The following is a 450,434-nucleotide window of genomic DNA, read 5'->3' on the forward strand; positions in this document are numbered from 1 at the left end:
CGCGTGCGCTCCTGCGGGTTCGCGGCCATGGGAGCACCTTACTTGACGTGGATTCAACAGCGGGCCCAGACTGGAACACCTTATTGAATCCGCGTACAACAGGCTCAACGGGTCTGCGGCTCAAGGGAGATGGCACACATGGCTCAGGTGTCGCAGACATCGCAGGTGGCGGAGGGTCCCGAAACTCCCCCCAAGGGCTTTCGCAGCGCCGAGCTCGGGTGGCCCCGCCTCGATCTCATCCCGCACCCGCCGCGCCGCCTGCCGCTGGTGGGCGACATCCTGGGCGCCAACGTCCGCACGCCGGTGCAGGATTCGATGCGCATCGGCAGCGGGCTCGGTCCCATCTTCCGCCGCAAGGCGTTCGGCAAGGAGATCGTCTTCGTCTGGGGCGCCGGACTCGCGGCCGAGCTTGCCGACGAGTCGCGGTTCGCCAAGCATGTGGGCCTGGGCGTCGCCAACCTGCGGCCGGTGGCCGGTGACGGCCTGTTCACGGCGTACAACCACGAACCCAACTGGCAGCTCGCGCACGACATACTCGCCCCCGGCTTCAGCCGGGACGCGATGGCCGGTTACCACCCGCTGATGCTGGACGTGGCCCGGCAGTTGACCGCCCGCTGGGACCAGAGGGAGGAAGCGGGGCAGCCCGTCGACGTGCCCGGCGACATGACGAAGCTGACCCTGGAGACGATCGCCCGCACCGGTTTCGGGCACGACTTCGGCTCCTTCGAGCGGACCAAACCGCACCCCTTCGTGTCGGCCATGGTCGGCACGCTCTCCTACGCCCAGCGCCGCAACGTCGTGCCGCCCGCGCTCGCCCCGCTGCTGCTGCGCGGCGCGACCCGGCGCAACGCCGCCGACATGGCCTACCTCAACCGCACCGTCGACGACGTGGTCGCGGCCCGCCGCGCCGCTCCGGGCCCCGGCGACGGTGATCTGCTCGACCGGATGCTGGAGGTCGCCCACCCCGACACCGGCGAGCGGCTCTCCGCCGAGAACATCCGCCGCCAGGTCATCACGTTCCTGGTCGCGGGGCACGAGACGACCTCGGGCGCCCTGTCGTTCGCGCTGCACTATCTCGCGCGCTCCCCCGAAGTCCTGGCCCGCGCCCAGGCGGAGGTCGACGAGGTCTGGGGGGACGCGCGGGAGCCCGCGTACGAGCAGGTCGCCAAGCTCCGCTATCTGCGGCGCGTCCTGGACGAGTCGCTGCGGCTGTGGCCGACCGCGCCCGGCTTCTCGCGCCAGGCCCTGCACGACACGACGCTCGGCGGTGCGCACCCGATGCGCGAGGGGGCCTGGGCGCTCGTCCTCGCCACGCTGCTGCACCGCGATCCCGCGGCGTGGGGCGAGCGTCCCGAGGAGTTCGACCCCGACCGGTTCGCCCCTTCGGCGGTACGCGCGCGACCCGCCCACGTCTTCAAGCCGTTCGGCACGGGCGCGCGGGCCTGTATCGGCCGTCAGTTCGCGCTGCACGAGGCGACCTTGGTGCTCGGGCTGCTCCTGCGCCGTTACGACCTGCACGCCGACCCCGGCTACCGTCTGCGGGTCGTCGAGCGTCTCACCCTCATGCCGGAAGGCCTCACGCTGCGGCTCACCCGCCGCGCCAGGGCGGCGTAGAGCTCGATTGTCAGACCCGTGCGCAAGAGTGGAGGGTCCACCGGTGCGAGCCGCCGGTCCTTTCGGTCCCGCGCAGAGGAGCTCTCGACATGACCAGCACGCCGACCCCGGAACTGGCCGCAGCCCAGGCCTGCTTGCGGCTGCTGCACACCGCACGTGCCGCCCTGTCCGGTCCCTCACCGGCCGCGGCGGCCTCGCTCCTCGCCGGACCCATGGCGGAGGCCGACGAGGCGCTGCGCCGCGCGGGCCTGACGGGCAACGAGGCCGAGCTCCTGAACAGGATCTACGACCTGGAGCCCGACCGCCCCGATCCCCGGACGTGCCCCGCTTCGGCCGGTCAGGCCAGTACGGCTGATTCGGCGAGTTCGGCCGGTTCAGCTAGTTCGGTTCCGCAGGCTTCGCGGACTCCACAGGCTCCGCGGGGCCCCTCGACTCCTTGGGCTTCCAGGTGAACTTGTCGCCGCCCACCCAGCGCACCAGATCCGGGTCGTCCACGTCGTGTACGACGACACCCGCCTGAGCGGCCACCTCCAGGACGTCGACGAGTTCCCTGGCCTCGCCGACCACCTCGCCGTCGAGCTCCACGATGCGGAAGGGCGGTCGGCCGGGGTTGACGCCAAGGACCGTGATCCGAGGCTTCGCCATATAGAGGTACGCGCTTTCGGTCATGTCTGGAGGCTTCCACGCTCCGGCTCCATCATGACCATCACGACCTGCCCGTTCGGCCGCTCGGGCTACGTACCGGTCGCCTCGGGGCGCCCGACGAGCCGCTCGGCCGCCGAGCGCGCGGAGGCGAGGGCGCCCTTGCGGTCCGCTCCGCGCTGCCCGAGGACGACCCGCGTGCTCAGACCGTCGAGGAGTGCGAGGAGTTCCCCCGCGCGGCCCGCGGCGTCGTCCACCGCGAAGGCTCCCTGAGCCGCGCCCTGGGCGAGCAGGGCCTCCAGATCCGCCTGCCAGCCGCGGTCCAGATCGTCCTGGGCCGTGCGGAGCGGCGCGTTCGCACCGGCGCGCGCCCACAGCTCGATCCACAGCATCCAGCGGGGATCGCGCGGCCCCTTGGGCAGGTACATCCGCAGGAACCGGTCGAGCTTGCGGGCGGGCGCCGCCCGGCCCGCGAGCAGGGCGCGCCGCTCCTCGGTGAGCGCGGCCTCGCTCCAGCTCAGGGCCTCCAGGAGTAGACGGTCCTTGCTGCCGAAGTAGTACAGGATGTGGCCGCCGCTGGTGCCGAGGCGCTCGGCCAGCGCGGACATGGTGAGCGCGGCGAGGCCGTTCTCGGCGATCGCCGTCATCGCCTCCTCCAGCATCCGGTCCCGCGCGACCTGCCCGTCCCGCCGTCGTGCCACGCCTGCTCCCGTTCCGGTCCCCGCGCCCTGCTCCACCCGACGACCCTATCCCCGCCGTCCCCGGCTGATTTCCCGCAGGGTCTTGACGGCTCCCAGGACCGTGGCGCATTTTGAATGCCGTTCTAGGTAGTAGAACGGCATTCAAAGTCTGGGTGCCGGAGAGTGAGGTGCCCGCATGACGGAAGAGGCCCCGATTTCCGCCGGAACGAAGACCGCCGGAGCGAAGTCCACCGGAACAGGGACCGCAGGAGCGACTACAGGAGCGACGCCCTCCACAACCGCGACCCCCGGGATCGGCACGGGCGTCACCAGCGACGAGGTGTTCCGGGTCGAGACCCACGGCATCGACCCGATCCCGGACGAGGACCGGCACGGCAGCGCCAAGGACCTGTTCTGGCTCTGGTTCGGCTCCAACCTGACCTTCACCTACGTCATCAACGGCGCCCTCGCCGTCAGCTTCGGCCTCAGTTTCTGGCAGGCCACCGCCGTGGTCGTGACCGGCGGGCTCGCCTTCTTCGTCATCAGCGCGGCAGGCCTCAGCGGCATCCGTACCGGCACCGCGACCCTCGTCATCTCCCGCGCCGCCTTCGGCGTCATCGGGAACCTCCCCGCCGGGCTGCTCAACTGGGTGGTCTCCATCGGCTACACCATCGTCAACACCGTGGTCGGCACGCTCGCCCTCGAAGCCCTCTTCGCCGACCTCGGCTGGGCGGGCGGTGACGCGGCACGTGCGCTCGCCCTCGCGGTGACCCTGGCGATGACCTTCGCCGTGGCCATGTGGGGCCACGCCACCGTGCAGCTCGCCGAGCGCTGGATGGCGTACGTGCTCGCGGCCGGCTTCGGGGTGCTGCTCGTGTTCGTGCTGCCCGACGCCGACTTCGGAGCGGCAGCGGGCGGTGGCGCGGGCTTCTCCGACTGGACGCTCGCGTTCGTGGTGATGCTCGCGGGGCCGTTCTCGTATCTGCCGATGCCCGCCGACTACACGCGCTATCTGCCCCGGGACACCTCGCTGCGGTCGATCACCGTCACCGGCGCGCTCGGCGGCTTCGTCTCCTCCGTGGCGCTCGGCGTCGCGGGCGTCGCGGCCGCCACGCAGGCCGACATGACGGACGCCGTCGCGGGGGTGGAGAAGCTGCTCCCGGGCTGGTTCCAGCCGGTGTTCCTGCTGCTCGTGCTCGGCGGCTCGGTCACCAACTCGATCCTCACGCTCTACTCGTCGAGCCTCAACCTCCAGGTGCTCGGCATCCCCTGGAGCCGCGCGAAGGCCATCGTCATCAGCGTCGTCGTGACGGCGCTCGGCTCGCTCGGCGCGCTGTTCCTGACCGACTTCACCGAGTCGCTGCTCAGCTTCCTCTCGCTCCTGATCATCGTCTTCGCGCCGTGGGGCGGAGTGTTCCTCGCCGACATGCTGCTGCGTCGCTGCCGGTACGACACCGGGGCCCTGCACGCCACCGGCCGCGAGGGGGCCTACTGGTACCGGGCCGGATTCCACCCCGCCGGGATGGCCGCCCTGGTCACCGGCATGGCCTTCGCCGCGCTGACCTGCGACTCGGAGCTCTGGACAGGGCCGCTGGTCGCGCCCCTCGGCGGCGGTGACCTCACCCTGCTCGGTTCGGTCGTCGCCGGGATCACGTACTGGGCGCTGGCCGGCCGCAGCGTTCCCCGTCCCTCGCGGGTGGCTGCCTGAAGCAGCACTCCCACACCTCCCGTACGACCCCACACCTCTCGTACGACCCCACACCCCTCGTACGACCCGAACCACCCGCACCACCCAGGAGTTACCTCTCATGACCAGCACCACCCCCAGGCCCGCGGATCTCGTCCTGCGCAACGCCCGCATCCACACCGTCGACCCCGAACTGCCGTCGGCCGAGGCGCTCGCCGTCCTGGACGGGCGTATCGCATGGCTCGGAGCCGACACGGAAGCTGACTCCTGGACCGGCGAGGGCACGCGGGTCATCGACGGCGGCGGGCGCCTGGTCCTGCCCGGCTTCATCGACGCCCACAACCACGTGCGCCTGGGCTCCGACGACGCCTGCGTACAGCTCGCCGGCGCCCGCACCCTCAACGAGATCCACGACCGCATCCGCGCCTGGCGCGCCGAGAACCCGGGCGCCGGCTGGATCGAGGCCGAGGCGTTCGACTACTCCGCCGTCCCCGGCGGCCGTATGCCGAACGCCGCCGACCTCGACCCCGTCACCGGCGACACCCCCGCCTTCGTCCTGAGCTACGACGTCCACACCGCCTGGCTCAACACGGCCGCCCTGCGCCGACTCGGCGTTGACCGCGACCGTACGTCGCTGCCGTTCGGCCGCGCCGAGACCGATCCGGAGACCGGCGAACCCACCGGCTTCATCAAGGACTTCGCGATCAAGGGGCTCTCCCGCGACGGCCATCGGGCACTGCGCGAGCTCGGTCTGCCCTGGGCGTCGCCCGACCGGCAGTACGGACGCCTGGCCAAGAGCCTGGACGATGCGATCGGCTTCGGCATCACCACGGTCGTCGAGCCGCAGAACTCCCTGGACGACCTGGAGTTGTTCAGCCGCGCCCGCGCGGAGGGCCGGCTGCGCTCGCGCATCGTGGCGGCGCTCTTCCATCCGCGCGGCACGTCCGACGCGGACCTGGACGACTTCGCGGACGCCGCGCGGCGCTTCGCGGACGACCGGCTGCGGGTCGGGCCGCTGAAGCTGTACATCGACGACGTCGTGGAGCCCCGCACCGCCGCGCTCCTCGAGCCCTACTCGGGATGCGGGCGGCACCGGGGCGACACGTTCTACCCCGCGCACGAGTTCGCGGAACTGCTCGCGAAGCTGGACGCCCGCGGCTTCCAGTGCTTCGTGCACGCCACCGGCGACCGGGGCATCCGCACGGTCCTTGATGCCGTCGAGCACGCCCGCGCCCTCAACGGTCCGCGCGACGCCCGCCACCAGGTCGTCCACGTCGAGTGCCTGGACCCCGCCGACACCCCGCGCTTCGCCGAACTCGGCGTCGTCGCCTGTATGCAGCCGCGCCACTGCGCCCCCGAGATCGCGGGCCCCGGCCAGGACTGGGCCGAGAACATCGGCGCCGACCGGTGGCACAAGGCCTGGCCGATGCGGAGCCTGCACGAGGCGGGAGCGGTGCTGGCACTCTCCAGCGACTGGAACGTCGCCGAGATGGACCCCATGGCGGGCATTTACACGGCCCTCACCCGCCGCCCCCTCGGCGGCGGCGAAGCCTGGCAGCCGGAGGAGACGCTCGACGCGGAGACGGCCGTCCACGGCTACACGATGGGCTCCGCGTACGCCAACTTCCTTGAGGACGAGCGGGGTTCACTGACGGTGGGCAAGCTGGCCGACTTCGTCGTGCTGTCCCGGGACATCCTGCGGGTGCGGCCGCAGGACATCCCGGGGACGAAGGCCGAGGTCGTGGTGGTCGGCGGCGAGGTGATGCAGGGCTAGCCGAGCGCCTCGACAGCCTTGAGGACCTGCCCGGCGCCGTCCTCCGCCCCCATCCGGCGGGCAACGGCACCGGCGGCTTCCTTGTACGCGGGCTCACGCACCGCACACCGGATCTGCTCGGCGAGGCGCTCGGCCGTGAGCTCCTTGAACGGGATGGGCGCGGTGCCCGCGCCGAGACCGGAGATTCGCGCCGCCCAGAAGGGCTGGTCCGCCATGACGGGCACGGGGATCGCGGGCACCCCGGACCGCAACCCTGCCGCTGTGGTGCCGGCTCCCGCGTGATGGACCACGGCAGCCATCCGCGGGAACAGGGCCGCGTGGGGCACCTCGCCGACGGTCAAGATGTCGTCGCCGTGCGCCACCAGCCCCGCCCGCCCCCCTTGGAGAACTCCCCTCAGCCCGGCCAGGCGCAACGCGGAGACGGCCAGCTCGCCCAGCCGCGCGCCGTCACCCGCGGCTATGCTGCCGAATCGGCCGTGCCCTGGGGTGCGCACTGTTCGTCCTGGGCTGTCCAGCCGTGCAAGGGGTGGAGCGCCGAGAGCAAGGTCCCCTCGGGGCCCGTCGCCCAGCCCGTGTGGGTGACACCGGCGCCGACGACGCGGTGCACGCGCAGCTCGGGGCGGCCCCTGGCCACCGTGACGCTCTCCACACGCAACCCCGGCACCATCGGCGGACCGCTCACGAAGGCGGGCGTGTGCCGGGACGCGGCCCAGCCCCAGCCGTCGCCCTGACCGGCGCCCATCGGGTGGATGCGGGTGCGGGCGCTGCGTACGCCCGCCACCTCGCGCACCATGGCCGTCTCCGCGTCGCCACGGCCCACGGACTCCAGGAACCCGGCCACGGTGTAGGGGAAGAGGTACCAGTTGTTGGGCGCGGGGACGTGCCGTATCGCGCCGCGCAGCCACTCCTCCGCCCGGTCCTGTACCGCGCTGTCGAGCCGGTCCCACAGCGAGGGGCGGGTCAGCCGCAGGGCGAGGGACGCGGACTCGACCATCGGCTGGCCCTGGATGTTGTGGTCCAGGATCAGCGGCCAGGACTCGGCATCGTCGCGGCCGGGTGTGCGCGTGCCCGCCGCGAGGCCTTGTGCGTACCGGTCGAGCCAGCCGTGCGGGTCCTTGCCCTCGACGCCCGCCACGCGGAACGCGGCGGCGAGGAGGGTGCGGGCGTAACCCTCGAGGCCGTCCGAGCGCACGCCGGACGCGGAGGGCCGGCCCGGCAGGTCGAGCAGGGCGCCATGCGGGGTGGCCCACTTCCAGGCGGAAGGCCGTCGGCGGCTGCCTCCCAGTGCTCGCGCGTGTAACCGGTCTGGGTGCTCAACTCCCGGGCTTCTTCGGGCAGTCCGGGGATGCTCATGCGAGGTAGGCCAGCCTTTCGCGTCGTACGGCATGGGCGAAACCGTCGCCCGCGGCCCAGCGGTCGAGCTCGCTGACGGCGAGATCGGCGAGGCGGCCCCACTCGTTCCCCTGTGAGCCGGCGAGGTGTGGGGTGATCATGACGTTGTCGCACTCCCACAACGGGTGCTCCGGGGGCAGGACTTCGGGGTCGGTGACGTCGAGGATCGCGCGGACGCGGCCGGCGCGGGCGGCTTCGGTGAGGGCGTCCTGGTCGAGGACGGCGCCGCGGGCCGTGTTGATGAGCACCGCGTGGTGGCGCATCGCGGCGATCAGCTCACGGCCGACCATGCCGCGGGTGGCGGCAAGGAGGGGCGTGTGGACGCTGACGACATCGCTGCTCGCGAACAACTCACCGATGCCGACCGGCCGTACGCCGAGGGTGTGGGCGTCCTCGGCGGTGACGTACGGGTCGTGCAGCAGCACCCGGAGGTCGTAGGGGCGGAGGAGTTCGATGACGCGGCGGCCGATCATCGAGGCGGAGAGGACGCCGACCGTTCGGCCGTAGTTGCCGACGCCGTGCGACAGGCCGAGCCATTCGTCGCGGCGCCGGACGGCCTTGAACTCCCGTGCCCGCTCGATGACTTGTTTGCCGCTGAGCAGGATCATGGCGACGGTGTACTCGGCGACGGGCAGGGCGTTGGCCGCGGCGGCCGACGACACCTCGATGCCGCGGCCCCAGCACTCCGGAGTGATGTGGCCGCGAACCGACCCGGCAGTGTGCACGACGGCCCTCAGCCGGGGCGCGGCCGCGAGCGCGGCGGCGTCGAGTGGCGGACAGCCCCAGCCGGTGACCAGGACCTCCACGTCACGGAGCACAGCGCGCGCCCGCTCCGTGGTGAAGTCGTCCAGGACCGTGTCCGGCACCAGATCGCAGACCCGGCCGAGCGCGGCAAGGGCGTCGGGTCCGAGCACGGCCTTCGCCGCGTCCCGGGCCATGGCGAGCGCGGCACGCGGCCGGCGGCTGCCGTTCATCAGCACATTCCCTTTCACATGGTTCACGTGGTTCACATGGTTTACGTGGTCCGCAGGGATCACGTGGCCCGCATGGCTCACTTGACCGAGCCCGCGGTGAGTCCCGACTTCCAGAAGCGCTGCAGCAGTATGAAGGCGAGGATCAGGGGGCGAGACGGTCGCCGAGTTGTTCCAGGTGTAGAGGCCGAGGCTGACCGGGTACAGCTTCTCGTCCGAAAGCATCACCATGGGCAGGAAGAAGTTGTTCCAGATGGCGGTGAGCTGGAAGAGGAACACGGTGCCGAGGCCGGGGCCCAGCATCCGCAGGGAGACGGCGAAGGTGGAGCCGCCGTGGGTGCCGACGACCCGGTTCCGGGGGCCCACTGCGGGACGCGCCGCTCGCGCGCCTTGCCGGCCCGCCTGTGTCCAGGTCGGCGATGTTCGTCGCGAACAGCACCGGGGCGCCAGCCCTCCGGCGCGAACGTCTGCTCCTCGCCGAAGCCGGTGGCCGTACCTTCGACACGGCAGCTGATTCGAAATGGGAACCATTTTCATATAGCCTCGTCGACGCACTGCCGAGAAAGGATCCAGAGACCATGGCCGTACCCAAGCGGAAAATGTCCCGCAGCAACACACGCCACCGCCGCGCCCAGTGGAAGGCGGCCACCCCGCAGCTCGCGCCGGTCACGGTCGACGGCTCGGCCCACCTCGTCCCCCAGCGACTGGCCAAGGCGTACGAGCGTGGGCTACTGCGCCCCTAGGCCGGCCTGTTCAGGTTTCCCTCGCGGGCCTCGGGTGCGTCCAGGGCGGCGGGCATGCTGTCCAGGACGGTGAAGCTGCGGTCGAGCCGGGTGATCCGCAGGACCCGCCAGACGCGCGGGCTGCTGCGGATCAGCCGCAGGGTGCGGCGCTTCGCGATGGTCCGGCCTTTGATGCGCACGAGAAGCCGCAGGCCACCGGCGTCCAGGAAGGTCACCTGCCGCAGGTCCACCACCACGTCCGCGCCCGGCCGATCCAGTAACTCGGCTATGCGCGGCGAGAGTTCCAGATCCGCCCAGGCGTCCAGTTCACCGCGGAATGTCAGAATGATCGATTCGTCCACCACACGGTGGTGCAGTCCGAAGCCCGGGTCGGGCGTGCCCATGGTCCACCCCCCAATTCCTACACCCCGCATACGAAGAGTTACGACAACGCGAGCGGCGAGGCCCTCAGGCCGGCGCCCGACGCCGCCGGGGTCTGGGGCGGCACCGCGAATGGCATCTACATCTTGCCCGCTCAGGGCTAGTTCATACCTCCGGGTGACATCCTCGGCCACCGTGCGGCGCATATTCACGGCCCATCTACCGTAGTTACTCTCCGTATTTGACGCGCTGTCCGCGACACCAACCGTGCGGCGCGCCGTCGGACGGACGGCCGCGGCCCCGCCGGTGGTCACGCCGATCGAGCCACGGACACGGAGGTCGACGGCCCGCAGAGCGAGCGCGGAGCCGCAAGCCGTCGGGCCGTGGCTGGAGGTCGCGCCGAAGGTCAGGGGTCTGCGGCGGGCCGCGCAAACCGGGCACTCGCCCTGCCGTTCGATCCGAGGCAGATGTCCGGATCGCGTCGTTGTGGCGGCAGTGCACGTGTGGGACGTTGGCTGGTCTACGGGGTGTGCGACCGAGATCGACGAGCAGGCCCGCACTGCGAGGGGAAGACCGGATGAGGCGTTGCAGGGGGGCCGCGGCCTTGGTAGCTCTGGTGCTGACCGGCGCCGTGGGCTGTGGTGGGTCGGGCGGCGCCAAGGACGGAGACCAGCTGACCATCGCGGTCCGCGACGACCTCCCCGGCATCGGTCTGCGAGGGCCCGACGGCACGTACCGAGGGCTTGACATCGACGTCGCCACCTACGTCGCCGGGCAGTTGGGCGTTTCGAAGGACCGGATCACCTGGAAGGCGACGGTCCCGGCCGAGCGCGAGAACCTGTTGGTGCGCGGGGACGTCGACCTGGTGGTCGCGAGCTACTCGATCACCGACGAGCGCAAGCGGAAAGTCTCCTTCGCCGGACCGTACTTCCTCGCCCACCAGGACCTGCTGGTCCGCGCCGACGACACCTCCATCAAGGGCGCCGATGACCTGAACTCCAGAAAGCTCTGCTCGGTCACCGGGTCCACGTCCGCGCAGAACGTGAAGGACGAGCTTGCCCCCAAGGCCGACCTCCAGGAGTTCAGTTCACCCACGGAATGCCTGACCGGCCTGGAGAACAAGGTCGTCGACGCGCTCACCAACGACGACGCGATCCTTGCCGGGTTCGCCGCGCAACGCGCGCACCGCGGCAAGTTCAAGCTCGTCGGCCTCAGGCTCAGCGACGAGCGGTACGGCATCGGCGTGGCCAAGTCCGACACCGCGCTGCGGAACAAGGTCAACAAGGCGCTGCGGAAGATGGTCACCGACGGGTCCTGGGACCGGGCGGTACGCAAGCACTTCGGCCCCGCCCGCTTCGACCACGAACAGGCTCCGAAGATCACCGAGACCGGCTGAGCAGCCGTGGTCGGCCGCCCACCGTCCGGCACGTCCGCCCCCGAGACCGCCGCGCTGCTGCCCGACTTCCTCGGCCTCCAGTTCCTCGACCTCCAGCGCTACGACCTGTTCGGCGCCTTCTGGGTGACCATCCAACTGGCGCTGTACGCGGCGGCCGGGGCCCTGACCTGGGGCACGCTCCTCGCCGGTCTGCGGGTCAGCCCGGTTCCTCTGCTGCGCGGATTCGCCGCCTTGTACGTCCACGTCGTACGCAACACGCCCCTGACCGTCATCATCGTCGCCACCTCGCTCGCCCTGCACCAGACGATGGGCGCGACGCTCGGCGGCGGCACGGCGAAGGAGACCGGGTTCCGTCTCGCGGTGCTGGGGTTGTCCGCCTACACCGCCACCTTCGTCTGCGAATCGCTGCGCTCCGGCATCAACAGCGTGCCGGTCGGCGAGGCCGAGGCGGCCCGCTCACTGGGCCTGACCTTCCCCCAGGTGCTGCGCCACGTCGTCCTGCCCCAGGCGTTCCGCGCCGTGGTGAACCCGCTGGGCACCGTACTGATGTCGCTGACCAAGAACACCACGACGGCCGCCGCCATCGGGGTCAGCGAGGCCGCCCTGCTGATGAAGGAGATGATGGAGAACGAAAGCCACGCCATCTTCGCCGTCTTCGCGGTCTTCGCCTTCGGTTTCGTCTGCATCACCCTGCCCACCGGAATCCTCCTCGGGTGGGTCAGCACCAGAGTGGCGGTCCGGCGATGAAGGCTCTCTCCGTCCTGTACGACGCCCCCGGTCCGCGCGCGAGACGCCGCAACCTGCTGTGCTCCCTGCTCTTCCTCCTGGCAGTCGCCGCCGCTGCCCTGTGGGTCCTGAAGCTGCTGGGCGACAAGAACCAACTGGCCGCCGAGAAGTGGAACCCCTTCGTCGAGGACTCCCGGGTGTGGACCGAGTTCCTGCTGCCCGGCCTGCTGCACACCGTCCAGGCCGCCGCCCTCGCCCTTGTCCTCGCCCTGCCGCTGGGCGCACTTCTCGGCATCGCGCGGCTCTCCGAGCACGCGGTGCTCCGCCGGTCCGTCGGCACACTGATCGACTGCTGCCGGGCCGTCCCTGTGCTGATGCTGATGCTCCTGGCGAACGAGGTGTACGCGCGCTTCAGCGATGTCACCCCGCAGATGCGCCCCCTGTACTCGGTCGTGACGGGCCTCGTCGTCTTCAACGCCGCCGTGCTCGCCGAGATCGTGCGCGCCGGGATCATCGCCCTGCCGCGGGGGCAGAGTGACGCCGCTCGCGCGATCGGGATGCGCAAGGGCCAGATCATGGCATCCGTGCTGCTGCCCCAGGCGGTCACCGCGATGCTGCCCGCCCTCACCACCCAACTGGTGGTCATCGTCAAGGACACCGCGCTCGGCGGCGAGATGCTGGCGTTCGACGAACTGCTCCACCAGGTCCGTCTGATCTCCGCGAACTACGGCGCCAACACCATTGCCTCCTTCACCGTCGTCGCCCTGCTCTTCATCGCGCTGAACCTGCTGCTCACCACCCTCGCCGCCCGAACCGAGTCCTGGGTCGGGCGCAGCAGGAGAAGCACGGGAGCAACGGTCACCACCAGCCCTACGGGGCCCGCCCCACCCGCCTGAAACACGCGACTCGGCGTTGCACGGTACGCAACTCTGGTGGTGCCTCTTGTCCTTGGGGGTTCTCGGAGACCACTGTGTCTGCCACATGCGTCACCACCGACGCGTGACGTGCGGACATGGAGGCTGGCATGACCGGTGAGCACTACGGGCAGCGCACGGCGGATGGCTGGGGGCGGCGGGGTTTCATCGGAGCGCTCGCCGCCACTGCCGTCGCCGCGTCCGTACCGGCCGCGTCCGCCGCACCGCCGGGAAGATCCCCGTTCCGCACGCGCCCGCTCTTCCTCGGCACCTACACGACCAAGCCCGGCGGCGGCGCCGGCATCGGACTCGCCACGTACGACGAAGCGACGGGGCACATCACCGGCACCGGAACCCTGACCGGCGTACCCGACCCCTCCTACCTCTGCGTCCATCCCTCGGGCCGGACGCTCTACGCGGTCAACGAGCAGGAGCAGGGCGCCGTGACCGCGATCGCGCTCTCCCCCTCGGGGCCCGAGGTGCTGGGTGCGCGTGGCACCGGCGGTGCCGGGCCCTGTCAGCTTTCCGTGCACCCGAGCGGACGCTGGCTGCTCAGCGCGAACTATCTCTCCGGGAGCGTGGCCGTCCATCCGGTCCAACCCTCGGGCGCGCTGGGGGTGTTGAGTGATGTGGTCACCCATTCCAGCCCGCCGCCCGGCCCGGGACAGGACGGGCCGCACGCCCACCAGATCGTGACGAGCCCGGACGGCGGGCACGTCCTCGCCGTCGACCTGGGCAACGACACGGTCTACAGCTACCGCCTCGACGCGAAGAAGGGAAAGCTCACCCAGGTCTCCTACGCCGCCCTGCGGCCGGGCGCCGGGCCGCGCCACCTCACCTTCCACCCCTCGGGGCGCTACGCCTATCTGGCCAACGAGGTCGACAACACCGTCGTCGTCTGCGCCTACGACCCCGCGAGCGGGCGGCTGACCCCCGGTGCGCCGCAGCCCACCGGGACGGGTGAAGGCACCAGCTATCCGGCGCAGTTGCTCGTCACACGCGAGGGCACCTTCGCCTTCCTCGCCAACCGCGGGCACAACAGCCTCACGCGGTACGCGATCGAAGCGGGCGGCGCCCGGCTGCGGCTGCTCGACACGGTGCCGGCGGGCGGGGACTTCCCCCGGCACATCGCCTTCTCACCGTCCCAGCGGTTGCTGTTCGCGGCCCATCAGAAGTCCAGTTCGGTGAGCGTGTTCCACGTCGGTGAGAGCGGCCAACTACGCCTGGCCGGAACGCCGTTCGCCGCTCCGGTCGCGGTGTGCGCGCTGCCGTTGTAGAGAGGTTCCATGACTTCGTTCCGCCCCGCCCCCGCCTGGCTCTCCGAGGCCGTCTTCTACCAGATCTATCCGCAGTCCTTCGCCGACTCCGACGGCGACGGCATCGGTGACTTCAACGGCATCACCGACCACCTGGACCACCTGGCCTGGCTGGGTGTCAACGCCGTCTGGATCAACCCCTGTTTCGCCTCGCCGTTCCGCGACGCCGGGTACGACGTCTCGGACTACCTTTCCGTCGCGCCCCGTTACGGCACCAACGACGACCTGGCCGCGCTGGTGGAGGAGGCGGGGCGGCGCGGCATCCGCGTCCTGCTCGATCTGGTGGCCGGGCACACCTCCGACCGGCATCCGTGGTTCACCGCAGCGGCCGGTGACCCCGACGACCATCGGTACATCTGGGCTTCCGAGGGCTGCCCCGACGGCTTCGTGCGGTCCCCGGGGAGCCGCCCCGGCGCGTATCTGCCGAACTTCTTCGACTCGCAGCCCGCCCTCAACTTCGGTTACGCACGCGGGAATCCGGCCGAGCCGTGGCGGCAGACCGTCGACGCCGAGGGTCCGCGCGCCAACCGGGCCGCGCTGCGCGACATCATGGGCCACTGGTTGCGGCTCGGCCTCGCGGGTTTCCGCGTGGACATGGCGCACTCCCTCGTCAAGGACGACCCGGACCGCAGCGCGACGGCCCGGGTGTGGACCGAGCTGCGCGGCTGGCTGGACGCGACCCACCCGGAAGCGGTGCTGCTCTCGGAGTGGGGTGATCCGGCGGTGTCCGTGCCCGCGGGGTTCCACGCCGACTTCTTCCTCCAGTTCGGCGGCCCCACCAACGGCGGGCCGCTGCGTTCCCTGTGGAACAACGGCGAGGGCACCGACGACGAGGCGTGGGACCCCGTCGACTGCTTCTTCGACCCCAGCGGCAAGGGCTCGCCCCGTACGTTCGTCGAGGCCTGGCAGGCGGCCCGTGAGGCCGTCGGGGACGCTGGGCACGTCGCGCTGCCGACCTCCAACCACGACTTCTCCCGCCTCAACTGCGGCCCGCGTACCGCCGAGCAGCTCCCGGCGGCGTTCGCCTTCCAGCTCACCTGGCCCACGCTCCCCGCGGTCTACTACGGCGACGAGATCGGCATGCGTTACATCCCGGGCCTGCCCGATACCGAGGGCAGCGTGCTCGGTCCGCGCTACAACCGAGCGGGCTCACGCACCCCCATGCAGTGGGACGACAGCGTGAACGCCGGTTTCTCCACGGCCACGGCCGACCGCCTGTACCTGCCCGTCGACCCCGACCCGCGGCGCCCCGACGTGGCCGCCCAGATGGCCGACGAGACCTCTCTGCTGCACCTCGTGCGCCGCCTGATCGCCCTGCGCAAGGCCACGCCGGAGCTGGGTCCCGGCGGTTCGGTGGAGGTGCTGCACAGCGGCTATCCGTTCGTGTACGTCAGGGGCGGCCGCCATCTCGTGGTGATCAACCCCCGCAGCGAACCGGCGACGTTCGCCACGGACGCCGCGGGCGAGGACCCGCGGGCGCTGGAGTCGGATGGCGTGGAGGTCGGGGGCGGCGTCGTCACGGCGCGGGGATTCGGGTACGGCGTCTTCGATCTGCGTCCCCCGTCCACTACGGCTTCGTGAACTCGACGTCCCGGGCCCTCGCGACGATCTCGACCTCGTCGCCGAGGGCCCACTCCGCCACCCGGGACACCATCGCCGCCGGGACCAGGTCGCTGATGCCTTCGGCGGCCGGGATGTCGTACGTCGCGTGCGCGTCGTGCGGCAGGATGACGCGGAAGTCCAGCTCCAGGGCCGTACGGGCGGTCGCCATCACGCACATCTCGGACTGCACCCCGCAGAAGGCGAGATCGCGCACGCCGGCTTGGGCGAGCAGGTCTGCGAGCCCGGTCTCCTCGAAGCCGTCGTCGACGGTCTTGCGCAGGACCTTCTCGCCCCGGTCGGCGTCCGCGGGGAGGTGGATCTCCCAGCCGGGCGTGCCGGGTTCGTCGACGGCACCCGGCTCGCCGTCGTTCTGGAGCTGGATCACCAGGGCGCCCGCGGCGCGGGCCCGGGTGATCAGGTCGGTCGTACGGTCGAGGACGAGGGCCGCTTCCGGCACGGCGCCGTCACCGGTGACGAAGGCGGACTGCATGTCGACGACGATCAGCGCCTGAACGGGCTCAGCGGGAACGGGGTTGGCCGGGTCGGGGTTCGCCGGGTCGGGGTTGGCCGGGTCGGGCCGCGCGGAATGTACGGGCGTCTCACTCATGGTCCACCATCTTGCCGTTCGCCATGATCAGCCGTACGTCGCCCAGGGCGGCCACATCCCTGAGCGGATCACCGTGCACCGCGATCAGGTCGGCCCGGTAGCCCGCGGCCAGGCGTCCGACCTGGTCGGCGATGCCCAGGGCGTCGGCTGCCTCCGTGGTCGCCATGTCGATGACGCGGTCGGGTTCGATGCCCAGGTGCTGGTAGAAGCCGAGACTCTGGGCCAGGCCGTCACAGCCCGCACGCTGGACGCCCGCGTCCGTCCCGGCGATGAGCCGCGCGCCGCGCTCCGCCATCGTGCGCACCTGGTCGAACATCGCCTCGGCCCGTTCGGCGCCGAAGAACATGGGCAGCATCCGCCAGTTGGGGCTGACGGTGGGGCAGATCCGGATGCCCTTGGCGATGATGGCGTCCAGGACGTCCTCGCGCAGGCCGAGGCCCTTGCGCGTCATCCAGGTGCAGTGCTCGATGGTGTCGACACCCGCCATCACGGCCGCCACGATCCCCGCGGTGCCGTGTCCGTGGGCGGCGACCGGCAGCCCCGCCCGGTGCGCCTCACGCACGATCAGGCGGAGCTCGGGGGCGTCGAACTGGGCCTGCCAGGTGGCCGGGCCGCCCCGGGTGAGGCCGCCTCCGGTGGCCATGACCTTGATGACGTCCGCGCCGAGCTCGGCATTGCGCCGGACCAGGGCGCGGATCTCGCTCTCGCCCTCGACCTCACCGCCCAGGAACCAGCAGTGGCCGCCTTTCGTGGTCAGCGGCGTCGTGGCGGCGACGATCCGCGGGCCGGGCACCCGGGACGCGGCGATCTCCTCGCGCAGCCGCAGCGTGAGACGGCCCCGGTCACCCAGATCGCGCACCGTGGTGACGCCGCTGCGCAGGAACTGCAGCGCCCTCTCCTCCATGGCCGCCATGAGGGTGGTGTCGCTGTGCGCGTCCAGGACCGCGACGGGGTCCTTGCTCGCGTCGAAGACCAGGTGGACATGTGCGTCGATGAGGCCGGGCAACACCGTGGCGTCGGGCAGTGCGTACTGCCGCGACACGCCGTGCGCCAAGGGCTCGACCTCGGCCCGGGCACCCGCGGCGACGATGCCGGCGCCCTCCGTCAGTACGGCTCCGTCTGTGACGCACTGGCCACGCGGCCCGGTCAGAACCCGCCCTGCCAAGATCAGCGTCTGGCTCATCTCTGCCTTCCCGCAGTGGAGTTGGAGGTGCCGGAGGTGGTGCCGGCCTCCATCGTCCGTCATGAGAGGGCAGAAAGTCCGTCGCGGGAGAGCGGGACGTCTGTCGTACGAGGGCGGGGCGGGATGTTCGCGCGGCGTCCCGCGGGTACCCATAGCCTGGGCCGAGTGCCCGCGCAGGACGTCGCAGTATGGCGCGGTATGTCTCAGTACGTCGCAACGTCGCAGTACGTCGCAGGACGGAGGTCAGGGTCTGATGAGCACGGAAGTCACGGTCCTCCTTGTGGCCGGCGCGGTCGTGGTGGCCGCGACGCTCGCGGTCGCGGTCGCGGTGCTCGTACGCCTGGTGCGCACGCGCCGCACGTTGCGTGCGGCGGGACTGCCGGTCGAGCGCCAGTGGGTGTTCTGGGGCGCTGTCGCCTATCTCGTCCTGCCGGCGGATCTGCTGCCGGACCCGGTCTTTCTCGATGACATCGGTGTACTCGTGCTCGCGCTGCGGTCCATGAAGTCGGCGAATTCAGGCGTCGGGGGGCGTGGGGCGCAGTAGGGGGCGGCGCAGGTGCCGGGCCTTCGTGAGCAGGATGTGCATGCGTTCGGTCACCTGGGCGACGTCCTCGACGGGCTCGTCGAAGTCGAGCCGGACGTCCGCCTGGCTGCGAGCCTTCTCCAGGCGCAGCGTGAGCGCGTAACGGTCGATGGCGACCGGGCGCACCCGGACCACGCCGTGCAGGCTGTCCGCGCACACGAGCCGGGTCAGCTGCTCGACGGCGTCCTCGTGCGCGTCGGCGAGATGGGTGAGCAGGCGCGCCTCGGCCTCGGCCAGCGGATCGGGCGCGGCCAGGGCGAGTTCGTCGAGGTCGATGCCGACGCGGCCCCCGGCGGAGTCGTGCAGCACGGCACATGTCGGCGCGAAGATGAACCCCTCCCCGTCGGGTACCAACGACCCGGAGAGCCAGAGCCGGGCCCGGATCCGGTCCCTGACGGGTACGGGGGCGACGTCGGCGAACTCCACGAGGGTGGACGGTTCGCCGCGGGGCGCGCAGATCATCGCGGTGGCCAGCGCGCTGTCGGGGGGCGGGGTCAGCAGGAGGATGCCCTCCGGCGTGACGCTGTGCGCGCCGACGAGTTCATCTTTGCCGATCTCCGTGGTCACCGCGCAGGACCACGCGGTGGTGAGCAGTGAGCGAGCGCGTGCCGCTGCAGTGGGCACGGTCGTGCTGGCGTGACGGACACCCATCCTTCAACCTCCATTAGGTAAGCCTTGCCTAACTTATCGGAGATCGCGGAACAGGGCCAGTACGCGAAAGGCCCCGCGCGGTGAACCACGCGGGGCCGGTCGGGAGCGCCGGGCAGAGCCCCGGTCGCGTACGTCATTTGGTGCGGTCAGTGGCCGCGGGCGATCCACTCCTCCAGGTGCGGCGCCTCCTCGGCCACGCTCGTGCTGTCGCCGTGCCCGGTCCGCACCGCCGTCCCCGACGGCAGGGTCAGGAGACGGTCCCTGATCGATTCGATGATGGTCGGGAAGTCGCTGAACGACCGGCCCGTCGCTCCAGGACCGCCCGCGAAGAGCGTGTCGCCGGTGAAGACGGTGCCCAGGGCGGGCACATGGAGACTGACGGCGCCCAGGCAGTGGCCCGGGGTGTGCAGGACCTTCAACGTCACGCCCGCCACCACGATCTCCTGCCCGTCCGCCAGCTCGCCGTCGGGGGCGCGGTCGGGGTGGGTCTGCTTCCACAGCTCCGCGTCGGCGGGGTGGAGCAGGATCGGCGCGCCGGTGCGGGCCGCGAGCGCCGGGGCGGCGTCGATGTGGTCGTCGTGGGCGTGCGTGCACACGATCGCGACGACGCGGCGCTCGCCGACGGCCGCCGCGATGGCGTCCGCGTCGTGGGCCGCGTCGATGACGACGACCTCACTGTCGTCCCCCACGATCCACACGTTGTTGTCGACGTCCCAGGTGCCTCCGTCGAGGGAGAACGTGCCCGATGTGACCAAGTGGTCGATGCGCGCCGCCATCAGAGGACCACCACCGAACGCAGGACGTCCCCATGGTGCATGCGCTCGAAGGCCTTTTCCACGTCTTCCAGGGCGATGGTCTCCGTGACGAACGCGTCCAGGTCGAGTCGCCCCTGCTGGTAGAGGTCGATGAGCATCGGGAAGTCGCGTGAGGGCAGACAGTCCCCGTACCAGCTCGACTTCAGCGCGCCGCCGCGCCCGAAGACGTCGAGCAGCGGCAGATCGATGCGCATCTCCGGTGTCGGCACGCCGACCAGGACGACCGTGCCCGCCAAGTCGCGGGCGTAGAAGGCCTGTTCATAGGTCTCCGGGCGGCCGACCGCCTCGATGACGACGTCGGCGCCGTTCCCGTCGGTCAGCTCACGGATTGCCTCGACCGGGTCCGCCGAACGGGAGTTGACGGTGTGCGTGGCGCCGAGGCTCTTCGCCGTCTCGAGCTTCTTGTCGTCGATGTCGACGGCGATGATCTTCGCGGCTCCGGCGAGCCGCGCGCCCACGACAGCCGCGTTGCCGACGCCGCCGCAGCCGATGACGGCGACCGAGTCGCCGCGCCCGACGTTGCCGGTGTTGATGGCGGCGCCGATACCGGCCATGACCCCGCAGCCGAGGAGTCCGGCCGCGGCGGGCGACGCGGCGGGGTCGACCTTGGTGCACTGCCCTGCGGCGACGAGGGTCTTCTCCGCGAAAGCGCCGATGCCGAGCGCGGGCGAGAGCTCCGTGCCGTCCGTGAGGGTCATCTTCTGCTTCGCGTTGTGCGTGGCGAAGCAGTACTGGGGGCGGCCGCGCAGGCAGGCGCGGCACTGGCCGCACACCGCACGCCAGTTGAGGATCACGAAGTCGCCGGGCGCGACCTCCGTGACACCGTCGCCGACCGACTCCACGACGCCCGCCGCCTCGTGGCCGAGGAGGAAGGGGAAGTCGTCGTTGATGCCGCCCTCGCGGTAGTGCAGGTCGGTATGACAGACCCCGCAGGCCTGCACCTTCACCACGGCTTCCCCGGGCCCCGGGTCCGGCACGACGATCGTCTCGATCCGTACCGGCTCGCCCTTCGCGCGCGCGATCACGCCCTGTACCTGCTGCGCCATGAGGTCAGCCCTTCTTTCTTCCGGCGTTGCGTACTCGTCCGGCATCGCGTCTTTCCTCCCGCATCCTCACATCCGGAGCCCGCTCGCGACGACCCCGGACGCACGAGTTCCGATCACCGGTTTCGAGCTCCTTCCCTGATCCGCGGGGATGCGCCCGCGCGCCGCCGCCTAGGGTGGGCGCGTGCCCGATCTCGCCGCTCAGGCCCTGCTTCCGGTCAACGCGACGCTCGGTGTGGTGCTTTTCGTCCTGGTGCTCGCTGCGGCGGCGACGGCCGCCGTGTTCCGCCTCTCCCCCGACGGTTCGCGCGGCAGGGCGCGGGAGATCCTCGTGGCCGGGGCGCGGGCGGCCGTGCAGCTGGGCGTGGTGTCCCTGGTGATCGGCTGGGTCATCCACCACGTCGCGGCGCTCTTCGCCTTCCTGCTCCTGATGTTCGCGGTCGCCGCGCGTACGGCGGGGCGCCGCGTCACCGCCAACGGCACCTGGTGGTGGGCGGCGCTGCCGATCGCGGGCCCCGTCGTCCCGGTGGTGGCGGGCCTGACCCTGACCGGTCTGCTGCCGGTGAACGGCATCGCCATGATCCCCGTGACGGGCATCCTCATCGGCGGCGCGCTCACCGCGACGGTACTCGGCGGGCGCAGGGCTCTCGACGAACTCCGGTCCCGCAGAGGCGAGTTCGAGGCGGGCCTGGCCCTTGGACTGCAGGCCAGGGACGCCCGCCTGGAGGTGATCCGCCCCGCCGCGTCGGACGCCCTGCTGCCCGGCCTCGACCAGACCCGCACGGTGGGCCTTGTCACGCTGCCCGGCGCCTTCGTCGGCATGCTCCTGGGCGGCGCGTCACCGGTCCTCGCGGGCGCGGTGCAGCTGTTCGTGCTGATCGCCCTGATGGCGGTCCAGGCGATCGCGGTGGCCACGACGGTGGAGCTGGTCGCCCGCGGACACCTGAACCGGACGGGACCGTAGTGATCGGCGCGGCCCCGTGAGCGTAGGCTCCGGAGCATGTCTGTCTACGAAGATGCAGAGCTCGGCGCCCTCCAGGGCGGCCCGGCGAACCTGGGCCAGTACCTCGGCAAGGCCGTCCTGATCGTCAACGTCGCCTCCAAGTGCGGACTCACCCCGCAGTACGCGGGCCTCGAGCGCCTCCACGAGAAGTACGCGCCCCGCGGGTTCACCGTCCTCGGCGTGCCCTGCAACCAGTTCATGGGCCAGGAGCCCGGTACGTCGGACGAGATCGCCGAGTTCTGTTCGGCGACGTACGGCGTGACCTTCCCGATGACGGAGAAGGTCGACGTGAACGGCGACGACCGGCACGCGCTGTACCGAAAGCTCGTGGACACGGCGGACGCCGAGGGGCACACCGGCGACATCCGCTGGAACTTCGAGAAGTTCCTCGTCGGTGCGGACGGCGACGTGGTGGCACGTTTCGCCCCGCAGACCGAGCCGGACGCTCCCGAGGTCGTCACCGCGATCGAGGCGAACCTTCCGAAGTAACCCGGGCGCACGGCGCACCTAGGGGGGCAAGGGGCCTCAGGCCGGCTCCCCGACTCCCCTGGTGCGCGGCCTCATCCGTACGTCTTCTTCCAGCGCACCCGATGCCGTACGTCGCCCTGGCCCGCGTCACTGACGCCGAGCAGCGCTCCGAGCGTGGCCCCGCTGTTCCACAGACCCATGTGGTCGCGGTGCAGGGTGGCGATGCCGTGCTCCGCCGCGAAGGCGTGCGCCGGGCGGCTGAAGCGCGCGGTCGTCACACAGATCGCCACGTCGGCCCCGAAGTGCACGCGGGAGCCCAGGAGATCGCGCAGGTCGCGTGCGGCGACGGCGCGGCTCGGCGCGTACCGCTTGCATTGGATGATCACGGTGCGGTTGTCGGGGAGCCGCCCGGCCACGTCCACGCCGTTGTCCCCCGCCCCGCCCACCCTGCGTACGTCGGTGCACCCGTCCCTGCGGCACAGCCCGGCGACCATCTCCTCGAACTCGGTGCCGGTCATCGCGTCCGCCCGTGTCAGGGACCGGTGGCCCGCCCGGACCGCGTCCTCCTTCCGCCAGGCGCGATCACGGTCGCGGGCCACCCGGTCCGTGCGCCACAGCCACCACAGCACGGACCCGAGCAGGCCGAGGATCAAGACACCTGCCACGTAAGGCCGCAGCGGCGACCAGATCAGCATCAACTGCAGGAGCAGCACGGCGCCGCACACCGCCCACGGCTTCCACGTCGTCCCGCGCCGCTTGCGCGCCGCCGTGCGCCGTCCCCGTCGAGCGGTCATCAGGGCCCCCTCCACCGTCCTTGCCAGCAGTGTGGGCGCGGACGGCCGGGTTCGGAAGGTCCCGCGCACACCCGGCCGCCGACCACCCCGTACATCCAGCCGGACCAAGCTGACCTGCGGTCTTCGGGTGGCGCTCGTACGGTGACTGAATGGTCATCAGGTACCTCCCGCGCTCCTCATCCGTCCGCACCGCGGCCCTCGCGGCAGCCGCTCTGGTCCTCCTGCCCACACCCGTCGCCGTGGCCGTCGAGGAGCCCACGCCGCCCAAGCCGGGGCCTGCCTACTCCTCGAACCTCCTCGACCGTCCTGGCGTCCAGGTCCGGCCGAATTCCGGCGCCCCTGCCGTGCCGCGCGACGTCTCGGCGCTGTCCTGGCTGGTGGCCGACGCCCGTTCGGGCGAAGTGCTCGCCGCCCACAACGCGCACCGCCAACTGCCGCCCGCCTCCACCCTGAAGTCGCTCTTCGCTCTCACGGCTCTGCCCCGTCTGGACGCCGTCGCCCGCCACCGGGTCACGCAGAGTGAGCTCTCCGAGGTCGGGGACGGCAGCAGCCTCGTGGGGGTCGAGGCGGGGCGCAGCTACACCGTCGCCGACCTGTGGCGTGGTGTCTTCCTCAGCTCCGGGAACGACGCCGTGCACGTGCTGGCGAAGCTCAACGGCGGCTGGCAGGAGACCGTCAGTCAGATGCGCTCCAAGGCCCGCGCGTTGGGCGCCCACGACACCCATGTGGTCTCTCCCGACGGATATGACGCGGCGGGTCAGGTGTCGTCGGCGTACGACCTGGCGGTGTTCGGCCGGGCGGGGCTCGCGGACCCGCAGTTCGCCCGCTACTGCTCGACATCGCTCGCCAAGTTCCCGCACGGCAACTGGTCCTACCCCATCCAGAACACCAATCGGCTCCTCACCGGAGCCGACGGCGTCGCCCCCTACCCCGGGCTGCTCGGCATCAAGAACGGCTACACGAGCCACGCGGGCAACACCCTGATCAGCGCGGCGCAGCGGGGCGGACGCACCCTCGTCGTGTCGGTGATGAACCCTCAGGCCGAGGGCGGCTACCGCGTGTACGAGGAGACCAGGGCGCTGCTCGACTGGGGCTTCAAGGCGGCGGGGCACGTCAGGCCGGTGGGTTCGCTCATTCCCGAGAGCGAGAGGCGGGGTACGGCGCAGGGTCCCACGCCCGGCGCCGAGTCCGCCGCCCACTCGACGGCCGCGGACGGCTCGTTCTGGACGGTGGTCCTTTCCCTGGCCGCGGGGGCCGCCGCCCTGGTGGCGGGTGGGGTGGTGGTGACGCGGCGGCGGCGTTCGGCCCAGGCCCAGGCCCACGGTGTCCCGGGGCAGGAGGGGTGACCGCAGATGCCCCCGGACCCGGTCAGACCCCGCCGAGCAGGCGGGCGAGGTCCAGGTCGAGGCCCGCGGCCTCGCCTCCCGCCGCCACGAGGGCGTACGTACGGAGCAGGAACCGTCGCAGCACGGCTCTGTCGAACTGCACCAGGGCCAGTCCCCGCGGCGCGTGGAACTCGAGAACCGTGCGCGCCCGCCCGCACGGCCAGATGTGGACGTCGCCGCCGCCCGCGGGGGCGCGCAGCCCCTCCGCGAGGAGCTGACGGGCGAAGATCCAGGTGACTTCCGCGCCGTCGAGGGAGGCCTCCGGAGGGAAGGCGATCTGGACGGCCAGGGGGTCGGCGGCCGCGTAGCGCAGGGTCACGGGAACCGGGCGCTCGCGCCCTTCGGGGGTGATCAGGCGGGCGCGGGCGGGCTGCTCAAGGGTGACGGCCATGATCGGACTCCTGTTCCGGCGCAGCTGCCGCTGCTCGCACTGCTTTCTTCCGTGCCTGTTCGAGTCCGAAGCGCGGTGGTTTATTACGCGTTGCGCGGGATGAATAATGTGATCTGCGCCACTCCTACCTGGCCGGGACGCCGGACGGGGTCAGACGGCGGGCCACGCGCGCCTGAGGGAGACGGGCCACGCGCGCCTGAGGGAGGCGGGTGCCTGCCCGGTTTGGGGACGGGCCGGGACCGGGGAAAGGAAACCGCATGCTCCTAGCCCGCCTGGCCCACGTATCCGCCGCCGTGGCCACCACCCCCGCCCGGTCGCAGAAGATCACCCTCCTCGCCGATCTGTTCCGCGCGGCCGCCCCGGCCGACGCCCCCATCGTCATTCCCTACCTCGCCGGCCGCCTCCCGCAGGGGAGGCTGGGTATCGGGTGGAGCCTCCTGAAGGAGTCGCCACCGCCCGCCACCGAGCCCACCCTCACCGTCCAGGACACGGACCGCGCCCTGACAGCCATCGGTGCCGTCTCCGGGCAGGGGTCACAGGGCGAGCGCAGGCGGCTGGTGCGGGAGCTGATGGGCGCGGCCACCGGGGAAGAGCAGCGGTTCCTCGTCGGGCTGCTGACCGGGGAGGTGCGCCAGGGCGCGCTCGACGCCATCGCCGTGGAGGGCCTCGCCCGCGCCACGGAGGCCCCGCCGGCCGCGGTGCGCCGCGCGGTGATGCTGGCGGGGGCGGTGACTCCGGTCGCCGAGGCCCTGCTCGCGAGGGGGCCGGGCGCGGTGGACGAGTTCCGGCTCAGCGTGGGGCGGCCCGTGCTTCCCATGCTCGCGCACGGCGCCGGCTCCGTCACCGAAGGCGTCGGCAAGCTGGGCGGGCCGTGTGCCGTCGAGGAGAAGCTCGACGGCATCCGCGTCCAGGTGCACCGCGACGGGGACGACGTCCGCGTCTACACCCGCACCCTCGACGACATCACCGACCGCCTGCCCGAACTCACCGAGGCTGCACGGGAACTGGCGGGCGAGACCTTCATCCTCGACGGTGAGGTCATCGCACTCGACGGCGACGGCAGACCCCGCCCCTTCCAGGAGATCGCCGGACGCGTCGGCTCCCGTGTCGACGTCACCACCGCGGCCGCCGCACTCCCCGTCTCCCCCGTCTTCTTCGACGTCCTGTACGCCGGAGGGCAGGATCTGCTCGACCTGCCGTTCGCCGAGCGGCACACCCACCTGGCGCGACTCGTCCCAGAGCCGATGCGGGTGCGGCGCACCGTCGTCACGGACCCCGCCGACGCGACGGAACTCGGCGCCGCGGAGGAGTTCTTCGCCGACACGCTGCGCCGCGGTCACGAAGGCGTGGTGCTCAAGGCCCTGGACGCGCCGTACATCGCCGGGCGTCGCGGCGCGAGCTGGCTGAAGGTCAAGCCGGTGCACACCCTGGACCTCGTGGTCCTGGCCGCCGAGTGGGGGCACGGGCGGCGGACCGGCAAGCTCTCCAACCTCCACCTGGGTGCCCGGCGCGAGGACGGGACGTTCGCCATGCTGGGCAAGACCTTCAAGGGCATGACCGACGTGATGCTCGCCTGGCAGACCGAACGGCTGCGTGAGCTCGCCGTCAGCGACGACGGCTTCGTCGTGACCGTACGGCCGGAGCTCGTCGTCGAGATCGCGTACGACGGGCTGCAGAAGTCCACGCGCTATCCGGCCGGCGTCACGCTGCGCTTCGCCCGGGTCCTGCGCTATCGCGAGGACAAGTCGCCCGCGGAAGCCGATTCCGTCGAGACGGTACTGGCGGAGCGTCAGCCCTAGAGCGGGAACGTCTGCGCTGGACCCGGAGCAGGGACCTATACCACCAAGTTCTGGCAAAGAACGGGCCGATAGGGTGACCTTAACGCCGTATTGACGCCCAGCAGCAACTAGGGGATGAGCTGTGTCCGCTTCCCGTCTCAGCCAGACGCCACTTCCAGGCATCGGAATCCGGTACGACCTGACCACCCGAGAACACCGCAGGGTCTCGGTCGTCGCGCACCGGGACGGCGCGCGCACCCTCAGCGCCTACCGGGCCGACGACCCCGACGAGTGCGCGCTCTCGCTGCGGCTGAGCTCGGGTGAGGCGGACGCGCTGATCGACGCGCTGATGCCCTCGCACCACAGCCCGAACCTCCTGCACACCACGGACCTCGGTCTGGTCGCCGAGCGCATCGAGGTGGCCGGCACCTCGCACTGGAACGGGCGGTTGCTCGGCGAGACCCAGATGCGCACCGAGACCGGCGCGTCCATCGTGGCCGTGCTGCGCAGGGCCGAGGCCATTCCGTCCCCCGCGCCGGACTTCCGCATCGCCGGCGGGGACACACTCATCGTGATCGGCACCCGCGAGGGTGTGGAGAGCGCCGCCGCGATACTCGGGCGGGAGTGATCCGGTGCACTCCGCTGTCTTCCTGATCGAATTCGGCGCGATCATCCTCGCGCTCGGGCTGCTCGGCAGATTCGCCGGACGGTTCCGCTTCTCCCCCATCCCCCTCTATCTCCTTGCCGGGCTCGCGTTCGGCGAGGGCGGGCTGCTTCCGCTGGGCGCCAGCGAGGAGTTCGTGGCGATCGGCGCCGAGATCGGCGTCATCCTGCTGTTGCTGATGCTGGGGCTCGAGTACACCGCGAGCGATCTGGTCAGCAATCTCAAGACCCAGTACCCGGCCGGGCTCGTCGACATGGGGCTCAACGCCGTGCCGGGCGCGATCGCCGCGCTCCTGATGGGCTGGGGTCCGGTGGCCGCCGTCGTGCTCGCGGGCGTCACGTGGATCTCCTCGTCCGGCGTCATCGCCAAGGTCCTGAACGACCTGGGCCGCCTCGGCAACCGCGAGACGCCCGTCATCCTCAGCATCCTGGTCCTCGAAGACCTGGCGATGGCCGTCTATCTGCCCATCATCACGGCCCTGTTGGCCGGTGTCGGCTGGGCCGCGGGCAGTCTCACCCTGGGCATCGCGCTCGGGGCCGCCGGTCTGGTGCTGTTCCTCGCCGTGCGCTACGGCCGCGTCATCTCGCGCTTCGTGTCGAGCGACGACCCCGAGAAGCTGCTCCTGGTCGTCCTCGGTCTGACGATCCTGGTCGCCGGGATCGCGCAGCAGCTCCAGGTCTCCGCCGCCGTGGGCGCGTTCCTGGTCGGCATCGCGCTGTCCGGTGAGGTCGCCGAGGGCGCGCACAGCCTCCTCGCGCCGCTGCGGGACCTGTTCGCCGCCGTCTTCTTCGTCTTCTTCGGTCTGCACACCGATCCGGCGAGCATCCCGCCGGTGCTGCTTCCCGCGCTCGTGCTCGCCGTCGTGACGGCGTGCACGAAGATCGCCACGGGGTACTGGGCGGCCCGGCGCGCCAAGATCTCCGTGAAGGGACGGTGGCGGGCGGGCGGCGCGCTTGTGGCCCGCGGCGAGTTCTCGATCGTCATCGCGGGGCTCGCCGTCACCGCGGGCATCGAGCCGTCGCTCGGCCCGCTGGCCACGGCGTACGTCCTGATCCTGGTGATCGTCGGCCCGCTGACCGCACGCTTCGCGCAGCCGGTGGCCGCGCTGGTCAGCGGCGCCGTGTCGCGCCGCAGGGAAGCCACGGCCGCGGTGGCCGTGCCTTCCCCGCGGGATCCGGAGCGGTCCTCGGAGGAGTCGCTCGACGGACAGGGCACGAGCGGTCGGCCCTGACGCCTCGTCTTCGGCCGGGTACGCGATGTCGCGTACCCGGCCGAAGACGAGGCTCATCGGATCCGCGTCTGCCAGTTCGCGCCGTTGCCGACCGCGGCTTCTGGTCCGTCCTCGCGCAGTTCCCCGCGCCCCTTCGGGGCGCTCTCCGGAGGCTTCTACCGCCCCACGGCGTAACCCTGCATCCCCCGCGGGTTGGCCGCAGCCGACAGCACCCCGGTCCGCGGGTCCCGCGCCACCGCGCACAGGCGGCCCTCCGACCAGGGCTCGCCGACCGTCACGTCGTGTCCCCTGCGCCGCAGCTCCTCGATGACCGCCTCGTCCATGCGGGACTCGACCGTGACGCTCCCCGGGCGCATGCCGCGCGGGTAGAAGGAGCCGGGGAAGCTGTCGTTGTGCCAGTTGGGGGCGTCGATGGCGCCCTGGAGGTCGAGTCCACCGCGTACGGAATCGCGCAGCGCCACCGCCAGGAAGAAGTGGACCTGCCACTGGTCCTGCTGGTCTCCGCCGGGCGTACCGAACGCCATCACCGGTACGCCGTCCTTGAGTGCGAGGGACGGGGTCAGGGTGGTGCGCGGGCGGCGGCCCGGCGTGAGGGAGTTGGGCAGGCCCTCCTCCAGCCAGGCCATCTGGAGGCGGGTGCCGAGCGGGAAGCCCAGTTCGGGGACGACCGGGTTGGACTGCAGCCAGCCGCCGCTCGGCGTGGCCGCGACCATGTTGCCCCAGCGGTCGACGATGTCCAGGTGACAGGTGTCGCCGCGGGTCGCGCCGTCCGCCGAGACCGCCGGTTCGCCAGGCACGGGTGAGGTACTGCTCTTGGCCACGGTCGGCTCGCCGGCGCCCGCACCCGGCAGGCCGAGCGCGTCGAAGCCGGGCTCGCCCGCGGCCACGGCGCTCGCGTGGGCGGAGATCTTCGCGGTGCGTCCGCCGGGGCTTCCGGGCCGCAGGTCGTGCGACGCCTTCTCCCCGATGAGTGTCCGCCGCTCCTCGTTGTAGGCCGCGGACAGCAGCTCGGCGACCGGTACCGTCCCGTCGCCCTCCGCGTCGCCGTACCAGGCCTCGCGGTCCGCCATGGCGAGCTTGCAGCCCTCGATCAGCAGGTGGACGTAGTCGGCGGAGCCGTACGCGGGCAGTTCCGCGAGGGTGGCGGGGAGCATGGCCAACTGCTGCAGGAACGCCGGGCCCTGGCTCCAGCCGCCCGCCTTGCACAGCGTCCAGCCGTTCCAGTCGTAGGTCGCGGGGGCTTCGTAGCTCGCCTGCCACCCGGCGAGGTCCGCGGCCGTCAGTGTTCCGGTGTGCCGGCTTCCGCTGGTGTCCATGGTGGGGCGGCCCGCCTGACGTATCAGCGCATCGGCGATGAACCCCTCGCTCCAGATCTTCCGCGCGGCATCGATCTGCTCGACGCGCGATCCCGTACCCGCCTCCTGGATCACGCGGCGCCAGGTCGCGGCGAGCGTGGGGTTGCGCAGGAGTTCGCCGGGGCGCGGGGCATGGCCGTCCGGCAGGTAGATCTCGGCCGACGACGGCCATTCGGTCTCGAAGAGTTCGCGCACCGTCTCGACGGTCTCCCCGACGCGCTCCACGGGAGCGTGCCCGTCCTCGGCGTACCCGATGGCGTACTTGAGGACATCGGCGAGGGACTTGGTGCCGTGATCGCGCAGGAGCAGCATCCACGCGTCGAAGGCGCCCGGTACGGCGGCGGCGAGCGGCCCGGTGCCCGGCACCAGTTCGAGGCCGAGCGAGCGGTAGTGGTCCACGGTCGCTCCGGCCGGCGCGCCGCCCTGCCCGCACAGGACCCGCACCTCCCCGCCGGCGGGGGCCAGGATGATCGGCACCTCGCCCGCCGGGCCGTTGAGGTGGGGCTCGACGACGTGCAGGACGAAGCCGGCGGCCACCGCCGCGTCGTACGCGTTGCCGCCGTCCTCCAGGACGGCCATCGCGGACTGCGAGGCGAGCCAGTGGGTGGAGGACACCATGCCGAAGGTGCCTTGGAGGGTCGGCCTAGTCGTGAACAAGAGTGCTGCTCCTAGCGTGCGGTGCGGGTACTGGGGATCGTACGGAGGCTCGGTGCGGCGGCAGCGTCCGGAGCCGTGCCGTCGTCCGCGACCAGATGGCATGAGACCTGGCGAGGGCCGTCTCCCGGAAGCGTGCACAGCTCCGGCACCTCGATGCGGCAGCGGTCGACGGCCGTTGGGCAGCGCATGTGGAAGGGCGGCGGGGCCAGCGGGCTCGGCAGATCACTGGCAACTTGGGGATGCCCACCCATAGCGCCCTGGTGTGGCGCAGGCACACCGTGGGGTCGGTGTTGTAGATCACGCGTGCCCCCTAGGCTCTTGCCGGGAGACCAAATGCCCCTGACTGAGATCCACGCCGAGTACGTGGCCGAGTTCCTCACCGTCCGGAACAGCATCGAGTCATATCTGTCGGAGACCGATCGGGGCGCCCTGCGCGGCTTCGACGTCGTCGATGGCGACCAAGAGGTGCGGCTGGAGGTCGCCATCGACCTGTACGGCGACACCGCCCGGAGGATGAAATCGGGAACGTACAAGACGTCTGTGGTGATTGTGCGTCCTGAGGGCGGACATGAACTCGGCGCGAAGTTCGCGAAGGGCCTGTTCTACACCTCTGTGGTGGAAGACCTGGAAACCGCCGGGCAACCCGGTCATCCCCCGGGATAGGTCGCGCACAGTCCGCGGAACAGACCCACCACGCCGCTTCATCCGGGGAGTGCTTCTTGCCTCGCCACCGGCAAGGCTTTGGACGAGTTCCGCCGTTTGCCGGCCAGGAGCACTCCTCACGGCGTCTTCGCGGCGTGCGCCGCCCCGCGCCTCCCCGCGCCGCTCGCCGGGCCGTTGTCAGTGCCTCGCGCTAGTCTCCGCGCAACTGACCGTTCCACCCCGTTCCGGGAGGTTTTCATGGTCTCGCGTCTCAACCCGTACCTCAGCTTCGACGGCGACGCCCGACAGGCCCTGCAGTTCTACAAGGAGATCTTCGGCGGCGATCTCGCGCTCAACACCTTCGGCGAGGCCGGCCACCAGGGCACTCCGGAAGCCGACCAGATCATGCACGGCATGCTCCAGGCACCGAACGGCTTCACCCTGATGGGCGCCGACACCCCGCCGGGCATGGACCACAACCCGGGCAACAACTTCTCGGTGAGCCTCAGTGGGGACGACGAGGCCGAGCTTCGCGGCTACTGGGAGAAGCTGTCCGCCGGCGGCTCGGTGGCCGTGCCGATGGAGAAGCAGATGTGGGGCGACATCTTCGGCATGTGCACGGACCGCTTCGGCGTCCCCTGGATGGTCAACATCAGCGAGCCGCAGAGCTGAACGGCCTCGCGACCGGGCCGCCCCGCCGCACTCGGGGCGGCCCGGTCGCGGCCTCAGAGCAGCGCGCCTACGGTGTGACGGGGGTGTCTCGCGTGACGGGGGCGTCTGGAGGCCACCGATGGACCGCTCACCCGCGCGGGAACCCTTCGACGGCGGCAGTCCGCAAAATCCACGGTCTCAGCTCACCCATACCCGAACGGCGGACGGCACGAGCACCGCCGCTGCTCGTCGCCGGTCTCGGCCTCGGTCTGCACCCCCCTCGCCCCCGCGATGAGCATGGCCACCGCGGGCGTCGCCGCGCATGACGCGGGTGTGGTCAGACAGTCTTCGCCGGCCGTCAAGGCCCAGTCGGTGATGGAGAGTTGCTCGGCGGACGCGGACGGCGGCGCGGTGCACAGGTAAGGCGGACGGAGGGCCGATGGCAACGGAATCCGAGGCTTCAGCGGCGGAGGGCGCCGGCGGGGATGTCGCCCTGGCCTCGGCGCGGGGCCGCTGGGTCCTGGTCTGCGCCGTGCTCGCGTCGGGCATGGCGATGCTGGACGGCACAGTGGTGAACGTCGCCCTGCCCACCCTCGGCCGTGACCTGGACACGTCGCTCGCATCCCTGCAGTGGGTCGTCAACGCCTACATGCTCACGCTCTCGGCGCTGCTGCTGCTCGGCGGAGCGCTCGGCGACCGCATCGGACGGCGGCGCACCCTGATCATCGGCGTGGTGTGGTTCGCCCTGGCCTCCGCGCTCTGCGGGCTCGCGCAGAACGCGGGGATGCTCATCGCGGCGCGGGCGTTGCAGGGCATCGGCGGCGCGCTCCTGACGCCGGGGTCGCTCGCCCTGGTGCGTACGTCGTTCCGGCCGCGGGACCAGGCACGCGCGGTGGGCGCCTGGTCGGGGCTCGGCGGGGTGGCGGGGGCGGTCGGGCCGTTTTTGGGCGGCTGGCTGATCGACGGTCCCGGCTGGCGGTGGATCTTCCTGATCAATGTGCCGCTGGCGGCGCTCGTCCTCTTCGCGGTGCGTCACGTGCCGGAGAGCAGGGCCGAAGGCGCCGCGGACAAGCCGTTCGACGTGACGGGGGCGTGCCTTGCGGCACTGTTTCTCGCGGGCATCAGCTTCTCGCTGATCGGCGCCGCGGGCGACTCCTCGAAGGCGGCGGCGTTCCTGCCGGGGCTCGGCGGAATCGCGGCGGGTGTCGCCTTCGTCGTGGTGGAGCACCGGCGCCGCGACCCGATGCTGCCGCTCTCCCTCTTCCGCTCCCGCCTGTTCAGCGCGGCCAACGTCATGACGCTGTGCCTGTACGCGGCCATCGGCGGGCTGCTGTTCATGCTGCCGGTGCAGCTGCAGACGACGCTGGGCTACGACGCGCTGCAGGCGGGCACGGCGACGCTGCCGATCACGGTCCTGATGCTGCTGCTCTCGGCCGCGGCCGGGGATCTGTCGCGGCGGGTCGGCCCCACGTTGCCGTTGGTCGCGGGCCCGCTGATCGCGGCCGCCGGTGCGCTCCTGATGCTGCGGATCGAGCCCGGCGCCGCGTACGTCACGGAGGTCCTGCCCGCGGTCGTGGTCCTTGGCCTCGGGATGAGCGTGTTCGTGGCTCCGCTGACGGCGACCGTCCTCGCCTCGGTCGACGCGGGGCGCGCGGGTCTGGCGAGCGGCGTCAACAACAGCGCGGCGCGGGTGGCGCAGATGCTCGTCGTCGCCGCACTGCCGCTGGCGGTGGGCCTGTCCGGCACGGCGTACGCGAACGCGGACGCGCTGAACTCGGCATTCGGCAAGTCGGCCGTGGGCTGCGCGGGCCTGTTCGCCCTCGCGGCGGCAGCGGCGGCGGTCTTCATCCGCCCGCGGCCCGCCTCCTGGCACGAGGACACGGGGAACACGCCACGCTGCAAGTCCCACCTGGGCGTCGAAGCACCGCCGTTGGAGCCGGGCAAGGACTGTGCGGGATAGCAGACCCCGGAGAATCAGACCGCCGCGTCAGGTGCCTCGCGCACGAAGTCAGGTGCCTCGCGCACGAAGAGGGTGACCGACACGCTCTCCTCGAAGCCGTTGCGCCGCATCAGCGCGGCGGAGGCGGTGTTGCGCGACTCGACGTCGGTCACCACGGCGGTGGCGCCCGCGGCGGTCAGCGTGGCGCAGCAGGCCTGCACCAGATGGCTGGCCACGCCCTGGCCCTGGTAGGCGGGGGCGCTGGCGATCCACTCCAGGTTTCCCCAGTCCGTACGCTGGTCGAATCCCATCGAGCCGCAGACGAACCCGGCCAGGGCGGCACCGTCGAGCGCGACCCAGCAGGATGAGGCGTCGGCGTCCAGGTGCCGGGCGATCGCCGAGAGCGACCAGGAGGTGTACGGCTTCACCGAGGTGTCGTACAGCTCGCGCCCCAGGGCGAGGACGTCGGCCAGATGGGTGGGAGCCATCCGTTCGAGAACGATCGGGGACCGCTGATGAGCGGCGGCGGCTGACATGGGACCTCCCGGGTGGCTGACGCCGGGACCTGCGCGGGGGCGGGACGGTGACCGGCTGCTTCTCACGCTATGAGGGCTCGGGGCGTCGCGCACGCCAGGACCGACCGCCGCCGGGCCCCTGCCGTATCGAGCAGCCCTTTAACAGACCGCTGTTGTGAGCGCCTATCGTGGTGCGCATGTCCGCTCCTGAGCTGATCCGCATCGTCTCCCGTTCCTCTCCCATGGCGCTGGCCCAGGTGGAGCGCGTACGCGCCGAACTCGCCGCCCTGCACCCCGGGATCCGTACGGAGGTCGTACCGGTCACGACCTCCGGGGACCGCTGGATGGGGGACCTCGCGAAGCTCGGCGGCAAGGGTGCTTTCACCAAGGAGGTCGACGCGGCGCTGCTGGCGGGTGAGGCCGACCTCGCGGTGCACTGCGTCAAGGACGTACCGGCGGACCGGCCGCTTCCGGCGGGCACGACCTTCGCGGCGTTCCTCAAGCGGGACGACATCCGTGACGCGCTCATCCACCCGGGCGGTCTCACTCTGGACGAGCTGCCCGCGGGAACCCGCATCGGCACGTCGTCCGTGCGCCGCATCGCCCAACTCGCGGCCTCACACCCGGAGTTGGAGTGCGTGCCGATGCGCGGGAACGCCGGGCGCCGGATGGAGAAGCTGGCCGCCGGTGATGCGGACGCCCTGCTGCTCGCGGTGTCGGGCCTGGAGCGCATCGACCGTATGGACGTGATCAGCGAGGTCCTGTCGGTGGAGACGATGTGCCCGCCTATCGGCGCGGGAATCCTTGCCCTGCAGTGCCGCGAGGACGACACGGAGACCATCGACGCCGTGTCGGGCCTCGGTGACCCCGACGCCTGGCGGGAGGCCACCGCCGAGCGCATGTTCCTGCATGTCCTTCAGGGTCACTGCAACTCCCCCATCGCCGGGTACGCGCGCTGCGAGCGGGGCGGCGACCTTTCGCTGCGCGCCCGGGTCTTCACCCCGGACGGCAAGACGGTCCTGAACGCCCACGAGTGGGCCGGTCCCCTTGACCCGGCGACGCTGGGCACGTCCGTGGCGGTCACGCTGCTGCGCCAGGGCGCGCGCGAACTGATCGACTCCATCGCGCACTGAGCTCTGCCGTTCCTTTCGAGGTCGCCCCGAACGAAAGCCGTCGATGCACCACCCGAACCACCCGAACCACCTGAACCACCCGTTCCACTCGCGCCCGGTCCGGTTGGCCGCCTGCGCCGCCGCCCTCCTCCTGGCCGCCGCCTGCGCGACCGACGACGGCAAGGATGCCGAGGCACCGGACCGGGCGAGCTCCGGACGTGCGCCGAAGCCCGACGCCGTCTTCGACTACCAGCTCGGCGGGCCCTACCAGCCCGGAGACGCCGTGCAGGCGGTCTCGCGCGACCGCTCCGCCGAGCCGGCCAAGGGCCTGTACAACGTGTGTTACGTCAACGCCTTCCAGGCCCAGCCGGGCGACGCCGTCACCTGGTGGAAGAAGAAGCACCCTGACCTGCTCCTGAAGGACGACGACGGCTCCCTGGTGGTCGACGACGACTGGGACGAGCCGCTCCTGGACATCTCCACGCCCGGCAAGCGCGGCCGGCTGATGGACGTGGTCGGGCCGTGGATCGACGGTTGCGCGGAGTCGGGGTACGACGCGGTCGAGCCCGACAACCTGGACTCCTACGAGCGTTCCGACGATCACCTCACGCCCGAACACGCCGCCGCCTTCGCCGAGTTGCTCGCCGACCGGGCCCACGACCGCGGCCTCGCCATCGCCCAGAAGAACACCACGGGCCTCCTTCCTGAGCGCGGCCGCATCGGGTTCGACTTCGCCGTCGTCGAGGAGTGCGCGGCGTACAAGGAGTGCGGCGACTTCGCCGATGCCTACGACGACAAGGTCTTCGCGGTGGAGTACACACGCAAGGACTACCGCAGCGCCTGCGCCGCCTGGGGACCCCGCCTGTCCATCACCCTGCGCGACCGCGACGTGAGCCCCAAGGGCGCCAAGGGGTATGTCTTCGCGCAGTGTTGAGGCGATGTCGGATAGCGTCTCCACGCGTGAACCAGGCGTTCCGCTGCCGAGGAGCCATCGATGAGCACCCCATCCGCCGCGAACGGCCCTGGCCTGCAACGGCGACTCGGGGTGAGCGACGCGGTGTTCGTCGGCCTGGGGTCGATGATCGGCGCGGGGATCTTCGCCGCGTTCGGCCCCGCCGCCGGCGCGGCGGGCTCCGGGCTCCTCGTCGGTCTCGCGGTCGCGGCCGTGGTCGCCTACTGCAACGCCACCTCGTCGGCCCGGCTCGCCGCCCGCTACCCCGCGTCCGGCGGCACCTACGTCTACGGCCGTGAACGCCTCGGTGACTTCTGGGGCTATCTCGCGGGGTGGGGCTTCGTCGTCGGCAAGACCGCGTCCTGCGCGGCCATGGCGCTCACCGCGGGCGCGTACGCCTGGCCAGGTCACGAACGCCCGGCGGCGATCGCCGCCGTCATCGCCCTGACCGCCGTCAACTGCCTCGGCGTCCAGAAGGCGGCGTGGCTGACCCGCGCCCTCGTCGCCGTCGTCCTTGCGGTCCTTGCCGCCGTCGTGGCCGCCGCTCTCATCAGCGGTCGAACCGATGCCGCGCGCCTGGAGTCGAGCAGCGACGCGAGCGTGGGCGGCGTCCTGCAGGCCGCCGGGCTGCTGTTCTTCGCGTTCGCCGGGTACGCCCGCATCGCCACGCTCGGCGAGGAGGTCCGCGACCCGCGGCGCACCATCCCGCGCGCGATCCCCCTCGCCCTCGGCATCACCCTGGCGGTGTACGCGGCGGTCGCCACCGCCGCGCTCTCCGTACTCGGCCCCGGCGGCCTGGCCGACGCGACCGCGCCCCTCGCGGACACGGTGCGCGCGGCGGGGGCACCCGCCCTGGTCCCCGTGGTGCGCATCGGCGGCGCCATCGCCGCGCTCGGCTCGCTGCTCGCCCTGATCCTCGGCATCTCGCGTACGACACTGGCGATGGCCCGCGACCGCCACCTGCCGCACACGCTGGCCGCGGTCCACCCTCGCTTCAACGTCCCCCACCGGGCCCAACTCGCCGTGGGCGCAGTCGTGTTGGCACTGGTCGCCTTCGCCGATCTGCGCGGCGCGATCGGCTTCTCCTCCTTCGGAGTGCTCGCCTATTACGCCGTGGCCAACGCCTCCGCCTGGACCCTGACACCCACCGAAGGCCGCCCGCCGCGCGCCGTCCCTGTCCTCGGCCTGACCGGCTGCCTGCTCCTGGCCTTCAGCCTGCCGCTCTCCTCCGTCGTCGCCGGCGCCGCGGTGCTGGCCGCCGGCGCGGTCGCGTACTACGTACGCCGAAGCGTCACGTAGGCCTTTGCGGCGAGGCACTCCTCGCCCACGACCTCACCTCGTCCCGAGGTGGTGGCACACCCGTCAGCGCGTCCCACAAACCCCCAGGTCATCGCATCACCGCAGGTCACGTAGGGTGGCGTAACTTCGCGGCAACATGGCTCGCCTAGCGTCGGTGTCCGGCGGGCCCTCTTGCCCGCGACAGCCACCCACGCAGCCACCTTGAGGGAGCCATGCGCGATCCGAAGCCCGGCGGTGACGGGTCCGGCGTGCCGCTGACGCGGGCCGACCGGGCCCGGACCGTGGCCAGTGTGCTGCGCAGGCAGGTCATGCGCGGCGCCTTTCCCGGTGGAGTACTGCCCGATGAGCGGGCCCTGATCGCCGAGTTCGGCACCTCACGGAACACGGTCCGCGAGGCCTTGGGCCTCCTGCGCGACGAAGGCCTCGTCGAACGCCGCCGGGGCGTGGGGACGGTCGTCGTCGGCCGCGCCTACGAACATCCACTGGGCGAACTGTCGGGACTCGCCGAGGTGCTCCAGCGGCACGGCACCGTCGTCAACGAGGTGCGCGAAGCACGCGTCCTGCGGCCACCCCTCACGGTCGCCCGCCGACTGGACCTGCCCGAAGGGAGCCCCGCCGTCTACCTGGAGCGGCTGCGCCGCGTGGACGGCATCCCGCTGTCCCTGGACTGCACCTACCTCATCCCCGAGGTGGGCGAGGCTCTCCTGGCTCTCGCCGGGAAGACACCGCGCACGCTGGAGAACCACGACGTCTTCGACCTGATCGAGACCGCGACGGGCATGCCGCTCGGCTCGGCCGAGGTGTCCGTCCACGCCACGGTCGCCGATCCGGCGACCTGCGCGGTCCTGGAGATGCCGGCGGGGGGCGCGATCCTCGCCGTCGAACGCCTCACCCGCCTCGCCGACGGCCGCCCCGCCGACCTCGAGTTCCTGCACCTGCGCGGGGATCGCCTGACGCTGCACGCCACGCTCGACCGAGCGACCAGATACGCGGGCCACGCCACGAGTTCCCCGCTGTAGCGGCTCGCGCGCGCCACCAGCCTGGCAGACACGCTGACGTGACGTGGCGTCAGTCGCACTGTCAGCACGCCCATGAAGGCGCGACGCACCCAACTCCCGCCCACGGAGGCCCTGTTGGATCACGCCCTGCCAGCCGATTCCCCGCATGCCGCCTCCCGGCACCCGCCGCCGGGCCCGGCCCCACTCCCCCACCGTCCGCCCGCCCTGACCACGCTGGCCATGTGCCTGTGCGTGACCCTGGTGATCGGCATGGTCTCCGCCGTCAATCTGGCCATCCCCGACTTGTCGGGAGACGCTCTGCGACCCTCGGCCCAAGCCGTGGTGTGGGTCGTGGACGGCTATGTCGTCATCTTCGCTTGCCTGTTGGTGCCCGCCGGCGCGCTCGCCGACCGCAGAGGCCGCAAGGGAACCCTCATGTGCGGCATGGGGGTCTTCACCCTCGGCGCGGTGATCTGCGCCGCGGCCCCGCATGTCGCCGTACTGATCGCCGGACGCATGATCAGCGGCGTCGGCGCGGCCGCCGTGCTGCCCACCACGCTCGCCCTGCTGGTCGAGGGCCTGCCCGACCGGGCCCGGCGCAAGGCCGTCGCCGTGTGGGCGTCCATGACGGGGCTCGCGGCCGTACTGGGCAACGTGGGCGGCGGCGCCGCCATCGAGTACGGCAGTTGGCGCACCCTCTTCCTCTGCCTGGTCCCGCTCGCACTGTGCGCCCTGCTCCTGGTGGCCGCGGTGGCCCCCGTCACCGCCCGCCGTCCGAGCCCCGCCGCGCCGCTCGCTGCGGCCCTGCTCACCACCGGCTTCCTGGCACTGCTCTACGCGATCGTCGCCGGTCCGCAATCAGGCTGGAGCGACCCGCCGGTGCCGGCCGCCTGCGCTGCGGCGATTGTCCTCCTCACCGCCTGGGCCCGGCACGAACTGCGCGCCCGCGAACCGCTCCTGGACCCGCGGCTCTTCGCGCGACCCGCCGTGCGGGCGGGGGCGACAGGAATGGCCGCGCTCTTCGCCGGGATGTTCGGCCTCTTCTACCTCAACGGCCAGTACCTCCAGTACGCCAAGGGGTACGGGCCGCTCGAAGCCGGGCTGCGGTTGTTGCCCATGGCCGCGGCGCTGCTGGCAGGTCCGCGCCTGGGCCTGTTGATCGAGCGGGTGTGCGGCCGACGCGTCACCGTCCTCCTCGGGATGCTGGTCCTTGCCGCCGGGCTGTGCGTGGTGTCAGCCGCCGACGCCCGCACTCCGTACGCGCTCTACGCCCTGGGCGCCGGACTCACCGCCCTCGGCTGCGGTACCGCGAGCCCGTTGCTCTCGCACGCCATGATGAGCGCGCTGCCCGCGGAGAGGGCCGGGACGGGCTCCGCCTTGCAGAGCCTCGCACGGGAGCTGGGCAGCGCCGTCGGGATCGCCGTCACCGGCACGATCACCACCGCCGTCTTCACCGCTCGCCTCCCCGCACAGCTGTCCGGTGCCGATCGGCCGACGACGGTCGCGGAGGCCGTGGCCCGCACCTCCGACCCCCGCCTGCACAGGGCGGTCGTCGACGCGTTCACCGCGGGCCTGCACATCGCCACGTCGGCCTTGTCGGCCGCGATCACGCTGGTCGCGTTCGCCGTCGCCAAGTGGCTTCCGCCGGAGCGGTGAGCCGGGAGGGGGTGGCCCGGACGAGGACCCGGACCCCAGGCCCGGGCGAAGGCCCGGGGCCTGAGCGCCGGCGACGCCTACCGCGGCTCCACACGCTGCAGCCCCGCGCGGCGCACCACCTCGGGGCCGACCTTCGCCGCCCGTGCCACCAGCTCGCGGCCGTCCCAGTCCGGCGGCCAGCCCTCCCACAGGCGCAGCTTGCCGTCGACCACGACGGCGGTGATCTGGTCACGGTTGGCCAGGCGGACGAGTTCCCACTCCAGGTCCCAGGAAGGCGTGAGCTCCGGGACGTTGATGTCCACGACGAGGAAGTCGGCGGCCTTTCCCACCGCGATCTCCCCGGTCACCTTGCCGAGACCGAGCGCGTCGGCGCTGAGCCATGTCGCGTGCTCCAGCCACAACCGCCCGGCGCCGCACGAGGAATCCCCCGAGGCTATGCCGTACGCGAGCCGCTGAGCCGTCTCCGCGGCGTCGACGAGACGGAATCCGTCGCCGCGCGTCCCGTCCGTGCCCGTACCGAAGCGCACTCCCATCGCGGCCAGCATGGTGGCGTGCGCGACGGCGTTGCCCTTCCAGGCGCTGGCCACGGGGTTGTAGCTGATGGCCGCGCCGGAGTCGGCAAGCATCCGCATCTCGCCGGGCGTGAGCAGGGTGGCATGCGAGCCCAGCGTCTGCGGGCCGAGCGCCCCGACATGCCGCAGATACTCGACCGGCCGCCGGCCGACGCTCTTCAACGACCGTTCCACGGAGGCCAGATGTTCGTTGACGTGGATCTGGAAGACCTCGTGGGCCTCGCGGCACAGGTCCGCCGTCCGCTTTATGATCTTCGCGGACGCGTCCTCGGGCACGGGGATGGCAAGCGAGGGATGGACCAGCGGATGCCCGTCCCACCGGCCGAGATGTTCCGGCCCGCCCTTCCCGTCGGAAACCACCTTGGACAGGACGCACCGGATGCCGGCTTCCTCGGTTCCCTTCGCTACCGCGGCCACGTCGACCGGCGCCCGCGTGCCGGCATCGGCGACCGTCGTGAAGCCGCCGCGCAGCGCCTCGAGGGAGGCCAGCTTCGCCGACACGTAGGCGCTCTCCTCGTCGAGGGCGTGTTCCAGCGGTTCCCATATCGTCTTGAAGATCTCCGAAGGCTGCCCGAACGACTGGGCCTTGCCGAAACTCTGCGTCAAGTGATGATGCGCGTCGACGAAGCCCGGCATGATCAACTGTCCGTCCAGCCGCACCGGCCGCAGGTCAGGGTTTGCAGCGATGAGCTTCTTCGCGGGCCCGACCGCCCGGAACTTCCTGCCGTCGACGAGCACGGCCTGCCCCCGTTTCGGGCCCTGGGGCAACATCAACAGCTCCGGTACGAGAAGCTTCCTGGCCCCCTTGAACTGGTCGGCCCGCATCGCACCGGGCGCGTCGGCGTCATCATCCGCGCCCTGCCTCTTCGCGCCCGGCCGTCCGGCGGCGCGACCGCCGGTTGCCGCGGCGGCGGACCCGGTGGCGGGAGCGCTGATGAGCCCTGCGGCACCCGCGAGCCCGGCCCCGACCAGAAACCTGCGTCTGCCGGGCCGCTCCCCACGCCCCGCCGTCTCCGTCCCCTGCCCTTCGCCCTGCCCCTGCCCCTGCTCTTCGCCCTGCCCGTGCCCTTCGCCCTGGTCCTGCTCCGCCGACCGTTCGTTCCGCTGCTCGCTCGCCAACTCACTCGCCCGCTTTCGTACTTCTTCGTACTTCGCATGCCTGCGCGGTTGTTCACTCGCGCACGCCGAACTCCACGTGCGGACGCCACAGGGGTGCCGTGCGTACGGCAAAGCCCGATGTCAGCCGTACGCCAGGTCGGTCGTGCGGGGTGGCCCGACCCTAGGACTACCGCCGTTCGTGGAACAAGACTTCCGGCATGCGGCATTCACATGCTGAGAAGGCGGGTGGCGCAACCGGCGCCCGCTGGCACTGAAGCCCTGGTCAAGCCGTACACGCGGACCCGCCGAAGTGGCGTAACCTCACGGAAACATGGCGTGGGACGCACGGAAACGTAGCGTGTGACGCACGGGACGAGACGTTTCTGCGGTGAATCTCCTGACCCACCTGGCCGGGTCGCCTGCCGTGCACCACCTGCGGAGATCCGCCGGCCGCTACACCTGTGGGCATGATCAAGAACTTCGCGCGCGGCCTGGCCGTGCTCTCCCTGTCCTTCGCCCCGCTGGCCGCCCCCGCGCCCGTCCTCGCACAGAACACCGAGGTCACGACGCTGGGCGATGCGGTGCACCGGCTTCCGGTCGCGGGTGAGCAGCACGAGGGCTACTCCCGCAACCACTTCAAGCACTGGAACGCCGGACTCGACAAGAAGGACGATTGCGACACCCGCTCGGAAGTGCTCATCGCCGAGGCCGTGGAGGCCCCCGAGGTCGGCGACGACTGTGCGCTGAGCGAGGGCGAGTGGGTGTCGTACTTCGACAACCAGGAGGTGGAGGACCCGGACAAGCTCGCCGTGCATCACATGGTGCCGCTCGCGGAGGCCTGGGCCTCGGGTGCCGCGGAGTGGAGCCCGGAGCGCCGCGAGGGCTTCGCCAACGACCAGAGCGCGCCCGCGAGCCTGGTGACCGTCACCGAACGCACCGACCGCTCGAAGGCGGGCCAGGACCCCGCGGGCTGGATGCCGCCGCTGCCCAGCGCGCACTGCCGCTACCTCTCCGACTGGGTGTCCACGAAACTGCGCTGGGACCTGGCCGCGAACCCGGCCGAGCTGGACGCCATCGCGGTGTTCGCCGACGGCGAGTGCAAGAACACTTCCGTGATCTACAGGGCTGTCAAGTAGTCGCTTTTCTGCCGGACCAGGCCGGGACGGACAGGCCGGCAGGTCACCCTCCCCCCTGCGGGACCGCGTCCGGTACGGCAGCAGGGCCCGGACCGCGCGTCGCGGTCCGGGCCCTGCCCCATACGGTGCCGCATTGCGGCGGCGGTGCGTCAGCTCTGTGCGGAGTCCTCGCTCGCCTGGTCGGCGCTCTCTGCGCCCTCCGTGTCCTCGGCTGCGCCTATCTTCTCGCGCATCTTGCGCACCAGCTCGGCCTTCTGGTCGGCCGCGCCCTGGCGGTCGAGGTTGCGGTGCGGACCGTTGTTCTGCCGTTCGGTGCGGGACAGCTTCTTGCGCTTGCCGCCGCCCATGCCCACGGGGTTGTTGATGTTCTTGCTCACGGGTTCTCCCGGAATGATGTGAAGTGATCTACGGATTCATCGGTGGGGGATGGGCGCGGCGACGTCGAATGACGTCAGCAGGGGCCCATCACGCTCTCACTCGTAAATCAGCGTCTGGAAGAACATGACCTAGACGTTACCCGGTTCCGTCGGCGCCGCACACCAGGTTTTCCGTCCGCGGCATGGACCCACCACCGCGGTCGCCGCCCCGAGCTCCGATTCCAGCGGGTCGGGCACGCCGGAGCGCCCCGGGACGCCGGAGCATATCGTTCCGAAGGACACCGTCATATGCCAGAAGCACCCCCGCGTCGTGTGTTGCCAAATCCCTTACGAGCCCCTCCCGGCTGTGCGAAAGTCATTAGCGGTCCTTCCCGCCCGTCTGGTCGCACCGCATCCTCAACGGAGCACCTCATGCCGTCCCATGTCTTCGCGGACCGCCCTTCCGCCCAGCCGCCCGAGCGCGGCTCGGTCGAAGCGCTGATCACGCAGACGCGCCGGCTCCGCGGCGAGGTCGACGCCGTGCGGCGTGATGCCAGGCCCGATCAGAGCGACCCGCAGGGGCGCTGGCAGCGGGCCCTGTGCGACCTGGCCGTCCACCAGCTCAACGACCTGGACGACCACCTCGCCCAGTTGCGGGACGGTCCCGCGGAACCGGCCGTGCGGCCCGCCGCTCCCGCCGTTCCGCCACCGCTCGAACCGCAGCGCGGCTCGCTGCTCAGCCGGGTCGGCAGCGCGGAGTGGAACCTCCTGAACGACGAGGCGAGTTGGTCGGGCGAGCTGTACCAGATCCTCGGGCGGGACTCGGAGGCTCCCCCGCTCTCCCTCGACGAACTGCCCTCCCTGGTGCACGTGGACGACCAGCCGATGCTGACGGCCATGGTCACGGACTGCCTGATCGACGGAAAACCGATCGACGGCGAGTTCCGTATCGTGCGCCCCGACGGCGGCGTTCGACAGGTGCACATGATGGGCGAGCCCGTGCTCGCCGCTGATGGCAGCACCGCCTCGATGTGGGCGGTCCTGCGGGACGTCAGCGAACTGCGCCGCAGCCAGCGAGTGGTGCGCGAGACCCGTGACTCACTGCAGCGCCAGCGGCACATCGCACAGACGGAGCACCGGCTCGCGGTGGAACTGCAGGAGGCCGTGCTGCCGCCGTGGCGCGGCTCCCTGCGGTTCCCGCACGGCGGACCCGCGGCGCTCGACCTCGCCGCGCACTACCTCCCCTCCTCGACGAGTTCACTGATCGGCGGCGACTGGTACGACGCGATGGAGCTGCCCGACGGCCAGTTCCTGCTCAGCGTCGGCGACCTCACGGGACACGGCGTCACCGTCACCTCGGGCATGGCGATGCTGCTCGGCGCCGTGCGCGGCATGGCGGTCTCCGGCGTGCGCCCCGGCCAACTCATGGCCTGGCTCAACCAGTTACTGGACACCACCGCACAACCGGCCCTCGGCAGCGCCGTCTGCTGCCAGTACACCCCCGCTACCCGCACCCTCAGCTGGGCGCAGGCGGGACACCCCGCCCCGCTGCTGTTTCGCGACGGGACGGGGCGCGCGCTGACGCCACCGGGCGGTGTGATCCTCGGGGCCACCTCCGGAGCCACGTACGAGCAGGCCGAAGAGCAACTCGAGCCCGGCGACCTGTTGTTGCTGCACACCGATGGACTGGTCCCCCGGCGCACCAGGGACGCGGCCACGAGCCGGATACTCGCGCTCGCGCCGCGCTTCAGGGAGACGCGGGGTGCGCAGGACTGCGTACGGACGGTCGTCGAGGAGTTCGGCGTGGCCCCGCGTGAGGACGACGCCTGCCTGTTGATCGCGCGGGTCAATTCCTGACCCGCGCCCGAGCCCTGCCGGGCCCTACGCGCGGACCCGGCTGCCACCTCCGGTCTTGGCCGCCGCCTTGGGGAGCGCCATCTTGATCTCCTCGCGCAGATCCTCGATCTTCGCGTAGCCCGAGTACTGAGCCGTCAGGCGGTACATCTCGCGCAGTCGGTCCCAGGTGCGGTGCGAGGAGTTCGAGCCCATCGACACCAGCGCCAACCGTGCGTACCGATCGGCCTGTTCGGGGTCGTCGGCGATGAAGCACGCCGAGGCCAGCGAGATGTAGTCGAAGATCTGCGAGCGGTCGCGGCCCTTGGACCGCAGGTCGATGGCCTCTCTGGCATGGCGCTGGGCCGTGTTGGCAGCGGACGCGTCGTGGTCGGCGAGGGTGCGGTAGGCCAGGGCCTGCATGCCGTGCATGTCCGCCTCATCGAACATCTGCATCCAACTCGGCGGTGGCACATCGCCCTTGTCGGAGACGAACAGGTCCTCCGCGATGCCGAGTGTGCGGCGCATCGCCTGCCCCTTGCCCATCGAGGCCTGTGCCCAGGCCTCGATGGTGTAGAGCATGGCCTGCGTGCGCGGCAGCATCTCCTCGCCCGATCCAGACTGGGCGAGCTTCATCAGGTCCAGTGCGTCGTCGGGACGCCCGATGTGCACCATCTGGCGCGCGGCCCTGGAAAGGGCCTCACCGGCGCGCGGCCGGTCGCCTCCCTCGCGGGCCGCGTGCGCGGCGATCACGAAGTACTTCTGTGCCGTGGGCTCCAGGCCGACGTCGTGCGACATCCAGCCCGCCAGGACGGCGAGGTTGGCAGCGACGCCCCACAGGCGGCGCTGGAGGTGGTCGGGGTGTCGGTAGGCGAGAATGCCGCCCACTTCGTTGAGCTGTCCCACCACGGCCTTGCGCTGCAGCCCGCCGCCGCGGGCCGCGTCCCAGGCCCGGAACACCTCGACGGAGGTCTCCAGTTCCTCGATCTCCTGCGATCCGATGGGGGCGGCCTCATAGCGGTCGTACCCAGCGGGGTCGGCGTGCAGGGGGTGGTCGGTTCGGGGAGCGTCGGCAACGAGGGCCGGGTCGGTGTGCAGCCAGTCGTACATGGCGCTGGTGAGTGCGGAGCCGGCGGCGAGCGCGGCACCCGCGCCCACCAAGCCGCGTCGGTTGAGCATGAGGTCCATTCCCGTGAATTCGGTGAGGACCGCGGCTGTCCGTTCGGGCGCCCACGGCACGCCGTCGGGGTGCTCCACACCACCGTCGCCACGCCGTTTCCCCACGCGCCCGTGCCGGACCAGACCAAGATCCTCAATGGTCACGACACGGCCGAGACGCTCGGTGAACAGAGCCGCCAGCACGCGCGGCACGGGATCGCGCGGGATTTCTCCCGTGTCGATCCAACGCCGCACCCGCGAGGTGTCGGTGGCCAGTTGGGGGTGGCCCATGGCCGCCGCCTGCCGGTTCACCAGTCTCGCGAGTTCCCCCTTGGACCAGCCTGCCAGGCCGAACAGGTCCGAAAGTCGGGTGTTGGGTTGTCCGTTCACGTCAAGCCCCCAGGTTCTCGGCTGAGTTGACAGTAACCCTCTGTCAGTTGCTGAGCGACTATTCGCCAGGGTTCGCCAGGGTGCGCCACATGGTGTGCCAGGGCACGCCGGGTGTCAGGTAGGAATGCGCCACCCCGACCCGGACCACCGCGGGACATTCCCCAGGGTGTACCTGGGCGGCCGGGGCGGGAGGCGCCGCAATTCGCAGGCACACGAAGGGATCTGTATCGCCCATGTACACAGCATCGTCCTCCGTGTCCGCCCCGCCCCGGCCGCTGCACAGCCGACAGGCCGGCAGCGGCCCGTATCTGGAGCCCGCACGCCCCGCGGCCGGGTCGTTCGGCGCCGGCCGAGCACGACGCGTTCCGGGGCCGGGCACGCAACCGCTCAGCGGGAGACTCGACTTGTCCGGCCCCCAGGGGGCGCAACTGCGCACCGCGATCGCCTCGGTGCACCGCATCTGTCCGGAGTTCAATCCGGTACAGGTGCTCCGCCGCAGCGGACGCACCGTACTGCTCGTGGGAACCACAGGGCGCAGCACCGCGATCGCCAAATGCTTACTGGACCACTCCCCCGTGTGGACCGAGCGGATCCGGCACGAAATAGCTGCCTATCGCTCGTTCGTCCGGCACCGTCCTCCGGTCCGGGCCCCGCGGCTCATCGCCGCGGACCCCGAGGACTGCACGCTGGTGATCGAGCGCATGCAGGGACGCGTCGCCGCGCTGTCCCGCCACCCCGTGGAGTCGCCGCCCCGCGCGGACGTGCGGTTGGCGCTCAACGCGATCCGTCACCTCAACCGGTGGCGTCCGCCGCAGGAGTTGTTCGGCAGGCCCATGGACTACGGCAAGCGGATCTCCCGCTTCCATGACCTCGGCCTGCTCACCGACCGGGACATGGGTGACCTGCAGAAGCTTCTGCACGGCATCGCGCACTCGGCCGGGCAGCACGGCACGTGGCAGTTCTGCCACGGCGACGCGCTGCTCTCGAACATCCTGCTGTCCCCCGCGGGCCCGGTCTTCGTGGACTGGGAGCACGCGGGCTGGTATCTCCCGGGCTATGACCTGGCGACCCTGTGGTCGGTGCTCGGTGACGCACCGGTCGCCCGCCGGGAGATCAGTCAGCTGGCGCAGGAGCAGGGCCCGGCGGCGCGTGACGCGTTCCTGGTGAACCTGATGCTGGTGCTGACCCGGGAGATCCGTACGTACGAGATGGCCGTGCAGCGATCGATGCACGACGCGGCCCCGACGGCACCAGGACCCGCCCACCCGGGTGCCGTGCCATCCGGTGAGGAACAGCGGCTGCTCCTGAGGCGGCTGCACGACGACTGCCAGCTGGCCCGCAGGGCTGTGCGCGCGGCGGTCGGTACTCGCTGACGTCGGTTCTCGCTGACGGGGAGACAGGTCCGCAGTGCGCCTTGGACAGTGGCGCACTGCGGACTTGTCTATGCCCCCGGCTACTTCCGAGTGACTATGACGTCGTGAACTGCACGGCGTCTACGTCAAAGGAATTGTTCTGCGGCGACTTGAAGACCACATACAGCTTGTGGGTCCCGGCCAGGGCTTCGACCGGTACATCGGGTGTGGCCTGGTAGGTGTCCCAGCCCCCGGTGTTGGGGACGGGTGTCGTGGCGAGCAGCTTGCCGTCCGGGGCGTCCGCGCGCAGCTCGATCGAGCCGACGCCGTACGGCGATGACAGCTTGTAACTGACCTTGCTGACGCCTTCCACGCTCATCGGGCTGTACGCGATCCAGTCGCCGTCGCTGACGTCTCCGATGCGCTTGCCGTTCTCGGCGCCCTCCTGCGAGACGATGCGGGTCCCCGACTGGTCGTCGTGGTACTCCGCCTGCTTGTGCTTGGGATGCATGACGGAGCGGCCGTAGCCGGTCAGCCCGCCGACGCCGTCGCCGCCCTTGTCGGTGTACTTGGCGTTGAGGACGTACGTGAGGTCGGCGCCCTCGGGGTGGCCGCCCAGATCACCGGTGTCCACGGTGCCCTCGCAGCCGGGGATGTCGGTGGTGGGATGCTCGTGGTCGTCGTGGCCGAGGGCCGGGTTGACGGTGACCTTGGAGCAGTCGATCGTGCCGTCCTCGGGGTCGGTGACCGTGACCTTGTAGGGGATCTTGTCGCCGAACTCGATGAGCTTGCCGTCGACCGGAGTCTCGACCTTCACCTTCGGCGCCGTGTTGCCCGCGGTGACGGGCACGTTGGCGAAGCCGGACTTGCCGGAGGCGTCGGTGACCTTCAGCTGGGCGTTGAAGTCTCCCTTGGTGTCGTACGTGTGGGAGGGGTTGGCGTCGGTGGAGTCATAGGTGCCGTCTCCGTCGAAGTCCCAGGCGAAGGTGAGCGGATCGCCGTCCGGGTCCTTGCTGCCCTCGCTGGAGAAGTCGACCTTCAGCGGTACCGGACCGTTGGTGGCGGACGCCTTGGCCTGGGCGAGGGGGGTGCGCTGGCCCTGGGCGTAGTCGATGCGGTAGAGCCCGGAGTCGTTGTTGCCGCCGCCGAACTCGCTGCCCCACTCCAGGACGTACAGCGAGCCGTCGGGCCCGAAGGTCATGTCCATCGGCTTGGCGAACTTGGCCGACTTCAGGAAGTCGTTGATCTTCAGGAGCTTCCCGTCCTTGTCGAAGCGGATCTCCTTGACCGAGTCGCGGGCCCACTCGTAGAAGAAGCTCGCGCCCTCGAAGTAGGCGGGGAACTTGGTCTTGGAGGGGTTCTTGGGGTCGTAGTGGTAGACGGGGCCGCTCATCGGCGCCGAGCCGCCCTCGCCCATCTCCGGGAACTCCTTGGACGCGCCGTAGCCGTACCAGATCTCCGGCTGCTGGATCGTCGGGAGATCCTTCAGACCGGTGTTGTTCGGCGAGGGGTTGGTGGGCTTGGCGCAGTCGAACTTGGCGCCGACTTCCTGGGTGTCGGGGTTGTAGGGGGCGTACGCCTGGTTGTTGCCGTGGCAGAAGGGCCAGCCGAAGTTGCCGGCCTTCTTGATGACGTTGTACTCGACGAGGCCTTCGGGTCCGCGGTTGGTCTCGGGGGCGCCGCGGTCGGGGCCGTAGTCGGATGCGTGGACGTAGCCCGTCTTGGGGTCGACGGTGAAGCGGAAGGGGTTACGGAAGCCCATGGCGTAGATCTCGGGGCGGGTCTTCGCGGTGCCCTTGGCGAAGAGGTTGCCCTTGGGGATCGAGTAGCCGCCCTTGTCCGTGGGCTTGATGCGCAGGATCTTGCCGCGCAGGTCGTTGGTGTTGCCCGCGGTGCGCGCGGCGTCCAGCATCTGCTTGCCCTCGCGCCAGTCGAGCGGGGCGTAACCCTGCCAGTTGGGGTCGAGGTTGGGCGGGACGTCGTCACCGACACCGAGGTAGAGCGTGCGGTTCGGGCCGAACTCGACGGCGCCGCCGGTGTGTCCGGGCTCGGGGAAGGTGCGGTCGCGGTAGGCGGGGACGTCCAGGAGCTTCTTCTCGCTGGCGAGGTCAAGCGTGTTGTCCGGCTTGACCGTGAAGCGGGAGAGGCGGTTGACGTCGTCCGTCGCCTTGGCCGGCGCGTAATAGAGGTAGATCCAGCGGTTGGTGGCGAACTTCGGGTCGAGTTCCATGCCGACGAGACCGTCCTCGCCGCCGGTGTAGACGTCGAGCTTGCCCGCGGTGGACGTGGAGTGGCTCTTCGGGTCGAAGATCTTCACCTCGCCGCTGCGCTGGACGTAGAAGACCTTGCCGTCCTTGGCGACGTCCAGCTCCATCGGGTCGGCGGTGTTGTCGTCCAGCGCGGTCTTCTCGTAGCCCGACCAGACGGTGCCGCCGCAGTCGCCGGGCTTGTTGCCCGCGGCCCACTCGATGCCGCCGAGCACGTGCTCACGGAAGGCGGGCTCGGTGTACGACGCCTTGTCGTGGCCCATGGCGGTGGCCCAGACCCTGCCGCCCTCGGCGTTGCGGCACCAGGAGATGGGGTGGTCGGCGCCCATCTTGGAGGCGCCCGGGTCGTACGTGGTCTCGTCGGCGGTGACCAGGACGTGCACGTCACCCCTGGGGTTCTTGTCGAAGTTGTACCACTCCTCGGGGCGCTCCCAGCGCTCGGGAAGGCCCTTGGTGGAGGGGTGCACGCGGTCGGCGACCTTGGCGGTGCCCTTGAGGACGCCCGGTGAGTGGGCGGGCATGTGGGCACCGGCGTTGATGAGGTCGTCCCACCAGGGGAAGGAGTCCTCGACGCCCATGTCGAGCGTGTTGTGCAGGGCGACGACGCCCTTGCCGCTCTTCACGTATGTCTTCATGGCGTCGCGCTGGGCGTCGGTGTCCCAGACCATGCCGGAGTTCTGCAGCATGATGATGACGTCGAAGTCCTTGAGCTTCGCGTCGTCGAAGATCGTCGCGTCGTCGGTGGTGACGAGCTCGAAGTTGTTCGCCGCCGCCTGCTCCTCGACCATCTTGACGCCCGCCGGGATGGAGTCGTGGACGTATCCGACGGCCTTGGTGAAGAGCAGCGCGCGGAAGGCGGGCGCCTTGTCCGCGGCGCTGGAGGTGGCGGGCAGGAAGCCGACCGCGAGCAGCAGCGCCGCCACGACGGCGAGCACCGCTCTTCGTACGCTTCTCGGATCGCGCAGTCGTCTCGTGTCGCGCACATGACAGTCCACGGGGGTGGTCCTCTCTGCTGGGAATCTGCTGGGAAGGACGGACGGACGTGCGGGATTGCCGGATGTCTCAGGGGTTGCCGTTGCTCATAGGGCAGCCGCGGCCCGGCGCAGAAAGCCGAGGCCGTCGGTGGCGAGCGCGTCCTGGGTGGGCGCGAGGGGCCGCCAGACGGACGCGGCTACGGCGATGGCGTCGTTGTGGGCCGTGAACGACTCGATGCAGAGCGGCCCTCGGTAGCCGGACTCGCCCAGGGCGCGCAGGAAGCCGGGCCAGTCGAGGTGGTCGGCGCCGGGAGCGCCGCGGTCGTTGGCGCACACCTGGACGTGGGCGATGCGGCCCGCCGCCGCGCGGACCGCTTCCGGGAGGGAGTGCTCCTCGATGTTCTGGTGGTAGGTGTCCAGGGCGATCCCGATCGACTCCTCGGGCAGCCCCGCGAGGCCCTCCAGGGTCTGCGCGACGGTGTTGAACAGGCTCGTCTCGTAGCGGTTGAGAGGCTCGACGGCGATGCGGACACCGGCGCGAGCCGCATACTCGACGACCGGGGCGATGTGCTCGCGCCACTCCTCGTACGCCGCCTCGCGCGCGGCCCGGTCCATCCGCCACGTACGTCCGACCGCCGCGTACACCGGGCCCGCGACCGCGGGAGCGCCGATCGCGTGAGCCGCGTCGACGCAGCGGCGGAGGTAGTCCTGCGTGGCGCGCAGGGTGCCCTGGTCCGCGCGGACCAGGTTCCGCTCGTCGGGCATGACGGCGACGACGGCCGCGGGTGTCAGGCGCGTGGCGTCGAGGAGCTTGACCACCGCCGCGGGCTCCCAGTCGTCGGGCTGCTCCAGGGGCAGTTCCACGCAGTCGAAGCCCCAGGCCGCGAGGCGGGGCAGGGTTTCGCCGAGTGCCTCGATGGTGACCGGCGAGTGCCAGATCCAGGGGTTCGCGCCCAACTGCCAGGCGGTGTACGTCACTTCTTGCCTCCCCAGTCCTCGGGGAAGCCCGGCAGTTCCTGGCAGCCGCACATCGCGTAGTGCAGGGGCGGCATACCCTCCTGGAGGTACTCGTCGAGGTTGCCCTGCGTGACCGTGGGCTGCGGCAGCTTCCACTCCTTGGGCACCTGCTTGCCGTCCAGGATGCGCAGGGCCGCGATGACCGGCGTACGCCACTGGAAGGTCGGATAGGTGGGGGCGATCGCAGTGAGATCCTTGTCCTTCCACGCCTGGAGGAAGTCCTGCTGGTCCTCGCCGGAGATCGGCGGGACGTCGACGCCCGCGTCCTCGAAGGCCTCGACGGCGGCGACGGCCGTGGCGCCGGAGTCCATCCAGACGCCGTCGATGGAGCCGTGCCGGGAGATCGCGTCGGAGACGATCGACTTGGTCTTGGCGGGGTCGCCGTCGGTGAACTTGGCGTCGACGACGTCGAGTTCACTCTTGTCGAAGGCCAGCTTCGCCGCCGACCAGCGCGTCTCCAGGACGTCCACTCCGGGTGAGATGCGCAGGGCGAGGATCTTGCCCTTGGGCTTGACCTTGTCGACGAGGAAGTCGGCGGCGACCGCGCCGTATCCGTAGCCCCCGATGGGGTTGACGAAGGTGACGGCGCAGTCGGTCTCCACGCCGCGGTCGAAGACGATCACGGGCAGCTTGCCGCAGGCCTCCTTCACCGCGGGGGTGAGGGTGGCGGTCGTGTTCGGCGAGACGATGAGCGCGTCGCAGTCCTTGTTGCCCGCGAGCTCCTGGATGTCGGAGATCTGCTTGTCGTCCTTGCCCTGGGCGTCAAGGACCGTGAAGTCGCCGATCTCCTTGTGGAGCTTCACCTCGGCCTTCATGGTCTTCAGGCCGACCTGGCGCCAGGGGTTGAAGACGCCGGCGTTGGAGAAGCAGAGGTGGGCGGCGCCCACGCCCTTCTTCTTGTACTGGGCGGTGTCGGTCATCTCCGGTTCGAGCATCTGCTCCCAGGGCTTGGCGTCCGGGCCCTGGGGGGTCTCCTTGCCGAGTTTCAACTGCCGTTCGTACTCGGCCTGTTCGAAGAACTTGGAGGGTTTGTCGCCGTCCTTGTCGGAGCCGGCGGTCTGCGACGCACCCGCGGGCGCGTCGGGCGGCGTGTCACTGGAGCAGGCGGTGAGCAGGGCGCCCGCGAGAAGAGCGGCGGCAGCGGGCGTGAGCGCGCGCCTGCGGTTCACACGGATGTTCATCACGAGGGTCTGCCTTCCGAGGAGTGGGTACGACGGCGGCGCAGCCGGGACCAGTCGGCGGCTCCTAGCCCGACCGCGGCGATGACGATGACGCCCTGGACGGTGGACTCCAGGGCGCCCGATACGCCCTGCAGGTTGAGCAGCGTGAACAGGGCCTGCAGCGAGAAGGCGCCCGCCATCGCGGCGACCACGCTGCCCCGGCCGCCGCCGAGCACGACGCCGCCGAGGACCACGGCGGTGATCGCCTCGAACTCGTAGCCGCGGCCTGCCTGCGCGGAGACCCCGGAGAAGCCGCCGACGAGGACCGCGGCGAGCGCCGCCGCCACGCCGGACAGGACGAAGGCGATGACGCGGGCGCGGTGCACGCGCACTCCCGCGAGGGCGGCGGCGCGTTCGCTGTCCCCGGTCGCGATCAACGTACGGCCGAAGTCGGAGCGCATGAGCAGGGCGGCTACCAGGCCGGCGACGAGGCAGGCGAGGACCGCCCAGGGCAGCCAGCCCATAGCCGTGCCGCGGCCCATCTGCCGGAAACCTTCGGAGAGTTGACCGTGCGGGGACCCGCCCGTCCAGAAGAAGACGGCGCCCTCCAGGATCAGCATCATGCCGAGCGTGGTGATGAACGAAGGCACTCTCAGGCGGGTGGTGATCAGCCCGCTGACGAGGCCCGTGACCGCCCCGGCGAGCAGCAGCCCTGCCGTGATGAGCGGCCAGGGAGCTTCCGGGAACGAGCCGTACACCTCGGCCGCCGCGACGACACCCGCAGTGACGATCGCCCCGACGGACAGGTCGAACTCGCCGCAGACGATGACCAGATACTGCCCGGCGGCGAGGATCACCAGGGGCGCGGCACGCTTCACGAAGGCGAGGAAGCGGTCGGGTTCGTAGAAGCCGGGGTCGGTGGCGGCGAGCGCCACGAGCAGCACGACGAGGAGTGCGTAGACGGGCGCTCCGGTGCCGAGCGAGCGAACAACACGCTTGTACGGGGCTGGTGTTGGGGCCTTTGTCGCCGTGGGGGCCGTCTGGCTGCTCATGCGGACCTCCTGCTGCCGCGCCGGGCGTAGATCGCGACGGCGGCGATGATGACGACGCCGCGGACCACGTTCTTGAAGAAGGGGTCGACGCTGAGCTGGTTGAAGACGGAGTCGAGCACGGCCAGCACGAGGACACCGCCGAGCGTGCCCGCCACTCCCCCGCGCCCGCCCGCGAGTACGGTGCCGCCGAGCACGACGGCGGCGATCGACTCCAGGTCGTAGCGGGCTTCCGTGCCCGCCCAGGGGGCGCCCGCACCGAGGCGTGAGGCGAGGAAGAGGGCGGCCGCGCCCACGCAGAGCGAACACAGGACGTGGGCGGCGATGATCGTGCGGCGGGTACGGACGCCGGAGAGCCGGGCCGCGTGCTCGTCGCCGCCCGTGGCGTACAGGTGGTGCCCGAAGCGGGTGCGGCGGGTGATCAGCCACATCGCGGCGGCGACGGCGGCGAGCAGGAAGAGCGAGACGGGGATCGGCCCCATCCGGTCGTAGCCCAGATGCTGGAAGGAGGCGGGGACCTTGCCTGCCGGGCCCGTGTAATTGTCCTCGATCCAGCCGCGCAGGATGAACGCGGTGCCGAGCGTCGCGATGAATGCGTTGACCTTGAGTCCGGTGACGATGAGGCCGTTGGCGAGGCCGACGGCCGCCGAGAGGGCGAGGACGGCGAGCACCGCGGTGACGACGCTGCCGTCCTCCATGGTGGTGGCGGCGACGAGCGTGCCGAGGCTGATCAGGTACGCCACCGAGAGGTCGAGGGAGCCGGTGAGGATGACGGCGGTCTGACCGACGGCGACCAGGCCGAGGGCGACGCAGTTCTGCAGGATGCCGACGACGTTCGAGAGCGTGAGGAAGTCACCGCCGCGCGCGGCGACCACGATCCAGCCGAGCGCGGTAACGGCCCCGGCGGCAAGCCAGACGCCGACGGCGGGGTCGGTGAGCCTGCTGCGGCTGGGGGCGCGGGGCTTCAGGGAGGCGGACGGTGGGGCAAGGGGGGTGCCGGTGGCACCGGTGGCTTCTGTGGCTCCGGTGGTACCGCTCACGCGAGGGAATCCCTTCCGGTCTGGGCGCTTGGGTCCTTGGGCGGGGCGGTCGGGACCCCGGGCGGGGCGGTCGCGCCTCCCGGCGGACCGGTCACGTGACCGGGCGGCCCGGTCACGCCTCCCGGCGGCGCGGTCATGCCCCCGGGCGGCCCATTCACGCCCCCCGCCGGCCCCGTCGTGGCAAGGTGCATTACGTCCTCCTCGGCTGCCCCCTGCGGCAGTTCACCGGCGATGTGGCCCTCGGACATGACGAGGATGCGGTCGCTCATGCCGATGAGTTCGGGCAGTTCCGAGGAGACGATCAGGACCGCGATTCCCTCGCGGGCCAGTTCGCGGACGAGGGTGTGGATGGCGGCCTTCGCGCCCACGTCGACGCCTCGGGTGGGTTCGTCGAAGAGCAGGACGCGGGGGCGGGCGGCGAGCCACTTGGCGATGACGACCTTCTGCTGGTTGCCGCCGGAGAGGAAGCGGGCCTCCTGGTCCTCGCCCCGCGCCTGGAGCCGCACGCGCTCCAGGAGCCCGGTGAGTTCGCGGGCGGCGGGCGGCTCCCCGCGGGCCGGTACCGCGCGCGTCACGAGCAGGGCGTTATCGCGTACGGACTGGCGCAGGGCGAGCCCCTCGGCCTTGCGGTCCTCGGTCACCAGGGCGATTCCGGCGCGGATGGCCTGCCGCGGGGTGGTGGGCCGCAGGTTCTCGCCGCCTACCGTCATGGTCCCGGCAGTGAACGGGGCGGCTCCGAACAGGGCCCGCGCGAGGGACGTGCGGCCCGATCCCTCCAGGCCCGCGATACCGGTGACCTCGCCGGCGCGCAGCGTCAGGTCGATGCCGCTCAGCCGTTCGTTGCCGCCGCCGGCGACGGTGAGGCGGACCTCGCCGATGTCGTCGGGGGCGGCGCGCGGCGGGTAGTAGGCGCTCAGCTCCCGGCCCACCATGGCGCGTACGACCTGGTCGGTGTCCGTGTCCCGGGTCCGCACCGTCGTGACGTGGCGGCCGTCCTTCAACACGGTGATCCGCTGGGACAGTTCGAAGACCTCTCGCAAACGGTGCGAGATGTACAGGATGCCGAGGCCCCGGCCCGCGAGGCGGCGCACGAGGTCGTGCAGGAGGCCCGCCTCGTGATCGGCCAGTGGCGCGGTCGGCTCGTCCATGACCAGGACGCGGACGTCGGATGCGAGCGCCTTGACGATCTCGACGGTCTGCTGGCGCGCGACGGACAGATCGCGGAGGTACGTGCGCGGGGTGATGCCCGATACGCCGACCTCGGCGAGGAGTTCGGCCGTGCGGGCTTCCATCGTGCGGCGGTCGACGAGGCCGTAGCGGGTCGGCTCGCGGCCAAGGAAGACGTTCTCGGCGACCGTGCGGTGCGCGAGGAGCGCGAACTCCTGGTGGATGATGCCGATCCCGGCGGCCTGGGCCTGCGCGGGGTGGCTGAAGGAATGTTCCGTTCCGTCGAGCGTGATGCTGCCCTCGTCCGGGACGTGTTCGCCCGCGAGGACCTTCATCAGGGTGGACTTGCCGGCGCCGTTCTCGCCGACCAGCGCGTGCACCTCGCCGGCGGCGAGGTCGAGAGACACGCCGTGCAGCACACGCACTCCGAGAAAGCTCTTGGACACCCCGCGCATCGCCAACATCTCTTGCGTCGCCTGCATCGCCTGCACCCTCGGCTCCTTCGGCAGCGGTCTGCAGAGCAATGTGATGAGGGAGCTTTGACCTGTCAAGAGCCCAAGCAGCTTTCAATACAAGCGAGTTGACGGGCACTTAGGTCGATCGCCGAACAGCATCGGCCTTGTGAGCAGCGAAACTCGTCCCTATGGTGACTGCCATGTCTGGAGCGCCGGATCACCTCGATTCCGTACCGTCCACACCGTCCACACCCGGCGAAGTCCTCGCCCTGCTCCGTACGGGGGCGGTGGAGACCCGCGCCGACATCGCCCGCCTGACGGGGCTCGCACGGTCGACGGTTTCGCAGCGGGTGGACGCGCTGATCGCGCACGGCTTCGTCACGGAAGAGGCGGACGGCGGGTCGACGGGCGGCAGGCCACCGCGCCGGCTGCGCCTGCGCACGCGCGAACACGCGGTGGCGGGAGTCGACTTGGGTGCATCGCACTGCCGGGTCGCCCTGCTGGACATCGGCGGCGAGATGCTCGCGCTGCGCGAGGACCCGCTGTCCATCGCGGACGGCCCGCAGGAGGTGCTCGGGCATGTCGAACGGACACTGCACACCCTGCTCAAGGAGGCAGCGCGCGATCCCGCGTCGCTGCAGGCCATCGGGGTCGGGGTGCCGGGCCCCGTGGAGTTCTCGACAGGCCGCCCGGTGGATCCGCCGATCATGCCGGGCTGGCACCAGTACCCCATTCCGGAGTTCTTCGCCGAGCGGTTCGGACCGCGGGCCCTCGTCGACAACGACGTGAACGTGATGGCGCTCGCCGAGCAGCGCCGCGCGTTCCCCGACACGCGCTATCTGCTCTACATCAAGGTGGGCACCGGCATCGGCTGCGGCATCGTCGCCGACGGCCGGCTGCACCGGGGTGCGCAGGGCAGCGCGGGCGACATCGGGCACATCCGGGTCGGTGACACCGAGGATCCCTGCCGGTGCGGCAACTCGGGCTGTCTGGAGGCGGTGGCGGGTGGCGCGGCCATCGCCCGCAAGCTGTCCGAGCTCGGACTGCGGGCGACTTCGGGCAGCGATGTCGTACGCCTGGTGAAGTCCGGCAACCGCGACGCCGTACGCATGGTGCGCGAGGCGGGCCGCGCGGTGGGCGAAGTGCTCGCGGGCCTGGTGAACTTCTTCAACCCGGACACGGTGGTGGTCGGCGGCGCGATGGCCGCCGTCCATGACCAACTCCTCGCGGGCGTCCGGGAGGCGGTGTACCGCCGCTCGCACCCCTTGGCCACGCATGTGCTCCGCATCGAGCCGAGCCGCACCGGCGAGAACGCCGCGGCGATCGGCGCGGGCATCCTCGCCGTCGAACACGCGCTGTCCCCACGCCAGGTGGACCGGGCCTTGTCGGGCGCCGCCCGCTGAAAACCACCGGTCGCCGGCCACACATCCCCGCCCGCAAGCACGGGACGAGCGACGTACCCCTCAGCTCCTGTCCTCCGAGGTGAGCTCCTCGCACAGCGTCCAGACCGCTTCGCGCGTACGGGGGTCCTCGGCGAAGTCGGGCCACGGGACCCGGCGGCACTTGGCGTTGAAGTAGGCGCCGGTGACGCGCGCGACCTCCGGACTCGTCGCCAGGTGGATGCTGGACCTTGCGGGCTTGGCGAGATCCGCGAGCAGGATCGGGCCGAGCAGCCGGACGAGGGGCGCGGCGGGGCGGTAGGCCCAGGGGAACGCGCTCATCGGGGTGGCCTTGTTGCCCGGGGTGTAGGCGTGGCCGGGATAGGCCACGTTGATCGTGACCGTGCCGCCCTCGGTCCGTCGGGCGTGTTCGTAACTCATCGCCATGAGCGCGGCCTTGGTGTGGTTGTACTGGCCGAAGGTCCAGCCGACGAAGGTCTTCTGCGCCTGCAGGTTGCCGGGGTCGACCGGGCCGCGCGGGATGCCGCCCGTGAGGTTGATGACCCGGGCGGCGGGCGCCTTCTCCAGCTCGGGCATGAGGCGCCGGGTGAGGACGAAAGGCGCGAGGACGTTGGCGGCGAAGGCCGTCTCCACTCCGTCGGCGGTCAGTCGACGAGCGGGCGGGTTCATGCCGAAGTAGTTGACGAGGACGTCGAGTTGGTCGCGCCGGGCGGTCACCTCGGCGACCACGCGGTGCAGCCCCTCGCGCAGCGTGAGGTCCGCCGCCACCGTCTCCACGGAACCACTCCCGGCCTCGCGCGCGATCTCGCGCGCCGCCTGAACGGCCCGTTCGGGGTCTCGGCCGACCAGGATCACGTCGGCTCCGCGCCGGGCGAGTCCCCGGGCGGTTTCCTTGCCGATCCCTCCCGTGCCGCCGGTGACCAGTGCCGTCTTGCCGCGTAAGGACGTCATACCGCCTCCTGGATGAGGTGCGCTCTCAGAACACGTCACTCGGTGACACGTTAGGCACCGGGTGAAGCAAAGTAAACTCCGGTGCATGGGAAGCGGAGAGAGCGCGGAGCATGCGGAGACCGGCGGGCTGCGCGCCCGCGCCCGGCGGGCGATGCGAGCCGAACTCGCCACACTGGCACTGGAGTTGTTCGCCGAGCGGGGCTTCGACGAGACGACCGTGGAGGACATCGCGCACGCGGCGGGCCTGTCGAAGCGCAGCTTCTTCCGGTACTTCCCGTCCAAGGAGGACGTCGTCTTCGGCGCCGTGGAGTCGATGGCGGACGAGGTCGCCGACGAGGTACGCCGGCGGCCCGACGACGAGGAACCCTGGGACTGCCTCCATCACGTGCTTCGCGCCTGGCAGGAGCGGATCCACGCATCCGGACGGCAGTTGGCCGAGCTCGCCCTCATCGACGCGACGCCGTCGCTGCGCGCACGGCTGCACCAGAAGCGGGACGCCATGCGGGCCCAGGTGGCCGAAGCCCTCACGGAACGGCGGGATGCGAAGCTGGACATGTTCGGCGCCGACCTCCTGACCGCGGCGGCCACCGCGGCGCTCGACGCGGCGGACCGGGAGTGGCTGCGCTCGGGCGGCACGGCGGACCGCGGCGCCCTTGTCGACCGGGCGTTCGCGACGCTGCGGCCCTGAAGCCGACCGCGGACACTGTGGGGCGCCCCCTACGCCGCGGGCATCGGCCTCCCTACGCCCTGGGCCTCCCCCGAACAGGTGGACCGGACCTCTGACGTCACGGCCGGTCCGCCTGGCGGTCCGGGCGGTGTCCGTGCTGCTCATTGGTCCAATCCACTGACGCGCCGCAGGCCGTGCGGCCTCCCAGGGGGAAACCTTCCGGGACCGGCGCTGACATGGGGAATTCCGTGCCCTGGGCATGATTGACGGATCGTCGGAGAGCCGGTACCACTGACGCACGCCCGGCCCCGCACGCCCCATCACGCTTCACCGTCCCAGGAGGCTGCATTGCGAGGATCCGCCACCGCCCGCACCCCTGCCGCGCGCAGACGCGCCGTCAGGACCGCGGGCGCTCTTGTCTCCGCCGGTCTGCTGCTTCCGCTGCTCGGTGCCGCCCCGTCCGCCTCTTCACCCGGTGCTCCCGGTGCTCCCGATGCGGGCGATGCGCTGCAGGGCGCCTTCGCGGCCGCGGCCGCCGAGTATCGCGTACCGCAGAGCGTGCTCCTGGGAGTGTCCTATCTGCAGTCCCGCTGGGACGCGCACGGCGGCGCGCCGAGCGTGACCGGCGGCTATGGCCCGATGCACCTCACCGACGCGCGCACCGCCGTCGCCGGCGCCCCGCACCACAGCGAAGGCGCCGAGGATCCGCGCGGCGACGCGTCGCGCGGCGTCCTCAAGCCCAAGGAGTTCACGGCCAAGGTCCCGGAGAACTCCGAACTGCCCGCGCGGCTCAGGACCTTGCCCCGCGCCGCCGAACTCAGTGGGCAGTCCGCAGAGAACCTGCGCACCGATCCGGCCGCCAACGTACGCGGCGGCGCGGCCCTGCTCGCCGCCGCGCAGAAGAAGCTCGGCAAGCCCCTGAGCGACGACCCCGCCGACTGGTACGGCGCGATCGCCCGATTCTCCGGGGCGGACGACCAGGCCACCGCGGCGACGTACGCCAACGACGTCTTCGCCGTCATCCACGACGGCCAGCAGCGCACCACGGACTCCGGGCAGCGCGTGGCGCTCCCGGCGGTCGGCGGCCTGAAGCCGGATGCCGCGCAGGTGCGGGGCATGGGACTGCGGAAGGCCCCCAAGGGTGAGACCGAGTGTCCGTCCACCGTCTCGTGCGAGTGGATCCCGGCTCCGTACGAGGAGTTCAAGGACCCGAACGGCAACGACGACTACGGCAACCACGATCTGGCCGACCGGCCCAAGAGCCAGAGCATCGACACCATCGTCATCCATGACACCGAGGGGCGCTGGGAAGGCGTCCTGAACATGGTGCAGGACCCCACGTACGTGTCCTGGCAGTACACCCTGCGCTCCACCGACGGTCACATCGCCCAGCATGTGAAGGCCAAGGACGTCGCCTGGCACGCGGGCAACTGGTACGTGAACTCCAAGTCCATCGGCCTGGAGCACGAGGGCTTCCTGACGGCGCCCGACACCTGGTACACGGAGGCGATGTACCGCTCGTCGGCGCGCCTGGTGAAGTATCTCGCCAAGAAGTACGACATTCCGCTGGACCGCCAGCACATCATCGGCCACGACAACGTCCCCGGCACGCTGCCCTCGACCATCGCCGGCATGCACACCGATCCCGGCCCCTACTGGGACTGGCAGCACTACTTCACGCTGCTGGGCAAGCCGTTCAAGCGGACGGCGGGCCCGCACGGCGGTCTGGTGACAGTGGCTCCGGACTACGCCAAGAACCGGCCGGAGTACACGGGTTGCGTCAAGCCCGGCGAGAAGTGCGAGCCGCACGGTTCCGCCGCCGTGCGCGTCCACACCGAGCCGCGTGACGACGCGCCGCTCATCAAGGACCTCGGTCTGCGGCCCGGCGGCGGCGAATCGACGACCGGCGTGAACGACACCGGCGCCCGTCTGTCCACCGGCCAGCAGTACGCGGTCGCCGAACGCAAGGGCGACTGGACCGCCGTCTGGTACCTGGGCCAGAAGGCCTGGTTCAAGAACCCGAAGAAGCAGCCGACGGCCGTCGACGCGAAGGGCCTCGTGGTGACGCCGAAGGACGGCGCCACCGAGGTGCCGGTGTACGGGCGCGCCTACCCGGAGAAGGAGGCGTACCCGGCGGGCGTCCCGGTGCAGGCCGTCACGCCACTGCCGTACAAGCTCCTCGCGGGTCAGAAGTACGCGGTCGGCGACAAGGTGCCCGGCGAGTACTTCTACGCGCCGACGTTCGACACCGCACCGCACAAGGTGGTGCGCGGTAAGGACATGTACTACGAGGTTCAGTTCGGGCACCGCGTGGCGTATGTCAGGGCGGCCGATGTGCGAGTGGCGCCCTCGGGGTCGTAGGCGCCGAGGACGGTCAGGGCCGGGTTCGCGTGGGGGCGGGCCCGGCCCTGACGTTGGCGGTGGGAGGCGCTCAGTCGAAGACGTACCGCTGTCCGGCCCGCGCCTTGAAGGTCTTCTCGCCGCCCTTCAACAGGTCGCTGCGCACGGTGAGTTCACGGGTGCGCGTCGCGGTGAGCACCATGCGCGTGGCCCGTCCCCCCGACCACTCGATGTCCAGGCCGGCCCCACCGCGTGCCCGCAGGCCGCGCACCGAGCCCTCGGGCCAGCTCGCGGGCAGCGCCGGCAGCACCTCGATCACATCGAACTGGCTCTGCAGGAGCATCTCCACGACGCCGGACGTCGCCCCGAAGTTGCCGTCGATCTGGAACGGCGGGTGGGTGTCCCAGAGGTTGGGCAGCGTGGAGGACTTGAGCTGCTCGCCGAGCATCTTGTGCGCGTGGTCGCCGTCGCGAAGGCGTGCCCAGAAGTTGACCTTCCACGCCTTGGACCAGCCGGTGCCGCCGTCGCCGCGCGCGGTGAGGGAGATCTCCGCGGCGTCGGCCCACTTGCTGCCCGGCTCGATCTGGCGTCCGGGGTGCAGGGCGTAGAGGTGGGAGACGTGCCGGTGGTCGTCGGTCCTGGAGTCGAGGTCGGCCTTCCACTCCTGGAGCTGACCCCAGGATCCGACGCGCAGTCCGGGATCGAGCTTGCCGAGGGTGTTCTCCAGCTCGGTGCGGAAGGCGGCCGAGTCACCGAGGACGCGGGCGGCCTCCAGGGTGTTGGTGAGCAGGTCGTGCACGATCTGCTGGGCCATGGAGTCGCCCGCGGTGAAGTCGCCGTGCTCGGGCGAGTAGCTGGGGGTGACGACGAGGGTGCCGTCGCGGGGGTCGGTGCGGAGGTTGTCGAGCCAGAACTCGGCGGCTTCCCTCATCGCCGGATAGGCGGTGGAGCGGAGGTACTGCGTGGAGCCGCCGAAGCGGTAGTGCTCGTAGAGCTGCGCGGTGAGCCAGGCGGCCGCTTCGGGGAACCAGAAGGAGGTCGCCCAGTCGTGGACGCCGGTGAAGCCGTAGGGGTTGGTCTCGTTGTGCACCACCCAGCCCCGCGAGCCGAACATCTCCTTCGCCGTACGCCGGCCCGGCGCGCGCAGTGCCTCGACGAAGCGGTCGTAGGGGGCGGTGGTCTCGGCGAGGTTGGCGGCCTCGGCGAGCCAGTAGTTCATCTGGAGGTTGATGTTGGTGTGGTAGTCGGCCGACCAGGGCGGGGTGGTGCTGTTGTTCCACACGCCCTGGAGGTTCGCGGGCAGCGAGCCAGCGCGGGAGGAGGCGATGAGGAGGTAGCGCCCGTACTGGAAGAAGAGGGCTTCGAGGGCGCGGTCGGCCGCGCTCGCGCCTGCTCCGTATCCCTTGAGCAGCTGGTCGGTCGGGACGTCCGTGGGGGCACTCTGGCCGATGTCGAGGGCGACCCGGCCGAACAGGTCGCCGTGGTCGCGCAGATGACGGGCGCGGAGCTCGCCGTGGCCGTGCGCGACGGCATCGTCGACGGTGCGGGTGACGCGCGCGTGCGGGTCGTCGCCGCGGTAGTCGGGGTAGGTGTCGGCGTAGGCGGTCCCCGCGGCGAGCGCGAACCAGACGTGGTCGGCGCCGCTGACGGTGATGCTGCCGTCGGCGTTCGCGGTGCGCGTGCCGCCTTGGTGCACGACACGCAACTGAGCCTCGAACTTCAGCCCGTTGTCGGCGAGTTCACCGCGTACGGCGATCCGGTCGCCGTCGGCCTTCGCGGTGAAGTCGGTGCGGGGCGAGGTGTAGCGCAGGGTGCAGGTGACGCTCTCGGGGCGGTCGGCGGTGAGGCGCCCGACCAGCACACTGTCGGGATATGAGGCGAAGAACTCCCGCTCGTGGCGCACCTGTTGGTGGGTGTACGTGACAGTCGCGAGGCCTGTGCGGAGATCGAGGGCCCTGCGGTAGGTGGCGTCGGGCGCGTCCGGGGCGTCCGGCATGTCGAGGCGCAGGTCGCCGAAGGTCTGGTGGGCGCCGTAGCCGCGGCGGGGCTGGCCGAGGTCGGCGGCGACGGCCTCGGGGGCGAGCCCGCCCTTCTCGTCCAGTTCCTCGCGCACCGCGTCGAGGGCGCCGGGTCTGGCCTCGCGCCAGTTGCCGTGGTCGTAGCCCTCACGGGAGCCGGGGCCGCCGGTCCACAGGGTCTTCTCGTTGAACTGGAGGCGCTCGGAAGCGAGGGTGCCGAAGACCATGGCGCCGAGTGCGCCGTTGCCGATGGGGAGGGCCTCGCGCTCCCAGTCGGCGGCGGGCTTCCCATACCAGAGCAGCGATTCATCGGTGGTATCACGCTCACTGGACCGCCGATCGGCCGCGGTCGCGGCGTCGGCGAAGACGCCTCCACTCGATGCCAGTACGGCCGCTCCGCCGACGGCGGACTTCATCGTGCTTCTTCGCGAGATCCCGGGAGTCATGACCGGTCACGTTAAAAGTCCGATGACTTGCCTGGCAAGGCACATGACAAAACCCACCCCTCCGGCAGAAGGGGTGGGCACGGGGACCGCGGTGGGGCAGGCGGCGTCAGCCCTGCTGGAAGAGTTCCGCGGGCAGCGGCTTCAGGAGGGCGTACAGATCGTCGGTGATCGGCCGGTCCCAGGCAGCGATGGTGACCAGGACGCCGTCGCTGCGGTCGAACTGCACGCAGGAGATGCGGCTTTCGGAGAGCTTGAGACGGCGCACGATGAGGAGGTTGTCGCCCTGCATCACCGGCATGTCCTCGGTGGTGACGACGGTGACTTCCTCGTCGTTCTCCAGCGCGAGCAGCAGCTGGGCCACCTCGAAGGGCACCTCGTCGTCGGCGATCTCGCGCGCCGGGGAGCCTTCGGGCAGATTGCCGATGATCATCGCGGGGCCGCGCCCGCCGAAGAGGTCGTAGCGCAGGAAGACGCCCTGGCAGCTGCCGTCGGGGGCGGGCAGCAGGCCCGCGCCGAGATTGCCGGGCCAGTCACCCGGGTCCATGGCGAGGACATCGAAGTCCGGGCCAGCGGGAGTGGCGGAGCTGCGGCGGCGGAGGAAGGACATGCGCCAATGGTACGTGGCCCGCGGCGCTTGTCGGCGCGGGGGCGGCGCCGGTCCGCGCGGGGTGGCGCACGGGTGGTCCGGCGTTCTGCGCGAGGTCAGCGGGGGTGAGGGGACACCGAGTGCGGCGGCAGGGCCGGAGTGATCCGTTCCCACTTTCCGGTAGCCCGGCGCGGACAGCATCCGCACGACGGGCCACCTCGTCGGCGTGCGGCTCCTCGGCGATGCGGGCGGCGGACTCGCCGCGGACGGCGAACGCCGCGGTGGACCGCTCCCGCGCGGAATGCGCGGGGGCGGGCCGACGATGGCGTACCAACTGCCCAGAACGTCCCGCTGCTCCTGGTCACCGCCGCGGGCCGGGGGCTCGTAGCTTTCCCGCGTCGGACCGCCCCGCTCGCTCAACGCCTCGTAGGCAGAAGCGAGTTCGCCCCCTGCTCGAAAAGCACCGCTCGGCCACAGCGGTGCCGTTGGCTACGGTCATCCACTCCGACGAAGGGACCCACACGTGATGGTCGGCACCGAGAACGTACTCAACTACTGGCACGGCGGCCTGAGCGTCGTGCCCGACGAGGTGTGGCAGCACCCGTCCCTGGAGGCCCTGCTCCTCCCCGACAACGCGCTCACGCGGCTCCCGGCCCGGATCGGCACCTTGACCTCGCTGCACACACTGGACCTGGGCCACAACCACCTCGCCGAGCTGCCGCCGGAGCTCGGCGACCTGACGGGCCTGAGCCGCTTCCTGTACGTCCACGACAACCGCCTCACGTCGCTGCCGGACTCCCTGGGCAACCTGAAGCGGCTGGCCTACCTCAACGTGGGCGAGAACCAGCTGGCCGCGCTGCCGGACACACTGGGCTCACTCGCCGCCTTGGTGGAGCTGCGCGCCCAGCACAACCGTCTGACCTCGGTGCCTTCGTCTCTCGGTGCCCTGACGTCCCTGCGTGAACTGTGGCTGCGCGGCAACCGCCTCGCGTCGCTGCCCGCCTCGGTGGGCCACCTGGGCGAACTGCGCGAACTGGAGCTGCGCGAGAACGAGTTCGCGATGGTGCCCGAGGCCCTGCGGGGGCTGCCCCTGCTGCGGAGGCTCGATCTGCGGGCGAACCGCCTGCGGGAGCTCCCGTCGTGGCTCGGCGAGCTGCCCGCCCTGGAGAAGCTCGACCTGCGCTGGAACGACGTCGCCGTGCCGCGGGACCTGCTGCGGCGACTGGAGGGGCGGGGGTGCGTGGTGCTGCGGTGAGGCCCGGACAGCGGCCTGGACCCTACGGGCTGTTCCTACCGGTGCTCCGGAGGCACCACGGCCACCGCGCCCTTCGCATGCAGCAGTACCGCGTTGGTCACCGACCCCATCAGCCTGCCCAGCGGCATCCGGCTCTGGTGGCGTCCCACCACCACGAGTTCCGCCTCCCGTGACGCGTCCACGAGGAGACCCGCCGCGTCCCCCGGCAGGATCTCCTTCTCGACGCTCACCTGCGGATTGCGCTCCTGGAAGGGCGCGAGCTGCTCGCCCGCGAGCTCCGTGTACTGCGCGGCGGTCGCCGCGTCCGCCTCCGCCGAGGTCACGAAGTCGCCGGTGGCCGTGTAGACGAGGACGGGCCCGGGGTAAGCGCAGACGACCCGGAGCACCGCGCCCCGCAGGGCCGCTTCCACGAAGGCGAAGCCGATCGTGTCGTCGTGCGGGGAGAGCGGGTCGAGCCCGAGCACCACGCACGGCTCGGCCCCCGCCGTGAGCTCCTCGTCCGGCCGCACCACGACGACGGGGCACGCGGCCTCCCGTGCGCACGCGAGGCCGTTCGAGCCGAGGAGCAGACTGGCGAAGCCGCCGCGACCGCGTGACCCGAGTACCAGCAGCTGCGCCTCGTCGCCCAGCGGTGCGATGTCCCGCCCCGGGGCGCCCTCCACGATCTCAACCGTCAGCGGAGGCAGATCCGCGCGCCGCTCCAGGGCGCCGCGCACCCGCTCGACGACCGGGTCGGCGTCCGGGCGGTGGTCGATGGTGGGCATGTACGGGCCGTCGGCAAGCGGCATCGCGTACTGCCGCACGTGCACGATCCGCAGCCGCGCGTTCCGCAGCCGCGCGGCGGTCAGGGCCCACTCCAGGGCGTGATCGCTGCCGGCCGAGCCGTCGACGGCCACCACGACAGGTGCGTCACGGTCCGGGGCGGGCGTGGCCTGGGCGGGGTCAACGGGCGCGTCGTCACTCATGGCTTCCTCGTCTCCGGCGCAAGGCCAAGGTGGGCCGGCCCCGCTTCCGGTCCCGGCCCCCGTGCGGGAGGCCGGCCGGAGGCGGGGTCCGACGTCACCAGGTCAGCACGGCACGAGCCGCGAGCGGCCGCGACAGCCGGAGACGAGGGTCCACAACGCCCCACACGGCCTACGTCAGATCGAACTCCCCCGCACGCGCGCCGTGCACGAACGCTCCCCACTCCGCCGGTGTGAAGATGAGGGACGGGCTCTCGGGGCGGCCGGCGTTGCGCATCGCGATGAAGCCCTCGACGAAGGCGATCTCCACATCACCCCGCCCCTCGCTGCTCGATTGCCAGTCCGCTGTGCTGAGGTCGAGCTCCGGCTTGTCCCAGCCCGCGAGCGGGCGCTGCTGACCTGCGAGCGGATGCTGCTGAATGGTGCCTTCGGCCACGTCCGTGCTCCTCCCGATGCGTCGTCCGCCCGCCAGCCTAGCTTTCGGTTCCGGTGCCGGACAGGCCGCGGAAGGAGGAGGGCCGCCCGTCCGGCACGACACATCCGTCACGTCGTGGGGGGCTCCGCCCCGACCAGCCACATGGAGAAGAACTGCGAACCGCCTCCGTAGGCGTGCCCGAGCGCCCTGCGCGCCCCGTCGATCTGGTGCTCGCCGGCCTGGCCGCGCACCTGAAGTGCCGCCTCGGCGAACCGGATCATGCCCGAGGCTCCGATGGGATTGGTGGACAGGACGCCGCCCGACATGTTGACGGGGAGATCGCCGTCCAGCTCCGTCACGCCCGACTCGGTCAGCTTCCAGCCCTCGCCCTCCTCGGCGAAGCCCAGGTTCTCCAGCCACATCGGCTCGTACCAGGAGAACGGCACGTACATCTCGACGGCGTCTATCTCGCGCCGCGGGTCGGTGACCCCTGCCTGCCGGTAGACATCGGCGGCGCAGTCCTTGCCCGCCTGCGGCGACACGAAGTCCTTGCCCGCGTGCAGGGTCGGCTCGCTGCGCATCGCGCCGCCGTGCATCCAGGCGGGTGGCCGGGGCGAACGGGCCGCGCCCGTACGGTCGGTGAGGATCATCGCGCAGGCACCGTCGGAGGACGGGCAGGTCTCGGAGTAGCGGATGGGGTCCCAGAGCATCGGCGATGCCTGGACCTTCTCCAGGGTGATGTCGTGCTCGTGCAGATGGGCGAAGGGGTTCTTCAGGGCATTGCGCCGGTCCTTGTAGGCGACGAGCGAGCCGACCGTGTCGGGGGCGCCGGTGCGCCGCATGTAGGCGCGCACATGCGGGGCGAAGAAGCCGCCCGCGCCCGCGAGGAGCGGCTGCTGGAAGGGGATGGGGAGGGAGAGCCCCCACATCGCGTTGGATTCCGACTGCTTTTCGAAGGCGAGGGTCAGTACGGTGCCGTGGACGCGGCCCGCGACCAGGTTCGACGCGACCAGCGCGGTGGAACCGCCGACGGAGCCCGCGGTGTGGACGCGCAGCATCGGCTTGCCCACGGCGCCGAGCGCGTCGGCGAGGTACAGCTCGGGCATCATGACGCCCTCGAAGAAGTCCGGCGCCTTGCCGATGACCACGGCGTCGACGTCGGCCCAGGTCAACTCCGCGTCCTTCAGCGCGGCTTGGGCGGCCTCGCGGACGAGACCCGCGATCGAGACGTCCCGCCGGGCGGCGACGTGCTTGGTCTGGCCGATTCCGACGACGGCCACGGGCTCCTTGCCCACCCCGCTGCTCACCCCACTCATGACGGCTCTCCTTCGAGGACGGCGACCAGGTTCTGCTGCAGACAGGGGCCGGATGTGGCGTGCGCGATGGCACGGTCCGACTCGCCCCGGTGGATGCGGGCGGCGGCCTCGCCGAGCCGGATCAGACCGGCGGCCATCATGGGGTTCGCGGCGAGCGCGCCTCCGGACGGGTTCACCGCCACGTCGTCGCCCAGCTTCAGCGCCTTGCGCAGGACGACCTCCTGGGAGGTGAACGGCGCGTGCAACTCGGCGGTGTCCACGGGCCGTTCGAAGGCGCCGGCCCGCTCGGCGGCCAGCCGGCTCGACGGCGAGTCGGTGAGGTCGCGTACGCCGAGGCTGTGCGCTTCGATGCGGTGGTCGATGCCACGGATCCACGCGGGCCGCTCGCAGAGCTCCCGCGCCCGGTCCCCGGCCGCGAGGATCACGGCGGCGGCCCCGTCCCCGATGGGCGGACAGTCGCCGGTGCGCAGAGGACGTACAAGGTAGTCGCCCTGCGGCACCGAACCGCTCAGTTGCGCATGGGAGTTGGCGGCCGCGCTCTCCCGGCTGCGTGCGGCGACCCCGGCGAGGGCGGGCTCGTCGGTGTCCCCCGCGTCGATCAGGGCCTGCGCCTGGAGGGCGGCGAGTGCGACCGAGTCCGGCCACAGGGGCGCCACGTAGTAGGGGTCGAGCTGCCGGGTCAGCACGTCACGCACCGATCCGGGAGACGACTTGCCGTACGAGTAGACGAGTGCGGTGTCGGCCTCGCCGGTGAGCAGCTTGGTCCATGCCTCGTACAGCGCCCAGGCCCCGTCCATCTCGACGTGCGACTCGGAGATCGGCGGCCAGGCACCGACCCCGTCGAGCGCCATCGTGAAGGAGAAGGCGCGCCCGGCGAGATAGTCCGACGATCCCGAGCAGGTGAAGCCGATGTCGCTCGTCTTCAGGCCGGTGGCGGCGAGGACCTCGTGCAGCACCGGCATGAGCATCTCCACCTCGGAGAGCTCGTCGGTGGAGCGCAGATGGTCGGTCTGCCCGAAGGCCACGATGGCGATGTCCCGGACGGGCCGCATCACCGACGACTTCGCGGACGGCTTGGCGGACGGCATCTACACCAGCTCCTTGTACGTGTCGTAGTCGGCGTCCGGCTCGCCCGTGGGCCGGTAGTGATCGGGGAAGCGGGCACCCTCGGTCCACACCGGTTCGACGCGGAGCCCCATCCGCACCTGGTCGTAAGGGATGCCCGCGATGCGGGCGTGCAGGGCGAGGTCGGCGCCGTCGAGGGCGATGTGGGCGTAGACGTAGGGCACTTCGATGTCGAGGTTCTTCGCCTTGATGTTGACGATGCAGTACGTGGTGACGGTGCCGCGAGGCCCGACCTCGACCCGCTCGGTGGTGGCGACGCCGCAGGTGGGGCAGGCACCGCGGGGCGGCACGTAGACCTTGTGGCAGGAGGGGCAGCGCTCTCCGACGGTCTTCCGCTCGGAGAGCGCCTTGATGTAGGCGGTCTGCGCGCGTCCGGGCGCGTAGGTGTAGTCGAGGCGCGCGGCGGCGATGATGCCGGTGACGGGGTCACTGAACTCGCCGGTGTGCGGGCCGGATTCACCACTGCCCGCGCCCTCGTCGGCCTCGAAGCAGGCGATGTCGGTGATGGCGCCGACGCGCTCGGCGGCCCAGCGGATCCGGACGCGCATGCCGGTGCTCACGGCGTCGGGGCCCGGCACGTCCAGAGCGTGCAGCAGTGCGGTGTCGGCGCCGTCGAGCTGCACCAGGACCCAGGCGAAGGGCCTGTCAAGGGGCTGCCCCCTGCGGGGTTCGTGGTTCCAGGCCCAGGTGGTGACGGTGCCGGTGGTGCCGATCTCGACCAGGTCGCGTATCTCGTCGGCGGTGACGGGGTCGTACTCGACGGGCGGGACGAGCGTGCGCCCGTCGGTGGCCTTCACGCCGAGCACGGTGCGCTCACGCAGCCCGGTGAGAAAGGCACTCTGCACGGGCCCGAGGGACCGGGTGAAGGGAAACTCGACGACGAGAGGCGCACGCAGCACTTCGGGGGAGGGAGCGGATGCCATCAGCAGAACTCCGTTTCTCGGGGGCGCCCGAAGGGGCGCGGGGAACTGCGCGACCAGCCACAGCGGGCCCGCAGGCGAAACGAGACCTACGCGCGCCGAAACACCGGGGGCCGCTTCTCCGCAAAGGCTCTGGAGCCCTCCTTCGCATCGGCGGTGTCGAAGATCGGCCACCCCCGCTTCAACTCCGCCGCCAGGCCGTCCGCCTCGGACATCTCGGCGGCCTCGTACACGGACGCCTTGACCGCCTCGACGGCGAGCGGCCCGCACGCGTTGATCTGCTCGGCGATGGCGAGGGCCTTGTCCAGGGCGGTGCCGTCCGGGACGACGTGGCCGACGAGGCCGATCGACGCGGCCTCGGCGGCCGAATAGGGCCGCCCGGTCAGCAGCATCTCCAGGGCGTGCGTATGGGGAATCTGGCGTGGGAGGCGGACGGTCGAGCCGCCGATGGGGAACAGGCCTCGCTTGACCTCGAAGAGCCCGAACGTCGCGGACTCGCCCGCGACGCGGATGTCGGTGCCCTGGAGGATCTCCGTGCCGCCCGCGACGCAGTGCCCCTCGACCGCGGCGATGACCGGTTTGCGGGGGCGGTGGTGGCGCAGCATCGCCTTCCAGTGCAGATCGGGGTCGGCCTTCATGCGGTCCCGGTACTGGTCACCGTCCATCCCCTTGCCCGCGAGGGCCTTGAGGTCCATGCCCGCGCAGAAGGCGCCGCCCGCTCCGGTGAGGACGACGGAGCGGATGGCGTCGTCCTCGTCGGCGGCGACCCAGCCGTCGTAGAGGCCCACCAGCATCGGCAGCGAGAGCGCGTTCTTCGCCTCGGGCCGGTCGAGCGTGAGTATCAGTGTGGCGCCTTCGCGCCGCACAGCCAGATGTTCGGTCCCACCCATAGCCGTGCTCCCTCTGCTGTCGGCTTCGGACCTGGAACAGGTTGCAGTAGGCGGGGAGCCAGTTCAATAGTTTTCTGACAGGCAGTCAGATTTCTTGAACGGGGACCCTTCACACTTGTGGGCGCCTCTGCTCTGATGACCGCCAGAGGACAAGAAGAGATGACGCCGGGGTCAGGAGGAGCGGTGGAGTACAACCTTGCCGACCTGTTCGAGTCGGTCGTCGACGTGGTCCCCGACCGCGAGGCGCTCGTGTACATCGATCACCCCGGCAGCGGGGCGGAACGCAGGCTGACGTACGCCGAGCTCGACCGGGCCGCCAACCGCATCGCGCACCACCTGATCGACAGCGGCCTGCGGCCCGGCGAACATCTGGGGCTCCACCTCTACAACGGCGTCGAGTATCTCCAGACCGTCCTCGCCTGCCTCAAGGCGCGTCTGGTTCCCGTCAACGTCAACTACCGTTACGTAGAGGAGGAGTTGGTCTACCTCTACCGCGACGCCGACCTCGCCGCGCTCGTCTTCGACGCGGAGTTCACCGAGCGGGTCGCGGCCGCGCTGCCGCGCACGGAGAAGCTGCGGCATCTGGTGCGCGTGGGGACGCCGCCCGCCGACGCCCCCGTGCTCGACGTGGTGGGTTTCGTCGAGGCGGAGGCGGCGGGTTCGCCGGAGCGCGGCTTCGGTCCGCGCTCGGCGGACGACCTGTTCATCATCTACACCGGCGGCACCACCGGTATGCCCAAGGGCGTCATGTGGCGCCAGGAGGACCTGTTCTTCGCCGGGCTCTTCGGTGGCGAGCCCGCGGGGGAGCCGGTGAAGCGGCCCGATGAGCTGGCGGAGCGCGTCGCCGCCGGCGGTCCCGGCATCACGTTCTTCCCCGCTCCCCCGCTGATGCACGGCACCTCGACCCTGACGTCGTTCATCGCCTTCAACTACGGACAGCGGGTGGCCATTCACCGCAAGTACGTGCCCGAAGAGGTGCTGCGCACGATAGAGCGGGAGAAGGTCTCCAGTGTGTCGCTGGTGGGCGACGCGATGCTCCGGCCGCTCATCGACGCCTTGCACGGTCCGCTCAAGGGAACGGACCTGTCGTCCCTCTTCAGCGTCTCGTCATCCGGGGCGATCATGTCGGAGACGGTCCGCGCCCAGTTCCAGGAACTGGCCCCGAACGTCCTGCTCCTGAACAACTTCGGCTCATCGGAGTCCGGTTCCAACGGCAAGGCGACGGACGACTCGGGCCCGGAGAAGGGCTTCCGCCTGGAGGTCAACGAACGTACGCAGGTGGTGGACCTGGTCACCCACGACCCGGTACCGGTGGGCGTCGTGGGCCGCCTGGCCCAGCGCGGCCATGTGCCGCTCGGCTACTACAACGACCCGGCCAAGACCGCCGAGACGTTCTTCCAGAAGGGCGAGGAGCGCTGGGTGCTGCTCGGCGACATGGCCACGGTCGACGAGGAGGGCATCGTCACCGTCCTCGGCCGCGGCTCGCAGTGCATCAACACCGGTGGCGAGAAGGTGTATCCGGAGGAGGTCGAGCAGGCCCTCAAGTCCCATCCGGACGTGTACGACGCCCTGGTCGCCGGAGTCCCCGACGAACGCTGGGGCAACCGCGTGGCCGCGGTGGTCCAACTCCGCCCCGGCGCACCCGCGTTGGACCTGGCGTCGATCCAGACCCACTGCCGCACCCACCTGGCCGGTTACAAGATCCCGCGAGCCGTGGTCTTCACCCCCGAAATCCAACGCTCCCCGAGCGGCAAGGCGGACTACAGGTGGGCGAAGACGGTGGCTGCGGGGGGCTGAGGCGGGCGGTGGTGGGCGGCCGGGTGACAGCAACCAGCCGCCTGACAGCGGCCAGGGCACGCGCGCTCCGCTGCCCACTCACCCCTTGTCACCGCGGGGCAATCGGGTGGGTGGGCGGGAAAATCCGGCGCGAAGCGGCGGGCCACAAGGGCATCAGCCCGAGCAGACGGAGGGAAGCGCTCGCCCCAGAGCCACGACGTGCAGCGCGTCGAGCTGCCGCTCGCCCCGTACCCGTACGCCCGCCACCGCCACAAACCCCCGGCAGGACGGCGCCGTTCGGGCAGAGTAAGACGAGGCGATCCCCCGCACCAACTCCCCGTTCACCCGGTTGATCTCCTTGCGCACCTCCGCGAGATCAGGCCGCTCCTCCGGCGTCGGCGCCTGCGAAGGATCCGCGTCCCACCGCCGATGGAACTCCCGCTGCACCACCTTGTTGGCCTCGATCTGATCCCGGAAGACCCGTACGGTCGCCTCGGGATCGGCGCCAAGGTCCCGCGCCTGCCGCGCGACGTCGTCGAGCACCTGCTTCTCGCGCGCCGGGTCGTCGATGGGGCTGCCCGTGCCGTACTTCGCGGCGGCCACGAGATCGGCGGTGGCCAGGCGCTGGGCGGCGAGATCGACAAGCGAGTGGAGCCGGGCGTACGAAGACACGACAGACGACTGCGTCGGGGAAGCGGCGACCGCCACCCCACCCCCGCCACCGGCGAGCAGAGCCGTCGTAACAACCCCGGCAGCAAGCAGACGCCTCACGGACGAGGCAGGACGCACGGCGATTCCCCTGAAGGTCGGCATGGGGGCGATCATCACATCCCACGCCGCACCCGGACAATGCCGCGAGGCCATCGCGCCCCAGCTCAAGGCCGCCCTGCGCGATCTCTTGACGGCCGCCTCCGGGGCTGGATTACTGACCTTGACGGAAGATCGACGACCGAATGATCGGTCGCCCGTTTGGGACGGAGAAACGCCATATGACGGCCATGCTGGACGCGACGGAGCGCCTCGGGCGCGAGGAGCTCGAGGCGCTGCAGCTGGAACGCCTCCAGGACACCTTGCTGCACGCCTACGAGAACGTCCCCTTCTACCGGGCGGCGTTCGACAAGGCGGGCCTGCGCCCCGACGACTGCCGCGCGCTCTCCGACCTGGCCCGCTTCCCGTTCACCACCAAGACCGATCTGCGGGACAACTATCCCTTCGGGATGTTCGCGGTCGAGCAGTCCGAGGTCCGGCGCCTGCACGCGTCCAGTGGCACGACGGGCCTGCCGACGGTCGTCGGCTACACCGAGCAGGACCTGTCGATGTGGGCGGACGTCGTCGCCCGCTCGATCCGCGCGGCGGGCGGCCGTCCCGGGGACAAGGTCCATGTGGCTTACGGGTACGGCCTGTTCACCGGCGGCCTGGGCGCGCACTACGGAGCCGAGCGGCTCGGCTGCACGGTGATTCCCGCGTCCGGCGGCATGACGGCGCGCCAGGTTCGGCTGATCCAGGATTTCCGCCCCGAGATCATCATGGTCACGCCGTCCTACATGCTCACCCTTCTCGAGGAGTTCGAGCGTCAGGGCGTCGACCCGCGTACGACGTCACTCAAGGTCGGCATCTTCGGCGCCGAGCCGTGGACGGAGGAGATGCGCCGCGAGATCGAGGAGCGGTTCGCGATCGACGCGGTCGACATATACGGGCTCTCGGAGGTCATCGGCCCCGGCGTCGCCCAGGAGTGCGTGGAGACCAAGGACGGCCTGCACATCTGGGAGGACCACTTCTATCCGGAGGTGGTCGATCCGATCACCGGTGAGGTGCTTGCGGACGGCGAGCGCGGCGAGCTCGTCTTCACCTCCCTCACCAAGGAGGCCATGCCCGTCATCCGTTACCGCACCCGTGACCTGACCCGCCTCCTGCCGGGCACCGCGCGTGCCTTCCGCCGGATGGAGAAGATCACGGGCCGGTCGGACGACATGGTGATCCTGCGCGGCGTGAACCTCTTCCCCACGCAGGTGGAGGAGATCGTCCTGCGGACGCCGGGCGTCGCCCCGTACTTCCAGCTGCGGCTGACCCGCGAGGGCCGCATGGACGCGCTGACGGTCCGGGCCGAGTCCCGTGCGGACACCACTCCCGAGCGGCGCGAGGCGGCGGCCCGGGAGATCGCGGCCGCGGTGAAGGACGGCATCGGCGTCTCGGTGGCGGTCGAGATCGTCGATCCGGAGACGATCGAGCGGTCGGTGGGCAAGTTCAAGCGGATCGTGGACCTGCGCAGCCTGTAGGTCCTACGACGCGCTGAAGCGGTCCCGCAGCTCCCGCTTGAGGATCTTCCCGCTCGCGTTGCGCGGCAGCTCGTCCACGAAGAGGACCCTCTTGGGTGCCTTGAAGTGGGCGAGCTTCTCGCGCGCGTGGTCGATGAGTTCGGCCTCGGTGACCTCTCCGTTGCGTACGACGACGGCGGTGACCGCCTCGATCCAGCGCTCGTCCGGCAGTCCGATCACCGCCGTCTCCGCGACCCGCTCGTGGGTGTAGAGCGCGTCCTCGACCTGGCGCGAGGCGACAAGGACACCGCCGGAGTTGATGACGTCCTTCACGCGGTCGACGACGGTGAAGTAGCCGTCGGCGTCCCGCACGGCGAGGTCCCCGGAGTGGAACCACCCGTCACGGAACGCCTCTTTGCTCTCCTCGGGCTTGTCCCAGTAGCCCTCGCACAACTGCGGTGAGCGGTAGACGACTTCGCCCCGGGTGCCGTCGGGCACCTCCACCCCGCGCTCGTCCACGACCCGCGCCTCGACGAAGAGGACGGGCCGCCCGCAGGAGTCCATCCGCCCCTCGTGCTCGTCGGGCCCCAGAACCGTGGCGAGCGGGCCGATCTCGCTCTGCCCGAAGCAGTTGTAGAAGCCGAGCGACGGCAACCGTGCACGCAGCCGCTCCAGGACGGGGACGGGCATGATCGACGCCCCGTAGTACGCCTTGCGCAGGGCGCCGAGGTCGCGGGTGGCGAAGCCGGGGTGGTTCGAGAGGCCGATCCACACGGTGGGCGGCGCGAAGAGGCTGTCGGCGCAGCCGGCCTCGACGAGCTCGAAGATCCGCTCGGCGTCGGGCGCGTCGATGATGGTGTTCTCGGCACCCACCGCGAGGTACGGCAGAAGGAAGACGTGCATCTGCGCCGAGTGGTAGAGCGGCAGCGAGTGGACGGGTTTGTCCGTCTCCTTGAGGTCGAGGGCGGTGATGGCACTGACGTACTCGTGCACGAGGGCGCGGTGCGTCATCATCGCGCCCTTGGGGAGGGCGGTGGTGCCGGAGGTGTAGAGCAGCTGGGCGAGGTCCTCCGCGCCGGGCTCTTCCCCCTCGTACGCCGGTGCGGCCGTGAGCCGCGCGAGCAGTGAGTCGTCCGCGTCACGCAGGGCGAGCACGCGGACGTCGCCGGGCAGGCGCGGGGCGAGATCCGGGTCGGCGAGGACCAGGGAGCAGCCCGACTGGCCCACGATGTACGCCAGGTCGTCACCGACGAGGTTCTGGTTGACCGGCACATGGACCAGGCCCGCCCGGGAGCAGGCCAAGAACCCGGTGAGGTAGGCGTCGGAGTTGTGGGCGTAGGCACCGACGCGGTCACCGTGGCCAAGGCCCGCCGCACGCAGCACCTGAGCGGCACGCGACACGGCCGTGTCCAGCTCCGCGTACGTCCAGACCCGCTCCCCGTAGCGCAGAGCCACTCGCCCCGGCACGCGCCGCGCACTCCGTCGAAGGACCCCGTCGACCGTGTTGCTGCGTACACCCGTCATGGCGTGATCCTGTGCCGCGCGCGTCGCGGCGGTCAAGGCTCCGGACGGGGCGCGAAACCTGGCCGGTCCGGTACTCGATCAACTGACATACCAGTTGGTACGCTCAACCACCCTTGCTCTGAGATCAATTGCACCAGTTGCATCAGTTGGGAGGCAGTATGCGTTCCCGCTCCAGGCGGCTGACGGCCCTCGGCATCAGCCTGTTGACCGCCTCGGCACTTCTGCCCTCGTCCGCCGCCACCGCCGGCGCAGCGGACGCGCGTGACGGCCGTCCGTCGGACGGCGGTCTGTCCGCGACCGTCCGCTACACCCAGTACGGGATTCCGCACATCCTCGCCAAGGACTACGAGAACCTCGGCTTCGGCACCGGCTGGGCGCAGGCCGCCGACCAGGTGTGCACCCTCGCCGAGGGATATGTGACCGTACGCGGCGAGCGGTCACGTCACTTCGGCCCCAAGGGCAAGCCCGACGGCTCGCTGTCCTCGGCGACCACCAACCTCTCCAGTGACCTCTACTTCGGCGGCGTCCGTGACACGCGGACGGTGGAGAAGCTCCTCAAGCAGTCCGCCCCCGCCGGGCCGAGCGCCACGTCGAAGAAACTGATGCGTGGTTTCGCGGCGGGCTACAACGCGTGGCTGAAGCAGAACCGCGTGACGGACCCCGCGTGCAAGGGCGCCAAGTGGCTGCGCCCGATCACCTCGCTGGACGTGGCCCGGCAGGGCTTCGCCGTCCAGGTCCTCGGCGGTCAGGGACGCGGCACAGACGGCATCACCGCCGCGCAGCCGCCGCGCGCGAAAGACACGGACCGCGCGCCCGAACCCGAGCGCACCGCGAAGAAGGCCCGCGCGCTCTTCTCCGCCGACGAGGCCGTCATGGGGTCCAACGCCGTCGCGTTCAGCGGGAAGGCCACCGCGAACGGCAAGGGCCTGCTGCTCGGCAATCCGCACTACCCCTGGCAGGGCGGCCGGCGCTTCTGGCAGTCCCAGCAGACCATCCCCGGCGAGCTGAACGTCTCGGGCGGTTCGCTGCTCGGCACGAGCGTCGTCAACATCGGCTTCAACCGCGATGTGGCGTGGAGCCACACGGTGGCGACCGGCGTGACCCTCAATCTGCATCAACTCACCCTGGCTCCGGGCGATCCGACCACCTATCTGGTGGACGGCAAGCGCGAGAAGATGACGAAGCGGACGGTCGAGGTGCCGGTCAAGGGCGGCCCCCCGGTGACCCGCACCCAGTGGTGGACCCGGTACGGCCCGGTCACTACCAGCCTCGGCGACCAGCTTCCGCTGCCCTGGTCGGCGAAGACGGCGTACGCCCTGAACGACCCCAACGCCACGAACATGCGCGGCAGCGACACCGACCTGGGCTTCGGCAAGGCCCGCTCCACCGAGGGGGTGTTGAAGGCCCTGCGCGACACGCAGGGGCTCCCCTGGGTCAACACCGTGGCCGCCGACCGCGAGGGCAACTCGCTGCTCAGCCAGTCGCAGGTGCTGCCCCGCATCACCGACGACCTCGCGCGGCGGTGCTCCACGGACCTGGGCAAGACGACGTACCCGGAGTCGGGCGTGGCCGTGCTCGACGGTTCGCGTGGTGACTGCGCCATCGGCTCGGACGAGGACGCCGTCCAGCCCGGCATCTTCGGCCCGTCGAAGATGCCCACGCTCAAGAACGCCCCGTACGCGGAGAACTCCAACGACAGCGCCTGGCTGACCAACGCCGACCGGCCGATCACGGGGTACGAGCGGATCTTCGGGACGATCGGCACGCAGCGCACCATGCGGACGCGCGGCGCCATCGAGGATGTCGCGGCGATGGCGAAGGAGGGTGACCTGACGGTCAAGGATCTCCAGAAGCAGCAGTTCGCCAACCGCGCCCCGGCGGGCGACCTGGCCGCCGACGACGCGGCGCGTGCTTGTGTCGCGCTGCCGGGCGGCACCGCGACAGGCAGCGACGGAAAGGCGGTTGACGTACGCAAGGCCTGTACCGCCCTCAAGGCCTGGGACCACAGCATGGACACGGACAGCAAGGGCGCCCTGCTCTTCGACCGGTTCTGGCGCAAGCTGGTCGCCGCCGTGCCTGACGCCGAGCTGTGGAAGGTGCCGTTCTCGGCCACCGACCCGGTGCGCACCCCGAACACCCTCAACACAGCGGCGCCGGGCTTCGCGACCGCGCTCGCCGACACGGTGGCCGAGCTGAAGAGCGCGGACGTCGCGCTCGACGCGCCGCTCGGCGAGAACCAGTTCGTCGTACGCGGCTCGGAGCGGCTGCCGATCCATGGCGGCACGGAGTCGATCGGAGTGTGGAACAAGGTCGAGCCCGAGTGGGACGCTAAGGGCGGCGGTTACACCGAGGTCGCGCATGGTTCGAGCCACGTCCAGGCGGTCGGCTGGGACAAGGGCCGCTGCCCGAAGGCGCGTACGCTCCTCACCTACTCGCAGTCATCGAACCCCAACTCGCCGCACTACAGCGATCAGACGCGGCTGTACTCCGACGAGCGCTGGGTGACGTCACGCTTCTGCGAGAAGGACATCCTGGGCGACCCGAAGCTGAAGGTGGTGAAGGTCCGCCAGCGCTGAGTGGCACAGGGCCACCCCGCGTCGGGCTCGACGCGGGGTGGCCCTGCTTGGTTACAGCGCGCGCTCCCGTCCCTCCCAGTACGGCTCTCGCAGCCGTCGCTTGTAGAGCTTGCCGTTCGGGTCGCGGGGCATGGCCTCGATGAAGTCGACGCTCTTCGGGCGTTTGTAGCCCGCCAGTTGGCGTTCGCAGTGGTCGAGGATCTCCGTGGCCAGGGCGTCGCCCGCCGTGTGCCCCTCCGCCACCTCGACGACCGCCTTGACCTGCTCGCCCCACTCGTCGTGCGGGATGCCGAACGCCGCCGCGTCCGCGACGGCGGGGTGGGTGAGCAGGGCGGACTCGATCTCGGCGGGGTAGATGTTGACTCCACCCGAGATGATCATGTCGATCTTGCGGTCGCGGAGGTAGAGATACCCGTCCTCGTCCAGGAGGCCGAGGTCGCCGACCGTGAAGAAGTCGCCGATGCGGTTCTTCTTCGTCTTGGACTCGTCCTTGTGGTACGAGAAGCCGCCCGTGCTCATCTTCATGTAGACGGTGCCGAGTTCGCCGGGCGGCAGCTGGTTGCCGTCGTCGTCGAAGACCGCCAGTTCACTGATGGGCCAGGCCTTGCCGACGGTGCCCGGCCGCTTCAGCCAGTCCTGTGCGGTGGCGAAGGCGCCGCCGCCCTCGCTGGCCGCGTAGTACTCCTCGACGCACTCGCCCCACCACTCGATCATCGCCCGCTTGACGTGGTCCGGGCAGGGCGCGGCGCCATGGATGGCGTGGCGCATCGACGACACGTCGTACGCCGCCTTCGTCTCGTCCGGCAGCGCGAGCAGGCGGTGGAACTGGGTCGGCACCATGTGGGTGTGCGTGCACTTGTAGGTGTCGATGAGGCGCAGCATCTCCTCGGGCGTCCACTTGTCCATCAGGACCAGCGGGTGGCCGATGTGCAGGGCGGCGCCCGCGAACTGGAGTACCGCCGTGTGGTAGAGCGGCGAGCAGACGAGGTGCACGTTGCCGTCGAAGGGCTTGACACCGAAGATGCCGAGGAAACCGCCGAGGTACGACTCCTCGGGGAGCTTGCCGGAGAGGGGGCGCCGGATGCCGCGCGGGCGTCCCGTCGTGCCCGAGGTGTAGTTCATGACCCAGCCGAGGGTGCGGTCGGCCGGGGCCGACTCCTGCTGCCCGGTGAGGAGTTCGGCGTACGGGCGGAAGCCGGGGACATCGCTCACGGAGTACCGGTGCGTGGCCGGGAGCTTCGCCTCGTCGGCGGCGTCGGTGGCCGCCTGCGCGAACCGCTCGTGCGCGATCAGTACCTTCGCGCCGGAGTCGGCGACGATCCAGGCGATCTCGGGTCCGATCAGGTGGTGGTTGACCGGGACCAGGTAGAAGCCGGCCTGCGATGCCGCGAGATAGGCGGTGAGGAACTCGACGCCGTTGGGCAGCACGACGGCGAAGGCGTCGCCGCGCTCCAGGCCTGCGGCGCGCAGCCCGTGGACGAGTTGGTTGGTCGCCGCGTGCAGGCGCCGCGCGGTCCACTGCTCGCCGTCGGGCGCGGTCAGGACCGTGCGGTCCGGGTCGGCTTCGGCCTGTGCCCAGAAGCCGTTGGGGGGCGTGCTGCCCGGCATGCTGCTCATAAGGACCTCTCCTGAGTCGTCTCGTCAGTCGCGTCCGGCGATGCGGTTCACCCGGTCGATGGCGCGCTCGAAGCCGCTGGTCAGGTCGTCGAAGACCGCCTGGACGCCGCGTTCGCTGTTCATACGGCCGACGATCTGCCCGACGGGTGTGCCGAGCAGCGCCTGGACCTCGTACTTCTGGATGCGCGACACCGCCTCGGCGACCAGGAGCCCTTGCAGCGGCATGGGCAGCGTGCCGGGCCCGGCCGGGTCGTCCCAGGCGTCGGTCCATTCCGTGCGCAACTGGCGTGCGGGTTTCCCGGTCAGGGCGCGTGAGCGGACCGTGTCACCGGAGCCCGCAGCCAGGAGCTTCTCGGTGAGCGCCCGTGAGTGCATGTCGGCCTCCGTCGTGGTGAGCCAGAGGGAGCCGAGCCACACGCCCTGCGCGCCGAGCGCGAACGCGGCCGCGATCTGTTCCCCGCTGCCGATGCCGCCTGCCGCGAGGACCGGCAACGGCGCGACGGCCTCGACGGCCTCGGGCGTCAGGACCATGGAGGCGATCTCGCCGGTGTGGCCACCCGCCTCGTAGCCCTGCGCGACGACGATGTCGATGCCCGCCTCCGCGTGTTTGCGCGCGTGCCGGGCGCTGCCGGCAAGCGCGGCGACGAGTACGTCGTTCTCGTGGGCGCGCTGGATGACGTCCGCCGGCGGTGAGCCGAGCGCGTTGGCGAGCAGTTTGATCGGGTAGTCGAAGGCCACGTCGAGCTGATTGCGGGCGACCTGTTCCATCCAGCCGGTGATGCGCCAGCCGGATGCCTCACCTTCGGCGAGTTCGGGTACGCCGTGCTTGCCGAGGGTGTCCTTGACGAACTGGCGGTGGCCTTCGGGGATCATCGCCTCGACGTCGGCCTCGCTCACCCCCTCGACCTTCTTCGCCGGCATCACCACATCGAGTCCGTAGGGCCGGTCGCCGACATGCTCCTGCATCCAGTCGAGATCCCGGGCCAGCTCGTCGGGGGCGGTGTAGCGGACCGCCCCGAGCACACCGAATCCGCCCGCCCTGCTGATGGCGGCCGCCACCGCCGGGAAGGGTGTGAAGCCGAAGATGGCGTGCTCGATCCCCAGTTTCCTGCTCAGGTCTGTCTGCATGGGCGCAGGATGCCGCAGCCGTCCGGACGACGGAAGAGATTTTCTGATGCGGTGTCAGATCTTTGCCGCGCGCCCGTGGTTGACAGGGCGGGGCACTGACATGAAAGTTTCAGCAGTCTCTTGTGATCCCGAAAGATAATTTCAGCCCAGGAGCGTTTCAGGAGGGGGCACGGTCATGGCCGAGGACAGCGGGGCGGCGTCGGACAGAGCGGGTGGCGGGCTGAGCCGCCGGCAACTGGGGGCGCGGGCAGTCGCCTTGGGTGGCGCGCTCGCGCTGGTGCCCTTCCCCGCGGGCCCGGCCGCGGCGGCGGGCGCCGCGACCGGAACCAAGCATCCGACACTGCGGCCCGGCAGTCCCGAGCGGGCGGGGCTGCTCGCCGGGCACCTGCGCCAGCTGGTCGCCGACGCGGAGCAGTTCCTCGACCCCTCCCCCAAGCACCCCTGGTACGCGGGCGCCGTCCTGCTCGCGGGCCGCGGCGGCACGGTCGCCCTGCACCAGCCCATCGGCAAGGCGGTGCGCTACGCGGCGTACGACGAGAAGACCGACACCGGCGTCGAGCTGCCTGCCGACCGGCAGATCCCGATGGCCAAGGACACGGTCTTCGACCTCGCCTCCGTATCGAAGCTGTTCACCTCGCTGCTCGCGGTGCAGCAGATCGAGCGGGGCAAGCTGGAGCTGGAGGCCACGGTCGCCTCGTATCTCCCCGATTTCGGGGGTGGCGGCAAGCAGGACGTCACCATCCGACAGCTCCTCACGCACACCTCCGGGTTCCGTGCCTGGATTCCCCTCTTCAAGGAACCCACGCGCGAGGGTCAGCTGCGCCTCATCTGGAACGAGGCACCGCTCAACCCGCCCGGCACCAAGTACCTCTACTCGGACCTGAACCTGATCTCGCTGCAACTCGTGCTCGAAGAGATCACGGGTCGTCAGTTGGACACACTGCTCCGCGACGAGATCACTGCTCCACTCGGGATGCACCGCACACGCTTCAACCCGCCCGCGTCCTGGCAGCCGAAGATCGCCGCGACCGAGGACGCCCGCCTGCCCTGGTCGGGCCTCGACCGCGGCATGGTGTGGGGCGAGGTGCACGACGAGAACGCCTTCGGCTTCGGCGGGGTCGCGGGCCACGCGGGGGTCTTCTCGTGCGCCTGGGACCTCGCGGTCCTCGGCCGCACGCTCCTCAACGGCGGAATCTACGGCCGCTCCCGCATCCTCACCGCCGAGTCCGTGAAGCTGCTGTTCACGGACTTCAACACCGCCTTCCCCGGTGACGAGCACGGCCTGGGCTTCGAGCTCTACCAGCACTGGTACATGGGCGCCATGGCGACACCGCGCACCGCGGGCCACACGGGGTTCACCGGCACGTCCCTCGTCCTGGACCCGACGACCGACTCGTTCCTGGTCGTACTCGGCAACTCGGTGCACCCGGTGCGCAGTTGGCGCTCCGGGTCGGCCCCGCGGGTGGCGGCGGCGAACCGCATGGCACGCGCCGTGCCGGTGCGTCCCGCGCGCGGACGCACCGCCTGGTTCTCCGGCATGACGAACGCCACCGCGGCTACCCTGACCCTGCCGCCGCTCTCCCTCACCACGGACCGGGCGAGGCTGCGCTGCGAACTGTGGTGGGACACCGAGCCGGGCTCGGACCAGCTGCGCCTGGAATCCTCGCGGGACGACGGCACGACGTGGCAGCCGGTGCCGTTCACGACGCAGCACAGGGGATCGGATCCCCGCAGGCACCCCGACGGCACCGCGTCCGGCTGGTCGGGGCGCGTCTGGCACCGCCTCACCGCGGACCTCTCGGGCCTGCGGGGCGAGCAGGTGCGGCTGCGGTGGCGGTACACGACGGATCAGCTCTACGTGGGGCGCGGGGCGTACGCCGACGGGCTGCGGGTCGAGGACGGCGGGCGTACCGCCTTCGACGAGGCACGGCCCGCCGACGCGGCCCGCATCGAGGCGGTGGGGTGGGCCCCGTCGGCCGACTGAGGACGGGCCGCCGGGGCAGAGGCCGCCGGGGCAGCCGCCCTACTCCCCCAGCGCGGCCATGGCCGCGTTGTGCCCGGGGATGCCGCTGACCCCGCCGCCGCGCACGGCGCCCGCGCCGCACAGCAGGACGTTCGCGTGGCGCGTCTCCACGCCCCAGCGGCCGGTGCCGTCCTGGGCGTAGGGGAAGGCGAGGTCGCGGTGGAAGATGTTGCCGCCGGGCAGGCGCAGGTCGCGTTCCAGGTCCAGCGGCGTCTTGGCCTCGATGCAGGGGCGGCCTTCGGCGTCGGTGGCGAGGCAGTCGGCGAGCGGCTCGGCCAGGTGCGCGTCCAGCTGCGCCAGGGTCGACTTCAGGAGTTCGGCGCGTACGGCGTCGTTGTCCTGGGCGAAGAGACGGGCGGGGGTGTGGAGCCCGAAGAGGGTGAGGGTCTGACAGCCGCGCTCCACGAGTTCGGGGGCGAGGATGCTGGGATCGGTCAGGGAGTGACAGTAGATCTCGGAGGGCGGCGCGGCGGGCAGCTCACCGGCCGCGGCCTGGGCGTACGCGGCTCCCAACTCCCCGTAGCCCTCCCCGATGTGGAAGGTCCCGGCGAACGCCTCGTGCGGGTCGACGGATGTGTCGCGCAGCCTCGGGAGCCGTTCGAGCAGCATGTTGACCTTGAGCTGGGCGCCTTCGGCCGGGGCGGGCGGGGCGTCGCCGACGAGCGCGGCTAGCTCCTGCGGTGAGGCGTTGACCAGGACGTGCCGGGCGGCGACGGTGGCCTCGCGCTCGGGGGTGCGGTAGGTGACCTCGGCGCTCTGTCCGTCGGACTCGATGCGGGTGACCTCGTGGCCGGTGGCGAGCTCGGCGCCCGCGGCGCGGGCCGATGCCGCGAGGGCGCCGGTGAGGGCGCCCATGCCGCCGACGGGCACGTTCCAGTCGCCGGTGCCGCCGCCGATGACGTGGTAGAGGAAGCAGCGGTTCTGCCGCAGGGACGGGTCGTGGGCGTCGGCGAACGTTCCGATGAGGGCGTCGGTGAGCACCACGCCGCGCACCAGGTCGTCCGCGAAGCGCTCCTCGATGGCGGCGCCGATGGGCTCCTCGAACAGCGCGCGCCAGGCGGTCTCGTCGCCGATCCGTTCGCGCAGGGCCTCGCGCGTCGGCAGGGGTTCGGTGAGCGTGGGGAACACCTGCTCGGCGACGTGCCCCGTCATGGCGTAGAACTCCCGCCAGGCCTCGTACTCGCGCGGGCCGCCGGTCAGCCGCTCGAAGGCTTGCCTGGTGCGCGCGTCGCCCCCGCCGACGAGCAGTCCGGTCGGACGCCCGTCGCGCTCGGTCGGGGTGTAGGAGGAGACGGTGCGGGTGCGTACCCGGAAGTCCAGGTCGAGGTCCCGGACGATCTTCCGCGGCAGCAGGCTGACGAGGTACGAGTAGCGCGAGAGCCGGGCGTCGACGCCGGCGAAGGGCCGACTGGACACGGCGGCACCGCCGGTCCCGGAGAGCCGCTCCAGGACCAGGACGGAGCGTCCGGCGCGGGCGAGATAGGCGGCGGCCACGAGTCCGTTGTGACCACCGCCGACGATGACGGCGTCGTATCGATCGCGAGGAGGCATAGCCCTTGGTAACACGCGGAGCGCCCCAAAGGGCCGCGAGGAACGGCGCGCCCAACCACGACGCACCGCCATCCGACCACCCACCCGGGCCAGGACCGCGCCCCAAAGGGGCGCGGGGAACGGCGCGACCAGCCACGATGCACCGGCAGCCGACCACCCACCCCACAGGCCCCGCACGCAAGTCCCGCCGGTCAGGACCGCGCCCCAAAGGGGCGCGAGGAACTGCGCGACCAGCCACGACGCAGCGGCAGTCGAACATCCACCGAAGCCGCGCAGCGAAAGGCGCCCCGCGGGTCAATGCCCTCCCGTCGCCCGCCGCTGGCGCAGCGCCGCCACCCGGCGGTACAGCTCGACCGCCTCCGTGCCGCGGCCCAGCTGTTCCAGGCAGTGCGCCTCGTCGTTGCGGCTGGCCAGGGCGTCGGGGTGGTCGGCGCCGAGCACCTGTTCGCGGGCGGCGGCGACGCGGCGGTACTCGGTGAGGGCGTCGGCCCAGCGGCCGAGCCAGCCGAGCCCCACGGCCACCTCGCGGCGGCTGACCAGGGTGTCCGGGTGGTCACCGCCGAGGACGCGCTCGCGTATCGCGCAGACGTCACGGGCCTCGGCAAGGGCTTCCTCCCAGCGACCCTGGCGGCCGAGGTTGACGCCGAGGCCGTGCCTGGCGCGCAGGGTCTCGGGGTCGGCGGGGCCGTTCACGCGGGTGCGGTCGTCGATCAGGTCGCGGTAGAACTGCAGGGCCTCGCCGCTGCGGCCCAGCCTGCCGAGGCTGATGCCCACCTCGTAGCGGGCGGCGAGGGTGTCGGGGTGGTCGGCGCCGAGCGCCCGCACCCGCGCGTCGGCGACCTCGCGGTACGTCTGGAGCGCCTCGGGCCAGCGTCCCAACTGACCCAGCGCGTAAGCGACTTCGTAGCGGGTCACGAGAGTGTCGGGGTGCGTGGCGCCGAGGACACGCGCCCGCGCAAGCGCCACTTCGCGTGCCAACTGGTAGGAATCCTCCAGGCGGCCGAGCCTGCTGAGGTTGTACGCGAGGTTGTGCCGGCAGCGCAGGGTGTCGGGATGGTCGGCGCCCGCGGTCCGCTCCCGGACGGCGAGCACGGAGGTGTACATCTGGTGGGCCTCGAAGTGCCGCCCCAACTGACCCATGACGTACGCCATTTCCTGCCGCGCGGCCAGCGTGTCCGGGTGCTCGGGGCCCAGGGTGCGCTCCCGCCCCTGGGCGACGCGCCCGTACTCCCGCAGGGCGTCGGCCGCGCGCCCGGTGCGGCTGAGCGTGAAGCCCACCTCGTACCGGCTGGCGAGCGTGTCCGGATGGTCGGGGCCGAGCGCGTGCTCCCGCTCGGCGGCCACCGCGCGGTGGACCTCGCCCGCCTCCGCCCAGCGGCCGAGGCGGCCCAGGCTCAGGCCCGCGTTGTGCCGGCTGACGAGGGTGGCGACCACCTCGGGTGACGGCGTGGGCCGTTCGGGCCTGCGCGGGGTCGCGGCCCGGCGCGCGTCGGTGCGCGGGATCCACTCGCCGGTCAGGCCCGCCGCCGCGTCGGGCGGCGTCGTCCGCAGCACGGAGGCGCCGTTCGCCTTGTGCCCGGTCGTCATGCCGCGGGTCCACGAGGGCAGCCGCGGCTCACGCGACGGCGGCTGCTCGGGGCGCCGGACGGGCGGGGTGACGACGGTCGGGACGTACGTGGGCACCGTGCGGCCGGTGACTATACGGCGCCCCAGCTCGCGAGCGTCGCTCGGCCGCTCGTCCGGTTCCTTGGCGAGCAGGTCGAGGACGATCTTCTCGAAGTACTCGGGCAGCTCGTCGCGGTGCGTGCGCGGCGGCTCGGGAGCCGTGTCACGGTGGCCGACGAGCACCGCCCAGGCGTCCTCCAGGTCGAACGGCGGCGCGCCGGTGGCGATCTCGTACAGCACGCATCCGAACGAGTAGAGGTCGCTGCGCTGGTCGACCTGGGCGCCGCTGATCTGCTCGGGCGACATGTAGTGCGGGGTGCCCATCGCGATGCCCGTGCCGGTAAGCCGTGAGGTGAAGCCGATGTCGTGGCCGAGTCTGGCGATCCCGAAGTCGCAGATCTTCACCGTGCCGTCCGTGAGCCGCATGATGTTCGCGGGCTTCAGGTCCCGGTGCACGATGCCCTGTTCGTGGGTGTACGCGAGCGCGGCGGAGACCTGGTCGGCGATCTCCACGACGTCCGCGACGGGCAGCGGATGCTGTTTGTTCTCCTCCAGGAGCTGGCTGAGGTTGCGTCCTTCGAGCAGCTCCATGACCAGATACAGGACGCCGTCGTGCTCCCCGAAGTCATGGACGACGGTCACGCCGCGGTGCTGCAGCGCGGCGGCGACGCGAGCCTCGCGGCGGAACCGCTCACGCAGCACTCGGGTGAAGGACTGGTCGTGCTGGGGCCCCATCGGCTTGAGGCATTTCACCGCGACCCTGCGCCCGAGCGACTCGTCGCGGGCACGCCACACCTCGCCCATGCCGCCGCGTCCGATCAGGTCCAGTAGCCGGTACCGGCCCTGGATCAGCCTGGTGTCCGCCATCTCCCGCCGTCGCCCCCGTTGCCTCGCTTCGCCCTCCCCGGCCCGTCCAGTATGGCTGCCCGCCTGCCGAGTTTGTACGGGGCAGGCCGGGCGCCGGGCCCGAGCCTGGCCATGGCGCGCAGAATGTGCTTCGGGGGAAGTTGCCAGCGTAGACGTGCGGGAACGGTGCGCAGGATGGTGCCGGTGGTGACGAGCCGCCGGGTCACGGTGGCGGGCGGCGGGGCCGTCCTGCCGTACAACTCGTGGGCGTAAGGCGGCAGCGAGGCGTACGCCAGATTCGCCACGCGCCGCCACAGCAGGGTGCGCGCCGGGATCAACAGCGGGTGGGTCGGCGGGCGTTGGAGGAAGTCGTCGACGTCGCGCGCCTCGGGCCCGGCGGCGAGGTCGGGCCGCACCCGCTCGAAGTACGCGGCGAGTTCGGCGGTCGACGCAGGGACGCCTTCGGGGTCGAGGCCGACGAGCCGGGCGCTCTCCCGCTGTTCGGCGACATACCGGTCGGCGAGTTCGCCGGTGAGCCGGAACCCCGACCGGCGCGCGACGTGCAGATAGGAGTCGATCTCGGCGCAGTGCACCCACAGCAGCAGCTCGGGCTCGTCGACGCCGTACCGCTCCCCCGTCTCGGGATCGGTGGCTTTTATCATCGTGTGGATCTTCCGCACGCGCGCCCCCGCGTGCTCGGCGACCTCGGTGGTGCCGTACGAGATGGTGCCCACGAAGTTGGCGGTCCGCATGAGGCGGCCCCAGGCGTCCTTGCGGAAGTCGCTGTTCTGCATGACGCCGCGGACCGCGCGGGGGTGCAGGGCCTGTAGATACAGGGCGCGGATCCCGGCGACCCACATCATCGGGTCGCCGTGCATCTGCCAGGTCACGGACGAGGGACCGAAGAGCCCCGGGTCGGCCATACAACCACCTCCTGGACGCAGGCTACGCCGGGTCAACTCCGGCCCGTGCGAGGGAGATCCGAGGTCAGATAGGAGATGACCATGTCCCCCAGCATCGTCCGGTAATGCGCACGGCGCGAGGCCTCGGTGAGGTCGCGGCCGAAGAGGGTGCGGAAGGTGTGCCGGTTGGAGACGCGGAAGAAGCAGAACGAGCTGATCATCGCGTGCAGGTCGACCGCGTCCACCTCGGCGGTGAACACGCCCTCCTCGCGCCCGGTTTCGAGAATGGAGGCGATGACGTCGATCGCCGGAGAGCTGAGGGAGGCGAGACTCGGTGAGGCGCCGATGTGCTTCGCCTCGTGGATGTTCTCGATGCTGACGAGACGGATGAAGTCCGGGTGCGCCTCGTGGTGGTCGAAGGTGAGCTCGGCGAGCCGCCTGATCGCGGACACCGGGTCCAGATGCCCGACGTCGAGCTGCTGCTCCTCGTGCCGGATGACCTTGTACGCCCGCTCCAGGACCGCGGTGAACAGCTGGTCCTTGCTGCCGAAGTAGTAGTAGATCATCCGCTTCGTGGTCCGCATGCGGGCGGCGATCTCGTCCACCCTGGCTCCCGCGTATCCCATGCGGGCGAACTCCTCGGTGGCCACGTCGAGGATCTCCCCCCGCGTACGGGCCGCGTCCCGGGTTCGCTTGACGGGCGGGGACGGCGGGGGGACAGCGGCGGCCATGCGGCTCCTCAGGGCGGATACATCGGCGCCGGTCAGTCTAATGCTGGTGAAGATGCTGAGCCGCGAGCCGGACCGCCGCGTTCTGGGCTCCGTATCCCCGGTAGCCGCCTGTGCGTTGCACCAACTCGAAGAAGACCCGCCCGACCGTGGCCGTGTAGCAGTGGAGGAACTCCCCCCTCTCGTCGCGGTCGTAGAGGATGCCGAGCTCCGCGAGGGTGGCCAGGTGCTGGGCATCCAGCTCGTGGCGGGCGTCGAGGTCGTCGTAGTAGTTGGCGGGGATCGGAAGCAGGCCCGTGCCGTGCTCTCGTACGCGCCGGGCCGCGCCGACGATGTCGTCCGTCGCGAGCGCGATGTGCTGAAGGCGGCTGCCCTCGGCGTCCGGCGCCGGCGCGATGTTGAGGACCATGCGCACGCCGCCGTCGTGGGACGCGACGGCCCGGCTGCGCACGAGGCCGTATGGGTCGGCAAGATCGTGGCTGTCATCGGCTTCCAGGCCCAGCACGCCCCGGTGGAACAGCGATGCCTCGTCGAACTGGTGCCAGGGCTGGGTGAGGGCGATGTGGTCGATGCGGCGGACTGCGTTGGCCGGTTCGCCTGCCCCCTCCCCCAGCAGCGCCCGCGGCCCGACGCCGGTGAAGTCACCGGTCCAACTCGGGTGGTCGGTCTGCTCCGTGCGGCAGAAGAAGAACTCCGTGCCGTCGGGCGCGGCCACCGCGTCCAGGGGCGCGTCCCGCGGCCCCCTGCGCCTGGGCACCACGGGGGCGAGCAGCGCCTCGGCACGCCGTGCGGACCGGTCCGGGTCGGGGGTCTCCACGCCGACAGCGGTCAGCGCGGGGCCTTGACGACGGTCGCCGGCACTGCCGCCGACGCCCACACCGGTGTTCAGCAGAATCCGGGCGTCCCCCTGCTCCCACAGCTCGACCGGCTTCCAGGTGTGCCGTGCGGTGTGGGCGAAGCCGAGGGACTCGAGGACTCCCCGCAGCGGTTCGGTGTCCGCCGCGGTCAGCTCGGCGAAGGCGAACCCGGAGGGCGCGGCGGCGACGGGCAGCGCGGACAGACCGGCCGATTCCTCCAGGAGGAGCAGGGAGCGGAGCGCGTCGACGGCGGTCGAGGCGGCGCCCGCCTGCCGGAAGACGTCGTTGAACACTTCGAGGGACAGCGGCCCTTGATATCCGGCCCGCACGGTGGCGGCCACCAGAGGGGCGAGGTCGAAGCCGCCCTGGCCGGGGAAGCAGCGGTAGTGCCTGCTCCACTGGAGGACGTCCATCGCCATCAGGGGGGCGTCCGCGAGCTGGAGGAAGAAGATCTTCTCGCCGGGGATGTCCGCGATGCCCTTGGGGTCGGACCCACGGGAGAGGATGTGGAAGCTGTCCAGGCAGGTGCCGAGTGCCGGATGGTCCGCCTGTTCGACGATCCGCCAGGCATGGTCGTACGTGCTGACGTGCCGGCCCCAGGCCAACGCCTCGTAGGCGATACGGATGCCGTGGGCCGCCGCCCGGTCGGCGAGCAGCCGCAGCTGCTCGGCGGCGAGCGCGTCGTCGTCGACCGACTCGGGGGCGACGCTGGAGCAGACGAGCAGCAGGTCCGCGCCGAGGCGCTCCATCACGGCGAACTTGCGTTCCGCGCGCCGAAGGTTGCGGGCGAGGACGTCGGCGGGGACGGCCTCGAAGTCGCGGAACGGCTGGTAGAGGTCGATGCCCAGGCCGAGGTCGGCACAGCGCAGCCGTACGTCCTCGGGGCTGAGCGGGGCGCCGAGCAGGTCGTTCTCGAAGATCTCCACGCCGTCGAATCCGGCGGTGGCGATGGCGGTGAGCTTCTCGGAGAGCGGGCCGCTGAGCGAGACGGTGGCGATCGATTTACGCATGGGTGTCCTCCTGTCGTGCCGGGACGTCAGGCCGCCGGGGAGGCGGCCAGATCCCCGAGGTCGGCGAGCATCGGTCCGGTGTGCGGTTCGAGCCCGGTGAAGAGCCGGAAGGCGTCGGCCGCCTGGAAGACGGCCATGCCTCCACCGTCGAGGGTGCGGCACCCGATGGCGCGCGCCGCGCGCAACAGGTCGGTCTCCAGCGGCCGGTAGACGACTTCGGCCACCCACAGTCCGGGCCTGAGCAGCGTGACCGGCAACGGCAGGCCCGGGTGCGCGAGCATGCCGGTCGGCGTGGCGTGCACGAGACCGTCCGCGGCGGCGAGGCGCTCGGCCGTCACCGTGGTGGGCGCGGACGCCGCACGGCCGGGGCCGAAGCGTGCGGTCAGCGCGGTGGCGAGGGCGCCGGAGCGGGCCGGGTCGGTGTCGATGAGGGTGACCCGGTCGACGCCGAGGTTCAGCAGGGCGTGCGCCACCGCGGCGCCTGCGCCACCCGCGCCGAGCTGGACGACGTCACCGGTCGGCGCGTCGGCGAGGCCGCGGGCGAAGGACTGGGCGAAGCCGGTGGCATCGGTGTTGTGCCCGATCGCCCGACCGTTTCTGAAGACAACGGTGTTGACGGCGCCGAGCTCGGCGGCGTCGGGGGCGAGCTCGTCCAGGTGCTCGATGACCAGCTGTTTGCAGGGGTGGGTGATGTTCAGGCCGTCGAAGCCGAGACGCCGGGCGGCGTGCACCAACTCCCCGACGTCATCGGGCGCGACGCCGAGGACGTCGATGTCGAGGGTGCGGTAGACGAGGCGCACCCCGTGCCGGTCCGCCTCGCGTTCGTGCAGGGCGGGGCTCAGGGAGGGGCCGATGCCGGAGCCGATCAGGCCGGTGAGGTACGAGGTCATCGAGAGTTCCTGTGGGTCGGCTTGGCGGGGTGGTTCACGAGGTCGCGGCGGGGGTGGTTGTCTCAGAGAGCGGCGGCCTCGGGCCGCGTCGTCGGCGCCTTGGCCGCACCGTCGCGCACACCGAGATCGGCCGTGGGCACCGTGTGCGTCTCGCGCCCCGTGGCCACGGCGATCGCACAGATCGCGCAGAAGGCGGCGGTGAAGGTCGCGACGCCGACCCAGCCGTCGCCGTCGGGGCCGTCGATCTGGGCCGCGAAGGTCACCGCGAAACCGGCGATGGCGAAGCCGATCTGGGTGCCGATGGCCATGCCGGAGAGCCGAACCCTGGCGGGGAACATCTCACCGTAGAACGAGGGCCAGATGCCGTTGGCCGCGCTGTAGACGACGCCGAAGAGCAGCACGCCGGTCACGAAGACCAGGGGGTAGCTGCCGGTGGAGATCGCCCACAGGTAGACGAAGATCATCACTGCGCTGCCGATCGCCCCGACGAGGAAGACGGGCTTGCGGCCGATCCGGTCGGAGAGCCTGGCCCAGAGCGGGATGGCGAGCAGGGCGACCGCGTTGGCGCTGCCGGCGACCCAGAGCATGCCGGTCTTGTCGAGGCCGACCGCGTCACTCGTGGCGAACGACAGCGCCCAGACGGAGAAGATGGTGCTGACGGTCGCGATCAGCGCGGCGGCGACCACCCGCAGTACGTCGGCCCAATGGTCCCTGAGCAGCTCCGCGAGCGGCATCTTGGCCACCTCCCGGTCGGCGGAGACCTGTTGGAAGACGGGGGTCTCGTCGAGGGTGCGGCGGATGACGTATCCGGCGACCGCGACGAGGGCGCTCAGCAGGAACGGAACACGCCAGCCCCAGCTGTAGAGCTGTTCGTCCGGCAGGGCGGCGACCGGCAGGAACACCAGGGTCGCGAGGAGCTGACCGGCCTGGGTCCCGTTGAGCGTGAAGCTCGTGTAGTAGCCGCGCCGGTGTTCCGGCGCGTGCTCCAGCGTCATCGCGTTGGCGCTGGCCTGCTCGCCGGCCGCGGACAGTCCCTGGAACACCCGCATCAGGACGAGGAGCACCGGGGCGACGGTGCCGACCTGGGCGTACGTCGGCAGACAGCCGATGAGGAAGGTGGAGAGCCCCATCAGGATCAGCGTCCAGACCATGATCTTCCGTCGGCCGAGCCGGTCGCCGAAGTGGCCGAGGACGAGAGCGCCGAGGGGGCGGGCGGCGTAGGCGACACCGAAGGTCGCGAGGGAGATGAGGGTGGCGGTGGCCGGGTCGTCCGGGTCGAAGAAGACCTTGGGGAAGACGAGGGCGGCGGCGCTGCCGTAGATGAAGAAGTCGTAGTACTCGAGCGCGCTGCCGATCCAGGCGGCGAAGGCGGCCTTGCGTGGCCGGCCCTGGGGCGGGGTGGCCGGAGGCTGGTCTGCCTGCGGGTGAGCGGACACGTGAACTCCTCGGGGAGAGCAGCCCGGCCCCGCCGGGGGGGGAGGCTGCGAGGGGACGTAGTTAACGCACTAGATAGTTAATTAACTTGGGTGAGATGCTGGCCCGCCCCTCGGGCCGTGTCAATACTTCTGGGTGTAACAGCTGCGGGGGTGGCCGCGAGACCTCGACGAGGTCCCGGGCCACCCCCGGCAAACAGGCGAACGAGGGTCAGCGGCGCACCCGCGGCATCCCCAGCCCGATCCAGGAGATGATCTCTCGCTGGATCTCGTTGTTGCCGCCGCCGAAGGTGAAGATGACGGCGCTGCGGTAGCCGCGCTCCAGCTCTCCGTGGAGGACCGCGCCCGCGGAGCCCTCCTTGAGCGAACCCGCAGAGCCGACCACTTCCATGAGCCAGGCGTACGCGTCCCTGCGCGCCTCGGAGCCGTACACCTTCACGGCGGAGGCGTCCTGGGGGGTGAGGGTGCCCTCCTGGACGGCGTTCACCATCTGCCAGTTGAGGAGCTTCATCGCGTCCAGCTTGGTGTGCGTCCTGGCCAGGCGCTGGCGGACCCACGCGAGGTCGATGACGCGGCGGCCGTCGGCGAGCTTGGTGTCGGCGGCCCAGCGCTGGACGTTGTGGAAGGCGCGGATCGCCATGGTGCCGTGCGCGGCGAGCGTGACGCGTTCGTGGTTGAGCTGGTTGGTGATGAGCCGCCAGCCCTTGTTCTCCTCGCCCACGCGGCGTGACACCGGGACGCGGATGTTCTCGTAGTAGCTCGCCGTGGTGTCGTGCGAGGCAAGGGTGTTGATGATGGTGCAGGAGTAGCCGGGGTCGCTCGTCGGCACCAGGAGCATGGTGATGCCCTTGTGCGACGGGGCGTCCGGATCGGTGCGTACGGCCAGCCAGACCCAGTCGGCGGTGTCGCCGTTCGTGGTCCAGATCTTCTGCCCGTTGACGACATACTCGTCGCCTTCGCGTACCGCCTTGGTCTTGAGCGCCGCGAGGTCCGTGCCGGCGTCCGGCTCGCTGTAGCCGATCGCGAAGTCGAGCTCACCGGAGAGGATCTTCGGCAGGAAGTACGCCTTCTGCTCCTCCGTGCCGAACTGCATCAGGGTCGGCCCGACGGTGTTCAGGGCCATCAGGGGCAGCGGGACGTTGGCCTGTGCGGCCTCGTCGAAGAAGATGAACTGCTCCATCGGGGAGAGCCCGCGGCCACCGAACTCCTTGGGCCAGCCGACGCCCAGCCATCCGTCGGAGCCGAGGCGGCGGATGGTCTCCCGGTAGAACTGCTTCTGGGCGGCGGGGTCGGCGTATCGGGCGTACGCGTTGTCGGGCACCAACTCGGCGAAGTACGAACGCAGCTCGGTACGCAACTGCCGCTGCTCAGGCGTGTATTCGAGGTGCACGGCCCCTCCTGCTTTCGCTGGCTCGCCCTCCGGGCTTGGGCTTGACGGCGCACACAGTAGAACGCGTTGCAGAAATAGGGAATGGCGGTGACGTAAGCGCTGCGCGCGCGTGGGCGGCAGGTGGTTCGGCGCCTACCCGGCCGCCGCAAGTCCGCCGCGTTCGGCTAGGCCCGCGGGTCACCCGCGGAGTACAGAACCTGCGCCGCACCCCATTCGACGAACGTCTCCGCCTGCTCCATGCCGATCGACTCGAGCAGGCGACGCGACCGAGCATTGGCTTCCTGCGTGACCGCGACCACCTCCGAGCCCTCGGCGGTCACCTCGCGCACCCAGGCGACCGCGGCGGTCACCGCCTCACGGCCGTATCCCAACCCCCAGTGTTCGGGCAGCAGTTGGTACGACACCTCGGTCCGCCCGGCATGCCGTGAGTCAGGTTTCAGCTGTACGCTGCCGATCACCGCTCCGGCCGTTCGCAGCGTCACGCCGAAGGCGCCGCGCACACCGACGCAGTGCTCCTCGCGCACGCGAAGTGTCTCCTTGTCGACCGGCCCGCCGAGGTGGCGGCGGACGTCCTCGTCCGTCCAGAGACGCGTCATGGCGGGGACGTCGCCCTCCTCGATCGGGCGCAGGACGAGGCGGTCCGTGGTGAGGGTGGCGGGCCAGGGGAACGTGCTCGGTGATCGCGACATGATGGCGATCCTCCCGGACCGGGCCCCGGGACACGCGAACAGCTCCGCCCCGGCAGCGAGTTCGCTGCCGGGGCGGAGCTGGTTCAGGCGGAGGCGCGTCAGCCGAGAAGGCCCAGCGCCTTGTTCAGCGTGGCCGACGGGCGCATGACCGATGCGGCCTTGGCCTCGTCGGGCTGGTAGTAGCCGCCGATGTCGGCGGGCGAGCCCTGGACGCCGTTCAGCTCGTCGACGATCGTCTGCTCCTGCTCGACCAGCGTCTTGGCCAGCGGGGCGAACGACTCCGCGAGCTGCGCGTCAGCGGTCTGCTTGGCCAGCTCCTGGGCCCAGTACATGGCCAGGTAGAAGTGGCTGCCGCGGTTGTCGATGCCGCCGACGCGACGGGTCGGCGACTTGTCCTTCTCCAGGAAGGTCGCCGTGGCGCGGTCGAGGGTGTCCGCCAGGACCTGCGCGCTCGCGTTGTTCGTGGTCTGCGCGAGGTGCTCGAAGCTGGAGGCCAGGGCAAGGAACTCACCCAGGCTGTCCCAGCGCAGGTAGTTCTCGCGGACCAGCTGCTGGACGTGCTTGGGGGCGGAGCCGCCCGCGCCCGTCTCGAAGAGGCCGCCGCCGTTCATGAGCGGAACGATGGAGAGCATCTTGGCGCTGGTGCCGAGCTCCAGGATCGGGAACAGGTCCGTGAGGTAGTCACGGAGCACGTTGCCGGTCACCGAGATGGTGTCCTCGCCGCGGCGGATGCGCTCCAGGGAGAACGCGGTCGCGTCCACCGGCGACATGATCTCGATCTGCAGACCGTCGGTGTCGTGCTCGGGCAGGTACGCCTTGACCTTCTCGATGAGCTGCGCGTCGTGCGCGCGGGTCTCGTCGAGCCAGAACACGGCCGGCGAGCCGGTCGCGCGGGCGCGGTTGACGGCCAGCTTGACCCAGTCGCGGATCGGGGCGTCCTTGGCCTGGCACATCCGGAAGATGTCACCGGTGGAGACGGCCTGCTCCAGTACGACGTCGCCGGCCTCGTTCAGGACGCGCACCGTGCCGGGCGCGGCGAGCTCGAAGGTCTTGTCGTGGCTGCCGTACTCCTCGGCCTTCTGCGCCATGAGGCCGACGTTGGGCACCGAGCCCATCGTGGACGGGTCGAAGGCGCCGTTGGCGCGGCAGTCGTCGATGACGACCTGGTACACGCCGGCGTAGCTGGAGTCGGGCAGCACCGCGAGGGTGTCGTGCTCGCCGTCGTCCGGGCCCCACATGTGGCCGGAGGTGCGGATCATCGCGGGCATCGAGGCGTCGACGATGACGTCGGACGGCACGTGCAGGTTCGTGATGCCCTTGGTGGAGTCGACCATCGCGAGCTCCGGGCCCTCGGCGAGCTCGGCCTCGAAGGACGCCTTGATCTGCTCGCCCTCGGGAAGCGCGTCGAGGCCGTTGAGGATGCCGCCGAGACCGTCGTTCGGGCTCAGGCCCGCGCCGGCCAGCGCCTCACCGTACGCGGCGAACGTCTTCGGGAAGAAGGCGCGCACGACGTGGCCGAAGATGATCGGGTCGGAGACCTTCATCATCGTGGCCTTGAGGTGCACGGAGAACAGCACGCCGTCGGCCTTGGCCTTGGCGATCTGCGCGGTGAGGAACTCACGCAGCGGACCCACACGCATGACGGAGGTGTCGACGACCTCGCCCGCGAGGACCGGTACGGACTCGCGCAGCACGGTGGTGCTGCCGTCCTCACCCGTGAACTCGATGCGCAGCGTGCCGGCGTCGGCGATGGTCGTGGACTTCTCGGTGGAGCGGAAGTCGTCGACGCCCATGGTCGCGACGTTCGTCTTCGAGTCGGCCGTCCAGGCGCCCATGCGGTGCGGGTGCGCCTTGGCGTAGTTCTTCACCGAGGCGGGGGCACGGCGGTCGGAGTTGCCCTCGCGCAGGACCGGGTTGACGGCGCTGCCCTTGACCTTGTCGTACCGGGCGCGGATGTCCTTCTCCGCGTCGGTCTTCGGGTCCTCCGGGTAGTTCGGCAGCGCGTAACCCTGCGACTGCAGCTCGGCGACGGCCGCCTTCAGCTGCGGGGTCGACGCCGAGATGTTCGGCAGCTTGATGATGTTCGCGCCGGGCGTCTTGGCCAGCTCGCCCAGCTCGGCGAGGGCGTCGTCGATGCGCTGGCTCTCCTCGAGGAACTCGGGGAAGAGAGCGATGATGCGCCCCGCCAGGGAGATGTCACGGCTCTCCACGGCGACCCCTGCCGTCGAGGCATAGGCCCTGACCACCGGCAAGAACGAATACGTCGCGAGGGCCGGGGCCTCGTCGGTCTGGGTGTAGATGATGGTCGAGTCAGTCACCGGGTGCTCCGCTCCACGTCTGCAACATTGCTCGACATCAAGATATCTCGTGACCGTCCCCTTCCACGAAGCGGCCCCGCATTGCGGGCGTCACAGCCCGTAGCCCCCGTCACGCTCCGTGGTGCGCGCCGCCACGGATGGTTGCTGTCCGGTTCCCACAAGATCCGGTCCGTCGTTCCTGGCGGTGACAGGGCCCTTGCGGCCGGGCCCGCGCGGCGAGGATGAGCGGATGATCGCTCCCCCGGACGTCGCTTTCCTAGACGTCGCTCCCCCGGACATCGGTCCCCCGGACATCGCTCCACTGGACCCGGCTGATCCCGTCTTCGCGCGCGACCCGTACCCCTATTACGCGCGCCTCCGCGACCAGGGGCCCGCCGTGCGAGTGCCGCTCGCCAACGGGACGTACGCCTGGCTCGTCACCGGGTACGAGCCGACGCGGGCCGTGCTCGCCGACCCCCGCTTCTCGAACGCGCCCCCGCAGGGTGCCGGGCAGCCGAAGGGTGACTCGCCCGCGCAGCGCGCCCGCGCCTGCCTCGGCCGGCACATGCTCAACGCCGACGCCCCCGATCACACCCGACTGCGGCGGCTGACCACCGCCGCGTTCGCCCCGCGCCGCGTCGACGCGCTGCGGCAGCGGATCGAGGAGCTGACCGCCGGGCTTCTGCGGGAGATGGTGCTACGGCTGCGGCGCGAGGGGAGCGTGGATCTGGTGGACGCCTTCGCCTTCCCCCTCCCGGTCCTGGTGATCGGTGAGGTGCTCGGTGTGCCGGAGGCCGACCGGGCGGATCTGCGGGAGTGGACGTACCGGGTCGGCTCCCCCGCCGACGCGCTGGAGCCGGGTGCGGTGGACGAGGCGTGGAGCGGTCTGTACGGCTACTTCACCGAGCTGATCGCCCGCAAGCGGCGCGCGCCCGGCCCCGACCTGTTCAGCGCGCTCACGCAGGACGCGACAGACGGCGGCCTCGACGACGGGGAACTGCTCGCCATGGCGTTCCTCCTCCTGTTCGCGGGCTACGAGACCACGATGAACCTCCTCGCCTCGGCGTCACTGCTGCTGCTCACCCACCCCGAGGAGCTGGCAGCAGCCCGTCGTGATCCCGGGCGCTGGCCCGCCGTCGTGGAGGAGACGCTGCGGCACGCCAGCCCGCTGGAGGGCACGACCTGGCGGCACACGACGCAGGACGTGGACCTCGGCGAGGGCGTGGTCATCCCCCCGGGCGCCTCCGTCCTCGCGGTACTCGCCGCTGCCAACCGCGACCCCCGCCACTTCACGGAACCGGACTCCTTCCGTCCAGCCCGCTATCTGGCAGGCCACGAGGGATCGCGCACGGCGCCGCACGCCGCGTTCGGTCACGGAGCGCACTTCTGCCTCGGCTCACGTCTGGCCCGCCTGGAGGCGAGGATCGCGCTTCCCCAGCTGTTCGCGGCGTTCCCGCGCCTCCACCTGACGGCCGACCCGGCCCAACTCCCCTACCGGCCGGGCCTTTTGGTACGAGGCCCGCTGAGTGTCCCCGTCACCACCGCGCCACTGCCCGCCGGGACCACGGTCACCGCGTGAGCAGCAGCGCGTCTCCCACCGCGCGTTCCGTACCGTCCGACGGGGAGTTGATCACCTTGCCGTTCACCGTCATCGTGACCGAACCGCCGCCGTCCAGCGCCATGGCCCGTACCGCGCCGAGCGACTTCATCAGCTCCGCGCCTTCGCCCAGGCCGAGCCCGTCGCTGTGGCCGGGCTGCCTGCCGTCCGTGGCCGCCAGGAGCATGCGGCCCTGCCGGTCGACGCCCAGGAGCATGCGCGGGTTGCGCTTGATGCCCCAGGTGTACGCGAAGGAACGGTCTCCGGCGCGCTCGATGCCGTCGGCGGCGTAGTTCACGGCCACCTCGCCGCCGCGCACCAGCTCGGGGCCGCCGTTGACGATGTCGTCCTGCGGGCCGAGCTTCAGCTCCCGGCCCCGCTCGTCCAGGACGCGCTCCCGTAGTTTCAAGACGCTGCCCTGCTTCGCGTGTGTACGCAGCCAGGTGGCGCCGGATCCGATGCCCGCGAGGACGCTGCTGCCTTCCGGCACCGCGCCGCCGCGCGCACGCACCTCTCGTACGCGCCCGTTCGCGTCGAGAACCGCCTCCACCCCCTCGCCCGCCGGGGTGTTCGCGCCGAGCTCGTCGGTGAACTTCACGATCTCGTCGGGGTCGGTGCAGGTCACGTCGTGCTGCGGACGCTCCGTCGGGGAATCGCCGCCGACACCGCCGCAGTTGCGGACCAGGCCCGGGACTCGGTTCACACCGTCCACGACCGCGGACGCCGATCCCGCGGCGACCCGGAGCTCCGTGCTCAGCTTCTTGAACTCCGGACGCAGACCGTCACCACGCAGCACCGCCGCGATCCGCCCGTTGGTGGCCGCGCTCTGCAACTCCCCGTCATACGCGGCGATTCCGGCTGCCGCGCCCGGCACCCCGTCCTTGCCCTCCATGACGAAGAAGCCCGCGTTGACGCCGAGCAGGGCGTCTTCGCCCGCGGCCATGCTGCTCACCGTCTCGCGGCCGGCCACATCCGTGCCGTACGTGCCCTTCATCGAACCGCCGTAGTGCTTCGGGTCGACGACCGCCACCTTCACCCGGGCGACTCCGGCGCGGGGCGCACCGTCGGCGCCGGTCCACTCGCTCACCGCGTCGAACCCGGCGGCGGCGAGCTCCTTTTGCCGGGCGTCGGCCTCGGCACGCGCGTCGTACTCCCCCACCCGAACGCGCACCCCGATCACGCCGGTCCTGTCGGAGCCCCGCGGCCACGAGACCGCCTCGGCCCGCGCGCCGAACCCCGCCGCGCGCACCCGCTCGGCCAGCGCCTCCGCTTCCGGCTCGGCGGCGAGGTGAGCGCCGTCCGCCCGCACGGTGACGGTCCAGTGGTCGGCCCCGGGCCGCCCCGAGATGGTCCCCTGGTAGAGATCGACCCCAGCGGCGAGGCGGTCGTGCTGCCAGTCGGCGATCGGCTCCGGGACAGCGGCAGTTGACGGGGCGGCGGCAGCGGCGTCACCGTACCGGTCGACGACGACACCGGGGGCGAGGAGCCCCGCGGCGGCGACGGCCACCACCGACGCCTTCGCTGCGGCTCCGGACGGACGGCGGGCAAGGACCACGGGAACTCCTGGGTCGCGTAGGGACACCCGCAGCGAACGTGAGCGCGCGGACGGCGATCGATCCCAGGAGTGAATACCAGAAGTCCGGCCGGAGAACAGACCCCGTTCCCCGCGATTCGGCCCGCGTTCAGCCGTCCCGGCCCGTGGAGCGCGCCCGGTGTCTGCGGACCGCGTCACGGTTGGCGCACCGCTGGGAGCAGTAGCGCTGCCGCCCGGTGCGTGAAGTGTCGGCGAAGATCGTGGCGCACTCGGTCACGGCACACCGCCGGAGCCGATGCATGCCACGCCCGGCCAGGTGCAGCGCCGTACCGACGGAGATCAGCTGGAACAGCAGGGCGCCGAGGGGCTGCCGGTCGTCGCGGTAGTGCAGATGCCAGCCCGAACCGTCGTGGTCGGTCAGCCGGGGGTGGGCGGCGGACGCCGCGAGCATCCGGTGGTCGCCCACGTGACCGAATCGGCTCCGCCGCACCGGACGGGATTCGCCCTCGGACTCGCCATGGCCGTCAACCAGATCGCCATCGTGGTGATGCCACCGGTGCTCGGCCTGCTCAAGGACCTCACCGGCAGCTTCGTGCCGGTCTGGGGGCTCCTGTCGGCGGTGACCGCGGCCGCCCTGACCATCTCGGTCCGGGCACGGCCGGGCAACCGGCCCCTTCGTGTGGCCGACACGGCGTCTGCGGTCCACCGTGAAGCAGTACGAGGTGTCGCCGCCACCACGGTGGGTAGCCGCGCCTCCGCAGCGGAAGCCGCCGTGAGACCACGCGGAACGACGTGACGAGGACTGGAGGGATCACCGTGAGCGAGGAGCTGCCCGAGACCCGGGGCGAGGACGAGACGCCCGTGCCGAGGGATCTGCCCGATCAGCAGGCATCGGACGAGGAGGACCACTGGGAGCCGGACGACGAGTCGGCCACCACGGGCAACGCCCCGGACGCCGACGACGACGTACCGGACACGGACGAGGCGGGCACCGGCCGGCGCGGCGCGCCGCACTCGGGCGGCGTGCGTCCGGACCAGCCGGTGCCTGACGAGCCCGCCGACTGAGCGGGGGTCACTGAGGTACCCGGGGCGGCCCCCGCCTGCGTACGCTCAGCGGGGCGGCCTCGGCTCGGCGGACACGGCGAGGGTGAACGAGTGGCCCGCCGGGTCGCTGTAGGTCCGGGTATCCCTGGGGCCGGAGTTGTCCTTGGTGTCCACGGGCCGGGCGCCCAGGCCGATGGCCTCACGCTCCGCCTCGTCGATGTCGCCGCGGTCCACCAGGATCCTGAGGTGCGCCTGCTGCGCGTCCTCGGGACGCGGCCAGCTCGGGGGCGCGTAGCCGTAGTCCCGGTGGATCGCGAGGCAGATGCCCTGGCCGTCGTAGACCTCGACGTAATCGGGGTCGTTGCCCATGCTGGCCGTGGCGCCGAGCAACCCCGCGTAGAACTCCGCGAGCTCCTCCGGCTTCGCACAGTCCAGGACGAGGACAGCGGTCTTCTTCACACCCATGGGGGTTCCTCTTCTGTCGGCTGGATCGACGTGGATCGGCATGCGTCGTCGTAGATCGGCACAGAGGCGGTGGCCGTCCCGCCCGACCACGCCGCGACTGTCCGAGTGCCCCGCTCGGCCCGCCTCAATCGGCATACACCGGCGGGCGCACGGGTGACCCCGCGCGGGCGACACTGGGGGCATGCGCCTCGTCGACCAGAGCCCGTCCCCGTCCCTCTACGGCCGTCTCCGCGTCGAGCGGCGCGACCTGTCGCCCGCCCGCTGGCTGGAGCAACGCCCGCCCCACGACGACGGATTCGGCACGGTCGCCGGTGTCTGCGCGCCCGGCTTCGACGCGTACGCGCGCGTCCTGCACCCGGCCTGGCTCGGCGCTCGGCCGGTGCGGTGGGACCAAGTGGCGGCCGCGTACGGCCGTTCGGTGTCGGCGGCCACGCGATGGCACGAGCTGATCGGCTTCGGGGGCCGCCTCCTCTACCGGAACGACGACACACCGACCCTCCCCGGCGTCTGGGACGAACACCCCGACGAGGGCCCGACCCCCGCCCACCTCGCCCGCACCCTGATCTCCGTCCTTTCCCGGCACACCCGTACCCCTGACCGCTGCTGGTACGGACTCTGGGAGGGATACGGCCAGTACAACTGGGACGGCTGCCCCGTGTTCCGCACGCCGGGCCGCGACGAAATCCTGCTCTCCGGGCCGCTGGACGACGCCGACTCGCCCGCGTCACCGGGCGGTGATCCCGATGAGGGGGTGCCCGAGCTCCCCGACCTGTGGTGGCCCGACGACCGCGCCTGGTGCGTGGCCGGTGACGTCGATCTGGTGAGTACGTACGTCGGCGGTTCGGCGGCCTGCGTAGCGGATCTCCTCGCGACTCCCGGCCTTGAGGCGTACGAGATCGCCGAGACCTCGGCGGTCGACTGATCTGCCGTCACCGGAGGTGATCTACCGTCACCGTCGGGGTCGAACTCCTCTATCACGGCGCCATGTTCGAGGGGCGAGATCACGACGAAAGCCTCGTCTCGGCGGCCTCTTGCGCCTCCCTGTCCTGCGCGCGCCGCGGGGTGACTAGCATGGCGCGATGTGTGGTCCGGAAGATCGCCGTCCCCTTTGGCGTTCCCGCCGGACCCGCGACCGATGCGTACATCGGTCGGCTCGCTGCTTACCTGCACTCAAGGACCGAGGGACCGCTGAATGCCCGTGCCTGCTCCTCCCAGCCCGCACCGAATAGAGAAGGCGCCCCGGCCCGCGTCGGCCCTGCCCGTGGTCGTGCTGGTGGTGACCGCCGCGGCCGGTGCCGTCGCGGGCCTCATGGCGCCGGACAACGCCCGGGTCTGGACGGTGGCTTCGGTCCTGACCGGCTGGCTGTGTCTGGCGATCACGCTCGTGACGAGTTCGCTGCTCGTCAAGCGGGTCCGCGGGGCCGCCGCCGCCGACCGCTCCGAGGCCGCGTCCCTCAAGGCGCAGCTGGCGCGCCAGGGCGCCGAGTCCGCACATCTGGTGAACGTCACGCTGCCGACCGTGGTGAAACGGCTGCGCGAGGGGACGAGTGCCACCGAGACCTTGGCGCAGACCGCCCCACCGTCGGACCCGCAACTGCGCCAGGTCATCCACGTGTTCGCGTCCGTGGTGGAGGAGACCGTCCGGCACGCGGCCGACGTCGAGTCCCGACGCGACCAGGCGCAGGGGCAACTCGCCAACGCGGCCGAGGAGTTGGACCAGCTGACCGGGGTGACGCTGCCGGCCGCGATCGAGCGGCTGCGTGAGGGCGCGTCCGCGGACACGGTGCTGGCCGCTCTGGAGTGGCCCCGCAATCCCCTGCTGCGGGTGCCCGCCGAATCGTTCGTACGGGAACTCGCCTACAGCGAGCGGCGCGCCGCGGCCGCGCAGGCGGCGTCCGCCAAGGCGCTGAGCCGCGTGCAGGCCAAGTCCGTGAGCATGCTCGCCGACCTGCGGGACATGCAGGAGCGGCACGGCGTCGAGGTCTTCGGCGATCTGCTGCGTCTGGACCACAGCACGTCGCAGCTGGGTCTCATGACCGACCGCCTCGCCCTGCTGATGGGTGGTCGCTCCAGCCGCGCCTGGAACAAGCCGATCGTCATGGAGAGCATCCTGCGGGGCGCGGTGGGCCGGATCTCCGCGTACCAGCGGGTGCGGCTGCACTGCTCGACGACGGTGGCGATCGCCGGTTTCGCCGCGGAGGGCGTCATGCACGTCCTGGCCGAACTGATGGACAACGCGGCGAACTTCTCGCCGCCCATCGACGAGGTGCACGTCTATGTGGAGGAGCGCAGCGCCGGGATCGTCGTGACGATCGAGGACAGCGGCCTGAAGATGGCCGACGCGGCGATGCGCCGTGCGGAGGAGGCGGTCTCCGGGCACGTGAATGACCTGGCATCGCTGCAGGGCACCCGGCTCGGTCTCGCGGTGGTCGGGCGCCTCGCCGCCAAGTACGGCATGAGCGTCAACTTCCGGCCGTCCTCACGCGGCGGCACCGGCGTCGTGGTGCTCCTGCCCCCGCAGCTCCTGGCCCAGCAGCGCGACCCCGCTCCCCAGCAGCTCGCTCCCCGCGGCGTGGAACCGACGCCCGCGCAGGCACCGGCGACTGCCGCGCCGGCAGTTCCCGCGCAGGGGACCCCGGAGTCCCCCGCAGCCACCCCGGAGCAAGCCGCCTCCGCTCAGCCCGCCACCGGTACGGAGACCCGGCCCCAGCCCCAGCCGGAGCACTCCCGCCCCGCGGCCGCCACCACCAACGGTCTGCCCGTGCGCGCCCCCGGCCGCACGATGGCCGAGGCGGAGCGTGAGCGCGAGCAGCGCAGGGCGGCGTCCGACGCGGCCGCCGGAGCCGGGACGCTCTCCGGGGACGCGGGTCTTCCGCCGCGGGACGCCGGTTCGCGTTTCGGTGCCTTCCACCGTGCGCGGCGGGCCGCGGGCGACGTGCCCGGCTCCCCCGCGGCTCCCGAGTCCACCGCGGCTCCTGAGTCCCCCGCCGATCACGGGCCGCCGCCCGCCGAGTAGACCGAAGCCACCCGCACGGCGCCCGGGCTCTGGCGCCCCCCTTCCCCGCTCGAAATCGTGAGATTGGAGGGACGGGCAGGTGACCGGAAGAACCGCGCATCTCGCCCCGCCTACCATGCAGACCACTGACAACAGCCTGACCTGGCTCCTGCAGAGCCTCCTGAAGCGCACCCCCGGTACGCGGCACGCCCTGGTGCTCTCCCGGGACGGCCTGAAGCTGTGCTGGAGCGAGCATCTGACGCTCGACCAGGCTGACCAGCTGGCGGCGATCTGCTCCGGCATCCAGGCGCTCGCCCAGGGCGCCTCGATGGAGTTCGGCGACGGGACCGGCGGTGTCCGGCACTCGATGACCGAGTTCCACGGCGGGCTGCTCTTCATCGTCGAAGCCGGTCTTGGCGCGCATCTGGCCGTGGTGGCGGAGGAGAACGCCGACCCGGGAGTCGTGGGGCATCAGATGACCGAACTGGTCGAGCAGATCGGTGAACATCTGCGTGCCGAGCCGCGCGGTCAGGGCGAAGGCAGCGGCTCCTCGTGACGCCGCGCAGGCCCGTGGACATCGGTGATCCGGACCGGCTCTACACGGTCACCGGCGGTCGCAGCCGCGCCGACGACGATTCGTTCGACCTGGTCACGCTGGTGGTGAGCGAGTGCGAGCCCACTGCCGGGATGCAGTCGGAGCACGTACGGATCCTCGAACTGTGCCGGCATCCGACGGCCGTGGTGGAGATCGCCGCGGAGATGAAGCTGCCGATCACGGTGGTGCGGATCCTCCTGGGTGACCTGCTCGCGATGGGCCGGATCACCGCCCGCCATCCCCGCGCGGCCGGCTCGGCCGCCTCGATCCCCGATTCCGCCCTTCTCAAGGAGGTGCTCCATGGGCTCCGCAACATCTGAGCTGCCCTCCCGTACGCCCCTTTCCGACACTGCCGAGACCGGCCTGAAGATCGTCGTCGTGGGCGGCTTCGGGGTCGGCAAGACCACGCTGGTCCGGTCGGTCAGCGAGATCCGTCCGCTGAACACCGAAGAGGTGATGACACAGGCCGGCATCGGCGTCGACGAGACGGCCGACGTCGCCGCCAAGACCACTACGACGGTGGCCTTCGACTTCGGCCGCATCAGCCTCAACGAGCGTGTGGTGCTCTATCTGTTCGGCGCTCCCGGCCAGGAGCGCTTCTGGTTCCTGTGGGACCGGCTCTTCGCCGGCACGCTCGGCGCGGTCGTCCTGGTCGACACGCGGCGCATGGACGAGTCCTGGTACGCCATCGACCGTCTCGAACATCACAAGACGCCGTTCGTGGTGGCCGTCAACCGCTTCGACGACGACACCTCCACGCACTCCCTGGAGGAGATCCGCCAGGCCCTCGCGCTGCCCGACCATGTGCCGCTGATCGACTGCGACGCACGGGTGAGATCGTCGGGCAAGGACGTCCTGATCACCCTCGTGGACCACCTCTACGCACTGGCCATGGCCCAGGAGATGACACCGTGACCGAGCCGACCGGATCCCCTTACGAGCAGAGCCCGCCGCCCGGGTGCCCGGCCCACGCGGGTACCGGCGCGGTGCGCCTGGGCGGTCTGGAGTACCAGCAGACGCCGTCGCAGCTCTACCGCAGCCTGCGCAGGGAACACGGCGCCGTCGCGCCGGTGCTGCTCGACGGTGACGTGCCCGCGTGGCTGGTGCTCGGCTACTCCGAGGTCAGCTATGTGACCGGCCACGACGAGCTGTTCGCCCGTGACTCGCGGCGCTGGAACCAGTGGGAGCACATACCCGCGGACTGGCCGCTGCTCCCGTTCGTCGGCTACCAGCCGTCGGTCCTGTTCACCGAGGGCGCGGAGCACCGGCGGCGGGCGGGGGTCATCACGGAGGCCCTCGAAGGGGTCGACCAGTTCGAACTGGCCCGGGACAGCGCCCGGATCGCCGACCGGCTCATCGCCGAGTTCGCCGGCAGCGGCCAGGCGGAGCTGATGGACGCGTACGCGCACGCGCTGCCCATGATCGCCGCGGTGCAGATGTGCGGCATGCCGGAGGCGAGCACGGACACCCAGCAGCTGGTGGACGATCTGCGGATCTCGCTCGACGCGCACGAGGGTGACGACCCGGTGGCGGCGTACACCCGCGTCGCGGAGCGCATCCAGCTCCTGGTCAAGGAGAAGCGGGAGAAGCCGGGCGCCGACGTCACGTCGCGGATGCTGACGCATTCGGCGGGCCTCACCGACGAGGAGATCGTCCAGGACTTGATCTCCATCATCGCGGCGGCGCAGCAGCCGACGGCCAACTGGATCTGCAACACGCTGCGGTTGATGCTGACCGACGAGCGGTTCGCCCTGAACGTGTCCGGCGGGCGCCTCAGCGTGGGCGAGGCGCTCAACGAGGTGTTGTGGCTCGACACCCCGACCCAGAACTTCATCGGCCGCTGGGCGGTGCGCGACACCCAGCTCGGCGGGCGGCAGATCCGGGCGGGCGACTGTCTGGTGCTCGGCCTCGCCGCGGCCAACACCGACCCGCAGATCTGGCCCGAGTCGCATGTCGGCCCGGAGAACTCCGCGCACCTGTCCTTCAGCCACGGCGAGCACCGCTGCCCCTACCCGGCGCCGCTGCTCGCGGACGTCATCGCGAGGACCGCGGTCGAGACGCTCCTGGAGCGGCTGCCCGACCTCGTCCTCGCGGTGGAGCCGCACGAGCTGACCTGGCGCCCGTCCATCTGGATGCGCGGTCTGACGTCGCTGCCGGTGCAGTTCACGCCTGTGGCGCACTGAGACGGGGCCGGGGCGCCGCCTTCGGGCGGCGCCCCGGTGCGTCAGTCGGTGACGGGGGTGAACTCCACCGGCAGCGACTGCGGCCCCCGGGTGAAGACACCCTGCTCCACGGGGTCGAAGCCCTTCGCGAGCCGTACGTCCGGCATGGCGTCCAGGAGTTGGCCGACGCCGATCTCCACCTCGGCCTTGGCGAGCAGCGCGCCCACGCAGAAGTGCCGGCCGAGGGCGAAGGAGAGGTGGTCGGCGGCGGCGGAGAACGCGGTCGTCGTGGTCAGGTCCTCGCGGAAGATGTCGAAGCGGTCGGGGTCGCCGTAGCGCCGTTCGTCGCGGTTGGCCGAGCCGATGAGGCAGGTGACGGTGGCCCCGGCGGGGATGGTGCCGCCGGTGACCTCGACGTCGGTCGCCGACTGCCGCATGATCATGTGGACGGGCGGCGTGTGGCGCAGGGTCTCGGCGAAGGCGCGGGCGATCAGGGTGCGGTCCTGCCGGACGGCTTCGAGCTGCTCGGGGTGCATCAGGAGGTTGGCGAAGATGCTGGCGATGGCCTTGTCGGTGGTCTCGCCGCCCGCCGCGAGCAGCAGGCTGCAGAAGGCCTTGATGTCCTCGTCGCTCATGCGCACGCCGTCGACCTCGGCGGCGCACAGCGTGGAGAGCAGGTCGTCGCCGAGGTTGTCGCGGCGCTCCCGGATGATCGGGATCATGTAGTCGGCGAACTCGACCCGGGTGCGTTCGCCGGCCGCCGCGACCTCGGGGTCGCCCGCCAGGTTGCCGAGGAAGGCGATGACGGTGGTGTACCAGCCGTGGAAGCGCGCGTGGTCGGCCTTGTCGAGGCCGAGCATGTCGGCGATGACGTTGACGGGGAAGCGGGTGGCGTAGTCCGCGACCAGGTCGACGCTGCCGGTGTGCCGGAAGGTGTCGATGAGTTCGCGGGAGTTGCGCTCGATGACGGGCAGGAACTTCTCCTGGAGGTCGCTGCCGCGGAAGGCCGGTGCGACGAGCGCGCGCCGTACGGAGTGCTCACGGCCGCTGAGCTGGAGGATCGTCTTGCCGTGTACGGGCTCGATCTGCCAGTCGTAGTTGTCGGTGGTGAACTGCGAGGCCTTGTCCTTGAACACCCGCTCGACGTCCTCGTACCGCGAGATGATCCAGCTCTGCGTCGCCTCGTGCCAGAACAGTGGCGCGCTCTCCCGCATCGCTCGATAGGCGGGGTACGGGTCCTTGGCGAACTCGGGCGAGAGGATGTCGGGGACCTGCTGCGCGGTGGACATGTGGCTCCTAGGTCGAAAACAGGCAACGCGCACCAGGCTATTGATCACTTACTGAGGCAACCAGCCCCTCCCGGCCGACGGTTGAGCGCTGCACTAATGTTGGCCGAAAATCACCCTCGCCCCACCGGTCGGAGCCGGCGGGGCGAGGGGAGCTCTCACGTGGCAGCCCAGGCCGCCGTCAGCAGCTGAGCTTGTCGCCCGGGGTGACGCCGAGGATGCCGGTGAACTTGGTGTAGTTGTTGATCCGGCTCTGCACCTGCCCGGGGTTGGCTCCGTTGCATTCGAGGGTTCCGTTGATGCTGCGGATCGTCTCGCCGAACCCCGCGCCGTTGACCATGGCGTTGTGCGGCGTCATGGTCCCCGGGCCGTTCTGCGTGTTCCAGTACCAGAGGCCGGTCTTCCACGCCACGGCCGAATCGTTCTGCACGAGGTCGGGGTTGTTCAGGAGGTCGATGTTCAGGGCGTCGCCCGCCGCCTTGTAGTTGAAGTTCCAGCTGAGCTGGATCGGACCGCGCCCGTAGTACTTGTCGTTGCCCGCCGGGCAGCCGTAGGGCTGGGAACTGTCGCAGTAGTGCGGGTAGTTGGCGGTGTTCTGCTCGACGACGTGGACCAGGCCGCCCGTCTCGTGGCTGACGTTGGCCAGGAAGGCCGCGGCCTCCTGCTTGCGTACGGTGTCGCTGCCGGTCTGGGTGAACTCGGGGTAGGCGCTGAGGGCCTGCGTGAGTCCGCTGTAGGTGTAGAAGGAGTTCCTGTTCGGGAACATCTGGTTGAACTGGGCCTCGCTGACGAGGAATTCCGCCGCCGCCCGCTTGCCGGACTCCGCCTTCTCCGCGGAGGCGTTGGGCGCGAGGGTCAGCAGGGTGAGCGCGGCGGCCGACGCGGTCGCGGTCAGCGCGGCAAGGACACGAAGACGCATGGGGGATCACTCCTTGGCGGGCCGGCGCATGCGGGTGCACGGCCGCCCGTCACGTGGTGGGGGGAGGATGTGGGGTCCGCCTCTTGGACGCGTACGAGGGGTGAGGGGCGCGAAGAGACGCGGCAGGAGTCCACCAGTGATCACCGGCTCACCGGGAGCTGCAGCTGCCCGGAATGGCTCCTACCGTTGGACTAGACCATACCGAGTGACGGGTCCGCGTCAATACCCCTTCGCATGCTCACAGTTGACGGGGAGCCGAGGCGGAGATCGCCGGGCGTATTCCGGTACGTCCGTGGCCGGCCCCCGCGGCCGTACACTGAAGCGGTGTCGGGCAGGTCCCTGCTCCGCCCGGCCACCCGTGATCAGCCCTCCGCGACCCGGATCCGGTCCTCTGCGACCAGTCGCGCGGCGCGCGGGTAGCGCCCTCGGCCGTCCTGGCCCTCGGGCCGCACGCAGATATCCCCCTGCGGGGCAAGCTCGCCCAACGCGTATCACCGCGGATTCCGGTTCGCCGTCGCCCCGCCCCGCCCCTTTGGCCGGGCGTGCGCGGTGTGCCCCGGACCGCCTTCGAGGGGACTGTTGTGAAGCTCAGCGCACTGCTCGACGGGCACGACCACCACGTTCTGCACGGCGACCCGGGAGTCCCGGTCGCCGCGGGAATCACCTTCGACGCCGGACAAGTGGCGTCAGGATCGCTGTACGTCGCCGTTCCCGGCCACGAGGAGGGCGGGCCCGGGGGCATCGGCCTGGCACTGGAACGAGGGGCGGTGGCGGTCCTCTGCGAGGACGGTGCGCTGCCGGCCGTGGAGCCCGCCGGGCAGGAGGTGTGCGTGGTGCGGGTGACCGACGCACGGGCGGCCGCCTCGCTCGCCGCCTCCCGGTACTACGGCGACCCCGGCCGCGCGATGGACGTCGTGGCGATCACCGGGACGAACGGCAAGACCTCCGTCTCGTACATGGTCGAGTCGGCGCTCAGGCTGGCCGAGGGCGCGAAGGTGGGGGTGATCGGCACCTCGGGAAGCCGCATCGGCACGGAGCGGATCCCGATGCCGCGGTCCGTCCTGAGCACCCCCGAGTCGCCGGATCTGCACTACCTCCTCGGCCACATGCGCGACCGGGACACCAGCAGTGTGGTGCTCGAAGCCACGTCCATGGGTCTGCTGCAGCGGCGCCTCGACCATGTGCCCGTGGACATCGGTGTCTTCACCAATCTCACCCAGGACCATCTGGACGACCACGGGACGATGGAGCACTACAAGAACGCCAAGCTGCGCCTCTTCAGCGAGCTGTGCGACCGCGCGGTGGTCAACGCCGACGACCCCGTCAGCGCCGAGATCATGGCCCTGATGCCCGGCGCGGTGACCACCTACGGCCTGGACACACCGGCCGACTACCGGGCGAGCGACCTGGCCGTGGACGCGGCGGGCACCCGTTTCACGCTCCACCACGACGGCCGCAAGTACCCCGCCGCGATCCCGATACCGGGCCGCTTCTCGGTGTCCAACGCCCTGGCCACCCTCGCCGCGTGCCATCTGCTCGGCCATGAACTGCCCGCCCTCGTCGCGGCCCTTGACCGGATGCCGCCGACTCCGGGCCGGCTGGAACGCTTCACCACGGCCCAGGGGGTCTGCGTGATCGTCGACTACGCGCACTCCCCCGACTCGCTGGAGAAGGTCCTCGCCACGATCCGCGGCTTCGCGACCGGGTCGGTGATCACCGTCTTCGGCTGTGGCGGCGACCGCGACATCACCAAGCGGGCCCAGATGGGCGAGATCGCGGGCCGTCGATCCGATCTGTGCGTCCTCACGTCGGACAACCCTCGCGGCGAGGATCCCGAGGCGATCCTCGACCAGATCGTTCCCGGCCTGGCATCGACCGGGACCCCGTTCCACCGGGTGGCCGACCGCCGCGCCGCGATCTCGCGCGCGCTCACCGCCGCACGGCGTGGCGACATAGTGCTCGTCGCGGGCAAGGGCAGCGAGCCGCACCAGATCGTCGGCGAGCAGCTCATCCCCTTCGACGACATGACCGTCGTCCGCGAACTCGACGCGCTGTAGGGGCGGTTCACGCGGGCGGGTGTGCGATTCATCCACCGCGTCGCCTCGCGCAGTGCGAATCGGGCACTGGTGCGGCGGGGACCACGGCGTTTACGGTCCCTGCACTTTCCGCCACAGCACCTGGCACGTTCATGGTGCTGTCACCCAGGGAGCCGCCTGTGCCCAAGGAGCCATCTCCGTCCGTCACCGAGGTCGAGACGCACGGAGTCGAACGCATCCCGGACGCGGACCGCTCCGCGGGGCCGCTCGATCTGTTCCGTCTCGCGTTCGGCGGCGCCAACACCTTCGCCACCTGTGTGCTCGGGGCGTTCCCGATCCTGTTCGGACTCTCCTTCTGGCAGGGTCTCGCGGCGATGCTCCTCGGACTGTGCGTCGGTGCGCTGCTGCTCGCCCCGATGGCGGTGTTCGGGCCGCGCAACGGCACGAACAACGCCGTCTCCTCATCGGCGCATCTGGGCGTGCACGGCAGGATCGTCGGTTCCTTCCTCTCGCTGCTCACCGCCGTGGCGTTCTTCTCCCTGTCGGTGTGGAGTTCGGGCGACGCGCTCATCGGCGGCGCGCACCGGCTGCTCGGGGTGCCGGAGAGTGACGTGGCCTACGGCTGCGCGTACGCGGTCTTCGCCGCTCTCGTCCTCGCCGTGTGCGTCTACGGTTTCCGCTTCATGCTGCTCGTCAACAAGGTCGCGGTGGTGGCGGCGACCCTGCTGTTCGTCCTCGGCCTCGTCGCCTTCGCGGGGGACTTCGATCCTTCGTACGCCGGGATCTTCACCGCGGAGGCCGACCGGGCGACCCAGGACCTGTTCTGGCCGTCCTTCATCGGCGCCGCGCTGATCGTGCTGTCCAACCCGGTCTCCTTCGGCGCCTTCCTGGGCGACTGGGCGCGCTACATCCCTGCCGACACCCCTCGCCGCAAGGTGATGGGCGCGGCCTTCCTCTCGCAGGCCGCCACGGTGCTGCCGTTCGGCTTCGGTCTTGCGACGGCGGCGATCATCGCCGAGCAGGCACCGAAGTACATGGACCCGGCCGCCCCCAACTTCGTCGGCGGTCTGCTCGCGATCGCGCCCGCCTGGTACTTCCTGCCGGTCTGTCTGATCGCGCTGATCGGCGGCATGTCGACCGGCACCACCGCCCTGTACGGCACCGGCCTCGACTTCTCCTCGGTGTTCCCGCGGCTGAGCCGCGTCCGGGCCACGGTCCTGATCGGCGTCCTGTCCATCACGTTCATCTTCGTGGGCCGATTCGGGTTCAACCTCGTCCAGGCCATCTCCACCTTCGCCACGATGATCATCACCTGCACCGTGCCGTGGATGATCGTCATGATGCTCGGTTACGTCACCCGGCGCGGCTGGTACGACCCCGAGGCGTTGCAGGTCTTCACGCGTAGGCAGCACGGCGGGCGCTACTGGTTCGCCCGTGGCTGGAACTGGCGCGGCATGGCAGCCTGGTGGGCCGGTGCGGTGACCGGCGTGCTCTTCACCAACATTCCGGGCCAGTTCGTCGGGCCGCTCGGCGACCTCGCGAACGGCGCCGACATCAGCCTCCCGCTGGGGGCGGCCGTCGCGGCGGTCCTCCACCTCGCCCTGCTCGGGGCGTTCCCGGAGCCGCGCGGGGTGTTCGGGCCCGAAGGGCCGCGCTGGGTACGCGCGGCCGACACACCGATCGCTCCGATCACCGGGCCGGAGGGCGGCGCCCCCGAGGAACACTCCGCGACGGTGCGAGCGTAGTTCAACCCGCCTGCTCCAGCTCCCGCTTGAGGTTCTTCAGGGTCCTGTCGATGTTGCCGACCTGGAAGACCGCGAAGGTGCGCCCGCCCGTGGCGATACGGTCGAAGGCGTTGGCCACGAAGGTGGGCCAGGACCGCCTGTCGTCCGTCCAGGTCTCGGTCACCTTGGTGCCGCCCTCGCTGTCCTGGAAGCGGTACTCCCAGGTGGCGATGGGCGCACGCAGCCGGGGGCGCTTGAGTCCGATCGCGTGCACGCGGAAGGCGAAACGCCGCCCCGGCTCGGCCTTGGTCACCGTGCAGCGCGTGGTCCAGCGGAAGGGGCCGCGTTTGTTGTGTCCGTCGAAGACCAGGCCGACGGTGGCGGGCGCCTCACCTCCGGGCACGGTCGCCCCGAGGTTCTCGGGGCTCCAGCGCCCCATCAGAGCGGGCTGACTGACCTGCTCGTACACCGTCCGAGGCGGCGCCTCGACCAGGATGCTGCGGGACACTGTGAACGTGCGGGTCATGGCAACTCCGTTCCTCGACCCGCGACCTTACTCACCAGTAGCACGAATGTCAGCCCCTCTCCCGCCGCGGAGGGCCTCAGACCAGGCCGGTGACCGTGACGGTGATGCCGGACACGGCAGGCTCACCGGTCACGCGCTCGACGGCCTTCGCCGTGGCCGAACGCACCTCCCGCGTCACGTCCAGGCTCCGCCGCCCCCGGTGCAGGACGACGTACACCTCCACGCTCAAGGACCCGGTGTCCTTCTCCCGCCGCACCTGTACTCCCGCGGAGCCCGGCGGAGTGCTGGGCAGACCGCGCCGCAGCACCGCCGACGACCGCAGCAGGTCCGCGAGGCCCGGCCGCAGGAAGGCGACACCCGGGGTGTCGAGCACCGCCTCTATGACGGCCTCCGCCACCACGCGCGCAACGTCTCGCTCGCTCATCGCCGCCGCCCTTCTGTGCTGTCGCCACCGGCGCCGTCGATGACATCGGCGATCGTCACGTCGACGAACGCGATCCGCATGCCCAGCTCGTCGTCCACCGCGTCGCGCACCCTGTCGCGTACGCGGTCCGCGACCTCCTGAAGATGCCACGTGAGCGGGACCTGCACCTCGATCCGGATCCTGACCGGCCCCCGCGCGAGGCGGCCCGCGGGCGCCGGGGGCGCGGGCTCGTCGAGCGGCCCGATGCGGCAGCTGCCCGCACGCACGCCCGGCAGTGACTCGGCCGCGGCCCGGACCGTCCTGGCCGCGGCGGCCTCGACGATCCACGTGTCCTCGTCCTCGTCGCCCAGGGGCAGCGTCCTTCCCGGCCGCAGTTCCAGTCGCACCACGTCCATGACACGCCCCGCGAGCGCGGAGGTGTCCTGCTCCCGCGGCGCCGTGTCGCGCGCCTGGGTGACGATCCCCTCGAGGCGCAGCAGGGTGTTCAGGGCCTCGGTGCAGTGCGGGCAGCCGTCGGCGTGGGGATCGGGCACGCCCGCCTCGTGCTGTTCCCATACGTACGACAACTCGCGCCCGCAGGGCAGAAGTTCGTCCTCGGGCAGCACTCCGAAGCCCGCCTCCCGCTCGTCGTCCCGTCCGGATTCCCCGTTCATCGCCATGCGGCCATCGCCTCCGTCAGATAGCGCCGCGCCCTGAAGACACGGCCGCGGACAGCCTCCGGACTGATGCCGACCGTCTCGGCGATGACCTCGTACGACGCGCCGTCCAGCTCGCGCAGCACCCAGCACACCCGCTGCTCCGGCGAGAGGCCCGCCATCGCCCGGCCCAGGTCCGCCACGGCGGCGTACCCTTCGGCCGCCCGCGCCGGCGAGACCTCGTGCTCAGGCGCGGCCGGCTCGGGCAGCCCGTCGAGGGCCACGACCGGCCGCCGCGCACGCAGCAGGTTCAGGCAGCGGTTGGTGACGATGCGGTAGATCCACGTGCCGAACCGCGCGTCCCCGCGGAACTCCGGCAGCTTGCGCCAGGCGCTGACGAAGGAGTCCTGCACGGCGTCCTCCGCCTCGGGGCGGCTCCCGAGCAGGCGCGTCGCGAGGCGCAGCGCCATGGGCGCGTGCCGGTGCACGAGAGCCTCGAAGGCCTCCTCGTCGCCCTCCGCTGCCCGCACGGCGAGCAGTCCGTCGTCATGGGTGGACGACGCGTCCGCTTCCCCGGCTGCGGCGTCCGCTCCCCCGGCTGTCGCGTCCGCTTCCCCGGCTGTTCCGCCCCGGTCGCCCGGCACACGCGGCTCCTCTCACCTCGGTCGTGCTGCTACGACACACGAAGGGCCCGCCGCGTTACGCGGCCCAGGAACGCTACATGCCGGGGCGGGAAATTCCCGCGAGGCGCGTAACGGAGGCGGGGTACTCGGGTCGGAGCAGGTGAAGAGGCGGACAGACCCGACGACGAGGAGACGCCACCATGACGACGCAGGACCTCACCTCGAACACAGCAGCACCCGGCAGCACGGAGAAGGACCTCGGCAGCGAGCTTCACCGCACCACTGGGGGAGCCACCACCGTCAGCGGAGCCACCGGCGCGGCCCAGCCCGCGGCGACGCGGGGCAAGACGTCCATTGCCGATGTCGTGGTCGTGAAGATCGCCGGCATGGCGGCCCGCGAGATCCCCGGCGTCTTCGACATGGGAGGCGGCCTGTCCCGCACCATCGGCGCCGTGCGCGACCGCGTTCCCGGCGGGCGCCCCAACGTCGGCCGCGGGGTGAAGGTCGAGGTCGGTGAGCGGCAGACGGCGATCGACCTGGACATCGTCGTCGAGTACGGCGTGCCCATCACCGACGTCGCCCACGACGTGCGCGAGAACGTCATCTCGGCGGTGGAGCGCATCACGGGGCTCGAAGTGGTCGAGGTGAACGTCGCCGTGAACGACGTGCACCTGCCCGAGGACGACAACGCGGACTCCGGCGCCGAGACCCGCGTCGAGTAGGGCGGGGCCCTGCCCCGCGCGGGCCACGGCGCGACGTTCCCCTTGTCGTGACGCTTCTCGTGACGCTTCTCGTGACGTTCCCCTTCTGTGGTGTGAGGTGAGTGGTGAGCACAGCTCTGGTCGGCCTCATGGCGGGCATGGCCCTGGGATTCGCCGGGTGGTTCGGCGGCTTCGGCGCGTTCCTCCTGGTCGCCGCGCTCGGTGCCGTCGGCTTCGTCCTTGGGTGCTTTGTCGACAACGGCACGGACATACGCGCCTTCCTCGGCGGGCGTGACCGGGAGCGGCGGTGACCACGCCGGCGGCGGAGCGCGGGACGACGACCGTCGCGGACCGCGCGGTGCGCCGCATCGCACAGCGCGCCGCGACGGAGGCGCTCGCGCCCGGCGCGGTCGAGGTCGAGGGAGGTGCGGCGGCCGTGCGCGGCAGGCGGGCCCAGGTGGGCGTCACGGTGACGCTGCCGTATCCCGCCGTGCTCGACGAGGCGGGCGAGAGCGTACGGGCGCACGTCACCGAGCGCACGGAGCGGCTCACCGGCCTCACCGTGTCCTCGGCACGGATTCGCGTGCGGGGGCTGTCCCGGGGCCTGGCCCGCCGCGAACTGCCCGCCGGGCAGCTCGCACCGCCGGTCGAGGCTGCTGGGCGTGCCCACCGCCCCTGGTCTCAACGCCGCCTGCCCGTCGGGGTGTTGACCCTGCTCGCCGCCGCGGTCTGCGGGGTGCTGCTGTACGACGTGGTGTCCGTGCACGCGGCCGGGCAGGCTCCCGCACGGTGGCGGGTCCGGGCGATGGAGTGGCTCGGCACCCACGGGCCCTACGGCGGCACGACCTCGGGCGTCCTCGCGGCGATCGCCGTCTTCGCGCTCGGTGTCTGGCTGCTGGTCCTCGCCCTCGCCCCGGGCCGTCGCGGCGTTCTCCCGATGAGGCCGCCGCTGCCGGGGGTGCGCGCGGCAGTGGACCGGCGGGCGGTCGCGGTCCTGCTGCGGGATGCCGTGACCGGCGTACCGGGCGTCGGCAGGGTCCGGGTGAGGGTCGGCCGCCGTACGGCACGGGTGCGCGCCGGGCTCGAGTTCGGCGAGCTGGAGGGCGCGCGCCGGGCGGTGGCCGAGACCGCCGAGGCGACGACGACGGACCTCGCCCTCGCCGGCCCGCTGCGGCTGCGCGTGCGCCTGCGTACGGCACCCGGCTGGCGCGCTCCTGCGGGGGCCGGGGCAGGGAGCGGGCCCGAGTCAGGGGCTGGGTCCGGGAGCCGGGCTGGGGCTGGGCCCGGGAGAGGGACCGGGTCCGTGCCCGACGCGGGGTCCGACCCGGGGGCTGAGTCGAGGCCCTGGAGCGGGGCAGGGTCCAGGAACGGGCCGGGGTCCGGAGCGGGGAGCGAGGCACGGCCCGGGCCCGGGGCAGGGAGCGAGCCCGAGGCAGAACCCGGGTGCGGGCCCGTGCCCGAGGCAGGGTCCGGGCCCGGGGCTGAGACAGGGCCCGGGCGCGGGGCAGGGCCCTGGAGCGGCGCCGAGGCCGGGAGCGGGCCCGGTGTGAGGGAGAGGAGTGGCCCTGATGAGCCGAATCCGTAGCGGTGTGAACCGGGTGACTCTGCTCTGTGCGGCGGTAGTTCTCCTGGTTTCGGGAGCGGCTCTGGCCTCCGCGGTCGCTCCCGTCCGTGAGCGGCTGCCGGCGGCCCTGCCCCGCCTCGGCGCCGACCGGGTGTGGCTGGGCCGGGAGATGCTCGGCCGGTGGCGTGACCACGGCTGGTGGCCGCCCGTCGTGATCGCCGCGCTGGCCCTGCTCGCCGTCCTGTTCCTCTGCTGGGCCGCCGCCCAGATCCGCACCGGCCGGCTGCGCGAACTACCGCTCGGGCAGCCCGGGATCACGCTCTCCGCCACGGCCCTGGCCTCCGCGATGGCCGAACGCGCCCGAGCCGTCGACGGCGTGGCCCGCGCGCACGTACGACTCCTCGGACGCCCCCGGCGGCTGCGCGCCCGCATCACGCTGGTCCTTGAGCCCGACGGCTCCCCCGAAGCGGTGTTGCGCGAGCTCGCCCGGGACACCATCGCGGAGGCGCGGGCTGCGACCGCACCCCGCGTCCTGGAGGCGGACGTTCGCTTCACGACCCGGCGGCACCGGGTGCGGCGCACTCACTGAAGCTGAAGCGCCGGGAGGTCAGAGGGCTTCCAGCGTGTCAGAGGGCTTCCAGTGTGGTGCGCAGGTCGGTGGCGCGAGGGCGGTTGTGGGGAAGCCTCGCGAGCACGGCGGCCATGCCACAGCTGTCGGTGACGGCGGAGAAGACGAGGCCGGCGCCGACACCCGCGGCCAGCCAGCGCGCGGGCCGCAAGCGGGTTCCGGCGGCGAGGCCGAGGACGACAAGGGCCCCGGCGGCGAGCCGCACCTGGCGCTCCATCGGCCAGGCCGTAGGCGCGCCCTCCGAGGGGTGGAGCGGGTGGCCCTGTTCGGCCCAGGCCGTGGTGCCGCCCGCGAGGGTGGCGGCGGGGATGTCGGCGGCGGCCAGCTCGTCGCACGCGGAAGCGGAGCGCTTCCCGGAGGCGCAGACCATCAGGAGCTCGCCACGGGCAGCGGCGGCCTTGAGCTCGGGCAGCGCCATGTGCAGGTGATCGACGGGGATGTTGTGGGCCCCGGGCAGGTGGCCGGCGGCGTACTCGCCGGGGCTGCGGACGTCGATGACGGTGTAGCGGTCGAGGCGTGCGGCCGCCTCGGCGGGGGCCAGATCGGTGGGGGAAGTCATGTGGTGCTGTCCTTTCGTCGAGCCAAGGCTCTCACTCCGACGCGGGGGCGATCAGCCGCCCGGCGGGGGCGTCGGACGTATGTCGGCGATGACCTTGATCTGTAGGCGGTGTGTCGGTGGGGGCTGCGACCTTGGGCGGGTCGATCGTTGCTCCCCCTGAGCACGCTGCCCCGAACACCAGGAGCCCACCGTGTCTTCCGTATCCCAGAGCCGAGCGTGGGACGTTCACCGGCTGCCGACCGCCGAGGGCAGGAACTTCCTGATCACCGGGGGCAACGCCGGGATCGGCTACTTCGCCGCGGAGCAGCTCGCCGCCACCGGTGCCCTCGTCGTGCTCGGCAGCCGGAACGCCGCGAAGGCCGACGCCGCCATGGCATCGATCCGCTCGCGCGTCCCCGATGCGCGGCTGCGGCACCTGCGACTCGACGTCGCCGACCTGTCGTCCCTGAGGAGCGCCGTGGACGGACTGGGCCTCGCGCGTCTCGACGCGGTGGTCCACAATGCGGGGGTCGCGCTCGACGACCCGCCGCGGCGCGAGACCGAGGAAGGGCATGAGCTGATGTTCGCCACCAACCACCTCGGCCACTTCGCGCTCACCCGGTGGCTGGCTCCCCTGCTGTCCTCGGCTCCGGCGGGCCGCGTCGTGACGGTGGGCAGCTTCGCGGCGCGGTCCGAGCGGCTGGACCTGGGCGATCTGCAGTCGTCCCGGGACTACCGGCCCAAGCACGCCTACGGCCGGTCGAAGCTCGCGCAGATGTGCTTCGGCTTCGAACTCGACCGCCGCCTGCGTGCGGTCGGCAGCACGGTGCTGAGTGTGGTGGCCCACCCGGGCGGCGCCCTGGACTCCCTCACCCCTTCCCGCCCACCGGTACACGTGACGTCCCCCGGCGAGCGGCTGCGGTCCTTGCCCGCCGGGCTCCTGGTGCAGGGCAAGGACGCCGGCGCGTGGCCCGTCGTGCGTGCCGTTCTCGACCCGGAAGTACGGGGAGGTCAGCTGTGGGGACCTAGAGCCTTCGGCCTCCGCGGCCGGCCACGCCTCGAACCCGTCCCCTCACACATGTCCGACCCGTCCGTCGCCGCTCACCTGTGGACCGCGAGCTGCGAACTGACGGGCACGGACCCCGAGCTCGGCTTCGGATAGGAACATCCGGCCGCTCGCGGCGCCGCAGGACGTCAAGGGTTCACGACTCCCGGGTGGCCTCGGCAGCCGTTGTGGCGGTGGTTTTCGCCGTGCGCTGTTCGGCCGTGCGGGTGATGTTGCGGGCCATGCCGCCGAAGACGAGTGCGTGGAACGGCGAGACGCTCCACCAGTACGCGTGTCCCAGCAGGCCGTGCGGGTGGAAGAGCGCCCGCTGCCGGTAGCGGGCGCGGCCCTTGCCGTCCTCCTCCGCGTACATCTCCAGCCAGGCGAGGCCCGGCAGTCGCATCTCGGCGCGCAGCCGCAGCAGCCGGCCCGGTTCGATCTCCTCCACCCGCCAGAAGTCCAGCGAGTCCCCCACCCGCAGCCGCTGCGCGTCCCGGCGTCCCCGTCTCAGGCCGACCCCGCCGACGAGCCGGTCGAGCCAGCCGCGCACCGCCCAGGCGAGCGGGAACGAGTACCAGCCGTTGTCACCTCCCACGCCTTCCACGACACGCCACAGGGCCTGCGGCGACGCGTCCACGGTCCGTTCCCGCCGGTCCGAGTAGAGGCTGCCGCCCGCCCAGTCGGGGTCGGTGGGCAGCGGGTCGCTGGGGGCGCCCAGCACCGATGCGGACGACCAACGGGTGCTGACCTGGGCATCCTTGACGCGCTCCAGGGCCAGCGAGAGCGCCCTGTCGAAGCCGATCGGGACGCCCGGCTCGTCGGGGACGTAGCGGGCGATGTCGTGTTCGCGGCAGACGACCTCGTACCGCAGGGACTCCGCGAGCGGCCGGGCGATCGACGCCGGTACGGGGGTGACGAGGCCGACCCAGTGGCTGGAGAGGCGCGGGGACAGCATGGGCACCGGCAGGATGAGGCGGTGCGGCAGCTTCGCCACCGCCGCGTACCGGCGCATCATGTCGGCGTACGTGACGACGTCGGGGCCGCCGATGTCGAAGGGGCGGCTGACGTCGTCGGGCAGGGTGGCGCTGCCCACGAGGTAGCGCAGGACGTCGCGCACGCCGATCGGCTGGATCCGGGTGCGCACCCAGCTCGGCGTGACCATCACCGGCAGGCGTTCGGTGAGGTAGCGCAGCATCTCGAAGGACGCGGAGCCGGAGCCGATGATCACTGCGGCGCGGAGCACGGTGGCCGGCACGCCCGACTCCAGGAAGATCCGGCCCACTTCGGCCCGGGAGCGCAGATGCGGCGACAGCTCCTCCTCCGGGACGCCGTCGGGGATGAGCCCGCCGAGGTACACGATGCGCCGCACGCCCGCCGCGCGTGCCTGCTCGGCGAAGATGCGGGCCGCCGTGCGGTCCGTCTTCTCGAAGCCGCGGCCGGTGCCGAGCGAGTGGATGAGGTAGTACGCGACGTCGATGTCCCGCATGGCCGCGCCGACCGACTCGGCGTCGGACGCGTCGCCCCGCACCACGTCGGCCCGCCCGGCCCAGGGGTGGTCGCGCAGCTTCGCGGGCGAGCGGGCGAGGCACCTCACCCGGTGCCCGGCGTCGAGCAGTTCGGGCACCAGCCGCCCGCCGATGTATCCGGTCGCTCCGGTCACCAGGCAGCGCAGCCCCTGCGCACCTTCGCCGCTGTCCATGGGAACCTCCGGCCCTCGGGTAACTCCTCGGCTCCACCATCTCCCGGGGGCGTCCTGCCGCGCACGGTCAGCGCGGTGGAGGTCCGCGGAGCCCGGCCGCCGGACGGGGCGGATGGCCCGGCCCCCAGACCCGTCTCCAGACCCACCCCCACCAGGCGTCATCACGCTCCGAAATCGCTTGACATGCAGGGAGTTACGACGCGTGCCACGATGAGAAAACCAATCCGCCCTCACGAGGAGTGAACTCATGGGCAAGCAAAAGCGGTCCGCCGATCCGTCCCGTCAGACCCCCGGGCGCCAGGAGCCCCCGCAGCGGGGTCAGCGTCCGCAGGACCCGGCACAGCCGGGCCAGCGCCGCCAGCAGGAGCGTGAAGCGGGCGACGCTCGCGCGCAGCACCGCCAGGGCCTGGAAGACGACCTGGTCTGACGCGCGGACCGCGTGATCCCCCGAGGGGCGCACCCAGTTACTGGGTGCGCCCCTCGGCAGTACGTCCGAACGGATACCCGACTACTGAGACTCCTCGCCGGGGGTACCCGTCCCCGTCAGCGCAGTGATGACCACGTGCCACCGGTCCCCCAGGAGAAGACATGACCACCCCACGCCGCACAGTTGACGAGTCGTACTGGATGGCGACCACGCCCGGCACCGGGTATCCGGCCCCCGACGCGGATCTGACGGCGGACGTCGTGGTCGTCGGCGGCGGTATCGCCGGTCTCTGCACCGCCTGGGACCTGGTCCGTGCCGGTCTGGACGTCGTCGTCCTGGAGGCGGACCGGATCGCCGCGGGCGTGAGCGGCTACACCACGGCCAAACTCTCCGCCGCGCACGGCCTCATCTATGCCGGTATCGAGGCGAAGCACGGCGCGGACGACGCCCGGCTCTACGCCCTCTCGCAGCAGGAGGCGGTCGAGCGAACCGCCGCCCTCTGCGCCGAGCTCGGCATCGACGCGGAGCTGGAACGCGCCCCCGCCTTCACCTACTTGCAGGACCCCGCACGCGTCGACGAGCTGCGGCAGGAGGCGAATGCCGCCCGGCGGGCCGGTCTCGACGCGTCCTTCGTGACCGAGACGGAGCTGCCCTTCGAGGTCGCGGGCGCGGTACGTGTCGAGGGCCAACTGCAGTTCCATCCACGTAAATTCCTGCTTGCCCTGGCCGAGCACATCACTCGCGAAGGCGGACGCATCTTCGAGCGTGCCCGGGTCACGGACCTGCACGACGGCGCCCGGTGCCGGGTCACCACGGAATCCGGTGTCACGGTCGAGGCACGCGACACGGTCGTCGCGACGCACTACCCCGTCTTCGACCGCACCCTGCTCTTCACCCGCATCAAGCCCCACCGGGAGCTGGTGATCGCGGCGCCCGTGCCCTCGGAGGCGGCGCCCACGGGCATGTACATCACGCCGGAGGGCGGGACCCGTTCGCTGCGCAGTGCCCCCTACGAGGAGGGGCGGCGGCTGCTCATCGTCACCGGGGAGTCGTTCGAGCCGGGTGCGGGCGGTGTGCGCGGACGGTTCGACCGCCTGGAGGCCTGGGCGCGCGAGCATCTGCCGCACTTCGCCGAGCAGGGCGACGCCTACCGGTGGGCGGCGCAGGACAACGACTCCGCCGACCAGCTGCCGTACGTCGGCCATGCCCACCCCGGCACCCAGCACGTCTTCGTCGCCACCGGCTTCGGCGGCTGGGGCATGAGCAACGGCGTGATGGCGGGGCGCCTGCTCACCGCCCATATCGCGGGCGGACCGCGGCCGGCCTGGACCGATCTGTACGACCCGCGCCGCCTGCCGCCCGTCCGCGACGCGGGCCAGATCGCCTCCTACCAGGCGTCCGCAGCGAAGCACTTCATCGGCGACCGGCTGCACACCAGCCACGTCGACTCGCTGACCGACATCCCGCCGGGCAGCGGAGCCGTCGTACGCCTGCAGGGCAAGCGCTGCGCGGTGTATCGCGACGAGGACGGGAACGCCACCGCGCTCTCCGCGCGCTGCACCCACCTGGGCTGTCTGGTGCAGTTCAACGACGCGGAGCGGGTCTGGGAGTGCCCCTGCCACGGCTCACGCTTCGGGACGGACGGCTCGGTCCTGCACGGCCCCGCCACCCATCCCCTGGAACCGCGCGAGACCCCGGATTCCCCGGCCTAGGGAAGGTGGACGTTTTGGTGGCTGTGGACGGGTTCACCGACCTCCTCGACTACCCGATGTACGTGGTGACGGCCGCTGCTGCCGACGGCGGTGCGCCGGCCGGCTGCCTGGTCGGTTTCGCCTCGCAGTGCGCGTTGAAGCCGCCTCGCTTCGTGGTGTGGCTGTCCCGGGCGAACCACACGTATCGGGTGGCCCGGGACGCCGCTTTCCTCGGCGTGCATCTCATCGGACGCGACCAGCATCAACTCGCGCAACTGTTCGGCGGCGAGTGCGGCGAGCGAGTCGACAAGTTCGCCGACGTCCGCTGGGAGGCGCGCACGGGCGGGACGCCCGTGCTCCTGGACTCCTGCGCCTGGTGGGTCGGCAGGATCGAGCGGCACGCCGACTGGGGAGATCACGTGGGCTTTCATCTCACGCCGGTGGAAGCCGGCGCGGACCCGCCGCCGCACGGGGAGCTGCTGCGTCTGAGCGACGTCACCGACCTCTCCCCCGGCCATCCGGCATGATCCCGGCAGGGCGGCCCGACAGGACTATCCTTGAACTTGACAAGGACCCACGGCAGCCTGCGCCCTCAGCTGCTGGAGGTAGCCATGAAAGGCGAACGCCCCGGCCGCCGCGGGCACCCGCAGACGGATCCGGACCCGCAGGCGGAGTCACGCCCGCGGACGGAGCACGGCCTGACGAGCGCCGGTCCGCACACGCACCGCGCCCACCGTCTGCGCCACCTGCTCACCTACCTCTACACACCGCTCTTCCTGGCCCTCGCCGTGCTCTTCGGGGTGTGGGCGACGCGTTCAGTGAGCGGCAAACCTCCCAGCCCATGGGCGTTGGCAGGCCTCGCGATCCTCTTCGCTCTCCTCGCCCTTCTCGCCCTGGCCGTCCTCTCGGCCCTGCACCACCGTCACCAGGACCACAAACGCCCGCGGCACTGAACAAGGAAGGTGGACATGGCCGGTCAGAAGGCTGTGATGAGGGAACTGCTCAGGACGTCGGGCCAGACGTACGCGGCGGAGGCGGGCATCCGACTGACCGACACTCCCCAGCCGCTCTACCGCACGCTCGTCCTGTCCTGCCTGCTCAGCGCCCGGATCCGGGCATCCGTCGCGGTGGCGAGCACCCGCGCGCTGTACGAGGCCGGGATGCGGGGTCCGCGGCAGATGGCCGACGCCAGCTGGCAGCAGCGGGTCGACGCCCTGGGGCAGGGCGGCTACCGGCGCTACGACGAGCGGACCGCGACCCAGCTCGGCGACGGCGCACGGATCGTGCTCGACGAGTGGGGCGGGGACCTGCGCAGGCTGCGCGAGAAGGCCGACGGCGACGCGGCGGCCCTGAAACGGCTGCTGCGTGAAGTGCCGGGCCTCGGGCCCACCGGCGCGGACATCTTCCTGCGCGAGGTGCAGGACGTGTGGACCGAGTACGCGCCCCGCTTCGACGCCAAGGTGCTGCAAGGAGCCGAGCGCCTCGGTCTGCCCAGGGACACGTCCGCGCTGCTGCGGCTCGCGGGCAAGGAGAAGGCCGGCGTGACCGCAGCGGCACTCGTCCGGGCCGCCCTGGACCGGAAGCTGGCGGAGGCCGCCCGCGACTCCTCGTGACGTGTCCCGCGGCCCTCGGCCTCGGGATGCGGCACGCCCCCTCCCGGTGTGCCATGAGAGGAGACCGAAAGGGGTGACGCAGCCATGGCACGTCCGGTGTGGAGCGGGACCGTCACGTTCGGCCTTGTCTCCCTGCCCGTCCAGATGTTCACCGCCACGGACAGCCACACCGTCCGCTTCCACCAGCTGCAGCGGGGCACGTCCGACCGGGTGCGCAACAAACGGGTGAATGAACGCACCGGCGACGAAGTAGGCCTCGACGACATCGTCAAGGCCTATGACGCCGGGGACGAGTACGTACTGATCGAGCCGGACGAGCTGGACGACATCGCGCCGGGACGCTCCAAGACGCTGGAGATCACGGGCTTCGTCGATCTGGAGGAGATCGAGCCGATCTTCTTCGACAAGACCTACTACCTGGGCCCGAAGGGCAAGGAGTACACCAAGGTCTACGCCCTGCTGGAGAAAGCCCTCGCCGAGGCGGACAGAGCCGGGATCGCCACGTTCGTGATGCGCAATCACCAGTATCTGGTCGCGGTGAAGGCCGAGGGCGGTCTCCTGACGCTGCACACCCTCCACTGGGCCGACGAGATCCGTGACCCGCGCGAGGAGATCGACGACCTGCCCGGGAAGACGAAGGTCACCGACCGCGAGCTGAAGATGGCACGCCAGCTGGTCGACACGCTCCGCATCGACTGGAACCCCGACGACTTCCACGACACCTACCAGGAGCAGGTGGCCGCCCTCATCGACGCCAAGCGCAAGGGCGAGAAGGTCGAGAAGGCGGAGCCGCCCGCGGAGTCCACCAACGTCGTCGACCTCATGGACGCCCTGAAGGCGAGCGTGGACCGGGCGAAGAAGCCGGGAGGCTCGAAGAAGTCCGCGGCCTCGAAGAAGGCCGCAGGCTCGAAGAAGTCCGGGAGTTCCCGGTCCAAGAAGGCCGCAGGCACGAAGAAGGCGGACCTCGATGGACTGACGAAGGCCGAGCTCCACCGCCGGGCCGCCGACGCCGACATCCCCGGCCGCTCGTCCATGAACCGGGACGAGCTGATCGAGGCTCTACGCGGCGTACGGCAGCCCAAGGCCTCCTAGGTCCTAGGCCGAAGTAAGAAGTCGGAAGTCACCCCTGGCAGAGGCAGAAGGGGTGTCCCGCCGGGTCGGCGTAGACACGCCACCCCCGCTTTCCGCCGTTGTCGTCGAGGTCGAGCGGTGCCGCCCCCACGGCGAGCACCTCGTCGTGCGCCTTCTCCATGTCGGTGACGGTGAAGTCGAGGTGCAGCTGCTGCGAATCCGACTCCGCCTGCGGCCACTTGGGCGGCCGGTGGTCCGGTGCGCGCTGGAAGGAGATGCGTGCGCCGCCCGGCACATACAGGTCGTACCAGTCCTCGTCGTACGGCCGGATCTCACCGCCGAGCACGGCCTGGTAGAACCGGGCAAGTGGCTCGGGCTCCGGGCAGTCCAGCGCAACCAGGGTGTAGGTCGCGATCGCCATGGGCGGTTCGCCTCCCGCGTCTCGACGTGCAGAGGGGAATCGGGTTCCCCGCCTTTTCACCGTAAACCCGCCGCTTCTCCCGTGCCTGTCCCGTCGCCGCTCAGGCCCGCCGCGTCCCGCTGTCGCGAGACCGCACGCCGTACCGCATCGTCGACAGCGGGAAGCGCCGCCTCCAGGTCGCTGAAGACTACGTACTCGACCGTCGCCACCGCGTGCAGCCCGCGGACGAGGAACGCGTACTCCTTGCCCTCCTCGAGCAACAGCACGATCGGTTTCCCGAAGGCGCTGGCCCAGCCCATCTCTATATGCGTGCCGGGAGAGGCGGGGAGCCCGGGGAAGGCCACGAACACGTCGGCCTTGCGGATCTCCTCCTGGTCGAGCGGGGTGCATTGGGCGGGGGCCATCAGTTCGGCGCCCCATGCCTCACGGCGGTGTGCGTTGTGGACGCTGAACCCGTGCCCCTCGAAGTGCTCGATCAGGGAGGCGAAGGGTGCCCGCGTCCCCGACGGCATCTCGCCGGTGGCGGGATCGAGCAGCTGGAGGAAGGGTCCCGCGAGGAACAGGGTGTTGACGCCGAGTTCACCGGCGAGCTCGCGGGCGGGAGTCGTGGTCATGCGGAGACCTCCTGGTCGGCAGCGGTACGGGGCCAGCGGCACAGCATCATCCGGCGGTACAGGGGCGGGAGTTCGTCGAGCAGCTCACGGTCCGTCAGTGGCTCGAAGGTCAGTTGACGGTGCAGCTCGAAGAGTCCGATCACGTCCTGCCAGTAGCGGGGCAGGTCGAGGGCGCGCAACGCGGTGGGGCCGAGCCGGAGCCGATCGGTGCGCAGTCGCGCCTCGATCCGCAGCACGTCGCGCACATGCGGCCAGTTGTCCCCCGCGGGCATCGCTGGGAACGGCTCCGGGTCGGTGTCGTCCGCGCCCTCGCGCAGGACCCGTTCCACAAGCGGGGCATCGCTGTCGTACACATGCAGGGAGCCCACCTGATGGACGTAACTCCCCACCTCGACACCCAACTGCCTGGCGAGCATCTCCAGGAGGAAGGTGAAGGAGAAGACGTCGCTCACCATGCCGCGGTAGGCGTCGTTGGCGCGCATGAAGCCGACCGCGTGCAGTCTCCCCTCACGGAGCATGAACTGCAGGGCGAGGGTGCACGCGACGTCGATGTTGCCCGGTTCGCGCAGCTCGCCCGGGTGGAAGATCTGCACCACCGCGCGTTTGCTGTCCGGGTCGTCCGTCAGTACGTCGATGACGCTGCGCCACTGGTCGAGGCCTGTCCCCCGGTAGTCGAATATCCGTGGCCCATAGGCGGTGCCGGTCAGCGTGGCGCCGTCGGACGAGTACTTGCGCATGCTCGGCGCGTAGTGGGCGACGAGCTCCAGGTCGGCCGAGCCCGACAAATACCAGAGGGCTTCGGCGAAGTTGAAGACCAGGTTGGACCTGCGCCCCGGCAACGCGACATGGCGCTGCACGGGGTTCCGGACCAGGAAGCCGGCGCCCAGTCGCTCACGGCTGGGGAAGCCGCGCGGGGCGTTGCGGAACGCCGCGCCGAGATAGGTGCTGCGCAGCTCCGTCAGGTAGGCGTCCTCGACGGTTTCGTAGGTGCTGTGCACGTGGCCCCCGTCAGTCCTTGTAGAAGCACTGGATGTACGCGTCACCCGAGGTGCCGTACGTGTACTCGGTGGTGTCGTACGCGGTGTACGGGTGGCGCTCCACGCGGATGGTGCGGAAGTGCTCGACGTACTGCCACCGCAGTTCGGGCTTGGTGCTGAAGAAGGGGATGAAGACCCCGCCGGGGCGCAGCGCGCGGACGACCTCCGGCATGGTCTTGCGCCAGAGTTCCGCGTCCTTCCACACCTCCATGTCGAGCGCGGGGTCGAAGAACATGCCGTCGATGCTCTCCGTCTCGAGATCGAAGACACGCTGGAAGAAGTCGCCGCGTTCGATGGAGAGGGTTTCGGGGAGTTTCGGGTGCTGTTCGCGGAACAGGTCTTCGACCTCTCCGAAGAGTTCGAGGACCCGGTGGCTGCGGGTGACGGGGTGCTCGGCGATGCGCAGGGCCGAGAGACCGAGGCCGAGGCCCACCTCGTAGAAGTCCTTGCCGTGGCCGCAGAGCATGTCGGCGCTGGCCCACATCAGGTCGCGTTCCCAGGCCTGCATGGCCTGTTCGCCGCCGATGCTGAGGGTCAACTCGCCGTCGTGGTCGATGATTTCGATGTCGGGTGTGGGGGTCTTCTTCTCGGAGGACTTCTTCTCGGGGGTCTTCTTCTCGGGGGTCTTCTCCATGACAACCGTCCTTCGTCGGGTGAGTGCCGGGGTGGTGGTCGTGGCGCCCTCTTCAGCCATGGCCCGGGACGACGCCGAAGTGCCGCCGGGCGGTGGAGACAGCGAGGTCCTGCACGGCGAAAACCGTGAAGTAGTAGGCCTGCGGGGCGGTGTCGGGTGCGAACCGCACCTTGAACACGACGTCCCGCGCGTGCTCGTCCGAGGCGCGGACCTTGACCTTCGCCGGTTCCACGGTGGTGTCGTCACGCAGATAGCTCGGCAGGAACAGACCGAGGCGTACGGGGCCGGGACGGGCCGCGGTGAGGGAGGCGCGCACTTCGAGCACGCCGCCCTGCGCCACCTCGTCGGCCGCGTGGGCGAGGAGCTGCGGCGCGTCGGGAACGCGGAAGGTGACATCGCCGCAGCGCATGCACACCACGCAGAGGGTGTCGAGGATGTGCGGCAGGAGCCCGCGCCTTGCGAACTCCTGGGCGGGACGCCCGCAGTGGCAGACGACCTCGTGGACAGCGGGGTCCAGTGAGCTGCGGTCACCGAAGTGCGCGGGGTAGTTCATGATCTCGTCCTCGGGGTTCTCCGAGACCTGCCCGGCGATCACATGGTCGAGGCTCTGGAGGTCCGCCGAGAGGGAGGAGCGGATCTCGTCGGGTGTCTGGTCGGCGAGGTGCGTGGGCCTGGAGACCAGGAGGTCCACCTTGCGGGCGAGCTTGCCGAGGCGGGGCCGCAGGGAGTGGTTGTGCGGCAGCAGCTCCGAGCCGAGCAGGGCGGAGAGCCGGCGGCCGACGGTGAGGACCAGCGGGTCGGGCGCGTGGTCGGAGGGGGGCGGTGGCGCAGGCGTTTCGTCCGGGCTGCCCGGGAGCCCGAAGCGCATGAACGCGGGGTACGGATGCGAGCCCGCGAGGCTGGCGTTGAGGGTGTCGACGGAGTCGGCGCCGGTGGCGGCTGCGAGCATCCAGGCGACGTTCTCGGGCCGGTCGGAGTCGTGCACGGAGACGGCGGAGACGACGGTGCGGGCGGGGCTGTCGAGGGCGTTGAGTAGGAGTTGGTACTTGGGGTCGTAAAGCGCGAGGTCGGCGAGCGGGCCGCTGTTGCAGGCGCTGAGGACCAGCTCCGTCGTCTCGACCTTGTTGAGCGGGACGAGTTTGTCCTCGGGTTTGTAGCAGGGAAGACCGTAGGCGCAGCGAGGGGCCAGGACGCCCGGCCGGGCGGTCGCGGTCTCGTTCAGGCCGCAGATGGTGAACTCTCCGAGGTTGATGCTGTCGTCCTTGCCGTGGCCCTGGAAGACGACGCGGCGCCACTGGGTGCCGAGAATCTCGGCCTGGATGTCGTCCCGTTCGAAGTCGCGGTCGTCGAAGACCCTGACCCCGGGGAGCCGCGGCGGCCGGTCGGTGTCCGTGAACAGGCCGAGCGCGTCGAGGTCTTCGGACGCGTGGGCGTACTGCTTGGCGATGTTCCAGGCCACGGACGCGCCGTCGCGGCCGCTCAGCAGGGAGAGTCCGCGCCGTGCGTCCCGGTAGGTGGCCAGGAGCAGCGGGCGCACGGGGTCGAGGTTGAGCCGGGCGTAGGTGCCCACCAACAGGAGCGTGCCCGGGGGCCGTTCGTGGAACCCGGCGAGGTCGTCCTCGGTGAGCCACTCACGAGCGAGCGGCCGGGCGAGCTCCACGACACCGTCGGCCAGCTCCGCCCGTCCGAGCACGACGCCGAAGTCCAGGGGGGCGGGCCGTCGCACACCGGAGTAGAGGCGCGAGGCGAGCCCCACGCTGTGGACCAGATCGTCCCGTTCGTCGACCGGGACGGGGATCGGCTTCCGGTCCGGAGCGGCAAGGAACTCCCGTACGGCCACAGGGAGATCGGCGTATTTCACCGGAACGAACAGCGCGGTGCCCGATGCGGTGCGCGACGGCTCGTGGTGCTGTCGGGAGACGGCAGACTTCATGAAGCGTTACCTCGTGTTCTTACGCTGACCCTGCGAGGAGTGACGTGCGTGAGGGGCGGACGGCTGTTCGGGAACGGGGGCACCGGGGGCGGGCGTGCCGCTCCCCGCCCGGTCACCGCTCCCCCGCCTCGGTGGGCACACGGGCCGCTGCCGGGCGTCCCATGAGGCTTCGGCAGGCGAAGGCCACGCAGGCGGCGAGGAGTGACGTGGCGAAGGCGACGGCGAAGACGCCCCGTGGGCCCGCCGGTTCCATGAGCAGGCCGCCCGCCTGCTGGCCGAGCGCGTCCCCCACCACCGTCGCCAGGGACGCCCACGTGAAGGCCTCCGTCAGTGAACGGCCGTCCGCCAGCAGGCTGACCAGCGTCATCTCGCTCGCGGAGACGAGCGCGATGGGTACGCTGCCGACCGCGAGGGCGAGGGCGAGCGTCAGCTGGGACGTCGCGAGCAGCGGAAGGCCGGTGCCGACGGCGAACGCGAGCACCAGGCGCGGGAAGCGCAGATGCACCGCGACCTCGGACTGGGAGCGGCCGAGCCACAGGGCGCCGAGCGCACTGCCGATACCCCAGCAGGCGTACACCAGGCCGGTGCTGCCCTGCGAGCCGTGGTCGTCGACGAAGGCGGGGATGGCCAGCGTCATCAGCCCGATGGGCACGGAACTGAGCGCCATCACTGCGGTCAGTGCGAGCATCGGCCGTGACCGCAGCGGGCCGAGCAGTCCGCCGCGGCCGGCCTCGTCCACCGGGGTATCCGCCGCCTTCGTCGCGCCGTCGGTGCCTTCCGGTACGCGGGTGAGGGCGAGACCGATCGCTCCGACGCCGCCGATCACCGCGACCGTGGTCAGCGCCGCCCCGGCGGAGCCCGTCAGCATCAGCACCGCGAGCATCAACGGCGCCCCGATCACGAGGACTTCGGTGAGCAGTGCCTCCCACAGGTAGGCGGTCTCCCGCTCGTCGTCCCGCAGCGGGAGCCGCGCCCACAGCGACCGCATGCAGGCGTTCGCCGGGGGCAGCGTGATCCCGGCGAGCACCGCGAGCACCGGCTGCGTCCAGTCGCCCGGCTCCGTCGTCCACACCAGTGCGGCGAGCGCCGCCGGGTAGAGCGCTCCGGTCGCCATTAGGACGGCCCTGCGGCCCCGCCGGTCGACCCGGCGGGCGATGAGCGGACTGCCGAGCGCCATGCCGATCGTGTAGAGGGCGGAGACGAGCCCGGCCTGGGCGTAGCTGCCGCCCTGTTCGCGCACGACGAGCACCATGGCGAGGGACATGAGATAGACCGGCAGCCTGGAGACCACGCTCCACCAGGCGGGTCCCGCGACCTGGCGGCGCGTGAGCAGGGCGACGAGACGGCGGGCAAGACCGTTCGGCTTCACTTCCATGGTTCCTGTTCCGTGGTGATGGTGGTGAGTGCGAACGAGGTCGACCCGGTGTGTACCGGGAGGCGGCTCAGCGCTGGAGCGTTCTGGCCGCCGGCACCTGGGTGATCACCTCGATCGTGAAGGCGTCGAGTACGCCGCGCATGCGCTGTTCCACCTCGGCGATCGACGCTCCGGTCACGTGGACGTACCCGGACGCGTTGTGGGAGGCACGCCGTGCTTCCACGAGGTCCCCTTCTCGGTATCGAAGGACGCTCCTGACCACTCCGGGCAGGCCGAGCAGTTCCTCCTCGGGGGTGATCCGGTGCACAAGGCCCGAGCCCGGCAGCGGCAGCAGCAGGTCGCCCGCGCAGCAGCGATCGGAGTACTCCAGGGCGGGACGGCGGCCGAGGTGGACGTCCAGCGTGGCGCCGAACACGTCGAAGCCGTAGGCGTACCCGTGGTTGGCGGTGATCTCGCAGCCGGCGAGGCGCACCCCGATCTCGCCCGCGTACACCTCGGCACCGACGACGAAGAACTCCATGTGCGCGTACCCGTGGTCGATCCCCATGCCGGTGACGATCTGCTGGAGCATGCCGCGCAGGTCGAACGGCGGGCCCTCGTCGGTGGCGACACTGATGTTGGCGTTCATCGCGCCGTCGACGATGTCCAGCGGACGGCACGGCATCGCACTCGGCCACGCGTCCAGGACCTCGCCCGCGTGGATGAGCGCGCACACTTCCCACTCCGTGCCGTCCAGATGCTCCTCGACCAGCCAGGAACGGCCGTTGACGGCCAGGTCGGGAAGTTGCTCGGGGCCGGTGAGCCGGAAGGTGTCGAGGCACGCGAAGGAGTCCAGGGGTTTCAGTACGACGGGCCAGCCGCACCGCGCGGCGAACTCCGCGACCTCGTCCGTCGTGGAGACGCGCGCGTACCGTGCGGTGAGAAGGCCGAGCTCGCGGAACTTGTCCTTCATCGCCTCCTTGTCGCGCACCCAGCTCACTTGCCGTTCCGTCAGGTGGGGCAGACCCGCGAGCGAGGCGAACCGATGGGCGATGTCCTGGCGCGGCTCGGAGGGGTTGCAGAACCGTGTGGGTGCCGCGGGGAGTTGCGCGGCCCAGGCGCGGTAGCGGGCCGCTTCCTCCTCCAGGGGCAGCCGCTCGTTCACCCAGAACGCGGGGATGTGCGCGGTCTGGCGTACGTAGGCGTCCGTGAGGTCGTTGCGCGCGGAGGCGAACCGCAGCAGAGCCAGCCGGCCCGGAAGGGCATCCACCGCGTACCGGGTGAAGGTGGAGGCGCGGTCGTCCGCCATCAGGAGCACCGGCGGCGCGTTCACGCGGCCTCCAGTGCCTGCCGGACCGACTTGACCGCGAGGGCCTGTTCGGCTTCGGAGAGCTCCGGGGACAGCGGCACGCACAGGGTGCGGTCGAGCAGGTCCCGGGTTCTGGCGAACCCGTCGCGGCTGAGGGCGAGCGTCGTGTCGGGGGCGAGGTTCCAGGGGAAGCCGTCGGCGTAGAGCGATCGCCGGCCCGCGACCACGGGGTGGTCGGGCAACAGGTACTTGTTGAGCGTCCAGTTGGCGATGGAGCGCTCGGTGAGTGCGGACACGGCGGCGTCGCGTAACTCCCGGCTCTCGCAACGGAACCGGAGACTGATCTTCACGTCACCCGCCGCCCGGGGCAGGATGTCGAGACCGGAGCGCTCGGGCAGTGCGTCCATGGCGATGGCGTGGTGGCGCTCAAGGCCGGAGAGCACCTCGTCGAGGTGGCGGAACTGCTGGTACTGGATCGCCGCGACCTCCTCGCTGGTGACCAGGTTCTCGCCGTAGTAGGCGTCCTCGTTCCAGGTGGGGTAGCGGCCGGGGACCCGTGCGGAGCCGTGGTCGTGGTAGCAGCGCATCGTCTCCCAGGCGGCCGGGTCGTTCGTGACGAGCAGGCCGCCCTCCCCCGACGTCAGCACCTTGTTGTGGTGGAAGCTGAACGTTCCCGCGTAGCCACGGGTCCCGGTGTGCCGCCCGTCGGGGAACGTGGCGCCGAGCGCCTGCGCGCTGTCCTCGATGACGTACGGGACGCCGTCCGGCAGGGGCGCGACGGTGCCCTCCATGTGCGCGACGATGGCCCGTTGAGCGCCTTCCGGGATCAGCGAGGTGTCCATGGAGAGCGAATCGTCGACGTCCACCAGGACCGGGATGAGGCCGCTGGAGAGGACGGCACCCGCCACGGAGACGAAGGTGACCGCCGGTATGTGGACGACATCGCCGACGCGTGGGCGGGTGGAGACCAGGGCGAGCCGCAGCGCCTCGGTGCAGTTGTGCACCGCGAGCACATGGCCCGCGCCGAGCCGTTCCCCCACCCGCCGTTCGAGGCGCGAGGCGACGCTCTCGGTCTCCGTCTGGTAGCGGAAGAGGACCCCGTGCTCGATCGCCGCACGCAGCTCGTGCATGTCGGGCCAGTCGAGGTAGTTGGCGCCGTAGGGGAGGAATCGCAGCCCGAGGCGTTTGTCGAGGGTCATGTCGCGTCAGCCTCCGTGACGGGGTGCACCGAGGCGTCGACGACCATCTCCTGGCCTCGGTAGTTGCGGAGCAGCAGGCCTTCGGGCACGCGGGAGAAGTACGGCTGGGCGATGGGGATCTTGCCGATCTTCGTCGTCAGGACGTACTGCGGGACGCCGAAGCCGGTGATGTGTCCCTGCAGGCCCTCCATGATTTCCCAGCCCTTCTCGATGGAGGTCATGAAGTGGGACACGCCGGTGACGTTGTCGCAGTGGTAGAGGTAGTACGGCCGGACCCGGATGCGCAGGAGCTCGGTCATCAGCGTGCGCATCGTCGTGACGTCGTCGTTCACGCCGCGAAGGAGCACGGTCTGGTTCCCCACAGGGATGCCGTGGCGCAGCAGCCGGTCGACCGCGGCCGCCGACTCGGGGGTGATCTCCTTCGGGTGGTTGAAGTGCGTGTTGAGCCAGACCGGGTGGTAGCGCGCGAGCATCTCGCACAGCTCGTCCGTGACGCGCTGGGGCAGCAGGACGGGGAAGCGGCTGCCGATCCGGATGATCTCGACGCTGGGGATCGCCCGGAGGCCGGAGATGATCTCCTCCAGTTTGCCGTCCCGGTACGACAGCGGGTCGCCGCCGGTGAGCAGGACGTCCCGGATCTCGGGGTGTTCGGCGATGTAGCGCAGGTCCTCCTCGAAGGACTCGCCCTCGTTGTCCCGGAAGTAGCTGCCGTCGACGTCGGTGGTGTGGAACTTGCGCGTGCAGTGCCGGCAGTAGACCGGGCAGGCCTCGGTGATCAGCATGATCACGCGGTCCGGGTACTTGTGCACCACCCGGTTCGTCTTGCGGTAGAACATGTCGCCCACGGGGTCGACCTCGGCGCCGCTGAACTCCGCGAGCTCGCCGAGCGCGGGTACGGCCTGCTGCCGGATCGGGCAGGTGGGGTCGTCCGGGTCCATCAGGGACGCGTAGTAGGGGGTGACGCTCCAGCGGTACTTGCCCGCCGATTTCTCGATGGCTCGTTCCTCGTCGGCGGTGAGGTTGATCCATTGCCGTGCCTTGTCGACGCTGGTGACACGCTTGCGCATGTGCCAGCGCCAGTCGTTCCACTCCGCCTCGGTGATCCCGGGAATTCCCGGCCGGTCCGGTAGGGGGTGGCGGTCCGCGTCTGTGGCTCCGGGAGTGCGGTACATGGTGTCTCCAGGTTCGGCGGGTGGGTGACCTGTCACAGGGGGGCGAGGGAGAGCTGGCGCAGGGTGCGGGCGACACGCTGTGCGCCCCGCAGGTCGTCCGCGGCGCCGTCGAGCGCGGACCACGGGTCCGGCCTCTCGGGGCCCCAGAGGGTGGGGGCTCGCGGATCGGCGGCCACGGGGACGGGGGCCGCACGGGCGACGCGGTCGGCGAGGTCGCGCTGCGCGTCGCCGAGCGGCGGGAGAAAGGCGAGCGGCGCGCGCCGGGCCTGGGCGAGCGCCACCGCGCCCAACGTGGGGCTTGCCAGGAGCAGTTCGGTGCCGGCGTGCAGGGCGTCGACGTCGGTGTCCGCGGCGCGCAGGACCCGTACGCCGTCCATGCCTTCGAGGGCGGCACGCACCCGCTCGACGCCGGTGTCGCAGACCACCTGGCACCGCTGCGTGCGGCGCACGGCCTCCGCGGCGATCTGCCGCAGCGCGTCGGAGGTGAACGCCTCCGTGTCCCCGGCCGGGGCGCCCCACAGTGAGAGCAGAAGCAGGGTGCCGCTCCGCCGGCGCCCGCGAGTCATGCGGGCGGGCGCGAGCACGCCGGTGGTGCGTGCGCCGCCGGGAGTCGCGGGCCAGGGGCCGGGAAGCCATCCCGGACGGTGTACGCGGAGCAGTGCCCCTTCGGCCTCCGCCGCCAGAGGGGCGCCGGTGGCCCGGTGTCCCGAGCACAGCCGCACGACCGGTACGCCCAGGTCGAGGAGACGGCGGGTGGCGGCGTCGTCGTCGCAGACCAGGGCCACGTCGGGCGGCGGCCCGCCTTCACCGGTCCCGCCTCCGTCTTCCGCCCTCTCAAGTTCGCCCAGGTGCGCGGCGATACGCCGCCCGGCGAGCAGCGAGTCGAGTTCGTCGTCCCGCGACACCAGCAGCACCCGGCGCGGGGCGGGACCGGACGGGGGCGTGGCTGCCCCGCCGGGGCTCAGTACTGCCACGGCGCCGCCACCCCGAGCCGGGCGACGTCGTCGCTGTAGCCGGCGGCCGTCGTGGAGCAGCCGCCGCACATGTCGGGTCCCCGCTCGCGGAAGAAGTCCGCGTGGGTACGGAAGACCGGTGTGTCCAGGTGGATGGCGCCGCCTTCGCGCAGCGGGGCACCGCCCAGGTCCTCCCCTTCCCGGTGCGGGAGGCAGCTGCAGGCGTACATGCGGCCGTACTTGCCGTCGATGTAGATCACGTCGTCCACGACGTGGCAGAGCGGCTCCGAGGCCCGCGGGGTCAGTGACTCGGCGAAATAGCGCTCCTGCTCCTCCGGGGTGTCTCCGTAGAAGCGCTTGCCGAGCGGCACGAGGAGGGAGCCGGGATCCGCGTCGTAGATCGGGTCGCAGACCGCGCGCACGTGATCGGGATCGGGGTAGGTGATGGAGCGCTCCAACTTCAGCGCGGAGAGCTCCCATTGCTTGACGCCGGCCTCGGTGAGCACCTTCTGCAGGTCCGGCATCTCCGTGTAGTTGTGCGGCCCGACCACGGTGTTGACCCGGGGCAGGACGCCAAGTGCTGCGGCGTCGCGCAGCCCTCGCAGGCCGTTGTCGAACATGCCGGGGGAACGCCGGTAGACGTCGTGGGTCGCCGCGGAGCCGCCGTCGAGACTGACGATCACCTGGGCGAGCCCCGCATCGGCGAGCCGCGGAGCCTTCTTCGGCAGCATCATGCCGTTGGTGATCATGGACATCTTCATGCCCGCGTCCGTGCCCGCCCGTACCAGCTCGACGACGTCCTGATGCATGAGGGGTTCGCCGCCGGTGAACCGTACATAGCCCACGCCGGCCGCGCGGGCCTTCGGCAGCAGTTCGGCGAAGTCCTCGAGCGAGAAGCGGAAGGTGTCACGGGAGAGCGCGAACTCGCACATGAAGCAGTCCGCGTTGCAGGCTTCCAGGAGCCTGACGAAGAGATAGCGCTGACGCTCAGTCATGTACGTCGATGCCTTCCTGGACGGTACGCGGAGCCGTGGGCCCGGCGGGGCCGGGGCGCGGCTCCCTGTCGAGTACGTCGAGTACGTCGAGCAGGGCGTCGGCCACCTGGGCGGCGCCACGGGTGCCGACCTGGGCGGCGAGGCCGCCCCATGCGGCGCCGGTCGACGCACGCCCCAGGGCCTCAAGTACGCGCTCGCGTACGGCGGTTACGAACCGCGGGGCGTTGCCCGGCTCGGCGGCGGCGGCGATTCCCCCGTAGATGACCCGCAGGCCCGCGTCCTCGCCCTGTGACCGGCGGACCAGGGCCTCGTCCTCGGCGAAGACCTCCGGCGGCCAGACGGTTCTGACGTCGCAATGGACGGCGCTGCTGTGGAAGCGGCCGTTGAAGATCTGGCTGAGGTTCTGCGGCGGCAGGCAGACGGTGGGCACCCCGAGGCTGCCGGCCTCCAGCAAGGTGGTGAGCCCCGGCGAGGTCAGCAGGACATCGCAGTCGGCGAGCCGGTCGAGGAACTCGGCGTGGGAGAGCGGGCCCGCCGTCACGCCGAGGCCCGCGTGGCCCGTCGCACGGAGCCGCTCGGCCAGTTCGGCGGGCAGGTTGCCCGCCACATGCGCCTCACGGACGCCGTACGTTGCGAGGGCTTCGAGCACCGCGGGCAGGACGATCTCCGGATAGCGCGTCCAGTCGGCCAGGCCGGGGGCGCGCAGACCGCCCAGGTTCACCAGGGCACGCCGGAACGGTTCCGGGCGACTGTGCCGGGGCCGCTGCACCTCGGGGGGAGCGCCGATCACCGCTTCGACCCAGCGCAGGTCGCGTACGGATCCGAGGACGCCGATGCACTCCTGGGGCAGTTCGACGCACTGCTGCGCGCAGTAGACGGAGACCTCGAGCGGGAGTTCGGGCAGGTCGCCCTCGGTCCACAGGAACGGCAGGCTGTCCACGAACACGGTCGGTACGCCCGCAGTCTCCAGGGCCACGGCCGCGGGACCGTCGAGCACGACGACGGCCGCCTCGATCCGCTCCGCCTCCACGACCTTGGCCACGGCATCGGCCCTTTCGCCCGCGGGCACCTCGGCCGGCAGGTCGTACCAGTGCTCGACCCCGTGCCGCGTCAGGAGCGGGCGGCCGAGGCCCGATGCGAGGCCGATGAACCTCAGCGGTCGGGCGGACCGTTCGCGCAGCGCGGTCAGGACGGCGCTCAGCTTGCCCGAGCTGCCCCAGCCGAACTCGGCGCCGGCGACCGCGACGGTGACCGGATCATCCCGGACGTCTCGCCGGTCCGGAGGGCGTTCACCATGCATCGTCTTGACCAACTCCCTTGCCAGGGCCGGGGTGTGGCCCCTGTCGGGTGAGTACGGGGAGGGAATGTCACGTGGGGATGAGGTGCATTCGAACCGTGCCGCGGCGATCGACCCGCAACAGGCTCCTGCCGCAGAGGGGGTCCCTCCGCTTCCCCCACGATCACCCCTGCGCCTGGCGCCGAAAAGGCCCCCCGGTCGCCTTCTGGCCATCGAAAAGTAGTTGCGAACAGCTCGCAATAAGCCGCTCGCACGCGCTGGCCGGACTCACCCGAACGCCCCGCCCCGAGCGCCGCCACCACCTGTGGCATACCGACTGTGCACGTGCCCGCCGAGAGCCCGACACCCCCTCCAACAAGCCGTTTCGACGGCCGAGGACCACCAGAGGGACACCCCGCAACAACGGCCGAAAGAGGCCACTGGCACATGCCGCGGCAGGAGCGGCAATCAGTCGAGGGTGCGGGAATCGATCATGCGACCACCGACGCGTGCCGCTGTCTCGCGCAGCCAGATGTGGCCCGCGTCGTGGGTGTGCACGGGATGCCACCACAGGGCCTCCCGCAGCGGAACCGCGTCGTAGGGCGGCTCCAGGACGCGCACGGCGGTGACCGGCGCGAACAGCCGGGCCAGGCGGGCCTGTACGAGAGCGATGCGCCGGGTGCCCGCGACCATGAGCGGCAGCAGCTGGAAGTTGTCGACCGACACCTCCGCCCGGGGTTCGACGCCGAGCATGCCGAGTTGGCGCACGGCCGGCGCGTCGTAGGTGCGCTGGTAGGTGACCCAGGGCAGCCGGGCCAGGTCCTCGCGGGTGAGGTGGTCGCCGACGTCGGGGTGGTCGTCCGCGACGAGGAAGACCCACCGGTCCGCGTAGAGGTCGGTGGCGGGAAAGTCGCTGATGACGCCGTGCGGCATGAGCAGGCCGTCGGTGGCGCTCAGGAGGGCGGCGGTGTCGTCGACCACGGTGGCCGGGGTCTGGGTGAAGCGCAGCCGGATGCCGGGGGCCTCCTCGTGCACGACGCGGGCGAGTTCGGCGCCGAAGACGGCGACGGCGTAGTCGGAGGCCACGAGCTTGAACTCGCGGCGCTCCCTTGCCGGGTCGAAGTGGGCCTGGCTGGCGAAGAGGCGCTCCAGCAGGTCGTACGCGGTGGAGGTGCGGTCGAGGAGGACCTGGCCGAGGGCGGTGAGTTCGTAGTGGCCGCCGACGCGCGCGAGCAGGTCGTCGTCGAAGTGCCGGCGCAGCCGGGCCAGGGCCGCGCTCATCGCGGGCTGGCTGATGCCGACGCGCTCCCCCGCGCGGGTGACGTTGCGCTCTTCGAGGAGCGCACGGAGGGCGACGACGAGGTTGAGGTCGAGGCGGGCCAGATTCACGGACTTCCTTCTGCTGCAGGGCGTTGACCAGGGTGGATAACTGCGGTTGACCAGCGGAGATAACTGCGGTGGATGTCTGTCATCCACAGAATCGATTTCCCTGATTGCGCGTAACGGGTCCAGATTAGTCACACCGCACCCAGGAGGACATGTCCGTGAAATCTGAAGCCGCGTCCGCACCCTTCGCAGGACCCTTCGCCCTCGCCACGCTCTCGGCCCCGGACGGGCCCCCTTTCCCCGCTCTCGTCACGCCGGACGCCCAGGTGGCCGACCTTCAAGACGCATTCGGGGACGCTCACTTGTCCGTCCGGGGCCTCCTCGACGACTGGTCCACGGCTGAAGCGCGTCTGGCCGCGCTGGCCGGTGAAAGCGGCGGGGCGCACGCGCGGTGGAAGCCTCTGGCGGACTTCCGCGTGCACGCCCCCGTCGAGCCGCGTCAGGTGTTCCAGTCCGGGGCCAACTACCGGCAGCACGTCATCGACCTGCATGTCGCCCACCGCGACCCGTCCGACGAACGGCCCGATGAGGAGCGGCGCGCCGAGGCCGCCGAGATCATGGACCGCCGGGCGGCCGAGGATCTGCCGTACGTCTTCATCGGACTGCCGAGCGCCATCACCGGTCCGTACGACGACGTCGTGCTGCCCGCGTGGTCCGAAAAGCCCGACTGGGAGCTGGAGTTGGCGGCCGTGATCGGCAGGCCGGCCCATCGGGTATCCGTGGCGGAGGCCCTGCAGCACGTCGCCGGTTACACGATCGCCAACGACCTCACCGACCGGGCCACGGTCTTCCGCCGGGACATGCCGCAGATCGGCACGGACTGGCTGCGCAGCAAGAACGCGCCCGGCTTCACGCCGCTCGGCCCCTGGATCGTGCCCGCCGCGTCGATCGCGGACCCCGGCGACCTGCGGCTGCTGCTCAGGCTGAACGGAGAGACCATGCAGGACGAGTCCACCAAGGACATGATCTTCGACGTCGCCCGCATGGTGTCCTACGCCTCCCAGGCCGCGCGCCTGCTCCCCGGCGACCTGGTGCTGACCGGGTCCCCGGCCGGCAACGGCATGCACTGGGGCCGGCTGCTGCGCGACGGCGACGTCATGGAGGGCTCCATCACCGGGCTCGGCGGCCAGCGCACCCGTTGCGTGGCGGAGACGACGCGGTGAATCCGGACCGCCACGACCCCGAGGGCTCCATCGCGCGAACCGCCAAGGCGGTCTCCAACTGGGGCCGTTGGGGCGAGGACGACGTCCTCGGCACACTGAACTTTCTCGACGAGGCCAAGCGCCGCGAAGGCGCCGCACTGGTCCGGCGAGGTGTGAGCTTCTCCCTCTCCCAGGCCTTCGACATCAACGGCCCGCAGAAGGGCTGGCGGCGGCGCACCAACCCCGTCCACACCATGCTGGACACCGGCACCGACGCGGCCCTCGGCAACCAGGGGCTCCCGCACGGCATCGGCGGCGCGGACGACGTGATCGCCATGCCGCTCCAGTGCTCCACCCAGTGGGACGGCCTCGGCCACATCTTCGACCACGGCAAGGCGTGGAACGGACGCGCCGCCGAGAAGGTCGTCACCTCCGACGGCGATCGGGTCACCGGCGTCGAGCACATGGCTCCGCACGTCGCCGGCCGGGGCGTGCTCCTGGACGTCGGCCGGGTTCTCGGCGCGGACGGCGAGCTGCCCGACGGCTTCGCCATCACCGGGGAGCAGCTGACGGCGACCGCCGAGGCCCAGGGCGTGCGGGTGGGCCGCGGCGACATCGCGCTGGTGCGCACCGGGCAGCTCGCCCGGGTGCGCCGCGACGGCTGGGGCGACTACGCGGGCGGCCCGGCCCCCGGTCTCTCCTTCACCGCCGCAGGCTGGCTGCACGGCTGCGAGATCGCCGCGATCGCGACCGACACGTGGGGGTTCGAGGTGCGGCCCAGCGAGTTCGAGCACGCCTTCCAGCCGCTGCACCAGGTCGCCATCCCCCACATCGGTCTGCTCATCGGCGAGATGTGGGACCTGGACGCGCTCGCCGATGACTGCGCCACCGACGGCGTGTACGAGTTCTGGCTCACCGCAGCGCCCCTGCCCATCACCGGCGCGGTCGGCTCGCCCGTCAACCCGCTCGCCGTCAAGTAACTCCGCGCCGTCACATAGTCCCGCGCCGTCAAGTAGCCCCAGAAGCAAGGAACTTCCCATGACTCAACCCCGCAGTGTCCTGGTCGTCGGCGGCGGCGCCGCCGGTAACGCCGTCACGATCCTGCTGCGTCGCGCCGGTATCGCGGTGGACCTGGTCGAGGCCAAGGACGACTGGAACGCCACCGCAGGCTCCGGCATCACCCTCCAGGGCAACGCCCTGCGCGTGCTGCGCGAACTCGGCGTGTGGGACCAGGTCGAGGCGTCCGGCTTCGGCTTCGGCTCCGTCGGCATCGTCTCGCCGGACGGTGCCGTGCTGCACGCCGCCGACGACCTGCGCACCGGCGGCGACGACCTGCCCGCCACCGTCGGCATCCAGCGCCCTCACCTTCAGCAGATCCTGATCGGGGCCGTGCGCTCCGGCGGCGCATCCGTCCGCCTGGGCACCACTGCCAGGTCCCTGGACCAGGACGCGGACGGCGTCCTGGTCCGCCTCAGCGACGGCTCCGAACAGCGCTACGACCTGGTGATCGCCGCCGACGGCCTGGGTTCCGCCACCCGCGCGGCGATCGGCATCGCGGCCGTTCCCGAGCCCACCGGCATGGCCATCTGGCGGGTCGCCGCCCCGCGCCCCGCCGGCGTCACGCGCGCCGACCTGGCCTACGGCGGCCCGGCCTACATCGCCGGTTACTGCCCCACCAGCGACACCACCCTGTACGCCTTCGTCGTCGAGGCCAACCGCGACCGCGCCGCGATACCTGCCGAGTCCTACGCCGACGAGATGCGCCGCCTGACTTCCGCCTACGGCGGCTTCTGGCCGGAGATCACCCAGCACATCACCGACCCCGCGCGGGTCAACTACACGTGGTTCGACCGGATGCTCGTCGAGGGTTCCTGGCATCGCGGACGGGTCGTGCTCATCGGCGACGCGGCCCACTGCTGCCCGCCCACCCTCGCGCAGGGCGCCGCCCTCTCGCTGGAGGACGCCTGGGTACTCGCCCAGCTGCTCACCGGGTCCGACGTCTGGGACCACGCGCTCTTCCAGGCGTACTTCGAGCGGCGCGTCGCGCGGGTGCGTCCGGTGGTCGAGGCGTCCGTACAGATCGGGCAGTGGCAGCTCGACGGCGTACGCGACGCCGACGTGCCCGGCGTGATGGGCCGGACCATGGCGATGCTCAGGCAGCTGCCGTGAGCACGCCCACCGTCGACGTGCACGCCCACGTCCTGCTGCCCGAGGTCGAGGCACTCGTCGCGGGCCTGCCCGGCCACGAAGCGTCCCGGGCCCTGGACGCTCGCCGCAACGGCCCCGAGGCTCTCGCGGTGAGCGGCCCCATGGTGCGCGAACGCCTCCCCGCGCTGACCGACCCCGCCGTACGTCTGGCCGCGATGGACGAGCAGGGCGTTGATCTCCAGCTCGTCAGCCCCTCCCCCTCGCACTACCACTACTGGGCCGGTGAGGAGACGGCCGAAAGGGTGTACCGGCTGGCCAACGAAGCGACGGCGTCGCACTGTTCGGCCGCTCCCGGCCGGTTGCACGGTCTGGGGCTCGTGCCGCTCCAGCACCCCGCTCTCATGGTGCGTGCCCTGGAACACGCCCTGGAACAGGGCCTGTCCGGCGTGGAGATCTCCAGTCACGCACCCGGGCGCGAGCTGTCCGACCCGGCCTACGCGCCGTTCTGGTCCCGCGCCGATGAGACGGGCTCGCTCATCTTCCTGCACCCTTTCGGCTGCACGCTCGACGACCGTCTGGACCGGTGGTACCTGTCCAACACCGTCGGCCAGCCCACCGAGAACGCCGTCGCCCTCTCCCATCTCATCTTCTCCGGAGTCCTCGACCGGCACCCCGGCCTGAAGGTGATCGCGGCGCACGGCGGCGGCTATCTGCCCACCCACATCGGCCGCTCCGACCACGCCTGGTCGGCCCGCCCCGACGCGGGCGCCGGCTGCGCGCACCTGCCGAGCAGCTACCTCGCCCGGCTGTACTTCGACTCCCTCGTCCATGACCCGCACGTCCTGCGGGAACTGGTCCGCGTCGCGGGAGCAGACCGTGTCCTGCTCGGGTCCGACTTCCCCTTCGACATGGGAAGCGACGACCCGGTCAGGGCCCTGCGGTCGGCCGGCCTGTCCAAGGACGACTTCGACGCCGTACGCGGCGCGAACGCCGCCGCCCTGCTCGACATCATCCCCGCCTGAGGAGAAAACCATGAGCGCACGTCTGCTCACCCATCTGCGGCACGTCGATCTCGCCGTACCCGACTACGAAAAGCAACTCGACTTCTACTCCGGCGTCTGGGGCCTGTCCAAGGTCGCCGAGGACTCCGGTGTCTCCTTCCTGGCCGCGGAGGGCTCGCCCGAGCAGTACGTCGTCCGGCTGCGCAAGGCCGAGGAGAAGCGCCTCGACCTCGTCTCCTACGGCGCGGCGAGCGCGGCTGATGTCGACGCCCTGGCCGAGCAACTCCTGGCTGCTGACGTCCAGTTGGTCTCACGGCCCGGCAAGGTCGACACCCCCGGAGGCGGCTACGGCTTCCGCTTCTTCGACGTCGACGGGCGCACCATCGAGGTCTCCGCCGACGTCGAGGTCCGAAAGCACCGCAAGATCGAGGAGAAGGAGGCCATCCCCGTCAAGCTCTCGCACGTGGTGCTCAACTCCCCCGATCTGAACCGGACTCGGGAGTGGTACGAGCGTCACCTCGGATTCCGCCTCTCGGACAGCCTGAGCTCACCGCACATGGGCGAGGTCATGCACTTCATGCGGATCAGCAACCAGCATCACTCCATGGCCATCGCCCGGGGCCCGCACACCGCCCTGCACCACATCTCCTTCGAGATGAGGGGCATCGACGAGTACATGCGCGGCTCCGGCAGGGTCATGCGTGCCGGGTTCAGGAAGATCTGGGGGCCGGGCAGGCACCTGGCCGGCGACAACACCTTCACCTACTTCCTCGACCCCCACGGCAACACCGTCGAGTACACCACCGAGCTGGAGGACCTGGACGAGGACACCTGGCATCCCCACGTCTACGACTTCTCCGAGCCAGAGGTCACCGACCAGTGGGGCACCGCCAACGCCATGAACGAGCTGGTCGCCAAGGAGTCGTTCAACGACGTCGACCGCGGTGTGTTCGTCGCGCCGCCGGTCTGATCCGCCCTCCACTCCGCCGGGAGCCGCACCATGCGTTTCGCCGCCTACGAGCATCAACAGCGCCACCGCGTGGCCGTCGTGGAGGACGACGGCACCCTCTTCCCCCTGCCCAGGGTCACCTCGCTCACCGCCCTCCTCGCGGAAACCGGCGGCCTTCCCGGACTGCTCGCCGCGGGCGCTGCCGCCCTCGACGCGCCGCCCGGCCCGCATGTCTCGCAGGTTCGCCCGCTCCCTCCCCTCCAGCCCACGTCAGTACGGGACTTCGTCACCTTCGAGGAACATGTCGAGGGCGTACGCCGCTCCGTGGACGGAACCGGCGGCGTACCCGAGCAGTGGTACGCGGCGCCGACCTTCTACTTCACCAACCCTCACGCGATCTACGGCCCCCACCAGGATGTGCCCGTGCCGCCCGGGGCAGCCGTGCTGGACTTCGAACTCGAAGTGGGCGCCGTCATCGGGCGGGAGGGCCGCGACCTCACCCCCCGGCAGGCGCGCGACCACATCGTCGGCTACACGGTGTTCAACGACTGGTCGGCCCGCGACCTGCAGTCGGCGGAGATGAAGGCCGGCCTCGGCCCGTGCAAGGGCAAGGACACCGCCACGACCCTGGGCCCTTACCTGGTCACCGCCGACACACTGGAGCCCTTCCGGGATGCCGACGGCTTCCTGCGGCTGGCGCTGACCGCCGAGGTCAACGGCCAGGTGGTCGGCAAGGACCTGCTGTCCAACATGAGCTGGACCTTCGAGGAGATGACGGCCTACGCCTCGCGCGGCACCCGGGTCGTGCCCGGTGACGTGCTCGGCTCCGGGACCTGCGGAAACGGCGGATGCCTCGCCGAACTGTGGGGGTTGCGCGGTGAGCGGACCCCGCGGCCGCTGCGGGCAGGCGACACCGTCGGCCTCACCGTCGAGGGCATCGGCACCCTGACCAACACCGTGATCCCGGGAGTCGAGCCCGTGCCGCTGCCGGCCGGCCGGCGCCGCACCCGGGAGCGGCCGTGAGCGATCCGTACCGTGATCTGTGCCCCGCGTCTCCGATGCCCTGGGCGAGCCGCGCTCGTAGACTCCATCGCAGACCGGCACAGCTCACAGGAGGTACCCATGAAGATGCTCATCAACGTGGCGGAGACGGTCGTGGCGGACGCGCTGCGGGGCATGGCGGCCGCGCATCCCGATCTGACGATCGACGTGGACAACCGCGTGATCGTGCGCAGGGACGCCCCCGTCGAGGGGAAGGTCGCCCTCGTCTCCGGCGGGGGCTCCGGGCATGAGCCGCTGCACGGTGGGTTCGTCGGGCCGGGGATGTTGTCCGCGGCCTGTCCCGGTGAGGTGTTCACCTCGCCCGTGCCGGATCAGATGGTGCGGGCCGCTGCCGCCGTGGACAGCGGGGCGGGGGTGCTGTTCGTCGTGAAGAACTACACGGGGGACGTCCTCAACTTCGACATGGCGGCGGAGCTCGCCGAGGACGAGGGCATCCAGGTCGCGAAGGTCCTCGTGAACGACGACGTGGCCGTCACCGACAGCCTCTACACGGCGGGCCGCCGCGGCACCGGTGCGACGCTCTACGTGGAGAAGATCGCGGGGGCGGCGGCCGACGAGGGCCAGCCGTTGGAGCGGGTGGAGGCGATCGCGCGGCGGGTGAACGAGAACGCGCGGAGTTTCGGCGTCGCGCTCAGCGCCTGCTCCACGCCGGCCAAGGGCAGTCCCACGTTCGATCTGCCGTCCGGCGAGCTGGAGTTGGGCGTCGGCATCCACGGCGAGCCCGGCCGTGAGCGGCGCCCGATGATGACGTCGAGCGAGATCGCGGACTACGCCGTGGACGTGGTGCTCGGGGACCTTCAGCCGCGCAACCCCGTACTCGTGCTCGTGAACGGCATGGGGGCCACTCCCCTCCTCGAGTTGTACGGCTTCAATGCCGAGGTCCAGCGCGTCCTCGCCGAGCGCGGTGTCGTCGTGGCACACACGCTGGTCGGCAACTACGTGACATCGCTTGACATGGCCGGGGCCTCCGTCACCCTGTGCCAGGTCGACGAGGAGCTGCTGCGGCTCTGGAACGCCCCGGTGCGTACGGCGGGGCTTCGCTGGGGTATCTGATCCCCCAGCCGTCACCACGTACGACACATGGCAGTTCCGTACCCGCCCGTGCCCGACCGTTCTACCGCGCAAGGAGTTTCCGTGCTCGATGCCGCATTCTTCCGTCACTGGCTGACCTCGGCCGCCGCACTCGTCGACCGGGAGGCGCAGCGGCTCACCGAGCTGGACTCGCCGATCGGCGACGCCGACCACGGCAGCAATCTGCAGCGTGGGTTCGCCGCCGTGGTGGCCACTCTGGAGAAGGACGCACCGGCCACGCCCGGGGCCGTGCTCACCTTGGCGGGACGGCAGTTGATCTCGACCGTGGGGGGTGCGTCGGGGCCGCTGTACGGGACGCTGCTCCGGCGTACGGGCAAGGCCTTGGGTGACGCGCCCGAGGTCAGCGAGCAGGAGTTCGCCGACGCGCTGCGGGCGGGGGTCGACGCCGTCAGCGCGCTCGGGGGCGCGGCGCACGGCGACAAGACCATGCTGGACGCCCTCGTGCCCGCGGTCGACGCGCTCTCGGAGTCGTTCGACGCGGCGCGTGCCGCCGCCGACGAAGGTGCGCTGGCCACTACGCCGCTGCAGGCGCGCAAGGGCCGGGCCAGCTATCTGGGCGAGCGCAGCATCGGGCACCAGGACCCCGGGGCGACCTCGTCGGCGCTCCTCTTCGACGCGCTCGCGCAGACCGCGGAGGCCGGCCGTGGGTGACGACAAGCTGGTCGGCATCGTCCTCGTCTCGCACAGCGGGCCCGTCGCCGAATCCGTCGCCGCCCTTGCCACGGGGCTCGCGGGCGGCGGGACGACCGCACCCGTGGCCGCCGCGGGCGGCACCGAGGACGGCGGCCTCGGCACCAGCTCGGAGCTCATCGCCGCGGCCGCCGCGAAGGTGGACGGCGGCGCGGGCATCGCGATCCTCACCGATCTGGGCAGTGCGGTCCTGACCGTGAAGGCGCTGATCGCCGAGGGCGACGAGCTCCCGGAAGGTGCCCGCCTGGTGGACGCCCCGTTCGTGGAGGGCGCGGTCGCGGCGGTGGTGGCCGCCTCCGCGGGCGCCGACATCGCGGCGGTGGAGGCCGCGGCGGTCGAGGCGTACTCCTACCGGAAGGTGTGAGGCCGGGCGGTCAGTTCTGGCCGAGGAACTGCCGGGCCAGCGCGTCGCCCCGGGCGACCGCGGCCCGGTGGCTCTCGATGGGGGACGCCTTGGGGCCGGTGAAGACGATGTAGGTGACGCCCGCGTCGGTGCCGCCGGACCGGGGGTCGGGGTTGATGCCGAGGGACTTGGCCGCCGCGTACGACGCCTCGCCGATGAGGTCGGTGGGTCCGGTGTCGCCCACGACGGCGTACAGGACCTTTCCGCCGTGGATGACGGCGGCCACCGAGCCGCCTGTGATGCCGTGCCGCGTGTGGCTCCAGATGCGGCTCGCGCCCGGCACGACGACGTACGGAAGTCCTTCGGCGCTCAGCTGGCGGCCGCCCGATTCCTGGAACGCGGTGGTGTTCTGGAACAGCGGGTCCGTGCGCCGGTTGCAGGCCCTGCTCGGCCGCCCGTCGCAGTCGATGTCCATGTCGGCCTTCCAGAACACCGCGCCCCGCTTTCCGCAGACGGGTACGTTCGCGGGAGCTCCGCCGTCCGTACGGTACTTGCCGAGCGAGACCTGCTGACAGGTCGCGGTCCTGGCCAGGAGGGCGGCTGCGGACACGGGCCCCTCCTGGCTGACCGGATCCGGTGAACCACCCCTGATCGCGAGCGACTTGCGCTCCTGCGGATACGCCGCGGCGGGCAGTGAAGCGGGGACGAGCAGGACGACTCCGACAGCGGCGCCGAGTGCCGCGTTTCCGATACGCATGTGAAAGGGCCTTCCCTGGGAGGTAACTGACGGCCGGTCGGGCAAGCGAAGACCGACTGCCGGTAGCACCTGACCAGACATCCCAATCTGTCCCGGGTCCTACACCTCGGCCACCGCTCGGAGCCCCGACGGTGCGTGCGGCACCCTTGATGTGCACCCGACACCCGTGGGGAAATAGGTCCGGACCAATGCCGCCCGAGTGGAAGGCACGACCGTGCGACGGACCCCCCACCTGTCCACCCCCTTCACCCGCCTCTCCGCCCTTTCCGCCCTCCTCGCCGTCGGCGCCTGCTCCCTCACCGCCTGTGCCTGGGGCGGCGACAAGGATGCGAAGGACGTGCGACCCCCGGCAGCCCCGCGAGGCGTCACGGTCGAGGCGGGCAGTGCCACCACCGCCCACGTCATGTGGAACCGCGCGACGGACGACACCGAAGTCACCGGCTACGACGTGTACCGGGGTTCCACCAGGGTCGAGCGCGTGTCCGGCGGCAAGCACATGGTGGACGTCGGCGGCCTGAAGCCGTCCACCGCCTACACCTTCACCGTCCGCGCCCGGGACGCCGAAGGGAACGTCGGCGAGCCCAGCAAGAAACTGACGGTCACCACGCCGGCCGCCACCGCCGCGGACCGGAAGCCGCCCTCACGCCCCGGCTCGCCGCGGGGCACGGTGGAGGGGAGCCGGGCGGTGACGCTGTCCTGGGGCGCGTCCAAGGACGACCAGGGCGTCGCCTCGTACGAGATCCATCAGGGCACGTCCAAGATCCACAGTGTGGGCGGGAGCGAGCTGCGCACCCTCGTCACCGGGCTGCGTCCCGGCACCACCTACCGCTTCACCGTCAAGGCGCTCGACGCGGCCGACAACGCGTCCCCGGCCAGCCGTACCGTCCGTCTCACCACCGCGGCGGGCCGGGACGACGGGCGCGGCACCGCGCCGACGGACTTCCGCGCGAAGACCCGGCACACCGACGGGGCGTACTACATCGAGCTGGCCTGGACGCCGCCGGTCACCGGCGGCGCGGTGGCCGAGTACCAGATCCACCTCGACGGGAAGAACGCCACCTCACTGGTGTTCGGCGGTACGGCGCCGCAGAAGAAGGCCACGCACAGCTTCTACATCGGCAAGGAGCCCGGCGACACCCACCGGGTGAAGCTCCGGGCCAAGCTCCCCGACGGGACGTGGGGCGGCTTCACCCCCGAGCAGAAGGTCACCACGGGCCGGCGCCCTTGACACCGGTCAGCCGCGGGCCCGCCCATCAGCTGTCGGCCGTCCGAAGGATTCCGTCACCTGCCCGGTCGCTGTCCACATGCGGCCGGGGAGATTGGCACGTTGGCTCATCGGCAGGTAGCACGGGCGCTCCCCGACCCCCGGCGGCGCATGGGATGTACCGCCTCCCGTGCCACCGGAGGGCAGACACTCATGCGCACACTTCAGATATCCGTCCGCTCCGGCCTGACCATCGCCGCCGCGGCTGCGCTTCCAATGGCACTGACCGCTCCGTCGGCATCCGCCGCCCCCGGAGGAATCACGGTCACCGCCAGGGGAACGACGGTCACGGTGATCACGGCGGCCTGCCCCGACGGGGGCGACGCCTCGCTGATGAGCAACGGCCAGGCAAGCTTCGCCGCGGGCAGGCAGATGCCCCTCACGAGCGGCAGCGCGTCCTGGCAGAACGTCAGCACCGGTCTCCACACGGTGGCCGTGATCTGCGAGGACGGTACGACAGCCGGTTCACAGACGGTCACCGTCGGGGCATCGGCATCGCCGACGACCCGCTCCACGACGGCGCCCCCGCGCGGCGTCCGGGGCGGTCTCGGCGGCGGCAGCGAGGACTACGGCACCTTCACCCTCGCCGCGGGCGGGGCCCTGGTGGTCCTGGCCGTGGGCGGTGGTGGCGCCTGGTACCTGCGTCGCCGCGGCGCGCAGCACCGGCTCTGATCCAGGGCCACCGAAAGGCGGCTGCCGTCGGCCCCCAGTCACGCTGGGCCGGCGGCAGCCGTCATCCTGAGGACACCCGAGGAACCCGAGGACCACGCGAGGACCACCCGAGGACCACCCGAGGACCACCTGAGGGAAGCTTCACGCCTCCGGCGCCCCGAGCTCCTCCAGGGTCTGCTCGAGCCACCGCGTCCAGAACGTCTCCAGATCGATCCCGGCCCGCAGCACCACATGCCGCAGCCGGTCCTCCACCGCGTCCTTCCCCGGCGGGAAGTCCCGCTTCTCGATCTCCTCATACTCGGCCAACTGCCGCCGGTGCAGGGTGAGATGGCGGTTCAGGTCAGCCTCGATGCCGTCCGTTCCGACGACCGCCGCCGCCCGCAGGCGCAGCAGCAGCGTGTCCCGCAACGGCTTGGGATCCTGGCTCGCTGCCGTCCAGCGGGCCAGCTCGGCGCGGCCCGCGGGCAGGACCTCGTACTCCTTCTTCTGCCCGCGGGTCGCCTGTTGCTGCTCAAGGGCGCGGATGGCCCCGTCCCGCTCCAGTTTTCCCAGCTCGCGGTAGATCTGCTGGTGCGTGGCCGACCAGAAGTAGCCGATCGACTTGTCGAACCTGCGGGTCAGCTCCAACCCCGACGAAGGCTTCTCGAGCAGGGCGGTGAGGATCGCGTGCGGGAGTGACATGGCGGCCATCCTAGGTACGGCGCCCGGAGCAGGCGCCCGGGGTCACGGGGCGCCCGCTGTCATAGGACGCCCGGGGTCACAGCGCCGCGGCCAGCTCCGTGCCCTGCTTGATGGCCCGCTTGGCGTCCAGCTCGGCGGCGACGTCCGCGCCTCCGATGAGGTGCGCGCTGTGCCCGCCGGCGAGCAGCTCCTCGTACAGGTCGCGGCGCGGGTCCTGGCCCGAGCAGAGGACGACCGTGTCGACGGGGATGACCGTGGACTGTCCGTCGACAGTGATGTGCAGGCCCGCGTCGTCGATGAGGTCGTAGCTCGCGCCGGCGACCATCGTGACGCCGCGGTGGCGCAGCTCGGTGCGGTGGATCCAGCCCGTGGTCTTGCCGAGGCCCTGTCCGACCTTGGACGTCTTGCGCTGCAGGAGGTGCACGGAGCGCGGCGGGGTGGGGCGGTCGGGCGCGGTCAGGCCGCCGCGGTCCTTGTAGTCCATGTCGACGCCCCACTGACGGAAGTACGTCACCGGGTCCAGGCTCGCCTTGTCGCCGCTGTCGGTGAGGTACTCGGCCACGTCGAAGCCGATGCCGCCCGCGCCGATGATCGCGACGCGCTCCCCCACCGGCGCGCTGTCGCGCAGCACGTCGAGGTAGCCGACCACGCTGGGGTGGTCGATGCCGGGGATCTCGGGGGTGCGGGGGGTGACTCCGGTGGCGACGACCACTTCGTCGTACGCCGCCTTCGCGAGGCTCTCCGCGGTGGCGCGGGTGTTCAACCACACTTCTACGCCGTGCAGTTCGAGCTGGGTGCGGAAATAGCGCAGGGTCTCGTCGAACTCTTCCTTGCCGGGGACCTTGCGCGCGACGTTCAACTGGCCGCCGATCTCGGACGCGGCGTCGATGAGCGTGACGTCGTGGCCGCGCTCGGCCGCCGACACCGCGAAGGCGAGTCCCGCCGGGCCCGCGCCGACGACGGCGACGCGCTTCTTGGTGCGGGTCGGCGCGAGGACGAGCTCGGTCTCGTGGCAGGCGCGCGGGTTCACCAGGCAGGAGGTGATCTGGAGGTTGAAGGTGTGGTCCAGGCAGGCCTGGTTGCAGCCGATGCAGGTGTTGATGGCATCGGACTGCTCGGCCTTCGCCTTGGCCACGAAATCCGGGTCGGCGAGCAGCGGGCGGGCCAGGGACACCATGTCGGCGGCGCCGTCGGCGAGCAACTGCTCCGCGATCTCGGGGGTGTTGATGCGGTTGGTGGTCACGAGCGGTACGGAGACCTGGCCCATGACCTTCTTCGTGACGAAGGTGTACGCACCGCGCGGCACCGACGTGGCGATGGTGGGGATGCGCGCCTCGTGCCAGCCGATGCCGGTGTTGATGATCGTGGCGCCCGCCGCCTCGATCTCCTTGGCGAGGTGGACGACCTCTTCGAGGGTCGAGCCGCCGGGGACGAGGTCCAGCATCGAGAGGCGGTAGATGATGATGAAGTCCGCGCCGACGCGCTCGCGTATGCGGCGGACGATCTCGACGGGGAAGCGGATGCGGTTCTCGTAGGCACCACCCCAGCGGTCGTCGCGCTGGTTGGTGGGGGCCGCGATGAACTCGTTGATCAAGTAGCCCTCGGAACCCATGACCTCGACGCCGTCGTAGCCCGCGAGCTTGGCGAGTTCGGCGGCGCGCACGAAGTCCTCGATGGTCTGCTCGACCTCGGCGTCCTCCAGGGTGCGCGGCACGAAGGGGCTGATCGGCGCCTTGATCGCGCTCGGCGCGACGAGGCCCTCGTGGTAGGCGTACCGCCCGAAGTGCAGGATCTGCATGGCGATCTTGCCGCCCTCGGCGTGCACGGCGGCCGTGATGCCCGCGTGCTCCCGCGCCTCCGCCTCGGTGGTCAGCTTGGCGCCTCCGTCCCAGGGGCGGCCGAGCTCGTTCGGGGCGATACCGCCCGTGACGATGAGGCCGACACCGCCTCGCGCACGGGTCGCGTAGAACTCCGCCATCCGCCGGAAGCCGTCCGGCGCCTCTTCGAGGCCCACGTGCATGGACCCCATCAGGACCCGGTTGGGCAGGGTGGTGAAGCCCAGGTCCAGGGGGTTCAGCAGGTTCGGGTAGCGGCTCATGCGGGGCCTCCGTGCGCGATGGTCGTCACGACTGTTCTAGACGACGCATCACCTGTTGTGCAACTAGTTGCATAAAAGCGGGGCGCCGAGACTGCGACGAACCTGCGCCCAGCCTGCGCCCGGATTGCCGCATTCGCCGGAAGATTCGCGGTGCGCAACAGGCCATTGACCGTTCGACGAAGCCCTCCTACGCTCCTCGCACCCCCGCAGGTATATCGATTAACCCCTGGTTGTCATCGTCCTGGTTGGAGACATCCCGCTGTGCGCTCAACGATGAGTCGGCGCGGCTTCCTCGCCGCAGGTTCAGGCCTGACCGCCGCCACCACCCTGCCCGCCGTCGCCGGCTGCTCCACGCTGGCGTCGGCGGATTCCGATCCCGACACGCTCGTGGTGCACAGCCAGCTCGGCACCACCGCGCCGGGCTCGCCCACGTACCTGTCCGCCCTGAACACCTTCCGGGAGGAGAACCCGGGCCTGAAGGTGAAGAACCTCGTCAACGGCGACGACCTCGCGCAGGTCTACGAGACCTCACGGCTCGCCCGCAAGGAGCCGGACGTCGTCATGGTGAACCTCTACGACAAGACGCTGGCCTGGACCGATGTCGGGGCCACCGTCGACGTCAAGGGATACATGGACGACTGGGGGCTGCGAAAGCGCGTCCTGCCCGTCGCCCTCGGCGCCTGGACCGACGGCAAGGGACGGCTTCGGGCCTTCCCGTACTTCGCCACCAACTGGCCGGTCGCCTACAACACCGCGCTGCTCGACAAGGCCGGGGTCGACGCCATCCCCACCACCGGCGACCAGCTGATCGCCGCGGCCCGCAAGCTCCGCGCCAAGGGCATCGCGCCGGTGACCGTCGGCGGCAACGACTGGACGGGCCAGAAGCTCCTGGCGCAGATCATCCAGACCTTCCTGACCCCCGACGAGGCGCGGAAGGTGTTCACGAGCGGTGACTTCAGCGGCAGCCGGGGCGCCCGCGACGGCATCGAGTACTTCGCCGCCCTGCGCGACGCGGGAGTCTTCGCCGACAAGGCACAGGGCCTGACCTCCGACACGATGACGACGCAGTTCAACACCGAGGCGGCGGCCATCCAGTCCGCGATGTCGTCGGCACTGGCGAAGGTCCCGGAGAAGGTCGCCCGGCACACCGAGGTCGGAGGCTGGCCCCTCGCGCCGGACGCCGCGCACGACAAGCCGACGATCCTGCGGACATACACCCTGATCGGGTTCTGGATCAGCCCGAACGGCACGAAGAAGCTGGACGCGGTCGAGAAGTTCCTGCGCTTCATGTACCGGCCCGACACCGTCTCGCGGTTCATCAAGGAGAGCGGGCGCGACATGGCGCTGCGCTCCGACACGCTCAGCACGGACTTCCCGCTGGTCGCCGATGCGCAGAAGCTCGGCGACGACGTCAGCGAGGCCCTGCTGCCCGACGTCTACGTCCCGCCGGCCGCGACGCAGCCGCTGATCACCGCGACCAGTACGGCGTTCACGCGTGGCACGAGCCCCGCCAAGGTGCGTTCCGTGCTCGAAGCCGCGTACCGCACCGCATGAGCCGCCGTCCGTCCGAGCTGCCCGAGCCGCCCGAGCCTTCTGGGAGTCACCCGAGATGACGACAACGATGTCGACGCCGGGCGGGACCGACGTCCGCCCCGCTGCCTCCGCCGAGCCCCCGATCCGCGCACGCCGCCAGGAAGGCGGCACGATCCTCGCCGTCCCCGCCCTGATCTGGTACCTGGTCTTCATGGTCGGGCCGATGATCGCGATCTTCGTGATCGCGGCCCTGCGCTGGCCGGGCATGCTCCAGCCCGTCTCGTTCGCCGGGTTCGACAACGTCCGCACGGTCTTCGACGACCCGGTGCTCTGGGACGCCGTGCGCAATACGGCGGTCCAGCTGGCCGTTGCGCTGCCGGTCATGATCGTGTGCGCGTACATGCTGGGCTACTACGTGGCGCAGAAGCCGCCGGGGCACCGTGTCCTGCGCTACCTCCTCTTCATACCCGGCCTGATCTCCACCCCGGCCAAGGCGATGGTTTTCTACGCCGCCCTGTCCCCCGACGGCCTGGTCAACGGCGCGCTGAAGTCGGTGGGGCTCGGCTCGGTGACCGACGCCTGGCTGGCCTCCCCCTCGACGGCGCTCGCCTGTCTGATCGTGCTCGACATCTGGGGCGGGATCGGCTTCACCGCCGTCCTGTTCGCCGCGCGGCTCGGCAGCGTGCCCGAGGAGCTCGGCGAGGCGGCGCAGCTGGACGGCGCCGGGCACTGGCGGACGATGTGGGGCGTGCACTTCCCGGTCATCCGCGAGTACGTGGGCGTGGTGACGATGCTGCAGTTCCTCTGGACGTTCTTCGGGTCGGCCCAGCACGTCCTGCTCCTTACGCAGGGCGGCCCCGGCAGCTCGTCGACCACGCTGTCCTTCCTCGTCTACCAGAAGGCGTTCATCGCGGCCGACCTCGGCTACAGCCAGACCGTCGGCGTGCTCCTCTTCCTGGTCGGTCTCGTCGGCCTGCTCACCATCCGCCGCGCGTTCCGCCAGAACTACTGACGCCGCCAGACCCCTGATCGGAGCCGGTCACCTTGAAGCACGGAAAGTCCTGGCTGCCCGCGCACATCCTGGCGTGGGCGTACGCGGCGCTGCTCGTCGTCCCCCTCTACTACCTGCTCGCCTCGGCCTTCAAGACGAACGAGCAGATCTTCGCGAGCCCCTTCTCCCTGCCCACCTCACTGTCCTTCGGCAACTTCGACACCGCCTTCGAGAGCGCCGATCTGGGGCTCGCGGTCGTCAACTCGGCTCTGGTGACGTCCTTTTCGCTGGTCCTGACGCTGGGCCTGGCGATTCCGGCCGCCTTCGCGATCGCCCGCGCGACGGGCCCGCTCGGCGCGTTCGTGGAGAAGGTCTTCTCGCTGGGCTTCCTCATCCCGACGTTCGCCGCGCTCTTCCCGACGTTCCTGCTCGCGGCGGCCACCGGTCTGTTCCACACGCGCATGTTCATGGTGCTCTTCCTGCCCGCCACCGCGATGCCGCTGTCCGTCGTCATCCTGGTGCAGTTCATGCGGACCATCCCCAAGGAGATGGAGGAGGCGGCGCGGATGGACGGCGCCTCCACCTTCGCGGTCCTGCGCCACGTCTATACGCCGATGTGCCTGCCCGGCATCGCGACGGTGCTGCTCCTGAACTTCCTGACGTTCTGGAACGAGTATCTGTACTCGCTCGTGATCATCGGCCCCGACCCGTCCCAGCGCACCGTGCAGGTCGCCCTGCCCACCCTCAAGTCCCTGACGGGGACGGATTACGGGGTGCTGACCGCCGGTACGGTACTGACTCTCGTACCGGTATGGGCCGTCTACACGGTGCTGCAGAAGCGGATGCAGCAGGCTCTCGTCAGTGGGGCGGTGAAGATGTGAACGGGTCGGAAGCATCCAGGAGGGACAGCGGCGGGCGCCCCACGATCAAGGCCGTCGCCGCGGCGGCCGGGGTCTCCACGGCAGCCGTCTCGCAGGCCTTCAACGCCAAGGGCCGCATCTCCGAGGCCACCCGGCGCCGCATCCTGGACGCCGCCGCCGAGCTCGGCTGGTCGCCCAGCGCGACGGCCACGGCGCTGCGCAGCGCGCGGACCCGCACGCTGGCCCTGGTCGTGCGCCGCCCCACCGACGTGCTCGGCGCGGACCCGCACTTCGGCGAGCTGATCACCGGCCTGGAGGGCGAACTCGCCCCGCGCGGCTATGGCTTGCTGCTCCACCTGGTCACGGATGTGGCGGAGGAGAGCGCGCTGTACGAGCGCCTGGCCGCCGAGGGCCGCGTCGACGGCGCCGTCCTGACCGACGCCCGCGCCGACGACCCCCGCCCGCCGCTGCTGCGCGGTCTCGGTCTGCCCGCGGTGCTGCTCGGCGCGCCCCACCCGGACACGCCCGTGCCCACCGTGGGTCTGGGCGACCAGGGCGCCGGCATACACGAAGCCGTGGACCACCTCATGGGGCTCGGCCACCGGCGCATCGCCTATGTGTCGGGGCCCGGCGAACTGCTGCACACGGGACAGCGCCGCGCGGTCTTCGAAGAGACGTTGCGGAGCAAGGGAGTTGAACCGGTCGCCGTCCTGAGCACCGACTTCTCCGAGGCGGCGGCCGTCACCGCGACCGAGGAGCTGCTCGGCATGGCGGAGCGCCCCACCGCCGTCATGTACGCGAACGACTCCATGGCGGTGTGCGGTATCGGCGCCGCTCAGCGCTCCGGCCTTCGCGTCCCGGAGGACCTGTCCGTCGTCGGCTACGACAACCTCCCGATCGGCCGCTGGCTGCATCCGCGTCTGACGACCGTCGACCAGCAGGTCCAGCGGGTCGGCGCGGCTGCCGCGCGGGCGCTGCTCGCCCAGTGCGGTGAGGACGTGCCGCACGTCCCTCTCGACGACCGGCCGCGTCTTGTCGTCCGCGAGTCGACGGGGCCCGCCCACTGACCGCCGCTTCTGATCACCTCTCCACCCCCGTACGGAAAGACCTGAGTACCCCCATGCGACGCCACAGCGCCCACCTCACCCATGACTCCGCCGTCCTGCCCTGGATCGGCGCCAACTTCTGGTCCCGCACCGGCGGTCCGCTGATGTGGCGGAACTACGACCCGAAGACGGTCCGCGAGGAACTGGCCGTGCTGCGCGAGCACGGCCTGACCATGACCCGCTCGTTCTTCTACTGGCCGGACTTCCACCCCGAGCCGCACCGCATCGACGAGGAGCTGTGCGAGCGCTTCCGTGACTTCCTCGACGCCCACACCGAGTTGGGGATGGGCACGGTCCCCACCTTCATCGTCGGGCACATGTCCGGCGAGAACTGGGACCCGGCGTGGCGCGGGGGCCGCGACCTCTACGAGGACGTGTGGCTGGTCGGCCGCCAGGCGTGGTTCGTGTCGCAGATGACGCGCCGCTTCAAGGACCACGCGGGGGTCACCGGCTGGCTCATCACCAACGAGATGCCGGGCTACGGCCGCGTCTACCAGGTGGATCCGCCGTCGAGCGACGTCGTCACCGCCTGGGCGCAGTTCATGTGCGACGCGGTGCGCGCCGCGGGCGGCACACAGCCGGTCTCGCTCGGCGACGGCGCGTGGGGCATCGAGGTGACGGGCCGCGACAACGGCTTCTCGCTGCGGGACACCGCCGAGTACGTCGATTTCGTGGGCCCCCATGTGTACCGCTCGGACACGGACCGCGTACGTCAGCACTACCGCGCCGCGTTCGAGTGCGAGCTGGCCGCCGTCACCGAACAGCCGGTGATCCTGGAGGAGTTCGGCCTCTCGACGGACACCGTGTCGGCCGAGAACGCGGGGATCTACTACCGCCAGACGCTCCACAACTCCCTCCTCGGCGGCGCGACCGGCTGGATGGCCTGGAACAACACCGACTACGACGACCTGTGGGACCAGTCGCCGTACGACCACCACCCCTTCGAGATGCACTTCGGCATCACGGACAGCACCGGCGCCCCGAAGGCCCCGCTCGTCGAACTCCACTCGTTCTCACGGGTGTTGGAGCAGGTCGACTTCGCCCACTGCCGGCGCTCGGACGCGGACGCGGCGCTCGTCGTGCCCGCGTTCCTGGAGCGCGGCTACCCCTACAGCCGCCCCGCCGACCGACCCCTGATCTTCACGTCCCTCCATCAGGGGTACGTCGCCGCGCGCGGGGCCGATCTGCCGGTGGCGCTCACGCGGGAGGCGGACGGGCTCCCCGGAGAGGCCACGCTGTATCTCCTGCCGTCCACGCGGCAGTTGACGACCCGTACGCGGCGCGAGCTGGAGCGGCGGGCCCGCGAGGGCGCCACCGTGTACCTGTCGTTCTGCTCCGGCGAGCACCCCGGGACGCGCGGCCCGTGGTTCGACGGCCTGGACGGCCTCTTCGGGGTCGAGCTCCAGCTCTCGTACGGGGTGGCCGAACCCATCGAGGACGACGTTCTCGAGCTGACGTTCACCGAGGAGTTCGGCGCCATCGCGGCGGGCGAGACACTGCGCTTCCCGGTGGCGGGCAACGAGGACAGCCGTGCCTACCTGCCGGTGGTCCCGACGAGCGCGCGCGTGGTGGCGAAGGACGCGCACGGCCGCCCGGCGCTGCTGGTGCACGAGACGGGCCGCGGCCGTACGGTCCTTGCCACTTACCCCCTGGAGCACATGGCCGCGCGCACGGCCCGCGTCAACCCGGAGCAGACGCACCGGCTCTACGCGGCGCTGGCTCAACTGGCGGGCGTTGAGCGCCCGGTCACGGTCGACAGCCCGTATGTCTCGGCGGACGTCCTGGTGCACGAGGACGGGCGGCGGTTCGTGTGGCTGGTCGGCCAGTCGGAGGAGGAGCTGACGGTGCGCCCGGCGGTGGACGGTTCGCTGCACGACCTGGAGACGGGAGAGGCGGTGGAGGAGGTGCGGCTCGCCCCGTTCGGCGTGCGCGTCCTCGAACAGCGGTGAGCGCGCCCCTGTACCGGGACGCCGCAGCCCCGGTCGCCGACCGGGTGCGGGACCTGCTCTCCCGGATGACGCTCACCGAGAAGGTGGGCCAGGTCAACCAGCGGATGTACGGCTGGGACGCCTACGAGCGGACGGCGGGCGCCCAGGAAGGTCACCGCCTGACGGACGCCTTCCGTGCCGAGGTCGCCGCGTTCGACGGGATGGGCGCGCTGTACGGACTGCAGCGCGCCGACCCGTGGTCGGGAGTGACGTTCGCCGACGGCATCACGGCGGCGGACGCGGCGCGGGTCGCCGACTCGGTGCAGCGGCACGTCGTCTCCCACACCCGGCTCGGCATCCCGGTACTCCTGGTCGAGGAGGTCCCGCACGGCCACCAGGCCCTGGACGGCACCGTCCTGCCGGTGAACCTCGCGGTGGGAGCGACCTGGGACCCGGATCTGTACGAGGCAGCGGCGGCGGGCGCGGCGGCCGAGCTGCGCGCCAGGGGCGCCCACGTCGCGCTCGTCCCGGCGCTGGACCTGGTGCGCGACCCGCGCTGGGGCCGCGCGGAGGAGTGCTTCGGCGAGGACCCCTACCTGGCGGCGCGGTTCACCCAGGCTCTGGTGCGGGGCATGCAGGGGCACGGCACCTCGTACGCCCCGGACCGGGCCGCGGTCGTGCTCAAGCACTTCGCCGGGCAGGGCGCGACGGTCGGCGGGCGCAACAGCGCGGCCACGGAGCTGGGCCCGCGCGAGCTCCACGAGATCCACCTGGTCGCGGCGCGGGCGGGCGTACGCGCCGGGGCCGCGGGCGTCATGGCCGCGTACAACGAGTTCGACGGTCTGCCGTGCGCGGCCAACCGCGAGCTGCTCACCGGTCTGCTGCGCGAGCGCTGGGGGTTCACCGGCCTGGTCATGGCCGACGGGTGCGCCCTCGACCGTCTCGTGCGCCTCACCGGAGACCCTGTGTCGGCGGGCGCGCTCGCCCTGAACGCGGGCACGGATCTGAGCCTGTGGGACGGCTGCTTCCCGCGGCTCGCGGAGGCGGTGGAGCGCGGCCTGGCCTCCGAGCACGCACTGGACGCCGCGGTCGCCCGCGTCCTGACGCTGAAGTTCCAACTGGGCCTCTTTGAGCGCCCCTACGTCGTCGAAGCGCCGCAACCACAGGCCCGCCAGGCCGAGTTGAGCGAACGCCTGGCCCGCGAGTCGATCGTCCTGCTGAGCCATGACGGCGCCACTCTCCCCCTGGCCGCTCCACCCCGCATCGCTGTCATCGGCCCCAACGCCGACTCGCTCCCGCAGCAGCTCGGCGACTACACCGCGCCGCAGCGCCCCGGCACCGGGCTCACCGTCCTCGACGGCATCAGGGCGGTCGCGCCGCCGGGCGTCGAGGTGACGTACGCGCGAGGGTGCGATCTCGTCGGCGGCGACCAGGGCGGGATCGCGGACGCGGTGGCGCTGGCCGCCGGCGCCGACACGGCCGTGCTCGTGCTCGGCGGGTCCAGCGCGCGGGAGGCCGACACGCGCTTCGACAGCAACGGGGCGGCGATCGTCGCCTCCGGAGCTCCGGCGGGGATGACGTGCGGAGAGGGAGTCGACCTCGCGGAACTGAGCCTCCCGTCAGGTCAGTTGGCGCTGCTCGACGCAGTGGCCGCCACCGGCACCCCCGTCGTCGTGGTCCTCGTCCAGGGGCGGCCGCATGCCGTTCCGGAGCTTGCGGGGCGGGCCCGTGCCGTGCTCTCGGCCTGGTACCCGGGGCCGTGGGGCGGGCGGGCGCTCGCCGACGTGCTCTTCGGGCGCGCGGAGCCCGTCGGGCGCCTGCCCGTCTCCGTGCCGCGTTCGGCGGCCCAGCTCCCGGTGTTCTACAACGCCAAGGATCACGGCTACCGGGGCTACGTGGACCAGCCCGCCACCGCGCTGCACGCCTTCGGCCACGGGCTCTCGTACACGACCGTCGAGTACGGGGAGCCACGGCTCTCTCGCACGAAGGCCTCGGTCGGCGATCCGGCCCTCACCTGCACGGTCACCGTGCGGAACACGGGTGCGCGTGCCGTGCGGGAGACCGTGCAGCTCTATGTGCGCCGCCTGGCGGGGTCCGGTTCCTGGCCGCGCGTCCGTGAGCTGCGGGGTTTCGCGCGGGTCGACCTGGACCCCGGCGAAAGCGCCGATGTCGCCTTCGTAGTGGAGGCGGATACGCTTGCCTCGCTGGACCGCGCCACGGAGTACGTCGTGGAGCCGGGCGAGATCCTCCTGGAGACAGGTCCTTCCTCCGACCGTACGCAGGGCGCCCGGCTGACCCTGACGCCGGCCGTGGCGCACCCGTGAGCGCCACGTCCGAATCCCGCCAGCCGCACGCCCCGGCACCCCGCAGAATTGGGGTGTCACCGGGGATGGGCCCCCGGGCAGAGGGAGTATCTGATGAGCAAGGTCACGGCAGCCAAGGCCGTCTACACGACCGTCGACAGCCCGCTGGGCGAGCTGCTGCTGGTCGGCGAGAAGTCGGCCACCGCGAACGGCGGCACCGCGCTGGCCTCGCTGTCCCTGCCCGGACAGAAGGGCGGCGAGGTCGTCCAGGACGGGTGGGGACGGGACGACGAGGCCTTCGACGTGATCGCCGGGCAGCTGCGCGCGTACTTCGCCGGGACGCTTCAGCACTTCGACATCGAGTACGTGAGCGGCGTCGGCACCGACTTCCAGGAGCGGGTCTGGCATGCCCTCGAAAGCCTCCCGTACGGCACGACCACCACGTACGGGAAACTCGCCGCGCAGCTCGGCGTCTCGCGCCCCGCGGTCCGCGCCCTGGGCACGGCCATCGGGCGCAATCCGCTGCTCGTCGTCCGCCCCTGCCACCGGGTCATCGGCGCCGACGGCTCGCTGAGCGGGTACGCGGGCGGCCTGGAGGCCAAGCGGCGGCTCCTGGACCTGGAGTCGGGGAGCTAGGGCCGTTCTGCCCGGCCGGTCAGCGTCCGCCCCGGTGGCCCAGGCGCTCCGAGAGGTCGTCCGCACCCTTGGCCGCGAGTTCGGCCAGCTCGTGTTCGCGCTGCTCGCTCCAGCGGATCATCGGCACGGAGATGGAGAGGGCCGCGACGACGTGGCCCGCGCTGTCGCGGACCGGGGCGGCCACACAGCTCACGTCCGGGTTGGACTCACGGTGTTCGGCCGCGACGCCTCGCTCCCGGATGTCGGCGAGCGCGGAAAGCAGCGCGTCCGGCTCCGTGATGCTGTTCTGCGTCATCGCCACCAACTCCCGCCCCGCGAGACGGGATTCGAGCTCCGTCTGCGGCAGTGAGGCGAGCAGCATCTTGCCGACCGACGTGCAGTGGGCGGGCAGCTTGCGGCCCGCGGCGGAGACCATGCGCACGGCGTGCGTGGAGTCCACCTTGGCGATGTAGATGACGTCCGTGTCCTCCAGGACCGCCACGTGGACCGTCTCGTCACAGGTCTCGGCGACCTCGCGGGCCACCTGCTGACCCTCGGCGGCGAGGTCGAGCTGCTCGGCGTACCGGCTGCCGAGCTGGTAGGCGCGAACGCCGAGGCGGTAGCGGCCCGCCTGCTCCGGGCTCTGGACGAGGTACGAACGGGCGGCGAGGGTGGTGAGCAGTTCGTGCACGGTGGTGCGCGGCAGCTGCAGTCTGCGGGTGACCTCGGGGGCGGACAGTGTTCCGTCGCCCTCCAGGAACAGCTCCAGTATGTCCAGCGCCCTGGTCACCGCGGGAACGAGTCGTCCCATGGTCGGCCTCCCACCCGGTGCGTCCGAAGTCGCGTCCGCGAATTCACTGCGTCCACTCCGCGAGTGCACCGTGGATGCGTCCGAAACTTCGGTCAACGATCGATATGACGAACACAGGCTAGCCACAGCGACGTTCGATGCGCAATGGCCCGAGGGACTCCTGCGAACCCAAGACCGTTTCGCGCGACCCATTGACACCCTGCCGCCTGCGTGAATACGGTCACGCCAACATTTCGAACGTGTGACGAAATACCGAACAACCAAGGGGCAACTGCCTTGCGTATTACGGGAATCAGCACGCACGTGGTGGGAACGCCGTGGCGCAATCTCACCTACGTCCAGGTCCACACCGACGAAGGACTCACCGGGGTCGGCGAGACCCGCATGCTCGGCCGCACCGACGCACTCATCGGCTACCTCCGCGAAGCGGCGGCCAACCACATTGTGGGGTCCGATCCGTTCGCGGTCGAGGACCTCGTGCGGAAGATGAAGTACGGCGACTACGGCCGGGCCGGCGAGATCGTCATGTCGGGCATCGCCTGTGTGGAGATGGCCTGTTGGGACATCAAGGGCAAGGCCCTCGGTGTGCCGGTCTGGCAGCTGCTCGGCGGGAAGGTGACCGACAGGGTCAAGGCGTACGCGAACGGCTGGTACACCACCGAGCGCACTCCGGAGGCGTACCACAAGGCGGCGCTGGCCGTGGTCGAGAAGGGCTACCGCGCCCTGAAGATCGACCCGTTCGGGACCGGCCACTTCGAGCTCGACCAGGCCGGCACCTCCTACGCGGTCTCGCTGATCGAGGCCGTGCGGGACGCGATCGGCCCCGACGCCGAGCTGATGCTGGAGATGCACGGGCGGTTCAGCCCCTCGACCGCTGTGCGCCTGGCCCGGGAGATGGCGCCGTTCAGGCCCGCCTGGCTGGAGGAGCCGGTGCCGCCGGAGAACCTCAAGGCACTGGAGAAGGTCGCCGCCAAGGTGGACATGCCGATCGCCACCGGCGAACGCATCCACGACCGGATCGAGTTCCGCGAGCTCTTCGAGTCCCAGGCCGCCGACATCATCCAGCCTGACCTCGGTCACATCGGCGGCATCCTGGAGACCCGCAAGCTGGCCGCGACCGCAGAGACGCACTACACCCTGGTCGCCCCGCACAACGTGGGCGGTTCGGTGCTCACGGCCGCCTCGCTGCAACTGGCCGCCTGCACACCCAACTTCAAGATCCTGGAGCACTTCAACGACTTCGCGGACGCGGAGATCAAGAAGGTGGTCAAGGGGGCGCCGCAGGTGGTCGACGGCTACTTCGAGGTGTCGCACGAGCCGGGCCTCGGTGTCGAGCTCGACACGGACGCGGCGGCCGAGTTCCCGCAACAGCAGGCGCGGTTCGACCTCTGGGCCGAGGGCTGGGAGAAGCGCGCCCCCAAGGCGGCCGGGAAGTGAGCACCGACTCACACGCGCTCACCGGCTCGCGTGCGATCGTCGTCGACCGGCCGGGCTCGCACCGGCTCACGGCCGGGGCGCGGCCCGAGCCGGGCCCCGGTGAGGTCGTGGTCCGGGTGGCCGCCGCCGGGATCTGCATGAGCGACCGCGAGGTGTACGACGGTCATCGCGACGCCGCCTACGTCCGCTACCCCGTGGTCCCCGGGCACGAGTGGTCCGGCACCGTCGAGGCCACCGGCGCGGGCGTCGACCCGGCTCTCGTCGGGCAGAAGACGGTCGCGGAGGGGTTCCGTGCCTGCGGCACCTGTGAGCGGTGCCGCGAGGGCGAGACGAGCCTGTGCGGCGGCGGATACGCGGAGACCGGCTTCACCGAGCCCGGCGCCTTCGCCGACCATGTGGCCGTGCCCGCCCGCCTGTTGCACCTGCTGCACCCGGAGGCGGACCTGGCAGCGGCGGCCCTGCTCGAACCCGCCGCGGTCATCGCGGGCGCGGTGCGGGCGGGGCGTCCGAGGCCGGGCGAGCGGATCGCGGTGGTCGGCGCCGGCACCCTCGGAATGCTCACGGTGCAGCTGCTCGCCGCATCATCGCCCGGCGAGCTCGTCGTGGTCGACCCGCGGGCCGAGCGCGGCCGCCAGGCGTTGGACTTCGGGGCGAGCGAGAGTCTGACGCCCGCCGAGGCCGAGGCGTACCACGGCCGTTTCGACCTGGTCGTGGAGACCGCGGGCGCACCGAGCACGGCCGCGTCCTCCTGCCTCCTCGCGCGCCGGGGCGGCCGGGTGGTGCTGACCGGCATGTTCACACCGGGCGCCGTCGGCATCGATCCGGTGCACCTCTCGCTGAGCCAGCTTCAGGTGCGCAGTGTCTTCGGCGCGCCGTCCTGCGCCTGGTCGGACGCGGTCCGCGTGTTCGGACTCGGCTTGCTCGACCCGGCACCGCTCATCACGCACGAGTTCCCGCTGGAGCGGTTCGGCGAGGCGGTGGCGCTGGTCGGCGGCGGCGACCCGAAGACCGGGAAGGTGCTGCTCCGCCCCTGAGACGCCCCCGCGGACGACGTGACACGCAGTCCTCTTGAACCGACCACCGTACGAAATATCGAACACAGCGGAATTCACAGCGTATGGGAGCCCCGTGACCAGCCCGTCAGCACCCCGCCGCCCCGGCGTCGACACCCTCGCCCGCATCGGGCACCCCGTACCCGCCATCGACCCGGCCGACGCGTCGCCGCACGCGTTCCCCGACGGCGGCACCTGGCGCACCGAGATCCCCTCCGTGGAGGGGCCCGAGGCGCTCGCCGTCGTCCTCAAGGAGAGTTCGCGGCTCGACGTTCCGGTTCACCGGATCAGCCAGGGCAGCGGCGTCTGGATGCTCTCGGACGACGAGATCACCGAGATGGTGGAGGCCTGCGCCGAGCGGGACATCGAGCTCTGCCTGTTCACCGGGCCTCGCGGGACCTGGGACATCGGCGCCGGGACCCGCACCGACTCCGGCGGCGCCGGTCTTCGCTCGCGCGGCCATGACGCACTCGCCGGGTGCGTCGAAGACGCCGTACGGGCAACGGAGTTGGGGGTGCGCTGTCTGCTCGTCGCCGACGAGGGCGTGCTGTGGACGCTGCACCGGCTGCGGGTCGCGGGCGTGCTTCCCGCCGACACGACCTTCAAGGTGTCGGCCCTGATCGGCCCGGTCAACCCGGCCTCGTACGCGGTCTACGAGCGGCTCGGCGCGGACTCCCTCAACATCCCCTCCGACCTGACCCTTGACCACATCACGGAGATCCGCGGGGCCAGCCGCGCCCCGATGGACCTGTACGTCGAGGCGCCCGACGACCTCGGCGGCTACGTCCGGATGTACGAGGCGGCGGAGCTGATCAGGCGCGGCGCCCCGCTCTACCTCAAGTTCGGCCTGAGCAAGTCCCCCGGCATCTACCCCTACGGTGCCCACCTGCGCGAGCACACCCTGGCCACCGCCCGTGAGCGGGTCCGCCGCGGCCGTCTCGCCCTCGACCTGCTGGCCCGGCACGGCGCGGACGGCGGGATGTCCCCGCTCGGCGCACGACTGCCCGGCGAGCTCCAGCGCTTCCCCGTCCCGGAAGGGGACTGATCCATGAGCGACCACACCTCCAGAAAAGTGCGTCTCACCGCAGCCGCGGCCACCGTAGTGCTGCTCGGCTCGCTGACCGCCTGCGGCCAGGAGGCCCTGGGCGGCAGCCGCTACAAGCCGGACGAGGGCAAGGGCAGCACCATCGGACTCGCCATGCCCACCAAGTCCTCCGAGCGGTGGATAGCCGACGGCAACAACATGGCGAAGCAGTTCGAGAAGGCCGGGTACAAGACCGATCTGCAGTACGGCGACGACAAGGTCGAGAACCAGATCGCCCAGCTGGAGAACATGATCACCAAGGGGCGCAGTCTCCTGGTGGTCGCCGCCATCGACGGCTCCGCGCTCTCCGAGGTGCTTCAGCGCGCGGCCGACGCGGACATTCCCGTGATCTCGTACGACCGCCTCATCCTCGGCACGGAGAACGTCGACTACTACGCGTCGTTCGACAACGAGCGCGTCGGCCGCCTGGAGGCCCAGTACATCGTCGACAAACTGAAGCTGGGCAAGCCCGAGAAGGGCGGCGACGCGCACAACATCGAGCTGTTCGCGGGCTCGCCGGACGACAACAACACCAAGTACTTCTGGAACGGCGCCATGAAGGTGCTCCAGCCGTACTTCGACAGCGGCCAGCTCGTCGTCCGCAGCAAGCAGACGAAGATGAACCAGGCCACCACGCTGCGCTGGGACGGCGGCACCGCGCAGAAGCGCATGGACGACCTGATCAGCAAGAACTACGGCTCCGCGAAGGTCGACGCGGTCCTCTCGCCGTACGACGGGATCTCGATCGGGATCATCTCCGCGCTGAAGAGCGCGGGGTACGGCTCCAAGAGCCAGCCGCTGCCGATCATCACGGGACAGGACGCGGAGCTCGCTTCGGTGAAGTCCATCATCCGCGGTGAGCAGACGCAGACGGTGTTCAAGGACACCCGCAAGCTGGCCGCTCAGACGGTGTCCATGGGCGACGCGGTCCTGAACGACAAGAAGCCGAAGGTCAACAACACCAAGGACTACAACAACGGCAAGAAAACCGTGCCGTCCTTCCTCCTCGACCCGGTCAGCATCGACAAGTCGAACACCCAACTCCTGGTGGACGAGGGCTACTTCAAGGCCGGGCAGCTCTCGTGAGCGGGCCCGTACTGGAGATGCGCGGCATCACCAAGACGTTCCCCGGCGTCAAGGCGCTCTCCGATGTGAACCTGACCGTGGGCGCCGGGGAGATCCACGCGATCTGCGGCGAGAACGGCGCGGGCAAGTCGACGCTGATGAAGGTCCTCAGCGGCGTTCACGAGCACGGCAGTTACGACGGTGAGATCCACTTCGAGGGCCGGCCGGTGGCCTTCAAGGACATCCGTGCCAGCGAGAAGCACGGCATCGTGATCATCCATCAGGAGCTGGCGCTCGTCCCGTACCTGTCCATCGCCGAGAACATCTTCCTGGGCAACGAACAGAGCACCCGCGGCTTCATCGACTGGAACGACACGCTGCGCAGGGCGAGCACCCTGCTCAAGCGGGTCGGCCTGAGCGAGAAGCCGCAGACTCCGGTCGCCGACATCGGCGTGGGCAAGCAGCAGCTCGTGGAGATCGCCAAAGCCCTGTCGAAGGAGGTGAAGCTGCTCATCCTCGACGAGCCGACGGCCGCCCTGAACGACGAGGACAGCGCGAAGCTCCTCGACCTCATCCTGGAGCTGCGCGACCAGGGCATCGCCTGCATCATCATCTCGCACAAGCTGAACGAGATCAGGGCGATCACCGACTCGGTGACGATCCTGCGCGACGGGCGGACCATCGAGACCCTGACGGTCCGTGAGACCCCCGCGTCCGACCCGCAGGTGGCCGAGGACCGCATCATTCGCGGCATGGTCGGCCGCGACCTCGACCACCGCTTCCCCGACCGCACGCCCTACGAGGGGGAGGACGCCGGGTCGCTCGCCCTGTCCATCGAGGGCTGGACGGTGCGGCACCCGGTCGACCACCACCGCAAGGTCGTCGACGACGTGTCGCTCACCGTGCGGCGCGGCGAGATCGTCGGCATCGCGGGCCTGATGGGCGCGGGCCGCACGGAGCTCGCGATGTCCGTATTCGGGCGCTCCTACGGGCAGTACGTCGCGGGCACGGTGGCGGTCGGCGGGCGCGAGGTCGTGACGAAGAACGTGCCCGCGGCGGTCGACGCCGGGATCGCGTACGTCACCGAGGACCGCAAGCAGTACGGCCTCAACCTCATCGACAACATCAACCGCAACATCTCCCTGGCCTCACTGCCGGGCATGCGGCGCAAGGACGGCTTCGTCGACGAGCACCGCGAACGCTCCGTCTCCGAGCGTTACCGCAAGTCGATGAACATCAAGGCCCCCACCGTGTTCGAGCAGGTGGGGCGGCTTTCGGGCGGCAATCAGCAGAAGGTCGTCCTGAGCAAGTGGATCCACGCCGACCCCGAGGTCCTGATCCTCGACGAGCCGACGCGCGGCATCGACATCGGCGCGAAGTACGAGATCTACACCGTCATCGACAAGCTGGCGGCCTCGGGCAAGGCGGTGCTGTTCATCTCCTCCGAACTGCCCGAGCTGCTCGGGATGTGCGACCGGATCTACACGATGGCCGAGGGCAGGCTGACCGGTGAGGTCGACCGCGCGGACGCCACCCAGGAACTCCTGATGCGCCACATGACCAAGAACAGAAGCTGAGGCATCCGCCATGACCACCACGACCACGCCACCGAGCGACACGTCGTCGAAGCCGTCCGCCATGGAGTCCGCCGGGGCTCTGCTGCTGCGGAGCGTGCGCTCCAACATGCGCCAGTACGGCATGCTCGTCGCCCTGGCCTTCATCGTCATCCTGTTCCAGATCTGGACCGACGGCACGCTGCTCCTGCCGAACAACGTGTCCAACCTGATCCAGCAGAACGGCTACATCCTCATCCTGGCCATCGGCATGATGATCGTCATCATCGCCGGCCACATCGACCTGTCCGTCGGCTCGCTGGTCGCCTTCGTCGGCGCCATGTCCGCGGTGATGATGGTCAAACACGACATGCCGTGGGTGCTCGCCCTGGTCCTTTCGCTGCTGATCGGCGCGGTCGCCGGCGCGTGGCAGGGCTTCTTCATCGCCTACGTCGGCATCCCGTCGTTCATCGTGACGCTGGCCGGGATGCTGCTCTTCCGCGGTCTCACGCAGATCGTCCTGGAGGGCCAGTCGCTCTCGCCGTTCCCCGAGGGCTTCCAGAACATCGCCAAGGGGTTCATCCCCGAGATGGGCCCGTACACGCAGTACCACAACCCGACGCTGGTGCTCGGCCTGGTGACGGTCGCCTTCCTGCTGTTCCGTGAATGGCGCAGCCGCAAGCAGCAGTTGGCCTACGACCTCGACGTGACGCCGACGGGCCTGTGGGTGGCCAAGCTGGTGGCGATCACCGCCGCCGTCGTCGCCTTCACGCTGACCCTCGCCAGCTTCCACGGCGTTCCCGTCGTGCTGCTCATCATGTGCGGGCTGCTGATCGCCCTCGGCTACGTGATGCGCAACGCGGTCGTCGGCCGCCATGTCTACGCGCTCGGCGGCAACAAGGCGGCGGCGAAGCTGTCCGGAGTCAAGGACAAGCGCGTCACCTTCCTGATCTTCGTCAACATGGGCGTCCTTGCCGCCCTCGCGGGCTGTGTGTACGCGGCGCGGCTGAACGCGGGCACCCCGCAGGCGGGCCTGAACTTCGAGCTGGAGGCGATCGCGGCCTCGTTCATCGGCGGCGCGTCGATGAGCGGCGGTGTCGGCACGGTGATGGGCGCCGTGATCGGCGGCCTGGTGCTCGGCGTCCTGAACAACGGCATGTCCCTGGTCAACATAGGCACCGACTACCAGCAGGTCATCAAGGGCCTGGTGCTGCTGGCCGCGGTCGGCTTCGACGTCTGGAACAAGCGGAAGGTGGGGCGCTGAGCCCCAGGTGACCGACCACGCCTCCCCCTGGATCCATCGCACCGCAGATCGCCCTTCGGGCTCGTCCTCAAACGCCGGACGGGCTGAGAATCAGGAGCCGCACATGGATACGAGCAGACGTACCGTCCTGGCCTCGGCCGCTGCCGTGGGCCTCACCGCCGCCGGCGCGGGCGCCTCGTACGCGTCACCGGGTTCCGGCCGTACGCCCACCAAGGAACTCTTCGGCAAGCTGGCCGACGGCACCAAGGTGTACCGCTGGTCCCTCGCCAACGGCGGCACCCGGATGAAGGTGCTTTCGTACGGCGGCATCGTGCAGTCCCTCGAACTCCCGGACCGGCACGGCCGGTACACCAACGTCTCCCTCGGCTACGACACCATCGAGGCGTACGTCGCCGGTACCACCTTCTTCGGCGCGCTGATCGGCCGCTACGGCAACCGCATCGCCAAGGGCCGCTTCTCGCTGGACGGCAGGACCCACCAGCTCTCCGTGAACGACGGGGAGAACAGCCTGCACGGCGGGGCCAAGGGCTTCGACACGCGGGTGTGGGACGTCGAGCCGTTCGCGGACTCCACGGGCGTGGGTGTCGTCCTGCGGTACGTGAGCGTCGACGGCGAGATGGGTTACCCGGGGACCCTGCGCATGAAGGTGACGTACACCCTCACCGCCCGCGGCGACTGGCGCATCGACTACGCGGCGACCACGGACAAGGCCACCGTGGTGAACCTGACGAACCACACGTACTACAACCTCGCGGGCGAGGGCAGCGGGGACATTCTGGACCACGAACTAACCCTGGCGGCAGCCCGGTTCACGCCGACCGACGCCGGTCTCATCCCGACGGGCGATCTTGCGAAGGTGGCGGGCACGCCGTTCGACTTCCGGCGCGCGAAGACGGTGGGCGAGGACATCCGGGTCTCGCACCCGCAGCTGGTGACCGCCAAGGGCTTCGACCACAACTGGGTCCTGGACAAGGGCATCACCAAGCGCCCCGAACACTTCGCGACGCTGCGGGACCCGGGGTCGGGTCGCACCCTTGAGGTCGCCACGACCGAGCCGGGCGTGCAGTTCTACTCCGGGAACTTCCTGGACGGCACGCTCACCGGGCCTTCGGGGCGCACCTACCGGCAGGGTGACGGCCTGTGCCTGGAGACCCAGCACTTCCCGGACTCCCCGAACCAGCCGAAGTTCCCCTCGACGGTGCTGCGCCCCGGCCAGACCTACCGGTCCAGCACGGTGCACACCTTCTCGGCGCGCTGAGCAGCGATGCGGTACGGCCATGGTGGCCGTACCGCATCGCTGTGTTCCGGCCCGCAACGAGTATTCCTGCGCGAGACGTTGACGTGAGCCGGTCGGCACTCTAGCTTCATCGCGTCGTACTTCGTACGTCATATATGAGACGCGATACGCGATGACTGCACGACGGCTGCACGACGACTGAGAGCAACGATGACCTTTGCGCCCCACCCCATCCCCTCGCGCACGCAGTACGTGCTCGATGCGGTCAAGCACCGCATCCTCACCGGGCAGTTGGCCCCAGGCCAGCCCCTCGTCGAGACCGAGCTCGCCGCCCAGTTCGCCGTCTCCAAGACACCCGTGCGGGAAGCGCTGAAGACACTCGCCGGGACCGGTCTCGTCGTGATGAGCCAGTTCAAGGGCGCCACCGTGCGCATGGTGGACGCGGCCATGGCCCAGGAGGTCTACGACGTACGCCTGCTGCTCGAACCGGAAGCGCTGCGGCGCACCGTCCGCAGCGGCGCCCTCCTGGACGAGGCGCGCGACGCACTGGAGCGTGCGGACAGCGCGGCGGACGCCGCCGAACGCTCCCTGGCCAACCGGGAGTTCCACCGCGCGCTGTACGTCCCCTGCGGCAATCCGCTGCTGTCCCGGATGCTCGACGACGTGCGCGACCAGGCGGCCCTGGTCTCCGCCGTCGCCTGGGCGACGCTGCCGTCCTGGGAGCGGGAGGCGGCCGAGCACCGGGAGATCCTGCGGCTCGCGCTCGCCGGGGATGCCGACGCGGCGGCGAGCGGACTCCACGACCACATCGCCTCGTTCGTGCGGCGTGCGTTCCCGGAGGGGGAGCTCTCATGACCGGGCCCAGCCACCCCACCTCCCGTTTCGACGCACTGCGTTCGGCCATCGCCGATGTCGTCGCGATCCCGGTGACGCCGTTCGCCGAGGACGGCTCCGTGGCCCGGGACACCTACCGTGCACTGCTCCGGCGTCTGACCGACGGCGGAGTACGCACTCTCACGCCGAACGGGAACACCGGCGAGTTCTACGCCCTGAGCCCCGACGAGCGGCGCCTGGTCGCCGAGTTGGCCATGGAGGAGGCGGGCCGCAGCGGTGCCTTCGTCCTCGTCGGTGTCGGTCATGACCTGTCGACGGCCATCGCCGCCGCGGAGCACGCACGTGACGTCGGCGCACACATGGTGATGGTCCACCAGCCCGTGCATCCCTACGTGTCCCAGGACGGCTGGGTCGACTACCACCGTGCCGTCGCCGACGCCGTACCCGAGCTCGGCGTCGTCCCGTACATCCGCGACCCCCGTCTCACCGGTCAACGCCTCGCGGAGCTGGGTGAGTTGTGCCCGAACGTGATCGGCGCGAAGTACGCGACGCCGGACGCCGCCGCGTTCGCCGCGTTCGCCCGGGACGCCGGGATCGGACGCTTCGTGTGGGTGGCGGGGCTCGCCGAGCTGTACGCGCCCGCGTACTGGGCCGTCGGCGCCACCGGCTTCACGTCGGGTCTGGTCAACGTCGCGCCCGAGGTGTCCCTGAGCATGCTCCGGGCCCTGCGGGCGGGCGACTATCCGGCGGCCATGGACGTCTGGGAGCGGATCCGGCGCTTCGAGGAGCTGCGCGCCGCCGACCAGTCGGCGGACAACGTCACCGTCGTCAAGGAGGCCCTCGCCGCGCTCGGTCTGTGCCGTCGCGACGTGCGCCCGCCGAGCCGGGTCCTGCCCGCCGGGCGGCGCGAGGAGATAGCGGCGCTGGTGAAGGCGTGGTCGGCATGAGGCCCGAGGAGCTGCGCAGCCACCAGTGGTACGGCACGGACGGTCTGCGGTCCTTCAGCCACCGGGCGCGCACCCGGCAGCTCGGGTATCTGCCCGAGGAGCATCTGGGCAAGCCCGTGATCGCGGTCCTGAACACCTGGTCCGACATCAACCCCTGCCATGTCCATCTGCGCGACCGCGCGCAGGCGGTCAAGCGCGGGGTGTGGCAGGCGGGCGGCTTCCCCCTCGAGTTCCCCGTCTCCACGCTCTCCGAGACGTTCCAGAAGCCGACCCCGATGCTCTACCGCAATCTGCTCGCAATGGAGACCGAGGAGCTGCTGCGCTCCTATCCCGTGGACGGCGGGGTGCTGCTCGGCGGCTGCGACAAGACGACCCCCGCCCTGCTCATGGGCGCCGCGAGCGTCGATCTGCCGGCTGTCTTCGTGCCCGCGGGGCCGATGCTCCCGGGGCACTGGCGCAACGAGGTGCTCGGTTCGGGCACCGACATGTGGAAGTACTGGGACGACAAGCGCGCGGGACTCATTGGTGACTGCGAACTGGCCGAGCTGGAGAGCGGGTTGGCCCGCTCCCCCGGCCACTGCATGACCATGGGCACCGCCTCCACGCTGACCGCCGCTGCCGAGGCCCTTGGCGTGACGGTGCCCGGCGCCTCCTCCATCCCGGCGGTGGACTCCGGGCACGACCGGATGGCGGCCGCGTCCGGGATGCGGATCGTCGAACTCGTCCGCCAGGACCTGAGGTTGTCGCGGTTCCTCACCTCTGACGCCTACGAGGACGCGGTCGCCACCGTCCTCGCGCTCGGCGGCTCCACCAACGCCGTCATCCACCTGATCGCCATGGCGGGCCGCAGCGGTGTACGGCTCACGCTCGACGACTTCGACCGGATCGCGCGAACCGTGCCGGTGCTCGCCAACCTGCGCCCCGGCGGGCAGTACCTCATGGAGGACTTCCACTTCGCGGGCGGACTCCCGGCGTTCCTGGCCCAGTTGACCGACGTACTGCACCTGGAACGGCCCACAGTCGCCCATGACAGCCTGCGCGAACAGCTCGCGGGCGCCACCGTGCACAACCCCGAGGTCATCCGGCCCCGCACGAAGCCCCTGGCCGACGAGGGCGGAGTGGCCGTCCTGCGGGGCAACCTCTGCCCGGACGGCGCCGTCATCAAGCACATCGCCGCCGAGCCGCACCTGCTGCGGCACACCGGCCCCGCGGTCGTCTTCGACGACTATCGGCAGATGCAGCGCACCATCAACGACCCGGCGCTCGGCATCACCGCCGACCACGTGCTCGTGCTGCGCGGCTCCGGCCCCAAGGGCGGGCCCGGCATGCCCGAGTACGGCATGCTGCCGATCCCCGATCATCTGCTCAAGCAGGGGGTGCGCGACATGGTGCGCCTCTCCGACGCGCGGATGAGCGGCACGTCGTACGGCGCGTGCGTGCTGCACATCGCACCCGAGTCGCATGTGGGCGGCCCGCTCGCCCTCGTCCGTACTGGAGACCTGATCACCCTGGACGTCGAGGCCCGCTCACTCCATCTCGATGTGTCCGACGAGGAGTTGGCGCGCCGCAGGGAGGCGTGGGCGCCGCCTCCCGTGCGCTACGGACGCGGTTACGGCGCGCTCTACGACGAGCAGATCACCCAGGCCGACACCGGCTGCGACTTCGCGTTCCTGGCCCGCGAGGGCGAGGTCCCCGACCCGTACGTGGGCTGATCCCCGCCCCGCCTCCCGTAACTGCTGATCGCCCCGGCCGGCCTCATGGCGCTGGACTCGCCGCTCGTCACCCGCAGCCGTGTGACGAGCGGCGCTCCGGACGCGTACCGAGAGCGGGCCCATCCTTGCGTCCGGCCCCGCTGAGCCACAGCCACATCGCCGCTCCGGCGAACTGGAACGCCGCGATGCTCAGCATCAGCCCCTCCGCGCCGAGCCGTCCCGCGAACACCCCGGTCAGGGCGGCGCCGCCCGCCGACGCGCCGATCTTCAGGCTGCCGCCGGTGGTGTTGACCTGGCCGAGCCGGTCCGGGGGCGATTCGCGCTGGCGGAGCATCAGCGTCGCGGTGAAGAGCGGGCCTTCGGCCAGGCCCGCCGCCACGCAGACGCCCCACGCCCAGGGCAGCGACGGCACCGCCGCCAGCGCTGCGACGGCCGTGCCGAACCCCAGAAGCCCTGCGCTCACGGCCCGTTCGGAGTGGCCCGGCGTCAGCCACCGGGACGAGGCGAGGGCACCCACGAGGGAGCCGAGTGCGAAACAGGCAAGGAGTTGCCCGCCCGCCGCGGGGCCCGCGCCGATGTCCTGGCCGAGCAGGACCGCCGCCACCGCGAACCCGCCGTATCCGAACCAGGCGAACATCGTCGACACGGTCAGGGCCCGCAGCACCCGGTTGGCCCCGAGGACCAAGAGCCCACCCGCCACGACCTGCCCGAGCCCCGACCGTGTGCGGCCCGGCCGGACCTCCGGAGGCGGAATCCGCAGCAGGGGAAGGACGAGCAGGCCGAGCGCGGCGGTGGCCACCGTCACGATCCCGGTGTGCGCTCCGCCCGCCACGGCGGCGACCAGCGCGGCGAGGCCCGGTCCTGCGATGGCCGCGATGTTGTAGCTCGACGCCTCAAGGCCGTACGCCCGTGAGAGGCGTTCGGGAGGGACGAACCTCGGCAGCAGACTGGTGAGCGCCACCACGACCGGCTCGACGCAACCGACCACGGCGGCCACCATCAGCACGAGCACCAGCGGCGAGCGCCCCGCCGACAGCATGAGCCCGGCGATCGCGACGGTGTAGCCGCACGCCAGCGCGACCACCAGACGGCGCGGCCGGCCGGTCCGGTCAAGGGCGTGGCCGATGACCGGCCCGCTCACCACATAGGGAAGCAGCATCGCGGTCTGCACGAATCCGGCGCTCGCCGCGTCGCCGGTACGCGTCTGGACGGTGAGCACCAGCGCGGTCGCGGCCCCCTCGGCGGAAACCCTGAGCAGCGTGGCGGCCGTCAGGTGCGGGCGGAGCAACCGGGTCCCCCTGGGCGTAGACGTCAGTGCATGGACCACCCAACTCAATCACCGGCCACGGGTGTCAGGGCGACGTTCCAGAAATCGGCGTATCGCCCACCGTGGCGCAGCAGTTCGTCGTGGCTGCCTTCCTCCACGAAGGGCCACGTTGGCGGCGACGCCACGGGCGTACGCGGCGGGGTGGTGCACAGCTCGCACCCGGTCCGAACTCGCCCGCAGAATGGGCTACCTGATGGCCAGTCATTACTCGGCGGGAGGCCGGCCGAGACTCTTCGTCACAGTTCCGTCACTCAAATCGCACAAGTCCCGCCAAATACTGGGTTTTCCCGATACGGTCGTCCCCCACGAAACACCTGGGGGGCACATGTCGAACAACCAGCCACCGCCGAACCAACCGCCCTCCCCCGGGGCGATGCAACCCGGGCCCTCCGCCCCTCCCGCCCGGCCCAAGTGGGCACGAAAGCGCGTCGCGATCCCCGCCGCCCTTGTGATCCTGTTCGTGGGCATGGGGATCGGCTCCGCCGGAGGCGACGGCGACGGTGGCGCCGAGAAGGCGACGACCACCGACGCGAAGGCGCAGCCGACCGTCACCCTGACGAAGACAGCCCCGGCAAAGGACACCAAGGCGAAGGACGCCAAGGCGAAGGCGAAACCCGCACCGACCAAGACCGTCACCAAGACCCCCAAGCCCAAGGCCGAGAAGCCGGCCGAGGACGAGGCCCCCGCGGGGAAGGTCGTGTTCAAGGTGTGGGGTTCCGCGCCCTCCGGTGTCGACGTCAACTACGGCAGTGACAGTGACAGCCGTCAGGGCTCGGGCCTGCCGATGACGAAGACGCTGAAGCTGGACTCGGAGGCGCTGTACTACCACGTGTCGGCGCAGCTGACCGGCGGCGGCGACATCAACTGCTCGGTGACCGTGAACGGCCAGACGAAGAAGGGGCACGCGTCGGGCGGCTACAACATCTGCTCCGCGCAGCTCAACGGAGGAATCACCGGCGGCTGGGACTAGAGCGCGGGCGGAGCGGGGGCTCCGAATTCCTCGCGGTATAACGGGAGCCCGTGACCGCGAGGAATGGCGCCTGTGATGCTGATCGCCCTGTACTTTCCCGGAGCCGGTGCTCTCCCCCGATGGGCGCAGATCACCGTCGGCGTCGTGGTCCTGGGCCTGATCGCGGCCCGCCTCTGGCTGCACTTCCGCAGACGGCGGTAGAGCCCGGCGCAGGGCACCACCGGCCCCGGCCCTGTCGGAGTTCTCAGCCCAGCCGGATCATGTTCCACGACAGCGGCTCCAGGACGGCGTGCAGCGTGTCCTCCTGGAGTGCTGTCCCGCTGACGCCGTGCGGGGTCACGCGCTCCGGCTCCGCGAGTGTGTTGCGCGCGTCGGGGTCCGCGTCAGCGAGGGCACTGTGCTCGATGACGTCCACCAACTCGAGTCCATGCAGCGCGACTTCGAGCGGCAGCGGCTCGCTCTGGCTGCGGTTGACCGCGAAGACGGCGACGGTGCCGTCATCTGCGCGTACGGCCGTCGCGTGCACCAGGGGAACCTCGCCATACTTCCGCGTTTCGTGCGCGGGTGAGTCCACGCGTACGTCGAGCACCCTGCCGCGGCCGTGCCGCGACGCCTGCGCGAAGGGGAAGAAGGTGGTCTGCCGCCAGGCGGGCCCGCCCGGCTCGGTCAGGATCGGCGCGATGACGTTGACCAGCTGGGCCAGGCACGCGACGGCGATGCGGTCGGCGTGCCGCAGGAGGGCGATCAGGAGCGAGCCGACGACGACAGCGTCGGTGACGGTGTAGTTGTCCTCCAGGAGACGCGGCGCCTCGGGCCAGTCGCGCAGGCTCTCCTCGACCTCGGGGTGCGGCCGGGACTGGTACCAGACGTTCCACTCGTCGAAGGACAGGTTGATTTTCTTTTTGGACTTCAGGCGGGCGCCCACGTGGTCGCAGGTGGCGACGACGTTCTCGATGAAGGACTCCATGTCGACGGCGGATGCGAGGAACGAGTCCCGGTCGCCGTCGGTCTCCTCGTAGTAGGCGTGCAGGGAGATGTGGTCGACGAGATCGTAGGTCTCGGCGAGGACCGTGGCCTCCCACGCGGCGAAGGTCTCCATCGACTGGCCGGAGCTGCCGCAGGCGACCAGTTCGACGTCCGGGTCCACCTGGCGCATCGCCCGGGCGGTCTCGGCGGCCAGGCGCCCGTACTCCTCGGCGGTCTTGTGGCCGGTCTGCCACGGCCCGTCCATCTCGTTGCCCAGGCACCACAGGCGGATACCAAAGGGGTTCTTGTCGCCGTGCGCGGCGCGCAGGTCGGACAGCGCGGTCCCGGCGGGGTGGTTGGCGTACTCCTGGAGTTCCAGGGCCTGTTCGACGCCTCGCGTGCCGAGGTTCACCGCCATCATCGGTTCGGCCCGCGGGCCGATCTTGCGCAGGAAGGCGATGTACTCGGAGAGCCCGAAGCGGTTGGTCTCCGTGGAGTGCCAGGCCAGGTCGAGACGGCGCGGGCGTTCGTCGGCGGGGCCGACGGAGTCCTCCCACTTGTATCCCGAGACGAAGTTCCCGCCGGGGTAGCGCACGGCGGTCACCCCGAGTTCCCGGATCAGTCCGAGCACGTCGGTGCGCAGCCCCGTCTCGTCGGCCGCCGGGTGGCCGGGCTCGTAGATGCCGGTGTAGACGCAACGGCCGAGGTGCTCGACGAAGGAGCCGAAGAGGCGGGGGTCGACGTCGCCCACCACGAAGGCGGGGTCGAGGGTGAAGCGGGCGGTGCGGGGGGCCATGGAGAACCTTTCGGCAGTGCGTTGGGCGATGGTCGCGGCGTTCACTGTCCGGCCAGGCCCGTGTGGGCCACGCCGCTGACGATCTGGCGCTGGAAGAAGACGAAGACGACGATCAGGGGCAGGCCCGCCATGAGACCGCCCGCCATGAGCTGCGCCCACTGGATTCCGTAGGAGTTCATGACGGTCGCGATGCCGTTCGGCATCGTCATCAGGTCAGGGTTGTTGGTCACCATGTACGGCCACAGGAAGTTGTTCCAGGACGCGATGAACGTGAAGATCCCGACGGCCGAGAGCGAGGGCCTGGACAGCGGAAGGACGATGGTGAAGAAGACCCGCCAGCGTCCGGCGCCGTCGATGTACGCGGCCTCCTCCAGCTCGTGCGGGATCGACTGGAAGAACTTGTAGAGGATGTAGACCATCGCGGCGGGCGCGCACTGCGGCAGGATCATGCCCCAGTAGGTGTCGACCATCCCCATGGACTGGACGGTCGTGAAGAGCGGGACGCCGAGCACGGCGGGCGACACCATCAGGCCCGCCATCACCAGGCCGAGCAGCACGTTCTTGCCCCGGAACTCGGTGCGTGCGAAGCCGTACCCGGCGAGCGCGCTGACGAACACCACGATGAAGGTGACGCAGACCGAGACGACGAGCGAGTTCACGAACCAGTTGGTGATGTTGCCGCTCTCGAAGAGCGCCTCCCAGGCCTGGCCCGTCCACTCCCTCGGCACCCAGTGGGTGGGCACCTCGACGGCCTCGGTCTCCGACTTCAGTGACGTGAACAGGGCCCACAGCAGGGGTGTCATCCACAGTGCGGAGACGGCGACGCCCACCGCGGTGAGCACGATCTGGCTCGGGGTCCACTTCTTCTTGCGTACGGCCGCCTTGCTCAGGGTGGTGGTGCTCATCGCACGCCCTCCTCACGCTTGCGCAGGAGCCACATCCGGCCGAGGGCGACGGCCGCGATGAGCACGAAGAAGATGATGGAGATCGCCGAGGCGTAGCCCACGCGGTAGGAGGTGAAGCCCTCTTCGAGGGTGTACTGGACGAACGTCCGGGTGCTTTCCTCGGGACCCGGCCCGAAGTCCTGCATCACCACGGCCTGGTCGAAGACCTGGAGCGAGGCGAGGATCTGCAGCGTGATCACGAGACCGGTGATGTTGCGCAGCATGGGCAGGGTGATGTGCACCATCCGCTGCCAGGCGCCCGCGCCGTCGAGCTCGGCGGCCTCGTACAGGTGCCGCGGGATGCTCTGCAGGGCGGCGAGGAAGAGCAGGAAGCTGAAGCCGACCGTCCACCACAGGGTGGTGATCACGACGGCGAGCAGGGCGGTGGACTTCTGGGTCAGCCAGGGCGTGTCGAGGCCGAAGACGTGGTTGATCATCCCGGTAGCCGGGTTGAACAGCCACTGCCACAGGTTTCCCGCGACCGTCGACGGCAGCAGGAAAGGGGCGAAGAAGCAGAGCCGCCAGAGCCACTTGGCGCGCTCGATGTGGTGAGCGAGCATCGCGAGGAGGAAGGCGAGGACGACGATGCAGGGCACCACGAGCAGGGTGAAGTACGCGCTGTGGCCGAGGGAGTCCCACAGGAGGGGGCTGGCGAGGGCCTCGCGGTAGTTGTCGAGGCCCACGAAGCGTGCGCCCGTGCCGGAGATGTTGGCGTCGGTGAAGCTCAGCCACAGGCCACGGCCGATCGGGAGCAGCACGAACAGCGCGAACAGCGCGAGGAAGGGGGCGACGAACCAGCCGCCGTGCTGGACGCGACGCGTCAGCCGGGCCCGCAGCGAATCGGCGTCCGCCGCCAGGGTGGACCGTACGGCGGCCGGGGCGACCGCCGTGTCGACGGCGCTCATGCGGCGCTCCCTCCCTCGGTGGCGGATCTGCCTTCCATCGGGTTCTTCATCGCGACCAGCTGTTCGAGTACGTCCTTCATGCGCCGCGCGGTGGCATCGGGCTTGGCGGAGCCGACGTTGGCGGAGGCGATGACGGGGCCGATGCGCTGGGCGAGCAGGCCGGTGGAGCCCGCGAACCAGGCCGAGGGTTCGACCGCCATGTGGTCCATCGCGGAGACGTACTCGGACTGCGGCTTGAGGGCCAGGTACTTCTTGTCGTCGAGCGTCGGCAGATGGGCGGGGATGTGGCCGCCGCGTGCCCATGCGGTGGCGTTCTTGACGACGTACGCGGCCAGTTGGTGCGCGCCCTCGTTGGTGGCGCCGCCGCGCCGCGACTGGTGGGGCAGGACGAAGCAGTGCGACTCGGTGTGGGTGGCGGGCCTGCCGAAGACGGGCGGCAGGGGGGTCGCGCCGTACTTCAGCTTCGCGCCACTGAAGACGGGCACCGACCAGTTGCCCTCCCAGGTGAAGGCGGAACCGTTCACGAAGGCCTCGGCGTCCGCGATGCCGATCGCGGTGGAGAAGCCGTCGGTCAGATGCCGGCGCAGGAACTCCAGGACCTGGGTGGCCTTGTCGGTTTCGAAGGTGACGTCCCGGCCGTCGGCGCTGAGGCAGGTGCCGCCGAGCTGGGTGTAGAAGGACAGGAAGAACCACCAGGAGAAGTTCGGCTCGTCGGCCTTGATGCCGATGGTGTGGACGTCGCCCTTGACGGCTTTCTTCGCGGCCTTGAGCGCCTTGAACCACTCCTCGGGCGAGGTCACATCGGCCAGATCGCCGTCGGCGTCGAGCAGTCCCGCCTTCTGGCAGATGTCCTTGCGGTAGAAGCAGAGCTGGGCGTGGATGTCGAGGGGAAGCCCGTAGAGCTTGCCGTCGATCAGGGCGCGCTTCCACAGCACCGGGTCGAAGTCCGCTTCGCGCACACCGTACTTGGCGAGCAGCCGCACGTCCCAGGGGTCGAGAAGCTGTCCGGGAGCGAAGCCGGGAATCCGGCCCAGGTGCATCACCGCGAGGTCCGGGGCGCGATTCCCCGAGGCGGCCATCGCGAGCTTGGTGTAGTACGGGTTGCCCCACTGGAGGGTCGAGTCCTTGACGTCGGCCCGGGGGTTCGCGGCGCGGAACGCGTCAAGCATCGCGATCATGTTGGCGCCGTCGCCGCCGGAGAACAGGTTCCAGTAGCGGACCCGTACGTCCGCGTCCGACGCGATCGCGGACGCGCTGCGATTCGCGGCGGCGAGTCCGAAGCTGCCCGCGACGGCGAGCGCTCCGATGGAGCCGAGCACACCTCGTCGGCTGGGGAGGGGTGGTGACATTGCGGCTCACTTCTGTTCGATATTTCGAATGCTGCTCGCAACTTCGAACGGGACCGTAAGGTCGAACGCGGGGCCAGTCAACGGTTCGGACAGGGTCGGCGGCGAAGTCCCGTGAATTACGCGCGAGTTGTTCGAGATCGCGAACCCCGGCAGTTCACCTCGGCCACTCCTGCGCGATGCGTTGACGCGCCGCTCCCCGCTATCTAAGTTGCCGTTCGACCCACGGATCAGCGTTCGAAATATCGCACATCTGTCGCGCAAGACTGTCGCACAAGACTGGGGTACGCATGGCACGCAGACGATGGAGGCTCGGGCTCACCCTGGGGGCCCTGCTCGCCGGAACGCTCGCCGCGGGACCCACCGCCGCGGCCGAGCCCACCGACTACACCATCGACGTCGACACGGCCCGCACCGGCGCGAAGATCGACGACTCGATGTACGGCGTCTTCTACGAGGACATCAACCGCGCGGCGGACGGCGGCCTCTACGCCGAACTCGTCCAGAACCGCTCCTTCGAGTACTCCACCGCGGACAACGCGGCCTACACGCCGCTGACTTCGTGGGACGCGTCGGGTGCCGTGAAGGTGGTGGACGACGACGGCCGCCTCAACGCCCGTAACCGCAACTACCTCTCCCTGGAGGGCGGTTCGGCCGTCAGCAACTCCGGCTACAACACCGGCATCGCGGTCACCAAGGGCAAGCGCTACGACTTCTCGGTGTGGGCCCGCACCGGCGGCGACCGGAAGGCACCGCTGACCCTCGGCCTGCGCGACGCTTCCGGCGACCTTGCCCCGGTCCGCCGCGTCACCGCGCGCGGCGGCTGGGCGAAGTACCAGGCCTCCTTCACCGCGGACCGCACCTCGGCAACCGGCCGGCTCACCGTGGCCTCGGGCGCCCCCGTCGCGCTCGACGAGATCTCCCTCTTCCCGCGCGACACCTACAAGGGGCGCGCGAACGGTCTGCGCAAGGACCTCGCCGAGAAGATCGCCGACCTGGACCCCGGCTTCCTGCGCTTCCCCGGCGGCTGCCTGGTCAACACCGGCTCCCACGAGGCGTACGACGAGACGTCCGGCTGGCAGCGCAAGCGCTCCTACCAGTGGAAGGACACCATCGGGCCGGTCGAGCAGCGCGCCACGAACGCAAACTTCTGGGACTACAACCAGAGTTACGGACTCGGGTACTACGAGTACTTCCAGTTCGCCGAGGACACCGGCGCCATGCCGCTGCCCGTCGTGCCCGCCCTGGTGACCGGCTGCGGCGAGAACAAGGCGACCGACGACCCGGCCCTCCTCAAGCGGCACATCCAGGACACCCTGGACCTGATCGAGTTCGCCAACGGCCCGGCGACGAGCGAGTGGGGCAAGAAGCGGGCGGCGATGGGCCACCCGAAGCCCTTCCGCCTCACCCACCTGGAGGTCGGCAACGAAGAGAACCTCCCCGAGGAGTTCTTCGCCCGCTTCAAGGAGTTCCGCGCGGCCATCGAGGCGAAGTACCCTGACATCACCGTCATCTCCAACTCCGGCCCCGACGACAGCGGTTCGGTCTTCGACAAGGCCTGGCAGCTGAACCGCGACGCGGGCGTGGCCATGGTCGACGAGCACTACTACAACAGCCCGCAGTGGTTCCTGGAGAACAACGACCGCTACGACTCCTACGACCGGCAGGGCCCGAAGGTCTTCCTCGGCGAGTACGCGTCGCAGGGCAACAAGTTCTCCAACGCCCTGTCCGAAGCGGCCTTCATGACCGGCCTTGAACGCAACGCCGACGTCGTCAAGCTCGCCTCGTACGCCCCGCTGCTCGCCAACGAGGACTACGTCCAGTGGAAGCCGAACATGATCTGGTACGACAACGACCAGTCATGGGGCTCGGCCAACTACGAGACGCAGAAGCTCTTCATGCGCAACGTCGGCGACGAGGTCGTGCCGTCCACGGCCTCCGGTACCCCGGCCACGTCCGGTCCCATCACCGGCGCCGTCGGCCTGTCCACGTGGGCGACCAGCGCCGCGTACGACGACGTGAAGGTCACCGGCGAGGACGGCTCGACGCTCCTGAGCGACGACTTCTCCGGTGGCGACGGCCAGTGGAGCAAGGCGGCGGACAAGGGCACGTGGGCCGTCCAGGACGGTGCGTACGTCCAGTCCGACGAAACCGCGGAGAACACCCTGGTCACGGCGGGCGACAAGAGCTGGCAGAACTACGACCTGAACGTGAAGGCCACCAAGAAGTCCGGCAAGGAGGGCTTCATGGTCGCCTTCGGGGTCAAGGACACCGGCAACCACTACTGGTGGAACCTGGGCGGCTGGAACAACACGCAGTCGGCCGTCGAGAAGAGCGTCGACGGCGCGAAGCAGACCATGGTCCAGGACACGACGACCATCGAGACGGACCGCAGCTACGACCTGCGCGTGGAGGTGCGCGGGCGTCAGGTGACCCTCTTCCTCGACGGCAAGAAGTGGGGATCCTTCACGGACGACAAGCCGACCGAGCCGTTCCGCCAGGTCGTCACCCGCGACAAGGCCACCGGTGACCTCATCGTCAAGGTCGTCAACGCGCAGGGCTCGGATGCCCGCACCAAGATCGCCCTCGGCGCGGCCACGAAGGTGGGCCCGAGCGCCAGGGTGACCACGCTCGCCGCCGACCCGGCCGCGGAGAACACGAAGGACGCAACGCCGGTGAAGCCGGTGACCTCGACGTTCAGGGGCGTGTCCGAGACGTTCTCGTACACCTTCCCGGCGAACTCGATCACCTTCATGAGGGTCAGAACCGACTGAAGAAGATCGTCCGGCGCGGCGCGTGCCCTGGGCACAAACGCCGTCATGCCTGGTCAAACGGGCTGAGGCGGACTCTTCGGGGGGTTCGGTTGGCGGGTGGGGACAGGGCAATGACAGGATGAGGACCATGACAATCAAGGCTTATTTCGACATCACCATCGACGGCAAGCCCGAAGGCCGCATCACGTTCAACCTCTTCGACGACGTCGTGCCGAAGACCGCGGAGAACTTCCGCGCGCTCGCCACCGGCGAGCAGGGCTTCGGCTACGCGGGCTCGAAGTTCCACCGCGTCATCCCGGACTTCATGCTCCAGGGTGGCGACTTCACCGCCGGCAACGGCACCGGCGGCAAGAGCATCTACGGCGCGAAGTTCCCCGACGAGAACTTCCAGCTCAAGCACACCAAGCCGGGCCTGCTCTCGATGGCCAACGCCGGCCCGAACTCGAACGGCTCGCAGTTCTTCATCACCACGGTCGTCACGAGCTGGCTCGACGGCAAGCACGTGGTCTTCGGTGAGGTCGCGGACGAGGACAGCATGGCCCTCGTCAAGAAGATCGAGAGCTTCGGCTCGCAGTCGGGCGCCACCAAGGCCGAGATCGCCATCTCCGCCTCGGGCACCCTCTAGCACCCTCTAGCACCCCTGGTACCCCTGGCACCTGGTGCATGAGCCCCCGCCCCACCGGGCGGGGGCTCACCCATGCCCGCCATGCCCGCCATGCCCCCACGCCCGCCATGCCCCCACGGATACGGTCGACCTCTCCCGCGCGCCGGGCGCCCCACGGTAGCGTCAGCGGCACCAGCTGATGTCCGAACGATGTTCTGGATATCGAACGCGCCCTGGCACCGAGGAATGGCACGCATGCCCGATCTCACGCCCCCGGACATACCCCCGAGTCCCCCTGACCCCCTAGGGCCGCCCGGCGCCCCCGGCCCGGACACCTCTCAGGGGCCGATCCGGCTTCGCGCCAACGCCCCCACCGTCCTGCGCCCAGCGGCCACCGCACGGATCATCGGCGGCTTCTGGGCCGGCCGGCGACGCACCAACGCCTCGGTGAGCATTCCGCAGGGGCCCGAGCACCTCCGGTCGAGACGGACTACCCGTGGAAGGGCCGCGTCACGGTCACCGTCGACGCGGCGCCGGCTGACCGCGACTGGACGTTCTCGTTGCGCATCCCCTCCTGGTGCACCGAGTTCACGGTGTCCGCGCCGGACGGGCAGGACCGCGCCGAGGCCGACGGGGGCTGGCTTCCCGACAAGCGGGTCGTCCTGGATCTCGCCCTCGACGTGCGGCTCACGGAGCCGGCCCCACGGGTGGACGCCGTGCGCGGCTGCCTGGCCATCGAACGCGGGCCCCTCGTGTACTGCCTGGAGAGCGTCGACCAGCGGCCCGGCCTGCGCCTGGACGAGGTGACGCTGACGCCCGCCGTCCGCACCGTCGCCGAACACCGCCCGGACCTCCTGGGTGGCGTCACGGTCGTCACGACCACCGGCCACCGACGCTCGGACGGGGCGCCGATTCCGCTGACGGCGGTGCCCTACCACGCATGGGCGAACCGGGAGGACGGCGCCATGCGGGTCTGGATCCCACGGAGCTGACGGATGAGCGCACCCTCACCCGCGCACGTATGTACGGAAGACACCACCCTCCCCCAGGAGCCCTTCCATGACAGACGCGGGCACCGTCACCGCTCTCTTCCGCGCGTCCACCGCGCACAGCCCCTCGTACTCCGCGCTCAACAGGGCGGCGGACGGCGGGCGTCCGCTCGTCGACTTCTGCGTCCCGTGCAATCCGTACTTCCCCACGCCCGAGATGTACGAGGAGCTCGGCGGGCGGCTGCGGGACATCCTCACGTACTACCCGAGCGACGCGGACACCATCACCGCCGAGCTCAGTGCGGTGCTCGGGCTCAATCCGCAGACCGTCGTGATGGGCAACGGCTCGACCGAACTCATCACCTGGATCGACCACTTGCTGGTGCGCGACGCGCTCGCGGTTCCCGTACCGACGTTCGGGCGGTGGACCGACCAGTCGATGGAGACCGGCAAGCGGGTCGACATGTACCTCCTTCCGGAGGCCGACGGCTTCGCGCTCGACCCGGCGGCCTTCGTCGACTTCGTGCGGGCCCGCGGCTCCCGCACGGCAGTCATCTGCAACCCCAACAACCCCGACGGAGGCATGCTGCCGCGCCGCTCCGTGCTCGCCCTGCTCGACGCGCTGCAAAACCTCGACCTGGTCGTCGTGGACGAGTCGTTCCTGGAGTTCGCCGACGCGGGACCGGAGTCGAGCGTCGCCGACCAGGCGGTCCTGCGGCCCAACGTCATCGTGCTGCGCAGCCTCGGCAAGAACTTCGGACTGCACGGCGTGCGCTTCGGCTATCTCGTCGCCAATCCGGGCCTCGCGGGCCGGGTGCGCGCCGCACTGCCGAAATGGAACCTCAACTCCTTCGCGGAGACCGTGGTGTTCATGCTGAGACAGCACCGCCACGCCTACGACCTGAGCCTGCGTCAGGTGCGCCGCGACCGCCAGGAGATGATCTGGCACCTCGGCCGGTTCCCCGGACTCACCAGCTATCCCTCGCAGGGGAACTTCGTGTACGTGCGGCTGCCCGAGGGCGTCGACGGAGCGGTCCTGCGGGACCGGCTGCTGGCGGAGCACGGCATCCTCGTCCGCGAGTGCGGCAACAAGATCGGCAGCTCCAGCCGCTTCCTGCGCCTGGTGGTCCGCCCGCCGGTCGACGTACAGCCCCTGATCAGTAGCCTGGAACAAACGCTGTACGCGACCGGCGGAACCAACCCTGGCCTCCTGCCGGTCCCCTACGCCTCGGGGAACCCCGCGGTGGACCGGCTGGTGATGCGGGCCTGAGCCCCCGACTCAACGGTGCGTGAACGCGCCCATCGCCTCGGTGGGCACTCCGTCGTAGTCGAAGAGTGCCTGGTTCTCCCAGGCGTTGCCCGTCGAGGGGTCCGTCGGATCCCAGCCGTTGCCCTTGACGGCGGTCCAGGTGGCGTCCCACCAGAAGACACCCAGGCCCCGGCCGGACGGAACCGCCTCCACGACGCTCTGGATGTCGCGGAACCATGCCGCCTGGCCCGCCTCGGTGGCGGGGTAGCCGCCGACGAGTTCGTCGGACCTGTCGATGACGTCCTCCCAGCCGTCGTCGCTGCCCAGGCGGAAGGGGTAGGCCGTCTCGGCGACGAAGAGCGGCCTGGCATAGCGCGCCGCGAGATCATCGAGGTTGGCCTGCAGGTCGGACAGGGCGCCGTGCCAGTAGCCGTAGAAGGAAAGGCCGATGACGTCGAACGGCACGTTGCGGGAGACCGCGTTGTCGAACCATCTGCGGTACAGGCTGTTGTCGCCGCCGTTGGCGAGGTGGAGAGCGACCCGCGTACTCGACGAGACGTCCTTGGCGGCCGTCGCGCCCGCCGTCAGCAGACCCGCCAGCTGCGCCCAGTCGGATGTCGAACCGGCCGGCCACAGCATGCCGCCGTTCAGCTCGTTGCCGATCTGCACCATGTCCGCGGTGGTGCCCTGCGCCTTGAGTGCGTTCAGGACGTCGTACGTGTGGTCGTACACGTCGGTCTTCAACTGGGCGTACGAGTGCCCCGACCAGGCCGAGGGGATCGTCTGGGCGCCCGGGTCGGTCCAGGTGTCGGAGTAGTGGAAGTCGACGAGGAGCTTCATGCCGTGTGCCTTGACGCGCTTGGCCACGGTGAGGACGCGACCCTTGTCGCAGTATCCGTCGGCGGGGTCGACCCACACCCGCAGGCGGGCGTAGTTCATCCCGGCGGACTTCAGTACGGCGAGGGCGTCAGCGGTGGCGCCCGAGCCGGTGCGGTACACGCCGCCGAAGTCCTCGTTCTTCTTGAGTGAGGAGACGTCAGCACCCTTGACAGAAAGGCCGGTTGTCCCAGGCGTGAGGGTGATGTCGTCGAAGTTGGCCCAGTTCCCCGCGTGCGCGTCGGAGTACAGGCGCACGGTGCACGCGCCGCCCGTCACCGTGACGGAGGTGACGATGCGCAGCCACTTTCCGTTCGGGGTGGGCGGCAGGTCGGTGCGCTGTTCCGTGGAGCCGCTCTTGAGAGCCAGGTACGCGGATCTCTGTCCGCCGCTGGAGCGGACCCAGGCAGTGAGCGTGTACGTGCCGTTGGTGAGACCGGTGAGGTACTGGTACGTCTCGACCTTGTACGCCGAGGCCGACCAGTGGGTCAGGCGCCGGCTCCCGGTGCGGCCGCCCGCCTCCGCGAAGGAGGCGGAGGAGGTGCCGTAGGTGCTCCAGCCGGTGGTGCCGCTCTCGAAGCCACCGTTGGTGAGGGTGGAAGCGGCGCTCGCCGGCCGTGCGGGCAGGGCCATGGCGGCGGCGCCTCCCAGTGCCGCGGCCAGGGCTGCTCTGCGGGTGGTGCCTGAGCTGAATGTTCCGTTTCCGTGCATCGTCGATGTCCCTTCGACTTCGCGGTACATGGGGTCGGGTGAAGTGATCAGATGGGCTTCGGGTCAGCCGTCGAGGCGGACGACCCGAACGGCGCCCGCGGGCACGCCCAGCCGTCCGGCGGCGCGCTCGCCGGTGAGGAGTTCGGTGCCGTGGGCGTCGAGCGGCACTTTGGCGTCGGTCTCGGTGTGGTTGATGGCGAAGACGTAGCTGCCGGTGTCGCCCCGCCGCGTCACCACCTCGACGTCACGCGGGAGTTCGGGCCCTTCGGTGACGCCCGCGTCGGCGCAGACGGTACCGAGCAGGGCGTGGAGATCGTGGGCGCTCAGGCGCGTGGAGAGGTACCAGGCCGTGCCTTCGCCGAGTTGGTTGCGGGTGACGGCGGGGTGCCCCGCGGCCAGGCCGTCCGCGTAGGTCCACACGGTGCCGGCGCCCCGCGGCACGACGAACTCCGTCCACACGTCCGCGGTCATTTCGGCACCGTCGGGCCCTGTGATGCGTGCCGTCTCTCCGTCGAGCAGCGGCGAGAACTCCTCGACGGTCAGACCGAGCACATCCCGCAGGGCACCAGGGCAGGGCCCGGGGTGCACGGCGTCGTGCTCGTCGACGATGCCGGAGAAGTAGGAGACGAGGAGGGTGCCGCCCCCGGCCACGTATTCCTTGAGGTTGAGCGCCGCGGCCTCCGTCGCCAGGTACAGCGCGGGGACGACGACCAGGGGGTACGCCGACAGGTCGGCCTCGGGGTGGGCGAAGTCGACGGTGAGGTGGCGGTCGTACAGGGCCTCGTAGAACGTGTCGGCTCGCTCCCGGGCGTCGTGGTCCTCGCTGGGGTGCCACTGCAGGGACTGCGCCCACCAGGAGTGCCAGTCCCACAGCATCACCACGTCCGAGACCGTTCGGGTGCCTTTCACGGGCGCCAACTCGGCGATCGACGCGCCCAGTTCGACGACCTCGCGCCAGACCCGGGAGTCCGTTCCGGCATGCGGCAGCATCGCCGAGTGGAACTTCTCCGCGCCGCGCCGCGACTGCCGCCACTGGAAGAACAGCGCGCCCTCGGAGCCGCGCGCGACGTGGGCCAGGGAGTTGCGGGCCATCTGCCCCGGGGCCTTCGCGGGGTTGCGGGGCTGCCAGTTGACGCCGGACGTGGAGTGCTCCAGGAGCAGCCAGGGGGCGCCGCCCGCCACGGAGCGGGTGAGGTCGGCGGCCATGGCGAGGTTGACGTGGGTGCGGCGGCCGTCGGTGATCAGGTAATGGTCGTTGGTGACGAGGTCGACCTCACGGCCCCAGGCCCAGTAGTCCAGGGAGTCGCACTGGCTGAGGGCGGTCATGAAGTTGGTGGTGACGGGCGCGCCGGGGGCCAGGCGGTGCAGGATGTCGCGTTCGCGGACGAAGTTCTCGCGCAGGGTCGCGTCGGCGAACCGGCGGTAGTCCAGGGCCTGCGCGGGATTGCCGACCGTGGGCGTGGCACGCGGCGGCTCGATCTCCTCGAAGGAGCCGTAGCGCTGCCCCCAGAAGGCCGTGCCCCAGGCCTCGTTGACCGCCTCCACGGTCCCGTACGTCGTCCGCAGCCAACTCCGGAAGTGGGCGGCGCAGGAGGCGCAGTAGCAGGCGGAGACCGGGACCCCGTACTCGTTGTGGACGTGCCACATCGCGAGCGCGGGGTGCTCGGCGTACCGGCGTGCGAGTTGCTCGGTGATGGCGGAGGACGCCTCGCGGTATGCGGAGTTGCTGTGGCAGATGGCGCCGCGTGAGCCGAACTCGTGGCGCATGCCCTCGGCGGTGACGGGCAGGGCGTCGGGGTGTGCGCGGTAGAACCAGGCGGGGGGCGCGACCGTCGGGGTGCCGAGGTCGGCGCGGATGCCGTTCTCGTGCAGGAGGTCGAGGACCCGGTCGAGCCAGCCGAACTCGTAGGCGCCGGGGGACGGTTCGAGCAGGGCCCAGGAGAAGATCCCGACGCTCACCATCGCGACGCCGGCCTCGCGCATCAGCGCCATGTCCTCGGGCCAGACGCATTCCGGCCACTGCTCGGGGTTGTAATCCCCACCGAAGGCGAGCCCGGTCAGGCCCGTGGGGGTGTTCTCCGGCATGGATCTCTCCCGAGTCGTCGATCGGTTGGAAGCATCAGTTGGCCACAACAATTGGGAACGTGCACACACACTTTGGCGGCTGTGAGTTCAACATAACCGCACAGCAACAACCATTGACAAGGGTCCTGGATGTTTCTCTACTGTGAACGCTCACAGATGCGTGGCAGGCCGCTCGACGCAGTCGGCACAGCCACCCGGTAAGGGGAGACCATCCATGCCGTTCATGAAGCACCGCCGCTTCCACGCCACTTCGCTCGCCCTCGCCCTCGGCGCCGCCACCCTCACCGCGTGCGGTTCGTCGGACGACGGGGGCCAGGAGGAGTCCGGCCCCGCCTCCCTGACGTACTGGGCCTGGACGCCCGGCATGGACAAGGTCGTCGACCTGTGGAACGCGGGCCCCGGCAAGAAGGAACAGATCAAGGTAACGGTCAAGAAGCAGGCGTCCGGCGACACCCTCGTCACCAAGATCCTCACCGCCCACAAGGCCAAGAAGGCCCCGGACCTGGTCCAGGCCGAGTTCCAGGCCCTGCCGACCCTGGTCAGCAACGGCGCCCTCGCCGACATATCCGGTGAAGTGGACGACGTGAAGGGCGAGTTCCCCGACGGCCTCTGGCAACAGACGACGCTCGGTTCGGACGCGGTGTACGCGGTGCCGCAGGACTCGGGGCCGATGATGTTCTACTACCGCGCCGACCTCTTCAAGAAGTACGACCTCAAGGTGCCCACCACCTGGGACGAGTTCGCCGAGACCGCCCGCGCGCTGAAGAAGAAGGCCCCGGACAAGGATCTCACCACGTTCTCCGCGAACGACTCAGGGCTCTTCGCGGGCCTCGCCCAGCAGGCGGGCGCCAAGTGGTGGACCACCAAGGGCGAGAAGTGGGAGGTCGGCATCGACGACGGTGCCACGCGCAAGGTCGCCGACTTCTGGGGCGGCCTCGTCAAGGAGGGCGCCATCGACAACCAGCCGATGTACACCCCCGCCTGGAACAAGGCCCTCAACACCGGCAAGCAGATCGCCTGGGTCAGCGCGGTCTGGGCGCCCGGCACCCTCACCACCGCCGCCCCCGACACCAAGGGCAAGTGGGCCATGGCCCCCCTTCCCCAGTGGACCAAGGGCGAGAAGGCCACGGGCAGTTGGGGCGGCTCCTCGACCGCCGTCACCACCGACAGCGACCACAAGACGGCCGCCGCCAAGTTCGCCGCCTGGCTCAACACCGACCCGAAGGCACTGGACGCGCTCGCGAAGGAAGGCGGCATCTACCCCGCCGCCACCGCGGCCCAGACCAGCGGCGCCTTCGCCGAGCCTCCGGCCTTCTTCGCCGACCAGAAGGACTTCTATCCGCAGGCCGCCGAGATCGCGAAGACCGCGGCCCCCGGCGCCTGGGGCCCGAACGTGAACGTCGCCTACACCACCTTCAAGGACGCCTTCGGCTCGGCCGCCAAGAACAAGTCCGACTTCGGCGACGCCCTGGGCACCATGCAGGACGCCACCGTCGCCGACCTGAAGAAGCAGGGCTTCGGAGTCGCGCCGTGACCACCCCCGCACCACCCGCAAGCCCCCGCCGCCGGTTCGCGTACGGGCTCAAGAGCGCCCCGTACGCCTTCCTGCTCCCCGCCACCCTGCTCTTCGCGCTCTTCTTCGCGCTGCCCATCGGCTACGCGCTCTGGCTCAGCCTCCACAAGGTCGAGGTGAAAGGCCTCGGCCTGGGCAAGGACGCCCGGCGCGAGGTCTGGGCCGGAATCGGCAACTACACCGACGCGCTCACCGACCCCGAACTCCTGCACGGCACGCTGCGCGTCCTCGGCTACGGCGCCATCGTCATCCCGGTGATGCTCGGCCTCGCCCTGCTCTTCGCGCTGCTCCTGGACACCGAGCGGGTGCGCCTCACGCCTTTCACGCGCCTCGCGATCTTCCTGCCGTACGCCGTGCCGGGGGTCATCGCCGCGCTCCTGTGGGGGTTCCTCTACCTCCAGGACGTCAGCCCCTTCTTCCACGTCCTCGACAAGCTCGGCATGCCACAGCCCGACCTGCTCGACGGCGGCCCCCTCTACCTCGCGCTCTCCAACATCGCGGTCTGGGGCGGCACCGGCTTCAACATGATCGTCATCTACACCTCACTGCGGTCCATCCCGGCCGAGGTGCACGAGGCGGCGAAGCTGGACGGTTGCTCCCAGCTGCAGATCGCGCTGCGGATCAAGATCCCGATGGTGGCGCCCTCACTGGTGCTCACCTTCTTCTTCTCGATCATCGCGACGCTCCAGGTGTTCAGCGAGCCGACCACCCTCAAACCCCTCACCAACTCCGTCTCCACCACCTGGAGTCCGCTGATGAAGGTGTACCAGGACGCCTTCGGCAAGGGCGACATCAACTCCGCGGCGGCCACCGCCGTGATCATCGCGGTCGCCACGCTCGTCCTGTCCTTCGGGTTCCTGCGCGCCGCGAACTCCCGCACGAAGAAGGAGGCGGCCCGATGAGCGTGCTCACCGTCCGCAAGGCCGCGCCCGCCGCGGGCACCACCCCCGGCACCGCCCAGGGCCCGCCCGCGCCCCGGAGGATCGCCGTCCTCCCGACCGCCGTACTGCTGCTCGGCGCCCTGTACTGCCTGCTGCCCGTGCTCTGGGTGGTGATCGCCTCCACCAAGTCCGGCCGCGAGCTGTTCTCCACGTTCACGTTCTGGCCCGGCAGCGGGTTCGCCGACAACATCAGCGACCTGTCCGGCTACCGCGACGGCGTCTACTGGCGCTGGATGGGCAACTCCGCGCTCTACGCGGGCCTGGGCGCGCTCCTGTCCACGGCCGTCTCAGCGATCAGCGGCTACGCCCTCGCGATCTACCGGTTCCGAGGACGCGAGACCGTCTTCAACGTCCTCATGGCGGGCGTCCTGATGCCCCCGGTCATCCTGGCCGTCCCGCAGTACCTCCTGCTCGCGAAGGCCGACCTCACCGATTCGTACGCCTCGGTCCTGCTGCCGCTGATCCTCTCCCCCTACGGCGTGTACCTCGCCCGGATCTACGCCGCTTCGGCCGTCCCCGGCGACGTCGTGGAAGCGGGACGGATGGACGGTGCGAGCGAGTGGCGGATCTTCACCCGGATCGCGCTGCCGATGATGGTGCCCGGCCTGGTGACCGTGTTCCTCTTCCAGTTCGTGGCCGTGTGGAACAACTTCCTGCTCCCCTACATCATGCTCAGCGACGACGAGAAGTTCCCCATCACGCTGGGCCTGTTCACGCTCCTGGAGCAGGGCTCCAACACCCCCGCGCTCTACACCCTCGTGATCACCGGCGCACTGCTCGCCGTCGTACCGCTCATCGCCCTGTTCCTGGTCATCCAGCGCTTCTGGAGCCTGGACCTGCTGTCCGGAGCCGTAAAGTCGTGACCATGAACGCAACGGGGGGCAGGCGCAGGCCGCCGACGATCCATGACGTGGCCCGCGAGGCCGGTGTCTCGCGTGGCACGGTGTCCCGCGTCCTCAACGGCGGGCACTACGTGAGCCCTTCCTCCCAGGAGGCCGTGAACGCGGCCATCCGCAAGACCGGTTACGTCGTCAACCGGCATGCCCGCTCGCTGATAACCGGCCGCTCCGACTCGGTGGGCTTCCTCCTGACCGAACCGCAGGAGCGCTTCTTCGAGGACCCCAACTTCAATGTCCTGCTGAGGGGTTGCACGCAGGCGCTCGCCGCGCACGACATCCCGCTGCTCCTGATGCTGGCCGGCACCCCGGACGAGCGGCGCCGCATCATGCGCTACATCACCGCGGGCCACGTCGACGGGGTCCTCCTGGTCTCCAGCCACTCCGGTGACTCCGTCACGGACGAGCTGCGGGAGGCCGGGGTTCCGCTGGTGGCGTGCGGGAAGCCGATCGGCCAGGCATCGAAGGTGAGCTATGTCGCCGCGGACGACCGGGACGGCGCCCGTGACATGGTGCGCCACCTCCTCTCCCTCGGCCGGCGCCGTGTCGGTACGGTGACCGGGCCGCTGGACACCCCTGGCGGTGTGGACCGCCTCGCGGGATACCGGGAGATCCTCGCCGAGGAGGGCATCGAGGCCGACGAGCGGCTCATCGCGTCCGGTGACTACAGCCGGGCGGGCGGAGAGGCCGCGGCGGCCCAGCTCCTGGATCGGGCCCCGGACCTGGATGCCGTGTTCGTCGCATCGGACCTCATGGCGCAGGGCGTACTCACCACCCTCCACCGCGCGGGCCGCCGCGTCCCGGAGGACGTCGCGGTCGGCGGGTTCGACGACTCGCCCGCAGCCCTGACCGCCCGCCCCGCGCTGACGACGGTCCGCCAGCCGTGGGACCGCATCAGCGCCGAGATGGTGCGGGTGCTGCTCGCCCGGATCAGCGGCGAGGATCCGGCCGCGGTCATCCTGCCGACGGAGCTCGTGATCCGCGGCTCGGCCTGACGCATCCCAGGCACGCTGACGTACAAGCACGAGGCCGCGGACTGCTTCCTCTCCGCGGCCGTGAGGGAGGGACCCGAACATGACCGACGGCTTGGCGACCGGGCGGGACCGCGCCGTGACCAACTGGGCCGGGAACATCACCTTCTCGGCGCGCGAACTGCACCGGCCCGCGTCGCCGTCCGCCCTGCGGGCGCTCGTCGCGGGCAGTCGGCAGGTGCGGGTGCTCGGCAGCGGCCACTCGTTCAACCGGATCGCCGACGTGGACGGTGACGCCGCGGGTGCGGCCCTTCTCTCCCTCTCCGCTCTTGAGCCGTCCATCGAGGTGGACACCTCGGCGTGCTCCGTGCGCGTGTCCGGCGGTGTGCGGTACGCCGAACTCGCCCGGTACGTGGCCTCGTTCGGTCTCGCGCTGCCGAACATGGCCTCACTGCCGCACATCTCCGTGGCCGGTTCGGTCGCAACGGGGACGCACGGCTCCGGTAACGGCAATCAGTCGCTGGCGGAGATCGTGCGGGCGGTGGAGCTGGTCACCGCCGATGGGGAGACCGTCGTACTGAACCGCGGCAACGAAGGGTTCGACGGCTCCGTCGTCTCTCTCGGCGCGCTCGGCGTGGTCCTCTCGCTCACTCTCGACCTGGAGCCGGATTTCCGGGTGAGCCAGCATGTGTTCGGCGAACTCCCCCTGGAGCGGCTCGACTTCGATGCGGTGACGTCGGCGGCGTACAGCGTGAGTCTCTTCACCGACTGGCACGGACCGCGCTTCGACCAGGTGTGGCTCAAGCAGCGCGGTGAGGCGCCCGTGGACTTTCCCTGGGCGGCGCCCGCGACCGCCCCGCGGCATCCGGTGCCGGGTATGCCCGCCGTCAACTGCACACAGCAGCTGGGCCTTCCGGGGCCGTGGCATGAGCGGCTGCCCCACTTCCGGGCCGAGTTCACGCCGAGCAGTGGTGCCGAGCTCCAGTCGGAGTATCTGCTGCCGCGCGAGCACGCCCTGGCGGCTCTGCACGCCCTGGATTCCCTCAGGGGTGAGGTGGCGCCCGTCCTTCAGGTGTGCGAGGTCCGCACGGTCGCCGCCGACACCCAGTGGCTCAGCCCCGCGTACGGCCGCGACACCGTGGCATTCCACTTCACCTGGGTGCCTGACGCGTCGGCCGTGCTCCCGGTGGTCGCACGCGTCGAGGAGAGTCTGGCCCCGTTCTCGCCCCGGCCGCACTGGGGCAAGGTGTTCGCCGTTCGCCGCCGACCCCGCCGAGCTGGGCGCCCGCTATCCGCACGCGGCCGATTTCGCCGCGCTCGCCGCACGCCTCGACCCGGCGGGGAAGTTCCGCAACGCCTTCGTGCGGCGTTTCCTCGGGCCGCTGCTCTAGGACGCGGCGTCGGCGACCGGGATGCCGAAGTCCGGTGTGCCGTCCGGCTTCCAGCCGATCTTCTGGACGCGGGTGTGTCGGTTGGGGTCGTGCAGGGGGTCGCCGACGATGTCCTTGTACTGGCGGGCGTGGTAGACGAGGACGTCGGTGCGGCCGTCCTCGGCCACGGTGAAGCAGTTGTGGCCGGGACCGTACTGCTTGGTCGTGTCGTTGCTGGTGAAGACGGGGGTGGGTGACTTGGTCCAGGACGCGGGGTCCATGAGGTCGCTGCGGGCGCCGGCGGTGAGCAGGCCCACGCAGTAGTTGGCGTCGGTCGCGGACGCCGAGTACGTGAGGAAGACGCGGCCGTTGCGCTGGATGACGCTGGGCCCTTCGTTCACCTTGAAGCCGACGCACTCCCAGGCGTACTCGGGTGTGGTCAGGCGTATCTGAGGGTTCGTCAGGGTCCATGGGCCGGCCATGCGGGAGAGGAAGACGCCGGTGTTGTTGTCCATGCCGGGCTCGTACTGCGCCCAGGCGAGATAGCGGCTGCCGCGGTGCGTGAAGGTGGTGGCGTCGAGGGAGAAGGTGTCCCACGCCGTGGTGAGCCGGCCCCTCTCCGTCCAGGTCCCTTTGAAGGGGTTGGCGTTGGCGTTCTCCAGGACCCAGATGCGGATCTTCCACACGTCGTCGGCGGGGGCCGCGGCGAAGTAGATGTACCACTTGCCGTTGATGTGGTGCAGTTCCGGCGCCCAGATGTGGGAGGCCATGTCGCCGCTGGTGTGCCGCCGCCAGATGACGGACTCGCCCGCCCGCGTCAGGCCCCGCAGGGTGCGGGAGCGGCGCAGGATGATGCGGTCGTACTCGGGGGACGTGGCCGTGAAGTAGTAGTGACCGTCGGCGTGGCGCTGGATGTGCGGGTCGGCGCGCTGCTCGACGAGCGGGTTGCGGTAGGCCGGTGCCCGCGAGGCCGGGGCCCCGGTTGCCGCGTGAGCGGGCGCCTGGGTGAGGGTGGGTGCGGCGGCGAGAGCCCCTGCGGCCAGCGTCCCCCTCAACACGGTTCTGCGACTGGGTACTTCACTGTGGCTCATGCGGCTCCCCTAGCGCCGACGTTCGTAATTTCGAACGCTATCTGATACTCCGAACGCCGAAACGGTAAAGGGGTGTTGGGGCTAGGTCAACGGTTGTGGCGAGATGCGACGAGATGGGTCCGCGGGCGTCTGCGCGGGTGTCTGGGCGGGTGTCCGCGGGCGTCTGCGCGGCCTGCTCGCGGGCCCCTACTCCACCCTCCCCAGCGCCTCCCCGCACGCCTTGATGTACGCGCTCACCAGCGGGCGGCTGTCCTCGCCCGCCCGCCAGGCCAGGGCGAACCGGCTGGGCGTGATGCCGCGGACCGGGCGTGTGACGACACCGCCGAGCGTGATCAGCGGGGCGCCCGCGGCGACCAGGCAGATACCTCTGTCGTCCGCCAGCGCCTCGTACGTCTCGTCGGTGCTCGCTATCTCCGCGCCGATGCGGGGCGGGCGGCCCGCGCGGGCGTCCAGGGCGAGCCAGTAGTCCCGCAGCGCACCCGCGCTCTCGGGCAGCGCGAGGAAGGGTTCGTCGACGAGGTCGGTGAAGTCGACCTCGTCCTGGTCCGCGAGGCGGTGGGTCACGGGAAGGGCGACATGGCGCGGCTCCTCGGCGACCACCACCCAGTCGTAGCGCTCCAGGTCGGGAAGCGGCAGCCAGATGAAGGCCACGTCCGCCGATCCGTCAGCGAGGCCCGCGCTCGCGTCCTCCCAACTCACCTGGCGCAGCCTGATCTTCGCCTCCGGGAGAGAGTCGCCGAAGCGGGAGCGTATCGCCGGGAGGAGACCACCGCGCGCCGGACGCGTGCTCATGCCCACGGAGAGCGTCGCCCGCTCCCCGGCCTTCGCGCGCTCCACCGCCGCGCTCGCCGACTGCCAGTGTTCGAGCACCCGTTGGGCCTGCGGCAGGAGCGCGGCGCCCACGGAGGTGAGGCGCACGCCGCGGTTGCCGCGCACGAACAGCTCGGCGCCCAGCTGCCGTTCCAGCGCCCGTATCTGCTTGCTCAGCGCGGGCTGCGAGACGAAGAGCCGCTCGGCGGCGCGCGTGAAGTGCAGATCCTGTGCCACCGCGACGAAGTAGCGGAGATCCCTGCTGTGCACGTCCCTGCCGTGAAGGTCCATAACCATCAGCTATCACGTCAAGTCTTGGACGGGCCAGCCGATTCGGTCGCAGGATGATCCACAGAGCCGGGGACGAACGAACCGGCCGACACCGATAGGGAGTTCGACATGACGAAGGTATGGCTCGTGACGGGCGCGACCAGTGGCTTCGGCCGGGCGATCACCGAGGCGGCCGTCGCCGCGGGCGGCGTGGTCGTGGCCACCGCCCGTAACGCGTCGTCCCTGGACGACCTTGTCGCCGCCCACCCCGACCAGGTTGAAGCCCTCGCCCTCGACGTGACGGACACGGCCGGCATCGAGACCGCCGTACGTGACATCGCCGACCGGCACGGCCGCATCGACGTGCTGGTGAACAACGCGGGACGCAGCCACGTCGGCGCCCTCGAGGAGGACTCGGACGCCGAGCTGCGCGCCCTGTTCGACGTGCACGTCTTCGGCCCGGCCGCACTGGCCCGCGCCGTGCTCCCACACATGCGGGCGCGGCGCTCGGGAGCGATCGTGCAGATGAGCAGCATGGGCGGCCAGATGTCCTTCGCGGGGTTCTCGGCGTACAGCGGCACGAAGTTCGCCCTGGAAGGGATGTCGGAGGCGCTGGCCGCGGAGGTGGGACCGCTCGGCATCAAGGTCCTGGTCGTGGAGCCCGGCGCGTTCCGGACAAGGCTGTTCGGCAACACCAGCGCGAGCCCTGTCGAGATCCCGGACTACGTGGAGACGGCGGGCGCCACCCGCGCGATGGTCGCGGGCGGCGACGGCGAGCAGCCCGGCGACCCGGCGAAGGCCGCCGCGGCGATCATCACGGCGCTCGACGCCGACGAGACGCCGCTGCGCCTGCCGCTGGGCGAGGACGCCGTGGACGCGGTCGTCGGGCACCTCGACTCGGTCCGCGCGGAGATCGCCGCCTGGGAGAAGGTGACCCGGGCGACCGCCTTCGACGCCTGAGCCGCTGCGAGCCCTGAAGGCCACTCGCGACCCCTGACACGCTGTCAGCGGTCGCGCTTGACCGCCCGCAGGACCACGAACTTCGGGTTGCCCGCGACGACTTGAGAGTTGCCGAAGAGCTTCCGCAGCTTCACGTGGTATTCGAGATGGCGGTTGCCGACGACCCACAGCTCACCGCCGGGTCGCAGCGCCGCGCGCGCCCCGGCGAACATCCGCCAGGCGGTCGCGCCGCTGGTCGCCTGGTGGCTGTGGAACGGCGGGTTGTTCAGGACGAGGTCCACAGAGCCCGCCGGCAGCGTCGACAGGGCGTCGCCCGCGACGAACTCGGCCCGCGTGGAGCCGGCGGCGTTCGCACGGAAGGTGGCCTCCGCCGAGGCGACGGCGGGGTAGGACTCGTCGACGAAGGTGACCGTGGCCTCGGGGTCGGCGACGGCGGCTGCCGTGCCGAGCACGCCGTTGCCGCAGCCCAGGTCCACGATGTGCGGGGCGCCGCCCCCCTCGGGGCTGTTGCCGGCCGGCAGGTGGCGCAGGAAGAAGCGGGTGCCGATGTCGAGGCGGTCGGCGCAGAACACGCCCGCGTGGTTGACGACGGTCAGCCCTGATCCTGCGCCGGAGTCGGCGTCGAGCACATAGCTGCGCGGCCACGGGCTGGGTGCGGTGCCCCGCTCGGGATCCGGCGTGCTGAAGATGAGCCGCGCCTTCTGCCGGGCCAGCGACGTCCTCGTAGGGCCGATGATCCGTTCGAAGAGGTCGAGCGTGGAGGTGTGGATCTCGGTGACCATGCCGGTGCCGACGACGACCGTGCCCGCGTGCAGGGCGGGCGCGAGCCGGTGCAGCTGGTCCTCCAGGAGAGCGAGGCTCTTCGGCACCCGGACCAGCAGGACGTCGATCCGGCTCGGCGGGGCGTCACCCGTCGTCGAGAGCCGCACCGCGTCCGGCGCGAACCCGGCGCGTGCCACGTTTGCCCGCGTCGCCTCCCGCGCGAGGAACGAGTCGGTGATCAGCGTCGGCCCGTGCTCGGCGAGCGCCGTGGTCAGCGCGCCCCACCGGTCGCCGACGACGGCCACGGTGCCGGAGAGGTCGACGGGCTTCGCCGCCTCCTCGGACCCGGCGGGCCCGCCGTCCTCGCCCGCGAGATGGCGCAGGAGGTAGGCGTCGGCGGCGGACCAGGCGCGCAGGGGGTCGCGAGGGTCCTCGGGAAATCGTGTGAGGTCGTACGCGCCCCATGACGTGATCAGCCGGTTCATCGTGCCTTCAGGCTATCGAAAGGAGCCCGCACCCGATCTACTGGGACGCCTGGTCCCGCGGGGGCCGGAGGGGACGGAAGGAAGCGGCTGCGCCGAATAGCGGCTCTTGTAGTGCGTTCGCGGCCGGTTCTCCTTACCGTCCATTCGTGGAGCACCCGCGCATCCCACCCCCGAGGAGCCGTCATGCCGGAGTTGTTCATCGGCGGAACATGGACCACTGCCGTGGACGGGCAGACACGGGAGATCCGCTGCCCCGCGGACAACACCCTGGTCGCGACCGTCGACGAGGCCGGGCCCAAGGACGCGGCGGCGGCGATCGCCGCCGCGCGTGAGGCCTTCGACCACGGGCCGTGGCCGAGCACCCCGGCGGCGGACCGCGGCAGCCTGCTGCTGCGCGTGGCCGACCTCCTCGAACGCGACAAGGACGCGCTCGCCCGCGCCGAATCCCTGGACACCGGGAAGCGGCTCGTGGAGAGCGAGTACGACATGGACGACATCGCGAACTGCTTCCGCTACTTCGGCAATCTGACGGCGGCGGGCGGCACGGACCGGGTCGTCGACGCCGGAAGCCCGGAGGTGGACAGCCGGGTGGTGCACGAGCCGGTCGGGGTGTGCGCCCTGATCACGCCCTGGAACTATCCGCTGCTGCAGACCGCGTGGAAGGTCGCCCCGGCACTGGGCGCGGGCAACACCTTCGTCCTCAAGCCGAGCGAGCTGACCCCGCACACCTCCATCATCCTGATGCGCCTGCTCACCGAGGCCGGGCTGCCGGGCGGCGCCGCCAACCTGATCCTCGGCGCGGGCCCCACCGCGGGCGCCCCGCTCAGCGAGGACCCGCGGGTCGACATGGTGTCGTTCACCGGCGGGCTCGTCACCGGGCGCCGCATCATGGCCGCGGCGGCGCCCACGGTGAAGAAGGTCGCCCTGGAACTGGGCGGCAAGAACCCGAACATCATCTTCGCCGACGCCGACTTCGAGACGGCGGTCGACTACGCCCTGATGGCGATCTTCCTGCACTCGGGCCAGGTCTGTTCGGCCGGGGCACGGCTCCTCGTCCAGGACGAGCTGCACGACTCGTTCGTCGACGCCGTGGTCGAGCGCGCGCAGCAGATCCGGCTCGGCGGTCCCTTCGACCTGAACGCCCGCACGGGGCCGCTGATCTCCGCAGCGCACCGCGACAAGGTCGAGGCGTACGTGGCGGCCGGCGTCGCCGAGGGCGCGGTGCTGCGCTGCGGCGGCGCACGCCCCGACGACCCGGCGCTGCGGGACGGCTACTACTACCCGCCGACCGTGCTCGACGAGTGCACGCCCGGCATGTCCGTGATCACCGACGAGTCGTTCGGCCCGGTGCTCACCGTCGAGCGGTTCCGGGACGAGGAAGAGGCCGTCGCGCTCGCCAACGACACCGTCTACGGACTCGCGGGCGCCATCTGGTCGCAGGACGGGGGCAAGGCGCACCGGGTGGCGTCCCGGATGCGCGCGGGAACGGTGTGGATCAACGACTTCCACCCCTATGTGCCGCAGGCGGAATGGGGCGGCATGAAGCAGTCCGGCTTCGGGCGCGAGCTGGGGCCGGCCGGTCTCGCCGAGTACCAGGAGGCCAAGCACATCTGGCGCAACCTCGCACCGACACCGCAAAGGTGGTTCGAATGAGCACGGACAACGGCCAGGGACCGGTCCCGGCCACCCCGGAGAGGACGCAGGGCCAGCACGACGACGACGCGCTCGGTGAGCTCGGCTACCGCCCTGAACTCAAGCGGACACTGGGCAACTTCCACACCTTCGCGGCCGGGATCAGCTACATCTCGATCCTCACCGGCACCTTCCAGATGTTTGTGCTCGGCGTCAGCTTCGGCGGTCCCGCCTATTGGTGGTCCTGGCCGATGGTCTTCGTCGGTCAGCTGATGGTGGCCCTGTGCTTCTGCGAGCTGGCCGCCAGGTATCCGGTCGCGGGATCGGTCTACAACTGGGCCAAGACGATGGGCGGCCCGCACGTGGGGTGGCTCGGCGGCTGGATGATGATGACCGCCACCATGGTGTCTCTCTCCGCCGTGGCGCTGGCCTACCAGATCACGCTGCCGCAGATCTCCGAATGGTTCCAGTTCGTGGGTGACGGCAGCGGCAAGAACGACGCTGCGGCCAACGCCGTGCTCCTGGGCACCGTGCTCATCGCCTTCTCCACGGCGATCAACGCTTTCGGCGTCCAGCTCATGGCCCGGATCAACTCCGCCGGCGTCTTCATCGAACTGATCGCCGCCGTCGGCCTGGTCATCTTCCTCGCGGCGCACATCACCCGCGGCCCCAGCAGCGTCCTGACCGAGACGAACGGCGCGGGCACCGGCGAGAGCCTCGGATACTTCGGCGCGTTTCTCACCGCCTCGCTGGCATCGGCGTACGTGATGTACGGATTCGACACCGCCGCGTCGCTCGGCGAGGAGTCGCACAACCCCGGCCGGAACGCGCCCCGCGCCATCCTGCGCGCGCTCATCGCCTCCTTCATCCTCGGCGGTCTGATCCTGCTCTTCGCGCTCCTGGCGGTGCCGGACCTGCAGTCCGAGGAGCTGGCGTCGGGCGGTCTGCAGTACGTGGTCCTGGAGACGCTCGGTTCGACCATCGGAGAGATCTTCCTGTGGTGCGTGGTGGTCGCCATCACCGTGTGCGTCCTGGCCGTGCAGGCCGCCGGTATCCGGCTCATGTTCGCCATGGCGCGGGACAACAACCTGCCGGCGGGCACGCACCTCGCCAAGGTCAGCCCTCGCTTCCAGACCCCAGTGGTACCGGCTGTCCTGATCGGTGTGGTGGGTGTCGTCATCCTGGTGATCAACATCAACCAACCGCAGATCTTCTCGGTGGTCACGAGCATCGCGATCATCATGATCTACGTGGCCTATCTGCTGGTCACCGTACCCATGCTGATCAAGCGGTTCCGCGGCCAGTGGCAGCCCAAGGAGGGGAAGTTCTCGCTGGGCAGGTTCGGCCTGCCCATCAACGTCCTCGCCGTGCTCTGGGGCCTGGCCATGTCCATCAACCTCGCCTGGCCCCGCGCGGAGGTCTACAACGCGACAGGGCCGCAGCACTGGTACCTGCGCTGGGGTGCGTTCCTCTTCATCGGCATCGTGGCCCTCGGCGGCTTCGCCTACTACTGGTTCGTGCAGCGGCACAAGACGGGCGTGCTCGCCGAGCACCGCTTCGAGCAGGCCGCCGACCCCACCTCTCCGCCGTCACCGCCGGCCGCCCCCTGAACCCCTCTGATCTGGAGCCGTCATGCCCGCTGAGAGTCCCCAGGCCGAGTTCGACTACGTGGTGGTCGGCGGCGGCACGGCAGGCGCCGTGGTCGCCGCGCGGCTGACCGAGGACCCGGACGTCAGCGTCTGCGTACTGGAGGCGGGGCCTTCCGACGTCGGCGACGACAACGTCCTGCAACTGGACCGGTGGATGGCCCTGTTGGAGTCCGGCTACGACTGGGACTACCCGGTGGAGCCGCAGGAGAACGGCAACAGCTTCATGCGGCACGCCCGCGCCAAGGTGCTCGGCGGCTGCTCGTCGCACAACTCCTGCATCGCCTTCTGGGCCCCTGCCGAGGACCTCGACGAGTGGGGCTCGCTCGGCTGTACGGGCTGGAGCGCGGCGGACTGCTTCCCCCTCTACCAGCGCCTGGAGACCAACGAGGCGCCCGGCGACCACCACGGCCGCTCCGGCCCGGTGAACATCATGAACGTCCCGCCGAACGACCCGTGCGGTTCCGCCCTGTTGGAGGCGTGCGCGGCGGCGGGAATCCCCACCACGCCGTTCAACACCGGTAGGACGGTGGTGCGCGGCGCCCACTGGTTCCAGATCAACTCCCGCCCGGACGGCACCCGTTCGTCCGCTTCGGTGTCGTATCTGCACCCGATCCTGGGCAAGCGGCCGAACCTCGAGGTACGCACGGGCCTCCAGGCAAGGCAGTTGCTGTTCGACGACAACCGCCGATGCACGGGCGTCGAGTACCTGCAGCCCGACACCATCCACAGCGGCAGCGTCGCGGCGCGCCGCGAGGTGATCGTGTCCTGCGGTGCCATCGACTCGCCGAAGCTCCTGATGCTGTCGGGGATCGGCCCCGCCGGGCATCTGCGGGAGTGCGGCGTGGACGTGCGGGTGGACTCCCCCGGGGTCGGCGCGCACCTCCAGGACCACCCCGAGGGCGTGATCATGTGGGAGGCGAAGCAGCCGATGGTCACCTCCTCCACCCAGTGGTGGGAGATCGGCATCTTCGCGGACACCGAACCGGGCCTCGACCGCCCGGACCTGATGTTCCACTACGGCTCGGTGCCCTTCGACATGAACACCTACCGGCGCGGCTACCCGACCACCGACAACGCCTTCTGCCTCACCCCGAACGTCACCCGGGCCCGCTCCATGGGCACGGTCCGGCTGCGCACCCGTGACTTCCGCGACAAGCCGATGGTCGACCCGCGCTACTTCACGCACGAGCACGACATCCGCGTGATGACGTACGGCCTCAGGCTCGCCCGGGAGATCGCGGCGCAGGCCCCGATGGCGAACTGGGCGGGCACCGAACTCGCCCCGGGACCGCAGGCCACGACCGACGACGAACTCTTCGCCTACATCCGCCAGACCCACAACACCGTCTACCACCCGGCTGGCACCGTGCGGATGGGGGCGACGGACGACACGGACTCGCCGCTCGACCCCGAACTGCGGGTCAAGGGAGTCAGCGGGCTCCGCGTCGCCGACGCGTCGGTCATGCCGTTCCTGCCCGCGGTCAACCCGTGCATCACCACCATGATGATCGGCGAGAAGTGCGCCGACATGATCAAGGCGTCCTGAGCCGGGCGGCTAGGCGGAATCACGCCGGGTGAGCACCGGGACCATGGCCCTGCGGGTGGAGCGGGGCAGTGCCTCGTCCGCCAGGAGATGTGCGATCCCCTCGCCGACGGCCGCGCTGACCTTGCGCGCGTCGAAGTGGGCGGTGGTCAGGCGGGGATGGAGTTGCGCGCCCAGAGGGTGGTTACCGGCCCCGACCACGGCGATGTCGCCGGGGACGCGGAATCCGGCCTCCTGGAGGGCCTGTACGAGCAGCAGGGCGAAGTCGTCGTTGTACGCGAAGACGCCGGTGGGCCGGCGGTCCGAAGCGGACCTACGCCAGTCGGAGGCCACCGCGCGCAGGCTGTCGAGGTCGAACGCACAGGGCACGGGTTCCACGGTGGCCCCCACGGCCGCGGCCACTTCCTGTGCGCGCGCGAGGCGCCGGCCGGCCAGCTGTGCGAAGGGGCCGTCGGGGACGAGACAGGCGATCCTGCGGTGTCCGGCGTCGACGAGGTACTGGGCGGCGACCGTGGCGACCGCGCCGTCGTGGAATCCCAGGACGGTCACGTCGCGGCGCCGGCTGTTGTCGAGCAGCAGGATCGTGTCCACGCCCGCGCCCCGCAGGATGCGCACGGCCTCCGGTGGACAGGTCGCGGGCCCGCCGATGACGGCGGCGGGCCGGTACTCGGCCCAGGCGCGGGCCGCCTCGGCCGGCGGAAGCGACCGCTCGGCGTCGATCAGCAGACGCAGCCCCCGCTCGGCCAGGTCCCGGGAGAGATGCTCGACGAGCTGGTCGACGGCATGGCCGAGCGGGACTCTCATCAGGGGCATCAGGACGAGTTGGGACCGCCCCGCCCGCAGGGAACTGGCGAAGGCGTGCGGTGTGTAGCCGAGGGTCCGCACCGCGTCGAGTACGCGGCGACGTGTCTCGACCTTCACGGTCTTTCCGGCGGTGCCGTTGACGACACGGGAGACGGTGGCGCGTGAGACACCGGCCACGCGCGCGACATCCGCGCTGGTCGGCCGCGCCGCATCCGTCATGTCCGCCAACTCCTCTGCTGGGTGCGCCCGTCGCACCGACAGGCGCACGGGCGTCGATCAGCGCAGGATAGCTGCCTGATCGCGCCCGGCCCCAGCCGCGGTTCGGCCCGTCAGTGCCCTCCGCGGCACCCCCTTCCGAGACCCTTTGCGGTGAGCCGGTCGAGGGAGCAGTAGGCGGCTGTCGGGTAATAGGCCCCCATGACCTTGCGCGCGGCGGCGGGCGTGCTGTCGACGGGCACGTTCTGTACGGCGTGCCGGAAGTGGGCGCCGGGGATGAGGTGGCGCATCACCAGGAGGTGGGTGGTGTCGTGGTGGGCCGTGGAGACCGGCAGGAAGGTGGCTCCGGGTATCTCCTCGATCCGGCTCCGCTGTGTCTCCGCGCCGATGACGAAGGTGTACGTGGAGTCCGGTGCGACCTTGACCTGCTTGTCGTTGCGGCAGCCGGTCGAGACGGTGCCGTCCGGCAGCGGGTTGACGACGACGGGGCCTGGCGGCATGACGACGTTGTCGCACAGCGACCAGTAGCGCACGTCGGTGCGGTGCGCGGTCGGCCAGGGGCGCGGGTGGTCGGCGCGCACGGTCGTGGGCGCCTTGCCGCGCACGAGCAGTACCCGGCCGGGGCCGGGTGGGGTGAACTCGGCGGACACATAGGCGGCGTCGGCGTTGGGGTAGAGATTCGCTCCGGACTTGCGGCGGAAGGCGACGGCGGGCTCGGAGGTGTCCGCACCAGCGGCTGCGGCGGTGCCGGTCGTCCCGGCCGCGGCGCGGGTGGGTGTCGCGGGCGCGTTGGCGTCTTCGCACAGCGGCAGCACGACGCTCTCGCCGTTCTTCTCGAAGGTCACCTCGGGCAGGTCCACCGGGGAAGAGTCGCGGTAGGTGCGGAACAGGACCGACCCCTCCGACAGCTCGGGAGTTCCGGTGGGGGCCATGGGCACGGTGTTGGGGGTGTCTCGGCGGGCCGAGTCCGTGACGCGCACGGTGAACTTGCCGCCGTGCGCCGCGCGTTCACGCCACGGGTTGCGGCTTCCAGGGTCGGGGGCGATGCGGTGGTCGGTGATCCCCGAGCTGACGCCGTTCGCGGTGAAGCTGGACGCGGTGGAGTCGTAGACGTTGACAGAGCTGTAACGGGCGTCGGGGTAGCGGCCGTTGATACGGATGGTGAGTCCGTCCTGTTTCTTGAACCGCAGTACCCAGTAACGGGCGGCGGTCTCGGGATAGGCGGAGTTGCCGTAGCGATAGCCGCGCTCGCTCCAGCTGCACGACGGGGCGAGGGGGCCGTCACGGTCGGCGGCGAAAGCCGCCGGGAGGGACGTCGGGAACATCAGGGCAGCGGCAGCGCCGCCGGCAACGAGGCTTCTGCGGAGAGGCATTGGCGCAGTGAATCACCCGAGGTACACGTGTACAACACTTTCGACAGGACCCCCGACGGCCCGTGCCGACTGGAATCAGGAGCGGTCGAACCAGGTGGGCTGTTCCTCCGCCATGGCCTGCTTGATCCTGAAGACCCCGAACTCGTGCAGGTCGGGCAGCTGGTCGACGGCGAACCAGCCCACTTCGAGTGACTCGTCGTCGTTGACGCGGGCCTCACCGCCGGTGGCGCGGCAGCGCACGGTGATGTCCATGAACTGGCAGGTGTCGCCGTTCGGGTACGTCACCGGCTCCAGGGCCTCGACGAGCACGACGCGCTCGGGCACGCAGGTCACCGCGGTCTCCTCGAAGACCTCGCGCACGGCGCACGCGGCGGGCTGCTCCCCCGGGTCCGGGATGCCGCCGATGACCGACCACTTGCCGTTGTCGGAGCGCCGCCCGAGGAGCACTCTGCCCTCGTCGTCGAAGACGATGGCGGTGACCCCGGGGAGCCACAACAGCTGCTGGCCGGCGTCGGCCCGGATCGTGCGGATGAAGTCAGGAGTTGCCATGCCGTCGACCCTAACGGGCCTGACGGGTGCGCCCGGCCCGTACGGCGCCCGTCACCGCCCAGCCGAGACCGCCCGCGGCGATCAGCACGAGGATGCCCTCGGGCAGGACGCCGAGCCGGGTGGCCGGGGTCTGCGACGAGCGCAGCGGCACCTCCTCGACGAGTGAGTCGGCGGTGAACCACTTCGTCTTCTGCGAGACGTGGCCGTCCGGCATGATGATCGCGCTGACGCCGCTGGTCACCGGGACGGTGACCGTGCGGCTGTGCTCGACGGCGCGGATCCGCGACATGGCCAGCTGCTGGTGGGTCATCTCGCTGCGGTCGAACGTCGCGTTGTTGCTGGGTACGGAGATCAGCTGCGCGCCATGGGTGACGGTGTCGCGCACGGCCCAGTCGAAGGCCGCCTCGTAACAGGTGGCGAGGCCCACCTTCGTGCCCGCCATGGTGAAGACACCGGGCTGTGCACCGCGGCTGAAGTCCTGGCGCACCATGCCGACGTCGCTGCTGAAGAAGCCGACGATGCCGCGCAGCGGGATGTACTCGCCGAAGGGCTGGATCTGCCGCTTGTCGTAGGTGTCCGTGGGGCCCTTCTCCGGGTCCCAGAGGATCTGCTCGTTGAAGAGCTTGCCCTCCTTGGTCTCGACGACTCCGCCCACCGAGATGGGGGCGCCGATCGCCTTGACCGCGCGCTCGATGGCGTCGCGGGCGTCGGGGTTGGTGAACGGGTCGATGTCGGAGGAGTTCTCCGGCCACAGGACGAAGTCGGGCTGCTTCGCCTTGCCCGCCTTCACCCGGTCCGCGAGCCGTTCGGTCTCGCGCACGTGGTGGTCGAGGACGGCGCGACGCTGGGCGTTGAACTCCAGGCCGGCCTGCGGGACGTTGCCCTGGATGGCGGCGACGGTCGCGGTGCCGTCCTCGGCGTCGTCGCTGACGAGCGGGCGCGCCGCGAAGGCGCCGGTGACCGGGACGAGCACGCTGAGCAGGGCCGCGGCCGCGGCGCCGCGGCGTACGACGCGGGTGCCGCGGGCGGCGTACGCCAGCCGGACGATCTCGTACAGGCCGAAGCCGCACAGGACCACCGCGAACCCGAGCACCGGGGTGCCACCGAGCGCGGCGAGCGGCAGGAAGACACCGTCCGCCTGCCCGAAGGCGATCTTCCCCCAGGGGAATCCACTGAAGGGCACGCGCGCGCGTGCCGCCTCCCCCGCGATCCAGAGGGCGGCGGCCCAGAGCGGATATCCGGGCAGCCGGGAGACGGACGTGATGCCGGCTCCGACGAGGGCGACGAACATCGCTTCGATGGCGGCGAGCGCAAGCCAGGGCCCTGGCCCCACCTCCACTCCGGTCCACACCAGGAGCGGCAGCAGGAAGCCGAGGCCGAAGAGATAGCCGAGTCCGAGGCCCGCCTTCCAGCTACGGCCGTGCAGACACCACGCGAACACCGCGAAAGCCGGCAGGGCGAGCCACCACAGGGTGCGTGGCGGAAAGCTGACGTAGAGCAGCACTCCGGAGAGTGCCGCCGCGGCGGCCGGGACGAGCGCTCGCAGGAAGCGGGCCCCGCGCGACGGGGGCGCGGGCTGCGGTCCGAGCTGCTCCGACTCGTCTACGGAGGTGGTGGTGGCGGTCACTCGGGGAGTCTACGGCGCGCCACGTGGACGGAGACAGGACGGTCGTACCCGGCCGCCGGTGCTTCGCCCGCCACCGCGGGCGCCGGTCGCCGGTCGCCAGCCGCCGGTCGCCGTAGGCTTCGGCCAAACGATCGACGGATCGTTCCTGCGCAAGATGTCCACATCTCACGGTCCCAGCGACTACGGTGTGCCCGAGTCCCTGACCTGCGGCCGGATCGAGCCACAGCGTTCGGGGCCCGTCAAACGTCGGGGGGCGACGGGGTGGGGACAGCGGGGACGGCCGCGACGGCGGGGCCATCAGGAACGTACGAGCGGCGCAGCGCGTCCGACGCGACCGGCTGCGCGCTGCTCGGCGTGTGCGCGGCCTGGACCTTGATCACAGCGGGAGTGCACGGCGGCCGTCCCGAGGGGGTGCTCCTCGCGGTGCTGGCCGTGGCCGCGGGGTACGCGGGCGGGCGGATCTGCGGTGCGCTGCTGCCGGTCGCCGCGCCCTGCGCCGGTGCGCTGGTCGGGGTGGGCCTCGCGGCGGCGGCCCCGCAGCTCTCGCCGGATCCCGTCAGCGCGGCGCCGCTCGGCCACACCGGCGCCACGGCCGCGCTTCTGATCCTGGCTTCGGGGGCGGCCTGCTCCGCGGCATGGGCGGCCCGCGGTCCCTCGGCGCGGCTCGCGATGCGGCTCCTGGCCGTGGGGGTGATGGTGGCCGCCGCGGTGCTCGGTTCGGTGGCCGGTCTGGTGGCGTGTGCCGGGATCCTGCTGTGTTCGCTGGCGACCGCGCTGATGCGGCGCAGGGTGTTCGGTCTCGCGGGCCTCGCTCTGGCGACGGCTGTGGTGACCGCACTGACGTGGGCGATCGCCGACGACGTACTTCCGGAGGGGCTGAGCGCGTCTCTGGAGGGGCAGCTCGACGGGCACCGGGTCCAGCTGTGGCAGGACGCGCTCGCGCTCTCGGGCCAGGAACCGGCGCTCGGGGTGGGCCCCGGCCGGTTCGCCGACGCGAGCCCCACGGTGGCCGAGCATCTCCTTGCCGACGGCAAGCCCCATTCCGCGCTGTTGCAGCAGGCTGCCGAGCAGGGTCTGGTGGGCGTGGGACTCCTCGCGGCGGTCTTCTGCTGGCTTCTGTATGCCCTGTACCGCTCACCGCGCTCCACCCAGGTCGTTCTCTCGGCGGGCGCGGCCCTGACGGCGCTGGCCTCCGTGGCCTCGGTCGGCAACGCGCTGAGCCTCACGGCGGTGACGACGGGCGCGGGCTATCTCGCGGGTATCGCCACCGCGCGTCCGCTGGGCGACGAACAGGCGCAGGTCAGGCCGCCGGGCTCCGCACCGTGGACAGACGGCGGCGGATGAACCGGACGGCCGCTTCGGCGTCGTCGACGGTGACCGTGAACTTGCGGCCGTCGCCCAGGCTGAGGACGAGGCCCTCACCGCGCCTGACCACGACGGCCGTGCCGATGTCGGGCCGCGAGCGGTAGCCCCAGCCGCCCCACTGTCTGGGGCAGACGACCTGCGCGAACTCGGCCCTCACCACGTGGGAGAGGAGGATGCGGCGGCGCGGCACGCCCATGTGCCCGCAGCGGACTTCCAGGCAGTCCTTGTCGACCTTCACGGCGACATGGACGAAGGCGAGGGTGCCGAAGAGGATCAGCAGTCCGGCGGCGATGCACCCCACGACCGACATGGCGAGGGCCGCGATCCCGGTCGTCCACATGTTGTCGACGGCCAGCTCGATCCCCAGCGCCAGGCACAGGGCGCCGGCGAGCGCCAGCAGCCACTGCACGCGGTTGGTCGCGCTTCCGGTCCAGACTTCCGGCAGGGCCTCTGTGCTGCCCCGCTCACCGTGAGTGTGGTCCCTCATGCGAAAGAGAGTACCGACGTTCCGGAGGGAAGGCACGGCATCGCGGAGCGTCACCACTCCGGTTGTACGGGCGGGGCCGCTCTGTACGCGGGGCGGGGCGGGGCCTCAGCGGGCGGGAGCCGCCGCCGCGAGCAGCCTGCCTTCGGCGTACGTGTGGGCGGCGAGGGGCAGCTCGGCAGCGCGGCCGCTCAGGATCACCGTCAGGCCGCCTTCCGCGCCGGCGCTTTCCGTGCCGGTGCCGGGAAGCTGCCCGGCCCTGCGCAGTGCCTGGGCGGCCACCGCTCCGGCCGAGCCGTGCAGGACGAGAGGCGGGAGTCCGGGCTGCTGGAGGGCGGCGCGGATGCGCTCCCCCACCAGCTCGTAATGGGTGCAGCCCAGGACCACGGCCCTTACATCACGCGGAGTGAGGGCAGCCGCAGCGGCGACCGCCCGGTCGATGGCCGCCTCGTCGGCGGACTGCACGGCGTCCGCGAGGCCGGGGCAGGGCACCTCGGTGACGCCGACGCCACCGGCGAACTCCTCGATCAGACCGCGCTGGTAGGGGCTTCCGGTGGTGGCGGGGGTGGCCCAGATGGCGATGGGGCCGCCGCCCGCAGCGGCCGGCTTGATCGCCGGTACGGTCCCGATGATCGGCAGCTCCGGCTCGAACCGGGCGCGCAGGGCGGGCAGGGCGGAGACCGAAGAGGTGTTGCAGGCCACGATCAGTGCGTCGGGCCGGTGCGCGGCGGCCGCCTCGGCGATGGCGAGCGAGCGCTCCGTGACGTCCTCGGCGGTGCGCGGCCCCCAGGGCAGTCCGTCGGGGTCCGACGAGAGGACAAGATCGGCGTCCGGCCGCAGCCGACGTACCGCCACCGCGGCGGGCAGCAGGCCGATACCGGAGTCAATGAGCGCGATCTTCACCCGGTCACCATAGTCGATGGGCCTGCGGCGCCCGGTGGTGTGGGGCAGACTGCGGCGGATGAGCGCCGTTGTGTGGACCGCCGCCGCATCGCTTGCCGCCTGGCTGTGGCTGCTGTTGGGGCAGGGCTTCTTCTGGCGCACGGATCTGCGTCTGCCGCCGCGCCGCGACCCGGATGTCTGGCCGTCGGTCTGCGTCGTCGTCCCCGCTCGTGACGAGGCCGCCGTGCTGCCGGACAGCCTGCCCTCGCTCCTCGCGCAGGACTATCCGGGGCAGGCCGAGATCTTCCTTGTCGACGACGGGAGTTCGGACGGCACCGGGACACTGGCCCGGTCCCTTGCCGACCGGCACGGCGGCCTGCCGCTGACCGTCGGTTCGCCGGGTGAGCCGCCGCCGGGCTGGACCGGCAAGCTGTGGGCCGTGCGCCACGGAATCGCCCTGGCACGCGCGCGTGAGCCGCGGTATCTGCTGCTCACGGACGCGGACATCGCCCATGAGCCGGACAGTCTGCGGGAGTTGGTCGCGGCGGCGGAGACGGCCGGCTTTGAACTTGTCTCGCAGATGGCGCGGCTGCGTGTCGCGACCGTGTGGGAGAGGCTGGTCGTCCCGGCGTTCGTGTACTTCTTCGCGCAGCTGTATCCGTTCCGCTGGATCGCCGAACGGGGTTCGCGCACGGCCGCGGCGGCCGGTGGCTGCGTCCTGGTGAGCACGGCCGCCGCCGAGCGCGCGGGAATCCCGGACTCCATCCGGCACGCGGTGATCGACGACGTGACGCTCGCCAGGGCGGTGAAGCGCTCGGGCGGCCGCATCTGGCTGGGCCTCGCGGAGCGCGTGGACAGCGTGCGCCCCTACCCCGGGCTCGGCGACCTCTGGCGGATGGTCTCGCGCAGCGCCTACGCCCAACTGCGCCACAGTCCCCTGATCCTGCTCGGTACGGTCCTGGGGCTCGCCCTGATCTATCTGGCGCCCCCGGCCGTGCTGCTCGGCGGTCTGCTCACCGGCCGCGCGGTGCCCGCCGCGCTCGGCGGGGCCGCGTGGTGCGTGATGACGGCGACGTACATCCCGATGCTGCGCTACTACCGGCAGACTCTCTGGCTCGCTCCCCTGCTGCCGTTCACCGCTTTCCTCTATCTCCTCATGACGGTCGATTCGGCGGTGCAGCACTACAGGGGGCGCGGAGCGGCGTGGAAGGGGCGGACGTACACCCGCCCCGACCCGGCTCCCGAACAGCGCTGAGCGCCCCCTCGAAGGCGGCTACTTCCTGCCGGGCGTCCAGTTCATGCCCCAGTTGTACGCGTAGTCGATCGTGCGCTGCGGGCTCACGCCCCGCTCGGGCACGAGGTAGCGGGCCTCGCGCTGGACGAAGAGGTCGCCGTTGTTGTTGGTGATCAGCGCGAGCGCGCACACCGTGGACGGCACCGTGCACTCGTCCAGCGAGAAGTCGATGGAGGCGCCGTGCTGCGGCTGCAGGGTGACCGTGGCGTTCAGGTCGGCGAAGCTGCGCGCTCCTTCGTAGATCGTCACGAAGATGACGATGCGCTTGAAGTCCTTGATGTGGTCGAGATTGACCGTGAGGTTCTCGCCGCTGGACACGGCTCCGGTGCGGTCGTCGCCGTCGAGCAGCAGGTACGGGGGCTGGTCGAGGGATCCGAAGGCGTTGCCGAGCGCCTGGACGACGCCCTTGCGGCCGTCGGCGAGTTCGTACAGGGCGCACAGGTCGAGGTCGAGGTCCGCGTGCATCGCCACGGCACGGCCGAGCTTGCTGGCCCAGCCCTTGAACTGCTTGCGCACCTCCCAGTTGAGGTTCACGCGCATCGCTCCGGATGTGCCGCCCTGCTTGGTGAGCGAGACGGACGGCGCGTCCTTGGTGAGCGTGACCTTGGTGAGGCGCACGGGCTGGCCCGCGGGAGCGGCGGCGGGCGCCTGGGGTGGCGGCGGCGGGGCCTGAACCGGGGTCGCGGGAGCCGGGGGAGGCTGTACCGCGGCGGGGGCGGGCGCCGGCGCCTGCTGCGGTTCGTCCACCGAGATGCCGTAGTCGGTGGCCAGCCCCTGCAGTCCGCTGCCGTACCCCTGCCCGACGGCGCGGAACTTCCACGCGCCCTGGCGGCGGTAGAGCTCGCCGAGGACGAACGCCGTCTCCACGGTCGCGTCCTCGCTGTCGTAACGCGCGATCTCCGCGCCGCTCGCCGCGTCGACCACCCGGATGGAGAGGCCGGGGACCTGCCCGAAGGTGCCGCCGTCCGTCGAGGCGGCGAGCACCACGGTCTCGACGGCGGGCTCCACGCGCGCGAGGTCCACCACGAGCGCGTCGGTCACCCGGCCGCCCTCGGCCTTCTTGCCCTCGTGGCGCACCGCTCCGGAGGAGTGGACCGCCTGGTTGTAGAAGACGAAGTCGTCGTCCGAGCGGACCTTCCCGGACGTGGCGAGCAGCAGGGCCGACGCGTCGGCGTCCGGCACCCCGGCTCCTGAAGCCCACCCCAATTCGACCCGCACGGCAGGTGCCGGCACGGGAACATTCGATCCTTTAGGCATTGTCATGTCCGCCCCCATCACAAGTTCGCATCACAAGTTCGCATCGCAAGCCGCCACTTCCGGCCGGACCGCCGTCCCGTTCCTGACCAACCTATTACCCGGACCCCTGAGAGGCCCATGTCCATCGACGACACCCCGTCGCACGGCCTTCCCGTCAACCGTGCGTCGACTGCCGGTAACCCGTACGGAGCTTGGCTTTTACAGGATTCCTACGCCGCCGCGCGACCGATTTTTCCTAAGTTCGCTCGCATTGGGGACTCCAGGTCACTACCGGCACGTAAAACAACCCTCTTATCGGTCTCCCCAACCAGCACATCAAGGGCTTAACTTATGTGTCATGACCTCCCCCCGCTCCACCTATGGCGGCGGTTACTACTCCGCGCCGTCCTTCCCGGACACTCCGATCTACGACTCCCTTGTCGCCGAGCGGGGTACTCCTCAGATCGCCCCGATCCGGGTCCCCTCCGCGTACGACACGGGCAGTCACCTGCCCGCGCTGCAGTCGGCGCTGCCCGCGCTGCCCGCGGCCCCGTCCCACCACAACCCCTCGTACGGCTACGCGCAGCAGCCCGCACCGCTGCAGCAGGCGCCCGCGCCGTACATCCCGCAGCAGCCATCGGCTCCGCGCGGCTACCCGGGCCCCCAGCAGCAGCAACAACAGCGCCCCCCGGCCGGTACGGGCTACGAGGCCATGCGCCCCGCGGCGCCCCGCCCCGCCCCGGCGACGTACGAGGACCCGTACAACCGCCCCTACCGCGGCTACTGATTCGCCCGCATGCGTTCCTGTCAGTGGCTGCTGGCAGGATGGCGGCATGCCGAATCCAGCGCTGCACTCGATCCACTACTACCCGCTCAAGGCGGTCGGGGGACACGCTCCGCGTGAGGCCGTCGTCGAGCCCTGGGGGCTCGCGGGTGACCGACGGTGGATGCTGGTCGACAGCGCGGGGCGACTCATCACGCAACGGCCGCATCCGAGGCTGGCGTTGGCCGCCGCCGAGCTCCTGCCCGGCGGCGGCATACGCTTGTCCGCGCCCGGCCTTGAGCCGCTGACGGTCGCCGTGCCGCCCTCCGGCGAGACCCTCACGGTGGAGATCTGGAAGGACAAGGTCGAGGCGGTGCCCGCCGACGCGGCGGCGCACGCGTGGTTCAGCGCCTATCTGGACACCGACGTCCGGCTCGTCCACCTCGACGACCCCGCCACCCGGCGCCCCATCGATCCCGCGTACTCCCTCGAAGGCGAGACCGTCTCCTTCGCCGACGGTTATCCCCTGCTCCTGACCACGCTTTCCTCCCTCGACGCTTTGAACTCGCTCATCGCGCAGGGCGATCACTCCGACGAGGGGCCGCTCCCCATGAACCGTTTCCGGCCGAATGTGGTCGTGGACGGGACGGCGCCCTGGGCCGAGGACGACTGGTCGCGCGTCGCGATCGGCGATGTCACCTTCCGCGTGGTCAAGAAGTGCGGGCGCTGCGTGGTGACCACCACCGACCAGCGCAGCGCGGAGCGGGGCAAGGAGCCGCTGCGCACGCTCGCCAAGCACCGCCGCTTCGGGGACCAGCTGGTCTTCGGCCAGAATCTGGTGCCGGAAACGACCGGATCGGTCCGGATCGGCGACCCGTTCACCGTCCTCGATTGAAGGTCCGCAGCCCGGGAACTCGAAGCCACGGCACGGACGTTGAGCGAGGATGAGAAGGGTGATGTGCCTCTCTCTTCTCCCCGTCGACGCGTGATCCGTGCCGTACGCGGTTATGACGGACGCGGAAGGCGGAAGGGGGTGCAGGACCGTGCGAGCACTCGTGGGACTCTGGCGTTGGCGGCACAATCCGCTGCGCCGCAGGACCGACCTCGTCGAAGCCTGGGTGGCCTGTGCGGCCGTGCTGCTCATCGCCGCCGCCGCGCCGCTGGCCGGCCTCGCGATCGGCGGTGCCTCACGGGACACGCTGCAGCAGTCGGTGCGCGAACAGCACGAGGTGCGGCACGAAGTCATCGGCACGGTGGTCAAGAAGGTGTCGGGACCCCCGATCGACCCCGACCCCGAGACGTCGTCGGCGCGCGACAGGCACAGCCGTGTGCTCGCCGAATGGACCGCTCCGGACGGCACCGCGCACTCCGGCACGGTGTTCGCCTCCCTCCGCTCCCCCGACCCGGGCGACCGCTTCCGGCTCTGGACGGACGAGCGCGGCCAGGTGGTGGGCCGCCCGCTGGACGACGCGACCGCTAGCACGCATGCGGCACTGGCCGGAATAGGCGCCGCCGTGGCGGTCGCCGGACTCGTCGAAGGGGCCAGGCGACTGGTCGTCTGGCGGATCGTCCTGCGGCGCTACGACCGCTGGGACCAGGCCTGGGACAAGGCGGGGCCGGACTGGGGACGCACCGGCACCGGCTCATGAAGCACCGGTCGAGGCGCCGAAGCCTGCTCCCGAGGCCGGTGAGAGACCGGCGATGACCAGGTGAGAGCCTGGCGATCGGGTCAACTCGCCCTCGCCGCGCGCGCTACGGTGGACCGGCCGAACTCTTCGGCGCCTTGCGCGAGGTCGTGAGGTCCCGCGTACGACAAGGTGGGGGCAGAGCAACTCCATGGCACAGGGCACGGTCCAGGTGACGCACACCGGCACCTCGCGGTGGCGGCGCCGCACGGGTGAGTACGTATCGCTCGCTGCCGCCTTGGAGGCCGCGAGCGACGGTGACGTCCTCACCATCGCCCCCGGCACGTACCGCGAGAACCTCGTCGTCCAACGGGCGGTGACGCTGCGCGGCCCCGAGGGCTCCCCCGGCTCCGTCCGCATCGCGCCGTCGGACGGCGTGCCGCTCACCGTCCGGTCGTCCGCCGTGGTGCAGGACCTGCACGTGGAGGGACAGGACTCGGCCGCGCCCGCGCTGCTCGTCGAGGACGGGGCGCCCGAACTCGTCGACGTACGCGTGGTGACGCGGTCCGCGGCCGGCATCGAAGTGCGCGGCGGGGCCCGCCCGACCGTGCGGCGCTGCACGGTCGACAATCCCGGCGGCATCGGCATCGCCGTGCTCGACGGAGGGGGCGGTGTCTTCGAGGAGTGCGAGGTCGTCTCGGCCGGGCAGTCGGGCGTCGCGGTGCGCGGCGGCGCGCATCCCCGTCTCGAACGCTGCCGGGTGCATCACGCGTCCGGCGCGGGGCTCTCGGTGACCGGTGAGCACTCGGGGCTCGAGGCGATCGGCTGCGAGGTGTACGAGGTCAAGGGCTCGGGCGTGCAGATCACCGGCCGGGCCGCGGCGCACCTGACGGACTGCGACGTGCACCGCACGACGTCCGACGGCGTCACGCTCGACACGGACGCCGTCCTCACGCTCGCCGACTGCCGCATCCACGACATCCCGGAGAACGCGATCGATCTGCGTTCCCGTTCGGTCCTGACCCTGACGCGTTCCACCGTGCGGCAGTTCGGGCGCAACGGCCTGTCGGTCTGGGACCCGGGCACGCGTGTGGACGCCAACCAGTGCGAGATCCACGACAGCACGGGCGACTATCCCGCGGTGTGGGTCAGTGACGGCGCGACGGTCGTCCTGGAGTCCTGCCGGGTGCACGACGTGCCGGACGCGCTGTTCGTCCTCGACCGCGGCTCGCGCGCCGACGTCGTCGACAGCGATCTCTCGCAGGTGCGCAACACGGCGGTGTCCGTGAGTGACGGCGCGACGGCGCAGCTGGACGACTGCCGCATCCGCGATGCCGCCACCGGCGCGTGGTTCCGCGACCACGGCAGCGGCGGCAACCTGGCCAACTGCACGGTCGACGGCGTCCAGACGGGCGTCATCGTCACCAAGGGCGCCGACCCCACCATCGAGCGCTGCACGGTCACTTCACCCGCGGAGGCGGGTTTCTACGTCTCCGCGGGCGGCCGTGGCAGCCTGCACGGCTGCCGCGTGAACGACAGCGGTGGCTACGGCTTCCACGTCATCGACGGCTGCCGTACGACGCTGAAGAAGTGCCGTACGGAGCGGTGCGCGCGCGGCGGCTTCGAGTTCGCCGAGGACGGCCCACTGGTCGAGGACTGCACCAGCGACGAGAGCGGCGGAGCACGGACGGCGGCCACCACGGCGCGGGAGGCGGCCCCGCAGACGGCCACGCAGACCGTGGGGTTGCTCGGCGCGATCCCCGGCCAGGGCGCGGACCAGGCGCCCGCGAAGACCGCGGCCCCCGAGCCGCCGTCCCGTTCCTCGAAGGACGTGCTCGGTGAACTCGACACCCTGGTCGGTCTGGAGAGCGTCAAGCGCGAGGTGCGCGCCCTCACGGACATGATCGAGGTGGGGCGGCGCAGGCAGCTCGCGGGGCTCAAGGCCGCGTCCGTGCGCCGCCATCTGGTGTTCACGGGCTCTCCCGGTACCGGCAAGACGACCGTGGCACGCCTCTACGGCGAGATCCTCGCGTCGCTCGGTGTCCTGGAGAGCGGGCATCTGGTCGAGGTGTCGCGGGTCGACCTGGTGGGCGAGCACATCGGGTCGACGGCGATCCGCACGCAGGAGGCGTTCGACCGGGCCCGCGGCGGCGTGCTGTTCATCGACGAGGCGTACGCCCTCTCGCCCGAGGACTCCGGGCGTGACTTCGGCCGCGAGGCCATCGACACGCTGGTGAAGCTGATGGAGGACCACCGCGAGGCAGTGGTGGTGATCGTCGCGGGCTACACGGCGGAGATGAAGCGCTTCCTGTCGGTCAACCCCGGTGTGGCGTCCCGCTTCTCACGGACCATCACCTTCGGTGACTACTCCCCCGAGGAGCTGCTGCGGATCGTCGAGCAGCAGGCCGACGAGCACGAGTACCGCCTGGACAGGGGGACGGGCGAGGCCCTCCTTAAGTACTTCACGGTGCTTCCGAAGGGCCCGGGGTTCGGCAACGGCCGCACCGCGCGCCAGACGTTCGAGGCGATGGTGGAGCGGCACGCGGGTCGGGTCGCGCAGTTCGAGGAGCCGAGCACGGACGATCTCACTCTGCTGTATCCGGAGGATCTGCCGGAGCTGCCGTGACCGTCGCGGCGGGCCCTGAAGCTCCGTCGGCGGTCTGCGGGCGCGGCGCGGGCACGGCGGGCTTGAGCCGGGCGAGCAGCCTGGCGCGTTCCTCGGCGAAGGCGGGATCTGCCTGGTAGTCGCCGTGGCCCAGGATCGGTGCGGGCAGCGGATGTTCCTCCGTGCGGCCGTAGACCAGGGGGTCCTTGAGGGCGTCGCGGTCGACCTGCGGTCCTTCGCCGTCGGGCAGGACGCGGACGGGCCCGCCGATGGGGTCGGTGGTGCGGTGGAGGTTGCGCCAGCAGTCGACCTCGCGGTGCAGGGAGCTGAGGGCGGCCGGGCCGAAGTGGGCCGGGAACCACCGTCCGTAGAGCCGCTCCAGAGGTGAGCCGTACGTGAGGAGGGCGACGCGCTTGCGGACGGACGGCCACAGCTGCCAGGCGGCAGCGGCGGCCAGGACGCTGCCCTGCGAGTGCCCGGAGATGACGAGCCTGCCGCCCGTGGCACGCGTCGCGCGGGTCCAGGTGTGCATGCGCCAGGTGAGGTCGGGGACGGCACGCTCGGCGTAGCAGGGCGGGGCGAAGGGGTGGGCGGCGCGCGGCCAGAAGGTGCCGACGTCCCACAGGATGCCGATGGTGCGCCGTGCGGAGGCGTCGCGGTAGGCGCGGCGGCCCCACGTCACGAACAGTATGAAGCCGAAGCCGATCAGCCAGGAGCCGAGCGCCTGCGAGGTCTCGGCGGCCCCTTCGAAGAAGAGGGGCAGCCCCTGGGCGGCCTCGCTGGGGACTTCCCCGCTGATCCAGGCGCCGGCGAGCGCCCCCGCGCCGAGCAGCAGCGTCACCGCCGAAGTGATGCCGACCAGGAGCGGGGCGCGGTCGGTGAGGGCGGCACGTGCGCGTGTGCCCGCGATGCGGCGGCTGCGGGCCGTGTCCTTCGGCTCGCCCGGGTATTCGAGCGGGATGGTCGCGCGGTCGCGGCGTGCCCGCTGCCAGGTGCGGACGCCGAGCCAGCCGCAGAGCGCGGCAAGGACCACGAGGAGCGGCGGGATGACGGACGCCTGCCAGGTCAGGAGCACGGGCGGGCCGTCGATGGTGCCGCCGGAGCCGGGCTCGCCCCCGCCGTCGAGCCAGTCGGCGACGCGCTGGGCGCCGCCTCCGGACATCACTCCGCCGAGCGCGCAGGCCAGCATCGCGACGGCGGGGCCCGCGAAGCCGCGCAGGGCGGTGCGTGGGTCGGGTGCCGTGCGGTAGAGGAGGCGGGCGACCACCGCCAGGGCGATGACGAGCAGGCCTTGGCCAAGGGCGATGGCCCCGAAGGTCGCGTTGCCCGGCAGCCTGCCCTCGGAGGTCCAGTCGGGGCGTGACCATCCGGCGTACAGGAGAGTCAGGACGAGCAGCGTGAGCGCGACCAGGGGGAGCCTGTGGATCAGCTTCTCGTCGAGGTGCCGGTCGATCTTGTTCTCGCTGCGCCCCCTGCGCCAGACCACCAGGACGACGACGCCCGCTCCCAGGACGAGCGTCACGTCCAGGATCCAGCCGAGGACGTCGAGCAACACGGGCCCTCCCGCACGCCGGTCGTGCCGCGCGGCCGATGTGCCGACCGCGGCGGCCACCGTGAGAAAACCGGCGGCCGTGTGCGCGGCGCGCAGACGGGCCACGAGGCGGCGCCCGTACCAGAAGCCGGGCTTGCCGAGCGCGGTGCGCCCGGCCTCCTCCTCCGGATCGGCCTGGTGGGGCAGCGGGGTCTGCGACTCGTACGCGCTCCAGGTGCGGTGGGAGAGGTACCAGAGCAGCCCGGTGAGGGCGGCGGGCAGCAGGGCGGCGAACGCGAGGCGGCGTCCCGGCTGGCTCCACCAGCCGCCGTCTCCGGAGGCGTCGGTCGCGAGGAAGCCGAGCCAGGAACGGTCGGCGGAGCACGCGGGAGTGCCGGCGCACTGCCATGCCGTGAGGTCGATGGCGACCTCGCAGGCGGCGGCGACGAGCAGGACGGTCAGGGTGAGTCCGGTCAGCCGCACCAGGAGGCCGTACACCCGGACCGTCTTGCGCAGGCGCCGGGAGGTGGGGCGCATCCAGTGCGCGAGGTTGACCACCATGAACGGAAGGAGCAGGAGCCACAGGGCCCGCGAGCCGTTCCCCGAGGTGAGGTTGCACCAGACGTACGCCTCCGGGACCGGCTTGCCGCGGTAGTCGTCCGGTCGCTTCTCCGCGTCGGCGTCCTCGGTGCGGCGGAACACGGCCGCCGTCTCGTCACCGGAGATCCGCACGGTCCGCGGATCGCCCAGCATCTCCTCCGGCGTGGTGCCCCCCACTCCATGGACGAGGAGTTCGAGAGCCGTCTCTTCTCTGTGCTCTGCTGCCACTGTTCGCTACCCCCGATGTGCGCGTGTTCCCCCGAACGTGCGCGTGGTCAGGCAACAAGGATCTCCGCTCCCGGCCCTGTCCACACCTCCCGTCACGTAATCTCCCCGTTCCGGGTGAGCACACGGAATCGGGCGGTGGCCCGCCTGTCGGTGGCCCGTGCGAGGATGAGGCAGCGCCATGGACAGGGGTGGCGGATGTGACGAGGCAGAAGGGCCGGGACGGACGTGAGTGAGAATCAGAACCTCCTCGCGGAGCAGCGCCGCGCCTTGATCCTCGACGAGGTCCGCCGCAGGGGCGGGGTCCGGGTCAACGAACTGACCCGCAAGCTGAGCGTGTCGGACATGACGATCCGTCGCGATCTCGACGCTCTCGCCCGTCAGGGCGTCCTGGAGAAGGTGCACGGCGGCGCCGTGCCGGTGGTCGAGGCGAGCACGCACGAGCCGGGCTTCGAGGCCAAGTCGGGCCTGGAGCTGAACGCCAAGGAGGACATCGCGCGCACCGCGGCCTCCCTGGTGGCGCCGGGTACGGCGATCGCGCTCTCGGGCGGCACGACGACGTACGCGCTCGCCCACCACCTTCTGGACGTGCCGGACCTGACGGTGGTGACGAACTCGGTGCGGGTCGCGGATGTCTTCCACTCCGCGCAGCGCACGGCGGGACAGCGTCAGGGCGCGGCCACCGTCGTCCTCACGGGCGGGGTGCGCACGCCGTCGGACTCGCTGGTCGGCCCGGTCGCCGACCAGGCGATCGGAGCGTTGCACTTCGACGTGCTCTTCCTCGGTGTGCACGGCATATCGGCGGAAGCCGGTCTGTCCACACCGAATCTCGCGGAGGCGGAGACCAACCGGCGTCTGGTGCAGTCGGCGCGGCGGGTCATCGTGGTCGCCGACCACACCAAGTGGGGCACGGTGGGCCTGAGTTCGTTCGCCACCCTGGAGCAGGTCGACACGCTGGTGACGGATGCGGGGCTGCCCACTCAGGCGCGGGTGGAGATCTCCGAGCATCTGAGGCGCCTGGTGGTCACGGGCGAGCGCGAGGAGCCGGGGGCCGCTGGGCGGGGCGAGAGCGCCGGGCAGGCGGGGAACGCCGGGAGCACCGCAGACATCTGACGACCCGCCAGCTATGGTGTCGGTGCCCGGTCAACGACCCGATTCCGCTTGGGGGCTGAGTTCGATGGCACGCCGACTGAGGCCCGTGGGGCTCGAGTTCGTCGAAACCGCTCCGCTGCGGCTGGTCTTCGCACGCGAGGTGAGCGCCTCCCCGGAGACGGTGTACCGCGCGCTCGCCGATGACATGACCGCCTGGCCGCAGTGGTTCACGGCTGTCACGCTGTGCCAACCCATCGACTGCGCGGACGGCGGCAAGGGCCGCGCGGTACGGCTCAAAGGCGGCACGCGCTTCTGGGAGACGATCGTCGCGGCCGAGGCCTCCCAGCGGTACGCCTACCGCGTCGACGAGACGAACGCCCCGGGTCTGCGGGCTCTGGTGGAGGAGTGGCGGCTCACCCCGGCCGGGACCGGCACCCGCGTGCAGTGGACGTTCGCCGCGGACGGCGTCGCGCCGTTCCGCCTCGCCCTCAAGCTCGGCAGGCCGGGCATGGGCCGCGCCTTCCGCGACGCCGTCACCGCCTTGGACCGGCGCCTCACCGCTGCCAACGCCTGAGTCCCACAGCGGAGTTGGGGCCGTCTAGGTCCACGTACCGGTAGCGAGCAGCGACTTGATCGCGGCCGCGTACGGCGCGATGTCCAGCCCCTGCTCGGCGAGCCACGCGTCCGAGTAGTACTTGTCCAGATAGCGGTCGCCCGGGTCGCAGATGAGCGTGACGACGCTGCCCGTGCGGCCCTCGGCCACCATCTCGGCGACGATCTTCAAGGAGCTCCACAGACCGGTGCCGGTCGAGCCGCCCGCCTTGCGGCCGATCGCCTGCTCCAGGGCGCGCACGGCGGCGACGCTCGCCGCGTCCGGCACCTTCATCATGCGGTCGATCGCGCCGGGCACGAAGCTCGGCTCCATGCGCGGCCTGCCGATGCCCTCGATTCGGGAGCCGCAGTCGCTGGTGGCGTCCGGGTCGTGGTTGGTCCAGCCGTCGAAGAAGCACGAGTTCTCGGGGTCGGCGACACAGAGCCGGGTGTCGTGCTGCATGTAGTGGACGTAGCGGGCGATGGTCGCCGACGTGCCGCCCGTTCCTGCCGTGGCGACGATCCACGCGGGCTCCGGGTAGCGCTCCAGCCTCATCTGCTGGTAGATCGACTCGGCGATGTTGTTGTTGCCCCGCCAGTCCGTCGCCCGTTCCGCGTAGGTGAACTGGTCCATGTAGTGCCCGCCGGTCTCGACGGCGAGGGCGGCCGACTCCGCGTACATCATGCGTGAGTCGTCCACGAAGTGGCATTGTCCACCGTGGAATTCGATGAGGCGGCACTTCTCGGCGCTCGTCGTGCGCGGCATCACCGCGATGAACGGCACCCCGATCAGCTTCGCGAAGTACGCCTCGGAGACGGCCGTCGAGCCACTGGAGGCCTCGATGACCGGCCGCCCTGGCCGGATCCAGCCGTTGCAGAGGCCATAGAGAAAGAGCGAGCGGGCGAGGCGGTGCTTGAGGCTGCCGGTCGGGTGGGTCGACTCGTCCTTGAGATACAGGTCGATGCCCCAATGTTCCGGCAGCGGGAAGCGCAACAGGTGCGTGTCGGCGGAACGGTTGGCATCGGCCTGCACTTTGCGTACGGCTTCTTTGAGCCAGGAGCGGTACTCCGCGTCACTGCGGTCCACGTCGAGCGTGGTCATCGGCTCGTCGGCTCGATCCTGCTGTGGGGTGCTCACCGGGCAGCTCCTTGGCGTCAACCTGGCCGCGCTCGGAGCGGGCAGGACACCTCGATCATAAGCACCTTCCACACGCTTCTCACCTGCATAAACACACCTTTGAGCACCTCAAAGGCACAGCTGGTGCACCCGTTGGGCACGGCGGCGCGGCACACTGGGGAGGGAACGTGCACCACCGGTGACCACGTCTTCATACGTACTGGTGCTCGCCTTGCCATGCGTGCAGACTGCGCCGTACGGGAAGGCGTTCCCGTACGGCACGACACAGCGAAACCCAAGGGGGCGGAACGTCATGGCGGAGCCGGAGTTCACGGCCACAGGCGTGCGGATCGGGCGACGGCTGCGCTCCCTCACCCGGGCGGGCCAAATCCGTATCACCGACGGCAGGTTCGAGCTGCTGACCAGTTACGGCAGGGAGATCGACAGCGCGCCGGTGCAGGCGGTGCGGGCCGGCAAGCCGTGGTTCGCCGCCGACGACCGCGCCCTTGCCGAACTGAACGGCACGCGCTATCAGCTCACCCTCGCCGACCACGATCCGGCACCCGGCAAATCGGGGCCTCCCACGGTGCGCAGGTTCATCGACGCGGTACGCAGGGCCGGCGGTCGCCGGGCACGCGCCTGAGAAGCCGTCGCGCACCCGGCCCGGGGCGGTGCGAGTTGCACGCCCGCACCCCCTGGGTCACTCTGGTCACACATCACTCTGGGTTCACCGGCGATGACGCTGCGAACCAGCCCGCCGGCCGCGAACAGCAGCCGGCAGACCCCGCGGCCGCTGCTGGATCCGATCGTCGTCTTCTTCCGGACCGCAATTCGGGGAGTCGCAGCCGTGATCAGCCAGCCAAGCAGGTATTGCACGGTAGAGCTTCAGGCCCTGCCGTCGCGGATCGGCCAGGTACGCAGAATCGTATCGGCGCAGTTGCGCTACTGGCATCTCGATCCGTTGATAGACCAGGCCGCGCTCGGTGTGACCGAGCTCCTGACCAACGTGCACCGGCACGCACAGCCGGACAAGGCGTGCACCGTGGAGATCGAGCTGCTGCTCGACCGCCTCACGGTCTCCGTGCACGACCACGATCCCCGCCTGCCCGAGGTCAACGACGCCGAGGCGTTCGCGACCTGCGGCCGCGGCCTCGCCATGGTCGCCGCCGTCAGCGAGAGCTGGGGGGTGCGCCCCGACGGTGACACGGGCAAGGTCGTCTGGTTCACCCTCCCGGCCCCCACGACCGCCGCGGCGGTGCCGTCCGGATTCCCGGCGTACGGCGCGGCCACCCCGGGCCCCTTCGCGGACCTGGGCGTCGGACCGCGGTCTCTCGCCGACGGGCACGCGCCCGGACATGCTCCCGCCCGGTCGGCCGTTGTCGGCTGACCGGGCGGTGACAGGCTCCGCGCGGCGGGCGTCCTACGTCACTCGGTGGCGATGGCACGCAGCACGTCCAGGCGTGCGGCCCGCCGCGCCGGACGCAGACCCGCGAGGGCTCCCGCCGTCAGGCCCACCAGGACGACCACCGCCAGCTGCACGGGCGGCACCGCGAACGCGAAGGCACTGCTCGTCGCGCCGTCCGAGGCCTTGACGAGCACCCAGCCGAGGAAGCCGCCGAGCACCAGGCCGCCGGCCGTGCCGAAGGCGGCGACGAGCACCGACTCCCAGCGGACCATGGCCCGCAGCTGCGCCCTGGTCTGCCCGACGGCACGCAGCAGGCCGAGTTCACGGGTCCGTTCGTGGATCGCCAGGGTCAGCGTGTTGGCGATGCCCAGCAGGGCGATCAGGACCGCGAGCGCGAGCAGGGCGTAGACCAGCGTGAGCATCATGTCGATGCCGCCCGCCGCGGACTGTGCGTACTCACCTCGGGTCTGCACACCCGGATTGCCGTACTCCTGAGCCACCTCGGAGACCGCTGCCTTGCCGTCGGCCGCGCTCACGCCGTCCTTGAAGCTGACGGAGACGAGGCTGTCGGCGTCCTGCATGCGGTGCGGCGCCCAGGCCTCGCGGGTGATGACGTAGTCCCCCGCGAGCTCGGACCGGCCGTACAGCGCCCGGACGGTGAAGGTGGTCTTCTTGCCGTCGGCGAAGGCGAGCTCGGTCGTGGAGCCGACCTTCAGGTCCTGCTTCTCGGCCTCCGCACGGGTGATCGCGATGCCGTTGGTGCCAAGGCCCTCCAGGGACCCGTCGACCTTGCCGAGGTCGAAGGACCTGGCGAAGGGACCCGGGTCGGTGACCGTCAGGGCGCGCCCTTCCCCGTCGACCTCCGCGGCGCCCTTCCCGAGGCCGACCGCGGTGGCGACCTCCGGCCGCTCGGCGAGCGCGGGGGCCAGTTTGGGGCTGAGTCCGCTGCCGCCGGCGCCGAAGCCGGGGGTGCTGATGGCGAGGTCGCCCGCGAAGGAGCGGTTCACCGTCTGGTCCATGGTCGCCTTCAGGGAGGCGCCGAAGACCGTGAAGAGCGAGACGACGGCGACGCCGATCATCAGGGCGCTGGCGGTGGCGGCGGTCCGCTTGGGGCTGCGCAGGGCGTTGCGCCGGGCGAGTCCGCCCGTGACGCCGCGCAGCCGGTCCAGGGGCCCGCCGAGAACACGTACCGCTCGCGAGGCGGCCACAGGGCCGAGCACCACGAACGCGACGAGCGCGAGGACCGCCCCGGTCCCTGCCAGCCACACGGACGGGCCGACGAGGACACCGGTCAGCGAGAGCCCGACGGCGGCGAGCGCGATGAGCGCACCCGCGACGGCGCGCGTCCGCGAGGCCCCGGAGTGGTCGACCGCGGTCTCGCGCAGCGCGGCAAGGGGCGCGGTGCGCCCGGCTCGTACGGCGGGCAGCAGGGCGGAGCCCAGACAGACCACGATGCCGACGGCGAGCGGCAGCAGCATCGACAGGCCGCTGATCACCAAGTCGCCCTCGGGAAAGGGGAATCCGATGGCGGGGAAGAGCGCCTGGAGCCCGGCCGCGATCCCGATGCCGCCCGCCAGACCCGCGACGGACGCGACCACGGCGACCACGCTCGCCTCGACCAGGGTGGCCGCGGTGACCTGGCGGCGTGAGGCACCGAGCGCGCGCAGGAGTGCGTTCTCACGGGTGCGCTGGGCGACGACGATCGCGAAGGTGTTGTGGATGCTGAAGGTGGCGACGAGCAGGGCGATCCCGGAGAAGACCAGCAGGAAGGTGGTGAAGAGCGTCAGGAACTGGCCGGAGATGTTCTCGGTGTTCTCCGCCGCCGACGCCTCGCCGGTGATGGCCTCAACTCCCTTGGGCAGTACGGGATCCAGCGCGTCGACGAGTTCCTGCTGCGTCACGCCGGGCCCGGCCCGCACCTGGATGGAAGCGGCCTCACCGGCCTTCGGCGTCAGGTGCTTCTCGGCGTCGGCCTGCGTCATGCCGGTGAAGGTGGTCTGCGCCATGCCGTCCTCGCCGCCGAAGGTCGCGAGGCCCACGATCGTCACCTGGACGGGGTCCGGTGTGCGCAGCGTGGTCGTGTCGCCGATCTTCAGGTCGCCGGATTCGGCGGCGCCACGGTTGACGACGACCTCGCCGGGCTTGGCGGGGGCGCGGCCGTCGGCCAGTTGATAGGCGTTCAGCTCTCTGTCGTCGATCCAGTTGCCGGCGAGGGTGGGCGGGCCTTCGCCGCCGATGGGCTTGCGGTCCTTGCCGAGGAGTTGGCCCGCGCCCTGGATGCTGGGCGCGGCGGCGGCGACGCCGTCGGTCTGCTCGATCCTCTCGACGAGCGAGGTCCTGACGGGCTGCCGGGTGCCCTGGGTGTCGTCGGGTGTGGTGAGGGTGTCGGCACTGCGGACGACGGCGTCGGTGCCGCTCGTCGCGTTGCCGAACATCGTGTCGAAGCTGCCGCGCAGGGTGTCTCCCATGACGAGCGTGCCCGCCAGGAAGGCGACACCGAGCATGACCGCGAGGAACGTACCGGCGAAACGCCGCTTGTGGCCGCGCAGCGAGGAGAAGCTGATGCGTGCGGACGAGCGGAGGGAACTCATGGCAGAGGTGGAAGTCATGGCAGAGGTGGAAGTCATGGCAGAGGTGGAACTCATGACGGTGGTGCCCCCTTGGCATCGAAGGCCTTGAGTCGGTCGAGGACCTTGTCGGCGGTCGGATCCGCCATCCGGTCCACGAGGCGGCCGTCGGCCAGGAAGACGACCTCGTCGGCGTGGGCGGCGGCCACCGGGTCGTGCGTGACCATGACGACGGTGCGGCCCATCTGCCGTACGGCGCGGCCGAGCAGGCGCAGGACCTCGTCCCCGGAGCGCGAGTCGAGGTTGCCGGTCGGCTCGTCGGCGAAGACGACATCGGGTCGGCCCGCGAACGCCCGCGCCACTGCGACGCGTTGCTGCTGTCCGCCGGAGAGTTCGGCGGGCCGGTGGTGGAGCCGGTCGCGCAGCCCCACCACGTCGATGAGCGCATCCATCCAGTCGGTTGACGCTGCGTCACCACGCTTGCCCGCGAGGTCCATCGGGAGCGAGATGTTCTCGGCGACGGTCAGCGTCGGCACCAGGTTGAAGGCCTGGAAGACGAAGCCGATCCGGTCGCGGCGCAGCAGCGTGAGGCGGCGGTCGTCGAGCGCGCCGAGTTCGGTGTCGCCGATGTGGGCGCTCCCCGAGGTGAGGGTGTCGAGGCCCGCGGCACAGTGCATCAGGGTGGACTTGCCCGAGCCCGACGGGCCCATGATCGCGGTGAAGCGTCCGGCGGGAAAGCCGACGCTCACCCCGTCCAGGGCCCGTACGGCGGTGTCGCCGCTGCCGTAGATCTTTACGGCAGCGGTGACGCGGGCGGCATCGACGGTGGCAGTGCCGCTGCGGTGCCCGGTCGCGGTGGTCATGCCGCACCGCCCTTGGAGGTGCGTCCGAACTCCTCGTTCAGGACGGAAAGGCGCCGCCAGTACTCGTCCTCGTCGATCTCGCCGGAGGCGAAGCGGCGACCGAGCACGGCGATGGGCGAGTTCTCGTCGACGCGTACGTTCCGCTCTGCGCCGTCCCGTTGCCACGGTGCGCGGCGGCCCCTCCAGACGGTGCGGCGCAGGAGGGTGATGCCGCCGATGACGACGGCCGCCCAGATGAGCGGGAAGAACAGGATCCACGGGCCGGGCCCGCCGTCGAAGTGAGCCAGGGTGTTCATGGTGTCCATCTCCTCGGGAGCGTGTCTCTGGTGCCGGGTCGCGGGGTCTCGTGCGATATCTCGAGACTCGCGCGCCGAGGGGGTCCGAGTCGTCGTACGGCCAGCGGCTCTGCGCGTACCACGGTGGGAGTACGTGGGGGCGGGGCTTTGTACCTCTGGGGGGGCTCTGCACCTCTGGGGGGGCGGGACTCTGCGCCTCTGGCGTTCTGTACCTACTAGTATGTACAGTGAGTTCCATGAGCACCCCGGAGCGTCTGATCGAGTCCACTCGCGAGTTGTTGTGGGAGCGCGGTTACGTCGGCACGAGCCCCAAGGCGATCCAGCAGCACGCGGGCGCCGGGCAGGGCAGCATGTACCACCACTTCGCCGGCAAGCCCGACCTGGCGCTCGCCGCGATCAGGCGCACGGCGGACGAGATGCGCGCCGCGGCCGAGGGCGCGCTCGGCGGCACAGGATCGGCGTACGAGCGCGTCGAGGCATATCTGCTGCGCGAGCGCGACGTGCTGCGCGGCTGTCCGGTCGGACGGCTGACGATGGACCCGGACGTCATCGCGAGCGACGAACTGCGCGCGCCCGTCACCGAGACACTCGACTGGCTGCGCGACCGCGTCGCCGGGATTCTCGAAGAGGGCAAGGAGCGGGGCGAGTTCGCGGCCACGCTCGACGCGCCGGCGATCGCGGCGACGGTCGTCGCGACGGTTCAGGGCGGCTATGTGCTGGCCCGCGCCTCGGGGTCGGCCGCGGCCTTCGACACCGGCGTGCGCGGCCTCCTCGCCCTCCTGTTCGCTGCCACCACCCCTTCTCCGTAGAGGATTTGAAGAGCAGTGCACATCACTCGCAACCGCCCGGACAGTCAGGCGGGGCCCGCCGAGAACTTCACCGGCACCGTATGGCTGGACGAGATCGCGGCGCCGCCGTCCCCCTCACGGCTACGGATGTTCAACGTCCACTTCGCCCCCGGAGCGCACACTGCCTGGCACCGCCATCCGCACGGCCAGGTTCTGCACGTCCTGGAGGGTGAGGGTCTGGTGCAGCGCAAGGGAGGCGAGGCGGAGACGATCCGCGCCGGTGACACCGTCTGGATCGAGCCGGGCGAATGGCACTGGCACGGCGCCGCGCCCCGAACCTTCATGACACACCTGGCAGTTGTCGAAGCGGCGACAGACGGCACGACCACGCACTGGGACGCCCATGTGGGCGCGGACGAGTACCCGGCGGCCTGAGCCCGAGGAGCGGACCACCATGCACGCGATGCAGTACGAGATCACACTTCCCGCCGACTATGACATGGCCGTCATCCGCGACAGGGTCGCCACCAAGGGCCATTTGCTGGACAACTACCCGGGCCTCGGCGCCAAGGCGTACCTGATCCGCGAACGCGGCGTCGACGGCTCCCCCGTCAACCAGTACGCACCGTTCTACCTCTGGAACACCCCCGAGGGCATGAACTCCTTCCTCTGGGGCCCCGGGTTCCAGGGCATCGTGGACGACTTCGGGCGACCGGAGGTTCAGCACTGGACGGGCTTGGCGTTCACGGAGGGGCCCGGCTCTGATGCCGTCCCGACAGCGAAGGCGGCGATACGGCGTCGTGTGCGTGTTCCCGCGGACGCCCGTGTCGGGGAGCTGGCCACCGAACTCGTGGAGGAGATAGAGATGTTCGGGCGCGAGGGCGGGTTGATCTTCGCAGCCGCGGCCATCGACCCGCGAACGTGGGAGGCAGTGCAATTCTCCGTCTGGGACCACGCGTCGCCCAAAGGCCAGGGGGATGTTTTCCAGGTGCTGCACCTGTCCGCGCCGGAGCGGCACGCACTTCCCAGGGGTCAGCAGTGGTGAGCCCGGTTCGGAGGGGTCACGCGGCGCACTCAGCCCTGACAGTCCGGACAGTACTCGGGGACGTCGACCCGGCAGACCTCGGCACCTGCGACGCCCACGACCATCTCTTCCTTACGAGCCCTCAACTCCCGGGCCAGGAGCTGGACTCGCCCGCTTCGGCGGCCCAGGAGCTCGCGGCCTTCCGAGAGGTGGAGGGCGAGAGCCTGATCCAGTGGACGCCGCACGGGATGGGGCGCCGCGCCGGCGACCTGCCCGGGCTGTCCCGGGCGTCGGGCGTAGGAATCGTCGCGGCGACGGGGCTCCACCAAGCGGCCCACTACGCAACGGAGTTGCTCGAACGCCTGCGCACCGACGGACTCGCGGACCTCTTCGTCCGGGAGATCACCGAGGGCATCGCAGACACCGGCGTGCGGGCCGGGTTGATCAAGGTCGCGGGCGGGTTCCACGGTCTGGACGCGCACGCCCGCTGGACGATGGAAGCGGCGGCCGAGGCCCACCACGCGACGGGGGCGCCCATCACCGTGCACCTGGAGCTCGGCACAGGCGCACTGGACGTAATCGACTTGCTGTGCGGCGAGTTGAACGTCCCGCCGGATCGCCTGGTCCTCGGGCACCTCAACCGCTCCCCCGACCTCGCGATCCATCACCAGGCGGCCGAAGCCGGCGCATACCTCGCCTTCGACGGCCCCTCCCGTGCCAACCACGCCACCGACTGGCGCATGCCGGATGCCGTACAGGCTCTGACCGAGGCAGGTTTCGCGGACCAGTTGCTCCTCGGCGGCGACACGACCACGGCCAAGGCCCGCGCGGTGAACGGCGGCCCCGGCCTGCCCTATCTGCTGCGCAGGGTGCGCCCACGGCTCGAACTCGCCGTGGGAGAGGAGGTCGTGGGGCGGATGCTGCGGGAGAACCCGGCACGGGCGTTCGCGGTGGAGTGGGCGTGAGGCGTGACAGTGTTCGCGGTGGAGTGCGCGTGAGGGCGTGACGTCGTTCTCGGCGGAGTGGGCGTAGAGGCGTCCGCGTGAGTGGGCGTAACGGCGTCTGCGGTGGAGTGCTCAGAGGCTCGCGGCGTGGAAGCCCGCCGCCAAGTGGGAAAGCAGCCGGGCCGGTGCGTCCTCCTGGATGGTGTGGCCCGCGCCTTCCACCCAGGTCAGGGTGGCGTGCGGGATCCGCGACCGCAGGTACTCGGCGAACTCCGCCGGCAGCAGGCGGTCTTCGCGGCCCCAGATGACGCGGGTCGGCACGGCAACCCCACCGAGGAGGGGCTCGAGCTCGTCCGTCTGGGACTGTTCGAACTGGCGGTACTGACGATAGAAGGCCGCCTGGCCTTGCGGGCCGCGCCACGGGTCGACGTACGAGCTCAGCACGCCCGGCCTGTAGCCGGTGTGCGTGGCGTGACGGAGGTGGCTTGCCACCAGCGCTTCGTGGGCGTAGTCGGGGAGTTGCTCGAAGACGCGCGCGTTCTCACGGATGAGCTTGAAGTAACCCGTCCCCCACTGACCGCCGCCGACCGCGTCCACCAGCGTGAGGTCCCCGTACTCCGAGCCCTCGAGAAGCAGCGCCCGCAAAGCCACCGCCCCGCCCACATCGTGCGCGACGACACTGGGGCGGGACAGCCCCCAGTGCGCGAGCAGGCGGGCGAAGATCCTTCCCTGCGCCGCCAGACCGACGTCCTGCCCCTCCCGCTGCTCCGACTGCCCGAAGCCGAGCAGGTCCCAGACATAGACCTGGCGCGTACGGGCCAGCGCGGGTGCGATCTCGCGCCAGATGTACGACGAGAACGGCGAACCATGCAGGAGGACCACCGGGTCGCCCTGCCCGAACGATGCCCATTTCACGTAACCGTCCGGCGTCTCGAACTTCTCCGCCAAGTGCCATGCCACTGTGACCTCCCGCTGTTGGGAATCCGCTCCGGCTTCTCGCCCTGCTGATCGAAGTTACCAGTAGAGCGCCTTAAGGGGTAACCCTCGTCGAGCAACCCTCGCTCGGCGTACGGGTATCGGTATTGCACTGAACGTTCCAAAACCGGTACGGTTCCCCCATGGCCCGACCGAGAACCTTCGACGAGGAGCGGGCCCTGGACGCGGCGATGCACGCCTTCTGGGCGAAGGGCTACGAGGCCACCTCGACCCAGGATCTGTGCGAAGCCACCGGCCTGGGCCGCAGCAGCATCTACAACACCTTCAGCAGCAAGCACGAACTGTTCCAGCGGACCCTGGCCCGCTACATGAACTCCATGACGGCGATCCAGGTCGAGATCCTGGAAGACACGGCGCGCCTCCCGACGGAGCGCATCCGCGCCTTGTTCACGCGCGTCATCGACTCCGAGTTCGAGTGCCGCGAGGACGGGCACAGCATCGGTTGCCTGACCGTCAATACGACGGTGGAGCTGGCCGGGCGTGACCCCGAGGCCGCCGAGATGCTCGCACGCGACCTCGCGGTGCGGCTGGCCGCCCTCAGCGGCGTCATCCGTACAGGGCAGAGCGGCGGCGACATCACCTCCCGGCAGGACCCCGACGATCTGGCCCGCTTCCTGAACGCCATCATCGGCGGCATGCGGATCGCCGCGCAGGGCGGTGCCGATCGCGCGGCCCTGACGGCCATCGCCGAAACCGCCTTGGACGCACTGACGCGCTGACGCGCTGACGCACTGACGCACTGCCTCGTCGAGTCACCGACCGTTCCGGTCTCACCCGTCATCGCCCGCCCCATCTCTCGCATGACCGAGTTTTGCACTGATCAGTACATAACCCACCCGTACACAACCCATCGACTGGAGCCCCCATGCCCCGCGCCGTCTATCTGCTGGCCCTCGGCATCTTCGCCATGGTGACCAGTGAGTTCGTGGTCGCCGGTCTGATGCCGCAGATGGCCGACGGACTCGACGCCACGATTCCGGAGATCGGTTACCTGATCACCGCGTTCGCCGCAGCGATGGCCTTCGGCGGGCCCATCCTCACGATCGCGTTGTTGAAGATGCGTCAGAAGTCTGCCCTGCTGGTCCTGTTCGGGATATTCCTTGCGGGCAACGTACTCGCCGCCCTGGCCCCGGATTACCGCACCATGCTGGTGGCCCGCATCATCACCGGCGTCGCGTCGCAGGCCTTCTTCGGCGTATCCATCTCCATGTGCGCGCAGCTCACCAGCCCCGAAGTCCGGGGCAGGGCCATCGCGGTGGCCCTCAACGGGCTGATGCTGGGCACTCTCCTCGGCCTTCCGCTCTCCACCGTCATCGGTGAACACCTGGGCTGGCGCGCCGCGTTCTGGGCCATCACCGGCCTGACCGTGGTCGCCGCGCTCGCCACCCTCGCCGGGGTGCCCCGCACGGAACGCGCCGACGACGGCGGGGGTGATCTGCGCCAGGAGCTGGGCGCCTTCCGGAACCCCAGGCTCTGGCTCACTCTCACCACCAGCACCTTCGTCATCGGCGCCACGTTCTCCGCCTTCAGCTACCTCAACCCGATACTCACCGAGGTCACCGGTTTCTCCACGGGCACCGTCCCGCTGCTGCTCATCGCGTACGGGGCGGCCACCGTCATCGGCAACACCCTCGTCGGCCGGCTCGCCGACAAGCGCACCGTGCCCGTCCTGCTCACGGGGCTGCTGCTCAACCTGGCGTTCCTCGCCGGGTTCGCCCTCTTCGCCCAACTGAGCGTGGCCGCCGTGGTGTTGATGATGGGCATCGGCCTGGTCGGGGTCACCATGAACCCGGCCCTGGTCACCCGCGTCCAGCGCACGGGCAACGCACGGCCCCTGGTGAACACCGTCCACTCCTCGTTCATCACCCTCGGCATCATCATCGCGACGTCCGTGGGCGGCCCCGCCATCGATACGTTCGGCCTGCGGGCGCCGCTCTGGATCGGCGCCGCCCTCGCCGCACTCGGCCTGGTCACACTGCTGCCCGACCTGAAGCGGTTGCGCGCTACCCGAACCACGCCGGCAGTGACGGGAGTTGATCCCGAGGCCTCCTCCGCGAAGGAGACCCCCTCGTCGAAGGAGGCCGCCCGCGTCTAACCCAACGCCCCGAGGGGGTCGTCGAGGACTGGCTGCCAGGCCAACTCGGCGGCTCCCACCAGGCTGTTGTGGTCCAGAGTGCAGGCCAGGATCGGTACGCCGCCGCTGCGTCCCCACAGGCTCCGGTCCGCGACGACGGCACGCAGCCGCTCGGGGTCGGCCTCGAGGAGCGCGCGGTGCAGGCCGCCCAGGATGATGCGGTCCGGGTTGAGGATGTTCACCAGGCCGGCGAGCCCCAGGCCGAGGCGGTCGATGAGTTCCTCGGCCGCCGCACGGACCGCCGGGTCGGCGCCCCCGTCCCGGAGCAGTTCGCGGGCCTGCAGCAACAGCCCTTCGGGGCCCGGCTCGCGGCCCGCCGCGGTGAGGAAGGCCAGCGGGTCCGTCTCGACGTCCAGGCAGCCTCGGCTGCCGCAGTGGCAGGGCCGGCCCTCGGGATTGACGGTGAGGTGACCGACCTCCAGCGCGAGGCCCGAACTGCCCGTGTGCAGACGCCCGTCGAGGACGAGCGCGCCGCCGACCCCCCGGTGCCCGGTCGCCACGCACAGCAGATCGCGGGCGCCGCGCCCGGCGCCGTGCCGGTGCTCGGCGAGCGCGGCGAGGTTGACATCATTGGCGGCGAACGCGGGTCCGGCGATGCCCGCGTCCCGTACGCAGTCGGCGAAGATCTGGCGGACCTGTGAGCCCGCGGGCCACGCCAGGTGCAGCGGGTTGAGCGCGGTGCCCTCCGGTTCCGCGACGGCCGACGGCACCGCGAGGCCCGCGCCGACGCACCGTCTGCCGGTCTTCCGCAGCAGTTGCGCTCCCGCGTCGATGACCGAGCCGAGGACCTGCGCCGGGTCGGCGTCGATCGTCTCGCAGCCGGGCGCGGTGGCGACGATCCGGCCGCCGAGTCCGACGAGTGCGGCCCGGAAACCATCGGAGTGCACCTGTGCGGCCAGCGCCACCGGGCCGTCGTCCGCGATGGAGAGGCCGTGCGAGGGGCGCCCCTGGGAACCCGCGGGCGCGCTCGGCCTCGCGTCGATCCTGATCAGGCCGAGCGCCTCCAGCTCGGCGGCGACGGCGCCCGCCGTGGCCCGGGTGACGCCGAGTTCGGCGGTGAGCACGGCACGGGTCGGGGCGCGCCCGGTGTGGACGAGCTCAAGAGCGGGACCGAGCGCGCCGCGCCCTCGCTCCAGGCGCGTACGCGTGGACAGATCCCCCTCGGTGCGGGGGGCAGCCTTGCCGTTCATGAGGGCGAGTCTCCCATGATCCGTACGCCGCCTCGCCGTTCAGTCGTCATCTGCGCGTGCACCTCCGGCCCACCGCCCTTCGCCCACCGCCGCCGCCTCACGAGAACTCCCACTCACGCCTGCCCGCCGCCACACCACACACCTCATCGAGTCATCCGAGCACCTCCGTCCGCCGGTGACCGCCCGTGACCGCCGGTGACCGCCGCCTCACGAGAACTGCCTTGTACGCCACGGGGGCGCACCTCTACCCTGACTTTGTGCCGCTACTAAACAAAACCACGTCCGCAGCGTCGCGGGCCACTCCCCCGGGCCTTGCCCGGCTCCGTGTCGCACTCACCGTCTTCTTCGCGCTCGACGGCTTCATCTTCGCCGGATGGGTCGTCCGCATCCCCGCCATCAAGGAACAGACCGGCGCGTCGGCGAGCGACCTCGGGCTCGCTCTGCTCGGGGTCTCCGCGGGCGCCGTCATCACGATGACCCTCACCGGGCGGCTGTGCCGTCGCTTCGGCAGCCATCCGGTGACCGTGGCCTGCGGGGTCCTGATGCCGCTGAGCATCGCGCTGCCGCCGCTGACGCACTCGGCACTGTCGCTGGGGCTCGTGCTTCTGGTGTTCGGCGCCGCTTACGGCGGCATCAACGTGGCGATGAACAGCGCGGCCGTCGACCTCGTGGCCGCCCTGCGGCGCCCGATCATGCCCAGCTTCCACGCCGCGTTCAGCCTGGGCGGCATGGTGGGTGCCGGGCTCGGCGGGCTCATCGCGGGTTCCCTCTCCCCCACCCGCCACCTGCTCGGCCTCACCGTGATCGGCCTGATCGTCACCGCCCTGGCGGGACGCACCATGCTGCGTCTCGAAGCTCCGGCAGCGCCGAGCGAGACCCGCAGCGAGGACAGCACCCCGCGCCGCCTGGACAGCCGTACCCGCGGCCTGGTGATCGTCTTCGGCCTCATCGCACTCTGCACGGCCTTCGGCGAAGGAGCGCTCGCCGACTGGGGCGCCCTCCACCTCGAACAGGACCTGGCCGCCCACCCCGGCATCGCCGCCGCCGGCTACTCCTGCTTCGCCCTCGCCATGACCATCGGCAGGCTCAGCGGAACCACCCTCCTCGAACGCCTCGGCCAGACCCCCATCCTGGTCGCGGGCGGCGCCACAGCGGCCGCGGGGATGCTCCTTGGCGCACTCGCACCCACCGTCTGGCTGGCCCTCATCGGCTTCGCCATCACCGGCCTCGGCCTCGCCAACATCTTCCCCGTAGCCGTCGAACGCGCGGGCGCCCACGCGGGCCCCAGTGGCGTCGCCACCGCCTCCACCCTCGGCTATGGCGGCATGCTCCTCGGCCCACCCGCCATCGGCTTCATGGCCGACTGGTTCACCCTGCCGATAGCCCTGACCAGCGTCGCCGTACTCGCAGCACTCGCCGCCCTCATCGGCTACACGACCCGCCACTGACGGGACCGCAAGCAAAGCCGTACTCTCGCAGCGAACCAAGCCACGGCCCCTTCGTGACCCGGGGCTCGGGTCTCGGGTCTCGGGTCTCGGTGATCGGTGATCGGGGCTCGGGTCTCGGGTCTCGGGGCCGACAATCGCTCAGGACCCCTGCGGTTCTCGGCCGCAGGGGTCCTTCACACGCTGCGCGTCATCGACAAGCAAGCCCCTCTGTAGCGGATTCACGCTACGGCGCCCGCCGCGGCTGTAGCGGTGACATCAGTCCTGGGGCAGCAACTCGGCCAGCAGCCCACGAACCCGGCTCTCGATCTCGTCGCGGATCGGGCGGACGGCCGCGACGCCCTGCCCGGCCGGGTCCGTCAGTTCCCAGTCCAGATACCGCTTGCCGGGGAAGACGGGGCAAGCGTCTCCACAGCCCATGGTGATCACCACCTCCGAGGCCTGCACCGCTTCCACGGTGAGGACCTTCGGGGTCTCGGCGGACAGGTCGATGCCCGCCTCCTTCATCACTTCGACGACCGCGGGATTCACCGCGTCGGCCGGGGCCGACCCGGCCGAGCGGACCTCGACCCGCCCTTGGGAGAGGTGGGTGAGGAAGGCGGCGGCCATCTGGGAGCGGCCCGCGTTATGGACGCACACGAACAGCACCGACGGCTTCACGGGCAGGGCTTCAGGCATGGGAGGGCTCTTCCTCGGTGACGGCCACAGGGGCCGGCTGGGACTCGTTGCTGGGAAAGTAGCGGCGCGCTGCCAGGGCGACGTAGACCAGGCCGATCAGGACGGGCACCTCGATGAGCGGGCCGACGACCCCGGCCAGGGCCTGCCCTGACGAGGCGCCGAACGTGGCGATGGCGACCGCGATGGCGAGCTCGAAGTTGTTGCCCGCGGCGGTGAACGCCAGCGTGGTGGCCTTGGGATATCCCAGCCCGACCGCCTTGCCGACGGCCAGTGATCCGGCCCACATGACGGCGAAGTAGACCAACAGCGGCAGTGCGATCCGCAGCACGTCCACCGGCTGCGAGGTGACCGCCTCGCCCTGCAGAGCGAACAGCACGACGATCGTGAACAGCAGCCCATAGAGGGCGAACGGCCCGATGCGGGGGATCAGTTCCGCCTCGTACCAAGTGCGGCCTCTGGCCTTCTCGCCCAGCTTTCGGGTCAGGAACCCGGCCAGCAGGGGGATGCCGAGGAAGATCAGCACGCTGCGGGCGATCTCCCAGACGGACACGTTCAGCCCGGTCGTCCCCAGGCCCAGCCAGCCGGGCAGGACGGACAGATAGAACCAGCCGAGCAGGCTGAACGCGAGGACCTGGAACACGGAGTTGAGGGCGACCAGGACGGCCGCGGCCTCGCGGTCGCCGCAAGCGAGGTCGTTCCAGATGATGACCATCGCGATGCACCGGGCGAGGCCCACGATGATCAGGCCCGTCCGGTATTCGGGGAGGTCCGGCAGGAAGAGCCAGGCCAGGGCGAACATCAGAGCCGGGCCCAGAACCCAGTTCAGGATCAGAGAGGGGATCAGCAGACGGCGGTCGCGGGTGACGGAGTCGAGTCGGTCATAGCGGACCTTCGCCAGCACCGGATACATCATCACCAGCAGGCCCAGCGCGATCGGCAGCGAGACCCCGGTGACCGTCACCTTCGCCAGAGCGTCCCCGAGCCCGGGAACAAGACGGCCAAGGCCCAGGCCGGTGCCCATCGCGATCAGAATCCACACGGCGAGGAACCGGTCCAGGAACGAAAGCCGGGCCGCGACCGGCCCCGCCGGTGCCGCTGTCGTCTCGCTCACGAAGCATCCCCAACCGGAGTCTCCAGGGGCCCGAGGGGCTGAATCCGAGGGTTGGCGAGGACAGCCGAGAGGTGGTCGGTCATCGCGGGCAGCAGCCGGTAATACACCCATGTCCCCCGGCGCTCGGAGTCGATCAGCCCGGCCTGCTTCAGCAGCTTCAGGTGATGGGAGATCGTCGGCTGCGACAAGTCGAAGGCGGGGGTGAGGTCACAGACGCAGATCTCCCCGCCCTCCCGCGAGGCGATGATCGACAACAACCGCAGCCGCACCGGATCCCCCAGTGCCTTGAACACCCTCGCCAGCTCGACGGCCTTCTCCTCGCCCATGGGCGCACTCAGCAGGGTCGGACAGCAACCCTCGGCACCGTCCTGGCCGAGCACGACCAACTCTTGTTTCGACATACCTCTATGTTGACGTTTTTCGAATCAGAGCGCAAGGTTGCATTGAGAATCGTCAATGCAGCCCGCTCCGGGGGCTGCATCAGCCCGCCAGCGAGGAGTGAAGGTCATGACCGAGCAGCCCACCGACCTGCGCGAAACCGTCCGCCGGCGCTATGCCGCCGCCGCTGTCCAGGTCACCGAAGGCGGAAGCGCCTGTTGCGGCCCGGACGCGATCGAGGTCGACGAGAACTTCGGCGGAGCTCTCTACGGGACCGGCGAGCGCGACGAGCTGCCCGCTGAGGCCGTCGCCGCCTCCCTCGGCTGCGGCAACCCAACCGCCGTCGCCGACCTCAACAGGGGCGAACGCGTCCTGGACCTCGGCTCCGGCGGCGGCATCGACGTCCTCCTCTCCGCCCGCCGGGTCGGCTCCACCGGCAAGGCCTATGGGCTCGACATGACCGAGGAGATGCTCGCCCTCGCCCTCGCGAACCAGAAGAAGGCAGGCGCCACCAACGTCGAGTTCCTCAAGGGCACGATCGAAGCCATCCCGCTGCCCGCGGACACGATCGACGTCGTCATCTCCAACTGCGTGGTGAACCTCTCCACCGACAAGCCCGCCGTCTTCGCCGAGACCTTCCGCGTCCTGGTCCCGGGCGGCCGGATCGGCATCTCCGACGTCGTTTCCGACGACGCCCTCACTCCGGAACAGCGGGCAGAACGCGGCGACTACGTCGGCTGCATCGCGGGGGCTCTCTCCTTCGCCGAATACCGCCACGGCCTGGAAGCGGCCGGGTTCACCGATATCGAGATCGCCCCCACCCACAGCGTTGCCGACGGCATGCACTCCGCCATCGTCCGAGCAACCAAGCCCGCCACCGACACCACTCCGACTACGCAACCCCAGGCCGCCACTGAAGCCGGCAGCTGCTGCTAGAAGCTCAGTTGGGCCAACCCACGGCCCGGTCCAGGCGGGCAAGGTGGGCGAGGTGGGCGGCGGCCAGTTCGCGTCAGAGGCCAGACGACGGGACACCCACGCCCCCTCCCCCGCACTCCATCCGGCACAATCCCGCACATGGAGATCTCCGAGCACCTTGAAGTTCTGGACGCCGAAGGCAAGTTGCTGGCCCGCGCCGCCGAAGCGGCCGGGCCGGAGGCCAAGGTGGCCACCTGTCCGGACTGGGCGGTGCGGGACCTGCTGAAGCACACGGGAGCGGTGCACCGCTGGGCCGCGTCGTACGTCGCCGAGGGCCACGAGGACCCGCTGCCCCTGGGCGATACTCCCGATCTGGACGGTGCCGAGCTGGTCGACTGGTACCGGCAGGCGCACGGCGGTCTGGTCGCCACGCTGCGTGCCGCCGCGCCCGACGTGCGGTGCTGGGCGTTTCTGCCCGCCCCCTCCCCGCTCGAATTCTGGGCACGGCGGCAGGCGCACGAGACGACGATCCACCGCGTGGACGCCGAGTCCGCACGCGGGGGCGCACCGTCGCCGATCGGTACGGAGTTCGCCGCGGACGGGATCGACGAGCTGCTCCGCGGCTTTCACGCGCGCTCGCGCAGCAGGGTGCGTACGCAGGAGCCGCGGATCTTGCGCGTCCGGGCCACCGACGCGGGCGCGGACGCCCTGTGGACCGTGCACCTGTCGCAGGAACCGCCCGTCACGGTGCGGGGCGAGGGCGACGGCGGCCCGGCCGAGTGCGAGCTGTCGGGACCCGCTGAGCACCTCTACCTCGCGCTGTGGAACCGCGGAGCGATCCCGCACGTCACCGGTGACACCACGCTGAGCGCCTTGTGGAGCGAGACCTCGGGGGTGTGAGCGAGAGCCCCGGCTACTTGGAGGTGGGTTCCGCCAGCATCCGCTCGAGGACCGCGCGCTGCAGCGGCCGCACCTGCCCGTGTAGTGCGCGCCCCTTGTCGGTGAGCACGACCCGCACCCCACGCCGGTCCTCGCTGCACATGGCGCGCTCCACGAGGCCGTCCTTCTCCAGGCGGCCGATGAGCCGGGACAGAGCGCTCTGGCTCAGATGCACCCGGCCCGCGATGTCCTGCACGCGGTAGGCGCAGTCGCCGTCCGCCGCGGCCCCCTCGGACAGCACGTCGAGTACCTCGAAGTCGCTCGCCCCGAGGCCGAACTCACGCAGCGCGCAGTCGAGTTCGCACAGGGTGCGCGCATGCACCGCGAGGATGTCGCGCCATTGATCCACGAGCTCTTGCTCTGCCGCCCCGAGCCCCTGCCCGGCCTCCGCGAGCCCTTGCTCGGCCTTCTTCACCGCCATGACATCGCACGGTAGCAGAGAAAGCGCCCTTTATTGCACCGGCATTAAATGCACTTGCACTCAATGCACGTGCATGTACTGTGCTCCGCATGACTTCTCCGCTCACAGCTGCCTCCGCGTCCCCGGAGCGCTGGTCCCCACGTCTGTAGGGCACTCTTCTCGTGCTCTGCGCCGCGATGTTCCTCGACGCGCTCGACGTATCGATGGTCGGCGTCGCCCTGCCGTCGCGTCCATGGTGCTGCCGTCCATGATCCTGCTCGGCTTCGCGTGCGCCCTTGTCTTCCCCTCGCTCAACATCCAGGCCACCAACGGCGTGGACGACGACGAGCAGGGCATGGTGTCGGGCCTTTTGAACACCTCGATCCAGGTGGGCGGCGCGATCTTCCTCGCCGTCGTCACGGCCGTGATCACCGCGGCCTCCCACGGCGCCGACGCCTCGCCGCAGGCCGTGCTCGACAGCTACCGGCCCGGCCTGGTCGTGGTCACGGCGATCGCGGTCGCGGGGCTGCTGATCACCCTCACCGGAGTGCGGACCAGGACCAGGCGTACGCGGCAGACGGTCGTCGTCACGAAGTCGGCCCCCGCAGCCGTGGAGAAGGAGCCGGTGGCCGTCAACGACTGACCGCGCCTGTAGTCAACGGGCTGCTCCCGGCGTGCAGTTACTTGCCCGCCGGGAGCTCGCACCGCACACTCGGAGGATGGGGCGAAGGACGCAGGCCGAGCGCGATGCCAACACCGTCGAGATCGGCTTCGCGCTCTTCGCCGCGACCTCCTTCGCGGGCTTCACGAGCCTGGCCGTGGCATCACCGGCGTTCTTCTTCGGCGTGACCTCACCCAGCGAGGGCGCCCTGGTCCGGGCCGGCCTGATCGCGGGGGCCGTGGTCTTCGTCGCGGTCCTGGTGACGATCCTCGTACGCCACCGGCGCGAGACGCGTCAGCCGAGCCAGCCGGGTCGGACCAGACCCGACTCGTAGGCCAGGACGACCAGTTGGGCGCGGTCACGGGCGCCGAGTTTCACCATGGTCCTGCTGACGTGCGTCTTCGCGGTGAGCGGGCTGACGACCAGACGGCGGGCGATCTCCTCGTTCGACAGACCGATGCCGACCAGCGCCATCACCTCCCGCTCCCGCTCGGTGAGTTCACCGAGCGGCTCGGCGCCCGCGGGCTCTTTGGAGCGGGCCGCGAACTCGGCGATGAGGCGGCGCGTCACACCGGGCGAGAGCAACGCGTCGCCGTCGACCACCGCGCGGACGGCACGCAGCAGTTCCTCGGGCTCGGTGTCCTTGACGAGGAAGCCCGAGGCTCCGGAGCGGATCGCCTCGAAGACGTACTCGTCCAGCTCGAACGTGGTCAGCATGACCACCTTGACCTCGTGCAGGTCCGGCTCGGCGGTGATCCTCCGGGTCGCGGCGAGCCCGTCGAGCAGCGGCATGCGGATGTCCATCAGGACGACATCGGGGCGCAGTTCACGCACCATGCGCACCGCTTCCTCGCCGTCCGCGGCCTCCCCGGCCACCTCGATGTCACGCTGGGCGTCGAGCAGCGCCTTGAAACCGGCCCTGACCAGCGACTGGTCGTCGGCGAGCAGTACGCGGATCACTGGTCCTCCTGAGGTGCCGTGCGGGTGGGCAGTACGGCGGTGACACGGAAGCCCCCGTCCGGGCGCGCGCCCGCCTCGATCGTGCCATTCAGGGCGGCAGCGCGCTCCCGCATCCCCGCGAGTCCGTTGCCGCTGCCGCCCGCGTCCGCGCCGGTGGCGGGACCGTCGTCGTCCACCCTGAGGGTGAGCGCCGCGGCCTCGTACCGCACGAGCACGCGCGCGTGCCGCGATCCCGAGTGGCGTACGACGTTCGTGAGGGCCTCCTGGATGATGCGGAAGGCGGCGAGGTCGACGCCGGGTGCCGGCTTCCTCGCGGTCCCTTCCGTGTCGACGTCGACCGTGAGCCCCGTAGCGGCGGCCTGTTCCACGAGCTCGGGCAGCCGGTCGAGCCCGGGAGCCGGGGCGCGCGGCGCGTCACCGGGGGTGCGAAGGGTGTCCAGGACCTGCCGGACCTCCCCCAGCGCCTCCTTGCTCGCGGTCTTGATGGTGGTCAGGGCGGTGCGCGCCTGCTCGGGGTCGGAGTCGAGCAACGCCAGGCCGACGCCCGCCTGGACGTTGATCACGGAGATGCTGTGCGCGAGGACGTCGTGCAGCTCGCGGGCCATGCGCAGCCGCTCCTCGTCGGCCCGCCGCTCGGCGGCCCGCGCGCGCTCGGCACGCTCCTTCATCCACTGCTCACGCCGTACGCGGGCCAGTTCGGACACGGCGATGATGGCGACGACCCAGACGGCGACGACGGTTTCCTCGCCCCAGGTCCTCGCGTTGTCACCGTCCGGCGGCAGCCACCGGTAGAGCCAGTGCGCGACCAGCAGATGCCCCGCCCACAGCATCCCGACGGCGCCCCACGCGGCTCGCCGGTGCCCCGAGACGACCGCGGCGAAGCAGCCGACGGCGACGGTGATCAGGACCGGGCCGTACGCGTACCCGGCGCCGAGGTAGACGAGCGCCGTCCCCGCCGTGAAGTACGCGACCGGGACCGGGTGGCGGTGGCGCAGCAGGAGCGAAGCCGTGCCCGCGAGCAGGAGCAGCCGGGCGTAGACGTCGAGCGACTGCCGGTCGAGCTGGCCCTCCGCGGCGTACTTCGAGCCGATCTGCACGAACACGGTGATCGCCAGTGTCGTCAGCCACGGGAGCCTGCCGAGACCCCCGGTCTCCCCTGTCTCGCCGCGCCGGTTCCACCAGGGCGGCCCCTGCCGCCACATCGCCGGTCCGCCCCAGGGCAGGGACGGACGGCCGCGCCCGTGTTCGCGCTGCTCATCCATGTCGGCCACGCTAGACCGCACGGCGGGCGGCGGGCGTCAGCCGGACGTGGCGATCACGCGTACTCCCGCGGGAGTACGTCGGGGGCCTTGCCGCTCTCCGTGTCCCTCTCCGCGTCCCTCTCCGCGCCTTCGTGCAGGCCGAGGCGCCGGTGCAGCCTGCGCAGCGGGCCCGGCGCCCACCAGTTGGCATGGCCCGCGAGGCGCATGGCGACGGGCAGCAGGATGACGCGGATGAGCGTGGCGTCCACGAGGATCGTCAGGGCGGTGCCGACGCCGAGTTCCTTGAGGAAAACGACGCCCCCGGTCGCGTACGTGAGGAACGACAGCGCGAGGATCCCGGCCGCCGCGGTGATCAGCGGGGCGCTCTGCCCGATGCCGGTGGCCACCGCCTTTTCCGTGTCGCCGACCCGCTCGTACTCCTCCTTGATCCGGGCCAGCATGAACACCTCGTAGTCCATCGACAGGCCGTAGGCGACGCAGAACATCAGCACCGGGATGCTTGGCTCGATCGACCCGGTGGGTGTGAAACCGAGCGGCCCCGACAGGTTGCCCTCCTGGAAGACCCACACCAGGCATCCGAACATCACCGACAGGCTCAGCAGATTGAGCACGGTCGCCTTGGCGGGCAGGAGGAGGCTGCCGGTCATCAGGAAGAGGATGGCGAAGGTGGTGACGAGGATCAGGCCGACGGCGTACGGGAGGCGGTCCAGGAGGGTGGCGCGGAAGTCGGTGGTCTCGGCCGGGTAGCCGCCGACCAGGGCGGTCGCGGGGGCCGGGGTGGCCCGGACGGCGTCGACGAAGGCGGGTACGTCGCCATACACCGCCGCCTGCGTCGGGATGACGGCGATACGGGTGCCGTCTCGGCCGGTGGTGATCGTGGAAGGCCCGGTGCGGCGGCCGTCCTCGTAGCTGCCGGTGGGGGCGTCCACCTGGAACACGCCCTGAATACGGGAGAGTTCGGCGGCGTACCGCCCTGTGTCCTCGGCGCTCGGCGTCTGACGGAGCACGACCTGGACGGTGTCGGTCGGCTCGGCGGGGAACTCCTTGTGGATGGTCTCGGAGGTGGTACGGGACGAGGTGCCGGCGGGCAACGTGCGCTCGTCCGGCAGCCCGAACCGCAGGCCGAGCAGCGGTGACGCGGCGAGCAGCAGGACCCCGATCACGGCAGCGCCCGCGGCGATCGGGCGGCGCATCGCGGCGCGTGCGACCCGCTGCCAGAACCCGCTCGCCGCCGCGCGGCGCGGGCGCTCCACGCGGTGGCCCCAGCGGGCGAGCGCGGCGGGCAGCAGCAGAAGCGCTCCGGCCACCGCGGTGACGACGACGAGGACTCCCGCGTACGCGAAAGAGCTCAGGAAGAAGAACGGGAACACCAGAAGCGCGCAGAGCGAGACCGCCACCGTGACCCCGCTGAAGATCACGGTACGTCCGGCGGCGGCGGTCGCGCGGACCACGGCTTCCGGCTGTGCGTGCCCCGCGTGCCGTTCCTCGCGGTAGCGGTTGATGACGAAGAGACCGTAGTCGACGCCGAGCCCGAGGCCGAGGACGAGGGCGAGATTCGCGGCGAACGTCGACACCTCGGTGACCTGCGCGATCGCCCGGAGCCCGGCGAGCGTGCCGACGACGGAGAGCAGCCCGACGCCGACGGTGAGCAGGGCGGCCACCGTGCGCCGGTAGACGAGGATCAGCAGCAGCACGACGGCGGGCAGGGCGAACATCTCGGCGCGCAGGAAGTCGGTGCGGGCCTGCTCGCCGACCTGCCGTGAGATCTCCTCCTGACCGCCGACGGAGACCGTCACCTCGGGTGTGGTGCGGGCGAGTTGGGGCGAGAGGGTGGCGAGCTGCTCGCGGGTGTCGGTGGCATTGCCCTCCAGGCGGGCGAGGATCAGGGCGCGTTCGCCGTCGGAGGCGCGCAGCGCCCGGCTTCCGCCGTCCCAGTACGCGCTGACATCCGTGACGCCGGGGATGTCCCTTACCTCGGCGGCCAGTTGGCGGGCCGCGGCCGCCGTACGCGGTGAGTCGACGTCCCCGTCGCCGGCCGTGACGAGGAGCGCGAGGTTCGGGTTACCCGTGCCGTACTCCTGCCGGAGGATGTCCGCCGCGCGCACGGACTCGGTGCCCGGCGCGTCCCAGCGCGCGAGGTCGAGGTCGGCCTGGGCGCCGGCTCCGTAGGCGCCGAGGCCGAGGAAGGCCAGTACCACGCCGATCAGTACGGCGCGGCTGCGCCGCACCACGATACGACCGAGCCGGGTCAGCATCGCTGTCTGCCTCTCTCCCGCGATCCCCGTACGGGATCGATCCGGTGCCGTCACAGTCGCGGTCACCGCTGGAAGAGCCGCTGGAAGATCCACTGGAAGGTGACCGCCGGGTTACCCTCGGCGTATGGCCGGTGACGGGATGCGCTTCGAACTTCTGGGCCCGCTGCGGGCGGTGCGCGGCGGCGAAGAGGTGCCACTGGGGCCGCCGAAGCAGCGGGCGGTGCTCGCCGTGCTGCTGTTGCAGGACGGGCGCCCGATCTCGTACGAGGGCCTGGTCGACGCGGTGTGGGGTGACGAACCGCCCGCCCATGTGCGCAACTTGGTGCAGAAGTACGTCTCGGGTCTGCGGAGGGCCTTCGCGGGTGGGGCCGGGGCTGCGAACGCGGCGGGCCCCGTCCTTGCGTGGACCGGCAGCGGCTACCGCCTCTCCGGCGCGACGGCCGACGACCTGCGGGAGCGACGGCGGTTGATCGACGAGGCGCTCGCCGCGCGGGGCGCCGGGCGGTTGCGGTACGCGGGCGAACGCGTCGACCGGGCCGAGGCGTTGTGGCGCGGCGAGTTCGCGGAGGGACTCAACGCCCCGTACCTCGCGGCGGAACGGCTCCGGTGGCGCGAGAAACGGCTCACCGTCGTGGAGGCCAGGATCGCGGCGGAGATCGAACTCGGCCGCTCCTTCGAGTACGTCCACGAACTCATCCGACTTGTGGCCGCGCACCCGCTGCGCGAACGCACGGTGGAGCTCCTGATGAACGCCCTGTACCGCACCGGCCGTTCATCGGATGCCCTGCTCGCCTTCGAGGAGGCACGGCGCCGGATCGCGGACGCCATGGGCGCGGATCCGGGCCCCGCGCTGCGGTCCCTGCACGAGCGGATGCTGCGCCAGGATCCGGAACTCCTCGCCTCGCGAACGTCGCCTCCCGTGTCGGCGGCCTGAGGGCGCGCGTCTGTCGGGCGGAGCTCTAGCTCTGCTTCTGGTCCAACAGCCCCACACCGTGCGCGAGTTGAGCGGACGCGTACGAGAAGAATCCCGGGCGGTCCTCGACGACGCGGTTGAACTGTCCGAACACCTCGAAGCCGACGAGTCCGAACAGCTGGGCCCACGCCGCGATCAGCGCCGTGATCACCGCCGGCGGCAGATCGGGCGCGAGATCGGCCGCCATCCGCTCGGCTTCGGTACGCAGCCCGCCCGGCAGCGGCCGCACGGCGACACCGCGGCTCTGATGGGCGTCGCGCACGATGCCGATGAGCAGCCGCCCGACGCGCGCGGCGGCTTCGACCGTGGAGGCGGGCGCGCTGTAACCGGGGACGGGCGAGCCGTAGATCAGGGCGTACTCATGCGGATGCGCGAGCGCCCAGGACCGCACGGCCTCGCACACGGCCGTCCAGCGCCGCACGGGTTCGGCCGACGTGACCTCGGCGTGCGCGGCCTCGGCGGCGGCGCCGAGGGAGTCGTAGGCGTCGATGATGAGCGCGGTCAGGAGTTCGTCGCGGCTGGGGAAGTAGCGGTAGAGGGCGGAGGAGACCATGCCGAGCTCCCGGGCCACGGCGCGCAGGGAGAGCTTGGCGGCACCGTCGGCGGCCAGCTGCCTGCGCGCCTCGTCCTTGATGGCGGCGGTGACTTCTACTCGGGCGCGGGCCCTGGCCCCGCTGGTGGCGCTGCTCATGCAGGCAGTGTGCCATGAAGCGGGAGCGATGCACCAAAACGAGAGCAGCGCTCGCGGACGCGAGCACTGCGCATTTTAGAGAGCACTGCTCTTGAAATGGAGCACCCATCTCGTGCACACTGCTCTTAAGCGAGAGCAGTGCTCTCGGAAGTCCTCAAGACTCAGGCGGTCGTCACCATGTCCACGTCCCCCTCCCGCGGCACCGGCTCCCCCACCCCCACCACCCCCTACTACCTCAAGGGCAGCCCGCTCGCCGTGCGGCTCAACAGCGTGATCGGCTGGCTTGCGCGGCACGGCATCAGCCTGGCCGGCTCGGCCGAGCTCTCCGTGCGCGGGCGCAAGAGCGGACAGATGCAGCGCATCCCGGTCAACCCGTTCACGTACGAAGGCGCCCAGTACCTGGTCTCGGCCCGTGGGCACTCGCAGTGGGTGCGCAACATGCGCGTGGCGGGCGGCGGCGAGCTGCGCGTGGGGCGCAAGGTGCGCGCGTTCACGGTCGAGGAGGTCCCCGCCGCCGAGAAGCTGCCGCTGCTGCGCGGCTATCTGGAGAAGTGGGGCTGGGAGGTCAACCAGTACTTCAAGGGCGTCACCGCGAAGTCCACGGATGCGGAGATCGTGGCGGCCGCGGACGACCACCCCGTCTTCCGCGTCACCATGACGAAGTGAGGCCCCTGCACGCCGAAGTGGGGCCCCGGCATGGCGAGGTGAGCCCCCCGGCCTATCGGTCCATCGCGCTCAGCGCCCGGCCCGCGAGCGGGTGGTTGCGCACGAGCTCGCCGAGCGTCGTCGAGCCACGGGTGATCCTCGCGAACGCGTTCCACGCGGGCCTGAACCCGGTGATCGCCGCGTGCAGCGTGCCCGGACGGCGCTCGAAGACGGTGAGCATGCGCCGCCCGACGCTCATCTCGACGCCGAGTCCCGCCTTGATGGCGAAGGCGTAGTTCAAGGCCTGGCGGCGAGCGTCGACCGCGTCGTGCGCCTCACCGATGCGCACCGCCCACTCCCCCGCGAGCCGCCCCGAGCGCAGCGCGAAGGAAATGCCCTCGCGGGTCCACGGCTCAAGGAGCCCCGCCGCGTCGCCGCACACCACGACCCGGCCGCGCGACAGCGGCGAGTCGTCGCTCCGGCAGCGCGTCAGATGCCCGGAGGAGATGCTCGGCTCGAAGCCCGCGAGCCCGAGGCGGGCGATGAAGTCCTCCAAGTACCGCTTGGTGGCCGAGCCTTCGCCGCGTGCGGAGATGACACCGACGGTGAGGGTGTCGCCCTTGGGGAACACCCAGCCGTAACTGCCCGGCATCGGGCCCCAGTCGATGAGGACCCGGCCCGCCCAGTCCTCGGCGACGCTCTGCGGCACCGGGATCTCGGCCTCGAGGCCCAGGTCCACCTGGTCGAGCTTCACCCCGACATGTGCCCCTATGCGGCTCGCGCTGCCGTCGGCCCCGACGACCGCACGGGCGAGCACCGTCTCCCCGCCCTGCAGGACCACCGCGACCGTCCGGCGGTCGGGCACCGCCGAGCCGTGCTGCTCCACGCGCGCGACGGTGACGCCGGTGCGCAGCTCGGCTCCCGCCTTCTGCGCGTGCTCGACCAGTTGCTGGTCGAACTCGGGGCGGTTGATCAGCCCGAAGAGCATCTGCTTCGAGCGGCGGGTGCGGGTGAACTTGCCGTCCAGGGAGAACGTCACCGCGTGCACCCGGTCCCTGAAGGGCAGTTCGAACCCGGGCGGGAGCGCGTCACGGGAGGGGCCGATGATGCCGCCGCCACATGTCTTGTACCGGGGCAGTTCGGCCTTCTCCAGGATGAGGACGCTGCGTCCCGCGACGGCTGCCGCATAGGCCGCCGACGCCCCCGCGGGCCCTGCTCCCACCACGACGACGTCCCACACGTACTGCGCGTCGTCCGCTGAGTTCTCGCTGCTCACGTTGGTCTACCGCTCCCGATCCAGCTGTTGGCCGCGCTTTCCAAGGCATCCTACGGCGGGCACCTCGGGCACCCTCCTGTGGGAGGATCACACACCCACATACGTAACAACGTCGCACCTACGAGGAGCGTGCCCATGTCGCCGAATCCGATCGCCGAGACCGTCGCCGCGCTCATGCCGAAGGCGAAGGCGGAGCTCACCGAACTGGTGGCCTTCAAGTCGGTGGCGGACTTCGACCAGTTCCCCAGGAGCGAGAGCGAGGCCGCCGCGAACTGGGTGGCGGACGCGCTGCGCGCCGAGGGGTTCCAGGACGTGGCCCTGCTCGACACCCCGGACGGCACGCAGTCGGTGTACGGCGTGCTGCCGGGCCCCGAGGGTGCTCCCACCGTGCTGCTCTACGCGCACTACGACGTGCAGCCGCCGCTCGACGAGGCGGCGTGGACCACTCCGCCGTTCGAGCTGACGGAGCGCGATGGCCGCTGGTACGGGCGCGGCAGCGCCGACTGCAAGGGCGGCATCCTGATGCACCTGCTCGCGCTGCGCGCCCTGAAGGCGAACGGCGGCGTCCCGGTGACCGTCAAGGTGATCGCCGAGGGTTCCGAGGAGCAGGGCACGGGCGGCCTTGAGCGATACGCCGAGCAGCACCCCGACCTCCTGGCGGCCGACACGATCGTCATCGGTGACGCGGGCAACTTCCGGGTCGGCCTGCCGACGGTCACCACGACGCTCCGCGGCATGACCCTCGTACGCGTTCGCATCGACACTCTTCAGGGCAATCTGCACTCGGGGCAGTTCGGCGGCGCGGCTCCGGACGCGCTCGCGGCGCTGGTGCGGGTCCTCGACTCGCTGCGCGCGGAGGACGGCTCGACGACGGTCGACGGCCTCACGGGCGACGAGGTGTGGGACGGGCTTCAGTACGAAGAGGACGTCTTCCGCAAGGACGCCAAGGTCCTCGACGGCGTCCGCCTGGTCGGCAAGGGCACGGTCGCCGACCGCATCTGGTCCCGCCCCGCCGCCACCGTGATCGGCATCGACTGCCCGCCGGTGGTCGGCGCGACCCCGTCCGTACAGGCGGCCGCGCGGGCGCTGATCAGCCTGCGGGTACCGCCGGGCGTGGACGCGGCCGAGGCCACCAAGCTCCTCCAGGCGCACCTGGAGTCGCACACCCCCTGGGGCGCGCAGGTGACCACCGAGCAGATCGGGCAGGGCCAGCCGTTCCGCGCGGACACCACGAGCCCGGCGTACACGGCGATGGCGGAGGCGATGGGCGAGGCGTACCCGGGCGAGGAGATGCAGTACGCGGGCCAGGGCGGCTCGATCCCGCTGTGCAACACCCTCGGGGCGCTCTACCCCCGGGCGGAGATCCTGCTGATCGGCCTGAGCGAGCCCGAGGCGCAGATCCACGCGGTCGACGAGAGCGTGTCGCCCCAGGAGCTGGAGCGGCTCTCGGTGGCCGAGGCGCTGTTCCTCCGGAAGTACGCCGCGCGCTGACCCTCACCGGCTGCCGACCGGCACGCCTGCCTCCAGGTACAGGGGAATCCCGCGCTCTCTGGCGCGCAGGGCCCAGCGGAGCCGTTCGTAGCGCACGGACGGCAGCAGACGGGCCGCCTCCTCCTCGGTGACGAAGCGGCAGTCGCGCAGTTCGGGGCCGGGCAGCAGCATCTGCCGCGCCTGTGTGCCGTCGAGGCTGCCGCCGTCGAAGAGGAACCGCATCCCTCCGTATCCGGGCGGTCTGGGCGGCTCCCAGTCGGCGACCAGTAGCCGGGGGGCGTCGGTGAGTTGGATGCCGGTCTCCTCGGCCACCTCGCGCATGCCCGCGCGCGCGGGCGCCTCGCCCGGCTCGACGACACCGCCGGGGAACTCCCAGCCCGCCTTGTACGTCGGGTCGACGAGCAGCACCCGGCCCCGCTCGTCGAAGAGCAGCACGCCGGCCGCGAGTGTCTCCGCGGTGGGCTCGGGGGTCTGCACGATGTCGCAGACGGCCGCGGCCCCGCTGCGCACGGCTTCGGCGATGTGCTCGGCGGTCTCGACGGGGGTGAGCGCGCCGGTGTCGATGCGGTGGGCGTCAGCGCCGAGCCAGCCCGCGAGCGCGGCGCGATACGGCTCGATGTGGTCGAACGACCACTGCCGTACGCGCGTCTCGCCGTCCGGCAGGTCCGGGACGGGACGGCCCGATATTCGTTCGCGCAGGATCGTTTCCCCCGGGGCGAGGACGACGTGTCGTACGGCGATCCTGCGCGAGGCGAGCCCGCCGAAGATCTCGTCGCGATAGTCCTGCCGCAGCAGGGTCATCGGCACCACGAGGACGCCACCGACCTCGGCGAACAGAGCCGCCGCCGTGTCCACGACGAGCCGCCGCCACAGCGGCAGGTCCTGGAAGTCGCTCACCTCGGCGAGGCGCTTGGGCGGCAGCAGGTCGCGCAGTCCGCCGCCGATGACCTCGGGGTCGAAGAGTGTGCTGTTCGGGATCAGCTCGATCAGTTCCCGTGCGGCGCTGGTCTTGCCCGCACCGAACGCGCCGTTGATCCAGACGATCACGGTTCCCCCTCTTCTGTTGGCCCCCTGTGGCTTGCCCGCAACACCCTGCCACGGAAACCAGGACCTGATGAGGCGGCCACTCCTTGGATGGAAAGGCGCCACAACGTGTCAAGGGATTCGCTTCCACTTCATCCCATCGAGTGGCAGTCGCCCTGCATGAATCGTTCCCTCACTGCGGGGCGCGCCCTCCCCCGCTAGCGTGATCCGCCAGGCGCCCCAGCCCCTGGTGACCTCCTGAACCCGGCTCTTCCGATGTGTCCCGCTCACGCGAGGATCCGGCCGATGTCCGACACTGGGGGAAACGTGCAACTCGATGCACTGAACGAATTCGCCTTCGAGGACTCCGAGCAGCAACCGCGGGTGTACGGCCACGACGGCGCGGTCGTCTTCGAACTGCACGGCGAGGTCGACCTGTTGGCCTACCAGCGGATCGCCCCGCTCCTCGACCCCGTCACCGCCGGCACAGCGACCACGGTGGTCGTCGACCTGACCCCCATCACGTTCTTCGACTGCTCCGGCCTGAGCCTGCTGGTCCGCGCACACCGTCGCACGAAGACGCGAGGCGCCCGCCTCGCCGTGGTCTGCACCCATCCCCTGACGCTCCGCGTCCTGCGCCTCACGGGCCTGACCCCGGTGCTGGCGCCGGTCGCCACGCTGGAGGAAGCGCTCCGGCAGCGGTGAGCCCGCGCCAGGTGGGCGACGGGCTCTCCACTGCCGCCGGGGGGCGGCTCGGGGGGGGCGCTGCGGGGTCCGGGCAGCATGGACAGCCTGCCGCGCAGGAGCCGTTGACGGGAGTGGGCTCGCGCGGTGCATATATGCATTCCTTTCACACCCCGTGTGAAAGGCGCGTTCACCGTGGCTTCGCCGCGGGCCGGGCAGCGCGGGCGCGGTTGGGCCACCTGGTTCGGGTGTAGGCGTGAAAGTGGTCGCCGGCATGGCCCTGACCGAGGGTGCAGTGCAGGACGTCACCGGGCCTCTCGTCCCAGCACAGGCCAGGAATGTCACGCGCGTACTTCGGGGCTTTCATGCGGAGCGCTCCGTCTGCCGAGGGTTGTCGGTGGCAATACCGCGACCCTCTCAACCCGGCTGGTCGGCGCGGGAAACGCCGGCCCATGACACGGACCGGATCATGCGGACGGCCGCCCTCACCCCTTTCTCGATCCCAGCGTCGCCCTCCGAAGCAAACGAACACAACCGAACGCGAGGCTTGCGATCCCCGCTCCCAGGAGCCCCCACAGTCCAGGGTTCAGGCGTCCGGGTGCTCGAACCGCTACGGCTCCTCTTCCAACAGAGTCCAACACGGCCTACCGTAAGCGCGCACCTTTGACACGTACATGCAGCCCCCAACTTCTGCGAGTACGGAGGAATGTAACGATGCGTCACCTCTCACCCCGCATCTCATCCCGGACCACACGTCGAAGAGTCGTCGGATCGCTGGCCGCCGCACTGCTGTGTGCCGCAGGCCTCGCGGCCCCGGCCGCCGCACGCGACACAGGCAGCGCGAACGGCGCGAGCGGCGCGGGCGGCGCTAGTGACACGGGCGAACGGAGCGCGGCCGCACGGCCCTCCACCGCCGGGGCGAAGCTCCCCGACGGTCTCGCCCTCACCCCGCCCATGGGATTCAACAACTGGAACTCCACCCATTGCCGGGCCGATTTCGACGAGGCGATGGTCAAGGGAATCGCGGACATTTTCGTCGAGAAGGGCCTCAAGGAGGCCGGCTACCAGTACGTCAACCTCGACGACTGCTGGGCGCTGCCCGAACGGGACGCGAACGGCAAGCTGGTGCCCGACCCCAAGCGATTCCCCAACGGGATCAAGGCAGTTGCCGACTACGTGCACGACAAGGGACTCAAGCTCGGCATCTACACCAGCGCCGGAACCAAGACCTGCAGCGACATCGGGTTCCCCGGGGCACTCGGCCATGAGGTCAGCGACGCGCGGCAGTTCGCCGACTGGGGCGTCGACTACCTCAAGTACGACAACTGCAACAACCAAGGCGTCGACGCCAAGAAGCGGTACATCGCGATGCGTGACGCGTTGAAGGCCACCGGCCGTCCCATCGTCTACAGCATCTGCGAGTGGGGCGAGAACAAGCCCTGGGAGTGGGCCGCCGACGTGGGGCACCTGTGGCGCACCACCGGCGACATCAGCGACAACTGGTCCTCGATGCTCTCGATCATGAAGCAGAACCTGCCGCTCGCCGAGTCGGCGGGCCCTGGCCGCTGGAACGACCCCGACATGCTGGAGGTCGGCAACGGCGGCATGACGGACACCGAGTACCGCACGCACTTCTCGATGTGGTCGATCATGGCCGCGCCGCTGCTCATCGGCTCCGACCTGCGCAAGGCCACACCGGAGACGTTCGAGATCATCGGCAACAAGGAAGTCATCGCCGTCGACCAGGACCCGCTGGGCAAGCAGGGCAAGGTCCTGTCGTCGGAGGGCGGCCGCTGGGTCGTCGCCAAGGAGATGAAGGACGGCAGCCGGGCGGTGGCGCTGTTCAACGAGACAGGCACCGCCCAGTCGATCGCCACGTCGGCGAAGGCTGTCGGACTCCCGGACGCCGACGGATACACGCTGCGGGACCTGTGGAAGCACAAGAGCTACAACACGGCGGGCAAGATCTCCGCGACCGTCCCCGCGCACGGCACCGTCCTGCTGCGCGTCTCGGCCGACGGCGCGTGGGCGAAGAATCCGCCCGCCGTCGAACTCGGCCTGGGCGGCGCCCCGTTGGTGGAGGCGGGTGAGCCCGCGAAGCTGACGTCGAAGGTCACCAACCTCGGCCGTACGTCCGCGCGGAAGGTTTCCACCACCTTCGCGGGACCCTCCGACTGGCAGATCAGGGCGACGTCGCCCTCGACCGCGAACTCCCTGACCACGGGCAAGTCGCTGAGTACGTCGTGGTCGGTGACAGCACCGCAGGGCACGGCCCCGGGAGCGTACGACCTCACGCTCAGGTCCACCTACCGCTCCCCCGCGGGCAGCCGCGCCGAGAGCGTCCTGCCGCTGACGGCGCGTGTCGTCGTGGCGCCGCCCGCGGGCGACTCGGCGGTCAGTGATCTGCCGTGGATGTCGACGGTCAACGGCTGGGGGCCCGTCGAGAAGGACACCAGCAACGGCGAGAGCGGGGCGGGCGACGGCCATCCGATCACCATCGGCGGGGCCGTCCACGCCAAGGGGCTCGGGGTGCACGCCGACAGCGCCGTCGAGTACTACACCGGCGCGTCCTGCGAGAAGTTCACCGCGCAGGTGGGCGTCGACGACGAGAAGGACTCGAAGGGGACGGTCGCCTTCGAGATCTGGACGGACGGCAAGAAGGCCGCGTCCTCCGGAGTCGTCACCAACGCCGATGCCGCACAAGGGCTTTCGGCCGACGTGAGCGGTGCCCAGGTCGTACGCCTCGTCGTCACGGACGGCGGCGACGGCACGGACTCCGACCACGCGGACTGGGCTGACCCGGTCCTCAGCTGCTGAGTCACCGATCTGACGAGGCCATCAACCGCGGGCCGGGCCGAAGCACTTCGGCCCGGCCCGCGGCTTGGAGAACGAACTCCGCCGGGTTCGCAAAATCCCGCCCTGCGCCCGGCCCGCGGACCCCGTGGCGCCCGGTGCGTGCGATCGCACGACGCCGGAGCGTCCCGGCAGCGGCGCTACTCGGAATTCCGGCAACGCGGCGAGCGTGCATGCCAGGCATCACCGGCGGGCGTCGCCGGCAGGCGGACCTTGCGGCCACGCCCGCGGGCCCGGAGACAGTCAGCTCCCCACAGCAGGACGCAAGTCCGCAGCCCTGTCCTCCTGGCTGAGCGCGGCCGCCGCGGCGCCCACGAGGCCGGCGTCCGTCCCCATCAAGGCTGGGCCCACGGTCAGATGACGTACGAACGAGAGCGTGGCGTAGTCCCTGAGGGACCGGCGCAGCGGGTCGAAGAGCACGTCCCCCGCCTTGGCCACCCCGCCGCCGATCACGGCGATGTCGATCTCGACGAGCGTCGCCGTGGCGGCGATGCCCGCGGCCAGCGCCTGCGCCGCCCGCTCGAAGGAGGCGACAGCGACCGGGTCCCCGGCCCGTGCGGCGAGTGCCACCGCGGCGGCGGACGTGTCACCGTCGGGCCCCGGACGCCATCCGCCCTCCAGCGCACGCCGGGCGATGTTCGGCCCACTGGCTATGCGCTCCACGCACCCGCGCGCCCCGCACGGGCAGGGGTCGCCGTCCAGATCGACGCTGATGTGCCCGATGTGGCCCGCGTTCCCGCTGGGGCCCGGGTGCAGCTTGCCGCCGAGGATCAGTCCGCCCCCGACGCCGGTGGACACCACCATGCACAGCGCGTTGTCGTGCCCTCGGGCGGCGCCCTGCCAGTGCTCGGCCGCCGTCATCGCGACGCCGTCCCCCACCAGCTCGACCGGGAGGCCGCCGGTGGCCGCACGCACCCGCTCGACCAGGGGGTAGCCACGCCAGCCGGGGACGTTCACCGGGCTGACCGTCCCCGCCGACGCGTCCACGGGGCCCGCGCTGCCGATGCCGACCGCGCGCGCCCTGCCCCACAGCGGGGAGCGTGTGAGCTCGCCGAGAACCTCTTCGACCGCCCGCATCACGGTGTCGCCGTCCTCGCGCGCGGGCGTGGGCCGCTGGGCGCGCAGCAGGATCCGGCCGCGCCCGTCCACCAGGGCGCCGGCGATCTTGGTGCCGCCGATGTCGAGTGCGGCGACGAGGTCCGTGTGCATCAGTGTCAGATCTCCTGGTGGATGGACAGGCCGCTCTCCTGGTGAAAGGGCAGGCCGGAGAATGTGATGGACAGTCTCTCTTGCATCTGACAACGTTGTCCAGGTTCTATGCTCGACGCCACATCACTTACGCACCACTTTCAGCTCACCTTCGTCGACGACAGGACAGCGCACCGTGGCCGAGACCGCCAGCCGACCCGAGCGACCCGAGCCCCGCTACGGCAACCGTCCGACCATGAAGGACGTCGCCGCCCGCGCCGGAGTCGGCCTCAAGACGGTCTCCCGGGTCGTGAACGGCGAGCCGGGCGTCACCCCGGACACCGAGCGCCGCGTGCAGGAGGCCATCGACGCCCTCGGCTTCCGGCGCAACGACAGCGCGCGCGTCCTGCGCAAGGGCCGCACGGCCAGCATCGGACTCGTGCTCGAAGACCTCGCCGACCCCTTCTACGGCCCCCTCAGCCGCGCCGTGGAGGAAGTGGCCCGCGCGCACGGCGCGCTGCTCATCAACGGGTCGAGCGCCGAGGACCCGGACCGCGAGCAGGAGTTGGTGCTCGCGCTGTGCGCGCGCCGGGTCGACGGTCTCGTCGTCATTCCCGCCGGTGACGACCACCGCTATCTGGAGCCGGAGATCGCCGCCGGTGTCGCGACCGTCTTCGTCGACCGGCCCGCCGGGAAGATCGACGCCGATGTCGTGCTCTCCGACAGCTTCGGCGGCGCGCGCGACGGCGTCGCCCATCTCATCGCCCACGGTCACCGCCGCATCGGGTTCATCGGTGACCAGCCGCGCATCCACACCGCGATAGAGCGCCTGCGCGGCTACCGCGCCGCCATGGAGGACGCGGGCATCCCCGTCGAGGACGAGTGGATGTCCCTGGGCCCCACCGCCCCGGACCGCGTCGAGCAGGCCACCAGGACGATGCTGGGCGGCTCCGCACCCGTCACAGCGATCTTCGCGGGCAACAACCGTGTGACGGTGACGGTCGTCCGGGTGCTCGCCGGGCTGACCCGCCCCGTGGCTCTCGTCGGCTTCGACGACATCGAGCTGGCGGATCTGCTGCAGCCGGGCGTGACCGTCGTCGCGCAGGACGCCGCGCAGCTCGGCAGGACGGCCGCCGAGCGCCTGTTCCGGCAGCTGGACGGCGCGTCCGACGCCCCGGAGCGCATCGAACTCCCCACGCGTCTCATCAAGCGCGGGTCGGGCGAACTGCCGCCCGCGGGCTGACGATTGGCGGGCGGGGTGCGGGCGCGGTCAGCCGGCGGGGTCCGGGCAGCCACCGCTGCCCCGCTGTCGGTGACACCACTGTGCGTGGCTCACCTACAACGGGGCAGAGGTGACAGCGCGTGCCGGGAGTTACTTTCCGTGCGGCGTGAGGTCGCCGCGGCGCGGGCCCGAGAAGCTCTGCAGGCGGGCCAGCGTCAGGCCGGTGAGCCGGGTGACCTCGCCGACGTCGAGGGCGCCGCAGTCCAGGCCGCGCAGGAGGTATCCGGCGAGCGCCTTGGCCGAGGCCGGCTCGTCCGCCACGTCGCCTCCCTCGCGGTGGGCGGCGTACGCGGAAAGACGCGCGGCGGCCTGCTCGAAGCCCTCGCGGTAGAACGCGAACACGGCGGCGTAGCGCGTGGGGATGTGGCCGGGGTGCATGTCCCAGCCCTGGTAGTAGGCGCGGGCCAGGGCGCGGCGCGTGAGGCCGTAGTGCAGCCGCCAGGCGTCGTGGACCTTCTCCGTGGTGCCGATGGGCAGGACGTTGGTGGAACCGTCCGAGACGCGTACACCGGTGCCCGCGGCGGCGACCTGCATGATCGCCTTGGCGTGGTCGGCGGCCGGGTGGTCGCTGGTCTGGTACGCGGCGCTGACGCCGAGGCAGGCGCTGTAGTCGAAGGTGCCGTAGTGCAGGCCGGTGGCGCGGCCCTCGGCGGCGCCGATCATGCGGGCCACGGTGGCGGTGCCGTCGGTGGCGAGGATGGACTGGCTGGTCTCGATCTGGATCTCGAAGCCGATCCGGCCGGGCTCCAGACCGCGTACCTTCTCGAACTCCTCCAGGAGGCGCACCATCGCGGTGACCTGCTCGGGGTAGGTGACCTTGGGCAGCGTCAGGACGAGGCCGTCGGGAAGGCCGCCGGCCTCCATGAGGCCGGACAGGAAGATGTCGAGGGTGCGGATGGCGCGGTCGCGCACGTTCTCCTCGAAGCACTTCATGCGGATGCCCATGTACGGCGCCGCGGTGCCGTTCTTGTACGCCTCGGAGATCAGGCGGGCCGCGCGGGCGGCGTCCTGGTCCTCGTCCGCGCCCTTGTAGCCGTCCTCGAAGTCGATGCGCAGGTCCTCGATCGGCTCGCGCTCCAGCTTGGCGCGTACGCGGTCGTAGACCGGAGCGGCCAGGCCGTCGGCGAGACCGAGGACGGACGCGAAGGTGGCGGCGTCCGGAGCGTGCTCGTCGAGCGCCTTCAGGGCCTGGTCACCCCACGTACGGATGGTGTCGGCGCCGAAGAGCTCACCGGGGACGTACACGGTGTGGACCGGCTGGCGGGTGCCCGGGTCGCCGGGGTAGCGGCGCTCGAGCTCCGCGTCCACCGGGGCGAGGGAAGCGCTGATGCCCTCGCTGACCGCGCCCGCGAGGCTCGTTGCCACCGTCTCTTGCTGACCCATTCCTGCACCCTCCACACGCTCGGACCACTCACTCGGGACCACACATCAGGATCACTCGATTTCCGCTTAACGGAATCAACAATCCGCATGGCGAAGTTATCCGGCGACCTTCCCGCTGGTCAACACCCTCTCGTCTGCCGGACCTCGTCCGTTCATCCCTGTCTCAGATCCTGCTTCCGCACTCGCGTGCCCGCACCTCATCCTGACCGCCACCCACTGAAGGAGACCGCGTGCCGAATGACACCCGAGTAACGCGCCGCTTCGGCCTGCAGACCGCGCTCGCCGCGGTGGCCGTGCCCTTGTTCACCACCGCGCTGGCCGCCTCGCCCGTCCACGCGGTGGAGCGCGCGGGGCGCCGCCTGGAGGTCATGTCGTTCAACCTCCGTTACGCGAGCACCACGCCGCCCAACACCTGGGCCGACCGCCGACCGGTGGCCCGGGAACTGCTGCGCCGCGGGCGCCCTCATGTCATCGGCACCCAGGAAGGCCTCTACCAGCAGGTACGGGACATCGCCGAGGATCTGGGGCAGCACTACGACTGGATCGGCACCGGCCGGGCGGGCGGCAGCCGGGACGAGTTCATGAGCGTCTTCTACGACACCCGCAGACTCGCGCCGGTCGAGTACGACCACTACTGGCTCTCGGACACCCCGGACGTCATCGGATCGAACACCTGGGGCGGCGGCTCCATCCGCATGGTCACCTGGGTCCGCTTCCACGACCTGCGCACGGACACCGAGCTGTACGTCCTCAACACCCACCTCGACAACGCGAGTCAGTACGCACGCGCGCGTGCCGCGAGCCTGATCGCCGAACGGATCCCGGCCCTCGACCCGTCCCTGCCGCTCCTGGTCACGGGTGACTTCAACGTCGCGGCGCACAAGAACCCGGTCTACGACACGCTGCTGGGCGCCGGTCTCGTCGACACGTGGGACGCGGCGGACGAGCGCGGCAAGGCGTACGCCACCTTCCACGGATACAAGCCGCTGGTGCCGGACGGTGACCGGATCGACTGGATCCTGGCGACGCCCGGGGTGCGGGTCCACTCGGCGGCCATCAACACCTTCTCGCAGGGCGGACAGTTCCCGAGCGACCATCTGCCGGTGCAGGCTTCGCTGAGCCTGTGACGCGGCGAGGCCCTCGCCCCGCTGTGCGCGGGGCGAGGGCCTCGTTCGATCGATGAGCTCAGCCCTTGCGGGTGTTGACCTCTTCGGTGAGGGCGGGGACGACGTCGAAGAGGTCGCCGACCACGCCGTAGTCGACCAGGTCGAAGATCGGGGCCTCGGCGTCCTTGTTGATCGCCACGATCGTCTTGGAGGTCTGCATGCCCGCCCGGTGCTGGATCGCACCCGAGATACCCGAGGCGATGTACAGCTGCGGGGAGACGGACTTACCGGTCTGGCCGACCTGGTTGGAGTGCGGGTACCAGCCCGCGTCCACCGCCGCGCGCGAGGCGCCGACCGCGGCACCGAGCGAGTCGGCGAGGGACTCGATGAGGTGGAAGTTGTCCGCCCCGTTCACCCCGCGCCCGCCGGAGACCACGATCGCGGCCTCGGTCAGCTCCGGACGCCCGGTCGACTCACGCGGCGTACGCGAGACGACCTTGGTGCCGGTGGCCTGCTCCGAGAAGGACACGGAAAGGGCCTCGACGGCGCCCGCTGCCGGGGCGGCCTCCACGGGGGCCGAGTTCGGCTTGACCGTGACGACCGGGGTGCCGGTGGAGACCCGGGACTTGGTGGTGTAGGAGGCGGCGAACGCGGACTGCGTGGCCACCACACCCTCACCGTCGGCCTCCAGGTCGACGGCGTCGGTGATGATGCCGCCCTTGACCCGCAGCGCCAGACGCGCCGCGATCTCCTTGCCCTCGGCGGAGGAGGGCACCAGCACGGCGGCCGGGGACACCGCGTCGTAGGCGGCCTGCAGCGCGTCGACCTTCGGCACGACCAGGTAGTCGGCGAGCTCGGCGGCGTCGTTGGTGAGGACCTTGACCGCGCCGTGCTCGGCCAGCGCGGCGGCGGTGTCGCCGGCGCCGTTGCCCAGCGCGACGGCGACCGGGTCACCGATCCGGCGGGCCAGCGTCAACAGCTCCAGGGTGGGCTTGCGGACGGCACCGTCCACGTGGTCGACATAGACGAGAACTTCAGCCATGGGACTTCAATCTCCTGCGGTTACGAAGAAGTGGGGCGGATTTTCGGGGGTGGCTGAAGCTCAGATGAACTTCTGGCCCGCGAGGAACTCAGCGAGCTGCTTGCCGCCCTCGCCCTCGTCCTTGACGATCGTGCCCGCGCTGCGCGCGGGACGCTCGGTGGCCGACTCGACCTTCGTCCAGGCACCCTCCAGGCCCACCTGCTCGGCCTCCAGATCCAGATCCGAGAGGTCCCAGGCCTGCACCGGCTTCTTCTTCGCCGCCATGATCCCCTTGAACGAGGGGTAACGCGCCTCGCCCGACTGGTCGGTCACCGACACCACCGCCGGCAGCGAGGCCTCCAGCTGCTCGGAGGCGGCATCGCCGTCCCGGCGGCCCTTGACCACACCATCCGCGACCGACACCTCGGACAGCAGCGTCACCTGCGGCACACCAAGACGCTCGGCCAGCAGCGCCGGCACCACACCCATCGTCCCGTCCGTGGACGCCATGCCCGAGATCACCAGGTCATAGCCGGCCTTCTCGATCGCCTTCGCCAGGACGAGCGACGTACCCAGCGCGTCCGTGCCGTGCAGGTCGTCGTCCTCGACGTGGATCGCCTTGTCCGCGCCCATCGACAGCGCCTTGCGCAACGCGTCCTTGGCATCCTCGGGGCCGACGGTCAGCACGGTGATCTCCGCGTCGTCCGCCTCGTCGGCGATCTGCAGCGCCTGCTCGACCGCGTACTCGTCGAGCTCCGACAGCAGGCCGTCCACGTCATCACGATCGACGGTCAGGTCATCGGCGAAGTGCCGGTCGCCGGTGGCGTCAGGCACGTACTTCACGGTGACAACGATCCTCAAGCTCACGCCGGCTCTCCTACTGCATCGTCTTTACTCGGCTGCTGCCTTGCTCTGGCCACTGCCTTCCTGCAGGCAGCATAGGCGCCTGAAGGGGCGGATCCCGGTCGGGGCGGCCCGCGCTCCGACCAGAATATTACTCGCCAGTACACCTACTGCATTCCCACTAAGCAAGCGCTTTGAACTGTGACCTTCCCAACGCTCTGTAATCAAGCGCCAGGTGGGTCGTCCGGGAACTCCAGCCGGCCCTCAGTCGCGCAGCGCGTTGAAGCGCCCCTGGTGGTACAGGAGCGGGCGGCCGGCGCCCGCGGGGTCGCCCACCACCGCCTCCGCGACGACGATCCGGTGGTCTCCGGCGGGCACCCGCGCCGCGACCCTGCAGACCAGCCAGGCCAGCGTGCCGTCGAGCACGGGGACGCCCTCGGGCCCCTCGTACCAGCGCGTGCCCGCGCCGAAGCGGTCGGCGCCGCTGCGCGCGAAGGTCGTGGCGAGGTCCAGCTGATGCTCACCGAGTATGTGGACGCCGACGTGTTCGGCCTCGGAGACCGCGGGCCAGCTGGAAGCCTTCGTACCGATGCCGAACGAGAGCATCGGCGGCTCGGCGGAGACCGAGACGAGCGAGGTGGCGGTGAAGCCGACGGGGCCCCCCGGGCCTTGCGCGGTGATCACCGCGACCCCCGCCGCATGCCGCCGGAAGACGGAGCGCAGGAGGTCGGGGGAGGCGAGCTGGGGCGTGCGGAGGTCGGGCGTGGCCGTCATGGACGTGTCCTTCTGCAGGAGGTACGAGCGATTCCGTGGCTGCTCAGCAGCCCGGACAGCGCGCACTTGCATGACGGGCGAGGTCCACGTGGACGCGCTCGTGGAGAAGGAGCTCCGGAGGCATGGGAGCAGGCTGGCGATGGATGTGGGGTGCAGTCAAGTCCGTTCCGCGATGTGAAAGGCGTATGGGTCACGCCCCTCCTCCCCCGTGGCCCGGTTCTCACACGGCCTTGCCGAGGGCGGCGATCACATCGGCCTTGCGCGGCTGCCCGGTCGCGCGCGTCACGACCTGGCCGTCCGCGTCGAGCACCAGCACGGTCGGCGTCTTGAGGATGCGCAGTTCCCGTACGAGATCGAGTTCCGCCTCGGCGTCGAGCTCCACGTGGGACACGCCGGGGACCATGGCGGCCACCTCGGACAGGACGCGACGGGTCGCACGACAGGGCTGGCAGAAGGCGCTGGAGAATTGCACGAGCGTGGCCCGCTCCCCCAGCTCCGCCTCGCGTATCCGCACGTCAGCCTCCCGCCCCCACGTCATGATCCAACCGTCCTCGGCTTCAGCGTCCCGGCGCCCGCGAACATTCCCAACGTGACGAGAATCTCGCGCCCGCCGGGCACGATGGGTGGCCAGCGGTCCGTTCTTGGGGCACGATCTGCGCAACGCCGAAAAACCTACGGCTGCGTAACTTCCCGCCGGGAACCCCCTCCCCAGGCAGAAACGAAGGGTCATCCCCACCCATGGCAGAGCTTGTCTACCGTCCGGTCATCGGTGCCGCGAAAACCCTGTTCAAGGCATGGGACCTGAAGATCGACTGCAAGGGGTCGGAGAACATCCCTCGCACCGGTGGCGCGGTGCTGGTCAGCAACCACATCAGCTATCTCGACTTCATCTTCGACGGCCTCGCGGCTCTGCCGCAGAAGCGGCTCGTGCGCTTCATGGCCAAGGAGTCGGTGTTCCGGCACAGGATCTCCGGCCCTCTGATGCGCGGGATGAAGCACATCCCCGTCGACCGCAAGCAGGGTGAGACGGCTTACCAGCACGCGCTCGACTCGCTGCGCGCCGGGGAGATCATCGGCGTCTTCCCCGAGGCGACGATCTCTCCGTCGTTCACGCTGAAGACCTTCAAGTCCGGCGCCGCGCGCCTGGCACAGGAAGCCGGCGTCCCGCTGATCCCGATGGCGCTGTGGGGCACCCAGCGGCTGTGGACCAAGGGCCAGCCGCGCAACTTCAAGCGCAGCCACATCCCGATCACGATCCGGGTCGGTGAGCCGGTCGAGGCGCCGAAGGACCAGTTCGCGGGGGCGATCACCCGGCGCCTGCGCGAGCGCTGCCAGGAGCTTCTCGAAGCCGCGCAGCGCGCCTATCCCGTACGCCCCAAGGGCCCGGACGACACGTGGTGGATGCCGGCGCACCTCGGCGGCACCGCGCCGACTCCGGCCGAGGTGAAGGCCGCCGAGGCGAGCTGAATCGATTACTCGAGGTGCTCGACCCCTGATTCTCGGGGTGCTCGACCCCTTATGCGGGTCGGTCGGACGCCCGCTCCGGCGCGCGGACGGTGAGCCGCGCGCCGGGGCTGAACTTCGCCAGCAGCTCGGCCAGTTCGGCGCCCGCCTCCTCGACGCCCGAGTCCGGCCCCATCCCCTCCAGCAGGAAGATGGCGTTGACCGACTCCTCCGTGAGGCGGGTGCGCGGCCCCTGGCGCCAGTTCCAGCGGCGGCAGGTGACGCCCTCGTCGTCGCACCAGACGACCTCCCCCGCGTCCGGGTGCTCGACGGCCCGCTCCCCCGCGGCCATGGTGGCGAAGTCCTCGGTGCCGTCGGCCCGCACCAGACGCATGCCGCCCTTGATGTGGTCGAGGTCCTCACCGCCGACCGGGATCAGGTGGGCGACGCTGATCGCGTTGTAGACGTCGACGAGGGCGTTGATCCGGGGCAGACCACCGTCGGCGAGGGCGCGCTTGGCCAGCGCCTCGGCGGAGTTGCGCGTACGGGACGGCTTCGCGCCGAAGGCGGTGTACGCCGCGCGCCAGGCCACCATGTGCGGGTCCTCGTGCGGGGCGCGGCCGTCGAGCCGCTCGGCGAGGCGGCGTGCGGCCTCGTCGAGGAGGGCCGAAGTCTCGTCGCCGCTGGGGCCGTTGACGAGCTCGTGGGCCTCGATGGCGACGTGGGTGAAGCCGGGCGCGAGGGCGCGGACCTCGTCGGAGACGGTCAGGTCGATGGTCATGGTCCGTCGTGCCTCACAGTTCGGGCGTCGGAGTTCTGATGCGAGCGTCACAGTTCTGAGGGGTGGATCTGCCAGAGGTGCAGTCGGTCGCGGGCCTGCCTGAGCACGCTGAGCGCCACCGGGCTCGGTTTAGCGTACAGGACCGGATAGTCCACTTCATTGGACTGTGGGTCCACGGGCCAGGCCAGCCGTTCCTCGCCGAGCCGGAACTGTGCGTCGACCCCGGCCGGTATGTTCCCGCGTGGATCCTGCCGGTGCCACGCGCCGTCTAGGCGTACGGCGACGAGGCCGTGCAGGGAGTAACCGCCGGTGTTGTCGTCCCGCAGCCGCTGATAGCAGAACGCCGTCGGGATATCCTCGGCGCGCAGCAGGGCGGCCAGGGCGTGGGACTTGGCCGTGCAGATGCCGGTGCGCTCCCGCAGGACGTCGGACGCACGCCAGGTGACCTCCATGCGGCCCGAGTCCTGCGAGTGCGGGATGGCGTCGCGCACGAACTCGAAGGCCGCGTGGGCGTATGCGTAGGTATCGGCGGATGATTGTGCGAGGCTGGCCGCCGTCTCGCGGACCCGTGGATGGTGGTGGTCGACCACCTCGTCGGCGGCCAAGTACGCCGACAGGTCAGGGTTTTCCTGGATGAGCCGCATGGCACGGGAGCATAGGAATACGACCGACCGCGAGTCAATGCAATTGTGATCAGCCGTATACCTATGCAGTCAGTGAGTGGCGCTGATCAGCGCGCCATCTCCTCCTTGAGGGCCGCCACGAACCCGTCCACGTCCTCCTCGCGCGTGTCGAACGCGCACATCCAGCGGACATCGCCCGCCGCCTCGTCCCAGAAGTAGAAGCGGTACTGCTGCTGCAGCCGCTCGCTCACGTCGTGCGGAAGGCGCGCGAAGACCGCGTTGGCCTGTACCGGGTAGAGGATCTCCACGCCGTGGACGGCGCGCACCCCTTCGGCCAGGCGCTGCGCCATCTCGTTGGCGTGCCGGGCGTTGCGCAGCCAGAGGTCCTTGGCGAGCAGGGCCTCCAACTGCACGGAAACGAAACGCATCTTGGAGGCGAGCTGCATGGACAGCTTGCGCAGGTGCTTCATGTGCTTGACGGCGTCCTGGTTGAGGACGACGACGGCCTCCCCGAAGAGCGCGCCGTTCTTCGTGCCGCCCAAGGACAGGATGTCCACGCCGACCGCGTTCGTGAACGTCCGCATGGGGACGTCGAGGGACGCGGCGGCGTTCGATATGCGCGAGCCGTCGAGGTGCACCTTCATGCCGAGCTTGTGCGCGTGATCGCAGATGGCGCGGATCTCGTCGGGCGTGTAGAGCGTGCCCAGTTCGGTGTTCTGCGCGATGGAGACGACCTGCGGCATCGCCCGGTGCTCGTCGTCCCAGCCGAACGCCTGCTTGTCGATCAGCTCGGGCGTGAGCTTGCCGTCGGGCGTGGGCACCGTGAGCAGCTTGAGGCCGCCCATGCGCTCGGGGGCGCCGCCCTCGTCCACGTGGATGTGCGCGGACTCGGCGCAGATCACCGCGCCCCAGCGGTCGGTGATCGCCTGCAGCGCGACGACGTTGGCACCGGTGCCGTTGAAGACCGGGAACGCCTCGGCCGTGGGACCGAAATGGCCTCGGATGACCTGCTGGAGGTTGGCCGTGTAGTCGTCCTCGCCGTACGCGATCTGGTGGCCGCCGTTGGCCAGCGCGATGGCGGCGAGCACCTCCGGGTGGGCGCCCGCGTAGTTGTCGCTCGCGAACCCCCGTACACCCGGGTCGTGGTGACGGCGTGCGTCGGTCTTCGGAGGGTTCACGGCTTCTCGGTCACGGGTGTCGCGAGCGGTCACGGCTTCTCGGTCAGCCACAGGCGGGTTCCGTTCACTTCTCCGGCGGGCCGCTCCCAGACTCCGGCGATGGCCTCGGCCAGCTCCTTGACGTCCGTGAAGCCCGCGAACTTCGCGTTGGGCCGCTCCGCGCGCATCGCGTCGTGCACCAGCGCCTTGACCACCAGGATGGCAGCCGCCGACGTCAGGCCTTGCTCGGCCCCCGCCTTGCGGAAGGCGTCGCCGAGGGCGAGCGTCCAGGCCTCGGCGGCGGCCTTCGACGCGGAGTACGCCGCGTTGCCCGCCGTGGGCTTGGAGGCGCCGGCCGCGCTGATCAGGAGATAGCGGCCGCGGTCGCTGCGCTGCAGGCCGTCCTGGAAGGCGAGCGAGGTGTGCTGCACCGTACGGATCAGGAGCTTTTCGAGCAGGTCCCAGTCGGCGAGGTCGGTCTCGGCGAAGGTGGCGCTGCCGCGCCAGCCGCCGACGAGGTGGACCAGGCCGTCGATCCGCCCGAACTCCTTCTCGGTACGGGTGGCCCACTCCCGGGCCGCGCCCAGGTCGAGGAGATCGACCGTGTCGCCTATGACGGTGGCCCCGCCGTGCGCGTATCGCGCGGCGTCCACGGCCTCCGCGAGACGGGCCGGGTCGGCGTCGGACGCCACGACCGTGGCACCTGCCTCGGCGAGCCTCAGCAGTGTGGCCCGGCCCGCAGGCCCGGCTGCCCCCGCGACCGCGACCACGGCTCCATCGAGTGCGGACATCGTCCTCGCCTCCTTGGTGCGGTCGCTCATGCGGCGACCTGCTCGGCGCGCGCCGCGGTGATCCCCTTGGTGGAGGCGATCACGTGCTTGAGCTTCTTGGAGAGCGCCTCATAGAACATGCTGAGCGGAAATTCATCAGGAAGCACGTCGTCGACGAGTTTCCTGGGCGGAAGCTGCACATCCAGGGCGTCGGGACCCTTGGCCCAGCGCGATCCGGGGTGCGGGGCGAGGTACTGGGACACCAGGTCGTACGCGGCGAACCAGTGCACCAGCTTGGGGCGGTCGATGCCCGCGCGGTACAGCTCCTCGATCTCGGCGCACAGCTGGTTGGTGACCTGCGGCGCGCGCTGCCAGTCGATCTTGAGCTTGTTGTCGGTCCAGCGGACCACGTCGTGCTTGTGGAGGTACGCGAAGAGCAGCTGGCCGCCGAGACCGTCGTAGTTCTTGACGCGGTCGCCGGTGACCGGGAAGCGGAACATCCGGTCGAAGAGGACGGCGTACTGCACGTCACGCGCCTGCGGTACGCCCTCGGCCTCCAGTTTCACGGCCTCCTTGAAGGCGGTGAGGTCACAGCGCAGCTCCTCGAGGCCGTACATCCAGAACGGCTGCCGCTGCTTGATCATGAACGGGTCGAAGGGCAGGTCGCCGTGGCTGTGGGTGCGGTCGTGGACCATGTCCCACAGGACGAACGCCTGCTGGCAGCGGTCCTGGTCGCCGATCATCTCGCGGATGTCGTCGGGCAGTTCGAGCCCCAGGATCTCCACGGAGGCCTCGGTGACGCGGCGGAAGCGGGCCGCCTCGCGGTCACAGAAGATGCCGCCCCAGCTGAAGCGCTCGGGCGCCTCGCGCACGGCGATGGTCTCCGGGAAGAGCACGGCCGAGTTCGTGTCGTACCCGGCGGTGAAGTCCTCGAAGGTGATGCCGCAGAACAGCGGGTTGTCGTAACGCGTGCGCTCCAGCTCGGCCAGCCAGTCCGGCCAGACCATGCGCAGCACGACCGCTTCGAGATTGCGGTCGGGGTTGCCGTTCTGCGTGTACATGGGGAAGACCACGAGGTGCTGCAGGCCGTCCTCGCGGTGCGCCGCGGGCTGGAAGGCGAGCAGCGAGTCGAGGAAGTCCGGCACCTGGAAGCCGCCGTCAGCCCAGCGCCGCAGGTCCGTGCCGAGCGCCTGGTGGTACGCGGCGTCGTGCGGCAGGAGTGGGGCGAGCTGCTCGATCGCGGATATCACGCGGTCCACGGCCAGTTCGGCCACGGACTTCGGCGGGGCGTCCTCCGTGTCGAAGTCGATCGAACCGTCCGCGGACTGCCACGGGCGGATCTCCTCCACGGCGTCCTTGAGCATCGGCCAGGCCGGGTGCTCCACGACCCTTCCGATGGGGGCACCCCCATTCGCGGGAGAAACCGCCTCTTCCGCAACCCTCTGCACAAGAATTTCCGTCACTTGTCAACCTCCACGGGAGAACCTCGCGTCAAAACACCGTATGCGGGCGAGGTTCTCCACCACAAGAGGCAGCTCGGGAGATTATCCTGTGACACCCCCAACATCACCGCTGATTTTCCTGCCGGACACCGTTGAGGCGACTGCTTCTGCCACTCCCGCCACCGCGGCCCGCGCATCGTCCAGGAGCCGGGGGAAGCCCAGGAAGCCGTGGAACATCCCCGGGTGGTGCCGTCGCGTCACCGGGACCCCCGCCAGACGCAGCCTGTCCGCGTACGCGGCGCCCTCGTCGCACAGCGGGTCGCAGCCCGCGGTGACGATGTGCGCGGGCGGCAGCGCGGTGACGTCCGCGGTCAGCGGGGAGGCGTAGGGGTGGGCGCCGTCGCCGTCCGAGCCGAGGTACTGCTCCCAGAACCAGCGCAGGTGCGCGGCGGTGAGGAAGCAGCCGGTCGCGTTCGACCGGTACGAGCCGCTGCCCTGCCCCGCGTCGAGCATGGGGTAGATCAGCACCTGGAGCGCGACGCCTGGCCCTCGCCGGTCCCGCGCCATCAGGGCCGCCACGGTGGCGAGGCCTCCCCCGCTGCTGTCCCCGGCCGTCACCACGGCGTCCGGGTCGCCGCCGAGGCCGCCCGCCCGCGCCTCGGCCGCGGCCCAGCACAGGGCCGCGTAGGCGTCCTCGGCGGCTGCGGGGAAGCGGTGCTCGGGGGCGAGGCGGTAGGCGACGGAGACCACGACGGCCCCGGACTCCACGCAGAGGGTGCGGGCGGTGGCGTCGTGGGTGTCGAGGCCGCAGAGGGTGTAGCCGCCGCCGTGGAAGAAGACGACGGTGGGGCGGGGGCGTGTCCGCCCTGGTGGGCGGTAGACGCGTACGGGCAGGTCAGGAGCTCCTGCGGGGCCGGGGATGCGCAGGTCTCCGACGGCGCCCACCGTCGGCACGGCCTTCCCGGCGGAAGGCGTCGCGGCGAGGATACGGCGAGCCTCGGCCGCGTCCGTGACAGCGCCCCCGAGGTCGGGGAAGGCGGCACTGAGGGCGTCGACCAGTGGCCGCACCTCCGGGACGAGGCGGCCGCCGCGCGCGCTCGCTCCGGCCGCACTCGCTCCGGCCGTATTCGCGGCGCCCGTGCTCGCGGCGTCCGTGCTCCCGGGGTCCCTGCTCGCGGCGTGCGTGCTCGCGGGGTCCGTGCCCGCGGCGCCCGTGCCCGCGGCGCCCGTGCCCGCGGCGCCCGTGCCCGCGGGGTCCGTGCCCGCGGGGTCCGTGCCCGCGGGGTCCGTGCCCGCGGGGTCCGTGCTCGCGGCGTGCGCACTCGTGGCGCCCGTGCCCGCTGCGCCCGTGCCCGCGGGACCCGTGCCCGCGGCGTGCGAACTCGCGGCGCCAGTGCCCACGGCGTCCGTGCCCGCGGCGTCCGTGCCCCCGGCGCCCGTGCCCCCGGCGCCCGTGCCCGCGGCGCCCGTGCCCGCGGCGTGCGAACTCGCGGCGCCCGTGCCCCCGGCGCCCGTGCCCGCGGTGTGCGTCCCCGCCCCGGCCGTGCTCGCGGCGTGCAGGTGTGAGGCCGGTTCCCGGGCGTCGTCACCGCTCGCCGTCGTCATTCCGCCTCCTGGGCGCGGAAGTACGGGATGACCTTCTCGCCCCACTGCCGCAGGGTCTCCATGCAGGCCTCCTGCGGAACGGTGCCCATCTGGATGAGGCACATGATCTCGTCAGCCCCCGCGTCCCGGAGCCGTTCCACGTACGCGATGGCGTCGTCGGCGGTTCCATAGGCGTGCTCCGCGTTGAACGTGGCCGTGGAGGTGGGCCGGACCGGGATGTCGTGTTCGTGCAGCCGTGCGACGACCTGCTCGGCGGCCTCACGCATCGCCGCCGCCTCGTCGGCCCCCTCGTCCACGGCCTCGTCGGGGATGCCGGCGCCGCCGTACCAGTGCCCGATGGACTGCGCGAAGAACCGCTGGCCGCGGATGCCCACCCGCCGGGCCCTCTCGCGGTCGTCGAGCACGATGGTCGGACAGAGCACGGAGAAGTGGTCGTTCACGACGCTGGACACGAAGCGCTCGTCGCCGCGGGTCGCGATCGCCGTGTCGTACGCCGTACGCATCTCGGCGATCGACTCGGGCCCCGCGAAGCCCATCACCAGCGCGCCGATGCCGAGTTCGGCGGCCTGGGTCAGGGTCTCGGTCCTGCTGCAGGCGAGGAAGAGCGGGGGGTGCGGGGTCTGCCGCGGCCGGGGCAGGATCGGGTGCGGGTCGATGTCGAGCAGAGCGCCGTGATGCTCCAGCTCCTCTTCCTGCCAGGCCTTGCCGATGATGTGCAGGGCTTCCTCGACCTCCTGGGTCGTTCGCTCCTTGTCGACGCCGCAGAGTGAGGTCTCCTGGAGCGTCCCCCCGCGACCCGCCCCCAGGTCGAGCCGTCCGCCGGACAGCAGGTCGAGCATGGCGGCGCGCTCGGCGACACGCGCCGGGTGGTTGAACTTGAACGGCATACAGACCACGCCGTGCCCGATGCGGATGGTGCTGGTGCGCGCCGCGACCCAGGTCAGGAAGATCTCCGGGGCGCTCATGTGGGCGTACCACTTGAGGGAGTGGTGCTCGACGGCCCAGACCCGGTCGAACCCCATCTCCTCGGCCAGGACGGCCTGTTCGACGCTGTCATGGATGAGTTGATGCTCGCGCTCGACGGTGGGGTCGGCGAGCTGCGCTTCGAATATGACGGAGAACTTCACGTGCCCTCCTGCGAGTTGAGCCGCTACGGAACGGCCTCCCTTGTTTCGATTAGCCATATGACTAGTCGTCAGGTGCAGAAGTAGCAAGGGCTTCGGGCACTCCTCCCCGGGCGCGCCGCACGCCGCACAAAACGGAGGGAGCATCCGGTCAGGGTGGCCGCCGCCGGGACCGAGCGCGGCGGGGCCGGGCTGCGTAGCCTTTGTCACAGCGAGAGGGAGAGGAGTTCCGCATGACTCCGAAGCAGCCGAAGACCGAGCTCGACGCCCGTTACAGCTCCGCGCTCAACCCGCGCCCGGGAGCGGAGGACGTCACCGCCACCGACTGGGCCGAGGCCCAGCGCAGGATGCGTGCCGCCGAGATCTTCTGGATCACCACGGTCCGGCCGGACGGCAGGCTGCACGTCACGCCGCTGATCGCCGCCTGGCATGACGGGGCGCTGCACTTCAGTTCCGGGCAGGGCGAGCAGAAGGTGAAGAACCTGGCCGGCAACGCCCACTGCGTACTCACCACAGGGCACAACTCCCTCTCCGAGGGACTCGACATCGTGGTCGAGGGCACGGCCGAGCGGGTAACGGATCCGGCGCGGCAGGAGGCGGTCATCACCGCCTTCGAGGCGCAGTACCAAGACCACATCACCTCGCCGGAGGGGGTCTTTCACGGCTTCGGCGACAACATCCGCACGGGCGACGACCTGCTCTTCGCGGTGGCGCCCGGCACGGCGTACGGCTTCGGGCACGACGGCCAGGTGTTCAGCCACACCCGCTACACCTTCTAGCGGGGCAGGGGCCCGCACCTTGGGTGCGGGCCCCCTGAGTCCGGACTTCAGAGTCCGATGACGGTGAACCTCAGAGGCCGAACTCCTGCGGCGAGAGGCCGAGCGCCGCGCACGCCTCGCGCAGGACCTGCTCCTCGGCCGGGGCGATGTACCCGTCCGCGCCCGCGACGACGAAGCCGGTCTGGATCACCGCCTTGGCCTCCATCGGCTTCTTCGCCGCCTTGGCGATCTCCTGCATGACCTCGGTCCTGCCCTGCTGGAAGTTGAACGACAGCTGGTCCACGTGCTTGTTGAACCGCTGCTGCAACTGCTCCGGCGGGAAGTTCTTCAGAACGTCGTTCTGCAGGATCAGCGACTCCACGTGCTGGCGCTCCGCCGGGTCGACGGAGCCGTCGGCCGCGGCGACAAGGGCGCACATGGCCATGCTGGCGTCCCGGTAGGCACCGCTCTTGAGCTCCGTCTTGAGGGAGGCGAGCTGGGACTTGAGCACGCCCACGAGCTGCGCCTTCGATCCTCCTCCGGACCCTGACCCCGACCCCGATCCCGGCCCCGGGCGTCCTTGACCGCCGGAGCTCCGTGCCCCCTGCGACTGCTGCAGACCCTTGGCCTGGTCCTTGATCCGGTCCCACATCGCCATCCGTGCCACCTCGACTGCCTGTTAGCTCGTCCGCGCGCGTTCCACGCGTCCTCCTGCCAACGCCTCCCCGCCCCTCGAAGTTCCGTTGCCGGCGCCGGTCGCCCTGAGAGAATCATCGGCACGCCGGAACCCCTCAGCCGTCAGGAGCCCCCGTGTCGATCCGCCGCGCCATGCCCGACATCCGCACCGAGGCCATGGAGGAGAGCCGGGACTTCTACGGCCTGCTGGGATTCGAGGAGGTCATGAACCTCGGCTGGGTGATGACACTCGGCTCCCCCTCCAACCCCACGGCCCAAGTCACCTTCATGAGCCACGACAAGACCGCGCCCGTCGTGCCCGACATGAGTGTCGAGGTCGATGACGTGGACGCCGTCTACGCGGCGGTGCGCGAGAGTGGCGCGGAGATCGTGCATCCCTTGCGGGACGAGGAGTGGGGGGTGCGCCGCTTCTTCGTGCGTGATCCCAATGGGCGGGTCATCAATGTGGTGAGTCATCGGTGAGCCCGCCGTACTGGGTACGACGCCAGACATGACAAAGGCAAGGAGTGTTCGAACTCCTTGCCACTCTTAACTTATAACGCATGGGGGGCCTTGCGGCAAGGCCCCGGTCCTGCCGCACAATCATCCGCCTGAGCCAGGACGGCCCGAGTCAGACTTAAGCGAAATGAGAACAATGATTGACGTGATCGTGGTCGGCGGCGGACCCACCGGTTTGATGCTGGCGAGCGAGTTGCGACTCCACGGGGTGCACACCGTCGTCCTGGAGAAGGCGGAGCAGCCCACCGCGCAGTCCCGCGGGCAGGGCCTGCACGCACGCAGCGTGGAGGTGATGGACCAGCGCGGCCTGCTGGACCGGTTCCTCGCGGTCAATGAGAAGTTCCAGGTCGGTGGCCTGTTCGGCGGCGTCATCAAGCCGTGGCCGGACAAGCTGGACACGGCTCACCCGTACGGGATCGCCACGCCGCAGCCGGTCACCGAGCGGCTCCTGAACGAGCGCGCGGTCGAACTCGGCACCGACATCCGGCGCGGCTGCGAAGTGGTCGGGCTGAGTCAGGACGACGAGGACGGCGGCGGGGTGACCGTCGAACTGGCGGACGGCACGCGGCTGCGCTCGCGCTACGCCGTCGGGTGCGACGGCGGGCGCAGCGCCGTGCGCAAGCTGCTCGGCGTCGGTTTCCCCGGCGAGCCCGCCAAGGTCGAGACCCTCCTCGGCGAGATGGAGGTGACCGCGGACCCGGAGACGGTCGCCGCCGCCGTCAAGGAAGTGCACAAGACCCAGCTGCGGTTCGGCATCGCCCCGCCCAACGAGGACGGGATCTGCCGCGTGGTCGTGCCCGCCGTGGGTGTGGCCGAGGACCGCGCGGCCGAGCCGACGCTCGACGACTTCAAGCACCAGCTGCGGGCCTACGCGGGCACCGACTTCGGCGTGCACTCGCCGCGCTGGCTCTCCCGGTTCGGCGATGCCACCCGGCAGGCCGAGCGCTACCGGGCCGGCCGGGTGTTCCTCGCGGGCGACGCCGCGCACATCCACCCGCCGACCGGCGGCCAGGGGCTCAACCTCGGTGTGCAGGACGCGTTCAACCTCGGCTGGAAGCTGGCCGCGGCGGTCGAGGGCTGGGCGCCGGACGGGCTCCTCGACACCTACCACGCCGAACGGCACCCGGTCGGGGCCCGCGTCCTTGCCAACACCCGGGCGCAGATCACGATGCTCGGGGACGATCCGGGTGCGACCGCGCTGCGTGAGCTGTTCTCCCGGCTGATGGACTTCGAGGAGGTGAACCGGTACGTGACCGGGATGATCACCGCGGTCGACGTCAGCTACGACTTCGGCGAGGGCCACGAGCTGCTCGGCCGGCGCATGCGGGACGTGGAGCTGAAGCACGGGCGTCTGTACGGGCTGATGCACGAGGGGCGCGGACTGCTCCTGGACCAGACCGGCAGGCTCTCGGTCGAAGGGTGGGCCGGCCGGGTCGATCACGTCGTGGACGTCAGCGACGAACTGGACGCGCCCGCCGTGCTGTTGCGGCCGGACGGCCATGTGGCGTGGGTCGGTGAGGACCAGCAGGAGCTGCTCGGCGAACTGCCGAGGTGGTTCGGCGCATCGGGCCGTACAAGCCGGTAGGGCCGTACGAGCCTCAGCCGACCTGCGTGTGGAACTGCACGAGGCGCTGATGTACGAGGTTCGCCGTGCCGCGCTGACGGCCCGGCACGCGGCGTCGCAACGCGACCAGGGACGGGCCGAGTTCGCGGACGGTGGCCGGGTCGCGGACCTGCTCCCACTGGTGGTGTGCCAGGTCCGCGGCGGCCTCGACGTCAGGGTTGTCGGGGGCCTGGCCCGCCGTGATCCTGGTGGAGACCACCGCGAGCCAGATCGCGCAGCTGCGTCCCGGGTCCTTCGCGAAGATCGCCAGATGTCCGCGGACCTCCATCCAGTGCACCACCTCGGGCGAGGACGCCCCGTACGTACGCAGTGCCTCCTGCTCCCAGGCCGCCGCCATGGCCGCGGCCTCGCCGTGCCGTCCCGCCTCCACAGCCTTGGTGATGGCCGCGTGCGGGTCCGCGCCGGCGGTCCGCGGCGCCGTGGAAGGCTTCGCACCGGGGGCGACGGCGGGGTCGGTGGACAGCAGCACGATGCCGGACGCGCTCTCCTCCATGGTCTGAGCGGCGACGTGCTGGTGCAGGTCGGGCAGCGGTGGCCGGTGACCGCTGCGCAACACCGTCGCCAGGGCCTTCATGTACGAGGGCGCCGCGACGGCACGCCGACCGGGCGGCGGCGCGATCCGTCCGTACAGCGCGACGCCCGGCCCCACGTCCAGGGGGCGCTGCGCCAGCTGCTGCCAGCTTTCCGTGTCGGCGTGCAGGTCGGCGATGACGGTCGTCCTGCCCGGCGGGCGCAGCCGCAGCTCCTGGGCGATCCAGTGCCAGGGGAAGCCGGTGTAGCGCACCGTCGCCGCCGTGGTCCGCGCGAGCGCCACGTGCTGGAGCCGCTGGCGGCGGTCGAGGTGCAACTGCCCGACCAGGTACACCGTCAGAGGCCCCGGCGCCATCGCCGCCGCACGCAGCCGCGTGAGCACGGTCTGCGGATCGAGCGGGTCCGCGAGCTCCACGACACTCGCGGTCGCGGTACCGGCGAGCACCGCCGGCGACACCGCGGCGAGCACGGGCAGCACGGAAGCCGCGTCCACGATTCGGGCCTTGCCGACCGGCGCGGCCGCGATCAGCAGCGCGGTCCCCGGCACCGTCCCCTCCCCATCAGTCACCAGAGCACCGTATCCGCTGCTCACCCGTGCGGCGTCCGGTGGTCACCAATTCACGCGGTCGACGATGAGTTCGCGAGTGTACGGCGGTCAACAACCCCGTGACCGCGATGATGAACGCCGACCGGCACATACTCACCAGGAGACTCGACATGCGTACGTTGATCAGCACTGCCTTCGTCTCCCTCGACGGTGTCGTGGAGGCCCCGGGCGGCGAGCCCGGTTACCGCAACTCCGGCTGGACCTTCAAGGACATGGAGTTCCTGCCGGAGGCGTACGAGATCAAGGGCCGGGAGCAGCAGGAGGCCACCGCGATGCTGTTCGGCCGGGTCAGCTACGAGGCGTTCAGCCCGGTCTGGCCGGGCATGGAGGAGTTCTCCGAGTACAAGGACATGCCGAAGTACGTCGTCTCCGGCACCCTCACCGAGGACAAGTTGGTCTCCGGCTGGGGCGAGCAGACGATCCTGCGGTCGCTGGACGAGGTCGCCGCCCTGAAGGAGACCGAGGGAGGCCCGATCATCATGCACGGCAGCGCCACCCTGAACCGGAACCTCTCGGACGCGGGCCTGATCAACCGTTACCACCTGCTCGTCTTCCCACTGCTGCTCGGCGCGGGCAAGCGCCTGTTCAGCGACACGGACAAGGACACGCAGAAGCTGCGGCTCGTAGAGCACGAGGCCTACGCCAACGGCATGCAGAAGAACGTCTTCGACGTCGTCCGCTGAGGTAGCGCCGCCGGCCACTATCCGCCCCGTACGACACAGTCCTCCGGCTGGGGCTCGCCCGTGGGCCAGGCGAGGCCGATGAAGTCCAGGGTCCCCGGACCCTCCTTCGTGCCGGGTTTCAGGGCCACGACCGCCAGGGGCTTGTCGTACGGGTTGCCTGCCTTGGTGAGGCAGATGCGGCCGCTCGTGCCGTCCACGCGGTTCTTCGACTGCATCGTGGCCCAGCGGTTGCCCACCTGTTCGGCGGAGGGGACCGCCGCGCCGGTGGGCTTCGCGCCGCGGATCGCCTCGACCGCGGTGCGCACCCCGTCGTGCACCATCATGGTGCGGGAGTCGCCCAGTTGTACGTCGCCGATCTCCCGGCCCGCCGACTTCAGCGCGGTGATCGTCCGCTCCAGTCGGCTGAGCTCGGCCAGCGGGTCGCGCAAGTAGCCGGGGGCCTTCGACTCGGGGGGCTTCTTGCCTGTCCGGTCCTCCACGCCCTGCTGCCACTTGCCTATTTCGGTGCTCCAGGAATCGGGGTGAGCCGGCGCCGCGTACTGCACCGTCAAGCGGGGTTTGCCGGAGCTGTCGCGCAGTTCTGCCCAGTCCTCGTCGGTCATCCGGTTGTTCAGCGAGGCCGCGTCCGAGCCGGAGACCACGGTGAACTTCCGGTCCTCGCACGCCTCCTTGGCCAGGCGCTTGAGGAACAGCCGAAGGTGAGTGGAGCGGCCGGCGAAGTAGACCGTGTCCGCACCCGAGTTGCAGATCGTGTTGACCGTCGGCCTGAACTGGTTGTCCACGTCGCCCGGGTCCGCGACTCCGGGCGACGTGAAGGTCATGTCGTCCGGGCCCGCGGGTCCGTCCTCCGGAAGCCCCTGGAAGGCGCGGGCCAGTGAGCGGACGTACGGGTCGGGGCGGGTGTCGCGGACCAGGACGGTCTGGCGGTCCTTGCGGCTGCCGTTGTAGTCGGCCAGCGCACGAGCCTGTTCCTCGTTGGTGGGGATGATGCGGGCAAGCCCCTTGAAGTCGTACGTCCCGTCCTTGCTCTCCTGGTTGGCGAGCGTGCTCGCCGAGGCCCGCGCCACGAGCACCGGCACCTGCTGCTCGGTGAGGCTGCGCACGGCCTCCTTGGTTTCGTCGAGGGAGAGGTTGAACCCGGTCACCGCGCGCAGGTTGTCCCGGTCGGAGCGGGCCATCCGCACCAGATCGGGCACCACTTCGCCCTGCCGGGCGTAGTCCTTGCCGGGGTTGGCCAGGACGAGGCGCACCGCCGGCTTCCCCGGCTCCCTGTTGAGGCGGTACTGCGCCAGGAACGCGCCCTGCAGTTCGCTGCGCAGCTGACGCCGCTCGGCCTTCGAGTCGGGCTGCAGCGGGAGCATCATCGCCACGGTGACGTGCGGCTGTTCGTCGATGCGGCGGTTCTCCTCGGCGATCCTGGCCGCGACCGGCGCGATCTCCGGCTCCCCGAAGTCGTAGCCGGAGCCGTTGATGCCTATGCACTCGCCGCCGGACTCGGTGACGCCGTCGGCGCAGTTGTCCGCGTCCTCGTTCAGTTTCGAGACGAGGGCGTACGCCCCGACGGCGAGGAGAGCCGCCAGGGTGCAGGTGAAGATCTTCTTCAGCAGCGTGTTCCACAGGTGCTCGTGCAGCCAGTCGGCGGTGGTCCGGAACATCCCCTCAGCTCCCCTCTCCGATGTGGGCCGTGCAGGAACAGGACTGCAGCGGCTGCCGGTTGCGGGCTCTGCGGTCCCACTTTCCGGCGCGCGCGGCGAGCACCGGGGCGGCCCCCGCGTACTCCCGGGCCAGCTCCCGCAGCAGCTGCGCCATGCGGTCCGCCGCCGCGATGTCCGGCGGTCTCGTGCGCTCCTCGCAGAGCCACACGGCGTGCAGCAGCTCGTCCAGCTGGCGCTGCAGTTTGGTGCCGTCGACGCGGGCCACCGTCATCCGGGAGTGCCGCTCGTCGTGGCCGCCGGGTGAGGGCGCCTGGGCAAGCGCGAGCAGTTGGTCGCACCACTCCTCGGCGCCCACGCCGTCCGCGGGGAACGTGGCGGCCAGGTGGTGCACGGCTCGCTCGGGGCCGGTGGCGACCAGATCGTGGTTGAGGCCGTGCGCCGCGGTGCTGCCGAAGGCACGGTCGGGGGACTCGGCCCTGCTGCGGTAGTGGTGGTGCAGGAGGCTGTGGTTGCGGCGCCATTCGGTGCCCGCGTCGGGCGGCCCGTGCAGTCTGCTCATCAGGAGCTGCCGCAGGCCGAAGTCGCCGATGAAGTGCCGCTCACAGGTGGGCCAGCCGCTTTCCAGGAGATGTCGCCCCACCTCGTCCGCGGTGAGCCCGCCCGCGATGTGTTCCAGCTGCGGGTTGCGCAGCAGGGCGCGGGCGCAGTCGCCGGTGTGCGTGACCGACAGCTGGGTCAGCAGGTCGAGCCAGCGGTCGGTGTGCTCGACGGGCAGCCGCTCGGGCAGCTGCCTCAGCACCAGCTCGGCCAGCAGTACGTCGCGCACCGCGCGCGGCTCCCCGTCGAGACCCGCGGGCTGGTCGAGGAGTTCCCGGTCGTTGTCCAGCTCGGGCAGCTCTCCTGCCGCCTCGACGAGACGCTGCACCATCCGGGGGCGGCGGCCCGAGAGGCGGTGTACGGCGCTCTGTGCCCGGCGCAGGTGTGCCGCCTGCGGGGCACCGCCGGTGTGGTCTTGCAGCTCCTTTTGCAGGTGTTCCGTGGTGAGCAGCGGCATCCGCAGGAGCAGCACGCCCTGCCCCAACCGCCCACGCGCAGGCAGCCGTTGCCAGCGAGGCGGCTCTTCCTGGTCCGGCCGGTAGTCGGCAGGATCCTCGGTGCGCGGCTCGTCGGCCAGGAACAGCGGCTGCGCCATGCGTTCGCTCGCCACGAGCACCGTGCGTTCACGGTGGCCGTCGGCCCGGTCGCCGAGCGCCGCCGTCAACAGCGCTCTGCCGACCGGCCAGTTGGAGTGCTGGAGCAGTACGGCGGGGCGGCCGACCCGGGTGAGTGCGGCGCCGACACCGGTGTAGGCGGCCTCCAGGTCCTCGCGCAGCGCCCGGAAGAGGAAGCCTTCCGCGAACTCCCGCTCGCCGCCCTCCTGTTGGAAGTCCTGGGCGAGCAACCGCAGCCCGGCCTGCGCGATTCCGGTGGCGGCGGGGTAGTCGCCGTAGGTGGCGCGCACCGGTTCGGCTCCGGTGCTCTCCAGCTTCGCCAGGAACTCCGTCAGCGCGGCGCCCACCAGCGGCGCGGCGGCCGGGGCGACCACTCCGGCGAGGGCGGACAGATATCCGGTCAGCAGGTTACGGACGAACCGGCCGAGCCCTCGCTTCGGCTGCACCAGCGCACGGTAGCGCTCCAGTTCCTCTTCGAGTTCGCGCCGCCGCAGCCGCGCTCCGGCCGCCACCGCCGCCATCCCGGCGAAGAACCGGGGTGTGGGGAGCGCGCCTCCCGGGCCCTGCCACTCGCTCATCCGCAGGGCGACGTCGTACATCGCCTCCGTCGCCTCGGAGCGGCAGGAAGGGCGGCGCGCGGCCTCTTGCGCGTACCGGGCGTCCGCGCAGTCCACGTGCGCCACCGGCACCTTCCGCCCGAGCCGGTCCCGCAGCAGTTCCAGGAGCCGCTGCTTGCCCATGCCGGGGCCGCCGGTGAGCAGCACGACGGGCAGGTCGGACTCGTACAGGAGCTTCTCGTCGCGCCCGCGCGCGTTGCGGCCGAGCAGCCTGGGGAAGAAGCCCTCGTCCTCGATGAGCCCCTCGAAGCCCAGTTCCCGGCTCATCCGGCTTACCCCCGTGCCGTGCGTGGCCGCTGCGCGGCAAGTGGTCAATGTCGCACGGAGCGTACTTGGCATGTCTTCCGAATACATCAACTTTCCCGCAGGAAAGGTCAGTTGGCGTATTCCCAGCGCACGGGCCCGGTGCGCCGTCTCAGACGTTCCGGCCGTGCTCGCCCACCGCGATACGGGCCAGCTTCGTCAGCATCATGCCGTTGCGGACACCGACCACGTAGTCCACGGGGAGGCCGTGCATCCGGGTGCCGGGGCCCCGCAAGGGGTGCCAGTCGAGGACGACGAGGGTGTGCTCACCCCAGGGGATCAGAGTCATGGCGATGCGGGCCGCTCCGAAGGGGCCCGCCTTCGCCTCCAGCTGCAGACGGCGCTCCGGTTCGCTGATGCGGACGACGCAGGTGTCGTCGAGGACCAGCGGGCCGACGCCGACCCGGACCTTCAGACGGGCGCCCACCGCGGGCCAGTGCGGGTCAGCGGACAGCACCTCCTGGGTTCCGGTCACCCACTCCCCGTACCGGTGGCCGTCGGACAGCAGGCTCCAGACCTCGGCCGGCGAGGCCAGGATCAGGCGGCGGTTCCGGGACACGCTGACCACACTCCTCCTGGGGTTATGGCACGATTTTTGCACTTTGTGCCGATCGACACCTTCCGAAGCGCCCGCCACCGGGCGGCGCGCCCTGTGCGAGGGTGACGGAAAGGGTGATCTCGCCCCTCGATCGCAAGGAGCCGCCGCATGCCCACCGCAGCCACCGCAGCGAGCCTGGCCCTGGACCTCACCTCAGGGTTGAAGACGCGTGACCTCGAGGAGCTGTACCAGGACCTGCACCGCCACCCGGAGCTCTCCTTCCAGGAGCACCGCACGGCCGGGATCCTCGCCGAGCGGCTGCGGAGCGCCGGGTACGCGGTGACGGACGGAGTCGGCTCCACCGGCGTCGTGGGCGTCCTGGAGAACGGTGAGGGGCCCGTGGTGTGGCTGCGCGGCGACATGGACGCCCTGCCGGTCACGGAGACCACGGGCCTCGCCTACGCCTCCACCGTCGACGGCGTCATGCACGCCTGCGGCCACGACATGCACGTCACGTGGCTGGCGTTCGCCGCCGAGGCGCTGGCGGCAGGACGGGATGCCTGGTCGGGCACCCTCGTGGTGATCGGGCAGCCCGCCGAGGAAGGGGGCGACGGAGCGCGCGCGATGGTCTCCGACGGGCTGCACACGCGCTTCCCCCGCCCCGACGCCGTCTTCGGCCAGCATGTCGCCCCCGGCCCCGCGGGCCTTGTCTCCCACACCCCCGGCCTGATCATGTCGGCCGCCGACGACCTGCATGTCGTGGTGCCCGGGGTCGGCGGCCACGGTTCACGCCCCGAGGCCACCGTCGACCCGGTGGTGACAGCCGCGTACATCGTCACGCGGCTGCAGAGCGTCGTCTCGCGTGAGGTGGCCGCTTCGGAGGCGGTGGTGCTGACCACGGGGCAGTTCAACGCCGGGCAGCGGCCCAACATCATCCCCTCGGAGGCCCGGCTCGGGCTGAACCTGCGGACGCAGGACGCGCAGGTGCGCGAGCGGGTCCTGTCCGCCGTCCGCCGCATCGTCGAGGGAGAGTGCCTGGCCGCCGGGTGTCCGACGGAGCCCGAGGTGAACACTGGGGCGAGCTTCCCGGCGACGGTCAACGACGCGGCGCTGGACGCGGAGATCGCCGCCCTGCATCGCGAACTCTTCGGCGCGCAGAGCGTGTTCGACTTCGGGCCCGCGATGGGCAGCGAGGACTTCTCGCTCCTCGTGCCCACCGGGGTGCCCTACGACTTCTGGTTCGTGGCCTCGACACCGCAGGCGGTCTGGGACGCCGCCCCGGGTGAGGGACTCGGCGCGAAGATCACCGCGGTGCCGGGCAACCACAGCTCCCTGTTCGCCCCGGACCTCTCGGTCCTGCTGCCGGGCGTACGGACGCTGGTGGGCGCCGCCCTGCACCGGCTCGGCGGCTGAGCCTCGCCGGGGTCATCCCGACTGGCCGAGCAGACGGTCGATGTCCGCGGCGTCGTAGCCGAGTTCGGCCAGTACGTCCCTGCTGTGCAGGCCGAGGGTGGGCGGTGCGGTGCGTACGGCGGGGCGTTCGCCGCGGAAACTGACGGGGAAGGCGACCTGCTGGAGCGGGCCCACGTCGGGGTGGTCGACCTTCTGGACCATGCCGAGCGCCTCGGTCTGCGGGCAGGCGTAGACCTCGTCGAGGGCGCGGATGGGGGCGACGGGGACTCCGCGCGCCTTGAGCAGCGCGCACCAGTGGGCCACCGTCTCGTCGACGAGGACAGCTTCCAGCTTGGCGTTGAGGGCCTTGCGGTGCGTGACGCGGGCCCGGTTGGTGGCGAAACGCGGGTCGTCGGCCCACTCCGGGTGGCCGAGTGACTCGCTCAGGCGCCGGAAGAGGCCGTCGCTGCCGACCGCGATCACGAAGTAGCCGTCGGATGCGGAATAGGCCTGGTACGGGACGAGGCTCGGGTGGCCGGACCCGAGGCGGGTGGGCCGCTCCCCCGTGGCGAAGTAGCCGGTGGCCCAGTTGATGTGCAGGGCGAGCTGCGACTCGTACAGGGAGGTCGTGACGTACTGGCCGCGTCCCGTGCGTTCGCGTTCGACGAGGGCCGATGTGACGCCTATGAGGCCGAAGAGCGCGGCGCCCAGGTCGCCCATCGCGTACCCGGCCTTGACGGGCGGCCCATCCGCCTCGCCCGTGAGGGACATCAGGCCCGCGCTCGCCTGGGCCACCATGTCGTACCCGGGCTCGTCCCGCAGCGGTCCCGTGTCGCCGAACGCCGATATGTGGAGCAGGACCAGGCGGGGGTAGCGCTCGCTGAGAGCGCGGTAGTCGAAGGCGTCGGCCAGGGAGCTGCCGGGGCGGAAGTTCTCCACCATCACGTCGGCGTCGGCGAGCATGCGGTGCACGGCCTCCTGCCCCTCGGGGGACTTGAGGTCCAGGGTCACCGAGCGCTTGTTGCGGTTCGCCGCCAGGTAGTACGTGGCATCAGGTCCGTTGAAAGGCGGGCCCCAGGCCCGGGTCGGGTCGCCGCCCTCGGGGTGCTCGACCTTGATGACGTCCGCGCCCAGGTCGGCGAGGGACATGGTGACGTAGGGACCGGCGAGGATCTTCGAGAGGTCGACGACCTTCATGCCGAGCAGGGGGGACGCGGGACGGGGCTCATCGGGCATGTGCGGCGGTCTCCTTGTGCGTGGCGCGTGGGACCCGCCCACCGTAATCGCCACCGGTGATTCGCCTGATCGTCTTCCTCTGTCCGCACGGATATGGGAGAACCCTCGGGTGTGCGATGACGAACTGATACCGCCCAGAGCGGACTTGACCGAGAAGCAGTGGCTGCGGGCCGACGAGCCACTCGCCCGGGACATCGCGACCACGTGGGGGCCGCAGGCCCGCACGCTGCACCGGCGCACGCTGCTGGGCGGCGCCGCGGCCGGGGCCGCCCTCACCGTCCTTCCGTACGGCGCCCGGCAGGCCACGGCGGCGCAGGGCGCCGCCAAGTTCCCCTTCCCCCAAGCACCCAACCAGCAGGGGGAGTTCGCCGTCCTGATCACCGGGGACGCGGGCACGGGCGGTGAGGAGCAGCTCGCCGTGACCGAGGCCGCCCGGCGGGTCTGCCGTGACGAGGGCATCTCGCTGGCCGTCGGCCTGGGCGACAACATCTACGAGAACGGGCCCGAGTCCGCCCACGACTCCGAGTTCCGGGAGAAGTTCGAGACGCCCAACACCGGCATCGACGTCCCCTGGCTCATGGTCCTGGGCAACCACGACTGTTCGGGCCTGATCCCGGGCAGCGGCGGTGACCCGTCGCGCGGCGACCGCGAGGTCTCCTACGCGGCCACATCGCCGCGCTGGTACATGCCCAGCCGCTACTACAACGTCGCACTGCCGTCCTTTGACGACCCGGCGGGCGGCGACCCGGTGGTGGAGTTCTTCGCACTCGACACCAACCCCGTCGCGTCGACCGTCGCGCAGACCTCGCGCCACTACCGGTGGGACGGTCCCTACATGCGCGACCAGCGTGCCTGGCTCGACTCCGCGCTCGCCGCCTCCCGGGCCCGCTGGAAGGTGGTGCTCGGCCACCACCCGTACCTGAACAACGGGAAGCACGGGAGCGCCGGTTCGTACGACGGGTTCGTCATCGGCCACTACACGAGCGGGATCCACCTCAAGGAGCTGTACGAAGAGGTGGTCTGCGGCAGGGCCGACCTGATCCTGTCCGGCCACGACCACACCCTCCAGATCCTGGAACCCACGACCCGCACGGCGGGCACCCGTCAGATCGTCTGCGGGGCCGCGGCCAAGTCCGGTGACGGCAGGGCCCACTTCGACCACCCTGCCGCCTGGCAGAACTTCTCCGACGTGGGGTTCATGGTCCTGAAGGTCTCCGAGCGGGCCATGACGGTCGACACCTACACGGTCGACGTCCCCACCCGGACCGCGCACCTGGCCCACGCCCTCACAACAACTGGGCGCCCCGCTTCGCGAGATACCGCACCGGATTGATGTCCGACCCGTAGCCCCGCTTGGCCCGGATCTCCAGATGGAGGTGAGGTCCGGTGGCCCGGCCTGTGGCCCCGCTGCTGCCGAGCCGGTCGCCGGTGCCGACGCGGGACCCTTGGCGCACGGAGATGCGGGACAAGTGCCCGTACACGGCGTAGTGCCCGTCCCGCAGCCGCACCGTCACCGCCTTGCCGTACGCACCCGACCAGCGGGCCAGGACCACGGTGCCTGCGCCGACGGCGTGCACCGGTGTTCCCGTTGGGACGGCGAGGTCGATGCCGGTGTGGTGGCCGGCGGCCCAGTTGCCGCGTACTCCGTAGCGGGCGGAGACCTTGAAGCGCCGGCGGACCGGCAGCGTGAACTTGCCGCGGGGTTTTTCCGGGGCGAGCGCGCGGTTCTCGGGGATCGCCTCGTCGGCCTCGGCGAGGGCTTCCTCGAACTCCCCGTCGTAGCCGATGCCGCAGCCGCCGTCGGTCTCTGCTGCTGCGTGCGGCGCTGGTCCCGCCACCGTGAGGGCGCCGCCGGCCATGAGGGCCGCTGCGGTGCTCAGTACGTCGCGTCGTGTGCTGCCCGCTTCGCGCGGGCTGTCTATGTGGTAGCCCATGAAGGCCAGCACACTGGCGGCGGGCTCCGCGCGCACTCCGAGTGCTCCGCTTGGCGTAATGCCTGCGGGGCCGCCGCGCGGTCAGTCGAGGGTGGGCCGGTACACGGTGAGCGCTTCGGGGAGCTTGTCGAGGAGCAGCGCGTTGGGCGCCGGGGCGAGTTCGCCGTCGTACGCCATCTGTGTGCCCTCGGGCAGGCCCGAGATGACCAGTCGCTGGGCCTTCGCGGAGGCGTACAGGCGGGTCTTGGTCAGCTGGCCGACCACCGCCGCGGCAAGGAGGCGGGTGCGCGCGAAGCGACCGCCGCTCGCGATGCGGACGTCGAGCAGTCCGTCGGCCAGGTCGTGCCTGCGCACGGGGGCGATGCCGGTGCTGCGGTAGGCGCCGTTGCCCGCGAAGAGCAGCCACATCGAGCGGGCCTTGCCGTTCACCACCGCGCTCAGCGGCCGTCCCGTGTGCACGATCTGGGCGACGCCGAGCAGGGCCGCGGGCGGGCCGCCGATCTTCGGGGACCACTCCTCCCTGATGCGTACGAGCTCGGGGTAGGCGCCGAGGCTGAACGTGTTCAGGAAGTACACCGGCTCGGAGTGCTTCCTGCCGTCGGGGCCGACCCCGGCCAGGGGCTTGACCCGGCCGACGTCGGACCGTACGGCGCTTCCCTCGGCGAGGGCGATGCAGGCGTCCGCGACGGTGTCCACGCCCAGGTCGGCGGCGAAGTGGTTGAACGTCCCGCCGGGCAGCACCATCAGGGGCACGTCGAAGCGCAGGGCCGCTGTCACGGCGGCGTTCACCGTGCCGTCTCCCCCGCACACGCCGAAGACCCCGCCGCGCCGTGCCGCGTCCCTGGCCGCTTCCGCGAGGACCTTGGGCAGCGGGCCCGCTTCCTCCTCGTAGAGGACGACCTCCGCGCGGGGCAGGGCCGTCTTCAACTGCCGGACGGGGTCCATGAGCTGGGGCTGGGCCCCGGAGGAGGGGTTCACCACCACGACGAGGCCGTCGCCGTCCGGCAGCGCGGGCGCGTCCGTCCGGGGCCGCGCGGGCGGCGGCAGCTGTGACCTGGAGGGCACCATGCCGCGCACCGCGTAGGCGGCGCCCACGCCGAGGGCCGCGCCGACCAGGACGTCGCTGGGGTAGTGCACGCCGGTGTAGACGCGGGAGAAGGCGACCGACGCCGCGACCGGGGCCACGGCCGCGCCCATCCCCCGCGCCTCCAGGGCCACGCCCGTGGCGAAGGCCGCGGCCGATGCGGAGTGTCCGGAGGGGAAGGAGCTGGTGATCGGCTGCTGCGAGAGATGCCTTATGACCGGCACCGCGTCGAGAACCGGCCGGGAGCGGCGCACCGCGCTCTTGCCCAGCGTGTTGACCGTGGCCGACGCGAGGGCCAGCGAGGCCACACCGCGCACCGCCGCACGCCTCCCGCGCGCCCCACCGAACGCCCACATCCCCGCGGCGATGCCGAACCACAGCAGCCCGTGGTCGGCGCTGCGGCTCAGCCGCGGCAGCACGGGCTGCGCCGCAGGCCAGGAGCGCGATGCCACGCGGTGGAACGCCAGCCGGTCGGTGGCGCCGAGCAGTCTGCGGATGTGCGACGTCGGAAGATCACTCATGAATCCCCTATACCCGCGCACGCCCTCCCCACCGCACACATCTTGCGCGGGCGCTGTGACGTTCCCTTCAATCAGTCATATGGCAGCCCCCCGTCCGACCTCACCGCAGCGGCCCGCCGAGCTGCCCCCGACCGCGTGGGCCGTGCTCGGCCTGCTCTCCTTCCCCGGCGAGCGGACGGGGTACGAACTGAAGAAGTGGGCGGACGCTTCCCTGCGCCACTTCTACTGGTCGCCCGCCATCAGCCAGATCTACGCCGAACTGCGGCGCCTCGAAGCGCTCGGGTACGCGACCTCGCGCCGCTCGGGGCCCGACGAACCGCGTACGAAACGGTCGTACGCCATCACCGCCGAGGGGCGCGCGGCGCTGGTCGGATGGGCGGGCGGCGCCGAGGACGCGGGGCCCGCCGTCCTGAAGCACCCGCTGCTCCTGCGGGTCTGGCTCGGGCACCTCGCGGCGCCGGACCACCTGCGGGCCCTGGTGAGCGAGCACATCGCGCACACCCGGGGCGAGCTGAAGGAGGTGCGCGACGCGCTGGCCCGCGCGGAGGGAGAGACGGCCTGGACACATCCGCTGATCGCGCTGCGCTGGAGCGGGCGGCGGCTGGAGGCGGAGATCGGGCTCGCGGAGGCGATGCTCGCCGATCTCACGGAAATGGCGACGCCCGCGCCCGCCGGGTGCGCGGAAACGGACCCCTCGGCTCCGCCCGGTCAACGTGCCGAGGACTCGCCCACCCACGGGTGACGTGGCTCGCGGTGCGGGGTCCGCGGCCGGTAGGACGGGCGGGGTCAGCCGACCCCGCCGTATGGAGCAGTGCACCTGTGACCACCCGCGCCGTCCTTGTCGCCGCCGTCATCACCGGGCTCCTGCTCGGCATCGTGGGAAGCAGAGCGGACGACTCCGATTCCCCTGAGCGCCCTCGTACGGGCGGTTCCCTCGTGGAGGCGGGCCGTTAGGCTGCGACCTTGCCGCGTGGCACCCCCTGTGTTCGCCGCGTGGTCATCGAGCCGCCGTCGACGGAAGCGAGTGAACCTTGAACTTCCTCACCATCGGTCACCGCGGGGTCATGGGTGTCGAACCCGAGAACACCCTCCGGTCCTTCATCGCCGCGCAAGCCGCGGGCCTGGATCTCATCGAGCTCGATCTGCATCTGAGCAAGGACGGCGCCCTCGTCGTCATGCACGACACCGACGTGGCCCGTACGACCGACGGCAAGGGACCGATCGCCGAGAAGACCCTGGCCGAGCTGCGGGAGCTCGACGCGGGGCGCGGTGAGCGCATCCCCGTCTTCGAAGAGGTCCTCGACGCGGTGAAGGCGCCGTTGCAGGCCGAGATCAAGGATGTGGCCGCCGCCCGCGCCCTCGCCGAGGTGATGCACCGGCGCGACCTGGTCGGCCGCGTCGAGGTGATCTCCTTCCACGACGAGGCGATCGCCGAGATCGCCCGCCTCGTCCCGGGCGTGCGCACCGCGCTCGTCGCGAGCCGCTACGGCACCGACGTCGTGGAGCGCGCCACGGCGGTCGGTGCCACCACCCTCGTCCTGAACATCAGGCGGCTGACGCTGGAGATCGTCGAGCGTGCCAGGAAGGCCGACCTGCGGATCATCGGCTGGGTCGTGAACACGCAGGACGATCTGCGGCTCGTGCGCGCGTTGCAGCTGGACGGGGCGACCACGGACTATCCGGAGATCAAGCGGACGGGCCGCTTCACGGCGTGACCGGGTCCCGGCTCAGCCGAGGGGCTTGACGAGCAGCTCGAACTGCAGGTCGTCCCGCTGCGGAATGCCGAACCGCTCGTCGCCGTACGGGAAGGGGGTCATCTTTCCCGTACGGCGGTAGCCGCGCCGCTCGTACCAGGCGATGAGGTCCTCGCGTACGGAGATCACGGTCATGTGCATCTCCTTCGCGCCCCACGCCTCCTGGACGGTCCGCTCGGCCTCCGCCATGATCACCTTGCCGAGCCCGGCGCCCTGGAGCGCCGGGCTCACCGCGAACATCCCGAAGTAGGCGTGCTCCCCGCGGTGTTCGAGCTGGCAGCAGGCGATGATCTCGCCGTCGCGCGCCACCGTGAGCAGCTTGCTCGCGGGGGACTTGATGACATCGACGACGCCCTGGGGGTCGGTCCGCTGCCCCTGAAGGATGTCCGCCTCCGTGGTCCAGCCCGCCCGGCTCGAGTCACCGCGGTAGGCCGACTCGATGAGCGTGACGAGCGCGTCGACGTCCGCGTCGGTGGCGTCGCGGAAGGTGAGGTCGCTCGTGCTGGGGCGCGGGGCGGTGTCCATGGGGCGGGTTCTCCGATCTCTCTGGCCCACCGCTGTCGGGCGCGGCGTGGGCGAGGCACCGTCGAGCGTAACCCCCCACTAAGGTGCGGCTGCATGGTGCATGTACTGAGCAGCAGGATCCTCCTCCGTCCCACCGACCCCGAGCGCTCACGGGCGTTCTACGGCGACGCGCTGGGCCTCGCCGTCTACCGCGAGTTCGGTACGGGCCCCGAGCGCGGCACGGTCTACTTCCTGGGCGGCGGCCAGCTCGAGGTCTCCGGCCGGTCGCCGACCCCGCCCACGCCCGGCCTCCAGCTCTGGCTCCAGGTGGCGGACGTGGCGGCGGCGCACGCGGAGCTGCTCGCGCGGGGCGTCGAGGTGGTGCGGGAGCCGGTGAAGGAGCCCTGGGGGCTTGTCGAGATGTGGATCGCGGACCCCGACGGCGTCAAGATCGTCCTCGTCGAGGTGCCGGAGGACCATCCCATCCGCTACCGGCCGGGGATCTGACGGGGTCTGGCCGGCCCTTACGGAACCTGGCCGACGGTTCGGGTGCAATCGTCCGGCGGTTCGGGGGTACTCGGGTTCCTCGCCCGGCGCACCCGACGTGCGCGAGGGCGCCCCTCGTCGGAGGATTGACCGGACCCCTCGCCCAACCCTGGAGCGATCTCGTATGCAACGTCCCCGGATTCTGATCATCGGCGGCGGTTTCGCCGGTATGGAGTGCGCGCACAAGCTGGAGCGGACGCTCAAGGCGCAGGACGCCGAACTGCGGCTCATCAGTCCGCAGGACCATCAGCTGTACTTGCCCCTGCTCCCCCATGTCGCGTCGGGGGTGCTGACCCCGCAGTCGGTCGCGGTCCCGCTGCGCCGCATGCTGCGCCGTACGGCGATCGTGCCGGGCGGGGCCATCGGCGTGGACCCGAACGCGAAGGCCGTGATCGTACGCAAGATCAACGGCGAGGAGGTCGTGGAGCGCTACGACTATCTCGTCATGACGCCGGGCAGCGTGACCCGGCAGTTCGACATCCCGGGAGTCGACCGATACGCCGTCGGCGTGAAGACGCTGGCCGAGGCCGCCTGGATCCGCGACCACGTGATCTCGCAGCTCGACCTGGCGGCGGCGAGCTCGGACCGGGCCGAGCGTGAGTCCCGGCTGCAGTTCGTGGTCGTCGGTGGCGGGTACGCGGGGACGGAGACGGCGGCGTATCTGCACCGTCTGACGAGCGCCGCCGTCAAGCGCTACCCGGGGCTCGACCCGTCGCAGATCAAGTGGCACCTGGTCGACGTGGCTCCGAAGCTGATGCCCGAACTGGGCGACCGCCTCGGGGAGAAGGCCCTGGACATCGTGCGCCGTCGTGGCCTCGAGGTGTCGCTCGGCGTGACGGTGGACAAGGTGACCGAGGACACCGTCACCCTCACCGACGGGCGCGAGCTGCCCTGCCGGACACTGATCTGGACAGCGGGCGTCGCGCCGAGCCCGCTCATCGCCACGCTGGGCGCCGAGACGAACAAGGGGCGTCTCGTCGTCACCCCGCAGCTGACGGTGCCGGGCATGGACGGCGTGTTCGCGCTCGGCGACGCGGCGGCCGTCCCCGACCTCGCCAAGGGCGACGACGCGATCTGCCCGCCCACCGCTCAGCACGCGATGCGCCAGGGCTGGGCCGCCGCGAAGAACGTCATCGCCTCTCTGCGGGGCGCGCCCCTGACCGCCTACCGGCACAAGGACATGGGCCTGGTCGTGGACCTCGGCGGCATCCAGGCCGTGTCGAAGCCGCTGGGTGTGCAGTTGTCCGGCCTGCCCGCTCAGGTCGTCGCGCGCGGCTACCACCTGGGGGCGCTGCGCACCGTCACCGCGCGCTTCCGCACGGCCGCGAACTGGGGGCTCAACGCGCTCGCCGGCGACGACTACGTACGCACCGGGTTCCAATCCCAACGCCCGGCCACGCTCGCCGACTTCGAGAAGACGGACGTCTATCTCTCGCCGGAGGAGATCCACGCGCGGATGACGTCGGAGGTGGCGGGGCGTTCGATGGCCCCGGAGAAGCCACTGTTCCCGTAAGCGCTCGAAGAGTTCACGCGAAGGCCGGTTCTCGCTGCCTGCGAGGACCGGCCTTCGTGCGTCCTGAGCCCGCACGGGCCGGCGGCGACCGCCAGTGGTGGGGTAGGCGCCGCCGCGATGAGCCGAGATCCTTGCTGTGATGGCGAAAGGGCCGATATTCAGGGCTCCGGAGCGCCTCGGCCCTCGTCCGAAGGCCGATGCCGCCGTCAGATGACCCGGAGACGCCCCGGAATCCGCCGTCTCACCGCCTGGTTGATCGCGACGCGCGCCACGTCCGTACTACGCATCACCCGCCCCTCGCCACACGAAGGACTCCACCACCATGCGTATCGGCATCGACGTCGGTGGGACCAACACCGACGCCGCCCTCCTCGGGCACGACGACCGCGTGCTCGCGGCCACCAAGTCACCGACCACCCCCGACATCACCTCCGGCGTCACCGCGGCGATCCAGGCCCTCGCACCGCCCGTCGAATCCATCACCGCGGTGATGATCGGCACCACGCACTTCCTCAACGCGCTCGTCGAGGGCGACCGGCTCACTCCCGTGGCCGCCGTACGCCTCGGTCTGCCCGCCACCGCCGCCCTGCCGCCCATGGCGGACTGGCCGGCGCGGCAGCGGGCGGCTCTCGGCGGCCACGGCTATCTCTGCCACGGCGGCCGGGAGTTCGACGGACGGCCCCTGTCACCACTCGACCCGGACGAGCTGCGGCGGACGGCGGCCGACATCCACGCGCGCGGTCTCACCTCCGTCGCCGTGTCGTCGGTGTTCTCGCCGGTCGCGGAGGTCGACGAGTGGCGCGCCGCCGAGATCCTGCGGCGGGAACTGGGCGAGGGCGTGCACTTCTCGCTCTCGCACGATCTCGGGCGGGTCGGGCTGCTCGCGCGCGAGAACGCCACGATCATCAACGCGTCGCTGCGGGACCTCGCGACGGTCATCGTCGAGTCGTTCGGCAAGGCGCTGGCCGAGATGTCGATCACGGCGCCGTTCTTCCTCTCGCAGAACGACGGAACGCTGATGGACGTGGACTTCGCGCGCGCCTACCCCGTCGCGACGTTCGCTTCGGGGCCGACCAACTCGATGCGGGGCGCGGCCCTCCTCTCCGGGCTCGGCGACTGCGCGGTCGTCGACGTGGGCGGCACCACGGCCGACATCGGGGTCCTCACCGGGGGGTTTCCGCGCGAGACGGCGGGCGAGAGCGAGGCCGCCGGGATCCGCACCAACTTCCGTATTCCTGACGTCCTTTCGCTCGGCATCGGGGGCGGGTCCCTGGTGTCGCGTGACGGTGAGACGGGGCCCCGGTCGGTGGGCTACCGGCTCACGGAGGAAGCGCTCGTGTTCGGCGGCACGCGGCTCACGGCGACGGACCTCGCGGTGGCCGCGGGGCGCGCGGACATCGGGGACGGTTCTCATGTCGCCCATCTGGGGCGCGAGTTCACCCGGCGGGCTCTGGACCGTGTCGCCGAGCGGATCGCCGACGGCGTCGACCGGATGCGGACGTCGGCGGCGGCGCTGCCAGTGGTCGCCGTGGGGGGCGGTTCCGTCCTCGTGCCGCAGGTGCTGCCCGGCTTCGCCGATGTCCGCAGGCCCGGCCACTTCGACGTGGCCAACGCGGTGGGCGCGGCGATCGCGCAGGTCGGCGGCGAGGTCGACCGGGTCTTCCGCGTCCCCGAAGGGCACCGGGACACGGTGCTCGCCGGGGCCCGCGAGGAGGCCGTCGGGCGTGCGCTGGACGCCGGGGCGCGGCCCGGCAGCGTACGCGTCGTCGACATCGAGGAGGTGCCGCTCGCCTATCTGCCCGGCGGCGCCACGCGCATCCGCGTCAAGGCCGTCGGCGATCTGGACCTGGGGCGTCTGGACGAGGTCACGGTGTCGGGCGCGGGGCGCGAGGCCACCGTGCCCGGCGTCGGGCGCAAGGCCACCGCTGCCGGCGTCGGGGCGGCCTCCCGTGCGTGAGATCACCCTCGACAACCTCGACGACATCGCCCGGGGCGCCGGCATCCTCGGCACGGGCGGGGGCGGCGACCCCTACATCGGCAAGCTGCTCGCCCGCGAGGCGATCCGCGCGCACGGTCCGGTGCGGGTCGCCCGCATCGACGAGGTCGACGCCGAGGCGACGGTGGTCCCCATCTCCGGCATGGGCGCGCCCACCGTCCTTTTGGAGCGGGTGCCGAGCGGGCGCGAGAACCTGGCGGCGCTGCGTGCCCTGGAGCGCCACTTGGGGCGCCGGGCCACGCATCTCACGCCGCTGGAGGTCGGCGGGGTCAACTCGATGCTGCCGATCGCGTGCGCCGCGCAGACCGGGCTGCCGCTCGTGGACGGGGACGCGATGGGGCGGGCCTTCCCCGAGGCGCAGATGGTGCTGCCCGGTCTCGCCGGGATCAGCAACTCGCCGATGGCGCTGGCGGACGACAAGGGCAACACCGTCGTCGTCGAGGCCGTCGACAATCACGCGGCCGAGCGGATCGCCCGTGCGGTGTGCGTGGAACTCGGCTGCCAGATCAGCTGCGCCGACACGGTGCTGCGGGGCGATCAACTCGCCGACGGTCTCGTCCCCGCGACGCTGACGCTCGCCGGACGGCTCGGCGCGGTGGTACGCGAGGCGCGCGCCGCGCACGGCGATCCGGTGGCGGCTGCGCGGGCGATGCTGCACGGAGTCCCCCTCCTGACGGGCAAGGTGACCGACGTGAGCCGCCGCACGGAGGGGGGCTTCGCGCGCGGTCACGCCCGCGTCGAGGGGACGCGGGGCGAGGCGGGCCGCGTGCTCGAACTGGGCTTCCAGAACGAGCACTTGATGGCCACGCGTGACGGGGCGCCGGTGGCTACCACGCCCGACCTGATCTGTGTCCTGGACAGCGAGACCGGTGACCCGGTGACCACGGAGGGCCTGCGTTACGGCCTGCGTGTCAGCGTCTTCACCGCCCGCTGCGATCCGCGCTGGACCACTCCGGCCGGCCTCGCGCTGACCGGCCCCCGTTGCTTCGGGTACGAAGTGGACTATCTGCCCTTCGGGTCGGCGGCCTGAGCCGTCGCGGCGGGCGGCCGCAGCGTGATGGTCCGCCGCGTGTGCTTCTCCACCGCCTCGCGCGAGTAGAGCAGCGGGAAGGAGTCGTCGGCGGCCCAGCTCGCGAACAGGTCGTCGTAGTGCGGGCTGCCCGGAACGCCGGACTGCCCCGGTGAGTTCATCGCCACGGAGTCGTCCCAGGAGCCGACGTCCACGACGATCCGGAAGGTGGCCCCCGCGGTCTGCCCGAACCCGGCCCCGTAGGCGGCGGCGCCGACGGTGTCCCCGCTGCCGCCGCGCGGAACGGGCCCCACGGATGCCCACTCCGGTGCGGGCCCGTCGAGCAGGGCGACGATGGGATGGTGCGGGTGGGCGTGATGGAGGCCGCCCCACGACCAGGTGTCCGGATCGTCCCCCAGGAGCACGGTGAGTTCGTCGACGGCCGCGGAGAGCGTGCCGAGCAGCAGTTCGGGATCCGGGTCACGGCCGAGGAGCTCCAGATCGACGCGGGGATCCGCAGCGGCATCCTCAACGGGCAGAACCCGCGCCAGCGCCCGTTCCCGCTGCTCCTCGCCCACGATCCCGTCAAGGGCCCGCGCCAGGAGTGCGGGCCGCAGATGCCGCCGGTACCACGCCTCGAAGAGGGCGGCACCGGGCGAGTCGACGGTGAGCCGGGCGTCCCATTCGCGAAGGATCGCGAGAGCGGCGGGGAGACGGTCCCCGGAGGGCGTCGCGGCCGGGGGCGGGGTATCTGCGTCCGCCGACTCCGCGAGCAGTCGCTGTATCCGCCGAGCCGGCAGGCTCACGTAATCCGTCTGTAGTCGTACGCAGTCCTCGACCGTCCACGCCGCGTGCGCGTCCAGTTCCTCCGTGATGCGGTCGTGGCGGGTCGGTGCGTACCAGTCGTACGTCACCGTCTTCTCCGCATTCGGGTACCTCGCCGGCAGGTTGAGTTGGTTGGCCGTGGCGAGCCAGCCCTCGGCCGGGTCGCGGGCCGAGGGCAGTTCCTCGACGTCCAGGAAACCGTCCCATTCGTAGCGGCCGTCGCCCGGTACCGGGAGCGTGCCGTCCCAGCCGGGGCGGACGGGGACCCGTCCCGCGGGGCGCCAGCCGATCGTGCCGTCGGGAGCGGCGTAGACCTGGTTCTCGCCGGGCGCTCCCCAGCGGCGCATCGCCGCCACGAACGCGTCGGGGGTCGCGGCCCGCATGTAGTCCATGCTGCCGAGGTAGGGGGCCATACCGGGGCCGAGCCAGGCCGCGCGGACCGCGAACGCGGCGTTGCGTTCGGGGAGTTCGCGGATCACCGGGCCGTGGCGGGTGAACCACAGGTCGGCCCTGACCGCGTCACCGTCGCGCACCGGGATCGACTCCGCTACGCGTGTCATCGGCTCCCAGCGGTCCTCGTACCAGTACTCGTGCGGGTTCGCCGGGTTGGTGCGGTAGACGTACAGGTCCTCCTGGTCGATCGGGAAGATCGTCAGGCCGAAGGCGACGTGGCCGTTGTGGCCGATGGAGATGCCGGGCAGGGCAGGTTCGCCCGCTCCGATGGCATCGATGCCGGGCGCCGAGAGGTGCGCGAGGTAGCGCAGGGCGGGCAGGGCGATCCCGCGGTGCGGGTCGTTGGCCAGGAGGGGGCGCCCGGTGGCGGTGCGGGACGGGGCGATGACCCAGTTGTTGGAGCCGTCGAGGCCCTGGCGGGGCGCCGCTTCCGCGGCCCACGGGGGCATGGTGGCCATCTCGTACACGCGCAGGACGTCGGCGGGGATGACGGACAGATCGAGGCCCTCGGGGACGCGCAGTTCGTGCGGGGCGGGCTCGCGTCGGCGGCGCAGCTCCTCCGCCTCGGGGCCGTGGTCGCGCAGGGTGAGCGCTCGGGTGACTTCGTCGCGGAGGTTGTACTGGAGGCCGTGGCTGCGGATGCGGGCCACGTCGGACGGCTGCCAGTAGGCGGGCTCATAGCCCAAGAGGGCGAATTCGGGCGGGAGTTGCGTCGTGTCCGTGCGGCACATCGACACGTAGGCGTTGATGCCGGCGACGAAGGATGTCGTCACCCGCTCCGTGTCGTCGCCGTACGCCCGCCACTCCTCGCCCATGTCGCCGCGGTAGAGGAACAGCCGTGCCGCGCGGTCGTGTTCGGCGTACCGCTCCCCCAGCACCTCGGCGAGCAGACCGAGTCCGCGGCGCCGCCACAGGTCGAGCTGGAAGAGGCGGTCGCGGGCCGCGTTGAAGCCCTGGGCCAGGAAGAGGTCGTCCTGGGACGCGGCGTACAGATGCGGGACGCCCCACTGATCGATCCGGATCTCCACGGGATCGTCGAGCCCCGGCACCTCGAAACTGTCACTGTCCGGCATCGGGGCTCCTTCAGGGCTTCGCGGTGGTTTCCGCCGAACTCTCTTCCGGCGCGGCCGGGTTGGCGGCGGGTGCCCCGGCCGGCCCGGGACCCGGCGCGATCCGGACGACCGCGAGCAGTACGACGAGGTTGGCCGCGAGGGCGATGATGCCACCGTTCACCCCGTGGTACGGGTCGTTGTCGGTGGCCCACAGCGCGGTCATCACCACGAGCCCGGTGAGCATCCCGGCGACGGCGGCCCGAGCGGTCAACCGCCGCCAGTACAGGGCCAGGAGCACGACAGGCACCAGCTGCGCCAGACCCTCGTACGACAGGACGGAGAGCTCAACGAGGGTGTTGGGGTAGAAGAGGCTGCCGCCGAGGGCGATCAGGCCGGCGATGACGCAGACCAGTTGGGAGAGCCGCTTGGCCCGCATGTCGTTCGCGTCCCCGGCCTTGCCCGGCGGGCGGCGGCGCGCTCGCGGGTCGGCGCCGTTGCCGCCGCCGAGTACCGTGCGCCCCCACAGCGTGCCGATGGAGAGCATGAAGACGCTCATCGGCACGATCGCCGAGAGCGCGCCCGCGACGCCGATGAGCGCGACGACGGGTGAGGGCAGCGAGTCGGTGACGAGGCTGAAGAGCGCCAGGTCGGGGTTGCCCAGGGTCGGCATCACGAACAGGGCCGTCGCGCCGACCACCATCGGTACGAACAGGAGGAGTTGGTACCAGGGCAGGAGCAGCGCGTTGCGGCGCAGCGCGTTCGGGCTCTTCGCGCTGAGGTAGCCCGCGACGGTGGTCGGGAAGATGGTGATCGTCACGGCGTTGAGCACCACGGTGCTCAGGAACCACATGGCGTCGCGCCCGCCGGACTCGTGCCCGGGGAAGGTCAGCCACTCGGGCTTCTCGGTCACCATGCGCCGCATGAAGTCGCCGAGGCCGCCGAGGTAGTGCATCGGGATGTACACGGCGAGGAACACGACGGCGACGATCACCAGCATGTCCTTGAGCGCGCTGACCCACGCCGAACCGCGCAGCCCGGACACGAGGATGAACACCTCGGCCACGACGAAGGAGATGACGGCGGCCACCTTCAGATCGACACTGCCGTACGTCATCGCGTTCACGACGACGCCCATGCCCTGAATCTGCACCTGGATGTAGGGGACGATGAAGACCGTCGCGACGACGGCGACGACAATCCCCACCGGCCGTGAGCGGAACCGGAATTCGGCGATGTCCGCGATGGAGATGAGGTTGTGCCGACTCGCGTACGTCCACAGGGCGGGCCCGACGACGTACGCGACGGCGAAACCGACGGTCAGGTAGGCGACGAGGTAGAGGATCGGCGCCCCGAAGGAGTACGACCAGCCCGCGGTGCCGAGGAACGAGAAGCTCGTGTACGTCTCGCCGGCCATGAGCAGCCAGATGAACAGGACGCCGAGTCCGCGGCTGGAGACGGACCACTCGGCGAGGCCCTTGGACCGGCCGCGGGCGCTCCACAGGCCGATCCCGATGGTGGCGGCCATGGCGAGCGCGAAGATGGTGGTGGCGACGGCTGCTGAGCCGTTCATCGGCGGCCTCCTTCGGTGTCGGTCCCTGTGCCGGTGCCGGTGCCGGTGCCGCTGACGAGGTCGTCGCCCGGAAGCGGTTCGACGGCGCCCGCGCGGTAGGCCGGGTCGAGCCGGGCGGCGAGCCAGATGACCAGCGGACTGACCACCGTGGCGGCGATGACCCAGGCCAGGAGGAAGGGGACGCCCAGGACGCGGGGCTCGATGCGGTTGGCTACGAACGGGGCGGCGCCGTAAAGCAGGACGGGGACGAGAAGCAGCCAGAGGGAGGGGCGGGCCACGCCGCGGAGGGTGGGGAGGCCGTCGAGGGGCGAGGCCGCGGGATCGGGCGGACCCTGCTCGCCGCCGGCTTCGGCTGTGGGGGGCATACGGAGGCTCCTTGGGGAGGGGCGAACGGAGGGGCGGGGAGCGTCACACCGTGGGTTCGTGACGGCCGTCGGCCGCGGTCCAGCCCCGGCGAGTTCGTCGTCAACGGGGGTAACAGGAGACGGAACCGCCAACGGGGGTGACAGGAGACGGAACCGTCAACGGGGGTGACAGGAACCGTCAGGGAAGAGTGTCCTCACCCCCGGCACCCCGGCGAGACCCCCCGAACCCCGGCGACAGCCCGAGCCGGCCCTCCAGCTGGCCCAGCAAATCCCCCAGCAGCGCGCTGAGTTGGCCCTGGCCGTCCTCGTCGAGCCCCGCGAGGACCACGGTCTCGTAGGCGAGTTGGTCGGGCAGGATCGAGTCGACCAAGTCGCGGCCGGCGTCGGTCAGGCCGACATGCGAGACACGGCGGTCACGGGTGTCCACGCGCCGGTCGACCAGATCCCGCTCCTGGAGCTGCTTGAGGCGCTTGGTGACAGCCGCGCCCGAGGAGAAGGTCTCGCGGGCCAGTTCGCCCGGGGTCAGTTCGTGACCGGTGCGGCGCAGCGCCCCGAGCAGATCGAACTCGGGCCGGGTCAGGCCGACCCGGCGCAACGGCGCGTCCTCGGCCTGCTGCAGAAGGGCCGCGCACCGGTTGATACGACCGATGACCTCCATCGGCCCGGTGTCGATGTCCGGCCGCACGGCCTGCCACTGCCGCACGACGGCGGCGACGGTGTCGCGGGGGGCATATGCCGCGCCGGAGCCTGCCGCGGAGCTGCCCGCCGGGGGCGCGTCGGTGTCCTTCGCGCGGGGCGCGGCTCTGCTCGACGTGGGGCCGTCGGTGTGGTTCCTCATGTGCTCCTGTCCTCGCCCCTTCTCGTCGCCCGGCTCGTCACGCCCGTACGCGTTCGCCGTGCTCCAGGCCTCGTACCGTCGCCGCGAGCGTACGGTGTCCGGCCTGCTCGGCGGCCAGCACCCGCTGCTCCGGCAGGGCGCGCTGCCACCATTCGCCCGCCGCCGCGTCATGGGCGGTGCGCAGGTCGACGAGCGCGGCCGTCAGGCCGCGGCGCGCCGGGCGCAGGGTGCCGGGGGTGGGGAGCGGGGCCGCCAGGGCCTGTTCGGCGTGGGCGCGGGCCCGGTCCGTGGCGTCGATGGCCAGCTCGATGTGGTCGGCGGCGCGCCGGTTGGTGACGGCGATCGCCGCGACGACGCCGAGCAGCGCGCCGACGAACGTGTCCACGACCCGGTCGAGCATGAGCTCTCCGGGCTGCTGGAACCGTGCGAACTCGGTGACGAGGAGCGCCATCGGCGTGACGCACACACTGCCCAGCCAGTAGTTGCGGCCGATCAGCGCCTCCGCCCCGAAGGCGAGCGCCAGGCAGCAGAAGATCAGCGCGGCGTGGCTGAGGTGGGCCAGCGGGGCGATCGCGGCAAAGGCGAGTACTCCGACGAGGTTGCCGACGACGCGTTGCACTCCTCTGTTCCAGGTGAGCGTGACATTGGCCTGGTAGAGGGACGCCGCCGTGACGAGGGCCCAGTAGGGGCGGCCGACGCCGAGGGCCAACGACGCGTATCCCGCGAGCGCGCAGCCGACCGCCGTGCGCAGCGCGATGGGCAGCAGGGGTGATCCGGGGCCGAGGCGCCGCCACAGGGAGGCCCTGTCCGACTGCGCAGCCGCCAACTCCGCTTCCACTCCGAGGAGTTCATCGTCCGCGGCACTTCGTATGCCGCCGGGGCGCGGCACCGCTCCTGTGCCGCGCAGACCGTCCGCCCAGGAACGCAGCAGCGCGGGGTCCGCGGCGGACGGCGCCGCCAGGGCTTCCTCGGCGCGGATGACCAGGCGCTCCAGGGCGCGGCGCGCCGCGGTGCGGGCACCGGCGGCGAGCAGTGACTGCCAGGCCGCGTGGACGGCCGCCGCCGCAGCGGGGCGGGCGCGCTCACGGCCGGGGCCCGCGGCCTCGACGTACGCGGCCGTCGCCCGCAGGGCCCGCGCGGTGGCCCGGCGTTCGGGGCCGTGCGGGCGCACCAGGGCGGGGGCCATGCCGACCAGCCAGGCCACGGCGCCCGCGCCGAGCGTCAGGGCGAGGTGGCCGGGGACCTGTTCGATGGCCTGCGGCGCGAACAGCGTGGCGGAGCTGATGAACGTGAAGATGAGGTGGCCCGGCGGGCCGATGCGGGTGGCGTCGCAGAGCGTCTTCTGCGCGGCGGCGAGCAGCGCTCCGACCGCCACGAGCACCGCCGCCGACGAGGTGAGCGAGGCGGCGACCATGGCGATGCCGACGCCGGCGAGCATGCCAAGGACAACCCCGGCCAGGGCGCGGCCCCGCGCGGCGTACGGGAGGTTGTGGGTGTAGAGGGCGCAGAACGATCCGGCCATCGTGTACATGACGAGGTCGAGGCGACCGAGCGCGAGGAGCGTCAGATTCGGTATCGCGGTGGCGACGACCACGCTCGACGCGGGCTTGAACCAGATGTCGGACGGCTTGCCCGGACGCAGCACACCGGCGAGCGGGAGGCGACGGGCGCGGGAGGGGCCGGAGGGGCGGGGCGAAGGGGGTGGCGCACTGCTCATACCCAGAACCTTAGCAAGTGTTTTACTCGCGAATGATTTACCTCGGAAGTCTCTTGCGTCACCCCGCATCCGCCCCCTCCGCGCTCCCCGCGTACACCCATGCGCTCGCGTACGACTCACCGCGGAAGGGCATCGACCCCAGGGACACCGTCGATCGGGGAGGTGCGCGGTGCACGGACCGGCGCAGGCCGGCTGGCTGCTCGTCGCGCTGTGCGCGGCGACCGGGGCCTACTGTCTGCTGCGGATGCGCAGCAGGATCGAGGCACAGCGCCACACCGCCGGCAGTGAGGCACTCATGGGGTTCGGAATGGCCCTGATGGCCCTGCCCGCGGCCGTGATCGCCCCGCCCCGGTGGGCCTGGCTGGGGTACGCGGTCGTGTTCGGCGCGGCAGCACTCCGCGCGCTCTGGGCGGCCCGGCACAACCGGCACCACCTTCATCACCTGGTCGGCGCGTGCGCCATGGTCTACATGGCGGCGGCCATGGCCGCGACGCCCACCGCGCACGCGGGTCACGGGGGCGGGGGCGCCCCGGCACTCACCGGGGCACTGCTGCTCTACTTCGCCGGGTACGTGCTGTGGTCGGGCGCCCGCCTGCTGCCCGTCCCGACGCTCGCGGCGGCGGAAGGCGGGGGCGGTGGCGCCGGCGCGGTCATGGGGTGGGGTGACCGTACCGAACTGGCGATGGCGTGCCGCCTGTCCATGGGGATCGCCATGATCGCGATGCTGCTGACGCTGTAGTCCGCCGCGGAACCCTGGGGGAGAGCCTGGCGGCCGTAAGGGGTGATACCCCGCGAACAGCCGTGGCGTGCGTCACTTGAGGCGATAGGCCATACCCTCCGACAGCGTCGCCCTCATAGTCTTGACGCATGTTGCTCCCCGTTGCGCTGTTGCTGCTGGGCGCCCTCACCGCCGTCGTCGCTCCGCGCCTCCTCGCACGCGCCGACTGGCCGGAGCGTGAACCGGTGGTCGCGCTGTGGGCGTGGCAGTGCGTCGTGGCGGGTGTGCTCATGTGCTGCGCCCTGTCGATGACCCTGAGCGCCGCCGCCGCGTGGCAGGCGGTGCGCGGCCACGTCTTCGCGCCCGCCCCGCACGATGTCGTCGAGGCGTACGCGCTCGGTGCGGGCGGCTCCTGGGCTCCTGCGACGGCCGTGGCGCTGGCCCTCGGCGGGGTGTGGACCGCGGCGATGCTGACCCGGGAGATCGCCCGGGCTCGGTCGAGGCGGCGCAAGGGGCGCGCCGAACTCCTGCTGCGCGCACCGCTGTTGCCCGGCGAGGAACCCGGCGCCGACCGTCTCGTCGTCCTGGAGGGTGAGCGGCCCGACGCCTGGTGGCTGCCGGGGGCGGCGCCCCAACTGGTCATCACCACCGCTGCTTTGCGGCGCCTGAAGGGCCGTCAGCTGGATGCGGTGCTCGCCCATGAGCAAGGGCACGCGCAGGCACGGCACGACTGGCTCCTGCACTGCTCGGGCGCGCTGGCCACGGGGTTCCCGCAGGTGCCTGTCTTCGCCGCGTTCCGGGACGAGATGCACCGCCTGGTCGAGCTGGCCGCCGACGACGTGGCCTCGCGGCGCTTCGGGCGGCTCACGATCGCCCTGGCGCTGATCGAGCTCAACGAGGACCGCGGCGTGTTCGGCCCCTGTCCGACACCGCAGGCCCACGTGCCGCAGCGGGTGCACCGCCTGCTCTCCGCGCGCCCCCGCCTCACCGCGGGCCGGCGACTGCGCCTGACGGCCGCCGCGGCACTGGTCCCGGTGGTCCCGCTCCTGGTGACGTTCGTGCCGGGGTTGCACGCACTGGGGTAACGGCGTGCCGCCACCGGGGGCCGCGCACTACCGGCCCGGGCTGTGGCTGCCGGGCTGCCGGGCTGCCGGGCTGCCGCACCCTGGTACACCGCCTACCACCAGGGGTCCGGCGCACCGCCGCACCGCCGCCCCTCAAACCGAGGCTCCCGGGGCTGCACACACCGAGGTTGACCGCCCGCCGCCGGAGGCGCCAGCACGCTACCGGCCCGGACGGGCACCGCCAGGCCGCCCCCGCACCGGGGCACACCGCCCGCCACCAGAGGCCAGTACGTAACCGCCCCTCAAAACTCGCCTGCCTTAGCTGTGCATAACGGGGTACACCGCCTACCACCAGAATCCGGTGCACCACCACCCCGCAAACCAAGGCCCCGGAGCCGCAAACACCGGGGCAAACCCACCTACCACCGGAGGCCGACGCGCTGACAGCCCGGACCGAGGCTGCCGAGGCTCGCCCCGCGGGACCGCACCCCGGGATGGCCTCCGGCACCATCCATCAACGAGGATTTCCCCATGCACCCCGCCGCACCGCTCGATTCGCCGCCCGGCCCGCCCCCCGCGCCCCGACCGCGAAGGCCCCGCGCCCCGCTCGTCGCCGGGCTCCTGTGCGTCCCCGCGCTCCTGCTGATCATCCTGGTCGAGCTGGAGTGGGGCCCGCTCGGCACCGTCGACGGCGACATCGCGCGCACCACGCACCGCTGGGCCGTCGCGAACGACGGCCTCACCCACGCGAGCCGCATCCTGACCGACTGGGTGTGGGACCCGTGGACGATGCGCGCCTTGATCACCACGGCCGTGGTGTGGCTCGCCTTCCGCGGGGCGCACTGGCTCGCTCTGTGGCTCGCGGTCACCTGCGCGGTGGGCACGGTGGTTCAACAGGGCCTCAAGGCGGCGGTCGACAAGCCGCGCCCGACGTGGCCGGACCCGGTGGACTCCGCCCACTTCGCGGCGTTCCCCTCGGGGCACGCCATGACGGCGACGGTGGTCTGCGGTCTGATCCTGTGGCTGCTGCGCGTGTACGGCGTCGGCCCCGCCGCGTGGCGCACGGCCGTCGCACTCGCCGCGGTCTCCGTCGTCGGGGTCGGCGTGACCCGCATCTGGAACGGCGTGCACTGGCCCTCGGACGTCGTCGGCGGCTGGCTCCTCGGCGCGCTGATGGTGGCCCTCGCGATCGCCACGTACGCGTACCGCCCAGGCACTCGCCCAGGCACCCACCCGACCGAAACGCCCTGACGAAGCCGGGCCCGCAACCGCTCCCTGCCACTCCGAGCCGACCCGCCGCCCGCCGCCCAGAGGCGGGAGCTATGACCGGTAGTTCTCGACCTCGGCGGCCGGCCGCACCCGTGCCTCGTCCGGGTTCTCGCCGAACTCCGCCTTCGCGCGCCGCTGGCGCAGCAGGTCCCAGCACTGGTCGAGTTCACGCTCGAGCACGCCGAGCCTCGCACGCTCCGTCGCCTCGTCGATCGCGCCCGACGCCAGTGATTCCCGCAGCGTCCGCTCGTCGTCGACCATCGACGCGATCCGGGACAGAATCTGCTCTTGATCCATCTCAGTACGCCTCCTCGGCCCCCCGGCCCACTGTAAGGACGGTTCGGCCGATCGGCACCTGTGAGCAGGCAACACTCCCCCGCGGTGTTGCCTGCCCCAGGCCGTACGAACCACGAGTCGACCACTGTGGGTCTCGGTCCGTGCCACGCTGAGTATACTGGCTGCGAGCCAGTCAACGCAGGAGTTACAGGATGTCCCCGCGTAGCGCATCGGTCAATGAAGAGTTGCGAAGGCGGTCCAGGGAACGACTCCTGCAGGCCACGGTCGAGCTGGTGAGCGAACGCGGTTATGAGGCGACGACACTGGGCGACATCGCGGACCGCGCGGGCTCGGCCCGCGGCCTGGTGTCGTACTACTTCCCCGGCAAGCGTCAGCTCCTGCAGTCCGCGGTGCACCGCCTGATGCACCGCACGCTCCAGTCGGCACTCGAACGCGAGCCGCGGACCACGGACGGGGACGAGCTCCTGGCCCGTGCCATCGACGCGATCCTCGGCCTGGCCAGTGACCAGCCCCTCCTCATGCGCACGCACATGGCGGGGATCCTGCAGGCCGACGGGTTCGTGCGCTGCCCCGAGCAGCAGCACCTCGCCGAACTGCTCCGTGACACCGTCGTACTCCATGGGTCCCCCGACGTGGACACCGACTATCCGCTGCTGCGCGCGCTGCTGATGGGCGCCGTCTTCGCGGTGCTGCTTCCGGGGGCGCCGATGCCCGCGGGCGCGCTGCGGGCCGAGCTGTTCCAGCGGTACGGGCTCGCGTGGGAGCTCGGGGTCCCGCCGGGCGATGAGCCGCCCGGCGGGACCCATGCGCGGGTGGCCGATCAGGCCGCGCAGGAGACGCGGTCCGGCCGGCGATCCACGGAGCGGTCCACTCAGTCGAAGTAGTCCGGCTGGGTCTGGACGTTGAGCTCACGGACGCGCACCCGCTCGGCGGGATCCGTCCGCTTGTCGTCGATCTTCAGGACGTCGAAGCCCTTGGCGATGTCGTTCGAGTAGACGTAACCGTTGTAGTAGTACGCCGACCAGGAGCCGCCGGTCTGGATCGCGTCGGTGCTGAGGGGACCGCGCTCGAAGTAGCCGATCTCCTTCGGCTTCGAGGAGTTGGTGAAGTCCCAGACGGAGACGCCGCCCTGGTACCACGCCTGGACCATCAGGTCCTTGCCCTTCACCGGGATCAGCGAGCCGTTGTGGGCCACGCAGTTCTCGGTCGTGGCCTGGTGGCGCGGGATCTTGTAGTAGCTCTTGAAGACGAGCCTGCGGTGGTCGCCCTTGCCCTTGATGTCGTAGATGCCGTTGGCGCCGCGCTCCGGGCCCGTGGCCTCGTCGCAGGTGGCGGCGCCACCGCCGCCCAGCTCGTCGGTGAAGACGACCTTGTCGGCCTTCTGGTTGAAGGTCGCCGAGTGCCAGAACGCGAAGTTCTTGTTGTCCTGGACCTGATCGATGACCTTGGGCTTCTCGGGGTTCTTGATGGAGAAGAGGATGCCGTCGCCCATGCAGGCGCCCGCCGCGAGGTCCTTGGAGGGCAGCACGGTGATGTCGTGGCAGCCGGTGGTCTTGGAGACGCCGGGGTTGGTGGGCCCGCCCGGGTTGCCGCCGCCGTCAGGGCCCTCGCCGGGGAAGAGCACGGGGAAGTCGACGACCGCCGCCTTGTGCGGGGCCTTGCGCGGCACCTTGATGATGGAGATGCCGTCGTGCGGGGGCTGGCAGTCGGGGAACGTGGCGCTCGGCGAGTACGAGGAGACGTACACGTAGACGTTCCGCTTCTCCGGCACCAGGGTGTGCGTGTGCGAGCCGCAGGCGGTCTCGACGGCGGAGACGTACCGCGGGTTCCGCTTGTCGCTGATGTCGAAGACCTTCATGCCCTCCCAGGAGGACTTCTCGGTCGCGGGCTGCGTGGTGCTGTTGCAGGAGCTGTCGCTGCGCGAGGAGTCGGTGGAGAGGAAGAGCAGGTTCCCGGAGACCGAGATGTCGTTCTGCGAGCCGGGGCACAGGACTTGGGAGACGGTCCGCGGCTTCTTCGGGTTGCTGATATCGAAGATACGGAAGCCGTCGTAGTTGCCCGCGAAGGCGTACTTCCCCTGGAACGCGAGGTCGGAGTTGGTTCCCGGCAGTGCGTCCTTGGGGATGTTGGCGAGATGCTTGATGTTCTTCGAGTGCACGATCTCGTCGGGCGCGGGTATCTCGCCGCTCTTGATGGCCGCCCTGGCGTCGGCGGCGTCGCTCTTCGACACGCTCTTGGGCGCGGCCGGCGAGTCGCCCGGGTCGGGCGTCGCTCCGGCGGGCGCCGCGCTGAACAGCGCGGCGATCAGACCGAGCGCGGCCGCGCCGACGCCGAAGCGTCTGCGCCGTGTTCGGGGGTTGTTCAACAGGATCACTGCGTCCTCCCTAGTCGCCGTTCGTAGTTGAACGGTTCACGGACACCCCGCAGTATCGTGCTCATCATGCACAGATCAACAGATGGGCAACGCATCTGTAATGAAAGTTTTTGATCACCGACGCACGTAAGCGTGCTAGGACGGTCCCCAACTCCCCCGCGCGCCACAGGAGGCAGCCGTGCACCACCGCCGTACGCCCGCCGTCACCGTGTTCCTCACTGCCGCCGTTCTGGCGCTCGGCGCCTGCGACTCAGGAGGGTCCGACGCCGGTTCCGAGCCGGGGAAGAAGGCGGCCCCCGGCCCCTCCGTCATCGCTCCCGGCAAGCCGGGCGAGAGTGCCGAGACGATGTCCGCCGAGGACGCGGCCAAGCAGAGAACCGACGACGACGCCCCCAACTCGGCGGACTTCACCTACGCGCAGATGATGATCACGCACCACGCCCAGGCCCTGAAGATGACCGAACTCGCCCCGAAACGAGCCGACTCCAAGAAGGTCAAGCGTCTGGCCGACCGCATCTCGGCGGCGCAGCGCCCCGAAATAGGCGCCATGAAGGGCTGGTTGAAGAAACACGGCGGCCCGAAGAAGCAGCCCGGTCACGACCACGGGACGATGCCGGGCATGGCCACCGATGGCCAGTTGAAGCAGCTGCGCGCGGCGAAGGGCAAGACGTTCGACGAGCTCTTCCTGAAGCTGATGATCACGCACCACAACGGCGCGGTCACGATGGCCACGGACGTGCTCTCCGACGGCAACAACATCCAGGTCGAGGAGATGGCCAACGACGTGATCGCCCAGCAGACGACGGAGATCGGCCGGATGCGCGAGATGTGAGGCACGGTGCGTCAGCTGTGACTCCGGGCCGCGGCGTCCCGCTCGTCGCGCGGCTCGAGGTCGCGGCGCGGCAGCAGCAGCGGGGTGGCGAGGATGAGGACCCCGGCGACCCCGATGGCGGTGCGCGGCCCTGTGAGGCCGGCCAGCAGGCCCCACAGAGCGGTCATGGCCGCGATGGAGAGCTTGCTGGTGACCGACCACGCGGACAGGGTGCGGGCGACGCGGTCGGCCGGCGTGTGGTCGAGCCGGTAGGTGGCGAACACCGGGTTGAACACGCCGGAGCACGTGATCAGGCCGAACTCGACGACGATGACGAGTACGAGCCCGGCGGCACCGGGGCCGATGAAGGCGAGCCAGAGCAGCCAGCAGGCCCGCAGCGTCCCGGCGGTGCGCAGGACGCGCAGCCGTCCGAACCGCTCGACCAGCGGCCAGGCGAGCCGCGAGCCGATCAGGCCGCCGACGCAGGGCGCGGCGAAGGCAAGGCCGTACTGCCAGGGCGCGAAGCCGAGCTCGCCGACCATGAGGACGATCAGCAGGGGTGACGTCGCCATGATCAGGCCGTTGTTCAAGACCGTGTTGAAGAACAGCGGGCGCAGCGCCGGGCCCGCCAGGATGTAGCGCCACCCGTCGAGCAGGTCGCCCGCCCGGAAGCGGGGGGTGGGCACGGGGCGCACGGGGTGCGGCTCCTTGCCGCCGATCGCGCGGACCCCCAGGGCCGAGAGCAGATAACTGACCGCGTCGGCGACCACCGTCAGTACCGGACCGAAGAGCCCGATCGCGGCCCCGCCCAGCGGCGGCCCGAGCACCAGCGCGGTCCAACTCGTGGACTCCAGACGGCCGTTCGCAACGAGGAGCTGGTCCGGCCGTACGAGCGCCTTGAGGCAGGCGCCGCTCGCCGCACCGAAGGCGATGTCGGCCGCCCCGACCACCACCGCCACGGCCAGGAGCTGGCCGAAGCCGAGCAGCCCGAGCGCGAACGCGGCGGGGACGCTGAGCAGCGCCGCGCACCGGACCAGGTCCATGGCGATCATCACCGACCGCTTGCGGCGGAACTCCACCCACGGTCCGAGCGGCACCGCCACCCCCGCGCCCACGGCGAACCCCGCCGCCGCGAGGGCCGACACCTCCGTTGGACCGGCGTCCAGGGCCAGGATCGCGATGAGCGGGAACGCGTCGAACGCGAGCCGCGTACCGAACACGCTGACCGTGTACGCCGCCCACAACCATCCGAACTGCCGCCCGAGGGACCGCCCCGTCTCCGTGCCCGGTGCCACTGCCACCCCTCGCCGTCGCTCGAACAACCTCACCTTGACCTGCGGCATCCAAACGGGCGACGGGTCCGGGGGTCAAACAACCGCTGCGCGCGGCCGGCCACAACCGCGGGTTGTATCGCTGCTCGCGCTCCTAGGATGAGGGGCGTGGATCTTCCAGCCGTGCGCACCTTCGTCGCCGTCGCGGACGCCGGTCAGTTCCAGGCGGCCGCCGCCGCGCTCGCGGTGACCCAACAGGCCGTCTCCAAGCGGGTCGCCGGGCTGGAGAAGGCCCTCGGGGTGCGGTTGTTCACCCGGACCGCGCGCGGGGCACGGCTGACCGTCGACGGGCAGGCGTTCCTGCCCCACGCCCGTGACCTCCTGCGGGCCGAGGAGCGGGCGGCCGCTTCGGTGCGGCCCGGCCGCCGCGCGCTGCGCGTCGACGTAATCGGGCGGCGGCTTGCGCCCGCGGGGCTGCTGAGCGGCTTCCACCGGGAGCACCCCGGCACCGAGCTCGACGTCGTGACGCTCTTCGACGCCGAGGCGGCCCTGACCGCCGTCCGCTCGGGCACGATCGACGCGTCCTTCCGTGCGCTCACCCTGCCCGAGCGGCGGTTGCCCGAGGGCATCGAGGCCGTCCGGGTGTACGACGAGCCCGTGCAGCTCCTCGCCGGGCCTGCCCACGAGTTCGCCGGCGCCCGCGCAGTGGCCCCGGCGCAGCTGGCCGGGCACAGGATCTGGATGCCCGGCCTCGTCGCCGGTACCGAGTGGGCCGCGTACTACGAGGCGCTCGCCGCGGCGTTCGGGATCAGCATCGAGGCGACCGGGCCCGACTTCGGCACCGAGCCGCTCCTGGACACGCTCGCCGGATCCCCGACGCTCGCGACGTTCGTCGGCGAACAGACCCGCCTCATCTGGCCCGCGGACGACGACCTGCGGCGTATCGCGGTGCGCGGGCCGACGCCGGTCTATCCGCACTCGCTGATCTGGCGCCGGGACAACCCGCATCCCGCACTGACCGCTCTGCGCGACCATCTGGCCGCCGCGCGATCCGGCGACCGGGGCGACGCCGGGACGTGGACTCCCGCGTGGGCGTGGTGAGCGGCGCGGCGGGCAAGGGCGGCTAGCGGCGGTTGTGGCGGGCCGGCAGCGCGCCGGCGTCCCGGGCGGCCGCGATGAGTCTGAGGGACCTGCGGCGGCTGCGGCCGGTCGCCTGCATCACCGCGAGCACGGGATCACGCCCGTCGGCCTGGGCCGCGCGGTACTCCTGCGCCGCCATCAGCCGCCCTTGTCGTCCGCGGGGCCAGGACGGGCGGGCGCGTCGTACGGGTGGCGGGTCCTGGGGGAAGCTGTCGCCCGGTTCCCGGCCCTTGGCGTGCAGGCCCTCCAGGGTGATCCGTCCCTCCGTCACGACGGCCCGCGCGTCGACGGCGACTCCGTCACCGAAGGTCAGGCGTACATGAAACGAGGGCGGCCAAGGAGCATGCGGTCGATAGTGGTCAGAAACGCCGAGAAAGGGGCTTTCTAGCACAATAAGAAGGTAGCCGTGCGATCGCATCAGGTCACGAACGGCACGCGGGGTCCGCGCGCGGGCCGACCCCGGAGCGAGGCGCCCGGAGGAACGCGCCCCTCACGGCGTCTCCCCCTTCACGCACAGGGGTGCGATGCTGAAGTCATCCTCGAGGCCGCCTCGCGGAAGGAGCACCGCCGTGCTGCAGGTCGCCGTCGTCGGATCGGGCCCGAGCGGGGTCTACACCGCACAGTCCCTCGTCCAGCAGGATCTCGTGCCCGGGGTGCGCGTCGACGTCATCGACCGGCTCCCCTGCCCGTACGGGCTCGTCCGTTACGGTGTCGCGCCCGACCACGAGAAGATCAAGTCCCTCCAGAAAAACCTGCGTACGGTCCTCGAACACGACCGCGTCCGCTTCCTCGGCGGCATCGAGATCGGCCCCGGGGGTCTCCCCACCGCGCGGCTGCTCGACCTCTACCACGCGGTGGTCTACTGCGTGGGCGCGGCGGCGGACCGCAAGCTGGGCGTGCCGGGCGAGGACCTGCCGGGGAGTCATTCGGCCACGGAGTTCGTGTCCTGGTACAGCGCGCACCCGGACGCGACGGCCGACGGGTTCATCGAGGGCGTGGAGTCCGCCGTGGTCATCGGCGTCGGGAACGTGGCGGTGGACGTCGCCCGGATGCTGGCGCGCGGCGTGGCCGAACTGCGGCCCACCGACATGCCGCAGCCCGCGCTCGGCGTGCTCGCCGGGAGCCGGGTGCGCGAGGTCCACATGGTGGGGCGGCGCGGTCCCTCACAGGCGCGCTTCACCACCAAGGAGCTGCGCGAGCTCGGCTCGCTCCCGGACACCGAAGTGATCGTGGATCCCGCGGAGTTGGCGCTCGATCCCGCGTACGCCGACCCCTCAGGACTGCCCGCGGTGGGCCGCCGCAATATCGAGGTGATGCGCGGCTGGGCCGAGCGCCCCGCGCGGAACCTGCCGCGCAGCATCCGGCTCCGGTTCTTCCTGCGACCGGTGGCCGTGACGGAGGCCGCGGGGCGCGTCGGCGGGGTGCGGTTCGAGCGGACGCTGCCGGACGGCCTCGGCGGGGTGACAGGCAGCGGGCGGTACGAGGACATCGCGGGGCAGCTGGTGCTGCGCTCGGTCGGTTACCGCGGGGTGCCCATCGACGGGCTGCCCTTCGACGCCGGGCTCGGCACGGTGCCGCATGCGGCGGGGCGGGTGCAGCGGGAGGGCGCCGCGTCCCCGGGCGAGTATGTGGCGGGCTGGATCAAGCGGGGGCCGACGGGCGTGATCGGGACCAACCGCCCGTGCGCCAAGGAGACGGTGCTCTCCCTCCTCGCGGATGCCCCGGCCCTCGTACGGAAAGGGGTGCCCGAGGATCCGCTGCTCGCGCTGCGCGAGGCAGGCCTGCGCCCCGTCGAGTGGCAGGGCTGGCAGGCGATCGAGCGGGCGGAGGCGGAGTTGGGCGCGGGGCTCGGCCGTGGGCCGGTGAAGATCCCGGACTGGGCGGGACTGCTGGGCGCTGCGCGGGGCGGTGAGCGGTGAGCGGTGAGCGGGGAGCGGGGTGGGATTTTGACCGCGGGCCGGTGGGGGCTGATCGCGCCCACGCGGCGGAGCCGTATATGTCACAGCCCCGCGCCCCTTACGGGGCCGCCTTACGGGGCCCAGTGCGCTGCGCCTGATGGGCGGCTGCGGCGAGGATGGAGTCCAGCAACCCCGGGAACAGTGCGTCCAGGTCCTCCCGGCGTAGCCCGTTCAGCTTTGCCGTTCCTCGGTAGATCTGCTGGATCACGCCGCTTTCGCGCAGCACCCTGAAGTGGTGGGTGCTCGTGGACTTCGTGACGGGCAGGTCGATCTGCGAGCAGGAGAGTCCGTCGAGGCCGGGCTCGCACCCGGCGAGCTGCCGCACGACCCGCAGGCGCATCGGGTCCGACAGCGCGTGCAGCACACCCTCGAGGCGGATCTCCGCACGCGTCGGATGGTCGAGCGCGCGGCTGCTGAGGGGTGCGGCGGTCGTCATGACGGCTCCACTTCGTCCGGGCTTCGCGTCGGGGCTCGCATCGGGGCTTCACGTCTTCTCGAAGGCTCCATAGTACGAGAGTCATCGTAGTTTGACATCCGCCGTACTACGAGGTCTATCGTGCGAGCCGTACCGAAGCCGATGACGAATGGAGTCCGCCGTGAGCGCGCTCTTCGAGCCCTACACCTTCCGATCGCTGACCGTCGCCAACCGCGTGTGGATGGCCCCGATGTGCCAGTACTCGGCCGAGGTGTTCGGACCGAACGCGGGTGTGGCGAACGACTGGCACTTCGCCCACTACGCGGCGCGCGCCACCGGCGGCACCGGCCTGATCCTCGTCGAGGCGACGGCCGTGAGCCCCGAGGGCCGCATCAGCCCCGCGGACCTCGGGATATGGAACGACACGCAGGTCGAGGCCCTTCGCCGCATCACCGGCTTCCTGAAGACGCAGGGCACCACCCCGGGCATCCAGCTCGCCCACGCGGGCCGCAAAGCGTCCACCGACCGTCCCTGGAAGGGTGGCGGACCCGTCGGCGCGGAGGACCACGGCTGGCAGCCGGTCGCGCCCAGTGCGCTGCCCTTCGACGAGGGCCACCACGTTCCGCACGAACTCACCACGGAGGAGATCCACGACGTCGTCGGTCAGTTCGCCGACGCGGCCCGGCGCGCGCTGGACGCCGGTTTCCAGGTGGTCGAGATCCACGGCGCCCACGGCTACCTCATCGGCGAGTTCCTCTCGCCGTTCTCCAACCACCGCACGGACGAGTACGGCGGCTCCTTCGAGAACCGCTCCCGCCTCGCCCTGGAGGTCGTCGACGCCGTGCGCGCCGTCTGGCCCGAGGAGTTGCCCCTCTTCTTCCGGATCTCCGCGACCGACTGGCTGACGGAGAACCCCGAGGACGACCGGGAAGGCTGGACGGCCGACGACACCGTGCGGTTCGCGAAGGAGCTGCACTCCCACGGCGTGGACCTCCTGGACGTCTCCACCGGAGGCAACGCCCCGAGGGCGCGCATCCAGGCGGGCCCCGGCTACCAGGTCCCGTTCGCGGCGCGCGTGAAGGCCGAGACCTCGCTCCCCGTGGCGGCCGTCGGCCTGATCACCGACCCCGGACAGGCCGAGAAGATCCTCGCCAACGGTGAGGCGGACGCCGTGCTCCTGGGCCGCGAACTCCTGCGCAACCCGTCGTGGGCGCGCCACGCGGCCCAGGACCTGGGCGGCGATGTCGCCACGCCCCAGCAGTACCACCGGATGGTCTGAGCCTCACTGCGTGGCGCTGTCGCGATGTGTCATGGAGGCCGAGGAACGCACCTGCGCGGCAGGTGATGACTCCTGCGACATCTGATGCCGCCTCGCGGGAACTGGCTCTCCGGGAGTGGGCAATCGGCCTGTCCCGAGAGCGGTTTCCGCATCATCGTGGACGTTCCGGGCCATGCGCCCGGCACGGGTCACCGTCACGGTTATGGCGCCCGTACCGGGTGCCGACGTGAGGAGTTCCGCCACGCACGGTCACCGGGGTGGCGAGCGCGGCATGACGCCGGTGACGGTGACGGCTCCGGCAGGCGATGCCTCCCGGGGCCGTCACCGTCCCCCCTTCGCTCCCCCACGATAGGAAGCCTTGCCCAGAAAGTTGGGGCGCGGTACTTCGCCGAACCCGGAGTCTCGGGGTCTCCTACCTCGCCGACCGTGGCGTCTCGTGCTTGTGGGCGAGGAAGCGCGCTTTCTTCTCACGGTTCCCGCACGTGTTCATCTCGCACCATCTGCGGGTGCGACTGCGGCTGGTGTCGAAGAAGGCGGCTCGGCAGGTGGGCGACGCGCACAGGGCCAGCCGCCCGTCCCGTTCGCCTGTGATGACGCCGATCGCGTCGGCGGCGATGACGCCCAGGGCGTCCTCCACGGCGGAAGCCGAGCCCAGTCTCCATCGCCGGTCCCCCGCGGGCGTCAGGACAGCCACTGCCCGGCCTTGCGTGCTGCGGTCGTTGATGACCTCGACGGCAGACACCGGGAGGGGGTCCTGGAGCGCGGCCGCCGTCGCGGCGGCGTGGATCGATTCCCTCAGCTCCCGGGCGCGTTCGAGCTGGGCGGTGGTGCAGGAGTCCACGGCGAGGCCGTTCACCGCCAGCCAGTCGACGAGCCGGCTCGGCACGGGAATGCGCTCCACGGCGTCGCCACAACGCTCCGTCAGGGTCGCCGTGAAGCTGGTCGCCAGCACCTTGCCGAGACGGAAGTCGGGGAACCGGGAAGTCATGGAACCACCTTAGCCGGTTGCACGCCGACATCGAGGCCTGCTAGAACCGTCTTAGCCGGTTCCACGATGGCCAGGAGGTCTCCATGCACCGCCCCACCAGCGACGAGCGAGCAGACGATCAAGAGGACGTCCAAGCAGAAGTCCAAACAGACGTGCAAGCATTCGAAGCCCACGCAAGCGACGCCGACCTCGACGACCTGCGCGCACGGCTGGCCTCGGCACGGTTGCCGGAAGCGGAGACCGTCCAGGGCGCAGCGCCCGGCCCGCACCGATGGGCCCAGGGTGTTCCCCTTGCCGACCTCGTGGACGTGGTGAACTACTGGCGCACCGGGTACGACTGGAGGTCGTTCGAAGCGCGCCTCAACGAGATCGGCCAGTTCCGTACGACCATCGACGGTCTCGGAATCCACTTCCTGCACCGCCGGTCCACGCGCGCGGATGCCACCCCTCTGCTCATGACACACGGCTGGCCGGACAGCGTCGCCCGGTTCATCGACGTGGTGGACGAACTGGCGGATCCGAAAGACGCGGACGCGCCCGCGTTCCACGTCGTGGTCCCGTCGCTGCCCGGCTTCGGCTACAGCGACAAGCCCGCCACCACCGGGTGGGGAACCGAGAAGATCGCGGCCGCATGGGTGGAACTGATGGGAAGGCTCGGCTACGGCACCTTCGCGGCGCACGGCGGTGACTGGGGCGGCAACATCACCACCGTTCTCGGCGGCAGGTTCCCGTCGCACGTTCTCGGCATCCACACGACGTTCGCGGAGGGGCCGCCCGGTCTGACGACGGACGGGCTGACGGCGGTCGAGCGCGAATGGGCCGAGGAGACCGCCGACTTCTGGCGCCACCGCGCGGCGTACGCCAAGCAGCAGGCGACCCGGCCGCAGACCATCGGTTACGCGCTCGTCGACTCACCGGTCGGGCTGCTCGCCTGGATCCTCGACAAGTTCGCCGAGTGGTCCGACACCGAGGACAGCCCGTTCGAGAGGATCTCCATCGACAGGGTTCTCGACGACGTCACCCTGTACTGGCTGACGCGGACGGGCGCGTCGGCGGCCCGCATCTACTACGAGAGCCACAACTCGCTCGACCCCGAACTCCGGGTCGACGTCCCGGCAGCACTCACCATGTATCCCCGCGACGTCGAGAAGTGTCCGCGCCCCTGGGCGCGGGAGCGGTACCGACAGATCGTGCGCTGGGCGACACCTGAAACCGGCGGTCATTTCCCGTCGTTGGAGGTGCCCGAGTTCTTCGTCAGGGATCTCCGAGAGGGCCTCGCTGCGGTGCTGGCCGCCGACGGCGGCCGGCACCACGCATGAGGAGTAGCCGGCACCACACGTGAGGAGGCGAGAGACACGCCCTACGAACCCGAGGCGGGCCCCACCCACTCGGCCTCGTACGCCGCGTACGTCCCGTCGTGCGTCGCCAGGTGCGTGAACTGGTCGACGTACTCCTTGAACTCCTCGTCCCCGCGCGGAGTCGCGTATGCCTTCTCGGAGAAGGTGAAGGGCTTGTCGGGGTGCAGGGAGCACAGTTCGGGGTGGATCTTGGCCTGGTAGCGGGTCTCGCTCGCGTCCGTCATCATCACGTCGGCGCGGCCCGCGATGATCTCCTTGAAGATCGTGGTGTTCTCCGGGTGCTGCTTGATCGTGGCCTGCTTGATGTTCGCGCGCGCGAACTGCTCGTTCGTGCCACCGGGGTTGACGATGACGGTGGTGCCCGGCTTGTCGATGTCCTTGAGCGTGCCCTCGCCGAACTTCTCCTTGTCGGCGCAGCGCACGATGGGCGTCTTGCCGTCCTCGCGGGTGGGCTCGCTGAAGTAGACCTGGCGGGCGCGCGGCAGGGTGATGGAGACGCCGCCGACCCCGATGTCACAGCGCCCCGCCGCGACGTCCTTGGTCAGGTTCGCCCAGGTCGTGGCCACGTACTCGGGCTTGGCTTCGAGGCTTTCCGCCAGGTCCTCGGCCATCTTGATGTCCACACCGCTGTACGTCTTGTCGGCGGGGTCGAGGTGAGTGAACGGGCGGTAGTCGCCGGTCGTGCACACCTTCAGGACCCCCGACTTCGGCACGGAGTCCAGGAGGCTGCCGTGGTGGCGGTCCTTGCCGCGCCCGGCGTCCGGGGACGCGGGCGCGGCAGCCGTGACGGCGAGCAGACAGACCAGGGCGGACAGGGTGGCGGCACGCTTCACGGGGGCTCCTCCGTACGGGTTCGCGGCTCGGAGGGATCACCTTCGCAGAAGCGTTCCCGCCGGTGAAACCCCTTCTCACCTGCCGAGCGCCCCCAGCAGAGTGGGCGTCAGGTCGGGGCCCGCCCCGTCGTCGTACGCGTCCTCGTCGAACGGGTAGAGCGGGCGCTCCACCCGATGGTGACCGAGCCGCGGCAGGTCCTGGTCGACGCCGCCCGGGGTGAGGGCGAGGAGCCAGTCGGCGGCCATGTCGTAGAGCTCGGGTTCCAGGTAGCCGATCTTGACGACCACCAGGTCGAAGGTGCGCGGGTCGATGCCGAGGCCGCCGTCCGCCGGGCCCATGAAGTCCGCGAGGGTGTGGAAGGGCTTGCGGCGCTCGACCAGGATGACGGTCACGCCACCGGTCCGTACGGCCGCCATGTCGACGCCACGGTCGTAGGCGCCGCCCTCCGCCCGGTCCTTCTGCTCGGTGGCGCGCTGCAACGCCACGACGGTGCCGGTGAGTTCGTACGGGCCGCCGTGGTTCGCGTCGACCTTGCCGCCGACGCTCAGGGTGACGTCGGCGCCCACTCCGGCCTCGAAGCAGCGGGCGACGGCCACCGGGTCGGTGATGCCGGGGTGGACGGCCGTGACCTTCCCGGAGCGGATCGCGTCGTTCTCCAGGAGCCTGCCGAGCATGTACGCCAGGTCGCCCGCGCCGCCCGCCGTCGGGTTGTCGCCGGAGTCACTGATCAGGAAGGGCCGCTTGTCCGACGCGACCGCCTTCTCGATGCACTCGTCGGCGCCGCCCGTCGGCCCGACGAAGACGAAGTCGCGGCGCGCGTCCCAGTAGCGGCGTGCGAGCTTCTCGGCCTCGGCGACGGCCAGTTGGGGGTCGTCGCCGGTGACGACGATCGCGGCCTTGCAGCGCGGCTCGTCCGCCCAGGCGTAGCCGACCCACATCGCGGCGTCGAGGATGCCGTCCAGCTGCTCGATGTCGGCGAGCGAGGCGTAGAGGGACTTGGCGGGCTCCAGGCGGGTGCTGGTCTTCTCGCCGGGCAGGAGCACCGGCACCTGGACCCAGGCGCGGTGCGGCCTGACTCCCTCGCGCAGGCAGCGTACGAGATTGCGTGCGGCGCGCTCGCGGGTCTCCCAGGCGTCCTCGTGCGGGGCCAGGCGGTGCGCGGTGAGCAGGTCGACGGGCTCGGCGAACCGGCGTGAGACGTTGCCGTGCAGGTCCATGGCGGTCGAGATCATGGGGCGGCCGCCGTCGGGGGTGCCGACGGCGTCGAGGGCGGCGCGGACCGCTTCGGTCAGGTCGGCTTCGGCGTCGGTCAGGCCGATGACGCTCATCGCGCCGTGGATGTCGTACACCAGGCCGTCCAGGGGGCCCGCTGCCCTTATGCGCGTGACCAGTTCGTCCTTGAGGGTCAGGTACGACTGGGCCTCGACCGGGCCGCCGGGCAGCGAGGTCGCGTGCAGGAGCGGCACCCATTCGACCGTGTACGCGAGGTCCGCGTCCGGCCGGGTCCAGGTGTAGCGGTCCAGGAGGTCCTGGCCGCGGGTCTGGCGGAAGTCGTCCGTGGTGGAGCGGTGCGGGCAGAAGGTGGAGGACTCGATGCCGATGCCGCCGATGCCGATACGGAGACGACGCTGGTTCGTCGCGGGGGTGGTCATGCCTGGGCGCTCTCTTCCTGGGACGACGGGTCCTGGGGTGCCGGGGTGATCGGGAGGTTCTGACGCAGGGCGGTGAGTCCGGCGCCGAGGAGGCCGGCGTCGCGCCCCGTCACGGTGGTGGTGATCTCCAGGTCCGCGGTGGCCAGGGGCAGGCAGCGCTCGTAGAGGACACCGCGTACGGCGGCGACGAGTGGTTCGGCGGTGGCGAGTACGCCGCCGAGGGCGACGGCCTGGGGGTTGAAGAAGTTCACGACGACGGACAGGACCGTGCCGATGTGCCGTCCCGCGGTGCGCACGAGGGTGGTGGCCCGCGGGTCGCCGTCGGCGACCAGGCGCAGAAGGTCGGTGGTGTCCTCCACCTCGACGCCCTGTTCGGCGAGTTCGCGGATGAGGGCGGCGCCGCTCGCCACGGTCTCCAGGCAGCCGATGTTGCCGCAGCTGCACGGACGGTCGCCCGCCGCCTCGATGCGCACGTGACTGATGTCGCCCGCGGAGCCGCCCGCGCCGTCGTGCGGGCGGCCGGCCACGATGACGCCACTGCCGATGCCGCGGCCCGCCTTGACGACGACCAGGTGGTCGAGTCCGGGGCGCGCGGTGCGGTGTTCGCCGACGGCCATCATCGTGGCGTCGTTGTCGACGGTGACGGGCATGCCGAGGCGTTCGGCGAGGACGTCGCGCAGTGGGTAGCGGTGCCAGCCTGGCATGCGGGACGGGCTCATGACACGGCCCTGACCGGGCTGCACCGGGCCGGGGAAGGCCACCCCGAGTGCCCGGATGGTGCGGCCCGACTCCCGCTGCCGGGCGCCCAGTTCGGCGACCTGGCCGCAGAGCCAGTCGACGGCGGACTCGGGCCCCGCGGTGATGTCGTGCGGCAGGTCGACGGCGTCGAGGACCGTGCCACCGAGGTCGACGACGCCGATGCGGGCGTGGTGGCTGCCGAGGTCGGCGGCGAGGGCGACGCCGCCCTGCGCGTGGACGCGGAGCAGCCGGGGGCGGCGGCCACCGCGCGAGGCTCCCTCGCCGGATTCGGTGAGCACGCCGGCGGTGACGAGTTCCTGCACGCGCAGCGACACGGTGGAGGGGGCGAGCCCCAGTTCGCGTACCAGATCGGACCGGGAGGAGGCGGCGCCCGAGGAGACCAGGTGCAGGATGTGCTGCGCCGACCCCGGTTCGCCGTGCGGTGTTCCGGCCATGGCGCCCCCAGTTGCTTCGATCAGTTCTTTCGACATCGGGACGAACACTAAGTCTCTTCGAAGCAAGTTGGCCAGAGTCTCCCGACTTTGGGACTTCTTGCCGAATGAAGCTATTGACTTGGTTTTCTCGTGCGGCCTAGCGTTCGGGCGCCGCCTCGTCGTTCTCCGGTGCGGGGCCGGCCTCGTACCCCCTTGGAGGCCCATCGCCATGCGCTCACTCAGGTCCGCGGCGGCAGCGCTGCTCGTCCTCGCGGCGGCGCTCACGGGCTGCACGCAGGAGGGCGGCCGCGTCGACATGGGTCCCACCGGCGGCACCCCGGTCGAGGGCGGCACCGTGACGATGGCGCTGCCGCCCGCCGCGACGCCGAACTGGATCTTCCCGATCGGAGCCCCCGGTTACGGAGCCTCGTACAACAACGGGATCTACTCGCTGCTCTTCATGCCGGTGTACGACGCCGTGCAGGAGAAGGGCGCGCTGACCACGCACGGCCCGAGCACCCTCGGCCTGAAGCCGAAGTTCAGCGACGGCAACAAGACCGTCACCATGCCGCTGCGCGAGGGCGTCAAGTGGTCCGACGGAAAGCCGGTCACCTCGCGCGACCTCGAGTTCTGGTTCAACCTCGTCAAGGCCAACAAGACGAGCTGGGGCAACTACTCGGTCGGCACGATGCCCGACAACGTCAAGCGGTTCGAGACCGTCGACGACCACACGGTGCGTCTGCACCTGAGCCGCGCGTACAACCCCGACTGGTTCACCGCCAACCAGCTCACCCTGCTGCGTGCCATGCCCCAGCACGCCTGGGACGCCAAGACGGACGGCGGCGAGATCGGCGACTGGGACCGCACGAAGGGTGGCGCCAAGGCCGTGTTCGCGCGGCTCACCCGGCACGCCAAGAGCCTTGGCTCGTACGGCTCCGACCCGCTCTGGAAGACGGTCAACGGCCCCTGGAAGCTGGCGGGCTGGCGCGACAGCGGCCAGGTCACCATCGTCCCGAACGAGAAGTACACCGGCCCGACGTCGCAGCGCCCGCACCTCGACAAGGTCGTCTTCAAGCCCTTCACCACGGCCGACTCCGAGTACAACGTGCTGCGTTCGGGCGGCGTCGACTACGGCTACATCCCTCCGTCGGTGATGGCACAGAAGGAGAAGTTCGAGGAGAAGGGCTACCGCACCGACCCCTGGGAGGGCTGGGCGGCGACGTACATCGTCTACAACTTCAACTCCACGCACGCGGGCCCGATGATGGACCAGCTCTACATCCGCCAGGCGATGCAGCATCTCGTCGACCAGAAGGCGATGAGCGACGTCATCTGGCAGGGCAGCGCCACGCCGACGCTCGGTCCGGTGCCGGTGACGCCGAAGAGCCAGTACCTGTCCAGGGCGATGGAGAAGAACCAGTACCCCTTCGACGTGCGGAAGGCCCGGCGGCTCCTCACCGAGCACGGCTGGGAGACGGTGGACGGCACCGCCCGCTGCGTACGCCCCGGAACGGGCGCCGACGAGTGCGGCAAGGGCATCGCGAACAACGCGCCGCTCGAACTCACCCTGCTCTCCCAGTCCGGCTCCACCGAGACCACGAACATGATGCAGGAGCTCAAGTCCTCGCTCTCCAAGGGCGGGATCGACCTCACCGTGCGCCAGCAGCCGCTGAACTCGGTTCTCGGCAACTCCGTTCCCTGCAAGGCCGAGGACCCAGGCTGCGACTGGGACATGTCGTTCTTCGGCACGGCCGGCAGCTGGTACTACCCGCTCAACCCGAGCGGTGAGCAGCTCTTCTCCACCGGGGCCTCGGCCAACTTCGGCAACTACAGCGACAAGAAGGCCGACCGGATCATCCGCGGCGTGCAGTACTCCCCCGACATGAAGGCCGTGCACGAGTACGGCGAGTACCTGGCGGAGCAGCTGCCGGTGATGTGGATGCCCAACCCCGCCTACCAAGTCTCCGTGATCCGCAACGACTTGCGGGGCGTCAGCCAGAACCCGACGGTCACCTTCGCGCCGCAGGACTGGTACTACGTCAAGAAGAAGGGAGCCGACAAGTGACCGGCTTTCTGGTCAAGCGCTTCCTTCAGGCGCTGGTCGTGCTGTTCCTGGTCTCGATCATCGTCTTCACGCTGCTCCACATGCTGCCCGGCGGCCCCGCGCGCGCCATCCTCGGCCCGAAGGGCACGCCGCAGCAGATCGAGGCCTTCAACCACCAGCAGGGCTACGACCGTTCACTTCCCGCGCAGTATGTGATGTACCTGAAGCGGCTGTTCACCGGCGACCTCGGCGAGTCGTTCAAGCTCAACTCTCCGGTCTTCGACCTTCTCAAGCAGCGTCTGCCGAAGACCCTGCTCCTGACGGTGCTCTCCACCACGCTCGCCGTCGTCATCGCGGTCCCGCTCGGCCTGCTCCAGGCCGTGCGGCGCGGCAAGGCGTCGGACTACGCCCTCACCGGGCTCGCCTTCCTCCTCTACGCGACGCCGGTGTTCTTCCTCGGCCTCATCATGATCATTCTGTTCGCCCAGGTGCTGCCGGTCCTCCCGGCGGAGGCGCCACAGGGCGAGAGCGTCGGTGAACTGCTCGGCGACTTCACGGGGTTGGTGCTTCCGGTCGTCACCATGGCGTTCGGCATCGTGGCGATGTTCAGCCGCTACATGCGCTCGGCGGTCCTGGACAACCTCACCGAGGAATACGTCCGTACGGCGATGGCCAAGGGCCAGTCGAGCCGCCGGATCATGGTCCGGCACGTCCTGCGCAACGCGCTGATCCCCCTCGCGACGCTGCTCGGTCTGTATCTGCCGACGCTCTTCAGCGGCGCTCTCGTCGTCGAGTCGATGTTCAACTACCCCGGTATGGGTCTGCTGTTCTGGAACGCGGCGCAGGGCTCGGACTTCCCGGTGCTGCTCGGCGTGACGCTCGTCGTCGGCGTCGCCACCGTCGTCGGATCGCTGCTCACCGACATCCTGTACGCCGTCCTCGACCCCCGGATCCGGAGCGTGGCATGAGTACCGCGACCGCAGACGTCACCCCCGGGGCAGCCCCGGGGAACGAGGCCGCGGCGCAGGCCACGCCCTCGCTCGCCCGCCGCACGCTCCAGGTCTTCACCGGCAACAAGCTCGCCCTGACGGGCGTGGTGGTCCTGGTCCTGCTCCTGGCCTTCAGCTACCTCGGCCCGCTCGTGTACTCCACCGAGCAGACGCACACCGACCTGTCCCAGGCGAACCTCGCGCCGGGCAGCTCCGGCCATCTTCTGGGCACCACCGACCTCGGTTACGACATGGTCGGGCGGCTCATGGTCGCCGGGCAGACGTCGCTCGAGATCGGCCTGGCGGCGGGCCTGTTGGCGACGCTCTTCGGGACCGTGTACGGCGCCGTGGCGGGGTACTTCGGCGGCTGGGTCGACGCGGCCATGATGCGGATCACGGACGCGGCGCTCGCGATCCCGGCGATGTTCCTGCTCGTCGTGGTCGCCGCGATCATCACGCCCAGCAAGGGCGTCCTCATCGTCATCATCGCGTCGGTCGCCTGGCTCTCCCCCGCCCGCCTGGTGCGCGGCGAGGCGCTCTCGCTGCGCGACCGCGAGTACGTACAGGCGATGCGGATGATGGGCGGCGGCGGCGCGCGGGCCGTCTTCAAGCACATCGCGCCGAACGCGATCGGCACGGTCATCGTCAACTGCACCTTCCAGATCGCCGACGCCATCCTCTACGTCAGCTATCTCGCCTTCCTGGGGCTGAGCATCCCGCCGCCGTCGGCCGACTGGGGCTCGATGCTCTCGGCCGGCATCACCTACACCCAGAACGGCTACTGGTGGCTGATCTTCCCGCCGGGCATCGCGATCGTCCTGGTCGTCGCCGCGTTCAACTTCATCGGCGACGGGCTGCGGGACGCGTTCGAAGTACGGCTGCGGAAGTAAGGGAGAAGCGACACATGACCGAGCCTCTGCTCAAGACCGACCCGCCGCGCGACACCGGCCCGTTGCTCAAAATCGAGGACCTTCGCGTCGACATCACCTCGCGCGAGCGCACCGTCCACGCCCTCGACGGGATCTCCCTCGAACTCGCCCCGGGCGAGGCCCTGGGCATCGTGGGCGAGTCCGGCTGCGGCAAGACGATGACCGCGCTCAGCGTCCTCGGGCTCCTGCCGCCCGGCGGTGAGGTCACCGGCGGACGCGTCCTGTTCGACGGCCGGGATCTGGCCGCCGCACCGGCGCCGGTCCTCCAGGACGTACGGGGCAACACCATCGGCATGGTCTTCCAGGACCCGCTCACCTCGCTCAACCCGACCATGACGATCGGCGCACAGGTGGCCGAGCCGCTCGTCCTGCACCGCCCGGAGCTGAGCAGGAAGGAGGCGTGGGCGCGGGCCCAGGAGATGCTGCGCCTGGTCGGCATGCCGCAGCCCGCCGAGCGCATGAAGGCGTACCCGCACCAGCTGTCGGGCGGCATGCGCCAGCGCGTGGCGATCGCCATGGCCCTGGTCTGCGAGCCGAAGCTGCTCATCGCGGACGAGCCGACCACCGCCCTCGACGTGACGACGCAGGCCCAGATCCTGGAGCTGATCGACGGCCTGCGCGAGCGGCTCGGCATGGCGATGATCCTGGTCACGCACGACCTGGGCGTCATCGCGAGCCGGGTCGACCGGGTCGCGGTGATGTACGCGGGCACAATCGCCGAACAGGCCGACGTACGCGACCTGTTCGCGAGACCCCGGCACCGCTACACGGAGGCGCTCTTCGCCTCGCTTCCCGAGCGCGCCGCGGACACCGGCTCCGCGCTGCACACGATCCCGGGCCTTCCCCCGAACCTGGCGCTGCGCCCCACCGGGTGCCGCTTCGCGCCGCGCTGCACTTTCGCGACGGACGAGTGCCGGGAGCGGGAGCCGCAGCTCATGGACGACGAACTGCGGGGCGGGGAGCACCGGTTCGCCTGTTTCCATCCGGTGCCGGACAACGCGTCGCAGGAGGATGTCGTGGTCCCGCCGACCGTGCCCGCGCCGCGCGTCTCCGATGACACACTCCTCGAACTCGGCGCTCTGGTGAAGGAGTTCCCCCTCAAGGGCGGCGCCTTCTCACGCAGCCGGGGCACGGTGAGCGCGGTCGGCGGGGTGTCCCTGGAGATCCGCAAGGGCGAGACGTTCGGCATGGTCGGCGAGTCCGGGTGCGGCAAGACCACGCTCGGCCGGATCGTCGCAGGCCTGGAGGAGCCGACGGCCGGGCACGTGCGCTTCGAGGGTCACGACCCGGCGCGGATGTCGCGGGCCGAGCGGCGGGCGCACCGACGGCGTGTGCAGCTGATGTTCCAGGACTCCACGGCCGCCATGGACCCACGGATGCGGGTGGGCGAGATCCTGCGGGAGCCCCTGGTCATCCAGGGCGTCGGCACGCGCGCCGAACAGGAGAAGCTGACCGCCGAACTCCTGGACGCGGTCGGCCTGCCGCGCGGCGCCGTGCACCGCTACCCGCACGAGTTCTCCGGCGGGCAGCGTCAACGCCTCGGTCTTGCACGGGCGTTGACCCTCTCCCCCGATCTGGTGGTCGCGGACGAGCCGGTCTCCGCGCTCGACGTCTCCGTCCAGGCGCAGATCCTGAACCTGATGCGGGAGCTCCAGCGGGAGCGCGGCCTGACGTATCTGTTCATCTCGCACGATCTGGCGGTGGTGCGCCACCTCGCGGACACGGTCGGCGTGATGTACCTGGGCAAGCTGGTCGAGTCGGGCCCTGCCGAGCAGGTGTACGGCCGGCCACTGCATCCCTACACGCGGGGACTGCTCGACACGGTCAACCTGCCGGACCCGGAGGCGGCGCAGGGCCAGGGACGCACCCCCTTGGAGGGCGAGACACCGTCGGCCGCGAAGCCGCCGTCCGGCTGCCGCTTCCGTACGCGATGCCCGCTGGCCCAGGAGGTCTGCGCCACCACGGAGCCACCGGTGTCCACCCCGGGCAGCGCGGGACACCAAGTCGCGTGCCACTTCCCCCTGTCCGCGCCTCGACTGACGTCGGCTGTGTGAGAGTCGGCAGTGTGAAACTCGCGGATGCACTGACCAGCCGCCCGCTCGTGCTCGACGGCGGCCTCTCCAACCAGCTGGAGGCCGCCGGGCACGACCTGAGCGACGCCCTGTGGTCGGCGAGGCTGCTGGCCGACCGGCCCGAGGCCATCGCCGCGGCGCACCGGGCGTACTACGAGGCAGGCGCGGACATCGCCACCACGGCGAGCTATCAGGCGACGTTCGAGGGCTTCGCGAAGCATGGCATCGACGCGGTCAGCACCGCCGAACTGCTGCGCCTGAGCGTGGAGTTGGCACGCGACGCGGGAGCGGACGCCGACCGTGACGTGTGGGTGGCCGCGTCTGCGGGGCCGTACGGCGCGATGCTCGCGGACGGCTCCGAATACCGGGGCGGGTACGGCCTGACGGTGGCCGAGCTCGAACGCTTCCACCGCCCGCGCCTGGAGGTCCTCGCGGACGCGGAGCCGGATGTCCTCGCCCTGGAGACGGTCCCGGACACGGACGAGGCGCGGGCCCTGCTGCGGGCGGTGCGCGGCCTGGGGGTGCCCGCCTGGCTCTCGTACACCGTCTCCGGCGGCTACACACGTGCGGGCCAGCCCCTCGCGGAGGCCTTCGCGCTGGCCGCCGACGCCGACGAGATCCTCGCGGTCGGCGTCAACTGCTGCGATCCGCAGGACGCGGACGCGGCGGTGCGCCTCGCCGCGCGGATCACGGGCAAGCCGGTGGTGGTGTACCCGAACAGCGGTGAGACGTGGGACGCGGCCGCCCGGACGTGGCGGGGCCCCGCCCACTTCACCGCGGGCCGGGTCGCTGCCTTGCGGGAGGCGGGGGCGCGGCTGATCGGGGGATGCTGCCGCGTCGGGCCGGAAGCGATCGCGCGGGTGGCCGCGGAGCTGTCCGGCACGGACCGGCCCTGACGCCCCACCGGGCGGGCGACACCTCCGCCACACCCGCGCCGACCTGCGACGACGCCCTGCCCGGGGGTGACTGTCAGTGCCGAGGTGCAGACTGAGCCATACCTGAGACAACGACGTCCCGGAGGTGGCCACGATGGCCGAGCTCATCCTGACCGTAGGCACCCGCAAGGGCCTCTTCATCGGCCGCAAGCGCGGCGGCACGAGCACCTGGCAGTTCGACGACACTCCGTACTTCAACGCGCAGGCCATCTACTCGGTGGCCATCGACACCCGTGGTGATTCCCCGCGCCTCCTGGTGGGCGGCGACAGTTCCCATTTCGGCCCGTCCGTCTTCCACTCCGACGACCTCGGCAGGACCTGGACCGAACCACCCAAGGCTCCGGTCAAGTTCCCCAAGGACACCGAGGCTTCCCTGGAGCGGGTCTGGCAACTGCACCCGGCAGCCGCCGAGCCGGACGTGGTGTACGCGGGCACGGAACCGGCCGCTCTGTACAAGTCGCGGGACCGGGGCGAGACCTTCGAGCTCGTGCGCCCTCTGTGGGAGCACCCCACGCGTGACAAGTGGGTGCCGGGCGGTGGCGGTGAAGGCCTGCACACCGTTCTGACCGACCCCCGGGACCCGGACGCGGTGACGGTGGCCGTCTCCACCGCGGGAGTGTTCCGCACCGTGGACGGCGGCAAGAGCTGGGCCCCGGCGAACAACGGCGTCTCGGCGGTCTTCCTGCCCGACCCGAACCCGGAGTTCGGCCAGTGCGTGCACAAGGTCGCGCGGGACGCCGTCGACCCGGACCGGCTCTATCTGCAGAACCACTGGGGTGTGTTCCGCAGCGACGACGCGGGCGCGCACTGGACGGACATCGGCGAGGGCCTGCCCTCGGACTTCGGGTTCGCCGCCGTCGCCCACCCGCACCGCGCGGACACGGCGTACGTCTTCCCGATCAACGCCGACATGGACCGCGTCCCCGCCGACCACCGATGTCGCGTCTACCGCACGGCCGACGCGGGCAAGAGCTGGGAGCCGCTCAGCGCGGGCCTCCCGACGGGCGACCACTACGGCACGGTGCTGCGCGACGCGATGTGCAGCGACGGCCAGGACCCGGCAGGCATCTACTTCGGCAACCGCAACGGCGAGGTGTACGCCTCGGCGGACGACGGGGACAGCTGGCGGGAGTTGGCCTCCCACCTGCCCGACGTACTGTGCGTCAGGGCGGCGGCCATCGGTTGATCGACGCCCCCTGTACGGCAGTAGGGTGACGCCGTGGCACCACGACCCTTGCATGAAATCGTCGAAGCGGGCTGGGCGAAGGCCCTCGAACCCGTCGCCGGGAAGATCACCGAGATGGGAGGCTTCCTGCGCTCGGAGATCGCCGCGGGACGCGCCTACCTCCCGTCCGGGCCGAACGTTTTGCGCGCGTTCCAGCAGCCCTTCGACGAGGTGCGGGTGCTGATCGTCGGCCAGGATCCCTACCCCACCCCGGGGCACGCGGTGGGTCTGTCGTTCTCGGTCGCGCCCGAGGTGCGCCCGCTGCCCGGCAGCCTCATCAACATCTACCGCGAGCTGGGCTCCGACCTGGGGCTCCCGCAGCCGTCGAGCGGTGACCTCACGCCGTGGACGCAGCAGGGCGTCCTGCTGCTCAACAAGGCGCTCACCACTGCCCCGGGGCGTCCTGCCGCGCACCGGGGCAAGGGCTGGGAAGAGGTCACCGAGCAGGCCATCAAGGCGCTCGCGGCACGCGGGCGGCCCCTGGTCTCCATCCTGTGGGGGCGTGACGCGCGCAATCTGCGGCCGCTGCTCGGCCCGCTGCCCTCGGTCGAGTCCTCGCACCCGTCGCCCATGTCGGCGGACCGCGGCTTCTTCGGCTCGCGGCCCTTCAGCCGGGCCAACGACCTGCTGGTCCAGCAGGGCGGGCAGCCGGTGGACTGGCGGCTTCCGTGACGGACGCCCCGTGTTTCCTCGGGGTCGACTCGGGCGGCTCCGGGATGCGGGTCGCCATCGGCGGCCTCGGCGGCGGCGCGGACAGCCGGCTCTCGGTGAGCTCGAAGGAGCCGGTGCGTACGGGGGCGCGCGGCATCGACGCCGCGCACTTCACGGAGCAACTGCTGCCCATGGCACGGGAGTTGCTGGCGCGGGCGGGCGGCGCGGGGCGGCTGGCCACCGTCTCCGTCGGCGCGGCGGGCATGGCGACCCTCGGTGACGACCTGCGCGACCGGCTGCCGGCCGCGCTCCACGAGGCTCTGGGCGTACGGCGCCTCGCGCTCGCCGCGGACGCCGTCACCGCGTACGTGGGCGCGCTCGGCGTCCGCCCCGGCGCGGTCGTCGCCGCGGGCACCGGCATGATCGCGATCGGCACGGACCTGACCGCCTGGCACCGCGCCGATGGCTGGGGGCATCTCCTGGGCGACAGCGGTGGTGGCGCGTGGATCGGCCGCGCGGGCCTCGATGCGGCGATGCGGGCGTTCGACGGCAGGCACGGCGGCTCGAAGGCGCTGCTCGCCCGCGCCGAAGAGCTCTTCGGCCCCGCGCAGGAGCTCCCCGGGCAGCTCTATCCCCGTACGGACCGGCCCGCGATGCTCGCCTCGTTCGCGCCCGAAGTGGCACGCTGCGCCCCCGATGACCCGGTGGCCGACGCGATCCTGCGGGACGCGGCCCGGCACATCGTCGAAGCCGCGGCGGCGGTCTGCCCGGCCCCCGACGCGACGAGCCAGGGCGAGCGGCCCGAAGCCGCCCTGACCGGGGGCCTGTTCAAGATGGGCGAGGCGCTACTGCGTCCGGTGCGCGCGGAGCTGGCGGAACACCTGCCGCACGTGCGCCTGGCGACCGCCGCCGGTGACCCGCTGGACGGCGCCGTGCGCATCGCCGCCGACATCGCCTCGGACCGGCTGCGGCTGCCGCTCGACCCGCGCATGCTCACCGTGCACCTTCGGGACGGCAGTTGACCACACCGGAATATGACAGTCGAGCTTTACGTAACTCATAAGACAAAACTGGACTTATACCGCCCACCTGCACCCTCCCCGAACAGCGAAGCCTCCCGGACCAGTAGCATGCGGGGCCATGAGCTCCCCCACCGGGCCCGCATCAGGCCTGCCCGTACGAATGCCGCGACCCCGCCAGCCCGGTCGGCACCGCCGCCCGGAGCCCGTGGCGGCTCCCGAGAACGCGCCCGCGCTCGTTCTCGCCGTACCGGGCGTACCCAGCAGCGCCACGCGCAGCCTCGCCGAAGAGGTCGTGAGCATCGCCCGCTCCGAGCTGCCCGGCCTCGACGCCCGCATCGGGTACCTCGACGGGACCGAGGACGCCACGACCACCTCGTTCCCGGAGTTCCCCTCGCTGCACTCCGTGCTCGCGCGCGCCGCCACCGAGCGCACCGCGCGTTTCGAGCAGGCGCGCGCCGCGGGGGCGGACGTCGCCGAGCCGGACGGCCCTGTCGCCGTCGTGGTGCCCCTCCTCGCGGGCCCCGACAACGCGCTGATGCGGCGCGTGCGTCAGGCCGTGATGGACAGCCGCGCTCCCGCCGAGCTGACCGACGTCCTCGGCCCGCACCCGCTGCTCGCCGAGGGGCTGCACGTCCGCCTTTCGGAGGCCGGTCTGGCCCGCGCCGACCGCGCACGCCTGTTCACGGTGGCCACCGCGGCAGACGGCATCGTCCTCGCCACGGTCGGCGGCGAGGAGGCCGTGCAGGCCGCCGGGATCACCGGCATGCTGCTCGCGGCCCGCCTCGCGGTGCCGGTGATGGCCGCCGCGCTCGACCAGGACGGTGCCATCGCGAACACCGCCGACGAGCTGCGCGGATCGGGTTCCACGCAGCTGGCGCTCGCCCCGTACCTGATCGGTCCCGAGATCGACGGCAGCCTGCTCGACGCCGCCGCCAAGGAGGCCGGCTGCTCGGTCGCGGAGTCGCTCGGCGCCTACCCCGCGATCGGCAAGCTCGCCCTGTCCCAGTACACGTCGGCGCTCGGGATCGCCCCGCAGCAGCCGTCGGGCGCGCCGGTCCACTGACCGCGCCGCGCCGGCAGACCTGATGCCGTCACGCCGATGGGCCCGCCCCCTGGTGCAGGGGGCGGGCCCATCGGCGTACGCGAGGCGCAGATGGGTCAGTTGAAGATCACGCACGAGGCGGCAGGAGCCTCGATCGAGCCCGCGCGCCGCGGAATGCCGGTCTCGGGGTCCACGCTGAACCAGGTCACGTCGCCCGAGCGCTCATTTGCCGCGTACAGGAACCGGCCCGACGGGTCGATGGCCAGGTCACGCGGCCAGTGGCCGCCGCACGGCACGGTGGCGGTGAGCCGCGGCCGCGTCCCCGCCTCGTCGATGGCGAGCACCGAGATGACATCCTGACCGCGGGTCGCGGTCCACAGGAAGCGCCCGTCGGGGGCGATGACGACCCCGGAGGGGTAGGCCTCGCCGTCGCCGTCCGTGGGGCCCGGCAGGAGCGCCGCCTCGCCGAGCGGCTTGAGCACCCCGTCGGAGGCGTCCCAGGCGCAGATCGTGACGGTGGGGGCCAGCTCGTTCACGACGTACGCGTGGTCGCCGCGCGGATGGAACACGAGATGCCGCGGGCCCGAACCGGGCCGCAGCGCGATCTCGCGGCGCAGGGTCGGCTCGCCCGCCGCGGAGAGCTCGCAGACGCGTACGGAATCGGTGCCGAGGTCGACGCTCACCACCCAGCGGCCGCTCGGATCGGGCAGGACCTGATGGGCGTGCGGCCGCTGCTGGCGCTGTGGGTGGGGCCCCGCGCCCGTATGTTCCAGGACGCCGGAGAGAGCGGGCGCGAGGCTGCCGTCGGGGCGCACGGGCACGGCGGATACGCTGCCGGAGCCGTAGTTGGCGGTGAGGACGTGTCCCGCGTGCAGGGCCAGATGCGTGGGCGCCGCCCCGCCGACCGCGACCGGCGGCCCGGTCTGCTCGGGCTTGTCGCCTTCGAGGCGGTACGCGGCGACAGCGCCGTCGGACGTCTCGCTGACGGCGTAGAGCGTGTCGCCCGCGGCCGAGAGCGCGAGGTAGGAGGGGTCGGCGACGGTGTCCGTGGCGCCGAGAACGGTCAGCGCGCCGCTGTCCGCGTCGACGGCGGCGGTGAGGATGCCGGCCCCGCCCGCCGCGGTGAAGGACCCGATGTACGCCCGTTGACTGTCGCCGTGCCTGCCGACCACTGCGTTCCCCTCTCGACTCTCGACCGAGCGTCCTGTGCGGGGGAGCGCTCATGCGGCAGACGCTAGCAGTCGGTCTAGACCAAGGCGCCCCGACGATCGCCGCGCGTCCGCGTGGGAACTCAGAGACGGGGGATCACCCTCGGAGTGAGGCCTGCGACGTCAAGGGGAGGTTGCCGCGGCCGCGGGCTGCCCGGCGTCCTTGATGGCGGGCAGCGCGAGGGCGCCGGCCAGTTCGGCGAGTTCTTGTTCAGTGGGGCGGACGGGGCCATCGGCGCCGTCCTGTGCGAAGGCCCGGATGCGTGGGGTGCGGATGCCGGTCTTGTCCGCGATCGCCTGCGGCGTCAAATGACGGCGGCGCATGGTCTGTTGGAGTAGCTGAGACAGATCGTCCATTGGCCTCTCCTGCCCCGCCGGTGCGCTCTCATGCCGTATGCCTCGTCGCACGGCGTCCACCGCGCGGTACTGCGGGCAGTGGCTAGCGGGGCAGGACGGCCCGGACGGTCTTGCCGTTCGGGCCCCTGGTCACGGTGACCGCCCTGGCCATGTGCTGGACCATGGGCCAGCCGAATCCGCCGGTTCCTCCGGCCAGGTCGGGCGCTCGCTCCTGCGGCGGCCTCGGGTCGGCGTCACCGACGGTCACCGCTATCGCGTCCGGCTGCGCCTCCAGACGCAGGGAGCACGAAGTGCCGCGCGCGTGCCGTACGGCGTTGGTGATGAGTTCGGACACCGTGAGTTCGACACTCACCACGTCCTGTGGGTCCATGCCCGGGCGGAGCCTGTCCACGAAGGCGCGGGCGAAGTCCCGCGCGTGGGCGACAGCTTCCGGCCGCTTGTCGAAGACCGCACCGTCCGTCGGCCCCGTGTCCAGGTCCGGGGGTCCGGTGTCCAGTCGCGTCCCGTGCGTCCTCATGAGCCCTCCTCGTACGGGGTGGCCTCTGTCCGAATAGGGGATGGCCGCTGTCCGAATTGCTCACATGCCCGCGATGAGGACCCTGTAACGCCCCGGCAGATAACGGATCTTGTTGCGGAACGACGCGCATGAAGCCCGGGCGTGCGGGTACGTGCGCTTCACCGGCTGGTCGGGGGACGACGGAGGGCCGGCGGATCGGGGAGGGACCATGACAGTGGCGACAGCGGCTATCGGCACATCCACGGACTCCGGCACCACGGAGCTGCCGGATATCGTCTCTCCCCAGGAGGTCGGGCCGCAGGACGCCCGGGCTCTGTCGCAGCTGTTCTTCGCCCGGCTCGCCACGCTGGAAGAGGGCACGCCGGAGCACCAGTACGCCCGCAACACCCTCATCGAGATGAACATGTCCCTGGTCCGGTACGCCGCCGGGCGGTTCCGTCACCGCGGTGACGAGATGGAGGACATCGTCCAGGTCGGCACGATCGGCCTGATCAAGGCCATCGACCGGTTCGAACTCTCGCGCGAGGTCCAGTTCGCCACGTTCGCCGTGCCGTACATCGTCGGGGAGATCAAGCGGTTCTTCCGTGACACCTCCTGGGCCGTGCACGTTCCGCGCCGCCTCCAGGAGGCCCGCGTCGAACTCGCCAAGGCCACCGAGGAGCTCAGCACGCGCCTCGGCCGCGCCCCCAGGGTCAGCGAACTCGCCGAGCTGATGGGTCTCACCGAGGACGAGGTCATCGAGGCCCGTACGGCCGCCAACGGCTACAACTCCACGTCCCTCGACGCGGCTGTCCACGGCGACAGCGACGAGGGCGAGGCCGCCCTCACCGACTTCATCGGCGCGGAGGACCCCGCCATGGAGCTCGTGGAGGACTTCCACGCACTGGCCCCGCTGCTCGCCGGTCTCGACGAGCGCGACCGGCAGATCCTGCGGCTGCGGTTCGTCGACGAACTCACCCAGTCACAGATCGGCGAGCACCTCGGCGTCTCCCAGATGCATGTCTCGCGCCTGCTTTCCCGTACGCTGTCCCGCCTGCGCGAGGGCATGCTCACCACGCGTTGACGTCCGACCGAGAAGGCGAATCCCCCGATGGCTGATGACGCTTACCTCTTCCTGCTTCCCGAGCGGCACCCACGTCTGGGCACGGCGCTGGCCGCCGCGGGCGCCCTGGAGTGCACACAGACCCCGGCCGTCCACGGCTGGCTCCAGGCGCACGACGTGTCGGCCTCTTCCGAACTCGTCCGGATTCTGCCCGCCGACGCGGAGGCCCTGATCCCCGAGGACGCCGAGCGTCTTCCGGTGCCGTTGAGCGAGGAGGAGGCGCTGCGGGTCCAGCAGGAGTGCGCGCCCCAGTCCGTCACGGACATGGAGAGCGAACTCCTGGAGTTCCGGGAGACGACCCAGGACTGGGAGGCCCTGGTGCACCGGGCGCTGGCCGCGGGCATCCCCGCGCCGCGCATCGCCCGCCTCACCGGCCTCGACCCGCAGACCGTCGGCCGCCTGACCGCGTGACCCCGTCCTGCCCCGGTGTCCGGCCGGCGGCGGTCTCCCGCTTCGTGAAGCGGTGCCACCAGTGCTTGCGGCGCGGGTGCACGGCACGGCCGAGCCTGCGGCCGATCAGCAGGTAACCGAGCACGGCGCCGGTGGTGTTGAGCAGTACGTCGTCGATGTCGAAGGCCCGCCCGGTGACCAGGAAGCCCTGGGCGAGTTCGACGAGCAGCATCACCAGCGCCGTGGCGGCTATGACCCGTATGAGCCCCCGGGCACGAGGGACGAGCACCGGCAGCAGCATGCCGAACGGCAGTCCGAGCACGATGTTGCCGCCGAGCTGCTTGACGGTGTCGCGGAACGCGGGCTGCGCCAGATAGTCCTGGATCGAGTCGCCCGGGCGCAGATTGCTGTGTGTCAGGGGCTCGGAGGCGGCCGAGGGTTCCAGCGTCAGCCGGGCAAGGAGCACGGCGAAGACCACCGTCCCCGCGAAGGCGAGCAGCATGGCCATCGCGCGTGCCCACCCGGCGAGCGGGGGCGTGCCGGGAGCGCTCGGGCTGCCTGCTTCCTTCGTCGCCTTGCCCTGCGGAACTGTCCGTGCCATCACGAGCCTCCATTCAGGGAGTGTTCTGAGTGCGTCTTCCCCGGCATGAGCGGTCGACCCGCTTCCGGTTGCGGGACGTCTCGTATGTCTCGCGGATCATGTGGGGTGTCTCGCGGATCATGTGGGGTCCGTACGGCCGAAGAGACCGGCGTGCCCCGGCGGAAGCTGGGTGAGGATGCGGCGCAGCAGGGCGTCGTCGGCGACCTCCGCGACGGTGGCGAGCACCGCGGTGACGGCGCGGCGTGCCTGCCCCGCGTCGACGTCGACGCGTGCGCCGACCGCCGCGACGAAGTCCGCGGGCGTCAGGGGTTCGCTCGCCGGTGACCCCGCGGTGAGCAAGGGACCGCACTGGCGGGGCAGCAGGCGGGCGAGATCGGTGCGGTCGTCCCCCACCAGGTGCTCCCCCAGGACTTCGAGGACACCCTGCACCGCTCCGGCGGCCTCCTGCCGTTCCGCGTAGCCTCCGCGTTCCTGGACCCGGTCAAGCAGCACTTCCACGGGCTGGTTCATGGCCGATCCTTCCTTCGGGCCCGCCGTCGTGGTGGTGGGCGAGGGAGGGCTGCAGGACGGTGTCGGCCACGTCGAGCAGGGAGTGGCCGTCGCGTGCGCTCACCTCCTGGAGCCACGCCAGCCCTTCGGCGACGGGGCACTCCTGACGGGCGGCGACGTAGTCGGCCGCCTGGTGGATGCGCTCCCAGCGTGCAGCGCGTGTGCTGGTGGTCCACACAGGGCGCCGGCAGCCGCTGCCCGCGTCGTGCACGGGCCGCCAGCGCAGCAGGGCGTCGAGCGCCAGGGCGGCGGCGCGCTTGGCGTGGGTGATGTGGCGGTCGGTCACGTCGGTGTGCTCGGTGTAGTAGAGGCACAGCACGCCCAGCGGTGTTGTCCGGCGGTCGTGCAGCGGGAGCGCCAGGACCCGCCGGGTGCCCGGCAGTTCCTCCGCCAGGGGCGGTCCGGTGCGGCAGGAACGGTCGCGCAGGTCCGGCACGAACACGGGCCGCATCCCAAGAGCCGCACTGACGGAGGGGCCGTCGGCGCGGGTGAACTGCGCCGCCTCGGCCTGCAGGGCGCGTTCGTCGGTGGCGTGCAGCAGTTGCCAGTCCTCGAGCCGGGGCAACCAGGACAGGGCAGCGCGCTGTGCGCCGAGGGACTGGGTGAACGCGGTGCAGAGCCGGTTCGGCAGCGCGTGGCGGCCGACAGCTGCCGCGACCGACACGTCGTGCACGACCGACGGTGATTCCTCCGGCATGGTCAGCATCCCTCTCAGTCGCGCGCCTCCAGGAGCGGAAGTCCGTCTACCACGCGATGAGCCACCTCATGTGTCCTCGTCCGGAGTCATCGGCCGGCGCGAGCGAGCGGCAGGAGCGCTCCGGCGTCGAACACCGAGGGGAACACGCCTGCTCAGGCACCGATCAAGGGCGTACGAGTCGGGCTGCGCAGCGGCTCGGCCAGTTCGACGAGCGCCTTCTCCAGACCGTGCAGATGGGCGAGGACGGGCTCGACGCTGGAGGGGTGCGGCAGGGTGACGGCGTCGGCTGCCGGGCCCCGCGCCGCCTCCGGCGCGGTGAGTGCCTCCACGGCGGCCTCCACACGCCAGCAGGCGGCGGCGAGCCGGTCGTCGTGCGAGGCCTCGGGGTCCGCCGCGATCGAGGCGAGCCCCCGGACCTCGCGGGCGCAGGCGTCGAGCAGTGCGAGCACCTGGCGGGCGCGTGCCTTGCGGGCCCGCAGCGGGCTGAAGGGGTGCACCAGGGGCGCGAGCGAGAACCGCACCTTCCCGAGGAGCTGCTCCAGCTCGGCGACGCGCGGAGCCGGGTCGGCGCTCGCGGATCCCGCGAGCCGGGCGGCGGCCTCCGCGGTGCAGTGGTGCACGCACCGCAGGGCACGCTCGATCCAGGCGTTGGTCGTGGCGTGCGTGGTGACGGGCAGGACGAGGAGCACGGCGAGGACGGCGCCGAGCGCCCCCACGCCGGTCTCCGCGACCCGCAGGGCGAGCAGCCCCGGGTCCAGGACCCCGAGCAGGCCGTAGAGCACCCCGGCCATGACGGTGACCGCGAGCATCATCCAGGTGTAGGAGACGGCGGCGGTGTAGAAGATCCCGAAGACGCAGACGGCGACGAGGACCGCCGAGGGCACCGGCGCACCGTGCAGCGGGAGCGCGAGGACGAAGCCCGCGCCGATGCCGATGACCGTGCCGAGCACCCGCCGGAAGCTGCGCACCAGCGTCTCCCCGCTCGATGCGGTGTTCACGAACACCCACCAGGTGGCGCCCACGGCCCAGTACCAGCGCTCGTGGGACACGATCTGTCCCGCGGCGAGCGCGAAGGCGCCGCCGAGCGTCGCCTGAATCGCCTGCCGGGTGGTCGTCCTGGCCAGGCCCCTGCCTCCCGGCACGACGGGCACGGCCACGGGCGGCAGGCGGCGCTCGTAGCACCAGAGCGCGAACCGTACGCCCGACGAGGCGCACAGCGACAGCAGGATGGCGGCGAACAGTTCGGGCAGCTGCCCCGGTCCCGTGTGCAGGAACTGGGTCGCGAAGAACATCATGAACGCGAACACGCCGAGCGAGTGCCCGCGCGGCCCCCACCGCCGCGCGTACACGCCCGCGCCCAGCACGCCGAGGAAGGCGACGTCCCGCGCCACGGGCACGTCGTGCAGCACCGCGGCGAGAGCGAGCACGGGGAACCCGACGACGGGCAGCAGAGCCGTGGTGAGGGCCTGCCCCCGTACCGTCGCGTCGCTGACCGTGAACAGGGCGAGCAGCGCCGCGAGGCCACCGGTGATCGCCGCGACGAGCGAGTGTCCGGCCAGACCGCACACGGCCACCGCGAGCGCGATGCCGATGACGGCCCGAGCGGCGAACCGCAACCGCGCCCGTCCCGGATCCGGCGCCACGAACACCCTCTTCAGCACAGCTGCCCCGCCCCTTCCGCGTCCTTCTCGACCTGCCCACATGGAAAAGGCGCCACGGGGATCCGCAGCGCCATCGACAGGCACATCACACCATCCAGAGCCCTGCTGGCTCAACTGGCACGGGCTTCACTGAGCCATTGGCCCACTCTCACGCCTTGCTGCGGTACCACGGGAGGGCCAACGGATCATCCATGGCCTAACTCCCGCGGACGGGGGTACGTGCCCGAGCACCCCGTCGTACGTCGACGGTTCTCACGTCTTAGGAGTCGGCATGCCCGGAGTCATCAACCGCATCAAGCAGTTCGTCCGGAGCCCTCAGGGACAGCGCACCATCCAGCAGGTCCGCCGGGCGTCGGCCGACCCCAGGAAGCGGGCCCAGGCCAAGCGGATGCTGCGCAAGTTCCGCGGCCGCCGCTGAACGGTCGTCCGCGCGGGCCGCGCGGGGCTACGGCTCCGTCGGCGGCCACTGGGGGCGCTGGTCGGCCGGGAGGGACTGCAGGGCCTGGCCGACCGTGCGGTGGACGGGGAGCAGTTCCGTGCTGCCCGTCAGCACCAGCATCTCCGAGAGGCGGCGCCCCGCGCCCGCGAGCAGCAGCTTGCCCTCGCGGCGGGCGAGCAGCCAGCGCACGGCGAGCAGGCAGTTGAGTCCACGCGAGTCGCAGAACATCAGCGCCGTCACGTCCAGGACCAGATGCCGGTGCCCGGCCTCGACGGAAGCGCCGAGGGTACGCAGAAAGTACTCCTCGCATGACTGGTCGAGCTCGCCGCTGACCCGCAGCACCGCGGAGTCGGAGCAACTCGCGAGCTCGGTGATGGTCAGGCGATGGGTCTCAGTGGACATCGCACCCCCATGAGCCATCGTACCGAGGTCGACCCGGTGATCTCTCCCGAAACAGCTCGGTGCGGACGCGCGTCCTGTCGCCCGCTACCTCTTGTCGAGGAGCTCGACCCGCAGCCGCCCGCGGGTCCGGGTGAGGATGCGCGGGCCTCCGTATAGGGATCACATTCCGGGGCACTCGGACAACCGCGGGATGACACGGGAGGTGGACGGCTGTGATCTGGTGGATGTGGCTGACCGTGGTGCTGGTCGCACTGCTCCTGCTGGCCGGTGCGGTCCTCGGGACCCAGGCCCGCCGCCGTGGCGGCGGCGCGATCGTGGTCCGGCGCGGCCGCCGCGCGGGACGTGGGAGGGCTCGATGATCACGCTGATGCTCGCCGCCGACCTGACCAAGCGGCCCGTGGTCACGCTCGGCGGGGAAGCGGTGGCCCAGGTCAAGGACACCGTCTTCGACGCCTCGGGCGGACAGATCACCGGTTTCACGCTGGCGGGCCGAGGACTGCTGTCCGGCCCGCTCAAACAGAGCCTGCCCTGGTCCGGTGTCCACGCGCTGGGCCCGGATGCGGTGATGATCCCCTCCGATGAGGTTCTGCAGGCCAGGGACGCGGTGGTGGACAAGGGCGAGGCCGGCACCGGCCACGTGCGCGGAGCCCGCGTACTGAGCGACGGGGGCCTTGAGCTGGGCACGGTGCTGGACGCTGTGGTCGAAGGGGGCGCCAGTGGCCGGGTGGTCGGTTTCGAGGTCGCGACCACCGAGGCGATGGGCCGTCACGAACGCAGGGCCTTCCTGCTCGCGCCCGGCCAACTGGCCATGACCGGGGAGACGTTGGTGATCCCGGCCCAGCTCGCCGGGCAAGCGGTGGACGACCTCGCCGCGCTCGCCGTGGCATGGGACCGGACCCGGAACCGGACCGCGGGCGAGACGGCATTCCGGAAGGGGGACTACCGATGATGCTGCTCAGCCAGGTCCTGGGACACCCGGTCATCAGCGCGGAGGACGCGCGCCCCGCTGGGCAGGTGGCCGGCATCGGCATCGACCCACGGACCCGCCGGATCACGGAGCTGTACCTGCGGGACGCAAAGAACGGTGGCGACAGCGTCCCCTGGTCACACGTGCGCGGTATGGGGCCGGACGCCGTGATCATCGACACGGACGCCACCGCCGCGACCGAGACGGGCAGCGGCGGCTCGCACTCCCGGGCGCACAAGAGACTGCTGGGCAAGCCAGTCCTCACCGAGTACGGCGAGGACGCCGGAACCCTCACCGAAGTCACCTTCGACCCGGAAACCGGCGGCATCGGCGATCTGTACGTCGGACGCGAGCAGGTCCCCGGCAGCCGCCTGCTCGGGCTCGGCTCCTACGCCCTGGTCCTCGGCGCGGGGCCCACACCGGCACCCGGCGAATGATTGCTGCGTTTCGAGCGATCCAATATGTGTGCCGGCCGTGAGAGAAATCGACGCAAGGCGCTCTGAGGGTTTCTTGCGCGACACCCGGAACGGATTTTTCTACCTCACAGAGCCGACCACACCGTGCTACTGTCGATCTCAGTTGCAGTTGTGGTTCCCAAAAACTTCAAGTGCCCTCACCTCCTCATTCGGCGGGTGGGAGCACTTTTGTATTTCCGGTCATTTCCGGCGGGGCAATCATCGCGGCGACGCGGAGTCCGCACAGTGCGGGCTCAGGGCACTGCCCCGAAGGAGATATGACATGGCTATTGGCACCGTGAAGTGGTTCAACTCGGAAAAGGGCTTCGGCTTCATCGAGCAGGACGGCGGCGGCCCCGACGTCTTCGCCCACTACTCGAACATCGCCGCCCAGGGCTTCCGTGAGCTCCAGGAAGGCCAGAAGGTGAACTTCGACATCGCCCAGGGCCAGAAGGGCCCGACGGCCGAGAACATCGTTCCCGCCTGACGCTCACGCGTACTTCGTAGCTGGGGCCCGCACCTTGGGGTGCGGGCCCCAGCTCGTGCATTTTCCGCACCACCCGGGTCACGAATTACTTGAGTGCATACCTCTTCTCATCGGCTTCATCGGTATCGCACTCACCGTGCCCGTCCGGAACGTCATTCGTTCCCGCGCATCCGCCCCGCAGAACGCCTGCCGTCGGCCGGATTCGCTTCACGCATTTCATCCGGCCCGTTCTCGCGATTCTCCGTGCTGTGTTCTCGCCGCGGAAATTCCTTGGTACGTGCCGCATCGAGGAAGGTTCCGCATGAACCGCGCACGCACGAACGACCGTCCTTTCCGCGCCCGCTCCGGCTCCGCTTCCGGCGCCCGCTCCGGCTCCGGCGCACCGCGCCGTTCCGGTGGCTACGGCCGCCGACCGTCCGCGCCCCAGGGCGAGTTCGCCCTGCCGGTCACGGTCACCCCGGCGCTCCCGGCCGTCGAGACCTTCGCCGATCTCGCGATGCCGGCGCCCCTGCTCGCCGCGCTCGGCCGTGAAGGCATGAGCGTGCCCTTCCCGATCCAGGGCGCCACCCTCCCCAACTCCCTCGCGGGCCGTGACGTCCTTGGCCGTGGCCGCACCGGCTCGGGCAAGACGCTCGCCTTCGGGCTCGCGCTGCTCGCCCGCATGGACGGTCAGCGCGCCGAGCCGCGCCAGCCGCTCGCCCTGGTCCTCGTACCCACCCGGGAACTGGCCCAGCAGGTCACCGACGCCCTCACGCCGTACGCCCGCGCCCTGCGGCTGAAGCTCGCCACGGTGGTCGGTGGCATGTCGATCGGCAGGCAGGCCGGTGCGCTGCGCGCCGGCGCCGAGGTCGTCGTCGCCACGCCCGGCCGGCTCAAGGACCTCATCGACCGAGGCGACTGCCGGCTGAACCAGGTGGGGATCACCGTCCTCGACGAGGCCGACCAGATGGCCGACATGGGCTTCATGCCGCAGGTCACCGCGCTGCTCGACCAGGTGCGTCCCGAGGGCCAGCGGATGCTGTTCTCGGCCACGCTCGACCGCAACGTCGACCTGCTCGTGCGCCGTTACCTCACGGACCCGGTGGTCCACTCCGTCGACCCGTCCGCGGGCGCGGTCACCACGATGGAGCACCACGTGCTGCACGTGCACGGCGCGGACAAGCACCGGACCACCACCGAGATCGCGGCCCGGGACGGCCGCGTGATCATGTTCCTGGACACCAAGCACGCCGTCGACCGGCTGACCGAGCACCTGCTGTGCAGCGGCGTGCGCGCCGCGGCCCTGCACGGCGGGAAGTCCCAGCCGCAGCGCACGCGGACCCTGACCCAGTTCAAGACCGGTCATGTGACGGTGCTCGTGGCGACGAACGTCGCCGCGCGCGGGATCCACGTCGACAACCTCGACCTGGTCGTGAACGTCGACCCGCCCACCGACCACAAGGACTACCTCCACCGCGGCGGCCGCACGGCGCGCGCGGGTGAGTCCGGCAGCGTGGTCACCCTGGTGACGCCCAATCAGCGCCGCGACATGAGCCGCCTGATGGCCGCCGCGGGCATCACCCCGCAGACGGCCCAAGTGCGCTCCGGTGACGAGGAGTTGAGCCGTATCACCGGCGCCCAGGCTCCCTCGGGCGTCCCGGTCACCATCACCATGCCGGCCGCGGAGCGCCCCCGGCGTGGCAGCTCCTCCTCTTCCCGAGGGCGCCGCAGCCGCAGCGCCCAGGACCGGCGCACCGACCGTGCTCCGCGCCGTCCCGCCCAGGGGCCGTCCGCCTCGAGCTCGGCGGCCTAGCCTGCGCGGGCCGCGCGACCACACTCACCCATCCCTGCAGGAGGCACCTTTGACACCGGTTCAGACACCGTCACGCGGTCCGCGGGTCCGTGACGACATGACCGTCGAGCTGGCCCTGTCGGTCATGGCGGGCGCGGGCGCCCGCCATCTGTTCCTGTGCGACGAGGACGACCAATGCACGGAGCTGATCACGCTGGACCGGCTCACCGCCGTCCGTGAGAGCACCGTCTACACGGACCAGGTCCGCCTACGGGACGTTCTCGCCCTCGCGCGTTGAGCGCCTCACCCCTGTCAGCCGCCCCATCTCCTCACCTGTGAGGCACCATGCGCTGCGTCATCGCCCGTTTCCCGTTCGACCTCACCAAGAGCGGGGTGCTGGACTCGATGAAGGGCGTCAAGCCCGAGCCCGTCACGGGCGACTCGGTCATCATCGGCCGCCGCCACTACCCCATCAAGCAGGTGGGCGCGGTCATCACCCGGCAGGACCGTCGTGACTTCAGCGCCGCGGAGGTCACCCGCGCCATGCGGCTGCTGGGCTTCACCTGCCGTACGCCTTCCGAGGACGCGGCCCCGCGCGAGCTCACCCCGCTCCAGACGGCGTCGGCCCTGCTCGGCGCCGCCACTCCCGTGTAGCGGGAGACGCGGCACGCGACACCAGAACTGCGAAGAGGGCCCCGCCGGCACACGCCGGCGGGGCCCTCTTCGCGTTGCCCGCTCGCATGCACCCGCCGCGACAGCGCATAAAATCTACGCCCGCGAAAGTAGACATTGGGCGATCGCATGATTAGGCTTTCTCTTGCTGCTGCGGACCCAGAGGGAGAGTCGGGGGAAGCAGACGCCATCAGGCAGGGCCGGACAGGGAAAACAAGAGGTCGGCGCAGCATCAGGGCCGACAGATGGTGTTGAATTTCCTTCGGGGCCTTGGTGCCGTACGGCACCAAGGCCCCTCGACGCGTTCGCATAACGAGGTGACATGACAGCAGATACCCCACTCAGTGGTCGTCTGGACGACGACGACTATCCCGCCTACACCATGGGGCGGGCCGCCGAGATGCTCGGCACCACTCCCGGTTTCCTGCGGGCCATCGGCGAGGCCCGGCTGATCACGCCGCTCCGCTCGGAAGGCGGACACCGGCGGTACTCCCGCTACCAACTGCGGATCGCCGCTCGCGCCCGCGAACTGGTGGACCAGGGGACCCCGGTCGAGGCGGCCTGCCGCATCGTCATCCTCGAGGACCAGCTGGAGGAGGCTCAGCGCATCAACGCCGAGTACCGCCGCGGCGCGACGGAGTCGAGCGAAAGCCCGACCTGAGCCTGCCCCCCTCCCGTCAGGCGCCAGCAGGGGCCACTCCCCCGGCAGGCCCGGTTCGCGCGACCGGAGGCCATACCCCCGGGGCGAGAACCCCCAGCGCGTACGCCCGCGCCACCAGTTCCGTGCGGTTCGCCGCGCCCCAGCGCTCGGTCAGGCGGCGCAGATGGTAGGTGACGCCGTCCGTGGTCAGGCCCGTGTCGCGGGCGGCCTGAGCCGTGGTGGCGCCGCCTGCGAGCAGGGCCAGAATGCGGGCCTCCGCCGCGGTGGCGGCTTCGGCGGGCGCCGGAGCGGCGGCGGGGGCACGCTCCTCGCCCAGGACACGGAGCAGCACAAGGAGGCCGGGGGTCTCGTCGACCGTGTCGCTCACCGGCTCCGCCGTCAGCTCGCCGTGGCGGCGCACCCCGTCGGCCGCCTCCCAGTGCACCGCGACCGGGTAGCGCGAGCGGTGCCTCAGCCGCACCGCCTCGGCGATCCGCAGGACCTGCGTCCTCTCGTCGGGGCGGAACAGCTCCAGGACGTTGCGGCCGCGCAGGGTGCCGGAGGTCTCGCCCCATTCCGCCGCCATCGCCGGGTTGGCGAGGATGATCGCCCCGCTCGCGTCGCAGACCGCGACCGGCATCGGGATGCGGTTGAAGAGGAGCATGGCGCGGTTGCGCCACAGCACGGAGTCCGCTGAGTCCACGGGGCGGCTCCTTCCGGGCAGTCAAGAGCGGAGCGTCGTTCTCCACTACACAATCATGTAGTGGTACGGCGCGGACCGGCGGGGATCGGCGATCAAGCTGGTGAGCAGTGACTTCCGTACGGCGAAAGGCAGTTGTCACGCCATGCCCCCCACCACCACCGCACCGCTCTCCCAGGACGCCGGTTCCGTCCTCGACGACGTACCGCTGATCGACATATCCGCCACCGGCCCCGGGCCCGCCCCGCTGCAGCAGGTCATGGAACTGGTCCGCCGCCACGGGCCCGTCGTGCGGCGGCGGCTGCACGGCCGCGACGCGCTGTTCGTGAGCGATCTCGACCTTGTCACCGAGCTCGCCGACGAGTCCCGGTTCGCCAAGCACGTCGGTCCCGCCCTGGAGAACGTGCGCGAGTTCACCGCCGACGGACTGTTCACCGCGTACAACGACGAGCCCAACTGGGCTCGCGCGCACGACATCCTCATGCCCGCCTTCGCGCTGGGTTCAATGCGCACGTACCACCCCATGATGGTGCGCGTCGCCCGTCGGCTCATCGAGTCGTGGGACCGGGGCGCGCGGGACGGGCGTCCTGTGGACGTGCCGGGTGACATGACCCGGATGACCTTGGACACCATCGGGCTCGCCGGGTTCGGCTACGACTTCGGGTCGTTCGAGCGGGCCGAGCCGCATCCCTTCATCGAATCCATGGTCCGCTGCCTGGAGTGGAGCATGACGCGGCTGAGCCGTACGCCGGGCAGTGACCACTCGGCGGCGGACGCGGCCTTCCGGGCGGACGCCGACTATCTGGCGCAGGTGGTCGACGAGGTCATCTCGGCGCGGGCGGGCGGCGCGCCGGGCGCGGAACCCACCGACGACCTGCTCGGCCTCATGCTCAGTGCCGCGCACCCGGGTGACGGCACGAAGCTGGACACCGCCAACATCCGCAACCAGGTCATCACCTTCCTGATCGCGGGGCACGAGACGACGTCCGGCGCGATGTCGTTCGCGCTGTACTACCTGACCAAGCATCCCGCCGTCCTTGATCTCGTGCGACGCGAGGTCGACGCCCTGTGGGGCGACACGGCCGACCCCGAGCCGTCCTTCGACGACGTCGGGCGGCTCACGTACACCCGTCAGGTCCTCAACGAGGCGCTTCGCCTGTGGCCCACTGCAGCCGCGTTCGGCAGGCACGCCCGCGAGGACACGCTCCTCGGCGGCCGCATACCGCTGCGCGCGGGGCAGGGCGTCACCGTCCTGACGCCGATGCTGCACCGGCAACCCGTGTGGGGCGACAATCCGGAGCTCTTCGATCCGGCGCGCTTCACGGCGGAGGCGGAGGCGGCGCGCTCACCGCACGCCTTCAAGCCGTTCGGCACCGGTGAACGCGCTTGCATCGGGCGGCAGTTCGCGCTGCACGAGGCGACCATGCTGCTCGGGATGCTGGTTTACCGCTACCGGCTGCACGACCACGCCGGCTACCGGCTCACCGTCAAGGAGACGCTCACCCTGAAGCCCGACGGCTTCACGCTCACGCTGACGTCGCGCACCGCCGCCGACCGCGTGCACGCCGGGCTGCCGGGTGCGGGCGTCGACCTGGCCGACGCGGAGTCCGACGCCACCGCCCTGCCTGCGCGCGTCATGCCCGGCACCCGCGCGCTCTTCCTGCACGGCAGCAACTACGGCACCTGCCGGGACTTCGCCGCCCAACTCGCCGACGAGGCAGCCGCGGTGGGCTGCGAGACGGAGGTCGCGCCGCTGGACGAGTACGCCGCCGCCCTGCCCGCCGACCGGCCGGTCGTCATCACCGCGGCCTCCTACAACGGCCGGCCCACCGACGACGCCGCGGCGTTCGCCTCCTGGCTCGACGGCGCCCCCGCGGCCACCGCCGAGAACGTCACGTACGCGGTCCTCGGTGTGGGCGACCGCAACTGGGCCGCCACGTATCAGCACGTCCCGACGCGCTTCGACGAGCGGCTGGCGGAGCTGGGCGGCGTCCGGCTCATGGAGCGTGCGGCGGCCGACGCTTCGGGTGATCTCGGGGGCTCCGTACGGGAGTTCACGGCGCGGCTGCGTACGGCACTTCTCGAGCGGTACGGCGACCCCGAGGCCCTGGAGGTCTCGGAGACCGCCGCTTCTTCGGACGCGTACGAGGTCCGCGAAGTGACCGGGGGCCCGCTGGACGCGCTCGCCGCGCGGCACGGTCTGGTCCCGATGACGGTCACCGAGGCCTACGACCTCACCGCGCCCGGCCATCCCCGTACGAAGCGCTTCGTACGGCTGGCCCTGCCCGACGGAACGACCTATCGCACCGGCGACCACCTCACCGTGCTGCCCGTCAACGATCCCTCGCTCGTCGACCGGGCCGCGGCGGCGCTCGGCGTGGACCCGGACGCCGTTCTCGACATCCGGGCGACGCGCCCGCGCCGCGACGGCCTCTCCGTGGACCGGCCACTGACGGTGCGTCACCTGCTTACGCAGCACGTCGAGTTGCAGGAGCGGCCCACCGCGGGCCAGCTGGCCGTACTTGCGGCGGCCAACCCCTGCCCGCCGGAGCGGTCGGCCCTCTCCGTACTGGTCGACGACGCCGAGGCTCGCGCGGCCGACGGGCGCACGCTGCTCGAACTCATGGAGGCCTGCCCGGCCCTGCGCGGTGCTCTGGAGTGGCCACGGCTGCTCGACGTGCTCACGCCCTTGCGGCCCCGCCACTACTCGGTGTCCTCGTCACCGGCGGTGCACCCCGGCCACGCCGACCTGATGGTGTCCCTCCTGGAGGCGCCGGCCCGCTCCGGCAGCGGGCAGCTGTACCGCGGGACGGGCTCCGGCCATCTCAACAGGGTGCGGCCGGGCGACACCGTCCTGGCCCGCGTCCAGCCGTGCCTCGAGGCCTTCCGCATCGACCACGCGGACTCCGCGCCCGTCATCATGGTCGCCGCGGGCACCGGCCTCGCCCCGTTCCGCGGCACGATCGCGGACCGTACGGCCCTGAAGTCCAAGGGGGCCGAACTCCCCTCCGCCCTCTGCTACTTCGGATGCGACGACCCGGAAGGGGACTTCCTGCACGCCGAGGAGCTGCGCGCCGCGGAGTCCGCCGGAGCGGTCTCGCTGCGTCCCGCCTTCAGCGCGGCCCCCGTGGACGGGGCGGCCTTCGTCCAGCACCGCATCGCGGCGGAGGCGGACGAGGTGTGGGCACTGCTGACCGCCGGAGCCCGGGTGTACGTGTGCGGCGACGGCTCACGCATGGCCCCGGGCGTACGTGACGCCCTGCGCACCCTCCACCGGCAACGCACTCCGGGGGCCACGGCGGCGGACTCCGAACAGTGGCTGAACGAACTGACCGCGCAGGGGCGTTACGTGGAGGACGTGTACGCGGCGGGATAGCCACGGGCCTGGTGAAGAGAGCCGGTCACGCCGGGCCCGGACCATCGGGCCCGGCGGTGAGGGAGTCGATGTCGAACAACTCCCCCAGGGCGCGCACCGTTTCGTCGCTGTGTATGTGGTGCAGGGGCCGGATGCCGAGTCGTGCCGCCCCGCGCAGGTTGTGCTCCAGGTCGTCGATCATGACGCAGGCGGACGGCTCGACGCCCAGCCGGTCGCAGGCCGTCCGGTAGATGCGGCGGCCCGGTTTGCGGGAGCCGATCTCGCTGGAGATGACGACGGTGTCCGCGAGCGCGCCCAGGTCGTATCCCTGGTAGCAGTCGTCGCCCAGCGCGTTCGACACGATCGCCACCGGGACGCCCCGGGCGCGCAGCTCGCGCAGGGCCGCGAGCATCTTCTCGTCCGGCCGCATCCCCGCCCCGATCGCGGCGACGAGCCCGGAGGGCTCCACCTCCACGCCCTTCTCCCGCAGCCGCCCCGCGACGCCCCGCTCGAAGTCGGCCTCGCTCATGCGTCCGCACTCATGCTCCACCAGGAGCGCCGCCGACTCCGCGTCCTCCCGGAACAGCCGCTCGATGAGCGTCGGATCGTCGCCCACCCGCGTGGAGTAGGCACGGAAAGAGTCGAGCACGCTCGTGGTCAGCACACCGCCGAAGTCGGTGAGTACCGCCCGCGGTGGTCCCTCCGGCCGCGCCTCGAGCACGTCGTCCAGGTCTTCCACGTCTTCCTCCTCAAGACCCGCCCTTGTCGGCGTAGTTGAATCGTCGGTCGAGGATCTCAAGGACCCGCTCGCCCCAGCGCAGGTTCGACTCCTCCAGAGACCTGCCCGCCATCAGCGTGAGGTAGGGGCCGATGCGCTCGGCCTCGCGCAGGTACGTCTCCTCCTCGCGGCCGCCGAGGAGGTGGACGCGCAGCCGCTCGTACCGGGCGAGCTTGCCGCGCGACCACGCCATGCGCTCCTCGATCAGCGCGCGGGTGGCCGCCGGGTCGCCGCCGTCCATGGCCTGCACCTTGACCATGAGCTCGTCCCGGATGGCGATGGGCCGGGGCGGCTCGGCGGCGAAGCCGTGCAGATCACGCCGCCCGGCTTCGGTGAGCGTGAACATCCGTTTGTTCGGCCTGCGTTCCTGCTGCACCACGCGGGCGTCGATCAGACCGTCGGCGGCCAGTCGCTCCAGCTCGCGGTAGAGCTGCTGGGGCGTCGCGGACCAGAAGTTCGACACGGACACGTCGAAGATCTTCGCCAGGTCGTACCCGGACGACTCGCCCTCCAGGAGCGCCGCGAACACCGCGTACTTGAGAGACATCTGGACACCGTACACCGATGTGATTACTCTCCATCGCACCTACTCAACAAATTGAGTATCAATGAGTCACGGACGAGTGCGAGGTTGGGCATGCAGGCTTTTCGCAAGGCCGTCGAGGCGGACGATCACGCGGCCGTCGAGGCGCTCCTGGCCGAGGACGTCGTCTTCACGAGCCCGGTCGTGTTCCGCCCCTACCCAGGCAAGGCGACGACCGCCGCGATCCTGCGCGGCGTCACGCGGGTCTTCGAGGACTTCCGATACGTACGCGAGATCAACGACGCCGGGGGGCGTGACTCCGCGCTCGTCTTCGAGGCACGGGTCGGCGACCGGCAGATCACCGGCTGCGACTTCCTCCACGTCAACGAGGAGGGGCTGATCGACGAGTTCATGGTGATGGTCCGCCCCCTGTCGGCCGCCCAGGCACTCGCCGCGGCCATGGGCGCCCAGTGGGACCGGATCACCGAGGAGGCCACCGGCGCCTAGCGCGGGGGCTACCAGGCGCGGGCCGACTGAACGAGGTGGTCGTGCACCAGGGCCACGTGGGGGTTGTCCGCGGACCCCGGGCGCCGCACCAGGAAGCCGGTGTTGATCGGCGCGTCCTCCGGGTCGTGGAGGAGGACCAGGGCGCCGGCGGCCAGGGCGTCGCGGCAGAGGTAGCGGGGCAGTACGGAGAATCCCGCGCCCGCCGTCACCGCCGCGAGGACGCCGCGCAGGTCCGGGACTGTCACGGAGGCCTCGCAGGTCAGCCGCTTGCCGAAGACATGCCGCCAGTAGCGGCGGGCGATCGGCAGGTCATCGGCGTACGACACCAGCGGTACGCCGAGCAGCGCCCCGGGGCCGTCGGCGGCGATCCGCGTCGCCCCGCCGATGCGCTCGGCCCACGCGGGGGCGGCGACCAGGACGAACTCCTCGTCCGCCAGCGGCACGGAGCGCAGGGAACGCCCGCGGGGGCGGGCCGTGGCGATCACCAGGTCGTGCCGTCCCGCCCGCAGCCCGTCCAGGAGCCGGTCGGTCAGGCCCGTCGTCACGCGCAGCCTGACCCCCTGCTCGACCAGCGGCGCGAGCGCGGGCAGCGCGCAGTGGCAGAGCATCTCGGCGGGGCCCGCAAGCTGAACGGGCTCCGCGGGGGCGCCGTCGAGTGGGCCGCCGTGGCCGGTGACCGCGGCGAGGGCGTCGAGGGGATCGACGACACGGGCGGCGAGCGCGTCCGCGTACGGCGCGGGGGCCACGCCGCGTGGCAGCCGCTCGAACAGCTCCCGGTCGACCTGCCGCTCCAGCGCCCGGATCTGTGTGGTGACGGTGGGCTGCGAGAGGCCGAGGAGGCGGGCCGCCGCGGTGAAGGAACCCGACCGGTACACGGCGAGGAACGTGCGCAGCAGGTTCAGGTCGAGCGCTCCGGGGGCTATTCCCGCCGATCCATCGGAATTCCTATCTCGCATATGGGTCAGCCTATTGGATTTCGTTGGGCTCCCCCGCCTACCTTCGAGGACAGCACCGCCTGACGCTCTGAGCACAGAACGTCAGAGATTCCAGCCTCGGAGAGACACCATGTCCAAGATCCTGTTCGTCGTGACCGGCGCCGACCACTGGACGCTGGCCGACGGCACCCAGCACCCGACCGGCTTCTGGGCCGAGGAGGCCGTCGCGCCGTACGAGGCGTTCAAGGCCGCCGGACACGAGATCGTCGTCGCGACCCCCGGCGGCGTCGTACCCACCGTCGACCAGGCGAGCCTCGCGCCCGAGTTCAACGGCGGCGAGGAAGGCGCCGAGAAGACCGCCACCACCCTCGCGGAGATCGCCGAGTTCCTCTCGCCGGTCAAGCTGGAGGAGGTCGACCTCGCGGAGTACGCCGCGGTCTTCGTCCCCGGCGGTCACGGCCCCATGGAGGACCTCGCCGTCAACGCCGAGTCCGGCAGGCTGCTGAGTGCCGCGCTGGAGATCGGTATGCCCCTCGGCGTCGTCTGCCACGGCCCCGCCGCCCTGCTGGCCGCCACCAGGGAGGACGGCTCCAACACGTTCGCGGGGTACGAGCTGACCGGCTTCACCAATGCCGAGGAGACGCAGTCCGGCTTCGCACAGAAGGCCAAGTGGCTGCTCCAGGACCGGCTCGTCGCGGCGGGTGCCGACTTCCAGGAGGGCGAGGCGTGGGCCCCCAAGGTGGTCGTCGACCGCAACCTGATCACCGGTCAGAACCCGGCGTCGGCAGCCCCGTTGGCCGACGAGCTGCTGAAGAAGCTGGCCTGACCCCCATGGGCACCGACCGGCTCGACGAGGTCCTCGACGCCACCTACGACTCCCTCACCAGGTACGGCGTACGGCGCACCACGATGGACGACATCGCCTCCACGATGGGCGTGTCCCGGTCAGCGGTCTATCAGTACGTCCGCAACAAGGACGACGCCTTCCGCAAGCTCGCCGAGCGCCTGCACGCCGAGGCGCTCGCGCGGGCCCGGGAGGCGGCGGCCGGCGACACCTCCACCGCCGAGCGCGTCCGGGGCGTCCTCGCCGCCAAGCTCGACCTGGTCCTGCGCCTGGCCGGGGACTCTCCGCACTCCGCGGAGCTCCTCGACGCGAAGGCCCGCGTCTTCGGCGACGTCTGCCACGGCTTCAACGGCTCGCTGCGTCTCCTGCTCGTCGACCTGTTCACCGAAGCGGGCACCCCGGCCGCGGTGGAGCCCGCCGAGGCCGCCGACATCTGCATCGCCCTGGTCATAGGCCTGGAGTCCGTGGCCGACGGCCGCGAGCTCTTCGCCCCCGCCACGGACGCGCTCCTGACCGGCCTCCTCGGGGCGCCGGTCACCACGCCGACGCGCCACTGACCGCCGCTCCCTCCCCATCACCCCCCTCCCCATCACCGCCCGCCGCACCTGAGACCTCCCGAGGAGACCCCTCATGCACCACCCCGAAGTGCTCGACCCGGAAGTGCTCGACCCCGCAGCCCTCGTCGCCAAGCTCCGCTCCACCTTCGCCACCGGCCGCACCCGCCCCCTGGCCTGGCGCGAGGAGCAGCTCACCCAGCTGCGCTCCCTGTTCACGGAGCACCGCGAGGACATCGTGGACGCCCTCCACGCCGATCTGCGCAAGCCGCGCACCGAGGCGTACACCGCCGAAGTCGACTTCCCCGTACGGGAGATCGACCACACGCTGGCGCATCTGGAGGAGTGGCTGCGCCCGCAGCCGCTCGCGCCCGGCGCCCTCGCGGGGCTTCCGGAGGGATCGACCGCCGGTACGCGGTACGAACCGCTCGGCACCGTCCTGATCATCGCCCCGTGGAACTACCCCGTACAGCTCCTGCTCGTGCCCTTGGTGGGCGCCCTTGCGGCGGGCAACACCGCTGTCCTGAAGCCCAGCGAAGTCACCCCGGCCACTTCGGAGCTGGTGGCCAGGCTCATTCCCCAGTACCTGGACACGGACGCGGTCGCCGTCGTGGAGGGCGGCGTGCCGGAGACCACCGCGCTGCTCGCCCAGCGGTACGACCACATCTTCTACACCGGCAACGGCACGGTCGGCCGCATCGTGATGCGGGCCGCCGCGGAGCACCTCACCCCGGTCACGCTCGAACTCGGCGGCAAGTCACCGGTGTTCGTGGACCGGGATGTCGACCTGGCCGCCGTCGCCACCCGCCTGGCCGAGTCCAAGTTCCGCAACGCGGGCCAGACGTGCGTCGCCCCCGACTACGTCCTGACCGACCCGCAGACGGCGCCCGCGCTCGCCCGTGAGCTGCGGACGGCCGTGGAGCGGGTGTTCGGCGCGGACCCCAAGTCGTCGGAAGCCTATGGCCGCATCGTCAACGAGCGGCACTTCGACCGGGTCTCGGCTCTCCTCGGCTCCGGGACGACGGCGTTCGGCGGGCAGAGCGACCGCGACGACGTCTACATCGCGCCGACCGTGCTCACCGACGTGAAGCCCGACGAGCCGGTGATGCGGGAAGAGATCTTCGGTCCCGTGCTGCCGATCGTGAACGTGGACGGGCTCGACGAGGCCATCGCGTTCATCAACGACCGCGACAAGCCGCTCGCCCTCTACGGCTTCACCGAGAGCGAGACGACCCGGCGGCGCCTCGCCGCGGAGACGTCGTCGGGCGGTCTCGGCTTCGGCCTTCCGATGGCTCACCTCCGCGTCCCCGAGCTGCCGTTCGGCGGCGTCGGCGAGAGCGGCGTCGGCAATTACCACGGCCCGCACTCCATCGCCACGTTCAGCCACCGCAAGGCACGGCTCGACGTACCCCTGGGGTGATGCCCGGCCGCCGCTGGTCAGGGGATCAGCGGCGGTGGCCTCTCCTCGCCGGAGAGATGAGCGGTGCCGCGGTGCCGCGGTGCCGCGAGGAACACGGGCGGATCATGGCCACGTACGCCCTGTGCAACGGCCATGGACAGCCCCCGATCTGCTGTGATCTCATCCGTCCGGGCGGATCGATCGACCTTCGGCGTGGATCGGTGGACCTTCCGCGCTGATCAGCAGGCGATCCCTGAGGGCAGCAGGTGACCGGCCACCACCGTCCTGGCCCGCGTCCGTGGGCCGGTCATCGCACGTCTCCGCTCAGGCCCGAAAGACCCCCACACATGCAGAAGACCAAGTCCGCGCTCTGGGAGTTCCTCCAGGGCCTCGGCAAGACGTTCATGCTCCCGGTGGCCCTGCTCGCGTTCTGCGGCATCATGCTGGGCATCGGCTCCTCGCTCTCCAGCGAGGCCGTCACCGAGAACCTGACCTTCCTCCAGGGCGAGGGCTTCCATCTCGTCTTCACGTGGATGGCGAGCACCGGCCTCGTCGCCTTCAAGTTCCTCCCCGTGATGTTCGCGATAGCCATCCCGCTGGGCCTCGCCCGCGAGGACAAGGGTGTCGCGGCGTTCTCCGGCTTCGTCGGCTACGCCGCGATGAACCTGGCGGTGAACTTCTACCTCACCGCCAAGGGCGTGGACCTCGAGGACGAGAAGGCCATCGCCCATTACGGCATCGCCGATGTGATCGGCATCCAGTCCATCGATACGGGACTGCTCGGCGCCGTCGCTGTTGGCATCGTTGTCAGCGTGCTCCACCAGCGCTTTCGTGCCCAGCGGATGCCCGACGCACTCGCCTTCTTCGGTGGTCTGCGGTTCGTGCCGATCATCTCGACTCTGGTGCTCAGCCTGCTCGGTCTGCTGATCCCGCTGGTGTGGCCGACGTTCAACGGCTGGATCACGGATCTGGGGCGCGCGATCGGGCACGCGGGCGTCTTCGGCCCGTTCTTCTTCGGCATGGGAGAGGTGCTTCTGCGCCCGATCGGGCTGCACCACATCCTCGTAGCCATGTTCCGCTTCACGGATGTCGGCGGCTCGGGCGCGGTCTGCGGCGATCATGTCTCCGGTGCGCTGAACCTCTTCTACGCCCAGCTCAACTGCGCGAAGCCGCCGGGTGACGCGGTCACCAGCGCCACGCACTTCCTGTCCCAGGGCAAGATGGCGGTCTACCTCGGCGGACTGCCGGGTGCGGCACTCGCGATGTACCACTGCGCGAACAAGAAGATGCGCCCGGAGATCAAGGCGCTGCTGATCTCCGGGGTCGTCGCGTGCGTGGTCGGCGGCATCACCGAACCGCTGGAGTTCCTGTTCCTGTTCATCGCGCCGTGGCTGTACCTGATCCACGCCGTGCTCGTCGGTCTCGGGTTCCTGACCGCGGCCGTCCTCGGGGTGTTCATCGGCAACACCGACGGCAACGTCATCGACTGGCTCGTCTTCGGCGTGCTGCAGGGCACGACCACGAAGTGGTACCTGATACCGGTCATCGCCGCGGTGTGGTTCGCCGGGTACTACTTCCTCTTCCGCTGGGCCATCACCCGCTTCGACCTCAGGACGCCGGGGCGGGACGTGCCCTCGGACGATGAGGAGGGGCAGGAGAGGGAAGGCGATGAGGCTGCGGCCGACGCCGGGGCCCCGCGTGAGCTGATCGCCGGGAAGTACGACGCCGTGGCGATCCTGGAGGCGATCGGCGGCGCCGAGAACATCCAGACCCTCGACAACTGCATCACCCGCCTGCGCATGACGGTCGAGGACGCCGGACGCGTCGACGAGACCCGCCTGAAGAAGCTGGGCGCGGTCGGTGTCATCACGCTCGACGCGCACAACGTGCAGGTCATCATCGGACCGCAGGTGCAGTCGGTGAAGGACGCGATCGCGTCGCTGGTCCGGGTGGGCTGACCGGTGCCCGAGCTCTTCGACCTCGACTTCGACTTCGACTTCGATGTGCCCGTCGACCGGCACGGCACGTGGTGCACGCAGTGGGACTACGTCGAGGACCGCTTCGGCGTCCCCGATCTGCTGCCCTTCACCATCTCGGACATGGACTTCGAGACCGCGCCCGCCGTCCTCTCGGCCCTTCGCGGCCGGCTCGACCACGGCGTCCTCGGCTACTCCCGCTGGCGCCAGGCCGACTTCCTCTCCGCGATCGTCGACTGGTACGGCGAGCGCCACGCGACGGAGGTGGACCCGGAGTCGATCGTCTACGGCCCCTCCGTGATCTACCAGGTCGGCAAGCTCCTGCGGCTGTGGTCACGGCCCGGCGACGGCGTCGTCGTCCACACTCCGGCGTACGACGCCTTCCCCAAGACCGTCGCCGCGCACGAACGCCGGCTGCTGCGCTGCCCGCTCGACGACTGGACCGAACTGGAACGGCTGCTGGCCCTGCCGGACACGGCCGTCCTGCTGCTGTGCTCGCCCCACAACCCCTCCGGCCGCGTATGGACGCGGGCCGAGCTGGACCGCATGGCGGCTCTGTGCGCGCGGTACGGCGTCGCGGTGATCAGCGACGAGATCCACTCGGACCTCGCCCACCCGCCGTACGTCCACCGCCCGTGGGCCCTGCACGGCGGCCACGAGGGCCGCTGGGCGGTGTTGACCTCGGCATCGAAGTCCTTCAACATCCCGGCGCTCACGGGGAGTTACGGCATCATCGGCGACCCGGAGACGCGCGACGCGTATCTCCGCGAGCTCAAGGAGGCCGACGGTCTCTCGTCCCCCGCGGTGCTGTCACTGGTCGGACACATCGCCGCGTACCGAGAGGGAGCCCCCTGGCTCGACGCCCTGGGCGCCTACCTCCGCGGCAACCTCCGCCTCGTCGCCGACCACCTGAACACGGCCTTCCCCTCCCTCAACTGGACCCCGCCCCAGGCCGGTTACCTCGCCTGGATCGACGTACGCTCCCTGAACGTGGACGACGACGCGCTGCAACGCGAACTGATCGAGACCCAGAAGGTCGCCATCATGCCCGGCACGGCATACGGCTCCCCCCACCATCTGCGCCTGAACGTGGGCTGCCCACGCGCCAAGGCCGAGCGGGGGGTCGTGGCGCTGGTGGAGGCGGTGCGGGGGGTACGACGGCGGGCCGACACCGTCCGGTAGGCCCGTCGTTCACCGCGTGCAGACGCGGCGCGCCGGGGCGACCATGGAGTAAGGGGCGTATGGACCAGCTCCAAAGGCGGCATCGCCATGAAGGACCAGCACAAGCCCCACGTTCCGTGGAGCGACCCCCAGTGGAACGCTTCCGCTCAGCCACCTCCCGCGGCCCCGCCCCCGCCTCCTCCGCGGACGGCCGCCCAGGCACCGATGCCCGCCCCTGCCTCCGGACGAAAGCGCTCGCGGTGGTTCATGTGGGCATTCCTCGCGGTGCAGCTGCTGTTCCTGCTCTGGGTGATCTTCGGGGCGAGCTCCAGCTCCGGCGCCCCCGACGACTGCGGCACCCTCGACGCGCAGACCTGTAACGACGCCGAAAGCGCGGGAACAGCCATCGGCGTCGGGCTCGTCATCTTCCTGTGGGCCTTGGTGGACATCATCCTCGGCATCTCCTACGCGGTCGTACGACTGGCCCGCCGTCCATGAACGACCACGTAGGACGCCTGATGGGGCTCCATTGGTACAGTCGCCGACTTCACACACCCCTGCCCCGGGAGACTGCGCACCATGGCCGTCGACGAGCTCGACACCCGCATTCTGCGGCTCCTCCTGGAGCAGCCCCGCACCAGTGTTCGTGAGTACGCGCGCGTGCTCGGTGTCGCGCGTGGCACTCTGCAGGCGCGGCTCGACCGGCTGGAGCGGGATGGGGTGATCACCGGGACCGGGCCTTCCCTCTCTGCCGCGGCGCTCGGTCACCCGGTGCTCGCGTTCGTGCACATCGAGGTCACGCAGGGGCATCTGGACGAGGTGGGCGACGCGCTCGCCGCCGTGCCGGAGATCATCGAGGCCTTCTCGATCACCGGTGGCGGTGATCTCCTGACCCGTGTGGTCGCCCGGGACAACGGCCACCTGGAAGACGTGGTCCAGCAGCTGATCCAGATGCCGGGCGTGGTCCGCACCCGTACGGAGATGGCCCTGCGCGAGCGCGTCCCGCACCGCCTGCTGCCGCTCGTCGAGTCGATCGGCAGGGCGTCCGCGGAGCAGAGGTGAGCCGTTCGCGGAGCAGAAGTGAACCGTCCGCCACCGGCGCCGTGCGGCGATGAGCTGCGGCTTTGGCATGCTGGAGTGCATGAGCATCTTCGGCCACACCTCGGTCATCTTCGATCTCGACGGCACCCTCGTGGACAGCGAGCCGAACTACTTCGCGGCCCAGCGCGGGCTGCTCGCCGAGCACGGCATCGACTACACCTGGGCCGAGAACGAGCAGTTCGTGGGCATCAGCACCCAGGAGACCCTCGCCGTCTGGAAGGACCGGTACGGCATCGACGTACCGGTGGCCGAACTGCTCCCCGAGCTCGACCGCCGCTATCTGGAGCTGGCCCGCGCCGACACGCACGTCTTCCCGGAGATGCGGAAGTTCGTGGAGCGGCTGCACGGCGCCGGGGTGCCGATGGCCGTGGCCTCCGGATCGTCCCGCGCCGCCATCGAGGCGATCCTCTCCGGAACCGGACTCGACGCGCACCTGACCACGGTCGTCTCGGCCGACGAGGTCGCGCACGGCAAGCCGGCGCCCGACGTCTTCCTGGCCGCCGCCGCGCGGCTCGGCGCGGACCCGGCCGACTGCGTGGTCCTGGAGGACGCCGCTCCCGGCGCGGTGGCCGCCCACGCGGCGGGCATGCGCTGCATCGCGATCCCCTACGTCACCGCCCACGCGGACGAACCGGCGTTCGCGTCGGCGGGACTGCTGCTCCGGGGCGGGCAGGCCGAGTTCACGGCGCAGGCGGCGTGGGACCACCTGGCGGCGCTGACGCGGTCGTAGACATCGGCGTGCGTAGCCGCCGTCGCGGTCCGTCACGTCGCGATGGCACCGACCGCCCAGGCACGCGGCTCATGCGCCGTCAGCGCGCTGCCGAGACCTGTGCCGGGCCCGGTCAGGGGTCCCGTCAGTACATGATCCCCACGAGGCCGTCCCCCCGTTCCGCGCAGACGAGTCCGCCCGCGCAGCAAGCGCCCCAGCTGCCGGAATCGGGGCCGAAAAGAGTGACCCGCTCCCAGTGCTCCGCGGTCGGCCTCGCCCGCGAGAGGCGCAGGCCCAGTTCGTCCACGGCGACCTCCGCGGGAGGCGGCCCGCCGGATGACGCGACGGCCCCGGGCAGTACGGCCACGATCTCCGCGGCGGGATAGCCGAAGAGGTCTATGTCGTCCCAGGCCACCGGGGTAGCCCCCGGGTGCTCCGTCCCGCCCGTCCGGGCCCGCGCCTGGATCTCCACGCGGGCCAGCCGGTCCGTGACGCCGGGGCCGCCGCCGCCGAAGGCCAGGAGGACGCCGTCGAGGTCGGCGTCGAAGCTCCACTCGGGTTCGAAGAGGAGGCCGCCGAGCCAGGCGTCGTGCGCGTGCCGGAGCTCCACGTACTGGTCCAGGGTCAGCCCCATGCACTGCCGGTGGTGCGTGACCCGGTCGGGCGGCAGCAGTTCGAGGACCTCGCCGGGTGTCATCCCGAACTTCAACAGCCCGGCGCCGCCCGGCAGTTCTACGCCGACTTCTCGCAACAACTCCAACATTGCACCATTGTTCACCCGTTGACCCAGGTGGCAAGGCTGTTGACGAGATCACACAGAAACCGGTTGCACGGGCGTCGGTCGGCGGCGGTCGGCGGTCAGCGGGTCAGGACTGAGGGCGGCTGCCGTGGTTGGCCGCGTGCTTACGGCGTGCCTTCTTCTTGCGGCGTCGCTTCGATGACATGCGTTTCCCCTTTTCACTGGTTTGCCGCAGGCGGCATTTCGGTCTTTTTCTACCGTTTCATAGAGCGACCCGACCGGCGACACAGGCGGGCAGACCTGCGGGCTGGGTGGCGCGCGTGGCGCTCGGCGATGCGGAACAGGGCGGCGGGGGCGCGGCCCGCGCTCCCCTACTAGGCGGATGGACGAGGTGGAGGGTGGTTTCCTGCAGATGGCTCGCGGTCGCGGCATGACCTGGCCGGAGATCGCCTTCGGCCTGGGCCTGGGCACTCCGCAGGCCGCCAGGCGGCGCTACGTACGGCTGGCCGGCCGTACGGCGACCGGCGACCGAACCGGAGGCCCGCGCCTACGGGCCACTCGTAGCCGACGGCTTGCGGGGCGTTCCACTCCGCGGCAAGGGCGGGGTGGTCGTATCCGGCAGGGCAGAGCGCCGAAGCTCCCTGTACGATCGCTCCCGCCATGCAGATGAATGCCAACTACACCAGTCTCGTCGCGGTCGGCGACTCCTTCACCGAGGGCATGTCGGACCTGCTGCCCGACGGCAGCTACCGCGGCTGGGCGGATCTGCTCGCCGCGCGGATGGCTGCCGCCACCCCCGGTTTCCGGTACGCGAACCTCGCGGTGCGCGGGAAACTCATCGCTCAGATCGTGGCCGAGCAGGTGGACGTCGCGGCAGCCATGCAGCCCGATGTGATCACCCTGGTGGGCGGCCTCAACGACACGCTGCGGCCCAAGTGCGACATGGTCCGCGTGCACGCGCTCCTGGATGAGGCGGTCGAACGCCTCGCCCCGGCCTGCAAGCAGCTCGTCCTGATGCGCAGCCCTGGCCGTAGCGGTCCCGTGTTCCAGCGTTTCCGCCCGCGCATGGAGGAACTCTTCGTCCACATCGACGAGTTGGCCGCGCGGCACGGGGCCACGGTCGTGGACCTGTACGGATCTGCCGCGCTCGGCGACCAGCGCATGTGGGACGTGGACCGGCTGCATCTGACGGCCGAGGGCCACCGCAGGGTCGCCGAAGCGGTGTGGCAGTCCCTCGGCTACGCCCCCGAGGACGACTGGCAGACTCCGCTCCCGGCCGGCACCCCACTGAACTGGCCGGCCCGGCGAGCGGCCGACCTCCGTTTCGCCAGGCAACACCTGGCCCCCTGGATCGCCCGCCGCCTCACAGGCCGCTCGTCCGGAGACGGCCTCCCGGCCAAGCGCCCTGATCTGCTGCCGTACGAGGATCCGCGGACGTAAGCGCGTCGGGGGACGTAAGAGCATCGGGGGCCGTAAGCGCGTCGGGCGCGCAGGCGGTCACGGCTCGGGTTACGTGCTTTCCCTGGCCGTGTCGGCGCATAGGGCCAGCTCCTGGGCGAGGGCTTCCATGGCGTGGGCGAAGGACCGCAGCTGATCGTCCGGCGCCGGTGACGAGCCTCGGCGCGGCCGCTCCCACAGCCGTGCCGAGTATGGCCGCCAGGGCTTGGTCCATCTCCGTACCTCGCCCCCCCGGGTGCCGCGCGCCCCTACTCCTCCACCTCGTCCTCGAAATGCAGCGCGATGGACTGCAGCACGTCCGCCGACGTCACGTCCGTGCGGCCCTCGTCGTGGGCCTCGGCCAGTTGTGCGAAGGAGAAGGCGAAGGCCGACGTGATCTGCTCGATGACCGGGCTCAGTTCTCGGCCCACCACCTCGGCCACTTCGATCGCGGTGGCGTCGGCGGGGATTTCGATGCGTGGCAGCATCTCCTCGAGCATCGCGCCGACCGCGCCGCTGGGTTCGACCTCGCCGTCCGGGTTCTCACGTACCTGTCGGCGCATCTCGATCGCCTCGGTCAGGATGCCCACAACTCTTTGGATGATCTCGCGCTGCTCCATGCCATGAAGCCTAGACGTAGGCGGATCAACGGGAGTTGCGGCACAGCCGGGGCGCAGGCAGGTGCGGGGCCCGGTTTCGGCAAACCGGCCGGTGGGCGGGCGTTGTCAGTGGTCGGTGGCACGATGTGTGGACCGGGCCAAGAGGGGGCGGGTGCATGGGTACTTGGGATGTCGGTCCGTTCGACAACGACACCGCGGCGGATTTCTGCGGGGACTTCGACGAAGCACCTGAGGGGGATCGGCTCGGACTTGTCCGTGTCGCGCTGGACGAAGCCGCCGGCGGCGAGGAGCTCGACGCCGATGTCGCCGAGACGGCCGTGGCCGCCGCCGCTCTGGTCGCCGCGCAGTGTCCCGGCGGGGAGCCCGTCGACCCGGTCTAACGTGGACGCGTTGCGGCGTGTGCTGCAGGGCCCCGCGCGAGACCCGGTGGAGCCGGTGAGTGATCGCCGTCGCGGCGGGCCGCACCGCGCGTCCTGGACGATGCTCCAATGACCTGCGCTTTCCGGACTGTAGGGACGGTCAAAGAGCAGGTCGGGCGGCAGGTAAACTCCGTACACGTGACTGTCGCGCCTGCAAAGCCCCGTATCCCGAACGTCCTCGCCGGGCGTTACGCCTCCGCCGAGCTCGCCACCCTCTGGTCGCCCGAGCAGAAGGTCAAGCTGGAGCGTCAGCTCTGGCTCGCCGTCCTGCGGGCGCAGAAGGACCTGGGGATCGAGGTGCCGGACGCCGCCCTCGCCGACTACGAGCGGGTCGTCGACGACGTCGACCTCGCCTCGATCGCCGAGCGCGAGAAGGTAACGCGCCATGACGTGAAGGCCCGCATCGAGGAGTTCAACGCGCTCGCCGGGCACGAGCAGGTCCACAAGGGCATGACCTCCCGCGACCTGACCGAGAACGTGGAGCAGTTGCAGGTCCGCCTCTCCCTGGAGCTGGTGCGCGACCGCACCGTCGCGGTGCTCGCGCGCCTCGGGAAGCTCTCGGGCGAGTACGCCGAGCTGGTCATGGCGGGCCGCTCGCACAACGTGGCCGCGCAGGCGACGACCCTGGGCAAGCGCTTCGCGACGACCGCCGACGAGCTGCTCGTCGCGTACCGCCGCGTGGACGACCTGCTGCGCCGCTACCCCCTGCGCGGCATCAAGGGCCCCGTCGGCACGGCTCAGGACATGCTCGACCTGCTCGGCGGCGACGCCGAGAAGCTCACCGACCTCGAGCAGCGGATCGCCGGGCACCTCGGCTTCGACCGCGCGTTCACCTCGGTCGGCCAGGTCTACCCCCGCTCCCTGGACTACGAGGTCGTCACCGCCCTGGTGCAGCTCGCCTCCGGCCCCTCGTCGCTGGCCAAGACCATCCGTCTGATGGCCGGGCACGAGCTCGTCACCGAGGGCTTCAAGCCGGGCCAGGTCGGCTCGTCCGCGATGCCGCACAAGATGAACACCCGCTCCTGCGAGCGTGTGAACGGCCTCACCGTCATCCTGCGCGGCTACGCGTCGATGACCGGCGAGCTGGCGGGCGACCAGTGGAACGAGGGCGACGTCTCCTGCTCGGTCGTACGCCGTGTCGCACTGCCTGACGCGTTCTTCGCGCTGGACGGGCTCCTTGAGACCTTCCTGACGGTGCTCGACGAGTTCGGCGCCTTCCCCGCCGTCGTCGCGCGTGAGCTGGACCGCTACCTCCCCTTCCTCGCCACGACCAAGGTCCTGATGGCCTCGGTGCGGGCCGGCGTCGGCCGCGAGGAGGCCCACGAGGCCATCAAGGAGAACGCCGTCGCCTCGGCGCTGGCGATGCGGGAGCAGGGCGCCGAGCGCAACGAACTCCTCGACAAGCTCGCCGCCGACTCCCGGATCCCGCTGGACCGCGCCGAGCTGGACGCCCTCATGGCCGACAAGCTGTCGTTCACGGGTGCGGCGAGCGACCAGGTCTCCGCCGTCGTCGCGCAGATCGAGGTGCTGCTCAAGGAGCACCCGGAGGCCGCCGCCTACACCCCGGGCGCCATTCTCTGAGCGTCTGGCCCGGTCAGCCTGCGGACCGGTGCTCGCCCTTGCGCGCCCTGCGGATCCGCAGTGCGACAAAGGCGAGCACCGCGAGCACGGCCACGGCGATGACGCCCTTGGAGTACAGGCCGACCAGGTCGCTGACCTGGTGCCAGCGCGCGCCGAGCGCGTGGCCGATCAGGATGAACGCGGCGTTCCAGATGAGGCTGCCCGCGGTCGTCAGGGCAAGGAAGACGGGCAGGCGCATCCGTTCGATGCCCGCGGGTAGCGAGATCATGCTGCGGAAGATCGGGATCATCCGGCCGAAGAAGACCGCCTTCGTGCCGTGCCGTGCGAACCACTTCTCCGTGCGCTGGATGTCGGACGCCTTCACGAGCGGGAGACGGGCCGCAATGGCCACGGTTCGCTCCCTGCCGAGCAGCGCACCGATCGCGTAGAGCGCGAGGGCGCCGATCACGGAGCCCGCCGTGGTCCAGATCAGGGCCTCGACGACCCCGAACTTGCCCTGGCTCGCGGCGAAGCCGGCGAGGGGCAGGATCACCTCGCTGGGCAGTGGCGGGAAGAGGTTCTCCAGGGCGATGGCCAATCCGGCGCCGGGGGCGCCGAGCGAGTCCATCATGTCGGTGGCCCAGCCCGCGATGCCGCCGGTGGGCGCGTCGTTCCCGGCGGCGGACGCATGGTGCGCGGCAGTGAGGATCATGCCTTCGACGCTAGGCACATTGGGCGCACGGCGATATGAGGGGGGCCACAAACGTCGTGTGCCACCGATCATGCGTACGCACACCCGGACCCGCCCCGCCGTAGCCGTCCGCTCGTTTGAGAGCAAGAGAGTTCGGAAGAGGCCAAGGTCACAGCCGTGTACGGCACCGAGTGCCAGGGGTTCCGCCCTAGCATCATGCCCATGACGGTCCTGCCTGACGACGGGCTTTCCCTGGCCGCCGAGTTCCCTGATGCGACCCATGAGCAGTGGCAGCGCCTGGTGGAAGGCGTGCTGCGCAAATCGGGTAAGGACGTATCGGGGCCGGCCGCCGAGGAAGCGCTGTCCACCGCACTCGAGGACGGGCTCAGCACCCGCCCCCTGTACACCGCCCGAGAAGCCGCGCCTGACGCCGGTTACCCGGGTTTCGCCCCCTTTGTCAGGGGCGGCACCGCCGCGGGCAGTGCCGCGGCCGGCTGGGACGTACGGCAGCGGCACGCGGCCACGGACCCCGCGGCCTCGAACGAGACCGTGCTCGCGGACCTGGAGAACGGCGTCACCTCGCTGTGGCTCGGGGTCGGCCCCGGCGCTCTCCCGGTCTCCGGCATCGAGCGCGCCTTGGAGGGCGTCTTCCTCGACCTGGCGCCGGTGGCCATGGACGCGGGCGCCGAATTCGAGCCCGCGGCACGCGAGTTGTTCCGGCTGTACGAGGAGCGGGGCATCCCGAAGGACTCCGCGCGCGGCACGCTCGGCGCGGACCCCCTCGGCCATGAGGCCCGCACCGGCGAGCGGCTCGACCCGGCCGCCGCGATCGAACTGGCCCGGCTGTGCGGCCAGGAGTATCCGAACCTCCGCGCGCTGACCGTCGACGCCCTGCCGTACCACGAGGCGGGTGGCTCGGCCGGGCAGGAGCTCGGCGCGTCCCTCGCCACGGCGGTCGCCTACCTGCGCGAGCTGACCGAGGCGGGGCTCACGGTCGATGCGGCCTGCGCCCAGCTGGAGTTCCGGTACGCGGCCACCGCCGACCAGTTCCTGACCATCGCGAAGCTGCGGGCGGCCCGGCGGCTCTGGGCGCGCGTGGCCGAGGTCTGTGGAGCACCGGACGCGGGGGCGCAGCGTCAGCACGCCGTGACGTCGCCGGTGATGATGTCGCGCCGCGACCCGTGGGTGAACATGCTGCGCACGACGGTGGCCTGCCTGGGCGCGGGCGTCGGCGGCGCGGATTCGGTGACGGTCCTGCCGTTCGACCACTCGCTCGGCCTGCCGGACGCGTTCGCGCGCCGCATCGCCCGCAACACCTCGACGATCCTCCTGGAGGAGTCGCATCTCGCCCGCGTGATCGACCCCGCGGGCGGCTCCTGGTACGTGGAGCGGCTCACCGACGAACTGGCCCACGCGGGCTGGGAGTTCTTCCAGGAGATCGAGCGCGCGGGCGGCCAGGCCGCGGCACTGCGCTCCGGCCTTATCGGCGAACGCCTCGCCGCCACCTGGGCCGAGCGCAGCGAGAAGCTGGCCAAGCGGCGTGAACCGATCACCGGCGTCAGCGAGTTCCCGAACCTGACGGAGCGTCCGGTCGAACGCGAGGCCCCGCCCGCCGAGGCGTCCGGCGGCCTGCCGCGCGTGCGCCGCGACGAGGCGTACGAGATCCTGCGTTCCCGCTCGGACGCGCACCTCGCCTCGACGGGGGCCCGCCCCCGGGTGTTCGTCGCCGCGCTCGGCCCCGCAGCCGCGCACACCGCGCGGGCCTCCTTTGCGTCGAACCTCTTCCAGGCGGGCGGCATCGAGGCCGTACACGACCCGGCGACGGTGGACGCGACGACGGTCGCCGACGCGTTCAAGGCCAGCGGAGCCACGGTGGCGTGCATCTGCTCCAGCGACGCGCTCTACGAGGAGCAGGCCGACGAGGTCGCCGCCGCCCTCAAGTCGGCAGGCGCGGGGCGGGTGTTCCTCGCGGGGCGGCCCGCCGAGCGCCCCGGCGTCGACGCGTACGTCTTCGCGGGCTGCGACGCCGTGTCCGTGCTCTCCTCCACCCTCGACCACATGGGAGTGGCGTAATGGCGATCCCCGACTTCTCCGGCGTCGGCCTGACGTCCGATGCCGCCTCCGAGCCCTCCGCCGTCTCCAGGGACCAGTGGCGCAGCGCCGTCAAGGAGTCCACCGGCAAGGCCGACGACGACCTCCTGTGGGAGACCCCCGAGGGCATCGCGGTCAAGCCGCTCTACACGGGCGCCGACCTAGAGGGCCTCGACTTCCTGGAGACGTACCCGGGCGTCGCGCCCTACCTGCGCGGCCCCTACCCGACGATGTACGTGAACCAGCCCTGGACGATCCGGCAGTACGCGGGATTCTCCACGGCCGAGGAGTCCAACGCCTTCTACCGCCGCAACCTCGCGGCAGGACAGAAGGGCCTCTCGGTCGCCTTCGACCTTCCCACGCACCGCGGTTATGACAGTGACCACCCGCGGGTGACGGGCGACGTCGGCATGGCGGGCGTGGCGATCGACTCGATCTACGACATGCGTCAGCTCTTCGACGGCATCCCGCTGGACAAGATGACCGTGTCGATGACGATGAACGGCGCGGTGCTCCCCGTACTCGCGCTCTACATCGTGGCCGCCGAGGAACAGGGCGTACCGCCCGAGAAGCTGGCCGGGACCATCCAGAACGACATCCTCAAAGAGTTCATGGTCCGCAACACCTACATCTATCCGCCCAAGCCCTCGATGCGGATCATCTCCGACATCTTCGCGTACACCTCGCAGAAGATGCCACGCTACAACTCCATCTCGATCTCCGGCTACCACATCCAAGAGGCGGGCGCGACAGCCGACTTGGAGCTCGCGTACACACTCGCGGACGGCGTGGAGTATCTGCGGGCCGGGCAGGAGGCGGGCCTGGACGTCGACGCGTTCGCGCCGCGGCTCTCCTTCTTCTGGGCGATCGGCATGAACTTCTTCATGGAGGTCGCCAAACTCCGCGCGGCGCGCCTCCTGTGGGCGAAGCTGGTCAAGCAGTTCGACCCGAAGAACGCCAAGTCGCTCTCGCTGCGCACCCATTCGCAGACCTCGGGCTGGTCGCTCACCGCGCAGGACGTGTTCAACAACGTCACGCGTACGTGCGTCGAGGCGATGGCGGCGACGCAGGGCCACACCCAGTCCCTGCACACGAACGCCCTGGACGAGGCGCTCGCCCTGCCCACCGACTTCTCCGCGCGCATCGCCCGCAACACCCAGCTGCTCATCCAGCAGGAGTCGGGCACGACGCGGACGATCGACCCGTGGGGCGGCAGCGCGTACGTCGAGAAGCTGACGCACGACCTGGCGCGGCGCGCCTGGCAGCACATCGAGGAGGTCGAGGCGGCGGGCGGCATGGCGCAGGCCATCGACGCGGGCATCCCGAAGCTGCGCGTCGAGGAGGCCGCTGCCCGCACCCAGGCGCGGATCGACTCGGGGCGCCAGCCCGTCATCGGCGTCAACAAGTACCGCGTGGAGACCGACGAGCAGATCGACGTCCTCAAGGTCGACAACTCCTCCGTACGCGCCCAGCAGATCGCGAAGCTGGAGCGGCTGCGCGCGGAGCGCGACGAGGCGGCCTGCCAGGCGGCGCTGCGGGCGCTGACGGCGGCGGCAGAGCGCGACCCCGGTCCGGGCCTGGAGGGCAACCTCCTCGCGCTCGCGGTCGACGCGGCCCGCGCGAAGGCCACGGTCGGCGAGATCTCCGACGCCCTGGAGACCTCGTACGGGCGGCACGCGGGGCAGATCCGTACGATCTCCGGTGTGTACCGCACCGAAGCAGGCTCATCCCCGTCCGTGGAGCGCACCCGCACGCTCGTCTCGTCGTTCGAGGAGGCCGAGGGGCGCCGGCCGCGCATCCTGGTCGCCAAGATGGGCCAGGACGGCCACGACCGCGGTCAGAAGGTCATCGCCACGGCCTTCGCCGACCTCGGCTTCGACGTGGACGTCGGCCCGCTCTTCCAGACCCCGGCCGAGGTCGCACGTCAGGCGGTGGAAGCGGACGTGCACATCGTCGGCGTCTCGTCACTCGCGGCCGGGCACCTCACCCTCGTACCGGCGCTGCGTGCGGAGCTGGCCGCCGAGGGGCGCGAGGACATCATGATCGTCGTGGGTGGTGTGATCCCGCCGCAGGACGTGCCGACGCTCCTGGAGATGGGCGCCGCAGCCGTCTTCCCGCCCGGCACCGTGATCCCGGACGCCGCGTACGACCTGGTGAAGCGGTTGGCGGCCGACCTCGGCCACGAGCTGTGAGCATGGCGGCGCCGAGGATCGACATCGACGCGTACGTCAAGGGCGTCCTCGACGGGAAGCGTGCGCAGATCGCGCGCGCCATCACGCTCGTCGAGTCGACCCGGCCCCAACACCGCGCCCTGGCGCAGGAGTTGCTGACCCAGCTGCTTCCGCACAGCGGGCGGGCGCGGCGGATCGGCATCAGCGGCGTGCCCGGCGTGGGCAAGTCGACGTTCATCGACGCGCTCGGCACGATGCTGACCGGCCTCGGGCACCGGGTCGCGGTCCTCGCCGTCGACCCTTCGTCGACCCGGACGGGGGGTTCGATCCTCGGCGACAAGACGCGGATGGAACGGCTCGCGGTGGACCCGGCGGCGTTCGTGCGTCCATCGCCCACCGCGGGGACGCTCGGCGGGGTCGCGAAGGCCACACGCGAGTCGATCGTGGTGATGGAGGCGGCGGGGTACGACGTCGTGCTGGTCGAGACGGTGGGCGTGGGCCAGTCGGAGACGGCGGTCGCGAACATGGTCGACTCGTTCCTGCTGCTGAGTCTGGCCCGTACAGGCGACCAGCTCCAGGGCATCAAGAAGGGTGTCCTCGAACTGGCGGACGTGCTCGCCATCAACAAGGCGGATGGCCCGCACGAGCGGGACGCGCGCTCGGCGGCGCGTGAACTGGCGGGCGCGCTGCGGCTGATGCACCCCGCGGACGCGGCGTGGACTCCCCCGGTGCTCAGTTGCAGTGCGCGGGAGTCCAGCGGCCTGGACGAGGTGTGGGACCGTCTGGAACAACACCGCTCGCTCCTCGACTCCACGGGTCGCCTCGCCGCCAAGCGGCGCGACCAGCAGGTCGACTGGACGTGGACGATGGTGCGGGACGAGCTGCTCGACCGGCTGCGGGGGAACGGCGCCGTACGGGATCTGGCCCCTGAGCTCGAACAGCGCGTACGGGAGGGCACGTTGACGGCCACGCTGGCGGCCGAGCGGATTCTGGAGGCGTTTCAGGGGCGCGGGGGCGAGGGTTCGGCCTGATCGCCGACAACCCTTACGAACGTAGGGGGTTGCCCGGCACCTTCGTCGATGCCGGTCGGCTCACCCGGCTCATACGCTCCGGGGCGTGGTCAGAAGCCGCGCTCGGCGCGACGTCGTCGCGGCTGTGCCGCCCCTCTCTCCCGTCTCCCCGTCTCCCCGTCTCCCCGTCTCCCCCGCCGTCGCGGCCCGCGCCGAGGGCGGCGGCTGGTCCTCGGCGCGACGCGCTTGGTGTTCGGCGGTGAGCTCGACATGACCGATCCGTCGGCCCCGCTCTCGGGGCAAGCGGTCGGGAGAGATCACCATTGGGTCGGTCGCCTTCCACTCGCCCTCGCCGTCGCCCCTCGCTCTGACCGTGGCCCCCGCCCTCGCTCTGACCGTGGCCCCCGCCGCCGCCCGGCGACGTCACACCGTAGATTCGATCTGTGCGCTCCCCGCCCGGCGCGCACCTGGACACCCGCATCACCCGTCGAAGGAGCCACCCGCCCCATGCCCACCGCTGACTCCGACGAAGCTCCCGTCCTCCTGCGCGTGCACGGCCGTGCGGGGTACCTCGTCCTCAACCGGCCCCGCGCCATCAACGCCCTCAACCACACCATGGTCCGGCTGCTGGACGACGCCCTCACCGCATGGGAGCGGGACGACGACATCACCACCGTCGTCCTCACCGGCGAAGGTGCCCGCGGGCTGTGTGCCGGCGGTGACATCCGGTCCATCCATGACGACGTCCGTGCGGGCGGCGGCGCCGCGTCCGTGGCCTTCTGGCGCGACGAGTACCGGCTCAACGCCCGTATCGCCCGCTTCCCGAAGCCGTATGTGGCCGTCATGGACGGCATCGTGATGGGCGGCGGGGTCGGCGTCTCGGCGCACGGCAGCGTGCGGATCGTCACCGAGCGCTCCCGGATCGCCATGCCGGAGACGGGGATCGGCTTCGTACCGGACGTCGGCGGTACGTATCTGCTGTCACGGGCGCCCGGCGAACTCGGCACCCACCTCGCGCTGACCGGCGCGGCGGTGGGCGCTGGCGACGCGATCCTGTGCGGTCTCGCCGACCACTTCGTGCCGTCGGAGCGGCTGGCGGAGTTCACGGCCGCCCTCGCCGAAGCCGACGTGAGCGAGGTGATCGCGGAGTACGCCGCCGCCCCGCCCGGGGGCGAACTGGCCGTCCAGCGCGAGTGGATCGACGCCTGCTACGCCCACGACTCCGTGGAGGAGATCGTCGACAGGCTGTACAACTCCGGTGACCGGGCTGCCAAGGAGACGGCCGAGACCATCCTCTCCAAGTCGCCGATCTCCCTCAAGGTCACCCTCGCCGCCCTGCGCCGGGCCCGCGGCCTCGCGTCCCTGGAGCAGGTGCTCGACCAGGAGTACCGCGTGTCGGCCGCCGCGATCACCGCGCCGGACCTGGTCGAGGGCATCCGCGCCCAGGTCGTCGACAAGGACCGTGATCCGCACTGGTCCCCCGCCGAACTCGCCCAGGTGAGCGACGCGGACGTGGCCCGCCACTTCGCGCCGCGCGCCGGCGACGAGCTCGGTCTCGCCGCCGGGACAGCATGACGGTGACCCTGATCCGGACCCTGAACGCGCCCGCTACGGCGGATCGATCTCCGTGACCACCGCGAGGAGCTGGAACGGCAGCTCTTTGTCCCACTGGGAGACGCCGAGCGCTATCCACCGCTCGTCGACCCGCCACAGATGAAGGTCCGGCACCGAGCAGCTCAGCGACCCCCACGGCTCCGGTATCTCCTCTGTCTCCTCTATCTCCTCTGCAGCATTGGCCGCGCCCTCGAAGTCATGGACACCGCCCTGCGCCCGCTCGAAGAGGCTCGCGAGGCTGAACATCTGGGGCGCTCCCCAGCGCTCGGCGAGCAGGACCGTCAGGCCGTCGCGCTCGGCGTCGTACTGATCGGAGGTCGCCTCCCACTGTGTGCCGTCGTCCTCCCAGAAGTCGTCACTCGTCAGTAACTCGGCGATGTGATACCCCGGACCGCCGACGCCGCACGACGACCTGCCGCGCTCCGCGGGGAACTCCCGTGAGCGCAGCAGGTCGATCGCGGCGAGATGCTCTGCGGTACTCATGACACCCAGTAAAGCGGCCCCCACTGACAACTGGCCCGCCGTCAGTCCTAGTTCCGGTCAGGTTCACGTGGAGCACCTGCTGTCCTGCCCGGCCCGGCAGGAAGCGAAGGCCTGACCGGTCAGGAAGCCGACTCGTGAGCCCCGTCCTGTCGAAGCTGGGGGCCCGCGGCCGGACGCAGGCGGCCATCGCCGCGTACGAATCCGGTTTCGTGGCACCGGAGTGAGAGCCACGGCAGACCGGCACTCCGTGCCAGAGGTGGGCCCGGCGCTCGCAGCGGTCGGCCCCGGCGAGTACGATCCGCCCATCATGCGCACGAGCTGGGAGGACGGACGTTGGGGCGGCTGACCGGCGGGGATCCCTCTCTGCTGCGGCGGATCAACTCCGCGGTGGTGCTGCACGCGCTGCGTGCGGCGGACTTCGCGACACTTACCGAGGTCACCCGGGTGACGGGGCTTTCGAGGCCGACCGTCGAGGGCGTGGTCGAGGGGCTCATCGAGGCCGGGCTCGTGGTGGAGACCGCCGCCGAGGAAGGCGCGGCAAGACGCCAGGGACGGCCCGCCCGGAGGTTCCGCTTCCGGGCGGAGGCGGGGCATCTGCTCGGCCTGGAGATCGGCCCGCACCGGGTGGCCGCCGTCCTCTCGGATCTGGACGGCCGGGTGCTGGGGACCGCCGCCAAGGACGTGGACGAGACGGCGTCGGCGGACGAACGCATCGAGCGGCTGCGCACGGCGGTCGCCGATCTGCTGCGCCGTTGCGGGGTCGCCCGCAGCTCACTGCGCGCGGTCGGCGTCGGCAGCCCCGGGATCGTGGAGGCGGACGGCACGGTGCGCCTGGGCACCGCGCTGCCGGAGTGGACCGGGCTCCCGCTGGGCGAGCGCCTTCGCCGGTCCTTCAAGTGCCCGGTCCTGGTGGAGAACGACGCGAACACGGCGGCCGTGGCCGAACACTGGAAGGGCGCGGCGACCGAGTCCGACGACGTGGTGTTCGTCCTCGCGGGGCTCAGCCCGGGTGCGGGGGCGTTGATCGGCGGACGGCTGCACCGCGGCTACGGCGGCGCCGCCGGGGAGATCGGAGCCCTGCATCTCCTTGGCCGTGACGTGACCCCGGAGACGCTCCTTTCGACCACGGACGAGCCGCTGCACCCGCTCGACGAGCAGGCGGTGGCGGACGTGTTCGCCCACGCGCGCGAGGGTGACGAGCGGGCGGGGCAGGCTGTGGAGCGGTTCATCCAGCGCCTGGTGCACGACGTGGCGGCGCTGGTGCTCGCCCTTGACCCCGAACTGGTCGTCGTGGGCGGCTGGGCGGCGGGTCTGGACGGTGTGCTGGAGCCGCTGCGCCGCGAGTTGGCCCGCTACTGCCTGCGGCCGCCGCGGGTGGCCCTTTCGGTGCTCGGCGAGGCCGCCATCGCCACGGGCGCGCTGCGCCTCGCCCTCGACCACGTCGAGGAGCAGCTGTTCGCGGTGGAGGGGACGGTCACGGCGCGGCGCTGAGGCGCCGCGCCGACGCGGGTCAGGATGCCTGGCGCTCGGGGCCGTGGTGGATCTCGACGCCGCCCGCGTCGCCGAACGTGAGGCGGCAGGTGTCCGCGCGGTACGTCGCCACGGAGACCGCCGCGGTGCGCCCCTCGGCGAAGAACCGGGTCGTCACGACGAGGACCGGGGCTCCGGGCAGCCGGTCGAGCGCCTTGGCGTCGTCCGCGCGGGCCGAGCCGAGCTCCACGGCGCGGTCCTGTCCTTCGAGGCCGAGCCGGTGCAGCTCGCGCAGTACGGCACGCGCGCGTGCCGGTCCGGAGGGGGCGTCGACGGCGGAGAGCTCCGTGACGGACGACGTCGGCACGTAGAGCAGTTCGGCGGCCACGGGCTGGCCGTGCGAGACGCGTGTGCGCCGCACGACGTGCACCTGGTCGTCGGGGTCGGCGGCCAGCATGCGGGCCACTTCGGCGGGCGGGACCGCCGGTGCGCAGTCGGCGGGCTGCCAGGCGTCGCCGACCTCGCCCGGCCAGGTGCCTTGTGCGGATCCGACGGCCACACCCATCCGCGGCGGGGCGACGGTCGTGCCGACGCCGCGGCGGCGCTGCAGCCTGCCTTCCAGTTCGAGCTGCTCGAGTGCCTGCCGGAGCGTGGCGCGGGCGACCCCGAACCGGGCCGCAAGATCACGTTCGTTGGGCAGGATCTCGCCGACGGCGAACTCGGAGTCGAGTGCCTCGCTGAGCACGGTCTTGAGGTGCCAGTACTTCGGCTCCGGCGCCGTTTCCAGCTGCGTGGTCCCCACCCTGTCCTCCGCAATCGCCGTGTGCCGGCGGCTTTTTAGCGCCCTTGTTTATTAAAGGTTCCTGCACTATCTCTGCGACGATAGAACGGCACCCACCCTTGGTCAAGACCAATCCTCGATCCGTTACAGCGCGCACAGGGACGATGCCACAGAGCATTCACGCGATGTTGGCGTCGGGTCACGCGCACGTAGCGAACAAGACAAAATCCCCCGCCCTGTAAGGACGGGGGATGACGGGGATTCGTCAGCTGCGGCCTAGAAGGGGAGACCGACCAGCTTGTCCGGGTTGCGGATGACGTAGAGGTTGGTGATCCGGCCGTCGGCGACGTCCAGTTGGAAGAGGGAGTCCGGTTTGCCGTCGACCAGGACCAGCACGGAATCGGCGCCGTTGACCTCCAGGAACCGGGCCTCCAGCTCCGCCCCCTGCGGCAGGCCCCTGCGGACCGCGCCGCCGAGGAACCGGCCCACCTTGTCGGCCGTCTCGATGGCGCGCAGCGGGCCCTTCGCCTTGCCGCCGCTGTCGCCGACGAGGCGTACGCCCGGAGCGAGCAGGGACACCAGGCCGTCCAGGTCGCCGCCGGTCGCCGCGGCGAGGAACCGCTCGGTCAGGTCCCTGCGCTCGTCCGGGTCCACCGCATAGCGTGGCCTGCCCTCGTCTACGTGCTTGCGGGCCCGCGCCGCGAGCTGCCGCACGGCGGGCTCGCCGCGGTCCAGCGTGAGGGCGATCTCCGAGAACGGGAATCCGAAGGCCTCCCGCAGCACGAACACCGCGCGCTCCAGGGGCGAGAGGGACTCCAGGACGACCATGACGGCGATGGAGACGGAGTCGGCGAGCACGGCCTGCTCGGCGGTGTCGGGGACGGTCGGCCCGTAGTCCGTGACCAGGGGTTCGGGCAGCCATGGACCGACGTAGGACTCGCGGCGTGACTGCACGTGGCGCAGCCGGTCGATCGCGAGCCGGGTGGTGACACGCACCAAGTAGGCGCGCGGGTCGCGCACCTGCGGCTGGTCGGCCGCCGACCAGCGCAGCCAGGACTCCTGCACGACGTCCTCCGCGTCGGCCACCCGGCCGAGCATGCGGTAGGCCACGCCCATCAGGACGGGCCGGTGCTCTTCGAAGACATCGGTCACAGTGTCGGTCGCCACCTCTCCATCCCAGCCGACGGACCGGCCGGTGTCCAGGCGAAATCGGTGCGTCGCGCCCCACACCGGCCGGGCAGCCGCCCCGCCCACCCCCTTGAACTGAGGGCTACTGAGCGGTAATTGTTGCTGACAAGGTGTCTAAGTGTCCGAGGACCGTCGCCGCGCGACGGGGTCTGGAGCAGCAGAATGGCCGCAGAAGTGTCCTTCAGCGTCGAATCGCCCGGCGGCCCGCGGACACTGTCCGTAGCCTACGAACGCGCGGGCGAGGGCGAGCCGCTCCTCCTGCTGCACGGCATCGGGCACCACCACCAGGCGTGGGACCCGGTGTTCGGCATTCTGGCCGCCGAGTACGACGTGATAGCCGTGGACCTGCCGGGCTTCGGGGAGTCCGCCGCCCTGCCCGACGGGCTTCCGTACGACATCTCGACGGTGGTGTCCGTGCTCGGCGCGCTGTGCGAGGCGCTGGAGATCGAGCGTCCGCACGTGGCGGGCAACTCGCTTGGCGGTCTGCTCGCTCTGGAACTCGGCCGGGAGAGGCTCGTGCGCTCGGTCACCGCGCTGTCCCCCGCGGGCTTCTGGACGCCCGGGGAGCGGCGGTACGCGTTCAACACCCTGCTCGCCATGCGGCACGGGGCGCGGATGCTCCCGTTGCCGCTGATCGAACGGCTCTCGCGGACCGCGGCCGGGCGTGCGGCGCTCACCAGCACCATCTACGCCCGCCCTGGGCGCCGTTCAGCCGAGGCCGTCGTCGCCGAGACGCTCGCGCTGCGCGGGGCCACGGGGTTCGAGCAGACCCTCGCCGCGGGGCGTGACGTGCTCTTCAGTGACGACGTGCCCGGAGTCGCGGTCACCGTCGCGTGGGGCTCGCGCGACCGGATCCTGCTGCGCCGCCAGGGCGTTCGCGCGAAGCACGCCGTCCCCGCAGCGCGTCTGGTGCGTCTCCCTGGCTGCGGCCACGTCCCGATGAACGACGATCCGGCGCTCGTCTCGCGCGTCGTCCTCGACACCTGCCGCCGCGCGCCGGCCGCGTAGCACGCCGGAGCCGAGGGCCACCCCGGCGCCGACGAGCGCGCTCCCCACAGCTTGCGGGGCGCCGTAGGCGCCGGTGCCGACCAGCGGTGCAGTGAAGGCCGCGGCGACGGGAATGAGCCCGGAGAAGAGGGTGGCGCGCTCGGCGCCGATGCGCTGGATGCCCGAGTACCAGCAGACGAACCCGATGACGGTGACGACCCCTGCCTGCCACAGCAGGGCCGCCGTCTCGGTGGTGCCGGGCATCCGCAGCCAGTCGCCTCCGTCCACCACGACACCGATGAGGGCGGACTCGACGGCGGCGATCCCGCACACCGTCGCGGAGAGCAGCTTGGGGCCGAGCGGCCGCAGCACGGGAACGGCGAGGACCGCGAAGCCGACCTCCCCCACGAGCGCGCCCACGGAGAAGAGGATGCCGACCACGTCCGTACGGCCCCACCCCTGCACGGTGAAAGCTCCCGCCGCCACGATCAACGCCCCGTACAAGACCGCCCGTTGCGGTTTCCGCCCCGCAAGAAGAGGCACGATGACCGCCACGACGACCGGGGCGCAGCCTACGAAGACACCCGGTACGGCAGGTTCCGCCGTGCGTTCGGCGGCGAGGATCGCCACGTTGAAGCCGACCATGCCGACGGCGGCGAGCACGGCGAGCCGCCCCCACTGGCGGTGCGTCAGGCGGCGCAGCGGCGCGGCGGCGCCCCGCCCGAGCAGCGGCAGGAGCAGCAGGCAGGCCAGGCCGTAGCGCAGGAACTGGCCGCCCGCGTACGGGTAGTCGCCGAGGAGGCTGTTGGCGGTGAAGGAGCCGCCGACGAGGAGGCAGGCGAGGGCGGCGAGGAGGGACCCCCGCGTGAGGTTCGCGTTCATGTCCCTGACGTTAGGAACGGACGCGGACCGGTTTAAGGTCCACTTGGGCGGCCTGTTCGGGGACCACTTTCCGGGCGGCCCCGGCCAGTCCGTCGCTCCCGGGTTCCCGGCCCCGGCGAGTCCGTCTCCCCCGGATTCCCGGCCCCGCCCGTCCGTCGCTGTCAGGAGGCGCGTCCCTGTGACATCCGTTTCGGGGCAAGGGTCCGCGGCCTGGGAGCTGTTGCTGCCGGCCGCGTCCGCCCCCGCCCGCAGCCGGGGACGCAGCCTTCGGTCGGCGCTGCGCGAGGCGGTCAGGTCCGGTCGGCTGCCCGCGGGGACACGGCTGCCGTCGAGCCGTGAGCTCGCCGCCGATCTGGGCGTCTCTCGGGGGCTCGTGACGGAGACGTACGAGCAGTTGACGGCCGAGGGCTATCTGCGCAGCGATCGCGGAGCGGGCACCTGGGTGGGCGGTGCGGCGCGGAAGGCCGCACCGGGCGCACGCGACCTGGCGCCCCGCCCCGTGCACGCGCGCGTGGACTTCATCGCGGGGACCCCCGACCTCTCCCTGTTCCCGCGCGCCGCGTGGGCGGCCGCGCACCGCGGCGTCCTCGCCGAACTCCCCCACCACATGCTCGGATACCCGGACCCGCGCGGCCTGCCCCGGCTGCGTACGGCCCTCGCCGAACTGCTCGTACGCCGCCGGGGTGTGGTCGCGGACCCGGAGACGATCGTCGTCTGCTCCGGCGTGGCGCAGGCCATGGCCCTGGTCGGCTTCGCGCTCCGCGCGCGCGGGGTGCGCGCCATCGGGGTCGAGGACCCCGGAAGCCCGCAGCACGACGAGCTGTTCGCCTCGGCGGACATCGCGACGGTGCCGGTTCCCCTCGACGACGAGGGTGCCGTCACCGGCGTGCTGAGGGAGCGGGGCCTGCGCGCGGTCGTCACCACGCCCGCCCACCAGTTCCCGCTGGGCATCGGCTACTCGGCCCGACGGCGCACCGAACTCCTGGACTGGGCACGGGACGTGGACGGGCTGATTATCGAGGACGACTACGACGGGGACTTCCGCTACGACCGGGCCCCGGTGGGCGCGCTCCAGGGGCTCGACCCCGAGCACGTCGCGTACACGGGCTCGGTCAGCAAGTCGCTCGCTCCGGGGCTTCGCCTCGGCTGGCTGCTCGTGCCCCAGGCACTGGCCGATGAGGTCGTTGCCCGCAAACGCATGATGGACCTGGGCAATCCCGTGCTCGACCAGGCGCTGCTCGCACGCTTCGTCGAGCGCGGGGACTACGACCGTCAGCTGCGCCGCTGTCAGCGTGCCTACCGCGCGCGCAGGGACACGCTCGTCGCGGCGCTCGGCACGTACTTTCCCGGTACGGAGGTGACCGGCATCGCGGCCGGACTGCACGTCATCGCCCGGCTGCCCGAACGCCCCGGATCGCAGGGCGACTTCCTGCGGCGTGCGTCGGCGGCCGGGGTCGGGGTGCGTCCACTGAGCGACTACGGCTCCGCGGCTGGCTCAGGGGTGCGCCTCGTGCTCGGCTACGCCCACCTCACGCCCGACCGCATCACCGAGGGCGTGCGACTCCTCGCGGAGGGGGCAGCGGGCCGCGGTGACGCCGCTGCGACGCTGCGGTGACAGCAGCTCTCCGTGGCGCGGGACGGCACCTGGGCCGTCGGCGACCAAAGGGGGCCGTCACGGATCGCGTCCCTCAGGAGTTGGCCCACCCGCGCGTGCACAGCACCAGGCGGTAGCCGTCCGGGTCCTCGATGGTGACGCCCCACTCGTTCCAGTACGGGTTGGGCGACTTCACGCGCGTGCCGCCGTGCGTCTCCAGGCGGGCCACCAGGTCGTCGGGGACGGCCTCCGCGAGGTAGATGACGAGGAGGTCCTCCTCCGTGGGGCGGGGCTCGACCGGCTTGCCGGCCTCGTGGACGAGTTCGAGATGCCAGGACGCGTCCGGCCATCCGGCCATGAGCAGATCGTGCTCCCCGGGAGCGCCGCCGCCCTCCGCACGCCATACGACGTCCAGGCCGAGGCCCGTCACCCAGAAGCGCTCCGCCGCCGCGAGGTCACGCGACGGGCGGGCGATGCGGATGTGGCTCTGACCGCTGACAGGCATAGGGCTCCCCCTCCGGGCGGGCGCGCTCGGCCGCACACCCCTGCCGCTGAGCGTAGACAGCGAACGATCTTCCGGCATCGGGCGTCCGGCCCCGGTCTGCTGCGACCCGAGACCTGCGACCGGGGATGTAGGCGACGCTGCGGCCGACACTGTTTTCGCACACCGGTTCCCTTGCCCCCATGGGCAGTTGTTCACTTGTGGTTTGTGTGTGCGCCGCCGCGCACCGCTAGTTGTGGCCCTGCACACTGGTCGGACCTGTCACTGGAGGCGCATTCATGTCACACCCTCAGCCGAGCCCGTCCCCTCGCCGCCGCAGTGTGCTGCGCGGCTCGCTCGCCGTGCCGGCGGCGCTGGCCGTGCCGTCCGTCGCCGGGGCCGCTCCGGCGTTCGCCCGGTCAGGACGTCCGCGGGCCGAGTGGGGTGTGCAGGCCGGTGACGTGACGGCGCACGCGGGCCTGGTGTGGGTGCGTTCCGACCGCCCGGCCCGCATGATCGTGGAGACGTCCGCGACGGAGTCCTTCCGTAACCCCACCCGGTGGAAGGGTCCGCTGCTCGGCCCGGACACCGACTTCACCGGGACGACACGACTGCGCGGCCTTCCCGCGGGCGAGCAGATCCACTACCGCGTGGTCCTGGCCGACCCCGACGACCCCAGACGTACGGGAGAGCCTGTCACCGGCACGTTCCGTACGACTCCGAAGGGGCGCAAGGAGGGGGTGCGCTTCCTGTGGTCGGGTGACATCGCGGGCCAGGGGTGGGGCATCAACCCGGACCGCGGCGGCTGGCGCGTCTTCGACGAGATGCGCCGCAGGAACCCTGACTTCTTCCTGTGCAGCGGCGACAACATCTACGCCGACGGGCCCATCCTGCCGAGCGTCACGCTGCCCGACGGCAGCGTGTGGCGGAACGTGACCACGGAGGAGAAGTCGAAGGTCGCCGAGTCGCTCGCGGAGTTCCGCGGAGCCTTCCGCTACAACCTGCTCGACGAGAACGTGCGGCGGTTCAACGCGCAGGTGCCCTCGATCGTCCAGTGGGACGACCACGAGGTGCGCAACAACTGGTACCCGGGCCAGATCCTGACCGACCCCCGTTACACCGAGAAGAACGTGGACGTCCTCGCCGAGCGCTCCCTGCGGGCGTTCAGCGAGTACTACCCCATCTCCTCGCTCCCGCCGGGCGACGAGGACGGTCGCGTGTACCGCGTGCTGCGGCACGGCCCGCTCCTCGACGTGTTCGTCCTGGACATGCGCTCCTACCGCAACGCCAACTCGCCCGGCAGGCAGCCCGACGACACCACCGGCATCCTGGGCGCCCGGCAACTTCAGTGGCTGAAGCGGGAGTTGTCGCGCTCGCGGGCCACCTGGAAGGTCATCGCGTCCGACATGCCGCTGGGCCTTGTCGTACCGGACGGCTCGGCGAACTTCGAGGCGGTGGCGCAAGGTGACCCCGGCGCGCCGCTCGGCCGCGAGCTGCAGATCGCCGAGCTGCTGCGGCACATCAAGCACCGCAAGATCACCGGAACGCTGTGGCTGACGGCCGACGTGCACTACACGTCGGCGCAGCACTACGACCCCTCGCGTGCGGCGTTCAAGGACTTCGCGCCGTTCTGGGAGTTCGTGTCGGGACCGCTGGCCGCCGGCGGTTTCCAGGCCCTCAAACTCGACGGCACGTTCGGCGCCGAGCAGCGCTTCCTCAAGGCCCCGAACCGCGCCAACACCTCACCCGCCGAGACGCCGCAGTACTTCGGCGAGGTCGACATCGACGGCGGCAGCGGAGAACTGACCGTGCGGCTGCGCCAGGAGGACGGCGCGGTGCTGTTCACCAAGGCCCTGACTCCGGGTCGGGTGGGGCAGCAGTGATGACGCCCCCGAACAGGCAACGGGATGTCACGTCCGGACGCCACGAAAGACCAAAGATGAACTAAACGGGCAGAAGGTGTCTTAACTCATCAGTCACAAAACGTTCGTGATCACGCAACACCCTTCGTCCACAGTGACTGTATGAGTGCTGACATGTCTGATGTGACGAACATGATCGGGCACGGGCCCGACGCCCCCGCCCTGCTGGTGATCTCCGCCGTGGCGCTGCTCGCCACGGTCGGGTTCCACACATGGTGGGCACGCCGCCACAACCACGCGCCCCCGACGCCGGACGATACCGGCGCCCGGCCGCAGACCGCCGGGCAGCACACCGCCGGGCAGCAGACCGCGGAGGCGACGACGCTGTGGCGGATGCGCACCACTGTGCGGGACGAGCCGGGCTCGCTGGCCGCCCTGTGCACGGTCCTGGCCCGCGGCGAGGTCGACATCCTGAGCCTCCAGGCGCACCCGCTGGCCGAAGGCACCGTCGACGAGTTCCTGCTGCGCGCCCCCATCGACCTGCCCGCGGCCGACATCACCCGGGACGTCGCGCTCGCGGGCGGCTCGGCCACCTGGATCGAGCGGGCGGACGCCCACGACCTGGTGGACGCCCCCACCCGCATCCTGGGCCTCGCCACCCGCACCGCCCTCGACGCCGCGGAACTCCCGCTCGCGCTGCGCCAGTTGCTGGGCCGCTGCACCATCCGGTCGCTGCCCGCGAAGGCGCAGGGTGCCGCGTCGGGGCCCCGGGCGGACAAGGCGGCCGACGGCGCCCCCGTCGAGGGCGGGCTCGAAGGCGAGGGCACGGTGCTCCGGCTGCGGGCCCCCGACGGCGAAGTGATCACCGTGGAGCGGCCGTATCTGCCGTTCACGCCCACCGAGTTCGCCCGCGCCCGTGCCCTGGTCGAGCTCGACAGCCGGCTCGGCCCGCGCATCCCGCGCAGCCAGGACGTACTCACCCTCGCCGAGGGCAACTCCATCACCGTCCGCCGGGCCGACACCGCCGATCTCGACGCGGCCAGGGCCATGCACGACCGCTGCTCGCAGCGCACCCTCGGCATGCGCTACCACGGGCCGGTGCGGGACGCCGACCGCTATCTCAACCACCTGCTGAGCCCGCGGTTCGGCCGCACCCTGGCGGTGCGTACGGCGTCCGGGCGAATCGTCGGCATCGGCCACCTGCTGTGGGACGGCGACGAGACCGAGGTCGCCCTGCTCGTCGAGGACGACTGGCAGCGCCGGGGCATCGGCACCGAACTGCTCGCCCGCCTGGTGACGATGGCGGTCGAGGCGGGCTGCGAGAGCGTGTACGCGGTGACGCAGGCGTCCAACACGGGCATGGTCGCCGCGATGCGCGGCCTCGGGCTTCCACTCGACTACCAGATCGAGGAGGGCACGCTGGTCGTCACCGCGCGCCTGGACGCTACGCCGGTGAGTTCACGACTGCCGTACGACCAGCCGCGGGGACGGGCGCAGCGGTACTGAACCGGGGCTCCGCGGCCTGCGCACGGGTGTCCGACGGCCAGGGCCCGAGGGCGTGGTCGAGGTCCCGCCACAGGTCTTCGACGTCCTCAAGGCCGGCTGAAAGGCGCAGCAGCTTGTCGCTCACTCCCGACGACCGCCGGTCCGCCGGGTCCACGACGCGGTGGCTGATGGACGCCGGATGCTGGATCAGCGTGTCCACGCTGCCGAGGCTGACCGCCGGGGTGATCAACCGCACCCGGGCGGTCACCTCGTGCGGGTCGCCGACGACCTCGAAGGCCACCATGGCGCCACCGAGCCGCGGATAGTGCACGCGGCTCACCCGCGGGTCGGCGGCCAGGCGCCGCGCGAGCTCCGCCGCGTTCGCGGAGGCGGCACGTACCCGCACCGGCAGCGTGGAAAGGCCCCGCAGCAGCAGATATCCGGCGAGCGGATGCAGCACCCCGCCGGTGGCGAACCTGACCTGCCGCAGCTGCCGCGCGAACTCCTCGTCGCACGCGACCACTCCGCCCAGGACGTCGCCGTGACCGCCCAGGTACTTGGTGGCGCTGTGCAGCACGAGCCGCGCGCCGCTCTCGACGGGCCGTTGCAGGACAGGCGTCGCGAAGGTGTTGTCGGCGAGCAGCGGTACCGTCCCGCAGGCGTGGGCCACCGCGCGCAGATCGAGTTCGGCGAGGGTCGGGTTGGCGGGCGACTCGACGAGGACCAGGCCCGTGTCGGGGCGGATGGCGTCGGCGATCCCCGCGGGGTCGACCCAGGTCACCTCGGAGCCGAGGAGCCCCGCCGTGAGGAGGTGGTCACTGCATCCGTACAGCGGACGGACCGCGACGACATGGCGCAGGCCCGCAGCTCCTCGTACGAGAAGGACGGCCGTCAGCGCCGCCATGCCGCTCGCGAACGCGACGGCGCTCTCCGTCCCTTCGAGCCGGGCCAGAGCCGTCTCGAAGCGGGCGACCGTCGGGTTCGCGAGGCGGGCGTAGACGGGCGGCCCGTCGTCCAGGGCTCCGTCGGCGGCGAAGGCGTCGATGCGCGCCGCCTCGCCCCGGGTGTCGTACGAGGGGTAGGTGGTGGACAGGTCGATCGGTGCGGCGTGCAGACCGAGTCCGGCGAGGTCGTCGCGTCCGGCGTGCACGGCCTCGGTGGCGAGGGCGCGGTGTGCGGGCGCCGCCGGGGTCCGGGCGGGGTGGCCGGATCCGGTGCGGGGTTCCGTGTTCGTGTCCATGCCGGACAGCCTGAACAAAGGCCGGTGCCCAGCAGTTGACCCCCGTGCTACGTTCGGCAAGTGGCTGATTCTGTCGTACTCGACCCGGTGGATCTCCGCATCCTGCGGCTGTTGCAGAACGATGCCCGGATCACCTACCGCGATCTCGCGGCCCAGGTGGGTGTCGCGCCGTCGACCTGCCTCGACCGTATCTCCCGGCTGCGCCGCTCCGGTGTGATCCTCGGACACCAGCTGCGCCTTGATCCGGCGAAGCTCGGGCGTGGCCTCGAAGCGTTGCTGTCCGTGCAGGTCAGGCCGCACCGGCGGGAGCTGGTGGGGCCGTTCGTCGAGCGAATCAGAGCGCTGCCGGAGTCCCGGTCGGTGTTTCATCTCGCGGGACCCGACGACTATCTGGTGCACGTCGCGGTGGCCGACACGGCGGATCTCCAGCGGCTCGTCCTCGACGAGTTCACGGCGCGGCGCGAAGTGGCGCGCGTGGAGACGCGGTTGATCTTCCAGCAGTGGGAGTGCGGCCCGCTCCTTCCGCCGGGCCCGGGAGCCGATGACCAAGGGGCGAGCTCCGGCCAATCGTGATGACGCGGACGCGTCCCGCGTACGAGGATGGCCGCATGTCAGACACGAAGATCCCGCACACGAGCGAGAACGGGAGCGGGAGCCCGCTGCCGCGCCAGGTCGCCGACGCCTACGTCGACGAGCTCATCGCCCTCGATCCCATCAACGGCACGTATCTCGGCGTCAAGGCGAGCCACAGCAAGCTCCCGGACACCTCACCAGCGGGCCAGGACGCGGTCGCCGAGCTCGCCCGCACGACGCTCGCCCGGCTCGACGAGGCGGAGTCCGTGCCCGGCGCCGACAACGACGCGGAACGCCGGTGCGCCCGGCTCCTGCGGGAGCGGCTCACCGCCGAACTCGCCGTGCACGAGGCCGATGAGGGGCTGCGCGCGGTCGGCAACCTGCACACGATTCCGCACGCGGTGCGCGAGATCTTCACTGTGACTCCGATGGAGACGGACGAGGACTGGGCGGCGATCGCCGAGCGACTGCGTGCCGTGCCGGCCGCGTACGAGGGATATCGCGCCTCGCTCGAACTCGGCCTCGAGCGCAAGCTGTTCGCGGCGCCGCGACCCACTGCCGTGTTCATCGGGCAGCTCGGCGAGTGGGCGGGTCCCGGCGGTGACGGAGGCCGCGGCTGGTTCGAGGAGTTCGCCGCGGAGGGACCGGAGTCGCTCCGGGCCGAGCTCGACGCGGCGGCCCGCGCGGCCACCGCCTCCGTCGTGGCGCTGCGCGACTGGATGCGGGACGTGTACGCGCCCGCGATCGAGGGGGCCCCCGACACGGTGGGCCGTGAGCGCTACGCCCGCTGGTCCCGGTACTTCAACGGCGCCGACCTGGACCTCGACGAGGCCTACGCGTACGGCTGGTCCGAATTCCACCGGCTGCTCGGCGAGATGCGCACCGAGGCCGAGAAGATCCTGCCCGGCGCGGACACGCCGTGGGTGGCGCTCGCCCACCTCGACGAGCACGGCACGCACATCGAGGGCGTGGAGGAGGTGCGGGTCTGGCTCCAGGAGCTGATGGACGAGGCGATCGAGGCGCTGAACGGCACACACTTCGAACTCGCCGAGCGGGTACGGAAGGTGGAGTCCCGCATCGCCCCGCCGGGCGGCGCCGCGGCCCCGTACTACTCGGGACCCTCGGAGGACTTCTCGCGTCCCGGCCGGACCTGGCTGCCGACGATGGGCGAGACCCGCTTCCCCGTCTACGACCTGGTCTCCACCTGGTACCACGAGGGCGTGCCGGGACATCACCTCCAGCTCGCGCAGTGGGCGCACGTCGCGGAGAGCCTCTCCCGCTACCAGGCGACCATCGGCATCGTCAGCGCCAACGCGGAGGGCTGGGCGCTGTACGCGGAGCGGCTCATGGACGAGCTCGGCTTCCTCAAGGACGCCGAGCGCAGGCTCGGTTATCTGGACGCCCAGATGATGCGGGCGCTGCGCGTCATCGTCGACATCGGCATGCACCTGGAGCTGGAGATCCCCGCGGACTCGCCCTTCCACCCGGGCGAGCGCTGGACTCCCGACCTGGCGCAGGAGTTCTACGACGCGCACTGCAGCCGTCCCACGGATTACGTGGCGAGCGAGATGACCCGCTACCTCTCCATCCCCGGCCAGGCCATCGGCTACAAGCTGGGCGAGCGGGCGTGGCTCCTCGGCCGCGAGAACGCACGGCGGCGGCTGGGTGACGCCTTCGACGCGAAGGCGTGGCACATGGCGGCGCTGTCGCAGGGATCGCTGGGTCTGGACGACTTGGTGGACGAGTTGTCGGCCCTCTAGTGGTCGGCCCTCCAGGCACGCACCCGAGTTGACGCGCGCCGCGCCCCGCCTCCCCCTCTCAGCAGCCGCAGTCCGCCGCGTCGGCTGGGGCCGTGAGGGTGTCGGGGGCGCGGCGCTCGTTGCCCTCCCAGGTCTCGAACTCGAAGCCCTCACGGGCCCAGTACTCGAAGCCGCCCAGCATCTCCTTGACCTGGAAGCCGAGTTGGGCGAGGGCGAGGGCCGCGCGGGTCGCGCCGTTGCAGCCGGGGCCCCAGCAGTACGTGACGACCGGGACGGACTTGTCGAGGAGCTGCTCCGCCTGCTCGGGAATGAGGGCGGTGGGAAGGTGAACGGCGCCGGGAAGGTGCCCCTGGTCCCAGGACGCGGTCGACCGGGAGTCGACCACGACGAAGCCGGGGTCGCCGCCGGCGGCCAGCGCCGAGGCCACGTCGGACACGTCGGCGTGGAAGGCGAGGCTCGCGCCGAAGTACGCGGCGGCGGCAGCCGGGGAGGCCGGGGCCACCCGCAGGACGGAGTTAGGGGCGCCGACGGCGGTGGCCGCGTCGGTGTGCGCTGTGTTCTTCATCGTTTGCATGCCCAAAAATCTACGGGCGAGTCCGCCGCCCCAGAAGAGCCGATCACCGGCGTACCTCTTGATCGGCCGGGGATTCCCCTGTTACCTCTCGGATATGACCGGTTATTCCACGGACGCCACCGACTGGCGCATCCTCGACGTCCTCCAGCGTGAGGGCCGCGCCAGCTACGCCGAGCTGGCACGCGCCGTCGCCATGTCCCCGAGCGCCGTCACCGAACGGGTCCGCCGCCTGGAGGAGGCGGGCGTGATCCAGGGGTACGCGGCCGTGGTCGACCCGGAGCGTCTCGGCCTGCCCATCCTGGCGTTCGTGCGCCTGCGCTACCCGAACGGCAACTACAAGCCGTTCCACGACCTGGTCGAAGTGACCCCCGAGATCCTGGAGGCACACCACGTCACCGGCGACGACTGCTTCGTGATCAAGGTGGCGGCGCGCTCGATGGGCCACTTGGAGGAGGTCGCCGGAAAGATCGGCGCACTCGGGTCGGTGACCACCAGCATCGTCTACTCCTCACCTCTGCCAAGACGCCCACTGGGCCGCTGACGCCGGCCTGCTCCCCCCCAGGAGCTGCCACCAATGTTGGCCGAGTAAGACGGAGGATCCACTGTCATGCGCTGACGCTGCGGTCACCGTTAAAGCGCAACCCTTCTCCGATTTCTTCGACTTGCTCGACGACCGAATCCTCGCCATCGCCGAACCTGACCACTTCGTCCGAAATCAGGAAGCCAGGCTCCGCGCCTACGGCCGAGAGGGAGGCAACACCCGAGGGGACCGCCGTCCACTCTGCGACCACTTCCGGAACCTCGATCTCGACATCGAATTGGCCCACTTTCGCGGGATTCCGCCCCATCCAGCAGCCAGGGGCCGTGCCGGTCTCACTCCTGAAGCGCACGATCCCTTGCGAACGGCCAGGACCTGCAGAACTTCCACTCTCATCACTTCACCCCCAAGAGGGACTCGCTGCTTGTGGTGCCGACAGTCCGTGTGTCAGTGACGAGTTCCAATCCCACGCCTCCATGCGGTAGTGAAACTTTGCAGGATTGTGGTTCATCTCGCGAGACGACTGCGCGTGCCGCTCTGGATCACATCCTCGACGTACGTTTCCCAGGCGGTACACAGGAGGATCGACAAGGCCCGCACAGCGGGTCCATTCGGTATACCTCTTCCGGTGTTGGTCAAGGTCTCAACGTCGGCCAGGGTGGTGTTCAAGTTTTGGCGTGCTATGGACGGCACTCGATCTCCCCACGGTTGATCACCTTCCGAAGCAGAGCGGAGGCCCGCGCGGACGCCCAACCATCCATTGGTTTGGGTCGGTTCCCCCACAGGACGTCGAGGGGCGGGGCCTTCCCGTGAGGTGTGACTGCCGTCCCGGAATCGGACAGCAGACCACCCACGCCTATGCGGAACTGCCCTGAACGGAACAGGAGCGGACAGCCCTCACTGCACAGCCCGCCCCCGGCCATCACGCTGAGGCAGCGTACGACTATGGGCACGGCCCATGTGTCAGCGGGATGTCCCGTTGATCACTGCAGGGTGGTTTGGTGCGCGTGCGTGGGATTCGAGGGACAGATGAAGATACTCAGGGAGCCGTCTCTGCCCACAGTGACACGTGTGGGGGCGTTCGCCTCGAGATCCTCCGCGAGGTGGCGGTCCTCCATCGGTGTCCAACTCATGGTCTCGTCTTCCCACTCGGTGCTGGCGATGGTCAGTAGCGGGCTCATTGGCGTGCCGCAGTCGCACACGACCTCGTATGGGTCGCTTGTCTCCCAGGTCGCATATCCTCCGATCTTCCACCCTGGTGCCGTGGATAGGTCGGTCTGATAGCGAGGCGGCTCCGCACCCTCGAAGTCGTCACTCTCCGTTTGCCCGTCCTCCCATCCGTAGATCCGCTCCTGCAGACCGGGGTCCAGTAGCCCGATGTATTCATGCTCCGTGACATGCTCCGGGTGCAGAACGCAGGGTTCGGGCACATATTCGTCGTCACCGACCACCGCAGGGAGCGGGGGTTGCGTCAGGAGTTCGCCGACTTCTGAGGAGTTACGCCACTCGATGTGGACGCCTGGGGTCGCCAGATCGCCGTGCGCGCTGAACGGGCACCACAGGACTTGAAGCAGATCGGCTCCCTCAGGTGCGGGAAGGCCCGGAACGTCCTGAGCGAAGAACTGCGCCAGGGGCAGTAGCGGGACAGGATCGGTATTGGTGCCCTCTGAGACAGAATGCTCTTGCTCTAGCGCGGACAGACGCTGCAGCTCTTCCGGGGTCGGCCCGCTGCTCGGAGACCTGCGCCACGCCGCCGCCAGGATGCGGCGCCACTCATGAACGTCTTCCACCTTTCGGCCGCGATCCCGCGCATGCGGCTCCCGGCAGGCTGGCCACGGTTCGGCTGCAGGCCACAGAAACGGGCCGCCCACTGAACTTTCGGTGGGCTTGGGGCTGCCGGGGCGAGGGTGAAGACGAGTGCAGTCCCGTCGGTGGGAGCTCAGTTCAGGGAATACTGCTTCGATGTCCACAGGTCGTGGTGGGGTGGTCCGGGTCATTGCTTGCCTCGCATTGCAGTCGGTCTACCTGGGGACAGGGATTCGTACGCCGGCGGCCGGGTTTTCCAGCGGCCGGTTAAGAGAGAATCCGCGGTCGCCGTGCGCCGAGATATTGAGCCTGATGGGTATGGGGTTTGTTCCCTGGTAGACGGGCACGACTGAGTACTGAACGTTTTCTCCCTTCGACACCACCCTGTACACCTCCTTCTCGATTCCGCGCATGACCGGGGTGTTCACTGGGTTCTGCGTCAATGTGACCAGGTTTCGGTAGCCGTTCTCGCCCGAACCCGGCCCGCCGAGCTTTCTGGCCAGCAGGTGACCACGTGCCTCGTTGAAGAGGCGGCCTTCCCCGCGCCATCCGGGCGGCCAGATGTTGGACGCCGCCCCGCTGCCACCCTTCATATTGTCCTTGCGGAGTGCCGCCCAGGCTCCGGTGGGGCGTCCGAGGTCGTCCAGTTTGCCAAATCTGACGCTGCCGTCCCACAGGTAGGCGTCCATGTCCAGACACGCCTTTGGGACGAGTCCGAGCGGGTCGCTCCAGGTGTGGGGGTTGTGCGGGTAGGTGACAGGGTTGGGGGCAGGGTCGAGGCCGAGGGGGTCGGGACTGGTGAACCGGGCCGTGTCGGGGTCGTAGTGGCGGAGGAAGTTGTAGTGCAGGCCGGTCTCGTGATCGGCGTACTGGCCGGGGAAGCGCAGAGGTGTGTAGGCGGAGGCGTCGCGGTTCCAGGTGGTGGTGCCCCACAAGGTGGTGCGTGACTGCCAGGCGATGTTGCCGTGTTCGTCGACGAGTTCCGTTGGCGTTCCGACCAGATCGGTGACGATGGCGAAGAAGCGGACGTCGACCTCGGCCTGCGTCAGCTCCTCCCCGACGGCGCGACGTTCGAGCTGGGCCAGGGGGAATTCGTCGTGGTACTCCCACGTGGTGATGACGCCCGTGGCGCTCTCGGTCTGTTCGGCGAGATTTGTGCCGTCCCAGGTGAAGCGAATGGCCTGCTGGATCGTTTCGCCATCGGGTGCCATGCGGTGTTTGGCAGTGCGGCGGCCGAGTGCGTCGTAGTGGTAGCGCCAAGTCGTGCCGTCGGGGGTGATGCAGGTGATGAGGTGATCCTCGGCGTCGTACTCGTAGCGCCAAGTGTCGGGCTTGCTGGACAGGCGTGTCTTCTGGCGCAGAATCATGCGACCGGCTGCGTCGTATTCGTAGCGAACGTCACCGGCGGTGCGTATTCGGGTGCCGGTATAGGAGCGTTCACCGCGGGCCTCGGTGTGGGGTGCCGTATCGGGCCACTGTGCGCTGGTTTGGTTGCCTGCCGTGTCGTAGGTATACGACTCGTTCCAGCCCTCCGCGGTGACTGTGAGGGGCCTGCCGATCGGGTCAAGGGAAATGGTGCGTTGTTCGCCGCTGAGTTGATCGGTGATCATGGTGAGGACGCTGTCGGCGCGGTAGGCGTAGGCGCGGGACCGCAGTGGCTGTCCTTGGGAAGCCACCTGCTGCATGGTCGGGCGGCCGGCGCTGTCGAAGGCACGGCTGAGCGCCACAGGGGCTGCGGGTGATCCAAAGACCCGACGGGTTTCCCGGTCGAGGCTGTCGCGGGTGAAGGAGAGAGCGTGACCGGCCAGAGCCAGTTCCGTGGGGCTTCCTGCCGCGTTGCGCGCGATGCGGGTGACGACGCCGCTGGGCGTGCTGCGGCTGGACCGCTGCCCCAGGGCGTCGTAGGTGTATCGGGTGGTGTTCCCGTCGGTTGTCTCGGCCAGGACACGGCCCAAGGAGTCGAGTTGCCATGCGAGCGACGAGAACGGGGTCGTCGCGGCAGTGAGCTGCCCGGCGGTGTTGTAGGTGTATACAGTGCGCTCGCCGTCGACGTCCTTACCGACGATCCGGCCTGCGGAATCAAGTTCGTGAGTGATCGTCTGGCCGAGCGGCGTAGTCCTGGACACGAAACGTCCTGCGGCGTCGTAGGCGTAGCTGAGGGTGCGGCCGTCGAAATCCGTCTCCGAGATCAAGCGCCCGGCACAGTCGTACTCATAGTTCCACGTGCAGCCCTGAGGGTTCGTTACCTGAGTCAGTCGCAGTTCGGCATCGTGCGTGAACGTGAACCGTGCTCCGTCGGGATCGGTACGGGCCGCCAGTAGGTCGAAGTCTCCGTACTCGAAGTGTGTGACGCCGCCGATCGGATCCGTCTGCGCGATCCGGTTGCCCTCGTCGTCATAGGTGTACGTCTCGCCCGTTCCGTCGGGGCTTATGCGACGCGCCAGGTGGCCTTCCACAGTCCACTCCAGGAGCGTGCGGTTACCTGCTGCGTCCGTGACGGTCGAGCGTCGGCCCATGCTGTCGTACGCGTACGAGGTCACGGCCCGCAGCGGATCCGTGATCGCAACGGGCAGGCCCGCCTCGTCGTACCGAATCGAGCTGACGCTGCCAAGGGCATCGGTCAACGAGGTCAATTGACCTGACGAGTTGTAGGTGTAACGCGTGGTGGACCCGGTGGGATCAGTGACTGCCGTGCGGTTGCCGTGCGCGTCGTACTCCTGGCGCCATGTGTTTCCATCCGGGCCAGTGATGAGCGCCGGAAGGCCATTCTCGTTGTACTCGCACGTGGTCTCTCGGCCATCCGGCCCGATGACGGAGACCACTTGGTCGATCCCGTTGAACCGCGTCCGAGTCGTGTGACCCAACGGGTCGGTGGTCGCGGTCAGTCGTCCAGCAGCATCCCACTCGTATTGAGTGGTGTTGCCCAGGGCATCGGTCTGCCGGACCAGTCGGTATGCCTCGTTGTGTTCGAACTTCGCAGGGTGGCCCAGAGCGTTGGTGACTGTCGTGGTGCGGGTCGCTTCCTCGTAGTGCAGTGTCCCCGACAGGTAGCCGCCGCTGCCCTCCGTACGCACCACCCGGCCGAGGGCGTCGTAGGTGTAGGTGTAGGCGTTGCCGTTCCGGTCCGTCCACGAGGTGATCCGGCCTGCGCTGTCGTAGGTGAAGCACATTGGCGCGCCCGATGAGTTGCGCACCTCGGACAAGTTGCCGTCTTCGTCGTAGCAGTAGGAGACCAGCACTGTGCCACGCCCACCGAGACGCTCTGGACTGAGCAATCGGAGAGCAGTGATGCGGGGCAGGGCGTCGTCACGGTCGAGCGCGATGCGGTAGCCGGCGGAATGGGCGACCTCCACAGGGGCGCCATGCCCGTCGTAATGAATCGTGATCCGCTGCCCGAAACGAGAGACGATGAACTGAAGGGGAAGGTCAACAGCCTCGTCGTCCGCGGTCAGCTGAGGGCTGTGGAAGACATAGCTCAGGCCGGTGGCTGGGTTGGTGATGCGCAGTGCGCCGTCGACCTCGGAGTCCCAGGACAGGGGAAGGCCGGGCCCTTCTTCCGGGAAAACGGGCTCCGTGGCGTCCGCGGCCGGGTGAGGGTAGATCAGCCGAGAGCCGTCAGGGGCGGCGAAGGTGATGGTCTCGTCCTCGGCCTGGAGGCGTTGGTCGAGGGTGGAGGCCCACGAGTGCCCGAACCAGCCGCCCCACCGGTAGGAGGAGAGGTGCGTGCGTTCCAGGATCAATGGCAACACCGCAGGCAGCTCGACATCGGTCTGCGGCAACAGCACGGTGCCCGTAGCGACATCGATAGGGTCGAGCTTGCATTCCTTCTCCGCCGCGCGGATAGCGGCTGCGAGCTTCTCTGCCTCACCGGGCCGCAGCTTGAGTTTGGAGAGATCGGTGGTGCCGAGTTTCGCCGCTCTGGCGAGCTTGGCGAGTTCGCTGGGCTTGAGCTTGCCCAGACCCTTGCCAAGGGCCTTGCCCAGCGCACCGGCGCCTATGCCGAAGGCGGCACCGGTGGCCAGCAGCTCCGCTAGTTTGGCCGGGTCCTTGAAGGCGCCGGAGTCCTGCAGGGCGGCGTCGAAGGCGGCGAACTTCATCCCCTCACCCGCGAGCTTTCCGGCCTTAGCGATCGTCTTGATCTCCCCGAGAGCCTTCAGCGCCCGCTCCAGACTGCGGATCGCCTCCATAACGGTGCGGATGACCGAGGCCATGCGGGTCCCGGACTTCTCGATCCGGGCGACCAGCGCCGCTACCTTCGCGGCCCGTGCACCGGCCGCGAGGTTGGAGGCGATGAGCGAAAGGCCGCCGGTCAGCACCGACAGCGCGAGTCCCGCGATCTCGAACTCGGCGATCTCCGCGAGGATCACACCGATCTCAGTGAGCAGCTCATGGGCTTCGTCGGCGAAGTCATCCAGTGCCTTCGCGCCGGTGCGCAGCGAGTCGGCCATATCGGTGGCCTGTGTGCGGCTGGCTTTGGCCCGCTTGTGCAGGGCCTTGGCGGCCTCGCCTTCCCACTCCACGCCCTGGAGAGCGGACTTGGCGTCGTGGGCGGCGGCGTCGAGGCCCTTGGCCAAGGCCCGCCACTGCTTGGCGGTCTCGCGGATGCCGTCGGGATCGACGAGCGGATCAGTGATACCGAGGAACTCCAGGCCGCTGGCGAGGGTGTCGCCGAAGGCATGATTGGCCTTGTTGATCCAGTGCAGGGGATTGAGGTCTTCGGCGTCGATGTCGCCGGGGATGATGTCGAAGCCCATGTACGGCTCAGCCCTTCTTGGCCCGGGCCGCGGCGCTCAGCAGGATGTCCAGCAGGTCGAAGGCGTCGGAGACATCCCCCAGGAACTTGGCCTCGGCCTCCCACTCCTTGTGCAGGCCCTTGGTGAGCTTGGCGATCGTGTCCATGCCGTCCTGGATGTCACCCTTGGCACCCATCAGCGAGCCCAGCACCCCGAACGCGGACATGTCATGTGATGCGGCCTTGAAGTCGTGCAACGGTTTGCGGGTGTGGTGATCCACCTTGCCCAAGGCGGAAGCTGCTTTGTGCAGGGATTCCGCATCCTTCTTCAGGTCCGACATGTCTCCGCCCCCATGGCTTGAGCTGGGTCTTGTGTGTGATGTGCCGACAGCCCCGGTCAGCGGTTGATGGCCTGGATCTCCTGCACGTTCACGTCCTGGGTGGTTTCGAAGGTGCCGTCCGGCAGATCGCCCTTCGCTTCGCCCGTGCCATGCCATGCCATGCCATGCCATGAGATCTTCCAACTGACGGAAGCCATGAACTGGTAGGAGCCAACCCCGGACGTGGATCTCAGGTACGCCATCGCGCACGGCGGCTCCTGGTCCGCTTTCCCCTTGGCGGTTCACCGATGCTGCCGTCCGCGTTGATCGGGCAGTCACCGGATGCCGGAAGTCCTTGGCTTCGCGCACCCTGAGGCTTCATGGTCACAGAAGTGTCGGGCACCCGGATCTTGTCATGGGCGGGCCCGGCAAGAATCTCGGGTGAAATGGCGTGCTCAACCTTGGGGTCATCACCCTTCTTGGCCCACCACGGGTCGCGGAACATGCACTCCCGGCAATCTTGTCCTTGTCCTCGTCGTCGGAGCCGCCGCAGGCGCTCGGTAGGAGGGCAGTGGAGGCCGCGGGTGCGGCGGCCACCAGCCGGGGCGAGCGAGTCACGGTTGTCTCCGGTGAGTTGAGAGTTAGCTTGAGCGAAACAACGCTATCCGCCACTGTCGGGTGATGATCAAGGCGGGTCGGCCTTTGGCTGAGACGCGCACGCCAGTGGCGAGCCGCCAACTGCTGCTCGGATGCAAACACGAAGCGTCGCGGGCTGCGGCAGCGTTGCGCTAACCAAGGGCTCGGCACCGGGGTCCGCGGCGTGGATCGGCGCCGCAGGCGTACTGAGGGGGCGGACAACGTATCCGTGGGCACGGCGACCATCACCCCGGTGGCGGACAAGCCGAGTTCCGTCACTCTGACCGACGGCAACATCAAGAGGGAACCCTGCGGTGCTTTCGTCACGCCCAGCACCTCGGTACCCGGGGGCGTGGGTGTAGGGGTCGCTGCTGTCTCGTCCATGCCTCCGAGCGCCGAGCCGACGCTCTGCTACCCCGACTTTCTCGGCCGCGGAGAACCTCCTTGCCGGTTCTTGGAAACCTTGTGACCACCGCGATCACCCCTGCGCCCGCTTCACTGTCGATCCGCGACGCCCCCGCACGTCGTCGACGCGCGCCGACCCCCCTCCCTGCAAACATAGTTGGGGGCGTCGGCCACCATCTGCTGGCGCCGGCACGTACATCCACAGAGAGCTGCTGGAGGATGCCACGCGTGAGTACGGGTGGCTCGTCGAGCGCACCGAGGCGGCATCGTCCGGTGCAGCCCGCTGAGGTGGTGACGGTGGCGGACGTGAAGAGGAAGTCGTCGCGGGTCTGGGACCGCGTGGTGCGGTTCGGGCCGATGGCGCGGAGACACGGCAAGGTCTGCTGTACGCGGATCTGCTGCGGACCGTGGGGCTCGCGGACATGCCCGGTCAGCGCTACCTGCACCGTCTCGGTCCGCTCGACGTGCAGCGCATCAGGTTCCGGTTCGTGTGCCGCGACACCAGCGAGGAGCACGCACAGGAGTTCTTCTTCGATCCGTGGCCCGCCTCAGAGACCCGCTGGTGGGTCGACCGCGTACTCGAAGCGGATTCCCCGGAGGAGCTGCGGCGGGATCACGACGGGCCAGGCCTGTCGGTGTTCTGCGATGCCGCGAGCTTGGAGCGGTAGTCACTCAAGCCAACCGGCGGATCAGTCGGTGGTCCCCCTCTGCCTTACCACCGATCCGGCCCGCCCCTTGACCACTTCGAGCTGCGCGTGGACGCGTCGTCGCAGGTCCGCGACGTGGCTCACGATGCCGACGCTGCGGTCCCGTTCGCGGAGGGAGTCCAGGACGTCCAGGACCTCGTCGAGGGTCTGGTCATCCAGGCTGCCGAAGCCCTCGTCGATGAAGAGCGTGTCGAGCCTTACGCCCCCCGCCTCGTCGGTGACGACGTCCGCGAGGCCGAGCGCCAGGGCGAGCGAGGCGAAGAAGGTCTCGCCGCCCGAGAGCGTGGACGTGTCGCGCTCGCGGCCCGTCCACGCGTCGACCACGTGCAGGCCGAGGCCCGAACGGCCGCGCCCCGTGCGGTCGTCGGAGTGGACGAGGGTGTAGCGGCCCGAGGACATGCGCCGCAGCCGTGCGGTCGCCGCGGCCGCGACCTGTTCGAGCCGGGCCGCGAGGACGTAGGACTCCAGGCGCATCTTGCGTTCGTTGTCCGCCGACGTGCCGGCGGCGAGACCCGCCAGCCGCGCCACGCGGTCGTACTCGGCGCGTAGCGGCGCGAGGCGCCGGGCGCCGGCGGCCGACCGTTCGGAGAGCCGGTCGAGTTCGGCGCACCGCCGCGTGGCCGCGTCGAGCGCGGACGCGCTCGCGCGGACCCGTCGGTCGGCCCGCTCGGCGGCTTCCTGGGCGGCCGGGAGGTCGGCCTGGGGCTGCTGGGCCGCGGCGGCGGCGTCGGGCTCGGCCAGGAGGGAACGCACCGCCGCTTCTTCGTTCCGCCACGCGTCGATACGGTGCTGGAGCTCGCGGTGGCGCGCGTCGTCGAGCAGAGCGTCGGCGGCGGCCCCCGGCGTCTCGAATCCGGCGCGGAAGGCGGCGTCGGCGAGTCGCGCGTCGGCGTCCTTGAGCCGCTGGGCGGTGTCGTCGGCGACGCGTGCGGCTTCCGACGCCTCGGTCAGGAGCGCGGCCTGCCGCTCCAGTTGGGATGCTCGGGCCGCGACGCTGTCGCTTGCTCCTCGCGCACGCGTCAACTCGACGCCCAGGGCTGCCTGTTCGCGGTCGAGGCCGTCCCGCAAGGTGGCGCGGGACGCTGCCCGGACGGCGGCCTCCTGCTGCACGGCGACCCTGCGCTCGTGTTCACGCTCGGCCTGAGCGAGGGCTTCCCTGGCAGCGTGCAGCCCGGATGCCCGGCTGCGTGCCTCGGCGTGTTCGCCTCGCAACTCATCGACGAGGGCGGTTAGTTGCCCGACCGATGACCCCTGGGGGGCGGCAGCGGCATCCGATTCCTCGGGCGTCGAGGGTTCGGCGGACGACCCGAGCGCCGCCGCGCCGGCCGCCGCCAGCGATTCCCGTACCTCGCCGAGTCGCCGTTCCTCCTGCGCGCGCAGCTCCTCCGCCCGCCGGTAGTCGGTGAGCGCCGACTCCTCCGTGGCGCGGTCGACATGGCCCGCCGACTTCGGCGCGGGCGCGGGGTGTTCGGTGGCGCCGCACACCGCGCAGGGGACGCCGTCGGACAGGCCCGCGGCCAGTTCCGCCGCGATCCCGGTGAGGCGCTGCTCCTTCAAGGTGAGCCAGTGTTCGTGGGCCTCGGTGGCACGCTCACGGGCCGCGAGGGCACGTTCGTACGCGGCGGCGGCCTCCTGCGTCAGGCGGTCGCGGCGCCGGGCCGCGTCCAACCTGCCCTGTGTGGGATCCAGTTGGCCCGCCAGTTGCTCGGCGCGGGTGGCCGCGTCCTGGGCGGACTCGATGCGCTCCTGGAGTGTGGTGCGCGTCGCGTCCCAGCCGTCGAGCCAGCCCGCCGCGTCGCGAAGCAGCTCGTCGTCGGACCGCTCCTCGCGCTCCAAGGAGGCGCGCTCCGTGTCGAGTTCGGCGAGGCGGCGCTCGGCGCGCCGGGCGGATTCGAGGCCGCCGAGTTCCTCCGCGGCCTTGCGCGCGGCGGCGGCGAGCCCCGACGCGCCGGAGTCGGCGAACGAGGCGGGCAGCCGCCCCCGCGCCCGTGCCTCCTCGGCGCTCGCGCGGCGGTGCTCCTCCTCGGTGGCCCGGCGCAGTCCCAGCGCGGGGGCCACCGTCTCGGCCTTGCGGGCGCGCTCCATCCGCGTCTGCAACCCCGCATGTTCCTCGGCGCGCTCCTGAAGGCTGCCGGCCCGCTCCTGCGCCTGCGCGAACCGCCTCTGCAGCCGGTCGAGTTCGCGTACGTCGTCCAGTCGGCGCCCGGCGGCGGCCTGCGTGGACTCCGCCGCCGTGAGGGCGCTCCCGGCGATCGTGCGCCGTTCGCGGGCGTTGGTCCGGGCGACGGCGGCCCACGCGAGGACGGACCCAACGAGCCCCGGATCGCCGGGCGACAGACCGGGCAGCGGCGACTGCGCGTGCTCCAGGTCCTCGAGGTCGCTCCCGGCGGCCTGCTGCATCCGGTGGGCGTCGGCGAGGAGCTCCCCGTCCCCCTCCCGCACCGCGCCCTCGGCGTCGCGCCGCTGCTCGGCGAGCCGCTGCTCGACCGCGGCGAACCTACGCGTGTCGAAGAGCCGCCCGAGCAGTTTGCCGCGGGCCTCCGCGTCGGCCCGCAGGAAGCGCGCGAAGTCGCCCTGCGGCAACAGCACCACCTGGCAGAACTGCTCCTTGCTCATGCCGAGCAGCTGCGTGATCTCCTCGCCGATCTCCTGGTGGGAGCGGCTGAGGTCCTTCCACTCGGCGCCGCCGTCGGCGGCGGCGTCGTACTCCCGCAGCCAGCTCTGCGCCTTCTCCGTGGTCGTGCCGGTGCCGCGCTTCTTCGGGCGCTCCCACGGCGGCTGCCGGGTGACCTCCAACCGGCGTTCGGCGACGGTGAGTTCGAGGCACACCTCGGTCCGCACGCCGGGCCCCGCGTGGTCGCTGCGCAGCGTCACTCCCTGGCCGCTGCCCTGCCGGGGCCCCGGGACCGAGCCGTACAGGCCATAGCAGACGGCGTCCAGGACGGACGTCTTGCCCGCGCCGGTCGGCCCGTGCAGCAGGAAGAGCCCGGCGGCGGAGAGGTCGTCGAAGTCGATGTCCTGGGTGGTTCCGAAGGGGCCGAACGCGGTGATCCTCAGCCGGTGCAGCCTCATCGGGCCACCTCCCGCTCGGTGTCGTCGCCGCGGACTGTGTCGAACGCCGCGCGCAGCACCGCCTGTTCGCGCACATCGGGACCCGCGCCCCGCACATGGGTCACGAAGTCCTCCGCGATCTGCTGGTCGCTGCGGCCCTTCAGACGCTGGGCGTACGAGACGTCCGGGTCCTCGGGGGTGCGCTCCGGGTCGAAGGCGAGGCTGAGGGTGTGCGGGAAGCGCTCGCAGAGGCGGGCCATGGGGTCGTCGGGGCGCACCGGGTCGGTGAGCGTCGCCTCGACCCACGCCTCCTCGTACCGCGCGAGCTCCGGGTCGGCGAGCAGCGTCTCGATGTCGCCGCGGATGCGGGCGAGCGGCCGCGGCACCGGGCAGTCGATCCGCTCGGCCTCGATCTCCCCGGCGGCGCCGATGTCGACGAGCCACATGCTCTTGCGGTGCGTGGACTCGGAGAACGAGTACGGCAGCGGGGAACCCGAGTAGCGCACACGCTCGCTGATGGCCTGGCTGCCGTGCAGATGGCCGAGCGCCACGTAGTCGACGCCGTCGAAGACGCCGGACGGCACGGCGGCCACCCCGCCGACGGTGATGTCCCGCTCGCTGTCGCTGGCCTCGCCGCCGGTGACGAAGGCGTGGGCGAGGACGACGGAGCGGGTGCCCGGCGTCCGGTCGGCAAGGTCGGCGCGCACCCGGTCCATGGCGGCGGAGAGCACCGTCTCGTGTCCGGCCCGCTCCACGCCGAACTCGCCCTTGACCAGGGCCGGTTCGAGATAGGGCAGGCCGTAGAACGCCACGTCCCCGTGGCCGTCGGCCAGGACCACCGGGTCGGCGCAGGCGGCGGGCGCGGTGCGCAGGTGGATGCCCGCGCGCCCGATGAGTCCGGCTCCGACACCGAGGCGGCGCGCCGAGTCATGGTTGCCGGAGATCATCACCGTCGGGACGCCGAGGTCCGCGAGCCGGTGCAGGGCGTCGTCGAAGAGCTCCACGGCGGCGAGCGGCGGCACCGCCCTGTCGTACACGTCCCCGGACACGACGACGGCGTCCACCTCGCGCTCACGCGCGGTGGCGACGAGGTGACCGACGAAGTCGGCCTGGGCGCCGAGCATGTTCACGCGGTGGAACGCCCGCCCCAGATGCCAGTCGGACGTGTGCAGAATTCTCAAGACGCCGCTCCGGCCCGCATGCTCGCTCTCCCCTCCTGTGCCCCGGATCCCGCACCGCCCCAGCACGGGCCTCGCCGACAGCACCCACCACGCTAGCGCCTGTCGGCCCCTGCTCGATCACGAACCTCCATCTGTCACCGGTGCGGACGGCGGCTGCGGGGACTCCGGTGCCGGCGACTGCTCCTGCTCGGGCTCCGTGGAAGGCGCCTGCGGCGCGGACGACTCGGGCGGCGATGAGGGCTCGCCCGAGGAGGGGGAGTCAGCGGGGGACGGGGACGCGGGGGACGCCGATGACGGCGCATCGGACGGCGAGACGGACGGGGACGGAGACGGCAGGTTCGCCGGCGGCGGCGTCTTCGTGTCGCCCGCCCCTGTGTCGCCCTTGTCACGTTCGAACCAGTCGCCACTCTTCGGGTCGTACATGACGAAGGTGTTCACGACCTCGGTGGCCGGAGCCACGACCACGACGTTCGAGGACTTGTAGCCGGGCCACGCGTCGCCCGTCGGCTTCGGGGTGCTCTTCTGCGCGACGGGCGGCAGCAGCGGATTGCCGCAGGCGCAGCGCACGCGCGGCACGCCGCGGTCGTCGACGAGCACGGCGGTGCCGGCCTGAAGGACGGCTTGATAGGCGGTGGCCGCGCCGTCGCGGTAGCCGTGGTTGGTGACGCGGGTGTCCAGGCGCAGCTGTACGGGGGTGAGCGCGCGCAGGTACGAGGGCACCGCGGAGGCGTCGATGCCGAGGACGGACGCGAAGGCCTTGTTCTTCGCCGGGTCCCTCTTGAGGGCGGCGACCTGCTTCTCCACGTCGCAGCTGCCCACCTTGCGTGTCCCGCCGTAGAGGCCGGGGGCCGCGCCGTCGACGCCGCGTGTCACGTGGGCCGACGCCGATGAGCTCGGCAGGGCGCTCGGTGAGGCCGGCGTCGCGTCGTCCCGGGCCGTCGACTCGGTGAAGGGGTCGGGCCCCTGCTTGCCCGCGGGCTGGAGGGCGACCTCGCCGCCGGATTTCGAGGTGCCGTCGGGCCGCGTGAGGACGACCGTCAGCGCTACTGCGGCCACGATCACCAGAGAGATGGCCGCCACGCGCGGCGCCGACTTCCACCAGGGGCGTTCCGGCCCGGGACCCTTGCCGGGGCCCGGTTCCGGGCTCGCCCCGCCGGGCGGACCGGGGCGGTCGGGCGGACCGGGTGGGCCACTCGGCGGGCCCGAGGCGCGGTCCCCGCCGGGCGGTGGCGTCGAACCCGTCGAACCGGCCTCGGTCGCGCCGGGCTGGGTCGCGCCGGGCTGGGTCGCGCCGGGCTGCGAAGGGCCCGAGAGGGGGCCGGACGGGGGTCCTGTGGGGCGTCCTGACGACGGCGGTTCGGCGCTCACGAACACTTCTTCCCTGCCTGGGTGACCACTGCGTAGGTGACCACTGCGTACGTTTTCTTCCGTTACGCGCCCATTGTGTGGCCCGCTTGCGTGTCCCGCTTCCCGGGAGCGCGCAGTCTTCCCGCGAGCGCGCGAGAGCCCCCGGGCACGCGAGATTCCCCGGGGCCCCCGAGCCGACGCGGTCGGCCCTCCCGAGGGGCGGAGCGCCGCCGCGCTGCTTAGCGTGACAACGTGAGCGACCAGAAACCGCCCGGTCGGGCGCCCCACGGCTGGATCCACGCCTTGCTCGCCGTGCTCGCCGCGCTGGTGGCCATGGCCGTCGTCGCCGCGCTCGGCCTGTGGGCCGCCGGGGCGGCGGACCTGCCGGGCGGCGCGTTCCCCAGCGTCGTAGCGGCCGTCGTAGTGATGGCGGTCGGCGGCTCCGTGGGGCTCTCCGGTGACGCCGGAGCGATCGCCGAGACGAACGCGGGGCTCTCCGTGCTCCCCCTCTCGGTCACCCTCGCCGGAGCTCTGGTGGTCGCGGCCGGGTTCCTCAGGCCGTTGCGGCACCGGGCTGTCGCCGACACCAGGGAGCTGGCCGGCTGGGCAGGGCGGTTCGCGGTGCTGTGGGTACTGCTGCTCATCGGCCTCGGCCTGCTGGCCCGCCATCGGTTCACGATCTCGCTCGGGGAAGGGGCCGCGTCCGACATCGGTGACGTCCTGGGAGCGACGCCCAGGGTCGGCTTCGAGACCGACGTCCCGCTGACCATCCTCTTCGGGCTGCTGTGGCTGGCGGGTGTCCTCGCCGTGGCGCTGCTGGTCTCGCGTGGGGCGCCGCTGCCGGGCCGCCTGGTGCGCTTCCAGGAGTCGGTGCGTCCGGCGGCCCACGCCATGGTGGTTCTGCTGCTCGCGTACGTCGTCCTGGGGTTCGTCGTCGGCGTGGTCGTGGCAGTGACCAAGGGGCATGCGGCGCAGACGCTCGCGGTGCTGCTGCTCGGGCTGCCCAACCTCGTCTGGCTCGCCTTCACCATCGGGCTCGGCGCGTCCTGGGAGGGCCGCGTGGACGGGCCGTTCGGCCTGCCCATGCCGAAGGTCCTCGACGACGTACTGCGTACCCCGGAGGACTCCACGCTCAGTCTGCGGACGCTCTCCGACTACGACGGCCGGGTGTGGTGGCTGCTCGTCGTGGCGGCGGTCCTGGTCCTGGGGGCCGCGTTCCTGATGGCGGCTCGCTCACCGGCCCGGATGCGGGCCTGGCAGCACGCCGTGCACATGGCGGTGGCGCTGACCCTCACCGTGCTCGCCGTCAGTCTGCTCGCCCGCGTCTCCGCCCATTACGGCCTCTCGCTCCTGGGCATCGGGGATCTGGGCGGCGGCCTGTCCGGCCTGGTGAAGCTGCATCCGCAACTGGGGATGGCGCTGATCCTCGCCGTGGCCTGGGGTCTGGTCGCCGGCTTCATCGGCGGCTTGCTCGCGCGTCCGGTCCACCGCCGCGGTGAGGTGCGGCAGGACGGTTCCTCACCGTCCTAGCCTCCCCCTCCTTGCCCCCCTCCCCCTCCTAGCCCCCTCCTAGCCGCCGGAAGACCGGCCGCGCCCAGTCCGGCGGGTCCGGAGGCGCCCCCGGGTCCGCGGGGGCTTTCGGGTCCGCGGGGGCTCCCGCGACCCGCAGGTCCACCCGCGTGGGGGTGTGCCCCGCCGCGCTTCCCGTGGCCGCGGTGCGCAGTGCGGCCACGAATTCGAGGCAGGAGCCGTACCGTTCCTCGGGGCGCTTGGCCAGCGCCTTCGCGAGAACTCCGTCCAGGGCCGCGGGTGCGTCGGGGCGTTTGTCCGTCAGCGGGGGCGGCTGGTCGTACTGGTGGGCCCAGAGCAGCGCCATGTCGTCGTCGCGCTGGAAGGGCGGCCCGCCCGCCATGGTCTCGTGGACGACGCAGGCAAGGCTGTAGACGTCGCACCGGCCGTCCACGGGGCGGCCCGAGATCTGCTCCGGCGCCACGTAGTCGAGGGTCCCGACGAACTGGCCGACCGTCGTGAAGCCGGTCAGTGACAGCGATTTCTTCGTCAGACCGAAGTCCGTGAGGTAGACGTGCTCCGGGTGGTCGCTGTCGGTGCCCTTGGCCACGAGGATGTTGCCGGGTTTGACGTCGCGGTGGACCAGGCCGTGGTCGTGGGCCGCGTCGAGCGCGGAGGCGACCTGGGCGGCGATGCGGAGGGCCGTCCCGACGGGGAGGGGGCCCGAGCCGTCGAGCAGATGCCGCAGGTCGAGCCCGGGGACGTACCGCATGGCGATGTAGAGCACGCCGTCCGTCTCGCCCGCCTCGAAGACCGGCACGATGTGCGGATGCTCGATCGCGGCGGCGACGCGTGACTCGTGCGTGAAGCGCTGCCGGAAGGTGTCGTTGCGTGCGAGCTCGGGGGCGAGCAGCTTCAGGGCGACGGTCCGGTCGAGCCGCAGGTCCTTGGCGCGGTAGACGACAGCCATGCCCCCACGCCCGATCTCGCTCTCGACGCGATACCCCGCGATCTGCGCCCCCACCAGCTCGGAGGGCCGCCCGGCATGACTACTGGCCCCCGACACCCCCATCACGAACCCCGCCCCGAAGCGGCGGCCCCGCGATCACCCGTGACGGGCGGGATACGCCGGGTGGCTTCTTCGGGGTACGAATCGGGGGCGGGGGAGTCTTCGCGGCGGGGGCCTTCTTCTTGGCGGTACGCAGCGGGCCCGAACCCTTCACTGCCCGGACCCCGACCCACGCCGGCCCCGGCTTCGACCACCTGCGTCGGCTCAGGCCCACTCGACGCGCCCCGAGAACCCGCATCGCTGCCGCCGCCCACGTCCCGCACCCAGCGCGCGAGCTCCTCATCACCCTCAACCTGGGCAGCTTCGACAACGCGCGTCGGCTCCGACGGACTCACCGCGCGACCAGAATCCGTATCGCCGCTGCTCACATCCCGTACCCGGCGGGCAGGCTCGACACCGCCCCCAGCCGGAGCCTGGGTGGCCTCGACCACCTGCGTCGGCTCCGCGGGCCCCGGCCCGTCCACCGGCCCGCTGCCCGCGGCGGCGGAGGCGGAGGCGCCCGCCGCCTGCTTCGGCTCCGGCTCCGGAGGCGGCCCGCCCTCGGCGCTCGGGCCCTCCCCCGTGGCGTACGTGCTCAGGCGGGCCCCGTCGCAGTGGACCCAGCGTTCGTGGTCGGCGTCGTAGAGCCACATCGACTCGCCGTCCACGACCACGCCGACCCGCTGTCCGCGCGTCCGGCTTCGGAAGGTCTCGCCGTCGAGGGCGCCGGACGCCAGTTCCTCGGTCGCCCGGCGGTAGCGGCTCAGTGCCTCCTCGGTCCTCGCCAGGAGCGGGGCCGGGTCCGCCGTGCGGGTCAGGGGGTGCCCCGCGGCCGGCGGGTCGGGGGGTACGGCGATCAGGAGGCGGCCGTCGACCCAGGCCGACCAGTCGTTCGCGCAGACGATGCGGGCCCAGTCGCCGAGCCTGTCGACCAGCTGCACCGGCAGCAGCGCGTCCAGCGGCGCCGTCGGGCGGTTCACGTCCGGCGCCTCCCAGGCGGGCAGCCCGTCCCGGGGAACGACATGGGTGGGGCGGAAGTCCGCCGCAGTGGTCATCTCGTCTCTCCCGATCTCCAGCTCCAGATCCTCTGCCTTCTTGCTCCTGGTCTTCCGCTTGCTCCTGGTCTTCCGCGCCCCCCGCACCTCGCGCCCCCGCGCCCCGCGTCCCCGCGCCCGCCGCTACTTCCGCATCACCGCCGGTTCATGCCGTCTCAGCAGCCTCGCGACCACGTATCCGAAGACGACGGAGAGGGCCAGCAACATCCCCATGTTGAGCAGCCAGATCCCCGCGGAGTGACGGAACAGCGGATCGGCGGTCAGCTCCCCCGGCACGATCCTGCCGAGGCCGATCGTGCCCGCCATCGCGCCCAGCGCCCACCGGGAGGGCACGAGCCACGCCAGCTGCTCCACCCCTGGCACCCCGTGGAGTTTCAGGAGCGCCCCGCAGAACACCACCTGGACGATGGCCAGCAGCACGAGCAGCGGCATCGTCACTTCCTCCTTGCGCACCAGAGCGGACACGAGGAGCCCCAGCATCATCGCCGTGAACGCCAGCATCGCCACCGCCACCGTGATCTCGACCAGGGGCGGCAGCAGCACTCCCTTGCCACCCGGCGCGTTCAGGTCCACGCCGAGCAGCGCCACCAGGGTCAGCACGACGGCCTGCAGGATGGTGATCGTTCCCAGGACGACGACCTTGGACATCAGGTACGCCGATCTGGAGAGTCCGACGGCCCGCTCGCGGCGGTAGATGACACGCTCCTTGACCAGTTCCCGCACGGCGTTGGCCGCGCCGGTCAGGACACCGCCCACGCAGAGGATCAACAGCGCGTTCATCGCCGTCTCCTGCGTCAGCTTGCTCCCGGACAGCGCACGCGCCATCGCGCCCATCACGAACGGCAGCGCGATCATGATGGCCAGGAACGTCCGGTCGGCGGCGAGCGCGGCCGCGTACCGCCGCACCAGCGTCCACAGTTGAGACCCCCAGCTCTGCGCCTTGGGCGGTGGCTCGAAGGCCGCGACCGGGCCCCCGCCCCCCTGCGGCAGCGGCGGCTGCGCCGAGGAGTTGACGATGTACTGCTGGTGGAAGGGCGAACGCCGGTACTCCCCGGCCCAGTCCCGGTCGCGGTCACCCTCGAAGGCCTCGAACGCCTCGGGCCACTCCTCGAAGCCGAAGAACGGGAGCGCGTCCTGGGGAGGCCCGTAGTAGGCGATCCTGCCGCCCGCGGCGAGCACGAGGAGCCGGTCGCAACCGTCGAGGCTCAGGACGCTGTGCGTGACGACGATGACCGTACGGCCGTCGTCGGCCAGACCGCGCAGCATGTGCATCACGGAGCGGTCCATACCGGGGTCGAGCCCGGACGTCGGCTCGTCGAGGAAGAGCAGGGACGGCTTGGTGAGGAGTTCGAGTGCGACGCTCACCCGCTTGCGCTGACCGCCGGAGAGGCTGTGGATGGGCTGGTCGACGCGCTGCTCGAGGCCGAGTTCGCGAATGACCTCGTCGACCCTGGCCCGGCGTTCCGCCTTCTCGGTGTCCTGGGGGAAGCGCAGTTCGGCGGCGTATCCGAGGGCGCGGCGCACGGTGAGCTGCGCGTGCAGGATGTCGTCCTGCGGCACGAGGCCGATGCGCTGCCGCAGCTCGGCGTAGTCGCGGTAGAGGTCGCGGCCGTCGTACAGGACCGTGCCGTCGTCGGCGGGACGCAGGCCGGTGAGGGCGTTCAGGAGCGTGGACTTGCCCGCGCCGCTGGGGCCCACCACGGCGAGCAGGCACTTCTCCCCCACGGGGAAGGTGATCTTGTCGAGGAGCGTCTTGCGGCCCCGGTCGACGGCCACCGTCAGTTCCTGGACGTCGAGCGAGACCTCGCCGGTGTCGACGTACTCCTGGAGTTCGTCGCCGACGAGGCAGTACGCGCGGTGGCCGACGCCGACGATGTCCCCGGGTGCGACCGGGGCGCGACCGACCGGCTGGCCGTTGAGGTAGGTGCCGTTGTGGCTGCCGAGGTCGACGATCTCGTACGTGCCGTCCGCGAGAACCCGCAGCTCCGCGTGGCGGCGCGAGACGACCAGATCGTCGATGACCAGGTCGTTGTCGGCGGCGCGTCCGATGCGGACCGTACGGGCGGGCAGCGGGCGCACGGTCGTCGGCTGCCGGAAGGTACCGGTGGCCGACGGGGTGCGAACGGCTGAGGGACGCTCGGGAGCGGCCGGCGCCGCGGGCGAGGGCGGCTCATGGCCGACGAGCACCGCGCGGGGGCCGTCCGTGACGTTCCCGAAGCGCAGGACACTGCCCGGTCCGACGCCCCACTCCTGGACGCGCTGCCCGTCGGCGTACGTGCCGTTGGTGCTGTGCTCGTCCTCGATCGTCCAGTGGTCGAGCTCGACGTGCAGGACTGCGTGGTGCCAGGAGACCCGGGCATCGTCGATGACGATGTCGCTCAACGGATCGCGCCCGACGTGATAGTCCCGGCTCGGACTCATCACCGTGGAGCCGGTATCGGTCTCTATGACGAGTTCGGGCGCAGTCGGCGCCACAGGCCGCTCTCCCATGCCCGAATTCTACCCATTCGCACGCATCCACGCCTGGGCTCGGGCACCCGCCCGGCGTCAGGCGCCTCCGCACCCGCCCGGCGTCAGGCGTCCCCGTACGCCTCTCCCCCGAGCTCGAACACGGCGCTGCCGGCGGTCGCGTCCGCCAGCCAGGCCGTGAAGGCCTCGACGTCGGCGTCGGGCAGCCCGATCTCGATGGTCACCGCGTCGCCGTAGCGCACGTCACGCACTTCGCGCCCCGCCGACCGCAGATCGTTCTGGATCTTGCCCGCGCGCTGGTGGTCGACCGTGACGGTGGCCAGTCTGAAGCGCCTGCGGGTCAGCGTCCCGACCGCGTCGAGCGCCACGCCGACCGCTCCTCCGTAGGCCCTGATCAGACCGCCCGCGCCGAGCTTCACCCCGCCGTAGTAGCGGGTCACGACGGCGACGACGTACCGCATGTCGCGGCGCAGCAGCATCTGGAGCATCGGCACACCGGCGGTGCCACCGGGCTCACCGTCGTCGCTCGCCTTCTGCACCCCGGCGTCGGCCCCGATGACGTACGCGAAGCAGTTGTGCGAAGCGGACGGGTGCTCCTTGCGGATGCGCGCGACGAAGTCCTGCGCCTCCTCCTCCGTGGCGGCGGGCGCGAGGGCGCACAGGAAGCGCGAGCGGTTGATCTCGGTCTCGTGCACGGCCTCGCGGGCCACTGTGCGGTACTCGTCGTGCATCCCGCCAGGGTAGGCCCCCGCCCGGGGCGCAACCCCGGTACGGTGACCCGTTGTGACGTCACCCTCGAATCGCGTACGCCAAGTCCCCTGGCCCAGCGCCACGTTGGGGCCGCTGCTCGCCACGGCGCCCGTGACCGTGGTGGAGACCCGCGAGGACCCGGCCGATCCCTACCTCTTTCCCGAGGAGGCGGCGGCCGTGGCGAGGGCCGTGGACAAGCGGCGCCGCGAGTTCGCCACGGTCCGGCAGTGCGCCCGCACCGCGCTGGCCGAGCTCGGCGTGCCGCCCGTGCCGATCCTGCCGGGGCCCAAGGGCGCGCCGCGCTGGCCCGAAGGCATCGTCGGCAGCATGACGCACTGCGCCGGATACCGCGCCGCCGTCGTGGCCCGCGCGTCGGCGGTCGCCTCCGTCGGCGTCGACGCGGAGCCTGCGACTCCGCTCTTCGACCCCGATGTCCTGAAGCTGGCCTCGGACGAGACGGAACGCGCGGCCCTCGCCGAGCTCGGCATCCGGCATCCGGACGTTCCGTGGGACCGGCTGCTCTTCAGCGCCAAGGAGTCGGTCTACAAGACGTGGTTCCCGCTCACGGGGCGCTGGCTCGGCTTCGAGGAGGCGCGGGTGGAGCTGCGCCCGGACGGCGGCTTCACCGCACAGCTCCTCGTCCCCGGGCCGACGGTGGCGGGGCGCGAGCTGACGAGCTTCCGGGGCAGCTGGCTGATCCGCGACGGCATCGCGGTCACCGCCATCGTCCTGCCCCTCACTCCTGTTCCACCCGGTAGGTAGGGACCCCGCCCAGCCACGTGCCGAGCACCCGTACGTGGCGGATGGCCATCGGGTCCACGGCGCGCGGATCGGCGGCGAGCCGAACCAGGTCCGCGGGCGCGCCGGGAGTGAGCACGAGGCGGTCGTCCGCGCCCGCCTGGTGGGCGACACCGCTGGTGGCGGCGGCGAGCGCCTGTTCCACGGTGAGGCGTTGGTGCGGGGTCCAGGCGTCCTTGGGCGCTCCGTCGAACGTGCGCCTGGTGACGGCGACTTGGATGCCCTCAAGTGGCTCGTACGAGCTGACGGGCCAGTCGCTGCCGAAGGAGATGCGCGCCCCGTCACGCGCCAACTCCCCCATCGGGTACTGCCGGTCGGAACGTTCGGCCCCGATCCGCGGCATGGAGAGATCGGTCTGGAGCGGGTCGGGCTGCGCCCACAGGGGCTCGAAGTTGGCGATGACGCCGAGTGCGGCGAAGCGCGGCAGGTCGGCCGGGTCGACGAGCTGGACGTGGGTGATCACCGGCCGCCGGTCCCAGGCCGGGTTGGCGCGGACCGCCGCCTCCACGGCGTCGAGCGCCGCCCGTACGCCCGCGTCGCCGATGGCGTGGATGTGCGTCCGGAAGCCGTCGGCGTCGAAGGCGCACACCGCTTCGGCGAGCGCGCCCGGCTCCCACACGGGCATCCCGCAGCTGTGCGGCGCGTCCAGGTAGGGGTCGAGCAGGGCCGCCGTACCGCCCTCGATCACGCCGTCACTGAAGTACTTCACCGTGCGCGCGGACAGCAGCGGACCTCCCTCGGCGGCCACGCGCGCCCGTGCCGCGTCGAACTGCTTGCGCTGCTCGCGCCAGCGGTCGGGATCGGCGCGCTGGGCCAGGTCGACGCGGACGCTCAGCGCGTCGTGCCGGGCCGCCGCGAGATAGGCGTCGACCATCTCCGGCTCGACCCAGGCGTCCTGCACCCAGGTGATGCCCGCTCGCGCGTACGCCAGGCTCGCGCGGCGCACCGCTTCGACCAGTTCGGCCTCCTCGCGCGCCGGCACCTGGTCGAGCACCAGGTCGCAGGCGTGCCACTCGCGCAGGGTGCCCATGGGCGTGCCGTCGGGGCGCCGGACGATCCAGCCGAGGCGCGGGTCGGGCGTCGAGTCCCGCACGCCGGCCCGGCGCAGCGCCTCCGAGTTGCACCACACCGTGTGGTAGTCGTACGCCCGCAGCACGACGGGCCGTTCGGTGACGGCGGCGTCCAGCCACCGGGCGTCGAACTCGCCGTCGGGCGCGAGCGCGGGGTCGTAGGACGCGCCGACGATCCACTCCGTGTCCGGGTGCGCGTCGGCCCACCGGCCGACCTCCGCGACGATCGCGTCGACCGAGGTGAGGTCCTTGATCTGCGGGCCGAAGCTCTCCCGACCGCCGAAGAGGGGATGGGCGTGCCCGTCGCCGAAGGCGGACAGGAGCAGCCCGTCGCCCAACTCGACGACCTCGTCCGCCACTTCGGCGAGCTCGCGGGCCTCTTCTCCGAGCGCGATGACACGTCCGTCGCGCACGGCGAGTGCCGTGGTGTCCGGGCGCCCGTCGCTTCCGGTGCGCACGCGCCCCAGGAAGACCCGCGTCGCGGTCTCGTCCGCCATGTTGTCCCGCTCCTGCTTCATACGTTCTCCGCGTCCACTGTCGTCAGCCGTTCGTACGCCCTCGGTTCTCGCCGCCGGATCCGCAGGGCCAGTGCCGCTCCCGCCACGAACAGCACGGGCAGCGGCGCGATGAGCGCGGCGTTGACGCCGCCCGAAGCTCCCGTCAGGAGATCGAGGTTGGCGCACACCAGGACGATCAGCACCGCGAGGCCCGCGCAGGCCGTCAGCGGGGCCGCGACCACGCGCCAGGCGGGCATGCCCCTGCGGTCGCGCCGGAAGAAGCCGTACACCGCGAGCGCGGCGAGCGCCTGCATCAGCATCACGCCGAGGATGCCGGAGCCGTTGCTCCACAGGAAGGTGACGGTGTAAGGATCGGCGCCGCTGACGAGGGTCACGGCGACCACGGCCAGCGCGATGGCGGACTGCGCCATGACCGCCGTGGCGGGTGCCCGCGTCTTCGGGGACACGGTGCCGAGGCGGCGCGGCAACAGCCCCTCGCGGCCCAGGGCGTAGAAGTAGCGGGCGGCGCCGTTGTGGAAGGCGAGGGTCGCGGCGAACGCGCTGGTGATGATCAGGACGTGCATGGAGTCGGCGACCCAGGCGCCGGCGAACCGCTCGGTCGCGGTGAAGACCATGTCGGCGCCTCCCTCCCCCTGGGCGACGGCCTGGGCGCGGCCGGATCCGTACGCGTTGATGATCATCCACACCGTGAAGGTGTAGAAGAGCGCGAGGAACGCGACGGCGATGTAGGTGGCGCGCGGCACGCTGCGCTCCGGCTCCCGTGCCTCCTCCGCGTAGATGGCCGTCGCCTCGAACCCGACGAAGGCTCCGACGGCGAGCACGAACATGCCGCCCACCCCGTCCTCTCCCAGGTGGTGCGGCGAGAGCGTGCCGAGGTCGAGGCCCTGCGGTCCGCCCCCGTGCGCGATCAACCCGGCCTCGAAGACCAGGAGTACGAGGACTTCGAGGACGAGGGCGACGCCGAGGACCTTGGCGCTGAGCGTGACCTTCAGATAGCCGAGCACACCGATCGCGACGAGCCCGGCGAGGGACCAGATCCACCAGGCCACGCGGGCCCCGGTCAGATCCTCGAACCCGGACTCGGTGAACCATCCGAAGGCGACCAGGAGTCCGACCTCGATGGCGTTGTACGAGAAGAGCGCGACGTACGCGGCTCCGGCTCCCGCCGGGCGGCCGAGCCCGCGGCCGATGTAGGCGTAGAAGGCCCCCGCGTTGCGGACGAAGCGGCTCATCGCGGTGAATCCCGCCGCGAAGACGATGAGCAGCAGCCCCGAGGTCAGGTAGCCGAGGGGCGCCGCCCGGCCCGCCATGCCGATCGCGAGCGGGGCCACCGCGGCCATCACGGTCAGCGGCGCGGCGGCGGCCACGACGAAGAAGACGAGGCCGCCGGTGCCGACGGCGCCGCCGCTCAGGCCCTTGGCGGCGCGGGGGGTGGGTGCGGTCACGCGGGCACTCCAAGCAAGCTAAAGCCTTTAGTCCGGGCTGGGCAGGACCGTACTCTGCACCCGGGTGGCTGTGAAGGCCCCATCCGGAGACGGGAGTTGCCAGGCCATGGGCAGAGGGAGACCGCGCATACCGCTGCTCAGCGCGGATCTGATAGCGCGAGAGGCCCTCGCGATGATCGACGCCGAGGGGCCCGCCGCGTTCAGCCTGCCCCGCCTTGCCGCGCGGCTCGGGGTGAAGACCGCCTCGCTCTACAACCATCTGGACGGCCGCGCCGAGGTCATCGAGGGCGTACGGCGTCTGATCGTCGAGGAGATGGACGTCTCCGCCTTCGACACGCAGCCGTGGCCCGAAGCCCTTGCCGCGTGGGCCCGTTCGTACCGCGACGCCTTCGCCAGGCATCCGCACTCCATCGACCTGCTGGCCACCACGACCATCAGCTCTCCGGCCACGCTCGCCATGTACGAGACGGTGGTGTCGGCGCTGGCCCGTGGCGGCTGGCCGCGGGAGCGGCTCGTCGCGGCGCTGACCAGCGTCGAGTCCTTCCTCCTCGGCTCGGCGCTCGACCTCGTGGCGCCGCCGCTGATGATCGACCCGGCGGGGCACGCGCCGCGGGTGCCTGTCCTGGCGGCGGCCCTGGAGAGTGCCGTCGGCGGCGACAAGGCGGGGCGCGCCGAGGATGCCTTCACCTCGGGGCTCGACGCGCTGGTCCGCGGCCTCGTGGCCCAACTCGCGGAGTTCGGCGGGGAGTAGAACCCGGCGAGAGCTCGCCGCATGGGGGTCCGGCTCGACGGTCGCCTCAGCGGCTGCCTCGACGGCTCTCTTGACGACCACTCGGAAAGCGCCACATCGTAACGGGGCGCTGTATAGGAGTGCTGTATCGGGACACGGCGTTCGGGACGCGGCACTCCAGCTACTTCTACAGTGATGTAGATTTTACGGCCCGGCCCTGACCACGGCCGGTACGCACATCACCTCAGGACTTCAGGAGGACATCGTGGGAGTTTCCCTGGCCAAGGGCGGCAACGTCTCGCTCAGCAAGGAGGCCCCGGGCCTCACCGCCGTCCTGGTCGGCCTGGGCTGGGACGTCCGCACGACCACCGGCACGGACTACGACCTGGACGCCAGCGCACTCCTGTGCGACGACTCGGGCAAGGTCGTCTCCGACCAGCACTTCATCTTCTACAACCAGCTCAAGAGCCCCGACGGTTCGGTCGAGCACACCGGCGACAACCTCACGGGCGAGGGCGAGGGCGACGACGAGGCCGTGAAGGTGAACCTGGCACAGGTGCCCGCCGAGATCACGAAGATCGTCTTCCCCGTCTCCATCCACGACGCCGAGAACCGCGGCCAGAGCTTCGGCCAGGTCCGCAACGCCTTCATCCGCGTGGTCAACCAGGCCGACAACGTGGAGATCGCCCGCTACGACCTCTCCGAGGACGCGTCGACCGAGACCGCCATGGTCTTCGGCGAGCTCTACCGCCACGGTACGGAGTGGAAATTCCGCGCGGTCGGCCAGGGTTATGCCAGTGGACTGCGCGGCATCGCGTCGGACTTCGGCGTGAACGTCTGACGTACGCGTCTTCGCGCAGTCATCCGACCAACGGCGGCAGAAGGAGCGGGACGTGTACGGCGATCCGGCAACAGTGCGCAAGATCCTCACGGGGCTCGGAGACACCTGGGCGGTCGTGGGCCTGTCCACGAACCAGGAACGAGCGGCGTACGGGGTCGCCGGCGTCCTGCAGCGATACGGGAAGCGCGTCGTCCCGATCCACCCGAAGGCCGAGACGGTGCACGGCGAGAAGGGCTACCCGTCCCTCTCCGCCGTGCCCTTCAAGATCGACGTCGTCGATGTCTTCCTCAACAGCGCCCTCGCGGGACAGGCCGCCGATGAGGCCGTCGCGATCGGGGCGCAGGCGGTCTGGTTCCAGCTGGGCGTCATCGACGAGGCGGCCTACGAGCGGGTCCGGGCCGGGGGCCTGGAGATGGTGATGGACCGTTGCCCGGCGATCGAACTCCCCATGCTGTAGCGATCCGCTGGCGGTGCGGGGACTGCGGAGGGTCAACCCACCCGCCGCAGCGCCCGCTCCCGGCGCCGGGCCACGCTGGAACCCGACTCCCTGCGTGCCATCCGGCGCAGCACGATCGGCGCCACCAGGAGGCCGAGCACCGCCCAGGCTCCCAGCACCCCGGCGGTCTCCCAGTGCCGCCAGGAGTCGGCGATCTCGATGCCGACCGCGCTGTCCGGCAGCAGGGCAGAGCGCATGCCGAGGCCGAGCCAGTAGACGGGGAACGCCTGCGCCACCCATTGCAGCCAGTCCGGCATGGCGGTGATCGGGTAGAAGATGCCGGAGATCGCGATCATGCCGAGCACCGGAAGCTGGATCAGGCCCTGGCTGCGCGCGCTGGTGAACACCGAGCCGAGGACCGCCCCGATGGGCAGCGTCGCGACCATGCCGAGGACGAGCACCCAGGTCAGCGTCAGCCACGAGCCGGGCCCTCCCAGCGTGAGGCCCTCGACGATCAGGATGCCGGGGATCAGCAGGATCGCGAGGTCGGCCAGTAGGCCGCCGGCCACGGAGACGACCTTGCCGATGAGGTAACCCGGCATGCCGTTCGGCGTCGCCTTGGCGCGCAGCAGGGTGCCGTCCTCGCGTTCGGCGGTGAGCGCCTGGCTCATGCTGACCATGCCCATCGCCGCGTTCATGCCGAGGATGCTCGGCAGGGCGAGGGTGCCGAGCAGAAGCCCGCTCGTGCCGAACGTCGTGTCCCTCATGAAGAACAAGAAGGTCAGCATCAGCACCGGCCAGAGCAGGTGCGAGAGCACATCGCCGCCGTTGGTGAACGACTGCCGCAGTTCGATCAGGCCACGGGCCGAGCCCGCGCGGAGCGCCACGCTCGCCGCGTTCACCGGACGACCGCCTGGTCGGCCCCGCGCACCCCGGCCGCCTCCGCGCCCCGTACCAACGCCAGATAGGTGTCCTCCAACGAGGCTCTACGGACCTCAAGTTGGCCCACCTCGTCGCCGTACTGGTGGAACAACTGGCGCACGAACGCGGTCGATTCGGGCGTCGACCTCACGAAGTGCCGCCCGCCGCGCGTCCAGCGCACTTCGTCCTCGCCCGCGATCCGCCGCGCGAGGTCGTCCGGTGAACCGTCCGCGATGATCCGTCCCCCGGAGAGGATCATCATGCGGTCGGCGAGCCTGGCCGCCTCGTGCAGGTCGTGCGTGGTGAGCAGGATCGTGGTCGCGTGCTCGTCGGCGAGACGGCGGACGAGTGCGTGGAACTCCCGCCGGGCCTCCGGGTCGAAACCCGCGGTTGGCTCGTCCAGGAACAGCAGTTCGGGGCGGCCCACGATGCCGATCGCCACGTCCAGCCTGCGCCGCTGCCCACCGGACAGTGTCTTGATCTTCTTCCCCGCGTGCGCCGTCAGGCCTACCGCCGCCATCAGGTCGTCGGTGCCCCACGGCCGCCGGATCGTGCCGGTGGAGTAGGGCGCGTAGTACGTCCCGAGGTGCGCGAGCAGCTCACGCACCCGCCACTTGCCGTGGTCGCGCCAGGACTGCAGGACGACCCCGATGCGCGCACGCCAGGCCTCGGTGCCGAGCGCCGGGTCCGTGCCGAGCACGTGGACCCGGCCCGCCGAGCGCACGCGGAACCCTTCCATGATCTCGATGGTGGTGGTCTTGCCCGCCCCGTTCGGCCCGAGCAGGGCGAGCACCTCGCCGTGCCGTGCCCGGAACGTCACGTCCCGCAGCACGTCGACCGTGCCGTAGCGCATGCGCAGCCCCTCGACATCGAGCACGACGTCCTCGCTCGTCGTCGTCACGCCAACTCCTCCCCGTATCCGTGCAGATACCGGCGAAGCTACGTTGCGTTCAATGGGCCTTCAATGAACTACTGGGCGACTATGGGGACTCCGTAAGGAATTACGAGGGTTCATTGCAATGGCCTTGCCCATGAACGCAAGAACGCGAGGAGGGCGACGCTCATGCCGGGAGGCAGGCTGACCCACGAGGACCGTCGGCAGATCGGCGCGGGCCTGGCCGAAGGGCTCGGGTACGCCGAGATCGCCCGGCGCATGGCCAGGCCGACATCCACGATCAGCCGTGAGGTGGCCCGTAACGGCGGTCCCGAGCGGTACCGCGTCGACCACGCCCACCTCGCCACCGGACGACGGGCCCGCAGGCGCGGCCGTGTCACGCGCCGCGGTCCTGCCGCGCCTCCCGACGCGTACGGTCGCGACCCCGATGCCGTACGCGACTTCGCCGAGCACCTCGCGGCGCTCATGGTCAGGACCGGGGTGCCCCGCATGGCCGCGCGGGTGCTCGCGTGTCTGATCACCGACGACTCCGGCAGCCTCACCGCCGCGGACCTGGTCCAGCGGCTGCGGGTCAGCCCCGCTTCGGTATCCCTGGCCGTCGGCTATCTGGAAGGCCTCGGGGTGATCCGCCGCGAGCGGCGGCCGGGGCACCGTCGTGAGCGGTACGTGATCGACGACGACGTCTGGCTCCGGGCGTGGCTGACGAGCGCGCAGCAGCACGCGATGTGGGCGAAGACGGCGCATCGAGGAGTCGAAGTCCTCGACGCGGCGACACCCGCGGGGACCAGACTCGCGAACATGGGCCAGTTCTTCGCCACCCTCAGCGATGACATGAACGGCGGCTCCGGAGCCGTCGACGACGCGCTGACCGTGCTGGCCGCGCTGCGGCACGCAGGTGCGCCTCTCCCGGCCGACCACCTGGCCGCCGCCCTCGGCTGGTCCCCGGCCCGCGTGACCGAAGCCCTGCGCCATGCCGAACCGGACCGCCTCACTCCGGCGCAGCGCAAGGCCTTGGGACGATCTGCCGCCACGGAAGGTCCGCACGGGACTTCTTCGTGCGCGCCGCTCACCGAATCACCTACGCCGGAGGGTAGTTGAGCCCCAGGCGGCGGCGTCGATGACGGCCTTCGCGGAGTGCGGGCCGCGCGCGGAGTTGGCCGCACGGCCGCCCGGCGTCTCGTCCGGGCGGCGGCGCGTCAGGCCGCGGCGCCCGCGAGCGCGGGGTGTTCGGCTTCTCGCAGTCGCTCCATCAGCGAGATCCGGGCCCGCGCCACGCGCGAGCGGACCGTGCCCACCGGACAGCCGGTGAGCAACGCGGCCTCCGCGTACGGCAGCCCGAGGAGCTGGGTGAGCACGAAGGCCTCACGCCGTTCGTCGGGCAGCGTCGCGAGCAGGTCGGTGAGGACCACGCCGTCGTCGAAGCCCGGCAGGCCCCTCGGCTGGGCCCGCTCCGCCGCGGACTGCCAGTCGTCCGTGTCGCAGAGGCGGGGCCTGGCCGCGGCGTGCCGCAGGCTGTCGATCACCGCGCGCCGGGCGATGGAGAGCAGCCACGTACGGGCGGACGAGCGCCCTTCGAAACGGTGCAGGCTGCCGAGGGCCCGCAGGAACGTGTCCTGCGTCAGGTCGTCGGCGGCCTGCGGGTCGCCACCGAGGTACGTCACGTACCGGCGGACGTCCCGGTGCAGGGCGCGTACGAAGTGCTCGACCGCTTCGGGGTCTCCGGCGCGGGCGGCGAGTGCCCAGGCCGTTATCGACTCGTCGGGTGAGCTGGGCAGGGCAGGAATGATCACCTGGTGTCCTTCTCGGGAATCCGGGACCCGGGCCCGCCGCACGTACACGTACGTGGGGTGTACGTGGCGTACGTGCGTCCGGAGGGTCCGGTGAGGGGGGTACGGCCGCGCGAGAGTGCGTACGACCGATGCCCGAGCCGTCCGGCCGCGCGGCGTGGCGCGCGGAACGGCGTCGGGGAACCAGCTGTCAGGCGACAGCGGTCCCGGCGGGCGGACCCCGAGAAGTGATGGCGTGCACGAGCAGGAACTGCCGCGGCCGGCCCGCCGAACGGTGGCGCTGTGGCCGGACGCGAGGCCGGTGCGCGGGCCTCGGCAGCGCGAGGGGCACCCGCAGCGGAGCGACGAGCCACCCGGCGAAGGCACGACCGACACGGAAGGCCGCGCGTTCGCCGTGCGCGAGCCAGAGGCCGCAGAGGAGGGCGGCGAGAAGGTGGGCGGCGAGCATGCCGGTCGGCGACATGCCGCTCATGTCGTGGCCGCCGCCCATGTGGTCCATGTGCTCCATGGAGGAGCCCGTAGGGGACGCGGGCATGGCGGGCCCAGCGGGCATGGACGTGGCGCCCGCGTCGGGCATCGGCGCGGCACACAGCATGTGCTGCGCCCACCGCCGCACGAGCGGCACCCCGTCAGAGGGCCGCGCGGCGGCCTGGGCCAGGGAGAACCCCGAGTGCAGCGCGGCCTGCGCCGCCACCGCGAGGGAGACGACCAGAGGCAGCCCCCGCTCCCGCCCGGCAAGCAGCCACGCCGTACCGCCGACTCCGACGGCTCCGGCACCCAGCGTCCACCAGGGCACCGAGGTCCCCGACATCATGGCGTGCCCCAGGGCAGCGAGCAGCACACAGGCGGCCGCGAACACCGCAGCCCGTACCGCGCGAGAACACCACCCAGCAGTCATGGCGGGGCCATCCTTGCATTCGCGCCACTCCGTTCACAGACGGGTACGCAAGATGACCCCGGACCGTTCACCCGCGCCGGAGGAAGCCGGCCGGGCGTCAGCGAGCGGAGTCCTCCAGGAGCTTCAGGGCCAGCGCCTCCGTCTCCGCGTCGGCCTTCTCGGGACTGCCCGTGTCGTACGGCGGATCCGGGTCGTACTCGACGGCCAGTTGCATCGCCCTGGCGACCTTCTCGTCGGCGAGGCGGGACGCGAGGTGCAGGCCCATGTCGATGCCCGCGGAGACACCCGCCGCCGTCATGATCTTCCCGGTTTCGACGAAGCGGCCGGGAGCGTAGACGGCGCCGACCTTCTCCAGATACGGGCGCGACGCCCAGTACGTGGTGGCCGGAAGGCCCCGGAGCAGGCCCGCCGAGCCGAGGATCAGGGAGCCGGTGCAGACCGAGGTGGTCCATGTGGAGTGGCGGTGGATGCGCCGGATCCACCGGTGGGCGTCGGTGTCCTCCATCTCGCGACGGTCCCGCGGTTGCCGCCGCCGGGCACCAGCAGTACGTCGGCTCGATCGACGTCGCCCATGGCCCGCTCGGCCACGAGCGTCAGCTCCCCGGTGTCGGTACGGACCGGGCCCGCCCGCCGGGCGACCATCGTCACGCGCACGCCCGGTACGCGGCACAGCACTTCGTACGGGCCGACCGCGTCCAGGGCGGTGAATCCGTCGTAGAGCAGCACGGCGACGCTCACAGGCGTCGCGCCGTCCTGCCCCGGCGCTCCCCGCTCCGCCGCCCGCGCCGGGTGCACCGACGCGGAGGCGAGACCGGCCGCACCCAGCGTCCCGGCCACCGCACCCCGCAGCAGCCTCCGGCGGTCCGCACCGGCCTTGGGTTCACGATCACTCTTGCCTACGGGGGCTCCTCCGAGGACTGCTCCCGAAGCTGCGGGCCCGCTCATCGGCCGTCGCCGGAGTGCGTGTCCCCCATGCCGCCATGAGCCCCGCCGCCACCATGACCGCCGGGGCCCGTGTCGGTCCCGCTCTCCGTCCCGTGCTCGGTCCCACGCTCGGTCTCGTGCCCGGTCCGCTGCGTCCCCGGTCCGTCCGGTCCGTCCGGTCCGACGGCCGCCCCCACGGCGTACGACACCGCGAAGACCACCGCGAGCAGCGCGAGGAACCCGCAGAGCAGGGACAGTTGGGGGCGATCGCTCATCGCCGCTCTCCTGACACTCGTGAACGCGACAGCGCGGGACCATCGCGCCCGCGTCTGTTACAGGAGTCGGCCGGGGAGGGTGCCGAGTTCCCGTGACACACGACCGACGCGGCACGCTTGACCTCAACCAAACTTCAGGTACGAGCCTGTTCCCATGAACCGGACATCAGAAGCAGCCACGGAAGCGGCAGCCGCCTGGCTGCTCCAGCACGCGACCCCCATCAACGCCCTTGACCCACAAGCCGGGTTGGACGATCTGCGTCCGCTGGCCGACGCGGTGGCGGACGCCGAGATCGTCGCGCTCGGCGTGGGATCCCGCGCCACCCATGAACTGTCCGTCGTCCAGCACCGGATGCTGCGACTCCTGGTCGAGGAGCGGGGGTTCCGTTCGCTCGCACTCGAAGGGGACGATCCGGCGCGGCTGGGCCTCGACGCGTACGTCCTCACCGGTGCGGGCGACCCGGAAGCACTGCTCTCCGAAGCGCGCCCCTTCCTGCGGACCGAGGAAATCCTCGACGTACTGCGCTGGATGCGCGCCCACAACGAACGCAACCCCCACGACCCCGTCCAACTGGCCGCGCTCGACTCGCAGTCGCCGCCGTACGGCGGCGGACTCGCGGAGAACGAACGGGCCATCGCCGACGACATCATCCGCTGGCACGAGCACACCCGGCAGAAGACCGTCTACTGGGGCGGCCTCGCCCACACGGCCGTCAGCGCCCCCCGTACGGTGTCCTCGCCCGGTCCCCAGACACACCGCAACGCGGGCGGCCACCTGCGTGAACACTTCGGCACCGGCTACGCATCCATCGGGCTCACCTTCCACCACGGCACGGACTATCCCGTACCACCCGCTGATTTCGCGGAGGCGGTACTCGGCGCGACCGAACTGTCGGCGTACTTCCTGGACCTGCGCGCAGAGCGCCCCGCGTCCGTGAACGCCTGGCTCGGCGCCCCCGTCAAGACGCGCCTCGTCGGCCCCTTCTACGACGCCCGCGAGGACGCGGACCACCATCTGTCCGGCGACTCCCTCGCGGAGTGGTTCGACGGCGTGGCCCATGTCCGCGACGTCACACCGGCCAGGCCTCTCGGCCGTTCCTGAGCTGGCTCCTCGGGGGACTACCGCTCAGCGGACCCGACATGATGAGCGGGCAACTCACCGGCCACGACCGCCTCACTGGCCACGATCGCCGCTTGAGCCTCGGCGGCCAGTTCTCGCCGGTCGGTTCCGCGCAGCGGGGCGCGAGCGGTGACCCGCACGGTCAGGCCGCGGGCGCGGGCCACGCGGTGCAGCGAGGCGCCGAACGTCTCCTCTCCCAGGAAGGCCGCGGTGGTGCTGCGCCTGCCGTGCCGGTAGTAGCGAATGGTCACCGGCCGCACGGGGGCGCCCGCGTCGGCCGCCGCCTGGAACGTGGCCCGCCGGAAGCGGCCACCGGCCACGGAGCACCAGGTCGTGGCCTGCGGGAAGACGAGGACGGAGCGGCCCGATCGCAGGGTCGACGCCAGATCGGCGACGGCACGGGGAAGTTGGCGCAGGCCGTCGCGGTCGATGAACTGCGACCCGGCCCGCCGGGCGAGCGCCCCGATGACCGGCCACTGCCCCACCTCCCGCTTGGCGAGGACGGTCACCGGCTCGACGGCGAGCAGACTGACGACATCGAGCCAGGAGATGTGGTTGGCGACGATGAGGGTGCCGGGACGGGAACCGGTGACGGACAGCCGCTCCGGCTCCGACTCCGGCTCCTCCGTCGCCACCTCAAGGCGTATGCCGAGCGCGCCCAGGATGCCCCGGGCCCGCGCCCGCAGCACGCGGGGCCGGGCGAGCCGCTCCCCCTGGGCGACGCCGACGCCGATCTCGTACGCCAACGCGGCGTACCGTCGGGCCAGTTCGGCCGGCGGCACCTCCGGCGCCGAGCGTGTGACGCAGGCCGGGGTGCACAGCGCCGCCGGGGCTGCCGCGGGGCTCATGGGGTCTCCCCCAGAAAGTAGCGGCGGTATCGGTCGCCGAGCCGGTCCATGTCGAGGAGGACGAAGAAGTCCGCGACATCGAACTCGGGGTCGTGCGTGGGCGCCCCGCACATCCACGCACCGAGGCGGAGGTACCCCCTCAGCAGCGGCGGCAGGTCGGCGTAGGCCGGCCGCTCCACCGTCGGCGCGGTGGGCGCCCAGGGGCGCCGGGGATGCACCCTGAGCTCCGGCGGCGACGCGTGCTTGGACGTGCCGAGCAGCCAGGCACTGGAGGCCGCCTTGCCGCCGTCGGCCAGCGGCACCGATGCGCAGCCCGCCAGATAGCGGTGGCCGGAGAGCAGGACGTAGCGGGCGAGCGCCGACCACATCAGGTTGATGACCGCTCCGGAGCGGTGATCGGGGTGCACGCAGGAGCGGCCCGCCTCGACGGTGGAGGATCGCAGCCCTTCGAGGGCGCGCAGGTCGAACTCGCTGTCGGAGTAGGACCTCTCGGCCCGCCCCGGCGGCAGCAGACGGTAGGTCCCGACGACCTCGCCCGTGGCGGTGTCGGTGACGATCAGGTGGTCCACCAGGGCGTCGTAGGCGTCGACGTCATGTCCGGGCAAAGGGGTGTGCAGCGTGGCGCCCATCTCCTCGCCGAAGACGCGGTACCGCAGCCGCTGGGCGGCCCGGATCTGCTCCTCGGAGTCGGCGATGGAGGTGACGTACGCGCTGGGGGCGGGTGCGGAGGGGGCAGCGGATGCTGAGGGGGTAGCGGATGTCGAGGGCATGACAGATCCGGCTCCGTTCGGGGAGGGTGACCGAGGCCAGGGATTGAAGGATCGTCGGCACGCTGAGCAGCAGTACTCACAGCACGGTGCTGGCCCCGACTGAACTGCGCACGATGACCGCGAGGCCGACGGTGCGGACACTCATGAGCATCAGGTGAACGACGACCGCCGCCGAGCGCGCACCCGGCGCCGCGGTCAGGACTCGCATCGCGCGGGACGGTGACCCACCGCTGACGCGGTTCCTGTGTGACCGTACAGACTCAGGCAGCACCCGCGGACGAAGGGCAGTCATGGCGACGGCGCACCACCGACCGGCCGATCACCTCCCCCTGGCGGGCATCACCGTCGTCAGCCTGGAGCAGGCCGTCGCCGCTCCCTTCGCCACCCGGCAGCTGGCCGACCTGGGCTCCCGCGTGATCAAGGTCGAGCGTCCCGGCGGTGGCGACTTCGCCCGACGCTACGACACCACGGTGCACGGCCAGGCCAGCTACTTCGTCTGGCTCAACCGCTCCAAGGAGTCCCTCACCCTGGACCTCAAGTCCGACGAGGGCAGGGCGATCCTGCACGAACTCCTCGCGGGCGCCGACGTGTTCGTGCAGAACCTTGCCCCCGGCGCCGCCGACCGGCTCGGCCTCGGCGCCGATGAACTCAAGGCCCGCTACTCCTCATTGATCCCCTGCACCGTCAGCGGATACGGCACGAGCGGCTCCTGGGCGAGCCGAAAGGCGTACGACCTGCTCGTGCAGTGCCAGACCGGGTTGCTCTCGCTGACCGGCACGCCCGACGAGGCGGTGCGGGCGGGGATCTCGGTCGCGGACATCGCGGGCGGCATGTACGCCTACAGCGGCATCCTCTCCGCGCTCTTCACCCGGGCGACCACCGGACGCGCACCGGCCGTCGAGGTCTCGCTCTTCGACGCGCTCGCCGAGTGGATGAGCCAGCCCGCCTACTACACGCGGTACGGCGGCACCCAGCCTCCCCGCGTCGGCGCCCGGCACGCCACGGTCGCGCCCTACGGCCCGTTCACCGCGTCCGACGGCAAGGACGTCCTGCTGTCCGTGCAGAACGAGCGCGAGTGGGCGGCCCTGTGCGAGCAGGTCGTCGGGCGGCCCGAGTTGACCGACGACCCACGGTTCGCGACGGGTTCCGACCGCGTCGCGCACCGCGACGAACTCGACGCGATCATCTCCACGCGCTTCGCCGAACTCGGCAGCGACGAGGCGATGGAGCTGCTCGACCGCGCCAACATCGCCAACGCGGGCGTCAACTCGGTCGCGGAGTTCCTCGACCACCCGGCTCTCACCGAACGCGACCGGTGGCGGGAGGTCGCGATTCCGGGCAGCCCGGCCCCCGTTCAGGCACTGGTGCCGCCGGCGAATCTGAGTGGCGTCGCGCCGCGCATGGATCCGGTGCCGGCCGCGGGTGAGCACACCGAGCGGATCCTCGGGGAGCTGGGGCGCGGCGCGGACGACATCGCCCGGCTGCGCGCGGAGGGCGTCTGCCGGTGAACGGCGCGTGAGGCCCGCGCGCGTCAGGCGGCGACGCCGAGCCCTTCGAGCACGACCGCGTTGGGCAGCTCGGCGAACGCCTTGCCGGGCACGATGAGCTTGCCCCGGCGGCTGCCGCTGCCGATCAGGACGTACGGCAGGTCGACGACGGCGGCGTCCACGAGCAGCGGCCAGTCTGCGGGCAGGCCGATCGGCGTGATGCCGCCGTACTCCATGCCGGTCTCGCCGGTCGCCGTGTCCATCGGGGCGAACGAGGCCTTGCGGGCGCCGAGTTGACGGCGTACGGCGCCGTTCACGTCGACGCGGGTGGTGGACAGGACCAGGCACGCGGCGAGCGAGGCCTCGCCGCCGCGCTTGCCCGCGACGACGACGCAGTTCGCGGACTGCTCCAGGATGTCCTGGCCGTAGTGCTCCACGAAGGTGGCGGTGTCGGCCCACTGCGGGTCGGTGTCGACGTGGAGTACCTGCTCGGCGGGCACGGTCCCGCGCCATCCGCGCACGGCTTCGGCGACGGGCGCGACCAGGAGGTCGATGGCCTCGGGCGCGGGGCGGACGACGTCGAAATCTCCCATGGGTGCACGCATGGCCGCACGCTAACAGGCTCCGGCAGGAGTCGGTCGGCCAGGAGCCGGTCGGCCAAGAACCGGCGGGAGTCAGTACGACGAGGCGTGCGCCGGGGGCACCGACACCGACATGGTCATCTCGACCGGCACGGCACCCTTGTTGTGATAGCCGTGCCCCACGTTCGCCTCGAACGACGCGGCCGACCCGGCGGGCACGACATGCTCCACGCCGTCCACCAAGAGCGTCAGTTCACCCGCGGCCACGTGCAGCAGCTCCATGGTGCCCGGCGGGTGCGCGTCCGAGTCGCTGCCCTCGCCGGGCATCAGCTTCCACGCCCACAGCTCGAAGGGCCCGCGCGCCTCGGTCCCGACGAGCAGCGTCGTACTGCTGCCCGCCTCCGTGGACCACATCCGCACCGCCTGCTCCGGCGGCACGAGCCGGACGTGGGATCCCTGTTCGTAGTCGAGGAGCGTGGTGATGCTGACACCGAGAGCGTCGGCCAGCTTGACGGTTATGCCGACGCTGGGGTTGGTCCTGGCCTGCTCGATCTGGATGATCATGCCGCGGCTGACGCCCGCGCGGGCCGCGAGCGCGTCGAGCGTGAAACCCCGTTCCGAGCGCCACCTCTTGAGATTCCGGGCGAGGGACTGGGTGAGCTGATCGAGATCCGACACATTCCGTCCATTATTTTGGATGACAGAGTTCAGGATAGTGAACTACGGTGTGGTGCACCTAAAGGTTCACCACACTGTACTGCGAGGATCTTCGATGACAGCACTGTTCGCTCTGGCCACCAGCCTGCTGTACGGGTTGGCCGACTTCGGCGGCGGCCTGCTGACGCGACGCATCCCGGCGCTCACGGTCGTCGTCGCCTCGCAGACGATCGCCGTGATCGTCCTCGGCGTGATCGTGGTCGCCACGGGCGGCTGGACGGAGTGGGGACCTCAACTGTGGTTCGCGGTGGCGGCAGGCCTGCTCGGCCCGGTGGCGATGCTCGCCTTCTACAAGGCCCTGGCCATCGGCCCGATGAGCGTCGTCTCGCCGCTCGCCTCCGTGGGCGTCGTCGTGCCGGTGGCGGTGGGTCTCTTCCTGGGCGAGCGGCCGGGGGTATCGCAGTTCGCCGGGCTGACCGTCGCCATCGTGGGCATCGTGCTCGCGGGCGGCCCCGAACTGCGCGGCGCCCCCGTGCAGCGCCAGGCGGTCCTGCTCACCCTGCTCGCGGCCTTCGGTTTCGGCGCGGTCCTCGCCCTCATCTCCGAGGCGTCGAGCAACCTCACCGGCCTGTTCCTCGCCCTGTTCGTGCAGCGCGTGACGAACGTGGCCGCGGGCGGGGCCGCGCTCTTCGTCTCCGTGAAGCGGGGCGGCGCCGCACTGCCCGAGGGCACGGGCATGGGCCTGATCTGGGCGGCGCTTCCGGCTCTCGCCTTCGTCGGCCTGGCCGACGTAGCGGCCAACGGCACCTACTCGATCGCCGCCCAGAACGGCCCGATCACGCTGGCCGCGGTGCTCTCCTCGACCTACCCGGTGATCACCGCGGTAGCGGCACGGGCGGTACTGAAGGAACGACTGCGGGGGGTGCAGGCGGCGGGGGCGGGCCTGGCCTTGGTGGGCACGGTGTTGCTGGCGAGCTGAGACGGGCCCGCGAAGGGGCGCCCCGTCAGGGGCGCGGGGAACTGCGCGACAAGCCACGACGCGCCCGCAGCCGAGGAAGGCAGCGAACTACCCCTCCAACTCCCCCAGCGCAAGCAGCTGTTCCGGGGTGACCCCGTCAGGGATGGGCACAGGCGCAGGCGTCCGCAAGGGCGGCTGCCACCCAGCCTCGGGGTCCCACGTCCGCACGACACGAGCGGGGGCTCCCGCGACCACCGCATGGTCAGGGACGTCACCCCTGACCACCGCACCCGCGGCGACCACGACATTGCGCCCCAGCCTCGCCCCCGGCAGGATCACCGCGTTCGTGCCGATCCAGCACCCGGGCCCGATCTCGACGGGCTCCATGCGCGGCCACTGCTTGCCGATGGGCACCTGCGGATCGTCGTACGAGTGGTTCGTGGACGTCACGTACACCGTGGGCCCGAAGTAACAGTCGTCGCCGATCGTCACGGTGGTGTCGGCGATGACGTGGCTGCCGCGGCCGAGCACGACGCCGTTGCCGATGCGCAGGATCGGGTCGGGCCCGAGGTCCAGGTCGGGCATCATCCCGGCGGTGAGGGTGACCTGCTCGCCGATGATGCAGTGGTCGCCGATGCGGATCCACGGCTCGCCGAAGACGGTCCCCTGCGGGAAGGACAGCTTCGTACCCTGTCCGATCGCGCCGAACCGCAGCCGCCCCGGCCGCTGCGCGGTGACGGCTCCCGTCCGCTGCACCCAGGCCCAGCCCGCGTGGACAGCGCGCTGGGTCGCGCGGCGCCGCCAGTCGGCGACCCCGGATGAGAACGTGTTCCTGTTCTTCGGCACGCGCTCACGTTACTCAGCCTCGGGCTCGCCGGTGAGCCCGTACCCCTGTGATCTTCACCCCACGGGGCGGCTGTGATCTTCACCCCACAGGGCAGTGGACCCGCCCCCGTCCCGTACGGTTCCGCCAGGCGCGAGACACGTACGAATGGAGAAATCCGATGAGCCACGAGGCACTCGTCACCGGGATCGGCGGCAAGGACCCCAAGATCGATCAGGACGCCTTCACCGCGCCCACCTCCGTGCTCATCGGCGAGGTGACGCTGAACGCGGGCGCGAGCGCCTGGTACGGGGCGGTGCTCCGCGCGGACTGCGGGCCGATCGTCGTCGGCGCCGACAGCAACATCCAGGACAACTGCAGCCTCCACGTCGACCCGGGCTTCCCGATGTCCATCGGCGAGCGGGTCTCGGTCGGCCACAACGCCGTCCTGCACGGCTGCACCGTCGAGGACGACTGCCTGATCGGCATGGGCGCGACGGTCCTCAACGGCGCGGTGATCGGCGCCGGTTCGCTGGTCGCGGCGCAGGCCCTCGTGCCACAGGGGATGGTCGTGCCGCCCGGCTCACTCGTCGCGGGCGTGCCCGCCAAGGTGCGGCGCGCGCTGACGGACGAGGAGCGCGCGGGCATCACCCTCAACGGCACGATGTACGTGGAGCTGGCCAAGGCCCACCGGGACGCCCACGCCAAGTGACGTCAGTCGGCGGCCGACGTTAGTCGGCGGCCGGGACGGGGACGGGCTCGGCCGCCGCCTTCTGCGCATCGCTTGCGGCCGCCGCCTCGGAACGCGCCGCTGCCGACTTCTTCGCGCGGCGCTTGACGAGCAGCATCGAGCCGACGCCGATCAGCACGGCGATGGCGAGGCCGAAGTACGAGAACCGCTTGAGCCAGTCCTCGGCGACGACACCGATGTAGTAGATGACGGCGGTGGTGCCGCCCGCCCAGACGATGCCGCCGAGGACGTTGGCGATGAGGAACTTCCAGTACGGCATACGAAGGACGCCCGCGAGGGGGCCCGCGAAGATCCGGAGCAGGGCGACGAAGCGGCCGAAGAAGACCGCCCACATGCCCCACTTCTGGAACGACTCCTCGGCGCTGCCGACGTTCGCGGCGCTGAAGTGCTTGGGGAATTTGCGTTCGAGCCAGGCAAGGAGCGGTCGGCCGCCCTTGCGTCCGATCGCGTACCCGATGGAGTCGCCGATGATGGCGCCCGCGGTGGCGCAGATCCCCAGGATGACGGGGTTGAGCTCGCCGTGCTGAGAGGAGAGCAGCGCGGCGGAGACGAGGACGATCTCACCCGGCAGCGGGATGCCCAGGCTCTCCAGTCCGATGACCACGCCCACCAGCGCGTAGATACTGACGGCCGGTACGGTCTCCAGCCATTCCTGGACGTGCAAGGCCGGTTCCTCCTGTGCTGGTGTGCGTGTACCCGGCGTGCGCGTTCCCCCCAAGATCGCGCACGCCGGGCAGCCTACCCGCTCAGCCGACGTCGGCCGGGCGGGAGCCTTCGCGGTCCCAGAGGTCGCACCGGTGCTCGCGGGCCACGGCGCCGCTCACCGCGTTGCCACCGGCGGACGCGGTCCGCAGCGAGAGCACCCGGCCCGGCTGTGACCGCTGGTCGGGCGCGGTGGGCTGGCCGTCGGCGCGCGGCGCACCCCCATGGATGAAGGAGCCCCAGTACTGGACCATCTGCCGGGCCAGCGCCCGCTGTTCCGCGTCGAGGGGCGAGGCGAGCCCGAAGTGCTTGAAAAGATATTGCACTTCGTTGACGTGGGTCGCCCCGAAGTCGAACGTCTCGCCCGCGTCCCGGATCGAGGCGAAGGGCGGCGAGGTGCGGTCGGCGAACTCGTAGGCGTAGACGGGGCCGCGGTCGGCGAGCGACCTGTCCATGCGCAGCGCCGAGCAGGCGAACATCTGGTCGCCCTGGGCGGCCGCGTACGCGTGCGTCGGCGAGGCGTGCCGGGACACGGGATAGCGCTTGAGGACCTTGGCGCCCAGTTCGGCGCCGTACGTCTGAGTGAGCGCGCCCGGGTACTGCTCCTCGGTCAGCGGCTTGCCCTGCCCGTCGAACTGGCCGTAGGCGAAGAGCGTTCCCTCATCGCTGTTCGCGCCGTTCAGGACGGGCACCCGGGAGGCGGTCCCGTTCTCGTACGCCTCCTCGGGCTGGACCGGCAGGAAGTCGCCGCCCGCCACGGGTGCCCAGTCGAAGCCGCCCTGCGCCGCGAGGATCGCCTCTGCGGGCTTCTTGCGCAGACAGGCGAGGGCGGTCGCCGGGTCGGGGCAGCCGGCCTTCTTCGCGAACGCCGTGCCCTGCGCGAGCGCCTCGTCGCGCTGCCGGGCGGCGCAGTCTCCGTAGGCGCCGCTCTGCACGATGCCCGCGCGGTAGAGGCCCTTGGCGGTGGGGGATGCGAGCTGGGTGCAGACGGAGCGGCCGCCCGCGGACTCGCCTGCGATGGTGACGCGCTGCCGGTCGCCGCCGAACGAGCCGATGTTGGCACGCACCCAGCGCAGCGCGGCCTGCTGGTCGAGCATGCCGTAGTTGCCCGATACGTAGTCGCCCGATGCGCGGGCGGACGCCTCATCGTCAAGGCCTTTGCCGGCGAGGAAACCCATGGCGCCGAGGCGGTAGTTGACGGTCACGACCACCGTGCCGGTGCGGCGGGCGAAGGTGTCGGGCACGATGTCCTCGCCCGCGCCCGCGGTGAGCCCGCCGCCGTGCAGCCAGAGCAGGACGGGCCGCGGCTTGTGCTGCCCCTTGGGTGCGTGGACATCCTTGGGTGCGTAGACGTTGAGGTCGAGGCAGTCCTCCGTGTGGCTGGGGTTCTCGTAGCCGGGGTCCCAACTCGCGCTCTGCACGCAACGGTTGCCGAAGGAGGTCGCGCCGCGCACGCCCTGCCAGGGCTTGGCGGGACGTGGCTCCTTCCAACGGAGGTTGCCGACGGGCTGCTGGGCGTACGGGATACCGAGGAACTGCCGCCCCTCGGCGGTGGATTCACCGCGCAGCCAGCCCGCGTCCGTATGGACCAGCGTGCCACCGCCCCTCGGGGAAACGTCCTGCGGGGCGGCCTGCGCGAGGTGTGGGGTGAGCAGGGCCGCGGCGGCGGCGACGAGGGTGAGGGTGGTGCGGGCACTTCGCTTGCGTCCTGCACGTCCTGCGCGTCGCGTGCGTCCCGTGCGTCTCATGCGGTGACTCCCTTGAAGACGTCAACCCTGGCGGCCGGAAACTATGACCACTACTGACTCGTGTCAATGAGTTGAACGGAAAGCCGGCCGAAACGGCAGGACGGGATCACGCAGAACGGCGCCGCGCCGGTCGGAACCCCCGTGGTCCGGCCGACGTGACGCCGCTGTGTTCAATGAACGTACGCAAGCGAACGCCCGTACGCGACTCAGTTATTGGGGCGCAGCGTCCAGACGACGGTCATCTCGCCGGTCACGGCGCCGTCCTCGCGCTGGATCGCGATCGCCACCGGGAACTCGGGCCGCTGCCCCGCGTCCAGTTCGGCGACGACCTCGGCGGCCGGGCGGCCGAGGGTCGCGGTGGCGGTCACCGGCCCCATGGCGAGCTTCTTGTAGGCGATGTCGGCGCGGACGGCCAAGGGCACGGCCCGCGAGAGCTGCTCGCCGAACGCGGCGAGCACGATCGCGCCGCTCGCCGACTCCCCCAGTGTGAACATGGCTCCGGCGTGCGGCCCGCCGACGTGGTTGTGGAAGTCCGCCTGATCCGGCAGGGCGACCACGGCCTTCTCGGGCGTGGTCTCCCGGAACTCGAGGTTCAGGGTCCGGGCCATCGGCACGGTGGCGGCGAGCATCTCGCCTATCGACATCTGGTCAGCGCTCATGGACGGAATGTTACCCACGAGTAGCGTTCTTTGACCAGGACCCTGCGCCGCGTAGATCACGGTCACCTATCGTTGCTGCCCATGTGGCCAGGAGAGCAGCAGCCCGGGGGCGGGCAGAACCAGCAGCCGAATCCGTACCACCAGCCGGGGTACCAGCAGCCCGCGCCTTGGAACACGCCCACCGTTCCCGGCGGCGCACCCCAGGGACCCGCACCCCAGGGCAACGGCAACAAATCCAAGGTCATCGCCCTCGTCGCCGCGGCTGCGGTCGTGGTGGCCGCCGGCGTGACGGGCTTCCTGGTCCTGGGCGGTGACAAGGACGACGACGCGAAGCCCGACCCCTCGCGGTCGTCCGCCTCCCCCGGACCGGCCACGTCGGAAGTAACCGACGACCGCGGTGTCGGGCGCGGGCCGAAACCGACGATCGCGGGCTGGAAGACGGTGGTGAACGCCGAGCGCGGCATCGCCTTCGACGCGCCCCCGGAGTGGGAGCTCACGTCGCGCGACTGGGTGGACGCCGTCGGGGAGGCGGACGACGAGGACAGCATCCTGATCGCAGTGGTGTCACCCGCCGTGCTCAAGAAGCAGTGGTGTGCCAGCGATCCCGACCGGGACGGCATCAAGGACTACACGCCTCTGGCAGAGGCCGGCAGCAAGGGCAACCGCGGCGCGAAGAGCACGGAGGAGATCGCCAAGGAGAACTCCTCGACCTGGGTGTACGGCCTGTACAGCCAGCCCGACCGGAAGAGCATCAAGACCAGCGCGGTGGAGTCGTACACCACCAGGTCCGGCATCCGGGGCAGCGTGGCGACCTCCTCGGTCTCCGGCCTCGAGAAGACGGAGAAATGCCGAACGGACGGCAAAGCGATCACCTTCGGATTCAAGGACTCCCGGGGGAAGTTCGTCTCGTGGTCGTTCTTCGGGGCCAAGGGCGTAAGCGGGGAGGTTCCGGACACGACGGTGAAAAAGATGCTCAGCACGGTGCGTGAATACGGCAACGGGTCCAAATCCTGATCAACCGCCCCACCCCGGGCCCTCCCACCAGGGGTTGCCGCCCTGACGCTGTCTCATGACCCGTATCGTTTCCCGCCATGTGGCCAGGACAGCAGCCGCCCGGGGGCGAGCAGAACCCGCAGGATCAGAATCCCAACCCGTACCAGCAGCCGGGATACCAGCAGCCCAACCCGTACCAGCAGACCGACGCGCAACAGCAAGGGCAGTGGGGCAACGCGCCTGCCATGCCGGGAGCTCCCCAGCCGCAAGGCGGCGGCAACGGCTCCAGAACCAAGGTGATCGCCTTGGTGGCGGCCGCCGCGGTCGTAGTGGCCGCCGGCGTCACCGGGTTCCTCGTGCTCGGGGGCGGCGATGACGAGAAGAACGCCGCCGCCCCTCAGAAGTCAACCGCCGGGAACCCCGGCCCGGCGGACTCCCCGACGGAGGGAGAGGGCGACGACCGCGGCACCGACAACGGCCCCGCGCCCACCGTCAAGGGCTGGCAGGTCGTGGTGAACCCCAAGCGGGGGACCGCCTTTGACGTGCCACCCGGCTGGGAGATCAAGGCCGCGAAGTCCTCGGTCACGTTCGAGGACGTCGAGACGGGTGAGCCGCTCATCACGATGTCGGCGCCCGCGTACTACAAGTCGAAGTGGTGCTCCTCCGACAGCGACAACGACGGCCAGGACGAGGACAAGGCGCTTTCGGCCACGGGCACCAAGGGTGCGAACGGTGCGAAGAACACGGACGAAGTCGCCGTGAATCAAGTCGGCTGGTGGGTCTACGGCCCTTATACGCAGCCGGACAAGAAGAGCCTCCACGTCGACGAGAAGGCGAAGCCCTACACCACCAAGTCGGGCATCAAGGGCAGCATCGCGTGGGCCCGGTCCAAGAACGCGCCGCAGCGTTCCAAGTGCGATTCGGACGGCAAGGCCATCACGTTCGGCTTCAAGAACTCCGAGGGCGAGTACGTCGCCTGGAGCCTCTACAGCGCCAAAGGCGTCAAGGACGAGGTCCCGGACGAGACCATCATGAAGATCCTCAGCACGGTGCGTCTGAACGGGGACCCGTCGGCTTCCTGAGTCGTTTCGTACGTCGGCGGGGCTTGTGACCCGATGTGCCGCCGCCCCCCACGAGGGCAGCGATGACATCAGGCCACAAGCCCCTCTATGGTTACTGCCCATGTGGCCAGGACAGCAGCCGCCCGGGGGCGAGCAGAACCCGCAGGATCAGAATCCCAACCCGTACCAGCAGCCGGGGTACCAGCAGCCGAACCCGTATCAGCAGCCGGGATACCAGCAGCAGCAGCCGCACTCGGGTGCCTTCTCGCAGCCCGAGCAGGCGCAGTGGGCCGCGCCGACGCCGCCGCCCATGCCGCCTCAGCAGGGCGGTCAGGGCGGGGACGGGAACAAGACGAAGATCACCGCGATCGTCGCGGCGCTCGCCGTCCTGGTGGCCGCCGGTGTCACGGGCTTCCTCGTCCTTGGCGGCGACAAGGACGACGAGGCGGACGGGAAGCCGGAGAAGAAGACTCCCGCCAAGTCCGCGTCCCCGAAGCCGACCCCGACCGACGAGGGCGGCAGCGAGCGCGGCACGGGCAACGACCCGAAGCCGACGATCAAGGGCTGGCAGGTCGTCGTGAACCCCAAGTGGGGCACCGCCTTCGACGTCCCGGCCGACTGGGAGGTGGAGACCCCCGGCACCTTCATCGGCTTCGAGGACCGCGAGAAGGGCGACGGCAGCGCGCTCATCGGCATGTCCGCGCCCGCGATCTTCAAGCCGAAGTGGTGCTCGTTCGACGACGACAAGGACGGCACGAAGGACGACACGTCCCTCGGCACGGTCGGTACCAAGGGCCAGAACGGCGCCAAGAACACCGAGGACGTCGCGCGCAACGACTCGGCGTGGTGGGTCTTCGGCGGCTACACGGGCCAGAAGAAGGCCGACAAGAAGAAGATCAAGGTCGGCAAGGTGGAGTCGTTCACCACCGCGTCGGGCGTCAAGGGAAGCGTCGCGACCTCCACGACGTCCGGCGTCCCCAAGACCGACAAATGCGACTCGGACGGCAAGGCCACGACGTTCGCCTTCAAGAACGCCGAGGGTGAGTACGTCGCCTGGTCGATGTACGGCGCCAAGGGCGTGAAGGACGAGATTCCCGACGCGACGGTGAAGAAGATCCTGAGCACGGTACGTCTGAACGGCGACGGCGAGGAGTCCTGAGCCACTGCTCCGCGAGGAGTCCTGAGCCACTGCTCCGCTGAGCCGTCCGTGGGGTACTGCCCCGTGCGGAATCGGTTTGGCAAGTCGGTGCTCCGGCGGCGATAGTCCCCTGGTGACCAATCCCGCCGCCGTGCGCCGCCCCGCCTGGGCCGGCCGCAACTACAGCCTGCTGACCGCCGCCGCGATCGTGACCAACCTGGGCAGCCACGGTGCCCTGATCGCGGCGGCGTTCGCCGTGCTCGACTCGGGTGGTGACGGCGGGGACGTGGGTCTGGTGGCGGCGGCCCGCACGCTGCCGCTCGTGCTGTTCCTGCTGATCGGCGGCGCGGTCGCCGACCGGCTTCCGCGCCACCATGTGATGGTCGCGGCCAACGCCCTCAACTGCCTCTCGCAGGCGGTCTTCGCGGTGCTCGTCATATCCGGCACGCCTCCGCTGTGGTCGATGATGCTGCTCACCGCGCTCGGCGGCACCGGCCAGGCGTTCTTCGGGCCGGCCGCCGAAGGCATGCTGATGTCGACCGTCAGTGGCGAGCAGGTGAGCCGCGCCTTCGCGCTGTACCGCATGGCGATGCAGGGCGCGGGGCTCGGCGGCGCTGCGCTCGGCGGCCTGATGGTCGCCGCGATCGGGCCCGGCTGGGTGCTCGCGGTGGACGCGGCGGCGTTCGCGGTGGCGGGAGCGCTGCGATCGTTCCTCGACGTGAGCCACATCCCCGCGCGCGAACCCGGCGGCGGCCTGCTCTCCGATCTGCGGGACGGCTGGCGGGAGTTCATCGGCCGGCCGTGGCTGTGGGCGATCGTGGCGCAGTTCTCCGTGGTGGTGGCGGTGGTCGGCGCGGCCGAGGCGGTCTTCGGGCCACTGGTCGCCCGGGACGAGCTCGGCGGGGCGGGGCCCTGGGGTCTCGCGCTCGGTGCGTTCGGCGCGGGCACGGTCGGTGGCGCGTTCCTGATGATGCGGTGGAAGCCGCGGCGCCTGCTGCTCGCGGGCACCCTCTGCGTCTTCCCGCTGGCCGCGCCGTCGGCGGCGCTCGCGGTGCCGTTGCCGGTGTGGGGGCTGGCGGCGGTGATGTTCGTGAGCGGCGTCGCGATCGAGGTGTTCGGCGTCTCCTGGATGACGGCGATGCACCAGGAGATCCCCGAGGAGAAACTGTCCCGCGTCGCCGCCTACGACTGGTTCGGCTCGATCGCGATGGTCCCGCTCGCCACAGCGCTCGCGGGCCCGGCGGAACTGGCCTTCGGGCGCTCGACGTCGCTGTGGGGCTGCGCGGCGCTGGTGGTCGTGGTGACGGCCCTGGTGCTGTTCGTACCGGACGTACGCAATCTGACGCGCCGCACGTCATCAAAGGAAATCACCAAGGCCCCGACACCCATCGCGGCCCCCACGGTCGACCCCACCGCCGCCTCGACCGACGCCGAAGCCCCTATCCGACGGCTCGGGTGAGCCCAACGCGCCCGACCCGCCCCCGTCGCTCCCTCAGCCGATGCTGAAAGCCCCGTCAGGCGGTTCGGGTGAGGCGACCGCCTGCTCGTCGTGTACCGGCCTCGCGTCGCCGATGAAGCGGCGCAGCGCAGGGCCGTCCTGCACGCGCGCCGGGAAGACGTCGGCCGCCGTTCGTCGGGACAGAGACCTCACGTCGATGGGCTCGTGGGAGGCGACGAGCACCGCGTTGCCGAAGCGGCGGCCCCGCAGCACCGCCGGTTCGGCGATCAGTGCGATCTCCTCGAAGACCTCGGCGAAGGTGGCCAGCTGGGAGCGGAGGAAGGCGAACGGCGCCCCGTCGGCGAGGTTCGCCGCGTAGCGGCCGCCCGCGCGCAGTACGCGGTCCGCGGCGCGCGCGTACGCCACTGACGTGAGATGGGCCGGGACCCGCGAGCCGCCGAACACATCGGCGATCATTACGTCGGCGCTGTCCGGGGCCGCCTCCTCCAGCCACTGCCGCGCGTCCGCGCCGTGCACCGTGATCCCGGACTCCGGCGGCAACGGCAGCCGTTCGGCGACCAGTTCGAGCAGGCCCCGGTCCGCCTCCACCACGTCCTGCCGCGAGCCCGGCCGGGTCGCGGCGACGTAGCGGGGCAGGGTGAGCGCGCCGCCGCCGAGGTGGATCACGTCCAGGGGGCGGCGGTCCCGGTGGTCCGGGCCGTCCTGGTCGTCGGCCGTGTCCAGGACGTGCGCGAGGCGCTGCGCGTACTCGAACTCGAGGTACGTGGGCGCGTCCAGATCCACGTACGACTGAGGCGCCCCGTCGACCGTGAGCAGCCAGGCGCGGGACCGGTCCACGTCCGGCATCAGCTTGGCGGTGCCGTGGTCCACGTCCTTGATGACGGGTATGGCCTCGGCCGCGCGTTCGTCCGGGCGTTCGTCCGGGCGTTCGTCCGCGGGCTCATCCGCGGGTTCATCCGCGCGTCCAACCGCGGGTTCATCCGCGCTTTCGTCCTCAGTCACCGCTCCATTGTGCCCGCCTCCCCCGGGGGTGGATCCCCCGAAGAAGGCGGGCATCGGACGTCAGCCGATCTCCGTCACCGTGCCCGCCCCGACCGTGCGCCCGCCCTCACGGATCGCGAAGCCGAGGCCCGTCTCCAGGGGCATGTCGCGACCGAGCTCGACCGTCATGGTGACGGTGTCGCCGGGCCGTGCGACCGCGGCTTCGCCGAGGTCGACGTCCCCGACCACGTCCGCGGTGCGGAGATAGAACTGCGGCCGGTAGCCGGTCGCGATCGGCGTCGACCGTCCCCCCTCCTTGGTCGACAGGACGTACACCTGCGCGGTGAAACGGCGGCTCGGACTGACGCTCCCCGGCTCCGCGACGACATGCCCGCGGCGCACGGCGTCGCGTGGCACGCCGCGCAGGAGCAGCGCCACGTTGTCACCCGCCTGCGCGGACTCCATGGGCTTGCCGAAGGTCTCGAGCCCGGTGACGACGGTCTCCGTCGCGGCGCCGAGTACCTCCACCCGGTCACCGATCCGCACCGTGCCGCGCTCGACGGCTCCGGTGACGACGGTTCCGCGCCCGGTGATGGTGAGCACGTTCTCCACCGGCAGCAGAAAGGGAGCGTCGACATACCGCTCGGGCATGGGCACATAGGTGTCCACCGCGTCGAGCAGCGCCTCGATGGCGGCGGCCCACCGCGGGTCGCCCTCCAGCGCCTTCAGCCCCGACACGCGTACGACCGGTACGGAGTCACCCCCGTAACCGTGCGCGGAGAGCAGCTCGCGCACCTCCAACTCGACGAGGTCGGTGAGCTCCTCGTCACCGGCGTCCGCCTTGTTGAGCGCGACGACGATGTGGTCGACGCCCACCTGGCGGGCGAGCAGGACGTGCTCGGCGGTCTGCGGCATGATCCCGTCGAGCGCGGAGACGACGAGGATCGCCCCGTCCAGCTGCGCCGCGCCGGTGACCATGTTCTTGACGTAGTCGGCGTGGCCCGGCATGTCCACGTGCGCGTAGTGCCGGGTGTCGGTCTCGTACTCGACGTGCGCGATGTTGATGGTGATGCCGCGCTGCGCCTCCTCGGGGGCGCGGTCGATGCGGTCGAAGGGCACGAACGTGCCGGTACCGCGCTCGCTGAGGACCTTGGTGATGGCGGCGGTCAGGGTGGTCTTGCCGTGGTCGACGTGGCCCATCGTGCCGATGTTGAGGTGCGGTTTGGTGCGGACGTAAGCCGTCTTGGACATGGCGGTTCCTTCTCCGGAACTCGAAGCTGAAGACCCCGGGGGCCGAACCGACCCTCCCCCTATGGGGTCCGCCGGAATGTCCGGGGAGGGTCAGCGTCGGGCGCCGTCGACAGGAAGTGCGGCGCAGAGGAGGACGGCAGCCTTCGCAGCGACCGCGACCGCGGTCAGAGCTGCGAGGAAGGCATACCGGAACATGTCGCAGATCATTGCCGACGGGCAGGGGTACGTCGAATGCTTTTCGTGCCTTTCGACGGGCGCCGCGTGACGTCCGCGTGCTGGGCCCGCACATGAGGTCCTCCCCTGAAGCCCGCTGCGAAGCCCGCCGCGAAGCCCGCTGCGGTCAGAGGTTCTTCAGCGCCTCACGCACCGAGAGCGGCGCGAGCCGTCCGCGCTCCCGCTCGACGAAGTCGCGTACGGCCGTCGGATCGGTCTTGGCGTATTCGCGCAGGCACCAGCCGATGGCCTTGCGGATGAAGAAGTCAGGGTGCCCGGACTGCCGCACGCAGTAGCCGAAGAGACGTTCGGTGTCGGTGGTGTCCTTGTGGCGCAGCTGGTGGAGGAGGGCGGTGCGGGCCACCCACAGGTCCTCGTCCTCGATCCAGACGTCCATCTCGGCCCTGAGCTCCGGGTCGGCGGCGACCAGACCGCCCACGACGTGCGCGGCGAGCGCGTCGACCGTGTCCCACCAGGACACAGTCGTCACGAGGTGGCGGGCGACCGGCAGGAAGCCCGAGGAGAGGAGCTTCACGTGGCGGCGCAGCAAGTCCACGGCGAAGTAGGCGTACTCGCGCTCCGGCAGCTGCCAGCAGCGCAGCGCGATCGCCGTGCAGTCCGCCTCGTCGGGACGCGGAAGCCCGGCGACGACCGTGCGGGACAGTTGGCGGCGCTGGGGCGCGGGAACGCCCAGGAAGGGAGCGACGTTCTTCAAGTACGCCTGGGTCTGCGCGGCCCGCGGTGGATCGGCCGCCGCCGCGTACGTCGCGGTGAGCCGCTCCATGACGGTGTCGGCCAAGTCGCTGTGCGGGACGGTCACGCTCATGGAAGGCACCCCTGAACTGTGATTCTGTGACACCGGAGCAGTGACGCCGCAACTGGGACACCGGAATCGTGCCGCTGGAACTGTCCGGAACTGTGACGCCCGTGAGACGCACCATACGGCGATCACACACATTTGTCGGTTAGTCTCCCCGGATGTTCGACTCTGCCGCTGCCCGCCCGCAGGGCCTCGCCGTGCGCTGCACCAAGGTGCTGCTCTCGCCGTGGTCGCGGCTGACTCTGCTGGTGGCGCTACTCGCCGCCGCCGGGACGTGCGTGCTGCTCTTCGAGCCGCAGCGCATTCTGTCCGACGGCTGGCCCGCGCAACTCGGCGGCGCCGCCGCCGTGATGGTCTTCGCCGTGGCTTACGGCCTGTGCACCACCGCGTTCGTGCCGCGTCCGCTGCTCAATCTGGCGGCGGGCGCCCTGTTCGGGGCCCAGGCGGGCCTCGTCGCGGCGCTCGCCGGCACGGTCCTCGGGTCCGGGATCGCCTTCGGACTCGGCAGGATGCTGGGGCAGGACGCACTGCGCCCGCTGCTCCGTGGGCGCTGGCTGAAGGCGGCCGACGGGCAGCTGAGCAGACACGGCTTCCGGTCGATGCTGGCGGCGCGCCTCTTCCCCGGTGTGCCGTTCGCCGCGGCCAACTACTGCGCGGCGGTGTCCCGTATGGGGTGGCTGCCGTTCCTGCTCGCCACCGGCCTGGGGTCGATCCCGAACACCGCCGCGTACGTCATCGCGGGCGCCCGCGCGTCGACGCCCACGTCCCCCGTCTTCCTCGTCGCCATGGGCTTCATCGCGGTGACGGGTCTCGCGGGAGCGGTGGTGGCGTGGCTCAAGCGCCATCACCTGCGCGACCGGTAGATCAGATCACCTGCGCGACCGGCAGATCGGACCACCTTGCGCGACCGGTAGATCGAAACGACGCCTAACCGAACTGCCGCGACGCTCACCGGTTTCCGCGACATGGTCCGACCGGGGGGCGTCGGCACCGCGCCCCTCCCCTTGGACGGCGGCCCTCCAGCGGTCCCGTAACCAAGTGACGCTACGCTGCCCCACGGCAAGGGAGTGATCACCCCTCGCTCCCATCCTTCCCGTACCTCCCAGCACGTGACCGCACCCGCAGCCCATGATCCGTACTTGGACGGCGCAGTTTCCATGTCTTGGCTTGAATCCTTCATCCTCGGGCTCGTCCAGGGACTGACCGAGTTCCTCCCGATCTCCTCGAGCGCGCACCTGCGGCTGACCGCGGCGTTCGCGGGCTGGCACGATCCGGGGGCCGCGTTCACCGCGATCACCCAGATCGGCACCGAAGCAGCCGTGCTGATCTACTTCCGCAAGGACATCGCGCGGATCATCTCCGCGTGGTTCGGCTCCCTCCTCGGCAAGGTGCCGCGCTCGGACCACGACGCGCAGATGGGCTGGCTCGTCATCGTCGGCTCGATCCCGATCGGCGTGCTCGGCGTCACGTTCAAGGACCAGATCGAGGGCCCGTTCCGCGATCTGCGGCTCATCGCCACGACGCTGATCGTGATGGGCATCGTCCTCGGCATCGCCGACCGCCTCGCGGCCCGCGACGAGACCGGCGCCAAGCACCGCGCCGTCAAGGAGCGCAAGAGCCTCAAGGAACTGGGCGTCCGCGACGGCCTGATCTTCGGCATCTGCCAGGCGATGGCCCTGATCCCGGGCGTCTCCCGCTCCGGCGCCACCATCAGCGGCGGCCTGCTCATGGGCTACACCCGCGAGGCCGCGGCCCGCTACTCGTTCCTGCTCGCCATCCCGGCCGTACTCGCCTCCGGCGCGTTCGAACTCAAGGACGCGGGCGAGGGCGGGCACGTCTCCTGGGGCCCGACTATCTTCGCGACGATCATCGCCTTCCTCGTCGGATACGCGGTCATCGCATGGTTCATGAAGTTCATCACCACCAAGAGCTTCATGCCGTTCGTGTACTACCGGATCGTGCTCGGCATCGTGCTGTTCGTGCTGGTCGGGATGGGTGCGCTGAGCCCGCACGCGGGCGAATCCGGCGGTTGAGGGCCGCACAGGTGCGCTATCTAGCATTTCCTAGCGCCTGATTGCAGCACCACGCCATGATCATCTCCCACTTGTCTCCCACTCAGGAGCCGGTAGACCTGAGCTTGCCGGAGCTGGTCCAGCTGCCGGGTCCGAGGTGTTCGGTCAACGGTCTCGTAGAACCAGCCCAGCGACCGGCTGAACGGTAACTGGCGCAGGAGCTTCAGTCCGTCGGCGGTGCCGTGGGCGAGGGTGGCGGAGACTCCGTCGCCGGAGCCGTCGACCACCAGGACGGCGGCCTCGTCGAAGCCGCTGGGGTGGAAGGCGGAGGCGGCGTGCGCGATGTGGTGCTCGGCCACGGTGACCTGCCGGGGCCGCTGGTGGCCGAACAAGGCGGGGACGAGGAGTTCGGCGATCAGCTCGGCGTCCGTGCAGATGTTGCTCGGCGTAGGCCAGGCCGGGTTGAAGGCGACGGCGATCTCGTCAACGTCGGCCAGGGTGACGCCGGCCTCGGACAGGCAGTAGGCCGCGGCCACCGCGCAGGAGCGGGAGTCCTTGTGGTGCTTGCGCCGGGAGAAGCGCTCCTCCTCGGCGAAGGCGACCACCTTCCCGTCGATGACCAGGCAGGCGGAGGGGCGCGAGCAAAGAGGCAGGAGGGGGGCGGCGGTACGGGCCGATTCGTTCCGTACCCGTCGTCCCCGATCGGCGACCGGTGTTTCCCTTCCACGGTCCTTGCCACAGCAACCTCCTCAAGGCCTGGGTTCTCCAGTGCAGAAGCGGAGTCCCGCGATGCACGAGGGCGCACATGCGCCTGCTGCATACAACCCAGCGACTGGGTTGCTCGTCAGCCTTGGAGCGGGCGGCCCTGTGCTGCCCGCAGGCGGGCCAGACCGGACATCCGCGTGCGAGCAAGTGGCAGTTCGTCTTCGGGGGGGCGGGAGCGTGATGGGCATGGACCACAGATGCCGAGCGACGGCCGACTGTGTTTCGGCCCTGCCCGAAAGTCCTGGTGACGGCCCCCG

The 450,434-nt window shown here is 71.1% G+C and carries 406 protein-coding genes and 12 pseudogenes (1 of these 418 cut by a window edge); 216 read left to right on the forward strand and 202 right to left on the reverse strand.

Annotated features, from left to right (window positions below):
* Positions 1-29, reverse strand: the start of a protein-coding gene (locus tag ABXJ52_RS03175; protein ID WP_367038999.1) for a helix-turn-helix domain-containing protein. It extends 583 nt beyond the left edge of the window; only the first 29 of its 612 coding nucleotides appear in the window; its start codon is at positions 27-29; the stop codon falls past the left edge of the window.
* Positions 30-138: 109 nt separating this feature from the next.
* Here ABXJ52_RS03175 and ABXJ52_RS03180 point away from each other — a divergent pair, with 109 nt between their 5' ends.
* Positions 139-1,614: a cytochrome P450 gene (locus ABXJ52_RS03180; RefSeq protein WP_367039000.1), complete on the forward strand. Its 1,476-nt coding sequence runs from the start codon at positions 139-141 to the stop codon at positions 1,612-1,614.
* Positions 1,615-1,703: 89 nt separating this feature from the next.
* Positions 1,704-2,066 (forward strand): hypothetical protein, encoded by a 363-nt coding sequence (locus tag ABXJ52_RS03185; RefSeq protein ID WP_367039001.1) that lies wholly within the window; start codon positions 1,704-1,706, stop codon positions 2,064-2,066.
* Here ABXJ52_RS03185 and ABXJ52_RS03190 read toward each other — a convergent pair.
* A complete protein-coding gene (locus ABXJ52_RS03190) occupies positions 1,993-2,283 on the reverse strand; it encodes a hypothetical protein (RefSeq protein ID WP_367039002.1) in 291 nt (96 codons plus the stop codon). The genes ABXJ52_RS03185 and ABXJ52_RS03190 overlap by 74 nt on opposite strands.
* A gap of 65 nt (positions 2,284-2,348) precedes the next feature.
* A complete protein-coding gene (locus ABXJ52_RS03195; protein WP_367048781.1) occupies positions 2,349-2,918 on the reverse strand; it encodes a TetR/AcrR family transcriptional regulator in 570 nt (189 codons plus the stop codon).
* A 214-nt stretch (positions 2,919-3,132) separates the two neighbouring features.
* Here ABXJ52_RS03195 and ABXJ52_RS03200 point away from each other — a divergent pair, with 214 nt between their 5' ends.
* Together ABXJ52_RS03200 and ABXJ52_RS03205 are read left to right on the forward strand one after the other, a co-directional pair.
* Positions 3,133-4,644, forward strand: a complete 1,512-nt coding sequence (locus ABXJ52_RS03200; protein ID WP_367039003.1) for a cytosine permease — start codon at positions 3,133-3,135, stop codon at positions 4,642-4,644.
* A gap of 100 nt (positions 4,645-4,744) precedes the next feature.
* Entirely contained in the window at positions 4,745-6,397 is a 1,653-nt protein-coding gene (locus ABXJ52_RS03205; protein WP_367039004.1) for an amidohydrolase, read from the forward strand.
* Here ABXJ52_RS03205 and ABXJ52_RS03210 read toward each other — a convergent pair.
* The 4 genes and pseudogenes from ABXJ52_RS03210 to ABXJ52_RS03225 all read right to left on the reverse strand — a co-directional run.
* Positions 6,394-6,867, reverse strand: a pseudogene (locus ABXJ52_RS03210) (nucleotide disphospho-sugar-binding domain-containing protein); the annotation flags it as partial. The gene ABXJ52_RS03205 and the pseudogene ABXJ52_RS03210 overlap by 4 nt on opposite strands.
* Positions 6,868-6,869: 2 nt before the next feature.
* A pseudogene (locus ABXJ52_RS03215) lies at positions 6,870-7,750 on the reverse strand (DUF2264 domain-containing protein); the annotation flags it as partial.
* Positions 7,747-8,763 carry a hydroxyacid dehydrogenase gene (locus ABXJ52_RS03220; protein ID WP_367039005.1) on the reverse strand — a complete coding sequence of 339 codons (1,017 nt, stop codon included), beginning with the start codon at positions 8,761-8,763 and terminating at the stop codon, positions 7,747-7,749. The gene ABXJ52_RS03220 and the pseudogene ABXJ52_RS03215, both read right to left, overlap by 4 nt.
* Positions 8,764-8,840: 77 nt before the next feature.
* Positions 8,841-9,087 (reverse strand): annotated as a pseudogene (locus tag ABXJ52_RS03225) (carbohydrate ABC transporter permease); the annotation flags it as partial.
* A gap of 251 nt (positions 9,088-9,338) precedes the next feature.
* Between ABXJ52_RS03225 and rpmF the strand changes: the two are divergent.
* Positions 9,339-9,503 carry a 50S ribosomal protein L32 gene (gene rpmF / locus ABXJ52_RS03230; protein ID WP_367039006.1) on the forward strand — a complete coding sequence of 55 codons (165 nt, stop codon included), beginning with the start codon at positions 9,339-9,341 and terminating at the stop codon, positions 9,501-9,503.
* On the opposite strand, the gene ABXJ52_RS03235 is transcribed toward rpmF, so the two are convergent.
* The gene (locus ABXJ52_RS03235) at positions 9,500-9,886 is read right to left on the reverse strand and encodes an STAS domain-containing protein (protein ID WP_367039007.1); all 387 of its coding nucleotides are present in this window, start codon (positions 9,884-9,886) and stop codon (positions 9,500-9,502) included. The two genes, rpmF and ABXJ52_RS03235, sit on opposite strands and share 4 nt — an antisense overlap.
* A 554-nt stretch (positions 9,887-10,440) precedes the next feature.
* Between ABXJ52_RS03235 and ABXJ52_RS03240 the strand changes: the two genes are divergently transcribed.
* From ABXJ52_RS03240 to ABXJ52_RS03260, 5 genes are all read left to right on the forward strand, one after another.
* Positions 10,441-11,259, forward strand: coding sequence for a glutamate ABC transporter substrate-binding protein (locus ABXJ52_RS03240; RefSeq protein WP_367039008.1), 819 nt, complete (start codon positions 10,441-10,443; stop codon positions 11,257-11,259).
* A 57-nt stretch (positions 11,260-11,316) separates the two neighbouring features.
* The gene (locus ABXJ52_RS03245; RefSeq protein WP_367048782.1) at positions 11,317-12,006 is read left to right on the forward strand and encodes an amino acid ABC transporter permease; all 690 of its coding nucleotides are present in this window, start codon (positions 11,317-11,319) and stop codon (positions 12,004-12,006) included.
* On the forward strand, positions 12,003-12,881 hold the full coding sequence (locus ABXJ52_RS03250) for an ABC transporter permease subunit (protein WP_367048783.1): 879 nt from the start codon (positions 12,003-12,005) through the stop codon (positions 12,879-12,881). The genes ABXJ52_RS03245 and ABXJ52_RS03250 overlap by 4 nt, the downstream gene beginning before the upstream one ends.
* Before the next feature lie 128 nt (positions 12,882-13,009).
* Entirely contained in the window at positions 13,010-14,176 is a 1,167-nt protein-coding gene (locus tag ABXJ52_RS03255; RefSeq protein ID WP_367039009.1) for a lactonase family protein, read from the forward strand.
* A 9-nt stretch (positions 14,177-14,185) separates the two neighbouring features.
* On the forward strand, positions 14,186-15,796 hold the full coding sequence (locus ABXJ52_RS03260; protein ID WP_367039010.1) for an alpha-amylase family glycosyl hydrolase: 1,611 nt from the start codon (positions 14,186-14,188) through the stop codon (positions 15,794-15,796).
* Here the strand turns inward: ABXJ52_RS03260 and ABXJ52_RS03265 are convergent.
* Both ABXJ52_RS03265 and ABXJ52_RS03270 read right to left on the reverse strand, forming a co-directional pair.
* Positions 15,783-16,424 carry an isochorismatase family protein gene (locus ABXJ52_RS03265; RefSeq protein WP_367039011.1) on the reverse strand — a complete coding sequence of 214 codons (642 nt, stop codon included), beginning with the start codon at positions 16,422-16,424 and terminating at the stop codon, positions 15,783-15,785. The genes ABXJ52_RS03260 and ABXJ52_RS03265 overlap by 14 nt on opposite strands.
* Entirely contained in the window at positions 16,417-17,607 is a 1,191-nt protein-coding gene (locus ABXJ52_RS03270; RefSeq protein ID WP_367039012.1) for an amidohydrolase family protein, read from the reverse strand. The genes ABXJ52_RS03265 and ABXJ52_RS03270 overlap by 8 nt, the downstream gene beginning before the upstream one ends.
* 253 nt (positions 17,608-17,860) lie before the next feature.
* Between ABXJ52_RS03270 and ABXJ52_RS03275 the strand changes: the two genes are divergently transcribed.
* Positions 17,861-18,151, forward strand: a complete 291-nt coding sequence (locus tag ABXJ52_RS03275) for a hypothetical protein (RefSeq protein WP_367039013.1) — start codon at positions 17,861-17,863, stop codon at positions 18,149-18,151.
* On the opposite strand, the gene ABXJ52_RS03280 is transcribed toward ABXJ52_RS03275, so the two are convergent.
* The 3 genes from ABXJ52_RS03280 to ABXJ52_RS03290 all read right to left on the reverse strand — a co-directional run bounded on the left by ABXJ52_RS03280 (position 18,122) and on the right by ABXJ52_RS03290 (position 20,702).
* A complete protein-coding gene (locus ABXJ52_RS03280; protein WP_367039014.1) occupies positions 18,122-18,841 on the reverse strand; it encodes a DUF2470 domain-containing protein in 720 nt (239 codons plus the stop codon). The genes ABXJ52_RS03275 and ABXJ52_RS03280 overlap by 30 nt on opposite strands.
* A gap of 146 nt (positions 18,842-18,987) precedes the next feature.
* Positions 18,988-19,617, reverse strand: coding sequence for an MBL fold metallo-hydrolase (locus ABXJ52_RS03285; protein WP_367039015.1), 630 nt, complete (start codon positions 19,615-19,617; stop codon positions 18,988-18,990).
* The gene (locus tag ABXJ52_RS03290; RefSeq protein WP_367039016.1) at positions 19,617-20,702 is read right to left on the reverse strand and encodes an S-(hydroxymethyl)mycothiol dehydrogenase; all 1,086 of its coding nucleotides are present in this window, start codon (positions 20,700-20,702) and stop codon (positions 19,617-19,619) included. The genes ABXJ52_RS03285 and ABXJ52_RS03290 overlap by 1 nt, the downstream gene beginning before the upstream one ends.
* Before the next feature lie 181 nt (positions 20,703-20,883).
* Between ABXJ52_RS03290 and ABXJ52_RS03295 the strand changes: the two genes are divergently transcribed.
* Positions 20,884-21,663, forward strand: coding sequence for an ABC transporter permease (locus ABXJ52_RS03295; protein ID WP_367039017.1), 780 nt, complete (start codon positions 20,884-20,886; stop codon positions 21,661-21,663).
* A gap of 36 nt (positions 21,664-21,699) precedes the next feature.
* Positions 21,700-22,191: a glutathione peroxidase gene (locus ABXJ52_RS03300; protein WP_367039018.1), complete on the forward strand. Its 492-nt coding sequence runs from the start codon at positions 21,700-21,702 to the stop codon at positions 22,189-22,191.
* Positions 22,192-22,262: 71 nt separating this feature from the next.
* On the opposite strand, the gene ABXJ52_RS03305 is transcribed toward ABXJ52_RS03300, so the two are convergent.
* Positions 22,263-22,964 (reverse strand): restriction endonuclease, encoded by a 702-nt coding sequence (locus ABXJ52_RS03305; protein ID WP_367039019.1) that lies wholly within the window; start codon positions 22,962-22,964, stop codon positions 22,263-22,265.
* 149 nt (positions 22,965-23,113) lie between these two features.
* Between ABXJ52_RS03305 and ABXJ52_RS03310 the strand changes: the two genes are divergently transcribed.
* Complete coding sequence (locus tag ABXJ52_RS03310; RefSeq protein WP_367039020.1) at positions 23,114-24,310, forward strand: serine hydrolase; 1,197 nt, start codon at positions 23,114-23,116, stop codon at positions 24,308-24,310.
* Positions 24,311-24,332: 22 nt separating this feature from the next.
* On the opposite strand, the gene ABXJ52_RS03315 is transcribed toward ABXJ52_RS03310, so the two are convergent.
* Entirely contained in the window at positions 24,333-24,740 is a 408-nt protein-coding gene (locus ABXJ52_RS03315; RefSeq protein WP_367039021.1) for an SsgA family sporulation/cell division regulator, read from the reverse strand.
* A gap of 257 nt (positions 24,741-24,997) precedes the next feature.
* On the opposite strand from ABXJ52_RS03315, the gene ABXJ52_RS03320 reads away from it, so the two are divergent.
* From ABXJ52_RS03320 to ABXJ52_RS03330, 3 genes are all read left to right on the forward strand, one after another.
* Complete coding sequence (locus ABXJ52_RS03320; protein WP_367039022.1) at positions 24,998-26,539, forward strand: ATP-dependent DNA ligase; 1,542 nt, start codon at positions 24,998-25,000, stop codon at positions 26,537-26,539.
* A gap of 121 nt (positions 26,540-26,660) precedes the next feature.
* On the forward strand, positions 26,661-27,146 hold the full coding sequence (locus ABXJ52_RS03325) for a TrkA C-terminal domain-containing protein (RefSeq protein ID WP_367039023.1): 486 nt from the start codon (positions 26,661-26,663) through the stop codon (positions 27,144-27,146).
* Between the two features lie 4 nt (positions 27,147-27,150).
* Positions 27,151-28,413: a cation:proton antiporter gene (locus ABXJ52_RS03330; protein ID WP_367039024.1), complete on the forward strand. Its 1,263-nt coding sequence runs from the start codon at positions 27,151-27,153 to the stop codon at positions 28,411-28,413.
* Between the two features lie 155 nt (positions 28,414-28,568).
* On the opposite strand, the gene ABXJ52_RS03335 is transcribed toward ABXJ52_RS03330, so the two are convergent.
* Positions 28,569-30,425 carry a gamma-glutamyltransferase gene (locus ABXJ52_RS03335; protein WP_367039025.1) on the reverse strand — a complete coding sequence of 619 codons (1,857 nt, stop codon included), beginning with the start codon at positions 30,423-30,425 and terminating at the stop codon, positions 28,569-28,571.
* Positions 30,426-30,436: 11 nt separating this feature from the next.
* Positions 30,437-30,649 (reverse strand): annotated as a pseudogene (locus ABXJ52_RS03340) (peptide ABC transporter ATP-binding protein); the annotation flags it as partial.
* Positions 30,650-30,758: 109 nt separating this feature from the next.
* On the opposite strand from ABXJ52_RS03340, the gene ABXJ52_RS03345 reads away from it, so the two are divergent.
* The 3 genes from ABXJ52_RS03345 (at position 30,759) to ABXJ52_RS03355 (ending at position 33,678) form a co-directional block, all read left to right on the forward strand.
* The gene (locus ABXJ52_RS03345) at positions 30,759-31,088 is read left to right on the forward strand and encodes a hypothetical protein (RefSeq protein WP_367039026.1); all 330 of its coding nucleotides are present in this window, start codon (positions 30,759-30,761) and stop codon (positions 31,086-31,088) included.
* A gap of 237 nt (positions 31,089-31,325) precedes the next feature.
* The gene (locus ABXJ52_RS03350; RefSeq protein ID WP_367039027.1) at positions 31,326-31,739 is read left to right on the forward strand and encodes a VOC family protein; all 414 of its coding nucleotides are present in this window, start codon (positions 31,326-31,328) and stop codon (positions 31,737-31,739) included.
* Between the two features lie 418 nt (positions 31,740-32,157).
* Complete coding sequence (locus ABXJ52_RS03355; protein WP_367039028.1) at positions 32,158-33,678, forward strand: MFS transporter; 1,521 nt, start codon at positions 32,158-32,160, stop codon at positions 33,676-33,678.
* A gap of 14 nt (positions 33,679-33,692) precedes the next feature.
* Here the strand turns inward: ABXJ52_RS03355 and ABXJ52_RS03360 are convergent, their stop codons facing one another.
* Positions 33,693-34,193: a GNAT family N-acetyltransferase gene (locus ABXJ52_RS03360; RefSeq protein ID WP_367039029.1), complete on the reverse strand. Its 501-nt coding sequence runs from the start codon at positions 34,191-34,193 to the stop codon at positions 33,693-33,695.
* Between the two features lie 176 nt (positions 34,194-34,369).
* Here ABXJ52_RS03360 and hemC point away from each other — a divergent pair, with 176 nt between their 5' ends.
* From hemC to ABXJ52_RS03385, 5 genes are all read left to right on the forward strand, one after another.
* Positions 34,370-35,305 (forward strand): hydroxymethylbilane synthase, encoded by a 936-nt coding sequence (gene hemC, locus ABXJ52_RS03365; protein ID WP_367039030.1) that lies wholly within the window; start codon positions 34,370-34,372, stop codon positions 35,303-35,305.
* 43 nt (positions 35,306-35,348) lie between these two features.
* Positions 35,349-36,218, forward strand: a complete 870-nt coding sequence (locus tag ABXJ52_RS03370; protein ID WP_367039031.1) for an endo alpha-1,4 polygalactosaminidase — start codon at positions 35,349-35,351, stop codon at positions 36,216-36,218.
* Positions 36,219-36,278: 60 nt separating this feature from the next.
* A complete protein-coding gene (locus tag ABXJ52_RS03375) occupies positions 36,279-37,535 on the forward strand; it encodes an APC family permease (RefSeq protein WP_367039032.1) in 1,257 nt (418 codons plus the stop codon).
* Between the two features lie 212 nt (positions 37,536-37,747).
* The gene (locus ABXJ52_RS03380; protein ID WP_367039033.1) at positions 37,748-38,554 is read left to right on the forward strand and encodes a GntR family transcriptional regulator; all 807 of its coding nucleotides are present in this window, start codon (positions 37,748-37,750) and stop codon (positions 38,552-38,554) included.
* A gap of 114 nt (positions 38,555-38,668) precedes the next feature.
* Complete coding sequence (locus ABXJ52_RS03385) at positions 38,669-40,189, forward strand: MFS transporter (RefSeq protein WP_367039034.1); 1,521 nt, start codon at positions 38,669-38,671, stop codon at positions 40,187-40,189.
* 77 nt (positions 40,190-40,266) lie between these two features.
* On the opposite strand, the gene ABXJ52_RS03390 is transcribed toward ABXJ52_RS03385, so the two are convergent.
* On the reverse strand, positions 40,267-41,586 hold the full coding sequence (locus ABXJ52_RS03390) for an amidohydrolase family protein (RefSeq protein WP_367048784.1): 1,320 nt from the start codon (positions 41,584-41,586) through the stop codon (positions 40,267-40,269).
* A gap of 740 nt (positions 41,587-42,326) precedes the next feature.
* Here ABXJ52_RS03390 and ABXJ52_RS03395 point away from each other — a divergent pair.
* Positions 42,327-42,995: a DUF1524 domain-containing protein gene (locus ABXJ52_RS03395; protein WP_367039035.1), complete on the forward strand. Its 669-nt coding sequence runs from the start codon at positions 42,327-42,329 to the stop codon at positions 42,993-42,995.
* Positions 42,996-43,144: 149 nt separating this feature from the next.
* Here the strand turns inward: ABXJ52_RS03395 and ABXJ52_RS03400 are convergent, their stop codons facing one another.
* Positions 43,145-43,372 (reverse strand): DUF6243 family protein, encoded by a 228-nt coding sequence (locus tag ABXJ52_RS03400; protein ID WP_367039036.1) that lies wholly within the window; start codon positions 43,370-43,372, stop codon positions 43,145-43,147.
* 411 nt (positions 43,373-43,783) lie between these two features.
* On the opposite strand from ABXJ52_RS03400, the gene ABXJ52_RS03405 reads away from it, so the two are divergent.
* A complete protein-coding gene (locus ABXJ52_RS03405) occupies positions 43,784-45,208 on the forward strand; it encodes a SpoIIE family protein phosphatase (protein WP_367039037.1) in 1,425 nt (474 codons plus the stop codon).
* A gap of 24 nt (positions 45,209-45,232) precedes the next feature.
* On the opposite strand, the gene ABXJ52_RS03410 is transcribed toward ABXJ52_RS03405, so the two are convergent.
* Entirely contained in the window at positions 45,233-46,732 is a 1,500-nt protein-coding gene (locus tag ABXJ52_RS03410) for a hypothetical protein (RefSeq protein ID WP_367039038.1), read from the reverse strand.
* Between the two features lie 233 nt (positions 46,733-46,965).
* Here ABXJ52_RS03410 and ABXJ52_RS03415 point away from each other — a divergent pair, with 233 nt between their 5' ends.
* The gene (locus ABXJ52_RS03415) at positions 46,966-48,105 is read left to right on the forward strand and encodes an aminoglycoside phosphotransferase family protein (RefSeq protein WP_367039039.1); all 1,140 of its coding nucleotides are present in this window, start codon (positions 46,966-46,968) and stop codon (positions 48,103-48,105) included.
* A 94-nt stretch (positions 48,106-48,199) separates the two neighbouring features.
* Here ABXJ52_RS03415 and ABXJ52_RS03420 read toward each other — a convergent pair whose 3' ends face one another.
* The 6 genes from ABXJ52_RS03420 to ABXJ52_RS03445 form a co-directional block, all read right to left on the reverse strand.
* Positions 48,200-51,316: a ThuA domain-containing protein gene (locus tag ABXJ52_RS03420; protein WP_367048785.1), complete on the reverse strand. Its 3,117-nt coding sequence runs from the start codon at positions 51,314-51,316 to the stop codon at positions 48,200-48,202.
* 114 nt (positions 51,317-51,430) lie between these two features.
* A complete protein-coding gene (locus tag ABXJ52_RS03425; protein ID WP_367039040.1) occupies positions 51,431-52,303 on the reverse strand; it encodes a sugar phosphate isomerase/epimerase family protein in 873 nt (290 codons plus the stop codon).
* On the reverse strand, positions 52,300-53,523 hold the full coding sequence (locus tag ABXJ52_RS03430) for a substrate-binding domain-containing protein (protein ID WP_367039041.1): 1,224 nt from the start codon (positions 53,521-53,523) through the stop codon (positions 52,300-52,302). Before ABXJ52_RS03430 ends, ABXJ52_RS03425 begins: the two co-directional genes overlap by 4 nt.
* Complete coding sequence (locus tag ABXJ52_RS03435; RefSeq protein ID WP_367039042.1) at positions 53,523-54,554, reverse strand: ABC transporter permease; 1,032 nt, start codon at positions 54,552-54,554, stop codon at positions 53,523-53,525. Before ABXJ52_RS03435 ends, ABXJ52_RS03430 begins: the two co-directional genes overlap by 1 nt.
* Positions 54,551-55,519 (reverse strand): ABC transporter permease, encoded by a 969-nt coding sequence (locus ABXJ52_RS03440; protein WP_367048786.1) that lies wholly within the window; start codon positions 55,517-55,519, stop codon positions 54,551-54,553. The genes ABXJ52_RS03435 and ABXJ52_RS03440 overlap by 4 nt, the downstream gene beginning before the upstream one ends.
* 68 nt (positions 55,520-55,587) lie before the next feature.
* On the reverse strand, positions 55,588-57,222 hold the full coding sequence (locus ABXJ52_RS03445) for a sugar ABC transporter ATP-binding protein (protein WP_367048787.1): 1,635 nt from the start codon (positions 57,220-57,222) through the stop codon (positions 55,588-55,590).
* A gap of 191 nt (positions 57,223-57,413) precedes the next feature.
* Here ABXJ52_RS03445 and ABXJ52_RS03450 point away from each other — a divergent pair, with 191 nt between their 5' ends.
* Complete coding sequence (locus ABXJ52_RS03450) at positions 57,414-58,616, forward strand: ROK family transcriptional regulator (protein ID WP_367039043.1); 1,203 nt, start codon at positions 57,414-57,416, stop codon at positions 58,614-58,616.
* A gap of 60 nt (positions 58,617-58,676) precedes the next feature.
* Here the strand turns inward: ABXJ52_RS03450 and ABXJ52_RS03455 are convergent, their stop codons facing one another.
* The gene (locus ABXJ52_RS03455) at positions 58,677-59,564 is read right to left on the reverse strand and encodes an SDR family NAD(P)-dependent oxidoreductase (protein WP_367039044.1); all 888 of its coding nucleotides are present in this window, start codon (positions 59,562-59,564) and stop codon (positions 58,677-58,679) included.
* A gap of 85 nt (positions 59,565-59,649) precedes the next feature.
* On the opposite strand from ABXJ52_RS03455, the gene ABXJ52_RS03460 reads away from it, so the two are divergent.
* Positions 59,650-60,252, forward strand: coding sequence for a TetR family transcriptional regulator (locus ABXJ52_RS03460; RefSeq protein ID WP_367039045.1), 603 nt, complete (start codon positions 59,650-59,652; stop codon positions 60,250-60,252).
* 327 nt (positions 60,253-60,579) lie between these two features.
* Positions 60,580-62,592 (forward strand): N-acetylmuramoyl-L-alanine amidase, encoded by a 2,013-nt coding sequence (locus ABXJ52_RS03465; protein ID WP_367039046.1) that lies wholly within the window; start codon positions 60,580-60,582, stop codon positions 62,590-62,592.
* Between the two features lie 70 nt (positions 62,593-62,662).
* On the opposite strand, the gene ABXJ52_RS03470 is transcribed toward ABXJ52_RS03465, so the two are convergent.
* A complete protein-coding gene (locus tag ABXJ52_RS03470; protein ID WP_367048788.1) occupies positions 62,663-65,005 on the reverse strand; it encodes a glycoside hydrolase family 95 protein in 2,343 nt (780 codons plus the stop codon).
* A 136-nt stretch (positions 65,006-65,141) separates the two neighbouring features.
* A complete protein-coding gene (locus ABXJ52_RS03475) occupies positions 65,142-65,642 on the reverse strand; it encodes a hypothetical protein (RefSeq protein ID WP_367039047.1) in 501 nt (166 codons plus the stop codon).
* A 505-nt stretch (positions 65,643-66,147) separates the two neighbouring features.
* Between ABXJ52_RS03475 and ABXJ52_RS03480 the strand changes: the two genes are divergently transcribed.
* Positions 66,148-66,876: a leucine-rich repeat domain-containing protein gene (locus tag ABXJ52_RS03480; RefSeq protein WP_367039048.1), complete on the forward strand. Its 729-nt coding sequence runs from the start codon at positions 66,148-66,150 to the stop codon at positions 66,874-66,876.
* Between the two features lie 35 nt (positions 66,877-66,911).
* Here the strand turns inward: ABXJ52_RS03480 and ABXJ52_RS03485 are convergent, their stop codons facing one another.
* The 6 genes from ABXJ52_RS03485 to ABXJ52_RS03510 all read right to left on the reverse strand — a co-directional run bounded on the left by ABXJ52_RS03485 (position 66,912) and on the right by ABXJ52_RS03510 (position 72,504).
* Positions 66,912-67,841, reverse strand: a complete 930-nt coding sequence (locus ABXJ52_RS03485; protein WP_367039049.1) for a universal stress protein — start codon at positions 67,839-67,841, stop codon at positions 66,912-66,914.
* Positions 67,842-68,010: 169 nt separating this feature from the next.
* Positions 68,011-68,274 carry a DUF397 domain-containing protein gene (locus ABXJ52_RS03490; protein WP_336605706.1) on the reverse strand — a complete coding sequence of 88 codons (264 nt, stop codon included), beginning with the start codon at positions 68,272-68,274 and terminating at the stop codon, positions 68,011-68,013.
* 107 nt (positions 68,275-68,381) lie between these two features.
* A complete protein-coding gene (locus ABXJ52_RS03495) occupies positions 68,382-69,548 on the reverse strand; it encodes a thiolase domain-containing protein (RefSeq protein WP_367048789.1) in 1,167 nt (388 codons plus the stop codon).
* A 17-nt stretch (positions 69,549-69,565) separates the two neighbouring features.
* Positions 69,566-70,621, reverse strand: a complete 1,056-nt coding sequence (locus tag ABXJ52_RS03500; protein ID WP_367048790.1) for a thiolase domain-containing protein — start codon at positions 70,619-70,621, stop codon at positions 69,566-69,568.
* 36 nt (positions 70,622-70,657) lie between these two features.
* On the reverse strand, positions 70,658-71,617 hold the full coding sequence (locus ABXJ52_RS03505; protein ID WP_367039050.1) for an OB-fold domain-containing protein: 960 nt from the start codon (positions 71,615-71,617) through the stop codon (positions 70,658-70,660).
* Positions 71,618-71,703: 86 nt separating this feature from the next.
* The gene (locus ABXJ52_RS03510; protein ID WP_367039051.1) at positions 71,704-72,504 is read right to left on the reverse strand and encodes a crotonase/enoyl-CoA hydratase family protein; all 801 of its coding nucleotides are present in this window, start codon (positions 72,502-72,504) and stop codon (positions 71,704-71,706) included.
* 183 nt (positions 72,505-72,687) lie between these two features.
* Between ABXJ52_RS03510 and ABXJ52_RS03515 the strand changes: the two genes are divergently transcribed.
* Complete coding sequence (locus tag ABXJ52_RS03515) at positions 72,688-74,301, forward strand: acyl-CoA synthetase (protein ID WP_367039052.1); 1,614 nt, start codon at positions 72,688-72,690, stop codon at positions 74,299-74,301.
* A 153-nt stretch (positions 74,302-74,454) separates the two neighbouring features.
* Here the strand turns inward: ABXJ52_RS03515 and ABXJ52_RS03520 are convergent, their stop codons facing one another.
* Positions 74,455-75,069, reverse strand: coding sequence for a chorismate mutase (locus tag ABXJ52_RS03520; RefSeq protein ID WP_367048791.1), 615 nt, complete (start codon positions 75,067-75,069; stop codon positions 74,455-74,457).
* 200 nt (positions 75,070-75,269) lie between these two features.
* Between ABXJ52_RS03520 and paaK the strand changes: the two genes are divergently transcribed.
* Positions 75,270-76,556, forward strand: a complete 1,287-nt coding sequence (gene paaK / locus ABXJ52_RS03525; protein WP_367039053.1) for a phenylacetate--CoA ligase PaaK — start codon at positions 75,270-75,272, stop codon at positions 76,554-76,556.
* A 3-nt stretch (positions 76,557-76,559) separates the two neighbouring features.
* On the opposite strand, the gene ABXJ52_RS03530 is transcribed toward paaK, so the two are convergent.
* Positions 76,560-78,059, reverse strand: a complete 1,500-nt coding sequence (locus ABXJ52_RS03530; RefSeq protein ID WP_367039054.1) for an acyl-CoA synthetase — start codon at positions 78,057-78,059, stop codon at positions 76,560-76,562.
* Positions 78,060-78,217: 158 nt separating this feature from the next.
* Here ABXJ52_RS03530 and ABXJ52_RS03535 point away from each other — a divergent pair, with 158 nt between their 5' ends.
* The gene (locus ABXJ52_RS03535) at positions 78,218-80,635 is read left to right on the forward strand and encodes a penicillin acylase family protein (RefSeq protein WP_367039055.1); all 2,418 of its coding nucleotides are present in this window, start codon (positions 78,218-78,220) and stop codon (positions 80,633-80,635) included.
* A 51-nt stretch (positions 80,636-80,686) separates the two neighbouring features.
* Here the strand turns inward: ABXJ52_RS03535 and ABXJ52_RS03540 are convergent, their stop codons facing one another.
* Both ABXJ52_RS03540 and ABXJ52_RS03545 read right to left on the reverse strand, forming a co-directional pair.
* On the reverse strand, positions 80,687-82,243 hold the full coding sequence (locus ABXJ52_RS03540; protein ID WP_367048792.1) for an acyl-CoA synthetase: 1,557 nt from the start codon (positions 82,241-82,243) through the stop codon (positions 80,687-80,689).
* A gap of 33 nt (positions 82,244-82,276) precedes the next feature.
* The gene (locus tag ABXJ52_RS03545; RefSeq protein WP_367039056.1) at positions 82,277-83,380 is read right to left on the reverse strand and encodes a nitronate monooxygenase family protein; all 1,104 of its coding nucleotides are present in this window, start codon (positions 83,378-83,380) and stop codon (positions 82,277-82,279) included.
* A 175-nt stretch (positions 83,381-83,555) separates the two neighbouring features.
* On the opposite strand from ABXJ52_RS03545, the gene ABXJ52_RS03550 reads away from it, so the two are divergent.
* The gene (locus tag ABXJ52_RS03550) at positions 83,556-85,364 is read left to right on the forward strand and encodes a serine hydrolase (RefSeq protein ID WP_367039057.1); all 1,809 of its coding nucleotides are present in this window, start codon (positions 83,556-83,558) and stop codon (positions 85,362-85,364) included.
* Positions 85,365-85,403: 39 nt separating this feature from the next.
* Here the strand turns inward: ABXJ52_RS03550 and ABXJ52_RS03555 are convergent, their stop codons facing one another.
* The 10 genes from ABXJ52_RS03555 to ABXJ52_RS03600 all read right to left on the reverse strand — a co-directional run bounded on the left by ABXJ52_RS03555 (position 85,404) and on the right by ABXJ52_RS03600 (position 99,682).
* Positions 85,404-86,954, reverse strand: a complete 1,551-nt coding sequence (locus ABXJ52_RS03555; protein WP_367039058.1) for an NAD(P)/FAD-dependent oxidoreductase — start codon at positions 86,952-86,954, stop codon at positions 85,404-85,406.
* Positions 86,955-87,248: 294 nt separating this feature from the next.
* Positions 87,249-89,486 carry a tetratricopeptide repeat protein gene (locus ABXJ52_RS03560; RefSeq protein ID WP_367039059.1) on the reverse strand — a complete coding sequence of 746 codons (2,238 nt, stop codon included), beginning with the start codon at positions 89,484-89,486 and terminating at the stop codon, positions 87,249-87,251.
* Positions 89,468-90,388 (reverse strand): oxygenase MpaB family protein, encoded by a 921-nt coding sequence (locus ABXJ52_RS03565; RefSeq protein WP_367039060.1) that lies wholly within the window; start codon positions 90,386-90,388, stop codon positions 89,468-89,470. The genes ABXJ52_RS03560 and ABXJ52_RS03565 overlap by 19 nt, the downstream gene beginning before the upstream one ends.
* Positions 90,389-90,420: 32 nt before the next feature.
* On the reverse strand, positions 90,421-91,098 hold the full coding sequence (locus ABXJ52_RS03570; RefSeq protein ID WP_367039061.1) for a TetR/AcrR family transcriptional regulator: 678 nt from the start codon (positions 91,096-91,098) through the stop codon (positions 90,421-90,423).
* Between the two features lie 37 nt (positions 91,099-91,135).
* Positions 91,136-92,962, reverse strand: coding sequence for a TIM barrel protein (locus tag ABXJ52_RS03575; RefSeq protein ID WP_367039062.1), 1,827 nt, complete (start codon positions 92,960-92,962; stop codon positions 91,136-91,138).
* A 26-nt stretch (positions 92,963-92,988) separates the two neighbouring features.
* The gene (locus ABXJ52_RS03580) at positions 92,989-93,852 is read right to left on the reverse strand and encodes a shikimate dehydrogenase (protein WP_367039063.1); all 864 of its coding nucleotides are present in this window, start codon (positions 93,850-93,852) and stop codon (positions 92,989-92,991) included.
* Positions 93,853-93,914: 62 nt separating this feature from the next.
* A complete protein-coding gene (locus ABXJ52_RS03585; RefSeq protein ID WP_367039064.1) occupies positions 93,915-95,288 on the reverse strand; it encodes an MFS transporter in 1,374 nt (457 codons plus the stop codon).
* 208 nt (positions 95,289-95,496) lie between these two features.
* Positions 95,497-96,675 carry an acyl-CoA dehydrogenase family protein gene (locus tag ABXJ52_RS03590; protein ID WP_367039065.1) on the reverse strand — a complete coding sequence of 393 codons (1,179 nt, stop codon included), beginning with the start codon at positions 96,673-96,675 and terminating at the stop codon, positions 95,497-95,499.
* Between the two features lie 164 nt (positions 96,676-96,839).
* Entirely contained in the window at positions 96,840-97,364 is a 525-nt protein-coding gene (locus ABXJ52_RS03595) for a GNAT family N-acetyltransferase (protein ID WP_367039066.1), read from the reverse strand.
* 98 nt (positions 97,365-97,462) lie between these two features.
* Positions 97,463-99,682 (reverse strand): NADP-dependent isocitrate dehydrogenase, encoded by a 2,220-nt coding sequence (locus ABXJ52_RS03600; RefSeq protein WP_367039067.1) that lies wholly within the window; start codon positions 99,680-99,682, stop codon positions 97,463-97,465.
* A gap of 229 nt (positions 99,683-99,911) precedes the next feature.
* Here ABXJ52_RS03600 and ABXJ52_RS03605 point away from each other — a divergent pair, with 229 nt between their 5' ends.
* Positions 99,912-101,240 carry a cytochrome P450 gene (locus tag ABXJ52_RS03605; RefSeq protein WP_367039068.1) on the forward strand — a complete coding sequence of 443 codons (1,329 nt, stop codon included), beginning with the start codon at positions 99,912-99,914 and terminating at the stop codon, positions 101,238-101,240.
* Here ABXJ52_RS03605 and ABXJ52_RS03610 read toward each other — a convergent pair.
* Together ABXJ52_RS03610 and ABXJ52_RS03615 are read right to left on the reverse strand one after the other, a co-directional pair.
* Entirely contained in the window at positions 101,230-102,813 is a 1,584-nt protein-coding gene (locus ABXJ52_RS03610; RefSeq protein WP_367039069.1) for a phosphodiester glycosidase family protein, read from the reverse strand. The two genes, ABXJ52_RS03605 and ABXJ52_RS03610, sit on opposite strands and share 11 nt — an antisense overlap.
* Positions 102,814-102,940: 127 nt before the next feature.
* Positions 102,941-103,249 (reverse strand): annotated as a pseudogene (locus ABXJ52_RS03615) (CGNR zinc finger domain-containing protein); the annotation flags it as partial.
* 9 nt (positions 103,250-103,258) lie between these two features.
* Between ABXJ52_RS03615 and ABXJ52_RS03620 the strand changes: the two are divergent.
* Together ABXJ52_RS03620 and ABXJ52_RS03625 are read left to right on the forward strand one after the other, a co-directional pair.
* Positions 103,259-103,588, forward strand: coding sequence for a hypothetical protein (locus ABXJ52_RS03620; protein WP_367039070.1), 330 nt, complete (start codon positions 103,259-103,261; stop codon positions 103,586-103,588).
* A 20-nt stretch (positions 103,589-103,608) separates the two neighbouring features.
* A complete protein-coding gene (locus ABXJ52_RS03625; protein WP_367039071.1) occupies positions 103,609-103,857 on the forward strand; it encodes a hypothetical protein in 249 nt (82 codons plus the stop codon).
* Between the two features lie 45 nt (positions 103,858-103,902).
* Here the strand turns inward: ABXJ52_RS03625 and ABXJ52_RS03630 are convergent, their stop codons facing one another.
* A complete protein-coding gene (locus ABXJ52_RS03630) occupies positions 103,903-104,301 on the reverse strand; it encodes a VOC family protein (protein ID WP_367039072.1) in 399 nt (132 codons plus the stop codon).
* A gap of 181 nt (positions 104,302-104,482) precedes the next feature.
* Between ABXJ52_RS03630 and ABXJ52_RS03635 the strand changes: the two genes are divergently transcribed.
* The 6 genes from ABXJ52_RS03635 (at position 104,483) to ABXJ52_RS03660 (ending at position 110,074) form a co-directional block, all read left to right on the forward strand.
* On the forward strand, positions 104,483-105,223 hold the full coding sequence (locus tag ABXJ52_RS03635) for a hypothetical protein (RefSeq protein ID WP_367039073.1): 741 nt from the start codon (positions 104,483-104,485) through the stop codon (positions 105,221-105,223).
* Between the two features lie 270 nt (positions 105,224-105,493).
* Positions 105,494-107,317 (forward strand): ATP-binding protein, encoded by a 1,824-nt coding sequence (locus ABXJ52_RS03640; protein WP_367039074.1) that lies wholly within the window; start codon positions 105,494-105,496, stop codon positions 107,315-107,317.
* A gap of 115 nt (positions 107,318-107,432) precedes the next feature.
* On the forward strand, positions 107,433-107,852 hold the full coding sequence (locus tag ABXJ52_RS03645) for a roadblock/LC7 domain-containing protein (protein ID WP_367039075.1): 420 nt from the start codon (positions 107,433-107,435) through the stop codon (positions 107,850-107,852).
* The gene (locus ABXJ52_RS03650) at positions 107,849-108,211 is read left to right on the forward strand and encodes a DUF742 domain-containing protein (protein ID WP_361840052.1); all 363 of its coding nucleotides are present in this window, start codon (positions 107,849-107,851) and stop codon (positions 108,209-108,211) included. The genes ABXJ52_RS03645 and ABXJ52_RS03650 overlap by 4 nt, the downstream gene beginning before the upstream one ends.
* Entirely contained in the window at positions 108,192-108,806 is a 615-nt protein-coding gene (locus ABXJ52_RS03655; RefSeq protein WP_367039076.1) for an ATP/GTP-binding protein, read from the forward strand. The genes ABXJ52_RS03650 and ABXJ52_RS03655 overlap by 20 nt, the downstream gene beginning before the upstream one ends.
* Positions 108,803-110,074 (forward strand): cytochrome P450, encoded by a 1,272-nt coding sequence (locus ABXJ52_RS03660; protein ID WP_367039077.1) that lies wholly within the window; start codon positions 108,803-108,805, stop codon positions 110,072-110,074. Before ABXJ52_RS03655 ends, ABXJ52_RS03660 begins: the two co-directional genes overlap by 4 nt.
* 41 nt (positions 110,075-110,115) lie before the next feature.
* Here ABXJ52_RS03660 and ABXJ52_RS03665 read toward each other — a convergent pair whose 3' ends face one another.
* Positions 110,116-111,342 carry a cytochrome P450 gene (locus tag ABXJ52_RS03665; RefSeq protein ID WP_367039079.1) on the reverse strand — a complete coding sequence of 409 codons (1,227 nt, stop codon included), beginning with the start codon at positions 111,340-111,342 and terminating at the stop codon, positions 110,116-110,118.
* Between the two features lie 178 nt (positions 111,343-111,520).
* The gene (locus tag ABXJ52_RS03670; protein ID WP_367039081.1) at positions 111,521-112,258 is read right to left on the reverse strand and encodes a chitinase; all 738 of its coding nucleotides are present in this window, start codon (positions 112,256-112,258) and stop codon (positions 111,521-111,523) included.
* A gap of 581 nt (positions 112,259-112,839) precedes the next feature.
* Here ABXJ52_RS03670 and ABXJ52_RS03675 point away from each other — a divergent pair.
* Together ABXJ52_RS03675 and ABXJ52_RS03680 are read left to right on the forward strand one after the other, a co-directional pair.
* Positions 112,840-114,315 (forward strand): UDP-N-acetylmuramoyl-L-alanyl-D-glutamate--2,6-diaminopimelate ligase, encoded by a 1,476-nt coding sequence (locus ABXJ52_RS03675; RefSeq protein ID WP_367039082.1) that lies wholly within the window; start codon positions 112,840-112,842, stop codon positions 114,313-114,315.
* Between the two features lie 131 nt (positions 114,316-114,446).
* Entirely contained in the window at positions 114,447-116,039 is a 1,593-nt protein-coding gene (locus tag ABXJ52_RS03680; protein ID WP_367039084.1) for a cytosine permease, read from the forward strand.
* 1 nt (position 116,040) lies between these two features.
* Here ABXJ52_RS03680 and ABXJ52_RS03685 read toward each other — a convergent pair whose 3' ends face one another.
* The 4 genes from ABXJ52_RS03685 to ABXJ52_RS03700 all read right to left on the reverse strand — a co-directional run bounded on the left by ABXJ52_RS03685 (position 116,041) and on the right by ABXJ52_RS03700 (position 118,142).
* Positions 116,041-116,544 (reverse strand): SRPBCC family protein, encoded by a 504-nt coding sequence (locus ABXJ52_RS03685; RefSeq protein WP_367039086.1) that lies wholly within the window; start codon positions 116,542-116,544, stop codon positions 116,041-116,043.
* A 76-nt stretch (positions 116,545-116,620) separates the two neighbouring features.
* Positions 116,621-116,968: an Asp23/Gls24 family envelope stress response protein gene (locus ABXJ52_RS03690; RefSeq protein ID WP_367039088.1), complete on the reverse strand. Its 348-nt coding sequence runs from the start codon at positions 116,966-116,968 to the stop codon at positions 116,621-116,623.
* Complete coding sequence (locus ABXJ52_RS03695) at positions 116,965-117,627, reverse strand: Asp23/Gls24 family envelope stress response protein (RefSeq protein WP_367039090.1); 663 nt, start codon at positions 117,625-117,627, stop codon at positions 116,965-116,967. Before ABXJ52_RS03695 ends, ABXJ52_RS03690 begins: the two co-directional genes overlap by 4 nt.
* Complete coding sequence (locus ABXJ52_RS03700; RefSeq protein WP_367048793.1) at positions 117,618-118,142, reverse strand: RNA polymerase sigma factor; 525 nt, start codon at positions 118,140-118,142, stop codon at positions 117,618-117,620. Before ABXJ52_RS03700 ends, ABXJ52_RS03695 begins: the two co-directional genes overlap by 10 nt.
* Positions 118,143-118,426: 284 nt before the next feature.
* Here ABXJ52_RS03700 and ABXJ52_RS03705 point away from each other — a divergent pair, with 284 nt between their 5' ends.
* From ABXJ52_RS03705 to ABXJ52_RS03720, 4 genes are all read left to right on the forward strand, one after another.
* Complete coding sequence (locus tag ABXJ52_RS03705; protein WP_367039092.1) at positions 118,427-118,948, forward strand: Asp23/Gls24 family envelope stress response protein; 522 nt, start codon at positions 118,427-118,429, stop codon at positions 118,946-118,948.
* A gap of 104 nt (positions 118,949-119,052) precedes the next feature.
* Complete coding sequence (locus ABXJ52_RS03710; protein ID WP_367039093.1) at positions 119,053-119,238, forward strand: hypothetical protein; 186 nt, start codon at positions 119,053-119,055, stop codon at positions 119,236-119,238.
* Positions 119,235-120,512 (forward strand): DUF6286 domain-containing protein, encoded by a 1,278-nt coding sequence (locus ABXJ52_RS03715; RefSeq protein WP_367039095.1) that lies wholly within the window; start codon positions 119,235-119,237, stop codon positions 120,510-120,512. Before ABXJ52_RS03710 ends, ABXJ52_RS03715 begins: the two co-directional genes overlap by 4 nt.
* Positions 120,496-121,080, forward strand: coding sequence for an alkaline shock response membrane anchor protein AmaP (locus ABXJ52_RS03720; protein WP_367039097.1), 585 nt, complete (start codon positions 120,496-120,498; stop codon positions 121,078-121,080). Before ABXJ52_RS03715 ends, ABXJ52_RS03720 begins: the two co-directional genes overlap by 17 nt.
* Positions 121,081-121,117: 37 nt before the next feature.
* Here ABXJ52_RS03720 and ABXJ52_RS03725 read toward each other — a convergent pair whose 3' ends face one another.
* The gene (locus ABXJ52_RS03725; protein WP_367039099.1) at positions 121,118-121,678 is read right to left on the reverse strand and encodes a rhodanese-like domain-containing protein; all 561 of its coding nucleotides are present in this window, start codon (positions 121,676-121,678) and stop codon (positions 121,118-121,120) included.
* Between the two features lie 190 nt (positions 121,679-121,868).
* Between ABXJ52_RS03725 and ABXJ52_RS03730 the strand changes: the two genes are divergently transcribed.
* Positions 121,869-122,819, forward strand: coding sequence for an SDR family NAD(P)-dependent oxidoreductase (locus tag ABXJ52_RS03730; RefSeq protein WP_367039101.1), 951 nt, complete (start codon positions 121,869-121,871; stop codon positions 122,817-122,819).
* 40 nt (positions 122,820-122,859) lie between these two features.
* Here the strand turns inward: ABXJ52_RS03730 and ABXJ52_RS03735 are convergent, their stop codons facing one another.
* Complete coding sequence (locus ABXJ52_RS03735; protein ID WP_367039103.1) at positions 122,860-124,401, reverse strand: SDR family oxidoreductase; 1,542 nt, start codon at positions 124,399-124,401, stop codon at positions 122,860-122,862.
* A gap of 247 nt (positions 124,402-124,648) precedes the next feature.
* Here ABXJ52_RS03735 and ABXJ52_RS03740 point away from each other — a divergent pair, with 247 nt between their 5' ends.
* From ABXJ52_RS03740 to ABXJ52_RS03765, 6 genes are all read left to right on the forward strand, one after another.
* Positions 124,649-124,828, forward strand: coding sequence for a hypothetical protein (locus ABXJ52_RS03740; RefSeq protein ID WP_367039105.1), 180 nt, complete (start codon positions 124,649-124,651; stop codon positions 124,826-124,828).
* A gap of 161 nt (positions 124,829-124,989) precedes the next feature.
* On the forward strand, positions 124,990-126,540 hold the full coding sequence (locus tag ABXJ52_RS03745) for an FAD-dependent oxidoreductase (RefSeq protein WP_367039107.1): 1,551 nt from the start codon (positions 124,990-124,992) through the stop codon (positions 126,538-126,540).
* A 14-nt stretch (positions 126,541-126,554) separates the two neighbouring features.
* Positions 126,555-127,046, forward strand: a complete 492-nt coding sequence (locus tag ABXJ52_RS03750; protein ID WP_367039109.1) for a flavin reductase — start codon at positions 126,555-126,557, stop codon at positions 127,044-127,046.
* Between the two features lie 84 nt (positions 127,047-127,130).
* Positions 127,131-127,472, forward strand: a complete 342-nt coding sequence (locus ABXJ52_RS03755) for a hypothetical protein (RefSeq protein ID WP_367039111.1) — start codon at positions 127,131-127,133, stop codon at positions 127,470-127,472.
* 15 nt (positions 127,473-127,487) lie between these two features.
* On the forward strand, positions 127,488-128,132 hold the full coding sequence (locus ABXJ52_RS03760; protein WP_367039113.1) for an endonuclease: 645 nt from the start codon (positions 127,488-127,490) through the stop codon (positions 128,130-128,132).
* A gap of 84 nt (positions 128,133-128,216) precedes the next feature.
* Entirely contained in the window at positions 128,217-129,224 is a 1,008-nt protein-coding gene (locus ABXJ52_RS03765; protein ID WP_367039115.1) for a Ku protein, read from the forward strand.
* A gap of 28 nt (positions 129,225-129,252) precedes the next feature.
* Here the strand turns inward: ABXJ52_RS03765 and ABXJ52_RS03770 are convergent, their stop codons facing one another.
* From ABXJ52_RS03770 to ABXJ52_RS03830, 13 genes are all read right to left on the reverse strand, one after another.
* Entirely contained in the window at positions 129,253-129,624 is a 372-nt protein-coding gene (locus tag ABXJ52_RS03770) for a VOC family protein (RefSeq protein ID WP_367039117.1), read from the reverse strand.
* Positions 129,625-129,680: 56 nt separating this feature from the next.
* Entirely contained in the window at positions 129,681-130,238 is a 558-nt protein-coding gene (locus ABXJ52_RS03775; protein WP_367039119.1) for a nucleoside 2-deoxyribosyltransferase, read from the reverse strand.
* Positions 130,235-131,236, reverse strand: a complete 1,002-nt coding sequence (locus tag ABXJ52_RS03780; protein WP_367039120.1) for a thymidylate synthase — start codon at positions 131,234-131,236, stop codon at positions 130,235-130,237. Before ABXJ52_RS03780 ends, ABXJ52_RS03775 begins: the two co-directional genes overlap by 4 nt.
* A 10-nt stretch (positions 131,237-131,246) precedes the next feature.
* On the reverse strand, positions 131,247-131,909 hold the full coding sequence (locus tag ABXJ52_RS03785) for a class I SAM-dependent methyltransferase (RefSeq protein ID WP_367039121.1): 663 nt from the start codon (positions 131,907-131,909) through the stop codon (positions 131,247-131,249).
* A gap of 52 nt (positions 131,910-131,961) precedes the next feature.
* Positions 131,962-133,842, reverse strand: a complete 1,881-nt coding sequence (locus ABXJ52_RS03790) for a hypothetical protein (RefSeq protein WP_367039123.1) — start codon at positions 133,840-133,842, stop codon at positions 131,962-131,964.
* Positions 133,843-133,954: 112 nt separating this feature from the next.
* On the reverse strand, positions 133,955-135,217 hold the full coding sequence (locus ABXJ52_RS03795; protein ID WP_367039125.1) for an MFS transporter: 1,263 nt from the start codon (positions 135,215-135,217) through the stop codon (positions 133,955-133,957).
* A gap of 67 nt (positions 135,218-135,284) precedes the next feature.
* The gene (locus ABXJ52_RS03800) at positions 135,285-136,529 is read right to left on the reverse strand and encodes an ATP-dependent carboxylate-amine ligase (RefSeq protein ID WP_367039127.1); all 1,245 of its coding nucleotides are present in this window, start codon (positions 136,527-136,529) and stop codon (positions 135,285-135,287) included.
* Positions 136,526-137,704 (reverse strand): DegT/DnrJ/EryC1/StrS family aminotransferase, encoded by a 1,179-nt coding sequence (locus ABXJ52_RS03805; RefSeq protein WP_367039129.1) that lies wholly within the window; start codon positions 137,702-137,704, stop codon positions 136,526-136,528. Before ABXJ52_RS03805 ends, ABXJ52_RS03800 begins: the two co-directional genes overlap by 4 nt.
* The gene (blsG, locus tag ABXJ52_RS03810) at positions 137,701-138,876 is read right to left on the reverse strand and encodes an arginine 2,3-aminomutase (protein WP_367039131.1); all 1,176 of its coding nucleotides are present in this window, start codon (positions 138,874-138,876) and stop codon (positions 137,701-137,703) included. The genes ABXJ52_RS03805 and blsG overlap by 4 nt, the downstream gene beginning before the upstream one ends.
* A gap of 32 nt (positions 138,877-138,908) precedes the next feature.
* A complete protein-coding gene (gene blsF, locus ABXJ52_RS03815) occupies positions 138,909-139,850 on the reverse strand; it encodes a CGA synthase-related protein (RefSeq protein ID WP_367039132.1) in 942 nt (313 codons plus the stop codon).
* The gene (gene blsE / locus ABXJ52_RS03820) at positions 139,838-140,824 is read right to left on the reverse strand and encodes a cytosylglucuronate decarboxylase (protein WP_367039134.1); all 987 of its coding nucleotides are present in this window, start codon (positions 140,822-140,824) and stop codon (positions 139,838-139,840) included. The genes blsF and blsE overlap by 13 nt, the downstream gene beginning before the upstream one ends.
* Entirely contained in the window at positions 140,817-142,124 is a 1,308-nt protein-coding gene (locus tag ABXJ52_RS03825) for a hydroxymethylcytosylglucuronate/cytosylglucuronate synthase (protein WP_367039136.1), read from the reverse strand. Before ABXJ52_RS03825 ends, blsE begins: the two co-directional genes overlap by 8 nt.
* 444 nt (positions 142,125-142,568) lie before the next feature.
* The gene (locus tag ABXJ52_RS03830) at positions 142,569-143,489 is read right to left on the reverse strand and encodes a LysR family transcriptional regulator (RefSeq protein ID WP_367039137.1); all 921 of its coding nucleotides are present in this window, start codon (positions 143,487-143,489) and stop codon (positions 142,569-142,571) included.
* A 149-nt stretch (positions 143,490-143,638) separates the two neighbouring features.
* Here ABXJ52_RS03830 and ABXJ52_RS03835 point away from each other — a divergent pair, with 149 nt between their 5' ends.
* The 9 genes from ABXJ52_RS03835 (at position 143,639) to ABXJ52_RS03875 (ending at position 151,934) form a co-directional block, all read left to right on the forward strand.
* On the forward strand, positions 143,639-144,649 hold the full coding sequence (locus tag ABXJ52_RS03835; protein WP_367039139.1) for a fumarylacetoacetate hydrolase family protein: 1,011 nt from the start codon (positions 143,639-143,641) through the stop codon (positions 144,647-144,649).
* Complete coding sequence (locus ABXJ52_RS03840) at positions 144,646-145,608, forward strand: cyclase family protein (RefSeq protein ID WP_367039141.1); 963 nt, start codon at positions 144,646-144,648, stop codon at positions 145,606-145,608. Before ABXJ52_RS03835 ends, ABXJ52_RS03840 begins: the two co-directional genes overlap by 4 nt.
* A 58-nt stretch (positions 145,609-145,666) precedes the next feature.
* Positions 145,667-146,797, forward strand: coding sequence for an FAD-dependent oxidoreductase (locus ABXJ52_RS03845; protein WP_367039143.1), 1,131 nt, complete (start codon positions 145,667-145,669; stop codon positions 146,795-146,797).
* A complete protein-coding gene (locus ABXJ52_RS03850) occupies positions 146,794-147,798 on the forward strand; it encodes an amidohydrolase family protein (protein WP_367039144.1) in 1,005 nt (334 codons plus the stop codon). The genes ABXJ52_RS03845 and ABXJ52_RS03850 overlap by 4 nt, the downstream gene beginning before the upstream one ends.
* Before the next feature lie 10 nt (positions 147,799-147,808).
* The gene (locus tag ABXJ52_RS03855; RefSeq protein ID WP_367039146.1) at positions 147,809-148,747 is read left to right on the forward strand and encodes a VOC family protein; all 939 of its coding nucleotides are present in this window, start codon (positions 147,809-147,811) and stop codon (positions 148,745-148,747) included.
* A 30-nt stretch (positions 148,748-148,777) separates the two neighbouring features.
* On the forward strand, positions 148,778-149,749 hold the full coding sequence (locus ABXJ52_RS03860; protein WP_367039148.1) for a fumarylacetoacetate hydrolase family protein: 972 nt from the start codon (positions 148,778-148,780) through the stop codon (positions 149,747-149,749).
* A 99-nt stretch (positions 149,750-149,848) separates the two neighbouring features.
* Entirely contained in the window at positions 149,849-150,841 is a 993-nt protein-coding gene (dhaK, locus tag ABXJ52_RS03865) for a dihydroxyacetone kinase subunit DhaK (RefSeq protein ID WP_367039150.1), read from the forward strand.
* Between the two features lie 81 nt (positions 150,842-150,922).
* Positions 150,923-151,531 (forward strand): dihydroxyacetone kinase subunit DhaL, encoded by a 609-nt coding sequence (gene dhaL, locus ABXJ52_RS03870; RefSeq protein ID WP_367039151.1) that lies wholly within the window; start codon positions 150,923-150,925, stop codon positions 151,529-151,531.
* A complete protein-coding gene (locus tag ABXJ52_RS03875; RefSeq protein WP_367039153.1) occupies positions 151,524-151,934 on the forward strand; it encodes a PTS fructose transporter subunit IIA in 411 nt (136 codons plus the stop codon). Before dhaL ends, ABXJ52_RS03875 begins: the two co-directional genes overlap by 8 nt.
* Positions 151,935-151,944: 10 nt before the next feature.
* Here the strand turns inward: ABXJ52_RS03875 and ABXJ52_RS03880 are convergent, their stop codons facing one another.
* The gene (locus ABXJ52_RS03880) at positions 151,945-152,670 is read right to left on the reverse strand and encodes a glycoside hydrolase family 75 protein (RefSeq protein WP_367039155.1); all 726 of its coding nucleotides are present in this window, start codon (positions 152,668-152,670) and stop codon (positions 151,945-151,947) included.
* Positions 152,671-152,884: 214 nt separating this feature from the next.
* Between ABXJ52_RS03880 and ABXJ52_RS03885 the strand changes: the two genes are divergently transcribed.
* Together ABXJ52_RS03885 and ABXJ52_RS03890 are read left to right on the forward strand one after the other, a co-directional pair.
* A complete protein-coding gene (locus ABXJ52_RS03885; RefSeq protein ID WP_367039157.1) occupies positions 152,885-153,898 on the forward strand; it encodes a fibronectin type III domain-containing protein in 1,014 nt (337 codons plus the stop codon).
* Between the two features lie 189 nt (positions 153,899-154,087).
* Positions 154,088-154,606: a hypothetical protein gene (locus ABXJ52_RS03890; RefSeq protein WP_367039159.1), complete on the forward strand. Its 519-nt coding sequence runs from the start codon at positions 154,088-154,090 to the stop codon at positions 154,604-154,606.
* A gap of 141 nt (positions 154,607-154,747) precedes the next feature.
* On the opposite strand, the gene ABXJ52_RS03895 is transcribed toward ABXJ52_RS03890, so the two are convergent.
* Both ABXJ52_RS03895 and ABXJ52_RS03900 read right to left on the reverse strand, forming a co-directional pair.
* Positions 154,748-155,287 (reverse strand): PadR family transcriptional regulator, encoded by a 540-nt coding sequence (locus ABXJ52_RS03895; protein WP_367039161.1) that lies wholly within the window; start codon positions 155,285-155,287, stop codon positions 154,748-154,750.
* 76 nt (positions 155,288-155,363) lie between these two features.
* Positions 155,364-157,385 (reverse strand): NADPH-dependent 2,4-dienoyl-CoA reductase, encoded by a 2,022-nt coding sequence (locus ABXJ52_RS03900; protein ID WP_367039162.1) that lies wholly within the window; start codon positions 157,383-157,385, stop codon positions 155,364-155,366.
* 261 nt (positions 157,386-157,646) lie between these two features.
* Here ABXJ52_RS03900 and ABXJ52_RS03905 point away from each other — a divergent pair, with 261 nt between their 5' ends.
* From ABXJ52_RS03905 to ABXJ52_RS03935, 7 genes are all read left to right on the forward strand, one after another.
* Positions 157,647-158,939 carry an ABC transporter substrate-binding protein gene (locus tag ABXJ52_RS03905; protein WP_367039164.1) on the forward strand — a complete coding sequence of 431 codons (1,293 nt, stop codon included), beginning with the start codon at positions 157,647-157,649 and terminating at the stop codon, positions 158,937-158,939.
* A 55-nt stretch (positions 158,940-158,994) separates the two neighbouring features.
* Entirely contained in the window at positions 158,995-159,930 is a 936-nt protein-coding gene (locus ABXJ52_RS03910; protein WP_367039165.1) for a sugar ABC transporter permease, read from the forward strand.
* 32 nt (positions 159,931-159,962) lie between these two features.
* The gene (locus ABXJ52_RS03915; protein ID WP_367039167.1) at positions 159,963-160,790 is read left to right on the forward strand and encodes a carbohydrate ABC transporter permease; all 828 of its coding nucleotides are present in this window, start codon (positions 159,963-159,965) and stop codon (positions 160,788-160,790) included.
* Positions 160,787-161,836 carry a LacI family DNA-binding transcriptional regulator gene (locus ABXJ52_RS03920; protein WP_367039168.1) on the forward strand — a complete coding sequence of 350 codons (1,050 nt, stop codon included), beginning with the start codon at positions 160,787-160,789 and terminating at the stop codon, positions 161,834-161,836. The genes ABXJ52_RS03915 and ABXJ52_RS03920 overlap by 4 nt, the downstream gene beginning before the upstream one ends.
* Before the next feature lie 53 nt (positions 161,837-161,889).
* Positions 161,890-163,824, forward strand: a complete 1,935-nt coding sequence (locus ABXJ52_RS03925) for a cellulase family glycosylhydrolase (RefSeq protein ID WP_367039170.1) — start codon at positions 161,890-161,892, stop codon at positions 163,822-163,824.
* On the forward strand, positions 163,821-166,127 hold the full coding sequence (locus tag ABXJ52_RS03930) for a glycoside hydrolase family 3 N-terminal domain-containing protein (protein ID WP_367039172.1): 2,307 nt from the start codon (positions 163,821-163,823) through the stop codon (positions 166,125-166,127). Before ABXJ52_RS03925 ends, ABXJ52_RS03930 begins: the two co-directional genes overlap by 4 nt.
* 93 nt (positions 166,128-166,220) lie before the next feature.
* Positions 166,221-166,742 carry a methylated-DNA--[protein]-cysteine S-methyltransferase gene (locus tag ABXJ52_RS03935; protein WP_367039174.1) on the forward strand — a complete coding sequence of 174 codons (522 nt, stop codon included), beginning with the start codon at positions 166,221-166,223 and terminating at the stop codon, positions 166,740-166,742.
* A 19-nt stretch (positions 166,743-166,761) separates the two neighbouring features.
* On the opposite strand, the gene ABXJ52_RS03940 is transcribed toward ABXJ52_RS03935, so the two are convergent.
* Entirely contained in the window at positions 166,762-167,532 is a 771-nt protein-coding gene (locus ABXJ52_RS03940) for an IclR family transcriptional regulator (protein WP_367039177.1), read from the reverse strand.
* A 276-nt stretch (positions 167,533-167,808) separates the two neighbouring features.
* On the opposite strand from ABXJ52_RS03940, the gene ABXJ52_RS03945 reads away from it, so the two are divergent.
* The 10 genes from ABXJ52_RS03945 (at position 167,809) to araD (ending at position 179,717) form a co-directional block, all read left to right on the forward strand.
* Positions 167,809-168,969, forward strand: coding sequence for a mandelate racemase/muconate lactonizing enzyme family protein (locus ABXJ52_RS03945; protein WP_367039180.1), 1,161 nt, complete (start codon positions 167,809-167,811; stop codon positions 168,967-168,969).
* Positions 168,966-170,003: an alcohol dehydrogenase catalytic domain-containing protein gene (locus ABXJ52_RS03950; RefSeq protein ID WP_367039184.1), complete on the forward strand. Its 1,038-nt coding sequence runs from the start codon at positions 168,966-168,968 to the stop codon at positions 170,001-170,003. Before ABXJ52_RS03945 ends, ABXJ52_RS03950 begins: the two co-directional genes overlap by 4 nt.
* Positions 170,004-170,097: 94 nt before the next feature.
* Positions 170,098-171,066 carry a hypothetical protein gene (locus ABXJ52_RS03955; protein WP_367039187.1) on the forward strand — a complete coding sequence of 323 codons (969 nt, stop codon included), beginning with the start codon at positions 170,098-170,100 and terminating at the stop codon, positions 171,064-171,066.
* Positions 171,067-171,069: 3 nt separating this feature from the next.
* Positions 171,070-172,191 carry a multiple monosaccharide ABC transporter substrate-binding protein gene (gene chvE / locus ABXJ52_RS03960; RefSeq protein ID WP_367039189.1) on the forward strand — a complete coding sequence of 374 codons (1,122 nt, stop codon included), beginning with the start codon at positions 171,070-171,072 and terminating at the stop codon, positions 172,189-172,191.
* A gap of 17 nt (positions 172,192-172,208) precedes the next feature.
* Complete coding sequence (gene mmsA, locus ABXJ52_RS03965) at positions 172,209-173,747, forward strand: multiple monosaccharide ABC transporter ATP-binding protein (protein WP_367048794.1); 1,539 nt, start codon at positions 172,209-172,211, stop codon at positions 173,745-173,747.
* A gap of 10 nt (positions 173,748-173,757) precedes the next feature.
* Positions 173,758-174,987, forward strand: coding sequence for a multiple monosaccharide ABC transporter permease (mmsB, locus tag ABXJ52_RS03970; RefSeq protein ID WP_367039192.1), 1,230 nt, complete (start codon positions 173,758-173,760; stop codon positions 174,985-174,987).
* Between the two features lie 103 nt (positions 174,988-175,090).
* The gene (locus ABXJ52_RS03975; RefSeq protein ID WP_367039194.1) at positions 175,091-176,245 is read left to right on the forward strand and encodes an aldose epimerase family protein; all 1,155 of its coding nucleotides are present in this window, start codon (positions 175,091-175,093) and stop codon (positions 176,243-176,245) included.
* 189 nt (positions 176,246-176,434) lie between these two features.
* Positions 176,435-177,079 (forward strand): GntR family transcriptional regulator, encoded by a 645-nt coding sequence (locus ABXJ52_RS03980; protein ID WP_367039196.1) that lies wholly within the window; start codon positions 176,435-176,437, stop codon positions 177,077-177,079.
* A complete protein-coding gene (locus ABXJ52_RS03985) occupies positions 177,076-178,005 on the forward strand; it encodes a dihydrodipicolinate synthase family protein (protein WP_367039198.1) in 930 nt (309 codons plus the stop codon). The genes ABXJ52_RS03980 and ABXJ52_RS03985 overlap by 4 nt, the downstream gene beginning before the upstream one ends.
* Positions 178,002-179,717 carry an L-arabinonate dehydratase gene (gene araD / locus ABXJ52_RS03990; protein ID WP_367039200.1) on the forward strand — a complete coding sequence of 572 codons (1,716 nt, stop codon included), beginning with the start codon at positions 178,002-178,004 and terminating at the stop codon, positions 179,715-179,717. The genes ABXJ52_RS03985 and araD overlap by 4 nt, the downstream gene beginning before the upstream one ends.
* Before the next feature lie 67 nt (positions 179,718-179,784).
* Here araD and ABXJ52_RS03995 read toward each other — a convergent pair whose 3' ends face one another.
* A complete protein-coding gene (locus ABXJ52_RS03995) occupies positions 179,785-181,005 on the reverse strand; it encodes an MFS transporter (RefSeq protein ID WP_367039202.1) in 1,221 nt (406 codons plus the stop codon).
* A gap of 412 nt (positions 181,006-181,417) precedes the next feature.
* On the opposite strand from ABXJ52_RS03995, the gene ABXJ52_RS04000 reads away from it, so the two are divergent.
* Together ABXJ52_RS04000 and ABXJ52_RS04005 are read left to right on the forward strand one after the other, a co-directional pair.
* Positions 181,418-182,014 carry a hypothetical protein gene (locus tag ABXJ52_RS04000; RefSeq protein WP_367039203.1) on the forward strand — a complete coding sequence of 199 codons (597 nt, stop codon included), beginning with the start codon at positions 181,418-181,420 and terminating at the stop codon, positions 182,012-182,014.
* Positions 182,015-182,089: 75 nt separating this feature from the next.
* On the forward strand, positions 182,090-182,215 hold the full coding sequence (locus tag ABXJ52_RS04005; protein ID WP_367039205.1) for a hypothetical protein: 126 nt from the start codon (positions 182,090-182,092) through the stop codon (positions 182,213-182,215).
* 43 nt (positions 182,216-182,258) lie between these two features.
* Here the strand turns inward: ABXJ52_RS04005 and ABXJ52_RS04010 are convergent, their stop codons facing one another.
* From ABXJ52_RS04010 to ABXJ52_RS04025, 4 genes are read right to left on the reverse strand one after another with little or no spacing between them, the layout of a single operon-like run.
* Positions 182,259-183,776 (reverse strand): alpha-N-arabinofuranosidase, encoded by a 1,518-nt coding sequence (locus ABXJ52_RS04010; RefSeq protein WP_367039207.1) that lies wholly within the window; start codon positions 183,774-183,776, stop codon positions 182,259-182,261.
* Positions 183,777-183,817: 41 nt separating this feature from the next.
* On the reverse strand, positions 183,818-184,681 hold the full coding sequence (locus tag ABXJ52_RS04015) for a carbohydrate ABC transporter permease (protein WP_367039208.1): 864 nt from the start codon (positions 184,679-184,681) through the stop codon (positions 183,818-183,820).
* A complete protein-coding gene (locus ABXJ52_RS04020; RefSeq protein WP_367039210.1) occupies positions 184,678-185,625 on the reverse strand; it encodes a sugar ABC transporter permease in 948 nt (315 codons plus the stop codon). The genes ABXJ52_RS04015 and ABXJ52_RS04020 overlap by 4 nt, the downstream gene beginning before the upstream one ends.
* Entirely contained in the window at positions 185,622-186,974 is a 1,353-nt protein-coding gene (locus ABXJ52_RS04025) for an extracellular solute-binding protein (protein ID WP_367039212.1), read from the reverse strand. Before ABXJ52_RS04025 ends, ABXJ52_RS04020 begins: the two co-directional genes overlap by 4 nt.
* 287 nt (positions 186,975-187,261) lie before the next feature.
* Here ABXJ52_RS04025 and ABXJ52_RS04030 point away from each other — a divergent pair, with 287 nt between their 5' ends.
* From ABXJ52_RS04030 to ABXJ52_RS04045, 4 genes are all read left to right on the forward strand, one after another.
* Positions 187,262-189,745 (forward strand): alpha-L-arabinofuranosidase C-terminal domain-containing protein, encoded by a 2,484-nt coding sequence (locus tag ABXJ52_RS04030; protein WP_367039214.1) that lies wholly within the window; start codon positions 187,262-187,264, stop codon positions 189,743-189,745.
* A gap of 127 nt (positions 189,746-189,872) precedes the next feature.
* Positions 189,873-190,370: a peptidylprolyl isomerase gene (locus tag ABXJ52_RS04035; RefSeq protein ID WP_367039216.1), complete on the forward strand. Its 498-nt coding sequence runs from the start codon at positions 189,873-189,875 to the stop codon at positions 190,368-190,370.
* 395 nt (positions 190,371-190,765) lie between these two features.
* Positions 190,766-191,341 (forward strand): hypothetical protein, encoded by a 576-nt coding sequence (locus ABXJ52_RS04040; RefSeq protein ID WP_367048795.1) that lies wholly within the window; start codon positions 190,766-190,768, stop codon positions 191,339-191,341.
* A 67-nt stretch (positions 191,342-191,408) separates the two neighbouring features.
* Positions 191,409-192,608 carry a histidinol-phosphate transaminase gene (locus ABXJ52_RS04045; RefSeq protein WP_367039218.1) on the forward strand — a complete coding sequence of 400 codons (1,200 nt, stop codon included), beginning with the start codon at positions 191,409-191,411 and terminating at the stop codon, positions 192,606-192,608.
* A gap of 9 nt (positions 192,609-192,617) precedes the next feature.
* On the opposite strand, the gene ABXJ52_RS04050 is transcribed toward ABXJ52_RS04045, so the two are convergent.
* Complete coding sequence (locus tag ABXJ52_RS04050; protein WP_367048796.1) at positions 192,618-194,096, reverse strand: glycosyl hydrolase 53 family protein; 1,479 nt, start codon at positions 194,094-194,096, stop codon at positions 192,618-192,620.
* Positions 194,097-194,237: 141 nt separating this feature from the next.
* Positions 194,238-196,259 carry a beta-galactosidase gene (locus ABXJ52_RS04055; RefSeq protein ID WP_367039220.1) on the reverse strand — a complete coding sequence of 674 codons (2,022 nt, stop codon included), beginning with the start codon at positions 196,257-196,259 and terminating at the stop codon, positions 194,238-194,240.
* 214 nt (positions 196,260-196,473) lie between these two features.
* Here ABXJ52_RS04055 and ABXJ52_RS04060 point away from each other — a divergent pair, with 214 nt between their 5' ends.
* The 5 genes and pseudogenes from ABXJ52_RS04060 to ABXJ52_RS04080 all read left to right on the forward strand — a co-directional run bounded on the left by ABXJ52_RS04060 (position 196,474) and on the right by ABXJ52_RS04080 (position 202,031).
* Positions 196,474-197,793, forward strand: coding sequence for an extracellular solute-binding protein (locus tag ABXJ52_RS04060; RefSeq protein ID WP_367039222.1), 1,320 nt, complete (start codon positions 196,474-196,476; stop codon positions 197,791-197,793).
* The gene (locus tag ABXJ52_RS04065) at positions 197,790-198,734 is read left to right on the forward strand and encodes a sugar ABC transporter permease (RefSeq protein ID WP_367039224.1); all 945 of its coding nucleotides are present in this window, start codon (positions 197,790-197,792) and stop codon (positions 198,732-198,734) included. Before ABXJ52_RS04060 ends, ABXJ52_RS04065 begins: the two co-directional genes overlap by 4 nt.
* On the forward strand, positions 198,731-199,636 hold the full coding sequence (locus tag ABXJ52_RS04070; RefSeq protein WP_367039226.1) for a carbohydrate ABC transporter permease: 906 nt from the start codon (positions 198,731-198,733) through the stop codon (positions 199,634-199,636). Before ABXJ52_RS04065 ends, ABXJ52_RS04070 begins: the two co-directional genes overlap by 4 nt.
* Positions 199,633-200,664: a LacI family DNA-binding transcriptional regulator gene (locus ABXJ52_RS04075; RefSeq protein WP_367039228.1), complete on the forward strand. Its 1,032-nt coding sequence runs from the start codon at positions 199,633-199,635 to the stop codon at positions 200,662-200,664. The genes ABXJ52_RS04070 and ABXJ52_RS04075 overlap by 4 nt, the downstream gene beginning before the upstream one ends.
* A 79-nt stretch (positions 200,665-200,743) precedes the next feature.
* A pseudogene (locus ABXJ52_RS04080) lies at positions 200,744-202,031 on the forward strand (FAD-binding protein).
* Here the strand turns inward: ABXJ52_RS04080 and ABXJ52_RS04085 are convergent.
* The gene (locus tag ABXJ52_RS04085) at positions 202,028-203,101 is read right to left on the reverse strand and encodes a glycoside hydrolase family 43 protein (protein ID WP_367039230.1); all 1,074 of its coding nucleotides are present in this window, start codon (positions 203,099-203,101) and stop codon (positions 202,028-202,030) included. The pseudogene ABXJ52_RS04080 and the gene ABXJ52_RS04085 sit on opposite strands and share 4 nt — an antisense overlap.
* A gap of 186 nt (positions 203,102-203,287) precedes the next feature.
* A complete protein-coding gene (locus tag ABXJ52_RS04090) occupies positions 203,288-204,208 on the reverse strand; it encodes a LysR family transcriptional regulator (protein ID WP_367039232.1) in 921 nt (306 codons plus the stop codon).
* Between the two features lie 102 nt (positions 204,209-204,310).
* On the opposite strand from ABXJ52_RS04090, the gene ABXJ52_RS04095 reads away from it, so the two are divergent.
* On the forward strand, positions 204,311-205,141 hold the full coding sequence (locus ABXJ52_RS04095; protein ID WP_367039234.1) for an oxidoreductase: 831 nt from the start codon (positions 204,311-204,313) through the stop codon (positions 205,139-205,141).
* A 44-nt stretch (positions 205,142-205,185) separates the two neighbouring features.
* On the opposite strand, the gene ABXJ52_RS04100 is transcribed toward ABXJ52_RS04095, so the two are convergent.
* Positions 205,186-206,388, reverse strand: coding sequence for a methyltransferase (locus tag ABXJ52_RS04100; protein WP_367039235.1), 1,203 nt, complete (start codon positions 206,386-206,388; stop codon positions 205,186-205,188).
* A gap of 183 nt (positions 206,389-206,571) precedes the next feature.
* On the opposite strand from ABXJ52_RS04100, the gene ABXJ52_RS04105 reads away from it, so the two are divergent.
* Genes ABXJ52_RS04105 through ABXJ52_RS04115 form a run of 3 tightly spaced genes read left to right on the forward strand, consistent with a single transcriptional unit; the run spans position 206,572 to position 211,215 of the window.
* Positions 206,572-208,041 (forward strand): aldehyde dehydrogenase family protein, encoded by a 1,470-nt coding sequence (locus ABXJ52_RS04105; RefSeq protein ID WP_367039237.1) that lies wholly within the window; start codon positions 206,572-206,574, stop codon positions 208,039-208,041.
* Positions 208,038-209,630 (forward strand): APC family permease, encoded by a 1,593-nt coding sequence (locus tag ABXJ52_RS04110; protein WP_367039238.1) that lies wholly within the window; start codon positions 208,038-208,040, stop codon positions 209,628-209,630. Before ABXJ52_RS04105 ends, ABXJ52_RS04110 begins: the two co-directional genes overlap by 4 nt.
* A gap of 22 nt (positions 209,631-209,652) precedes the next feature.
* Positions 209,653-211,215: a GMC oxidoreductase gene (locus tag ABXJ52_RS04115; RefSeq protein WP_367039239.1), complete on the forward strand. Its 1,563-nt coding sequence runs from the start codon at positions 209,653-209,655 to the stop codon at positions 211,213-211,215.
* A gap of 9 nt (positions 211,216-211,224) precedes the next feature.
* On the opposite strand, the gene ABXJ52_RS04120 is transcribed toward ABXJ52_RS04115, so the two are convergent.
* The 4 genes from ABXJ52_RS04120 to lnt all read right to left on the reverse strand — a co-directional run bounded on the left by ABXJ52_RS04120 (position 211,225) and on the right by lnt (position 215,781).
* Complete coding sequence (locus ABXJ52_RS04120; protein ID WP_367039241.1) at positions 211,225-212,235, reverse strand: LacI family DNA-binding transcriptional regulator; 1,011 nt, start codon at positions 212,233-212,235, stop codon at positions 211,225-211,227.
* Positions 212,236-212,345: 110 nt separating this feature from the next.
* Positions 212,346-213,605, reverse strand: a complete 1,260-nt coding sequence (locus ABXJ52_RS04125; protein ID WP_367039243.1) for a hypothetical protein — start codon at positions 213,603-213,605, stop codon at positions 212,346-212,348.
* 75 nt (positions 213,606-213,680) lie between these two features.
* The gene (locus ABXJ52_RS04130; RefSeq protein ID WP_367039245.1) at positions 213,681-214,154 is read right to left on the reverse strand and encodes an NUDIX domain-containing protein; all 474 of its coding nucleotides are present in this window, start codon (positions 214,152-214,154) and stop codon (positions 213,681-213,683) included.
* Positions 214,155-214,164: 10 nt separating this feature from the next.
* Positions 214,165-215,781, reverse strand: a complete 1,617-nt coding sequence (gene lnt / locus ABXJ52_RS04135) for an apolipoprotein N-acyltransferase (protein ID WP_367039247.1) — start codon at positions 215,779-215,781, stop codon at positions 214,165-214,167.
* A 261-nt stretch (positions 215,782-216,042) separates the two neighbouring features.
* On the opposite strand from lnt, the gene ABXJ52_RS04140 reads away from it, so the two are divergent.
* Entirely contained in the window at positions 216,043-217,125 is a 1,083-nt protein-coding gene (locus tag ABXJ52_RS04140) for an O-antigen ligase family protein (protein WP_367039249.1), read from the forward strand.
* Here ABXJ52_RS04140 and ABXJ52_RS04145 read toward each other — a convergent pair.
* Both ABXJ52_RS04145 and ABXJ52_RS04150 read right to left on the reverse strand, forming a co-directional pair.
* On the reverse strand, positions 217,082-217,633 hold the full coding sequence (locus ABXJ52_RS04145) for a hypothetical protein (protein WP_367039250.1): 552 nt from the start codon (positions 217,631-217,633) through the stop codon (positions 217,082-217,084). The genes ABXJ52_RS04140 and ABXJ52_RS04145 overlap by 44 nt on opposite strands.
* 105 nt (positions 217,634-217,738) lie before the next feature.
* Positions 217,739-218,533: an aspartate/glutamate racemase family protein gene (locus tag ABXJ52_RS04150; RefSeq protein WP_367039251.1), complete on the reverse strand. Its 795-nt coding sequence runs from the start codon at positions 218,531-218,533 to the stop codon at positions 217,739-217,741.
* A 58-nt stretch (positions 218,534-218,591) separates the two neighbouring features.
* Between ABXJ52_RS04150 and ABXJ52_RS04155 the strand changes: the two genes are divergently transcribed.
* On the forward strand, positions 218,592-219,767 hold the full coding sequence (locus ABXJ52_RS04155) for a glycosyltransferase (RefSeq protein ID WP_367039253.1): 1,176 nt from the start codon (positions 218,592-218,594) through the stop codon (positions 219,765-219,767).
* Positions 219,768-219,785: 18 nt separating this feature from the next.
* Here the strand turns inward: ABXJ52_RS04155 and ABXJ52_RS04160 are convergent, their stop codons facing one another.
* Positions 219,786-221,081 (reverse strand): TerD family protein, encoded by a 1,296-nt coding sequence (locus ABXJ52_RS04160; RefSeq protein WP_367039254.1) that lies wholly within the window; start codon positions 221,079-221,081, stop codon positions 219,786-219,788.
* 319 nt (positions 221,082-221,400) lie between these two features.
* On the opposite strand from ABXJ52_RS04160, the gene ABXJ52_RS04165 reads away from it, so the two are divergent.
* The 4 genes from ABXJ52_RS04165 (at position 221,401) to ABXJ52_RS04180 (ending at position 226,056) form a co-directional block, all read left to right on the forward strand.
* Positions 221,401-221,829, forward strand: a complete 429-nt coding sequence (locus ABXJ52_RS04165) for a DUF6643 family protein (RefSeq protein ID WP_367039255.1) — start codon at positions 221,401-221,403, stop codon at positions 221,827-221,829.
* Between the two features lie 46 nt (positions 221,830-221,875).
* Complete coding sequence (locus ABXJ52_RS04170; protein WP_367039257.1) at positions 221,876-222,700, forward strand: MOSC N-terminal beta barrel domain-containing protein; 825 nt, start codon at positions 221,876-221,878, stop codon at positions 222,698-222,700.
* Positions 222,701-222,848: 148 nt separating this feature from the next.
* A complete protein-coding gene (locus ABXJ52_RS04175; RefSeq protein WP_367039258.1) occupies positions 222,849-223,454 on the forward strand; it encodes a hypothetical protein in 606 nt (201 codons plus the stop codon).
* A gap of 187 nt (positions 223,455-223,641) precedes the next feature.
* Positions 223,642-226,056, forward strand: coding sequence for a right-handed parallel beta-helix repeat-containing protein (locus ABXJ52_RS04180; RefSeq protein WP_367039259.1), 2,415 nt, complete (start codon positions 223,642-223,644; stop codon positions 226,054-226,056).
* Here the strand turns inward: ABXJ52_RS04180 and ABXJ52_RS04185 are convergent.
* Positions 226,016-228,319, reverse strand: a complete 2,304-nt coding sequence (locus tag ABXJ52_RS04185) for a hypothetical protein (protein WP_367048797.1) — start codon at positions 228,317-228,319, stop codon at positions 226,016-226,018. The genes ABXJ52_RS04180 and ABXJ52_RS04185 overlap by 41 nt on opposite strands.
* A 300-nt stretch (positions 228,320-228,619) precedes the next feature.
* On the opposite strand from ABXJ52_RS04185, the gene ABXJ52_RS04190 reads away from it, so the two are divergent.
* Positions 228,620-229,504, forward strand: a complete 885-nt coding sequence (locus tag ABXJ52_RS04190; RefSeq protein ID WP_367039261.1) for a DeoR/GlpR family DNA-binding transcription regulator — start codon at positions 228,620-228,622, stop codon at positions 229,502-229,504.
* Positions 229,505-229,568: 64 nt separating this feature from the next.
* On the forward strand, positions 229,569-230,057 hold the full coding sequence (locus ABXJ52_RS04195; protein WP_367039262.1) for an SRPBCC family protein: 489 nt from the start codon (positions 229,569-229,571) through the stop codon (positions 230,055-230,057).
* 24 nt (positions 230,058-230,081) lie between these two features.
* Here the strand turns inward: ABXJ52_RS04195 and ABXJ52_RS04200 are convergent, their stop codons facing one another.
* On the reverse strand, positions 230,082-231,176 hold the full coding sequence (locus ABXJ52_RS04200; protein ID WP_367048798.1) for a PLP-dependent cysteine synthase family protein: 1,095 nt from the start codon (positions 231,174-231,176) through the stop codon (positions 230,082-230,084).
* Positions 231,177-231,504: 328 nt separating this feature from the next.
* Here ABXJ52_RS04200 and ABXJ52_RS04205 point away from each other — a divergent pair, with 328 nt between their 5' ends.
* Together ABXJ52_RS04205 and ABXJ52_RS04210 are read left to right on the forward strand one after the other, a co-directional pair.
* Positions 231,505-231,834, forward strand: a complete 330-nt coding sequence (locus tag ABXJ52_RS04205; protein ID WP_367039264.1) for a hypothetical protein — start codon at positions 231,505-231,507, stop codon at positions 231,832-231,834.
* A 204-nt stretch (positions 231,835-232,038) separates the two neighbouring features.
* Positions 232,039-232,578, forward strand: coding sequence for an ATP-binding protein (locus ABXJ52_RS04210; protein WP_367039266.1), 540 nt, complete (start codon positions 232,039-232,041; stop codon positions 232,576-232,578).
* A gap of 38 nt (positions 232,579-232,616) precedes the next feature.
* Here ABXJ52_RS04210 and ABXJ52_RS04215 read toward each other — a convergent pair whose 3' ends face one another.
* Genes ABXJ52_RS04215 through ABXJ52_RS04225 form a run of 3 tightly spaced genes read right to left on the reverse strand, consistent with a single transcriptional unit; the run spans position 232,617 to position 236,322 of the window.
* On the reverse strand, positions 232,617-235,187 hold the full coding sequence (locus ABXJ52_RS04215) for an FtsX-like permease family protein (protein WP_367039268.1): 2,571 nt from the start codon (positions 235,185-235,187) through the stop codon (positions 232,617-232,619).
* A 50-nt stretch (positions 235,188-235,237) separates the two neighbouring features.
* Positions 235,238-236,026: an ABC transporter ATP-binding protein gene (locus ABXJ52_RS04220; protein ID WP_367039270.1), complete on the reverse strand. Its 789-nt coding sequence runs from the start codon at positions 236,024-236,026 to the stop codon at positions 235,238-235,240.
* Positions 236,023-236,322, reverse strand: coding sequence for an SHOCT domain-containing protein (locus ABXJ52_RS04225; protein ID WP_367039272.1), 300 nt, complete (start codon positions 236,320-236,322; stop codon positions 236,023-236,025). Before ABXJ52_RS04225 ends, ABXJ52_RS04220 begins: the two co-directional genes overlap by 4 nt.
* A gap of 236 nt (positions 236,323-236,558) precedes the next feature.
* Between ABXJ52_RS04225 and ABXJ52_RS04230 the strand changes: the two genes are divergently transcribed.
* The 4 genes from ABXJ52_RS04230 to ABXJ52_RS04245 are packed head-to-tail and all read left to right on the forward strand — an operon-like array spanning position 236,559 to position 239,099.
* Positions 236,559-237,131, forward strand: coding sequence for a TetR/AcrR family transcriptional regulator (locus ABXJ52_RS04230; protein ID WP_367039274.1), 573 nt, complete (start codon positions 236,559-236,561; stop codon positions 237,129-237,131).
* Between the two features lie 15 nt (positions 237,132-237,146).
* On the forward strand, positions 237,147-237,545 hold the full coding sequence (locus tag ABXJ52_RS04235) for a cupin domain-containing protein (RefSeq protein WP_367039276.1): 399 nt from the start codon (positions 237,147-237,149) through the stop codon (positions 237,543-237,545).
* 19 nt (positions 237,546-237,564) lie between these two features.
* Complete coding sequence (locus tag ABXJ52_RS04240) at positions 237,565-238,155, forward strand: DUF4865 family protein (RefSeq protein ID WP_367039278.1); 591 nt, start codon at positions 237,565-237,567, stop codon at positions 238,153-238,155.
* Complete coding sequence (locus ABXJ52_RS04245; protein WP_367039279.1) at positions 238,152-239,099, forward strand: phosphotriesterase; 948 nt, start codon at positions 238,152-238,154, stop codon at positions 239,097-239,099. Before ABXJ52_RS04240 ends, ABXJ52_RS04245 begins: the two co-directional genes overlap by 4 nt.
* A 111-nt stretch (positions 239,100-239,210) precedes the next feature.
* Here ABXJ52_RS04245 and ABXJ52_RS04250 read toward each other — a convergent pair whose 3' ends face one another.
* The gene (locus ABXJ52_RS04250; protein ID WP_367039281.1) at positions 239,211-240,038 is read right to left on the reverse strand and encodes an alpha/beta hydrolase; all 828 of its coding nucleotides are present in this window, start codon (positions 240,036-240,038) and stop codon (positions 239,211-239,213) included.
* A 158-nt stretch (positions 240,039-240,196) separates the two neighbouring features.
* On the opposite strand from ABXJ52_RS04250, the gene ABXJ52_RS04255 reads away from it, so the two are divergent.
* Both ABXJ52_RS04255 and ABXJ52_RS04260 read left to right on the forward strand, forming a co-directional pair.
* Positions 240,197-240,793 carry a TetR/AcrR family transcriptional regulator gene (locus ABXJ52_RS04255; protein ID WP_367039283.1) on the forward strand — a complete coding sequence of 199 codons (597 nt, stop codon included), beginning with the start codon at positions 240,197-240,199 and terminating at the stop codon, positions 240,791-240,793.
* A gap of 146 nt (positions 240,794-240,939) precedes the next feature.
* Positions 240,940-242,169, forward strand: a complete 1,230-nt coding sequence (locus ABXJ52_RS04260) for an MFS transporter (protein WP_367039284.1) — start codon at positions 240,940-240,942, stop codon at positions 242,167-242,169.
* Here ABXJ52_RS04260 and ABXJ52_RS04265 read toward each other — a convergent pair.
* Positions 242,166-243,398, reverse strand: coding sequence for an ROK family protein (locus ABXJ52_RS04265; RefSeq protein WP_367039286.1), 1,233 nt, complete (start codon positions 243,396-243,398; stop codon positions 242,166-242,168). The genes ABXJ52_RS04260 and ABXJ52_RS04265 overlap by 4 nt on opposite strands.
* 257 nt (positions 243,399-243,655) lie before the next feature.
* On the opposite strand from ABXJ52_RS04265, the gene ABXJ52_RS04270 reads away from it, so the two are divergent.
* The gene (locus tag ABXJ52_RS04270; RefSeq protein ID WP_367039287.1) at positions 243,656-244,846 is read left to right on the forward strand and encodes an MFS transporter; all 1,191 of its coding nucleotides are present in this window, start codon (positions 243,656-243,658) and stop codon (positions 244,844-244,846) included.
* A gap of 255 nt (positions 244,847-245,101) precedes the next feature.
* Here the strand turns inward: ABXJ52_RS04270 and ABXJ52_RS04275 are convergent, their stop codons facing one another.
* Genes ABXJ52_RS04275 through ABXJ52_RS04285 form a run of 3 tightly spaced genes read right to left on the reverse strand, consistent with a single transcriptional unit; the run spans position 245,102 to position 247,033 of the window.
* A complete protein-coding gene (locus ABXJ52_RS04275; RefSeq protein WP_367039288.1) occupies positions 245,102-245,521 on the reverse strand; it encodes an arsenate reductase ArsC in 420 nt (139 codons plus the stop codon).
* Positions 245,514-246,632, reverse strand: a complete 1,119-nt coding sequence (gene arsB / locus ABXJ52_RS04280) for an ACR3 family arsenite efflux transporter (protein ID WP_367039290.1) — start codon at positions 246,630-246,632, stop codon at positions 245,514-245,516. The genes ABXJ52_RS04275 and arsB overlap by 8 nt, the downstream gene beginning before the upstream one ends.
* Positions 246,629-247,033, reverse strand: coding sequence for a metalloregulator ArsR/SmtB family transcription factor (locus ABXJ52_RS04285; RefSeq protein ID WP_367039292.1), 405 nt, complete (start codon positions 247,031-247,033; stop codon positions 246,629-246,631). The genes arsB and ABXJ52_RS04285 overlap by 4 nt, the downstream gene beginning before the upstream one ends.
* A 106-nt stretch (positions 247,034-247,139) precedes the next feature.
* Between ABXJ52_RS04285 and arsM the strand changes: the two genes are divergently transcribed.
* Together arsM and ABXJ52_RS04295 are read left to right on the forward strand one after the other, a co-directional pair.
* On the forward strand, positions 247,140-247,946 hold the full coding sequence (arsM, locus tag ABXJ52_RS04290; RefSeq protein ID WP_367039294.1) for an arsenite methyltransferase: 807 nt from the start codon (positions 247,140-247,142) through the stop codon (positions 247,944-247,946).
* 138 nt (positions 247,947-248,084) lie between these two features.
* On the forward strand, positions 248,085-248,825 hold the full coding sequence (locus tag ABXJ52_RS04295) for a maleylpyruvate isomerase family mycothiol-dependent enzyme (RefSeq protein WP_367039295.1): 741 nt from the start codon (positions 248,085-248,087) through the stop codon (positions 248,823-248,825).
* Positions 248,826-248,838: 13 nt separating this feature from the next.
* Here ABXJ52_RS04295 and ABXJ52_RS04300 read toward each other — a convergent pair whose 3' ends face one another.
* Entirely contained in the window at positions 248,839-249,285 is a 447-nt protein-coding gene (locus tag ABXJ52_RS04300) for a MarR family transcriptional regulator (protein ID WP_367039296.1), read from the reverse strand.
* A 226-nt stretch (positions 249,286-249,511) separates the two neighbouring features.
* Here ABXJ52_RS04300 and ABXJ52_RS04305 point away from each other — a divergent pair.
* Positions 249,512-249,907 (forward strand): annotated as a pseudogene (locus ABXJ52_RS04305) (MFS transporter); the annotation flags it as partial.
* Positions 249,908-249,983: 76 nt separating this feature from the next.
* On the forward strand, positions 249,984-250,259 hold the full coding sequence (locus tag ABXJ52_RS04310; RefSeq protein ID WP_367039298.1) for a DUF6332 family protein: 276 nt from the start codon (positions 249,984-249,986) through the stop codon (positions 250,257-250,259).
* Here the strand turns inward: ABXJ52_RS04310 and ABXJ52_RS04315 are convergent.
* The 3 genes from ABXJ52_RS04315 to ABXJ52_RS04325 all read right to left on the reverse strand — a co-directional run bounded on the left by ABXJ52_RS04315 (position 250,220) and on the right by ABXJ52_RS04325 (position 254,402).
* Positions 250,220-250,885 carry a response regulator transcription factor gene (locus ABXJ52_RS04315; RefSeq protein WP_367039299.1) on the reverse strand — a complete coding sequence of 222 codons (666 nt, stop codon included), beginning with the start codon at positions 250,883-250,885 and terminating at the stop codon, positions 250,220-250,222. The two genes, ABXJ52_RS04310 and ABXJ52_RS04315, sit on opposite strands and share 40 nt — an antisense overlap.
* The gene (locus ABXJ52_RS04320; protein ID WP_367048799.1) at positions 250,882-252,087 is read right to left on the reverse strand and encodes a sensor histidine kinase; all 1,206 of its coding nucleotides are present in this window, start codon (positions 252,085-252,087) and stop codon (positions 250,882-250,884) included. Before ABXJ52_RS04320 ends, ABXJ52_RS04315 begins: the two co-directional genes overlap by 4 nt.
* A gap of 113 nt (positions 252,088-252,200) precedes the next feature.
* Positions 252,201-254,402: an MMPL family transporter gene (locus tag ABXJ52_RS04325; RefSeq protein WP_367039301.1), complete on the reverse strand. Its 2,202-nt coding sequence runs from the start codon at positions 254,400-254,402 to the stop codon at positions 252,201-252,203.
* Positions 254,403-254,526: 124 nt separating this feature from the next.
* On the opposite strand from ABXJ52_RS04325, the gene ABXJ52_RS04330 reads away from it, so the two are divergent.
* Entirely contained in the window at positions 254,527-255,336 is an 810-nt protein-coding gene (locus ABXJ52_RS04330; RefSeq protein ID WP_367039303.1) for a BTAD domain-containing putative transcriptional regulator, read from the forward strand.
* Positions 255,337-255,361: 25 nt separating this feature from the next.
* On the opposite strand, the gene ABXJ52_RS04335 is transcribed toward ABXJ52_RS04330, so the two are convergent.
* Entirely contained in the window at positions 255,362-256,066 is a 705-nt protein-coding gene (locus ABXJ52_RS04335) for a TetR/AcrR family transcriptional regulator (protein WP_367039304.1), read from the reverse strand.
* A gap of 177 nt (positions 256,067-256,243) precedes the next feature.
* Between ABXJ52_RS04335 and ABXJ52_RS04340 the strand changes: the two genes are divergently transcribed.
* Entirely contained in the window at positions 256,244-256,732 is a 489-nt protein-coding gene (locus ABXJ52_RS04340) for a nitroreductase family deazaflavin-dependent oxidoreductase (RefSeq protein ID WP_367039306.1), read from the forward strand.
* A gap of 52 nt (positions 256,733-256,784) precedes the next feature.
* Here the strand turns inward: ABXJ52_RS04340 and ABXJ52_RS04345 are convergent, their stop codons facing one another.
* Positions 256,785-257,987 (reverse strand): geranylgeranyl reductase family protein, encoded by a 1,203-nt coding sequence (locus ABXJ52_RS04345; RefSeq protein WP_367039308.1) that lies wholly within the window; start codon positions 257,985-257,987, stop codon positions 256,785-256,787.
* A gap of 135 nt (positions 257,988-258,122) precedes the next feature.
* Between ABXJ52_RS04345 and ABXJ52_RS04350 the strand changes: the two genes are divergently transcribed.
* Complete coding sequence (locus tag ABXJ52_RS04350; RefSeq protein WP_367039310.1) at positions 258,123-259,478, forward strand: dipeptidase; 1,356 nt, start codon at positions 258,123-258,125, stop codon at positions 259,476-259,478.
* A 3-nt stretch (positions 259,479-259,481) separates the two neighbouring features.
* On the opposite strand, the gene ABXJ52_RS04355 is transcribed toward ABXJ52_RS04350, so the two are convergent.
* Positions 259,482-260,525 carry an NUDIX domain-containing protein gene (locus tag ABXJ52_RS04355; RefSeq protein WP_367039312.1) on the reverse strand — a complete coding sequence of 348 codons (1,044 nt, stop codon included), beginning with the start codon at positions 260,523-260,525 and terminating at the stop codon, positions 259,482-259,484.
* Between the two features lie 282 nt (positions 260,526-260,807).
* Here ABXJ52_RS04355 and ABXJ52_RS04360 point away from each other — a divergent pair, with 282 nt between their 5' ends.
* Both ABXJ52_RS04360 and ABXJ52_RS04365 read left to right on the forward strand, forming a co-directional pair.
* Positions 260,808-261,206, forward strand: a complete 399-nt coding sequence (locus tag ABXJ52_RS04360; protein WP_367039314.1) for an anti-sigma factor antagonist — start codon at positions 260,808-260,810, stop codon at positions 261,204-261,206.
* Between the two features lie 693 nt (positions 261,207-261,899).
* The gene (locus tag ABXJ52_RS04365; RefSeq protein ID WP_367039316.1) at positions 261,900-264,002 is read left to right on the forward strand and encodes an NPCBM/NEW2 domain-containing protein; all 2,103 of its coding nucleotides are present in this window, start codon (positions 261,900-261,902) and stop codon (positions 264,000-264,002) included.
* A 279-nt stretch (positions 264,003-264,281) separates the two neighbouring features.
* Here ABXJ52_RS04365 and ABXJ52_RS04370 read toward each other — a convergent pair whose 3' ends face one another.
* On the reverse strand, positions 264,282-265,247 hold the full coding sequence (locus tag ABXJ52_RS04370; protein WP_367039317.1) for an ROK family protein: 966 nt from the start codon (positions 265,245-265,247) through the stop codon (positions 264,282-264,284).
* Positions 265,248-265,482: 235 nt separating this feature from the next.
* Between ABXJ52_RS04370 and ABXJ52_RS04375 the strand changes: the two genes are divergently transcribed.
* Positions 265,483-266,469, forward strand: a complete 987-nt coding sequence (locus tag ABXJ52_RS04375) for a LacI family DNA-binding transcriptional regulator (protein WP_367048800.1) — start codon at positions 265,483-265,485, stop codon at positions 266,467-266,469.
* A 129-nt stretch (positions 266,470-266,598) separates the two neighbouring features.
* On the opposite strand, the gene ABXJ52_RS04380 is transcribed toward ABXJ52_RS04375, so the two are convergent.
* On the reverse strand, positions 266,599-267,891 hold the full coding sequence (locus tag ABXJ52_RS04380) for an aldolase/citrate lyase family protein (RefSeq protein ID WP_367039319.1): 1,293 nt from the start codon (positions 267,889-267,891) through the stop codon (positions 266,599-266,601).
* A gap of 230 nt (positions 267,892-268,121) precedes the next feature.
* Between ABXJ52_RS04380 and ABXJ52_RS04385 the strand changes: the two genes are divergently transcribed.
* Positions 268,122-269,018, forward strand: coding sequence for an endonuclease/exonuclease/phosphatase family protein (locus ABXJ52_RS04385; protein WP_367039320.1), 897 nt, complete (start codon positions 268,122-268,124; stop codon positions 269,016-269,018).
* A 58-nt stretch (positions 269,019-269,076) separates the two neighbouring features.
* On the opposite strand, the gene ABXJ52_RS04390 is transcribed toward ABXJ52_RS04385, so the two are convergent.
* The 4 genes from ABXJ52_RS04390 to ABXJ52_RS04405 form a co-directional block, all read right to left on the reverse strand.
* A complete protein-coding gene (locus ABXJ52_RS04390) occupies positions 269,077-270,039 on the reverse strand; it encodes an electron transfer flavoprotein subunit alpha/FixB family protein (RefSeq protein ID WP_367039321.1) in 963 nt (320 codons plus the stop codon).
* A gap of 60 nt (positions 270,040-270,099) precedes the next feature.
* Positions 270,100-270,885, reverse strand: a complete 786-nt coding sequence (locus tag ABXJ52_RS04395) for an electron transfer flavoprotein subunit beta/FixA family protein (RefSeq protein WP_367039323.1) — start codon at positions 270,883-270,885, stop codon at positions 270,100-270,102.
* A gap of 240 nt (positions 270,886-271,125) precedes the next feature.
* Positions 271,126-271,635 (reverse strand): flavin reductase family protein, encoded by a 510-nt coding sequence (locus tag ABXJ52_RS04400; protein WP_367039325.1) that lies wholly within the window; start codon positions 271,633-271,635, stop codon positions 271,126-271,128.
* A gap of 220 nt (positions 271,636-271,855) precedes the next feature.
* On the reverse strand, positions 271,856-272,173 hold the full coding sequence (locus ABXJ52_RS04405) for a thioredoxin family protein (RefSeq protein WP_367039327.1): 318 nt from the start codon (positions 272,171-272,173) through the stop codon (positions 271,856-271,858).
* A 200-nt stretch (positions 272,174-272,373) separates the two neighbouring features.
* Here ABXJ52_RS04405 and ABXJ52_RS04410 point away from each other — a divergent pair, with 200 nt between their 5' ends.
* Complete coding sequence (locus tag ABXJ52_RS04410) at positions 272,374-273,102, forward strand: lysophospholipid acyltransferase family protein (RefSeq protein ID WP_367039328.1); 729 nt, start codon at positions 272,374-272,376, stop codon at positions 273,100-273,102.
* Positions 273,103-273,151: 49 nt separating this feature from the next.
* Here ABXJ52_RS04410 and ABXJ52_RS04415 read toward each other — a convergent pair whose 3' ends face one another.
* The 7 genes from ABXJ52_RS04415 to ABXJ52_RS04445 all read right to left on the reverse strand — a co-directional run bounded on the left by ABXJ52_RS04415 (position 273,152) and on the right by ABXJ52_RS04445 (position 280,583).
* On the reverse strand, positions 273,152-273,859 hold the full coding sequence (locus tag ABXJ52_RS04415) for a phenylalanine--tRNA ligase beta subunit-related protein (RefSeq protein WP_367039330.1): 708 nt from the start codon (positions 273,857-273,859) through the stop codon (positions 273,152-273,154).
* A gap of 47 nt (positions 273,860-273,906) precedes the next feature.
* Positions 273,907-274,503, reverse strand: a complete 597-nt coding sequence (locus tag ABXJ52_RS04420) for a transglutaminase family protein (RefSeq protein WP_367039332.1) — start codon at positions 274,501-274,503, stop codon at positions 273,907-273,909.
* Positions 274,504-274,589: 86 nt separating this feature from the next.
* Positions 274,590-275,660, reverse strand: a complete 1,071-nt coding sequence (locus tag ABXJ52_RS04425) for a low specificity L-threonine aldolase (protein ID WP_367039334.1) — start codon at positions 275,658-275,660, stop codon at positions 274,590-274,592.
* 29 nt (positions 275,661-275,689) lie between these two features.
* Entirely contained in the window at positions 275,690-276,460 is a 771-nt protein-coding gene (locus ABXJ52_RS04430) for an SDR family NAD(P)-dependent oxidoreductase (RefSeq protein WP_367039335.1), read from the reverse strand.
* Positions 276,457-277,857, reverse strand: a complete 1,401-nt coding sequence (locus ABXJ52_RS04435) for a DUF6421 family protein (protein WP_367048801.1) — start codon at positions 277,855-277,857, stop codon at positions 276,457-276,459. Before ABXJ52_RS04435 ends, ABXJ52_RS04430 begins: the two co-directional genes overlap by 4 nt.
* 96 nt (positions 277,858-277,953) lie before the next feature.
* Positions 277,954-279,456 (reverse strand): alpha/beta hydrolase, encoded by a 1,503-nt coding sequence (locus ABXJ52_RS04440; protein ID WP_367039337.1) that lies wholly within the window; start codon positions 279,454-279,456, stop codon positions 277,954-277,956.
* On the reverse strand, positions 279,453-280,583 hold the full coding sequence (locus ABXJ52_RS04445; protein ID WP_367039339.1) for an LLM class flavin-dependent oxidoreductase: 1,131 nt from the start codon (positions 280,581-280,583) through the stop codon (positions 279,453-279,455). The genes ABXJ52_RS04440 and ABXJ52_RS04445 overlap by 4 nt, the downstream gene beginning before the upstream one ends.
* 230 nt (positions 280,584-280,813) lie before the next feature.
* Here ABXJ52_RS04445 and ABXJ52_RS04450 point away from each other — a divergent pair, with 230 nt between their 5' ends.
* The gene (locus ABXJ52_RS04450; RefSeq protein WP_367039340.1) at positions 280,814-281,359 is read left to right on the forward strand and encodes a pyridoxamine 5'-phosphate oxidase family protein; all 546 of its coding nucleotides are present in this window, start codon (positions 280,814-280,816) and stop codon (positions 281,357-281,359) included.
* A 70-nt stretch (positions 281,360-281,429) separates the two neighbouring features.
* Here ABXJ52_RS04450 and ABXJ52_RS04455 read toward each other — a convergent pair whose 3' ends face one another.
* Positions 281,430-281,996: a TerB family tellurite resistance protein gene (locus tag ABXJ52_RS04455; protein WP_367039342.1), complete on the reverse strand. Its 567-nt coding sequence runs from the start codon at positions 281,994-281,996 to the stop codon at positions 281,430-281,432.
* 152 nt (positions 281,997-282,148) lie between these two features.
* Between ABXJ52_RS04455 and ABXJ52_RS04460 the strand changes: the two genes are divergently transcribed.
* Complete coding sequence (locus ABXJ52_RS04460; RefSeq protein WP_367039344.1) at positions 282,149-282,496, forward strand: VOC family protein; 348 nt, start codon at positions 282,149-282,151, stop codon at positions 282,494-282,496.
* A 172-nt stretch (positions 282,497-282,668) separates the two neighbouring features.
* Entirely contained in the window at positions 282,669-284,117 is a 1,449-nt protein-coding gene (gene rox / locus ABXJ52_RS04465; protein WP_367048802.1) for a rifampin monooxygenase, read from the forward strand.
* A 13-nt stretch (positions 284,118-284,130) separates the two neighbouring features.
* Here the strand turns inward: rox and ABXJ52_RS04470 are convergent, their stop codons facing one another.
* The gene (locus tag ABXJ52_RS04470) at positions 284,131-285,234 is read right to left on the reverse strand and encodes a hypothetical protein (protein WP_367048804.1); all 1,104 of its coding nucleotides are present in this window, start codon (positions 285,232-285,234) and stop codon (positions 284,131-284,133) included.
* A gap of 170 nt (positions 285,235-285,404) precedes the next feature.
* Here ABXJ52_RS04470 and ABXJ52_RS04475 point away from each other — a divergent pair, with 170 nt between their 5' ends.
* On the forward strand, positions 285,405-285,977 hold the full coding sequence (locus tag ABXJ52_RS04475) for a dihydrofolate reductase family protein (RefSeq protein WP_367039346.1): 573 nt from the start codon (positions 285,405-285,407) through the stop codon (positions 285,975-285,977).
* A 17-nt stretch (positions 285,978-285,994) separates the two neighbouring features.
* Here the strand turns inward: ABXJ52_RS04475 and ABXJ52_RS04480 are convergent, their stop codons facing one another.
* From ABXJ52_RS04480 to ABXJ52_RS04490, 3 genes are all read right to left on the reverse strand, one after another.
* On the reverse strand, positions 285,995-287,632 hold the full coding sequence (locus tag ABXJ52_RS04480) for an ABC transporter substrate-binding protein (RefSeq protein WP_367039348.1): 1,638 nt from the start codon (positions 287,630-287,632) through the stop codon (positions 285,995-285,997).
* A 4-nt stretch (positions 287,633-287,636) separates the two neighbouring features.
* The gene (locus tag ABXJ52_RS04485; protein ID WP_367039350.1) at positions 287,637-289,727 is read right to left on the reverse strand and encodes a hypothetical protein; all 2,091 of its coding nucleotides are present in this window, start codon (positions 289,725-289,727) and stop codon (positions 287,637-287,639) included.
* A gap of 148 nt (positions 289,728-289,875) precedes the next feature.
* On the reverse strand, positions 289,876-290,322 hold the full coding sequence (locus ABXJ52_RS04490; RefSeq protein ID WP_367039352.1) for an SRPBCC family protein: 447 nt from the start codon (positions 290,320-290,322) through the stop codon (positions 289,876-289,878).
* Between the two features lie 147 nt (positions 290,323-290,469).
* Between ABXJ52_RS04490 and ABXJ52_RS04495 the strand changes: the two genes are divergently transcribed.
* Positions 290,470-291,714 (forward strand): amidohydrolase, encoded by a 1,245-nt coding sequence (locus ABXJ52_RS04495; RefSeq protein WP_367039353.1) that lies wholly within the window; start codon positions 290,470-290,472, stop codon positions 291,712-291,714.
* A gap of 12 nt (positions 291,715-291,726) precedes the next feature.
* Here the strand turns inward: ABXJ52_RS04495 and ABXJ52_RS04500 are convergent, their stop codons facing one another.
* Positions 291,727-292,929 carry a CaiB/BaiF CoA-transferase family protein gene (locus ABXJ52_RS04500; RefSeq protein WP_367039355.1) on the reverse strand — a complete coding sequence of 401 codons (1,203 nt, stop codon included), beginning with the start codon at positions 292,927-292,929 and terminating at the stop codon, positions 291,727-291,729.
* A gap of 145 nt (positions 292,930-293,074) precedes the next feature.
* Here ABXJ52_RS04500 and ABXJ52_RS04505 point away from each other — a divergent pair, with 145 nt between their 5' ends.
* A complete protein-coding gene (locus ABXJ52_RS04505) occupies positions 293,075-294,262 on the forward strand; it encodes a metallophosphoesterase (protein ID WP_367039357.1) in 1,188 nt (395 codons plus the stop codon).
* Here ABXJ52_RS04505 and ABXJ52_RS04510 read toward each other — a convergent pair.
* Both ABXJ52_RS04510 and ABXJ52_RS04515 read right to left on the reverse strand, forming a co-directional pair.
* Positions 294,216-294,899, reverse strand: coding sequence for a M23 family metallopeptidase (locus ABXJ52_RS04510; RefSeq protein WP_367039358.1), 684 nt, complete (start codon positions 294,897-294,899; stop codon positions 294,216-294,218). The two genes, ABXJ52_RS04505 and ABXJ52_RS04510, sit on opposite strands and share 47 nt — an antisense overlap.
* Before the next feature lie 45 nt (positions 294,900-294,944).
* Positions 294,945-296,468, reverse strand: coding sequence for a phosphatase PAP2 family protein (locus ABXJ52_RS04515; protein ID WP_367039360.1), 1,524 nt, complete (start codon positions 296,466-296,468; stop codon positions 294,945-294,947).
* Positions 296,469-296,547: 79 nt separating this feature from the next.
* Here ABXJ52_RS04515 and ABXJ52_RS04520 point away from each other — a divergent pair, with 79 nt between their 5' ends.
* The 3 genes from ABXJ52_RS04520 (at position 296,548) to ABXJ52_RS04530 (ending at position 298,183) form a co-directional block, all read left to right on the forward strand.
* Positions 296,548-297,210: a PadR family transcriptional regulator gene (locus ABXJ52_RS04520; RefSeq protein ID WP_367039362.1), complete on the forward strand. Its 663-nt coding sequence runs from the start codon at positions 296,548-296,550 to the stop codon at positions 297,208-297,210.
* Between the two features lie 77 nt (positions 297,211-297,287).
* Positions 297,288-297,422 (forward strand): hypothetical protein, encoded by a 135-nt coding sequence (locus ABXJ52_RS04525; protein WP_367039364.1) that lies wholly within the window; start codon positions 297,288-297,290, stop codon positions 297,420-297,422.
* Positions 297,423-297,499: 77 nt separating this feature from the next.
* Complete coding sequence (locus ABXJ52_RS04530; protein ID WP_367039365.1) at positions 297,500-298,183, forward strand: glycerophosphodiester phosphodiesterase family protein; 684 nt, start codon at positions 297,500-297,502, stop codon at positions 298,181-298,183.
* 12 nt (positions 298,184-298,195) lie between these two features.
* On the opposite strand, the gene ABXJ52_RS04535 is transcribed toward ABXJ52_RS04530, so the two are convergent.
* On the reverse strand, positions 298,196-298,747 hold the full coding sequence (locus tag ABXJ52_RS04535) for a GNAT family N-acetyltransferase (RefSeq protein WP_367039366.1): 552 nt from the start codon (positions 298,745-298,747) through the stop codon (positions 298,196-298,198).
* A gap of 93 nt (positions 298,748-298,840) precedes the next feature.
* On the opposite strand from ABXJ52_RS04535, the gene ABXJ52_RS04540 reads away from it, so the two are divergent.
* The 4 genes from ABXJ52_RS04540 to ABXJ52_RS04555 all read left to right on the forward strand — a co-directional run bounded on the left by ABXJ52_RS04540 (position 298,841) and on the right by ABXJ52_RS04555 (position 303,811).
* Positions 298,841-299,233: a VOC family protein gene (locus ABXJ52_RS04540; RefSeq protein ID WP_367039368.1), complete on the forward strand. Its 393-nt coding sequence runs from the start codon at positions 298,841-298,843 to the stop codon at positions 299,231-299,233.
* Positions 299,234-299,396: 163 nt separating this feature from the next.
* Complete coding sequence (locus tag ABXJ52_RS04545) at positions 299,397-300,785, forward strand: NAD(P)/FAD-dependent oxidoreductase (protein ID WP_367039369.1); 1,389 nt, start codon at positions 299,397-299,399, stop codon at positions 300,783-300,785.
* 322 nt (positions 300,786-301,107) lie between these two features.
* Positions 301,108-302,742 (forward strand): hydantoinase/oxoprolinase family protein, encoded by a 1,635-nt coding sequence (locus ABXJ52_RS04550; protein WP_367039371.1) that lies wholly within the window; start codon positions 301,108-301,110, stop codon positions 302,740-302,742.
* Positions 302,735-303,811, forward strand: a complete 1,077-nt coding sequence (locus ABXJ52_RS04555) for a DUF917 domain-containing protein (protein WP_367039373.1) — start codon at positions 302,735-302,737, stop codon at positions 303,809-303,811. Before ABXJ52_RS04550 ends, ABXJ52_RS04555 begins: the two co-directional genes overlap by 8 nt.
* Here ABXJ52_RS04555 and ABXJ52_RS04560 read toward each other — a convergent pair.
* The 5 genes from ABXJ52_RS04560 to ABXJ52_RS04580 all read right to left on the reverse strand — a co-directional run bounded on the left by ABXJ52_RS04560 (position 303,784) and on the right by ABXJ52_RS04580 (position 310,610).
* The gene (locus ABXJ52_RS04560; RefSeq protein WP_367039375.1) at positions 303,784-306,141 is read right to left on the reverse strand and encodes a penicillin acylase family protein; all 2,358 of its coding nucleotides are present in this window, start codon (positions 306,139-306,141) and stop codon (positions 303,784-303,786) included. The two genes, ABXJ52_RS04555 and ABXJ52_RS04560, sit on opposite strands and share 28 nt — an antisense overlap.
* Before the next feature lie 10 nt (positions 306,142-306,151).
* Positions 306,152-307,690 carry a sodium:solute symporter family protein gene (locus ABXJ52_RS04565; RefSeq protein WP_367039376.1) on the reverse strand — a complete coding sequence of 513 codons (1,539 nt, stop codon included), beginning with the start codon at positions 307,688-307,690 and terminating at the stop codon, positions 306,152-306,154.
* Positions 307,687-308,055, reverse strand: a complete 369-nt coding sequence (locus tag ABXJ52_RS04570) for a DUF3311 domain-containing protein (RefSeq protein WP_367039378.1) — start codon at positions 308,053-308,055, stop codon at positions 307,687-307,689. The genes ABXJ52_RS04565 and ABXJ52_RS04570 overlap by 4 nt, the downstream gene beginning before the upstream one ends.
* Before the next feature lie 178 nt (positions 308,056-308,233).
* Positions 308,234-308,893, reverse strand: coding sequence for a MarR family winged helix-turn-helix transcriptional regulator (locus ABXJ52_RS04575; protein ID WP_367039380.1), 660 nt, complete (start codon positions 308,891-308,893; stop codon positions 308,234-308,236).
* Between the two features lie 37 nt (positions 308,894-308,930).
* Positions 308,931-310,610 (reverse strand): FUSC family protein, encoded by a 1,680-nt coding sequence (locus tag ABXJ52_RS04580; protein ID WP_367039382.1) that lies wholly within the window; start codon positions 310,608-310,610, stop codon positions 308,931-308,933.
* Positions 310,611-310,779: 169 nt separating this feature from the next.
* On the opposite strand from ABXJ52_RS04580, the gene ABXJ52_RS04585 reads away from it, so the two are divergent.
* From ABXJ52_RS04585 to ABXJ52_RS04595, 3 genes are all read left to right on the forward strand, one after another.
* Entirely contained in the window at positions 310,780-311,349 is a 570-nt protein-coding gene (locus ABXJ52_RS04585; RefSeq protein ID WP_367039383.1) for a DUF5134 domain-containing protein, read from the forward strand.
* Positions 311,350-311,477: 128 nt separating this feature from the next.
* Complete coding sequence (locus tag ABXJ52_RS04590) at positions 311,478-312,413, forward strand: M56 family metallopeptidase (RefSeq protein WP_367039385.1); 936 nt, start codon at positions 311,478-311,480, stop codon at positions 312,411-312,413.
* 510 nt (positions 312,414-312,923) lie between these two features.
* Positions 312,924-313,643 carry a phosphatase PAP2 family protein gene (locus tag ABXJ52_RS04595; protein ID WP_367039389.1) on the forward strand — a complete coding sequence of 240 codons (720 nt, stop codon included), beginning with the start codon at positions 312,924-312,926 and terminating at the stop codon, positions 313,641-313,643.
* 69 nt (positions 313,644-313,712) lie between these two features.
* Here ABXJ52_RS04595 and ABXJ52_RS04600 read toward each other — a convergent pair whose 3' ends face one another.
* Positions 313,713-313,958 carry a DUF2630 family protein gene (locus ABXJ52_RS04600; RefSeq protein WP_367039390.1) on the reverse strand — a complete coding sequence of 82 codons (246 nt, stop codon included), beginning with the start codon at positions 313,956-313,958 and terminating at the stop codon, positions 313,713-313,715.
* 191 nt (positions 313,959-314,149) lie between these two features.
* Here ABXJ52_RS04600 and ABXJ52_RS04605 point away from each other — a divergent pair, with 191 nt between their 5' ends.
* Positions 314,150-314,842: a helix-turn-helix domain-containing protein gene (locus tag ABXJ52_RS04605; protein ID WP_367039392.1), complete on the forward strand. Its 693-nt coding sequence runs from the start codon at positions 314,150-314,152 to the stop codon at positions 314,840-314,842.
* Here ABXJ52_RS04605 and ABXJ52_RS04610 read toward each other — a convergent pair.
* Positions 314,830-316,332, reverse strand: a complete 1,503-nt coding sequence (locus ABXJ52_RS04610) for a hypothetical protein (protein ID WP_367039394.1) — start codon at positions 316,330-316,332, stop codon at positions 314,830-314,832. The two genes, ABXJ52_RS04605 and ABXJ52_RS04610, sit on opposite strands and share 13 nt — an antisense overlap.
* A gap of 178 nt (positions 316,333-316,510) precedes the next feature.
* On the opposite strand from ABXJ52_RS04610, the gene ABXJ52_RS04615 reads away from it, so the two are divergent.
* Positions 316,511-317,164, forward strand: coding sequence for a DUF305 domain-containing protein (locus ABXJ52_RS04615; protein ID WP_367039396.1), 654 nt, complete (start codon positions 316,511-316,513; stop codon positions 317,162-317,164).
* Between the two features lie 11 nt (positions 317,165-317,175).
* Here ABXJ52_RS04615 and ABXJ52_RS04620 read toward each other — a convergent pair whose 3' ends face one another.
* Complete coding sequence (locus tag ABXJ52_RS04620) at positions 317,176-318,438, reverse strand: MFS transporter (RefSeq protein ID WP_367039397.1); 1,263 nt, start codon at positions 318,436-318,438, stop codon at positions 317,176-317,178.
* Positions 318,439-318,582: 144 nt separating this feature from the next.
* On the opposite strand from ABXJ52_RS04620, the gene ABXJ52_RS04625 reads away from it, so the two are divergent.
* Complete coding sequence (locus ABXJ52_RS04625; RefSeq protein WP_367039399.1) at positions 318,583-319,515, forward strand: LysR family transcriptional regulator; 933 nt, start codon at positions 318,583-318,585, stop codon at positions 319,513-319,515.
* Positions 319,516-319,537: 22 nt separating this feature from the next.
* Here the strand turns inward: ABXJ52_RS04625 and ABXJ52_RS04630 are convergent, their stop codons facing one another.
* Positions 319,538-319,825, reverse strand: coding sequence for a DUF6214 family protein (locus tag ABXJ52_RS04630; protein WP_367039401.1), 288 nt, complete (start codon positions 319,823-319,825; stop codon positions 319,538-319,540).
* 298 nt (positions 319,826-320,123) lie between these two features.
* Here ABXJ52_RS04630 and ABXJ52_RS04635 point away from each other — a divergent pair, with 298 nt between their 5' ends.
* A complete protein-coding gene (locus ABXJ52_RS04635) occupies positions 320,124-321,473 on the forward strand; it encodes an FAD-dependent oxidoreductase (RefSeq protein WP_367039403.1) in 1,350 nt (449 codons plus the stop codon).
* Between the two features lie 97 nt (positions 321,474-321,570).
* On the opposite strand, the gene ABXJ52_RS04640 is transcribed toward ABXJ52_RS04635, so the two are convergent.
* Positions 321,571-321,948 (reverse strand): helix-turn-helix transcriptional regulator, encoded by a 378-nt coding sequence (locus ABXJ52_RS04640; RefSeq protein WP_367039405.1) that lies wholly within the window; start codon positions 321,946-321,948, stop codon positions 321,571-321,573.
* A gap of 160 nt (positions 321,949-322,108) precedes the next feature.
* On the opposite strand from ABXJ52_RS04640, the gene ABXJ52_RS04645 reads away from it, so the two are divergent.
* Positions 322,109-323,206: an NADH:flavin oxidoreductase/NADH oxidase gene (locus tag ABXJ52_RS04645; RefSeq protein ID WP_367039407.1), complete on the forward strand. Its 1,098-nt coding sequence runs from the start codon at positions 322,109-322,111 to the stop codon at positions 323,204-323,206.
* Between the two features lie 412 nt (positions 323,207-323,618).
* Here the strand turns inward: ABXJ52_RS04645 and ABXJ52_RS04650 are convergent, their stop codons facing one another.
* Positions 323,619-324,194 (reverse strand): CGNR zinc finger domain-containing protein, encoded by a 576-nt coding sequence (locus ABXJ52_RS04650; protein ID WP_367039409.1) that lies wholly within the window; start codon positions 324,192-324,194, stop codon positions 323,619-323,621.
* A gap of 152 nt (positions 324,195-324,346) precedes the next feature.
* Between ABXJ52_RS04650 and ABXJ52_RS04655 the strand changes: the two genes are divergently transcribed.
* Positions 324,347-325,513 carry an epoxide hydrolase family protein gene (locus tag ABXJ52_RS04655; RefSeq protein WP_367039411.1) on the forward strand — a complete coding sequence of 389 codons (1,167 nt, stop codon included), beginning with the start codon at positions 324,347-324,349 and terminating at the stop codon, positions 325,511-325,513.
* A gap of 41 nt (positions 325,514-325,554) precedes the next feature.
* Here ABXJ52_RS04655 and ABXJ52_RS04660 read toward each other — a convergent pair whose 3' ends face one another.
* From ABXJ52_RS04660 to ABXJ52_RS04670, 3 genes are all read right to left on the reverse strand, one after another.
* Complete coding sequence (locus ABXJ52_RS04660) at positions 325,555-326,385, reverse strand: transporter substrate-binding domain-containing protein (protein ID WP_367039413.1); 831 nt, start codon at positions 326,383-326,385, stop codon at positions 325,555-325,557.
* Between the two features lie 75 nt (positions 326,386-326,460).
* Complete coding sequence (locus ABXJ52_RS04665) at positions 326,461-328,038, reverse strand: M81 family metallopeptidase (protein WP_367039414.1); 1,578 nt, start codon at positions 328,036-328,038, stop codon at positions 326,461-326,463.
* On the reverse strand, positions 328,035-329,267 hold the full coding sequence (locus tag ABXJ52_RS04670; RefSeq protein WP_367039415.1) for an ROK family transcriptional regulator: 1,233 nt from the start codon (positions 329,265-329,267) through the stop codon (positions 328,035-328,037). The genes ABXJ52_RS04665 and ABXJ52_RS04670 overlap by 4 nt, the downstream gene beginning before the upstream one ends.
* A 172-nt stretch (positions 329,268-329,439) precedes the next feature.
* Here ABXJ52_RS04670 and ABXJ52_RS04675 point away from each other — a divergent pair, with 172 nt between their 5' ends.
* The 9 genes from ABXJ52_RS04675 (at position 329,440) to ABXJ52_RS04715 (ending at position 340,140) form a co-directional block, all read left to right on the forward strand.
* Positions 329,440-331,275 carry a peptide ABC transporter substrate-binding protein gene (locus tag ABXJ52_RS04675; RefSeq protein ID WP_367039417.1) on the forward strand — a complete coding sequence of 612 codons (1,836 nt, stop codon included), beginning with the start codon at positions 329,440-329,442 and terminating at the stop codon, positions 331,273-331,275.
* Entirely contained in the window at positions 331,272-332,222 is a 951-nt protein-coding gene (locus ABXJ52_RS04680) for an ABC transporter permease (RefSeq protein ID WP_367039418.1), read from the forward strand. Before ABXJ52_RS04675 ends, ABXJ52_RS04680 begins: the two co-directional genes overlap by 4 nt.
* Positions 332,219-333,133, forward strand: a complete 915-nt coding sequence (locus ABXJ52_RS04685; protein ID WP_367039420.1) for an ABC transporter permease — start codon at positions 332,219-332,221, stop codon at positions 333,131-333,133. The genes ABXJ52_RS04680 and ABXJ52_RS04685 overlap by 4 nt, the downstream gene beginning before the upstream one ends.
* Before the next feature lie 14 nt (positions 333,134-333,147).
* The gene (locus ABXJ52_RS04690; RefSeq protein ID WP_367039422.1) at positions 333,148-335,226 is read left to right on the forward strand and encodes an ABC transporter ATP-binding protein; all 2,079 of its coding nucleotides are present in this window, start codon (positions 333,148-333,150) and stop codon (positions 335,224-335,226) included.
* Between the two features lie 11 nt (positions 335,227-335,237).
* Positions 335,238-336,140, forward strand: coding sequence for a homocysteine S-methyltransferase (mmuM, locus tag ABXJ52_RS04695; RefSeq protein WP_367039424.1), 903 nt, complete (start codon positions 335,238-335,240; stop codon positions 336,138-336,140).
* Positions 336,141-336,273: 133 nt separating this feature from the next.
* Positions 336,274-337,365 carry an exo-alpha-sialidase gene (locus ABXJ52_RS04700; protein WP_367039425.1) on the forward strand — a complete coding sequence of 364 codons (1,092 nt, stop codon included), beginning with the start codon at positions 336,274-336,276 and terminating at the stop codon, positions 337,363-337,365.
* Between the two features lie 33 nt (positions 337,366-337,398).
* Entirely contained in the window at positions 337,399-338,076 is a 678-nt protein-coding gene (locus ABXJ52_RS04705; RefSeq protein WP_367039427.1) for a uracil-DNA glycosylase, read from the forward strand.
* A complete protein-coding gene (locus ABXJ52_RS04710; RefSeq protein WP_367039428.1) occupies positions 338,073-339,077 on the forward strand; it encodes a BadF/BadG/BcrA/BcrD ATPase family protein in 1,005 nt (334 codons plus the stop codon). The genes ABXJ52_RS04705 and ABXJ52_RS04710 overlap by 4 nt, the downstream gene beginning before the upstream one ends.
* Positions 339,078-339,195: 118 nt before the next feature.
* Entirely contained in the window at positions 339,196-340,140 is a 945-nt protein-coding gene (locus tag ABXJ52_RS04715; protein ID WP_367039429.1) for a hypothetical protein, read from the forward strand.
* A 95-nt stretch (positions 340,141-340,235) separates the two neighbouring features.
* Here ABXJ52_RS04715 and ABXJ52_RS04720 read toward each other — a convergent pair whose 3' ends face one another.
* The 3 genes from ABXJ52_RS04720 to ABXJ52_RS04730 form a co-directional block, all read right to left on the reverse strand.
* Positions 340,236-341,291, reverse strand: a complete 1,056-nt coding sequence (locus tag ABXJ52_RS04720; protein ID WP_367039430.1) for a lactonase family protein — start codon at positions 341,289-341,291, stop codon at positions 340,236-340,238.
* A gap of 159 nt (positions 341,292-341,450) precedes the next feature.
* Positions 341,451-341,684, reverse strand: a complete 234-nt coding sequence (locus ABXJ52_RS04725; RefSeq protein ID WP_367039432.1) for an XRE family transcriptional regulator — start codon at positions 341,682-341,684, stop codon at positions 341,451-341,453.
* An 82-nt stretch (positions 341,685-341,766) separates the two neighbouring features.
* Entirely contained in the window at positions 341,767-342,201 is a 435-nt protein-coding gene (locus ABXJ52_RS04730; RefSeq protein ID WP_367039434.1) for an ATP-binding protein, read from the reverse strand.
* 208 nt (positions 342,202-342,409) lie between these two features.
* Between ABXJ52_RS04730 and ABXJ52_RS04735 the strand changes: the two genes are divergently transcribed.
* Both ABXJ52_RS04735 and ABXJ52_RS04740 read left to right on the forward strand, forming a co-directional pair.
* A complete protein-coding gene (locus tag ABXJ52_RS04735; protein ID WP_367039436.1) occupies positions 342,410-343,264 on the forward strand; it encodes an RNA polymerase sigma factor SigF in 855 nt (284 codons plus the stop codon).
* A 27-nt stretch (positions 343,265-343,291) separates the two neighbouring features.
* Positions 343,292-343,714 carry a DUF6003 family protein gene (locus tag ABXJ52_RS04740; protein WP_367039438.1) on the forward strand — a complete coding sequence of 141 codons (423 nt, stop codon included), beginning with the start codon at positions 343,292-343,294 and terminating at the stop codon, positions 343,712-343,714.
* On the opposite strand, the gene ABXJ52_RS04745 is transcribed toward ABXJ52_RS04740, so the two are convergent.
* The 4 genes from ABXJ52_RS04745 to ABXJ52_RS04760 form a co-directional block, all read right to left on the reverse strand.
* On the reverse strand, positions 343,671-344,294 hold the full coding sequence (locus ABXJ52_RS04745) for a VanZ family protein (protein ID WP_367039441.1): 624 nt from the start codon (positions 344,292-344,294) through the stop codon (positions 343,671-343,673). The genes ABXJ52_RS04740 and ABXJ52_RS04745 overlap by 44 nt on opposite strands.
* Before the next feature lie 117 nt (positions 344,295-344,411).
* Complete coding sequence (locus ABXJ52_RS04750; RefSeq protein ID WP_367039443.1) at positions 344,412-344,804, reverse strand: DUF2267 domain-containing protein; 393 nt, start codon at positions 344,802-344,804, stop codon at positions 344,412-344,414.
* Positions 344,776-345,540 (reverse strand): GAF domain-containing protein, encoded by a 765-nt coding sequence (locus tag ABXJ52_RS04755; RefSeq protein ID WP_367039444.1) that lies wholly within the window; start codon positions 345,538-345,540, stop codon positions 344,776-344,778. Before ABXJ52_RS04755 ends, ABXJ52_RS04750 begins: the two co-directional genes overlap by 29 nt.
* A gap of 152 nt (positions 345,541-345,692) precedes the next feature.
* The gene (locus tag ABXJ52_RS04760) at positions 345,693-347,201 is read right to left on the reverse strand and encodes an FUSC family protein (RefSeq protein ID WP_367039447.1); all 1,509 of its coding nucleotides are present in this window, start codon (positions 347,199-347,201) and stop codon (positions 345,693-345,695) included.
* Positions 347,202-347,472: 271 nt separating this feature from the next.
* Here ABXJ52_RS04760 and ABXJ52_RS04765 point away from each other — a divergent pair, with 271 nt between their 5' ends.
* On the forward strand, positions 347,473-347,619 hold the full coding sequence (locus ABXJ52_RS04765) for a hypothetical protein (protein WP_367039449.1): 147 nt from the start codon (positions 347,473-347,475) through the stop codon (positions 347,617-347,619).
* 27 nt (positions 347,620-347,646) lie between these two features.
* Here the strand turns inward: ABXJ52_RS04765 and ABXJ52_RS04770 are convergent, their stop codons facing one another.
* Positions 347,647-348,042 carry an STAS domain-containing protein gene (locus ABXJ52_RS04770; protein ID WP_367039451.1) on the reverse strand — a complete coding sequence of 132 codons (396 nt, stop codon included), beginning with the start codon at positions 348,040-348,042 and terminating at the stop codon, positions 347,647-347,649.
* Between the two features lie 212 nt (positions 348,043-348,254).
* On the opposite strand from ABXJ52_RS04770, the gene ABXJ52_RS04775 reads away from it, so the two are divergent.
* The 8 genes from ABXJ52_RS04775 to ABXJ52_RS04810 all read left to right on the forward strand — a co-directional run bounded on the left by ABXJ52_RS04775 (position 348,255) and on the right by ABXJ52_RS04810 (position 353,055).
* Positions 348,255-348,401: a hypothetical protein gene (locus ABXJ52_RS04775; RefSeq protein ID WP_367039454.1), complete on the forward strand. Its 147-nt coding sequence runs from the start codon at positions 348,255-348,257 to the stop codon at positions 348,399-348,401.
* Positions 348,398-348,991, forward strand: coding sequence for a PRC-barrel domain-containing protein (locus tag ABXJ52_RS04780; RefSeq protein ID WP_367039456.1), 594 nt, complete (start codon positions 348,398-348,400; stop codon positions 348,989-348,991). The genes ABXJ52_RS04775 and ABXJ52_RS04780 overlap by 4 nt, the downstream gene beginning before the upstream one ends.
* A complete protein-coding gene (locus ABXJ52_RS04785; protein WP_367039459.1) occupies positions 348,988-349,446 on the forward strand; it encodes a PRC-barrel domain-containing protein in 459 nt (152 codons plus the stop codon). Before ABXJ52_RS04780 ends, ABXJ52_RS04785 begins: the two co-directional genes overlap by 4 nt.
* Positions 349,447-349,747: 301 nt before the next feature.
* Positions 349,748-349,951 carry a cold-shock protein gene (locus tag ABXJ52_RS04790; protein WP_361840963.1) on the forward strand — a complete coding sequence of 68 codons (204 nt, stop codon included), beginning with the start codon at positions 349,748-349,750 and terminating at the stop codon, positions 349,949-349,951.
* A gap of 301 nt (positions 349,952-350,252) precedes the next feature.
* Positions 350,253-351,743 carry a DEAD/DEAH box helicase gene (locus ABXJ52_RS04795; protein WP_367039461.1) on the forward strand — a complete coding sequence of 497 codons (1,491 nt, stop codon included), beginning with the start codon at positions 350,253-350,255 and terminating at the stop codon, positions 351,741-351,743.
* Between the two features lie 97 nt (positions 351,744-351,840).
* Positions 351,841-352,020 carry a CBS domain-containing protein gene (locus ABXJ52_RS04800; RefSeq protein ID WP_367039463.1) on the forward strand — a complete coding sequence of 60 codons (180 nt, stop codon included), beginning with the start codon at positions 351,841-351,843 and terminating at the stop codon, positions 352,018-352,020.
* A 47-nt stretch (positions 352,021-352,067) separates the two neighbouring features.
* A complete protein-coding gene (locus ABXJ52_RS04805) occupies positions 352,068-352,376 on the forward strand; it encodes an SCO5918 family protein (protein WP_367039464.1) in 309 nt (102 codons plus the stop codon).
* Positions 352,377-352,716: 340 nt separating this feature from the next.
* A complete protein-coding gene (locus tag ABXJ52_RS04810; RefSeq protein WP_367039466.1) occupies positions 352,717-353,055 on the forward strand; it encodes a MerR family transcriptional regulator in 339 nt (112 codons plus the stop codon).
* A gap of 16 nt (positions 353,056-353,071) precedes the next feature.
* On the opposite strand, the gene ABXJ52_RS04815 is transcribed toward ABXJ52_RS04810, so the two are convergent.
* Complete coding sequence (locus tag ABXJ52_RS04815) at positions 353,072-353,698, reverse strand: PAS domain-containing protein (protein WP_367048806.1); 627 nt, start codon at positions 353,696-353,698, stop codon at positions 353,072-353,074.
* Between the two features lie 181 nt (positions 353,699-353,879).
* Between ABXJ52_RS04815 and ABXJ52_RS04820 the strand changes: the two genes are divergently transcribed.
* The gene (locus tag ABXJ52_RS04820; protein ID WP_367039468.1) at positions 353,880-357,110 is read left to right on the forward strand and encodes a cytochrome P450; all 3,231 of its coding nucleotides are present in this window, start codon (positions 353,880-353,882) and stop codon (positions 357,108-357,110) included.
* 25 nt (positions 357,111-357,135) lie between these two features.
* Here ABXJ52_RS04820 and ABXJ52_RS04825 read toward each other — a convergent pair whose 3' ends face one another.
* Positions 357,136-357,828: an HAD family phosphatase gene (locus ABXJ52_RS04825; protein WP_367039470.1), complete on the reverse strand. Its 693-nt coding sequence runs from the start codon at positions 357,826-357,828 to the stop codon at positions 357,136-357,138.
* Between the two features lie 10 nt (positions 357,829-357,838).
* Positions 357,839-358,414, reverse strand: a complete 576-nt coding sequence (locus ABXJ52_RS04830) for a PadR family transcriptional regulator (protein ID WP_367039472.1) — start codon at positions 358,412-358,414, stop codon at positions 357,839-357,841.
* A gap of 90 nt (positions 358,415-358,504) precedes the next feature.
* Here ABXJ52_RS04830 and ABXJ52_RS04835 point away from each other — a divergent pair, with 90 nt between their 5' ends.
* Positions 358,505-358,897 carry a nuclear transport factor 2 family protein gene (locus ABXJ52_RS04835; protein WP_367039474.1) on the forward strand — a complete coding sequence of 131 codons (393 nt, stop codon included), beginning with the start codon at positions 358,505-358,507 and terminating at the stop codon, positions 358,895-358,897.
* A gap of 8 nt (positions 358,898-358,905) precedes the next feature.
* On the opposite strand, the gene ABXJ52_RS04840 is transcribed toward ABXJ52_RS04835, so the two are convergent.
* Positions 358,906-359,853, reverse strand: coding sequence for a LysR family transcriptional regulator (locus tag ABXJ52_RS04840; protein WP_367039476.1), 948 nt, complete (start codon positions 359,851-359,853; stop codon positions 358,906-358,908).
* 109 nt (positions 359,854-359,962) lie between these two features.
* Between ABXJ52_RS04840 and ABXJ52_RS04845 the strand changes: the two genes are divergently transcribed.
* The 8 genes from ABXJ52_RS04845 to ABXJ52_RS04880 all read left to right on the forward strand — a co-directional run bounded on the left by ABXJ52_RS04845 (position 359,963) and on the right by ABXJ52_RS04880 (position 367,597).
* Positions 359,963-360,658: a type 1 glutamine amidotransferase domain-containing protein gene (locus ABXJ52_RS04845; protein ID WP_367039479.1), complete on the forward strand. Its 696-nt coding sequence runs from the start codon at positions 359,963-359,965 to the stop codon at positions 360,656-360,658.
* Positions 360,659-360,663: 5 nt separating this feature from the next.
* Complete coding sequence (locus tag ABXJ52_RS04850; protein WP_367039481.1) at positions 360,664-361,233, forward strand: TetR/AcrR family transcriptional regulator; 570 nt, start codon at positions 360,664-360,666, stop codon at positions 361,231-361,233.
* A 73-nt stretch (positions 361,234-361,306) separates the two neighbouring features.
* Positions 361,307-362,650, forward strand: coding sequence for an aldehyde dehydrogenase family protein (locus ABXJ52_RS04855; RefSeq protein ID WP_367039483.1), 1,344 nt, complete (start codon positions 361,307-361,309; stop codon positions 362,648-362,650).
* A 326-nt stretch (positions 362,651-362,976) separates the two neighbouring features.
* A complete protein-coding gene (gene malX, locus ABXJ52_RS04860) occupies positions 362,977-364,587 on the forward strand; it encodes a maltose/glucose-specific PTS transporter subunit IIBC (protein ID WP_367039485.1) in 1,611 nt (536 codons plus the stop codon).
* Between the two features lie 3 nt (positions 364,588-364,590).
* The gene (locus ABXJ52_RS04865; protein ID WP_367039487.1) at positions 364,591-365,787 is read left to right on the forward strand and encodes a MalY/PatB family protein; all 1,197 of its coding nucleotides are present in this window, start codon (positions 364,591-364,593) and stop codon (positions 365,785-365,787) included.
* Positions 365,788-366,033: 246 nt separating this feature from the next.
* On the forward strand, positions 366,034-366,264 hold the full coding sequence (locus ABXJ52_RS04870; RefSeq protein WP_367039488.1) for a hypothetical protein: 231 nt from the start codon (positions 366,034-366,036) through the stop codon (positions 366,262-366,264).
* Positions 366,265-366,345: 81 nt separating this feature from the next.
* Positions 366,346-366,828, forward strand: a complete 483-nt coding sequence (locus tag ABXJ52_RS04875; protein WP_361840899.1) for an Lrp/AsnC family transcriptional regulator — start codon at positions 366,346-366,348, stop codon at positions 366,826-366,828.
* Between the two features lie 79 nt (positions 366,829-366,907).
* A complete protein-coding gene (locus ABXJ52_RS04880) occupies positions 366,908-367,597 on the forward strand; it encodes an HAD family phosphatase (RefSeq protein WP_367039491.1) in 690 nt (229 codons plus the stop codon).
* Between the two features lie 124 nt (positions 367,598-367,721).
* Here the strand turns inward: ABXJ52_RS04880 and ABXJ52_RS04885 are convergent, their stop codons facing one another.
* Complete coding sequence (locus tag ABXJ52_RS04885) at positions 367,722-368,339, reverse strand: hypothetical protein (RefSeq protein ID WP_367039492.1); 618 nt, start codon at positions 368,337-368,339, stop codon at positions 367,722-367,724.
* A 358-nt stretch (positions 368,340-368,697) separates the two neighbouring features.
* Here ABXJ52_RS04885 and ABXJ52_RS04890 point away from each other — a divergent pair.
* Together ABXJ52_RS04890 and ABXJ52_RS04895 are read left to right on the forward strand one after the other, a co-directional pair.
* A pseudogene (locus ABXJ52_RS04890) lies at positions 368,698-368,838 on the forward strand (DNA-binding protein); the annotation flags it as partial.
* A gap of 137 nt (positions 368,839-368,975) precedes the next feature.
* Positions 368,976-369,755, forward strand: coding sequence for an SGNH/GDSL hydrolase family protein (locus ABXJ52_RS04895; RefSeq protein ID WP_367039494.1), 780 nt, complete (start codon positions 368,976-368,978; stop codon positions 369,753-369,755).
* 266 nt (positions 369,756-370,021) lie between these two features.
* Here ABXJ52_RS04895 and ABXJ52_RS04900 read toward each other — a convergent pair whose 3' ends face one another.
* Positions 370,022-370,372 (reverse strand): hypothetical protein, encoded by a 351-nt coding sequence (locus ABXJ52_RS04900; protein ID WP_363206557.1) that lies wholly within the window; start codon positions 370,370-370,372, stop codon positions 370,022-370,024.
* A gap of 155 nt (positions 370,373-370,527) precedes the next feature.
* On the opposite strand from ABXJ52_RS04900, the pseudogene ABXJ52_RS04905 reads away from it, so the two are divergent.
* Together ABXJ52_RS04905 and purB are read left to right on the forward strand one after the other, a co-directional pair.
* Positions 370,528-370,743: pseudogene (locus ABXJ52_RS04905) on the forward strand (DUF4259 domain-containing protein); the annotation flags it as partial.
* Between the two features lie 186 nt (positions 370,744-370,929).
* Positions 370,930-372,372, forward strand: coding sequence for an adenylosuccinate lyase (gene purB / locus ABXJ52_RS04910; RefSeq protein WP_367039497.1), 1,443 nt, complete (start codon positions 370,930-370,932; stop codon positions 372,370-372,372).
* 13 nt (positions 372,373-372,385) lie between these two features.
* Here purB and ABXJ52_RS04915 read toward each other — a convergent pair whose 3' ends face one another.
* Entirely contained in the window at positions 372,386-372,982 is a 597-nt protein-coding gene (locus ABXJ52_RS04915; protein ID WP_367048808.1) for a DedA family protein, read from the reverse strand.
* Between the two features lie 282 nt (positions 372,983-373,264).
* On the opposite strand from ABXJ52_RS04915, the gene mutA reads away from it, so the two are divergent.
* The 4 genes from mutA (at position 373,265) to ABXJ52_RS04935 (ending at position 379,889) form a co-directional block, all read left to right on the forward strand.
* A complete protein-coding gene (gene mutA / locus ABXJ52_RS04920; RefSeq protein WP_367039498.1) occupies positions 373,265-375,115 on the forward strand; it encodes a methylmalonyl-CoA mutase small subunit in 1,851 nt (616 codons plus the stop codon).
* Positions 375,115-377,325 carry a methylmalonyl-CoA mutase gene (gene scpA, locus ABXJ52_RS04925; RefSeq protein ID WP_367039500.1) on the forward strand — a complete coding sequence of 737 codons (2,211 nt, stop codon included), beginning with the start codon at positions 375,115-375,117 and terminating at the stop codon, positions 377,323-377,325. The genes mutA and scpA overlap by 1 nt, the downstream gene beginning before the upstream one ends.
* A 2-nt stretch (positions 377,326-377,327) precedes the next feature.
* Positions 377,328-378,335, forward strand: coding sequence for a methylmalonyl Co-A mutase-associated GTPase MeaB (meaB, locus tag ABXJ52_RS04930; protein WP_367039501.1), 1,008 nt, complete (start codon positions 377,328-377,330; stop codon positions 378,333-378,335).
* A gap of 486 nt (positions 378,336-378,821) precedes the next feature.
* On the forward strand, positions 378,822-379,889 hold the full coding sequence (locus ABXJ52_RS04935) for an enoyl-CoA hydratase/isomerase family protein (RefSeq protein ID WP_367039503.1): 1,068 nt from the start codon (positions 378,822-378,824) through the stop codon (positions 379,887-379,889).
* 33 nt (positions 379,890-379,922) lie between these two features.
* Here the strand turns inward: ABXJ52_RS04935 and ABXJ52_RS04940 are convergent, their stop codons facing one another.
* Entirely contained in the window at positions 379,923-380,411 is a 489-nt protein-coding gene (locus tag ABXJ52_RS04940; protein WP_367039505.1) for a hypothetical protein, read from the reverse strand.
* A 134-nt stretch (positions 380,412-380,545) separates the two neighbouring features.
* Here ABXJ52_RS04940 and ABXJ52_RS04945 point away from each other — a divergent pair.
* Both ABXJ52_RS04945 and ABXJ52_RS04950 read left to right on the forward strand, forming a co-directional pair.
* Positions 380,546-380,635: pseudogene (locus tag ABXJ52_RS04945) on the forward strand (DNA-binding response regulator); the annotation flags it as partial.
* 109 nt (positions 380,636-380,744) lie between these two features.
* Positions 380,745-381,902 (forward strand): ROK family transcriptional regulator, encoded by a 1,158-nt coding sequence (locus ABXJ52_RS04950; RefSeq protein WP_367039507.1) that lies wholly within the window; start codon positions 380,745-380,747, stop codon positions 381,900-381,902.
* Positions 381,903-381,921: 19 nt separating this feature from the next.
* Here the strand turns inward: ABXJ52_RS04950 and ABXJ52_RS04955 are convergent, their stop codons facing one another.
* Together ABXJ52_RS04955 and sigJ are read right to left on the reverse strand one after the other, a co-directional pair.
* Positions 381,922-382,683: a GntR family transcriptional regulator gene (locus ABXJ52_RS04955; RefSeq protein ID WP_367039509.1), complete on the reverse strand. Its 762-nt coding sequence runs from the start codon at positions 382,681-382,683 to the stop codon at positions 381,922-381,924.
* Positions 382,684-382,938: 255 nt separating this feature from the next.
* On the reverse strand, positions 382,939-383,829 hold the full coding sequence (sigJ, locus tag ABXJ52_RS04960; RefSeq protein WP_367039511.1) for an RNA polymerase sigma factor SigJ: 891 nt from the start codon (positions 383,827-383,829) through the stop codon (positions 382,939-382,941).
* A gap of 183 nt (positions 383,830-384,012) precedes the next feature.
* On the opposite strand from sigJ, the gene ABXJ52_RS04965 reads away from it, so the two are divergent.
* Positions 384,013-384,858, forward strand: coding sequence for an alpha/beta fold hydrolase (locus ABXJ52_RS04965; protein ID WP_367039512.1), 846 nt, complete (start codon positions 384,013-384,015; stop codon positions 384,856-384,858).
* A gap of 24 nt (positions 384,859-384,882) precedes the next feature.
* Here ABXJ52_RS04965 and ABXJ52_RS04970 read toward each other — a convergent pair.
* Positions 384,883-385,719, reverse strand: a pseudogene (locus tag ABXJ52_RS04970) (EamA family transporter); the annotation flags it as partial.
* Positions 385,720-385,897: 178 nt separating this feature from the next.
* On the opposite strand from ABXJ52_RS04970, the gene ABXJ52_RS04975 reads away from it, so the two are divergent.
* Positions 385,898-387,334, forward strand: coding sequence for a PLP-dependent aminotransferase family protein (locus tag ABXJ52_RS04975; protein WP_367039514.1), 1,437 nt, complete (start codon positions 385,898-385,900; stop codon positions 387,332-387,334).
* A 73-nt stretch (positions 387,335-387,407) separates the two neighbouring features.
* On the opposite strand, the gene ABXJ52_RS04980 is transcribed toward ABXJ52_RS04975, so the two are convergent.
* Positions 387,408-387,818, reverse strand: coding sequence for a VOC family protein (locus ABXJ52_RS04980; RefSeq protein WP_367039516.1), 411 nt, complete (start codon positions 387,816-387,818; stop codon positions 387,408-387,410).
* 275 nt (positions 387,819-388,093) lie between these two features.
* Between ABXJ52_RS04980 and ABXJ52_RS04985 the strand changes: the two genes are divergently transcribed.
* Positions 388,094-389,677, forward strand: coding sequence for an alkaline phosphatase D family protein (locus tag ABXJ52_RS04985; protein WP_367039518.1), 1,584 nt, complete (start codon positions 388,094-388,096; stop codon positions 389,675-389,677).
* Positions 389,678-389,818: 141 nt separating this feature from the next.
* Positions 389,819-391,162 (forward strand): GNAT family N-acetyltransferase, encoded by a 1,344-nt coding sequence (locus ABXJ52_RS04990; protein ID WP_367039520.1) that lies wholly within the window; start codon positions 389,819-389,821, stop codon positions 391,160-391,162.
* Here ABXJ52_RS04990 and ABXJ52_RS04995 read toward each other — a convergent pair.
* The gene (locus ABXJ52_RS04995; RefSeq protein ID WP_367039522.1) at positions 391,101-392,381 is read right to left on the reverse strand and encodes a PLP-dependent transferase; all 1,281 of its coding nucleotides are present in this window, start codon (positions 392,379-392,381) and stop codon (positions 391,101-391,103) included. The genes ABXJ52_RS04990 and ABXJ52_RS04995 overlap by 62 nt on opposite strands.
* Positions 392,382-392,441: 60 nt before the next feature.
* On the opposite strand from ABXJ52_RS04995, the gene ABXJ52_RS05000 reads away from it, so the two are divergent.
* Complete coding sequence (locus ABXJ52_RS05000; protein ID WP_367039524.1) at positions 392,442-392,954, forward strand: Lrp/AsnC family transcriptional regulator; 513 nt, start codon at positions 392,442-392,444, stop codon at positions 392,952-392,954.
* Positions 392,955-392,989: 35 nt separating this feature from the next.
* Entirely contained in the window at positions 392,990-394,714 is a 1,725-nt protein-coding gene (locus tag ABXJ52_RS05005; RefSeq protein WP_367039526.1) for a DUF885 domain-containing protein, read from the forward strand.
* 58 nt (positions 394,715-394,772) lie between these two features.
* Here the strand turns inward: ABXJ52_RS05005 and ABXJ52_RS05010 are convergent, their stop codons facing one another.
* Entirely contained in the window at positions 394,773-395,279 is a 507-nt protein-coding gene (locus ABXJ52_RS05010) for a rhodanese-like domain-containing protein (protein ID WP_367048809.1), read from the reverse strand.
* A 103-nt stretch (positions 395,280-395,382) separates the two neighbouring features.
* On the opposite strand from ABXJ52_RS05010, the gene ABXJ52_RS05015 reads away from it, so the two are divergent.
* A complete protein-coding gene (locus ABXJ52_RS05015) occupies positions 395,383-395,829 on the forward strand; it encodes an Lrp/AsnC family transcriptional regulator (protein ID WP_363206589.1) in 447 nt (148 codons plus the stop codon).
* Between the two features lie 64 nt (positions 395,830-395,893).
* Here ABXJ52_RS05015 and ABXJ52_RS05020 read toward each other — a convergent pair whose 3' ends face one another.
* From ABXJ52_RS05020 to ABXJ52_RS05030, 3 genes are all read right to left on the reverse strand, one after another.
* Complete coding sequence (locus ABXJ52_RS05020; protein ID WP_367039529.1) at positions 395,894-396,115, reverse strand: hypothetical protein; 222 nt, start codon at positions 396,113-396,115, stop codon at positions 395,894-395,896.
* 1,732 nt (positions 396,116-397,847) lie between these two features.
* Entirely contained in the window at positions 397,848-402,386 is a 4,539-nt protein-coding gene (locus ABXJ52_RS05025; RefSeq protein WP_367039531.1) for a DUF6531 domain-containing protein, read from the reverse strand.
* A gap of 7 nt (positions 402,387-402,393) precedes the next feature.
* On the reverse strand, positions 402,394-402,705 hold the full coding sequence (locus ABXJ52_RS05030; RefSeq protein WP_367039533.1) for a hypothetical protein: 312 nt from the start codon (positions 402,703-402,705) through the stop codon (positions 402,394-402,396).
* 1,427 nt (positions 402,706-404,132) lie between these two features.
* Between ABXJ52_RS05030 and ABXJ52_RS05035 the strand changes: the two genes are divergently transcribed.
* The gene (locus ABXJ52_RS05035; RefSeq protein WP_367039535.1) at positions 404,133-404,393 is read left to right on the forward strand and encodes a hypothetical protein; all 261 of its coding nucleotides are present in this window, start codon (positions 404,133-404,135) and stop codon (positions 404,391-404,393) included.
* A gap of 21 nt (positions 404,394-404,414) precedes the next feature.
* Here the strand turns inward: ABXJ52_RS05035 and ABXJ52_RS05040 are convergent, their stop codons facing one another.
* From ABXJ52_RS05040 to ABXJ52_RS05050, 3 genes are all read right to left on the reverse strand, one after another.
* A complete protein-coding gene (locus ABXJ52_RS05040) occupies positions 404,415-407,504 on the reverse strand; it encodes an SMC family ATPase (protein WP_367039537.1) in 3,090 nt (1,029 codons plus the stop codon).
* Positions 407,501-408,664, reverse strand: a complete 1,164-nt coding sequence (locus tag ABXJ52_RS05045) for an exonuclease SbcCD subunit D (RefSeq protein ID WP_367039539.1) — start codon at positions 408,662-408,664, stop codon at positions 407,501-407,503. The genes ABXJ52_RS05040 and ABXJ52_RS05045 overlap by 4 nt, the downstream gene beginning before the upstream one ends.
* A gap of 117 nt (positions 408,665-408,781) precedes the next feature.
* Entirely contained in the window at positions 408,782-410,032 is a 1,251-nt protein-coding gene (locus ABXJ52_RS05050) for a DUF6777 domain-containing protein (RefSeq protein WP_367039541.1), read from the reverse strand.
* A 231-nt stretch (positions 410,033-410,263) separates the two neighbouring features.
* Here ABXJ52_RS05050 and ABXJ52_RS05055 point away from each other — a divergent pair, with 231 nt between their 5' ends.
* Positions 410,264-411,541, forward strand: a complete 1,278-nt coding sequence (locus ABXJ52_RS05055) for a streptophobe family protein (protein ID WP_367039543.1) — start codon at positions 410,264-410,266, stop codon at positions 411,539-411,541.
* A 28-nt stretch (positions 411,542-411,569) separates the two neighbouring features.
* Here ABXJ52_RS05055 and ABXJ52_RS05060 read toward each other — a convergent pair whose 3' ends face one another.
* The 4 genes and pseudogenes from ABXJ52_RS05060 to ABXJ52_RS05075 all read right to left on the reverse strand — a co-directional run bounded on the left by ABXJ52_RS05060 (position 411,570) and on the right by ABXJ52_RS05075 (position 416,823).
* Complete coding sequence (locus ABXJ52_RS05060) at positions 411,570-412,592, reverse strand: serine/threonine-protein kinase (protein WP_367039545.1); 1,023 nt, start codon at positions 412,590-412,592, stop codon at positions 411,570-411,572.
* Between the two features lie 560 nt (positions 412,593-413,152).
* Positions 413,153-413,623 (reverse strand): annotated as a pseudogene (locus tag ABXJ52_RS05065) (hypothetical protein); the annotation flags it as partial.
* 123 nt (positions 413,624-413,746) lie between these two features.
* The gene (locus ABXJ52_RS05070) at positions 413,747-416,113 is read right to left on the reverse strand and encodes an FHA domain-containing protein (RefSeq protein ID WP_367039547.1); all 2,367 of its coding nucleotides are present in this window, start codon (positions 416,111-416,113) and stop codon (positions 413,747-413,749) included.
* An 83-nt stretch (positions 416,114-416,196) separates the two neighbouring features.
* Positions 416,197-416,823, reverse strand: a complete 627-nt coding sequence (locus tag ABXJ52_RS05075) for a YigZ family protein (RefSeq protein ID WP_367039549.1) — start codon at positions 416,821-416,823, stop codon at positions 416,197-416,199.
* 112 nt (positions 416,824-416,935) lie between these two features.
* Here ABXJ52_RS05075 and ABXJ52_RS05080 point away from each other — a divergent pair, with 112 nt between their 5' ends.
* Complete coding sequence (locus ABXJ52_RS05080) at positions 416,936-417,604, forward strand: 4'-phosphopantetheinyl transferase superfamily protein (protein ID WP_367048810.1); 669 nt, start codon at positions 416,936-416,938, stop codon at positions 417,602-417,604.
* Here the strand turns inward: ABXJ52_RS05080 and ABXJ52_RS05085 are convergent.
* Entirely contained in the window at positions 417,579-419,228 is a 1,650-nt protein-coding gene (locus tag ABXJ52_RS05085; protein ID WP_367039551.1) for an amidohydrolase, read from the reverse strand. The genes ABXJ52_RS05080 and ABXJ52_RS05085 overlap by 26 nt on opposite strands.
* Entirely contained in the window at positions 419,225-420,673 is a 1,449-nt protein-coding gene (locus ABXJ52_RS05090) for an APC family permease (protein ID WP_367039553.1), read from the reverse strand. The genes ABXJ52_RS05085 and ABXJ52_RS05090 overlap by 4 nt, the downstream gene beginning before the upstream one ends.
* A gap of 106 nt (positions 420,674-420,779) precedes the next feature.
* On the opposite strand from ABXJ52_RS05090, the gene ABXJ52_RS05095 reads away from it, so the two are divergent.
* From ABXJ52_RS05095 to ABXJ52_RS05105, 3 genes are all read left to right on the forward strand, one after another.
* Positions 420,780-421,424, forward strand: a complete 645-nt coding sequence (locus ABXJ52_RS05095) for a TetR/AcrR family transcriptional regulator C-terminal domain-containing protein (RefSeq protein ID WP_367039555.1) — start codon at positions 420,780-420,782, stop codon at positions 421,422-421,424.
* A gap of 244 nt (positions 421,425-421,668) precedes the next feature.
* Positions 421,669-422,244, forward strand: a complete 576-nt coding sequence (locus ABXJ52_RS05100; protein WP_365822217.1) for a TerD family protein — start codon at positions 421,669-421,671, stop codon at positions 422,242-422,244.
* A gap of 52 nt (positions 422,245-422,296) precedes the next feature.
* A complete protein-coding gene (locus ABXJ52_RS05105) occupies positions 422,297-422,701 on the forward strand; it encodes a CoA-binding protein (protein ID WP_367039558.1) in 405 nt (134 codons plus the stop codon).
* A 32-nt stretch (positions 422,702-422,733) separates the two neighbouring features.
* Here the strand turns inward: ABXJ52_RS05105 and ABXJ52_RS05110 are convergent, their stop codons facing one another.
* Together ABXJ52_RS05110 and ABXJ52_RS05115 are read right to left on the reverse strand one after the other, a co-directional pair.
* The gene (locus ABXJ52_RS05110) at positions 422,734-423,582 is read right to left on the reverse strand and encodes an ABC transporter permease (protein WP_367039560.1); all 849 of its coding nucleotides are present in this window, start codon (positions 423,580-423,582) and stop codon (positions 422,734-422,736) included.
* The gene (locus ABXJ52_RS05115; protein WP_367048811.1) at positions 423,579-424,454 is read right to left on the reverse strand and encodes an ABC transporter ATP-binding protein; all 876 of its coding nucleotides are present in this window, start codon (positions 424,452-424,454) and stop codon (positions 423,579-423,581) included. The genes ABXJ52_RS05110 and ABXJ52_RS05115 overlap by 4 nt, the downstream gene beginning before the upstream one ends.
* Positions 424,455-424,664: 210 nt before the next feature.
* Between ABXJ52_RS05115 and ABXJ52_RS05120 the strand changes: the two genes are divergently transcribed.
* A complete protein-coding gene (locus ABXJ52_RS05120; protein ID WP_367039562.1) occupies positions 424,665-425,594 on the forward strand; it encodes a MarR family transcriptional regulator in 930 nt (309 codons plus the stop codon).
* A gap of 98 nt (positions 425,595-425,692) precedes the next feature.
* On the opposite strand, the gene ABXJ52_RS05125 is transcribed toward ABXJ52_RS05120, so the two are convergent.
* The 5 genes from ABXJ52_RS05125 to ABXJ52_RS05145 form a co-directional block, all read right to left on the reverse strand.
* Entirely contained in the window at positions 425,693-426,286 is a 594-nt protein-coding gene (locus ABXJ52_RS05125; protein WP_367039563.1) for a sigma-70 family RNA polymerase sigma factor, read from the reverse strand.
* A gap of 187 nt (positions 426,287-426,473) precedes the next feature.
* Complete coding sequence (locus ABXJ52_RS05130) at positions 426,474-427,181, reverse strand: hypothetical protein (protein ID WP_367039565.1); 708 nt, start codon at positions 427,179-427,181, stop codon at positions 426,474-426,476.
* Between the two features lie 97 nt (positions 427,182-427,278).
* Positions 427,279-427,686, reverse strand: coding sequence for a DJ-1/PfpI family protein (locus ABXJ52_RS05135; protein WP_367039567.1), 408 nt, complete (start codon positions 427,684-427,686; stop codon positions 427,279-427,281).
* Positions 427,602-428,126 (reverse strand): DJ-1/PfpI family protein, encoded by a 525-nt coding sequence (locus ABXJ52_RS05140; protein ID WP_367039569.1) that lies wholly within the window; start codon positions 428,124-428,126, stop codon positions 427,602-427,604. The genes ABXJ52_RS05135 and ABXJ52_RS05140 overlap by 85 nt, the downstream gene beginning before the upstream one ends.
* Complete coding sequence (locus tag ABXJ52_RS05145) at positions 428,123-428,380, reverse strand: hypothetical protein (protein WP_367039572.1); 258 nt, start codon at positions 428,378-428,380, stop codon at positions 428,123-428,125. Before ABXJ52_RS05145 ends, ABXJ52_RS05140 begins: the two co-directional genes overlap by 4 nt.
* A 154-nt stretch (positions 428,381-428,534) precedes the next feature.
* Here ABXJ52_RS05145 and ABXJ52_RS05150 point away from each other — a divergent pair, with 154 nt between their 5' ends.
* On the forward strand, positions 428,535-429,482 hold the full coding sequence (locus ABXJ52_RS05150; RefSeq protein ID WP_367039575.1) for an erythromycin esterase family protein: 948 nt from the start codon (positions 428,535-428,537) through the stop codon (positions 429,480-429,482).
* A gap of 17 nt (positions 429,483-429,499) precedes the next feature.
* Here the strand turns inward: ABXJ52_RS05150 and ABXJ52_RS05155 are convergent, their stop codons facing one another.
* The 3 genes from ABXJ52_RS05155 to ABXJ52_RS05165 form a co-directional block, all read right to left on the reverse strand.
* The gene (locus ABXJ52_RS05155; protein ID WP_367039578.1) at positions 429,500-430,348 is read right to left on the reverse strand and encodes a lysophospholipid acyltransferase family protein; all 849 of its coding nucleotides are present in this window, start codon (positions 430,346-430,348) and stop codon (positions 429,500-429,502) included.
* Positions 430,345-431,118, reverse strand: a complete 774-nt coding sequence (locus ABXJ52_RS05160; RefSeq protein WP_367039580.1) for a GNAT family N-acyltransferase — start codon at positions 431,116-431,118, stop codon at positions 430,345-430,347. Before ABXJ52_RS05160 ends, ABXJ52_RS05155 begins: the two co-directional genes overlap by 4 nt.
* Before the next feature lie 76 nt (positions 431,119-431,194).
* The gene (locus ABXJ52_RS05165) at positions 431,195-431,326 is read right to left on the reverse strand and encodes a hypothetical protein (protein ID WP_367039584.1); all 132 of its coding nucleotides are present in this window, start codon (positions 431,324-431,326) and stop codon (positions 431,195-431,197) included.
* 82 nt (positions 431,327-431,408) lie between these two features.
* Here ABXJ52_RS05165 and ABXJ52_RS05170 point away from each other — a divergent pair, with 82 nt between their 5' ends.
* On the forward strand, positions 431,409-432,626 hold the full coding sequence (locus ABXJ52_RS05170) for a CaiB/BaiF CoA-transferase family protein (RefSeq protein ID WP_367039587.1): 1,218 nt from the start codon (positions 431,409-431,411) through the stop codon (positions 432,624-432,626).
* Positions 432,627-432,649: 23 nt separating this feature from the next.
* On the opposite strand, the gene ABXJ52_RS05175 is transcribed toward ABXJ52_RS05170, so the two are convergent.
* Both ABXJ52_RS05175 and ABXJ52_RS05180 read right to left on the reverse strand, forming a co-directional pair.
* Positions 432,650-433,210: a YbaK/EbsC family protein gene (locus ABXJ52_RS05175; RefSeq protein WP_367039589.1), complete on the reverse strand. Its 561-nt coding sequence runs from the start codon at positions 433,208-433,210 to the stop codon at positions 432,650-432,652.
* A 69-nt stretch (positions 433,211-433,279) separates the two neighbouring features.
* Positions 433,280-433,864: an XRE family transcriptional regulator gene (locus ABXJ52_RS05180; protein WP_367039592.1), complete on the reverse strand. Its 585-nt coding sequence runs from the start codon at positions 433,862-433,864 to the stop codon at positions 433,280-433,282.
* A gap of 94 nt (positions 433,865-433,958) precedes the next feature.
* Between ABXJ52_RS05180 and ABXJ52_RS05185 the strand changes: the two genes are divergently transcribed.
* Positions 433,959-434,822 carry a DMT family transporter gene (locus ABXJ52_RS05185; protein ID WP_367039594.1) on the forward strand — a complete coding sequence of 288 codons (864 nt, stop codon included), beginning with the start codon at positions 433,959-433,961 and terminating at the stop codon, positions 434,820-434,822.
* A gap of 87 nt (positions 434,823-434,909) precedes the next feature.
* On the opposite strand, the gene ABXJ52_RS05190 is transcribed toward ABXJ52_RS05185, so the two are convergent.
* Positions 434,910-435,647: an acyltransferase gene (locus ABXJ52_RS05190; protein WP_367039596.1), complete on the reverse strand. Its 738-nt coding sequence runs from the start codon at positions 435,645-435,647 to the stop codon at positions 434,910-434,912.
* A 158-nt stretch (positions 435,648-435,805) separates the two neighbouring features.
* Here ABXJ52_RS05190 and ABXJ52_RS05195 point away from each other — a divergent pair, with 158 nt between their 5' ends.
* A complete protein-coding gene (locus ABXJ52_RS05195) occupies positions 435,806-436,336 on the forward strand; it encodes a gamma carbonic anhydrase family protein (RefSeq protein ID WP_367039599.1) in 531 nt (176 codons plus the stop codon).
* 19 nt (positions 436,337-436,355) lie between these two features.
* Here ABXJ52_RS05195 and ABXJ52_RS05200 read toward each other — a convergent pair whose 3' ends face one another.
* The 3 genes from ABXJ52_RS05200 to ABXJ52_RS05210 form a co-directional block, all read right to left on the reverse strand.
* The gene (locus tag ABXJ52_RS05200; protein WP_367039601.1) at positions 436,356-437,039 is read right to left on the reverse strand and encodes a DedA family protein; all 684 of its coding nucleotides are present in this window, start codon (positions 437,037-437,039) and stop codon (positions 436,356-436,358) included.
* 82 nt (positions 437,040-437,121) lie between these two features.
* Positions 437,122-438,825: a carboxylesterase family protein gene (locus ABXJ52_RS05205; protein ID WP_367039604.1), complete on the reverse strand. Its 1,704-nt coding sequence runs from the start codon at positions 438,823-438,825 to the stop codon at positions 437,122-437,124.
* A gap of 206 nt (positions 438,826-439,031) precedes the next feature.
* Complete coding sequence (locus tag ABXJ52_RS05210) at positions 439,032-439,469, reverse strand: DUF4442 domain-containing protein (protein WP_367048813.1); 438 nt, start codon at positions 439,467-439,469, stop codon at positions 439,032-439,034.
* Positions 439,470-439,565: 96 nt separating this feature from the next.
* Between ABXJ52_RS05210 and ABXJ52_RS05215 the strand changes: the two genes are divergently transcribed.
* The 4 genes from ABXJ52_RS05215 (at position 439,566) to ABXJ52_RS05230 (ending at position 444,135) form a co-directional block, all read left to right on the forward strand.
* Positions 439,566-440,498: a hypothetical protein gene (locus ABXJ52_RS05215; protein WP_367039606.1), complete on the forward strand. Its 933-nt coding sequence runs from the start codon at positions 439,566-439,568 to the stop codon at positions 440,496-440,498.
* Positions 440,499-440,575: 77 nt separating this feature from the next.
* Positions 440,576-441,559, forward strand: a complete 984-nt coding sequence (locus ABXJ52_RS05220) for a hypothetical protein (protein ID WP_367039608.1) — start codon at positions 440,576-440,578, stop codon at positions 441,557-441,559.
* A 100-nt stretch (positions 441,560-441,659) separates the two neighbouring features.
* On the forward strand, positions 441,660-442,697 hold the full coding sequence (locus ABXJ52_RS05225; protein WP_367039610.1) for a hypothetical protein: 1,038 nt from the start codon (positions 441,660-441,662) through the stop codon (positions 442,695-442,697).
* 109 nt (positions 442,698-442,806) lie between these two features.
* Positions 442,807-444,135, forward strand: coding sequence for an MFS transporter (locus ABXJ52_RS05230; protein ID WP_367048815.1), 1,329 nt, complete (start codon positions 442,807-442,809; stop codon positions 444,133-444,135).
* 33 nt (positions 444,136-444,168) lie between these two features.
* On the opposite strand, the gene ABXJ52_RS05235 is transcribed toward ABXJ52_RS05230, so the two are convergent.
* The 3 genes from ABXJ52_RS05235 to ABXJ52_RS05245 all read right to left on the reverse strand — a co-directional run bounded on the left by ABXJ52_RS05235 (position 444,169) and on the right by ABXJ52_RS05245 (position 447,406).
* Positions 444,169-444,981 (reverse strand): fused MFS/spermidine synthase, encoded by an 813-nt coding sequence (locus ABXJ52_RS05235; RefSeq protein ID WP_367048817.1) that lies wholly within the window; start codon positions 444,979-444,981, stop codon positions 444,169-444,171.
* Positions 444,982-445,197: 216 nt separating this feature from the next.
* A complete protein-coding gene (tuf, locus tag ABXJ52_RS05240) occupies positions 445,198-446,367 on the reverse strand; it encodes an elongation factor Tu (RefSeq protein WP_367039612.1) in 1,170 nt (389 codons plus the stop codon).
* A 340-nt stretch (positions 446,368-446,707) separates the two neighbouring features.
* Positions 446,708-447,406 carry a DNA alkylation repair protein gene (locus ABXJ52_RS05245; protein WP_367039615.1) on the reverse strand — a complete coding sequence of 233 codons (699 nt, stop codon included), beginning with the start codon at positions 447,404-447,406 and terminating at the stop codon, positions 446,708-446,710.
* Positions 447,407-447,558: 152 nt separating this feature from the next.
* Between ABXJ52_RS05245 and ABXJ52_RS05250 the strand changes: the two genes are divergently transcribed.
* Positions 447,559-448,263 carry a TVP38/TMEM64 family protein gene (locus ABXJ52_RS05250; RefSeq protein ID WP_367039617.1) on the forward strand — a complete coding sequence of 235 codons (705 nt, stop codon included), beginning with the start codon at positions 447,559-447,561 and terminating at the stop codon, positions 448,261-448,263.
* 294 nt (positions 448,264-448,557) lie between these two features.
* A complete protein-coding gene (locus ABXJ52_RS05255) occupies positions 448,558-449,433 on the forward strand; it encodes an undecaprenyl-diphosphate phosphatase (RefSeq protein ID WP_367039619.1) in 876 nt (291 codons plus the stop codon).
* 20 nt (positions 449,434-449,453) lie between these two features.
* On the opposite strand, the gene ABXJ52_RS05260 is transcribed toward ABXJ52_RS05255, so the two are convergent.
* A complete protein-coding gene (locus tag ABXJ52_RS05260) occupies positions 449,454-450,017 on the reverse strand; it encodes a carbamoyltransferase N-terminal domain-containing protein (protein ID WP_367039621.1) in 564 nt (187 codons plus the stop codon).
* Positions 450,018-450,434: the final 417 nt, after the last annotated feature.

The organism is Streptomyces sp. Je 1-332, assembly GCF_040730185.1.
Lineage (GTDB): Bacteria > Actinomycetota > Actinomycetes > Streptomycetales > Streptomycetaceae > Streptomyces.

Bases quoted from the DNA above. Each gene is read 5' to 3' on its own strand.
- ABXJ52_RS03180 (WP_367039000.1), top strand. From the start codon at position 139: ATGGCTCAGGTGTCGCAGACATCGCAGGTGGCGGAGGGTCCCGAAACT.
- ABXJ52_RS03185 (WP_367039001.1), top strand. From the start codon at position 1,704: ATGACCAGCACGCCGACCCCGGAACTGGCCGCAGCCCAGGCCTGCTTG.
- ABXJ52_RS03190 (WP_367039002.1), bottom strand. From the start codon at position 2,283: ATGACCGAAAGCGCGTACCTCTATATGGCGAAGCCTCGGATCACGGTC.
- ABXJ52_RS03195 (WP_367048781.1), bottom strand. From the start codon at position 2,918: ATGCTGGAGGAGGCGATGACGGCGATCGCCGAGAACGGCCTCGCCGCG.
- ABXJ52_RS03200 (WP_367039003.1), top strand. From the start codon at position 3,133: ATGACGGAAGAGGCCCCGATTTCCGCCGGAACGAAGACCGCCGGAGCG.
- ABXJ52_RS03205 (WP_367039004.1), top strand. From the start codon at position 4,745: ATGACCAGCACCACCCCCAGGCCCGCGGATCTCGTCCTGCGCAACGCC.
- ABXJ52_RS03220 (WP_367039005.1), bottom strand. From the start codon at position 8,763: ATGAACGGCAGCCGCCGGCCGCGTGCCGCGCTCGCCATGGCCCGGGAC.
- rpmF (WP_367039006.1), top strand. From the start codon at position 9,339: ATGGCCGTACCCAAGCGGAAAATGTCCCGCAGCAACACACGCCACCGC.
- ABXJ52_RS03235 (WP_367039007.1), bottom strand. From the start codon at position 9,886: ATGGGCACGCCCGACCCGGGCTTCGGACTGCACCACCGTGTGGTGGAC.
- ABXJ52_RS03240 (WP_367039008.1), top strand. From the start codon at position 10,441: ATGAGGCGTTGCAGGGGGGCCGCGGCCTTGGTAGCTCTGGTGCTGACC.
- ABXJ52_RS03250 (WP_367048783.1), top strand. From the start codon at position 12,003: ATGAAGGCTCTCTCCGTCCTGTACGACGCCCCCGGTCCGCGCGCGAGA.
- ABXJ52_RS03255 (WP_367039009.1), top strand. From the start codon at position 13,010: ATGACCGGTGAGCACTACGGGCAGCGCACGGCGGATGGCTGGGGGCGG.
- ABXJ52_RS03260 (WP_367039010.1), top strand. From the start codon at position 14,186: ATGACTTCGTTCCGCCCCGCCCCCGCCTGGCTCTCCGAGGCCGTCTTC.
- ABXJ52_RS03265 (WP_367039011.1), bottom strand. From the start codon at position 16,424: ATGAGTGAGACGCCCGTACATTCCGCGCGGCCCGACCCGGCCAACCCC.
- ABXJ52_RS03270 (WP_367039012.1), bottom strand. From the start codon at position 17,607: ATGAGCCAGACGCTGATCTTGGCAGGGCGGGTTCTGACCGGGCCGCGT.
- ABXJ52_RS03275 (WP_367039013.1), top strand. From the start codon at position 17,861: ATGAGCACGGAAGTCACGGTCCTCCTTGTGGCCGGCGCGGTCGTGGTG.
- ABXJ52_RS03280 (WP_367039014.1), bottom strand. From the start codon at position 18,841: ATGGGTGTCCGTCACGCCAGCACGACCGTGCCCACTGCAGCGGCACGC.
- ABXJ52_RS03285 (WP_367039015.1), bottom strand. From the start codon at position 19,617: ATGGCGGCGCGCATCGACCACTTGGTCACATCGGGCACGTTCTCCCTC.
- ABXJ52_RS03290 (WP_367039016.1), bottom strand. From the start codon at position 20,702: ATGGCGCAGCAGGTACAGGGCGTGATCGCGCGCGCGAAGGGCGAGCCG.
- ABXJ52_RS03300 (WP_367039018.1), top strand. From the start codon at position 21,700: ATGTCTGTCTACGAAGATGCAGAGCTCGGCGCCCTCCAGGGCGGCCCG.
- ABXJ52_RS03305 (WP_367039019.1), bottom strand. From the start codon at position 22,964: ATGACCGCTCGACGGGGACGGCGCACGGCGGCGCGCAAGCGGCGCGGG.
- ABXJ52_RS03310 (WP_367039020.1), top strand. From the start codon at position 23,114: ATGGTCATCAGGTACCTCCCGCGCTCCTCATCCGTCCGCACCGCGGCC.
- ABXJ52_RS03315 (WP_367039021.1), bottom strand. From the start codon at position 24,740: ATGGCCGTCACCCTTGAGCAGCCCGCCCGCGCCCGCCTGATCACCCCC.
- ABXJ52_RS03320 (WP_367039022.1), top strand. From the start codon at position 24,998: ATGCTCCTAGCCCGCCTGGCCCACGTATCCGCCGCCGTGGCCACCACC.
- ABXJ52_RS03345 (WP_367039026.1), top strand. From the start codon at position 30,759: ATGCCCCTGACTGAGATCCACGCCGAGTACGTGGCCGAGTTCCTCACC.
- ABXJ52_RS03350 (WP_367039027.1), top strand. From the start codon at position 31,326: ATGGTCTCGCGTCTCAACCCGTACCTCAGCTTCGACGGCGACGCCCGA.
- ABXJ52_RS03355 (WP_367039028.1), top strand. From the start codon at position 32,158: ATGGCAACGGAATCCGAGGCTTCAGCGGCGGAGGGCGCCGGCGGGGAT.
- ABXJ52_RS03360 (WP_367039029.1), bottom strand. From the start codon at position 34,193: ATGTCAGCCGCCGCCGCTCATCAGCGGTCCCCGATCGTTCTCGAACGG.
- hemC (WP_367039030.1), top strand. From the start codon at position 34,370: ATGTCCGCTCCTGAGCTGATCCGCATCGTCTCCCGTTCCTCTCCCATG.
- ABXJ52_RS03370 (WP_367039031.1), top strand. From the start codon at position 35,349: ATGCACCACCCGAACCACCCGAACCACCTGAACCACCCGTTCCACTCG.
- ABXJ52_RS03375 (WP_367039032.1), top strand. From the start codon at position 36,279: ATGAGCACCCCATCCGCCGCGAACGGCCCTGGCCTGCAACGGCGACTC.
- ABXJ52_RS03380 (WP_367039033.1), top strand. From the start codon at position 37,748: ATGCGCGATCCGAAGCCCGGCGGTGACGGGTCCGGCGTGCCGCTGACG.
- ABXJ52_RS03390 (WP_367048784.1), bottom strand. From the start codon at position 41,586: ATGCGGGCCGACCAGTTCAAGGGGGCCAGGAAGCTTCTCGTACCGGAG.
- ABXJ52_RS03395 (WP_367039035.1), top strand. From the start codon at position 42,327: ATGATCAAGAACTTCGCGCGCGGCCTGGCCGTGCTCTCCCTGTCCTTC.
- ABXJ52_RS03405 (WP_367039037.1), top strand. From the start codon at position 43,784: ATGCCGTCCCATGTCTTCGCGGACCGCCCTTCCGCCCAGCCGCCCGAG.
- ABXJ52_RS03415 (WP_367039039.1), top strand. From the start codon at position 46,966: ATGTACACAGCATCGTCCTCCGTGTCCGCCCCGCCCCGGCCGCTGCAC.
- ABXJ52_RS03430 (WP_367039041.1), bottom strand. From the start codon at position 53,523: ATGAACATCCGTGTGAACCGCAGGCGCGCGCTCACGCCCGCTGCCGCC.
- ABXJ52_RS03435 (WP_367039042.1), bottom strand. From the start codon at position 54,554: ATGAGCAGCCAGACGGCCCCCACGGCGACAAAGGCCCCAACACCAGCC.
- ABXJ52_RS03445 (WP_367048787.1), bottom strand. From the start codon at position 57,222: ATGTTGGCGATGCGCGGGGTGTCCAAGAGCTTTCTCGGAGTGCGTGTG.
- ABXJ52_RS03450 (WP_367039043.1), top strand. From the start codon at position 57,414: ATGTCTGGAGCGCCGGATCACCTCGATTCCGTACCGTCCACACCGTCC.
- ABXJ52_RS03455 (WP_367039044.1), bottom strand. From the start codon at position 59,564: ATGACGTCCTTACGCGGCAAGACGGCACTGGTCACCGGCGGCACGGGA.
- ABXJ52_RS03460 (WP_367039045.1), top strand. From the start codon at position 59,650: ATGGGAAGCGGAGAGAGCGCGGAGCATGCGGAGACCGGCGGGCTGCGC.
- ABXJ52_RS03470 (WP_367048788.1), bottom strand. From the start codon at position 65,005: ATGAAGTCCGCCGTCGGCGGAGCGGCCGTACTGGCATCGAGTGGAGGC.
- ABXJ52_RS03475 (WP_367039047.1), bottom strand. From the start codon at position 65,642: ATGTCCTTCCTCCGCCGCCGCAGCTCCGCCACTCCCGCTGGCCCGGAC.
- ABXJ52_RS03480 (WP_367039048.1), top strand. From the start codon at position 66,148: ATGGTCGGCACCGAGAACGTACTCAACTACTGGCACGGCGGCCTGAGC.
- ABXJ52_RS03485 (WP_367039049.1), bottom strand. From the start codon at position 67,841: ATGAGTGACGACGCGCCCGTTGACCCCGCCCAGGCCACGCCCGCCCCG.
- ABXJ52_RS03500 (WP_367048790.1), bottom strand. From the start codon at position 70,621: ATGCGGCCCGTCCGGGACATCGCCATCGTGGCCTTCGGGCAGACCGAC.
- ABXJ52_RS03505 (WP_367039050.1), bottom strand. From the start codon at position 71,617: ATGGCATCCGCTCCCTCCCCCGAAGTGCTGCGTGCGCCTCTCGTCGTC.
- ABXJ52_RS03510 (WP_367039051.1), bottom strand. From the start codon at position 72,504: ATGGGTGGGACCGAACATCTGGCTGTGCGGCGCGAAGGCGCCACACTG.
- paaK (WP_367039053.1), top strand. From the start codon at position 75,270: ATGACGGCCATGCTGGACGCGACGGAGCGCCTCGGGCGCGAGGAGCTC.
- ABXJ52_RS03530 (WP_367039054.1), bottom strand. From the start codon at position 78,059: ATGACGGGTGTACGCAGCAACACGGTCGACGGGGTCCTTCGACGGAGT.
- ABXJ52_RS03535 (WP_367039055.1), top strand. From the start codon at position 78,218: ATGCGTTCCCGCTCCAGGCGGCTGACGGCCCTCGGCATCAGCCTGTTG.
- ABXJ52_RS03540 (WP_367048792.1), bottom strand. From the start codon at position 82,243: ATGCCGGGCAGCACGCCCCCCAACGGCTTCTGGGCACAGGCCGAAGCC.
- ABXJ52_RS03545 (WP_367039056.1), bottom strand. From the start codon at position 83,380: ATGCAGACAGACCTGAGCAGGAAACTGGGGATCGAGCACGCCATCTTC.
- ABXJ52_RS03550 (WP_367039057.1), top strand. From the start codon at position 83,556: ATGGCCGAGGACAGCGGGGCGGCGTCGGACAGAGCGGGTGGCGGGCTG.
- ABXJ52_RS03555 (WP_367039058.1), bottom strand. From the start codon at position 86,954: ATGCCTCCTCGCGATCGATACGACGCCGTCATCGTCGGCGGTGGTCAC.
- ABXJ52_RS03560 (WP_367039059.1), bottom strand. From the start codon at position 89,486: ATGGCGGACACCAGGCTGATCCAGGGCCGGTACCGGCTACTGGACCTG.
- ABXJ52_RS03565 (WP_367039060.1), bottom strand. From the start codon at position 90,388: ATGGCCGACCCGGGGCTCTTCGGTCCCTCGTCCGTGACCTGGCAGATG.
- ABXJ52_RS03570 (WP_367039061.1), bottom strand. From the start codon at position 91,098: ATGGCCGCCGCTGTCCCCCCGCCGTCCCCGCCCGTCAAGCGAACCCGG.
- ABXJ52_RS03575 (WP_367039062.1), bottom strand. From the start codon at position 92,962: ATGCGTAAATCGATCGCCACCGTCTCGCTCAGCGGCCCGCTCTCCGAG.
- ABXJ52_RS03580 (WP_367039063.1), bottom strand. From the start codon at position 93,852: ATGACCTCGTACCTCACCGGCCTGATCGGCTCCGGCATCGGCCCCTCC.
- ABXJ52_RS03595 (WP_367039066.1), bottom strand. From the start codon at position 97,364: ATGTCGCGATCACCGAGCACGTTCCCCTGGCCCGCCACCCTCACCACG.
- ABXJ52_RS03605 (WP_367039068.1), top strand. From the start codon at position 99,912: ATGATCGCTCCCCCGGACGTCGCTTTCCTAGACGTCGCTCCCCCGGAC.
- ABXJ52_RS03630 (WP_367039072.1), bottom strand. From the start codon at position 104,301: ATGGGTGTGAAGAAGACCGCTGTCCTCGTCCTGGACTGTGCGAAGCCG.
- ABXJ52_RS03635 (WP_367039073.1), top strand. From the start codon at position 104,483: ATGCGCCTCGTCGACCAGAGCCCGTCCCCGTCCCTCTACGGCCGTCTC.
- ABXJ52_RS03640 (WP_367039074.1), top strand. From the start codon at position 105,494: ATGCCCGTGCCTGCTCCTCCCAGCCCGCACCGAATAGAGAAGGCGCCC.
- ABXJ52_RS03645 (WP_367039075.1), top strand. From the start codon at position 107,433: ATGCAGACCACTGACAACAGCCTGACCTGGCTCCTGCAGAGCCTCCTG.
- ABXJ52_RS03655 (WP_367039076.1), top strand. From the start codon at position 108,192: ATGGGCTCCGCAACATCTGAGCTGCCCTCCCGTACGCCCCTTTCCGAC.
- ABXJ52_RS03665 (WP_367039079.1), bottom strand. From the start codon at position 111,342: ATGTCCACCGCGCAGCAGGTCCCCGACATCCTCTCGCCCGAGTTCGCC.
- ABXJ52_RS03670 (WP_367039081.1), bottom strand. From the start codon at position 112,258: ATGCGTCTTCGTGTCCTTGCCGCGCTGACCGCGACCGCGTCGGCCGCC.
- ABXJ52_RS03680 (WP_367039084.1), top strand. From the start codon at position 114,447: ATGGTGCTGTCACCCAGGGAGCCGCCTGTGCCCAAGGAGCCATCTCCG.
- ABXJ52_RS03685 (WP_367039086.1), bottom strand. From the start codon at position 116,544: ATGACCCGCACGTTCACAGTGTCCCGCAGCATCCTGGTCGAGGCGCCG.
- ABXJ52_RS03690 (WP_367039088.1), bottom strand. From the start codon at position 116,968: ATGAGCGAGCGAGACGTTGCGCGCGTGGTGGCGGAGGCCGTCATAGAG.
- ABXJ52_RS03695 (WP_367039090.1), bottom strand. From the start codon at position 117,627: ATGGCGATGAACGGGGAATCCGGACGGGACGACGAGCGGGAGGCGGGC.
- ABXJ52_RS03705 (WP_367039092.1), top strand. From the start codon at position 118,427: ATGACGACGCAGGACCTCACCTCGAACACAGCAGCACCCGGCAGCACG.
- ABXJ52_RS03720 (WP_367039097.1), top strand. From the start codon at position 120,496: ATGAGCCGAATCCGTAGCGGTGTGAACCGGGTGACTCTGCTCTGTGCG.
- ABXJ52_RS03725 (WP_367039099.1), bottom strand. From the start codon at position 121,678: ATGACTTCCCCCACCGATCTGGCCCCCGCCGAGGCGGCCGCACGCCTC.
- ABXJ52_RS03735 (WP_367039103.1), bottom strand. From the start codon at position 124,401: ATGGACAGCGGCGAAGGTGCGCAGGGGCTGCGCTGCCTGGTGACCGGA.
- ABXJ52_RS03740 (WP_367039105.1), top strand. From the start codon at position 124,649: ATGGGCAAGCAAAAGCGGTCCGCCGATCCGTCCCGTCAGACCCCCGGG.
- ABXJ52_RS03745 (WP_367039107.1), top strand. From the start codon at position 124,990: ATGACCACCCCACGCCGCACAGTTGACGAGTCGTACTGGATGGCGACC.
- ABXJ52_RS03755 (WP_367039111.1), top strand. From the start codon at position 127,131: ATGAAAGGCGAACGCCCCGGCCGCCGCGGGCACCCGCAGACGGATCCG.
- ABXJ52_RS03760 (WP_367039113.1), top strand. From the start codon at position 127,488: ATGGCCGGTCAGAAGGCTGTGATGAGGGAACTGCTCAGGACGTCGGGC.
- ABXJ52_RS03765 (WP_367039115.1), top strand. From the start codon at position 128,217: ATGGCACGTCCGGTGTGGAGCGGGACCGTCACGTTCGGCCTTGTCTCC.
- ABXJ52_RS03770 (WP_367039117.1), bottom strand. From the start codon at position 129,624: ATGGCGATCGCGACCTACACCCTGGTTGCGCTGGACTGCCCGGAGCCC.
- ABXJ52_RS03775 (WP_367039119.1), bottom strand. From the start codon at position 130,238: ATGACCACGACTCCCGCCCGCGAGCTCGCCGGTGAACTCGGCGTCAAC.
- ABXJ52_RS03785 (WP_367039121.1), bottom strand. From the start codon at position 131,909: ATGGAGAAGACCCCCGAGAAGAAGACCCCCGAGAAGAAGTCCTCCGAG.
- ABXJ52_RS03790 (WP_367039123.1), bottom strand. From the start codon at position 133,842: ATGAAGTCTGCCGTCTCCCGACAGCACCACGAGCCGTCGCGCACCGCA.
- ABXJ52_RS03795 (WP_367039125.1), bottom strand. From the start codon at position 135,217: ATGGAAGTGAAGCCGAACGGTCTTGCCCGCCGTCTCGTCGCCCTGCTC.
- ABXJ52_RS03805 (WP_367039129.1), bottom strand. From the start codon at position 137,704: ATGACCCTCGACAAACGCCTCGGGCTGCGATTCCTCCCCTACGGCGCC.
- blsG (WP_367039131.1), bottom strand. From the start codon at position 138,876: ATGTACCGCACTCCCGGAGCCACAGACGCGGACCGCCACCCCCTACCG.
- blsE (WP_367039134.1), bottom strand. From the start codon at position 140,824: ATGACTGAGCGTCAGCGCTATCTCTTCGTCAGGCTCCTGGAAGCCTGC.
- ABXJ52_RS03825 (WP_367039136.1), bottom strand. From the start codon at position 142,124: ATGCATGGTGAACGCCCTCCGGACCGGCGAGACGTCCGGGATGATCCG.
- ABXJ52_RS03835 (WP_367039139.1), top strand. From the start codon at position 143,639: ATGTCCGTGAAATCTGAAGCCGCGTCCGCACCCTTCGCAGGACCCTTC.
- ABXJ52_RS03845 (WP_367039143.1), top strand. From the start codon at position 145,667: ATGACTCAACCCCGCAGTGTCCTGGTCGTCGGCGGCGGCGCCGCCGGT.
- ABXJ52_RS03855 (WP_367039146.1), top strand. From the start codon at position 147,809: ATGAGCGCACGTCTGCTCACCCATCTGCGGCACGTCGATCTCGCCGTA.
- ABXJ52_RS03860 (WP_367039148.1), top strand. From the start codon at position 148,778: ATGCGTTTCGCCGCCTACGAGCATCAACAGCGCCACCGCGTGGCCGTC.
- dhaK (WP_367039150.1), top strand. From the start codon at position 149,849: ATGAAGATGCTCATCAACGTGGCGGAGACGGTCGTGGCGGACGCGCTG.
- ABXJ52_RS03880 (WP_367039155.1), bottom strand. From the start codon at position 152,670: ATGCGTATCGGAAACGCGGCACTCGGCGCCGCTGTCGGAGTCGTCCTG.
- ABXJ52_RS03890 (WP_367039159.1), top strand. From the start codon at position 154,088: ATGCGCACACTTCAGATATCCGTCCGCTCCGGCCTGACCATCGCCGCC.
- ABXJ52_RS03895 (WP_367039161.1), bottom strand. From the start codon at position 155,287: ATGTCACTCCCGCACGCGATCCTCACCGCCCTGCTCGAGAAGCCTTCG.
- ABXJ52_RS03900 (WP_367039162.1), bottom strand. From the start codon at position 157,385: ATGAGCCGCTACCCGAACCTGCTGAACCCCCTGGACCTGGGCTTCACC.
- ABXJ52_RS03910 (WP_367039165.1), top strand. From the start codon at position 158,995: ATGACGACAACGATGTCGACGCCGGGCGGGACCGACGTCCGCCCCGCT.
- ABXJ52_RS03925 (WP_367039170.1), top strand. From the start codon at position 161,890: ATGCGACGCCACAGCGCCCACCTCACCCATGACTCCGCCGTCCTGCCC.
- ABXJ52_RS03935 (WP_367039174.1), top strand. From the start codon at position 166,221: ATGAGCAAGGTCACGGCAGCCAAGGCCGTCTACACGACCGTCGACAGC.
- ABXJ52_RS03940 (WP_367039177.1), bottom strand. From the start codon at position 167,532: ATGGGACGACTCGTTCCCGCGGTGACCAGGGCGCTGGACATACTGGAG.
- chvE (WP_367039189.1), top strand. From the start codon at position 171,070: ATGAGCGACCACACCTCCAGAAAAGTGCGTCTCACCGCAGCCGCGGCC.
- mmsA (WP_367048794.1), top strand. From the start codon at position 172,209: ATGCGCGGCATCACCAAGACGTTCCCCGGCGTCAAGGCGCTCTCCGAT.
- mmsB (WP_367039192.1), top strand. From the start codon at position 173,758: ATGACCACCACGACCACGCCACCGAGCGACACGTCGTCGAAGCCGTCC.
- ABXJ52_RS03975 (WP_367039194.1), top strand. From the start codon at position 175,091: ATGGATACGAGCAGACGTACCGTCCTGGCCTCGGCCGCTGCCGTGGGC.
- ABXJ52_RS03980 (WP_367039196.1), top strand. From the start codon at position 176,435: ATGACCTTTGCGCCCCACCCCATCCCCTCGCGCACGCAGTACGTGCTC.
- ABXJ52_RS03985 (WP_367039198.1), top strand. From the start codon at position 177,076: ATGACCGGGCCCAGCCACCCCACCTCCCGTTTCGACGCACTGCGTTCG.
- araD (WP_367039200.1), top strand. From the start codon at position 178,002: ATGAGGCCCGAGGAGCTGCGCAGCCACCAGTGGTACGGCACGGACGGT.
- ABXJ52_RS04000 (WP_367039203.1), top strand. From the start codon at position 181,418: ATGCAACCCGGGCCCTCCGCCCCTCCCGCCCGGCCCAAGTGGGCACGA.
- ABXJ52_RS04005 (WP_367039205.1), top strand. From the start codon at position 182,090: ATGCTGATCGCCCTGTACTTTCCCGGAGCCGGTGCTCTCCCCCGATGG.
- ABXJ52_RS04010 (WP_367039207.1), bottom strand. From the start codon at position 183,776: ATGGCCCCCCGCACCGCCCGCTTCACCCTCGACCCCGCCTTCGTGGTG.
- ABXJ52_RS04015 (WP_367039208.1), bottom strand. From the start codon at position 184,681: ATGAGCACCACCACCCTGAGCAAGGCGGCCGTACGCAAGAAGAAGTGG.
- ABXJ52_RS04020 (WP_367039210.1), bottom strand. From the start codon at position 185,625: ATGAGCGCCGTCGACACGGCGGTCGCCCCGGCCGCCGTACGGTCCACC.
- ABXJ52_RS04025 (WP_367039212.1), bottom strand. From the start codon at position 186,974: ATGTCACCACCCCTCCCCAGCCGACGAGGTGTGCTCGGCTCCATCGGA.
- ABXJ52_RS04030 (WP_367039214.1), top strand. From the start codon at position 187,262: ATGGCACGCAGACGATGGAGGCTCGGGCTCACCCTGGGGGCCCTGCTC.
- ABXJ52_RS04035 (WP_367039216.1), top strand. From the start codon at position 189,873: ATGACAATCAAGGCTTATTTCGACATCACCATCGACGGCAAGCCCGAA.
- ABXJ52_RS04045 (WP_367039218.1), top strand. From the start codon at position 191,409: ATGACAGACGCGGGCACCGTCACCGCTCTCTTCCGCGCGTCCACCGCG.
- ABXJ52_RS04050 (WP_367048796.1), bottom strand. From the start codon at position 194,096: ATGGCCCTGCCCGCACGGCCGGCGAGCGCCGCTTCCACCCTCACCAAC.
- ABXJ52_RS04055 (WP_367039220.1), bottom strand. From the start codon at position 196,259: ATGCCGGAGAACACCCCCACGGGCCTGACCGGGCTCGCCTTCGGTGGG.
- ABXJ52_RS04060 (WP_367039222.1), top strand. From the start codon at position 196,474: ATGCCGTTCATGAAGCACCGCCGCTTCCACGCCACTTCGCTCGCCCTC.
- ABXJ52_RS04070 (WP_367039226.1), top strand. From the start codon at position 198,731: ATGAGCGTGCTCACCGTCCGCAAGGCCGCGCCCGCCGCGGGCACCACC.
- ABXJ52_RS04085 (WP_367039230.1), bottom strand. From the start codon at position 203,101: ATGAGCCACAGTGAAGTACCCAGTCGCAGAACCGTGTTGAGGGGGACG.
- ABXJ52_RS04090 (WP_367039232.1), bottom strand. From the start codon at position 204,208: ATGGTTATGGACCTTCACGGCAGGGACGTGCACAGCAGGGATCTCCGC.
- ABXJ52_RS04095 (WP_367039234.1), top strand. From the start codon at position 204,311: ATGACGAAGGTATGGCTCGTGACGGGCGCGACCAGTGGCTTCGGCCGG.
- ABXJ52_RS04100 (WP_367039235.1), bottom strand. From the start codon at position 206,388: ATGAACCGGCTGATCACGTCATGGGGCGCGTACGACCTCACACGATTT.
- ABXJ52_RS04105 (WP_367039237.1), top strand. From the start codon at position 206,572: ATGCCGGAGTTGTTCATCGGCGGAACATGGACCACTGCCGTGGACGGG.
- ABXJ52_RS04110 (WP_367039238.1), top strand. From the start codon at position 208,038: ATGAGCACGGACAACGGCCAGGGACCGGTCCCGGCCACCCCGGAGAGG.
- ABXJ52_RS04115 (WP_367039239.1), top strand. From the start codon at position 209,653: ATGCCCGCTGAGAGTCCCCAGGCCGAGTTCGACTACGTGGTGGTCGGC.
- ABXJ52_RS04120 (WP_367039241.1), bottom strand. From the start codon at position 212,235: ATGACGGATGCGGCGCGGCCGACCAGCGCGGATGTCGCGCGCGTGGCC.
- ABXJ52_RS04125 (WP_367039243.1), bottom strand. From the start codon at position 213,605: ATGCCTCTCCGCAGAAGCCTCGTTGCCGGCGGCGCTGCCGCTGCCCTG.
- ABXJ52_RS04130 (WP_367039245.1), bottom strand. From the start codon at position 214,154: ATGGCAACTCCTGACTTCATCCGCACGATCCGGGCCGACGCCGGCCAG.
- ABXJ52_RS04145 (WP_367039250.1), bottom strand. From the start codon at position 217,633: ATGAGGGACCACACTCACGGTGAGCGGGGCAGCACAGAGGCCCTGCCG.
- ABXJ52_RS04155 (WP_367039253.1), top strand. From the start codon at position 218,592: ATGAGCGCCGTTGTGTGGACCGCCGCCGCATCGCTTGCCGCCTGGCTG.
- ABXJ52_RS04160 (WP_367039254.1), bottom strand. From the start codon at position 221,081: ATGGGGGCGGACATGACAATGCCTAAAGGATCGAATGTTCCCGTGCCG.
- ABXJ52_RS04165 (WP_367039255.1), top strand. From the start codon at position 221,401: ATGACCTCCCCCCGCTCCACCTATGGCGGCGGTTACTACTCCGCGCCG.
- ABXJ52_RS04170 (WP_367039257.1), top strand. From the start codon at position 221,876: ATGCCGAATCCAGCGCTGCACTCGATCCACTACTACCCGCTCAAGGCG.
- ABXJ52_RS04180 (WP_367039259.1), top strand. From the start codon at position 223,642: ATGGCACAGGGCACGGTCCAGGTGACGCACACCGGCACCTCGCGGTGG.
- ABXJ52_RS04185 (WP_367048797.1), bottom strand. From the start codon at position 228,319: ATGCTGGGCGATCCGCGGACCGTGCGGATCTCCGGTGACGAGACGGCG.
- ABXJ52_RS04195 (WP_367039262.1), top strand. From the start codon at position 229,569: ATGGCACGCCGACTGAGGCCCGTGGGGCTCGAGTTCGTCGAAACCGCT.
- ABXJ52_RS04200 (WP_367048798.1), bottom strand. From the start codon at position 231,176: ATGACCACGCTCGACGTGGACCGCAGTGACGCGGAGTACCGCTCCTGG.
- ABXJ52_RS04205 (WP_367039264.1), top strand. From the start codon at position 231,505: ATGGCGGAGCCGGAGTTCACGGCCACAGGCGTGCGGATCGGGCGACGG.
- ABXJ52_RS04215 (WP_367039268.1), bottom strand. From the start codon at position 235,187: ATGAGTTCCCTCCGCTCGTCCGCACGCATCAGCTTCTCCTCGCTGCGC.
- ABXJ52_RS04220 (WP_367039270.1), bottom strand. From the start codon at position 236,026: ATGACCACCGCGACCGGGCACCGCAGCGGCACTGCCACCGTCGATGCC.
- ABXJ52_RS04225 (WP_367039272.1), bottom strand. From the start codon at position 236,322: ATGAACACCCTGGCTCACTTCGACGGCGGGCCCGGCCCGTGGATCCTG.
- ABXJ52_RS04230 (WP_367039274.1), top strand. From the start codon at position 236,559: ATGAGCACCCCGGAGCGTCTGATCGAGTCCACTCGCGAGTTGTTGTGG.
- ABXJ52_RS04240 (WP_367039278.1), top strand. From the start codon at position 237,565: ATGCACGCGATGCAGTACGAGATCACACTTCCCGCCGACTATGACATG.
- ABXJ52_RS04255 (WP_367039283.1), top strand. From the start codon at position 240,197: ATGGCCCGACCGAGAACCTTCGACGAGGAGCGGGCCCTGGACGCGGCG.
- ABXJ52_RS04260 (WP_367039284.1), top strand. From the start codon at position 240,940: ATGCCCCGCGCCGTCTATCTGCTGGCCCTCGGCATCTTCGCCATGGTG.
- ABXJ52_RS04265 (WP_367039286.1), bottom strand. From the start codon at position 243,398: ATGAACGGCAAGGCTGCCCCCCGCACCGAGGGGGATCTGTCCACGCGT.
- ABXJ52_RS04275 (WP_367039288.1), bottom strand. From the start codon at position 245,521: ATGCCTGAAGCCCTGCCCGTGAAGCCGTCGGTGCTGTTCGTGTGCGTC.
- ABXJ52_RS04285 (WP_367039292.1), bottom strand. From the start codon at position 247,033: ATGTCGAAACAAGAGTTGGTCGTGCTCGGCCAGGACGGTGCCGAGGGT.
- arsM (WP_367039294.1), top strand. From the start codon at position 247,140: ATGACCGAGCAGCCCACCGACCTGCGCGAAACCGTCCGCCGGCGCTAT.
- ABXJ52_RS04295 (WP_367039295.1), top strand. From the start codon at position 248,085: ATGGAGATCTCCGAGCACCTTGAAGTTCTGGACGCCGAAGGCAAGTTG.
- ABXJ52_RS04300 (WP_367039296.1), bottom strand. From the start codon at position 249,285: ATGGCGGTGAAGAAGGCCGAGCAAGGGCTCGCGGAGGCCGGGCAGGGG.
- ABXJ52_RS04310 (WP_367039298.1), top strand. From the start codon at position 249,984: ATGGGGCGAAGGACGCAGGCCGAGCGCGATGCCAACACCGTCGAGATC.
- ABXJ52_RS04320 (WP_367048799.1), bottom strand. From the start codon at position 252,087: ATGTGGCGGCAGGGGCCGCCCTGGTGGAACCGGCGCGGCGAGACAGGG.
- ABXJ52_RS04325 (WP_367039301.1), bottom strand. From the start codon at position 254,402: ATGCTGACCCGGCTCGGTCGTATCGTGGTGCGGCGCAGCCGCGCCGTA.
- ABXJ52_RS04330 (WP_367039303.1), top strand. From the start codon at position 254,527: ATGGCCGGTGACGGGATGCGCTTCGAACTTCTGGGCCCGCTGCGGGCG.
- ABXJ52_RS04335 (WP_367039304.1), bottom strand. From the start codon at position 256,066: ATGAGCAGCGCCACCAGCGGGGCCAGGGCCCGCGCCCGAGTAGAAGTC.
- ABXJ52_RS04340 (WP_367039306.1), top strand. From the start codon at position 256,244: ATGTCCACGTCCCCCTCCCGCGGCACCGGCTCCCCCACCCCCACCACC.
- ABXJ52_RS04350 (WP_367039310.1), top strand. From the start codon at position 258,123: ATGTCGCCGAATCCGATCGCCGAGACCGTCGCCGCGCTCATGCCGAAG.
- ABXJ52_RS04360 (WP_367039314.1), top strand. From the start codon at position 260,808: ATGTCCGACACTGGGGGAAACGTGCAACTCGATGCACTGAACGAATTC.
- ABXJ52_RS04365 (WP_367039316.1), top strand. From the start codon at position 261,900: ATGCGTCACCTCTCACCCCGCATCTCATCCCGGACCACACGTCGAAGA.
- ABXJ52_RS04370 (WP_367039317.1), bottom strand. From the start codon at position 265,247: ATGCACACGGACCTCGTCGCCGCACTCGACATCGGCGGCACCAAGATC.
- ABXJ52_RS04375 (WP_367048800.1), top strand. From the start codon at position 265,483: ATGAAGGACGTCGCCGCCCGCGCCGGAGTCGGCCTCAAGACGGTCTCC.
- ABXJ52_RS04380 (WP_367039319.1), bottom strand. From the start codon at position 267,891: ATGGGTCAGCAAGAGACGGTGGCAACGAGCCTCGCGGGCGCGGTCAGC.
- ABXJ52_RS04390 (WP_367039321.1), bottom strand. From the start codon at position 270,039: ATGGCTGAAGTTCTCGTCTATGTCGACCACGTGGACGGTGCCGTCCGC.
- ABXJ52_RS04400 (WP_367039325.1), bottom strand. From the start codon at position 271,635: ATGACGGCCACGCCCGACCTCCGCACGCCCCAGCTCGCCTCCCCCGAC.
- ABXJ52_RS04405 (WP_367039327.1), bottom strand. From the start codon at position 272,173: ATGACGTGGGGGCGGGAGGCTGACGTGCGGATACGCGAGGCGGAGCTG.
- ABXJ52_RS04410 (WP_367039328.1), top strand. From the start codon at position 272,374: ATGGCAGAGCTTGTCTACCGTCCGGTCATCGGTGCCGCGAAAACCCTG.
- ABXJ52_RS04415 (WP_367039330.1), bottom strand. From the start codon at position 273,859: ATGACCATCGACCTGACCGTCTCCGACGAGGTCCGCGCCCTCGCGCCC.
- ABXJ52_RS04420 (WP_367039332.1), bottom strand. From the start codon at position 274,503: ATGCGGCTCATCCAGGAAAACCCTGACCTGTCGGCGTACTTGGCCGCC.
- ABXJ52_RS04430 (WP_367039335.1), bottom strand. From the start codon at position 276,460: ATGAGCGACCGCACCAAGGAGGCGAGGACGATGTCCGCACTCGATGGA.
- ABXJ52_RS04440 (WP_367039337.1), bottom strand. From the start codon at position 279,456: ATGACGACGGCGAGCGGTGACGACGCCCGGGAACCGGCCTCACACCTG.
- ABXJ52_RS04450 (WP_367039340.1), top strand. From the start codon at position 280,814: ATGACTCCGAAGCAGCCGAAGACCGAGCTCGACGCCCGTTACAGCTCC.
- ABXJ52_RS04455 (WP_367039342.1), bottom strand. From the start codon at position 281,996: ATGGCGATGTGGGACCGGATCAAGGACCAGGCCAAGGGTCTGCAGCAG.
- rox (WP_367048802.1), top strand. From the start codon at position 282,669: ATGATTGACGTGATCGTGGTCGGCGGCGGACCCACCGGTTTGATGCTG.
- ABXJ52_RS04475 (WP_367039346.1), top strand. From the start codon at position 285,405: ATGCGTACGTTGATCAGCACTGCCTTCGTCTCCCTCGACGGTGTCGTG.
- ABXJ52_RS04480 (WP_367039348.1), bottom strand. From the start codon at position 287,632: ATGTTCCGGACCACCGCCGACTGGCTGCACGAGCACCTGTGGAACACG.
- ABXJ52_RS04485 (WP_367039350.1), bottom strand. From the start codon at position 289,727: ATGAGCCGGGAACTGGGCTTCGAGGGGCTCATCGAGGACGAGGGCTTC.
- ABXJ52_RS04495 (WP_367039353.1), top strand. From the start codon at position 290,470: ATGCCCACCGCAGCCACCGCAGCGAGCCTGGCCCTGGACCTCACCTCA.
- ABXJ52_RS04500 (WP_367039355.1), bottom strand. From the start codon at position 292,929: ATGCCCGATGAGCCCCGTCCCGCGTCCCCCCTGCTCGGCATGAAGGTC.
- ABXJ52_RS04515 (WP_367039360.1), bottom strand. From the start codon at position 296,468: ATGAGTGATCTTCCGACGTCGCACATCCGCAGACTGCTCGGCGCCACC.
- ABXJ52_RS04520 (WP_367039362.1), top strand. From the start codon at position 296,548: ATGGCAGCCCCCCGTCCGACCTCACCGCAGCGGCCCGCCGAGCTGCCC.
- ABXJ52_RS04535 (WP_367039366.1), bottom strand. From the start codon at position 298,747: ATGGACACCGCCCCGCGCCCCAGCACGAGCGACCTCACCTTCCGCGAC.
- ABXJ52_RS04540 (WP_367039368.1), top strand. From the start codon at position 298,841: ATGGTGCATGTACTGAGCAGCAGGATCCTCCTCCGTCCCACCGACCCC.
- ABXJ52_RS04545 (WP_367039369.1), top strand. From the start codon at position 299,397: ATGCAACGTCCCCGGATTCTGATCATCGGCGGCGGTTTCGCCGGTATG.
- ABXJ52_RS04550 (WP_367039371.1), top strand. From the start codon at position 301,108: ATGCGTATCGGCATCGACGTCGGTGGGACCAACACCGACGCCGCCCTC.
- ABXJ52_RS04560 (WP_367039375.1), bottom strand. From the start codon at position 306,141: ATGCCGGACAGTGACAGTTTCGAGGTGCCGGGGCTCGACGATCCCGTG.
- ABXJ52_RS04565 (WP_367039376.1), bottom strand. From the start codon at position 307,690: ATGAACGGCTCAGCAGCCGTCGCCACCACCATCTTCGCGCTCGCCATG.
- ABXJ52_RS04570 (WP_367039378.1), bottom strand. From the start codon at position 308,055: ATGCCCCCCACAGCCGAAGCCGGCGGCGAGCAGGGTCCGCCCGATCCC.
- ABXJ52_RS04575 (WP_367039380.1), bottom strand. From the start codon at position 308,893: ATGAGGAACCACACCGACGGCCCCACGTCGAGCAGAGCCGCGCCCCGC.
- ABXJ52_RS04580 (WP_367039382.1), bottom strand. From the start codon at position 310,610: ATGAGCAGTGCGCCACCCCCTTCGCCCCGCCCCTCCGGCCCCTCCCGC.
- ABXJ52_RS04590 (WP_367039385.1), top strand. From the start codon at position 311,478: ATGTTGCTCCCCGTTGCGCTGTTGCTGCTGGGCGCCCTCACCGCCGTC.
- ABXJ52_RS04595 (WP_367039389.1), top strand. From the start codon at position 312,924: ATGCACCCCGCCGCACCGCTCGATTCGCCGCCCGGCCCGCCCCCCGCG.
- ABXJ52_RS04600 (WP_367039390.1), bottom strand. From the start codon at position 313,958: ATGGATCAAGAGCAGATTCTGTCCCGGATCGCGTCGATGGTCGACGAC.
- ABXJ52_RS04605 (WP_367039392.1), top strand. From the start codon at position 314,150: ATGTCCCCGCGTAGCGCATCGGTCAATGAAGAGTTGCGAAGGCGGTCC.
- ABXJ52_RS04640 (WP_367039405.1), bottom strand. From the start codon at position 321,948: ATGACGACCGCCGCACCCCTCAGCAGCCGCGCGCTCGACCATCCGACG.
- ABXJ52_RS04650 (WP_367039409.1), bottom strand. From the start codon at position 324,194: ATGACTTCCCGGTTCCCCGACTTCCGTCTCGGCAAGGTGCTGGCGACC.
- ABXJ52_RS04665 (WP_367039414.1), bottom strand. From the start codon at position 328,038: ATGACCACCCCCGCGACGAACCAGCGTCGTCTCCGTATCGGCATCGGC.
- ABXJ52_RS04670 (WP_367039415.1), bottom strand. From the start codon at position 329,267: ATGTCGAAAGAACTGATCGAAGCAACTGGGGGCGCCATGGCCGGAACA.
- ABXJ52_RS04675 (WP_367039417.1), top strand. From the start codon at position 329,440: ATGCGCTCACTCAGGTCCGCGGCGGCAGCGCTGCTCGTCCTCGCGGCG.
- ABXJ52_RS04685 (WP_367039420.1), top strand. From the start codon at position 332,219: ATGAGTACCGCGACCGCAGACGTCACCCCCGGGGCAGCCCCGGGGAAC.
- ABXJ52_RS04690 (WP_367039422.1), top strand. From the start codon at position 333,148: ATGACCGAGCCTCTGCTCAAGACCGACCCGCCGCGCGACACCGGCCCG.
- ABXJ52_RS04700 (WP_367039425.1), top strand. From the start codon at position 336,274: ATGGCCGAGCTCATCCTGACCGTAGGCACCCGCAAGGGCCTCTTCATC.
- ABXJ52_RS04715 (WP_367039429.1), top strand. From the start codon at position 339,196: ATGAGCTCCCCCACCGGGCCCGCATCAGGCCTGCCCGTACGAATGCCG.
- ABXJ52_RS04725 (WP_367039432.1), bottom strand. From the start codon at position 341,684: ATGGACGATCTGTCTCAGCTACTCCAACAGACCATGCGCCGCCGTCAT.
- ABXJ52_RS04730 (WP_367039434.1), bottom strand. From the start codon at position 342,201: ATGAGGACGCACGGGACGCGACTGGACACCGGACCCCCGGACCTGGAC.
- ABXJ52_RS04735 (WP_367039436.1), top strand. From the start codon at position 342,410: ATGACAGTGGCGACAGCGGCTATCGGCACATCCACGGACTCCGGCACC.
- ABXJ52_RS04740 (WP_367039438.1), top strand. From the start codon at position 343,292: ATGGCTGATGACGCTTACCTCTTCCTGCTTCCCGAGCGGCACCCACGT.
- ABXJ52_RS04745 (WP_367039441.1), bottom strand. From the start codon at position 344,294: ATGGCACGGACAGTTCCGCAGGGCAAGGCGACGAAGGAAGCAGGCAGC.
- ABXJ52_RS04750 (WP_367039443.1), bottom strand. From the start codon at position 344,804: ATGAACCAGCCCGTGGAAGTGCTGCTTGACCGGGTCCAGGAACGCGGA.
- ABXJ52_RS04755 (WP_367039444.1), bottom strand. From the start codon at position 345,540: ATGCCGGAGGAATCACCGTCGGTCGTGCACGACGTGTCGGTCGCGGCA.
- ABXJ52_RS04765 (WP_367039449.1), top strand. From the start codon at position 347,473: ATGCCCGGAGTCATCAACCGCATCAAGCAGTTCGTCCGGAGCCCTCAG.
- ABXJ52_RS04770 (WP_367039451.1), bottom strand. From the start codon at position 348,042: ATGTCCACTGAGACCCATCGCCTGACCATCACCGAGCTCGCGAGTTGC.
- ABXJ52_RS04780 (WP_367039456.1), top strand. From the start codon at position 348,398: ATGATCACGCTGATGCTCGCCGCCGACCTGACCAAGCGGCCCGTGGTC.
- ABXJ52_RS04785 (WP_367039459.1), top strand. From the start codon at position 348,988: ATGATGCTGCTCAGCCAGGTCCTGGGACACCCGGTCATCAGCGCGGAG.
- ABXJ52_RS04790 (WP_361840963.1), top strand. From the start codon at position 349,748: ATGGCTATTGGCACCGTGAAGTGGTTCAACTCGGAAAAGGGCTTCGGC.
- ABXJ52_RS04795 (WP_367039461.1), top strand. From the start codon at position 350,253: ATGAACCGCGCACGCACGAACGACCGTCCTTTCCGCGCCCGCTCCGGC.
- ABXJ52_RS04800 (WP_367039463.1), top strand. From the start codon at position 351,841: ATGACCGTCGAGCTGGCCCTGTCGGTCATGGCGGGCGCGGGCGCCCGC.
- ABXJ52_RS04805 (WP_367039464.1), top strand. From the start codon at position 352,068: ATGCGCTGCGTCATCGCCCGTTTCCCGTTCGACCTCACCAAGAGCGGG.
- ABXJ52_RS04810 (WP_367039466.1), top strand. From the start codon at position 352,717: ATGACAGCAGATACCCCACTCAGTGGTCGTCTGGACGACGACGACTAT.
- ABXJ52_RS04815 (WP_367048806.1), bottom strand. From the start codon at position 353,698: ATGCTCCTCTTCAACCGCATCCCGATGCCGGTCGCGGTCTGCGACGCG.
- ABXJ52_RS04820 (WP_367039468.1), top strand. From the start codon at position 353,880: ATGCCCCCCACCACCACCGCACCGCTCTCCCAGGACGCCGGTTCCGTC.
- ABXJ52_RS04830 (WP_367039472.1), bottom strand. From the start codon at position 358,414: ATGTCTCTCAAGTACGCGGTGTTCGCGGCGCTCCTGGAGGGCGAGTCG.
- ABXJ52_RS04835 (WP_367039474.1), top strand. From the start codon at position 358,505: ATGCAGGCTTTTCGCAAGGCCGTCGAGGCGGACGATCACGCGGCCGTC.
- ABXJ52_RS04840 (WP_367039476.1), bottom strand. From the start codon at position 359,853: ATGCGAGATAGGAATTCCGATGGATCGGCGGGAATAGCCCCCGGAGCG.
- ABXJ52_RS04845 (WP_367039479.1), top strand. From the start codon at position 359,963: ATGTCCAAGATCCTGTTCGTCGTGACCGGCGCCGACCACTGGACGCTG.
- ABXJ52_RS04850 (WP_367039481.1), top strand. From the start codon at position 360,664: ATGGGCACCGACCGGCTCGACGAGGTCCTCGACGCCACCTACGACTCC.
- ABXJ52_RS04855 (WP_367039483.1), top strand. From the start codon at position 361,307: ATGCACCACCCCGAAGTGCTCGACCCGGAAGTGCTCGACCCCGCAGCC.
- malX (WP_367039485.1), top strand. From the start codon at position 362,977: ATGCAGAAGACCAAGTCCGCGCTCTGGGAGTTCCTCCAGGGCCTCGGC.
- ABXJ52_RS04870 (WP_367039488.1), top strand. From the start codon at position 366,034: ATGTGGGCATTCCTCGCGGTGCAGCTGCTGTTCCTGCTCTGGGTGATC.
- ABXJ52_RS04875 (WP_361840899.1), top strand. From the start codon at position 366,346: ATGGCCGTCGACGAGCTCGACACCCGCATTCTGCGGCTCCTCCTGGAG.
- ABXJ52_RS04880 (WP_367039491.1), top strand. From the start codon at position 366,908: ATGAGCATCTTCGGCCACACCTCGGTCATCTTCGATCTCGACGGCACC.
- ABXJ52_RS04885 (WP_367039492.1), bottom strand. From the start codon at position 368,339: ATGTTGGAGTTGTTGCGAGAAGTCGGCGTAGAACTGCCGGGCGGCGCC.
- ABXJ52_RS04895 (WP_367039494.1), top strand. From the start codon at position 368,976: ATGCAGATGAATGCCAACTACACCAGTCTCGTCGCGGTCGGCGACTCC.
- ABXJ52_RS04900 (WP_363206557.1), bottom strand. From the start codon at position 370,372: ATGGAGCAGCGCGAGATCATCCAAAGAGTTGTGGGCATCCTGACCGAG.
- ABXJ52_RS04915 (WP_367048808.1), bottom strand. From the start codon at position 372,982: ATGATGGACTCGCTCGGCGCCCCCGGCGCCGGATTGGCCATCGCCCTG.
- mutA (WP_367039498.1), top strand. From the start codon at position 373,265: ATGACGGTCCTGCCTGACGACGGGCTTTCCCTGGCCGCCGAGTTCCCT.
- scpA (WP_367039500.1), top strand. From the start codon at position 375,115: ATGGCGATCCCCGACTTCTCCGGCGTCGGCCTGACGTCCGATGCCGCC.
- meaB (WP_367039501.1), top strand. From the start codon at position 377,328: ATGGCGGCGCCGAGGATCGACATCGACGCGTACGTCAAGGGCGTCCTC.
- ABXJ52_RS04935 (WP_367039503.1), top strand. From the start codon at position 378,822: ATGCCCACCGCTGACTCCGACGAAGCTCCCGTCCTCCTGCGCGTGCAC.
- ABXJ52_RS04940 (WP_367039505.1), bottom strand. From the start codon at position 380,411: ATGAGTACCGCAGAGCATCTCGCCGCGATCGACCTGCTGCGCTCACGG.
- ABXJ52_RS04965 (WP_367039512.1), top strand. From the start codon at position 384,013: ATGGCCGCAGAAGTGTCCTTCAGCGTCGAATCGCCCGGCGGCCCGCGG.
- ABXJ52_RS04980 (WP_367039516.1), bottom strand. From the start codon at position 387,818: ATGCCTGTCAGCGGTCAGAGCCACATCCGCATCGCCCGCCCGTCGCGT.
- ABXJ52_RS04985 (WP_367039518.1), top strand. From the start codon at position 388,094: ATGTCACACCCTCAGCCGAGCCCGTCCCCTCGCCGCCGCAGTGTGCTG.
- ABXJ52_RS04990 (WP_367039520.1), top strand. From the start codon at position 389,819: ATGAGTGCTGACATGTCTGATGTGACGAACATGATCGGGCACGGGCCC.
- ABXJ52_RS04995 (WP_367039522.1), bottom strand. From the start codon at position 392,381: ATGGACACGAACACGGAACCCCGCACCGGATCCGGCCACCCCGCCCGG.
- ABXJ52_RS05005 (WP_367039526.1), top strand. From the start codon at position 392,990: ATGTCAGACACGAAGATCCCGCACACGAGCGAGAACGGGAGCGGGAGC.
- ABXJ52_RS05010 (WP_367048809.1), bottom strand. From the start codon at position 395,279: ATGAAGAACACAGCGCACACCGACGCGGCCACCGCCGTCGGCGCCCCT.
- ABXJ52_RS05015 (WP_363206589.1), top strand. From the start codon at position 395,383: ATGACCGGTTATTCCACGGACGCCACCGACTGGCGCATCCTCGACGTC.
- ABXJ52_RS05025 (WP_367039531.1), bottom strand. From the start codon at position 402,386: ATGGGCTTCGACATCATCCCCGGCGACATCGACGCCGAAGACCTCAAT.
- ABXJ52_RS05030 (WP_367039533.1), bottom strand. From the start codon at position 402,705: ATGTCGGACCTGAAGAAGGATGCGGAATCCCTGCACAAAGCAGCTTCC.
- ABXJ52_RS05040 (WP_367039537.1), bottom strand. From the start codon at position 407,504: ATGAGGCTGCACCGGCTGAGGATCACCGCGTTCGGCCCCTTCGGAACC.
- ABXJ52_RS05060 (WP_367039545.1), bottom strand. From the start codon at position 412,592: ATGGGGGTGTCGGGGGCCAGTAGTCATGCCGGGCGGCCCTCCGAGCTG.
- ABXJ52_RS05070 (WP_367039547.1), bottom strand. From the start codon at position 416,113: ATGGGAGAGCGGCCTGTGGCGCCGACTGCGCCCGAACTCGTCATAGAG.
- ABXJ52_RS05075 (WP_367039549.1), bottom strand. From the start codon at position 416,823: ATGCACGACGAGTACCGCACAGTGGCCCGCGAGGCCGTGCACGAGACC.
- ABXJ52_RS05085 (WP_367039551.1), bottom strand. From the start codon at position 419,228: ATGAAGCAGGAGCGGGACAACATGGCGGACGAGACCGCGACGCGGGTC.
- ABXJ52_RS05095 (WP_367039555.1), top strand. From the start codon at position 420,780: ATGGGCAGAGGGAGACCGCGCATACCGCTGCTCAGCGCGGATCTGATA.
- ABXJ52_RS05115 (WP_367048811.1), bottom strand. From the start codon at position 424,454: ATGCGCTACGGCACGGTCGACGTGCTGCGGGACGTGACGTTCCGGGCA.
- ABXJ52_RS05120 (WP_367039562.1), top strand. From the start codon at position 424,665: ATGCCGGGAGGCAGGCTGACCCACGAGGACCGTCGGCAGATCGGCGCG.
- ABXJ52_RS05130 (WP_367039565.1), bottom strand. From the start codon at position 427,181: ATGACTGCTGGGTGGTGTTCTCGCGCGGTACGGGCTGCGGTGTTCGCG.
- ABXJ52_RS05135 (WP_367039567.1), bottom strand. From the start codon at position 427,686: ATGGAGGACACCGACGCCCACCGGTGGATCCGGCGCATCCACCGCCAC.
- ABXJ52_RS05140 (WP_367039569.1), bottom strand. From the start codon at position 428,126: ATGAGCGGGCCCGCAGCTTCGGGAGCAGTCCTCGGAGGAGCCCCCGTA.
- ABXJ52_RS05145 (WP_367039572.1), bottom strand. From the start codon at position 428,380: ATGAGCGATCGCCCCCAACTGTCCCTGCTCTGCGGGTTCCTCGCGCTG.
- ABXJ52_RS05150 (WP_367039575.1), top strand. From the start codon at position 428,535: ATGAACCGGACATCAGAAGCAGCCACGGAAGCGGCAGCCGCCTGGCTG.
- ABXJ52_RS05155 (WP_367039578.1), bottom strand. From the start codon at position 430,348: ATGAGCCCCGCGGCAGCCCCGGCGGCGCTGTGCACCCCGGCCTGCGTC.
- ABXJ52_RS05160 (WP_367039580.1), bottom strand. From the start codon at position 431,118: ATGCCCTCGACATCCGCTACCCCCTCAGCATCCGCTGCCCCCTCCGCA.
- ABXJ52_RS05165 (WP_367039584.1), bottom strand. From the start codon at position 431,326: ATGCGAGTCCTGACCGCGGCGCCGGGTGCGCGCTCGGCGGCGGTCGTC.
- ABXJ52_RS05170 (WP_367039587.1), top strand. From the start codon at position 431,409: ATGGCGACGGCGCACCACCGACCGGCCGATCACCTCCCCCTGGCGGGC.
- ABXJ52_RS05175 (WP_367039589.1), bottom strand. From the start codon at position 433,210: ATGCGTGCACCCATGGGAGATTTCGACGTCGTCCGCCCCGCGCCCGAG.
- ABXJ52_RS05185 (WP_367039594.1), top strand. From the start codon at position 433,959: ATGACAGCACTGTTCGCTCTGGCCACCAGCCTGCTGTACGGGTTGGCC.
- ABXJ52_RS05195 (WP_367039599.1), top strand. From the start codon at position 435,806: ATGAGCCACGAGGCACTCGTCACCGGGATCGGCGGCAAGGACCCCAAG.
- ABXJ52_RS05205 (WP_367039604.1), bottom strand. From the start codon at position 438,825: ATGAGACGCACGGGACGCACGCGACGCGCAGGACGTGCAGGACGCAAG.
- ABXJ52_RS05210 (WP_367048813.1), bottom strand. From the start codon at position 439,469: ATGTCGATAGGCGAGATGCTCGCCGCCACCGTGCCGATGGCCCGGACC.
- ABXJ52_RS05215 (WP_367039606.1), top strand. From the start codon at position 439,566: ATGTGGCCAGGAGAGCAGCAGCCCGGGGGCGGGCAGAACCAGCAGCCG.
- ABXJ52_RS05220 (WP_367039608.1), top strand. From the start codon at position 440,576: ATGTGGCCAGGACAGCAGCCGCCCGGGGGCGAGCAGAACCCGCAGGAT.
- ABXJ52_RS05225 (WP_367039610.1), top strand. From the start codon at position 441,660: ATGTGGCCAGGACAGCAGCCGCCCGGGGGCGAGCAGAACCCGCAGGAT.
- ABXJ52_RS05235 (WP_367048817.1), bottom strand. From the start codon at position 444,981: ATGCCGGACGTGGACCGGTCCCGCGCCTGGCTGCTCACGGTCGACGGG.
- tuf (WP_367039612.1), bottom strand. From the start codon at position 446,367: ATGTCCAAGACGGCTTACGTCCGCACCAAACCGCACCTCAACATCGGC.
- ABXJ52_RS05245 (WP_367039615.1), bottom strand. From the start codon at position 447,406: ATGAGCGTGACCGTCCCGCACAGCGACTTGGCCGACACCGTCATGGAG.
- ABXJ52_RS05250 (WP_367039617.1), top strand. From the start codon at position 447,559: ATGTTCGACTCTGCCGCTGCCCGCCCGCAGGGCCTCGCCGTGCGCTGC.
- ABXJ52_RS05255 (WP_367039619.1), top strand. From the start codon at position 448,558: ATGTCTTGGCTTGAATCCTTCATCCTCGGGCTCGTCCAGGGACTGACC.